This window comes from Promicromonospora sukumoe 327MFSha3.1 (assembly GCF_000385135.1).
Classification (GTDB): domain Bacteria; phylum Actinomycetota; class Actinomycetes; order Actinomycetales; family Cellulomonadaceae; genus Promicromonospora; species Promicromonospora sukumoe_B.
The window spans coordinates 57,158-514,939 of sequence record NZ_ARQM01000010.1 but is presented as its reverse complement, the minus strand read 5'-3'; the positions used below and the strand labels follow the sequence as shown (position 1 = coordinate 514,939).

Here is a 457,782-nt window from a genome sequence, read left to right as displayed (position 1 = left end):
CGGGCGGTGGCGCGGGCCGCCGCCGTCCGGATGACGGGGTCGTCCTGGCCGTGCAGCACCAGCGTCGGCGCGCCGATCTCGCGCAGCCGTCCGCCGTGCCAGCGAGCGCGGAGCAGGCGGCCCAGCGCCGTCAGGTCGCGCGGGCCGGCGTCCAGCCCGCGCTCGATCCGCTCGCGGGCCGCGTCCTCGTCGGTGGGGTTGGCCGGGGACGCCATGAGCTTCGCGACGGCCAGGGAGGCCGCGACGTCGCCGTCGCGTCCCTCGGGGTACCGCTTCGTGGCGAGCCGCGCGGCCAGCCCGAGGTGCAGGTAGCGCGGGATGTCGCGCCACGACATGTCGCTCGGCGGGGCGTCGCACGAGACGAGGCCGAGCACCCGCTCCGGGTGCCGCAGCGCGAAGCGTTGCGCCACGATCCCACCCAGCGAGTGCCCGAACACGACGGCGCGGTCCCAGCCGACGGCGTCGAGCACCGCGGCGGCGTCGTCGACGACGTCCTCCGACGTGTAGGGCACGGTCCCGGTACCGAGCAGCGCGGTGAACGACCCGCTGCGCTCGCCCGGACGGAACCTGGTCGACGCGCCCGTGTCCCGCTGGTCGTACCGGACGACGTCGAAGCCCTCGTCGGCGAACGCCTGGCACAGCCCGTCCGACCACCAGCACCGGGAGACGGCGAGCCCCATCACGAGCAGGAGCGGGACGCCGCCGCCCGGTCCGAACCGGTCGTAGGCGATCTCGACGTCGCGACCACGCGCGTACGCCGTCGGCGACCACAGGTCTTGGGCCATCAGAACAGTCTCGCCCTAGTCCCTGAACGGCGCCCGGGCGACACCAGGCACGGCAACCGTGTTGCGCAGAGTAGACGTTGTCCACTCTGCGCAACATCGCCCGCAGACCATGTGTTTTCCCTGGCCCGTGGCACCATCGATCTCGTGGACACCCAGTCAGAGACCACCCGGCATGCCGATCGATTTGTCCCCCGTGACGGGTTCGCCGCCAGGCCCCAGGCGAGCCAGCACGTGTCGCTGGAGGCATTCCGCGCTGATCAGGACGCGCTCGTGGACGGCGAGGTCGCCGACCCCTTCGAGCGCTGACCCGCCACCTCCTGCCGTGCGGGAGCCCGCCGCGCCCCAGCCGTGAGCGGGGCGACGCCGTGAGCGGCGCGCTCAGCGCTCCCGCAGCGCCCCCGCCAGCTCGCGCCGCGAGGCGATCCCGAGCTTGCCGAACACCTTGCGCAGGTGCCACTCCACGGTGCGCGGGCTGAGGAACAGCTCCGCGCCGATCTCCGGGTTGGTCCGGCCGGCGACGGCCAGCCGCGCGATCTGCGCCTCCTGGGCGGTGAGCGCGTCCGCCGCGACCGCGCCGCGCTTCCGTACCGTCTCGCCCGTGGCCGCCAGCTCCCGGGCGGCCCGGCCGGCGAAGCCCTCCGCGCCCGCCTCCGCGAACACCTCGTGGGCGGCCCGCAGGTGGTCCCGCGCGTCGCTCCGCCGGTTCTCGCGGCGCAGCCACTCGCCGTACAGCAGCCGGGCGCGGGCGGTCAGCACGGTCAGGCGCGTACCGCCGAGCAGCTCGACCGCCGCGCGGTAGCGGTCCTCCGCGGCGGCTGCGGGACCGGCCAGCGCGTCCGCGAGGGCCTGCGCGCCCAGGGCCCAGCCCGTCCCGGCGGCGGCGGTCCGTTCGGCGAGACGCTCGCGCGCCTCGCCCGCCGCCGCCTCGTCCCCGGTGCGGGCCGCGGCCTCGACCAGCTCGCCGAGCGTCCAGCCGGTCAGGGCGAGGTCGTCGTGGGCGACGGCGCGCCGGGCGGCCGCCAGGGCGGCCGGGTACCGGCCGAGCCCGTTGTGCAGCACGGCCTCGGCGTAGCCGGCCAGCCCGATCCAGCGGCCCTCGCCGCGGGCCTCGGCCTCCCGGACGGTCGCGTCGATCAGGCGGGTCGCGGGCTCCTCGGCACCCTGGTGCGCGGCGAGGGTGAGCGCCGCGGACGGGTGCAGGGGTCCGGGGGCGACCGACCCGGCCTCGCCGAGCAGGGCGGACGCCTCGGCGAACCGCCCCTCCGCGACCAGGGCGCCGGCCCGGAACGTGAGGGCCGTGGGCAGCAGCGAGCGCGCGCCGGTGGCCCGGGCCGTGGCGAGCGCCTGCTCGGTGAGCCGGTGCCAGGCGGCGTCGTCCCACAGCTCGTGGGCGACCGGCCCGGACAGCCACAGCAGCGCGGCGTCGCCGTCCGGCACGGCCGCCAGGGCCCGGCGCAGGGACGGGAGGGCGCCGGCGTGCCCGCCGAGGACCCGCTCGGTGAGCCCGGTCAGGAACAGGCCGGCGACGTCCTGGCCGGGCGGCACGCCGCGCGCCGCCTCGGCGGCGCGGCGCAGGTCGCCGTCGCCGAGCCGGCCGGCGTGCATCGCGGCGCCGAGCGCCCAGAGGTAGGTCTCGCGGGCGGCGTCCGGGTCCAGCTCCGCGAGCCGCCGCGCGGCCTCGAGCAGCGGCGTCACCGCGCCCCGGCCGCGGTCGAGCGCGAACGCGACCTGGGCCCGCAGCCGCTCCGCGCCGGCGCGCTGCAGCGGGTCGAGCGGGCCGAGCTCCGCGGCCGACAGCAGCGCGGGCACGGCGTCCAGCGCGCCGGACGCGTACCGGGCGCGCGCGGCGGCGAGCGCACGCGTGGCGCGCGGCTTGGGGTCCTTGGTCAGCTCGGCGGCGCGCTCCAGGAACGCCGCGGCGGCGGACCGCCCGCCGCGGGCCAGCGCCCGGTCGGCGGTGCGCTCCAGCTCGGCGGCGACGTCGTTGTCCGGCCCGAGCGCCGCGTGCGCCCGGTGCCAGGCGTGGCGGTCCGGGTCCTGGCCGGGGTCGGTCACCTCCGCGAGCGCGCGGTGCACGGCGCGCAGCTCGGCGGGGTCGGCCGAGCGCCAGCACGCCGACCGCACGAGCGGGTGGTGGAACCGGACCCGGGTGCCGATCCGCACCAGGCCCGCAGCCTCGGCCGGCGCGGCGGCGTCCGGCCCGACGCCGAGCCGGTCGAGCGCGCGCCACAGCAGCGGCACGTCGCCGACCGGCTCGACGGCGGCGGCGAGCAGCAGCACGCGGGTGTCCGCCGGGAGCGCCGCGAGCCGCCGCTGGAAGCCGGCCTCGACCCGGTCGACGACGGGCGTCGCGCTCGGGGCGCCGAACCCGAAGGCGAGCTCGGCCGGGGTCAGCCCGCGGGGCAGCTCCAGCAGCGCGAGGGGGTTGCCGTGCGTCTCGGCGAGGATGCGCTCGCGGACGTGGCCGTCGACCGGGCCGGGCAGCACGGTGTCGAGCAGCGCCCTAGCGTCGTCGGCGGGCAGGCCCTCGACGCGGAGGTCGGGCAGGCCCGGCAGCACCTCCTCGTCGCCCGGGCTGCGCAGGGCGAAGACGAGGGCGACCGACTCGGCCTCCAGGCGGCGGGCCACGAAGGTCAGGATCACCTGTGACATGCGGTCGACCCACTGCAGGTCGTCCACGAGGCAGACCAGGGGCCGCTCCGCGGCGGCCTCGGCGAGCAGCCCGAGCACGGCGAGCCCCACGAGGAGCGCCTCGGGCGGCTCGCCGGGGCCCAGCCCGAAGGCGGTGGCGAGGGTGTCGCGCTGCGGCTGGGGCAGCCGGTCGAGGTGGTCGAGCAGCGGCGCGCACAGGTGCTGGAGCGCCGAGTAGGCGATCTCGGACTCGGGCTCCACGCCGACCGTGCGGACCACCCGGGCGGTCCCGGCCTCCGCGGCCAGGTGGTCCAGCAGCGCGGACTTGCCGATGCCGGCCTCGCCGCGCAGCACCAGCACGCGGCTGTGCCCCGCCCGGACCTCGCGCAGCAGCTCGTCGAGCGTGCCGGTCTCACGCCGCCTGCCGCGCAGCACGCTTCCCGCCGTCTCGCTCGCCACACGCACCTCCTCGCGGAGGTTACACCGGGCGGGTTCTCAGCCCGGGCGGCCGGTCACAGCCGGTCCGCGTCGACGACGGCGCGGGCGAAGGCCGCGGGTGCCTCCTGCGGCACGTTGTGGCCGATCCCGCGGAACGTGCGGTGGTCGTACGGCCCGGTGAACATGGCGCGGTAGCCCGCGCCCTCGCCGGGCGGCGTGAACGGGTCGAGCTCGCCGTCGATCGTCACGGTCGGCACACCGATCTTCGGCCCGGCCGCGAGGCGCGCCTCGACGTCGTCGAACCGGGGGTCGCCGTCGGCCAGGCCGAGACGCCAGCGGTAGTTGTGCAGCACGATCGCGGCGTAGTCGGGGTTGGTGAACGCGGCCGCCGTCCGGTCGAAGGTGGCGTCGTCGAACCGCCACGTGGGCGAGCTGAACTTCCACACCACGCGGGCCAGCTCCTTGCGGTAGTGCTCGTCCTCCAGGCCCAGGCGCCCGCGCTCGGTGGCGAAGTAGTACTGGTACCACCACGCCCACTCCCGCTCGGGCTCGATGGGCGTCTCGTTGGCCGCTCGGTTGGTGATGAGGTAGCCGGTCACCGACACGAGGGCCCGCACCCGCTCGGGCCACAGGGCGGCGACGATGTCCGCGGTGCGGGAGCCCCAGTCGTACCCGGCCAGCACGGCGCGGCGGATGTGCAGGGCGTCCAGCAGCGCGACGACGTCCCGCGCGACCACGTACTGCTGGGCGTTGCGGAACGTGTCGGGCGACAGGAACGTGGTGCTGCCGTGCCCGCGCAGGTACGGCACGATCACGCGGTAGCCGCGGGCGGCGAGGAGGGGCGCGACCTCGGCGTAGCTGTGGATGTCGTACGGCCAGCCGTGCAGCAGCACCACCGGGGTACCCCCGGCGGGCCCCAGCTCCGCGTACCCGACGTCGAGCTCGCCGGCCCGGACCTGCTTGACCACGGGGAACGACGGCGGCGCGGGCGGGGTGGGGCGGGCGGCCGCGGGCTGCGCGGCGGCCGGGAGGGCGGTACCACCCACCGCGGCGGAGGTCGCGATCAGCCCGGCGGTCCTGACGAATGTCCTTCTGTCCATGCCCCTACCCTGGGGCCGCCTCCCCGGGGGCGCACCAGGGTGTCTCCCTGGGGCGGCCCCGGGTGCTGCCGGGCCAGGCTGTGCACCATGAACAAGCTAGCCATCATCATGACGGCGCTGGTGTCGGTGTCGGCCGCCGGGCTGCTGCCCATGGCGGCACCGGCGAGCGGTCCCGCCGAGGGCGCACACCCCGCGCCGTCGTCGTGCTCCGCCGTGCCCGTCTCCGCGCCGCGCGGCGCCCACGTCGAGTCCGTGACCGCCCAGGCGTACCCCGCCGGGACCGTCACCTTCCCCGAGGCCACGCCGCCGCTGCAGACGCTCGCGCCGATCCCCGACGTGCCCGCCCGCTGCGAGATCACGGTGACCCTCACGCACGGCCGGGCCGGCGACCACGAGACCGTCAAGGTCGCGCTGCCGCAGGACCGGGCCGCCTGGTCGGGCCGCTTCCAGGCCACCGGCGGGAGCGCGTACCTGGCCGGCGACCTGGGCGCCACCCTGGTCGCGGCCGTCAAGAACGGATACGCCGCGGCGGCCACCGACGCGGGTATCGGCCAGTCCCCGGCCGACGTGAGCGGCTGGGCGCTGACGCCGGACGGGCGGGTGAACGGGCCGCTCCTGGAGAACTTCGCGTCCCGCTCGGTGCACGACCTCGCGGTGGTCGGCAAGTCCGTGACCAAGGAGTTCTACGGGCACAAGGCCACCTACTCCTACTGGAACGGGTGCTCCACGGGCGGCCGCCAGGGCTACGTGGCCGCGCAGGAGTACCCCACGGACTTCCAGGGCATCCTGGCCGGCGCGCCCGCGGTGAGCTGGGACCGGTTCGCCGTGGCCACGCTCTGGCCGCAGGTCGTGTTCAACGAGGAGGACGTCGCCCCCGCGCCGTGCGAGCTGGAGGCCTTCAACACCGCGGCCGTCGAGGCCTGCGACACCGCGGACGGCGTGCGGGACGGCGTCATCGACGACCCGCGCGACTGCCGCTGGGACCCCCGCGAGCTGGTCGGCACGCAGGTCGACTGCGACGGCGCGACGCACACCATCACGGCGCAGCTCGCCGACGCGGTCCGCAAGATCTGGCAGGGGCCGGTCTCCAGCAGCGGGCGTCCGCTCTGGTACGGGCCGAACAAGGGCGCGGCGTTCAGCTGGCTCGCCACGCCCGGCAAGCCCTTCGTGGTGGCCGACCAGTGGGTCAAGTACTTCGTCGCGAAGGACCCGGGCCTGGACACCACGAACCTGACCTACCGGCAGTTCGACCGCCTCTTCGCGACGTCGCAGCGTGACTTCCACGCCGTGATCGGCAGCGACGACCCGGACCTGTCCGCGTTCGCCCGCTCCGGCGGCAAGCTGCTGAGCTGGCACGGGCAGGCCGACCAGCTCGTGCCCACCCAGGGCACGGTCGACTACCGCGAGCGCGTCAACCGGGCCATGGGCGGCAACGCCCGGGTGGACTCCTTCTACCGCCTGTTCCTGCCCCCGGGCGTGGACCACTGCGGCATCGGCACCGACCCGCTGGGCTCCCTGGTGGAGTGGGTCGAGCAGGGGCACGCCCCCGCGACGCTGCCGGCCGTGGTCACCGACGGTGACGGCAACACCGTGACGCGCGAGGTGTGCCGCTACCCGCAGGTGACCCGCCGGGTCGGTACCGACGTCCGCTGCGTCAGTGGGTCAGCTTCAACCCGATAACACAGCCGATCAGGCCCGCGATCAGCAGGACGCGGACCACGGAGACGGGTTCGGCGCCCGTGGCCATCGCCCAGGCGACGGTGGTCGCGGCGCCGATCCCCACCCAGACCGCGTAGGCGGTCCCGACGGGCAGGTCGCGCAGCGCGAAGGCGAGGCCGCCCATGCTGGCGACGAGGGCGACACCGAACACGATGCTCGGCACGACGTTGCTGAAGCCCTCCGACCGGCTCAGGGCGGTGGCCCAGACGGCCTCCAGCAGGCCGGACAGGACAAGGACGATCCACGACATGGTGTGCTCCTCAAGATGCCGTCTTGTCGCACACCGGGTACGGCAACCCTCGTCCGGGAGCCCCTGTGGGCTCTGCCTCGATCTTCGCACACACTGGGGTGCATGACGGAGCAGATGACGGGCATGCGGCGGCTGAGCAGCGTGCTGGACGGCCCGCACGCCGTGCGGATCGTCGTCTCGCTCCTGGCCGGCGCCCTGCTCGGCTGGCTGCTGGCGTGGGACTCCACGGCGGCCGCCCTGCTCGGCGGCTGGGCAGGCGCCGGGCTCGTGTTCGTGGCCTGGACGGCGCTGGTCATCGTCCCGATGGACCCCCTGGCCACCAGCGAGCACGCCGTGCGCGAGGAGCCCACCCGCGGCATCGCGCACGTGATCGTGCTGCTCGCCGCGGTCGCGAGCCTGGGCGGGATCGTCGTCGTGCTCGTGGGCGGCGTCCGGGCCGACGGCACCGTCACCACGGCCGCCGTCCTCACCTCGGTGGTGGTCTCCTGGGCCTGCGTGCACACGGTGTTCGCGCTGCACTACGCGCGCGTCTACTACACGGCCCCGGCGGGCGGCATCGACTTCCACCAGACGACGCCGCCCCGGTACACCGACTTCACCTACCTGGCGGTGACCGTCGGGATGAGCTTCGCCGTCTCGGACACCGACCTCGGCTCCTCCGAGATGCGCCGGATCGCGCAGGTGCACGCGCTGCTCGCCTACCTGTTCGGCACGGTGATCGTGGCCCTGCTGATCAACCTCGTCGCCGGGCTCGCGAACTGAGGTGCGGCAGGGCCGCCGTCCGACGCCGGACGGCGGCCCTGCCACCCCGGGTCAGCCGACCGGCTCGAAGCTGCGCCCGTCGAACCCGATGAAGCTGTGGATGTCGCTGGCCGGGAAGGTCAGCGCCCGGCCCGTGCAGTCGGTGCTCTCGTACACCCGGATGCCCGTCGCGGTCTCGTTGAGCTCCGCGTGCACGACGAACGGCAGGGTCGTGCAGCCCGTCCCGGCGTCGGGGTAGGTCACGGTCTGGCCCGTGAACGCACCCGACCAGAACGTGAGGTCGCCGTCGGCCGCCGAGGCCGTCGTCGGGACGGCGACGGCGAGCAGACCGGCCGCCAGGGCGGCGGCCGCGAGACGCTTCTTGGCACGGATCATGGTGTTCTCCTTCGAGAAGGTCGGAGTCATGAACGCGACCGCACTCGGCGGTCGCTGCGTACGACGGGGCAGCGGGGCGAAAGGTTCACCCGAATCGGGTGAATGTTCGCCGGTGCGCCCGCCTTTCGCACGTCCGCCGTGCGAACCCACCGCTCAGCGCGGGCGCAACGCGATCCTCGCGGTTACTTTGAAAAGACGGATCGGGCATTCCACCGGTGCGTTCCGAACCATCGGATGGCCGTCGAGAACGGGGCGAGTCATGGATTTCTGGGATTTCTTCTGGCTGATCGTCTACAGCTTCTTCTTCGTGGCGTACCTGATGGTGCTGTTCCAGATCATCGCCGACCTGTTCCGCGACCACGAGCTCTCCGGCTGGTGGAAGGCACTGTGGATCATCTTCCTGATCTTCCTGCCGGTGCTCACCGCGCTCGTGTACCTGATCGCCCGCGGCCGGGGCATGGCCGAGCGGCACGCCGAGGGGATGGCGCAGGCGAAGCAGGCGACCGACACCTACATCCGCGAGGTCGCGGGTCCCTCACCGGCCGACCAGATCGCGAGCGCGAAGGCGCTCCTCGACGCCGGCACCATCACGCCGGCGGAGTTCGAGCGGCTGAAGTCCAAGGCGCTCGTCTGAGGCAGGAACCGTGAACGACGCCGCCGACCCGCCCGGCCCGCCCGACGAGGCGGACGCGGCCGCCCGTCTGGCCGCCCTGGAGCGCGAGAACGCAGAGCTCCGGCGGCGGCTGGACGTGGCAGCCGGCGCGCCGGCACCGTCGGCACCGTCCGCTCCGGCCCCGGAGCGCCACCGGGGCCGGACCGCGGCGGCCGTCGTCCTGATCCTCCTCGGCGCACTCCTGGCCCCCGTCGGCGTGGTCGCCGCCTGGGCCGAGCGCACCCTCACCGACACCGACCGCTACGTCGCCACGGTGGCGCCCCTGGCCCAGGAGCCGGTGGTGCAGCAGGCGGTGGCCGGCCGGCTGACCACCGCCGTCATGGACAAGATCGACGTCGGCGCGCTGCTCAAGGACGTGCAGGACGGCCTCAACGAACGCGACATCGCGCCCCGGGCCGCCCAGGCGATCACCGCACTGGAGGGCCCGCTGACCAGCGGCGTCGAGTCCTTCGTCCGCAACGCCGCGGACCGCGTGGTGGAGAGCGACCAGTTCGAGTCCGCCTGGACCCAGGCCAACCGGGTGGCGCACGAACAGCTCGTCGACGTCATGCGCGGCACCGGGGGCGACGTCGCCCAGATCAGCCAGAACGGCGAGCTGACCATCCAGCTCGGCGGGCTCGTCGACATCCTCAAACAACGCCTCGTGGACCGGGGCCTCACCATCGCGGGGAACCTGCCGACGATCAACGCCACGTTCACCGTGATGCAGAGCAGCCAGCTCGTCGAGATCCAGAACCGGTACGCCCAGGTCGTGGCGCTGGGCACCTGGCTCCCGTGGATCGTGCTGGTGCTGCTCGGCGCCGGCGTCGTCGCCGCCGTCCACCATCTGCGCGCCCTCGTCGTGGCGGGCCTCGCGCTCGCCGGCGCCATGCTGCTCCTGGCGATCGGCCTCGCCATCGCGCGCGGGCTCTACCTCGACGCGCTCAGCGGCAAGGTCCTGCGCCTGGACGCCGCCGAGATCGTCTTCGACCAGCTCGTCTCGTTCCTGCGCATCACCCTGCGCACCGTCGGGGTGCTCGGCATCGTGGTGGCGCTCGCCGCCTACCTCGGCGGCTCCAGCGCGTCCGCGCGGGGCCTGCGCGCCGGGATCGGCAAGGGCATGAGCCGCACCCGTGACTGGGCCGAGGGCCGGGGCGTGTCCACCGGCGCCACGGGCGTGTGGCTCGCCCGCTACCGGGGCGTCGCGCGGGCGGCCGTGATCGCGCTCGCGGTACTCGTGATCCTGCTCGCCGGCAGCCCGACGCCGGCGCTGATCGTCGGGGTCGCCGCCGGGGCCGTGGTGCTCATCCTGCTGATCGAGCTGGTAGCGCGGCCGGGAGCCGCCGAACCACCGCCGTGACGGCCTCGCGGCCCGCCCGGTTGGCGCCGACCGTCGACTGCGACGGCCCGAACCCGATGAGGTGCACCCGGGGCTCGGCGACCGGCTGGGTGCCGTTCATCGTGATGCCGCCCAGCTCGTTGCGCAGGCCCAGCGGGCCCAGGTGTGCCAGGTCGGCCTTGAACCCGGTGGCCCACAGGATGGCGTCGAGCGGCGTGAGGCTGCCGTCGGCCTCGCGGACGCCGTCGGGCTCGATCACCGTGAACATCGGTCGCCGCTGCAGGGCGCCGCGCTCCTTGGCGGCCAGCGCGTACGGCGTCCAGACCAGCCCGGTGTAGGAGACGACGCTCCCGGTGGGCCGGCCGGCGTCGACGTCGGCCATGACCTTGGCGATGGTCTCGCGGCCGAGCGTCTCGCTGCGGAACTCGTCGTGGAAGACCGGCTCGCGCCGGGTGTACCAGCGGGTGGTCGCCACGCGCGAGATCTCCTCCAGGAGCTGCAGCGCGGAGATCCCGCCGCCGACGACGGCGACGCGCTGCCCCGCGAAGTCCTCGGCCCGCGCGTAGTCGCGGGTGTGGAGCTGCCGGCCGCGGAACGTGTCCTGCCCCGGGTAGCGGGGCAGCACGGGGTTGGTCCAGGTGCCGGTCGCGTTGATGACGGCGCTTGTGGTCCACGACCCGTGGTCGCTGGTCACCACGAGGTCGCCGGCCGGGTCGTCGTCGGCCCGCCGGACGGCGACCACGCGCACCGGGCGCAGGATCGGGAAGCCGAACTCCCGCTCGTACCCGGCGAAGTAGCGCGGGACGGCAAGCCGGCTGGGCTCGGCGGCGTCGACCGGGGGCTGGGTCAGGCCCGGGAGGTCGAAGATCCCGTTGACCGTGGCCATCCGCAGGGACTCCCAGCGGTGCTGCCAGGCCCCGCCGGGCGCGGGGTTGGCGTCGAGCAGCACGTAGGTGCGCTCGGCCCCCGGCTCGTCGAGCGCGCTGACGAAGCCCCGGCGCCGCAGGTGGTAGGCCGCCGACAGGCCGGCCTGCCCAGCCCCGATCACCACGACGGTCGCTCGCATCGTCTCGCTCACACCAGGGACAACAGCCCGCCGCGGCGGTTGTTCCGCCTAGGCGGGCGTTGTGATGCGCCGCACGGCCTCGGTGACCGTCCCGGGCTGCGGCGCCTCGGTGTCGAGGGCCCGGTGGATGGTCAGTCCCTCGATCAGGGCGTCCAGGAGCCGCGCCGTGACCGGGTCGAAGTGCCGCTCCAGGGCGGCCCGGGAGCGCGACATCCACGCGTTGGTCAGCTCGCGGTAGGCGGGCTCGCGGGACGCGAGCGTGTATAGCTCGTGGGTCAGCACCAGGTCGCGCTGGGTGCCGAAGATGTCCTGCGTGATGATCGCGACGACGGCGGCCCGCGCGCTCTCCAGGTCGGTCGCCTCGCTCATCCGCTGCTCGAACCCGTCGCTGCCGGCCCGCGCGAACCGGCCGAACGCCTCCCGCAGCAGCTCGTCCATCCCGGCGAAGTGGTAGGTCATGGACCCGAGCGGCACGTCGGCGGCCGCCGCCACCTTGCGGTGCGAGACGCCGGCCACCCCCACCTCGGCGATCAGGTCGAGGCAGACGTCGATGATCCGGCTCCTGCGGTCGGGGTCGTGCCGTCGCCCGGTCACGGTCAGCCCTCGGTGATGTCGCGGACCACGCGGGCGGGGTTGCCCACCGCGACGACGTTCGCCGGCAGGTCCTTGGTGACGACGGCGCCGGCCCCGACCACCGTGTTGTCGCCGATCGTCACGCCGGGGCAGACGATGACGCCGCCGCCGAGCCACACGTTGTCGCCGATCGTGATGGGCTGCGCGGCCTCGAGCTTGTCGCGGCGCGGGGTCGGCTCCACCGGGTGGGTCGGCGTCAGGAGCTGCACGTTCGGCCCGATCTGGCAGTCGGCGCCGATCGTGATCGTCGCGACGTCCAGCGCCATCAGGTTGTAGTTGGCGAACGTGCGCGGGCCGATGTGGATGTTCCCGCCGTAGTCGACGAACAGCGGCGGCTTGACGTAGGCGTCCTCGCCCAGCGTGCCGAGCAGGTCGTCCAGGATGGCGCGGGCGTCGTCGTCGCCCGCGACCGACGCGCGGTGGTAGGCGTCGGCGAGCGCAAGGCCCCGCTGGGCGAGCCGCACGCTCTCCGGGTCCTGACCGCCGATGTAGAGGTCGCCGGCCAGCATGCGCTCGTGGTGGGTGCGCGGGTCGCCGGCGAAGTAGTCGTGAGTCATGGGGCACAGCGTAGCGGGCGATGTGTACGACCGTACGTAACGCGGGTACGCTCGTGCGCATGTCGCTCTCCCCGGACGCCCGTCCGCCGCTCGCCGTCCGGCGCGCCCGCGCCGCCGTCGGCGCGCTGTTCCTGACCAACGGTGCCCTGTACGCCAACCTGGTGCCGCGCCTGCCCGAGATCAAGACCGCGCTCGACCTCGACAACGCGTCCTACGGCCTGGCCATCGCCGCGTTCCCGACCGGCGCGATCGTCTCCGGGCTGGCGGCGGGCTGGATGGTGCGCCGGTTCGGCTCGGGGCGGGTCGCGGTGGTCGGCACCGTGCTGACGGGACTCGGCACCCTGGCCGCGGGACTCTCCCCGACGTTCGCGCTGCTCGTGGCCGCCCTGTTCCTGGGCGGCGCGTCCGACTCGATCACCGACGTGGGGCAGAACACCCACGGCCTGCGCGTGCAGCGCCGCTACGGGCGGTCCATCATCAACGGCTTCCACGCCGTGTGGTCCATCGGCGCCGTGCTGGGCGGGTCCATGGCCGCGGGCGCCATCGCGCTCGGCCTGTCGCTGCAGGTGCACCTGGCCATCGCGCTGGCGATCTTCGCGACCGTGGCGGTCGTGTCCCTGCGGTTCCTGCTGCCGGGGCGCGACGACGAGACCGATGACGATGCCGCGGAGCCCGCCTCCCGGGCGGCCGGGATGCGCGCCCCGCGCCTCAGCGTCCGCACCCTGGCGATCGTCACGGCGCTGGTGCTGATCGGCATCGGCGGCGCCCTCGTGGAGGACGCCGGCAGCTCCTGGGCCACCCTCTATCTCTCGGCGGGCCTCGGCGCCCCGGCGGCGCTGGCCGCGACCGCCTACGTGTCGCTCGTCGGCGCCCAGACCGTGGGCAGGCTGCTCGGCGACCGCCTGGTGGACCGCTTCGGGCAGCGCACGGTCGCCTGCGCGGGCGGCGTCATCATCGCGCTCGGCATGGGCCTGGCGCTGGCCTGGCCCAGCGTGCCCGGCACGATCGCCGGGTTCGCCGCCGCCGGCTTCGGCAGCGCCACGCTCATCCCGGCCGCCATGCACGAGGCCGACGAGCTGCCCGGCCTGCGCCCCGGCACCGGCCTGACGATCGTGTCCTGGCTGCTGCGGCTCGGGTTCCTGTTCTCCCCGCCGCTGGTGGGCCTGGTCGCCGACTCGGCGGGCCTGCGCACGGGCCTGCTCGTGGTGCCGATCGCGGGGGTGCTGGTGATGCTGCTGTCGCCGGTGCTGAAGGGCCGGGTCGTCTCCCGGCCGTGACCGCCCCCTCCCCTTTGAGGCCTAAGTTTCTTCGCTTTGGGATGGCCCAAAGCGAAGAAACTTAGGCCTCGAAGGAGAGACTTGTCGGCCGGTCAGAGCCGTCGGCCGGTCAGGATCCGTCGAAGAGCGCGTTGACCTGCTCGTTCGCCTCGGTCAGCGAGCTCACGTCGGCCTTGCCGCCCAGCACCTCGTCCATCGCGGGGGTCATGATCGCGTGCACGTCGGAGGCGTGGTCGGTCACCGGGAAGAGGAACGTGGTGCCGTCCTCGACGTGGGTGGTGAACGGCGAGACGTCGATCCCCTTCTCGGCGAACGCCTCGGTGGCGATCTCGGCCGAGCTGGTGATGGCCGGGAAGACGACGCCGGCCGCGCCCACGAGGTCCTGGCAGTCGGTCGAGCCCAGGAACGCGACCCACTTCGCCGCGCCCTCGGGGTTGTCCGTGCCCGCCCAGACCGAGTCCGCCAGGCCGTTGAACATGCTCGCGCGCTGCCCGTTCGGGCCGGTGGGCGTGGGCGCCAGGCCGACGTCGACGCCGTCGTACCCGAAGTACGTGGAGAGCATCCAGTCGCCGCTGATGTTGATGGCGGACTTGCCGGCGCCGAAGTTGTCGTTCACCGAGGCGCCGATCGTGGTCTCCAGCGGCGGCGCGTAGCCCTTCTCGATCAGGGAGTACCACCAGGCGATGGTGTCCTGGAAGCGCGGGTCGTCGTAGTTGTAGTGCGTGCCCCAGGGGTTCTTGTCGGTGTGCGTCCAGCCCGTGGTGGCGGTGTACATGCTCCACTCGGTCTGGCCGTTCTCGTACCCGGCGCCGGGGATGCCCAGGCCGTAGACCGCGACGTCGTCCTTGTCGAAGCCCGGCTCGTCGCCGCGCACGCCGTTCGCGTCGACGGTCAGGCGCGCGATGGTCTCCTCGTAGGTGCCGCCGTCCTCCGGGTTCCAGTCGAGGTCCTGCATGTCCTCCTCGGACAGCCCGGCGTCCTCGACCATCTTCTGGTTGTAGAAGATCGCGACGGTGTCCCAGTCCTTCGGCAGGCCGTAGCGCTTGCCGTCCTGCGCGACCCACAGGTCCGCCAGCCCGGCCGAGTACTGGTCGAGGTCGACGTCGGCGATGTGGTCGTCCAGGGCCAGGAGCTGCCCGTTCGCGACGAACTCGGGGTACTTGGACACGTGGTCGGTGAACACGTCCGGCCCGGTGCCCGACGAGAACGCGGTGGTCAACGCCGACCAGTAGTCGTCCCAGCCGCGCTGCGTGATCTTGACCGTCAGGTCGGGGTTGGCCTCGTGGAAGGCGTCGGCGCACTGCTGGTAGGCGGGCTGCTGGTTCGAGTCCCAGAGCCAGTAGTCGATCTGACCCTCGGCCTCGGCGCCGCCCGAGCCGCCCGCGCAGGCGGTCAGGGACAGGGACGCGAGGGCGACGGCGCCCGCGAGCATCTTTCGCTTCATGGTGTTCCTTTCCGTCCCGGCTACTTGATGCCGGAGAAACCGATGGAGTTGATGACCCGGCGCCCGAAGACGGCATAGAGGATCACGATGGGCAGGGCCGCCACGAGGGACGCGGCCATGAGCCCGGCCCAGTCGGGCGCGCCCTGCGGCGTCTGCGAGCGGAAGACGCCCAGGGCCACGGTGAGCACCTTGGACTCCTCCGTCTGGCCCACCAGGAGCGGCCAGAAGTAGTCGTTCCAGGTGTTGATGAACGTGAGGATGCCGAGCGTGGTGACCGGGGCCGCCGAGATCGGCAGGATGATCCGGAAGAAGATGCGCCAGGGCTTGGCGCCGTCGATCATCGCCGCCTCGTCGATCTCCTTCGGGATGCCGAGGAAGAACTGCCGCATGAAGAAGATCGCGAACGGCGTCATGAACAGGCTCGGCAGCATGATCCCGGGCAGCGTGTTCAGCAGGCCCAGCGACTTGATCGTCAGGAAGTTCGGCAGCGAGGTGAAGATCGGCGGCACCAGGAGCGCCCCGAGGAAGACGGCGAACCAGGCGTCCCGCCCGGGCCAGCTCAGCCGCGCGAAGGCGTAGGCCGCCATCGAGGAGAACAGCACCTGGCCCACCGTCACGGCCGTGGCGACCACGAGCGAGTTGCGCAGGTAGAGCCAGAAGCTCAGCGACGCGCCCGAGCCGCCCTCCGCCATCGCCTCCTCCGGGGTGGCCAGGCCGAACACCCGCTTGAACGGGCCGAGCGTGAAGTCGGCGGGCAGCAGCGAGAACGACTGGGCGGCGAGCGCCTGGTTGTCCGAGAACGCGGTGCGCAGCATCCAGTAGAACGGCAGCACGGTGGCCAGCACGAAGAACCACAGCACGACCCAGGCGAGCACCCGGCCCCAGGTGATCCGTGTACGCATGTGGGCTCCCATCAGGAGAGGTCGGACTCGCCGGCGCGCAGCAGTCGCATCTGCGCGAAGGCGGCCCCGGCGAGGACGAGGAACAGGACCACGGACATGGCGGACGCGTAGCCGAAGTGCCCGCGGGCGAACGCCTGCTCGTAGATGTAGAGCTGGAGCACGCGCGAGGCGTTGCCGGGCCCGCCCGCGGTGGTCACCGCCACCGTGTCGAAGACCTGGAAGGCCCCCGTGACGGTGATGACCAGCACGAGCACGAGCACGGGCCGCAGCAGCGGCAGGGTGATGCGCCAGAAGGTGCGCCACTCCCCCGCGCCGTCGACGGCGGCCGCCTCGTAGACGCTGGCCGGGATCATCTGCAGGCCCGCGAACACCAGGAGGGCGGTGTAGCCGAGGTGCCGCCAGGTGTTGACGCCCGCGATGGTGGCGACGGTCCACGCCTCGTCGCCGAAGAAGGCGACCTTGGGCAGCCCGATCGCGTCGATCACGGCGTTGACGATGCCGATGTTGAAGTCGAGCATCCAGAACCACAGCAGGGCCACGACGACGTTGGCGATGAGGTACGGCAGCAGCAGGCTGCCGCGGATCAGGACCGACTTGGTGAGGCGGTGCATCAGTACCGCCAGCCCGACGGCGAGGACGGTCTGGAACCCGATGTTCAGCACCACGTACAGGAACGTGACGCGGACGGCGTTCCAGAAGACGTCGTCCTTGGCCATGTCGACGTAGTTCTGCAGGCCCACGAAGACGGGGCTGCCCAGCACGTTGTACTCGGTGAGCGAGAGGTAGGCGCCGCGCAGCGTCGGGTAGAGGTAGAAGACCAGGAACCCGAGGGCCGCGGGGGCGATCATCCCGAGGGCGGGCAGGAGCTGGTTGCGGGGCCGTCGGGCGACGGCGGCTGTGGTCATCGGTCGGCCTCGATCTTGTAGACCCGCACGTCCTCGCCCGGCACGACGGCGCGGAGCCTGCCGGCCGCGTGGCTCTCCTGGCCGGTCCAGAGCTCGGTGACGTCGTAGCGGCCGCCGTCCAGGCCCAGGTCGCGCAGCGCGAGGTCGGCCCGGCGCGGCGTCGCGCCGTAGTTGAACGCTGCGACGTAGGTGGTCCCGCCGTCGCGCAGCACGAACGTGTCGGCGGCGGTGAAGGCGTCGGGTCCGGCCTGCACGGGGGCGAAGGACCGGCCGAGCTCGGCGAGGTGGTTGATGCCGGGGTTCTGCAGCAGGTCACGGGCCCGCTGCTTGATGACGGGGTGGCCGGTGCTGGTGAGGTCCTCGCTGACCTGGTAGATGCCCGTGATGGCGGCGGAGGTGACGCGCGCCCGGTTCTGGCCCTCGGGCCAGATGCTCGGGTCGTCCAGCAGGTACGCGTTGGCGTTGCCGTCGTACTCGTAGTTGCCGAACTGGACGTGGTCGCCGTCGTTGAACGCGTAGACCTCGTCGAGCCACCAGCCGTACGTCAGGGAGTTGAGCAGGTACTCGGTGCTCTTCTGGTAGCGGTCGGGCTGCGTGGGGTGCCAGTTGTTCAGGGCGCCGTGCACGTCGCAGGAGATGCGGCGGGCGTGCGCGAACTCGGAGGCGAACAGGGGCGAGATCGCCAGGTCGACGAACATGTCGTCGCCGACGACGTCGACCACCTGCGCCATGCCCTGGCGGAAGGCCTGCTGGCCGGTGTGGACTCCCGTGTCGTACCAGTCGTCGGCCTCGACGTAGCCGTGGGTCAGGAAGTCGAGCTTGACGTAGCGGACGCCGAGCTCGCGGAACTTGCCGAGCGCGATCCGGGCGCGGTTCTGCACGCCGGGGTTGGTCGGGTCGAGCGCCCAGGCGCCGTCGATGTTCACGGGGACGCCGTTCACCTTGAGCGCCATCTCGCGGTAGGTCTGGTTCTCGCAGGTGTCGCAGAGCGCGGTGCCGCCGATCTTCTCGTCCAGGCCCTCGCGCCAGAAGTTGGCGAACGGCTGGAAGTACAGGGCCGGCTCCTGGCCGCGTGCCTTGACGTCGGCGACGTACCGCTCGAGCTCGGCCCAGGAGGTGTCCGGGTCCTCGAAGGCGTACTCGGGGGCGAGCATCTTGTCCCAGTAGGAGTCGACGCCCACGTAGGGGCCCTTGGCCGACGCGGCGTTGCGGAACGCAGGGGTCTCCTCGGCGAGGAACTGGGAGACCTCGTCCATCACGTCGGCGTCGCCGCCGCGGGCGCCGAGCCCGCCCCAGCTGTTGAACCCGAAGGGCGTGCCCTCGTCCCAGGTGCGGGAGTCCGCGGCCTGCGCGGCGGCCTTGCCGAAGGTCTCCATGCCCTCCCGCCAGTCCGGGAACAGGCCCACGAACATGCGCGGGGAGCGCACCGTGGTGCCGCTGACCTCGGCGTGCGGCTTGAGCTCGCGGTTGAACTGGTACTTGTTCATGCCGTCGCCGTAGTCGTAGCTCCAGTCGGTCAGGCCGGCCGCGGCCTGCAGCCGGTCCAGGCCGCCGCGGTTGTTCCCGTCGGCCACCACGCCGGACTTCCACGTGTCGCGGTCCAGGGAGCCGACGACGAGGCCGCGGCGCGAGGCGTCGTCGATGAACGCGGTGACCTCGAAGCTGCGCCGGGCGGGCGTGACGTCCTTGATCGCCGGGGTCTCGTAGCGGACCCAGTGGTCGTTGTCGAAGGGCACGAGCACCATGCGGTTGTCGCCGTTGCGGCCGAGGTCCACCGAGCCGCGCCGGTCGGTCATGACCGGCACCATCATCGAGGTGGCGACCGGGCCGTCGGTGCCCGTCACGTCGAGCCGCACCGAGAACGAGCGGTCGCCGTCGAACGCGAACTCCTGGCGCAGCGTGGGCAGGCCGCGCTTGGCGCACGTGACCGTGGTGCGGGAGGTGAGCCGGCAGGCGCCGTCGTACTGCTTGGTGGTGACGAGCTCGTCGCCCAGGCGCACGCCGCTGTAGAAGCCGGTCACGGTCTCGCGGCCGCCCCAGCGGGCGGTGGCGGTGCCGCTGCCCAGCGAGTAGTCGATGACGACGTCGCCGCCGCGGAGCACCGCGCGCTTGCCGCCCGGCTTGACGCGGGTCGGGTCCACGGGCACCGGGTCGGCCGCGTCGGGGTCGGTGAGCGTCCAGTCCTTGGCGGTCGCGCCGGCGACGTCGACCCGGTCCAGGTCGGGGCCGAGCGCGCCGGCCGGGGCGCTGAGCGTCAGGCTGTTCTCGCCCGCGTGCAGGGGCAGGTCCACGGTGGTGGTGCCGACACGGTCCCAGCCGCCGGTGGAGGCGACCGGCACGGTGACGGCCGCGCCGCCGTCGGGCGTGATGGTCAGGGCGCGGGAGTCGTCGCCGCTCAGGTAGTGCAGGGTCACCTCGTAGGTGCCGTCCTCGGGCGCGATCACACCGGGGACCGTCACCGTGGCGGACGGGTCGATGCTGCCGACCTTGCCCTCGCCCGAGCAGGCGGAGCAGCCGCTGCGGCTCGCGCCGTCGAGGACCACCTGGGTGGCCTCGGCCTCGACGGAGGCCGATCCGGGTGCGGCCGCCGTGGCGGCGTCGGCGGCCGTCGCGACGGGTGCGACCCCGGCCGTGGCCACGACGGCGAGCGCCAGGCCGGTCGCGAGCCACGAACGGGTGGCGCGCCGGGCTGGTTCGGGCTGGACTGACATGGAGGCTCCTCCGGCGTCGTTGCTGGGTGCGGACACTCAAGCGTCTTTTTTTGTTGCTGTCAATTAAGTGGCGCCGATAGAGTCGTGACATGTCCGCGAGAACTGCCGCACCCGCGCTCAGCCCGGCGGGGACGCGTGTCTTCCAGCAGCTGGTCCGGAGCGGGGACGCGTCGCGCACCGCCCTGGCCCGCGACACCGGCCTGACGCCGGGCGCGATCACGCGCGCGGTGCGCCCGCTGCTGGAGGCGGGGCTGCTGCTGGAGACGGGCGACCGGGCGTCTACCGACGGCGCACTGGGGCGGCCCGCGACGATGGTGACCGTGCAGGCGGGGGCGCACCAGGTGATCGGCGTGAAGATCACCGCCGACCAGCTCTTCGGCGTCGTCTGCGACCTGCGGTGCCGGGTGCTGGACGAGGTCACCGTGCCGGTGGCCGACCACGCGCCCGAGGCGATCATCGGGCAGATCGCGGACCTGGTCGAGGGGCTGCGGGCGGGGCGGCCCGAGGTCGGCAGCGTGGGCCTGGCGGTGTCGGGCGACGTCGACGCCGCCTCGGGGCACGTGGCCTACTCACCGTTCCTGGGCTGGCACGACGTGCCGCTCGGGGAGCTCGTGGCGCAGCGCACCGGCTTGGCGACCACCGTGGAGAACGACGTGCGCGCCCTGCTGACCGGCGAGCGCTGGTACGGCGTGGGGCGCGGCATCTCGTCGCTCGCGCTCGTCACGGTCGGCACCGGCATCGGCTGCGCGCTGCTGGTCAACGGGCAGGTGGTGCACGGCAGCTTCGGCGTGGCCGGCGAGGTGGGCCACGTGCTCGTGGACCCCGAGGGGCCGCTGTGCCACTGCGGCAACCGGGGCTGCGTCGAGGCCATCGCGGGGTCGGCCGGCATCCTGGAGCGCATGGCCCAGGCCGGGTTCGAGGGGCTCGGCATCGGCGACGTCGCCGACCTGGCGCGCTCCGGTCAGCCGGACGCCGTGCGGGTGCTCGCCGAGGCCGGCCGCGCCGTCGGCACGGGTATCGCGACGATCGCCAACCTGCTGGGGGCGCAGCACATCGTCATCACGGGCGAGGCGATCGGGAGCAGCCCGGGGGCCGGGGCGGGCTCCGGCGGCGAGCAGGACTACGACGTCATGGACCCGCACGTCCGGAGCGCGTTCGAGCAGCGGGCGTTCGGGTCAGCCGCGCGGTCCGAGATCGAGCTGCGCCCGCTGCGGTTCGTCGACTGGGCCCGCGGTGCGGCGGCGTGCGCCGTCGAGGACTTCGTGACGCACTACGGCAGGTCCTGAGACCTGATCCTGGCCGGCGCGTGGTTGGCCACCCCGTCCAGGTCACCGATCGCGACGATCCCGACGGCGACCTCGCCGTCCACCACCGGGATCCGCTCGACGTCGGCGGCTTTCATCACGCCCGCGGCGACCTCGGCGGGCACGTCGGGCCCTATCGTCACGAGGTCCTCGCTGGCCACCTCGCCGACCATCGCCTCGAGGCCGAGCCCCTCGGCCAGCCCCCGGATGACGAGGTCCCGGTCGGTGACTATCCCGATCACGGTGGAACCCGCGCGGACCACGAGCGCGCTCACGTCCTGGAGGGCCATCGCGCGGGCGGCGGCCTGAAACGTCTCGGACATCCCGATCGTGGTCGGCGCCGGTGTCATGACATCGGCGACTGTCTGGACCATGTCCCTCTTCCTTCCTCCTCAGGGCCGGCATCGCGCCGGCAACTCCTAAGTTGCCCCGCGCTCCTGTCACTCGCATCCGATCCGCGCGCGGTCCGGGTGAACGTTTCCGCGGGCCGCGTCCGTGCAGGTCAGGACGCGGCATGTGAGGCAATCGTCCGGGCGGATCTCTCACTTTCCCGAAGCGGACGCAGGCGTCCGTTAGCGTCCCCGGCGAAGCACCGGAACAACGCACGGAGACGAATGATGCGCGCAGTGACGATCCAGGAGTTCGGCGACCCGAGCGGGATGGTGGTCTCGGACCTCCCCGTGCCGGTCCCGGGACCCGGGCAGGTGGTCATCGAGACCGAGGCGATCGGGGTGGGCGGGGTCGACGCCGTCATCAGGCGCGGCACGCTCGGCGGCTGGGGCTTCACCGCGGGGCTGGTGCCCGGCAGCGAGGTGGCCGGGACCGTGACGGCGGTCGGCGCGGGCGTCGACGGGACGTGGCTGGGCCGCCGCGTCTGGGCGTTCACGGGCACGAGCGGCGGCTACGTCGAGCAGGCGGTCGCCCGGGTGGACGACGTCGTCGAGCTGCCCGCCGGGCTGTCCCCGACCGACGCGGTGACCCTCGGCAGCTCGGGGCCCGTGGCGCACTTCGCGCTCGCGCACGCTCACCTCACGCCCGGCGAGTCCGTGCTGGTGCGCGGCGCGGCGGGCAGCATCGGCATCGCGGCGGTGGAGCTCGCCGCGCGGGGCGGGGCGAGCGCGGTGGCGGTGACGACGTCGTCGGCCGAACGAGGCGACCGCCTCCGCGAGCTGGGCGCGACCCACGTGCTCGACCGGTCCGGGGCCGGCGACCCGGAGGCGCCCGCCGCCTATGACGTGATCGTCGACATCGTGGGCGGGGCCGGCACCCCGGAGTTCATCGACCGGCTCGCTCCGAACGGGCGGATGATCGTGGTCGGGGCGATCGCGGGTATGCCGCCGGCGGACTTCGGCGGGCGGCTCCTGGCCGCGTTCCAGCAGTCGCGCACGTTCGGGACGCTGAGCCTCGACTCGGTGCCCGCGCCCGCCCTGGCCGCCGTCCGGGCGGAGCAGCTCGCGGCCGCGGCGCGGGGTGAGCTGCACGCCGTGGTCCACGACGTGCTGCCGCTCGACCAGGCGGCCGAGGCGCACCGGGAGATGGACGCGGGGACGGTGTTCGGGCGGATCGTGCTGGTGCCGTGAGGTCAGGGCCGTCGGGCCTTAATGCCCACCAGCAGGTGGTCGAGCGCCTGCTCCGTCTGCACGAGCGCCTCGGGGTCCGATGAGCGCGCCAGCCACAGGGCAGCCTCGTTCATGGCCCCGGAGAGCAGGCGGGTCAGGGGTTCGACGGGCTGGTCCACGATGATCCCGGCCTCGACGAGGCCGGTCAGCGCCTCGGCGAGGTGGCGGGCCGAGGAGTCCTCGTCCATGGCGCGCCACTCGTCCCAGCCGAGCACCGCGGGCGCGTCCAGCAGGACGATCCGGCGGACCGTCGGATCGTGGCCGGCGGCGAGGAAGGCGTGGCAGCCGGCGCGGAGCTGGTCCCACGGGTCGGTGTGCGCGTCGGCGGCCGTGGCGACCCGCTCCCCCAGCTCGTGCTGCACCTCGGCGACGACGGCGCGGAAGAGCCCGGCCTTGCTCTCGAAGTGGTGGTAGGCGGCCCCCTTGGTCACGCCGACCGCCTGCGCGACGTCGGCGAGGACGACGTCGTGGTAGCCGTCGGCGGCGAACCGCCTGCGCCCCTCTGACAGGAGCGCCTGCCTGGTCGCTGCCCGCTGTTCCGCCCTGGTCATTCTTCGATCCCTCTCGTTCGCATACCCTGGGTATGTTACGTTCACATACCCAGGGCATGCCAACCCGGAGAGCCGAAGGAGACACGACATGACCACGCTCGGAAGCTTCTACCCGGTGATCGCGACGCGCGACGTCGCCGCCGCGCGCGACTTCTGGACCCGGCACCTCGGGTTCGAGGTCACCTTCGAGGCCGACTGGTACGTGAGCCTGCACCGGCCCGACGCCCCGCAGTACGAGCTCGCTCTGCTCGACCACACCCACCCGACCATCCCGGCGGGGCACCGCACCCCGATCCAGGGCGGGCTCCTGCTCAACTTCGAGGTCGACGACGTCGACGCGGAGCACCGGCGCCTCGTCGGCGAGGCCGGGCTGCCGGAGCTGCTCAGCCTGCGCACGGAGGCTTTCGGGCAGCGGCACTTCATCGTGGGCGGGCCGGACGGGGTGCTGATCGACGTGATCACCGTGGTGCCGGCCGATGCGGAGTACGCGGGGCAGTATGCCGAGGGGCATGTGCCGGGATAGCCGCGCGCCGCCTTGACCGTGCCCCCGGGGCACGGTCTGAACTGGTGCGATGGACACCAGAATCAGGACAGACCAGCCCGGCTGGCTCGAGATCGTGGTGGGCATCGCCGCGATGGCCGTGGTCGGCTTCGCACTCCCGGCCCTGCTCAGCGACCAGATCGACCTGACGGGAGCGGGCGGGGGCGCGTTCCTGGCCTGCCTGTCCGGCATCGCGGGAATGGCCGGGTTCGGCGTCGCGGTCCTGGTGCGACGCCGGCCGGTGGAGTCGTTCGGCGTCCGCGGGACCACCGCCCGCTGGCTGTGGCTTGGCGTGGCGGGCGGCGTGGTCGCGCTGCTCGCCAAGGGCGTGCTGGTGCCGCTGTTCGTGTGGCTGACCGACGCCCCGACGGACACCCAGGCCGGCTACGCCGCCGGCGCGAGCGGCGGGGTCTGGCTGCTGGTGGTGACCGCGGTCGGGCTCGTGGTGCTCACCCCGATCGGCGAGGAGCTCCTCTTCCGCGGTGTGGTGACCACCGGGCTGCTCCGTTACGGGCCGGTGATCGCGACAGTGGGCAGCGCCGTGATCTTCGCGCTGCTGCACGGCATCAACGTGGTGCTCCCGGCCGCATTGGTCGTCGGGATCATCACCGCGGAGCTCCGCCGACGCAGCGACTCGGTGTGGCCGGGCGTGGTGGTGCACGCGTTCAACAACTCGATCACGGTGATCGCTTACGCGGTGGCGCCGGAGATCGCGGGCTAGCTGCGCGCGGTCCAGCGGCGGTAGGCGTCGGGGTCGACGTTGCTGCCGCACACGATGGTGACGACGTCCCGGCCCGCAAAGCGGGCAGGGTCCTCCAGGACGGCCGCGATACCGAGCGCGGCCGACGGTTCGACGACGAGACCGGCATGCTCCAGCAGCAGCCGCATGGCCGCCACGATCGACTCCTCCTGAACCAGGACGGCGTCGTCGGCGACCAGGAGCAGGTCCTCCAGGACGGCCGGGATGGGGAACCGGCCCGCGACGCCGTCCGCGATGGTGGTGGCCGAGTCCGTGGTGACGACGCGGCGCGCATGCCAGGAGCGCGTCATCGCGGGCGCGCCCGCGGGCTGGACGCAGATCATCTCGGTCCCGGGCATGCGCGACCGGATCACGTGCCCCACGCCTGTCGCGAGGGCGCCTCCACCGAGCGCGACCAGGACGACGTCGGCTGACGGCGCGGCGTCCGCCAGCTCCAGGCCGATCGTGGCCGCACCCTCGCAGGTCTCGATGTCGAGGCTGTCCTCGACGAGCCGGATGCCTTCGCGACGGGACAGGGCCGCCGCCCGCTCCCGGGCCGCCTCGTGGTCGCCGTCCACGAGCTCGAGCGTGGCGCCCAGGGCGCGGATGCGGTCGAGCTTGGCCGGGGTCACGGAGGACGACGCCACGACAGTGATGTCGAGGCCACGGCGCCGGCCCGACCAGGCGAGGCCCTGGCCGAGGTTGCCTGCGCTGGCGCACACCGCGGCTCGTGCGCCGCTCTCGGCCAAGAGGCTCGTGACGAGCTCGGTGCCACGCCCCTTGAAGCTGCGGACGGGATTCGCCGTCTCCAGCTTGATGCTCACCGTGCAGCCGAGCTGGTCCAGGGGCTCGCAGCGGTACAGCGGGGTGTCGAGGAAGACGGGGTCGATCCTCCGGCGAGCATCCTTGATCCGGGCATCATCGAGTCGCGTCGGCCGCATGGCTCCGCAGGGTAGTCACATGGGGTGTGCCCACGAAAGGTCGGCGCGACCGGTCCGGCTGGGCGGTCGAGCTGCGGGTCCGGTCGATCGCGCCGCCCGTTGCTTAGGGGATCGTGGTCGAGGCGGTGGTGTGGGACGGTAGGCGATCGCGCCGTGGGCCGGGGTGGTCTGGCAGCCGATCGAGTAGCGACTGCGTGGGTTGTGGCCGGGTGGGGGACCGGTCATGCCGACCGCGGGGGTCCAGGCCGGTGTTGCCGGCGCGTCACTGGGCGTCTCGGAATCTGCGACGGGCGCCAGTTGGTCTGCCGACGTGTTGCCGTCACCACGCCTGGTGGAGCCCGCGATCGATACCCCTTCACGGCCCGAGGCGGTGGCTGGGACGAAGGAGGCATTACGCATGGGTGTCGTGTCCTGAGTCCTGGCTGGTGTCGGCGGGGTGGGCGCGACCGAGACATACGTGTGCCCCGTCGGGGTGATGGTCTCGACGGCGTGGAGGCCGTTGAGCTGGGTGGTCTTCTGTGACCAGCCCGGTGCCTGCTTGGCGTGGTTGCACCTGGCGCACAGGCCTTGGCCGTTGTCGAGACTGGTGGGGCCGCCCTCGGCGTGTGGGGTGACGTGGTCGGTGTGCCGGATCGGGGCGTCGCACCAGGCGGTGGCGCAGATCCCCTGCTCCCGGGCCCGCAGGAGGCTCGACAGGCCCTGCGGGTGGAACCGGGAGGTGGACGTCGTGGCCAGGAGGCGGCCGTGGGGGTTGACGTAGATGCTCCGGAGCCAGGCTGTGTCGGTGTCGATCGCGTGGGCGGCGAGGTTGCGGGCGACCGGTGCCGGGACCACGCCCGCGCCGGAGGGCGCGCCCTCGACCACCACGCCGGGCTGGTTGCCGCCGGCCAGGAGGGTGTCGTCGGAGACCAGCAGGTTGATCGTCACCGGTACGTCGTTCGCGTGGCCGGGTTCACGGGTGGTGGCGCGTTCGATGAGGGTGTCGGCCATGATCTGACCGACCCCACGCTCGTCCCCGGATGCCTTCGCTGTGTCGGCGGTTGCCTTGAGCTGGGCGTAGGCCTGCACGCCCTGCGCCATCGGCACCAGTGCCGTCAGGTAGACCATGAGGTCGGGTGCTGGGCGGATCGAGACCCGCCGCTCCGTGACGGCCTTCGCGTTGCGCTTGACGCAGGCGTGCACGTCGAGCTGGGCGGCGAGTTCCTTGATCCGGGCGATCAGCCGCCGGGTGCTCATCTTCGCCAGCTCTGCCAGGTGGACGGGGCCGCAGATCTCCTCGTCGACCAGCGCCCGGTGCTCCAGCGACAGGTGCGAGGTCTCCCGGACCAGGAGGGTGGCCCGCCACTGGGACAACACTCCGGACTGGAGGGCAGCGAAGGTGTGTGGCATCTGCGTGACCCAGACCCGAGACGTGGACACGAACCCAGCCCCGGCATGCGGGCTCACCCGCAGAGCGGCACCGACCTGGTTGGGCACGCCGCGCCCCTGCCGCTCAGCCCGGATGCTCTGCCATGCCTCGTCAGCCCGGGTCGCCTCGTCCAGCGCGACCGTCAGCCGCGCCTGCGTGGCGGTGATCGCGTTCTTCACCGACTCCAGCTCGCCGAGTAGATCGACCCACTCCGCCCGTATTGCCGCGGGAACGCCGGCAGGAGTGTCAGTGGCACCGGGCAAGATCATCTCCGCCAGGGCCCGCCGCACCGCCCGCACACCCGCGACATCCACCGCCCCGCTCCCGGGCAGTACAGATCGGGCAGGCTGCTTGCCTGCTCGTCGTGGCACCTCACCCGTTCGCGTCATGCCATCAATATATGGCACACCCGTTCGATTGGCTCGCTGGAACAACCCTGTCTGCCAAGAGCAGAACGGAGCCCCCGGCCTCTCCCCTACCGAAGCATCGCGAACGCGAAGACCACACCGAGGAACAGCACTGAGAACCCGCTCAGCACGGCCGCCGCGATCACCCTCTGTCCGCGGTTGCCGGAGACAAGCTCAAGCACTGTGAGGACGATCCCGACCAAAGCGACCCAGGGACCGAGCGGAGGAACCACAACAACCAGCACCAGCCCCGCGATGCTCAGGCCGAGGGCCCATCCGGCGCGGGCACCACCAGGACGAGGCTGCCCCACCGACCCGCTGCCGTACACGCGGTTTTCCGGGATCGACGATGCCTCCGAAGATGACTGCGACACATGTGCTCCTACCCTCGAGACCGTGGCGCGCGCCGCGCCGCCCTCATCCAACTCGATCGGGGAACACAGACCGGCTTCGGTTCCGGGTGAACTTGACTCACACGCACCCGCCCCTACGCGGACCCCAGCTCCACCACCCACCGCGCCCGCTCCACCATCGCCACGTCGAGGAACGTCCCGTCGGCCAGCGCCACCGCCCCGACCCCGGCGTCCGCCGCGCCCGCCACACGCGACAGCACCTCCCGGGCCGCCGCGACCTCCTCGGCCGACGGCAGGAACGCCGCCCGGATCACCTCGAGCTGCCCGGGATGGATCGCTGTCCGCCCCGAGAAGCCCAGCCGGCGCCCCACCCGGCACGACGCCGCCAGTCCCGCCAGGTCCCGCACATTCGTGTAGGCCGACATCACCGGCGCCACCAGTCCCGCCGCCCTTGCCGCGACCACGACGCGGCTTCGGGCCCAGAGCAGCCCGTCCTCGTCGTCGACCCGCAGGTCAGACCTGAGGTCCGCCTCCCCCAGACCGATCGACGCGACCTGCGGCGACGCCGTCGCGAGCTCGAAGGCCCGCTCGACGCCGAGCGCCGACTCGACGAGCAGGTGCAGGGCGCGGCCCGGCAGCGCGTCGGCGAGCTCCTGCACCTCAGCAACCGACTCCACCTTCGGCACCCGGGCGCCCACCGTGGAGGGCAACACCCCAAGAAGAGAGACGTCCTCGGCATGCCACGGCGTGCTCCGATGGTTGATCCGCACCTGCACCCCGCGCGCAGCGACAGAAGCAAGGGACACCCGAGCGTTCTCCCGCGCCTCCCCCTTGCGCGACGGCGCGACGGCGTCCTCCAGGTCGACCAGCACCGCGTCCGCGGCCGAGGCGAGCGCCTTCGCCACCCGGTCGGGCCGGTCGGCCGGCACGTAGAGCAGGGTCAGCGGCGTGCCTCCGCCCGCGGCTGCCCCCGTCATACCGCCCCCGCCTCCCGCAGCTCGGCCACCCGCTCCGCCGAGAAGCCCAGCTCCCCCAGCACCTCGTCGGTGTCCGCGCCGTGCGGCCGGCCCGTGAACCCGATGACGCCGTCGTTCTCCGAGAGCCGGAACAGCGGCCCCTGCATCAGCATCGGCCCGAGCTCCGGGTCCTCGATCTCGTGAACGGTCCCGAGCGCCTGGAACTGCGGGTCGGCCACGATGTCCCGCGCGTCGTACACGGGCGCGACGGCGGCCTGGGCCTCCTCGAACGCCGCCACCACTTCCTCCCGCGTCCGAAGAGAGATCCAGCCCCCGACCGCGGCGTCGAGCTCGTCCGCGTGCCGCGCCCGGTCCACGCCCCGCGCGAACCACGGCTCGTCCACGAGCTCCGGCCGCCCCACCAGGCGCATCACACGCTCCGCGATCGACTGGGCCGACGTCGACACGGCCACCCAGTGCCCGTCGCTGGTGCGGTAGGTGTTGCGCGGCGCGTTGTTGCTCGACCGGTTGCCGGTCCGCGCCTGCACCGTGCCGAGCTGGTCCCAGCGCGTGATCTGCGGCCCGAGCATCGCCAGGATCGGCTCCACGATCGCGGTGTCCACGACCTGCCCGCGCCCCGTCCGCTCCCGCGCCGAGAGCGCCGTCATGATCGCGAACGCCGTGGCGAGGGACGCCACGCCGTCCGCCAGCCCGAAGGGCGGCAGCGTGGGCGGGCCGTCGGGCTCGCCGGTCATCGCCGCGAACCCGCTCATCGCCTCGGCGAGCGTGCCGAACCCCGGCCGCGTGCGGTACGGGCCCGTCTGACCGAACCCGGAAACGCGAGCCAGCACGAGCCCCGGGTTGCGCGCCGAGAGCTCCTCGTAGCCCAGGCCCCAGCGTTCCAGGGTGCCGGGCCGGAAGTTCTCGATGACGACGTCGGACCGCTCGGCCAGCGCCAGGAACACCTCCCGCCCGCCGTCCGAACCCAGGTTCGCGGTGACCGTGCGCTTGTTGCGCCCCAGCGTCTTCCACCAGAGGTTGACGCCGTCCTTGGCCGCCCCGTGCGTGCGCGACGGGTCGGGCTTCGTGGGGTGCTCGACCTTCACGACGGAAGCGCCCAGGTCGCCCAGGTGCATCGCCGCCATAGGCCCGGCGAACAGCGTGGACGCGTCCACGACGCGCAGCCCGGCCAGGGCGCCGACGGCGGGATCGCGCGACACGCTCATGCCGACACCTCCCACGCACAACGGAACCCCACGGTCGCGGCCCGCGCGAGCCCGAGCCCCGGGAGCAGCAGCTTCACCGCGTAGTCCGGCGCGTGCCGCCCGCCCTCGACGTACCAGTCGGAGTCCGGGGCGCGGTAGTCGCTGCCGCCCTTGAGCATGACGAACCGGGTGCGGCCGTCGCTGTGCTCGCTCTCGGTCCAGCTCCAGACGGCGACGCCGGGCCGCTCCACCCCGAACGACGACGGCGCGGCCTCCCCCGCGAGCTGCCACTCGTCCTCCGTGGGCAGCCGGCCGCCGCGCCACGCGCAGTAGGCGCGGGCGTCGTCGAGGTCCACGAACGTGACGGGCTCGTCCTCGGTGCCCGCGGCCGGGCGGCCGTCGGACCAGTGCGCGAGGAACCGGTGCCCCTGCGCCGGCGCGTAGCCGGTCGCGTCCAGGAACGCCGCGAACTGCGCGTTCGTCACCTCCGACGCTGCGACCGCGACCGCCGTCGGGAGGACGCCGTCGCGCTGCAGGGTCCGCGCGTCGTGCAGGCGCGGCGGCAGTGGCTTCCACTCGTCCACGTACGGCGCGCCCTGGTACATCCCGGTCTCGCGGGCGCGGTAGCGCACGGTCAGGACGTAGTCGCCCGCGGGGACGACGACGGCGTCCGGGTCAGGCGCACCCGATCCTCCGGACGGCGCGAGCCCGACCCGGCGCGCGAGCCGGTGCGGGAACCGGGCGTCGGCGTCGTGCGGCAGGTCCCGCAGCGCGTCCCGGAGACCCGGCAGCCAGGCGGGCTCCTCGGCGTCGGGCCCGACGTCGAGCAGCGCCGCGATCCCGCGGGCCGGGACGACGGCTTCCGTCCCGTCGTCCAGCACCGGTCCCGCGTAGTCGGCCTCGCCCCGGTTCACCAGCGTCCAGAGCGTCACCCCGTCGAGCTCCCACCGCGACGCATACACGCCCGCGGCCTCGGCCTCCGGGGCCAGGGGCGCCAGCGGCGTCCACTCGCCGTCGAGCAGCAGGTCGCCCGCGGCCCGCTGAACCGTCACGAGACGCCGCACCGTCGCCGCGTCCCGCCGCGACCAGCCGACCCACACGCCGAACACGACCTCCCACACCATGACGCCGACGCCGTTCAGCCACGCGGACTGCAGCTCCTCGGAGTGGTCGCGGTGCCAGCGCCGCACGTGGTGCTGCATGTGCCGGCGCTCGTACCAGTGCGCGCGCAGCACGCCCGGCACCGGGGAGTCGGCGAAGAACTGGGCCCAGGACGAGGAGTGGTCCTCGATGCGCTCGACCGGCAGCTTGGACTCGCCCTCCAGCACGATCCCGGGCCGCGCCGCCTCCAGCCGCGCGACCAGCTCCGGCTCGGCCTTCTTCAGCGTGTCCAGGAAGACGCCGTCCGCCCCCAGCTCGCGCACCACGGCGGCGAGCTCGGTGAGGTCGTCGTCGCCGCGCCGGGTGCCGACGTCCCACGGGTTGTAGTCGACGAACACGTGCATCCCGGCGTCGTGGAACGTCGCCACGAGCGCGGCCAGCCCGGGCACGTCCCGGTAGTAGTCCCACTGGTTGCGGTCGTCCAGCCCGATCACGGGGTAGGCGTGCCAGAGGACGACGGCGTCGAGCCCGCCGAACCGCTCCCGGGCATCGGCGAGGAACACCTCCGGCGTGAACCGCCCCTCCTCGAACGAGTAGAGCAGCTCGTCCCACAGCCAGACCTGCGCCACGGTGCTGCACCGCGCGGCCCACGCGGCCTCGGGCCGCCCGTAGGCGGCGCCGGTGTAGCCGTGCCGCTCCCGCGCGTCGGCCCGCCAGGCGTGCAGCATCTCGCGCCAGGCCGGGCGGTCGGCGGGGTCGGCCGGCCCGGAGAAGATCTTGGCCTCGTCCAGGGCCGTGCTCCGCTCGGCGGTCAGCGGCCCGACGACGACCTCGGTCGGCCGGTCGATCGGCCGCGGGACCAGCGGGTCGAAGGTGTAGCTCATGGTGCCTTTCCCAGTTCTTCTGCCAGCACGACGACGTCGGCGGCGTCCGGCACGGCGTCCTGCGCGCCGGGCCGGGTGACGGCGAGGGCCCCGGCGGCCCCGGCGAGCCGGGCTGCCTGAGCGAGGCCCGCCGGACCGGACTGCGCCAGGGCCGCGGCGAGGACGCCGCAGTACGTGTCACCTGCGCCGGTGGTGTCGACCGCCGCGACCTCGGCGGCCGGGACCCGGACCGGGTCGGTACCGCGCCGGGCCACGAGACTGCCCGCGGCGCCCAGGGTCACGACCACGGCGGGGACCCGGGCCAGGAGGGCCGCCGCGAGATCCTCGGGCGTCGTCGCGCCGGAACCCGGCCCGACCAGGTCCGCGGCCTCGTGCTCGTTGACCACGAGCACGTCCACCTGCTCCCACAGCGCGTCAGGCAGGTCCCGCGACGGCGCCGCGTTGAGCACGAACGACGCGCCGTCCCGACGTTCCCGGGCCGCCGCGATCACGGTGTCGAGCGGGATCTCGAGCTGCGCCAGCACGACGTCGGCCGCGGCGATCCGCCGCGCCTGCGCCGCTCCGACCCGCACGTGCGAGTTGGCGCCGGGCGCCACGACGATCGCGTTCTCGCCGTCGGGCGAGACCGTGATCAGGGCCGTGCCGGTCGGGGCGTCGACCCGGTCGACGGTGTCGGTGCGCACGCCCGCCCCGCCGAGCGAGGCGAGCAGCAGCTCGGCCGACTCGTCCCGGCCGAGCGCACCGACGAACGTGGTGTCCGCTCCCCCGGCGCGCGCCGCGGCGACCGCCTGGTTGGCGCCCTTCCCGCCCGGTGTGCGGCGCAGGTCGCCGCCCAGGATGGTCTCGCCGCCGGCGGGGTGCCTCGGCACGTCGACCACGAGGTCCACGTTGGCCGACCCGACCACCACCACGGTCCCGCTCATGCGGCACCCCCGGCAGGCGACGCCAGCGCCACCGTGCGCGCCGCCAGGTCCGCGATGCGCTGCTCGCCGCCCGGCAGGGACGTCGCGATGCGCCCGTCCAGGGGCGCGGTCCAGCGCTCGCCCATTCCTTCGGGATCGAGCGCCCCGACGACGCCGCCCACGGTCGCCCCCGCGGAGTCGGTGTCCCAGCCCGCCGTGACGGCGATCGAGACGCTCGGCCCGAACTCGCCCCGGCCCGCGGTCAGCGCGAACGCGATCACGGCGGCGTTGTTCAGGGTGTGCACCCAGTGCAGGTGCCCGTACTCGGCGTGGATGCGGTCCAGGCCGGCCCGCACGCCGGCCTCGCTCCCGTCACACTCGCGGCCGAGCGACCGGCCGAGGGCTACGGCCGCGGCGAGACCGCTGCCAGGCGGTACGACGGCGTCCGCCGCGTCCAGCACGTCGTCGACGTCGGCCGCGACCACCGCCGCGGAGGCCAGACCCGCGGCCCACATCGCGCCGTAGACGCCATCACCGGTGTGGCTGAGCCGGGCGTCGGCCCAGGCCAGCCGGGCCGCGCCCCGCACGTCGCCGGGCGAGACCCAGCCGAGCAGGTCGGTGCGGATGAGCGCGCCGATCCATTCGCGGAACGGGTTGTGGTGCGTGGCCGTCTCCGGCACGGGCACCGCGTCGAGGATGTTGCGGTAGGCCGCACGCTCGGCCGTGAAGGTGCGTCCGGCGGGCAGGTTGTCCAGCCAGAGCTGCGCGACGTCGTCCGTGGTGAACCCGCGCCCGTGCTGCTCCAGGAGGGCGAGGGCCAGGATCGGGTAGTTGAGGTCGTCGTCCTCGGGCATGCCCGAGATGTTCTCCTCCAGCGAGGTCGGCGCCGACCGGCGGTTCCACGGCCAGCGGGCCGCGACGTCGTCGGGCAGGCCGACGGCGGTGAACCAGCGGTCCAGCGGCCAGCGGCCCGTGGAGCGGAGGATCTCCTCGATGCCGGCGCGCGGGATCTTCTCGACCGGCTTGCCGAGCAGGCAGCCGGCGGCGCGGCCGGTCCAGGCGCCCTGGACGCGGGCGGCGTAGGCGGTGTCGCCTCCGGCCGGACGGTTCGGCAGGGACGGGGCGGGTGCAAGCAGGGCCTCGACGTCGGACCATGAGTCCGGAGCGGAAACTCCTGGCCTTGCATCCAGCTCGTCCAGCAGCTCCCGGGCCAGCGCCCGCAGCGCCGGCGGCGCCGGGACGGGACCCGCACCGCTGACCGCCGGGGTCGGGTCGCCGCCCGCGGCGACCCAGCGGTCGCGGACGTCGGCGACGTCCTTGCCCTCGGCCGCAGACTGCACGAGCTCGTGCGCCAGCAGGTCCTCGGGCTGGGCCCAGGTCAGCCTCACGCGGGCTCACCCGCCCCGACGGCGTCCAGCTCCGTGAGCCGGGCCAGCGCCCGCTCGCGGTCCGCCCGCAGGATGTCGCCCGCGGCGTCCGCCATGAGGCGGCCCGTCTCGCGGACGTCCATCTTGCTGGCGGTCTCGATCTCGTCGAGCCAGTCGGTGGGCACCACGCCGCTGCCGCCCAGGCCGGCGGCGACGGCGCCCGCCATGACGGCGATCGAGTCGGCGTCGCGCCCGTAGTTCACCGCGGCCAGCACGGAGCCGCGGAAGTCGCCGCGGTGCCCGAGCAGCAGCCCGAGGGCGACCGGCAGCTCCTCGATCGACTTGGTCCGCGAGGGGCGGCGCGCGTCCATCGACATCTGCCGGTACTCCGGGCCCACCGAGTCGTACGGGGCGACGACCTCCCGCACGAGGCGGGCGAGCTTGCGCTCCTCGTCGTCGCTCGCGGGCGCCTCCGGCCAGCCCTCGAGAGCGTCGACGACGGCGCGGAGCGCGTCCGCCGTCCCGTCGTGCGCCACGTCCAGCGCGGCCGCGACGACGTCGTCCAGCGTGGCGCCCGGGGCGACCGAGGCCGCGACCATCGCCGCGAAGACCCCGGCCGCCTCGCGGCCGTAGCTGGACTGGTGCGCGCCCGTGAGGTCGATCGCCTCGGCGTAGGCGCCGCGGGGGTCGCCCGCGTTCACCAGCCCCACGGGCGCCGCGTACATCGCCGCGCCGCAGTTGACGACGTTGCCGACACCGGCCTCGCGCGGGTCCACGTGCCCGTAGTGCAGGCGTGCCACCAGCCACTTCTCGGCGAGGAACACCCGCTGGAGCAGCAGCGCCGTCGACTCGAGCTCGGGGATCCACCGCGGCTCCCCGATCATCAGCGGCACCAGGTCCTCCGCCATGGCGTACGCGTCGAGGTGCGCGCGCCGCTTGGCGTAGACCTCCACGAGCGCCCGGGTCATGAGGGTGTCGTCCGTGACGTGCCCGTCCCCCTTGTGGTACGGGGCGATGGGGCGGGCGTCGCGCCAGTTGGGGTACCAGGGCCCGACGATGCCGCGCACGCGGCCCCCGTGCCGCTCCTCGATCTGCTCCGGCGTCCACCCCTCGGTCGCCCCACCGAGGGCGTCCCCCACTGCGGCACCGGTGATCACGGCCACCGACCGGTCCTCTAACCAGCTCACGGTATCTCCCTCGTCGTTCCTGCGTCGCGTGCGTCAGTCGTCGCTCGCGTCGGTCTTACTGCGTGATCTCGTCCCAGCCGCTCGTGAGCTGGTCGGCGAGCTCCGCCTCGTCGGTCTCCTGCGCCAGGTAGCGCTGGTAGGCCGGCGTCGCCACCGTGTCCTTCCACTGCGCGTACGAGTCGGCGAACAGGTACGGCGCGGCGGTGAAGTTCTGGCCCGAGGCCAGGATCGTGCTCCAGCCGTTCTCGTCGCCGAGCTTGGCCGTCATGGCCTCCTGGGCCGACGTCGTCGCCGGGATCAGGGCGTCCGCCTCGTTCAGCGCGGCCAGGTGGTCCGTCTGCGTGAAGAACTCGATGAACTCGGCGGACTCCTCGACGTGCTCGGAGTCGATGTTGACCGAGAGCGTCTGCGGGTTGGCGGCCTGCTGCGGGCCCTCGGGGCCGGCCAGCGGGGGCAGCGCCACCCAGTCGAAGTCCTCGGGGGCGTCCTTGGCGATGTTCGCTGCCTGGTACGAGCCCTGCACGGTCATCGCCGTCTGACCGGCGTAGAACGACGCGATGGCCTCGGACCCGGACTGCGTCATGGTCACCGGCAGGATCGTCTTGTCGTCGTAGGCCATGGCGTGCACCAGCTCGGGCAGCGCCATCTCGCCGGCGCCGACGGTCAGGTCGGCGTCCTCGCCGGTGCCCGTGATGTAGGTGCCGCCGAACCCGGGGGCCAGCGACATGAAGGCCGCCGTCGGGCTCGACAGGCCCCAGCCGAGGCCGTAGACGTCGCCCTTCGTGGTGGCCTGCGCGATCTCGCGCAGCTCGTCCCACGTCATGGTGTCGCCCGTCGGGACCTCGACCCCGGCGTCCTCCAGCAGCGTGCGATTGGCGAAGACCACGTAGGACTGGAGCTCGGTCGGGTAGGCGACCACCTGGTCGTCGACCGTGACCGAGTCGAGGATGCCCTGCGGGATGTCGGCGCGGCGCTCGTCCGACATGAGGTCGGTCAGGTCCGCGAGGTAGCCGTCGCGGGCGAACGAGACGATGCTCGCGGCCTCGTAGTGGATGATGTCGGGCGCGGCGCCGCCGTTGAACTGGGTGATCAGCTTGTCGTAGACGCCGTCCCAGCCGGCCGGGACGATCTCGACCTGGACGTCGGGGTTCGCCGTATTCCAGTCCTCGACGATCGACTCGGTCGCCGCGATGGCGGCCGGCTGGTCGGACAGGGCCTGGAACTTCAGGGTGACCGGGCCGTCGTCGCCCGCGTCGCCGCTGCCGCAGGCCGCGAGCAGCAGGGTGGTGGTCGTGAGGCATGCGGCGATGAACACTCCACGAGACTTCATGGGTCGGCCTTTCGGGTTGGTGGTGCGGGTACGGACGGTCATCCCTTGACCGCCCCGGCCATGAGGCCGCCGGTGAGCTTCTTCTGCATGATCGAGAAGAAGACGATGCTGGGGATCGCGGCGAGCACGGAGCCCGCCGCCAGGGGGCCGAGCGCGACCTTGCCCTCGCCGCCGATGAACGTCGACAGCGTGATGGGCAGGGTGTAGTTCTCGGGCGACTGGAGCAGGACGAGCGCGAAGAAGAACTCGTTCCACGAGGACACGAAGCTGAACATCGCCGTGGCGACGACGCCGGGGGCGAGCAGCGGGACGACGATCCGGCGCAGCACGACGAGGCGGCTGGCGCCGTCCATCGACCCCGCCTCCTCCAGCTCGACGGGGATGGCGGCCACGTAACCCTGCAGCATCCACAGCGCGAACGGCAGCGTGTAGGTGGTGTGCACGAGCGTGAGCCCGACCAGGCTGTCGGTCAGACCGATCGTCCGCAGGATGAGGAACAGCGGCAGGATCACGAGGATCACCGGGAACACCTGGCTCACCAGGATCCAGCCGACGCCGGCCGCGCGGATGGCGCCCTTGAGGCGCGCCAGCACGTAGGAGGCCGGCAGCGCGATCAGGATGACGAGCGCGGTGGACGCGAGCGCGACGATCGCGCTGTTGGCCGCCGACTGCACGAGCCCCTGCCGGGCCAGCGCCTCGGAGTAGTTCTCCCAGTGCCACTCCTGCGGCAGCAGGTTCACGACCAGCGAGTTCAGCTCGCCGGACGACTTGACCGAGGCCGAGATCAGCCACAGCAGCGGGAACCCCAGGAACAGGATGTAACCGGCCAGCGCCACGTACTGGGCGGGGCGGACGAGGGTGCGCATCGGCTCAGCCCTTCTTCTCGGTGCGGTCTTCGCGGAACTGCGAGCGCAGGTACAGCGCCAGGAGGAGGACCACCACGACGACGAGCACGACGCCCATCGCCGCGGCGTAGCCGATGTTCCGGTTCTTGAACGCCTCGAGGTAGGTGAACAGCATCGGCAGCATGGTGCGGCCGCCGGGCCCGCCCTCGGTCAGCACGTAGACCAGGGAGAACGAGTTGAAGTTCCAGATGAAGTTGAGCGACGTGATCGACGCGACGATCGGCCGCAGGCTCGGCAGGGTGACGGCCCAGAACCGGCGCCAGGCGCCGGCGCCGTCCATCGCGGCGGCCTCGTGCAGCTCGGCCGGGATCTGCTGCAGCCCGGCGAGCAGCGTCACCGTGGTCTGGGGCATGCCCACCCAGACGCCGACGACGATCACCGCGGGCAGCGCGGTCGAGAAGTCGGCGAGCCAGTTGATGTCGTCCGGCAGACCGACCGAGCCCAGGAACGCGTTGAGCGGACCCGCGTTGGGCGAGTAGATCATCTTCCACATGATCGCCACGACGACGGGCGGCATCGCCCACGGGATCAGGGCCAGCACGCGGGTGAGCCCCTGCAGCCGCAGCCCGGAGTTGAGCAGCAGCGCGAGGCCGAGCGCGGCGACGAGCTGGAGCAGCGTCACCGAGACCGCCCACACCATGCCGATGCGGAACGACTCCCAGAAGAACGAGTTGCCGGCCAGCCGCACGAAGTTGTCGACGCCGACGAACTGGTAGTCGGGGCGGCGCACCAGCTCCGCGTCGGTGAACGCGAGCAGCACGCCCATGAGCAGCGGCGCGACGGACAGCACCAGGATCGGCAGCAGCGACGGCATCACCAGCGCGGCGGCCTCGCGGCGCCGGGCCCGCTCGATGCCCCGCGGGGCTCGGTTGCGCCGGGGCCGCGGCGGCGACGGCCGGGGCGAGGCGAGGACGGTCATCGTGCGCTCATCTCCTTGGCGGTGGACTCGCGCACGAACAGGCGCGGTCCGATGGCGATCTGCTGGGCGGGCTCGGCGACGTCGTCGACCCGGTCCAGGACGAGCCGGGCGGCGGCGGTGCCGCGCTCGGCCGACCCGAGCGAGACGCTCGTCAGGCTGGGCTGGAAGACGCGGCCGATCTCGGTGTCATCCATGCCGGTGACGGCGAGGTCGCCGGGTACCGAGAGCCCCAGCTCCCGGGCGGCGCGGATGACGCCGATGGCGAGCAGGTCGTTGGCGGCGACGACGGCGTCGAACGGACCTGCCGCCGGGGTGCGGGACAGCAGCCGGCGCGCGGCGGCGAGCCCGGCGGCGACGGTGAAGTCGTCGGCCCGCTCGGTCTCGGCGTGGTCGCCCGCGAAGTCCGGGCCGCTCGTGGCGGCGTCGAACCCGCGCTGGCGGGCGGCGCCCGGGGTGGTGTCGAGCGGGCCGTTGACGAAGCCGATGCGGCGGCGGCCGATCTCCACGAGGTGGGCGACCGCGTGGCCGAGGCCGGCGGCCGAGTCGGTGGAGACCGAGTCGATCCCCTGCTGCTCCAGCGAGCGGCCGATGACGACGACGGGCACCGGGGCCTGCCGGATCGCCTCGACGAGCGCGTCGTCGGTACGCAGCGGGCTGACGATGAGGCCGTCCACGAAGCCGCTGCCGAGGCTGCGGACCAGGTCGACCGTGGAGCCGACGGTGTGCCCCGTGGACATGACGACCACCCGGTACCCGTGCGGCGCGAGCACCTCGTGGATGGCGGTGAGCATCTCGACGTAGACCGGGTTGCCGATGTCGGCGACGGCGAAGGCGACCTGGAAGGTGCGCTTCATGCGCAGCGACCGGCCGATCGCGTCCGGGCTGTAGCCCAGCTCGGCGGCGGCCGCGCGGACGCGGTCCACCATCTTGCTGCTCGCGCCCGTGCCGTGCAGCGCGCGCGAGGTCGACGCGAGCGACACCCCGGCGCGCTCGGCCACCTGCATCAGGGTGGCGCGTGATGACGACACTGTCACTCCACTTCTTCGTGAGGCCCTGCCCGCTTTGGAAACGTTTCCAGTTTTCAGGCGGGCGATCACTGGAAACGTTTCCGGTGATGGGCGCCAGTGTTGCACCGGGGCGGCGGGGACGTCAAGCAGCGGGCCGGCCGGGGGCGCCGGGCCAGGCCGGGCCGGGCGCCGGGAGTGCGCTTCTACCCAGCGATTAGGCCCGAAAACTGCCTCGTTTCGGGCCTAATGACTGGGTAGAAGCGCACATCCGGGCGGCGGGTCACGCGTATCCGGTCACGCGTGGGACGACGTCGGGGTGGGGGTCGACGTGCGGTGGCGGGAGCGGTAGGCCGAGACCTTGACGCGGTTGCCGCAGGTGCGCATGGCGCACCACTCGCGGCGGTGACCGCGCGAGCGGTCGAGGTAGACCTGCGTGCACTCGGGGCGGCCGCACTCCCGCAGCAGGGCGGCGTCGGGGCCACCCAGGATCTCGACGGCCTCGCGGGCGACGGCGGCCAGACCCTGTGCGGCGGTGCCCGTGCGGCGGATGCTCGCGGCGGCACTGCTGCCGGCCGCGTCGCCGGCGCCGCGACCCCCGCCGACGCCGTCGCCGACCCCGGCGACCTCCAGCCGCACCGTGACCGGGGGCTCCGCGGCGTACCGGTTGAGGACCTCGACGGCCGCGGTGAGCGCGGCCGGGCCCACAGCAGCGACCTCGGCAGGCCCGGCAGGCCCGGCCTGCCCGGCCAGCTCAGCAGCCGCAGCGGCGCTGGCGGCCGCGAGCGTCGCGCGTCCGCCCAGCCGGTCCTCGACGAGCAGGTACAGGGACTCGCGCAGCTCCACGGCGGCGGCCAGATCGGCGTCGTCGGCGTGGGGGGCGGCGTCGAGCATGCCCGACTCGACGAACCAGTCGTCGAGGAGCTCGGGCGTGGCCAGCTTCTCGGCCGGCACGGGATTGCGGCGGGCGCGCAGGGTGCCGAGGAAGTCGAGGGCGAGCGTCCCGCAGGGGAAGGCGTGGTTCACGTAACCATTCTGAACGGTGACGGGGTGACGCACAAGTCCCCGTAACCAGTTTGACGGGTTACGGATCGTGTGTCAGAGTTCTGGTCATCGCAGTAACCGCTCAAACCGGTTACCCCAACTGAGGAGCCTGACCATGACCGCCGTCCGCTTTCACCTCGACTCGACGCTCTCCCCCGAGGCCGCCATGGCCGTCCTGACCGACTTCGGCCCGGCCCGGGCCGAGGCCTGGCCCACGATCGACGCCGACCACCTGACGGTCCACGAGCAGGGCGAGACCTGGGCCGAGGTGACCGAGGGCACCGCCGCCGCCTGGGAGCGCGCCCGCTACGAGTGGGACGCCGAGCGCGGTCGCGTGGACATCACCACACTGGACTCGAAGGTGTTCGGGCCCGGCGGCGGCTGGGTCTTCCAGGTCACCCCCGACGACGGCGGCAGCCGGATCGACGTCGAGCTGACCCGTCAGCCCCAGACCCTCCAGCGCAAGCTGCTCGCGGCGCTGCTCCCCCTCGTCGGCCCCTCCTCCCTGCGCAAGTCCTTCGCGGGCCCGCTGCAGGCCCGGTAGTCCCCCGACCCCCGACCACATCCCCACCGAAGAACCCCCAGAAAACGGAGAGAATCATGGAACTCAAGCTCGAGGTCGTCGTCCTGCCCGTCGCCGACGTGGACCGTGCCAAGGCCTTCTACGGACAGCTCGGCTGGCGCCAGGACGCCGACTTCTCCACCGAGCGCGGCCTGCGGGTCGTGCAGCTGACCCCGCCCGGGTCCGCCGCCTCGATCATCTTCGGCGAGCACCTGACCGACGCCGCCCCGGGCTCCGTGCGCGGCCTGCACCTGATCGTGTCCGACATCGCCGCGGCCCGGGCCGAGCTCGTGGAGCACGGCGCCGACGTCAGCGAGATCTGGCACGACCAGGACGGCGTCTTCCACTGGGCCGGCACCGAGAACCGCGTGCCCGGACCGCACCCGGAGCACGACAGCTACGCCTCGTTCGCCTCGTTCGCCGACCCGGACGGCAACGAGTGGGTGCTCCAGCAGATCGTCGACCGCCTCCCGGGCCGGTGACGGACATGACGAGCGCACCCGACCCGGCGTCGAACGAGATCCTGCTGGACCTGCTCAAGCGCGCTGCCGCGGCGCACGGGGTCCACGAGGAGCAGGAGCTGGGCGGCGTGTACGACGAGGCCTGGCCCGAGTGGTACGCCGAGCACATGACCCGGGCCCTCGCCGAGCGGGGCTACCGGATCGTGGGGGCCGACGATGAGCCGGTCTGACCGGCTCGCGCTGGGTCGCGCCGAGCAGATGCTCGGCGCGGCCCCGCCAGCTGTCGTCGAGCAGGTGCACACCGAGGCCTTCGAGCGGCTGACGGCGGCCGAGCGGGAGGCCGCGTTCGACCGGCTCACCGCCGCCACGGGCGGCGGCGACCGGCCCGCCGACGCGTCGCCGGCCGCCCTGGGCCGCGCCGCCGCCCGGGTCGAGGCCCGCCAGCGCGGCGGGCTCGCCCGGGCGCTGGGCACCGACGGTCCGGGGGCGGCGCTGAGCAGCGCCGTCAGCGCGGCGATCCTCGGCGTCGTCGCCGCCTACGCGGCGTCGTCCGCGGCCTGGGAGGCGTGGGGCGCCGAGGGCGACGACGAGCCGCCGTCGTACGGGGGCGGCGGGATCGGGGACTTCGGCTTCTGATCGAGCCAGAGGCCGTGCTCCCGCGCCGCCCACGACCGCCGGACGGACCCGGTGCGCATGCCGCGCCGGGCCTCCGGGTCGGCGAGCGCCTTCAGCACGTGGCCGGCGACGACGACGGCGAGCGCGTAGGCGCCGGCGTCGTGGACGAGCACGACGCCGGCGCGCGGGACGAACCCGAGCCCGAACTTGAACCACAGCAGCAGCCCGGTGCCGAGCATGACCAGCACGGCGCCCGCGAGCCAGGAGGCCCAGAGCTTCTGGCCGGCGTTGAACTTCCCCGCGAGCCGGCCGCGGTGCGGGTCGGGTGACCGCAGGCCCGCCAGCCAGCGCCGGTCCTGCGCGGTGAACCGGTCGAGGCGCCGCAGGTCGGCCCGGAACGGGCCGGACCAGAGCCCGAGCAGGGCGGGCACCGGCAGCAGCAGCCCGGACCACTCGTGGACGGTCTCGACCAGGAGCCGCCGACCCACGAGCTGCGCGACGGGCGCCACGTAGAGCGCGACCGCCGTGAGCAGGCAGACCAGGAACAGCAGCCCCGTGGCCCGGTGGACGGCCCGCTCGGCGGGGCTGAACCGGAGCACGCGCTCAGGCACCGACCGGCTCCTCGCCGGGCAGCCAGCCGTCCACGGGGTAGCCGTAGTCCTCCCAGTAACCCTGCTGGACCTGGCTGGTGACCTCGATCCCGGAGAGCCACTTGGCCGACTTGTAGAAGTACATCGGCGCGACGAAGAGCCGCACCGGGCCTCCGCTGTCGTGCGGGACGGGCTCGTCGAACATGCGCAGCGCGACGACGACGTCCGACCGGCGCGCCTGCTCCAGCGTGAGGCTCTCCGAGTAGGCGCCGTCGAAGCAGGTGAACCGGACGGCGGCGCCCTCGTCCCGCACCCCGGCGGCGTCCAGCAGGTCGCGCAGGAGCACGCCGGTGAACGGCACGGCGTCGACCTGCCAGCCGTCGGTGCACACGGCGTCGTGCACGACCGTGGTCTGCGGCAGCGCCGCGAGCTGGTCGAGCGTGTACGTCGCGGGCCGGTCGACGAGCCCGCCGACGGTGAGCCGGTAGGTCGTCGCGTCCTTGCGGGGCACGGAGCCGACGACGCTGAAGTAGCGGAAGCCGCGGTCGTCCGGAACCACCGCGGGCGCCACCCGGGACAGGGACGCGCGCACCTCGCCGAGCCCGCTGCGCACCGCGGGTCCCAGGGCCACGCCCGCGGCGCCCAGGCCGAGCATCGCCAGCACGATCCGGCGCCCCACCGGGCGCCCCGCGGGCCCCGTGGCATCGGGCATCCCGGCGTCGGGCATTCCTTTGTCGATCATGCCGCCACCCTCGCCCGGACGCGGGCCCGACGGCGCCAGGGTGCTCCCCTGGTCGGCACCCTGGCGCTACTGGGCGGCGCGCCGCCCGGCGGTCCGCGCACTCAGGAACGCCACCGCCGCGACGACGACGCACAGGGCGGCCGTGGTCAGCAGGCCCACGGTGAAGCTCGTGCCGGCCGCGATGAAGCCGACCACGAGCGAGCCGAGCCCGGTGCCCGTGTCGAACCCGATGTTCCAGACGGCGCTGGCGACGCTGCGCTCCCGGTCGGGCACGGCGGCGAACGCGGTGACCAGCGTGAGGTTCTGCAGGCTGCCGTAGGAGACGCCCACGAGCGTCATGCCCAGCACGAGCCAGGCCGCGCCGGGGCGGGAGCCGGTGATCGACCAGCCGCACAGCACGAGGGCGGCCGCGCAGAGCAGCAGGAGCGGCGGCACGAACCGGCTGGGCCCGTACCGGTCGGCCAGGCCTCCGACGAGCCAGCGGGACAGCGCGGCGGCGACCGTGAGCCCGAGCAGCCCGGCCATGGCGGCCAGGGCGCCGTACCCGAGCTGCGGCGCGAACGTGAGCAGCGCGCCCCCGGGCGTGGTCACGGCGAGCAGCACCAGGGAGGGCAGGACCAGGGGCAGCAGCAGCCGCGCCCGGCCGGGCGACCGTTCGGCCCCGCCGGGGCCCTGGCCGTCCGCCGGCGTGCCGTGGGCGACGGCGTCCAGCCGGTTGCCCAGGGCCGCCGCGAAGGGCACGGCGAGCGCGGGCAGCGCGCCGACGACGAACACGACCCGGAAGTCGACGGACTCGGCGACCCAGGCCGCGCTCGGGGTGAGGAACACCTGCGGGGCCGCGACCGCGAGGCCGTAGACGCCGATCGCCCGGCCGCGCCGGGCGGCGCCGACGAGCTCGGCGATCGCCGTCGCGCCGCAGACCGTGACGACGGCGAACCCGGCGCCCCGCACGGCGGAGGCGGCCAGGATCCAGCCGAGCTGGTCGGTGAGCACGAGCGCCAGGGACGGCAGGCCGAGCAGGAGCACGCCCGCGACGAGCGTGCTGCGCCAGCCCAGGCGGCGCAGGGCCCAGGGAACGGTGGTCTGGAAGGCGACGGTGGCCGCCATCAGCACGGCGTTCACGAGCCCCGCGCCGGCCTCGTCGGCGCCGCCGTGGATGGCCCACAGGGGCGCCGTCGGCAGCAGGAGGGCGTAGCCGGCGAACCCGCACAGCGACATCCACACCAGGGCCCGGATCCCGGGTACGCGCAGGATGGGCTGGTCGGGGTCGGTCGGGAGGCTCACGTGGCCTCACCCTACCGACGCCGTTCAGGGGCGCCGGGCCACCGCCCAGCGGAACGCGTTCAGCAGGCGGTAGCCGCCGTCCGGACGGCGGAACGGCGCGGCCGCCTCGACGACGACGGGCGCGAGGTCGGCGATCGTCGCGTCCCCCTCGCCGAACAGGATGCCGCGCACCAGGTCGTCGGCGTTCCGGGCGGTCCAGGCGGCCGGGGCGATCCCGCTGTCCAGGACCTCCCAGCCGGCGTCGGCGAGCACGGCGGCGAGCCCGCCGGGCAGGCGCAGCGGGCCGTCCTCGGGCGGGTCCTCGTCGTCGGCCTCCGCGAGCGCCACGTTGATGCCGTCGAGGTCGTTGCGGCTCCGCTCGGCCCAGCCCGCCAGGCCGACGACGCCGCCCGGCACCAGCACCCGGGCGATCTCGGCCAGGGCGTCGTCCAGGTCGTCGGCGAACTGCACCGCGTTCACGGCGAGCACGGCGTCGAAGGCCGCGTCGTCGAACGGGAGGTGCTCGACGTCGCCGCGGCGCACGTCGGCGCCGACGGCGCGGGCCCGCGCGAGCTCGACCATCCGGGCCGCCGGGTCGACGCCGCTGGGCCGGGCGCCCTGGTCCTGGAGGTGCTCGAGCAGCTCGCCGCTCCCGCAGCCGACGTCGAGCACGCGGCTGCCCGGGCCGATCCCGGCCGCGTCGAGGAGCGGCGCCCAGACCGGGCGGGCGAAGGTGCCCCAGTAGCGGCCCCAGTCGTCGGCGACGGCGGACCAGGGGTCGGCGGGGGCGGTGGGCATGCGGCGAGACTAGCCGAGCTCCCCCGCGACCTCCCGGAGCGCCCCCACGACCGCGTCCACGCCCGCGGGGCGCTCCGGGCGCGTGACGGCCACCGCCGCGCGGCTGAGCCAGGCCGGGTCGTCGACCCGGACCGTCACGACGCCGGCCGGGACGGCGGGGACGGCGAGCTCGGGCACTGTGGTGATGCCGAGCCCGGCCGCGACCAGGCCGAGCCGCGCGTTCCACTCCCGGACCGCGTGGACGACCCTCGGCGCCGGCAGCGTGGGCCACGCCCCGAACTGCGGGTCGCCGCGCAGACCTTTGCCGACGACCCAGTCCTCGTCGGCCAGCTCCGCGACCGGGACCTGGTCCCGGCCCGCGAACCGGTGCTGCTCCGCGACCGCGACGAGCGACCGGCCGTCCGCGAGGTGGTCGCGCCGCAGCCCGGCCAGGTCGTACGCGGGCAGGTCGGCGCCCATGCCGATGACGGCCACGTCGATGCGCCCCGCGCGGAGCTGGCGCAGCTGCGTGGGGGTCGACGCCTCGTGCAGGTCGACCGTCAGGCCCGGGTGCCGGTCCCGTACGACGGCGACGGCGCGCGGCGCGAGCACCCACGTCGCCGTCGGGAACGCGCCGAGCACCACGCGGCCGCCCAGCGTGTCGCCCAGGCCCGCGAGGTCCTTGCCGACGGCGTCCAGCTCGGCGAGGACCACCCCCGCGCGGCGGGCCACGAGCGTGCCGGCCGGCGTGGGCACCACCCCGCGCGCCCCGCGGACGAACAGCGGCACGCCCGCCGCCGACTCCGCGGCCGCGACCTGGCGGGACACGGCCGACTGCGTGTACCCGAGCAGGTCCGCCGTCGCGGTGAACGACCCGGTGCCGACGACGGCGTGGACGACCCGCAGCGCGGTGACGGTGAGCTCGGCCATGGGCCCATCATGAGCCATGCGGATGGCGCATGTCTCGTGTGCACAAGAGTCGCTGGTGGAATGGCTCGGCGCGGCGCACGCTGGAGGCATGCACACCACCACATGGTTCATCACCGGAGCCGCCAAGGGTCTCGGCCGCGAGTGGGCCGAGGCCGCCCTCGAACGCGGCGACCACGTCGCCGCGACCGCGCGGGACGTCACCGCGCTGGAGCCGCTCACGAGCAAGTACGGCGACGCCGTGCTGGCCCTCGCGCTGGACGTCACGGACAGGCCGGCCGTCCAGGACGCGGTCGACCGCGCCGTCGGGCGCTTCGGACGGCTCGACGTGGTCGTCAACAACGCCGGCTTCGGCCAGACCGGCATGGTCGAGGAGCTGACCGAGGACGACCTGCGCGCTCAGCTGGAGACCAACTTCTTCGGCACGGTCTGGGTGACCCAGGCAGTCCTGCCGGTCCTGCGTGCGCAGGGTTCGGGCCGGATCCTGCAGGTCACGAGCGAGGGCGGCGTCCGGGCGTACCCGGGCTTCGGCGCCTACCACGCCTCCAAGTGGGCCGTGGAGGGCATCTCCGAGGCCCTGGCGCAGGAGGTCGCGCCGTTCGGCATCCACGTCACGAACGTCGAGCCCGGCCCGTACGCGACGGGGTTCGGCGCCGGCCTGCGGGCGAGCGCCGAGCACCCGGACTACGCCGAGGCCCGCGTCGCCGCGGCACCCGAGTTCGAGCTCGGGGACCCGCGCGCCACCCGCGCCGCCCTGCTGCGGATCGTCGACGCCGAGCGGCCCCCGCTGCACGTGTTCCTCGGCAAGCCGCTCGCCGACGTCGAGCAGATCTACGCCGAGCGGCTGCGGACGTGGCGCGAGTGGGAGCCGGTCGCGCTGGAGGCGTTCGGGGCCTGAGCCCCGGACGCCTCCGGGCGGCGTCGGCGAGACCGGGTCAGAGGACCCGCTGCGCCTTGGTCATGTTCTCCCGGAGCTCCTCGGCGTTCTGCCGGGAGACGTAGGCCGGGCGGTCGCGCTCGAAGCGCCAGGACTCGCTGAGCGGGCCGGCGCTGACGGTGTCGAAGCCCGCCGCGTCGTAGAACGCGGTGACCAGCTCGACGGCCTCGGGGAAGTCGCTCGCCGTGGCCAGGGCGCGGCGGTTCGGCGTGCCGGCCGGGGTTCCGTCCGTGGTGATCGTCGGCGCCGTGATCTGGTTGAACGCCTTGACGACCTTGGACGTCGGCAGGTGCTCCTGGAGCAGCCCGGCGGTGGTGGCCTCGCCACGGTCGAGGGACTCGATGTGGCCGTCGCGCTCCCAGTAGTAGTTGTTCGTGTCGAGAACGATCTTGCCGGCCAGCGGCTCCACCGGGAGGTCGCGGTAGGCCTTCAGCGGCACCGAGACGACGGCGACGTCGGCCGCGGCGGCTGCCTCCTCGGCGGTCGCCGCGCGGGCCTTGGGGCCGAGCTCCGCGACCAGGTCGGCGAGGGTCTCGGGACCGCGCGAGTTGGCGATCACGACCTCGTTGCCCTGCGCGATCGCCACGCGGGCGACCTGGCTGCCGATGTTCCCTGCTCCGATGATGCCGAAGGTAGTCATACGGGCGGCAACCCCGGGAACCGGCACCGCATTCCACCCGCTCCCGCCCGGTGCGTGCCCGGCCGCCGTTCGTACGATGGCCCCCATGGTGAACGGCGACACGGCAGACCGGGCACGGTCGTACCGGAAGGCCCCGGAGCGGCGCGCGCAGATCCTCGCGAGCGCCATCGCCGTCTTCGCGGAGCGGGGCGTGGGCGCGTCCCTGCGGGCGATCGGCGAGGCGATCGGCGTCTCGCACGCGGCGCTGCGCTACTACTTCGCGCACCGCGACGAGCTGCTGGTCGAGGTGTACCGAGCGCACGAGGCGACGGTGCGGGAGGCCACGGCCCACGAGCCGTCGGCGCCCGAGGAGGTGTCGGCCGTGACCATGATGGAGCGCAGCGCCGAGCGCAACGCGTCGATCCCCGGCCTGGTCGAGCTGTACGCGACGCTCACGACCGACGCGCTGCAGGCGGAGCAGCACCCCGAGACCCGCGAGTTCGTGCACGCCCGGTTCCGGCGCGTCCGCGCCGACCTGGCCGAGCGGGTGCGCGCCGGCCAGGCCTCCGGCGCGGTCGCCGCCGACATCGACCCGTCCGACGCCGCCGCGCTGGTCGCGGCGGCGTCGGACGGGCTGCAGCTCCAGTGGCTGCTGGACCCGGAGGCCGTCGACGTCCGGCGGTCGCTGGCCCTGCTGGAGCGGCTCCTGCCCGGCCCTACCCCGTAGCCGCCGCCGGGTCCCAGCCCTCCGGGAGGGGCGCGATCGGGTCGACGGCCGAGTCGATCTTCACCGGCTGACCGGCCTCCGCCGCGTCGCGGATCCCGAGCAGGATGTCCAGGACGTGCGCCGCGACGGCGCCCGACGCCCGCTCGGTACCGCCGTCGCGGATCGAGCGCACCAGGTCGACGACGCCGGCGCCACGGCCGAACCCGGGACCCGTGGCGGGCAGCGCCGTCGGCTCGTCGGAGCCGTACGTCCACAGCGTGGAGGTGCCGTCGAACCCGTTGGGGTCGGGCAGCACGATGGTGCCCTCGGTGCCGTTGACCTCGACGAACCCGCTGCGGGGCAGCGCGTGCTGGAACGAGAACGTCGACTGGGCCGAGCGGCCCTCGCCGAACTCGATCAGGGCGGCGTGGTGGGTCGGCACCTCGACGGGGAACACCTCGCCCGCCCGGGGGCCGCTGCCGATGGTGCGGCTCTGGCGGGAGGTCGAGGCCACCGCCTGGACCCGGGTCGCGGAGCCCAGCACGTGCACGAGCGTGGTCACGTAGTAGGGGCCCATGTCGAACAGTGGGCCGGCGCCGTGCGCGAACAGGAAGTCGGGGCTGGGGTGCCACGACTCCGGCCCGGGCACGTGGAACATCGTGGTCGCCGTGAGCGGCTCCCCGATGTCGCCGCGCGCGATCGCCCGCAGCGCCGTCTGGATGCCCGCGCCCAGCACCGTGTCCGGGGCGCACGCGACGCGCAGGCCGCGCGCCTCGGCGTCGGCCAGGAGCGCCGCCGCGGCGTCCCGGTCCAGGGCGACGGGCTTCTCGCTCCACACGTGCTTGCCCGCGGCCAGGATCCGGTGCCCCACCTCGGTGTGCACCGCGGGGACGGTGAGGTTGACGACGACGTCCACGTCGTCCCTGGCGAGCAGCTCGTCCACGCTGCCCGACGCCGCCACGCCGTACTCCTGCGCCCGCTCGGCGGCGCGCGCGAGGTCGAGGTCGGCCACGAACCGGACCTCGACGTCGGCGAACCGGGTCAGGTTCTCCAGGTACTGGGTCGAGATGTTGCCCGCCCCGACGATGCCGACGCCCGTGGCGCCCGGGCGGCTCATCGGTCGTGCTCCGTCAGCCAGGCCAGCGACCGCGCGATGCCGTCGAAGACGTCGCCGCCGTACGCGTCGAACTCGATGACGCGGGTCGCCGCCGGGGCGGCCGCCAGGATGGCCGGCACGTCCACCTCGCCCGCGCCGGCGGGCTGCTGCGCGGCGACGTCGCCGTCGAGCGTGCCGTCCTTCACGTGGATGAGGCGCACGCGGTCCCCCAGCGCGGCCAGCAGGGCCGGCGCGTCCGCTCCCCCGACGGCCGCCCAGTACGTGTCGACCTCCAGCACCACCTCGGGCGCCAGGTGGTCCACGAACACCTCCAGCGCGTGCCGGCCGTCGATGCGGGTGCTGAGCTCCCAGGCGTGGTTGTGGTACCCGAACTCCAGACCGCGCTCGCCCGCCAGCGCCGCCAGGGCGTTGACCCGCTCGGCGAGGCGAGCCACCTGGTCAGCCGTCTGCCACTCCTCCGCGGGCAGGAACGGGTCGATCACGGTGTCCATCCCCAGCGCGGCCGCCGCGTCGAAGATCGCCGCCGGATCCTCCGCGGCGAGCACGGGCGCATGGCCCGACGGCGCCGTCACGCCCGCCGCCGCGAACGCCCGCCGGAACTCGTCGGTGCGCTCGTGGAAGGCGTACGGCTCCACGTACCTGAGGCCGATCTCGGCGAGGCGCGCGATGGTGCCGGGAAGGTCGTGGGCGACTGCGTCTCGGACCGAGTAGAGCTGCACGGATGTCGGCGTCGTCGTCGGCATGGAACCCCCTAGTTCGTCGGTGAACCCGGCTCTTCGGTGAGCCGTCGACGATGCTATCGACGAAATTCTTACAGTGGAAGATTCTTCGCCGAACGCGCTCCGGTCATCGTGAGCCACCAGGTCAGCCGACCTGCCTGGTCGAGGTGCGCCAGGCGGTCCGGGGTCGCGCGGTCGAGGTTGGTCTCGGCGCCGAGCATGGGCTCGACGCCGATCGAGCGGTACGGGGCGGCCTCCGGCCAGCCGCCGAGGTTGCGCCACACGACGAGCGAGACCGGGGCCGGGAAGGGCGTGCCCCAGCGCAGGCTCAGCCGGTCGGCGCCGTCCACGACGTCGAGCCGGTCGGTCGCGACGACGGCGCAGCGGGCGGTGCCGTCGTCCGGGCCCAGCACGTCCAGCGGCACTCCCCCGCCGTCGGGCCAGGTGGTGGGCCGGGTCGCGCCCGGCTCCGGCCACTCGACGACGAGGGTGTCGGGGCGGCCGGGGACCTCCAGGCGGGCGTCCGGGCCGACGTCGACCAGGAGGTGGACGGCGTGCAGCAACCCTGCGCCCGGCGGGCCGGTGATCGTGTAGTCGGCGCGAACCTCGCCGTCGTGCGCGGTGAGGCGGCGGGTCAGGGCGAGGTTCCCGGCTCGGACCGTGGCAGCCTCGCCGTCGGCTGTCCAGGGTCTTGACCACACCTCGCCGTGGTCGCTCGGGCCGCCGATCGTGGGGAGGCACTCCTCGCCGCCGCCCGCGTCGACGAAGGGGTCGCCGGGCACGACGCCGGCCCGGGCGGACGCCGGGACCCGCGGGTTGCGCCAGAGCCACTCGCGCTCCGGCGTCGCCAGCGAGGTCCAGCGGCCACCCAGGGCCGGGTCGGTGCGGACGGTGAGGGGACGGTTGCTCACACCCGGTCCAGGATGACGACGTCGCAGTCCCGCCAGGTCCACCGGATCGGCAGGCCGTCGGTCGCCAGCTCCTTGCCCGTGCGGCTCTCGTCGGTGCCCCGGACGCGGTAGCGGGCGTCCGGGTCGAGGTCGCCGAGGTGGACCGTGAGCCGGGCCTCCCCGGCGCGGCGCCAGGCCAGCACGACCACGGCGTCCTCCCCCGTGTACTGGACCGCGCACGCGGCGTCGGCCGGGGTTCCGTGCCGACGGGTCAGCCCCGTGTGCACCACCGGCCGGATCTGTCGGTACAGGTCCACGAACGACGCCGCCCGCTCCCGGGTCGTCTCGTCCCAGGCCAGCAGGTCCGAGCCGATGCCGAGCACCCCCGCCATGGCGACCACGAACCGGAATTCCAGGCTCGCCGGCCCGCTCTCCCGGTCGGGGTCGAGGAGGTCCGGCAGGTCCGTGACCCACGAGCTCATGGTCCACGCGGGCAGCACACCCAGGAACCCGTGCTGGATCGCGAGCCGGTCGCGCGGTCCGGTCTCGTCGCTGGGCCAGACGACGTCGGTCCGGGCGAGCACCGCGTGGTCGATCCGGCCTCCGCCGCCGGCGCACGCCTCGACGGTGACGTGCGGGAACTCGGCGCGCAGCGCGTCGAGCACCCGGTAGTAGGCCTGCGTGTGCCGCCAGGACCAGTCGTCGCCGCCCGGGGCCGTGCGACCGCCGTCGGCGATCGAGCGGTTCATGTCCCACTTGAGGTAGCTGATGTCGGTCTCGGTGAGCAGGCGGCGCAGCGTCCCGAGCACCCATTCCTCGACCTCGGGCCGGCCCAGGTCGAGCATGTACTGGTGCCGCAGCGTCTCCAGGGGGCGCCCGTCGACGTGGTGCGCCCACTCGGGATGCGCGCGGTACAGGTCGCTGTCGGGGCTCACGGCCTCGGGCTCGACCCAGAGGCCGAACCGCATGCCGAGCGCCTTGACGCCGTCGGCGAGCGGCCCGAGGCCGCCGGGAATCCGCTCGGTGTCGACCTCCCAGTCGCCGAGTGCGGCGCGGTCGGTCGTGCGGCCGCGGAACCAGCCGTCGTCGACCACGAAGACCTCCGCGCCCACCTCGGCCGCGGCCTCGGCGAGCCGGAGCTGGTGCTCCACGCGGACGTCGAACGTCGTGGCGAACCACGAGTTGTAGACGACGGGCCGGTGCTCGGGCCCGCGCGTGCGGGCCAGCGTCGCCTGGTAGGCGTGCCAGGCGTGGGCCAGGTCGTCGGCGTCGCCCTCGACGCGCACCCCGGCCAGGACCGGGGTGGTGAGCGCGGCGCCGGGCGCGAGCGTGAGGATGCCCGACTCGTCGTCCGGTCCCGCGGAGACCCGGACGTGGTCGGCGAAGGGGACGGCGTCGAGCGCCATCCGCCAGGAGCCGCTGTACGCGAGCGCGACGCCGAAACGGACGGGGGCGTCCGTTCCGGCGGAGTGGACGGCCCCGCCCGTTGCGGCGGAACGGAACACCCCGTCCGTTCCGGCGGGCACGACCGTCACCACCGGCGCGTACGTGTGGCTCGTGATGCCCTGGCGGCTGCCGATGCTCAGCGTCCCCGCCCCGAGCGAGGCGCGGAACGGCGTGAACTCCCGCGACCACGCCCCGCCGAGCAGGTCCACGTGCGCCTCGCCCGACGTCGGCACGTTGAACGTGCCGCCCCAGCCGCGCAGCAGCTCGATCGGCTGCTCCGAGTGGTTGCGCAGGTCGGCCCACTTCTCCACGACGTCGTGGGCGGGGTGGGTGCGGACGTGCAGGGTCGCGGCCAGGCCCAGCACGTCGTCGGCGAGCGGGCAGACCAGGTGGGTGCCGCCGTCGTCGTCCTGGACGAGGGAGACCTCGCCCGCGAGGGCGAGGCGGGCGCCGCGGACGCCGTCGGCGCGGCGCACCACGAGCTCGGCGCCGTGCACGTTGCGGGTGCCGAGCGCGGTGGCCTCCAGCGGGAGCAGGTCGAGGTCGGCCTCGAAGGAGGACGTCGCCGCCACCGGCGGCACGGCCTCCTCAGCAAGAGGCCCCCAGCCGATCGCGACCAGCCCGGCCTCCCGCGGGGCGAGTCCGACGACGTACTGACCCGTGCGGGTCGGGAGAGTCCAGGTCACTTGTTGGCTCCTACGAGAAGGCCGGACACGAACTGCTTCTGGAACAGGAAGAACACGATCGCCGTCGGCACGGCCGCGATCAGCGCGCCCGCCGCGACCACGTTCCACGCGCTGGCGAACCCGCCCTGCAGGTTGAGCAGGGCCGCGGTGATGGGGAACTTGGCCTCGGTGCGCAGCACCGTCATCGCCCAGATCAGGTCGTTGAAGATCCAGGTGGTGGCCAGGGCCGCGAGCGCCGCCAGCGACGGCCGCGACAGGGGCAGCACGATGCGCCAGAAGATGCCGCCGGGGCCGGCGCCGTCGAGCCGTGCGGCCTCGAAGACCTCGTTGGGCAGGCTGCGCATGAACCCGTGCAGCACGAAGGTGTAGAAGCCGATGCCGAACCCGACCTGGACCACGACGAGCGCGGTGAGCGTGTCGCCGATGCCGATGGCCTCGGTGATGGACGAGACCGGGACGAGCAGGATCTGCGGGGGCAGGAGGTTCCCGGCGAGCATGGTGAGCAGGATGGTCCGGCGGAACGGGATGTCGAACCGGCTCAGGGCGTAGGCGGCGAAGGACGACAGGGCGAGCGAGGCGACGACGGCGCACACGGTGACGAGCACGCTGTTGCCGAGCGAGCGCAGCACGCCGCCCTCGGTGAGCGCGGTGGCGAAGCCGTCGAGGCTGAACGACGCCGGGAACGCGCCCAGGCCGCGGCCCGCGATGTCGTCGTAGGAGCGGATCGCGACGAACAGCACGAACACGATGGGGCTGAGCCACAGCAGCGTGACGGGGACCATCGCGACGTGCAGCCACGGCGAGCGGGCGGGCTTGGGCCGGCGCAGCCGGGGGGCGGGCCGGTCGCGGACCGCCGCGGGTGCGCCGGCGGCGGGTGGGGCGAGTGCTGACATGTCAGTCCTCCGTCCGGGCCTGGCGGGCGAGGTAGGTGATGATGAAGCCGATCGCCAGCGCGAAGATGACCACGGCGATGGCGGAGGCGTAGCCGAGGTTCCCCGTGGTGAACGCCTGCTGGAACATGTAGGTGCTCAGGAGCTGGGTCTCGTTGTAGGGCCCGCCGCGGGTCATCGCCCAGACGATGTCGAAGGTGCGCAGGGAGTCGATGACGGTGACGGCGAAGACGACCATGTTCACGCCGCGCAGCTGGGGCATGACGATGCGCCAGAACCGCTGCCACGCGTTGGCGCCGTCGACGGCGGCGGCCTCCTCCAGCGAGCCGTCGGTGCCCTTGAGGCCGGCCAGGTACAGCACCATGATGTAGCCGACCTGACGCCAGACGGCAGCGATCAGCACGGCCCAGAGGGCGACCGTGGGGTCGGCGAGCCACTGGCGTTCCAGGTGCTCGAGGCCGAGCAGGCCGAGGGTGCCGTTGATCGGCCCGTCGGGCGCGTACATGACGCGCCAGAACAGGCCGCTCACGGCGAGCGAGACGACCATCGGCAGGTAGATGGCGCTGCGGTAGATGCTCACCATCGGGCCGGGCTTGTTCAGGGTGACGGCGAGGGCGAGGCCGCCCACCACGGACAGGCCGCCGAACCCGAGCACCCAGATCACGTTGTTCTGCAGGGCGGTCAGGAAGATCGGGTCGGCGGCCAGGTCGCGGAAGTTCTGCAGGCCCACGGGCTCGGCCAGGCCGATCCCGTCCCAGCGGGTCAGGGCGAGCGAGAACGAGTTGGCCGCGGGCCAGAACACCCAGAACAGCTCGACCACGAGCGGGACCAGCAGGAACGCCCAGACGAGCAGCGGGACGCGCGCGAACCGGTTGGGGCGGCGGGTCGCGGTGGACGGCTGCGCGCTCACGACGCGAAGACCCCCTCGGCCGCCGTCTGCCACTCGTCGAGGATGCTCTTCATGGAGTCCGGCTGGGCGAGGAACTTGGTCAGGGCGGTGTCGGCGGTGGCCTGGAGGGCGTCGGAGGAGTCGCGGTTGAAGAACTGCGTGATCTCCTCGGTGTTGTTCAGCAGCTCGATGCCCTTCTGCACGAGAGGGCTGAACGACGTCGTGTCGACGTCGGGCGAGGTCGGCAGGTTGGAGGACTTGGACTGCTCGATGTACTGCTGCTGCGAGTCGGCGGACGCGAGGTAGCTCAGCAGGTCCAGCGCGCCCTGGTGGTTGTCGCTCCGCGCGGCGGCGAAGAACCCGTCGGTCGGGGCCTCCTCCGCCGTCGGCACCGAGTCGTTGATGACCGGCACCGAGAAGAAGTCCAGGTCGTCGCGCTGGTCCTCGGGGAAGTACCCCGAGACGAACGCGCCGACGAGGTACATGGCCGACTTGTCCTGGGCGACGGGCGTCGCGGCGTCCTGCGCGGTGTAGGACGCCGCGTTCTTGTCGAAGTACGGGATGAGCCGCTTGTACTCCTCCATGACGGCCACCACCTCGGGGTCGTTGAAGGCGTGCTCCCCGGCCAGCAGCTCCCGGTGGTACTGCGCACCGTTGATCCGCAGGTCCAGGTAGTCGAACCAGCCGGACGCCATCCACGGCGTGGACGACAGGCCGTTGGTCAGCGGCACGATGCCCTGGCCGCTGAGGTTCTCGCACAGCGCGTGGAACTCGTCCCACGTCGTGGGCGGCTCCACGCCCCACTTCTCGAACGCCGACTTCTTGTAGAAGACGCTCCACCAGTAGTAGCTGGTCGGCACGAAGATCTGCTTGCCCGCGGCGTCGGAGGACAGGCTGCGCAGCGCGTCGGAGTACCCGGCGCACGCGCCGTCGCCCTCCCACAGCGACGACACGTCGAGCAGCAGCCCCTCCTCGGCATAGGACCGGGCCACGGACCCGGCGTACCAGCTCAGCACCTCGGGCGAGTCGCCGGAGCGCAGGTAGTTCGTGAGCTGAGCCCGGAACTGCTCGGTGGCCACCGAGTTCATCGTGACGTCGCCGCCGGGGTAGGCCTTGACCAGCGCCTCCAGGGCGGCCTTGGGGTCGGCGTCCTGGATCGAGTTCTGCAGCGTGATCAGGCCGGAGCTCGTGCCGCCCCCGCCCCCGCCGCTGCCGCCCGACGTCGTCCCCACGCACGCGGCCAGCAGGCTCGCCGCGCCCAGCGTCATACCGCCCGCGAGGAGCTCGCGGCGGGTCAGTGCTCGCTTGTAAGTCGTGGTTCGCTTGGACATCTTCGTTCCTCCTTCGTGCGCCCTCGTTGGCGCACCTGGTACCTCTCAGATCACGGGCGCGGGTAGGTCCGCGCCCGTCAGATTCCCGGGGCCTGGTGCACAGCCTCCCCGACGACGGCGGCAGTCCCGTGCAGCAGCGCCTCGCCCCGGCGGGCGACGGCGTGCCGCAGGTCGGCCGCGTGCCGCGACGCCAACAGCTCCGGCCGGCGCAGCAGCGCGTCGGCCGTCGCGGTGTCGTCGGCCAGCAGCGCGAGCTGGGCGTCGAGGAACAGCACGCGCCGGTCGCGCACGCGCAGCGGGTCCTCCTCGAACAGCAGCAGGTCGGGCAGCGACGTCGCGAAGTAGTCGACCCGCGGCACCTCGACGGCGTACCGGTCGCGGTAGGCGCGCAGCGCCGCCGTCAGCTCGTCCGCGGCGCCGGCGTCGCCGGTGCGGCGCAGCGCGAGGACCGTCCAGAACGTCTGCTCGCCGTGCTCCTGCGTGCTCATCTCGACGAAGTCGCCGCGCTGGGCGGCGGCGGTGCGCCAGGCGTCGGTGGCGTCGCCTGTCCCGGCGGCGGCGGCCGCCAGGGCGTCGCCCAGGAGCAGGTGCAGGTTCGCGGTGCTGGCCAGCGGGTGGCGGGCCTCGCCCAGGTTCGACGGCGGGGTCAGCGCCGCGCGCACGTGGGCGACGGCGTCGTCGGGCCGGCCGTCCGCGAGCGCGTCCAGCGCGCGGTGGGTGTGCGCGCGGTCCCAGGCCAGGAGCGCCTGGCCCTCGCCGCCCTCCCACGGGTGCAGGCGGCGTCCGCCGAGGATCGTCAGGGCCTCCTCCGCGCGGCCCTCGGTGACCATGAGGTGCAGGGCCTCGACGGCGAGGTCGTCGCGATCGAGGGCGCCGGCCGGCAGCTTCGCGAGCCGCGCCGCCGGGGTCTCCCCCGTCAGCGCCGCGAGCTGGTCGCTCTCGTACCGGAGCCGAGCGTCGCCGGGCGCCGCCGCGAGCGCGCGCCCGTAGGCCTCGCCAGCCGCCCCCAGGTCCCGCTCGTGGTTGACGGCGGCCACGCCGATGTTGCGCCAGGCCACGGCGTCGGCCGGGTCCAGGGCGACGGCGGACCGCCACAGCGCCAGGGCGTCGGCCCGGCGGCCGGCGGCGTAGGTCCAGTGGCCCAGGAGCGACCGCGCGCGGGCGTCGTCCGGGTCGGCGTCGGCCGCCGCACTCAGCACGGCGGCGTCGGCGAGCCGGCCGGGGAAGCACCACGTGGCGTCGAGGCCGCGGGCCCGGGCCCGCTCCGCGGCGGCGTCGTCCGCGCGGCCGGCCAGCGCCAGCACGTGGGCGCGGTGGTAGGCGAGCAGCGGGCGCGCGGCGGTCTGCCCGGCGGGCCGGTGGTCCTCGCGGGCCTCGGCCTCGTCGAGGCAGGCCAGGGCGGTCTCGTGCTCCCCCACCCCCGCGAGCTCGATCGCGACGTCGAGCAGGGTCTGGGCGTCGCCGCTGGCGGGCTGCCCGTCCAGGTGGCGCAGCCAGGCGTCGAGCGGGTCGAGCGCGCGGGCCGCCGCCAGCGCCGACGTCGCCGCCGCGTGCTGCCGCAGGCGCCCGTGGCACACCACGGCCAGCGCGAGCGCCTGGAGGTGGTCGGGCTCGGTGCGGCGGACGTCGTCGAGCCGGGCCAGCGCGCGCTCGTGACGGCCGGCGCGCGCGTCGAGGCGCGCCATCCGGTAGCCGGCGGGGGCACGCCAGGCCCGCGACCACGCGGCCTGCGCGTATGCGTCGTAGGCACCCGCGTCGTCGCCGAGCTGCTCGCGCACCAGGCCCAGCAGGTACAGCGCCGTCGTGTCGCGGGGGCTGCGGTGCAGCCGGGTCAGCCGCTCGACGGCGCGCTCCAGGTGGTCGCGGGCCCGCTCGGGGTCGCCCGCCACGTAGGCGCGGCGGCCGAGGCCCACCAGGCTGTCCACGTGCCCCGGGTCGCGGCGCAGCGCCTCGTGCCAGTACGGCTCGGGGGCGCGCGTGGCGTGCCGGTACAGGTCCAGGTGCGCGGCGATCAGCGCCAGCTCCTCGACGGTGCCGACCTCGTCGGGGGCGGGTGGCTCCTCGGCGGGGTCGGGCTCGGGCACGGCTCCCGTGGGGGTCTCGGTCCAGGCCACGAGGGTTCGGTCGCCGTGGGTGACCGTCACCGTGAGCGGGCCCGTCCCAGCCGGGACCTCGTGCTCCAGCAGGGCCGGGCGGGTCGGGTCGACGTCGACGACGTCGGTGGCCAGCACCGCGCCGTCCGCCGACAGCGTGACCGTCAGATCGTCCAGGGGCCGCGGCACGACGACGCCGATCCGCGCCGTCGTCCCCGAGCCGTCGTCAACGCCTCCACCCGAACCCGACCGCTCCAGCCGCACCGCGGCCTCCAGCGTGGCCCGGTCCACCGGGCCGACGTCGCGCACGGGGTACCAGTACTGGGAGAACACCTTGGTCTCGCCGGGGGCGAGGTAGGCGAAGTCGGGCTGGTTGTCGGTGAACACCCCGGCCATGAGCTCGACGTAGTGCGAGCCGTCGTCGGCCAGGTTGGCGTCCCAGGCGTGCCCGAACGGGGCGTTGCCCCAGGTCCACTGCTTCTTGCCCGGCGAGATGGCGCGGTCCGCCACGTGCACGAACCCGAGCCCCGACGCGTGGTCGTACCCGCCGAAGAACTCCTCGTCGCTGCCCAGGCACATGTACGACGTCGGCACCGGGATGTTGCGGTACCAGTCGAGGCGGTCGCCGCCGCTGCTCGCGAGCGCCGGGTAGTCGACGCCGTAGTAGGGGCGGTCGGCGTGCGGGAAGGCGGTGATCGCGCGCCGGGCGTGGTCGGCCACGTAGGTCACGTCGTGCGGGAAGAACGACTGGTAGTCGTCGTCGACCTTGGCGGCCACGTTGGCCCACCAGAGGAACGACTGCGGCAGCTCGCTGCGGTTGTACAGCCGCACGGTCAGCTCCAGGACGGCGCTGTCGGGCCGCAGGCGCACGCCGTGCATGCCCTTCATCCGCGTGAACGGGTCGTGGTCGGAGCACCAGACGACGACGGCGCCGTCGGGCTCCTCCTCGATCTCGACGTCCACCGGGAGGTAGGTGGCGGGGCGGTGGTGCTGCGGCCAGTTGAGCTCCACGCCGCCGGCCACCCACGGCCCCGCCAGCCCCACGAGGGCGGGCTTGATCACCGGGTTGGTCCAGAACAGGTCGCGGCCGCTGCCGCGCTCCCGAGCCACGTGGATGCGCCCGCCGAGCTCCGGCAGCACGACCACGCGCAGCCACTCGTTCTCCAGGTGCACCGCACGCCAGGCCCGCTGGTGGGGCTCGTCGGCGATCTGGTGGTGGAACGGCAGCGGGTACACGCGGCCGGACGACCCCTGGTACACCCGCCGGTCCAGGTACGCCGGGAACCGGTCGGGCGGCAGGGGCGCATAGGTGGTCAGGTTGAGCGGCGCCTCCCAGGCGGCTGCGGCCCGGCCGGCCAGGTCGCCGGGCCGGTCGGGCAGTTCGAGCACGGACTCCACATCGAGCATGTGACCGACGCTACGAACCCCGGGGGCGCCCCGGGAAGCGACGTATCGACTTAACTGCCTGGACGATCCGACGATTCACCGGGTGCGCCGGCGGCTGACGCGGGCGGCCCGCCGGGTCTACCCTCCAGGGGTGCGCATCCGTGACGGCTTCCCCGGACAGCGCCTGCGGGTGCTGCCGACCACCGTGGTCCGCGCGACGTCGCAGGCGGGCCCCACCTCGCGCCTGCTGGTCACCGACGCGGGCTACTTTCCGCACGCGACCAACCACGGCCGGGTCCGTGCGCGGGGCGCCGTGGGCACCATCGTCATCGTGTCGTCGGCGGGGCGCGGCTGGTGCCGCACGCCCGGCGGCCTGCATCGTATCGGCGCTGCTCAGGCGCTCGTGATCCCCGCGGGCGTGCCGCACGAGTACTGGGCGGACGACGACGACCCATGGACGATCTGGTGGATGCACGCCCGGGGTGAGGACGCGGGCGAGTTCGAGCGCGACCTGGCCCGGCACGCCGGCCCGGACGACGTCGCCGTCGTCGAGGTGCACGACCTGGTGCGCGTGGTCGCCGACCTCGAACGCGTGGTCGACGCCCTGGAAACCGACGAGACCTACCCCAGCCTGCTGCGCTGCGCGGGTGCCGCCTGGTCGGTGCTCGCCCAGCTCGGGGCGGACGCCGCCGCGGGCAGCCCGGTGCGGGGCGAGCCCGTGCGCGCCGCGCAGGAGTACCTGCGCACGCACCTCGACGCCGTGGTCGAGGTGGCGGCGCTCGCCCGGCGGTTCGGGCTGAGCACGTCGCACTTCTCGGCCCGGTTCCGGGCGGCGACCGGCGGCGGCGTCGTCGAGTACGTCAAGCGGCTGCGGATGGCGCGGGCGTGCGAGCTGCTCATCACCACGGAGCTGCCCGTGGCCGACATCGCGCGGTCGGTCGGTTACCCCGACCCGTTCTACTTCTCGCGCCAGTTCCGCAGCGTCCACTCGTGCAGCCCGACGGACTTCCGCAACGGCCTCCACGACCGCTGAGCGCGCGGGGGCGCCGGCTGGGGCTGGCGGCGGGCTGGTGGGCGCGGGGCTGGGGCGAGTGGTCGGCAGGATGTCAGGTGGTCGGCAGCTCGGACTACCGACTACCTGACATTCTGCCGACCGCTCGGCGGGCTTCCGGAGGCTCCCCCGCGTCGGATCGTCCAGGCGGGTGCGTCGTCCTCTGCATTCCGCCGAGGTGTGAGCGCGCGGTTTGCTGGGCGGGTTCCCTCCCTCGGCCTCGTGCCGAGCCGACGACGACGTCAGGAGACCCATGTTCACCGTACGAACCTGGGCGGCGCGAGCCAGCGCCGCCCTGCTCACCACCGCCCTGGCCGCGACAGGGCTGGCGGACACCGCCTCGGCCGCACCCGCAGCGCCCGCCGCGCCCGCCGCCCGACCCGCGCCGTCCGACGCCGCCCCCGCGTCCGGTCCCAGCCCCACGCCCTACCAGGGCTGGAACACGTACTACGGCCTGGGCGGCGACTTCACCGCCGACGAGGTCCTGGACGTGGCCGACTTCCTGGTCTCGTCGGGCCTCGCGGACGCCGGCTACGACATCGTGTGGCTCGACGGCGGCTGGCAGGCCGACGTCCCGCGCGGTGACGACGGCCTGCTGCAGGGCGACGCCGAGCGGTTCCCCGACGGCATGGCCGCTCTGGCCGACGAGATCCACGACCGCGGCCTGCGCGCCGGCATCTACACCGACGCCGGGCCGTACATCCCGGGCACGTGCGGCCTGGGCAGCGGCGGCCACTACCAGACCGACGCCGACACCTTCGCGGAGTGGGGCTACGACGCCGTCAAGGTCGACTTCCTGTGCGGCATCACCGCAGACCTGGACCCGCAGGAGGCGTTCACCGCGTTCGCGGAGGCCCTGCGCGACAACAGCTCCGGCCGGCCGATGATCTTCAACCTCTGCAACCCCGTGACCTCGCCGGACTGGGGCGACTACCCGGAGGAGCAGCAGTCCACCTGGTCGTGGACCTACGCCCCCGACATCGCGGAGTCCTGGCGCACCTACACCGACGTCGGCTTCGTGGGGCAGATCCAGTTCAAGGACGTGCTGCGCAACTTCGACGCGAACGCGCGGCACCCGGAGGTCGCGGGCCCGGGGCGGTTCAGCGACCCCGACTACCTGGGGCCGGAGCTCGGCATGACCACCGAGGAATTCCGCACCCAGATGTCGCTGTGGACCGTCGCGGCGGCGCCGCTGGTCATCTCCAGCGACCCGCGCACCCTGAGCCAGGAGTCGATGGACATCCTGCTCGACGAGGACGTGCTCGCCATCGACCAGGATCCGCTCGGCGTCCAGGGCACCCGGGTCGGCGCCGCGGGCACCACGGAGACCTGGGCCAAGCCGCTGGCCGACGGCTCGGTCGCCGTCGCGCTGCTGAACCGCGGCGACCGGGCCGCCGAGGTCGCCACCACCGCCCGCGACCTGGGCCTGCGCGGCCGCTCGTTCGAGGTGCTGGACACGTGGACGGACGCTCGGACGCAGTCGTCGGGCACGGTGCGCGCCGCGGTCCCGGCGCACGGCGCCGCCCTGCTGCGGGTCACGCCGTCCCGGGCGCACGGGGCTCCACGGCTGGTCGCCGCGCCGCCCGCGTTCACGGCCGTCGGGGCCGACGCCGTCGCGCCCACCACGGACCTGGTGGCCGCGGCCGGGGACCGGCTGACCACGCAGGTCACGCTGCACAACGACGGCGGCACGGCCGTGCGCGCGCCGCGCGTCGCGCTCACGCTCCCGGAGGGCTGGTCGGCCCGCGCCGCCGGGCCCGCGCCCAGGGTGGTGCGGCCGGGCGGTTCGGCCACGGTCACGTTCGCGGTGTCCGTCACGCCGGGCGCCGGGACCGGCGGGTACGACGTCGCCGCGTCGGTCTCGTCCGGCTCCGGGCACCTCGCGACGCCGCCGTCGCGCGTGACGATCGCGCCCGGGGCGCCGTCGGGCAGCGACGTCGTGCTGTCCCGGCACCCCTGGGTGAGCGCGACCAGCGGCTGGCTGACGCCGACGGTGGACCAGAGCGTGGGCGGCGGCTCGCCGCTCACGGTGGCGGGCACGGTGCACGAGACCGGGCTCGGCGTCGCCAGCCCGTCCCGGGTGCGCTACTACCTCGGCGCCGCGTGCACCTCGCTGGCCGGGAGCGTCGGCATCGACGACGCCGTCGGCACGGTCGGCCCGGAGGGCGGCACGGCGACGTTCGCCGTCGTCGGCGACGGGGACGTGGTCTGGTCGAGCGGGACCGTCGAGCGCGGCACCGAGGTGCCGTTCGACCTGGACGTCGCAGGAGTCCGCGACCTGACCCTCGAGGTGGGCGACGCGTCCGACGGCGGCTACAACGACCGCGCCGACTGGCTGTCGCTGAACCTCACCTGCGCCTGAGCCGCCGAACGTAGGGTTGGTCGGCTCTCCAGCGCTGAGAAGCCGACCGACCCTACGTTCGCGCTCCCGGCCCCGGCCGGCCGCGTGGGGTCAGCATGTGGGCGCGTCCTGCAGGAGCTCCGCCAGGTGCGGGGCCGGGCTGTCCGCGCGGTCCGGGGTGGTGACCATCGAGACCACCCAGTCCGCGGCGCCGTCCGCCGCGACCGGGACGGCGACCAGGCGGGCGGCCTGCGGCTTGGCCGCCACGTGCCGCGGCACGACGGCGACGCCCAGCCCGCGGTCGACCAGGTCCAGCAGCGTGTGCACGTCGTTGACCGTGAACCGGACCCGGCGGCGCACGCCCCGCGCCGCGAACGCGTCGTCGTTGAGCTGGCGGATCGCCCAGGACGGGTGGAAGTCGATGAAGCTGTCCCCGCCCAGGTCGGCCCGGTCCACGGCCGCGCGGGCGGCCAGCGGGTGCTCGGGCGGGCAGAGGAACACCACCGGCTCCTCGCCCAGGACCACGCGCGGCAGCACGCCCACGTGGTCGGCCGTGGCGACGAACGCGGCGTCGAGGTCGCCGTCGCGCACCCCGGCCAGGAGCTCGTGCGAGCCCGCCTGCGTGAACGCGATCTCCACGCGCGGGTAGCGCCGGTGGAAGCGTTCCAGCAGCGTGGCGACGTCGACGAGGCCGAGGCACTGCTCCGCGCCGACCCGCAGCGTACCCGCGAGCTCGCGCGAGACCTGGACCACCGCATCGCGAGCTTCCGTCGCGGAGGAGAGCATGGACCGGGCGAAAGGCAGCAGCGCCAGGCCCGCCTCGGTGGGCTCGACCCGGCGGGTGGTCCTGGTGAACAGCTTGGTGCCCAGCTCGACCTCGAGGTTACGGATGGCGGCGGACAGCCCGGACTGGGAGACGCCGGTGAGCTCGGCGGCCCTCGTGAACTGGCGTTCGTCCGCCAGCGCCACGAGGTATTCCATCTGACGCAGTTCCATTAAGAAATACCAGTTCTGGGAATGATGATGAGGAGTTGTTGGACTTCTAGGTTATCGCTTCCTAGTCTCTGGTCCGAACCCGTTGCGACACGAGGAGAAAACATGCAGCTCCGTTCCATCGGCGGCCGTTCCGTCTCCGCGATCGGCCTCGGCGGCATGCCGATGTCGATCGAGGGCCGGCCCGACCGCGAGCGCTCGATCGCCACGATCCACGCCGCCCTCGACGCCGGCGTCACCCTGATCGACACCGCGGACGCCTACCACCAGTTCGCCGACGAGGTGGGGCACAACGAGGAGCTCATCGCCGAGGCCCTCCGCACCTACGGCGCCGACACCTCCGGCGTCCTGGTCGCCACCAAGGGCGGCCACCTGCGCCCCGGGGACGGGTCCTGGACCAAGGACGGCCGGCCCGAGTACCTCAAGGAGGCCGTGAAGGCCTCGGCCAAGCGGCTCGGCGTCGACGCCATCGGCCTGTACCAGTTCCACCGCCCGGACCCGAACGTGCCCTACGGCGACTCCGTGGGCGCGATCCGCGACCTGCTCGACGAGGGCGTCATCGAGCTCGCGGGCATCTCGAACGCGAACCCGGACCAGATCCGCGAGGCCAACGACATCCTCGGCGGGCGCCTGGTGTCCGTGCAGAACCAGTTCTCGCCGCGCTTCCGCTCCTCGCTGCCGGAGCTCGAGCTGTGCGCCGAGCTGGGGATCGCGTTCCTGCCCTGGAGCCCGCTGGGCGGCATCTCGCTGGCCCGCTCGGGCGAGCTCGGCGCCGAGTACTCGGCGTTCCAGGAGATCGCCGACGCGCACGGCGTCTCGCCGTTCCGCGTGACGCTGGCGTGGGAGCTCGCGCTCGCGCCCGTCGTGGTGCCGATCCCCGGGGCGTCGCGCCCGGAGAGCATCACCGACTCGGCCCAGGCGAGCGAGCTGACGCTCACCGCCGACGAGGTCGCCCGCCTGTCGGCGGCCTGAGCCCTACCGCACCAACGACTGGAGAGAAAACCCGTGAAGACCTTCACCCTGCCCGGGACGGAGCTCACCGTCCCGAACGTCGTCCTGGGCCTCATGCGCATCCAGGAGAAGACGGACGAGGAGGTGCGCACCCTGGTCAAGACGGCCCGGGACGCCGGCATCTCGTTCTTCGACCACGCCGACGTCTACGGCTCGGCCCTGCACGGCTGCGAGACCCGGTTCGCCGAGGCCATGCAGCTCACGTCGTCGGAGCGCGAGCAGATCGTGCTCCAGACCAAGGCCGGCATCGTGCGCGAGGGGCCGTACTTCGACTACTCGTACGAGCACCTGGTCGAGTCGGTCGAGGGCTCGCTGGCCGCGCTCGGCACCGACTACATCGACATCCTGCTGCTGCACCGCCCGGACGCCCTCGTGGAGCCCGACGAGGTGGCGCGCGCGTTCGACGAGCTGTCGGCGTCGGGCAAGGTGCGGGCGTTCGGCGTCTCGAACCACACGCCGGGCCAGATCGAGCTGCTGCGCAAGTCCGTGACGCAGCCGCTCGTGGCCAACCAGCTCCAGCTCTCGGTGACGCACGCGCCGCTCGTGGCGCAGGGCGTGGCCGCGAACATGCAGGGGCTGGACCAGTCGATCAGCCGCGACTCCGGCACGCTCGACTACTGCCGCCTGCACGACATCACCGTGCAGGCCTGGTCGCCGTTCCAGGCCGGGTTCTTCAACGGCGTGTTCCTCGGCTCGCCCGACTACCCCGAGCTGAACGCCGTGATCGACCGGCTCGCGAAGAAGTACGACGTGCCGGCCATCGCGATCGCCACCGCCTGGATCACGCGCCACCCGGCGCAGATGCAGGTGGTGCTCGGCACCACCAACCCCGAGCGGGTAGCGGGCGCCGCGCTCGGCTCCGAGGTGCCGCTGACGCGCGCCGAGTGGTACGAGATGTTCCGGACGGCGGGCTACACGGTCCCGTGACCCGCTGACGGGAGCCCCTCCGGGCCGACGTCGGATCGGCGGCGGGCCCGCGGGGCGACCGTATGACTGCGGGGTGTGTTGCTCTGCGTGGACAGTGTCCACGCAGAGCAACACACCCCGCAGTCGTGGTCGTTCCCCCCCCGCCGCGACCTCCGGGTGAATTCCCGCCCTGACCGACGGCTTTCCTTCTCGGCGCGTGTCGGCTCTGCCAGGGTGTGCGGCATGACCGCGACCGCACGCGGCCTACGCGCCGATGCTCCCGGCCGCGCAGGCGCCGTCCCCCTGACCGCCGCCCTGCTGCTGGTCCTGTCTGGTGTGTTCGCACTGCCGGCAGGCCTCTACTCCTCCGAGTACCACAGCGACAGCTGGGCGGTGGCCGCCGTCGCCGGCCCCGCGTCCGTGCTGCCCACCCTGGTGCTCGCGGCCGCCGCCGTGGCGTCGGGGTCACGAATCCTCCTGTTCGTGAGCAGCGCACTGACGATGGTGCACCTCGTGGCCCTGGCCACGCTGGCCTCGGCAGCGGCGGACGGGCCGGTGGATCCTCAGCTCTTCCTGTCCGGACCGGTCGAACTGGGCCTGGCACTGGTCGGCCTGACCCTGGGCTGGTGGGACGTCTCACGGACGCGGCGCCGCCCGGGGATCGCGCTCCTGGTGGTGGCGCTGGCACCGGCGCTCGGCCTGCTGGTCGACGCGCGGCAGGCCGGGGACGGCCCCTGGTACCTCATCGGTCTCGGCATCCTCCTGCTCCAACAGGTTCCGGCGCTGCTCACGGTCCTCGCGGCGGGTCTCGTCTGCCTGCCGGGCCGGGGAGCGCGAGCCGGCGGTGCCGCGCTGATCGCGCTCACCGGGGCAGGCCTCCTGTGGGCCGACTCCCTGTTCTCTCCGGCGGCGGAGCTCTCCGGGCTACGGCTCGCGGCCATCGCGGCCGCGCTGCTGTGCGCTCTCGTCGCGACGGCCCAGGCTTCGTCCACCGCGGCGGACGCCGAGGACGACGAGCCTGCAACCCCCGACGAGCCCACCGGCCACGGCCGGTCGGAACCCGAGACCGAACCCAAGACCGAGACCGAACCGCCCACGACACCGGCCGACGACGTGCCCGTCTTGTCCGGCCTGGCCCTCCCCGCCGTCGCCCTCGCGATCCTCGTGCTCGCGACCGGGCTGGACGTCCTGAAGCTGTTCGCGCAGGGTCCCGGCATACGTCCCGACCTCGCCGGCATGGGACCGCTGCTCGGCTTCCTGGTCGACGCCGCCCTGCTGGCCGTGCTCACGCTCACGGCCGGCGCGGTGACCCTCGGGACGCGCGGCGCGCTCGTCGTGGCGAGCGGGTGCTCGGGGCTGCTCCTGCTCGTCCTGCTGGCGAGCCGGATGACAGCGGGTGGACGCCTCACCCCGCACGAGGTGCTGCCGTTCGTCGCCCTGGGCCCGGCGCTCGCGCTGGGCTGGGTTGGTACCCGGCCCGAGCGGGTCGGGACGGTGCTGCGCTGGGCGGTGGTGGTGCCGCTGGTGCTCGTGGCCTCCCCGCTGCTGCTCCTCACCGATCCCGGCGTCGACCTGGGGTACCTGAGCCGGTACCTGATGTCGTACCCGGTGGCCGGTGCCGGGCCCGTGGTCGCCGCGGCCCTGCTCGGCTTCCCGCGCCGTGGCACCCGGCTCGCAGCGGCGGTGCTGCTCACCCTGATCGCGTTGATCCACGTCTACTGGCTCATGTACGACACCTCGGGGCTCCGCGTGGCCGTGGCGCTCGACCTGGCCCAGATCTGCGGGTACGGGCTCGCCGCGGCGCTGGCCGCGGCGGCCGCCCTGCCTCGCCGCGGCGAGACGGGGCAGCCGGCCCCGCCGGCGGGCTAGGCCTGGGGCGCCACGTTGTGGTTGCTCGCGAACAGGTTGCCCGGGTCGTAGGCCCGCTTGACCTCGCGCAGCCGGGCCAGCGTCGCCTCGGGGTAGGCGTTGCGCACGTCCTCCTCGGTGGCCGTGGACATGAAGTTCACGTAGCCGCGCCCGCCGACACCGAGGGCATCAGCCGTCGAGGTGATCCACTCCCGGAGGCCCGGGAGACCGTCGAGCGCCGGGGTCATGCCCTGCACCGTGACCATCCAGGCCGCGTCGCGGTGCGCGAAGGCCGTGTCCGCCGGGTCCGCGTCCGCGATCGCGCCGCCCATGGGCCGCAGGTTCACGGCGGCGACGCCGGGCGGCGCCCCGAGCACGGCCCCGACGGCCGCGGTGGCCCACGCCTCGTCGGGCGCCCAGGCGCCGTCGCCGAGGAACCCGGTCCGGGCGTCGCCCGGCATGCCGCCCTCCGGGCCGCCGACGCCCGCGAACATCTGCGGGTAGGCGATCTCCCCCACGCTGTCGTGCACGGGCCCGAGCGCGCGGAGCGGGGCGTAGACCGTCTCGGCCTGGTCCGCCGGACCGGCGAAACAGACGAGCGCCATGACGATCGGCTTGCCGTGCGCCTCGGCGGGCAGCATCGGCAGGGGCGGGGCCACCAGGACGTTGACCATGCCCGACAGCTCGGCGGGCGCCTCGGCCAGCGCCGTCAGCACGCCCGCGAGCGTGGCCGGCTCGGCGGGCCAGACGAACATGCCGCCCGTGACCACGGGCAGCTCACGCAGCCGCAGCTCGATCTCGGTGACGACGCCGAAGTTGCCGCCGCCGCCCCGCAGCGCCCAGTACAGGTCGGGGTTCTCCTCGGCGTCGGCGCGGACCACCCGGCCGTCCGCGAGGACCACCTCGGCGCCCAGCACGTTGTCGACGGTGAGCCCGTGCGCCCGGCTGAGGTAGCCGATGCCGCCGCCGAGCGCGAGGCCCGTGAGGCCGACGCCGCCGGTGTCGCCGAACCCGGTGGCCAGGCCGTGCTCGCCGGCCGCCGTGATGTAGTCGCCCGCGAGGACGCCGCCCTGCGCCCGCCCGACGCCGGCGTCCCGGTCGATCTCGACGCCGTCCATGAGGCGCAGGTCGAGCACGAGCCCGCCGTCGAGCAGGCTGTGCCGGGCGAGGTTGTGGCCGCCGGCGCGCACGGCGACCGGCAGTCCGGCCTGGTGCGCGACGGCGAGCGCCGTCGCGACCTCGTCGGTGTCGCGCACACGCGCCACCGCGGCCGGGGTGCGCTCGGCGCCGCCCATGAAGACGGCGGCGGCGTCGGCGAACCCGTCGGACGCCGGGGTGAGCAGGCGGTCGCCGAGCGCGGCCGCGAGGGGTGCCAGGGCGCCGTCGAGCGTCCCGGAGGTGGTGGTGGAGCCGGTGGTGCTGGGGGTGTCCTGCGTGGCCATCGTCGAGCCTCCGTGTCGGTACCGGATCTTCCAGGTGACAAACGTTAGGCATCTAAGGATTAGGCGTCAATGCATTTCGGGAACGGCCGAACTATCCTGCGTCCATGCAACCAAGCGCACGGCCCGGCGGCGATCCAGACGGCCCCGCGCAGGGGGTGAACCCGGCGCAGGCCGGGCCCGTGCCGGTAGCGGTGGCGATGTGGCAGTCGGTGCACCGGGTGATGCGGGCGTTCGACGCGCAGCTCTCCGACCAGGGCGCGAGCTGGCAGGTCTGGCACATCCTGCTCGCGCTGCACCAGGGCACGCCGGCCACGCAGCGGGAGCTGGCGCACGCCGTCGGCATCCGGGAGGCCACCCTCACCCACCACCTGCGCGGCATGGAGGACAAGGGGCTCATCGTCCGCACCCGCGAGGAGACCAACCGTCGGGTGCAGCGCATCGAGGTCACCGCGGCGGGCGAGGAGCTCTTCCGCCGGCTGAAGGCGGAGGCGATCGAGTTCGACCGGACGCTGCGGCGTGCGATCGGCCCCGAGGTGGCCGACGCCGAGGCGTTCTTCGCCACGCTCGGCCGCCTGGCCGACACCGTTCCCGACGGCGGGCGCGACATCCTCCCGGAGGGCTGGCCGGGCAACCGCCGGGGCTGAACCGGCGACCGCCGGGAATAAAACACCCGGTGACCGGGAATAGGCGGTGCCCCGGGCAACCTTGTAGGTGTCGTGCAGCACACCCCGGAATCCCAGGCATGACCGCGACGTCCACCACCACCGACACGCGGCTCGGTCTGCGTGGCGACCGTGGTCCCATTCTCGGCGCGCTCATGCTCGCCACGGCGCTGGTGGCGCTCGACGCCACGATCCTCGCCACCGCCTCGACCACGATCGCGCGCGAGCTCGGCGCGTTCGAGCAGGTCCCCTGGCTTTTCTCGGCGTACACGCTGGCGCAGGCCGTGACCGTGCCGCTGTACGGGCGGCTGGCCGACGTGTTCGGCCGCAAGCGCGTGATCCTCGTCGGGATCGCCCTGTTCCTGCTCGGCTCGATCCTGTGCGCCGTGGCCCTGACGATGCCGGCCCTGATCTGGTTCCGGGTGCTGCAGGGCCTGGGCGCCGGCGCGATCCTGCCGATGTCCATGACGATCACGAGCGACATCTACACGCTCGCCGAGCGCGCCAAGACGCAGGGCTACATGGCCAGCGTGTGGGCGATCTCCTCGGTGCTCGGCCCGACGCTGGGCGGCGTGTTCAGCCAGTTCGTGAGCTGGCGCTGGATCTTCTGGGTCAACGTGCCGATCGGGGCGGTGGCCCTGTTCGCGATCTGGCGCAAGTTCCACGAGAAGGAGCGCGACGGCGCCCGCGAGCCCGTCGACTACGTGGGCGCCGTGCTGCTCACGGGCGGCAGCACGCTGCTCGTGCTCGGCCTGCTGGAGGGCGGCCACGCCTGGGGCTGGGCCTCGGTGCGGTCGATCGCGATCTTCGTCGCCGCCGTGGCGCTGCTGGTCGCGTTCGCCCTGACCGCCCGGCGCACGGCTCACCCGATCTTCGACCTGCGGCTGCTGCGCCGCCGCGTGGTGGGCGCCTCGACGGCGGCGTCCCTGATGGTCGGCGTCATCACGCTCGGCCTGTCCACCTACATCCCGATCTACGCGCAGGGCGTGCTCGGCGTCGGGCCGCTGGTGGCCGGGTTCGCGCTGGCCGCGCTCACGCTCGGCTGGCCCATCGCGGCCACGCTGTCGGGGCGCGTCTACCTGGCGATCGGCTTCCGCTGGACCAGCACCATCGGCTCCGTCGTAGTGCTCGCGGGGGCGCTGCTCACGCTCCTGCTCGACGCCGACGCCGCCGTCTGGCAGATCTCGGCCGCCGTGTTCGTGATCGGGCTGGGCATGGGCCTGGTGGCCGTGCCGACCCTGCTCGCCGCCCAGCACAGCGTGGGCTGGGGCGAGCGCGGCGCGGTGACCGCCACCAACATGTTCGCCCGGTCGATCGGGCAGGCCGTCGGGGTCGCCGCGCTCGGCGCGGTGGTCAACGCCCTGACCGTCGTCGGCGCGGACGGCACGCCCGAGGGGGCCGGGCTGGCGAACGCCATGCACCTGGTCTTCTGGTGCGTCGTGGCCTGCGCCGCCGTGATGATCGTGACGGTGCTGCTGCTCCCCCGCGACAACCCGAGGGTGGAGCAGTCCGCGTAACGGTGACGCGGGCCGCGTGACGGTTACGCGGTCGGCGTGACGGCGAAACCCTCCCGGACTCCGTCGAGCACGTCCTGCACGTGCTTGCGGAAGCCGGGGCAGGTCGCGATGTCGTGCGCGCGGCACTGCAGCGCGTGCTCCGTCATCGCGCGGGACGCCGCCATGTCGGCCATCCGGCGGTCCAGGTCGGCGATGTGGGCCTCCAGGACCTGGTGCCGGTCGTACGCCCCGGCGTCGAGCATGACCCGCACCTGCTCCAGGCTCATGCCTGCGGCCTTGCTGCGCACGATGACGCCGACGCGCACCACGTCGTCGCGCCCGTAGCGCCGGCGGCCGGCGCCGTCGCGCGCCGGGCGCAGCAGGTCCTCGTCCTCCCAGTAGCGCAGCACATGGGTCTCCAGCCCGAACCGACGGGCCGTCTCGCCGACCGACCAGGTCTCGCTTGACTTCATGTCAACATGAAGTCACATCCTGGGGTGGTACCGCAAGACGTCCCGGGAAACGGAGCCCTGCCATGTCCGCCACACCCCCTCTGACCTCCTACGACGCCGTCGTGCTCGGCGGCGGCCCCGCCGGGCTGCAGGCCGCGCTCACCCTGGGCCGCATGCACCGGCGCGTGCTGCTGCTCGACTCCGGCGAGTACCGCAACGCGACCGCCGGGCACATGCACAACTTCGTGACGAACGACGGCACGCCCCCGGCCGAGTTCCGCGCCACGGCGCGCGCCGAGCTCGCCGCCTACGCGACCGTCACGGTCCGCGACGCGGCCGCGACCGCCGTCGTGCCCGACGGCGCCGGGTTCCGGGTCGAGGTGGGCGGCGAGCAGCTGACCACCCGCGGCGTCGTGCTCGCGACCGGGCTGCGCGACACCCTGCCCTCCATCCCCGGGCTGGAGCCGCTGTTCGGCACGGTCGCGGCCGTGTGCCCGTACTGCCACGGGCACGAGCTGAGCGGCAAGCCAGTGGCCGTGCTGGGCAACGGCCCGCACGTCGCCCGGGTCGCGTTCCTGCTGGAGCGCATCGCGAGCCGCCTGACGATCCTGGCCGACGGCGGCGAGCTCGACGCCGACACCCGCGCCCTGCTGGCGGACGCCGGCGTGGCCGTGCGACCGGAGCCCGTCAAGGAGCTGGTGGCCACCGCCGACGGCGCGCGGGTCGTGCTCGCCGACGGCCCTGCCGAGGAGGTCGGGGGCATCTTCGTCGCGGCCGAGTTCGGTCAGCGCACCCCGTTCGCCGAGCAGCTCGGGCTGAACCTGCTGCCGTCGGGCGCCGTCGAGGTCGACGCGATGGCCCGCACGAGCCTGCCCGGTGTGTTCGCGGCCGGCGACATGGCGCACACCGCGGCGATGCCGGGGCCGATGGCGTCGGTGCTCCTGGCGGCGGCGTCGGGCCAGCTGGCCGCGGTGTCCCTGGACGCGGACCTCCTGGGCAGGGACCACCCGGCGCCCACGGCGGCCTGAGCCCCTACGCGCTCTCGCGCAGCGCCCTGCGCTCGCTCTCGATCGCCAGCAGCTCGGCGAACGCCGCGTTGTAGGCACTCTCGTCGGACGGGTCCAGCCGCTGCAGGCGGCTGCGCGCGTCGTCGACCCGGCGCTTGAGGCCCAGGTCGACGACGCGCCGCACCAGGCCCTCGACGAACGCCGCGACGGCCGCCTCGCGGTCCTCGGGGAGCGAGGCGACCGAGAGCTGGGTCACCACGATCGCCACCGACTCGGGGGACTGCTCCAGCACCGCCGCGACCCACTGCGCGGCCGACTGCTGGCTTCCGGCGGCCACTCCCCCGGCCGCCCGGATCGCGGCGTGCACCGCGCGCCAGGCCGGCACCGCGAACGCGTCCTCGCCCAGCTCGTCGAACGACGCCGGCACGTGCTGCGGGTACTGCAGCACCGCCACCAGTGCGAGCCGCTCGTCGCGGGCCACCGGGTCGCGCGGGTCGGGCGCCGGAAGCTGCGCCACCTGCGCCGGGCGGCCACCACCGGGCGCACCGGCCACCGGGGTCGCGCCCGACGGCGGGCGGGCGCCGTCCGGCCGGTCCGCCGGGCGGCGCTGCGGCGTCGACGCCGCGCGCGCCACCTCGCGGCGCACCTCCTCGATCTCGGTGCCGATCCAGCCCGCGACCTGGCGCACGTAGCCGTCACGCTGGCTGCGGTCGCGGATGCCGACGATCTCCGGCGCGGCCGCCCGTACCGCGAGCACCCGTCCCTCCACCGTGTTCAGGTCGAACTGCCTGAGCTTGGCCTGGATGACGAACGCGAACAGCGGCTTGCGGCCGTCCACCAGCGCGCGCACCGCCTCCGGGCCCTTGGCCATGCGCAGGTCGCAGGGGTCCATGCCACCGTCGGCCACGGCCACGTACGTCTGCGCGAAGAACCGCTGGTCCTCGCCGTAGGCGCGCTCGGCGGCCTTCTGGCCCGCCGCGTCGCCGTCGAACGTGAAGATGATCTCGCCGCCCACGGTGCCGCCCGAGGCGAGCTGCATGCCGCCGCCCGCCGTCGTGTCGCCGAGCAGGCGCCGCACCACCTTGGCGTGGTCGCCGCCGAAGGCCGTGCCGCAGGTGGCCACCGCCGTCGTCACACCCGACAGGTGCGCCGCCATGACGTCCGTGTACCCCTCGACCACCACCACGCGCTTGCCCTTGGCGATGTCGCGCTTGGCGAGGTCGATCCCGTACAGCACGTGCGACTTCTTGTAGAGGCTGGTCTCCGGGGTGTTCAGGTACTTGGGGCCCTGGTCGTCCTCGAACAGGCGGCGCGCGCCGAACCCGATCACGGCGCCCGTCACGTCCCGGATGGGCCACATGACGCGCCCGCGGAACCGGTCGTAGATACCGCGCTGCCCCTGCGACATCAGGCCGCTGGCCACCAGCTCCGCCTGCGTGAACCCGCGGCCCTGGAGGTGGCGCTGGAGCGAGTCCCAGCCCTTGGGCGCGAAGCCCACGCCGAACAGCTCGGCATCCGACCGGTCGAAGCTGCGCTCCGCCAGGAACGTGCGCGCCGCCGTCGCGTCGGGCCCCATGAGCTGCTCCGCGTAGAAGTCCGCGGCCACCCGGTGCGCCTCCAGCAGCCGCTGGCGCTTGCCCGGCTCCTCGCGCGGGCGGGCGTTGCCGCCCTCCTCGTAGCGCAGCGTCACGCCCGTCTTGCCCGCGAGGTACTCGATCGCCTCGGTGAAGCTCAGCCCGTCCATCTTCATGACGAACTCGATGACGTCGCCGCCCTCGCCGCAGCCGAAGCAGTGGTACCGGCCCACGCTGGGCCGCACGTTGAAGCTGGGGCTGCGCTCGTCGTGGAAGGGGCACAGCCCCACCAGCGCGCCCACGCCCGCGGGCTTGAGGGTCACGTGCGCCGAGACGATCTCGTCGATCCGCGCGCGCTCGCGGACCTGGTCCACATCCTCGCGTCTGATCAGCCCGGCCACGTCGGAATTCTATGCCCGGCAGGAACGGGCGTACTCCCCCGGCGGTACGCCGACGGCGCGGACGAAGTCCCCGGAGAAGTGCGCCTGGTCGTAGTAGCCGACGGCGGCCGCCAGCCCGGCGAGGTCAAGCCCGGGGTCGCGGCCCAGCATCTCGGCGGCGAGGTGCACGCGGTGCCGCCGCAGCACCCACTTGGGGCTCACCCCCACCCAGTCGGCGAACAGCCGCTGCAGCGAGCGCGGCGTGGTGCCGAGCCGGCCGGCGAGCGCCGTGACGGAGGTGCCCGGCACGGCGTCTGCGATGACGGCGAACGCCTCACGCAGGGCGGTCAGCGCCGCCGTGGACCGGGCGGTGCGGGACCGCTCGACGGCGGCCCGCAGCAGCGGGGTGACGGTGCGGACGGCGGCGTCGGGCCGCCCGGCCGACGCCTGGGCGAGAGCCTCCGCGCAGACGGGCGCCGCCGTCGGGCCCAGGAAGGACGCCGGCCCGACGGCGCCACGCTCCCCCGGGTGCGCCAGCCCGAGCAGGGCGCGGTACCCGCCGGGGCGCAGCTTGGTGCCGACCACGGCGCCGGTCCCGGCAAGGGTGCGCTCGAAGAGGCCGGCGGGCATGGCGTAGGCGAGGAACCCCTCGCGCTCGGCGACCACGTGCCCCACGGGGTGCGGCATCACGTTCTGCGTGAACGCGACCCCGGGCGGCAGGTCCCAGGTGATCACCCAGTGCCAGTCCACGAGGTCGGCGAGGTCGGCCGCCGGCTCCACGCGGGCCAGCGCGAACCGGTCGCGCGCCCGCACGGGGTTCACGATGCCGAGCGTGGGCCCGGAGTCGAGCGCGCTGTCGGCCGTCTCGCCGTCGAACACCTGTCGCATAATTCCAAGACTGGCACACCCGGGACGCGCGAGCATCGGTGGCATGAAGAACTCAGCCCTGCACCCCAACATCGCCGTGTCCGACGCCCGGGCCGCCATCGCGTTCTACGAGGCCGCGCTGGGCGCCGAGACGCTCGACGTGATCACCGCGGGCGACGCCGTGATCCACTCCGACCTGATCCTGCGCTCCGCCGCGGGCGAGTCCACGTTCACGGTGGCCGGCGCGTTCCCGCCCGACTCGGCGGCCCCCGAGCCGGGCGCGCCGACGCACGCGAGCTTCACCGTCCCGGTCGAGGACACGGACGCCGCCTACGCGCGGGCGATGGGCGCCGGCGCGACCAGCCTGGCCGAGCCGGCCGACTGGTTCGAGGGGTTCCGGCAGGCCGCGGTGCGCTGCCCGTTCGGGCACCGCTGGTACTTCGTGACGGTCGCGGAGTCGGTCACCCCCGACGACGTCCGGCGCGCCAGCGACGCCTGGGTCGCGGCCCGCGACTGACGCCCCCTTTTCGACGTGTCAGACGTACAGGTCACCCGAGGGAACTGTGCGTCTGGCACGCTCCCTGGTTGGTTTGCCGGGCTAGCGCGGTTCGGTACGCTTTGCCCCGACTCAGGGAGGAACAGAAGCACCATGGGAATCAGGTATCGCAAGCGGCTGTCGTTCGGGCCGCTCAAGTTCAACATCACGCAGCGGGGCCTGTCGTCGATGAGCTTCAAGGTGGGTCCCTGGACCTGGAACTCCAAGACCAAGAAGCACTCGATCAACCTCCCCGGCGGTCTGAGCTGGTACAGCAACAACAAGTGACGCGGCGCGGCGGAGGCAGTGCCCTGCCTCCGCCGGCGACGGCCCCCTGACGGAGGCCACCAAGCCGCGTGATTCCGGGATTCCCGGCCGCGTGGCTAGAGTGGCCAGCGTGGAGCAAGCCCTCGGGAAGAGCATCCCGCCGTCGTACAGCGCGCAGGACGTCGAGCGCTGGGTGACCGAACCGCCCAAGTCGCAGGCCCGGACCCCGTTCGAACGGGACCGCGGGCGCGTGGTGCACTCCTCCGCGCTGCGCCGGCTCGGCGCCAAGACCCAGGTGCTCGGCGCGGGGCACGACGACTTCGTGCGCACCCGCCTGACCCACTCCCTCGAGGTGGCCCAGGTGGGCCGCGGCATGGGCCGCTCGCTCGGCTGCGACCCCGACGTCGTCGACACCGCCTGCCTCACCCACGACCTGGGGCACCCGCCCTTCGGGCACAACGGCGAGACGGCACTCGCCGAGATCGCCGAGCCGATCGGCGGCTTCGAGGGCAACGCGCAGACCCTGCGCCTGCTGACCCGCCTGGAGCCCAAGGTGATCGGCTTCGACGGCGTGCCCGCCGGCCTCAACCTGACCCGCGCCAGCCTCGACGCGAGCGTCAAGTACCCGTGGGCCTACGGCGCGGGCCCGGCCCGGCCGGACGGCACGGCGAGCCGCAAGTTCGGCGTCTACCCCGACGACGCCCCCGTGTTCACCTGGCTGCGCAAGGACGCGCCCGACGGCGTCAAGTGCCTGGAGGCGCAGGTCATGGACCTCGCCGACGACATCAGCTACTCCGTGCACGACGTCGAGGACGGCGTCGTGGCAGGCCGCGTCGACCTGGACCTCATGGCGGACGCCGAGGAGCGGGCGCGCGTGGCCGAGTACGTGCGGTCCTGGTACGGCGAGTGGTACCGGGCCGACGCGATCGACGCCGCCATCGGCCGGCTGCAGGAGTACCTGCGCGGCGAGGGCCACCTGGTGCGGGCCTTCGACGGGTCGCGCGGCTCGCTAGCCTCGCTCAAGGACATGACGAGCCAGCTCATCGGCCGGTTCATCGGCGCTGCGATCGACGCGACCCGCGCCGAGTACGGCGACGGCGCGCTGACGCGGTACGCCGCGCGGCTCGTGGTGCCCGACGAGATCGAGCACGAGATCCTCGCCCTGAAGGGCATCGCCGTGGCCTACGTGATGGCGCCCCGCGGCCAGGAGCCCCGCTACCTGCGGGAGCGGGAGATCCTGACCGACCTGGTGCGCGTGCTCGCCGACCGCGGGCCCGACGAGCTGGAGCCGCCGCTCGCGGCGGACTGGCGCGCGGCGCCCGACGACGCCGCGCGCCTGCGCGTGGTGGTGGACCAGGTCGCCTCGCTGACGGACCTGTCGGCGATCGCGCTGCACCGGCGGCTGGTGGCCCCGGCCTCGGCCTCGTAGGCCATCCGGTCGCATTCCAGGGGATTGTCTCCGCCGCTTCATTGCGAATCAGATTTGACGCAAAGGCAGTCAAAGTCGAGACTGCTCATATCTGATTCATCGCGCCAGCCGGAGAGGTTGAATCACATATGGTTCAGAGATGGTTTCGCGCCCGCGGCCTCCCCGCGCTCGGGGCCGCCGTCAAGGGCGCTCGGGAGTCGGCGGGCTTGAGCCAGTCCTCGCTCGCCGAGCTGATCGGATCCTCACGACCGACACTCTCCCGGCTGGAGCGCGGGATCCCCGTCACCACCGACGCACTGACGAAGGCACTGACCAGCGCCGGATACGAGATCTACGTCGTCCCCCGCACCGCACAGGTCCGGATCGAGTTCGACGATGCCGGCTGACAGCACTCAGTGCGCTTCGAGGCCTAGGTTTCTTCGCTTTCAGTTGACTGAAAGCGAAGAAACCTAGGCCTCGAAGGGGTTGGCCGCATCACCACTCAGCCCTTGACCGAGCCCGCCGTCAGCCCGCCCACGATGTACTTCTGCAGGAACAGGAACAGCGCGAGCACCGGAACCGCCGAGATGACGGCGCCGGCCGTGAACAGGCCCCAGTTGGCGTCCTGCAGCGAGGAGACCCAGCCGTAGAGGCCGACGGCGAGCGTCCAGTTGTCCTCCGACTGCAGCAGCACGCGCGCGATGATGAACTCGCCGAACGTGCTGATGAAGCTGAGCAGCCCCACCACGGCGAGGATCGGCGCGGTCAGGCGCAGCACGATGGTCCAGTAGATCTGGGCGTGCGAGGCGCCGTCGATCTTCGCGGCCTCGTCGATCTCGCGCGGCACGGTGTTGAAGAACCCGTACATGAGGAACGTGTTCACGCCGAGCGCGCCGCCCAGGTACACGCAGATCAGCGAGAGCTTGGAGTCCAGGCCGAGGCCGGGCACCACGTTCCCGAGCGAGATGAGCAGCAGGAAGATCGCCACGAACGCGAGCATCTGCGGGAACATCTGGATCACGAGCAGGGCCGTGAGCCCCACGCGGCGTCCGCTGAACCGGAACCGCGAGAAGGCGTACGCGGCCGCCGCGCCCATGAGCACGGTGCCCGCGCCCGTCGCGACCGCCACCACCAGGGTGTTGGCCATCCAGGTCCAGAACCGCGTGCCGGCGAGCGCCGCGTAGTTGGCCCCGGAGACCGACGCGAACAGCTGGTTCGAGCCGGTCAGGGTGCCGCCGTCGGCCAGGGACGCGGAGACCACGTAGACGAGCGGGAAGCCCGCGTAGACCACGGCGATGATGCCGACCAGGTGCCGCCAGCCGATCTCGGAGAACCAGCGGGCGCGCTGCCCGGGACGCCGGGCGACGTGTGCGGTGCGCGAGTTCATCAGGCGATCTCCTCGAGCGATCGGGTGCGCCGGAACGCGAGGGCGGAGATGGTCGCGACCACCACGAAGATGACGATCGACAGGGCGCTGGCCAGGCCGTAGTCCTTGGCGGCCGTGCCGTCGAGCCCGGAGACCGAGTAGACCATCGAGATGAGGATGTCGGTGTGCCCGAGCGGCACCGAGGCGTCGTCGAACCGCGGGCCGCCGCCCGTGAGCATGTAGATCAGCGTGAAGTTGTTGAAGTTGAACGCGAACGACGAGATGAGCAGCGGCGCCGTCGCGACCAGCAGCAGCGGGAGCGTGATCGAGCGCCACGTGCGCCAGCGGCCGGCGCCGTCGATCTTCGCGGCCTCCAGCACGTCCGTCGGCAGCGACTGCAGGGCGCCCGTGCAGATCAGGAACATGTACGGGAAGCCGAGCCACAGGTTCACGCCGAGCACGGCCAGCTTGGCCAGGACCGGGTCCGTGAGCCACGGGATCGACGCCCCGCCGAGCAGCACCTCGTTGACGAACCCGTAGGACCGGTTGAGCATGCCCGACCACAGCAGGGCCGCGAGGAACCCCGGGATCGCGTACGGCAGGATCACGAGCGTCCGGTAGATCCGACGGCCGCGCAGGCGGGGGTCGTTGAACGCGATCGCCAGGAACAGGCCGAGCAGGAACGTGGACGCGACCGAGAGCACGGCGAACGCGAAGGTCCACACCAGGATCTTGCCGAACGGGCCGGCGTACCGGTCGTCGCCGAACGCGGTGACGAAGTTGTCGAACCCGACCAGCACGCGCCAGCCCACGGGCAGGGTGGTGCCGTCGGCGGCCTCGAACTGGCCGTCGTCGTTGGGCGTGTACGTCACGCCCGTGGTGGTGTCGGTCATCGTGTCGGACGCCGCGTCGTAGGTCAGCGTGGACGTGAAGACGTAGCCCGTGCGGGCGTCCTGCGTGCGGACCGAGCCCTCGTTCGGGTCGTCCGAGACGGGGACGCGCAGCTTCGTGACCTCCTGCTGGCGCTCCAGGACGGCGGCGTACTCCAGCACGTCGTACCCGGGCAGCGCGGTGACCCGGCCGGCGTCGACGGAGGCGCCGTCCACGGGCTCCAGCGGCTGGTCGGCGGTGCCCGCCTGGACCGCGCCGTCGGGCGAGACGATCGCGAAGCCGAGCGTGTCGCCGTCGGCCACCACGGTCAGGGGCGAGGAGGGCGAGCCCTCCACGCGGCGCTCGTTCTGCACCAGAAGGGCCTCGATGGCCTGCTCCTTGGTGCTGTTGTGCCCGTCGCCGTAGTTGGTGAACGCGACGTAGCCCGTGTAGGCCACCACGTAGACCTGGTAGACGAGCAGGAACGCGAGGCCGGGCAGGATGTACTTGAGCGGCAGCGCGCGCTTGGAGAAGTAGGCCCAGTTGGCCACGAGCAGCAGCGCCACCATGGCGGCCAGCACGCCCCAGGAATCGGCGGCCCACGCGGCGAGCACCGCGTAGACGCCCAGGGCGTCGACCAGGGCGATCAGGGCGAGCTTGACGAGAAACCCGGGGCTCCAGCCGGTCCGGCCGGAGCCCCGGGTCACGGGTGAGTACATCAACCGATCTCGCCCTGGATGTCGGCGACCATCTTGTCCCAGGCCTTCGCCGGGTCGGACTTGCCGGAGACGATCGCGGCCTCGGTCACGCCCCAGTACGCCCACACCGCACCCATCTCGGGCAGCGACGGCATCGGGACGGCGTCGGCGCCGACCTCACGGAAGCCAGCGGTGATCGGGTCCTCGGAGGCGGTGTCGGCGGCCTCGATGAGGGCCGGCGGACGGTCGCCCGCCTCGTACAGCGCGAGCTGCGCCTCGGGGGTGGCCATGTAGTTGACCAGGAAGTCGTTGGCGAGCAGCGCGTTCTCGCTCTGCGCGCTCACGTAGAAGCCGGCCACGCCCACGAACGGCTGGGCGGGCTCGCCGCCGGCGCTCGGGATCGGGTCGATCGCGAGGTCGAGGTCGCCGAACGACTCCAGCATCCACGGGCCGCCCACGATGAACGGCGACTCGCCCTTGGCGAAGGCCGCCAGCGCGATGTCGTACGTGACGTCGGTGCTCAGGTTGCCGGCGTCGCCCTGCTCCGCGAGCCACTCGGCGAAGGCGGTGCCGCCCTCGCCGCCGAGCGCGAGCTCGGGCTTGTACGAGCCGTCCGCGTTCTGCTCGAAGACCGGGGCGCCGAACGACGTCTGCAGCGGGTAGAAGGTGTAGGGGTCACCCTCGGTGGAGGTCTGGATCAGCAGCGGGTACTTGGTACCGGCGTCCTTGCCGGCCGCGATCGCGTCGTCCCAGGTGGCGGGCGCCTCCGGGGCGAGCTCCGTGTTGCGGATGAGCGCGATGTTCTCCACCGCGTAGGGCAGGCCGTAGACCTGGCCGTCCTGCGTGAAGGCCGAGACGGAGACCGGCTCGAACTTGTCGGCCGTGTCGCCGAGCTCGATCGGGGCCACGACGCCGTTGGTCGTGAGCTCGCCCAGCCAGTCGTGCGCGCCGACCGTGATGTCCGGGCCCTTGCCCGTGGGCACCTGCGCCAGGAAGTCGGGGCGGATGTCCTCGAAGTTCTTCAGGACCACCTCGACGTCGGCGCCGGTGGTCTCCTCGAAGCCGACAGCGGCCTCCTCCACGGCGGCCTGGCGGGTCTCGTCGACCCACACGGTGAGGGTGGCACCCTCGCCGTTCGGTGCGGCCGACTCCTCGCCGCCCGCTTGCTCCTCCGCGCCGCCCGCGCAGGCGGCCAGCGCCAGCGTCGTGGTCAGGACAGCGGCGGTCAGGATGCTCCGTCGCATCGTCACTCCCGATGGTTCGCGGCCCGACGTCGGGCCTGGGTTTCGATGCCCGAACCGTACGGGCACATCGGCCAATTATGCAAGAAGTTGCGATAAAGTTTCAGCATCGCTTGCAGCCGTTACCAGGACGACGGCGGCGACCGCGGGACGCGACAGGGTCGCGACACCCGTGGATCACCCGGGACGAGGAGGTCACATGTCACTTAGGCTGCCAGGCGTGCGCACCCGACTGACCGACCTCGCCGAGCAGGCTGGGGTCTCCACCGCGACCGTGTCGCGCGTGCTCAACGGCAAGCCCGGCGTGGCCGGCGAGACCCGGCAGGCGGTGCTCGCGGCCCTGGACGTGCTGGGCTACGAGCGCCCGTCCGCCCTGCGCGCCCGCCCCGCCGGCCTCATCGGCCTGGTGGTGCCCGAGCTGTCCAACCCGGTCTTCCCCGCGTTCGCGCAGGCCATCGAGTCGCAGCTCGCCTCGCGCGGGTACACGCCGCTGCTGTGCACGCAGTCGCCGGGCGGCACCACCGAGGACGAGTACGTCGAGACCCTGATCGACCACGCGGTGGACGGCATCGTGTTCGTGTCCGGCAAGCACGCCGACACGCGCGCCTCCACGGAGCGCTACCAGCGGCTGCGCGGCCGCGGACTGCCGATCGTGCTCATCAACGGCTACGCGGAGGGCATCGACGCCCCGTTCGTGTCGCCGGATGACAGCGCCAGCATCGAGCTCTCGGTGCGGCACCTGGTGGCCCTGGGCCACCGCAGCATCGGCATGGCCATCGGGCCGGACCGGTTCGTGCCCGCCAAGCGCAAGATCGAGGCGTTCGTGGCCCAGCTCCTGCGGCACGGCCTGGCGGACACCGAGGAGGAGGCGCGCAAGCACGTCAGCCTCACCCTCTACACGCTGGAGGGCGGCCAGGCCGCGGCCGGCGAGCTGTTCGACGCCGGGCACACCGCCGTGGTCTGCGGGTCCGACCTGATGGCGCTGGGCGCCGTGCGCGCGGCGCACGCCCGCGGCCTCTCGGTGCCCGACGACGTGAGCGTCGTGGGCTACGACGACTCGCCCCTGGTGGCCTTCACCGACCCGCCCCTGACGACGGTGCGGCAGCCCGTGGCCGACATGGCGCACGCGGCCGTGAGCGCCCTGCTCACCGAGATCCAGGGCGAGCGCGCGCCGCGCTCGGAGCTGTTGTTCACCCCCGAGCTGGTGGTGCGCGGTTCGACGGGCGCGGCCCCGCACGCGACCGCCTGACGGCTGTCTGACGCAGCACACTGGCCGATCCGGGGCGATTCCTCCCGTACGCTTGCTGCAAGCGTTACAGCCCCCTTTTCCCGACCCCTGAGGACGCCACACGTGACCAGCACGACCTCGCTCAGCACCGTCGACCTCACCGCCGGCGCGCCCGCCCACACCCCCGCGACCAGCGGCGAGTGGTGGCGCGACGCGGTGATCTACCAGGTCTACCCGCGCTCGTTCGCGGACGGTAACGGCGACGGGACCGGCGACCTGCCGGGCGTCACCGCCAAGCTGGACCACCTGGCGCAGCTCGGTGTGGACGCCGTCTGGCTGAGCCCGTTCTACCGCTCGCCCCAGAAGGACGCGGGCTACGACGTCGCCGACTACCGCGACATCGACCCGCTGTTCGGCACGCTCGCCGACTTCGACGAGATGCTCGCCGGCGCGCACGAGCGCGGCCTGAAGGTCATCGTCGACCTCGTGCCCAACCACTCCTCCGACCAGCACGCCTGGTTCCAGGAGGCCCTGGCCGCCGCCCCCGGCTCGGCCGAGCGCGAGCGGTACATGTTCCGCGACGGCCGGGGCCCGGCCGGCGACGAGGTGCCGAACAACTGGCAGTCGATCTTCGGCGGCCCGGCCTGGACGCGGCTGGCGCCGCGCGAGGACGACGGCCCGCTCGGCCCGCAGTGGTACCTGCACCTGTTCGACTCCACGCAGCCGGACCTCAACTGGGACAACCCCGAGGTCCGCGCCGAGTTCGAGGACGTGCTGCGGTTCTGGCTCGACCGGGGCGTGGACGGGTTCCGCGTCGACGTCGCGCACGGCATGATCAAGGCCGCCGGCCTGCCCGACTGGGACGGCCAGGTCGCCATGGTCGAGGGCACCGTCGAGGAGGCCAGCGAGGCCGGCGAGTCCGACCCGGCCGCCCCCGAGGACGGCTCCACGGGCGCGGGCAACCGCGGCCCGATGTTCGACCAGGACGGCGTGCACGACATCTACCGCGCCTGGCACAAGGTGCTCGCCGAGTACGACGGCGACCGCTGCCTCGTGGCCGAGGCCTGGGTCGAGCCGCTGAGCCGCCTGGCCCGCTACGTGCGGCCGGACGAGATGCACCAGGCCTTCAACTTCTCGTTCCTCACCGCGCCCTGGGACGCCGCGACCGTGCGCACGGTCGTCAACGCGTCGCTGAGCACCATGGAGGCCGTCGGCGCCCCCACCACCTGGGTGCTGTCCAACCACGACGTGGTGCGGCACGCCTCGCGCTTCGGCCTCGAGGAGATCGGCGGCCGCCAGCTCAACGGCATCGGCGCCACCGACCCGCAGCCCGACGCCGCGCTCGGCCTGCGCCGTGCCCGCGCCGCGACGCTGCTCATGCTCGGCCTGCCGGGCTCGGCGTACGTGTACCAGGGCGAGGAGCTGGGCCTGCCCGACCACACCGCCCTGCCCGACGACGTCCGCCAGGACCCGTCGTTCTTCCGCACGAACGGCGCCGAGCCGGGCCGCGACGGCTGCCGCGTGCCGCTGCCGTGGGTCGGCGGCGCACCGGGCAACGGGTTCGGCCCCACGGGCAAGACCTGGCTGCCGCAGCCCGACGTCTACGCCGAGCTCGCCGCCGACCGGCAGTACGGCGTCGAGGGCTCGACCTTCGAGATGTACCGGGCAGCCCTCGGCCTGCGCCGGGCCGAGAACCTCGGCGCGGGCGTGCTCTCGTGGGTCGACTCCCTGGCCGAGCACCCGGACGTCGTCGCCTTCCGCGTGGCCGACGTCGTCGTGGTCGCCAACCTGAGCGCGACGCGGTTCGCGCTGCCCGCCGGGGCGCAGGTGCTGGTCGCCTCGGGCGAGCTGGACGCCGCCTCGGGCGAGCTGCCGTCGGACACGACGGTCTGGCTGCGGGGCTGACCTGGCGCGCTGACCGCCGGCCGCAGTCGTTGGTCGAGCTTGTCGAGACCCGGGTCTCGACAAGCTCGACCGGCGGTGGGTCGGCTCGACCGGCGGTGGGTCGGTTCGAGCAGCGAAGGGTCGGTGGGTCAGCCCGGCGTGATGCCGTAGTGCTCGCGGACCTCGCCGACGGTCGGCGGGCCGTTGAAGCCGAGGTCGTTCGCGCCCACGACGATCGACCCGTCCTCGTTCGAATACTCCTGCGGGGTCGCCCAGGTGTCCTCGAGGTCGCCCGCCGCGGCGATCGACCGCAGCACGCCGTCCATCACCTCGACGGCCTCGTCCTCGGTGGTCGCCGAGACCACGACGTCACCGCGCTGCCAGCCGCCCCCGAAGTTGTCGCTGCACTCCCACTCGGCCGAGATCACGCCGGAGACCGCCGTCGCCGCCTCGGCGAACGCCTCCGCGCACCGGTCGGTGTCGCCCGACGAGCACGCCGAGACGGGCAGCACGAACGCCGCCGTCAGGATGATGGGCAGGTACCGCGCTCGCTCACGTCGCATCATCCTGCAGTTCCCTCCCCGTAGTGTTCCCGCACCTGGCGGATCGTCGGCACACCGGGGAACCCCGCGTGCCGGGCCCCGACGACGACCGAGCCGTCCTCGTTCCGGTACTCCTGCGGCGTGGCCCAGCGCGGCTCCAGCCGCGGCTCGGCCGCGAAGGCCCGCAGCAGCGCCTCCATCACCCGCACCGCCTCGTCCTCCGACGACGCCCGCAGCACGACCTTGCCGCGCTGCCAGCCGCCGCCGAACTGGTCGCTGCACTCGAACTCCGCCGAGACCACGCCGTCGACGGCGAGCGCCGTCGCGGTGAGCAGCTCCTCGCAGTCGGGGTTGCGCGCCTTGCCCAGGCTGAGCAGCGCCGCGAGCCCGCCGCCGACCGGTCCCGACTCCGAGAGCCGGTCCACGAGCCGGCGCCGGCGGCGCGCCCAGCCTGTGCCCATCAGTTCTTCCGGCCGACGTGGACGTCCTGCGCGGTCACGATCGAGTTGGAGTCAGGAGACGTGAGGAACCCGCTGTCCCGCAGCTCCTGCTGGTAGGCCAGGTACCCGGGGTCGGTGCTGTTGGCCATGGAGTTCGGGTACGCCTCGGCGTGGTCGTGGTTGGCCACGGCGTTGAAGGCGGAGCCCGGGTCGTCGAACGTGACGCTGGTGTGGTTGGCGCTCTCGTTCTGCCCGCCGGGCAGGAACGGGAAGCGCGAGTCGCCGAGGTCCAGGCGCGGGACGACGTCGTGCTGGTGCTGCATCTCCAGCACGCTGACCGACGGGTCGATGTGCGCACTGTCGATCGGCGAGCCGTAGGTCATCGCGTGGGTCACGTTGAACTCGTTCACGAAGCCGGGGTCGGACGTCAGGTCGGCCACCGTCATGCCGCCCTGCGAGTGGCCGACCATCATGACCTCGGCGCCCGGCGGGATGTCCGCGTTCCGCATGGCGAGCATGACGGCCTCGCTCATGGTCGAGCGCGAGCCGCCCGCCGTGACCAGGTTGCCGGTCAGGTCCATCGGGTTGTCGCCGGCCGACGGGTTCCACGCCTCGGTGCCGGGCACGTTGACGATGACCCGCGGGCCGTCGGGCCCGTCGATCGTGGTGATCCGCACGTTGCCGTCGCCGGCGTTGTACGAGTCGGTCACGCCGAGCGCGACCTCCGAGATGCTGGAGGGCTCGCGCGGCGCGGCGACGTCGGTCGGGTCCCCCGCGTACGGGTCGCCGTCGTCGAAGACCTTGGGGTCGAACATACCGAGCGAGCCGGCGGTGAGACCCAGGCCGACCGTGGTGCCCGCGAGCCGGATGCCCGACGCGAGCACCTCCGTGGTCCGTGGCCACTCGCCGTCGAGGATCGCCCCGCCGGTCGCGTCCCAGAGCTGCAGGCCGGCGTCGCCCACGTTCATGAACGCGCCGCCGATCGCGCTCCCGCGGTCGCCGAGCCACCCCAGGACGTCGGAGCCCCGGTCGCCCAGCCAGCCGACGGCGGCGGAGCCCTTGTCGCCGAGCCAGTCGACCGCGTTGCCGCCGGCGTCCCAGAGGTCGTTCGCCCGGTCGCCGATCCAGCCCGCGGCGTCGCCGGCCTTGTCCCCCACCCAGTCGACGGCGTCGCCGCCGGTGTCCCAGAGGTCGCCCGCCTTGTCGCCGAGCCAGTCGAGCACGCCGCCGCCGTCGTCGTCCCCGCCCGTGTTGCTCGACCCCTGTGTCGAGACCCCGGCGAAGCCGCCGCCGTCGTACGTGTTGGAGGTCTGGTCCTGGGCGTCGGCGTTGGCCCGGGCCCGCTGCGCGTAGGTGGTCAGCGACTCCGCGACCGTGCCGAGCATGGGCGCGTGCTGCGACTCCCACTCGCCGCGCATCTGCTCGACGTTCGGCCCCGCCCCGTCGAAGCCCCAGACGGCGACGGAGGTGATCGACTTGACCGACTCCAGCTGCGACGCGCCGTCCTCGAGCATCTTGGCGAGGGCTCGTACCTGTTCCGGATCCTGCCCCTGCATCGTGTCGCTCACTGCCCGGCCTCACCCTCGGCACCGGTGCCGGGCTCCGGCGTGGTGGCGTCCACCGCGCCGACCAGGGCCCACTGCAGCTCCGCGGCGACCGAGCCGGCCGGCCGCTCGACGGGCGCCACCGCGCCGTCGTCGGTCCGCACGTCCAGCAGGCGGCCGTCCACCACGGACCAGAGCCGCGGCCAGACCACCTCGGGCGCGTCCGAGTCGCCCCACGCCTCGACGCTGACCTGAAGGTTCGCCTCCTCGTCGTCGAGGAGCCGGACCAGCTCGGCCCGGTCCACGACCGGGCCGCTGGACGGCGTCGAGCCCTGTGCGGGCCCGGGCACGGCCGACGCCGGGGCCCGCAGGGCCTCGAACGGCGGCAGGGCGGCGGTCAGCGCGGGCCACAGCTGGTCGGCCGTGGCGAACCGCAGCTCGGCGCCGGGCGCCAGGAAGGTCTCCCCGTCGCGCTCGGCGATCACCTGGATCACCAGCAGCGCGTGGTCGCCGATCAGGGTCAGCCGGGTCACCGTGCCGCTCGAGCCGGACGTGGCGATCAGGGTCGCGCGCACGGGCGCGCCCAGGTGCTCCGCGAGCGCCGTGCCCACGGCGGTGGTGCCACCGCCGTCCCGCGCCTCGGCCGTCACCGCAGCCCACTGCTTCGCGTCAAGCTCCAGAATCCGGCCGGCCATGCGCAACTCCCTTTTCGACACCCGTCAGCAACCCTCGGCATACCGCAGCCGAACCGTATCCCCGGGCACGGGGCCCGTCCACGATTGAACTACCCATGGCCAAAGGTCAGGTCAGGCCGTATCTTGCCCGGCCGCGGGCGCCGGGGCGAACCGGGGGCCGTGCGCTCAGAAGGCCGGGTCGCGGACGATCGGGCAGGTCATGCAGTGGCCGCCGCCGCGGCCCCGCCCCAGCTCGGCGCCGTTGATCTCGATGACCTCGATGCCGGCCTTGCGGAGCAGGTCGTTGGTGGTGGTGTTGCGGTCGTACGTGAACACGACCCCGGGCTCCACCGCGACCGCGTTGTTCCCACTGTCCCACTGCTGACGCTCGGACTCGTACACGTCGCCGCCGGTCTCGATCACGCGCAGCTCGCCGAGCCCGGTCTCGCGCGCGACGACGTCGAGGAACGGGGTGTCGCCCTCGTCCGTGACGACGACCTCGCCGGCGCGCCGTCCTGAGCCTGTCGAAGGGCCGCCCGGCCGCAGCACGAAGGCGTGGATCGCCTCGACGATGCGGGGGTAGACGGTCACGGTGTCGACGTCGGCGAAGGTCATGACGGTGTCCAGGTGCATGGCCGAGCGCAGCTTGGGCATGCCCGCCACGACCACCTTCTGCGCCGCACCGCCCGCGAACAGGGCCGCGGCGACCTGCGTGATCGCCTGCCGGGAGGTGCGCTCGCTCATGCCCACCAGCACGGTGCCGTTGCCCACGGGCATCACGTCGCCGCCCTCGAGCGTGGCGCGCTGGTGGTCGGTCTCCGGGTCGCCCCACCAGACGGTGGACCCCACGAAGTCCGGGTGGAACTCGTAGACGGCCTTCATCAGCAGCGTCTCGTCGTGCCGGGCCGGCCAGTACAGGGGGTTGAGCGTCACGCCGCCGTAGAGCCAGCAGGTCGTGTCGCGGGTGAACAGGGTGTTGGGCACCGGCGCCATGAGGTACTCGCGGGCGTCCTGCGTGTACTCCGCGAGCGAGCGGTAGGCGGCCGGGAGGTCGGGCACGTCCTGCGTGGCCAGGCCGCCGATCAGGTGCTCGGCGAGCCGCTCCGGGGCCAGCGCCTCCAGGAACTCGCGGGTCGCGTCGATCATCCCGGTGCCGACCACACCCGGCACGATCTTGCGGTCCAGCAGCCAGTCCCGCGCCCCGGGCACCCGCATGGTCGCGGCGAGCACGTCGTGCAGCTCCACGACGTCGACGTCCCGGGCCCGCAGGTCGGCGACGAAGCCGGCATGGTGCTCGATCGCCCGGTCGACCCACAGGACGTCGTCGAACAGCAGCTCGTCCGAGGTGGTGGGCGTGAGCCGCCGGTGGGCCAGGCCCGGACGGCAGACCAGCACCTTGCGCAGGCGCCCCACCTCCGAGTGCACCCCGTAGGCCGCCGAGGGCCGCGTCGTGTCGTCGCTCTGGATCGTCATGGTGTTCCCTTTCAGACGGAGATCGCCTTCAGATGGAGATCGCGCCCGTGGCCAGGGCGACGACGCCGATCACCGCGCCGACCACCGACACGACGAAGATCACCAGCTCCCGCCCGCTGAACACGCGCCTGCCCTGCTCCCTGCGGGTCATCGCGAACAGGATCGTCGCGGGGGCGTAGATCACGAACGACAGCAGCACGAACGTGAGCCCGGCCGCGAACAGCAGGAACGCCGTGTAGAGGACGGCGAGCGCCGCGATCACCAGGTCGCCGGCGGTGCGGCTGCCCTCCGCCGGCCCGCCGCGGCCGAGCGCCAGCTTGAGCGCGAAGCCGGCCGCGAGCAGGAACGGGATGAGCGACAGGGCGCTGGTCAGGTCGAGCGCGAACGTGAACGCGTCCTCCGACAGCAGGGTGACGAACAGGACCACCTGGATCAGGACGGTCGTCATCAGGAGCGCGGCACGGGGCACGTCGTTCGCGTCCGACGTCGCGAGGAACCGCGGCATGTCCCGGTCCTTGGCCGCGACGAACAGCACCTCGGACGACATGAGCGTCCAGGCCAGGTAGGCGCCCAGCACCGAGACGATCAGGCCCACGCTCACGAACACGGCGCCCCAGCCGCCCACGGCGGCCTCCAGCACGCCCGCCATCGACGGCTGCCGCAGCTCCGCGATCTCCTGCATCGGGAGGATGCCGTAGGACACGATCGTCACCGAGGCGAAGATCGCGAGCACCATGAGGAAGCCCAGGACCGTCGCCCGGCCGACGTCCTCCCGGCGCCGTGCGTGCCGGGAGTAGACGCTCGCGCCCTCGACGCCGAGAAAGACGAACACCGTGGCGAGCATGGTGCCGCGGACCTGGTCGAACAGCGGGCCGGTGATGCCGTAGCCCTGGAAGTTCTCCGCGAGCACCTGGGGGTCCAGCAGGAAGGCCGCGATGAGCACGAACATGATGATCGGAACCAGCTTGGCGACGGTGACGATGCGGTTGATCGTCGTCGCCTCCTTCACCCCGCGGCGCACGAGCAGGTAGAACAGCCACACGCAGGCCGACGAGGCGACGAACGCGACGAGGGTGTCGCCCTCCCCGAGCACGGGCAGCACCGCGCCCAGCGTCGACATGATGAGGATCCAGTAGGTGACGTTGCCGACGCAGGCGCTCGCCCAGTACCCGAACGCGGAGAAGAAGCCGAGGTACTCGCCGAACCCGGCCTTCGCGTACGCGTAGACCCCGGAGTCGAGGTCGGGCTTGCGGATCGCGAGCCGCTGGAACACGAAGGCCAGCATGAGCATGCCGGTACCGGCGATCGTCCAGGAGATCAGCGCGCCCAGCACCCCGGTCTCGCCGGCGAACCGGCTCGGCAGCGAGAAGACGCCTGCACCCACCATGGAGCCCACGACCATGGCGGTCAGCGTGGCCACGCTGATCTTCGCCGTACGGCCCTGCGTGCTGCTCTCGGACTGCTGCGCCATCGCGAGACCCCCATGCGGTCGTGCACGGTCCGGTTGCCCGGTTTCACGTCCCCGTCGCACGCGCCCCCGCACGATGCTCCGGCAGTGCCATTAGAAACATGTCCGACAGAGGTCGGCAAAAGATGCTTCGGCGGTGCATGGCGGACCTGTGGCCCGCGTCGCAGCGCCCTCGCGCCCGCGTACGCCAGAATGGACCCGTGACTTCCGCGCTCGCCCCGACCCCGCTGCTCAAGCCCCTCCAGATCGGGCCCGTCACGGTGGGCACGCCGGTGGTGCTCGCACCGATGGCCGGCGTGACCAACCGCGCCTTCCGCACGCTCTGCCGCGAGGCCGGCCAGTCGGGCGGCTTCGACCCGGGCCTGTACGTCGCGGAGATGGTGACCAGCCGCGCGCTCGTGGAGCGCAACGTCGAGGCCCTGCGGATCGTCACCTTCGGCCCGGAGGAGACGCCGCGCTCGGCGCAGGTGTACGGCGTGGACCCGGCGACCGTGGGCGCGGCCGTGAAGATCATCGCGGGCGAGGACCGGGCCGACCACGTCGACCTGAACTTCGGCTGCCCGGTGCCCAAGGTGACGCGCAAGGGCGGCGGCGCCGCCCTGCCGTGGAAGAAGCAGCTCTTCACGGACATCGTCCGGGCCGCGGTCGAGGCCGCCGAGCCGCACGGCGTGCCCGTGACCATCAAGATGCGCAAGGGCATCGACGACGACCACCTGACCTACCTCGAGGCCGGCCGGATCGCGGAGTCGCTCGGCGTCGCCGCCGTCTCCCTGCACGCCCGCACCGCCGCCCAGCACTACTCCGGCCAGGCCGAGTGGGAGGCCATCGCGCGCCTCAAGGAGGCCGTACGCACCGTCCCGGTGCTCGGCAACGGTGACATCTGGTCCGCCGAGGACGCCGTGCGCATGGTCGAGGAGACCGGGGCCGACGGCGTCGTCGTGGGCCGCGGTTGCCAGGGGCGCCCGTGGCTGTTCGCCGACCTGGCCGCCGCGTTCAACGGCTCCGACCTGCGCGTGCGGCCCGGCCTGCGCGAGGTCGCCGACACGATCTACCGGCACGGCCTGCTCATGGTCGAGTACTTCGACGGCGACGAGGGCAAGGGCATGCGCGACCTGCGCAAGCACATGGCCTGGTACCTCAAGGGCTACGCCGTCGGCGGCGAGAAGCGGCACTCCCTCGCCCTGATCGACACCCTGGACGAGCTGCGCGAGCGGCTCGACGCCCTGGACCTGGACGCGCCGTACCCCGGCGAGGACGCCGAGGGCCCCCGCGGCCGCGCCGGCTCGCCCAAGACCCCGCACCTGCCGTACGGCTGGCTGGACTCGCGGGACCTGTCCGAGGAGTTCGAGGCCAAGCTGCGCGAGGCCGAGCTGAGCGTCAGCGGCGGCTGAACGGCGGGCGGCCGGGCCCGGCGTCCGCCACCCCGACCAGGTCCGTTACGCTCCTTCCGTGCTGTCCGACGTCGCGCGCCGTGTCAGCGTGCCCGAGATCAAGCCCACCACCGCCGACGACCCGCCCGAGATCGGCGGCTACGAGATCCGCGGCCGGCTGGGCCAGGGCGGCATGGGCGTGGTGTACCTCGGGGCGACCCGCAGCGGCCGCCTGCTCGCGATCAAGGTGATCCACCCGGAGCGCACCGGCGAGAGCGAGTTCCGGACCCGGTTCCGCCGCGAGGTGTCGGCCGCGACCCGGGTGCGCAGCCGCCGCACGGCGGCCGTCGTCGACTTCGACGTCGACGCGGCCACGCCGTGGCTGGCCACCGAGCACGTGCCAGGGCCCACCCTGGCGCACGCCATCGCCGAGCTGGGCAGCCTGCCCGAGGACGCCGTCCGCGAGCTCGTCCTGGGCCTCACCGAGGCCCTCGACGCGATCCACCGCGAGGGGCTCGTCCACCGGGACGTGAAGCCTACCAACGTGCTGCTCGGCCCCGACGGGCCGGTGCTGATCGACCTGGGCGTCGTCGCGGACGCCGACGCCACCTCGCTGACCACCACCGGAGCCCAGCCGGGGACGCCGCAGTTCATGTCGCCCGAGCAGGCCCGCGGCGAGGCCGTCGGCACCGCCACCGACGTGTGGTCGCTCGGCGCCGTCACCCACCTCGCGGCGTCCGGGACCCCGCCGTTCGGGACGGGCAGCCTGGCGTCGGTCACCTACCGGATCGTGCACGAGCCGCCCGCCCTCGACGTCGTGCCCGCCGGCCTGCGCGGCCTGGTGGCCGCGTGCCTGGCCAAGGACCCGGCCGCGCGCCCGACGACGGCGGCGGTGCTCGCCTCGCTCGCCCACCTGCCCTACGTGGAGCCCGAGGTCACGGGCCTGACGAGCGCCCGCCTGACCGGCGCGGACACGGTGCTGGGCGCGGGGTCGGAGCCGGCCGAGGAGTCGGCGGCTGTGCCGGACCGCCCGGAGGAGAACCCGCCGGGCCGGGTGCGGCGCCGGGTCCTGACCGGCCTGGTCGCGCTCGGCCTCGTGCTGGCCGGCGGCGGGGCCGCGGCGGCGCTCGTGCACTTCCTGGGACCCGACGACACGTCCGGCACGGTCGGGGCGCCCCAGGCCGACGGGTCCGCGCCCGCGGAGCCGTCCACCACGCCGAGCCCCAGCCCCAGCGCGTCGGAGCCGTCGAAGAAGCCGTCGCCCTCCCCCAGCGCGCCGTCCGCCACGCCCGTCGAGGAGCAGGAGACCGAACCCGCCGAGGAGCAGGCCGCCGCCCCCGCCCGGTTCCGCCCGGGCACCGTGTCGATCCCCGCGTCGGTCCAGGTGGGCCAGAAGATCACCGCGCAGGCGACCGGCTGGTCGCCGGAGCCGTCCGGCACCACGTGCGTGTGGAGCATCGGCGGCGAGGAACGGGACAACCTCGGGTCCTGCAGCTACACCGTCGCGCTCGGCGACGTGGGCAAGCCGGTCCAGGTCCGGCTGACCGGCACCCGGTCGGGATACGCCGAGGCCGCGGCGCTCTCCGACGCCACCGGCACGGTGCCGCAGCCCAGCGTGCCGCAGCCGAGCTGCTCGATCCTCCTGAGCCCGGGCAAGGAGAACTCCGGCTGGTTCGCCCACTGCGACGTCGACCAGGACCCGGACGTCACCTACACGTGGTCCTGGGTGGACGTCACCCGCGGCGAGACCATCAAGTGGGGAAACTACGCGCCCAGCCGGCGCATCTGGATCGGCGGCGGCCGGGCCGGCCACCAGGCGCGGGTGACGGTGACCGCGGAGCGGGACGGCTACCGCAGTGCCGAGTTCGGCAGGAACTTCACGCTGCCGGACGAGTGGGTCCCGGCCGGCCAGTAGCCGGCCCAGGGCGTCACAGCCAGCCGTTCTCCCGCGCGAGCCGCACCGCCTCGGCGCGCGTCCGCGCACCGGTCTTGCCCATGGCGGAGGACAGGTAGTTGCGCACCGTGCCCTCCGACAGGTGGGCCTCGCCCGCGACCTGGGCCACGGTCCCGCCGTCGGCCGCCAGGGTCAGCACCCGCGACTCCTGCTCGGTGAGCGGGCTGGCCCCCACGGTCAGCGACGCGACCGCCAGGTCGGGGTCCACCACGCGCAGGCCCGAGTGCACGCGGCGCACGGCGTCGGCGAGCTGGCCCGAAGGCGTGTCCTTGACGACGAACCCGGCGGCCCCCGCGTCGAGCGCGCGCCGCAGGTAGCCCGGGCGCCCGAACGTGGTCACGACGAGCGACCGGCAGCCGGGAACGTCCGCGGCGAGCGCGGCGGCCGCGGCGATCCCGTCCAGGCCGGGCATCTCGACGTCGAGCAGGGCGACGTCGGCCCCCGCCTCGCGCGCCGCCGGCACCACCTCGTCGCCGCGGCCCACCTGGGCCACGACCTCCAGGTCCGGCTCCAGGTCCAGCAGGGCGGCGAGCGCGCCGCGCACCAGGGCCTGGTCGTCGGCGAGCAGCAGGCGGATCATGCGGGGTCCTCTCCGTCGGCGTGCACCGCGAGGCGGAGGCCGCCCAGCGGGCTCGGCCCGGTCTCGACGACCAGGCCGGCGGCCGTGGCCCGTTCGGTCAGCCCCCGCAGCCCGTTCCCGCCCGACGACGCGGGCCGGTCCGGGGGCAGGCCACGCCCGTCGTCGTCCATGACGAGGCTCGCCGGGGTCAGGGCGACGACGACGCGGCGCGCGGCGGCGTGCCGGAGCACGTTCGTGGTGCCCTCGCGCAGCGCCCAGGCGAACACGTCGCGGTACTCCTCGGCGACGTCGTCGACCGTGCCGGGCAGCTCCGCGGCCAGGCCAGCGGCGTCGAAGGCCGAGCGGGCGGCGGCGAGCTCGCCCGCGAGCGTGACCTGCCGCTCGCCGGACACCATGCCGCGCATGTCCGCGAGCGCCGACCGCACGAGCGCCTGGATCTCGGTGAGCTCGGCCTCGGCCCGCTCGACGCCGGGGGCGCGGGCGGGGGCGCCGTCCTCGGCCGGTTCGCTGCGCAGGAGGCGGGCGGCGAGCTCGCCCTTCACGGACACGACGGTCAGGGAGTGGCCGAGGATGTCGTGCATGTCGCGGGAGATGCGGTCGCGTTCCTGGGCGACGGCGAGCGCGGCGACCTCCTCCTGCGCGAGGCGGAGCCGGCGGTTGCGCTCGGCGGCGCGGCGGAAGGCGTACATGGCGAGGGCGGCGAGCAGGGTGGTGAGCACGAGGCCGTCGTCGGGCTGCCAGCCGGCCACCACGCGGGGCAGCGCCACGAGCGCGAGCACGACGGCGGCGACGGCCGCGGCGGCGACGCGCGGGGAGGCGAGCACGACCACCGTGGTGCACACGAAGACGAGGCCGATCAGACCCGCCTGCCCGGCGGCGACCGCGACGAGCGCGACGCACGCGAGCTCGGCGAGGACGACGAGGGCGGCGGTGCGCCGCGTCGTCGTCCGGCCGGACCAGTGCCGCACGAAGGACCAGGCGAACAGGGCGGCGAGCCCGGCGACGCCGGCCAGCCCGGCCACGCGCAGCGGGACGGTCGCCGCGGCGGCGGCGTCGCGCAGCGGCACGGCGAGGAAGACGAGCCAGATCGCGGCGAGCAGCGGGCCGGTCCAGGCCCGCCGCGGCGCCGGGCCGGTGACGGGCCTGTCCGTGGGTTCGTTGTCGGTCGTCACGCGGTCATCCTCACACCCGGGCCGTGTCCGTGCGGAACCGCCAGGCGGCCCCGGCGAGGAAGATCGCGGCCCAGGCCACGATGTTGACCACGGCGACGACCTCGAGGGAGCCGCCGCCGAGCGGGGCGCGGGCGAGCTCGGCGAGGCCGAAGGTGGGCATGACCCGGGAGAGCGCGGCCATCGGGGTGCCGTCGCTGAAGGGCAGGAACAGGCCGCCGGCGAACGCCAGCGCCGTCAGGATGAGGTTGAGGTACTTGAGCACGCCGTCGGTGGGCAGGAGGTACCCCATGAGCAGGCCGAACGCTGCGAACACGAGCGAGCCGGCCCAGGCGGCGAGCGCGCACAGGACCCAGGCGGACACCGGCATCCGGGCACCCGCGAACGCGCCTGCCGCGAACGTGACGAGCACGGAGCCCGCGCCGAGGACCATCGAGGCGAGCACCTTGGCCTGCACGTAGGCCCACGGCGCGAGCGGGGTGAGGCGGAGCTGGCGGGTCCAGCCCTGGGCGCGCTCGACCGCCACTCCCGCGCCGCCCGACGTCGCCGTCAGCAGCGCGCCGTACAGCGCGACGGAGACCAGGAGCGAGGCCGTGAGGTTGGTGCCGGGAGCGATCTCGGTGGCCCTGTTCTCGGCGGAGGTGCCGGCCCACAGGAACACGGCGGGCGGGACGAGGAGCGAGAAGAGGACGGTGCGGCGGTCGCGGAGCATGCGGCGCAGCTCGAGCCGCAGGTAGGCGCGGATCGCGACGGGCTGGGAGACGGCGGTCATCGGGTGCCTCCTTCGGCGGGGGTGGCGGGTTCCTCGGTGAGGTCGAGGAAGACGTCCTCGAGGCTGCCGGACCCGGCCAGGGCCTTGACCTCGGCGACGGTGCCGTCCGCGACCAGGCGGCCCCGGCTGATCAGGACGACCCGGTCGGCGTAGGACTCGGCCTCCTGGAGGTAGTGCGTGGCGAACACGACGGTGCGGCCGGCCTCGGCGTCGTGCCGGATCGCGGTCCAGAAGTCGCGCCGCCCCCGCACGTCCATGCCGGTGGTGGGCTCGTCGAGCAGGAGGAGGTCGGGCTCGGAGACCAGGGCCATCGCGAACCGCAGGCGCTGCTGCTGGCCGCCGGAGCACTTGCCGACCGGGCGGTCGGCGAGGTCGGCGATCCCGGCGCGCTCCAGGAACGGCCCGGCCGGGCTCGTGCGGCCGAACAGGGCGGCGGTGAGCTCGACGCTCTCCCCCACCGTGATGTCGCGCAGGAGGCCGCCGGTCTGCATGACCGCGGCGACCTGGCCGTCGGCGATGGCCCGGGCCGGCTCCTTGCCGAACACGCGGACCGTCCCCGACGTGGGCGCTGCCAGGCCGAGCACCAGGTCGACGGTGGTGGTCTTGCCGGCGCCGTTGGGCCCCAGGAAGGCCACCACCTCACCGGGCCGGACCGCGAGGTCCAGCCCGTCGACGGCGCGGACGGTGCCCCCGGCGCCGCGGAACTCCTTGGCGAGGCCCCTGGCCTCGATGGCGTAGCTGCTGGTCGGTGTCATGCCTCCACCCTGCTGGGGCGCCGCGGGCGGTACCGCTGCCGGGTGTCACCAGGTCGGGATGACATCCGTCATGTCGCCTCCCGGCGGCGGCACCCGGCCCATGATCGACGAGGCCATGACGATCCCCGGCTCGTCCCGGCCCGCCGCCGGCTCACGGTCCCGCAGGAGCGCGGCGCCGTCGTTCGCCCACACGAAGCCGGGGCGGCCGGACGCCGTCCGGTACAGCGCGTCGAGGTGGTCCGGGTGGCGCTCGGCGAGCAGGCCCAGCACCCACGACGGCGCGTCCGGGTCGGCGAGCACCTGCGCGAGCCTCCGGGGCTTCCACGGCAGCAGGGGCGCGGTGTGCACCTCGCGGAGCTGCGCGTACCAGTCGAGCATCCGCAGCCCCCGCACCGGGTGGTGCACCAGGGCGAACGTCGCGTCGTCGGGGTCCGCGGCGTCGTCGGGCAGCCAGCGCGCGTCGCGCAGGGCGCCGAACAGGGCGAACTCCTCCGCGGGGGCGCCGATCCGGTCCTTGAACCGCAGGCAGCAGTCCAGGACGTGCGACGCCGTGCCCTCCACCACGACGTCCCCGAACAGGTCCCGGAAGGCGCGGTGGTGGTCGGCGACGAGCTCGCGGGCGCGGGCGAGCGTGCGCGGGTTGCGGTAGGCCGGGCAGGGCGACGACGTCAGCAGCGCGACGACGGCGCGCACCACGCCCTCGATGACGTCCGGCGAGAAGACCGCCGGGGTGCCCGCGAAGATCCAGGCCGCGCCGACCGGCAGGACCCGCCCGGACAGCGGCAGCCCGGGGACCAGCGCGACCGAGCGGATCTCGGAGCGGCCCGTGAAGACCCGGTACTCCAGGTCGTCCTCCAGGTTGTGCAGCACCGCGTGCTCGTCCACCAGGTCGGTCACGACGAAGTAGCCGAGCACCCCGCCGTCGCGCCACTGCTCCAGCAGCGCGCGCTCGGCGTCGTCGATCACGAGGCCCGCCGGGGCTGTACCGTCGTCCCCGGGAGCGGGGCCCGGCCCGGCGGCCGGGGCCTCCCCGAGCAGTCGCCGGACGAGGGAACCGCCCGTCTCCCGCGGCCCGGCGTGCACCAGCATGTCGGTGGCGCAGGCCCGCGTCACCTCGTCGTACTGCTCGGGGTCCACGTCGCTCACCCGCACGGGCGACTCGGTGCGGACGTAGGCGACCTGGCGCGCCACGGCGTCGGCGTTGGCCGGCCGGAGCACGTGCCGGACCAGCCGGTGGGCGAGCCGGGTCGCGAGATCGAGGCGCTCGCGCAAGGTCAGCAGGCCGAGCGCGGCGGCCGGTTCCGGGGCGGCGGAAAGCGTTGAAGTCATAGCGTCATCATTCGGCAGGAACTATGATCCTGCTTGATCACCCGGGATCATCTGTGGATAACTTTTAGCCCCGATTCGAGCGCCCGGGAAGATCGTTCGATAAAAGATTGAGGTCGATCTTCGGCGTGAAGAGCGCATAGGACGCAAAGTAGACGAAGATCAGCCTTGCACCATCCCAACCGTCACTCACCTGTTCTGACCGAAAGGGACTTACCCAACATGGCATCGGAGAAACGTCCCCGACGCGTTCCGGCGGTCATCGCCGACACGCGGAGGAACCCGGGCTTCGCCCTGGGTGCCTTCGGGCTCTCGGCCTGGGCCTACATCGGCATGTCGCACACCATCGCTGCCTATGAGGGCCCGCGGCTCGGCTACGCGCTCGGCGTCGCCTACGAGGCACTGGTGATCGGTCTCGCCTGGGAGGGCCGCCGCCGCGCGGACCGCGCGCTCGAGACCGGCCGCCCGGTGTCCGGGCACGCCCGCTGGCTCGGCGGCGCGATCGTCGTCGGCATCCTCTCCGGCGCGCTCGCCGCCTGGCACGGCTGGCTGCTCGGAGAGGGCATCTTCGCCATCTCCCGCGCCGTCGCGCCCGTCCTGGCCGCGGTCGCGGTCCACCTCTTCTTCCAGTCGGCCTCCAGCTCGCGCGCCCTCGACCGGGCCGCGGAGATCCACAACGACCGCCAGACGGCCGTCCTGGACATGCTCGACGCGGTGCGGCTCGCGCAGATCGCCCCCGAGGAGGAGCGCGCGGCCCGCATCGCCGACGTGAACGCCGCGGTGGGCCGGGTCCACCGGCACGTGCCCGCGGCCGTGACCGCGGAGGTGACGCGCCCACACCTGGAGTCGGAGCGCACCATCCGCGACGTCGTCCAGGAGGCCGCGACGCTGGCCGGTGAGTGGATGCCGGAGCCCGACGCGCCCCGGCGGACGCCGGAGGAGGCGGCCGCCCGCGCCGCCGCCCTGACCGAGATGGTGCTGCCGAAGCTCGCGCTGCCCATCAACCCGGAGGACGGGAGCCCGGTCGAGGGGGTCCTGGCCGAGGAGGCCCCTGTCCAGGAGGCCCGCGTCGAGGAGACTCCCGCGGAGGCCGCCCAGGCCCCGGCCGAGGTCGCCGAGACGATCAGCGCCGAGCGGCTCCACCTGCAGGACAAGTACGCGCCCGTGAAGGCGGACCGCACCGCCCTGCCGGTCAGCCAGCCCGTGGAGGCGCCCGTCGCCGACTGGGAGGAGCTCTCCACCGAGGTCGCGGCGTCCCCGGCCCCCGCGCCCGTCGCGGCGCCCGCGGAGCAGGCACCGGCGCTCACCACGGCGCAGATCAGCGAGATCCGCGTGCTGCGGTGGGCCCAGAACCTGAGCATCGAGGAGGTCGCGGCGCGTCTCGGCGTGCCCATCGCCTCGGTGAACCGGTACGCCCCGAGCACGGACCCGACCACCGAGACGGGTTCCCTCATGGCCATCCCGGCGGCCGCCTCCTGAGCGGTTCCTGATCCGGCCCCCCGGCGGGGCCGACGACGACGGCCCGGCCCCACGCGCGTGACGCGTGGAGCCGGGCCGTCGCCCGTCCGGCGGGAGCAGGTGCCGGTCAGGGCCGGTCAGCCGAAGTTGACGCCCTGCGCCAGCGGCAGCTCGGTCGAGTAGTTCACCGTGTTCGTCGCCCGGCGCATGTACTGCTTCCACGCGTCCGAGCCGGACTCGCGGCCGCCGCCGGTCGACTTCTCGCCGCCGAACGCGCCGCCGATCTCCGCGCCGGAGGTGCCGATGTTGACGTTCACGATGCCGCAGTCGGAGCCGACCTCGGACAGGAACGTCTCCGCCTCGCGCACGTCCAGCGTGAAGATCGAGGACGACAGGCCCTGCGGGACGTCGTTGTGCACGGCGATCGCCTCGGACAGCTCCGAGTAGGTCAGCACGTACAGGATCGGCGCGAACGTCTCGCGCCTGACGACGTCGGCCTGCTCCGGCATCCGGATGATCGCCGGGTGCACGTACGCGGCGTCCTCCGCGCCCGGGACGGAGACGGCGGTGCCGCCCACGACCAGCTCGCCGCCCGCGGTGACGGCCTCGTCGACGGCGGCCAGCATGCGGTCGCGCGCGCCGGCGTCGACCAGCGGGCCCACCAGGGTGCCCTCGGTGCGCGGGTCGCCCACGGGCAGGCCGGTGTAGACCTTCGCGAGCCGCGCGACGACGTCGTCCACGATCGACTCGTGCACGATCAGGCGGCGCAGCGAGGTGCAGCGCTGCCCGGCCGTGCCCGCCGCGGAGAACACCGCGCCGCGCACGGCGAGGTCGAGGTCCGCCGACGGCGCGACGATCGCCGCGTTGTTGCCGCCCAGCTCCAGCAGGTACTTGCCGCCGCGGGCCGCGACGACGGGCGCGACCTGCTGGCCCATGCGCTCCGAACCGGTCGCGGAGACGAGCGCGACGCGCGGGTCGGCCACCAGGGCCTCGCCGGCCTCGCGGTCGCCGAGCAGGAGCTGCGCGACGCCGGCCGGGAAGCCGGCCTCGGCCAGCGCCCGGTCGAGCAGCGCGGCCGCGCCGACGGCGGACAGCAGCGTCTTCTCGCTCGGCTTCCACACCACGGTGTCGCCGCAGACCAGCGCGACGGCCGTGTTCCACGACCACACCGCGACCGGGAAGTTGAACGCGCTGATCACGCCGACGACGCCCATCGGGTGCCACGTCTCCATCAGGCGGTGGCCCGGCCGCTCGGACGGCATGGTGCGGCCGCCGACCTGCCGGGAGAGCCCGACGGCGAAGTCGCAGATGTCGATCATCTCCTGGACCTCGCCCAGGGCCTCGCTGGTGATCTTGCCCGCCTCGATGGTGACGAGCTCCGCGAGGTCGGCCTTGTGCTCGGTGAGCAGCTCGCCCAGGCGCTTGACGACCTGACCGCGCACCGGCGCGGGCACCGAGCGCCACGTCGTGAACGCCTCGGCGGCCTCGCCGACGGCGGTGGCGGCCTCGGGGGCGCCGTCGCGGCGCAGCTCCAGCAGCGTCTGCCCGGACAGGGGCGACACGACGGGCAGGCCCGTGCCGGCGGGCACGGTGGCGCCCAGCCGCTCCAGGGCGGCCAGCGCGGTGTCGCGCAGCTCGGTCGTCAGCGGGCTGTCGGTGGTGGTGCTGGTCATCGCGTTGCTCCCGTTGTGCGGTGGGTGGTGGTGAGGGTGGCCGGGTCGACGCCGAGGGTCTCGGCGGCGGCGGTCAGGGACCTGGCCACCTGGTCGGCGTACAGGTCGAAGGGGTCGTTCAGGTCGCGGCCGAGCGCGCCTGCCATCCAGTCTGCGTCACGCTCGGTGCCCTCCTGGCTGGCGTCCTTGGCGCCGTCGGAGGTCAGGTTGGACTGGAAGATGCCGGCCGCGGAGCGGGGCAGGAAGTCCTCGTAGACGATCGGCTGGCGGACGACGGCGGGGACGCGCGACTCGCGGGTTGAGCCTGTCGAAACCTGGGTCTCGACAGGCTCGACCACCGGTTCGTAGGTGAACCAGCCGAGCTCCTGGTCGGCGAGCGCCGCCTCGGTCGTGGGAAAGGTCTTCTGCCAGACGGCGCGCGCGAGCTGCTGGCGCTGCGCCTCCGTGAAGCCCGGGTCGTCGGCGCGGGCCGCGGCGGCGGCCTCGTCGATCTCGACCACGGCGGCGTCGTACGCGGCGCGGCCGGCGCGGGTCAGGGCGATGCCGCGGGCCTCGACCTCGCCGAACCGCACGCGCAGGGCGTCGCTGATGATCTCGCCGTCGGCGGTGCGGAAGGTGCGGGGCTCGGCGAGCGCGCGGAACGACGTCTGGCGCAGCAGCACGTCCGGGCCCTCCCAGTCCGGCGGGCCCTGGATCGCGTCGATCATCGTGATGCCGCGGGCCTCCATGCGCGCGTACAGGTCGTCGATGTCGAGCACGCGGGGCGTGAGGTGGTTGATGTGCGTGGAGGCGATGCCGCCGATGTCGGCCGCCACGGCGCTGACCGCCTCCAGCTCGCGGTACCAGGCCTGGTCCACGGGCTCGGCGGACAGCTCGAACGCGGCGGTGGCCAGGCGCAGGAACTCGGCAGCCTGGTCCTCGGGGAGGCCGCCCTCGGCCTCGGCGCGGTCGGCGAGGGCGAGCAGCTCGGGGCCGAACAGGGTGCGGGCGCCGAGGAAGTTCTCCAGCCGCTGCTCCAGGTCGGCGGTGAAGAACCGGCGGTCGGCGGTCACCAGCATCGACGTGAAGACGCGGAACGGGTTGCGGGCCAGCTCGGACCGCTCGATCGGGCGGAACGCCGTGGAGATCACGGGCACCGAGCTGGACGACGCGTCCCGCAGGTCGTAGAAGCCGACCGGGCGCATACCCATGGCGCCGAAGATCCGCGCGACCTGCGCCATCTCGGTGGGGGTACCCACCCGGATGGCGCCGTGCCGCTCCGCGGTGACGCGCGCGATGGAGCCGAGCCGCTCGGCGTCAGCGCCGTGCTGCGTCACGAAGTCCGCGTTGACCTCGTGCGACACGTCGAGCAGCGTCGTGTACGCGGGCACCTCCTTGCCGTACATGTCCGAGAGGCTGCGCGCGAACGCGGCCCGCAGCTGCCAGGGTTCGAGGAACGCCGGTGCCGGCATCGGTCTCTCCTTGTCCTTCAGATGATGTTCGCCTCAGGGCCTCGTCGCCCTGGGCTCGTGGTGCGGGTGCTGGTGGTGGGCGGGGTGGGCTCGTCGTCCGCGGCGAACCGGTCCGCGCCGAACCCGGACACGTCGATCGCCGGGGTGCGGCCGGCGTACAGGTCCCGCACCACCTCGCCGACGGCGGGGGCCTGCAGGAACCCGTGCCCGGAGAAGCCCGTGGCGTACAGCACGCGGCCGGGCACGCCGGTGGCCTCGCCGATCAGGGCGTTGTGGTCCGGCGTCATCTCGTAGAGCCCGGCCCAGCCGCGCGCGACCGGCACGTCGGTCAGCCCGGGCGCGCAGCCCTCGATCGCCTCGCGCAGCAGCGGCAGCCAGCCCGGGTCGTAGGTGCGCTCGAACGCGATCGGCGTCTCGGGGTCCGCGATGCCGAGCAGCAGGCCGCCGGGCTCCGCGTTGTGGAAGTAGAACGTGGTGCCGTAGTCGATCGTGAACGGGATGCGCGGCGGGGCCGGGTCCAGCCGCGGCGTGAACCCGATCTGCCGCCGGTAGGGGTCCACGGGCAGGTCGAGGCCCGCCTTCGTGGCCAGGTCGCGCGTCCACGCCCCGGTGCAGAGCACGACGGCGCCCGTGCGCACCCGGCCCTGGTCGGTCCAGACGGCGACGACGGCGTCACCCCGGGTCTCGACGTCCTGCACGGTCACGTGGGTGCGGACGGTCGCACCGTGCCGCTCGGCGCCGGCCGCGTAGCCCTCGACGACGGCGTGGGGGTACGCGAACCCGTCGCGCGCGGCGTACGCGGCCCCGGTGTAGCGGTCGGCGTCGACGTACGGGTTCAGCCGGCGCACCTCGTCGTGGCCGAGCATGCGGCTGGCGACGCCGTGCTCGTTCTGCATGGCGACCGACTCCTCGAACAGCGCGACGTCGTCGGCGTCCGGCAGGAGGAACAGGTAGCCCGGCTGCTGCAGCCCGATGTCCGCGCCGGGGCGGACGGCGAAGTCCTCGTACAGGTCCAGGCTGCGGTCGCCCAGGTCGACGTTGGCCGGGTCGGAGAACTGCGCGCGCACTCCCCCGATGGGCTTGCCCGAGCTGCCCGAGGCGAGCTCGTCGGCCTCCAGGAGGAGCACGTCCACGCCGTCCTCGGCGAGGTGGAACGCCACCGACGCGCCGAGCGCGCCGCCGCCGACCACCACCACCTCGGCGCGGGCGGGCAGCGGGCCCCGGCGGTCCGTGGGGCGCCGTGGTGAGGTCATGCACGCATCCTGCCACGCGCTCCGGCCGAGATGGGCCGACACCGGAATTGTTCTTGCGACAAGCCCCGAACTCGGTGGAATCAGGTGCTGAAGCGGCCCGCGTGCGCCGTCAGATCATTGTGCGCGCGTCACCGTGCGGCGGCGCGGCAGTCCGCGCACGTGCCCCACAGCTCGATCGTGTGCTCGATGTCGTCGAAGCCCTGCGCGGCGGCCACCTTCGAGGCCCAGGCCTCGACCGTGGGACCGTCGATCTCGACGGTGCGGCCGCACATGCGGCACACCAGGTGATGGTGGTGCTCGCGGCGGGCGCAGCGGCGGTACAGGCTCTCGCCGTCCTCCGCGCGCAGCACGTCCACCTCGCTCGCCTCCGCGAGCGCCTGGAGCGCCCGGTAGACGGTGGCCAGGCCCACGGACTCGCCGCGGGCACGCAGGGCCTCGTGCAGCTGCTGGGCCGAGCGGAAGTCCGCCATCTCGTCGAGGGCCTCGACGACGGCGGTGCGCTGGCGGGTCATGCGTGCGGCCATCAGCGGCACTCCTTCGCGGCGGCGGCCGCACGTTCGGTGGCGGCCGCGGGCAGGTCGACGTCGTCGGGCAGGTCGGGGTGCGGGTCGTGCACGGGGCGCCGCCGGCCCAGCAGCGGCGCCAGCATGGAGACCACCGCGTACACCCCGATGGCGAGCACCACGATAGTCGCGCCGGGCGAGACGTTGTACCAGTACGTGATGCTCAGGCCCGTCACACAGACCACGACGCCGACGACGCTCGCGGTGAGCATGGTGCGCCCGAACGCGTGCGTGACCTGCTGGGCGATCGCGACGGGCACGATCATGAGCGCGCTGACCAGCAGCAGGCCCACGACGCGCATGGCCACGGTCACGGTCAGCGCGGAGACGACGGCGACCACCACGTTCAGCGCCCAGACGGGCAGGCCCGAGGCCGTGGCGAAGTCCTCGTCGTGGCTGACGGCGAACAGCGCGTGCCGCAGCCCGACGCCTACGGTCAGCACAACGAGCGAGAGCACGACGGTGAGCCAGAGGTCGGCGTCGGACACGGTGGAGATCGAGCCGAACAGGTACTGCATCAGGTTGCCCGAGGAGCCGCCCGCGATGCCGATGAGCAGCACGCCGCCGGCTATGCCGCCGTAGAACATGATGGCCAGCGCGAGGTCGCCCGAGGTGCGGCCGCGCCGGCGGACCACCTCGATGAGCACGGAGCCGACCACCGCGGCGACCACGGCGCCGGGGATGGCAAGGGCGTCGTTGGGCGTCAGGCCCATGCCCGCGCCCACGAGCCAGCCCAGCGCGACGCCGGTCAGGGCCACGTGCCCGATGCCGTCGCCGAGCAGGGAGAGCTTGCGCTGCACCAGGTAGGTGCCGACCACGGGGGCCGTGACGCCCACCAGGAGCGCGGCGATGAGCGCCCGCTGCATGAACGGGTCGGTCAGCATGAGCATGATCACGGGCGCACCTCCAGGTCCAGGGCCCGGGACTCGGCGTCCAGGGCGTTGTCGTCGGCGTGCGGGTGCTGGTGGCGGTGCCCCGCACGGTCGTGGTCGTGGCGGGCCGGCGGCGGGGCGCCGTCGTGCACCACCTTGCCGTGCCGCAGCACGACGGCGCGCGTGACCAGCGGCTCGAGCTCGCCGAGCTCGTGCAGCACGACGAGCACCGTGAGGCCGCCGTCGACCAGGCGCTTCATCGTGGCCGCGAACGCCTCCTGGCTCGCCATGTCGACGCCGGCCACGGGCTCGTCCAGGACCAGCAGGTCCGGCTCCCGCACCAGGGCGCGCGCGATGAGGATGCGCTGCTGCTGCCCGCCCGACAGCAGGTGCACGGGGTCGTGCACGCGGTCGGCCAGGCCCACCTGCTCCAGCGCGACGGCGACCTGCTGGCGCCAGCCGCGCGGCAGTCGCAGGCGGCGCCCGTGCAGCAGGCCCGAGGCGACCACCTCCTGCGCGGTCGACGGGATGCCGCCGCCCGCGCCCGACCGCTGCGGCACGTAGCCGATGCGGCTCCAGTCGACCCGGCTGCCGCGGCCGCCCGCCCCGAGGGGCTCGCCGAGCAGGCGCACGCTGCCCTCGGACGGCGTGTTGATGCCGACCAGGGACTTGACCAGCGTGGACTTGCCCGAGCCGTTCGCGCCGAGCAGCGCGACCACCTCACCGTGCTCGACCGTCAGGTCGATGCCGCGCAGGATGTGGCTCGCGCCCGCACGGAAGTGCAGGCCACGCGCCTCGATGACGGGTTCACTCGGCTCGGTCACACGCCTAGTGTCCGTCATTCGCAGACCAGTCCCTCCTCGAGCGCCTTCAGGTTCGCCTGCATCACGGAGACGTAGTCGTCGCCCGCGGCGGTGGCGTCCTCCGACAGCCCCTCCAGCGGGTCCAGCACGGCGGTCTTGACGCCCAGGTCGGAGGCCAGGGTCTCGGTGACCTTGGGGCTCACCAGCGTCTCGGAGTACAGCGTGGTGACGCCGTTCTCCCGCACCACGTCACCGATCTCCCGCAGGCGCGCCGGGGACGGCTCCGCCTCGGGGTCGAGCTGCGAGATGCCCACCTGCTCCAGGGCGTACCGGTCCGCCAGGTAGCCGAAGGCCGCGTGGCTCGTCACGAGCGTCGCACCCTGACAGGCGGCGAGGCCGTCCGCCATCTCCTGGTCCAGGTCGTCGAGGCGCTGGCCGAGCTGGAGGGCGCCCGCCGCGTACTCGTCGGCGTGCTCCGGGTCGACGGCGGCCAGCTCGTCCGCGACGGCCTGCCCGACGGCGGCCAGGCGGCTCGGGTCCAGCCAGAAGTGCGGGTCGGTGGAGCCGTGGTCGTGGTCGTCGCCCTCCTCAGCGTGCTCCGCGTGTTCCTCCTCGGTCTCCGCCGCGTGCTCGACGAGCCCGGCGGCGTCCGCGGCGTCGACCACGTGCTCGGGCGCGCGGGACTCGACGCCCTCGTCGACGGCGGCCTGGAAGCCGGACAGGTACACCACCAGGTCGGCGGTGCCGATCTCGCGGACCTGCGCCGGCGAGAGCTCCAGGTCGTGCGGCTCGGCGGCCGGCGGGGTGAGGTTGTCGACGGTGACCAGGTCGCCGCCGATCTGCTGGGCCACGTACTGCAGGGGGTAGAACGACGCGAGCACGACGACGCCGTCGGACCCGCCGGCCGCACCACCCTGGTCCTGCGCCGAGCAGCCCGCGAGTGCCGCCGTACCGGCGAGGACGAGGCTGGTCAGTGCGGCGCCCGTGGCGCGAGTCGAAGTCATGAGAACGATTCTCACGCTTGTTGAGAACCGTTGTCAAAGATCGGCACCGAGAGGTCGGTCACGCGCTATTTCACGCGGGCTTGGACCGGCCCGGACGGTAGGCTGGGCGGACGTTACTTCCACCTGTTCCCCTGGAGAGATCCCTCGTGTCCGACAAGTCAGTGCGCTCTGCGCAGACCGCCAAGCTCGACGCCGTCGTCTCGCTCGCGAAGCGACGAGGTTTCGTCTTCCCGTCGGGCGAGATCTACGGCGGTACGCGCTCTGCGTGGGACTACGGCCCCCTGGGCGTGGAGCTCAAGGAGAACATCAAGAAGCAGTGGTGGCGGGCCATGGTCACGAGCCGCGACGACATCGTCGGCCTGGACTCCTCGGTCATCCTGCCCCGCCAGGTCTGGGTCGCCTCCGGCCACGTCGGCGTGTTCACCGACCCCCTCACCGAGTGCCTCTCGTGCCACAAGCGGTTCCGCGAGGACCAGATGATCGAGGAGTTCGAGGAGAAGAAGGGCCGCGCCCCCGAGGGCGGCCTCGCCGAGATCGTCTGCTCCAACTGCGGTACCCGCGGCCAGTGGACCGAGCCCCGCGACTTCAACATGATGCTGAAGACGTACCTCGGCCCCGTCGAGGACGAGTCCGGCCTGCACTACCTGCGCCCCGAGACGGCGCAGGGCATCTTCGTGAACTTCGCCAACGTCGCGGCCGCCGCGCGCAAGAAGCCGCCGTTCGGCATCGGCCAGATCGGCAAGTCGTTCCGCAACGAGATCACGCCGGGCAACTTCATCTTCCGCACCCGCGAGTTCGAGCAGATGGAGATGGAGTTCTTCGTCAAGCCGGGTGAGGACGAGGAGTGGCACCAGTACTGGATCGACTACCGCACCAACTGGTACACGGACCTGGGCATCTCGGCCGACAACCTGCGGCACTACGAGCACCCGAAGGACAAGCTGTCGCACTACTCGACCCGCACCGTGGACATCGAGTACCGCTTCGGCTTCCAGGGCAGCGAGTGGGGTGAGCTCGAGGGCATCGCGAACCGCACGGACTTCGACCTGAAGACCCACACGGAGAGCTCCGGCAAGGACCTGGCGTACCGCGACCCGGTGACGAACGAGAAGTACTACCCGTACGTCATCGAGCCGGCCGCCGGCCTGACCCGCTCGCTCATGGCGTTCCTGGTCGAGGCGTACGCCGAGGACGAGGCGCCCAACACCAAGGGCGGCGTCGACAAGCGCACCGTGCTACGCCTGGACCCGCGCCTGGCCCCCGTCAAGGCCGCGGTGCTCCCGCTGTCCAAGACGGCGGACCTGCTGCCGACGTCGGAGAAGCTCTCCGCGGAGCTGCGCAAGTACTGGAACATCGACTACGACGTGACGCAGGCCATCGGCAAGCGCTACCGCCGCCAGGACGAGATCGGTACGCCGTTCTGCATCACCGTCGACTTCGACACCCTCGACGACCAGGCCGTGACCATCCGCCACCGCGACACGATGCAGCAGGAGCGCGTCGCCCTGGACAAGGTCGTCAGCTACCTGGCCGGGCACCTCGTCGGGGCCTGAGCGCATCGCTGGTTGAGCTTGTCGAAACCGGGTCTCGACAGGCTCGACCAGCGGCGGCTCGACCCGCGGTCGGGCTCGACCAGCAGCTAGTCAGTCGCGCGCGTCCTGGGCCTGCTCTCGCAGCAGGCGCAGGACGCGCGCCGCGTTCCGGTCCGTGGTCTCGATCTCGTGCAGCGGCTGCACCCGCAACGGGCCGTGCTCACCGACGACGGTGACCGCCCGCCCGGCCTGCGAGGCCGGGACGAACCGCACCGTGAAGACGCAGAGCCAGATCTCCAGCAGGAATCGACCGCCCTCACCGAGCTCCACCAGGTGGGCCACACCCTTGGCCGACGTCACGCCGTCCAGGTGGTAGCTGCGCCCGGCCGGCGTCACAGCGGCCGCACCGGTGCGGACGAGCGCCGCGAGCCAGTCCACTCCCTCGGCAGTGTCCGGCAGCACGAGCTCGATGGGCTCCGCCAACGGGAGCGGCGCTCCCAGCACCGCCGCGGCGGCAAGCCCTTCGAAGCGGTACGCCAGGTCGCTCAATCCCTCCATGAGCGACACCGTCATGCTCAGGTCGTCGGCTGTGGAGGTGTCACCCGCCTGGGCCGCCACGGCGCTCCGGACGTCCTCGTCGAGCGGTTCGAGGTCGATCCGCATCTGCTTGCCTGCGGCCGCGAGGAGCGCGGTCAGCATCGCCCAGGACGGCTTCCGCGCTCCCGACTCGATCGCCGCGACGGTCCCCCGGGACACGCCCGCTCGGCCAGCAAGCTTCGTCTGCGTCTGCCGGGCCGCCTGCCGCGCTTCCTTCACGAGCCGCGCGGCGTCGAGCCGCGATCCGTCGAGTTCCATCGCCCCATCGTGCCGGGCGCACCTCGACGACGCAGGGGCGATCGCCCGAGCCTGTGGATAACCAGGAGCGGGCAGGGCGGGCATCCGAAACGGACATCTCGCCGCAGGGTAAACGTAGGTCTGCGGGGTGTGTTGCTCTGCGTAGACATTGTCGACTCACAGCAACACACCCCGCAGACGTACTTACTTTCCCGGAGGTCAGGGCCGAGCCCCCGCACGGCCGGGTTCACCCGGGTGAGGTCGAGGAGAACCGTGTCAGAAACAGCGGCTGAGCAGGTCTGGGACTCATAGCGTGCCGCGTTGGGCGGCGCGCCGACTCGAGGAAGAGACTGGTCCCCGCATGATCCGACGAATCATCGTCGCCCTGGTGAGCGTGTTCGCGCTCGCGCTCACGGCGTCCGTCCCCGCACAGGCAGCGACCGGCTACACGACCAACATCACGGCGCAGGCCAAGCCGCACACGGTCGCGAAGGGCAAGGCGGTCGTCCTGACGGGCAAGCTCACCTACAAGAGGGACGGGAAGTGGCGCGCCCTGTCCGGGCGGGAGCTCACGGTCCGCTTCGACCCGGCGGGGCCGGCCGCGTCGAAGAAGATCGCGAAGATCAAGACCACCAAGACCGGGGCCTACTCCTTCAAGACCACCGCGACGAGGTCCGGCACGTGGACCGTGAGCTTCGGCGGCAAGAAGGGCTCGCTCCGGTCCGACTTCGCCCGTGACTCCGCCTGCGTCTACACCGCCGGCAGGTGGCAGTGCCCGGTCAGCCCCAGCAACCCCGACCTCGACTGCCCCGACGTCGGCAAGACCGTCTGGGTCGGGACCAAGGACTACCACCGCCTCGACGCGGACAACGACGGCTGGGGCTGCGACTCGTACTCCTGATCCGGCGGTACGCGCCCCGGGCAGGGGCGCGTACCGACCACCCTCGGCATTGTGGAATGCTTAGGCAATGCTTACCTCACCTGCGGCTGCGCCCGCGGGACGCCGTGAGGGTGCGGAAGCCGTGGCCCGCCGTGCCCGACGCCGGACGCTCGCGTTGCTCGCGGCGGTCGTCGCCCTGGTGCTCGTCGTCCTCGCGAGCCTCGCGCTCGGCGTCCGCGACATCAACCCGGCCGAGGTGTGGCGGGCGCTGACGGCGCCGGTCGCGGGTTTCATGGACCACGACGTGGTGCTGGAGCAGCGGCTGCCGCGCACCGTCGTCGGGCTGGCGGCGGGTGTCGCGCTCGGCATGGCGGGCACGCTGATCCAGGGCGTCACGCGCAACCCGATCGCCGACCCGGGCCTGCTGGGCCTGAACTCGGGCGCGTCGCTGGCGGTCGTCTGCGCCGTCTGGCTGCTGGGGATCACCTCGCCCATCGGCTACGTGTGGTTCGCGTTCCTCGGGGCCGCCGTCGCTGCGGCGATCGTGTTCTCGGTGGGGCGGGGCCAGCCGGTGCGGCTCGCGCTGGTCGGCGCCGCGGTGACCGCACTGATCACGCCGCTCATCACGCTCGTGCTGCTGCGCGACCAGCAGGCGTTCAACCTGTACCGGTTCTGGTCCGTCGGCTCCCTGACGGGCCGCGGCCTGGACACCGTCACGGCGCTGTGGCCGTTCATCGTCGTCGGCCTGGTCCTGGCCGCGGGGCTCGCGCACCGGCTCAACATGCTGGCCCTCGGGGACGACGTCGCCACCGCGCTCGGCCAGCGGGTCGGCACCACGCGCGTGCTCGCGGCGATCGCCATCGTGCTGCTCGCGGGCACGGCGACGTCGCTGGCCGGGCCGATCGCGCTCGTCGGGCTCGTGGTGCCGCACACGGCACGCCGCCTCGTGGGCACGGACTACCGCTGGATCATGGCGATCGGCGCGCTGCTGGGCCCGGTCATGCTGCTGTCCGCCGACGTGCTCGGCCGGCTGGTCCTGCCCCGCTCCGAGCTCGAGGCCGGCGTGGTCGCGGCACTGCTCGGCGCGCCGGTGCTGGTCGCCGTCGCCCGGGGCCGGAACGTGGTGGGGGCCTGATGTCCGCACCCGCCACGGCCACCACCGTCAGCACCGTCGCCGAGCTGCGCGCCGTCCGGCGCCGCCGGCAGACGCTCGTCGTGTCCGGGATGGTCCTCGTGGTGCTCGTCGCCGGGACCGTCGCGCTCCTCATCGGCGCCGCCGGCCTGACCCCGGGCCAGGCGATCGGCGGCGTCCTGGGCCTCGGCGACAAGGGCGACGTCTTCGTCGTCCAGAAGCTGCGGCTGCCCCGCATCGAGGCGGCCGTCGTGATCGGCGCCGCGTTCGGCCTGGCCGGCGCCCTCTTCCAGTCGACCCTGCGCAACCCGCTCGCCTCCCCCGACATCCTCGGCATCTCGACCGGGGCGAGCCTCGGGGCCGTGCTCGGCGTGCTCGTCCTGGGACTGAGCGGCGTGGCGCTGTCCGGGATGGCGTTCACGGGCGCCGCGGTCGTCGCCCTGGCGATCTGGCTGCTGGCGTGGCGCAGGGGCCTGCACTCGATCCGGTTCGTGCTGGTGGGCGTCGGATTCGCGTACCTGGGCTCGTCGCTGATCGCCTGGGCCCTGGCCCGCGCGCAGGAGCACGAGGCGGCGGCCGTCCTGACCTGGACGGTCGGCTCGATCTCCGACGTCCGCGGCGAGCAGCTCACGCTCGTCGCCGTCGGGACGCTCGTGCTGTCCGCCGCGGTGGCGGTCGTCTCGCGGACCCAGGGCCCTCTCGCGCTCGGCGACGACAACGCGCGCGCCCTGGGTGTGCACGTCGACGCCGCCCGCGTGGGCACGCTGCTGCTGGCCGTCGCGCTCGTCGCGCTCGCCACCAGCGCGTCCGGCCCCATCGCGTTCGTCGCCCTGGTCGCGCCCGCCATCGCGCGCCGCCTGGTGAACGACGGCGGCGCCGCGCTCGTCGCGTCCGCCGTGACCGGCGCGGCCCTGACCCTGGTCGCGGACGTCGTCGCGCAGCACGGGCTGCTCGGCGTCGCGGCGCCGGTCGGGGTCGTCACGGGGCTCGTGGGCGCCCCCTACCTGCTGTGGCTGCTCGCCACGAACGAGAAGAGGAGCCGATGACCAACCTGCGCGCCGAGGGCGTCAGCCTGGGCTACGACGGCCTCAAGGTCATCGAGGGCCTCGACCTGACGCTGCCCGACGGCAAGATCACCGCCGTCGTCGGGCCGAACGCCTGCGGCAAGTCCACGCTGCTGCGCGGCCTGGCCCGCCTGCACCCGCTCGACGGCGGCCGCATCACGCTCGGCGGGACCGACATCACGGCGATGCCGCGCAAGGAGCTGGCGCGCAAGGTCGGCATGCTGCCGCAGTCGTCCGTCGCGCCCGACGGCGTGCGGGTCGCCGAGCTGGTCAGCCGCGGCCGGTACCCGCACCAGGGCTGGTTCGGCCGGCACTCCTCCGACGACGACGCCGTGGTCACCACCGCGCTGGAGTCCACAGGAGTAGCGGAGCTCGCGGACCGGCCGGTCGCCGAGCTGTCGGGCGGGCAGCGCCAGCGCGTGTGGATCGCGATGGTGCTGGCGCAGCAGACCGACATCGTGCTGCTCGACGAGCCGACGACGTTCCTCGACGTGCGCCACCAGCTCGACCTGCTGGACCTGCTCACCGAGCTGAACCGCAACCAGGGCACGACCGTCGCGATGGTGCTGCACGAGCTCAACCTCGCCGCCCGGTACGCCGACCACCTGGTCGTCATGTCGGCCGGCCGGATCGTCGCCGAGGGGGAGCCGTCGGACGTGCTGACCCGCGAGGTGGTCGACGAGGCGTTCGGGCTGCGCGCCCAGGTGGTCCCCGACCCCGTCGCGGGCTCCCCCCTGGTGGTCCCGGTGGGCCGTTTCCACTCGAAGTAGGCGTGGTTTACCTCACCCAGACCTCTTCCAATTCCGCAACATCAACGTGACCTAATGCGGTTAGGGTTACCTCATCTCGACCGGCACCCCGCCGGTCGTTCGACTGATACCCCCGGGAGAAACCGTGCGATCTCGCCGATCCCTCGCAGCGGCCGTCGGCCTCGTCGCCGCGTCCGCCCTCGCCCTCGCGGGCTGCGCGTCCGAAGAGCCGGCCGGCAACGACGACGCCGCGCCGTCCGCCGCCGCCTCCGGCGCGACCGACGAGTTCCCGCTGACCATCGAGCACGCGCTCGGCGAGACCACCATCGAGGCGGCGCCCGAGCGCGTCGCCACGTGGGGCTGGGGCTCGACCGAGGCCGCGATCGCTGCGGGCGTCTTCCCGGTCGCCGTCGCCGAGCAGACCTGGACCGTGGGCGAGGGCAACCTGCTTCCCTGGGTCGAGGAGGCCTACGACGAGGCCGGCGTCGAGCACCCGACCGTGCTGACCGACGCCGAGGCCGGCGCGACGGTGCCCTACGAGGAGTTCGCGGCCGCCGAGCCCGACGTCATCATCGCCACGTACTCGGGCATCACGCAGGAGCAGTACGACCTGCTCAGCGAGATCGCCCCGACGGTCGCCTACCCGGAGACCGCCTGGCAGACGCCGTGGGACGAGATCATCACCGCGACGGACGCCGCCCTGGGCCGCAGCGCGGCGGGCGAGGCCAAGGTCGACGAGATCAACACGTACCTGGCCGAGCAGGCCGAGGCGCACCCCGAGTTCGAGGGCAAGACCGTCGCCGCGATCGTCGACTCGCCCGACGAGGGCCTGATCTACGTCTACCGGGCCGGTGACCCGCGCGCCGGGTTCCTGGAGGGCCTCGGCTTCGAGACCGCCCCGGCCGTCGAGGAGCTCGCGCCGGACGACGGCTCGTTCTTCTACACGCTGTCGTACGAGGAGCTCGACAAGCTGGAGTCCGACCTCGTCGTGGCCTACACGTACACCGAGGAGGAGGCCGCGGCGCTCCCCGACAAGAAGGAGCTGCAGGCCCTGCCCGCCGTCAAGAACGGCATGGTGGCGCAGCAGGTCGGCACCGTCGCGGTCTCGGCCGTCTCCCCGCCGACGGCGCTCTCGGTCGAGTACCCCGAGGGCATGCCCAAGCTGATCGACGCCCTGGCGGAGACGCTGAACAAGTAACGCCCTTCGCCGACCGAGCCGCCCGTTCGCTGGTCGAGCTCGTCGAGACCCCGGTAGGTCTCGACAAGCTCGACCAGCGAGCGGGCAAGCTCGACCAGCGAGCGGTTCTCTACTTCGCGGCGTCCGGCTTGTCCAGCGCCCCGCCGTAGCGGCGGTCGCGCTTCGCGTACTCCTCGACCGCGTGCCACAGGTGCCGGCGGTCGACGTCGGGCCACGGCTCGTCGAGGAACACCATCTCGGCGTACGCCGCCTGCCACAGCATGAAGTTCGACGTCCGCTGCTCGCCCGAGGACCGCAGGAACAGGTCGACGTCGGGCAGGTCGGGCAGGTACAGATACTTCTGCACGGTCTTCTCGCTGATCCGCTTCGGGTCCAGCTTGCCGGCGGCGACGTCGCGCGCCATGGCTGCGGCGGCGTCGGCCAGCTCGGCCCGGCTGCCGTAGTTGACGCACATCGTCAGGGTGCAGAGGTCGTTGTCCTTGGTGCGCTCCTCGGCCTCCTGGAGCACGTCGATCACCGACTTCCACAGCTTCGGACGGCGTCCGGCCCAGCGGATACGCACGCCCCACGAGGCCATGACGTCGCACTGGCGGCGCATCACGTCCTGCGTGAAGTTCATCAGGAAGCGCACCTCCTCGGGCGAGCGCTTCCAGTTCTCGGTGCTGAACGCGTAGGCCGAGACGTACTCGACGCCCACGTCGACGGCGCCCGCGACGACGTCGAGCAGGGAGTTCTCGCCCGCCCGGTGCCCCTCGACGCGCGGCAGACCGCGGGCGTTCGCCCAGCGGCCGTTTCCGTCCATGACGACGGCGACGTGCCGCGGCAGGAACTCCTTGGGGATCCGCGGGGCCTGCTCGCCGGACGGGTGCGGGAAGGGCGCGACCAGGTTCGCGTTCCGGGCCATCAGCGCTCCACCATCTTCAACGATCGCAACGTTCTCTCCAGGTAGTACTGGCCGTAGGCGGCGACGAGGCCGCTCGCCTCCTTGCGGTGCCGCGCGTCGGACGCGTCGGCGGTCGCCCAGTCGCCCGCGAGCAGCGAGGACAGCAGGGCGAAGGTCTCCGGCGCGGGCGCGGTGGAACCCGGCGGCCGGCAGCGCGGGCAGACGGCGCCGCCCTGCGCCACGTTGAACGAGTGGTGCGGGCCGGGCTCGCCGCAGCGCGCGCAGTCCTCGAACGACGGCGCCCAGCCCGCCACCGCGAGCGCGCGCAGCAGGTACGAGTCGAGCACCAGGCCGGCGTCGTGGTGCCGCTCGGACAGGGCCCGCAAGCCGCCGGCGAGCAGCCAGTACTGCTGCACCGCCGGCTCGTACTCCTGCGCGACCAGCCGGTCGGCGGCCTCCAGCATCACCGTGCCGGACGTGTACAGGCCGTAGTCCTCGCTGATCGCGCGGGCGTAGGCGCCGATGGTCTCGACCTGCGTCACCGTGTCGAGGCCCATGCCGGGCCGCGGGTTGCGGCCGGTGTGCAGCTGCACGTCGACGGCCATGAACGGCTCCAGCCGCGCCCCGAACTTGGACGACGTGCGCCGCACGCCCTTGCCGACGCCGCGCACCTTGCCGTTCTCGCGCGTCAGGAACGTGACGATGCGGTCCGCCTCGCCCAGCTTCTGGGTGCGCAGCACGATCGCGTCGTCTCGGTACAGGGGCACAGAGCCATTCTGCCCCCAGTCACCGACACTCCGGCACACCCGCGGGTCGCGGTGACGCGGCGCTGCGCTCCGCGTCACCGCTCCACGAACCGGGTCCCGTCCGCCGTCAGCTCCGGCTCCCACACGAACCGGTGGATCACGTGCTTCTCCAGGATCCAGCGCGCCAGCAGCGCGACGCCGCCCCAGACCACGAAGAGCAGGAGGGTCTGCAGGAAGTTGATGCTGATCTTGTCGAACCCGCTCAGCGCCAGCGTCGGGATCAGGAAGATCAGGCCCAGGAACGCCGGCAGGAGCTGGATGCCGACCCACTGCACCACCGAGAGCATGTCGACCCGGCGCTCGGCGACCACGCCGTGGAAGTCCATCACGTTGACCACGTGGTCGGCGCGCCACTTGGCGACGTGCCGGGCCACCGTCCACTGCGCGTCGCGGGCGTCGAGGGCCGAGCTGCCCGAGGGCAGCCAGATCCCGAGGATCTGGTGGATCTCGACGGGCGTCAGGTACCCCTTGTCGAGGATCGCGAGGCTGTGCACGGGCGGCTGCCGGAAGTTGGTCGGCAGCACCAGGGCGGCCAGGAACAGCAGCAGCCCGCCGGTCCCCAGCAGCCCCACGAGAGCGTCCGGGAGCCACGGCAGGAGCAGGGTCGCGGTGGCGAACGCCAGGGCGCCGAGCAGCGCGCAGACGATGCGGTTCTTCATGGTCATGGTAGGTAGGACTTTACCGGCATCTCGTCGTGCGCTGGGGCGATACGTCCGTTTCGAGATCTAAGTTCCGGGGGGTCAGAAGAACAGCGTGTCCCGGCTGTCCAGGGGCCGGGAGACGATCCACCAGGCCGCCACCTGCAGCGCGAGGACCACGGGCAGCACCACCAGCGCCACGACGCCGAGCGCCGCCATGGTGGGCTCGGAGACCGTGCCGTGGACGAGCCGCGGCCACGCCGCGAGCGCCGTGCCGACCACGGGCGCGGCGACCATCACCGACGTGACGACCACCGGCAGCGGCCCGCTGCGGCGCAGGCGCCAGGCGACGACGGCGTCGCCGTGCAGGCGCGTGACCACGACCGCCGCGATGCCGAGGGCCAGCGCGGCGAGCCCGCTCCCCCAGGCGACGCCGAGCAGCGCGCCCCAGCTCCCGGCGAGCGTGATGCTCGCGACCACCAGCACGACGTCCCACACGTCGCGCCACACGTTCCCGGGACGGCGGCTGCGCAGCCAGATCCCGGCGTCGCGCAGGGCCCAGGAGCCGACCAGCGTGATCGCCACCGGGTACCCGGCCCGGAGCAGGTCGGCCTCGGCGTGCGGGAACACACCGATCAGCACGCCGAGCGCGGCGATCAGCCACACCTCCCCGGGCAGCAGCAGCGGGCCGACCGCGCCGAGCACGAGCCGGCGCTCGGCCGGCTCCCGGCGTCGTTCCTTGCCGTCCTGGCCGTGCTCCTGCAGCAGGGTGGCGCCCGCGCCCTGGACGGCGCCGTCGAGCACCACCCACCCCGTGACCAGGACGGTGAGCAGCACCGCCCAGGCCGACGCGTTCATCGGGTCTCCTGCGGCGGCCCGAAGCGGAGCAGCACGGCGTCGTCCGCGCCGTCGTCCCGCAGGACGTCGGCCGGCGCGGCCCCGAGCACGAGCCGGTCGGTCCCGGCGCGGGCGAGCCGCGTCAGGACCCACCAGTCGAGGACGGCGAGCGTCACCATGAGGCCCGCGAGCAGCACCAGCGAGGCCAGGACGGCGCGCGCCGACTGGTCGGAGGTGACCTGGTCGACCCGCAGCACGCCCTGGATCACCCACGGCTGCCGCCCCAGCTCCCGCACCAGCCAGCCCGCGATCCCGACGAGGAACGGCAGCGGGAGCAGGGCCGTGAGCACCGCGTAGAGGGTGCGGCGGCCGCGCATCCGGAACAGGGCACCCCCGATGAGCAGCAGCGGGAGCACCAGGGCGCCCAGGAACACCAGGTCCGCGGACCGCATCATGACCTCGAGCAGCACGCCGACGGCGGCATTCTCGCCGAAGCCTCCCTCGATGTAGCCGAACTGGGCGTACCCGAACGCCTGCACGAACAGCACGCCCACCAGGCCCGTCCAGATCCCCGCCCGCATGGACCGGCGCCAGAGGTCCTCGTCGGGGCTCACCGGCAGGCGCTCGCCACCGCCCACGCGCCGCAGGTGCCACGCGGAGACGCCTACGAGCACGAACCCGCCGGCCATCAGACAGGCGCCCACGACGTGCAGGCCGGACACGAGCGCGGCCGGGTTGGCGACCAGCGCGCCGAAGTCGGTGATGCTGGCGACCTGGGCGTCGGGCGGGCCCTCCAGCACGTACCCCACGGGGTTGCGCAGGAACCCGTTGGCGACCATGACCGCGAAGGCGGAGGCGTAGCCGGTGAGCACCACGGCCCAGAAGATGGCGGCGTGCAGCCCGCGCGGGAACAGGTGCCAGCCGAACACCCACAGGCCCAGCAGCGTGGACTCCAGGAAGAACGCCACGAGCGTCTCCACGGCGAGCGGCGCCCCGAAGACCTCGCCGGCGACGTCGAGCAGGCCCGGGAAGTGCAGCCCGAACTGCAGCTCCAGCACGATCCCGGCCGCGATGCCGAGCGCGTAGTTCACCAGGTAGATCTGGCCCCAGAACCGGGTCGCGTTCCCCAGCACGACGGCGCGCGGGCCCGTGGCGCGGGCCCAGCGCGTGTTGAAGATCGCCACCACGGGGCCGAGCCCGAGCGTGAGCAGCACGAAGAGGAAGTGCACAGCGGCCAGCAGCGCGAACTGCAGGCGGGCGAGTTCCGTGGCCTCCACGTTTCCGAGACTACGTAGCCGAACCGGTCGCGGCGACAGGATTCGGGCAGGACCGGGGGAAACCTCAGGGATCACCCGGATCGGGTGGTGGGGCTGCCCCTACCCCGGGGGTGAATCACCAGCGATCGACGTCGTCCCCGCCGCCGAGGTCGGTGCAGTCGATGCCGACGGCGCCGTGCGTGCGCAGGTACAGCCCGGCGCCCGAGTCCCCGCGGACCGAGCCGGCGAGCGGCTCCCAGTGCTCGCGGCCCAGCAGCACGGGGTGCCCGGGGCGGCCGTCGTAGGTGGCGCGGGCGAGGGCGCCACGGGCGGCGTCCGGCTCGCCGAACGGCTCCAGCACCCGCCGGACGGCGTCGGGCCGCAGGCCGGGCAGGTCCACCAGGGAGACGACGGCGGCGTCCGCGCCGGTCTCCTGCGCCGAGGCCAGGCCGGTGCGCAGCGACGCCGCGAGCCCGGTCTCCCACTGGTCGGCGACCACGGACGTGGCGCCGGCCTGCGCGAGCCCCTCGGCCTCGTCGGACCTCGCGCCGAGCACGACGACGACGTCGGCGCACCCGCCGTCGACCAGCGCCTGGCAGGCGAGCTCGAGCCAGGGCGTGCCGCCGTCGGTGCGGGCGAGCGCCTTGGGCATGCCGAACCGGCTGCCCGCGCCGGCCGCGAGCACGATCCCGACCGTCGTCGTGCGGTTCCTGGCATCCATGGTCTGCTCCGTCCTGCCCGGCGTCGGCCGGGTGCACCGCCGTAAAACGTACCGGACGAGGTCTGCTCCGGGGATCCCCCGGCGCGTGTCAGTACGGGATGCGCGTGGTGTGCTCGCGCCAGGCCTCGAACGGCTCGCCGGCGCGCTCGATCCGGTGCTCGACGACGGGGTTGGGCCACGTCGAGCGGTCGCGGTCGAGCAGCTCGTAGAACTCGCGGTCGTCGAATCCGGCGCGCTCGGCGTCGTGCCGGTCCGCGGCGAAGACGACGCGGTCCACCCGGGCCCACAGGGCCGCCGAGAGGCACAGCGGGCACGGCTCGCACGAGGCGTACAGCGTGGTGCCGGCCAGCGAGAACGTGCCCAGCGCCTGGCAGGCCGCGCGGATCGCGACCACCTCGGCGTGGGCCGTGGGGTCGAGGTCCCGGGTCACGCGGTTGCCGGCGGCCGCGATCTCGGTGCCCCCGCGCACGACGACGGCCCCGAAGGGGCCACCGCCGTCGGCCACGTTCCGGGAGGCGACCTCGACGGCGCGGGCGAGCCAGGCGGCGTCCGCGGGGCCGGCGGAGGCCCGGAACGGTGGGCCGGAGGTGTCGGGTGCGCTGCTCACCCTTCGATGCTCGCACCGCCGCGTTTCAACTGCGTTCCCAGGAGGTGACCTGATCGAAACGCCCGTTTCACCCGGGTTGCATTGGTTCCCTGGTCGGGCCCCAGGTTTCGAGATCGGTCGGTTGCATCGAGACCGGTCGGTTGACGGACCGGTCTCATTGCAACCGACCGGTCTCATTGCAACCCGGCTGGTCGCGGCGTCGTCTGGCTCAGCAACGAGGGCTGGACCGTGCTGCCAGACGTCGCCGCGAGGCTGCCCGCGGGCGCGGATCCCCAGTTCATCCTGGCCCGGGACGGCGAACCCGTGGCGCTCACCGACCCGCACGGCCGGTCGGTGCGGTCGCTGTAGCGCGCAGCAGCGCCCACAGCCGGTCGGGGCGCATCGGCAGGTCGCGCGGGCGGACGCCGGTCGCGTCGGCGATCGCGTTGGCCAGCGCCGGGGCCACCGGGTTGTAGGGCGCCTCGCTCATCGACTTGGCGCCGCGGGGCCCGAGCCGGTCGACGGTGTCGGCGAACAGCACCTCGGTGTCGGGGACGTCGGCGGCCTGCGGCACGCGGTAGTGCCGCAGCCGGTCGGTCACGACCACGCCGTCGCGCACCACGAGCTGCTCGGTCAGGGCCGAGCCGATCGCCTGCGCCACCCCGCCCTCGACCTGCCCGCGGAGCTGTTCGGGGTTGATCACGACGCCGGCGTCGGCGGCCTGCACGGACTGGAGGATCCGCACGGCGCCGGTCTCGCGCTGCACCGCGACGCGGAACCCGTGCACGTTGAACGCGACGGACCGGGGCGAGCCGTCGTGCGTGGCCTCGGCGGTCATCCCCACCAGGTCTCGACAGGCTCGACCAACGGGTCCACCGCTGGTCGAGCCTGGTCCACCGCTGGTCGAGCCTGTCGAGACCACCGCGTCGAGCTCCGCGCGGAGGGCCGCCGCCGCGCGCTGGACCGCCAGGCCCGCCACCACCGAGCCCGCGGAGCCGAAGGCGCCCGTGTCGTGGCCGGACGTCGCCGTGTCCGACGGGCGCACCCGCACCCGCTCGACCGGCACGCCCAGCTCCGTCGCCGCGAGCTGCGCGTGCACCGTCGTGGTGCCGTTGCCGAACTCGGCGGTGCCGACATCGACCACGAAGTCGCCGTCGGGCGCGACCGTGACCCGGGCGTGCGTGTGGTGCCCGCGCGGCGGGATGGTCGCGATCATCGCGAGCGCCACCCCGCGCCCCTCGGCCCAGCCGTCCGGTGCGGTCTCGCCGCGGCCGGAGGCCAGCGCGTCGTCGACGAGGTCGAGGCACTGGTCCAGGCCGTAGGACCCGTACTCCAGGTCCCCGTCCACCGGTTGGCCGACGACGAACGGGTCGCCCGGGCGGATCACGTTGCGGCGGCGCAGCTCGACCGGGTCGGCGTCGAGGCGCGCCGCGAGCTCGTCGAGCGCGCCCTCGATCGCGAACTGCACCTGCCCCAGCCCGTACCCGCGGAACGCGCCGGAGGGCAGGTTGTTGGTGTAGACCGACTCGGCGTCGACGCGCTTGTTCGGGGCGCGGTACACGGCCATGGACTCGTGCACGCCGTGGAACATGACGCCGGGCGCGTGGTTGCCGTAGGCGCCGGTGTCGGCCAGCACGTCGATCGCGAGCGCCGTGAGCTCCCCGTCCGCGGTCGCCCCGGCGCGCACCGTGACCCGGAACGGGTGACGGCACGGCACGGTCGTGAACTGCTCGGTGCGGCTGAGCTCCCACTGCACGGGCCGTCCGGTGCGCAGGGTCGCGAGCGCGACGACGTCCTCCACGAGCAGCTCCTGCTTGCCGCCGAACCCGCCGCCGACCCGGCCCGCGACCACGCGGACCTGGTCCTGCGGCAGGTCCAGGAGCCGGGCGAGCTCGTCGCGCACGAGGAACGGCACCTGCGTGGAGGTGCGCACGTGCAGCACGCGCTGCCCTGGACCGGTCGCCGGTTCGGCGTCCTCGCCGTCCTCGCCGGGCTCCAGCCAGGCGCGGGCGCCGTGCGTCTCCAGCGCGACGTGGTTCACGCGGGCCGTGGTCCAGGTCCCGGTCACGGTGGCCGCCGACGCCGCCAGGGCCGCCTCGACGCCGTCCTGCCCGGGTGCGGCGTACTCCTCGTGGACCTGCGCGACGACGTTGCGGCCCGCCTCCGCGACGCGGTGCTCCGCGGGCGTCTTGCCGGGGTGCAGCACGGGTGCGCCGGGGCTGCGTGCGGCCTCGGGGTCGAGGACGGCGGGCAGCACCTCGTACTCGACCCGCACCCGGGCGAGCGCGTCGCGGGCCTGCCGGGGCGTCTCGGCGACGGCGACCGCGACGCGCTGGCCGACGAACCGCAGCACGGGGTCGAGCATGCGGGTGTCGTCGGGGTCGTCGAGCCGGTTCTGGTGCCGCCCGGTCGAGTAGAGGGTGTCCGGGACGTCGTGGTGCGTGAGCACCAGGTGCACGCCGGGCGCCTGCCGGGCCGCGGTCGCGTCGATGCGGGTGATCCGTGCGTGCGGGTGCGGGCTGCCGAGCACGGCGACGTGCAGCAGGCCGGGCGGTTCCGGCTCGTCCAGGGTGTACGGCTCGCGCCCGCGCACGATCCGGGCCGCGGCCGGCGCGACGACGGCCCGGCCGAACGCGGCGCCCGGCTCCGCGACCTCGGTGTTCACGCGTCCGGCGATGGCGTCCCGGATCGACCGGTACCCGGTGCAGCGGCAGAGGTTGCCCTTGAGGAGCTCGGCGGTCGAGAGGCCGTCGCCGGTCGTCGGGTCGCCGGTCGTCCGGCCGTCGCTGGTCGTCGGGCCGTCGCTGGTCGTCGGGCCGTCGCCGGTCGTCCGGCCGTCGCTGGTCGTCGGGCCGTCGCCGGTCGTCCGGCCGTCGCTGGTCGTCGGGCCGTCGCTGGTCGTCGGGCCGTCGCTGGTCGTCGGGCCGTCGCTGGTCGTCGGGCCGTCGCTGGTCGTCGGGCCGTCGCTGGTCGTCGGGCCGTCGCTGGTCGTCGGGCCGTCGCTGGTCGTCGGGCCGTCGCTGGTCGTCGGGCCGTCGCTGGTCGAGCTTGTCGAGACCCAGGTCTCGACAAGCTCGACCAGCGGAGGGGCGGGCTCGACCAGCGGTGTGGCGGGCTCGACCGGCGGCGTGGCGGGCTCAGCCGGCGGCGTGGCGGGCTCGGCCCGCGAACCGGCGATGGTGCACACCATGCCCGCCGTGCAGAAGCCGCACTGGAAGCCGGCGGCCTCGACGAAGGCGCGCTGCACGGGGTGCAGGGTGTCGGCGTCGGCGTCCGGGTCGCCGCCCGGGCCGAACCGGCCGAGCCCGGCCGCCGTGACCACCTCGGCGTCGACGGCGCGGTGCGCGGGCACCAGGCACGACTGCACCGGGGCGCCGTCGAGCAGCACGGTGCACGCGCCGCAGTCGCCCGCGTCGCACCCCTTCTTCACGGCGGTGGTGCCCTGTTCGCGCAGGAAGGTGCGCAGGCACTGGCCAGGCCGGGGCTCGGCCGTGACGTCGGCGCCGTCGATCCTCATGCGCCGCGCCCTGTCCGCATCGGCCGAGGCCGGGGCCGGGGCCGGGGCCGGGGAACCCTGCGCTGCCGCCGGCTGGCCGGGCCAGCCGAACCCGTCAGGTTGTGGAGCGTCTCGGGGAAAGTCCATTCCTCCGAGGTGTGTTGCTCTGGGTAGACATTGTCGACGCAGAGCAACACACCTGGCGGAGTACACGTTTCCCCGCGGTGATATGTCCCCCTGCACGTGTTCATGCCGCACCGCCCAGCTCGTCGAGCGCCTCGTGCGCGAGGCGCCGCGTCATCGCGCCACGCCAGTCGGCGGTGCCGTGGGTGTCCTCGAACCAGCCGACGGTGCTGCCGATCCAGTCGAGCCAGCGGTCCAGCATGTCGTGGTCGCGGGCGTACAGGCCGTGCGGCGCCGACACCGACGCCGTCACGACGATCCGAGGAGCCCGCTCGCCCGCGCGGCCCGTCACCATGGCCGCAGTCCGGCCGGTCGGGGTGAGCGACGCCCGGCGGAACACGGTGCGCTGCCCGATCGCGGCGGCCGGCACCCGCACCTCGCGGAGCACCTCGCCCGGTTCCAGGGCGACCACGCCCGGGCCCGTGACCAGGTCGGACACGGCGACCTCGCGCGAACCGGCGCCCGTCCAGACGACCGCCCGGGCGCCGAGCGCCGCGAACAGACCGATCATCGACCCGGCGGGCAGCGCCAGTGCGAGGTTGCCGCCCACGGTCGCGGTCCGGGCGACCTTCGCCGACAGGGACAGCGCCGAGACGCACTCCCGCACGATCCCGAGCCCGCGATACGGGCCCGCGGCTGCCGCGCCGGTTGCCCCGGCTGCACCGCCGAGCGCCCCCGGCCCCGACACCAGCTCCGCCAGGGTGCACGTGCCGGCCACCCGCAGCCCCGACCCGTCCACGGACCACGGCTCCCAGCCGAGCCCCGTGAGGTCCACCAGGCCGGTCACCCCGGCGGGCACCGGCTCGGAGTACAGGAACGTGCCCCCGCCCAGGAACGCCTCGCCGGGCCGCAGCACGCAGTCGGCGCGGGTGCGCGCCACGCGCACGGTGTCGATGTCCAGGTCCACGGTCCGCGTCTCACCTCTCGTCGATCTCGCGCAGCAGCTCGTACCGGGCGTCGATCGCCTCGACGCGCGCGGTCGAGCCGTCGAGCACCTCGTGCACGCGGTCCGACAGCATCGCCACGACGCTGACCGGCGCCACCAGCGAGTCGAACGCGCCCTGCGTGCTGATCGGGCACTCGATCCACCAGGTCACGGTGCCGGCGAGGTGGCGCAGGCTGGCGTCGGCGAGCAGCAGCACGCGGACGCCGTCGGCCAGCAGGGCCTCGACCATCTCGCCCACGCGGAACGCGTGCCGGCGGATCGAGACCACCACGACGACGTCGTCGGGGCCGAGCCCCACGAGGTCGTCGGCGAGCGACTGGCCGGGCCCGGGCGCCAGGTGCACGCGCCCGCGCACCTGGACCAGGTTGCGCCGCAGCTGGGTGGCCGGGCCGAGCGAGCCCCGGCGTCCGACGACCACGACGTCGCCCGCGGTCGCCAGGGCCTCGGCGATCTGGTCGAGCGTCGCGTCGTCGAGCGCGGCGTAGACCTTCTCCAGGTTCTTGACCTCCTGCTCCAGCCGCTCGCGCAGGCCGGGCGAGGGGTCGACGGCGATGGGCAGGCCGCGCCCGCGCTGGGTGCGCAGGTCCTCGCGCAGCCCCTCGAAGTCCTCGTAGCCGAGCTTGCGGAACAGCCGGCTCATCGTGGCCTTCGAGACGCCGGCCAGGGCGGCGAGCTCCGTGGCGCGGTAGGTGCCGAGGTCGCCGAGGTGGTCCAGCAGGGCGTCCGCGGCGCGGCGCTCCTGCGGGGACAGCTCCCGGTAGCCGGCGGCGATGCGGTCCTCGAGCGGGCGGTCCGCGAGCGACGTCATCGGGCCTCCTCCGCGAGCGCCAGCACGGCCGCGGTGTACGCGTCGAGGGCGAGGTCCACGTCCTCGGGGTCCACGTGCTCGTCGGGGTGGTGGCTGATCCCGTCGCGGCAGCGCACGAACAGCATGCCGACGTCGGTCACGGCAGCCATCGCCATGCCGTCGTGCCCGGCGGGGCTCCACAGCCCGAGCGGGTCGGACGACGTCGTGGTCGCCTTGGTGATCCCGGCCGCCACCGCCCGGCTCAGCCGCGGGGCGCAGGCGGTCGACGGCGCCCGGTGGGTCTCGGTGTGCTCGATCGTCACGCCCCGCCCGTCGGCGATCTCGCGGCCGGCCGCGGCGATCCGGTCCCACAGCGCGTCGCGGTCGGCGTCGGTGCGGCCGCGCAGGTCGAGGGTCACCTCGGCCCGGCCGGGGATCACGTTGACGGCCCCGGGCTCGACGTGGATGTCGCCGACGGTGGCGAGGCAGCCGGCTGCCCGGGCCAGCTCCTCGATGCGGGTGACGAGGTGCGCGGCGGCGACCAGCGCGTCGCGGCGGCGGTCGAACGGCGTGCCGCCCGCGTGCCGGGCCTCGCCGGTCACGGTGAGCACGAACCGGCGCGCCCCGGCGATGGTGGTCACGTACGCGAGCGGCAGGTCACGGTCCTGGAGCACTGGCCCCTGCTCGATGTGCGCCTCCAGGTAGCCCACCAGGTCGGCGGGGCGGCGGGCGGCGTCGCCCACCCGGTCCGGGGGCAGGCCGAACCGCGCGAACGCCTCGCGCAGGGTCACGCCGTCGGCGTCGGACTGGTCCCACCAGGCCTCGTCCCACTGGCCCGACGCCGCGCAGCTGCCCAGCAGCGCCTTGCCGAACCGGGTGCCCTCCTCGTCGGAGAACCCCACGACCTCCAGCGCGAACGGCAGGGCCTGGCCGCGCAGCCGGTGCGCGACGGCGATCGCGAGCACCACGCCGAGCATGCCGTCGTACCGCCCGGCGTCGGGCACGGTGTCGAGGTGCGAGCCGAGCACGAGCGCGGGCTCGCCCGGGGTGCCGGGCCGCTGGGGCGCGCCGGCCGCGGACCGGCGGCCCCAGATGTTGCCGGCGGCGTCCGTCTCGGTGTCCAGACCGGCGTCGAGCATCCAGGCGCGCACCGCCGTGTTCGCGGCCGCGTGCTCGGGCGAGAGGTACACCCGCTCCAGGGCGTCCGGGCGCGCGGAGTGCCGCGTCAGGTCGTCGCAGCGGTCCATCACCCAGGCGGTGGTGCCGATCGCGGTCACGGGGACGCCTCCTCGTAGACCGCGAGCGCCGCGGTGACGCCGCCGCCGGGCTCCGTGGCGAACCCGGCGCGGCGCAGCTCGTGCTCCAGTGCCGCGAGGGTGGTCAGGACGGCGTCGCGGCGGGCGTTGAAACCCATGGTGCCGATGCGCCAGACCACACCGTGCAGGGGGCCGAACGAGGTGCCGATCTCGATGCCGAAGTCGTCCAGGAGGGCGCCGCGCACGGCGTCGCCGTCCACGCCGTCGGGGATCCGCACGGCCACGACGTTGTGCATCTTGTGCGCGACGTCGCCGAAGACCTCCAGACCGAGCCCGCGCACGCCGGCCAGCATCGCGGCGCCGTGCCGGGCGTGCCGGCCGGTGGCCGCGGCCATGCCCTCGGCGACCAGGAGGCGGGCGCACTCGCGCGCGGCGTAGAGCATGGACGTGGCCTCGGTGTGGTGGTTGAGGCGGCGGGGTCCCCAGTACTCCATGATCTGCGCGAGGTCGAGGTAGTTGGAGCGGATCGGACTGCCGTGCGGCTCCGTGTCGTCCGCGGTGCGGATCCCGGCCTCGACGTGCCGGCGCCGCTCGATCGTGGCGACCGCGGCGGGCGAGAGGGTCACGGGCGCGCTGCCCGACGGGCCGCCGAGGCACTTCTGCAGCCCGGCCGTGGCGGCGTCGACGCCCCACTCGTCGGTGTGGAACGGGTTGCCGCCCAGGGTCGCGGTCGCGTCGACGTACAGGAGCGCGTCGTGCTCGTGCGCGATGCGGCCGAGGTCGGCGAGCGGCTGGGCCATGGTGGTGGACGTGTCCCCGTGCACGACGGCGACCACGCGCGGCCGCACGCGGCGGACGGCGTCCTCGATCTGGCCCGGGTCGAAGACGGTGCCCCACTCGGTCTCGATGGTGTGCACCTCGGCGCCGGCCCGCGCGCCGATCTCGGCGAGCAGGTGCCCGAACCGGCCGAACACCGGCACGAGCACGCGGTCACCGGGCTCCAGCAGCGACACGAGCGCCGCCTCGATGCCGGCGCGGGAGGTGCCGTCGACGAGCAGGGTCTGCTCGTTGGCGGTGTCCCAGACCGTGCGCCACAGCACCATGGCCTCGGTCATGGTGTCGGTCATGAACGGGTCGAACTGGCCCACCAGCGGCGCGGCCATGGCACGCAGCACGCGCGGGTCGGCGTCCACGGGACCGGGGCCCATGAGCAGCCGGGCGGGCGGATGGACCTGCCTCATGCGGGCCTCCGCAGCAGCGTCCCGTCGCTGGTCGAGCCGTCGACCGGCAGAGGCACGACGGCCCCCCGGACGGTCAGGCCGTCGTACGCGCTGATCTTGTTCTTGTGCGCCATCTCGGCGGCCCGGAAGGTCGTGCTCGCGTCCGGGTCGTAGACGAGCAGGTCGGCGGCGGCTCCCTCGGCGATCACGCCCTTGGGCCGCGGCCCCCGGTCCAGGCCCACGAGCGCGGCGGTGCTCGCCGAGGTCCAGCGGGCGACGTCGGCGAGCGGCACGTCCCGCCGTCGGGCGGCGTCCGCCAGCGCGACGAAGCCCGCCTGGAGGCCGGCGATGCCGCCCCAGGCGGTCTGCAGGTCCGCCTCGCCGGGCGCGCCGCCGCCGGACTTCTCCTCGGCGGTGGCCGGCGAGTGGTCGCTGACCACGCAGTCGATGATCCCGGCACGCAGGCCGTCCCAGAGCGCGTCCTGGTTGCCGCGGTCGCGGATGGGCGGGCAGCACTTGAAGGCGGCGTCGCCGTCGGGCACGTGCTCGGCGTCGAGCACCAGGTAGTGGTGGCAGGTCTCGACGGTGACGGGCAGGCCCTCGTCCTTCGCCTCCTGCAGCAGGTCGAGCGCCCGCGCCGACGACAGGTGCAGCACGTGCGTGGGCGTGCCCGTCTCGCGGACGGCGTCCAGCAGCGCGGCGATCGCCGTCGTCTCCGCCTCGTGGGGGCGCGAGACCAGGAAGTCCGCGTACGCGCGGCCGGGCCGGCTCGGGGCCGCGGCGAGCGTGGCCGGGTCCTCGGCGTGGACGGCCAGGAGGCCGCCGAACCGCGCGATCCGGTCCATGGCCTTGAGCAGCTCGTCGGGCCCCAGCGGCGGGAACTCGGGCACGCCCGAGTCGGCGAGGAAGCACTTGAGGCCGAAGACACCCGCGTCCCACAGCGGCTCCAGGTCGTCCGTGTTCCCGGGCACGACGCCGCCCCAGAAGCCGACGTCGCAGTGCAGCTCGCCGCGGGCACGCACCGCCTCGGCCGCCGCCCGCTTGACCTCCAGCGCGGCGACGGTCGTGGTGGGCGGCAGCGAGTTCAGCGGCATGTCGACGATCGTGGTGACGCCGCCCAGCGCGGCGGCGCGCGTCGCCGAGGCGAAGCCCTCCCACGCGGTGCGGCCGGGCTCGTTGACGTGCACGTGCGTGTCGACGACGCCGGGCAGCACCACCAGGTCGCCGAGCCGCACGACCTCCGGGGGCTCCTCGGGGACGGCGCCGAGCACCTGCCCGAACAGGTCGTCGGCGGGCTTGAGCACGGCGTCGGGGTCGGAGGTGCCCCACCAGACCTGGTCGATGCGGCCGCCGTCGACCTTCAGCACCGCGGGGCGCAGCTCCCCCTCGACCAGCACGCGCTCGGACGCCAGCACCAGGCTCATACGAATCCTCCGATCGTGGACCACACGGGATGCTCCGGGTTGTCCGGGCCGCCCTCGGACCGCTGGACCGCCGCCTCGATGAGGCCGTAGGGCCGGTCGGCCGCGAAGAACACCTCGCCCGGGTTGTCCAGGCCGAACGGCTCCAGATCGACCAGGAAGTGGTGGTTGTTCGGGCAGGACAGCCGGATCTCGGCGATGTCGCCGAACGCCTCCAGCACCGCGCGGCCCATCGCGAAGGCGGTCTGCTGCAGCGCCAGGGAGTGCAGCTCGGCGAACGTCGTCAGCAGCAGGGCGCGGACGGCGGCGAAGCGCTCGTCGAAGTCGGCCGGGCCCGCGGCGTCGGCGAACGACGGCGCGTACCGCCACCACGCGGTGACGTCGGTCGCGAGGACCCGGTCGTCGGTCTCGGGCAGGGTCGTGTACCGGTCGCGCGGGAACCCGGAGAACTCCGAGCCCGTCGACTTGAGCACCGTGACGTCGCGCAGCCCGGCGAGCACGGTCAGGCCCGCGTCGTCGGCGTGCACCAGCGCGGTGCGGCGCTCGGCGGCGCCGCGGACGAAGGAGTGGTCGTGGCCGGCGGCGTCCGCGCCGCCCCCGGCGGCCCCGCCGTCCGCACCCGGACCGATGCGCTCCCAGCCGTACTGCTCCGCACGCCAGCGCCCGCCCGTGACCTGCGGCTCCGCCAGGAAGTGCCGCGCGAGGCGCAGCAGGAACGTCTCCGGCGAGCCGACGCCGTCCCGCGCGAAGGCGTACATCGTGTTCTTCTGCGTGTCGGTGGCGATGACGCCCGTGTTGTCCCCGGACTCGTGCGTGGCCCGGAAGTCCCCACGCAGCTGCGACGTGATGCTCAGGTCGGTGATGCGGTGCCGCGGGGTGTCGCGGTCGACGCGCACCAGCCGGACCTCGGCCTTTCCGTACTGGTTGGGGCCCAGGACGATCGACATTCAGCTCCCCCGGTAGGTGGTGTAGGCGAACGGGCTCAGCAGCAGCGCGACGTGCGTGTGGTCGGGACCGAGCACGACGTCGAGCACGACCTGCCCGAAGAACGTCTCGCGGTCCTGCGCCCCGAACCAGTCGCCGGCGGCGAACGTCAGCACGTGCCGGCCGGGCGTGACCTCGCCCCAGGCGATGCGGCCGTCGGCGTCGGTCACCTCCCGGCGGTCACCGAGCGTGACGGTCAGCCCGGCGGCGGGCAGGCCGCGGGCGGCGTCGAGCACGTGGGTCGACGCGGTGCTCACCGGGTCACCGCCGGATCGACGGCGGCCGGGGCCGGGGCGCTCTCGGTGACGATCGTCTCCAGCCGCAGCAGGGCGATCTGGCGCAGCTGCTCCGCGGTCACCAGCGCCTCGGTCGCGGGGTCGTTGGCCAGGCGCTCGGTGAGGTTGTCCAGGATCTGCTCCGCGGTGCGTCCCGCCGCGCGGACCAGGAAGATGCGGCCGAACCTCGCCTCGTAGGCGGCGTTGCCCTCGGCGATCCGGGCGGCGGTCGCCTCGGCCGCCGTCGGCTGCTCGGTGCGGGACATGCGCGCCGCGGTGCCGTCGCCCGCCGCGCGCTCGCCGATGCGCGGATGGTCCGCCAGAGCGGCGTCGACGTCCTCGGCCGTCCAGTCGGCCGCGGCCCGCATGGCGTGCAGCAGCAGCTTGTCGCGGCAGGCGAACGGGCGGCCGGACACCACCGCGTCGACCCACGAGTCGACGTCGGCGCACGGCCGGACGGTCGCCGCGGCGTCGGCCGGGGACAGGGCGTTGAACGTCGCGAGGTCCATGACACAAATCTACGGTTTCAACGCGATTTGCGAACGGCACAAGAGTTTCAGCCCTGTAAACCTTCGGTGCCGCGGCCGAGCGGGCTGTGGGCGGGCCGCCGAACGTAGGGTTCCTCGGGGCATGAGGCCCCATGCCCCGACCAACCCTACGTTCGACGCCGCCGGGCGGGTATGTCAGCTTGCCAGCCGGGCCGCCAGGTCCAGCAGCGCGCCGTCCGAGCCCGCCGGACCCACCAGGCAGGCGCCCGCCGGGAGCCCGCTCGCCGTCGGCACCGGGACCGACACCGCCGGCAGCCCGCCGAGCCCCGCCACGCAGGTCAGCAGCATCGTCGCCTCCCGTGCGGCCTCGGCCTCCTGCGGCAGCGGCGCCACCGTCGCCGCGGACGGCAGCACGAGCACCCGCTCCCCCAGCCGCTCCCGGATCTCGGCCCGCGCCCGCCCGACGTCGGCCCGCGCGGCAGCCGCCTCGTCCGCGCCGACCGACCGAGCCCGCTCGAACCGGGCGCGCACCGCGGGCCCGAGCGTGTCCATGCGCCCCGCCAGCCACGCGCCGTGGGCGGCCCACGCCTCGGCGGCCTGCAGCGTCTGGAACGCGGCGAGCCACGCGGGCTCGGGCGCCCAGTCCACCGCCCCGGCCCCGGCGGTCCGGGCGAGCTGCCCGACGGCGTCGCGCACCTCGGGCGCGGCCAGGTCGAGCAGGGCATCGCTCGCCACGAGCGGGACGTCGTCGGACAGGGCGACCCGGTCCGGCGGGAGCAGCACCTGGCCCACGCGGGCCAGGGTGTCGGCGTCGCGCGCCAGCCAGCCCACCGTGTCGAAGGACGGCGCCAGCGGCAGCAGCCCGCCGGACGCGACCGCGCCGTGCGTCGGCCGGATGCCCCACAGCCCCTGGTAGGCGGCGGGCACGCGCACCGACCCGCCGGTGTCGGTCCCCAGGGCGACGCTCGCCTGACCGGACGCCACCGCCGTCGTCGGGCCCGACGTCGAACCACCGCTGATCCGGCCGGGCGCGGCCGGGTTGGGCGGCGTGCCGTGGTGCGCGTTGGCGCCGGTCAGCGAGTACGCGAACTCCTCGGTCCGCGCGATCCCCTCGACGGCGGCCCCGGCCGCGAGCAGCCGCGCGACGGCGTCGGCGTGTGCTTGCTCGACGGGCGCCGCAGCGAGCCACGCCGGGTTGCCCGCGCCGACGCGCTGTCCGGCCACGGCGAACAGGTCCTTCACCGCCACGCTCTCGCCGTCGAGCACGCCGGGGCCGGTCGGGGCGACGAGCGGACCGGGTTCGGGCCGGACGCGCCACACGCTGAGGTCGAGAGCCATGCGCCCATGCTGCCAGGCCGGACGAACCAGCAGGTCAGACGATACGTCGCGGCGGAGCGGGTGAACTCTGGGGCTACCCCTTCTCGGACCTCCCGCCCTGTGCGATCCTGCGAGACCGGGACGGCCACCCGGCGCCCCTGTCGTCCGTCCGATCGGGGTGTCACACCATGCTGCAAGGACTTGGGCTGTCCGGAACCGCTGAGTCGGTCTACCTCCAGATGCTCCGGGACCGCGACGCGGGGCCCGACCTGCTCGCCGCCGCGCTCGGGATCGACGAGGCGCAGGTCCGCGACGCGCTGGACGAGCTGTCCCGCCTGATGCTCGTCGAGGAGTCGTGGGCGGGCGACGAGGGGTTCCGCCCGGTCAGCCCGGAGGTGGGGCTCGCCGCCCTGCTCGCCCGGGAGCAGGCGCACGTCGCGCGGCGCAACCAGGAGATCGAGGAGGGCCGGGTGGCGCTCGCCCGGCTCGTGTCCGAGCTGCAGAACGTGCGCCGGGGGCCCGACGTCGAGGTGCTGGGCACCGCCGAGGAGGCGCGCGACCGGCTCGCGACGCTCACCGCGGCGTGCACGCACCAGCTCTGCACGTTCGTGCCGACGCGCGCCACGTCGTCGCGTGCGCTGGAGTCGAGCCGCGCGCTGAGCCAGGTGCTGCTGGACCGCGGGGTGCGGATGCGCACCGTCTACCTGGAGAGCATCCGCAACGACCAGCCCACCTGGGACCACGCGACGTGGCTGCGCAACAACGGCGCCGAGGTGCGGCTGGCCGCGACCATCCCGGTACGTCTGCAGATCATCGACCAGGACCACGCGATGGTCCCCCTGGCGGACGCCGAGTCGGGGTCCGGCGCGGTCGTGATGACCTCCCCCGGCGTCGTGGCCGCGCTGATGGCCCTGTTCACGCAGACCTGGCGGTCGGCCACCCCGCTCGGCGCGGACCGGCGGCGGGACCACGACGGACTGTCGGTGCAGGAGCGCGAGCTGCTGCGGCTGTGGGCCAAGGGCGCGACCGACGAGGCGGCGGGCCGGCGGCTCGGCGTGTCCCTGCGGACGGTGCGCCGCCTCAGCAGCGTGCTCATGGAGCGGCTCGACGCCGGCAGCCGGTTCCAGGCCGGGGCGCGGGCCCTGGAGCGCGGCTGGCTGGCCCCCGCGGACCTCAGCTGAGGCCCGGCCGACCTGAGCTGAGGCCCTCCGGGCCCCAGACCCGCACCGTGCCCAGGGTCCAGCCCTCGCCCAGGGCGTCGGCCGCGGTCAGGACCAGGCGGCACCCGGTCGCCGCGGCCTGGTCCAGCGGGACCAGGAGGAAGACCACCACGCCGAAGCCACGGGGCCGCACGCCGGCGTAGACGTGGGCCAGCTCGTCCCGCGGTACGGCCGCGGCCCGGACCTCCTCGACGAGTCTCGCCGACGTGATCCAGGCCGCGTGGTTCGGCGCCTCGACGGTGATGCTGACGATGCGCACGGGACATCAGGGCTGGGCGGTCGGCGGGGCCGCGTCCCACACGGGTGCCGCGACCGGAGCGGTCTCCCACTGCGGGTCCGACTCCCACTGCGGGTCGGACGCGACGGCCGCCCCCTGGCCGGCGGCGGTGAGCAGTGCGGCGAAGAGGGCGACGGCGGCGACGCGCCGGACGGCGTTGATCTGCACGATGATTCTCCATCTCGACAGGGGATTCTTTTTTGTCTCTGCCCTCATCCTTTCCCGCACCCGGGGCACCAACAAGGGAAATGGCCTGACACGCAGGTGCCGCGACAATTCCGGCCGTGAATACGGCAAATGGCACTGTCCTGCCACCGTTTCCGGTGGCAGGACAGTGCCATTCATCTTCTGCTTCGGATCACATGTTCACCCGGATGCCGAAGTCACCTCCGTACACGTTCGTCACGTGCACGCTGGTCGAGTTGCGTGGTGGCGCCGCCTCGACCATCTGACCGTTTCCTAGATATATGGCTACGTGGTACGTGCTGGACCAGCCGCCCCACATGATCAGGTCGCCGCGCTGCAGGTTGCTCATGGAGACCTTGGTGCCCTTGCTGAGGTGGGCGCCGGTGTAGGTGCCGATGTCGACGCCGGCACCCTGCCAGAACGCGTACTGCGTCAGGCCGGAGCAGTCGAAGCCGAACCGGCTCCGGTCGTCGTAGCCGCCCGGGCTGCAGCAGATGCCGTAGGTCGGGCCGTACTTGTTGCCGCCGCCCCAGGAGTACGTGTAGCCCTGGCCGGTCTGCGCGAGCGCGGCCTGGATGACCCGCTCGACCTTCTGGTTGTAGTCACCGCTGGTGTCGCCACCGGGGCTGCCCGGGTCGACGGGGCCCTCGGAGACCGGGCACGTGGTGCCCGTGATGAACTTGTGGGAGGCGTTGTTGTTGTAGAGCGTGCCGTTCAGCGCGCCCTTGAAGCCCGCCGCCACGGCCTGCGAGGACCCGCCGTAGTAGCTGTTGTAGTAGACGCAGACGGTCTTGCTGGACCGGTTCCACACCGACGCGGCGTTGTTCTTGATGCACTCGCCCTGGCCGGCGCCCGCACCCTTGAAGTCGAAGCACGACGGCTGCGACGTGCCGTAGTCACCGACGGAGTCGGTGAAGTCGGAGATCGACCCCGCGTTGCCGCTGTTGTAGTAGTAGCAGAGCTCCCCGGACTCGCAGGTGCCGCTGCGCGAGCCGCTGCCGGACGCGGGTGCGCCGACGAACTGGTGCGAGGCGTTGTTGTTGTAGAGCGAGCTGTTCAGCTGGCCCTTGAACCCGGGAGCGACGTCCTGGTAGGTGCCCGCGTAGTTGCTGTTGTAGTAGACGCGGACCGTCTTGGTGGACCTGTTCCACACGGACGCGGCGTTGTTCTTGATGCACTCGCCCTGGCCGGCGCCGGCGCCCTTGTAGTCGTAGCAGGTGGGCTGGGCGTCGCCATAGCTGCCCGCGGACTCGGTGAAGTCGGAGATCGACCCGGCGTTGCCGCTGTTGTAGTAGTAGCAGAACTCGCCGTCCTCGCAGGTGCCGCTGCGCGCCCCGGTGTCGTTGCCGGTGGTGCCGACGAGCTGGTGCGAGGCGTTGTTGTTGTACAGCTCCGCGCTGAGCTGGCCCTTGTAGCCCGAGCCGATGTTCTGGTACTCGCCGCCGTAGCCGGTGTTGTAGTAGACGCGGACGTTCTCGCCGGTGCGGTTCCACACCGAGGCCGCGTTGTTCTTGATGCACTCGCCCTGGCCGTTGCCCGAGCTCTTGAAGTCGTAGCACGAGGGCTGCGCGGTGCCGTAGTCGCTGACCGAGCCCGTGAAGTCCGAGACGGACCCCGCGTTGTCGCTGTTGTAGTAGTAACAGAACTCGCCGCTGTCGCAGACCCCGTCACGTGCGGCGGCCGAAGCGGGCCCCGCCACGCCGACCACGGCCCCGAGGAGCGAGGCCACCAACGAGATCACCGCGAGAAGCGCAGACGCTCTTCTCATCATCATTCTCCTTCCAGCGGGCCAAGGTATGACCCGGTGATTTATCTGCCGGTCCGGGGTGCCGGATCGGATACGGAGATGTTTGCAATGCGGTAAATGAGCCGGGAAGTGGGAGAAAGGTGCCACGGGCATCCGTGTCACCAGTGGGCCACCAAAATGGTTGGCGGGCCGGCCGGGCCGAGAGGTTGGATCAGCCCATGACGATCATGAGGGGCGATCCCGGGATCGACGACCTGAACCTGGCCGCCGCGGCGCTGCGGGAATGGCAGTCCGACGCCGCGCCCGTGCAGCTGCACCCCGGGGACATCGGCTGGTTCCGGCGCTTCGGCGCCCCGGCGGCAGCCGCCGCCGTCCGCACCTGGAGCCGGGACGGTCGGGTGCTCGCCGTGGGCCTGCTCGACGGCGCCCGGCTGCTGCGCCTGACGACCGCACCCGACGCCCGCCAGGACGAGGAGCTGGCCCGCCGGCTGGTCGCGGACCTGTCGGCGCCGGACCAGGGCGTGCTGCCGGACGGCGCCGTGAGCGTCGAGGCGCCCGACGACGCCCTGGTGCAGGACCTGCTCGGCGAGGCGGGCTGGGGCCTCGACGACCCGTTCGCCCCGCTGGTGCGCGACCTCACGGACCCGGTCGACCCAACCCCGGTCGACGACGCCGGAGTGCGGGTCGAGGTGGTCGGCCCCGAGCAGGTGAGCGAGCGGACCGCCGTGCACCGGGCCGCGTTCGGCGGCCCGACGTTCGTCGACGAGCGCTGGCACGACATGGCGGCCGGGCCCCTGTACGCCGACGCGCGGTGCCTCCTGGCCCGCGACGCCGCGGGCATACCCGTGGGCGCGACGACGGTGTGGTCGGCCGGACCCGGGCGGCCGGGACTGATCGAGCCCCTGGGCGTGCACCCGGACCAGCGCGGACACGGCTACGGCCGGGCGATCACGGTCGCCGCGGCGGCCACGCTGCGGGAGCTCGGGTCGTCCAGCGCCGTGGTCATCACAGAGAGCTCACGCACCCCGGCCGTCGCGACCTACCGCTCGGCGGGCTTCGAGCAGCTGCCGGACTGGTACGACCGCCGCCGGCCGGCGTGAGCCTGGCTGCCCCCGCCGCCCGCGGGGAGCCGCCGCCGTCGGGGACGACCGCCGTCGAACGTAGGGTTCGGCGCCGTGTGAAGGCCTATGCGCCGACGAACCCTACGTTCGACTACTGCCGGACCAGCACGACCGGCACTGGGCGGCGTGAGCCTGCCTGCCCCCGCCGCCCGCGGGAGCTACCGCCGTCGAACGTAGGGTTCGGCGCCGTGTGAGGGCTCATGCGCCGACGGACCCTACGTTCGACTGCTGCCGGACCAGCACGACCGGCGCCGGCCTGCCCTCGCCCGCCGGCCCCCGCCGCCGCGAGGGCCACCGCCGTCGAACGTAGGGTTCGTCGGCGTACGGGCGCTCTTGCGCCGACGAACCCTACGTTCGGCCGCTGCCGGACCGGTACGACCGGCGCTGGGCGGCGTGAGCCTGCCTGCCCCCGCCGCCCGTGAGAGCTACCACCGTCGAACGTAGGGTTCGGCGCCGTGTGAGGGCTCATGCGCCGACGGACCCTACGTTCGACTGCTGCCGGACCGGCACGACCGGCACCGGCCTGCCCTGGCTCGCCGGCTCCCGCCGCCGTGAGGGCCACCGCCGTCGAACGTAGGGTTCGTCGGCGTACGGGCGCCCTTGCACCGACGGGCCCTACGTTCGACTGCTGTCGGGCTGGTACGACCGCCGCCAGTCGACCTGCCCCCGGCGGACCCGGCCTGCGGGGCTACCGCCGTCGAACGTAGGGTTCGTCGGCGTGTAAGGGCTCTTGCGCCGACGAACCCTACGTTCGGCTGCGGTTGCGGCCGCGGTTGCGGCTGCGGCCGGCCGCGGCGCCGGACCCGCTACCTCGGCAGGAAGTCCGCCTTGCGGATCCGCGCGTGCACGCCCTTGACGACGTCCACGACCTGCGAGATGTCGAAGTCCGTCGCGGCGGACAGGTACGCGTAGGCGTGCGCGGGCGACATCCCGTACCGCACGCCCAGCAGCGCGACCGCCGCGCGCACACAGTTCTGCACGGCGACGTCGAGGTCGCGGTCCAGCCCGGTGGGCACCAGGAACTCGGCGGTCTCGGCGAGCGGGCCGGCCAGCTCCCCGAAGGCCGCGACGGCGTCGGACGCCGGGATCACGTCGAACCCGAGCCGCACCCGCAGCGAGGCCTCGAACGCGGTGAGCGCCACCTCGCCGTCGCCCTGCGCGAAGTGCGGGTCGCCCACGTAGGCCAGGGCCCCGGCCACCTGCACGGGCAGGTAGAGCGTGGACCCGGCGCCCAGCAGGTTGATGTCGATGTTGCCGCCGAACGGCCCCGGCGGTACCGAGTGCGGCCGCTCGTGCCCGGCCGCGGCGACGCCCATGATGCCGAGGAACGGGTGCAGGTCGAAGCCGACCCGGGCGGCGGAGTCCTCCGCGAGCGGGATGGAGCCGCGCCCGACGCCGTCGGCCCAGAAGTCCACCTGGGCGAAGACGCTCACGATGCCGGCCCCGCCCGCCGGGAACTCGTCCGGCAGGGAGCCGCGGCCGTGCCGGTTGGAGATGACGCCGTACGGCACCCGCGGCTCGGTCGACAGCACGCGGATCGCGAGCAGGTCGCCGGGCCGCGCGCCACGGACCTCGACCGGCCCCGTGACCACGTGGCCGCCGTGCGCGCCGGGCACGTCGGGCAGCCCCGGCGTCCGCGCCCCCAGGCGGGACCGGCGGGCGGCGGCGAGCTCGACGGCGTCCGCCAGGACGGCGTCCTCGGCGACGCCCCGCTCGGCGAAGTACGCGAGCGGGTCCCCGCCCTGGTCCTCCAGGAGGCCCTCGTGGGACAGGGTGTCGACGACGACCTCCTGCCCCGGGTCCACGCTCAGCACCGCGGTGTCCGCCGCGCAGGGCAGGCGGCCCCAGTACGCGGTGTCGGGCGAGGTGGGCAGGTAGGCGGCCCCGTCGACGACGTCGGCGGTGGGGCCGGTGCCCGTGCCGGGCTGGAGAATGCTCTGCTGGCGCACGGGCCGAGGGTACACAGCCGTGCCGCGCCCGGTCCCGCGATCGGCCTCGTGCCCGGGCCCCCGCCGCTCAGTCCCGCAGCAGGGCCCGGGCCGCCGCGCGCGCGACGCCGAACGCGTCCGGCTGCGCGCGCGTCGTGTGCGCGACCATCGCGCCCTCGTAGAGCAGGTGGACCTGCTCGCCGAGCCGCTCCGCGTCGGGGTGCCCGGCGTCGCGCAGCAGGCCCTGGAAGGCGGCGAGCATGTACTGCTTGTCGGCCAGGATCACGGCGTTGCCCGGGTGTTCGGTGCCGCCGATCTCGCCGTGCGCGTTGACGAACGCGCACCCGCGCACGTTGTCGTCGGCCCACTCCTCGGCGACCTCGAGCGCCGCCAGCACCTGGTCGGTGCCGGTCGCGCCGCGTTCCGCGAGGTGCTCGCGGAACCACGCCGCCCAGCGCTCATGCCGGCGGGTCAGGTAGGCGGCGACCAGCGCGTCCTTGGAGCCGAACCGGTCGTACAGCGTCTTCTTGGTGACGCCGGCCTGGTCGGCGATCAGGTCGACGCCGACGCCGCGGATGCCGCGCTCGTAGAAGAGCTCGCTGGCCGTGACGAGGATCCGCTCGCCGGCCGGGGTGTCGGGGTTGGGGCTGCGTCGTGGCACGGGACCTCTCCTGACCTGCTGGGATACGGAGGATACTGCGAGTATACCGACCTGTATGGTTATCTGCTGGGCATGAGCTTTCTCCGACACCTCGCCCCCGCCCTGCTCGTGGTGACGTGGAGCTCCGGCTTCGTGGGCGCCACGTTCGCGGCCCCGGTCGCGCCCGCCACCACCACGCTGCTGTGGCGCTACGTCGTCGCCGCACTGCTGATGGTGGTGGTCGTGCTAGCGCTCGGCCGCCGGTACGGCCCGCGCTACCTGCGGCGCGAGGCCGTGCTCGGCGCGCTCGGCCAGGCCGGATACCTGTACGGCGTGTTCCGCGCGGTCGAGGAGGGCCTGCCGGCCGGGACCGCCGCACTGCTCGCCTCGCTCCAGCCGGCCCTGGTCGCGGTGGTGCTGTCGGGTGCGGGGCGTCGACACGGGGGCGGACGCCGCCAGGCCGTCGGCCTGGCGATCGGCTTCGCGGGCGTCGCGCTCGCCGTCGGGCCCGACGTCGCCGCCGGGTCCGGCGCCGCGGGCGCGCTCTGGGCGGTGCTCGGCATGCTGTCGCTGTCGGCGGCCACGGTGCTGGGCGACCTCTGGCCCGCGCCCGACGACGGCCGCGGGCACGACGTCCTGGACTCCCTGGCCGTGCAGGGCGTCGTCGCGCTCGGGGTCTTCGCGGTGCTCGCGCTGGGGAGCGGGCAGGCCGCACCACCCGCCGACCCGACCTTCTGGCTCGCGATCGCCTGGCTCGTCGGGCTGGCGTTCCTGGGCGGGTACGGCATGTACCTGTACGTGCAGCGCACGCGGGGCCCGGTCGCGGTGAGCACGTGGCTCTACCTCACCCCGGCGGTCTCGGCCGCGTGGGCCTGGGCCATGTTCGGCGAGAAGCTGCCGCTGCTGACGGTGGCGGGGTTCGTGGTGAGCCTGGCGGGGGTGCTGCTGACACGGCCGCGCCGGCCGTCTCGGCCTGCCCCGCGGGCCCAGCCAGCGGCAGATGCGACCGGGCCGGCACCTGCACCGGCAGAGCGCTACGCCCCGCCCCAGCGCGCCAGGTGATGCCACACCTTCTTGAGGTCCTGCGGGTCGTGCTCCCCCGCCAGCACCGCCTCGCCGACGACGCGGGCGTCCAGCCACCCGCCCGCCGCCCGCCCGGCGGCGACCTTCCGCGCCACGTCCACGATCGCCGGGCCGCGGAACTCCGGGCGCGCGGCCACCTCGTCCACGTGCAGCCGGAACCCGGGGTGCCACTCGACGGCGACGCCCAGCCGCCCGGCGGCGTCGGCCACGGCGGTCTCCCGGTAGCAGGGGTCCAGCACCAGCGCCTCGACGTCGTCCGGCAGGGCGACGACGCCGTGCACCTGGGCCTCGACGTAGTCGTCCAGCAGGTCGTGGACGCCGGCCGCGGTGTCGGCGTCCGCCAGCGCGACCAGCGCGCTCGGGTCGGCGATGGCGAAGTGCTCCGGTTCGAGGAACGAGTCCGGGTAGCAGAACGTGGTGCGCCCCAGCACGTGCGGGCGCAGCCGCAGGTGCGACGAGCCGAAGCGGACGGCACCGCCCGCCGCCCGGCCCCGGTGGTTCAGCGCGCCGTAGCGCGGGCGCAGGTGCGGCTCGGCGGCGTCGTACCGGCCGTCGAACATGCGCTGCTCCCAGCGCCAGCGGTCCCCGCCCGCATACGCGGTGAGGCCGCCGTTGCTGGTGCCGGTCTCGAACTGGGAGCGCCACACCCGGTCGTGGGCGAGGCGCTCGATCAGCGTCTCGCTGCCGTCGGCGACCAGCCGGTCGGGGTGGAAGTTGATGGTGACCGGCCAGCTCATGCGTGCAGGTTAGCCGGGGCCGCCGGATGCTCGGCAGTTGGCATCGAGATCGGCTCAGGCCTGAGCCGATCTCGATGCCAACTGCCGAGTCTGCGGGGCAAACTGCCGCGCTTCAGCGCCTCAGTCCTGCGTCTCCAGCATCCGCCGCCGCGCCCGGACCATCGCGGCGCCCGCGGCCGTGAGGCCGAGCGCCACCGCCGCGGCCCCGGCCACCTGGAAGCCCGTCTGCGCCAGCGCGCCCGGAGCCTGCGCCTCGCCGATCGACTGGATGGGCAGGCCCGTGTCGACGCCGGTGCCTAGCCCCGGCAGGTTGGACACCGGGATCGTGCCCGAACCGTCGCCCGAGCCCGGCCCGTCACCAGGCCCACCCGGACCACCAGGCCCACCGTCACCCGGGTCGCCCCCGCCCGGACCGCCGTGCACGGGGCTCTCGAGCAGGTCGTCCACGACACCGTTCTCGCCGGTCACCGCGCCGATGGTGCCGGGCACGTCGCCGCGGCCCAGGTTCTCGCCGATCGAGCCGACGTCGTCGATGATCTCGTTCGGCAGGTTGTCGGTCAGGCCGCGCTCGGGCTCGTCTGCACCGAGCACGTCGTCGACGGCGCCGTCCTCGCCGGCCACCGAGGTGACCACGCCGGACACGCCGCGCACGACGTCGTCCACGGGGCCGCCCTTCGCGGTCGGCGCCTTGGCCTCACCGCCGGTCACGCCGCGCACCACGTCGTCGACGGCGCCGTCCCTGCCGGCCACCGCGTCGACAGCGCCCGTGACACCCTTCACGGTGTCGTCGACGGCGCCCTCCTTCTTGGTGACCTGCTCGACGGTGTCGGTCACCTGGCCGAGCGTGCTGTCCACCGCACCGCCCTTGCCGACGACGGCGTCGACCGTGCCCGACAGCACGTCGCCCAGGCCGCCGGCCGACTGCTCGACGCTCGACGGCGCGCCGTCGGCCGCGGTCGCGGACATGCCGCCCGTGACGAGCAGACCGCCCGCGACGAGCACGGACGGCAGCGCGCGGCTCACCAGCTTTCGCTTCATGGTTCTCCCCCTGCATCTGTAATTCGTTCGGGAACGCGAATCACGATGACCGAAATATCGGGTGAATTCAAGGAAATCCGGTATGTTTCGCTCCATGATCGCGCCAGGCTCAGGGGCAGCCCCGCAGATCCAGCCGCTCGAGCCCGGCGACCCGCAGGAGCTGGGCGGTTACCAGCTACTCGGCCGGATCGGGGCGGGCGGCATGGGGGCTGTCTTTCTCGCGGAGACCCGCACCGGACGCAGGCTCGCCCTCAAGGCGATCCTGCGCGAACACGTCCAGGATCCGGAGTTCCGCACCCGGTTCCGCCGTGAGGCGGCGGCCGCGATGAAGGTGCGCGGCCGGTTCCTGGCCACCCTCATCGACGCCGACCCGGAAGGCGAGCAGCCGTGGCTGGCCGTCGAGTACGTCGAGGGCCCGGCGCTGTCCGCCGTCGTCCGCACCCGGGGCCCGCTGCCGGAGGCCGACGTGCGCAGCATGCTGGCCGGCGTGGCCGAGGCGCTGCGCGCCGTGCACCAGGCCGGCATCGTGCACCGCGACCTCAAACCGTCCAACATCCTGCTCGGCGCGGACGGTCCGTTCGTCATCGACTTCGGCATCGCCCAGGGGTCCGACTCGACGTCGCTGACCCGCACCGGCCTCAAGGTCGGCACTCCCGCGTTCATGGCGCCGGAGCAGGTGCGCGGCAGCCTCGCGACGCCGGCCGCGGACGTCTGGGCGCTGGGCGCCGTCGCGCTCTACGCCGCGACCGGGCAGCGCGCGTTCGGCGAGGGCGACACCACCGTCGTCTACTACCGCGTGGTGCACGAGGAGCCCGACCTGACCGGGTGCCCCGAGTGGCTGCTCCCGCTCGTCCAGGCCTGCCTGTCCAAGGACCCCGCGGCCCGGCCGGACCTGGCGGAGGTGCTCGACTTCCTGAACGACGTGCCCGCCGGCCACCGGACGGGCCCCGCGAAGATCCTCCCGGCCGTGGCGGGCGGCGCGGGCGCCGTCGACCCGGACGACGACGCGACCGCGCTGCGCGACGACGAGACCGTGGTCAAGGCCCTCCCGGCCGGGCCCGCGCCCGCCCCCGAGCCCGAACCGGAGGCGCCCCGGCGCGGCCTGCTGACCCGGCCGATCACCTGGCTGGTCGCGGCCGCGGTCGTGGTGATCGTCGGCGGCGGCACCACGGCCGCCGTCCTGGGCCTGCGGTCCGGCGGGGCGGAGGCCGACCCCACGCCGTCGGGCCCGCCGTCGGTCTCGGCGCCGGCCAGCGCCTCGGGCGAGCCGTCCGCATCGGCGTCAGCCGAACCGCCGTCGGTCATCGACGAGTGCCTGCTGGGCCGCTGGAAGCAGACGGACCTGGCCACGGAGATCTCGGCCCAGGGCGAGACCTACCCGACCGCGGGCTGGAACGGGCGCGTGGTGGAGTTCCGGCCCGACGGCACCCAGGTGGTCGAGTTCGACGACGCCGAGCCGCTGCACGCCGACCTGCCCGCCGGGGAGTACGTCGAGACGTGGAGCGGCACGGCCACGTACACGGTCTCGACCAAGGGCGGCCGGCTCACCTTCGAGACGGTCGACTTCGACGACGCCGAGGTCACGCGCGAGCTCGCCGGCAACGGCGACACGTACCAGCCCGAGGGTCTGTCCCAGCCGCTGAAGTACACGTGCGACGAGACCACGCACACGCAGTGGACCACGGGCTTCGAGGCGACGTTCGAGCGTCTCGACTAGGTCGTCGGGCGCCGGGTGCCCGTCGGGAGACCGACGGGCACCCGGCGCCCAGGAGCCGCGTCAGACCGCCGCGCGCTCCGCGCGGTTGACGGCCGACACGATCGCCTTCAGCGACGACAGCGTGATCGACGGGTCGATGCCGACGCCCCACAGGACGTCGTCGCCCACCGCGCACTCGACGTACGCCGCCGCGCTGGCGTCGCCGCCCTCGGACAGGGCGTGCTCGGTGTAGTCCAGCACGCGTACGTCCACGCCTACCTGCGCGATCGCGTTGACGAAGGCGTCGATCGGCCCGTTGCCGGTGCCGGTCAGCGTCAGCTCCTTGCCGCGGTCGGTGACGTCCACCTCGAGCGTGTCCTGCTCGCCCTCGGCGGAGACGGCACGGGTGCCGCGCAGCGTCAGCCGGCCCCAGTGCTCCAGGCCGGACGGCGCGTTCTCCTCGACGGGCAGGTACTCGTCGGTGAAGATGCGCCAGATGTCTGCGCCGGTGACCTCGGTGCCCTGCTCGTCGGTCACCTGCTGCACGGCGTGCGAGAACTCGATCTGCAGCCGGCGCGGCAGGTCCAGGTTGTGCTCGCTCTTGAGCAGGTAGGACACGCCGCCCTTGCCGGACTGCGAGTTCACGCGGATGACGGCCTCGTAGGACCGGCCGACGTCGCGCGGGTCGATCGGCAGGTACGGCACGCCCCAGTCCAGGTCGTCGACACCCACGCCGGCGGCCTCGGCCCGTCCGGCCATGTGCTCGAAGCCCTTCTTGATGGCGTCCTGGTGCGAGCCCGAGAACGCCGTGAACACCAGGTCGCCCACGTAGGGGTGGCGCTCGTGGACCGGCATCTGGTTGCAGTGCTCGACCGTGCGGCGGATGCCGTCGATGTCGCTGAAGTCGATCTGCGGGTCGATCCCCTGCGAGAACAGGTTCATGCCCAGGGTCACCAGGTCGACGTTGCCGGTGCGCTCACCGTTGCCGAACAGGCAGCCCTCGATGCGGTCGGCGCCGGCCAGGTAGCCCAGCTCGGCGGCGGCCACGGCCGTGCCCCGGTCGTTGTGCGGGTGCAGCGACAGGATCACGTTCTCGCGGTGGTTGAGGTGCCGGCTCATCCACTCGATGGAGTCCGCGTACACGTTGGGCGTCGCCATCTCGACGGTCGCGGGCAGGTTGATGATGACCTTGCGCTCCGGCGTCGGCTCGAAGACCTCGATGACCTCGTTGCAGATCCGCACGGCGAACTCCAGCTCGGTGCCCGTGTAGGACTCCGGGGAGTACTCGTAGTAGACCCGCGTGCCCGGGACCGTCTCCTCCAGCTTGCGGCACAGCTTGGCGCCGTCGAGCGCGATGTCGACGATGCCGTCCTGGTCGGAACGGAAGACGACCTCGCGCTGCAGCACGGACGTCGAGTTGTACAGGTGCACGATCGCCTGCTTGGCGCCCGTGATCGCCTCGTACGTGCGCTCGATCAGGTGCGCGCGAGCCTGCGTGAGGACCTGGATCACCACGTCGTCGGGGATGCGGTTCTCGTCGATCAGCTTGCGCACGAAGTCGTAGTCGGTCTGGCTGGCCGACGGGAACCCGACCTCGATCTCCTTGTAGCCCATCTGGACCAGGAGCTCGAACATGCGCAGCTTGCGCTCCGCGTCCATCGGCTCGATCAGGGCCTGGTTGCCGTCGCGCAGGTCCACCGCGCACCAGCGCGGGGCCTTCTCGATGCGCTTGGCGGGCCACGTCCGGTCGGGCAGCTCGAGGTGGATCTGCTCGTGGAAGGGCCGGTACTTCTGGATCGGCATGCCCGACGTCTGCTGCGGGTTGTCCTCGATGATCCCGCCTGCTGCGCCGTGCACGGCTGTCTCGTGAACTCCGCCGGGGGTGGTGGCGGTGATGCTGTTCTCCATCATGTGTCCTTCGCTCGGTGAGGTTGGCCGGCACACCAAGCCTCCGCGACGAGGGACCGGCCTGTCTAGGCCTCGTCGCGGCAGCGAAGGAGAAGGATCACCGTGAGACGCACGCCGTCACTGTACCCCTGGTCCGGACCCGGAGCGCCAACCACGCCCACGATCCGGACCTGACCCTGCTTGCAGGAGCGGCGTCCCGCGCACACGAGTCAGGCGTACAGGTCACGGGAGTGACCTGTACGCCTGACTCGTCGGGGGTCAGCGGCGGCTGCGGAGGGCCGCGTCGACCTGGGGGTCGCCCAGGGCGCCGAGCCAGTCCAGCAGCGCCGGGTAGGTCGACGGGTTGGCCGCGACCTGGGGCCGCAGGTGCGGCGACTCCTGCACGATCTTGGCGAGGTCCGCGAGCGGCGTGGCCGGGTCGAGCGCCTGGGCGGGGCTCCACCGGCCGCCGGCCACCACGGGCGGCAGCACCGCGGTGTGCCCGGACTCGGCGTCGCGACCCGCGGTCGCGGCACCCTGGCCCTGCGGCTGGCCGCTGACCACCCGGCGCGTCGTGTGCTCCACGTCCTCGTCGAGCCCGCCCGCTGCCTCCGACGGCGCCTGCTGGCCCACCGGGTGGATGCGCGCGGTGGCGTGCGACGTCGGGTGCGACGGCTGCGCCGCCACCGGCGTGGCGCCCGAGCGGACCGGGGGCATGCTCGCGGTCGCGTCGACCGGGGCGGCCGCCGCCGGCATGTCCTCGACCGTGCGCATCGCTCCGAGCGAGACCTCGCCCGACGTCGGGGTCTCGCCCGACGTCGGCTCCACGGCCCGGACCGGCACGACGCCGCGCTGGGCGGCGGTCGCACCGGCGACGGTCCGCACGGCGCCCGTCGAGGTGACCCGGCGGGGCTCGGCGGGACGCCGCAGCTCGGGGGCGCTCCGCACGGGCTCCTCGGGCAGCGTGGCCGGCGTGGCCTTGTCGCCCTTGGGCCGCGGCGGGGCCCATACGTAGGCCTGGGTGCGGTCGGCCTCGACCTCGCCGCCGATGCCGGCGGTCTGGAAGTGCTCGCGGACCGCCTTGGGCACCATCAGCGCGCTCGCCGCGACGATCGGCAGCGCGAGCGCCATGAGCAGGTCGCCCAGGTTCACGCCCAGGCTGGCGCCCGACGTCGCGATGACCACCACGAGGCCCAGCACGCCCGCGACGCACGCGGCGCCGACGGCGGGCACGTGGCCGGTGTTGGGGTCGCGCTTCAGGGAGCGCCGCGCGAACCAGGCGATACCGGCGACGACGGCGCCGAGCACGAGCCGCAGCACCAGCGTGACGCCGGCACCCGAGCCGACGAAGCCGGGGTCGATGAGCTGCACGAGCGCGGCCAGCGCGCTGCACACGGCGAGCAGCACGATGACGTCGAACGCGCGGATGGCCACGCGGACCCACACACCGGCGGCGTGCTCGGTGCTCTCCTCGGCGTCGGCCGCCGCGGGGTCGCGGCGGACGGCGGGCGAGCCGGCCACGGCCGCGGCGAGCGGGAGCAGCACGAGGCCGAACCGGCTCGGGTCGGTGACGCCGGGCTGCATGGACTCCATGCCGGTCAGCGCGCCGCCGGACGTGAAGACGAACAGGAGCGCCAGCACGATGCCGACGGCGACGAGCACGAGGCGGGAGGGGCGGTCGTGCCGCACGGTGCCGCCGACCAGGAGCCAGACGAGGCCGAGCGAGAGCACGAGCCACACGGGCGCCAGCAGCCGGTCGCCGAGCGTGGCGCCGTCGGCGAACTCGGCCAGCAGCGTGGAGACCACGGCGCCCAGGGCGATGAGCGCCCCGACGCCGGCGAGGCCGAACCGCCAGGCGCGCACCACGGCGCCGTCCTGGTCGACGGGCCCGAGCTCGCTGTCGCGCGGGGTCGCCGCGAGCGCCGCGCCGGCGAGCGCGAGGCCCAGGCCGGTGCCGACGCCCGCGCCGCTGCGCAGGTCGAGCACGAGGTGGACCAGGCCGATCACGGCGAGCGGGAGCCCGGCGATCAGGCGGGCGCGACGCGTGGTGTGCACGGTCCACGTCGCGGGCAGCACGCCGAAGCGCGCGAGGTAGGGCAGGGTCAGCGACGCGAGCGACAGCGCGACGGCCAGCACGACCTCGACCCGGTCCGCGGAGCGGTCCAGCAGGTTCCAGGGCAGCGCGAGCGACACGAGGAGGGCGAGCGCGGCGATGGCGTCGCGCACGTAGTCGGCGGCCGCGATGTTCGCGAACGGCCGGACGTCCCCGGCGCCGTCGGCGGCGGTGCCGGGCGTGGCGCCGGTCCCGGTCTCGGGGGTGAGCGTGGCGACGTGCTCGTGGCCGAGGCTCTCGGTCGGTGCGCCGTTCGCGTCGTCCGCGACGTCGCCCGAAGTTCTCTCGTCACGCTCCGAAGCGTGCTGGTCCATCATCCGTTCACTCCTCGATAACGCCACTGGTCGAGACTGGGGAAGTGGGGCTGGCGGCGCTGGGGTCCACCCCGTTTCTACCCGCTGCGAACCGGCTCTGTCCGGCTGTGCCACGGCGAGTCCGGTCACACCTGCATTTCTGCGCACGTCCATCACATCTGGGATGCGTGGAACTTCCGCCCTCGGCGACAGCCGCGGGCACATCGAGGTCTCAGGAGAACGCAGTGGGCTCAGCCGCCGCACCAGCACCCCGCACCTGCGACGTCTGGCTCGTGCCGGTCAGACGCCGAGAAGCCTGGACGCGCCTGCTGACCGTACCGGATCGGGAGCATCTCGTGGGCCTGGACGCTCTGGCGACGGACGTCCACCTGACCTCGCGCGCGGCGCAGCGCCTGATCCTGTCGCGTTACCTGGGTCTCGCGCCGGAGGAGATCGTGGTGGAGCGCACATGCGAGCGCTGCGGGGACCCGCAGCACGGGCGCCCGCACGTCGAGGACGCCGGTCTGGACTACTCGGTGTCGCACACGCGGGCGTGGGTGCTGGTCGCCGTCGTCGGGGAGGGCCGGGTGGGGGCGAACCTGGACGCCCGGCCCGCGGACGGCGACCTGGACGATCTCGCGGCGGCCGCGCTCACCCGGGCCGAGCACCACGCGTGGCGCCGGCTGCCCACGCGGGACCGCGCCGACTCCCTCCTCGCCTCGTGGACCCGCAAGGAGGCGACGACGAAGCTCACGGGGCACGGCCTGGCGATCCCGCTGCGGGACCTGGACGTGACGGGGCCGCGGCCGAGCCTGGTGACGGCCGACCCGTCGGTGCGGCTCCCCCACCCCCGCCCGTACCTGACGGACGTGCCCGCGCCGGCGGGGCACAGCGCGGCGCTGGCGACGACCACGCACGTGGACCAGGTGCGGCACCTGCGCCTCCCGGACGCGCTGCCGGACGCCGTGGCGCCCGTGGCGCCGCGACCGCTGGCGGCGGCGGCTCAGATGCCCAGCTGGTAGGCGCCCCAGTACGCCAGGGTCACCAGCAGCGCCGCCGAGCCCAGCACGATCGCCCAGAATCCCGTCGAGACGACGGCGACGGCGGCGCGGCGGGGCTCGGGTCCTCCGGTCTCGACCAGCGACATCCGCCGGTCGCGGAGCCGGCCCACCAGCAGCGCCGCCGCGACGACGGCGACGATGCCCAGCAGCCGCACCGCGATCCAGCCGCCCTGCACCACCCACGCGTTCTTCTCGTAGTCCAGGGCCAGCCGGGCGACGGCCCCGAGGTAGGCGCCGAGCCCGAGCAACGTCGCCACGGACCCGACGCCCAGCAAGGTCAGCGGCCCGCGCAGGCCCCGGCCGAGGCGCACGCCCGGGCGACCGGAGCGACGTCCGGCGAGGCGGCCGGTCAGCACCGCGCCGCCCACGAGCAGCGGGCCCACGACCAGCAGCCCGGAGGCCGTGACGACCACCCCGACCAGCCAGTCGCCGTCGCCGTACCAGTGCGGCTGCGGCACGGGGGCCGCGAGGTAGAGCTGCTCCGGCTGGGCGCCGGCGACCTGCGGCGGGGCGGACGCCGTCGCCGGCAGCCCCAGCACCCAGTCGGCGACGTCGCGCGCGAAGTCGGGGTGCAGCACCAGGCCGGCGGGCGTCTCCACGTTGATGCCGTGGTTGGCCCGCTCGTAGAACCGCACGGTCACGTCGTCGGCGTCCGCCAGCAGCTCGCGCGTGCCCTGTTCCAGGGGCATCGAGGCGTCGTTGGTGCCGAACACGGCGAGGATCGGGTCCTGCTGCTCGCGCAGCCAGGGCCGGACGTCGAAGTCGGCGTACTCGAACCCGCCGCCCGGCACCTTCATGCCCACGGCGCGCGGGATGGCGCGGAACACCCCGGCCGGCACGTCGGTGTTGCGCAGGTAGTTGTCGACGGCGTACGCGGCCTGCTGGCGCGGCGGCACCACCGGGGCCGACACCAGGACCTGGAACGCGAGCCGCGGGTCGTCCACCATCATCACCGGCGACACCCACGCGCCCTCCGACTCGGCGTACAGGCCGACGGAGTCCGGGTCGACGCCGGGCACGTCCCGCAGGAAGCTCACCGAGAAGGCGTAGTCGCGCGCCATCGCCTCGTAGTCCCGGTGCCGGGTGGAGTAGTTGTCGAGGCGCTTGTCGGGCACCAGCGTGGTGATCCCCGCGCTCGCGAGCGCCGTCGCGGCCAGCGTGAAGGCGTCGGCGGCCTTTCCGGTGCCCGCGCCGTGCACGAACACGATGCCGGGGCGGCCGGGGGCGTCGTCCGCGGCGTCCTGCCCGGTCAGGACCGGCTCGCGGAGCAGCCCGCCCACCTCCAGGCCGTCGGCCAGCGGGATGGTCACGGGCGTCTCGCGCACCTCGTGGTCGCCAGGCTGCCCGGCGTCGGGCGAGGCGCCCCCGATCGCGGTCGAGGTGGTGCTCACGCCGAGGTGGTTCGTGACCGGTTCCGGCTCCCAGGCCGGTCCCGCGACGGCGCCCGTGACGGCCAGGGCGACCAGGATCGCGGCGGAGGTGGCGACGGTCCTGAAGAACACCTTCGGATGCTACTCCCGGGACCTTGGCTTCACTCGGGCGGGCGCGAGTCGAGCATCTCCTGCGTGTCCCACGTCAGGGCGCCCGATGCCAGGTCGGCGACGACGCCGCGCACCCAGCCGAGCTCGGCGCGCGTGGCGACGAGCAGGTGCTCGTGCTCCAGCAGCAGCACGCGCGGCAGGCCCCACTCCTCGGCGTCGGCGGCCTCCCGCTCGGCCGCGGCCAGCGTGGCCTCGAGCGCGGTGACGCGCTCGGCGAGCCGGTCGCGCACGAGGTCGGGCCCGGTGATCGCGAGCACGGCCAGCACCGCCCGGAACTCGGGGAACTCGCGCGCGGGGGTCGCCAGCGCGGCGTCCATCCAGCGGCGCAGGGCGGCGGAGCCGTCGTCGGTCAGGGCGTAGACGATCCGGGCCGGGCCGGCGTCGGCCGCCTGCTTCTCGTGCACCTCGATGAGGCCGTCGCGCAGCAGCCGCTCGATCGCCTGGTAGACGCTGTTGGAGCGCGCGACGTTGACGACGTCGTCCTTGCGCCGGGTCTTGATCAGCCGCTGCATGCGGTAGGCGTGCATCGGCTCCTCGGCGAGCAGCGCGAGCAGCACCATGGCGAGCGGCGAGCGCGGCCGGGAGTCCTGGGTCACGGCGCCCAGCCTAGGCGGCGGTACGGGATCGGCTGCTCGGCGGAACACCTTGCCATCTTATGGTTACCCATTTTATGGTGAGGACATGAGAGCGATCATCATCGGAGCGGGCATCACCGGGCCCGTGACCGCCATGGCCCTGCAGAAGGCGGGCATCGACGCCGTGGTCCACGAGGCCTACGACCGCACCGCGGACGGCGTCGGCGCCTACCTCAACCTCGCCCCGAACGGGCTCGCCGCCCTGCGCGTGCTGGACATCGACCCGCACGACCTCGGCGGTTTCGACACCCCGGCGCTGGAGCTGCGCGGCTCGGGCGGCCGGCTCCTGGCCCACCTCGCGATGGGTCGCGACGACGGCCCGGGCACGGTCAGCCAGACCGTCCGGCGCTCGGACCTCTACACGCGGCTGCGCGACGAGGCCGTCCGGCGCGGCATCACGGTCGAGTACGGCAAGCGCCTGGTCGACGCCGCGGCGGTGCCCGGGGGCGGCGTCGGCGCCTCCTTCGCCGACGGGAGCACCGCCGAGGGCGACCTGCTGATCGGCGCCGACGGCCTGCACTCGCGCACCCGCGCGATCCTCGACCCGGGGTGCCCGCCACCGCGCTACACCGGGCTGCTGAACACCGGCGGCTACGCGTCGGGCGTCTCCGTGGACGAGCCCGAGGGCGTGTTCACCATGATCTTCGGCCGGCGCGCCTTCTTCGCCTACGTGCAGCGCGCCCCGGGCGACGTCTGGTGGTTCGCGAACGTGCCGCGCGCCCGCGCGGCGTCCGACGACGAGCTCGCCGCCTGGACCCCGGACCGCTGGCGGGCCGAGCTGGAGCGCCTGTTCGCCGACGACGCCGGCCCCGCGCTGGAGCTGATCGCCGCGACGCCGCAGGTCATCAGCCCGTGGAACACGCTGGACCTGCCGAAGGTGCCGGTCTGGCACCGGGGACCGATCGGTCTGGTCGGCGACGCCGCGCACGGCATCTCGCCGACGTCGGGCCAGGGTGCCTCGCTCTCGATCGAGGACGGCGTGCTGCTCGCCCGCCTCCTGCGGGACCACGGCGAGCCCGCCGCGGCGTTCGAGGCGTTCGAGGCGCTGCGCCGGGGGCGGGTCGAGAAGCTGATCGCACAGGCAAAGCGCACCTCGAACCAGAAGATCCCGAACCCGCTGACCCGGGTGCTGCGCGACCGTGTGATCCTGCCGCTGGTGAGCCGGGCGGCGGCGCGCAGCACGAACGACTGGGTGACGGACTACCGCATCGACTGGGACGCCCCGGCGGGTCGGGATGCTTGGGCGGGCCGGGACGCTCCGGCGGGCCGGGACGCGACGCCGGGCCGGGACGCTCCGGCGGGCCGGGCGGCGTCCTGAGCCGTGGGCCGTGCCGACGTCTGCCCGTTCCCCTTCGAAGCCTAAGTTTCTCCTCTTTCAAGCGACGCAAAGAGGAGAAACTTAGGCCTCGAAAAAGCGTGGGGTCAGGCCAGGGTGCCGTGTCGCCCGGCCCCCGCCGCGAAGCGGGCCGCGCCCTCGTAGGCCGCGGCCGCCAGCGAGCGTTCGCCGTGCGTCCACTCCTGGGCCAAGGCGTCCGCCTCGGGAAGCCCCCACTGGTCCAGCACCGAGGCCCGGTCCCCGCGCAGGCAGACCTGCGGGAGCGCCGCGAGCGACGCCGCCAGCTCCACCGCCGCCGACACCGCCTCCCCCGCCGGCACCACGCGGTTGGCCAGCCCGATGCGCAGCGCCTCGTCGGCGCCCACGGACCGGCCGGTCAGGATCATGTCCATCGCGTGCGACTGCCCGATCAGCCGCGGCAGCCGCACCGTGCCGCCGTCGATCAGGGGCACGCCCCAGCGGCGGCAGTAGACGCCGAACACGGCGGTCTCGTCGGCGACCCGCAGGTCGGCCCAGGCCGCGAGCTCCAGCCCGCCCGCGACGGCGTGCCCGGAGATCGCGGCGACCACCGGCTTGGTCAGCCGCAGCCGGGTGGGACCCATGGGCCCGTCGCCGTCGGCCGCGGCGCGGTTGCCGTCCGGCGTGCCGAGCGCCTTGAGGTCGGCGCCGGAGCAGAACGTGCCGCCCGTCCCGTACAGCACGGCGGCCGTGGCGGCGTCGTCGGCGTCGAAGGCCCGGAACGCATCGGCGAGCGCCGCGGCCGTGGGGCCGTCGACGGCGTTGCGCCGCTCCGGGCGGTCGATGCCGATCAGGGTGACGCTGCCCTCGCGGGTGACCAGGACGCTCACTTGCGACCCTCCCACAGGGGCTCGCGCAGGGCGCGGCGCAGCACCTTGCCCACGGGAGAGAGCGGCACGGAGTCGACGGCGCGCACGGCCTTGGGCACCTTGTACCCGGCCAGCCGGTCGCGGACCGCGGCCTGCAGCGCGGCCTCGTCGACGACGGCGCCGGGCGCGGGCACCACGAACGCGGTGACGGCCTCGACCCAGGTGTCGTCGGGCGCGCCGACGACGACGGCCTGCGCCACCGACGGCTGGGCCAGCAGCACGTCCTCGACCTCGCGGGGGTAGACGTTGTAGCCGCCGGTGATGATCATGTCGCTGCGCCGGTCCACGAGGTAGAGGTAGCCGCGCTCGTCGGTGCGGGCCATGTCGCGGGTGCGCAGCCAGCCGTCGCCGGCGAACATCTCGGCGTTCAGCTCGGGGGCGGCGTGGTAGCCGGCCATCGTGAAGGGCGCGCGCACGCGGATCTCGCCGATCTCGCCGGGGGCGACCGGCACGCCGTCGTCGTCGGTCACGACGACCTGGGCGTCGAGGGCGGGCTGGCCGCACGAGCCGAGCAGGGTGGCGTCACCGTGGTCGGTGGCGTCGAGCACGGTCAGGCACAGCGGCGCCTCGGTCTGGCCGTAGTACTGCGCGAAGCGTGGCCCCCACACGTCCATGGCCTGCTCGATCACGGGGCGCGGCATGGGGCTGGCGCCGTAGATCGCGGTGCGCAGGGAGGCGACGTCGGCCTTCTGGGCGACGCCCGACGAGAGCAGCATGCCGATCATCGTGGGCACCAGGTTGATCTCGGTGGCGCGGTACCGGGCGATCGCGTCCACGTAGCCCTGCGGCTCGAACCCGGACAGCACCACGGACTCGCCACCGCGCAGCCAGTAGGGCAGCACGAACGTGCCGCTGGCGTGGATCAGGCTGGCCGCGTGCAGCATCACCGAGTCGCGCGCGGGGCCGACCAGGTTGGTCAGGATGTTCGTGACGATCGCGGCGTAGCTGGCCTGGGTGTGCTCGACCGCCTTGAGCGTGCCCGTGGTGCCCGACGTGTACAGCAGCAGGATCGGGTCCTGCGGGTTCGCGGGCAGGTTCGGGTCGGTGGTCGGGACGTCCTCCATCGCGGCCAGCAGGTCCGGGCCGCCGGCTGCGCCGGGCGCGCCGAGGCCCAGCGTGGTGACGCCGTGCGCGGCGGCGAGCTCGGCCGCCCGCTCGGCCAGGGCGGCGTCGTGCACCAGCAGGCGCACGCCCGTCTCGTCGAGCATGCGGCCCTGCTCGACGGCGGACAGCCGCGCGTTCAGCGGCACCCGGGTGACCCCCGCCTTGAGGCAGGCGAAGTCCATGGCGATGGACCACAGGCCGTTGCCCATGAGCAGCGCGACCCGCGAACCGGGCTCCGCGCCGTGGGCGTGCAGCACCCGCGCCATGGCGTTGGCGGCCGCGTCCACCTGCGCATACGTCAGCGACTCGGCGCCGAACCGGACGGCGGTCCGGGGGCCGAACCGGGCGGCCCCGCGGCGGACCAGGTCAACGGTGAGCATGCTCTTCCTCCACGAAAGGTGTCCGGTAAATACCTTTCGTGACGGTACTACCGGCTCAGCTCGGCGCGGAAGGGCACCTCGACCACGTCACACTCAGCGCACCTCGTAGATCTCCGTGCCCGACGAGCGCGCCCGCCGGTAGCGGACCGGCAGGGCCTGCGGGTGCCGCACCCAGGGCGACGGCACCCACGCCAGGTCGTGGTCCTCGACCGCCAGCTCCAGGTCCAGCTCGGTCAGCAGCCGGTTGATCGCCACGCGCGCGATGATCCGCGCCTGCCGCGACGCCGGGCACCGGTGCGGGCCCACGCCCCAGGCCAGGTGCGCGCGGTTGCCGACCTCGTCCCACATGTTGCCGGTGTGCACCAGCGGGTCCTGGTTGGCCGCGGCCACGGCCATCACCAGGGCGTCGCCCTTGCGGATGAGCTTGCCGTCGATCTCCAGGTCGTTCATCGCGTACCGGGGCAGCGGCGGGTTCGCGGCGGGCGCCTCGCGCCACAGCACCTCGTCCAGCACCTCGTCCAGGGCGATCCGGCCGCCGGTCCAGCGCGCCGCGAACCGCTGGTCGGTGAGCAGCAGCCGCAGGGTCAGGGCGATCCATGCGGTGAGGAACTCGCTGGCCGCGATCAGCGGCACGGACATCGAGTCGGCGACCTCGCGGTCGTCGTGGAAGCTCGGGTGCCGCACGAACGACGACGTCAGGTCCGTGCCCGCCACCTCCTTGCGGGCCTGGACGTGCGCCATCAGGTTGCGGCCCATCCGGTCGCGCGCCTCGGCGGCCTCGCCGGTGTGGTCCATGATGTGCGCCGAGTCGACCATCATCTGGTCGGCGGTCGCGGGGTCGAACCCGAACAGGGACGTCACCGCGAGGAAGCCGACCTTCTTGGCCCAGTCCGACACGAGGTCGGCCTCGCCGCCGTCCCCGAGGCCCTCGATCAGCCGGTTGCAGACCTCCTCGACCTGGGCCACGACCAGCTTCTCGGGCAGGGCCTCCAGCCCGTCGTCCAGGGGCTGGCGCAGCCGGCGACGCCGCTCGCCGTCGTGGTGGTAGGAGGAGTTGCGCGGCTCGCGCGGCGAGATGCCGAGCAGGGCCGAGCGCTCCGACAGCAGGCCGTCGTAGTGCCAGCGCCAGTTGCGCGGGTCCCGGGAGAACTGCGACTCGTTCCGCGTGATCTCGCAGATCTCCGCGTGGCCCATCACCAGCCACGCCGGCACGCCCGGCTCCATGTCGACGGGCGCCACGACGCCCCATCTGCTGCGCAGGACGTCGTAGATCTCCTGCGAGTCCATGCCGCCCGTGGTTGCCGACAGGGGGGTGAGCCCGCTCAGGCTCGTGAGCTCGACGGGGGACGTCCGAGCGACCACTCTCTCCATGCGGCAATCACAGCACAGTGTCCGTATTGCCCGTAATCCTGGCTGCGATATTCGGACTGGTCAGAGCTCGTCGGGGCCCAGGCCGACCCCGGGCGGCGCGTGAGCAAGTCCGGATCGGCACTTTTCTGAGTGCTCGGCACTTGGCATCGAGATCGGTCCAGGCCTGAGCCGATCTCGATGCCAACTGCCGAGTCTGCGGTGCAAACTGCCGAGTTCGTGGGGGACGCCGTCAGAAGCCCAGACGGCGCAGCTGCTTCGGGTCACGCTGCCAGTCCTTGGCGACCTTGACGTGCAGGTCCAGGTACACGCGCTGGCCCAGCAGCTTCTCGATGCCGCGCCGCGCCTCGGTGCCGACGGTGCGCAGCCGGGACCCGCCGCGGCCGATGACGATCGCCCTCTGGGAGTCGCGCTCGACGAACAGGTTCACGCGCACGTCCAGCAGCGCGGGCCGGCCCTTCTCCGGGTCGCCCGAGCCCTCGCGCTCCACGATCTCCTCGACGACCACCGCGAGGGAGTGCGGCAGCTCGTCGCGCACGCCCTCCAGCGCGGCCTCGCGGACCAGCTCGGCCACCATGACGGCCTCGGGCTCGTCGGTCAGCTCGCCGTCCGGGTACAGCTCGGGCCCCTCGGGCAGGTGCGAGACGAGCACCGTCTCCAGGGTGTCGACCTGGTAGCCGTCCTTCGCGGAGACGGGCACGATGTCGGCCCACTCGCGGTCCACGGACTTGGCGAGCTGCTCGACGGCGATGAGGTGCTCCATCAGGTCGTTGCGCGGCACCAGGTCGGCCTTGGTCACGACGGCGACGACGGGCACGGCGCGGCGCCCGGTCATCAGCTCGGCGAGCTGCGCCGCGATGTACCGGTCGCCGGGGCCCACCTTCTGGTCCGCCGGCAGGCAGAACGCGATGACGTCCACCTCCGAGAGCGTGTCCCGCACCAGGTCGTTGAGCCGCTCGCCGAGCAGGGTGCGCGGGCGGTGCAGGCCGGGCGTGTCCACCAGCACGAGCTGGGCGTCCTCGCGGTGCACGATGCCGCGGATGGTGTGCCGCGTGGTCTGCGGCCGTGCCGACATGATCGCGACCTTCTGCCCCACCAGCGCGTTCGTCAGGGTCGACTTGCCCGCGTTGGGACGGCCCACCAGGCAGGCGAACCCGCTCCGGTGTTCCTTGATCTGATCGCTCATGAGGTCACTTCCTTCTGGTCACGCTTCTGATCACGGTGGTCGTGCTGGTCGAGACCACCGTTGCTGTCCTCCGGCTCGCCTGCCGGTTCCGTGCGGTGCACGAGGATCGTGGAGAGCTGCTTGCGCCGCCCCTCGATCCGTTCCGCCTCCAGGTGCACCCCGCCGACCTCGACGGAGGCCCCCGCGAGCGGCACCTTGCCCAGCGCCTTGGCGAGCAGGCCACCGGCGGTGTCCACGTCGTCGTCGTCCAGGCGCAGGTCGAAGAGGTCGCCGAGCTCGTCGACCGGGAGGCGGGCCGGCACGCGGAACGTGCCACCGCCGAGCTCCTCGACCTCCTGGACGGGCACCGTGTCGTGCTCGTCGGTGAGCTCGCCGACGACCTCCTCCAGGAGGTCCTCGATGGTCACCAGGCCGGCGACGCCGCCGTACTCGTCGACGACGAGCGCGATGTGGCTGGCCGAGGCCTGCATCTCGCGCAGCAGGTCGTCGATCGGCTTGGACTCGGGCACGAAGACGGCGTCGCGCGCGACGTCGGAGGCCGGGCGCCGCGAGGGCTCCCGCAGCCCGCCGTCGTCGACGGGCCAGTGCACCGCGGCCACGACGTCCTTGAGGTAGGCGACGCCGACGACGTCGTCCACGGACTCGCCGACCACGGGTACCCGCGAGAACCCGGAGCGGAGGAACAGGCGCAGCACCTTGTCGAGCGACGTGTTCGCGGTGACGGTCACCATGTCGGTGCGGGGCACCATGACCTCGCGCGTGATGGTCCCGCCGAGCTCGATGACCGACCGGAGCAGCTCGCGGTCGGACTCCTCGAAGGCGCTGGACTCCCCCACCCGGTCCGCGATGTCGCGCAGCTCGGCCTCGGTGGGCGGCGACGGGTCGTGCCGCGGCACCGAGATGCGGGTGAGCCACGCGACGGCGCGCGAGACGGCGGTCAGCGGCCCCACCAGGGCGATCAGCACCCCGACGGGACGGCGGAAGCCGAGCGCGCGCGGCGAGACCCGCACGAAGATGACGCCGACCACGACGCCCACGACCAGCGCGATGAGCATGACCGGCAGCTCGTTGGGCACGCCCTCGCCCGGGATGGCCTGCTGCACCAGCAGGGTCCCGGCCGCGATCGCGACCACCTCGGCCATGACCCGCACCAGCGCGAAGGACGCGACGATCGCCGTCGGGTCCACGACGAGCGCCTGGGCGCGCCGGATCCGCGCGGCACGCTCCGGGTCGGGCGACTGCCCCAGCTCGGCCTCCGCGAGCGCCTCCGTAAGGGAGGCGCGCGTGACGCGCAGGAGCGCGGCCTCGCCGGCCGACAGCATGCCCGCCAGCGAGAGACCGACCAGCACGACGAGGGTCAGGAGCAGGACGATCACGCCGGTCACCGGGTCGCGAGGAACGTCAGGAGGAGCTTGCGCTGCAGCGCGAACATCTCCTTCTCCTCCTCGGGCTCCGCGTGGTCGTAGCCGAGCAGGTGCAGGATGCCGTGCGTCGTCAGGAGCAGCAGCTCCTCGGTGGTGGAGTGGCCGGCGGCCTTGGCCTGGGTGACCGCGACCTCCGGGCACAGCACGATGTCGCCGAGGGTGCCGGCGGGCGTGACGTCGCCGTCGCGCCCGGGGCGCAGCTCGTCCATGGGGAACGAGAGGACGTCGGTGGGTCCGGGCTCGTCCATCCACTGCACGTGCAGGTCCGTCATGACGGTGGTGTCGACGAAGATGATCGACAGCTCCGACTGGGGGTGCACCCGCATGGCGTCGATGACGAAGCGGCCGAGCGCGGCGAACTCCGCCTCGTCGACCTCGTACCCGGACTCGTTGTTGACCTCGATGCTCACCGGCGCTGCCTCTTGTTGCTTCCCGAACGGTGGTCCTGCGGCTGACGGCCGGGGCGCTGACCGCCCGCGACGACGTCCCACCGCGCGTACGCGTCGATGATGTCGCTGACCAGGCGGTGCCGCACGACGTCGGACGACGTCAGGCGGCAGAACTCGACGTCGTCGACGCCCAGCAGGATGTCCTCCACGACGCGCAGCCCGGAGGTGGTGCCGCCCGGGAGGTCGACCTGCGTGGCGTCGCCGGTGATCACCATCTTGGAGCCGAAGCCCAGGCGGGTCAGGAACATCTTCATCTGCTCGGTCGAGGTGTTCTGCGCCTCGTCGAGCACGATGAACGAGTCGTTGAGCGACCGGCCGCGCATGTAGGCCAGGGGCGCCACCTCGATGGTGCCCGCCTCGATGAGCTTGGGCACCTGCTCGGGGTCGACCATGTCGTGCAGCGCGTCGTACAGCGGGCGCAGGTACGGGTCGATCTTCTCGGACAGCGTGCCCGGGAGGAACCCGAGGCGCTCGCCTGCCTCGACGGCCGGGCGGGTCAGGATGATCCGGTTGACCTGCTTGGCCTGGAGCGCCTGGACGGCCTTGGCCATGGCGAGGTAGGTCTTGCCGGTACCGGCCGGCCCGATGCCGAACGTGATGGTGTTGGTGTCGATGGCGTCCACGTACGCCTTCTGCCCCACCGTCTTGGGCCGGATGGTGCGGCCCCGGTTGGACAGGATGTTGAACGTGAGCACCTCGGCGGGGCGGGAGGCCGAGGCGTCGCTCAGCATCGCCACCGACCGCTTGACGACCTCAGGGGTGAGCTGGGTGCCCGCCTCGACGACCTCGATCAGCTCGTCGAGCAGCTGGGTGACCAGGGCGACGTCGCCCGCCGGTCCGCTCACCGCGATCTCGTTGCCACGGGCAAGGACGTCGACTCCGGGGAAGCCCTCCTCGACGGCCCGCAGCACCGAGTCCCGGCTCCCGAGGAGCGCGACCGTCGGGATGTGGGCCGGTACGACGATCTTGTGCTCGATCCGGGTCTGTGACTGTGTGCTGGACGAAGTTGTCATGAGCCGGCCCGCCGGGCCGATCCGCTCCTTCACGCGGTAGGGATGACGACATGGTCATCCTATCGACCTGCCAGGGCCACGCCACGGTCTTTCCTGCTCCGGGTCGAGAAGAAGTTCAGGCGAACCCGGGGAGCTCGCCTCCGGCGAGCAGGTGCGCGTGCACGTGGAAGACCGTCTGGCCGGCCTTGGGCCCCGTGTTGAAGATCAGGCGGTACTGGCCGTCGCCGAGCTCGGTCGCCACGCCGTCCGCGAGCGCGACGACGCCCGCGAGGCCCTCGGGGTCCGACGCCGCGAGGGCGGGCACGTCGGGGTAGTGCTCCCTCGGCACCACGAGCACGTGCACCGGCGCCTTGGGCGCGATGTCCCGGAAAGCGATGGCGGTGTCCGACGACGCGACGACGTCCGCCGGGATGTCCCCCGCGACGATCTTGCAGAAGAGGCAGTCAGGGCTGTCGGTACTCGTCATGTCGGCAGGCTACCGGCGGGCGTCGGCGGGTGAGACTTCGCCATGTTTTTCCATACCGTTACATAGTTCGAAATGCCCGGGTGAAAGGGGTGTGGGAGAGTTTGCGGCGTTCGATGGAGATTAGCGTACTGAGACACCATTTCGTCGCGGTCAACCTCGCAGGTCCCGTCGGTCGCCCTCACTCACCACACACAGCAGTCACCTGGAGGTTCGCGTGGGTTGGTTCATCGCCCAATCGCTCGCATTCATCATCATCGCGGCCCTGATCGGCCTCGCGATCGGCATCTGGATCGGCTGGCTCGTCTGGGGTCGCCGCAAGGGCAAGCACACGGCCGAGAAGAGCGAGGCGGTCGGGCGCGCGAACACCGCCGAGGGCGGCACCACGGCGGACGACGCCGAGGCGGCCGGGACCGACGCCGAGCCCGTGCGCGTGCTCGCGGTCGCCGGGGCCGCCGGTGCGGCCACCGCCGTCGCCGCCGCGGACGAGCCGGGCGAGCAGGCGGGCGCGGGCGACGCCGTCGACACCAAGGAAGGCGGGGCCGCGGGCGACGCCGGGGCCGGCGAGGCCGCTGCGGAGCAGGCCGGCGCCGAGGCTGCCGACGAGGCCGGCACCGCCGGCCCCAAGGCCGACGACGAGAGCACCGCCCAGGCCGGCGAGGACGAGCACGCCGGGGCCGACGGGTCCGCCGTCGTCGCCGAGGCCGAGGCCGTCGCGCGCGAGGCCGCGGAGCAGGCCGCCGCCGCCAAGGCGGCCGCGCTCGCCGAGGCCGGGGACGACGCCGCCGACGAGACCGCCGTCGAGGCGGTCGTCGAGCCGGCCGCTGCCGCCGAGCCTGCGGACGACCTGCAGCGCATCGAGGGCGTCGGCCCGAAGATCGCCGCCGCGCTGGCCGCCGCCGGCTACACCACGTACGCGAAGATCGCGGCCGCGACCGAGGACGAGCTGCGCGCGGCCGTCGCGGGCCAGGGCATCAAGTTCGCGCCCGCCGCGAGCAGCTGGGCCGACCAGGCGCAGTACCTCGTGGACGGCGACACGGCCGGGTTCGAGGAGTACCAGGACTACCTCGTGGGCGGCCAGGAGCGGCGCGCGAAGTTCAACGAGAACGTCGACTACACCGACGTCGACGAGATCGAGGGCGCCGAGGCCAAGGCCGAGGCCATCGCCGAGGACGAGGCCGCGACCGCCGCCGCCGAGCAGGCCGAGCAGGCCGAGGCCGCCGGCACCGTCGAGGCCGAGCCGGCCGAGGTCACGCCGGAACCCGAGCCCGAGCCCGAACCGCAGGACCTGCAGCGCATCGAGGGCATCGGCCCCAAGATCGAGACGGCCCTGACGGCCGCCGGCTACACCACGTACGCCAAGGTCGCGGGCGCGAGCGAGGACGAGCTGCGCGCGGCGCTGACCGCGAGCGGCATCAACTTCGCCCCGGCCGCGACGAGCTGGGCCGACCAGGCGCAGTACCTGGTGGACGGCGACGAGGACGGCCTGCGCGAGTACCAGGACTACCTGATCGGCGGCCAGGAGCGGCGCGCGAAGTTCAACGAGAACGTCGACTACACCGACGTCGACGAGATCGAGGGCACCGAGGCCAAGGCCGAGGCGCTGGCCGAGGACGAGGCGGAGGCCGCGGCGGCCCCGGAGCCGGTCGCCGAGCCGGAGCCCACCCCGGAGCCCGAGCCCGAGCCGCAGGACCTGCAGCGCATCGAGGGGATCGGCCCCAAGATCGAGGCGACGCTGAAGGCCGCCGGCTACGCCACGTACGCGAAGATCGCGGCCGCGACGGAGACGGAGCTCCGGGCGGCGCTCGCCACGGGCGGCATCAAGTTCGCCCCCGCCGCCACGAGCTGGGCCGACCAGGCGCAGTACCTGGCCGACGGCGACGAGGACGGCCTGCAGGAGTACCAGGACTACCTGATCGGCGGCCAGGACCGGCACGCGAAGTTCCGCAAGGACGTCGACTACACCGACGTCGACGAGATCGAGGGCACCGAGGCCAAGGCCGAGGCGATCGCCGAGGACGAGGCCAAGGTCGAGGCCGCCGAGGACGACGCTGAGGCGACGGGGTCCGAGGTGAAGGCATGAACATGAAGGTCGTCCTGCCCCCGGTGATCATCGTGGTCCTGGGGCTGGGTGCCATCTCGGGCGTGCAGAACACGGGGTTCCGCGAGCACATCGAGTCCACGCTGACGGAGAGCGCGCAGGGGGCCCTCTCCGCCGCGGGGATCGACGCGGTCGTGGCCTTCTCGGGCCGCGACGCCGACGTGACCGCGCCGAGCGACGCGGTGGCCCTCGAGGCCGCCGACGTCGTGGGCGGCGTCACCGGCGTCCGGACCGCGGCGGCCTACGGGCCGGACGGCCTGGTCTCGGCCGACGCCGACACCGAGCCCGCGGAGGCCGAGGCCGCAGAGCCCGCCGCGCCCGCCGAGGAGGAGACCGAGGCCGCTCCCGAGCCGACGGACGAGGCGACCGCCACGCCCGAGGCGACCGAGGCGACGTCGGACGGCGAGACCGAGGCGACCGAGGACGACGGTGCCGAGGAGGAGGACGAGCCGAAGCGCGAGCCGACCCGCGAGGAGCGGGAGGAGGCGCAGGAGGACCTCGTCGAGATCCCGAACATCACGTTCGTCACGGACAGCGCCGAGCTGACCGAGCACGGGCGCAAGGTGGTGCGCAAGGCCGCCGAGGTGCTCGCGGAGCACCCGGAGGTCGAGGTGCGGATCGAGGGCCACACCGACTCGGTGGGCACCGACGAGCACAACCAGGACCTCAGCGAGCGCCGCGCGGAGAAGGTCGTCGACGAGCTGGTCAAGCAGGGCGTCGAGCGCGACCGCCTGACCTGGAAGGGCTTCGGCGAGTCGGACCCGCTGGTGGTCCCGCGCACGTTCGACGACCTGGAGAAGAACCGCCGCGTGGAGTTCGACGTCACGAACTGAGCGGCATCCGCCGGTCGAGCCGCTGTCGCCGGTCGAGCCGCTGTCGCTGGTCGAGCTTGTCGAGACCCGGGTCCCGACAAGCTCGACCAGCGGCGTTACCAGCGGCCCAGGCGCTCGCTCAGGAGGGCGATCGCCACCGGGCCCGCCGTGGACGTGCGCAGCACGTGCGGCCCCAGGCGCGCGGTGACGGCCCCGGCCTCGGTCAGCAGGGCGACCTCCGCCTCGGAGATGCCGCCCTCGGGCCCCACCACGACGAGCAGCGGACCGGCCTCGGGCAGGGGCACGGTCGCGAGGCCCACGGTGGCCTCCTCGTGCAGCACCGCCACCGCGCCGCCCGCGGCGACCACCTCGCGGGTCCGTGCGGCGAGCTGCTTGGTGCTCAGCGGCAGGTCGACGTCGGGCATGCGCGCCCGGCGGGCCTGCTTGGTCGCGGCCCGCACGGTGCTGACCCAGCGGGCCCGCGACTTGGCGGCCCGGTCCCCGCGCCAGACGACGACGGACCGCTCCGCCTGCCACGGGATGATCGCGTCCGCACCGACCTCCGTGGCGGCCTCGATCGCCATCTCGTCGCGGTCACCCTTGGCGAGGGCCTGGACGAGCGTCACGACGACGCCGGGCACGGGCTCGACGTCGGCGTGCTCGACCCGCAGGTGCACCTCGGCGCCGTGCACCGCCTCGACGACGGTCCGCAGGCGCACGCCCGCGCCGTCGACGACGTCGATCCGCTCCCCCGGACCCCGGCGCTGCACCACGCCGGCGTGCCGCCCCTCGGCGCCGTCGAGCACGTACACCGAGCCGGCGGCGTACTCCGACAGCGGATGGGCGGCCGACGCCTCCGCGAGAAAGACTGGCGCGCTCATCGGCGGCGGGTCAGCGGCCGCTGAGCTTGTCGCGCAGGCGCGAGAAGACGCCGCCCTGGACGGTGGCGAGCCGCGGCTCGGGCCGCTCCTCGCCGCGCAGGGTCGCGAGCTGCTGCATCAGGGCCGTCTGCTCCTCGTCCAGGTGCGTGGGCACCTGGACCTCGATGTGCACGTTGAGGTCGCCGCGCCCGTTGGAGTGCAGGTGCCCCACGCCGAGGCCCTTGAGGGTCATGACCTGGCCCGGCTGCGTGCCGGGGCGCAGGTCGATCTCCTGCAGGCCGTCCAGGGTGTCGAGCTCGAGCACGGTGCCGAGCGCGGCCGCCGTCATCGGCACCTGGAGGGTGCAGTGCAGCTCGTCGCCGCGTCGCACGAAGGTGTCGTGGGCGCGCTCGCGGATCTCGACGTACAGGTCGCCGGCGGGGCCGCCACCGGGGCCCACCTCGCCCTGCGCGGAGAGCTTGATGCGCGTGCCGGTGTCGACGCCCGCGGGCACGTTCACCGAGACGGTGCGGCGCGACCGCACGCGGCCCTCGCCGGAGCAGTCGGTGCACGGCTCGGGGATCACGGTGCCGAACCCGCCGCACGCGGAGCACGGCTGGTTGGTCATGACCTGGCCGAGGAACGACCGGGCGACCCGCTGCACGGAGCCGCGGCCCTGGCAGACGTCACAGGTGCGGGCGTGGGTGCCCGGACGCGCGCCGTCGCCGCCACAGGTGTTGCAGACCACCGCGGTGTCGACCTGGATCTCGCGCTTGGCGCCGAACACGGCCTCGGCGAGGTCGAGGTCGAGGCGCACGAGCGCGTCGTTGCCGCGCCGGGCGCGCGGGACCGGCCCGGTCGGCTGCCCGCCGCCGAAGAAGGTCTCGAAGATGTCCTGGAACCCGAACCCTGCGCCGAACCCGCCGCCCGCGCCACCACCGGGCGAGGTCGGGTCGACACCCATGTCGTACTGCTGGCGCTTGTCGGGGTTGGAGAGCACCTCGTACGCGCGCGCGACGTCCTTGAACCGGTCCTCACCGGCGTCACCGGCCACGTCCGGGTGCAGCTCACGGGCCAGCTTGCGGTATGCCTTCTTGATCTGCTCGGGCGAGGCGTCGCGCGGAACACCGAGAATCTCGTAGTAGTCGGTCACAGGTCTCTCTTCGTGATGAGTTGAGTATTCAGCTGGGCAGCACTCGCGACAGGTAGCGCGCGACGGCGCGCACCGCGGCGATGGTGCCCGGATAGTCCATACGGGTGGGGCCGATAGAGCTCAGGATCGCGACGGTGTCGCCGTCGGACGAGCCGTAGCCGGACGTGACGACGGAGGTCTCCGCCAGTCCCGCCAGCCGGTTCTCGTGGCCGATGCTCACCGCCACCCCGGCGTCGTCGGTCATGTCGGTGAGGAGGCCGAGCAGGACGACCTGCTCCTCCAGCGCCTCCAGGACGGGCCGCAGCCCCTGCTCGAACCGCATGCTCGACCGCGCCAGGTTGGCCTGACCGGTGAGCACGATCCGCTCCTCGCTCTCCTCGCTCAGCGCGGCGGTGACCACCTCGGCCACGGCGGTCGCCAGCGGGCGGTGCTCGGGCGGCATGGCCTCGGCGACGCCGGCGAACGCGTCACCGATGTCGGCGAGCCGGCGGCCGGCCGTCGCGGCGTTGAGGCGGGCCCGCAGCTCGCCCAGCGTCCCGTCGTCGAGGTCGACCGGCACGTCGAGGAAGCGCTGCTCCACCCGGCCCGTGTCCGTGATGACGACCACCAGGAGCCGGCCCTCGGCCGTGGGCACGAGCTCGAGGTGCCGCAGCCCGGAGCGGCGCAGCGAGGGGTACTGCACCACGGCGACCTGGCCCGTGAGCTGGGCGATGAGCCGCCCGGCGCGTGCCACGACGTCGTCCAGGTCGACCGCCTCGGACAGGAAGGTCTCGATGGCGCGCTTCTGCGGGAGGGTCAGCGGCCGCACCTCGGCGAGCTGGTCCACGAACAGGCGGTAGCCCTTGTCGGTGGGGATGCGTCCCGCCGAGGTGTGCGGCTGGGCGATGAGCCCGGCCTCCTCGAGGGCCGCCATGTCGTTGCGCACCGTGGCCGGGGAGACCCCGAGCTGGTGCCGCTCCGTGAGGATGCGCGAACCGACGGGCTCACGCGTGCGGACGTAGTCCTCCACGATCGCCCGCAGGACATCGAGTCTGCGTTCCTCGCTCACCGCGCTCACCTCCGTCCCCAGGTAGAACGTCCGGGAGTTGCACCCGGGTTCCGGCCCGCTCTCCGACACTGCCGTCCAGCACTCTCACCAACCGAGTGCCAATCCTACGCGGCGCACACGAGCGGCCGGGTCCCCGACCCGCCGCAGGCCGGCCACGACCCCGCGAGCCGCCCTGGACCGCTGCGGCAAACCTGCCCCTGACCTGCGGGTCTTACCCGTTCGCCGAGGGCTGACCGGTCGAGCATAGGGCGATGCCTTAGACGTGCCCAGCCCTTGGCGCAGACCGGCCACGAAAGATGCGGCGACCGCCCGATCCGGGCGACGTACCTCACAGACCAACCTGGAATCACCGCCGGCGAGGGGCCGGCGGTGACACCGGGAGGAACCACCATGTTCGGTTTTACGGACTACGCCGACTACCGCCGCAGCGAGCGCGAGATGGACGACCGCAACGAGCGCGCCCGCAAGGCCCGGGAGCAGCAGGACCTCGCCCGCCGTCAGGCCGCCGCCCGGCGCACGGCCGAGCGCGCGGACCGCGGCAGGGCGGCCGACGCCGTCCGGCCGCGCGTCGCCTGACCCCGGGCACGACCGTGCCGGGCAAGGGGCCGCACGACGGGCGGAACAGCAGAAAAGACCGGAACGACCAGGGACCGGCATGGGACGATGAGCCCATGCCGGTCCCCCGTGCCCGCCTGGTGGGCCGAGCCCCGGAGCTCGGCGCGCTCGAGGCCGCTCTCGCCGACGTCCGCTCGGGCGGCAGCCGCACCGTGGTCGTCGGGGGCGAGGCCGGGATCGGCAAGACGCGCCTGCTGGACGAGCTCGTGTCGCGCGCCGGCGACGTCACCGTCGTCGCCGGACAGTGTGCCGACGAGGGCTCCGGCCCGCTCCCGTACGCGGCTCTGGTCGGGCTCCTGAACGGCGTCGTCCGGGCGACGGGCCACGAGGCGGTCGTCGCCGCGGCCGGTCCCTCCGCCGGAGCCCTGTCCGCCCTCGCTCCCCAGCTCGTCGCGCCGGCGCCCGGCGCCGGGGCCGACCGCGTCCCCGAGGTCCTCACCGACCTGCTCACGGGCCTCGCGGGCGAGCGACCCGTCGTGGTGGTGATCGAGGACCTGCACTGGTCCGACGACGTCACGCGCGCCGTCGCCCTCCGTCTCGCCCGCACCGCGCCGCCCGGCCTGCTCCTGCTGCTCACCTACCGCAGCGACGACGTCGGCCGCGCGCACCCCCTGCGGGTCGTGCTCGCCGAGCTCGACCGCGCCCGGCTCACGACCCGCGTCGAGCTGACGCGCCTGGGCGAGACCGAGGTCCACGAGATGGCGCGGGACCTGCTCGACGTCGGCCTCGACGCCGAGCAGCTCGCCGACCTGGCGGACCGCAGCGAGGGCGTGCCCTTCTACGTCGAGGAGCTGGTCGGCTTTCTCGGCACCGAACTGCCCGACTCCCTGCGCGACATCCTCCTGCTGCGCTACTGGAACCTGAGCCGGGAGGCCCGGTCGCTGTGCCGCGTGGTCGCCGCCGCCGGGCCGCGCGTCTGGTACGACGTGCTCGACGACGTCCTGGCCGACCCGTCGACGGGTCCGGGACAGCGCACCCCGGGCGCCGACGCGGAGGAGGCCGTCCGGGAGGCGGTCGAGGCCCAGGTGGTGGTGGTCACCGAGGTCGGGTACGCCTTCCGGCACGCGCTGGTCCAGGAGGCCGTCTATGCCGAGCTGCTGCCCGGCGAGCGGCACCGCCTGCACGCCGCCTACGCGCGGGCCCTGGAGCGGGCCCTCGTCCGGCGCGCCCACTCGGTGGCGAAGCTGTCCCGCATCGCCGACCACTGGTGGCGGGCGGGGATGCCGGACAAGGCGCTGGCGGCGGCCGTCGCCGGGCACCGCAAGGCCGCGGAGGGCGCGGCGTCGTCCACCGCGGTCACCCTGGGCGAGCGGGCGCTGGAGCTCTGGGACCAGGTGCCCGACGCCGAGGCCGTGGCCGGCCTGCCGCACCACGAGCTGCTCCGCACGGTCGCCGAGTCGCTGCGCGGAGCCACCCGGACCGCCCGGGCTCTGGCCGTGGCGCACGAGGCCGTCGACGAGTGGCCCGCCGACGACCCGGCGGGGCTCGCCGGCATGCTCTCCGACGCGGCGCTCATCGCGGGCCACGCCGGCTCGGACGAGGGGCCCGCGCTCATCGAACGGGCCCTGGCGCTCGCCGAGCCCGGCCGGGACGACGACGTGCGCGGCCTGCTCCTGATGCTGCGGGCGCGCCGCGCGATGCTCGGCGGCCGGCCCCGGGAGGCGATCGAGGCCGCGACGGCTGCCCACGACGCCGCCAGTGCGACCGGCGACACCGAGGTCATGTCCGTCACGCTGAACCTGCGGGGTCTGAGCCGGGTCCAGCTCGGCGACACCGGCGGCTTCGCGGAGATCGACGCCGGCCGCGAGGTGGCCGGTGACAACTGGCACGGGCTGAGCCGGTACTACGTCAACGGGTCGGACGCCCGGCTCGTCGTGGGCGACTGGGCCCGGGCGGCGGAGATCGCCGAGGAGGGAACAGGCGCCGCGCGCCGGCACGGCTCGTCCGACTCGACCCGGCTCATGATCGAGGGGAACCTCGCCGAGGCGCAGATCGGGCGCGGCGACTGGGCCGAGGCCGCCGCCTGGTACGAGCGGACGATCCCGCTGATCCACGACAGCGTCTACTCCGCCTACCTCAGCGAGCGCCGGGCCTGGCTCATGATGTGGCAGGGGCGCGTGGAACAGGCGCAGGCCGAGGCGCGCCGGAGGGCCACGAGCTGGGAGCAGTTCGGGCGCCTGGAGGAGCAGATCAGGTCGCGCACCAGCGTGACCCAGGCGGAGCTCGCGCTGCTGCGCGACGAGCCGGCCGAGGCCCTGGAGCGCATGTCGGTGGTGGTCGCCCCGGACCACCCGCGCATGCCTGCCTACGACCTGCAGCAGCTCGCCGCGGCGGCGCAGGCGATCGCCCGGCTGCGCGCCGCCGGGCAGGACGTCGACGACGCCCCCTACCGGGCGGCCCTCGCCGAGTGCGCGCACTGGCCGACGTACCCCCTGTGGGCGGCGCTGTTCGAGGCGGAGCTCGGGACGGGGCCCTGGACGGCGGTCGCCGACCTGCCCGGTCCCGGACCCGTGCACCTGCGCCCGTACGCGCTGTACCGCGAGGGCGCGCGGCTGCTCGACGCCGCGGACCGGGCCGGAGCCCGGGCGGCGCTCGGCGCGGCGGTCGTGGACGCGGAGAAGATCGGTGCGGGACTCGTCGTCGGGCAGGCGCAGGGTCTGATCGACCGCGCGGGGCTGGTCGACGGGGCGGCCGGCGCTCCGCCGTCGGGCGCCGGGACCGACGCGCTCACCGCGCGCGAGCGGCAGGTGCTGGCCCTGGTGGCCGAGGGCCTGACCAACGGGCAGATCGCCGAGCGGCTGTTCATCTCGGCCAAGACGGTCTCGGTCCACGTGTCTGCGATCCTGCGCAAGCTGGGCGTGGCCACCCGCACGGAGGCGGCGCTCCGCGGCGTCCGGTGACGGCGGGAGACACTCCGGCGGGGCGGAGATCCAGCACTCGGCGAGGAAGCCGACCTAGGCTCTCGACGTGGTCGACGAACGGTACGGGTCCGATGTGCTCTCCCCCGAGTTTCCCGGCGCGCAGCGCGGGCGGCGGCCCACGTCGCAGCCCACGCCCGCCGAGCTGGGGCTCGTGGTCGAGGAGGTGCAGACCGGCTGGGTCGGGGCGATCGTCCGCGTCGAGAAGTCGGGCGGCATGCACGTGGTGGTCCTGGAGGACCGGCGCGGCCGGACCCGCACGTTCCCGCTCGGGCCGGGCTTCTGGGTCGAGGGCAAGCCGGTCGAGCTGACCGCGCCCGTCACCAGCCGCGCCCCGGCGCAGCCCACCCGCACGGCCTCCGGGTCGGTCGCGGTGCACGGCGGCCGGGCCCGCGTGGCCCGCGGCAGCCGCATCTGGGTCGAGGGCAAGCACGACGCCGAGCTCGTCGAGAAGGTCTGGGGCGACGACCTGCGCATCGAGGGCGTGGTGGTCGAGATGCTCGACGGCGTGGACAACCTCGCCGAGCGGCTCGCCGAGTTCGGGCCCGACGCCGAGCGCCGGGTCGGCGTGCTGGTGGACCACCTGGTGCCCGGTTCCAAGGAGCAGCGGCTCACCGACGAGGCGCTCCGGACCGTTCCCACGGGCACCGTGCTGGTGCTGGGCCACCCCTACGTGGACGTGTGGCAGGCCGTGCGCGCCCAGCGGCTCGGCCTGGAGCGCTGGCCCGTGATCGACCGGGGCACCGAGTGGAAGCTCGGCATCCTGCGCTCCCTGGGCTGGCCTGCACAGACGCAGGCGGACGTCGCCCGGGGCTGGCAGCGGATCCTGGGCTCCGTGCGCGACTTCCGTGACCTGGACCCGGCCCTGCTGGGACGGGTCGAAGAACTTATCGATTTCGTGACCTCGGCGTAAGGCACAACCTCTACGGTTGGTCATATGTCCGAAAACCCGCAGGAGCCGCAGGCTCCGCAGCAGCCCGGCCCCGCACCCCAGCAGCCGCAGGACGGCCCCGCCTACGGGACGCCGCAGCCCGCCCAGTCGCCCTACCAGGGCCCGCCGCAGGCCGGCCAGCCCTACGGGCAGCAGTACCAGCCGCCGCCGCTCACGCCGTCGGACGAGCGCCTGTGGACGGTCCTGGCCCAGGTCGGCCCGTTCATCCTGTCGTTCATCCCGCCGCTGGTGATCTGGCTCGTGCTCAAGGACCGCAGCCAGTTCGTGGAGCAGGAGGCCAAGGAGTCCCTGAACTTCCAGATCACCCTGGTCATCGCGCAGATCGCCGCGTGGATCATCACCGGGATCACCTTCGGGATCGGCGGGATCGTCTTCCTCGCGTTCATCGCCGCGGTCGTGTTCATGATCATGGCGGCCGTGGCCAACGGCAAGGGCGCGCCGTACCGCTACCCGGTGAACATCCGCTTCATCAAGTAACGCCCGCAGGACGGCAACGACCATGCACCTGCTGCCGGCCGGATTCCCGGGCCGGCAGCAGGTGCATGGTCGTTCGTGTGTCGGACGGCGGCGTCAGGCCACGGCGGGTCCGGCCGGACCAGCCGGGGCGGGACCGGCCTCGATGGCCGCGACCGGGCCGCCGGTGAGCCGGCGGAACGCGAAGGCCAGCGTCAGGAGCGACAGCGGGATCGTGACGAACAGGCCGAGCCCGCAGACCAGCAGGCCCACGATGTTGATGCCCAGGAGCGCGAGCTCCAGCAGGAACACCGCGCCGAAGTTCTGCCCCACCAGGCGGAACGAGCCGGTCAGCGCGTCCCAGGCGTTCAGGTTCCGGTCGACCACGTTGTGGTAGGTGAACGGCGCGAAGATCGCCAGGGCGATGAGGCCCAGGCCGCACAGCAGCGCGCCCACGAAGCCGGCGACCAGCAGCAGGAGCGCCGTCAGGATGATCATCGGGTAGCTGTTGACCTTGAAGAGCGTGCCCCAGGTCGCCTTGTAGCCCGAGGCCTCGCGCAGCGCGGCGTTGATCCCGAGGGCCCCGAGGATCGAGTTGATGATCCCGCCGAGCAGCCCGAGCAGCGAGCTGCCGAACGACACCCCCACCGCGGTGCCGGTACTGATGTCACCGCGCCTCGCCGCGTCACTGATCTCCTGGTAGTCACCGAAGTTGCCGGCGTTGAAGATCGTGCCGACGGCGAAGGACAGCAGGACGAACAGCACCCAGAAGAGCCAGTTGCCGGTGAACCGCTTCCACCCGTAGCTCAGTGCCTCGCCGACGGCGAACGTCGCGGCCGGCTGCGTGCCGTACTGCCCGCCCGGACCGCCGTAGGCCGGCGGCTGGCCCCCGTAGGCGGGCGGCTGTGTGCCGCCGCCGTAGGGCGACTGCGCGGGCTCGCCGTAGGGCGACTGCGCGGGCTCGCCGTAGGGCGACTGCGCGGGGCCACCGTAGGCGGGTGGCGTGGGCTCGGCGGGCGGCTGCGTGGGACCGCCGGCCGGGTTCTGCGGCGGCGTCGGCCCCCCGGCGCTCGGCTCGTATGGGTTCTGCGGAGTGTTCTCGCTCATGTGATCCCCTTTTCACTGTTCAGTGATCCGAAGCCACCTTCACCTTTTCTCCGCATGTCCGCATGTGCAACTGCCGAGTCGTTACCTCCAGGTCAGGACTGGACCGGCTCGCCGGTCCACCGCTGGACCAGATACGCCCCCACCAGCAGCATCGCCGGCGCGACCACGACGAGCCCCAGACCGCAGGTGAAGATCGACGCGAAGGCCAGGCCCGCGAAGATCGCGAACACGGCGAGCGCCGTGCCGACGTGGGAGAGCACCAGGCCGACACCGCCCGCGAGCGCGCGCCCGAAGCCCTCGCCCTTGAGCAGCAGGAAGGGCACGGCGAGCAGGAGCAGCGTGCACACCACCTGGATCAGGCCGCCCACCAGGGGCACGGCCGTGCTGACGAAGCCGATCACCCCGGCGATCAGGGCGTAGCCCACGAGGCCACCAAGGCCGCGCAGCAGGAAGAAGTCGCGGAACCGGACCCGGCGGGTGCGGGTGGCCGCGAGCGCGCCAGCGTACAGGAGGGCCTGCAGCAGGAAGCTGACGGCGGTCCCGGCCGCGCCCAGCGCCTTGGCCTCCAGGGTCTGCCCGGCGGCCTGGGCGGCGGCGAGGGCCGCCGGGTCGGTGGCGTTCATCAGCCCGTCCAGCGTGGACGGGCTGGCCAGGAGGACGACGGCGACCTGCGCGACGCCGAGCACGAGGCTCATCAGCACCCAGGTGCCCCAGCTCGTGCCGAACGCGCCCCACGCCCAGCGCCAGGCGCGACCGATCGTCGGCGGGTCCTGGTCCGGCTGCGGCGCCGGCTCCTGGACCGGCGGGTACGCCGGGACCTGCTGGACGGGCTGCTGCTGCTGGAAGCCGCCGTACGGGTACTGCGCGGGCTGGTAGTCCGGCCGGCCGTACGGGTTGGCGGGCCGGCCGTACGGATCACGCGGCCCGTAGGGATCCACCGGCTGCGGGGACTGTCCGTCCTGCGGGTTCCAGCCTCCGTGGGTGTTGCTCATGCGCGTGCCCCTTGCCAGGCGGTCCGAGCCGCCTCCCCCGAACGTTACGAACAGCACAAGATATCGACGGTCTCACCTACCGCGCAAACAAACGAAAAGGCACCTCGACCCCTTGAGAGGGGCGGGTATCAGGCGGTCAGGTCACGCACGACGGCGTCGGCCAGCAGGCGGCCCTTGCGCGTCAGCACGGCGCGGGCGGGCACCCCGCCGACGGCGGTCGGGCCGGTCGAGCCGGGGGTGCCGTCGCCCGCCGTGCCGACGCCGAGCGCGGCCCGGCCGTCGAGCAGCCCGCGGGCCACGAGGCCCGCCACCGCGGTGCGGCCCTGCGCCGTCAGCACGCCGAGGTCGAGACCCTGGCGCAGCCGCACGCCGAGCATGACGCGCTCCAGGTGCGCCTCGTCCCGCGTGAGGAGCTCGCGCCCGGCGCCCGGGCTGTGCCCGGCCTCCAGCCGCGTCGCGTAGGCGCGAGGGTGCTTCACGTTCCACCAGCGGACGCCGGCGGGGGTCTCGTCGGCGTCCGGGGCCGGGGCGGGGGCCGGCGGAGCCGACACGTAGCTGTGGGCGCCCGGACCCACTCCCCACCAGTCGTCGCCGCGCCAGTACCCGATGTTGTGCCGGCACTCGTGCCCGGCGCGGGACCAGTTCGACACCTCGTACCAGCTCAGCCCGGCCTGCGTGAGCAGGTCGTCGGCCAGCTCGTACTTGGCGGCCTGGTCGTCCTCGTCGGGCAGCGTCACCTCGCCGCGGCGCACCTGGGCCGCCATCTTGGTGCCCGGCTCGACCACCAGTGCGTACGCGGACACGTGGTCGACGCCGGTGGCGAGCGCCGTCTCGACGCTGGTGCGCCAGTCGTCGAGGGACTCGCCGGGCGTGCCGTAGATGAGGTCCAGGGACACGTCCAGCCCGGCGTCCTTGGCCCACCGCACGACGTCGGGGATGCGCAGGGGGTCGTGGGTGCGCTCCAGCGTCGCCAGCACGTGCGGCACCGCCGACTGCATGCCGAACGAGACCCGCGTGAAGCCGGCCTCGGCCAGCACGCGCAGCGACTCGGGGGTCACGGAGTCCGGGTTGGCCTCGGTGGTCACCTCGACGTCGTCGGCCAGGCCCCAGGCGTCCCGGATGCCGGTCAGCACGCGCGCCAGGTCCTCGGCGGGCAGCATCGTCGGGGTGCCGCCGCCGAAGAAGACGGTCGAGACCGCGGCGGGCGACCGTCCGGCGTCCGCCAGGACCCGCCGCGCGAGGGAGACCTCACGCAGTGCGGTGGTCGCGTACGCCGCCTGGTTGGCGCCGCCGCCCAGCTCGGACGCCGTGTAGGTGTTGAAGTCGCAGTACCCGCAGCGCACCGTGCAGAACGGGACGTGCACGTACACGCCGAACGGCGCGGCGGTGGCGACCAGGCCCGAAGGGCGCGCCCAGGTCGGCAGCCCGCCGTCGTCGGGCACGGGGATGCCGGAGGGAAGTGCGGGCACCTACTTCTTCTTGTCCTTGGGGCTGTCCGAGTCCGAGGAGAGCGCTGCGATGAACGCGTCCTTCGGCACCTCGACGGAGCCGATGTTCTTCATGCGCTTCTTGCCCTCCTTCTGCTTCTCGAGCAGCTTGCGCTTCCGGCTGATGTCACCGCCGTAGCACTTGGCGAGCACGTCCTTGCGCATGGCGCGGATGGTCTCGCGGGCGATCACGCGCGCGCCGATCGCCGCCTGGATGGGCACCTCGTACTGCTGGCGCGGGATGAGCTCCTTGAGCTTGGCCGTCATCATGACGCCGTAGGAGTACGCCTTGTCCCGGTGCACGATGGCGCTGAACGCGTCGACCTGCTCACCCTGCAGCAGGATGTCGACCTTGACGAGGTCGGCCACCTGGTCGCCGGACGTGTCGTAGTCGAGCGACGCGTAGCCGCGGGTCTTGGACTTGAGCTGGTCGAAGAAGTCGAAGACGATCTCGGCGAGCGGCAGGTGGTAGCGCATCTCGACGCGGTCCTCGGACAGGTAGTCCATGCCCTGCAGGTCGCCGCGCTTGGACTGCGAGAGCTCCATGACGGCGCCCACGAACTCGGCCGGGGTGAGGATCGTGGCCTTGACGACGGGCTCGCGGACCTCCTTGATCTTGCCCCCGGGGAACTCCGACGGGTTGGTCACCTCGACCTGGGTGTTGTCTTCCAGCGTCACGTCGTAGATGACGTTCGGGGCGGTGGAGATGAGGTCGAGGTTGAACTCGCGCTCCAGGCGCTCGCGCACGATCTCGAGGTGCAGCAGGCCGAGGAAGCCCACGCGGAAGCCGAAGCCGAGGGCCACCGACGTCTCGGGCTCGTAGTTGAGCGCGGCGTCGTTGAGCTTGAGCTTGTCCAGGGCGTCGCGCAGCACCGGGTAGTCCGAGCCGTCGATCGGGTACAGGCCCGAGAACACCATGGGCTTGGGGTCGCTGTAGCCGCCGAGCGCCTCGGTGGCGGGCTTGGCCGCGTTGGTCACGGTGTCGCCGACCTTGGACTGGCGCACGTCCTTCACGCCGGTGATCAGGTAGCCCACCTCGCCGACGCCGAGCCCCTTGGTCGGGTGCGGCTCGGGCGCGCTGACGCCGATCTCCAGGAGCTCGTGCGTGGCACGCGTGGACATCATCGCGATCTTCTCGCGCGGGTTCAGGTCGCCGTCGACCACGCGCACGTAGGTGACGACGCCGCGGTAGGTGTCGTAGACCGAGTCGAAGATCATGGCGCGCGCCGGGGCGTCCGGGTCGCCGACCGGGGCGGGGACGCTCTGCACGATGCGGTCGAGCAGGGCCTCGACGCCCACGCCCGTCTTGCCGGAGACCTTGAGCACGTCCTCCGGGTCGGAGCCCACGAGGTTCGCCAGCTCCTCGGCGTACTTCTCGGGCTGGGCCGCGGGCAGGTCGATCTTGTTCAGGACCGGGATGATCTCGAGCTCGTTCTCCATGGCCAGGTACAGGTTGGCCAGGGTCTGCGCCTCGATGCCCTGTGCGGCGTCGACCAGCAGCACGGCGCCCTCGCACGCGGCGAGCGAGCGGGAGACCTCGTAGGTGAAGTCGACGTGGCCGGGCGTGTCGATCATGTTCAGCGCGTGCGGCGTGCCGTCGAGCTCCCACGGCATCCGGACCGCCTGCGACTTGATGGTGATGCCGCGCTCGCGCTCGATGTCCATCCGGTCCAGGTACTGGGCGCGCATGGCGCGCGCGTCGACGACGCCCGTGAGCTGGAGCATGCGGTCGGCCAGGGTCGACTTGCCGTGGTCGATGTGCGCGATGATGCAGAAGTTGCGGATCAGCTCGGGCGCGGTGGCATTCGGCTGGATGCGCGCCGTGAGCGCAGGACCGGGGATGGGCAAAGCGTTCTCGCTCCGTCGTCAGGTGATGGTCAGGATGGGCGGGGCCAACCGTCATTCTCCCACGTCCCGTGCGAGCGGGGCGCGGTCGTGCCTACGGTCACCGGGTAGCGACCCCGATGGACGGAGGAGAACCATGGCGCATCTGACCAGCCGCCAGGTACTGGCGATCGTGACCAACTACGGCGTCGAGCAGGACGAGCTCCTGGTACCCGTACGCCACCTGCGCGACCACGGTGCGGTGGTGACCGTGGCGGCCGCGCAGCCGGGAGACGTCCGCACCCTGGTGGGCGACGAGAAGCCGGGCGACACGGTGCAGCCGGACACCACGATCGACGCCGTGGACACCGCGGGGTTCGACCTGTTGCTCGTGCCCGGGGGCACCATCAACGCCGACGCCCTGCGGCTGCGGCCGGAGGCGGTGGCCGCCGTGGCGGAGTTCGCGTCCTCGGGCCGGCCCGTCGCGGCGATCTGCCACGGCCCGTGGGCGGTCGTGGAGGCCGGGCACGTCTCGGGCGCGACGCTCACCAGCTACCCGTCCCTGGCCACCGACGTGCGCAACGCCGGCGGGACCTGGGTGGACGAGCCGGTCGTGCGCGACGACGGCGCGGGCTTCCCGCTGATCACGTCCCGCACGCCCGGCGACCTGCCGGCGTTCCTCCGCGAGATCGACGCGGTGCTGGAGGACTGAGCCCCCGGGCACCGCGCCGGTCCCGACCGCGCCCGCCACGCGGCGGGCGCGGTCCCGTCAGGCGGGCGTGCCCGCCGTCGTGCGCGGCAGGAGGCGCCGCAGCACGTCGGCGAGGGTCACCACGCCGAAGTCCGCCGCGGGGCCGTCCGGCCCGTCGGCGTCCGAGCGCGGCACGACGGCGAGGTGGTTGCCCGTCTCGCGCATGCTGGTCAGCGCGGTGTGCAGGGGCACGTCCGCGGCCAGCTCGAACACGGGCCGGGTCACGTCGGTGACCGGCGCGTCGTCGGCCAGCAGGAGCGTGTCGCGCACGTGCACCACACCCTCCGGCCGCCCGCCCTCACCCTGCACCAGGATCCGCAGGTGTCCGGAGGCGCGGGACGCCTCCTGCACCTGCGCGGCCGTGGCACCGTGCCCGACGGCGGACGGCGCCGCGTGGTCGGCCAGCAGGTCCTCGACCGTCAGGCGGCGCAGGTCGAGCGCGCCCGAGAGCTGGTCCGAGTAGGCGACGTCGAGCGCGCCCACGCTGGCCGAGTGCTCCACGAGGTGCCGCAGGTCGTCCGGGCCCTGCCCGGAGGCGACCTGGTCGGCGGGCTCGACGCCCACGCGGCGCAGGCACCAGTTCGCGGCGCCGTTCAGCGCCAGGAGCACCGGCCGGGTCACGACCATGAACGCCCGCATCGGCAGCGCGAGCATCGTCGCGCTGGCCTCGGGGTGGGCGATGGCCCACGACTTGGGCGCCATCTCCCCCACCACCAGGTGCAGGAACGTGACGATGACCAGCGCCAGCACGAAGCCCGCGACGTCGGCCGCCCAGTACGGGGCGCCCCACGTCTCGAACAGCGGCGTCAGCCAGTGGTGGACGGCCGGCTTGGTGATGGCACCGAGCGCCAGCGTGCAGACGGTGATGCCGAGCTGCGAGCCCGCCAGCAGCACGGTCAGCTCACCGGAGCTGCGCAGCGCCGCCCGCGCCGAGCGGCTGGTGGGTGCGGCGTCCTCCAGGCGGTGCCGCTTGGCGGCCAGGAGCGCGAACTCCACGGCCACGAAGAACGCGCTCAGCGCGATGATGACGACGGTGGCGACGAGGACCACCCAGGGGTTGCTCATCGGGCCTCCTCCGACTCGGTACCGGCGTGGTGGTCGGCGGGGGTCTCCGCCTGCTCCTCAGGGGGTGCCTCGACGACCGTGACGCGGACGTGGGACGGCACGTGCCGCTCCACGTCGAGCACCTCGATGCGGAGCACCTCGGCCGGCGGCGGCTCGGGCGCCACCAGCGTGGCCGGGTCGATGGGCAGCGGCACGTCGACGACGTCGCCGGCCGCGGGCAGCGAGCCGTGCACGGCGATCGCGAGGCCCGCGATCGTCTCGTGGTCGCCCTCGGGCAGGTCGCGCTCGACGGCGCGCTCGACCTCGTCGAGGTGCACGTCGCCGGCCATGACCCAGACGCCGTCCGACGCGGCGGTCACGGGGTCGATCTCGTCGTCGTGCTCGTCAGTGATCTCGCCGACGAGCTCCTCGGCGAGGTCCTCGACGGTCAGCACGCCGGCGAAGCCGCCGTACTCGTCCACGACGCACGCCATCTGGTTGCGCGTGGCCGACAGCTCGCGCAGGGCGTCCGGCAGGGCCATGGACGTGGGCAGCACCAGCGCGGGCCGCAGCAGGTCGGCGACGGTCGTCGCCTCCGGCCCGGCGGCGAGCAGGTCGGTCAGGTGCACGACGCCGGTGACCTCGCCGTCGTCGTCCACCACCGGGTAGCGGGAGTGGCCGGCCGCCATCAGCTCGCGCACCTGCGCGAGCGTGTCGTCGGCGTGCACCACGCCCACGCGGGCGCGCGGGATCATGGCGTGCTCGACGTCGTGCACGGGCTCGATGCGCAGCAGCCGCAGGAGCGCGTTGGAGGCGGCGTCGAACACCTTGATGAGCCAGCCGAAGACCGCGAGGTAGATCGTGGTCGAACGGGCCAGCCACAGCGCGACCGGCTCCGGGCGCGCGATGGCGAGGTTCTTCGGCACGAGCTCGCCGAACAGCATCTGGACGAGGGTCGAGAAGACGAGGGCGAGGACGGTGCCGATGGCGACGCCGGTGCCGACCGGCACGCCGACGCCGCCCAGGGCCTCGCCGAGCGCCTCACCGACGAGCGGTTCGGCGACGTAGCCGACGAGCAGGCCGGTGACGGTGATGCCGAGCTGTGCGCCGGAAAGCATGAAGCTGGTGCGCCGGGTCACACCGAGCGCGCGCCGCGCGCCGGCGTCGCCGGACTCGGAGCGGGAGGCGAGGCGGGCGCGGTCGACCGCCATGTACGCGAACTCCTGCGCGACGAAGTAACCCGTCACGGCGGTGATCGCCAGGATCACCACGACCCCCAGCAGGAGGGAGATCACCCAGGTCAACGCATCCACCTCCTCTCGGTGGTGCGGAGACGTGCGTTCGGGCCGGGACTATGACTGTCGGGGTCCATGATCCTTCACTGGTGGTGGTGCGGTCTGCCTCGGACCGAAGGTCTCCGGCCGGATGCGCCGTGCGCATCGCGTGGAGAACGACGGAGGTGGTCCTACGGTTCCACGGCGTGCGGCAGCCGTCATCCGGAGCGTGGCACCGGGGTGTCGGTGGGGCGCGGTACCTTTCCGCACATGACGCTCGACCACCTGTCGCTGCTGGCCACGTTCCAGGACGACTTCCTCGCCGCGGTGCCCGCCGCCGACCCCGACGCGCGGGTCCCCGCCTGCGGTGACTGGACCGTGCGCGGGCTCGTGGAGCACCTCGCCGAGGTGCACCACTGGGCCGCGGGCAACGCCCGCGGGGTCAAGGGGCCGGCGCTCGGCGAGGGCCCGTTCGATCTCGCGCCGCACTACGCCGCCCAGGCGGCCCTGCTGCGCGAGACGCTGGCCGAGCTCGACCCGGGGTCCGGCTGCCGGGTCCTGGCCCACCCCGACCCGCTGGGCCCCGGCCCGGTGCGGTTCTGGCACCGCCGGCAGACCCACGAGACGCTCGTGCACCTGCACGACCTGCTGGCCGCCTCGGCGGGCGAGGCCGCGGCGGGCCTCGTGGGCGCGGCGCCGGAGGTGTGGGCCGACACGGTCGACGAGGTGGTCGGCGTGCTCCAGCCCCGGCAGGTGGGCCTGGGCCGCATGGAACCGCTGCGCCACCCGGTCGCGCTCGTGGCGACAGACGTCGGTGGTGCTCCGCTGTGGGTGCTCGGCGCACCGGGCGAGCGCGCGGACGAGGTGGCGCCCGACGTCATCGTGGCCGGGACGGCCGAGGGGCTCGCGCTCACGCTGTGGCGCCGGCTCACGCCCGCCGAGGCCGGGCTCACCGTCACGGGCGACCGGGCCGACTTCGAGGCCGCGCTGGCACGGGCGATCGTGCCGTAGCGCCCACGGTGTCCGGACGGTTCAGGAGTACAGGGTCTGGACGTCCAGCTCGATGGGGAACGGCCGCTCGACCTTGAGCGTCTCGCGGAAGATGCCGACGGGCGCGTAGGTACGCGTCATGCCGTCGAGCTCGTAGACGTGGACGACCGTCGACGCGTTGCCGTCCTCGTCCTCGATCCGCCAGAAGTGCTTGATGCCGGCTGCGGCGTACTTGTGCGGCTTGACCGTCAGGTCGCGGTGCTCGGACTCCGGTGAGACCACCTCGACCGCCAGCACCACGTCCGCGGCCTCGTAGCAGGTCGCGTCGGGACCGAGCGACACCGTCGACACGACGGCGTCGGGCTCCGGCCGGTTGCGGTCGTCGAGACGAACCGTCATCTCGCTGTTCGCCTCGAAGCCGGCGGGCGCCTGCTCGCGGAGGATCCGGTCGAGCTGGCTGATGACACGCCGGTGCCAGTTCCGCTGGGGGGACATCATGAAGACAAGTGCTCCGTCGATAAGTTCCGTGTGGCGCGGAGCCTCCGGCAAGGAGTCCAGGTCCTCGGCGAACCAGCCCTCGGGACGTGGAGGATTCATCCAGTCGGGCAGCGTGGTCATGTGGTCACGGTAGCAACGCGCGCGCTCTATGTCAGCGGATCATGCCAGTGCCAGCAGAAGGCCGCACCGTGGGAGAGGCGGTTCTCGCGAACTGCGTCACTTCTGTGCCGGAACCGCGAAACCGCGCGGGTCTCAGTCCGCCAGGACCGTCGCGATCCGGGCCTGGCCCGCGCGGGCGAAAGCGGGCCAGCGGTCCCAGTAGTACGGGAGCGCGATGACCGCCTGCACCAGCATCCAGCCGCGCCCGCGCTGCCACGCGTCGTCCGGGTCGGCCAGTCCCGCGGTGGCCGTCGCGCGGAAGTCGGCGCGCTCGCCGTCCGCCAGGGGCAGACCCCAGGCGGGGATGAGGTCGGCGGCCGGGTCGCCCACGCCCATGGCGCCCCAGTCGATGACGCCGGTCAGCCGCCCGGCGCGGGTCAGCAGGTTGCCGGGCAGCAGGTCGCCGTGCAGCCAGCTCGGTGCCGCCGCGGGGCGGGCGGCCAGGGCGGCGTCCCACACCCTGGTGACGGCGGGGCCGTCGATGCGGGTGCCGGAGGCGCGGATCGCCGCGCGGACGTCGTCGTCCAGGTTCGCGAGCGGGACGCCGCGCGAGGTGCCCTCCTTGACGGGGCCGCCGGCGGTGGGGACCATCCGCAGGGCGGCGACGAGCTCGCCCAGGTCGCGCGCGCCGAGCGCGTCGAGGCCCTCGGGGGACGCCGGCTCGCCCTCCAGCCACGGCACCACCGACCAGCGGAACGGGAAGCCCTCCCCCGGCTCGCCGACCGCCACCGGCGCGGGGACCTCGACCGGGAGGTGGGCGGCCAGGTGCGGGAGCCAGCGCGCGTCGGCGAGCGCCTGCTCCTGCGCCCAGGCGATCTTGGGCATGCGGACCAGCAGGTCGTCGCCGAGGCGGAACAGGTGGTGGTCGGTGCCGCCTGCCGGTCCGGGCCGCACCGGCAGGCCGGACCACCGGGGCAGCTGGGCCGCGACGAGCCGGTGCACGAGGTCCGGGGTGGAGACGAGCTCGTCGTCGTGGAGGCGCATGGCCACACCGTGGCACCGCCCCGGGGGCGGAGCCAGCGCTTTTCGTCCGGCCGATGAGTTCCGCGTGCCGCCGTCGTCGGACGGTCATGACTCAGTACACGACAACCAGCCAGGGCGACCGGGTCGCCTACGACCTGCACGGCTCCGGCCCGGCCCTCGTCTTCGTGACGGGCGCGGGACCGGACCGGGCCGACGACCCGGTTACCGCCGAGACCGCCCGCCGCGCCGCCGACGCCGGCCTGACCGCCGTCACGTTCGACCGCCTGGGGCGCGGGGAGAGCCCGGCCGAGGGCCGGCTCGACCTGGACCGCGAGCTGGCGGCCGTGGCCGCGATGATCGACGTCGCGGGCGGCCCCGCCGTGCTGGTCGGGCACTCGTCCGGCTGCGCGATCAGCCTCCGGGCCGCGGAGGCCGGGCTGCCCGTGGCGGGCCTGGCGCTGTGGGAGGCGCCCCTGGGCGACCCGGCAGCCACGACGCAGGCGTGGGCCGACGAGATCGAGCGCCTGCTCGACGCTGGCGACACCGAGAACGCCATGCGGCACTACATGAAGGACATGCCGCCGGAGTGGCTCGCGGGGATGGAGGCCTCCCCCGCCTGGCCGGACCTGGCCCGCACCGTGGCGGCCTACCGCGCCGACGCGCAGGCGCTGGCGTGGGCGCAGCACGGGCTGGAGGACGGCACGCTCGACGTCACGGTCCCGGTGCTGGCCATGTACGGCACCGAGACGTTCCCGGAGATGCCCGTGGCCGCCGCGAGCATCGTCGCGCAGGTGCCGAAGGGCACCGAGAAGGAGATGCCGGGCGCCATGCACAGCTGGGAGCCGGAGCCGATGGCGGCCGAGCTGGCCGAGTTCACGCGAGCCTGCGCGGGGTGAGGCTGCCCGCCTCGGGTGGTAAGTCTCGGATGCACGGTTCACCCGTTCCGGTACGGTTCCAGGCGTGACCTTCGCATCAGACAACAGCTACCCCGGCGACTACGAGGGTGAGGTCCACCCCGTCTACCACCCGCAGCTCGACGGCGAGCCGGACCCGGGCGAGGTGGTCTGGACCTGGGTCCCGTTCGAGGAGGACCACAGCCAGGGCAAGGACCGCCCGGTGCTGCTCGTGGGCCACGACGGTCCCTGGCTGCTGGGCCTCCAGCTCACCAGCCAGGACCACGACCGCGAGGACCTGCTGGACGAGGCGCGCGCGGGGCGCATCTGGATGGACGTCGGCACGGGCCGGTGGGACCGGTCGGGCCGCGAGTCCGAGGTCCGGATCAACCGCGTCATCCGCATCGACCCCGACGACGTGCGCCGCGAGGGCGACGTGCTGGACGAGGCCAGGTTCAACGAGGTCGTGAAGTACATGGACCGAGCGCTCGACCTGACCTGAGCCGGCCGGGGTAGGCGGCGCGGGGCGCCGGGGTACGCGGCGCGGGGCGTCCCGCCCGACGTCGTCCCGCCTGCTCGCGGGGCGGCGTCGGGCTACCCTGCCCAGCGTGAACCAGCAGAACCCGTGGCTCAAGCTGCTCGGCGAGGTCGTCGAGGCAGTCGCCCGCACCGTACTCGACCAGAACGACCGTCGTACCGGGGACAGCCGGTCCGGGAGTGACCGGCCCTCGTCCGGGCCCCGGCCGACGGCGCCCCGCCCCTCCGGCCGCGACGTCCCCGAGACCGACGGATACCCTGGCGACTTCGAGGGCAAGGTCAAGCCCGTCTACCGCCCCGAGCTCGACGGCGAGCCCGACCCGGGCGAGGTCGTCTGGTCGTGGGTTCCCTATGAGGAAGATCACAGCCAGGGCAAGGACCGGCCGGTGCTGATCGTGGGCAACGACGGCCCGTGGCTGCTCGCGCTGCAGCTCACCAGCCAGGACCACGACCGCGACGCCGAGCAGGAGGCCCGCGCCGGACGCCGCTGGATGGACATCGGCACGGGCGACTGGGACAGCTCGGGCCGCCCCTCCGAGGTGCGCCTCAACCGCGTGATCCGCATCCACCCGGACGCCGTCCGCCGCGAGGGCGCGATCCTGGACCGCGCGATCTTCGACAGGGTCACCGCGGCGCTCTGACGCGACACCGACCGACGCCGCACCGAACGTGTCAGACCCTCAGGTCACCCGGGTGACCTGAGGGTCTGACACGTCTCCGACAGGACTACGGCTGGACCGAGACCACCAGGAACGCCGCCATCAGCACCAGGTGGACCACACCCTGGAGGGTCTTGGCCCGGCCCGGGGCGATGCTCAGCATCGCCACCACGACCGAGACAGCGAGCAGCACCATCTGCGTCGGGTCGAGGCCGAGCGTCAGCGGCCCCTCCATCCAGATCATCGCGACGGCGATGGTCGGGATGGTCAGGCCGATCGACGCCATCGCGGAGCCGTAGGCGAGGTTCAGGCTGATCTGCACGCGGTTGCGCAGAGCGTTGCGGACGGCGGCGATGGACTCGGGCGCGAGCACGAGCAGCGCGATCACCACACCGACCACGGTGTAGGGCAGCCCGGCGGCCTCGACCCCGTGCTCGATCGTCGGCGAGAGCATCTTGGCCAGGAAGACCACGGAGACCAGCGCGACCAGCAGCAGGGCGACGCTGAACCACGCCTCCTTGACGGGCGGCGGGTCGGCGTGGTCGTCGCCGTCCTCGTCGAGCAGGCCGGTGACCCGGCCGTACTTGTCGCTGGTGACGGGCAGGAAGAAGTCGCGGTGCCGCACGGTCTGCGTGAACACGAACGCCCCGTAGAGCGTCAGGGAGGCGACGGCCGCGAAACCGAGCTGGAAGGGCGTGTAGGCGCCGCCCTCGGCCGACGTCGTGAAGCTGGGCAGGACCAGGGAGACCGTGGCCAGCGCGACGACCGTGGCGAGCGCGGACCCCGTACCCGAGGCGTTGAAGCTGACCAGGTGGTGCTTGCTCGCGCCGACGAGCAGCGACAGGCCGACGATGCCGTTGAACGTGATCATGACGGCGGCGAAGACGGTGTCGCGGGCGTACGTGCTCGCGGAGTCGCTGCCGCCGCTCATCAGCATGAGGATGAGCCCCACCTCGATCACGGTCACCGCGACCGCGAGGATGAGGGAGCCGAACGGCTCACCGACCCGGTGGGCCACCACCTCCGCGTGGTGCACCGCTGCGAGGATGGAACCCACCAGCGCGGCGCCGATGGCCGCGAGGATCGCAGGGTGCTCGTGGTTGCTCCACGTGAAGACGAGGAGCACCAGGGCAAGGATGGGGACCACCACGGTCCATTGGAAACGGCCCCGAAGTGTCCTGGTACTCATAGCCCGATTCTATGGTGGCTCGTCAGAAGCCCTTTACGGGCCGACGGCCGTGGTTGCCGGTCTCACATCCGGCCGCCCCACGAGACCCCGGACCCTCTGGTAACCTTGGAGGTCGCGTGTCCGCCCAGGTCGGCGGGCACAGTCGCAGCTCCTCTCCACGGGTCCCCACCCCAGTCCCGGAACTGCGACCGCCCTCTACGACCTATCCGCTCGCCGTCAGGCGAACACACCAGGAAGTCCACTCGTGGCAAACATCAAGTCCCAGATGAAGCGCATCAAGACGAACGAGAAGGCTCGTCTGCGCAACAAGTCCGTCAAGTCGGAGCTGAAGACCCACGTGCGCAAGGTGCGCGAGGCCGTCGCAGCCGGCGACAAGGAGACCGCGACGGTCGCCCTTGCCACCGCGTCGCGCAAGCTCGACAAGGCTGTCGCCAAGGGCGTCATCCACGCGAACCAGGCCGCGAACCGCAAGTCGGCCATCGCGAAGTCGGTCGCTGCTCTCTGAGCTGACTTCGACTGACGCCGTCCGCCCTCCGGGGCGGGCGGCGTCTTTCGTGTGCGCCGACACGACTGGGTCGCCGCGGCATCCCACGCGGGCCGGGGCCCGGGGGCCCCGCACCGAGGTGCGCTTCTACCCAGTCATTGGGCCCGAAATCAGCGCGTTTTCGGGCCTAATGGCTGGGTAGAAGCGCACCTCGGTGCGGCGGCCGCACGGCATGACCAGGCGCGGGGCGAGCACCGGACCGGGTACGTCCACGCACACAGGCAATGGGCGCACTGTGCGTGCAATTTCATATTGACCACCAAGATGTGCCGTCGGCGTGCAGCCGTTATGTTGACAGAAACCACCTGCACCGGATTCTTTTAGATCCCGGCACACCGTCGCAATTCTTTGCCCCGGACACATTAATCGTCCGTCAGGGAGTCCTCACATGTCTGAGCCTCCTGTGCCGCCCAGCACTCCAGCACCCCAGCCACCGCCGCAGGGCTACTCCCCTCCAGCTCAACCCCGAGGGAATGCGTCGGCGATCACGGGATTTATTCTCGCACTCGTGGCCGTCTTTCTCTGCCTTGTCCCGATCATCAACAACTTTGCCGCCGGTCTCGCAGTACTGGCATTGATATTCGGGATTGTCGGTCTGATCCGGACCCGTGGAGGACGAAGTCACTACCGTGGACTCGCCATCGCCGCGATCATCGTGTCGGTCGTCGCGACCGGCGGTGTCATCGCTTCGCAGGCGTTCTACGTCAGCGCCATCGATACCGTCTCCGAGAGCGTCGACGAAGCCGGAGCCGAGGTCGACAGCGACATGGACAGGATGGATGGGGGCGCGACGGAGGAGATCCTCAAGAACGACCTCACGGTGAAGATCGGTTCCTTCGAGACCAAGACCGATGACCTGGGTATGGCCGAGTCCGTTCTGCCGGTCAAGATCACGAACAAGGCAGACGAGCCCTACAGCTACGAGGTCTACGTCGAGGCCGTCGACAAGTCCGGGGACCGCATCGAGGAGGACTGGGCCAGCTCCAGCACGCTCAAGCCCGGTCAGTCGCAATCCTTCGACCTCTTCCTGGCCCCTACCGAGGAGAACGTGGACGAGCTGGAGTCGGCGACGTTCCAGGTCTTCGAGGTCTCTCAGTACTGAATCAGGTACGGCTGGGCAGTGCCGTCGACACCGAACCGGGGGCGCCCGTCAGGCTCGGCGGGAGCGGGCTATCGTCATGACCGCGCGCTCCACGGCGAACACCGTGTCGCGGGCCTCGCCCTTGACGTCGGCGTCGGCCTGCGCGACGGCGGAGATCGCCGTCGCGAGCCCCTCCGGGGTCCAGGCGCGCAGGTCCTTGCGGGCGCGGTCCACCTGCCAGGGGGCCATGCCGAGGTCGCGGGCCGACAGGCCGCCGCCCCGCATGGAGGCGACCTTGGCCAGGTTCCGCAGGCGCAGCGCGAGGGCTGCGACGATCGGCACGGGGTCCAGACCGGTGTCGAGCGCGTGCCGCAGCAGGGCGACGGCGCCGCCCGCGTCCCCCGCCACCGCGGCGTCGGCCACGCGGAAGCCCGTGGCCTCGACCCGGCCGCCGTAGTAGCGGTCCACGGTGGCGGCCGTGATGGTGCCGGTGGTGTCGGCGATGAGCTGCGAGCACGCCGCGGCGAGCTCGCGCAGGTCGCTGCCGAGCGCGTCGACGAGGGCCCGCACGCCCTCGGCGTCCGCCCGGCGTCGGGCCGCCTTGAACTCGCCCACCACGAACGACGCCTTCTCGGCGTCCTTGGTCACGGGCTCGCAGACCATGACGGGCGCGCCCGAGCCGGTGATCGTGTCGAGCATCTTCTTGCCGCGCTGCCCGCCGCCGTGCACCACGACCACGGTGGTCTCCGCGTCGGGTGCGCCGACGTAGGCGATCAGGTCGGCCATCAGGTCCTCCGTGCCCGACTCCGTCGAGCGGACCACGACCACCTTGGCCTCGCCGAACAGGGACGGGCTCGCCGCGACCATGAGCTGGCCGGTGCCGTAGGTGGCCCCCTCCAGCTCCACCTTCTCGACCTCGGGGTCGCGCTCGCGCACGAGCCGCACGACGCCGTCCACCGCACGCTCGGTCAGGAGCGGCTCGGCGCCGCGCACCAGCACGACGGGAGCCACCGTGGGCTCGTCCCAGCTGCGGCCGGCGGGGGCGGTGGCGGTACGGCGTCGGGTAGCGGGAGGCACGGACACAGCCTGCCACGCGCCACCGACAACGGGCGGTCACGCCGCGATGTGCGGTGCGCTACTCCCAGAGCAGGTCCGCCAGTGCGATCCGTCCGCCGTCGGTCCAGGCGTTCGCGACCACGCACGCACCCTGCTCGGCACAGTCCGCGACTCCCCCGCCGACCAGCTTGATCTCCCGCTCGACGCGGAGCCGGGTGACCAGGGTGCCCGCGCGGTCCGCGATGACGCGCCTGCCGTCGTCGTACAGGCAGTTGTCGCCGTCCACCCCGCCGTCCGGGGTGGTCGCGCACTGCACGATCCGGACGGTGGAGCCCGCGGCGAAGCCGGCGCCCGTCACGGTGACCCGGCCGGCGTCGGCCTTCAGGCTCGGCTCGGACAGCTCGAGCACCGGCGCGTCCGGCGGCTCGGAGCCGCCGGGCAGGGGCGCCGGGGCGGACACGAGCACCCGGTCCGACAGGTCGGCGACGGCGAGCGTGCACGGGTCGCCCGTGCAGTCCACCTCGGACACGGCGCCCACGTTGACGAACGCCCGCGCCTGGCGCGTCTCGGAGATCCGCCCGTCGTCGTCGGCGACCACCTGCTCGCTGGTCGACATGTCGCACTCGTCGAGCGCGCTCGCGCCCGGCGTCGTGCCGGCGGTGCACTGGACCAGGTACTGGTTGCGGCCCGCGAAACCCGTCCCTCGCACGATCCAGGCGCCGCCCGCGGACCGGACCGTGAGGGTGGGCTCCTCCGCGCCGTCGGCGCCGCCCGCGCCACCCGCGCCGCCGTGGGCCCGGCTGGTGCCGTCCGCACCCCGGCTCTCCTGGCCGGGCGACGGGCTCGCACCGCTCCCCCGTGCCGAGCCGGACGACTCCTGGCCCGTCGGTCCGGCGGTGCACCCGGCAAGCAGGAGCAGGGCCGTCGCGACGGCGACGGGGCCGATCAGCCGCGCGCGCATCACGGGTAACCCAGGTACACGTCGATGGCCCCGGCCAGGCGCCAGCTCCAGGTGTCACGGTCCTTCATCCAGTTCACGCCCCGCTGCCAGACGTGGAAGTCCTGCTCCAGGTAGCAGGCGACGGCGTTGGTCTGGTTCAGCTCGCCCAGGTCCGTGCGGTACTGCCGGGAGTCGTTCGTGCCCGGGCTGCTGACGCCCACGTGCTGCACCATCGCCGCGGCGCACGCCTTGCCAGCCTTCGACACGTACATCACGTGCGTGCCGTACCGCGACGCGGGCTTCTTGCTCTCGCACGCCGCGCTGATCGCGTTGGAGTGCAGGGGGACGTGCAGGTCCGCGCCCACCTTGTTCGAGTTGGCGATGTTCTTGCGGGTCAGGCCGTTGCCCCGCACCACCTTGTAGCCCCGCTCCAGGAGGTTGAGCTTGTCGGTGCTCCCGCCCTGGATGGTCGACATGGCGAGCCGGTAGGAGTTGCCGTTCTCGCTGAAACCGTCACAGCCGGTGTTGTCGTGGCAGACGGTGTCCCCACGGTCGTGGCACGCCTGGGACAGGTAGATCACCTTGCCGTTCCAGTCGTCCGGCACGTAGGTCACGTCGGCGGCCGCCGACGGGGCCACGGCCACCAGGCCGGCGGCGCCCACGAGGAGGGCGGTGAACACGACCACCAGCCGTCGGAGAGCGGTACGCATCGTGGCCCCCTCAGCCCAGGTCGATCGGCAGGTCGGTCGCCGCGCACATGTCGCCGCCCGTGGCGTAGGCGAAGGCGAGGCAGTCCCCGTCGAGCGTGAACTTCACCGAGTCGACGGCACCGTTGCTGTACGCCGTGAACAGGAGCGCCTGCCAGACGTCGCCCGGGTAGACCCCGGCGTCGGAGAGCGCCTGCTCGAACCCGGCGGCGACGTCGACCGTCGCCTCGCCCTTGGTCAGGTACACCTTGGTGGCTGCGAGGCCCGCGTCCGGCAGGTAGGAGGCCAGCACGTCGTCGACGGCGGTCGCCAGCGTCCGGGACGGCCCGCCCTGCGTCACGCGCTTCGCGCCCGCGGTGAGCTGGACGTCCTCCCCGGTGCCGCAGCCCAGGACCGGCGTGGTCGAGCCGTCCTCGGAGCGCTTCCCCTCGGGGACGTCCGGGCACGCGACGTCCGGCGCGACGTCGTCCGCGGACGCCTGCGCGTCGAGCTCGGCACGCTCCTCACCGGTGCGGGAACCCGTCCCGCCGACGACGACGGTCCAGCCGTCGAGCACGTCGGCCGACTCGTCGAGCCACTGCTCGGCGGCCGCGGGGTCCTTGGCGGTGTCGACCCGGACCACCTGGTCCTCCTCGGAGACGTCGGTGACGACCTCCTGGTCCAGAAGCTCCTGCCGGAGCTGAAGCTGCGCGGAGACCTGGTCCCGGCCGGCGGCGCTGAACGCCGCCGCGGGGACGAGGAGCGCCACCGCTGCTGTCACCGCGATGATCCGGCGGTGCCGCCGGGCGGTACGTCCTAGTTCGACCACGTTGCCCCCTGATACGTGCTGAAAAAGCTCCTTCGTCTTTCAACCACGTTAGGGCCGTCGCCAGGATCCGCAACGTTTCGCGAAAGTGTGGCGCTGGCTTGCGTCGTCGTGCGTCGGCAAGCGCTTGCCTGGCACTAGCAGCCTGCGAGGGCCACCTCCCCTCCGCGCACGACGAGCGCGACCGTGCCGCACTCGTCGGTGCGCACCACCGCGGCGCCGACGCCCGCGTAGAGGTCGAGCGCCTCGTCGGTGGGGTGCCCGTACTCGTTGTCCCGCCCGGCGGACACGAGCGCGACCGCGGGACGCACCCGCTCCGCGAGCGCGCGGGACTGCACCGCGGACCCGTGGTGCGCGATCTTCACGACGTCGGCGCGCCCCGTCAGCGGCACCAGCGCCGACTGGCCGGCGTCCTCCAGGTCGCCCAGCAGAAGCACGTCCAGCCCCGCGACCCGTGCGGACACCACCACGCTGGAGTCGTTCGCGCCCGTTCCCGCGCCCGCCTGCAGCACCTGCCAGACGAGGGTCCCGGCCGTGCCCCGGTCGCCGGTCCCGGCGGCCCGCACGGGGACACCGGCCGCGGCCAGGGCCGCCTCGGTCGCGCCCGCGTTCGCCGCCGGCTCCGGCACCGGGGACACCAGCGCCGCGGCGACCTCGCGGCCGGCGAGCACCGGCCCGAGGCCACCCACGTGGTCGGCGTGGAAGTGGGTGAGCACGAGCAGGTCGACCCGCTCGACCCCCAGCTCGTCGAGGCACCGGCCCGCCGCCGGACCGTCGGGTCCGACGTCCACCACCACGGCCGAGGCCGGGCCGGTGCGGAGCGCGAGCGCGTCCCCCTGCCCGACGTCGCACGCCGCGACCTGCCAGTCCGCCGGCGGCCCGGTGCGGGCCACGAGCCGGGGCACCGCGACGGCGACGACCAGTGCCGCCGCCGACGCGGCCGCCAGGAGCACGACGAACCGGGCCCGGGTCAGCCGTCGGCGCCGCGCGGTCAGGGCCTCGCGCAGCCCGGAACGAGCCGCGGCACGCCAGGACTCGGGCCAGCCCGGACGCGGTGCGCGCCGCAGCACGGCCCACAGCACCAGGCCGGTGAGCGCCGCGAGCAGGAGCGCGCCCGCCGGCCCGCCCGGCCAGGGAGCGGTCGCACCGGGCAGCGTGGCGCACCGGTGCGCGACCGCGGCGATCCACCAGGTGGCGCCGCTCGCCGCCCAGGCCACCGGCCCGGCGACGGCCGGCAGCCAGGGCGCGAGCACCGTGGCGAGCAGGCCGAGCACGGTGGCCGGGAACAGCGCCGGCCCCGCCAGCAGGTTGGCGAGCACCGAGACCGTGGAGACCGACGGGTCGAGGAGCACGAGGATCGGTCCGCACGCGACCTGAGCGGCGAGCGGGACGGCCACCGCGTACGCCAGGGCCTGACCCGTCCAGGGCGCCAGCCGCGTGCTCAGCGGCGCCGTGAGCAGCACAAGCCCTGCCGTCGCCGCGGCCGACAGGGCGAACCCGAACGAGCGGGACAGCCACGGGTCGACCACCAGCAGCCCCACCATCGACCCCGCGAGCGCGGGCAGCGCCTGGGAGGGCCGGCCGAGCGCCGTACCGGTGAGGGCGAACGCCGCCATGACGGCGGCCCGGAGCACGGCCGGTTCGGGCCGGACCAGGAGGACGAAGGCCAGGGAGGCGAGCGCGATGACGAGCACCCGGACAGGCCGGGGCAGCCGGGCGGTCGAGCAGAGCAGGGTCAGAACCGCGACCACGACCGCGAAATGGCCCCCGGAGACCGCCGTGATGTGGCTCAGGCCGGTGACGCGCATCTCCTCCGAGATGTCGTCGGGGAGCCGGGTGGTGTCGCCGATGGCGGCGCCCGGGACCAGCCCGCGTGCCTGCGGGGAGAGCGGGTCGGTGACCTCCAGGAGAGCCGCGCGGTGGATGTCGAGCACGCGGAGCGCGGACGGCGGCGCCCGGATCTCGGCGGCGCTCCGGGCGCTCATCCGGGCGGTCTCGGCGGCGCCGGGGTCGGCGGGGCGCAGCGGGCCCGTGACGGTCACGGTCGCGCCGTACCGGGGCGCGGTGTCGGACAGCACCTGGACGTGCGCCCGGGCCGACGACTCGACGCCGCGGGCGTCGACCGTCCGGGCGGCAAGGACCCAGCGCTGCCGGCCCGCGCCCGGGGCGAACGAGAACGGCTCGGGCTGGGACACCACGACGCCGGTGAGCGTCGCGGTGACGCCTTGCTCGGCCGGCTCGACGAGCGGGGCCCTGCCGGCGAGCTGGACGTGCGCGGAGAGCGTGACCGCGAGGACGCCTGCGGCGGCCAGGGCGAGGTGTGCGGGGACGGAGTGCAGGGCGAGGTTCCGGTCGGCTCGGCGCCGGGCCACCACGGCGACGCCGGTCGGCCAGAGGCACGCTACGGCGGCCACAACCCCGGTCAACAGGGAAAACACCACTGTCGCCGGCCCGGTCCAGGCCGCCGCCGGTGCGGTCAGCAACCAGGCGGCGACCCAGGTCGCGAGGGCGGCGGGCACCAGCCGCAGGTCGGTCATGGGCCCACCTGCGCGCTGTCGCGGAGCTCGTCCAGGGTGGCCGGGCCGATACCCGGCACGTCGTCCAGCTCGTCCACGCTCGCGAACGCCCCGTTCGTGTCCCGCCACTCGACGATCGCCTGCGCGATCGACGGCCCGACACCGGGGAGGGCCTCCAGGGCCGCCGCGTCGGCGGTGTTGATGTCGACGGCGCCCGTTCCTGCCCCGCCGCCTGCCCCACCGCCGCCCGCCCCACCGCCGGCCACACCACCCGCGCCGGCGGCGCCGGCCGGCGCTCCGGGAACGGGCTCCCCCGGCTTCGGCACGTAGAGCTGCTCACCGTCCACCACGGCGCGGGCCAGGTTGACCGCGGTGAGGTCGGCCTTGCCGGTCACGCCGCCGGCTGCCTCCACGGCGTCGGCCACCCGGGCGCCGTCCGGCAGGGTGACCAGGCCCGGCTCGGCGACCTCGCCGACCACGTGCACCAGCAGGCCGCTCGAGACCCCGGCCGGCGCAGTTGCACCGTCGCCATCCGTGCCGTCGCCATCCGTCCGGCCGCTACCCGTGCCGGCACCGTCCGCCCCCGAGGCCGCCGCACCCGACTTCCTCGTCGCCGGTGCCCAGCGACGCGTCAGCCGCCCCGCCCCCGGCACCGACCTGGGCCAGCGGCTCGACGCCGTCGCCGCGCAGGGCGAAGGCAGCCACACCCACCCCGAGCAGGAGCACCGCCACGACCGCGACCACCGCCGTCGTGCCGGTCAGGGCCCAGCGGCGGGCGCCGTGCTCGGCCCGTGGGTCGGCGGGATGACCGTGCGCGGCCGCGTAGGCCGCGGCCACGCCCGAGGCAGAGCGCCGGGCGCGCAGGCGCTCCACCAGGTCGTCGGCGCCCGTCCCGGGGTCGGACGCCTCCCCCGAGGCAGGGTCGCCGTCGGCCGCCGGTTCGGCGACTGACGGCCCAGCGACAAACGGCAAGGCGACGGACGGCACGGCACCGGACAACGGTTGGTCTCCCAGGCCGTCGGACCCGCGCACCGGGCCGAACGGCCAGGGATCGGGGCGGCGCTGCTGCGCGGTCTCTGGCTGCATGACTCAGGACGCTAGGCGGGTCGGGCACACCGCGGACGGGCCCCGCGGTCCACCTGTGCACAGACCCCGAATACGAGCCCCTGTGGTCGGGCTCGTACCCGCACGGCGCCGTCACGAGGGTCTGTCCGCGCCGCCCACGAGGGGCCAACAAGTTTCGGCCACAACTTCGGCCACGGCCACCGATGAGTTCCGCCGGAGGCCGTCGTCGGACCTGACGAACGCGCGCGAACCCGAGCAGCACAAGCGGTCCCGGGCCGCGCGGAAGAGATCAGGAGCGAGCACCATGACCGAGAAGAAGACCCACGTCCTCGACGTACCGGGCGCCGTCCTCACCTACGACGTGCGCGAGGCGGCCGCGCCGTCCGACGAGCCGACGCTGCTCATGATCGGCCTTCCGATGGGCGCCGAGGGGTTCACGACTCTGGCGAGCCACTTCACCGACCGCACCGTGGTCACCTACGATCCGCGCGGAGTGGAACGCAGCACCCGCACCGGGGCGCCCGGGATCGCGGACCACGCCGACGACGTGCACCGCGTCATCGAGGCGGTCGGTGGCGGCCCGGTGGACCTCTTCGCCTCCAGCGGCGGCGCCCTCGTGGCGCTCGATCTCGCGGCCCGGCACCCGGGAGACCTGCGGACCGTCGTCGCGCACGAGCCGCCGCTACCCAGCGTGCTGCCAGACCGTGCGGCCATGGTCGCGGCCCTGACCGACATCCATGACACCTATCAGACGAAGGGTTTCGGGGCGGGGATGGCGAAGTTCATCGCGCTGGTCATGGCCCGTGGCGAGCTCACCGCGGACTACCTCGACCAGCCCGACCCGGACCCCGCCGTGTTCGGTCTGCCGACCGAGGACGACGGCAATCGCGACGACCTGCTGCTGGGCGTCAACATGCGACTCCTGGCGCAGTACGAGCCGGACTGGACCGCGGTACGGGCCAGCGCGTCCACGCCGCTGATCGCCGTCGGCGAGGACACGAACGACGAGATGACCGGCCGTTCCTCGCGGGCGGCCGCCGCGCTGCTCGACGCCGAGGCGGTCGTCTTCCCCGGGGGCCACGGCGGTTTCAGCGGCGGGGAGTACGGGCAGCCGGCCGACAAGCCGGTTGAGTTCGCGACACGGCTGCGGGAGGTCCTCGCACGCTGAGCCGGGCTCCGCGTCAGTGGCTGTGGTCGCCCAGGTCCGCGACGACGACGGCTAGCGTGCCCGGTCCCACGTGCACCCCGAGGACGGCGCTCAGCGGCGTGACCTCGACGTCCGCGCGGGTGCGGGTGTGCAGGCGGCCGGCCAGGGCCTGGGCCCGGTCGTGCGCGCCGAAGTGGTGCACCGCGACGACCGGCCGCGTGGCGCGCGCGACGAAGTCGGCGGCCTGCTCCAGCAGCCGCTCCGCGCCGGCCGCGCGGGTGCGCACCCGCTGGGAGAGCACGACCGCGCCGTCGGACAGCCGCAGGATCGGCTTGACGCCCAGGACCGTGCCGAGCGCGGCTGCGGGACCGGAGAGCCGGCCCCCGCGGCGCAGGTGCTCCAGGGTGTCGACGACGAACACGGCGTCGGCGGTCCCGGCGACCTCGATGGCCCGCGCGGCGACGTGGGCGGCGTCGGCCCCGGCCGCCGCGCACTCCGCGGCGGCCCGGGCGGCGAAGCCGAGCCCTGCGGCCGCGGTCCGGGAGTCGACGGCGCGCACCTGCAGGGGCGACCGTGCGGCGGCGGTGCCGGCCGAACCGACGGTGCCCGACAGCGCTCCTGACAGGTGCACCGAGACGACCGACCGGACGCCCTGGTCGCCGAGGGCGCGGTAGACCGCCGCGAACGCCTCGGGCGAGGGCTGCGAAGTGGTGACCTGCTCGCCCTCGGCGACCAGCTCGGCCAGGCGGTCGGGGGTGATGTCCTCGCCCTCCGCGTACGCCTCGTCGCCGACCAGGACGCGGAGCGGCACCACGACCGGGCCGCCCGGCAGACCGGTGGGCAGGCAGGCGGTGGAGTCGGTGACGACCCGCACCTCCTGGGGTGCCGGGCGGGAAGGACGACGACGGTTGCGCATGACCGCGACACTCTATCCGTGCCGGGATCCCGACGGCGAAACGCGGCGAAGCCTCCCCGCGCGCGGCTCCGGGGCCCGACTTAGCATCCGAGACATGTCCGATGCATCGACGCCAGATCTCGCAGCTCTGCGCGAGGCCGCCGCCGCGGCCCAGAAGGCCCTGGAGGACGCGGAGCGGGCTGCCGCGCCCGCGGCCCCCGAGACCGGCGACGACGCGGCGCCGGTCAAGGCCGCCCCGGCCGAGAACGAGCCGGCCCCGGCCGAGACGGCGCCGCAGGGCTACGCCGCCGAGGTCGCCGCCGGCTACGCCGCGGAGGCCACGCTGCCGCTGGGCGCCCTCCTGGAGGGCGAACCGGGCGGCGAGACCACGCCGAACCCGCAGGTCCAGGTGGGTTTCGCCCTGTCGATGCTGAACCGGCACGGCCTGGTCGCGGGCGCCACGGGAACCGGCAAGACCAAGACGCTGCAGGGCATGGCCGAGGGCCTGTCCCTGGCCGGGGTGCCGGTCTTCCTGGCCGACGTCAAGGGCGACCTGTCCGGCCTGGCGCTGCCGGGCCCGGACAACCCGAAGGTCGCGGCGCGCGCGGCGAGCATCGGGCAGGACTGGACGCCCACGCAGTACCCGGTCGAGTTCTACTCGCTGGGCGGCCTGGGCAAGGGGGTGCCGATCCGGACGACGGTCACCGACTTCGGGCCGATCCTCATGTCCAAGGTGCTGGGCCTGAACGAGACGCAGGAGTCGAGCCTGACCCTGATCTTCCACTGGGCCGACAAGAAGGGCCTGGCGCTGCTGGACCTCAAGGACCTGCAGTCGGTGATCGCGCACCTGACCTCCGACGAGGGCAAGGCCGAGCTGAAGGGCATCGGCGGGGTCTCTGCGGCGACGGCGGGCGTCATCCTGCGCGAGATCGTGGGCCTGGAGGGGCAGGGTGCCGACGTGTTCTTCGGCGAGCCCGCGTTCGAGACGTCGGACCTGATCGCGACGCGGGGCGACCTCGGCGTGCTGAGCGTGCTGGAGCTGCCCGCGGTCCAGGACCGGCCGCAGCTGTTCTCGACGTTCCTCATGTGGCTGCTGGCCGACCTCTTCCAGGACCTGCCCGAGGTGGGCGACGTCGAGAAGCCGAAGCTGGTCTTCTTCTTCGACGAGGCGCACCTGCTGTTCACCGGCGCCTCCAAGGACTTCCTGCAGCAGGTGGTGCAGACGGTCCGGCTGATCCGGTCCAAGGGCGTGGGCGTGTTCTTCGTGACGCAGTCGCCCAAGGACGTGCCGTCCGACGTGCTGGCCCAGCTCGGCAACCGGGTGCAGCACGCGCTGCGCGCCTTCACGCCCGACGACGCGACTGCGCTGCGGGCCGCCGCCCGCACGTTCCCGAAGTCGCCGTACGACCTGGAGCGCCTGCTGCAGGAGCTCGGCACCGGTGAGGCCGTGGTCACGGTGCTCACGGAGAAGGGCGCGCCGTCACCGGTCGCGTGGACGCGGGTGCGGGCACCGCAGGCGTCGATGGACCCGGCGAGCGACGCCGAGATCGACCGGGTGGTCGCAGCCTCCCCCGGCCAGGCGAGGTACGGGACGGCGATCGACGCGGAGTCGGCGTTCGAGCTGCTCCAGGCGCGGGCGCAGGAGCAGGCCGCCGGGCAGGCGGCCGCGGCGGGCGAGGCGTCCGCCGCCCAGGACCAGCGGGAGATCGCCAAGGAGCGCGCCCGCCTGGAGAAGGAGGCGGCGACCCGCGAGAAGGCGGAGGCGCGGCACAAGGAGCAGGCGGCCCGTGACCGCAACCGCGTGGTCAGCTCGCTGGCAAAGACGGCTGGCACGGTCCTGGTCCGCGAACTGACGCGCTCGCTGTTCGGCACCCGCAAGCGCTGACGGGCGAGACGCCAAAGGACCCCGGACGCGCGACAGCCCCCGACTGTGCGGGGGCTGAAGGCAGGGCGCTGGGGATCTCTCCTCGGCGCACTTTCACGATAGGCCCGGGACCGGTCACGGGCCACTGGGGCCGTGACCGGTCCACGGACCGGACGCTCGGCTAGGCCGGGACGATGTTGACCAGCTTCGGGGCGCGGACGATCACCTTGCGCACGCCGCGGCCGTCCAGGAACTTGACCACGTTCGGCTCGGCCAGGGCCGTCGCCTCCAGGTCCTCGGCGGAGATGTCCGGGGCGACCTCGAACTTGGCGCGCACCTTGCCCTGCACCTGGACCACGCAGGTCACGGTGTCCTGCACGAGGTACTGGTCGTCCGCGGCCGGGAACGGCGCGTGCGCCAGCGACTCCTCGTGGCCGAGGCGGGACCACAGCTCCTCCGCGATGTGCGGCGCGATGGGCGCCGTCATCAGGACGAGCGGCTCCACGGCCGAGCGCGGCACGGCCGGCAGGCCCGTGAGGTGGTTGTTCAGCGTGATGAGCTTGGCGATCGCGGTGTTGGGCCGCATGTTCTCCATCTCGAGGCGCACGTCGGCGATGGCGCGGTGCACCGCGCGCAGCGTCGCGGTGTCGGCCTCGTCGTCGGTGACGGTGAGCTCACCGGTCTCCTCCGAGACGACGTTGCGCCACAGCCGCTGCAGGAACCGCTGCGACCCGACGACGGCGCGCGTCTCCCACGGGCGCGACAGGTCCAGCGGGCCCATCGACATCTCGTAGACGCGGAACGTGTCGGCGCCGTACTGCTCGTACATCTCGTCGGGCGTCACGACGTTCTTGAGCGACTTGCCCATCTTCCCGTACTCACGGTTGACGGGCTGGCCCTGCCACGTGAAGCCGGTCTGCTCGTCGCCCTCGACCTCCTCGGCGGGCACGTACTGGCCGCGCGAGTCGGTGTAGGCGTACGCCTGGATGTAGCCCTGGTTGAAGAGCTTGCCGAACGGCTCGACGCCGCTGACGTGGCCCAGGTCGAACAGGACCTTGTGCCAGAACCGCGCGTAGAGCAGGTGCAGCACGGCGTGCTCCACGCCGCCCACGTAGAGGTCGACGCCGCCGGCCGGGCCGGACGTCGGGTTGTGCTGCGGCCCCAGCCAGTAGTTCTCGAGCTCGGGCAGCGCGGCCGCCGTGGTCTCGGCGGGGTCGAGGTAGCGCAGGTAGTACCAGCACGACCCGGCCCAGTTGGGCATCGTGTTGGTGTCTCGGCGGTACTTCTTGGGCCCGTCGCCGAGGTCGAGGGTGACGTGCACCCAGTCGTCGTTGCGGCCCAGCGGCGCCTCGGGCTCGGAGTTGGCGTCCTCCGGGTCGAAGGTGCGCGGCGCGTAGTCCGGCACGTCCGGCAGGTCCACCGGCAGCATCGCGTCGGGGATGGCGACCGGGCGGTCGTCCTCGTCCCACACCACGGGGAACGGCTCGCCCCAGTAGCGCTGGCGGCTGAACAGCCAGTCGTTGAGGCGGTAGGTGGTGGTGCCCTCGCCGATGTTCCTGCTCTCCAGCCAGGCGATGATCTTCGCCTTGGCCTCGACGACGCCCAGGCCGTCGAGCGAGATCTCGTCGTTCGCGGACCGCACGGCCACGCCGTCGCCCGAGTACGCCCCGGTGTGGCCCTCGGGCAGGCCGCCTTCCGGCTCGACGGTGTGGATCACCGGCAGGTCGTAGGCCTCGGCGAACGCGAAGTCGCGCTCGTCGCCGCCCGGCACGGCCATGATGGCGCCGGTGCCGTAGCCCATGAGCACGTAGTCCGCGGTGAAGACCGGGACCTGCAGCCCGCTGACCGGGTTCACGGCCAGGTGGCCCGTGAACACGCCGGTCTTCTTGCCGGCGTCGGCCTGCCGCTCGACGGCGGTCTTGGCGGACGACTCGCGGCGGTAGGCGGCGACGGCCTCGACCGGGGTCTCGTACCCGCCGGTCCACGCGGAGCGCGTGCCGTCGGGCCAGGCCGTGGGAACCTCGTCCAGCAGCGGGTGCTCGGGGGCCACCACCATGAACGTGGCGCCGAACAGCGTGTCGGGGCGGGTGGTGAAGACCTCCAGCGAGCCGGCCGCGCCGGCCGGGTCGCCCTCGGCGGTGCCGACGACGTCGAACCGGACGTTGGCGCCCGTGGACCGGCCGATCCAGTTGCGCTGCATGGACTTGACCTTGTCCGGCCAGTCGATGAGCTCCAGGTCGTCGGTGAGGCGGTCCGCGTAGGCGGTGATGCGCATCTTCCACTGGCGCAGGTTGCGCTGGAACACCGGGAAGTTGCCGCGCTCGGAGCGGCCGTCCGCGGTGACCTCTTCGTTCGCGAGCACGGTGCCCAGGCCCGGGCACCAATTGACCGGCGAGGAGTCGATGTAGGCGAGCCGCTGGCCGTCGACGACGTCGCGCCGCTCGAGCTCGCTCAGCCCGGCCCAGACGGCACCGCCGGTGTTGTCGCCGTCGTGCCCGGGGACGGGCCGCGTGCCCGCGGCGAGCTCGGCGCGCAGCTCCGCGATCGGGCGCGCGCGGCCCTTGCCGTCACCGGAGCCGGTGACGGGTCCGGGACGCTCGGCGTCGGCGTCGTACCAGGACTCGAAGATCTGCAGGAAGATCCACTGCGTCCAGCGGACGTACTCGGGGTCGATCGTCGCGAAGGTGCGGCGCGGGTCGTGGCCCAGGCCGAGGCGGCGCAGCTGGCGCCGCATGTTGCCGATGTTGGCCTCGGTCGTGGTCCGCGGGTGCTGCCCCGTCTGGACGGCGTACTGCTCGGCGGGCAGGCCGAAGGCGTCGTAGCCCAGCGCGTGCAGCACGTTGTCGCCGCGCATGCGGCGGAAGCGCCCCGTGACGTCGGTGGCGATGTAGCCCAGCGGGTGACCCACGTGCAGGCCCGCACCCGAGGGGTACGGGAACATGTCCATGATGAAGTACGGGTCACCCTGCGCCGGGCTCCCGCCCGGCCCCGTAAGTCGCCCCTGCGGGTTCGCCGCGTGGAACGTGCCCCGCTCCTCCCAGATGTCCTGCCAGCGCAGCTCGATCTGCTGCGCGAGGGCGGGGGTGTAGCGGAAACGGGGCTCGTCGGGAGACGTGGTGCGCTCGGGTGCGTCGGGCATGGTCACCCGGCCGAGTCTACCGAGTGCGCCGGGCCCGGGCCCTCGGTCGTCCACAGGCTCCAGGGTTCATCCGACATTCGCCCCCGCCTCCCCCGAAGTTCTCACCCCGGGTGCTCGAATTGCCCGCATGATGCCCTTGTCGCGAAAGATCCTCGCCGTCAGCATCGCCGCCGCCACCGTGTGGACGGCCTCGACCGCCGCCGCCGCTCCGCTGCCCGGCACCCCACCCACCACCGTGACCGCCTCGGAGAGCGCCAGGACCGCCACCGTGCCCGCCGCCCCGTCCACCCGCCGCGCCGACCACGTCGTCCTCCTGGCCCTGGACGGGTTCGACGTCGAGTACCTCGACCTGGTGCGCGACGGCGACGGCTCCCCCGGCGCGGCCGAGATGCCGAACCTGCGCGCACTGCTGCGCGAGGGCAGCGTCACCACCTCGTCCGGCGTGATGACGTCGATCACCAACCCGTCGTGGTCCTCGGTCGCCACCGGCGCCTGGCCCGAGACGCACCGCAACACCGCCTACTGGTTCGACGCCGCGAGCAACACCGCGCGCGGCCAGCAGCGCGACCTCGCCGTGCCCACGATCGCGCAGTCGGTCCGGGAGCAGGGCGGCACCGTGTTCTCCGCGCAGTGGTTCATCCTGCAGAACTACGGCGTCACGTTCGGCGACCCGGACGGCCTCTACACGCAGCCCGGCGGCGACTGCGCGCGCCGCACCGACGACGTCGTCTCGGTGCTGCGCGGCGAGCCCGTCAGCTCGAACGGCGAGCTGGTCCGCACCACCGGGATCCCCGACCTGATCACGGTCTACTGCGACACCCTCGACGCGATCGGGCACGCCGGCGGCGACGCCGACCCGCGCATCCCGGGCGCCCTGGAGGACATCGACCGGCAGATCGGCCGCATCGTCGCCGCCACGAAGGAGGCGGGCGTCCACGAAGACACCGCGTTCGTCGTCACCGGCGACCACGGCATGACCACGTTCGACAAGGGCTTCGCCGCCGAGGGGCTCGCCGCGATCGAGGCCGCTGGCTTCACGCCGCAGGTCCTGACCAGCGGGCAGACGCCGGCGGCCGGCACCGACGTCGCGGTCGTCGGCGGGGTCGCGGACGTGCGGATCATCGGCGAGCGGGCGGGCGACCGCGCCGCCGTCCGCCGCCTGGAGCGGGCGCTGACTGCGCTGCCGCAGGTGCGGAACGTGTTCGACAAGGCCGACCAGCGTCGCCTGCGGATGAGCCCGAACTACGGTGACCTGGTCGTCGAGCCCGAGCCGGGCTGGTCGTTCGGGCCCACGCCCGCCACGCCGGCCGGGCGGCACGGGGCGACGACCGAGTTGCGCGTGCCGCTGGTCCTCGCCGGTGCCGGGGTGCGGCCGGGTGCGCACCCGCGCGGCCCGCGGCACGTCGACGTCGCGCCGACGATCTCGGCGCTACTGGGCTACGCGCCGCCGTCGGGCAGCGAGGGCCGGGTGCTGCGCGAGGCGCTGAGCCGCTGACCACGGGAGGACGAGAAAGAGGTGTGTTGCGCTGCGTAGACAGTGTCTACGCAGCGCAACACACCTCCAGGACGTGGTCTCTCCGCCAGGCACGCCGCGCCGTCAGCGGCCACGAGGGCAGACCGTCAGAACGACGCGACCAGGTCCCCGCCCACCGCGAGCATCAGCCACGCCACCGCGGCGACGTACCCGATGACCAGGATGATGTGCCGGTTGCCGACCATGATGTTCCGCAGGCCGGCGCTCGCGGGCAGGTCGCCCGACTGCACGCCGCGCACGAGCTGGTACCAGAGCAGCGGCCACATGATGGTCCACACGACCATGCAGTAGGGGCACAGCGCGACGATCGCGTAGAAGCTGGTCCACATCAGGAAGAACACGAGCGCCTGGCCCAGCACCGTCCCGATCAGCAGCGACGTCCAGTACCAGCGCGGCAGGCGCGTGCCGAGCAGCAGCATCACGCCCGTGGTGATCACCACGGGGAAGGCCGCGACGCCCAGGTACGGGTTCGGGAAGCCGAGCAGGGCGCCCTGCCACGAGGACATCGCGGCGCCGCAGTCGACGAACAGGTTGATGCTGCAGGACGCCGTCCGGTCCGGGTCGAGCAGCTTGAGGTACTTCTCCCAGGCCAGGGCGAACGAGGCGGCGAAGCCGACACCTCCGAGCACCACCAGCAGCAGTCCCATGGTCCGCGCGCCCAGCGGAGCGCCCCCGGGCGCCGCGGCGTCGTGCGTGCTGTCCAACGAGCTCTCCGACGACGTCGTGGTCGCCCCGGTATCGGTCACCCGCCCTACGCTACCGGCGCAGGCTGGGACATTGCTGAATCCTGGGTCACAGTGGGGTCTCCGTGTGCTGGTGCACGACTCGCTGCCGCCCGAAGGCCAGGATCATGCCGAGGCCCAGCACGGTGACGACGGCGCCGGCCCAGGCGGGTGCCAGGTAGCCCCAGCCGGCGTCGATGACGACGCCGCCCAGGAACGCGCCGGCGCCGTTGGCGACGTTGAGGCCGGCGTGGCACAGCGCCGCGCCGAGCGACGGCGCGCCGGGCGACAGGTCCATGAGCCGGGTCTGGAACGCGAGGCCGAGCATCTGCGAGGTGACGCCCAGCAGGAACAGGGAGACCAGCGCGGGCACCACGGACGCGCCGGTCAGCGCGAACAGGACGAGCGACGCCGCCGTGGCCACGAAGCCGATCAGGACGGCGCGCAGCACGCCGCGGTCGGCGAGCCGCCCGCCGATCTGCGTGCCCACGGTCATGCCGACGCCGAACAAGGCCAGCACCCACGGCACGGCCCCGCCCGGCAGGCCGGTGACGCCCGTCATGGTGGGGGCCACGTAGGTGTAGACGGCGAACATGCCGCCGAACCCGATGGCCCCGGCCACGAACGCGAACCACAGCGGGGCGTTGCGCAGGGTGGCCAGCTCGGTGCGCACCGAGCGGCCCTCGCCGCCCGCGCCGGCCGGGATCAGGCGCCACAGCCCCAGGAGCGTCGCGATCCCGAGCGCGCCGATCAGCACGTAGGAGGTGCGCCAGCCGAAGGCCTGCCCCACCCACGTCGACAGCGGCACGCCGACGACGTTCGCGATGGTCAGGCCGGTCATCATCGTCGCGACCGCCCGGCCGCGCTGGGCCGGTCCGGCCACGGCGGCACCGACCGCGGCGCCGACGCCGAAGAACGCGCCGTGCGGCAGGCCCGCGAGGAACCGGCCGGCCACGAGCCAGCCGATGTCGGGCGCGGCCGCGGACAGCACGTTCGCGACCGTGTAGAAGCCCATCAGCGCGAGCAGCAGGCGCTTGCGCGACATGCGCGCCGCGGCCACGGTCAGCAGCGGCGCCCCGACGACGACGCCGAGCGCGTACGCCGTGATGGTGTGCCCCACCTGGGGGTCGGTCGCGCCGAGGTCGGCACCGACGTCGGGCAGCAGGCCCATGGCGGCGAACTCGGTGGTGCCGATGGTGAACCCGCCCACGGCGAGCGCGACGAGCGCGGGCGCGGCCCGGCGCATCGAGCCGGGGCTCGTCGCCTGGTCCGGCGCCTGGTCCGGGGCGTTCTGAGGGGCGCTGGTCGCCATGGTCTCTCCGGGAGTCGTATCGATTCGGGGGATGCGTCGGCGACACCGGCGACGAGCAGTGAGGAACGGGAAGAAGACTACTCCTGGGCCACCCACACGCGGGAGGCCGCCAGCAGCCCGAGATCGGCCACGCGCTCGTCGCCGTCCGCTCCGTCGTCCGCCGCGCCGTCAGCTCCCGGGACGGGCGGACAGGTCCAGGCGACGGCGACCGTTCCGGCGAACTCGCGCCGCGTGGTGACCTCCACCCGGATGTCCAGGTCCAGGCCCAGCTCGGCGAGGTAGCGCAGGGCCTCCGGGTCGGCGTCGGAGATGCGCACCACGGTGCCCGCGTCGCCCGCGTGCATGGACGACAGCGGCACGGCGTCAGGCCGCACCACGGTGCCGTCCGCCGCCGGGATCGGGTCGCCGTGCGGGTCGCGCGACGGGTTGCCCAGCCGCTCCGCCATGCGCTCCACGAACACGTCCGAGACCGCGTGCTCCAGCACCTCGGCCTCGTCGTGCACCTCGTCCCAGCCGTACCCGAGCTGTTCCACGAGGAACGTCTCCAGCAGCCGGTGCCGGCGCACCATCACCAGCGCGAGCCGGCGGCCGTCGTCGGTCAGCCGGATCGCGCCGTACCGCTCGTGCTCCAGGAGGCCCTGCCCGCTCAGCCGGCGCACCGTCTCGGACACCGTGGACGCGCCCACCCCGAGGCGGTCGGCCAGGTGCTTGGTGGTCACCTTCTCGTCCGACCACTCCTGCGCCGACCACACGGCCTTCAGGTAGTCCTGGGCGACGGGCGTCAGCTCGGCCGGGTCGGTAGTGATCTCCACGCCCCGAGCCTAGTTGCCCGACGGCGAGGACGACGGCGTGCTTCCGGCACCCGGGACGTCACCGGGTGCCTCGTCCGGCACCTCGGCGGGCAGCGGGACGGTCGGCGGGATCGCCTGCCGCTCGCTCACGGCAGCCTCCCCTTCGGGAGTGACCTCCACGAGCTGCCAGTCCACGAACCTGCGCCGCTCCGGGTCGAACCGCAGCACCGTCATCTGCGAGGTGTCGCGCAGCGGCCCCACCGACGTGTTGCCCTTCGAGGCCCCGCCCGTGCTCGCGTTGACGTACCGCACCCCGTAGCCGACGACCTCCGGCCCGATCCGCTTGTGCATGTGCCCCGAGAGCTGGAACGGCACGCAGCCCGACTCCAGGGCCGCGTCACCCACCGCGGGCTGGTGGATCATCAGCAGGTCCACCCGGTCCTCGCCCGTGTACCCGCCGAGCCCCGGCTCGCCGGCCGCCTCGCACGCAGTGTCCCGCAGCCGCTCCCCGGCCTGCGCGGGCGTCTCCTCGCGCGCGATCACCGTGCCGCCGCCGATCCGCGTCTCCAGCGGGTCCCGGTCACCCAGGATCCGCACGCCCTCCACCTCGACCACCTCGCCGTCGAGCACGACCTGCCGGTTGGCCAGCTCCGTGGCCGTCGTCAGGCGCGAGTCGTGGTTGCCGTCGGCGACGACGAACGGGACGCCGTCGGGCACCGCGGAAGCGAACGAGTCCACGCACACCGACTCCACGCTGGTGCCGTTGATCGTGGTGTCCCCCGCGTTCAGCATGACGTCGGGCGCCAGGCTCTCCGCGAGGTCCCGGATCAGCGGCGTCATCCCCGTGTTGCAGTGCAGGTCCGAGACCACGAGGAACGTCACGTAGTCGGGCGCGTCCGGGTCCGCCGACGCCGTGGCGCCGTCCTCGGCCCGCGCCGCGTCCTGCTCCGCGACCCGCGCGTCCCACGCCGCCATCAGCTTCTCCCGGGCGCCCGCGTAGAACACCTCGTTCGCCTGGTACGTGTCCACGAGCTGACCGCTGTACGTGTCGATCACGCCCGCCAGACGGCCCGTGATCCGCGCGCCCTCCAGCGCCGTCCCCGCGAACACCGGCGACGCGGGCAGCGCCGCACGCTCCTCGGGTCCGGCGCTCGCCGTCGCGGTCGCGGCCACCAGCACGACGACGACGGCGGAGGCGGTGATCTCCCAGGTACGGGCCGCCATGGCCCGGCCGAGCTCACGCCGTCGGGCGGCACCGAGCAGGAGCCGGATGCCGTAGGCGCCGCCGACCAGCACGACCGCCGCGAGGGCCGCGCCGCGCAGGGCGTCCCAGACCAGTGCCGTCGCGACGGTGCGCACCGTCTGCTGCGGGGTGTCGAAGAACTGGAGGTACCCATCGAGGTCGCCCGCGAGCGCGTCGAAGCTGGCGGCGTCGACGGCGGCGAGGTCCGCGGGGATCTCGTGCACCGTGATGCGCACGCCGAGCGTCAGGGGCAGCGGCGAGTCCGTCACGACCGTGCCGAGCGGGCCGAGGTCGGCGACGAGCTCGTCGTCCGCGGTGATCGCGTAGGTCGCCTCGTGCGGGCCGAGGCTGAGGTCTGCCTTGGCGGTGGTGATCCCGAACATGAGGCACAGCAGGGCGGCTGCCGCTCCCGCGAGGGTCCAGCGCAGCCAGCGGGGCGGTTTCGAACGACTCATCGTCTCTACCTTTTCATGCACGCGCACCGGTCACCCGTCGCTGGCACGATGAGCGCCATGTTCGTGCTCAAGTCGCTCTGGCAGCCGGCCGAGGCCCCGGCGCGGGTCTGGTCGGTGCTCGCCGACCCGCGGTTCACCTGGCCCGACTGGTGGCCGGGCCTCACCGCCGACGAGACGGGGAGCGCCGTCGGCTCCGACGGGCTGGCGGCGCCCGGGACGTGGGCCCGGCTGCGGGTCCGCAGCCCGCTGGGGTACGCGCTGGCGTTCCGGCTGGACCTCGTGGAGACGACGGCGCCGTCCGACGGCGTGCCCGGGCGTGCGCGGCTGGACGTCTCCGGGGACCTGACGGGGCTCGCCGACGTGGCGGTCTCGGACGCCTCGGCGCCCGGCCGGCCGCGCACGGACGTGCGCCTGGTCTGGCAGGTGGCGCCGGTGCCGGCCTGGTTCCGCGGGGCGGCGCGCGTGGCCCCCGGCCCGCTGGCCTGGGCGCACTCGCGGGTGATGCGCGCGGGGGAACGCGGCCTGGCGGACCACCTGTCCGCGTGAGCCGGGGCGGTCCGGCCGGGCGGCTCAGCCGGTCTTGCGGGACTTCTTCGCGTCCGCGACGGAACGCTTGAGGGCCTCCATGAGGTCCACGACCTCGGCGCCCCCGCCCTCCTCCTCGGCCTGCTCACCGAAGGTGGCGGCCGTGTCGACGCTCTCGCCGGCCTCCAGCTTCGCGTCCACGAGCTTGCGCAGCTGCACCTGGTACTCGTCCTCGTAGTCCTCGGGCGTGAAGTCCGCCTCGAAGCTGCTCACGAGCTGCGCCGACATCGTCATCTCCTTGGCGCTGACCTTCGCGGGCTCGTCCAGGGACGGGAACGTGGCCTCGCGGATCTCGTCGGCCCACAGGAGGGTCTGCAGCACCAGCACCTCGTCCCGCACACGCAGCGCCGCGAGCCGGGTGCGCTGCCGGAGCGCGAACTTCACGACCGCGGTGCGGTCGGTCTCCTCCAGCGTGCGGCGCAGCAGCACGTACGCCTTCGTGGACTTGGAGTCGGGCTCCAGGTAGTAGGTCCGGTCGAACATGATCGGGTCGATCTGGTCGCTCGGCACGAACTCGACCACCGAGATCTCCCGGTCCCGCTCGGCGGGCAGGTCGGCGAGGTCCTGCTTGGTGAGCACCACGGTGCGCTCGCCGTCGTCGTACGCCTTGTCGATGTGCTCGTACGGCACCACCTCGCCGTCGATCTCGCACACGCGCTTGTACCGGATGCGTCCGCCGTCGGCGTCATGCACCTGGTGCAACGGCACGTCGTGGTCCTCGGTCGCGCTGTAGACCTTGACCGGGACGTTGACGAGACCGAAGGTCACGGCACCCTTCCAGATGGCCCTCATCCTTCTATGGTGCGCCCCAAGCGCACTACATGCCCAGGTTTAAGCCCTGACCGACGTCAGAGGCCCGCGCGGTCCAGCTTCTCGCAGAGCTCCGCGTTGGTGGGCTCCACCAGGTGCTCGCCGTCCGGGAAGACCAGCACGGGGATCTGCTTGCGCCCGGTCAACGCCTCGGCCTCGTCGGCCCGCGCCGGCTCCGCGACGAGGTCCACGTAGACGTAGTCCACGCGGCGCACGTCCAGCACGGCCTTGCTGCGGCGGCAGTCCCGGCACCACTCGGCGCCGTAGACGGTGAGGCGCTCGGGCCGGGTCGACGGCGCGTCGCCGGCCGCCGTCAGGGGCGAGGCGAACGCGTCGGTCGAGATGTCAGAAATCACGCGCCGGAGCCTAGCGGAGTTCTTCACCCCGTCACGACCCCGTCCGAGTGATCTCGGCGACTCCGAGCGCGCGCGCCCGGGCGGCGGCACGATGGTGGGATGGCGACGACGCAGACGGTCACGGTCGACGGGCACCGCCTGCGCCTGAGCAACCTCGACAAGGTGCTCTACCCGGCGTCCGGCACCACCAAGGGCGAGGTGCTGCACTACCTGGCCGAGGTGGCGCCGGTGCTGCTGCCGCACGCCGCCAACCGCCCCGCCACCCGCAAACGGTGGCCGGACGGCACCGGCGGGCAGATGTTCTTCCAGAAGAACCTCGACGCCTCCACCCCCGACTGGGTCAAGCGGAGGTCGATCCAGCACAAGAAGTCCGCCAACGACTACGTGCTGGTCAACGACCTCGCGACCCTGACCTGGCTGGGCCAGACCGCCACCCTGGAGCTGCACACGCCGCAGTGGCAGTTCGGCCGCACCGGGGCCCGGCTCGACCCTGACCGCCTCGTGCTCGACCTCGACCCCGGGCCGGGCGCCGGCCTCGCCGAGTGCGCACAGGTCGCCCGCTGGGCCCGCGACATCCTGCGCGGCATGGACCTGGAGCCCTACCCCGTCACCTCCGGGTCCAAGGGCATCCACCTGTACGCCGCCCTGGGCAAGGCCGCCGACACCCGTCTCGACTCCGACGCCGTCTCCGCCGTCGCGCACGAGCTCGCCCGCTACCTGGAGGCCGAGCACCCCGACCTGGTGGTCAGCGACATGAGCAAGGCCCTGCGGTCCGGCAAGGTGCTCGTCGACTGGTCGCAGAACAACGGCAGCAAGACCACCATCGCGCCCTACTCCCTGCGCGGCCTCGACCGGCCCTGGGTCGCCGCGCCCCGCACCTGGGCGGAGCTGGAGGACCCGGAGCTCGCCCAGCTCACGCCCGACGACGTGCTGGCCCGCATCGCCGCCGACGGCGACCTCCTCGCGCCCCTGCTGGAGGGACACCTCGCCGCCCTCGAGCCCACGACGGAGCGGCTGGCCACCTTCCAGAAGCTGGAGACCTACCGCGCGAAGCGGGACCCGGCGAAGACACCGGAGCCGTTCGGGCCGGACGGCGACGCGCGGGTCTCGCAGGTCTCGCAGGTCGAGCCTGTCGAGACTGCCGCCCCGCAGGTCGAGCCCGACCCCACCTTCGTCATCCAGGAGCACCACGCCCGCCGCCTGCACTGGGACTTCCGCCTGGAGCACGAGGGCGTGCTCGTCAGCTGGGCACTCCCCCGCGGCGAACCCACCGACCCCACCAAGAACCACCTGGCCGTGCAGACCGAGGACCACCCGCTGGAGTACGGGTCGTTCGAGGGCAGCATCCCCGGCGGCGAGTACGGGGCCGGCGACGTCACCATCTGGGACTCCGGCACCTACGACCTCGAGAAATGGCGCGACGACGAGGTCATCGTCACCCTGCACTCCGCCGAGCGCGGCGCCCGCCGCCTCGCCCTCATCCGCACCGGCGGACGCGACGGCGACGCCGAGAACAACTGGCTCATCCACCTCACCAAGGCCCAGCCCGGCACCCCAGCGCCGTCCGCCGCCGAACCCGCGGCGCCGTCCGCGGCCCGCGAGACCGGCACCCGACGCGAGACTCCGCCGGGCGGCCGATGGCGCGCGATGCTCGCCACCGCCGCCACCCCCGGCGACCTCACCCGGCCCGACGACTGGGCCTTCGAGATGAAGTGGGACGGGTTCCGCACCCTCGCCCACGTCCAGGACCCCGGCACCCTCCGCCTGATCAGCCGCTCCGGCCAGGACCTCACCGTCACCTTCCCCGAGCTCGCGGCGCTCGCGGGCCAGGTCGACGCCGCCCGCCTGCCCGTGGTGCTCGACGGCGAGATCGTCGCCCTCGACCGCGCCGGCCGGCCCGACTTCCGCCGCCTGCAGCACCGCGCCAACCTGCGCAAGGAGCACGACGTCGCGCGTGCCCGCGCGCAGGTCCAGGTGGACCTCATGCTGTTCGACGTCCTGGTGGCCGACGGCGAGGACGTGACCGGCCGCACCTACACCGAGCGGCGCGAGCTGCTGGAGTCCCTGGTCACGCCGAGCCCGCCCGTGCACCTGCCGCCCGCCTTCGACGGGGACCTCGACGCCGCCGTCCGCACCTCGCGCACCCTGCGCCTGGAGGGCGTGGTCGCCAAGCGGCGAAGCTCCACCTATGCCGGACGCCGCTCGCGGGAGTGGCTCAAGATCAAGCACCAGGCCATGCAGGAGGTGGTCGTGGTGGGCTGGCGCCCGGGCCGCGCCGACGCGTCGGTGATGGGCTCGCTGCTCATGGCGGTGCCCGACGGCGAGGACGGCGGCCTGCGCTACGTCGGCCGGGTCGGCACAGGCTTCAGCGAGCGCGAGCGCCGCGAGATCACCGCGCGGCTGCGGGGCATGGAGCGCAAGACGCCGGGGGTCTCCGGGGTGCCGCCGGAGGACGCGTCCGACGCTCGCTGGGTCACGCCGAGCCTGGTGGGCGAGGTGACGTACGCCGACTGGGTCGAGGGCTCGGACGGCGCCTCGGGCGAGCGGCGCATGCGGCACTCGGTGTGGCGGGGCTGGCGCCCGGAGAAGGCGGCGTCGGACGTGGTCGCGGAGGTGCCGCCGCCGGGATGAGCAATGCCCCGACGCCGCGGATGTGCGCTTCTACCCAGTCATTAGGCCCGAAATCACGCCGGTTCCGGGCCGAATGGCTGGGTAGAAGCGCACCTTGGGTTGCGCGCGGCGCTTGGCACACTATTACTGGGACGGCAGGACGCGGTGTGCCGCGGGCCACCCGGCGGGCGCGGAATACCCGCGTCCGCAACGCTGGTTGTCGCCTGCATGCGAGCGATCACGTATGCAGAGTTCGGCAGCGCGGACGTCCTGGAGCTCACCGAGCAGCCGGACCCCCACATCGGCCCCGACACCGTCGTCGTCCGGGTGAAGGCGGCGTCGGTCAACCCGGTCGACTGGAAGATCCGCCAGGGGTACCTGCAGGGTCTCATCGACACGGAGCTCCCGGCGATCCCGGGCTGGGACGTCGCGGGCGTCGTCGAGCAGGTCGGCCTCGACACCCCCGAGTACCAGGTGGGCGACGAGGTATACGGCTACGTGCGCAAGGACACCGTGCGCGGCGGCACGTTCGCCGAGCTGGTGGCCGCGCCCGTGCGCACGCTGGCCCGCATGCCGGCGTCGCTGAGCTTCGAGGAGGCCGCGGCGGTGCCGCTCGCGGGCCTCACCGCGTACCAGGCGATCCAGCGGGCCGGCGTCAAGGAAGGCCAGACCGTGCTGGTGCACGCCGCGGCCGGCGGCGTCGGCGCGTTCGCCGTGCAGATCGCCAGGGCGCTGGGCGCCCGCGTCGTCGGCACCGCGAGCGAGCGGAACCACGAGTTCCTGCGCGGGCTGGGCGCCGAGCCCGTCACCTACGGCGACGGCCTGGCCGACCGCGTGCGCGCCCTCGCGCCCGACGGCGTGGACGTCGTCCTGGACTTCGTGGGCGACGGGGCCGTCGCGGCCAGCGTCGAGAACCTGGCCGACGGCGGCACGGTCGCCTCGATCGCCGACCCGACCGCCCGCAGCGAGCACGGCGGGCACTACGTGTGGGTGCGCCCCTCGACCGCCGACCTGGACGCGCTCACCGCCCTGTTCGACGCCGGCAAGCTGTCCGTCGAGGTCGCGCAGGTCTTCGACCTGGCCGACGCCGCCGACGCGCACCGCGCCAACGAGTCGGGCCACACGCGCGGCAAGGTCGTCGTCCGCGTCTGAGCCCGAAGGCCGGGCGGGCTGCGGGCTACGGCGCGCCGATCCGGGTGGTCGGCAGAATGTCAGGTGGTCGGCAACCCGGGTTGCCGACCACCTGACATTCTGCCGACCACCCAGATCAGGCCAGACCCAGCCGCCTACCGCCGCAATACTCAGCCGTAGACCGGCGGGTAGCTGATCTTGCCGCGCAGAGTGGGGTCGGCCGGGTCATAGGTCGGCAGCAGGTAGACCTGGGCCGCCTCGGGCGGGGCCCAGTCCGGCAGCTCCATCTCGATGCCGTAGTCGCCGGCCGTGCGGAAACCGAGTGCGCCGTAGTACTTGGGGCTGCCCTCCAGCACGACGTACGGCTCGCCTGCTTCCTCGGCGCCGGCCAGCGCAGCCCGTACGAGGGCCGCTCCGATCCCGCGCCGCTGGTGCTCCGGCAGCACGCCGAGCGGGGTGAGCATCGCAACCGGGCGTTCTCCGGCCTCGCCCGTGACGGTGCATCCGGTGATCATCACGTGGCCGACCACCTCGCCGTCGGACACCGCCACCAGCGACGTCGCGGGGCGGTAGATCCAGGACTCGCGGATGCGGTCGACGCCGTCGGCGACCTCGTCATCGCCGAACGCCGCGACCAGTACCTGCCGGATCGCGGCGAAGTCCGCCGACCGCTCAGGCCGGATCACGAGCTCGGTCATGCGTCGGCCTGGTCCGCGGCGCCCGCGACGCTGACGGCACCTGCGTCGTCGGCCGAGCCTGCTGCGACTGCGCCGTCGACCGGACCGGCGGCGTTCGAACCGTCGGCCGAGCCCGAGCCGTCTGCCGCAACGTCCTCGGCTCCCGCGGGCTCGGTCGCGAGCTCCGCCCGCGAGCGCAGCACGCAGAACTCGTTGCCCTCCGGGTCGGCGAACGTCACCCAGCCCGAACCCGGCCCGTAGATGCCGCGGTGGTCGTTCACGACGGTGGCGCCGAGCCCCTTGACCCGCTCGATCTCGACGTCGCGCAGGTCCGCGCGCGGACGCAGGTCGAGGTGCACCCGGTTCTTGACCGTCTTGACCTCCGGCACCTCGATGAACAGGACGTCGACGCCCTTGCCGTCCGGGTCGACGATCATGCACTCCTCGTGGCCGGGCAGGTTGGGGTCGCCGGGCACGTCCTGGTAGCCGAGCACCGGTTTCCACCACTCGGACAGCGTGTACGCGTCGGAGCAGTCCACGGTCACGTGCGAGACGAAAGAAGTCATGCCCGGGACCCTGACACAGCGGCCCGCGCCCGCCAACGCATTAAGGCACCGGGCGGTCGGCAGAATGTCAGGTGGTCGGCACCTCGGAATGCCGACCACCTGACATTCTGCCGATCACTTTGCGCGTGCCTCGCGGGCGGGGCGAGCAGCGCGGGCGGGTGCCGCCGGCGGGACGACCGGGTGGTGAGGCGGCGGCGGGAGGAGGTGCAGGGGCGTCAACGCTTTGCGGGTGGCAGGCGGGAGGCGGCGGAGGACGCGCTCTTCCGCCTCAGCGGGTGTGTCCGACGACGTCACGCGGACGACGCCCCAGTCCTCCTCGCGGAGGTGGTCCTCGCGGCGCTTCTCGTCGAACAGAGCGCGGTCGGCGTCGTGACCGGGGCCGAGAGCGCCCCGGGTGTACTTGACGCGCCCGTCGAACTCGGCCAGCAGCCGGAACTCGGCCCAGCCCAGATCGGCACGGTAGTCGCCGTGCGGCGTGCGCACCTGGAGCTGTGCGGTCGGCCGGGGCAGGCCGGCCCGCAGCACGATGTACCGCAACCAGGTCTCCCACGCGGACTCCGCGCCCGGGTCCGCCAGCTCGAGCACCAGCCGTGCCCGACGCCGCCCGCGTGGGTCACGCCGGGCGTCCAGCACGGCGAGGGCAGCGACCCGGTCCATCCCGCCTGCGAGCGCGTCGTCCGCGACGACGAGCGCGAGCAGCGGGTGCAGCGCGACGCAGCAGTCGACGACCGTACGCTCCAGGCTGGTCGTCGCCACGCCGTCGATCACGACCTTCTCGTCCTCGGTGAGGCCCAGCCGGTGGCGCGCGATGTCGCCCGCCGAGGCCGACGACGCCCGGTACTTCTGCACGACATGGACGCGGTCGGGCGGCTGCCACAGCCGCAGCCCGTGCAGCAGCGCGGCCGACTCGTGGCTCACCCACGCATCGCGAACCTGGGCGGCGACCGCCAGCGTGCGTGCCAGGGCCCGGTCGTCGGCATCACGGAACCGGTCGCCGGTCGACGGCTGCGGGGAGCGATAGGCACCTCGGCGGATCTTCTCCGCCCGTTTCGCCCTGAGCGCGCGCCGCAACGCCTCTCGGTCATGGTGGCGAGCAAGGACGATCCCCGTCTGGTTCATGCCTCGACGGTGCCGTACATCCGCATGCCGCGGCGGGCGCTTTCCCCTGCCTGTGCACGAACCCCGAAAACCGGCACCTGTGGTCGCGCTCCTTGCGGCTCGGTCCCTCAGCGAGGGTCTCACTGCGCCACGAAACGATCTGCTCTGCGCCCTGCGCTGGCCTCAGCGATCAGCAAGTGGTCGCCGGGACTCCGGACGGCGGCGGAGGGCGTCAGGGAGGCGGTCGGCAGAACGTCAGATGGTCGGCAGAACGTCAGATGGTCGGCAGCTCGGAATACCGACCATCTGACATTCTGCCGACCACGCTGAAGCGCCCCGCCAGCACCCGGCCCCAGCACCCGGCCCGCCCAACGGAGCTGTCAGCTCGGGGCGGCCTTGCCGTGGCGCCAGTAGCCCACGAAGTCGACGTGCGCCTTGGGCACCCCGCGCTCGCCCACCAGGTGCCGGCGCGCGCCCGTGGCCAGCGCCGACTCACCGATCGTGAAGGCGTAGACGTCGCCGCCGTGGCCCGAGAGGTCCAGGGCGCACAGGTCCGCGAGCGCCGCCCGGCCGGGAACAGCATGCGCGGCGGCATCGTGCGTGCCGCCCTGCCCGGCGTCGTCCCCGGCAACCTCGGACCGCACCACCCAGCGCACCTCGACGCCCGCCGGGGCGCGGAACTCCTGCTTGTCCGCGGCCGTGGGCACCTCGACGACGGCGACGCCGCGGGCGTCGTCGGGCAGGGACTCGCAGATGCCCGCGACGGCGGGCAGGCCGGACTCGTCGGCGACCAGGAGCGTCCAGTCGTGGTCGTGCCGCGGGTTGTAGGCGACGCCCTGGTCGAGCAGGCCGACGCGCAGGCCCTGCTCGGCGGCCTGGGCAAACCCGGCCCCCGGCCCGGCGGCATGCCCGGCACCATGCCCGGCGTCGTGCCCACCCGCTTCCTCGCCGTCGTCCTCCCCCGCGTGCAGCACGAAGTCGACGTCGAGCTCGTTCAGGTCGGGCCGCGCGGCTCGCACCGTGTAGTTGCGCACCCAGGGCCGGCGGGCCCTGGGCGTGGTGAGGTACTCGGCGTACCAGAGCCCGGAGGTGCGCGTCGGCAGGCGGAGCATGTCCTGCCCGGCGCGCGGCAGGAAGAGGCGGAACCACTGGTCGTAGCCGGCGGGCGTGAACCGGTCGAGCTCGTCGCCGCCCAGGGTCACGCGCATCATGTTCGGCGAGACCTGCTTGGTGCCGATGACCTCGGCCATCACGACGTGCGGATCGACGGCCCTGCGGCCCTTGTATGCCATGTACTGAGGTTAGGCATACCTAACTGGTTTTGACCAGGTTTGCGTCGGGATCTACTCCACGCACGTTGCGGATGCCCACCAGGGACAGCAGCCCGCCGAGCACGAGCAGGCCCGCGGTGACCAGGAACGCCCGGTGCAGCGAGGCGACGTCGAGCACGCCGCCGGTGATGATGCCCGCGAACGCCACGGTCACCAGGCCCGCCACCCGCGCGACGGCGTTGTTCACGGCGGAGCCGATGCCGGCGTCGTGCGTGGGGACGGCGCCGAGGATGGCTGCCGTGAGCGGCGCGACCGTGATCGAGAGGCCCAGCCCGAACACGAGCTGACCCGGCAGCACCTGCGTGAGGTAGGCGGCGGTCTCGTCGATCGAGAGCATCAGGAGGAAGCCGGTGCCGGCGATGATCGGCCCCACCGTCATGAACAGCCGCGGCCCGTACCGGCCGGCGAGCGTGCCGAACCACGCGGACAGCGCGATCATCGCGATGGTCGTGGGCAGCTGCGCCACCCCGGACCACGTGGCGGAGTACCCGGCGACCTGCTGCAGGAACAGCGTGAGCACGAAGCCGCCCAGGGACAGCGCGCCGTAGATCGCCGTCGTCGCCAGGTTGCCCCAGGCGAAGTTGCGCGCGCCGAACAGGCGCAGCGGCAGCATCGGGTCGGCCGCGCGCCGCTGGTAGAGCACGAACGCCACCAGCAGCACGGCTCCCCCGATGATCGAGGTGAGGATCAGCGGCGACGTCCACCCCAGCCGCGCACCCTCGATCAGCCCGAACACGACGCCCGCGAGGCCGAGCGCGGCCATGACCGCGCCGGGGACGTCGATGCGCCGGCCGGGCTCGCCCTCCGCGGCGGGCACCCCGCGCAGCAGCCAGAGGGTCACGACGATGACGGGCACGTTGATCCAGAACACCCAGCGCCAGGACACGAAGTCGACCAGCATGCCGCCCACGAACGGGCCGACGATCATCGCGCCGGTGGTCAGCGACGTCCACCGGCCGATCGCACGCGACTGCGCCTCGCCGCTGAAGGTCGCGATGATCAGCGCCAGGGAGCTCGGCACCAGCAGGGCGCCGCCCACCCCCTGCAGGGCGCGCGCGAGGACGAGGAACGGCCCGGTCGGCGCGAGCGCGCACAGCACGGAGGCGGCCCCGAACCCGACGAGCCCGATCGCCAGCACACGCTTCCGGCCGTAGACGTCGGAGACCGAGCCGGCCACCAGCATCAGCGCGCCGAGGGTGATGAGGTACGCGTCCACGACCCACTGCTGCAGGGGCAGCGCCTCCATGCCGGGACTCGCGAGCTCCTCCGCGATCGAGGGCAGGGCGACGCTCACCACCGTGCCGTCGAGGAACGACACGAAGGAACCGAGGACGGCGACGACGAGGACTCGTCTCTGGAGCGTGGTCACGGGCATCACGCTATGCCTGGCCACCCACATCCGCCCCGGGCGTCGCGAGGATTTCGCCCGCCCTCTCGTACGCCGCTCCCTACGCCGCCCCGCGCATCGGGCACGATCTGCACATGGACCTGACCATCCGCCCGGCGACCGCCGACGACGCGGCCGCCTGCGCCGCGATCTACGCCTACTACGTGCGCGACACGCACATCAGCTTCGAGGCCGAGCCGCCGGACGCCGCCGAGATGGCGCGCCGCATCGCGAGCTGCTCGGAGCGCCACGCGTGGCTCGTCGCGGCCGAGGCCGGCACGGGCGACGTCGTCGGCTACGCCTACGCCGCGCCCTACTCGCCGCGCGAGGCCTACCGGTGGGCGGCCGAGACGAGCGTCTACCTGGAGCACGGCCGACGCCGGACCGGCGCGGGCCGCGCCCTGTACGAGGCGCTCTTCGAGCGGCTCGCCGAGCGGGGCTACCGGCGCCTGGTGGCCGGCCTCGCCCTGCCGAACGAGCCGAGTCTCGGCCTGCACACCGCGCTCGGGTTCGAGGTGGTCGGCACGTTCCACCAGATCGGCTGGAAGCACGGCCGCTGGCACGACGTCGCGCGCCTGCAGAAGGACCTCGCGCCCGCGCTGGGCGCGACCCCGCCGTCGGGCGAGCCGGGCTGATCTACCTGGTCAGACGGTCGCCGTCAATTCCGCGCTGCGATCATCACGCCCGTCCGGAACACGAAAGGATTCGGGCATGGACAGCATCGTCCGCGTCGCGACTCCCGACGACGCCGCAGCCTGCGCCGCCATCTACGCCCCCTTCGTGGCCGACTCGGCGGCGACGTTCGAGACCCGTCCGCCGGACGCCCGCGAGATGACGCGGCGCATCGAGCGGTTCTTCGGCCGCGAGACGTGGCTCGTGCTCGAGTCGCACGGCGAGGTGGTCGGGTTCGCCTACGCCAAGCCGTTCGCGGACCGCCCGACGTTCCGCTGGACGCTCGAGACCAACGTGTACGTCGCGAGCGACCACCAGCGCGTGGGCGGCGGGCGCGCGCTGTACGAGGCGCTCCTGACGCGGCTCGCGCGCCGCGGCTACCACCGCGTCGTGGCCAGCATCGTGCTGCCGAACGACCCCGCGATCGCGCTCCACGAGGCTGTCGGGTTCCACCGCGCGGGCTCGTTCGAGAAGATCGGCTGGAAGCTGGGCGCGTGGCGCGACGCCGTGCTGTTCCAGCGGGACCTGGTGGCCGACGACGGCCTCGCCCCGGGCAACCGCACCGCCGACGCCGAGCTGCAGGGCCTGCTCACGCCGGAGCCCCTGGAGGTCACGCGCACCCCGCTGCTGCGGCCGCACCCGGCGGAGGACCAGGTCGCGTACTTCGGCGACTGAGCCGGGGACGCAGCGCAGGGTGGGGGCCGAGGCACGAGGCACCCGCCCGGAGCGGAGCCGCAGGCTCAGTCGCCCAACAAGCAGAGTCTGAGCTTCGCATCCCGTTTTTGCGCTCGCCCCGTCCCGCGCCGGTTGCCTAGGGTCGCCTGCATGACCCTCACCGTGCGCCGGATCGAGTACACCGACCAGCCCGACTACACCCGGCTGGGCGGCGAGGCGTTCGGCGTACCCGCGGCGGGCCCCACGGTGCCGACGAGCGAGGAGTGGGCCGCGTCGGGCTTCCGCGAGTGGGGCGCGTTCGACGACGACGGGCTGGCGGCCCGCCTGCGGGTCTACGGGTTCACGTCGTGGTTCCACGGCGCGCGCGTGCCGACGGCGGGCTTCGCGGGCGTGGCGGTGGAGCCCGAGCGGCGCGGCTCCGGCCACCTCGCGCGTCTGTTCGGCGCGGCGCTCGACGAGGCCCGGGAGCAGGGCGACGTCCTCTCGGCGCTGTTCCCGTCGGCCCCGGGCATCTACCGGCGCCTGGGTTACGAGGTGATCGGCTCGTTCGACGACGTCGACGTGCCGCTGCAGAACCTGAACCGCGTGGCCGCGCCCGCCGGGGTGACGACGCGCCGGGCGACGACGGCCGACTTCGACGCCGTCGTCGCCGTCCACCACCGGTGGGCGAGCGCCCAGAACGGGCCGGTGTCGCGGGCGGAGAAGCCGTTCTGGACGCCGCCGGAGAAGTTCTTCGCCGACTACACGGGCGTGACGCTGGCCGTCGACGCGGCGGGCGAGGCGGTCGGCTTCGCGAGCTGGAACCGCGGCGAGGGGTACACGCCGACCACGACGGTCATGGAGATCGACGACCTGATCGCCCTGACCCCGGACGCGGCGCGGGCCCTGTGGCGCACGCTCGGCACCTTCTCGACGGTGGTCGGGACGGCGCGCGTGGCGACGTCGGGCCTGGACCCCGCCTGGCTGGTGCTGCCCGACCTGACCACCAGCGTGCACGCCGCGCACCCGTACATGCTGCGGGTCCTGGACGTCGCGGGTGCGCTCGGCGGCCTGCCGTCGGTGCTGGAGGGCGCGCGCGTGCCGTTCGCGGTCCGCGGTGCGGCGGACCTGGCTGGCGCGTGGACGCTCACGGTGTCCGACGGCGTCACGCGCCTGGAGCGCGATGCGGTCGCCGTCGAGGACGCGCACCACGAGCGGCCGGTGCTCGACCCCAACGGGCTGGCGCTGCTGTACGCGGGCGCGCAGTCGGCGGCGAACCTGCGGTTCGGGGGCCACCTGACCGGCCCGGCCGACCACGACGCCGTCCTGACGGCCCTCTTCGCGGGCCGCCAGCTCCACGTCCGCGACTACTTCTGACGGAACCCGCCCGGACCGGGCGGATAATCGGCACGTGGAGATCCCTGTCGCCTGGTCCGTCGTGCTCATCGTCACCGCCCTGTGGAACCTGCTCATCTGGCCGCGGTTCTGGCAGCGCATCGTCGCCGACCCCCGGTCGCGGGACGCCGACGGCCGCCCCACGAAGTTCCTCACCGTGCACTCCGTGCTCATCGGCGTCTCGCTCGTCCTCGGGCTGGCGGTCGGCGTCCTGGGCGTGCTCACCCTGGTCTGACGCACCTCGTCCCGGCACGTCGCCGGCAGTTTTCGGTTGTCACCATACCTGGAGGTAGGTATGGTGCGGGGCATGAGCACCACCACCTCAGCGCGCGACCGCCTCGTGGACGCCGCCCAGGACCTCTTCGCCGCCCAGGGCGTCGGGCCGACGAGCCCGCGCGCCGTGCTGGCGGCGTCGGGCGTGGGGCAGGGCAGCCTCTACCACCACTTCCCCACCAAGCACGACCTGGCCGTGGCCGCCGTCGGCGCCACCGTGGACGAAGCGCTCACCCGCGCGCTGCGCACGCTCGGCGGCGACTCCCCCGCCGTCGAACGACTGGTCGCCTACCTCGAACGGCCGCGCGACGCGCTGGCCGGCTGCAAGATCGGCCGCCTCACCTCCGACCAGGCGGTGATGGACGACGACGGCCTGCACGACGTGGTGACCGCCTACTTCGTGCGGCTGCTCGGCACGCTCACCCAGGTTCTGCGCGAGACCGGGCTGCCCGACGACGCCGCCCGCGACCGCGCGCACGCCGCCCTCGCGATCGTCCAGGGCGGCTACGTCCTGGCGCGCGCCACGCGGGACCCGGACGCGCTCGCCGCCGCGGTGCGCGGGTTCGTCGGCCTGCTGACCCAGACCGTGCCGGCCCCGACCGTGCCGGCCCCGACGGTGCCGACCCCGAACCTGCCGACCCAGGAGGAGAACCAGTGACCTTCCGCGAGCGCCTGCGCGCGCTGCCCGCCTTCGGCCGCCCCGGCCTGCCGGTCTTCGACACCGCGGCCGCTCCCGCCGTCCCGCACGACCTGTTCGTGGCGTGGCTGGAGCAGGCGATCGACGCCGGGATCCTGGCCCCGCAGGCCGCGACGCTGTCGACGGCCGACGCCGCGGGGCGGGTGCACGCCCGCACGCTGGTGCTCAAGGACGTGACGGCGGACGGGTGGTGGTTCGCCTCGCAGTCCTCGGGGCCCAAGGGCCGCGACCTGGCGGCCAACCCGCACGCGGCGCTGACGTTCTTCTGGCCCGAGCTGGGCCGGCAGGTGAAGGTGACGGGCACGGCGGCGTCGGCAGGGCCGGAGGCGAGCCGGGCCGACTTCCTGGCGCGGTCGGACCTGTCGCGTGCGTCGGGCCTGGTGAACCGGCAGAGCGAGCCGCTCGGCTCCCCGGAGGAGTACGCGGACGCGTTCGCCGAGGCGCTGCGCACCGTCACCGCCGACCCGGAGCTCGCCGCCCCGGACTGGACTGCCTACGTGCTGGCCCCGACGTCGGTCGAGTTCTGGCAGGCGCCGGACGACGGCCCGCACACCCGCCTGCTCTACACGGCGGAGGCCGACGGCTGGTCCAAGGGCCTGCTCTGGCCCTGACCCCCCTCTCGTGTCAGACGTACAGATCCCTCCGGTGACCTGTACGTCTGACACGTGCCCGCCCCGACGAAGGGAAAACCCTGTGACCACCCCCAGCACGAGCACGCCCAGCACCACCGCACCCGCCACCGACCTGATCGCCCACGCCCGCACCGACTCTGCGGCGGGGCTCGACGCCCTGCTCCTCGCCGTCGGGCGGCTGACCGCCGACGACCTCGCCGGCCCCTCGACCCTGGAGGGCTGGACGCGCGGGCACGTCCTGTCGCACGTCGCGGGCCTGGGTGGGGCGATGGTCCGGCAGGCGCAGGCCGCCGAGCGCGGCGAGGTGGTGCCGGTCTACGCGAGTCCGGAGGCCCGCACCGCCCTGATCGAGGCGGGCGCCGGGCGCACCGTCGCCGAGCACGTCGCGGCGCTGACCGCCGTGCGCGACGACCTGGCCGGTGCCTGGCCGCAGGCGGGCTCACCCCTGTGGGACGCCCCGAGCGGGTACCGCGGCGGCCCGCTGTCGGGCTGCGTGCTCGCCTGGTGGCGCGAGGTGCGGATCCACTCGGTGGACGCCCTGCACGGCACGGCCCGGGAGGTCGGCTACGACACGTGGGACGACGCCCTGTGCGCGCACCTGCGCGACTTCCTGGCGGTCCGCCTGCCCGACGGCGTGACGGTGGACGACGTCGCCGGCGACCCCCGCGACGTCACCGTCTGGCTGGCCGGCCGGGTGCCGGCGACGCCGCTGCCGGGCGACCTGCCCGAGCTGGGCCCGTGGCCGTCGGCGGTGCCGTCCCGCTGACGTGTCAGACGCTCTGATCACCCGAGGGATCTGTGCGTCTGACACGTCGGAGAACGCTCACGGGCGCTCCCCCACGGCGGCGGCGAAGCTGACGCCGGTCAGGCGCTCGGAGAGCTCCCACACTCGCGCGGCGTCCTGCGGGCTGCGCAGCGGCGCGTACATCCGCTGCTCGGCGGGCGCGCCGCCGAGGTTGCCGGGGCCGCTCGGGCCGTAGAGCGCACCGGGCCGGGCGGTGGGGTCGGTCGCGGCCATCAGCGCCGGCAGCCCCGCCGTCCGCACGGTGCCGAGCAGGATGCCGTGCTCGGAGAGCCAGCGGATCCCCCGGATCTGGGGTGTGTCCTCGCTGCGTCCGAGCTCCGGGCGTGCGGCGAGCAGGCTGGTCGGCGCCACGCCGGGATGGGAGAGGTTGCTCGTGATGCCCCAGCCCGCCGCCGCGCTGCGCCGCTGCAGCTCCAGGCCGAACAGCCCGAAGGCGATCTTGGACTGGCTGTAGGCGCGCATGCCGTCGTACTCGCGCTCCCAGCTCACGTCGTCCCAGTTGATCGAGCCGCGTCGGGCCGCGACGCTGACCTGCGAGGTCACGCGGGCGCGGCCGGCGCGCAGGAGCGGCAGCACCGCGCCGACCAGGGCGAAGTGGCCCAGGTGGTTGGTGCCCGTCTGCAGCTCGAACCCGTCGGCGGTGGTCTGCCGGCTCGGCGGCCGCATCACGCCCGCGTTGTTGATCATGAGGTGGATCGGCTGCCCTGCGGCGCGCAGGGTGTCCCCCAGCGCGGCGACCGAGGCCAGCGAGGACAGGTCGAGGCTGCCGAGCACCAGGCGCGCGTCCGGGACCGTGCGCCGGATCGTGGCCATCGCCGCCTCGCCCTTGCGCTGGTTGCGCACGGGCATGAGCACCTCGGCGCCCGCGGCGGCCAGGCGGGTGGCCATGACCAGGCCCATGCCGTCGCTCGCGCCGGTGATCAGTGCGCGCCTCCCGGCGAGGCTCGGCACGGTGATGTCGATCGGTGTGCGTGACATGGTCCCGCTCCTTCGTGTCGGTGACTTCGTCTCGGTGACTTCGTGGTGGCGACGTCAAACCCGATCCTCGGCGGCCCGCCGGGACCTATCCAGGGCCTGCCGATCACAGGCTCGCCGGGTCACGGGTCGGCTCCGTAGAGGGGGATCGGCGGGCCGTGGCTCCGCCGTCGGACACGGGGTAGAAAGACACGGGGCAGAAAGAGCGGGACTCAACACGAGGGGGCATCGTGATCGATCGCACGGGGCTGGCGGAGTTCCTCCGCCGACGCCGCGAGCTGCTGCAGCCCGAGGACGTCGGGATGCCGCGCGGACAACGCCGCCGGACGAGCGGGCTGCGCCGCGAGGAGGTCGCGGTGCTGTGCAACATGTCGACCGACTACTACTCGCGCCTCGAGCGGGAGCGCGGGCCGCACCCGTCGGAGCAGATGATCGCCTCGATCGCACAGGGGCTGCACCTGTCGCTCGACGAGCGCGACCACCTGTTCCGCCTGGCCGGGCACCAGCCGCCGGTGCGCGGCACCACCAGCGAGCACATCAGCCCCGGGCTGCTGCGCATCCTGGACCGCCTCGACGACACGCCCGCGGAGATCGTCACCGAGCTGGGCGAGACCCTGCGCCAGACGCCGATGGGCGTCGCGCTGACCGGGGAGACCACCTGCTTCACCGGGCCGGAGCGCAGCATCGGCTTCCGCTGGTTCACCGACCCCGCCACGCGCGAGCTCTACGCGCTGGAGGAGCACGAGTTCCTGACCCGCATGTTCGCGTCGGGCCTGCGGCAGGTCGCGACCGTCCGCGGGCCGGGCTCGCGCGCGGCGCACTACGCGGAGCTGCTCCTGGCCCGCAGCGAGGAGTTCCGCCGGGTGTGGGAGGACCACGAGATCGGCGTCCGCCCCAACGAGGTCAAGCACTTCGTGCACCCCGAGGTCGGCGCGCTGGAGCTGACGTGCCAGTCCCTGCTCGACCCGGACCAGTCGCACCGGCTGCTCGTCTACACGGCCCTGCCCGGCAGCGAGAGCCACGAGAAGCTGCGGCTGCTGTCCGTGCTCGCCCCGCAGGCGGTCCGCTGAGCCGGCCCGCGCGCCGACGCCGCCACCCGCGCCCATACCGTGAGCGAGGTCACGGGACACATCACGTGATTCATGCCACAGCGCTCGTTCCTCTTTTCACAAGCGCGCTATCTTTCTGAGCGTGACTTCTTACCTCCAGACAGCCCCTCGTCCCTCCGAAGAGGTCGACGTCGCGCTGATCGGCGGAGGGATCATGAGCGCCACCCTCGGCGCGCTGCTCACGATCCTCGAGCCGACCTGGCGTGTCGGGATCTACGAGCGCCTCGACGAGGTGGCCCTCGAGTCGTCGAACCCGTGGAACAACGCGGGCACCGGCCACGCCGCCCTCTGCGAGCTGAACTACACCCCGGAGCGCAAGGACGGCTCCGTCGACATCTCCAAGGCGGTGAAGATCAACGAGCAGTTCCACACCTCCCGCGAGTTCTGGAACCACCTGCTCACCGCCGGTCTGATGGAGGGCACCGACTTCATCAACCCCACGCCGCACATGACGTTCGTGCGCGGGGCCGACAACGTGGACTTCCTGCGCCGCCGCTTCGACGCGCTGAGCGCCCACCCGCTGTTCCGCGACATGGAGTTCAGCTCCGACCCCGCCGTCATCGGCACGTGGGCCCCGCTGATGACGCTGGACCGTGACGCCGACGAGCCCATCGCCGCCACGCGCGCCGCGGCGGGCACCGACGTCGACTTCGGCGCGCTCACCAAGAAGCTGATCGGCTTCGCCACCTCGGGCAACACCGAGCTGCACGTGAACCACGAGGTGCGCGGCCTCAAGAAGCTGCGGGACGGCCGCTGGCGCCTCACCCTGAACGACCGCTCCTGGAACGCCGGCACCCGGCGCCGCACCGTGACCGCGAAGTTCGTCTTCGTCGGCGCGGGCGGTGGCGCGCTGCCGCTGCTGCAGGCCTCGGGCATCAAGGAGGCCCGCGGGTACGGCGGCTTCCCGATCTCGGGCGAGTTCCTGCGCACCGCGAACCCGGAGATCGTGGCCCAGCACAACGCCAAGGTCTACGGCAAGGCCGACGTCGGCGCACCGCCGATGTCCGTGCCGCACCTGGACACGCGCATCGTGGACGGCAAGAGCTACCTGATGTTCGGCCCGTACGCCGGGTTCAGCCCCAAGTACCTCAAGAAGGGCAAGTACCTGGGCCTGATCACGTCGCTGCGCCTGCACAACGTGTTCTCGATGCTCGGCGCCGGCGTGAAGAACCTCGACCTCACCGGCTACCTCGTCGGCCAGGTCGCGGCCGCCCCGGAGACCAAGTTCCACGAGCTGCAGCGCTTCATGCCGACGGCGCAGCCGGCCGACTGGGAGAAGATCACCGCGGGCCAGCGCGTCCAGGTCATCAAGTGGGTCAAGGGCAAGGGCGGCGTGCTGGAGTTCGGCACCGAGGTCGTGGCCTCCGCCGACGGCACCATCGCCGGCCTGCTGGGCGCCTCCCCGGGCGCGTCGACCGCCGTCGCCGCGATGACCGGCCTGCTGGAGCGCTGCTTCCCCGCCGACTACGCGAAGTGGAAGCCGCAGCTCAACTCGATGATGCCGAGCCTCGGCGGCGTCGACTACGACGCGGCCCAGCTCGCCCCGGCGGAGAAGGTCGCCGCCGGCGCCTGACCGCCGGCTCCCGTCGCGCGGAAGCAGTCGAACGTAGGGGTGGTCGCACTCTCAGCCCTGAGAGTGCGACCACCCCTACGTTCGTCTGCCTGACCGGCGCAGCCGGTCAGCCGCCCAGCGGGCCCTCGGGCAGCTCGCGGAGGCGCGCCAGCGGCGAGACCAGCACGCTCCACGTGGCGAGGCAGTGCACCGCCGCCATGAGCAGGATCGTCTCGCGCACCCCGAGCACCCCGCCCAACCAGCCCGCGACGACGCCGGCCACCGGCATGGTGCCGAAGTTGACCACCTGCATCACCGTCATCACACGCCCGCGCAGCCCGGCGGGCACGTAGCGCAGGCGCCACGCGTTGCGGACCACGTTGCCCGAGACCACGCACAGGCCGACCAGGAACCCGCCGGCCCCGCTGATCGCCGCGCCCCAGCCCGGCAGGCCCGCGCCCACGAGCAGCGCCGTCGGCCCGGAGACCACGAGCAGCACGGTCGAGGCCCGCCCGCTGCCGAGCCGCGCGCTCAGGAACGGGGCCGCGACCGCGCCGACGACGCCGCCCGCGCCCGCCAGCGCGAGCACCGCGCCGACGCCGGCCTCCGTGAGCCCGAGGTCGCGCACCAGGAACAGCACCAGGAGCGCCCCGTAGCCGGTGAGCCCGAAGTTCGACGCGCCGCCCATGCCCACGAACCACGGGAGGTAGCGGTCCCGGCGGACCAGGTCGACGCCCTCCCGGATGCGTGCGGCGAGCGGTTCGGCCGGGCCCGCGGGCCGGGCTGCCGGGTTCGGGACCCGGATGCGCCACAGGCACACCGCCGACCACAGGAATGTGGCGGCGTCGAGCGCGAGCCCGAGCGCCGCCGTCAGCCACTGCGCCAGCAGGCCGCCCAGGCCGGGGCCGGCGACGTTCGCCGCGGACTCGGTGCCGAACAGGCGCGCGTTCGCCGCCTCGAGCTGGCCCGACGGCACCACCTCGGGCAGGAACACCTGGTAGGCCGTACGGAAGAAGACGGTGCTCACCCCGCCCACCAGGGCGACCACCGTGAGCTGCACCAGGGTGAGGGCCCCGAGCACGAACGCCACGGGCACGCTCGCGAGCGAGACGCCGGCGGCCAGGTTGGCGACGATCATCACCGGCCGGGCCGGGAGCCGGTCGACCCACGCGCCCACGGGCAGCCCGATGAGCAGCCAGGGCAGCCACGCGGCCGCGGTGATCAGGCCCATCCAGGCCGGACCCGCGTCGAGCTGCGTCACCGCGAGCAGCGGCAGCAGGGCCGACGTCGTCGCGTTGCCGACCACGCTCACGCCCTCCCCCAGCCAGAGGAGGCCGAAGGCCCGGTTGCGCGTCAGGGGAACGGCGGGCTCGGCGGGCGTGGTCGACGTCGTCATGCGAGCAGGCTATATGTACAACCACTCTTGTACAACAGTCATTGTGGAACCGTGGCGGGGCGGGGCTACGGGCGCGACGGGAAAGCACGCGCGAACAAGAAGACGTGCTCGGCGCCCTCCTCGGCCGCCTTCTCGTCCGACGCCGCAGCGCGCCCCCGCTCCTTCCAGCGCAGCACCACCTCGTTGATCTCGGCGCTCAGCTGCTCCAGCTCGCCGGGGGTCAGGCGCAGCCAGCTGTCGGTCGAGAGCTCGGCCCGGCTCCACTCGTCGTCCTGCTCGGAGCGCTCCAGCCACGCGCGGGCGCGCTCGACCTGGCGCGCCAGCATGAACTCCTCGGCGGCCACGGCCTGCCGCTGGCTCTCCGCGTCCGGCGGCAGGGTCGACCGGCCCCAGGTGATGGACCGCGAAGCCCGCCGCCACCAGCGTTCGCGCCGGTCCCGGGCCAGCTCCGGCGCCTCCTCGACGAGCTCGGCGGACGCCAGCACCCGCATGTGGTGGCTGATGCTCCCGACGGCCAGCCCCGTGCGCTCCGCCAGGGTCGACGCCGTGGCCGGCCCGTCGGCGGTCAGCGAGTCGAACAGGCGGGAACGGGCCGGGTTGGTCAGGGCCGCGACCGCCCGGGCCTCGGTGAGCGTGCGGACGTCGTCGGTAGCCATGCAGGCAGGGTAGGACGGCGCCGCTTGCCGCGTCGCCCCCGATGCCCCCTGCCCCGGGACGCCCCGGAGGCGGGCTCAGCCCGCGAGCGTGGTCAGCAGCTCCGACCAGCGGGCCAGGACGGCGTCGACCGTGGCGACCGCCGTCGGGGTGCGGGGCATGCGGGCGCGCACCGCGATGCCCTCGTCGGTGCGGGACACCCAGACCTGGAGGTCGTCGGCCCGGGTCGCGGCCGAGACGTGGTGTGCGGCCCGCCCGGCGGACGCCGCGTGCCCGGGCAGCCGCCGGTAGTCCAGGTAGGACACCTGGAAGATGTCGACGCGCGGGAACCGCAGCGGGCCGGGCAGCGTCTCGACGACCTGCTCGAGCGGCACGGCGGCCAGCTCGCGCGCGGCCCGCAGGGCCTTGCCGGTGGCGGCCAGCGCGCCGTCGGCGTCGTCGCCGGTCTCGATCCGCAGCGGCACCGTGGTGGTGTGCCAGCCGACGGCGCGGCGGGCGGCGTCGTCGCCGCGGGTGTGCACTGGCAGCAGGGTCTCCAGCGTGGCGGGCCCGCCCAGGTCCGCGACGGCGCGGGCGAGGGTGACCAGCACGGCCGCCGACGTCGACGCGCCGGCCGAGCGGGCGCGCCCGGCGACGGCGTCCGCGGTCGCGGCGTCGGCCAGCGGGCGCACGACGGTGCGCTGCGGCGCCCGCTTGCCGTCGGGCACGCCGAGGGGCAGCGGGAACGTGGGCAGCGCCCAGCCGCGGTCGCGCAGGAACCCGTGCCAGGTCGCCAGGCGCGGGTCGTCGGCGCCGACGAAGGGCGGGCCGGCGGCGGTGGGCAGTTCTGCGGGGCCGCCGCGCCCGACAGGGCCGCCCTCCCCCGCGTGCTCCGCGTACCGGGCCGCCAGCTCGTCGACGACGACGGTGGTCGACCAGGCGTCGGTGTGCAGATGGTCCATGCCGAGCACGACCGTCGACCGGTCCGGGCGGCTGACCGCGGCGGGCAGGAACGCCGGGTAGCCGAACGGTGCGCACCGGCGGGAGAGCTCGGCTGCGAGGTGCTCGCGGGTGTCGTCGGCCGTCCTGGTGACGGGGCCGTCGTGGCGGTGCCAGGCCAGCCCGGCGGCATCGTGCCGCACCAGACCCACGGCCTGCGGGGCCGGCCGGCGGACCGCCTCGACCCGGAGGCCCGGGTGGGCGGCCACGAGGTCGCGGAACGCGGCCTCCAGCGCGTCGCGGTCCACGGGCCCGTCGACGTCGAACGCGGCGGTGATCCACACGCTCGGCTCGCCGGCGTGAGCGCCCAGCAGGTGGTTGCGCTGGTTGTAGGTGGGTGTGGCCGACGTCGGCACGAATCCCGGGCGCGGCGTGACGTCCCAGGTGATCACCTGGCCCGGCGCCGGCGCCCAGAGGTCAGCCGACAGGACCCGCACCGGTCGCCTCCAGGCGCTCGTCCCGGACGGCGTCGCCCGCGCCGGGCGCTCCCGGCGCGGCGACCGCCGCCGCGAACGTGGCCCGCAGCTCGGCGAGGTAGCGGTCCACGGCGGCCTGCGCCGCGGGGGTGTCCGGCGTCTGCGTGACGACGTACAGCCGCTCGTGGTCACGGTTGACCCACAGCGACGCGTTCGCGGTGCGGCCCTCCCCCGTGAAGTGCAGGCCGTTGTCGTACGCGGGCCGGCCCACGCCGGGGAACCGCCGCAGGTCGAGGTAGCTGATGAGCTGCGGGCTGCCGAGCGACGCCGGGTCGAGCACGCCGCCGGCGAGCATGACGCCGAGCGCTGCGTGCACCGGCACCTCGGCGGCCTTCCGGGCCTGGCGGAACGCGGCGTCCGCGACCGGCAGGACGGCGTCGAACGGCGCTGGGCCGGCGCCGTCGGGCACGGGGAAGGTGACTGGCGCGAAGTTGCACAGCCAGCCCTGGGCGGTCTCGAAGCCGGGCCCGCGCGTGCCGACGACGGTCACGCCGAACCACGTGTCCGCGCCGGTCAGCCGGGTGTCCGTGAGCGCGATCCCCGCGAACACCGCACCGGTGAACCGGGCGCCGTGCGCGGCGGCGAGCTCGTCCATGCGGGCGAGGCCGGCGGCGTCCAGCAGGGTCGCCGACCGGATCTTCACGGGCGCGGTCTCGCCGGGCGGCAGGCCCAGGTCCAGCGCGAACTGCGGCAGCTTGCCGGCGTGCGCGGTCACGGCCGCGGACCAGGCCTGGATCTGGGGCGCGTCGGGCGGGGTCGCCGCGGCGAGCTCGTGCTCCGCGCTGGCGTGCGCCAGGAACGAGCCGACGGTGGGCGGCGGTTCGGGTCTCGACAGGCTCGACCCGCGGGCGGCGTCCGCGTCCGAGCCGGCGAGCTCCGCCGCGTACAGCTCCTCGATCTCGCTGAGCACCATGAGCTGCGACCCGCCGTCGGTGAACGCGTGGTCGCAGCCCCAGAACAGGCCGAACCCGTCGTCGGTCACCACGGCGCCGAGCGCGAACGGCGCCCAGGAGTCGGGGCGGCACGCGGCGTCGAAGGTCGCGGTGAGGTGCCCGGTGACCCACTCGTCCCAGGACAGGCCGGGGGCCGGCGAGAGGGCGGGCACGGGCTCGGCCGTGAAGCCGACGACGTCCGCTGGCACCAGGTGCCGCACCGGGGCGCCGCCGTCGGTGCAGGGGTCGACGTCGAACCAGGTGCGCAGGCCCTCGTGCCGCCGCACGAATTGGGTCAGGGCGCGGGCGAGCGCGGCGCCGTCGAACGGCCCGTCGAGGTGGGTCGCGGTGCCGGTCCAGGCGCGGTGCGTGCCGCCGGACGCGCGGCGCGCCGCGTAGGCGCGCAGGTGGTCGCCCTGCAGGAACGACGGCGGGCCGGGGTCCACCGGGGCGGCCTGCGCGGCGGCGAGCGCCTCCGGCGTCGGCCGCAGGTGGACCACCCGCCCGGGGAGGGCGGTCCAGGTACCCATGGCGCCCAGGATCATGCGACCGCCCCGATCGTGCCGGCGGTGCCGAAGGCCCGGAAGCCGGCGCGCAGCTCCTCGATCAGAGCGTCCATGGCGGAGTGCGCCTCCGGGGTGTCGGGGTAGCGGGTGGAGACGTTCAGCCCGTCGTGCGTGCGCAGGAACCAGAGGTAGAGCTCGTCGGTGCCGTACGCGGGGCTGCGGAGGGTGCGGGCGTCCCAGGCGCTCCAGCGCTCGGCGCCGGGCACGAAGCGGGTGTCCACGTACGAGACGGCGAGGTGGGGGCCGTCGGTGATGCCGCCCAGCTCGGCGATGCGCGCGAACGAGTAGCGCACCAGGGGCTTGCCGGCCGCGACCGCGGCGTGCACGCGCTCGACGGCGGTGGTCAGGGCGTCGCCGTCGACCATGCGGGCCGGGCCGCCGCGACCGTCGACCTCCCGCAGCAGGGGGTCGGTGCCGGTCAGGTCGAGGTCCACGGGGCACAGGCCCACGTACCAGCCGACGGCGGCGGCGTGCTGCGGCGCGTAGCGGGTGTGCATCGGCAGCACGAACCGGAGCCGGTCCAGGCCGTGCACCTTGCGCGCGGCGTGCGCGAACGCGGCCAGCACGCCCGACTGGGCGGAGGCGCCGCGGGCGCGGCTGCGGGCGCTGAGGTCGTCGGTCTGGTCCACGGTGGCGAGCCACGCCGAGCGGGACGCCTGCGGGCGGCCCGCCTCGGCGGCGTCGGCGGCGGGGCGGGTGACCGTGCCGTAGCGCGGGAAGGTCGCGTCGGCGCCGAGGAAGTCGAGCCAGCGGTGCACGGGCTCGCCGTCGGCGGCGAGCGTCATGGCGAGCTTGCGGTCGTCGGCGGAGAAGTCGACGTGGGAGCCCACCTCGAGGGTGCGGAGCTCGGCGTCGGGCACGCCGCGGCGGGCGGCGTCGTACAGCGAGACGATCTCCTCGAACCACAGGAGCTGGGAGTAGGCGTCCATGACCGAGTGGTCGGCGCCGAAGGCGAGCACGAAGCCGTCGTCGCCGGCCGGGCCGCTGCCGTCACCGGGGGCGGCGGGGACCACGGTGGCCAGCACGCAGTGCGGCCAGGCGGTCGGCGAGACGTCGGCGAGCAGGCTGGGCAGCAGCGCCGTGACCTGGTCGGCGCTCAGGTCGCCCACCACGAGGTCGCGGATGGCGACGGCCTCGGCGGGGGCGGTCACGCGCCGCCAGCCGGCGCCGGCGTCGCGGGTGACGGTGGTGCGCAGCACCTCGTGCCGGCTCACCCAGGCGTGGATCGCGCGGCGCAGCGGCTCGGGCTCGTACGGTCCGGGCACGCGCAGCACCGACCCGATCCAGGACCCGGGGGCGGAGTCGCGCAGGTGCGCCTCGTGCCCCGGGGACAGCGCGCGGGGGTCCTGCTGCCACCGCCCGGCGTCGGCGCGTGGCGTCCAGGACGTCACGGTTCCGGCGGGCAGGTCGTAGGCCGACAGCTCGGTGTATTCCATGCGTGCGCGTCCCTCGATCGGTCTGTGGGCACGGCCAGCACGACGTCGGACGAGTTCCGCGGTCCCCTTGCGGCGACCTTTATACCGGATTCGCCGGGTGAAAGTTAGTCCCCCCGTAATGCCCGGTATGGTCACATGCTGAAGCCCACGGTCCCCTCGGGACCGGTATCCGACCCGGGAGACGAGCGTGACGGACCCGCCACCCGCACTGCGCCTGCAGTTCGCCGACGACATGTTCCTGCGCCGCCACGAGGGCGCCACGAGCCCGGCCGTGAACCAGGTGCTGTGGCGCCTGGACGGCCCGTTCGACGCCGACCGGCTGCGTGACCTGGGCGCACGCCTCGCCGCGGGGTCGCTGCACCGGCGCGTGGTGCGCTCCCGCGTGCCGGGCGCGCGGCACCGCTGGGCGCCGGCCGGCACCCTCCCGGTGGTGGACCTGCAGACCACGGCCGTGGCCGAGGACCGCCTCGGCGACTGGGCGCAGACCCAGGCCGACGTGCCACTCGACCCGGCCCGCGGGCTCTCCTGGCGCATCTCCGCCGCGGACGTCGTGGCGCGGGCCGGCACCGGCGCCGCCGGGACCGTCGTCGGGGGCGTCGTCTCGCTCACCTGCGCGCACGCCGTCGCCGACGGTGCCGCGCTGATCGACGCCGTGGTGCGCGCCGCCACGAACGCCGAGCCCATCGTGGTGCCCGCGCCCGAGCGCGGCACCCGCGCCCTGCTCGCCGACGCCGCCGACGCCGCGGCGCAGGCCGCCGCCGTCGGCCGCTGGGCGGGGGCCAAGGCGCGGGCGAGGGCGCAGTCCGCCGCGCGCGAGATCGGGGGCACGCGGGCACCCGCGGGCACGGTGCACGAGCCGGTGCCGCCGCCCCCGCCGGAGGCCGGGGAGGCCGCCGGGGTCGCCGGCCACGCCGGGGCGGGGCCGGCCACCCGGGTCATGCCCGCGGTGGTGGGTGCGCCGAACGGGCCGGGGATCGTTCCGGGTACCGCGGCGGAGCCGGTCGGCCCGGGCGCACCGGTTCCCGCCGCCGTCGCCCAGGCCGCACCCCAGCCCGCCGACGACGCCGCCTGGCGCGCGCCCGTACTGCACGTCGAGCTGCCCTCGGACCAGGTGACCCAGGCCGCGGCCGCGCACGGCGGAACGCCCAACACCTGGTTCGTGGCGTTCCTCGCCCGCCTGGTGCACGCGACCGGCCGGTTCCCGGGCGAGCCCGTGCCCGTGGCGCTGCCCGTCTCGACCCGCGACGCCGACGACCCGCGCGCCAACTCGACCAAGATCGCTCGGGTCACCATCCCGGCCGACGTCCTGGCCCACCGCGACCTCGGCTGGGTGCGGGCCGCCGCCAAGGAGGCCTACACCGCCGTCGGGCAGGCGGAGGCCGGGCTGGCCCCGGTGCCGCTCGAGCTGGTGCAGATGCTGCCCGACACCCTGGTGAGCCGGCTGCCGCAGCCGCCGGTCGCGGCGGCCCTCGCGTCCAACCTGGGCCGCCCGCCCGAGGGGTACACCCACGCGGCGGGCACCGCGGTGCGCTCCGTCGCGACCCTGTCGCACTACCAGGGCGCGACGGCCGCCGAGCTGCGCGCGGCGGGCGGTGGGCTGGTCGCGTTCTGCACCACGGTGGGCCGCACGACGACGCTCAGCGTCGCCGCCCTCGACCCCGACCGCGTGGCCGACGCCGCGACCCTGCGCCGCCTGGTGCTGGCCGAGGCCGAGGCCTGGAAGCTCCCGGCGGCGCCGTGGTGAGAGGGCGGGGTTCAGGCCCCGTCCTCCACCGCGTCGGCCGCCGCCGCGACCGCCCGGTCCGGGGGCACCAGGCGCGCCCCGAGCGTGGCGGCGCGGGCCGCGGTGGCCTCGTCGAGCACCTCGGCAAGCGCCCCGGCGAGCACTCCGGGCTGCGTGAGCGTGCTCGCCCGGCGGGCCACGCCCACGCCCGTGCCGCGCAGCAGGTCGCCCCACATCGGCTGGTCGGCGGAGTACCAGCCGACGACGGCGGGCAGGCCCGCGCGCAGTGCGGCCGCCGTCGTGCCGGCTCCGCCGTGGTGCACCGCGGCGCGGCAGCGGGGCAGCACGGCCGCGTGGTCGACGGCGCCGACCACGCGCACCCGCTCGGGGTCCGGCCCGGCGGCGCGCGCCGCGCCGTCGGGCCCGGCACCGGGGCGATCCGCCCCGCCGTCCGACCCGGAGAAGTCGTTCCAGCCCGCGCTGACCAGGGCCCGCACGCCGAGCTCGGCGCAGGCCGCCTCGACGGCCGCGAGCAGGGCGCGCGGGTCGGCCACGGGCATGGAGCCGAAGCCCACGTAGACGGGCGGCTCGCCGTCGTCGAGCCAGGTGTCGAGGCTCGCCGAGGCGCCCGCCCCGCCGCCGTCGGCCCCGGAAGCCGAGCCGGCCTCTCCGAGCCGCGCCCGGGCGGCGTCGTCCAGCGCGAGGAACCCCGTGAGCGGACGCCGCGGCCCCCACTCGTCGACCAGCCCCGGCGCGAGCGCGGGGTCGTAGGCCTGGACCTCGACCGCCCCGGCGTCGCGCAGCCGCGTGGGCAGGTGCACGCGCGTGCCGCCGAGCCCGAGCGCGGCGCGCTGCTCGTTCTCGGCGCGGCGGGTCAGGCCCCAGCGCACCCGCTCCCCCAGCGTCCAGACCGCCCGGGTGGTGCGCGGGCCGCGCACGCCGCTGACGGGCGAGACCACGCCGTTGGCCCGCACCGGGCAGTAGTGCAGGGCGGCCATCCGCAGGCCGCGCCGCTCGGCGACGGCCGCGGCCACCTCCTGGCCCAGCAGGCCCGTGACCACCGTGTCTGCGCCGCCCACGTCGTCGAGCAGCGCCGTCAGCCCGGTGCGCAGCTCGTCCCAGCCGGCCGACGCCACGGCGCGCAGCGCCCGCACCCGCCGCACCGGGTGGGCCGACCGCATGTCGCGCCGCACGAGGTCCGAGCCCAGCAGGGCCGCGGAGTCGATGCCCAGCGGCACCGGGTCCAGGCCGAGCCGGCCGGCCAGCGGCACCAGGTTGGGGGCCACGCCGGTCACCACCTCGTGCCCGCGCCGCCGCAGCTCGAGTGCGACCGCGAGGGCCGGCTGGACATCTCCTCGACTGCCCACCAGGGCAAAGACATGACGCACGCGCGCACCCTACCCACCAGCCCGGCACCGGAGATCCCTTGACCAGCCCAGTGACCAGCCCGCCGAACAGTCCGCCGACGACCCGCTCCCCCGTGACGAGCAACCGCCTGACCTACGACGACGACCTGTTCCTGCGCACCCGCCGGGTGCTCGGGGTGGCCGTGGTCAACCAGACCGTCTGGCGCATCCCGGCGCCCCTCGACGTCGACGCGCTGCGCGCCCTGCACCGCGCCCTGGCCGAGGGCCCGCTGCAGCGCGTGGTGCGGCCGGGCCGCCTGCCGGGCGCCCGCGCCCGCTGGTCGGCGTCGACCAGGCTGCCCGACCTGCTCATCGGCTCCGCGCCCGTGCCCGAGCCCGCGGTGCTGGCCTGGGCCGAGCAGCAGGCGCAGGTGAACCTGGACCCGGAGACCGGCCCCACCTGGGCGCTGTCGGCGGCGCGGACCACCAGCGGCGGGACCGTGCTCAGCTTCGTCACCTCGCACGTCGTGGCCGACGGCGGGATGCACGTGGGCGCCTTCGAGGCCGCCGTCGCCGGCGCCGCCGCGCGCGGGGCGTTCGCGGGCGGGTACGCCGAGGGCGCGCCGTCGTCGTCGGGCCGTCGCCTGCCGAAGGAGGGCGAGCGGATCCGGACCGGGCTCGTGGCCGACCTGCGCGACGCGACGAGCCAGGCGCGGGCCGCCGTCGGCGGGCTGCGCAAGATGGCGCGGCAGGGTTCGGTGCCGCCGATCATGGCACAGCAGTCGGCGGACCGGCCGCGGCCCGCCCCGCGCCCCGACGACGCCGAGCTCGCCCACCCGCCGATCGTCGTCGTCGACACCGACGCCTCGACCTGGCACCGCGCGGCCCACGCCGCGGGCGGGACGGCGAACAGCCTGCTCATCGCGGTGTGCACGGAGATCCTGCTCGCCGCCGGCGCGGCGACGGCCGGGATGCCGGTGCGCGTCTCGCTGCCCGTGAGCCTGCGGGAGCCCGGCGACCTGCGGTCGAACGCGACCTCGGGCGTGTCCATCGCCGTGGACACCACGGTGACGCCCGCGCCCGAGCGGGCCGGCGTGATCGCCGACATGACCCAGATCCGGTCCCGCGCGAAGGCTGAGTTCGCGGCCCTGACCTCGGGCACCCGGGTGGACACCCTGGGCCCGCTCAAGCCGCTCATGCAGATGGTGCCGGACGCCGTCGCCAAGATGGCGGCGCGCGACGGCACCGCGCCGCTCTGCCTGGCCTCCAACCTCGGGCGGCTGCCCGCGGCGTTCGCCGCCCCGATGGGGACGCCGGCCTCCAGCGTGCTCATGCGCGGCGTGACGCAGGGGCTCACGCGCGGGCGGCTGCGGCAGATGCGCGGCGGGCTGGACTCCTGGTGGTCCGAGCACAACGGCATCGCGACGCTGGCAGTGCTCGGGCTGGACGACGCCCGGCTCGGCACCCCGGCCCAGGTGAGGGCGGCGGTCGAGAGCGTGTACGCGCGACACCGGCTCCCGGTCCGCTTCTGGTGAGGTCGGGCCGCTGACCCCGGCCGCCCATCCGCTGGTCGACCTCCCCTTTGAGGCCTAAGTTTCTTCGCTTTGAGCCAGCTCAAAGCGAAGAAACTTAGGCCTCGAAAAAGTGGGGTCCCGCGGAAACAGGGCCGGCCGACGTCGGCCCGGCAGCCCGTCGGACCGGCAGTCCGTCGACCCGGCAGTCCGTCGACCCGGCAGCCCGGCAGCCCCTCAGGCGACCGACGCCGCCAGCCGGTCCACCGCCGCCGTGAGCACCGGCAGGTCGATGCCGTGCCGACCGCCCGCGCGCAGGATCGCGCCGCCGATCGCGTCCAGCTCGCCGGGCCGCCCGGCCGACAGGTCGGCCTCCAGGGAACCGACCGTCAGGGGCGGCATCCCGCCGAGCAGCGTGCGCAGCTCCGCGCCGGTCGACGGCACGCCCTCGGCCGTGGCGACGGCGGCGATCTCGTCGAGCAGGGCGGCGGTGAGCGCCGGGTCGCGGTCCAGTGCGTCGGCGATCCCGGTCTTCCACGTCGAGGTCAGCAGCGACAGGGCCGCCAGGAACCGCAGCTTCTTCCAGAGCACCTCGGCCTCGGTGCCGCCGGTCCGCAGCACCGCGCCGGTGTCCCGCAGGGCGGCGGTCAGGCCGAGGTCCGCGGCGTCGTCGGGCACCACGATGGTCAGCAGGTCGAACGAGTGCGTGACCGTCGCCGGGTCCGGCCCGCCCACGGGGGTGCGGCGCGTCTGGCCGGCGATCGTCGCGCCGAAGACGCGCGCCCCGGGCGCCGCAGCGCGCAGCGCCGCCATGTGCTCGACGCCGTTGAGCAGGGCGATCACCTCGGCCGGGTCGGCGTCGCGCAGCAGGTCGGCGGCCGCGGCCACGCCGTCCGCCTTGACCGCGACCAACACCTGGGCGCCGCGCGGCACCGTGGTGGACGCCGCCAGGGGTGCGTGCCACGAACCGAACATGTCGGAGACGACGTCGAGACCGTGCTCGGCGATGTGCGCGGCGGTGGCCTCCCGGGCGACGACGGTGACGTCGTGCCCAGCGCGCTGCAGGAGCGCGGCCATCAGCCCGCCGATCGCGCCGGGGCCGATCACCGCGACCGGCACGTCGCTCACGCGGCCATCCGCACCGGAGGGTGCCCCTTGGACTCGGGCAGCGCGGTGGTCCCGGCCGACCTGCGGCGGCGGATCGTCACCAGCACACCGGCCGACGCCGACGCGAACGCCAGCACGCCGAACCCGGTGGACCACGCGTCGAGCTCGACCGAGAGCGTGAAGGCCACGATCGCGCCGACCGGCGCCAGCATGCCCACCAGCACGGACACCCGTGTCAGGCGCAGGGCCCGCGCGATCCGCGCGACCCCCCAGCCGACGACCGCCCAGGTGAGGACGGTCAGCGCGGCGCCGCCGATCGAGGCGAAGATCTCACCGGCATTGTGCGCGCCGGAGGGCGGCCCGAACCAGAAGAGCTCCGTGGTCGCCACAAGCACCAGGAACCCCACGATCGCGGCCGTTCCGGTCACGAGAGAGCGTGTCAACACTCGGCCTCCGCACTGAGGGACTACGCCGGACTTTCCTGGCGCGCCCCTTTATACCAACTCGTTACCGCGCGGTGTCAGCGCGTCACCGTCAATTCACCCACAGACAGCCACCGGAATGCAAAAGGTGCTGGTCGCGGCGGATCACAGCGCCTGGACGATCAGTTCCACCTGTTCCTTCGCGTCGCCGAAGAGCATGGCGGTGTTCTCGCGGAAGAACAGCGGGTTCTGCACACCCGCGTACCCGGTGGCCATGGACCGCTTGAAGACGACGACCTCGCGAGCCTGCCACACCTCCAGCACGGGCATGCCCGCGATGGGCGACGCCGGGTCGTCCTGGGCGGCCGGGTTCACGGTGTCGTTGGCCCCGATCACCAGCACGACGTCGGTCTCGGGGAAGTCGTCGTTGATCTCGTCCATGCCGAGCACCTGGTCGTAGGGCACCTTCGCCTCGGCGAGCAGCACGTTCATGTGCCCGGGCAGCCGCCCGGCCACGGGGTGGATGCCGAACCGCACGGTGGTGCCGCGCGCGGTGAGCCGGGACACGAGGTCGGCCACCGGGTACTGGGCCTTCGCCACGGCCATGCCGTAGCCCGGCACCACGATCACCGACCGGGCGGCGGTCAGCCGGTCGGCGACCTCGAGCGCCGTCGTCTCCCGGTAGGTGCCCGGCTCGGCCGGGCCGCCCGCGGCGGCCGCCGGGGTCTCGGCGCCGAACCCGCCCAGGATCACGCTGACGAACGAGCGGTTCATCGCCCTGCACATGAGGTAGCTGAGGATCGCACCCGAGGAGCCGACCAGGGCGCCCGTGATGATGAGCAGGTCGTTGCCCAGCATGAACCCGGCGGCCGCGGCCGCCCACCCCGAGTAGGAGTTCAGCATGGAGACGACGACGGGCATGTCGCCGCCGCCGATCGCCGCCACCAGGTGCCAGCCCAGGGCCAGCGCGACCACGGTCATCAGCAGCAGCGGCACCAGGCCGGCCGGGCCGGCCACCAGGAACCACCAGAGCAGGCCCGCGCAGGCGACGAGCGCGGCGAGGTTGAGCCAGTTGCGGCCCAGCAGCAGCAGCGGCGACGAGCGCAGCCGGGCCGACAGCTTGCCGAACGCGACCACCGAGCCGGTGAACGTCACGGCGCCGATGAGCACGCCGAGGAACACCTCGACCAGGTGGACGGTCTGGCCGGCGCCGGCGTCCGCCCCGCTCGTGGCGGGCTCGGAGAGGTAGGAGCCGAAGCCCACGAGCACGGCGGCCGCGCCGACGAACGAGTGGAGCAGCGCGATGAGCTCGGGCATCTGCGTCATCTCGACGGTGCGCGCCCGCCACGTGCCGACGGCCGCGCCCACCAGCAGCACGAGCAGGATCAGCCCGGCCGTGACGCCCACGGGCCGCTCGGAGCGGTCCAGCGCCAGCGCGATCGTCGCGACCAGCGCGAGCCCCATGCCGGTCATGCCCAGCAGGACGCCGCGGCGCGCGCTCTCCTGCCGCGACAGCCCGGCCAGCGACAGCACGAACAGCACCGCCGCGACCAGGTACACCGCCTGGACGATCGACTCGACGCTCATCGGTCACCCCCGTCGGCGGGGCTGTGGTGGAACATGCCGAGCATGCGGTGGGTCACCAGGAACCCGCCGAAGATGTTGATGCTCGCCACCGCCGAGGCCAGCACGGCGAGCGTGGTCACCACCGGGTCCGCCGAGCCGATCTGCAGCATCCCGCCCACCAGGATGATCCCGGAGATCGCATTGGTCTGGGACATGAGCGGGGTGTGCAGGGCGTGGCTGACGTGCGAGATCACGTAGAACCCGACGACGACGGCGAGGGCCAGCACCGTGAAGTGCGCGGCCTGGTCGGGCGGTGAGGCGGCCACGGCGAGCACGGCCAGGACGGCGGCGAGGCCGAGGAGCACGGTCCGGGCGAACGGCGCCCGGGCCCCGCTTTTCGGCGGTCGAACCCCGCTCTTCGCTGGTCGAGCTTGTCGAGACCCCGACTCCGCCGGTCGAGCTTGTCGAGACCCAGACCCCGCCGGTCGAGCTTGTCGAGACCCTGGTGAGGTCTCGACAGGCTCGACCAGCGAGGGCTCGACCAGCGACTGCGGCGCCGACACCGACACCGGGGGCGGAGGCCACAGCACCTCGCCGCCGGCCGCCACGGTCATGCCGCGCACGACGACGTCGTCCGGGTCGAGCGCCAGGACGCCGTCGCGCCCGGGCGTGCCGAGCTGGACCAGGTTGGCCACGGCGGTGCCGAGCAGCTCCGAGGTGTGCCGGGGCATGCGGTCGGGCAGGTCGGTGTACCCGAGCACGACGACACCGTTGTCGCTGACCACACGCTCGCCAGGCACCGTCAGCTCGCAGTTGCCGCCGCTCGGGGCCGCGAGGTCGACGATCACGCTGCCGGGCCGCATGCCGGCGACCATCTCGGCGGTGATCGTGGTGGGCGCCGTCCCGCGCACGAGCGCAGTGGTGACGACGATGTCCGCGCCGGCGGTCTCGACGGCGTACGCGCGCAGGGCCGCGGCCTCCTGGTCGGCGGTCAGCGCTGACGCGTACCCGTCGGCGCTGACCTGCTGCGCGGCGTCGTCGGCCCGGACCACCGTGGCGCCCATGGACTCGATCTGCTCCGCCACCTCGGGGCGCACGTCGAAGGCGCGCACCTGCGCGCCGAGGCTGCCCGCCGCGCCGATGGCCGCGAGCCCGGCCACGCCCGCCCCGATCACGAACACGTTCGCGGGCGGGGTGGTGCCCGCGGCGGTGACCTGCCCGGCGAACATGCCGCCGAACTCGGCGGCGGCCTCGACGACGGCCCGGTAGCCGGCGACGTTCGACAGCGCGCTGAGCACGTCGAGCGACTGCGCCCGGGAGATGCGCGGCACGGCGTCCAGGGCCAGGGCGGTGACACCGCGGTCCGCGAGCGCGCGCACCAGGTCGGGCCGGGCGGCGGGCGCGACCTGCGCGACGAGCACGGCCCCGGGGCGCAGGGCCGCCGGTCCGGGTGCGGTCAGGTCGTCGGGCGCCCGCGTGGCGACCACGACGTCGGCGGCCCACGCCTCGGCGTCGGGCACGACGGCGGCTCCCGCGGCCGCGTAGGCCGTGTCGGGGAAGCCCGCCCTCGCCCCGGCGCCGGCCGTGACGGCGACCTCGTAGCCGAGGCCGACCAGCCGGCCGGTGGTCGCGGGGGTGGCGGGCACGAGCGGCCCGCCGTCGTCCGGTACGCCGATGCGCATGTGACCCTCCTTGCTCACCCCCGCAACCTACCGCCGGGACCTCGCCGCCGGGCACTACCACCTGCCCAGGGGCCCGGTGTTATGTCTCGGGCCCGGCCTTCTCGACGGGCACGGGGAAGGTGACGGGGATGCTCACGGGCTGGCGGATCCACAGGGTGGGGTCCCAGCGGACGTCGGCGGCGGGGATGCGCAGCACGACGTCGAGCCGGCGCAGGATGGTCTCGACGGCGATCCGGGCGATCACGCGCGCGGTGCGCGGGGCCGGGCAGGCGTGCGGGCCGGTGCCGAACGACACGTGCGCCCGGCTGCCCACGTGGTCCCACGGGTCGCCGGTGTCCATGCGCGGGTCGGTGTTGGCCGCGTGGATCGCGAGGATCAGGGGGTCGCCGGCGACGACGAGCTTGTCGTCGAGCACGACGTCCTGGCGGGCGAACCGGGGCAGGCTGTGGATGGTGGGCGTGGAGCGCGACAGCACCTCGTCCATGGCGCTGTCCAGGTCGATGCGGCCGCCGTGCAGACGCCCGGAGAACCGGGCGTCGGTGAGGGTGAGCAGCAGGGTCTGGGCCACCCAGGCGGTCAGCGTCAGGTTGCCCGAGTAGGCGACGGTGAGCAGGGTGTGGGTGACCTCGACGTCGTCCCGCATGCCCGGGTGGGCGAGCAGCGAGCTCGCGAGGTCCCGGCGCGGGTGCTCCCGGCGGAGCGCGACGAGGTCGCCGAGCATGCGGTCCACCTCGTGCACGGAGGGCGCGGCGTCGGCGCCGCCCCCGGCGACGCGCCGGGTCAGGTCGAACAGGTGCTGCCCGTCCTCCGGGTCGAACCCGATCATGTCGGCGATGACGAGGAACGGGATCACCGACGCGTACTCGAGCATCAGGTCGGCGCGGCCCCGGTCCTCGAAGCGGTCGATGAGCAGGTTGCAGAAGGAGCGCACCTTGGCCGCGGTGATCGGCTCGGAGAGCTGCTCGAACGCGTCGTCGAGGGGCTCGCGCAGGCGCTGCCGCAGCGCGCCGTCGGCGTGGTTGGCCGAGAACCGCTGCTGCGAGGTGAAGGCGGGGCGCAGGCCCGAGGTCCGAGGCAGGCCGCCGCGCGCGTGCCCGTTCCACAGCTGCGGGTTGGTGGCGAACACGTGCTCGTTGCGCATGATGTCGAAGACGCGCCGCTGCCCCATGACGAGCCAGGCGGGCACGCCGGGTTCCAGCTCGACCGGGGCGATCTCGCCCCACTGCTTCTCGAGCTCGTCGTAGAGCGCACGCGGGTCGGGCAGGGCCGAGGCCTCTACCAGCGGTGTCAGGCGCGAGACCGCGCCGAGCCGCAGGGGACGGGTGCCGCGCCAGGCCCGGTCCTGCGTGTTGTGGATGTCATCGAGCACTACGGCGGGCCCTCTCGGCGGACGGTGCGGGTCGCCACGACCGGGTCTCCGACACGGCCCCGCGCACGTGGGGCACTTGTCGGATATCACCCGGTTCAGGTATTTTCATTGATCCACCGTCTCTGTGCGGTCGCCCTCGATCGCGCAGGGTGAACCCAACCGTGTTCCGTGACCTCGGCCACACCCGTGGCTAACATGTCTGCAAGGGCAGACAACTGTCGCACCCTCGCACCACCTTGTCGATACCCATCCGGTTACGATATTCGTCGCAAAAAGGGACCGTCGGCCTCCACCGACGAGCAAGGGGGGCACGTGACTCTGGACTCCGAGCGGGAACGCCCGGACGACCTGGTACAGAGCGTTGCCCGCGCCTTCCGCGTCCTCGAGGTCGTCACCCGGTTCCCCGGGCTGCCGGTCAAGGCGATCGCGCGGCGCAGCGGGCTGAACCTCTCCACTACGTATCACCTCGTGCGCACGCTGGCCTACGAGGGGTACGTCACCCGGCTCAAGGACGGCACCTACGACGTCGGCGAGCAGGTCAGCCACCGGTTCTACGAGCAGCTCGGCTCGCTCGGCCGGGGGCCCAACACCCGCGAGGTGCTCCGTCACCTCGCGCAGAGCAGCGGCTACAGCGCCTACCTGGGACGTATCAGCGCGGGCCGCGTGGTCGTCGTCGACTACGCCGAGGCCCCGGGCTCCCCGTACATCGAGGACCTGGAGCGCGGGCTCGACGTCTCCGCGCACGCCACCGCGCTCGGCAAGGCACTCCTGCTCGGCATGTCCCGCCGCGAGCGCCACGAGCTGGTGGTCGACGCCGGGATGCGCAAGTTCACGCCGCGCACCGCCGCCGACATGACCTCGCTGGACGCCCAGCTCGCCCGCCTGCGCCCCGACGCCGTCGTCGAGGAGCACGGCGAGTTCCGCAACGACATCGCCTGCGCCGCCCACCTCGTGCCCCGCCGCCCCGGCGACGACACGGCGTGGGCCGTGGGGCTCAGCATCCCCGGTGAGGTCGTGCCGCCGCACGCGCGCCGCGAGCTGAGCCTGGTCGCGGGAGACCTCACGGGGATCTGATCCTCGGCTGCCGGGCTCGGCCCGGCAGCCGGATCAGTCCCGCAGCCGACGCAGCCCGGCCAGGCGCTCCGGGTTGCGGAACACCATGACGCGCGCCAGCAGGCCGCCCTGGTCCCCCGTGCCGTACTCGGCGACGGTCGCCATGGCGGGCTCGCCGTCGAGCAGCGCGAGCATGCCGAGCGCCCCGTTGATCTCCACGGGCACCCACTCCATGCGGCCCACGGTCGCATCGCCGGCGAAGGCGACCAGGGCGCGCGAGACCTTGTCGGCGCCCCGGATCACCCGCCGGGCCGCGCGGACGACGCCGCCGCCGTCGGTCACGAGCTCGACCTCGGGGGCGAGCGCCGCGAGCACGCCCGCGACGTCGCCGGTGAAGCACGCGGCCAGGAACCGCTCCGTGGCCTCCGCGTGCTGCGGGCCGGCGGGCGTGTACCGCGGACGCCGCGCCCGCACGTGCTCCCGCGCGCGGTGCGCGGTCTGTCGCACGGTGGCCGGCTCGCGGTCGAGCACGTCGGCGATCTCCTGGTACGACAGGTCGAACACCTCGCGCAGCACGAACACGGCGCGCTCCACGGGCGACAGCGTCTCCAGCACCACGAGCAGGGCCAGCGAGACCTCCTCGGCGCGCTCGACGGGCAGGGCGGCGTCGGGCGTCGTGAGGATCGGGTCCGGCAGCCACGGACCGACGTAGGTCTCGCGGGCCCTCCGGAGCGTGCGGAGCCGGTTCAGCGCGAGCCGGGTCGTGATGCGCACCAGGTAGGCCCGCGGGTCGTCGACGTCGGAGCGGTCCTTGGCCGACCAGCGCAGCCACGCCTCCTGGACCACGTCCTCGGCGTCGGCCGCTGCGCCGAGCATCTCGTACGCGACGGTGAACAGCAGGCGGCGGTTCTCGGTGAACGGGAGCGCGAGGTCGGCGTCGGGCACTACGCCTCGCCCACCTGGGCGAGCGGGCCGGACATCGGCACCTCGCACCGGTCGCTGAACCCCTGCGCGGTCAGGCCCATCGCGGCGTTGATCCGACTGCGGAGGTTCTCCACGGCCACGATCGCGACGAGCTCGGTGAACGCCTCGGCGCCCAGGGCCTCGGTCAGGCGGGCGGCGAGGGCGTCGTCGACGGTCGGCGGGGTCGCCGTCGCGGCCTCCGCGAGGGCGAGCACGTCGCGCTCCAGGCCGGTGAAGCGCTCGCTCGACCGCCACGCGGGCACGTCGTGCAGCTTGGCGGGGTCCACGTGGTCATGCTGCGCCTCGAAGTAGCCGAAGTCCACGCACCACGTGCAGCCGATCTGGACGGACACGGCCATGACGGCCAGCGACTTGAGGCCGGGGTCGAGCGCCTTCCAGCCGCCGACGCCGAGCTCGGTGAGCGCGTAGGTGCGGGTCACCTTCCCGTGGTGCCCCACGGCGACGAGCGGGTCGAGGACGGCGCCGTACCGCCACCGGGAGAACGCGGCCATGGCGCGGTTGGTCAGGGTGCGCGGCAGCTCGGCGCTGACCCGGGTGCTGACGGGGCGCGGCGGGGTGCTGGAGTTCGGGGTGCTGGACATGATCGGGCTCCGTTCCACGACACGGGTGATCCCATCCAGACACCGCGGGCCCGTCGGACGTGACACGAACGGCCGGTGACCCCGGTCACACCGCCGTCGATCGAGCACCCCGCCGACCCGGCCGCCGTCGGCCATCCCCGCCGTCGGCCCAATCGCCGTCGACAATCCCCTTCGATGCCATCCCCCTTCGAGGTCTAAGTTTCTTCGCTTTGGGGCACCGCAAAGCGAAGAAACTTAGGCCTCGAAAGAGGAACCTCGCCCGCAGCCCGGGTCGGACTGGTCCGGCGTCGTCGGCCACGCTCGCTGTCGACCAGCCCCGCCGTCGGCCGACCCGCCGTCGACCACCCCCGCCGCCGACCATCCCCTTCGAGGCCATCTCCCTCGAGGCCTAAGTTTCTTCGCTTTGAGTCGTGGCAAAGCGAAGAAACTTAGGCCTCAAAGGAGACGCCCGGCCGCGACCTGGGACAGACCGGGCAGACCGGCCGGGCCAGACCGGACCAAGCCGAGCCAGACCGGACCAGGCCGGGCCAGACCCCAGACCCGGCCGGTCGGTCGGACCAGCTCACACCGGGACGCAGAGGGTCAGCGACCTGTGGTGGGCCTCGATCGTGACCGGGACCGGGCCAGTCGGCTCGCCGTCCGCGTACGTGACCAGGCCCACGGGCGCCGTCAGGCGGACGGCGGGGGTGCGCAGCGTCGTGACCTCCGGCCGCTCGACGTGCCGGCCGGACTTGATCAGGGAGTCGAACGCGAGCAGCCGGAACCGGCCCATCGCCTGCACCAGCGTGACGTCGAGCAGCCCGTCGGCCGGGTCGGCGCCGGGGCAGATCGGCACGCCGCCGCCGTAGGTGCGCGTCAGGCCGACCGCGAGCATGTATCCGTCCTGCTCCAGCGCGGGCGCGGCCGCCGGCTCCAGCCGGTAGGCGAACCGCCGCAGCCGCAGCCACTCCAGGTAGATCGCGGCCAGGTACCGGGCAGGCCCCTTGGGCCAGGTCATGCGGTTGGTGCGCTCGTTGGTCAGCGAGTCCAGGCCCGCGCACAGGACGGTGACGAAGTGCCGCACCGTGCCGTCGTCGGCGGTGACGGTGCCCGTGTCGACGCGGCGGCGGGCGCCGTCGAGCGCGAGGTCGGCGGCGGCCGCGGCGTCGTCCAGGGGGATGCCGTGCTCGCGGGCCAGGTCGTTGCCCGTGCCGCCGGGGACCACGGCCAGCGGGATGCCTGACTCCAGCAGCGGCCCCAGCACGGAGGAGACCGTGCCGTCCCCGCCGACCACGACGACGACGTCGGGCCGCTCGGCGACGGCCAGCCGGCCCAGCGCGACGGTCTCGCGCTCGTCGGCGCCCTGGTGGACCCGGACGTCGGCGCCGCGGGCGCGCAGCCGCTCGACCGCGACGCGCGCGCTGTCGACGCCCACGCCGTGCCCCGAGGCGGGGTTCACGAGCACCGCGATGTGCCCGGTCTGATCGGTCATGCGCGCAACCTACCGGAGGTGTCAGACGTAGGGGTCACCCGGGTGACCTGTACGTCTGACACGTCGGGAGGCGGGGTGGGGTGCGCGGTCATGCGAGCAGCGCGCCCGGGTTCATGATCCCGGCCGGGTCCAGCTCGGCCCGCACCGCGCGGAGCATCCGCAGGCCGGTCGCCCCGATCTCCTGCTCCAGCCAGGGCGCGTGGTCCGCGCCGACGCCGTGGTGGTGGCTGATGGTGCCGCCCGTCGCCATGATCGCGTCGTTCACCGCGGCCTTGACCCGTTCCCAGGGCTCCAGCGGGTCGGTGCCGAGGCCCGCGATCACCGTGAAGTAGAGCGACGCCCCCGTCGGGTAGACGTGCGAGATGTGGCACAGGATGCGGTTCTTCGCGTGCTCCCGCTCGAACCCCTCTGCGAGCGCCGCGGTGACCGCGGCCTTGAGCGCGGCCAGGTTCGACCAGGTCGTGGCGGTCTCCAGCGTCTCGCAGAAGACGCCCGCGCCGAGCAGGGCGTCGCGCAGGTAGGGCGCCTTGAACCGGCCGTGGTCCCAGGACTCGGCGAGCTTGCCGGCGGCGGGCCGCCCGCCCGCCTCGCGCAGCACACTCGTGGTGGCCTCGCGGCGCGCGGCGGCCAGGTCGGCGGGCCCCTCGTGCAGCACGACGGCGGAGCAGCCCCGGGTCAGCGCCTTGCCGATGTTGCCGACCTGGGCCAGCGAGACGGCGGTCTCCTCCTCGTCGGACAGCCGGATCACCGTCGGCGCGGTGCCGAGCTGCGCCACGCGGCGCAGGGCGTCGGCGCCCGCGGCGAAGTCGCGGAACGTCCACGCGTCCATGAGCCGGGCCTCGGGCGTGGGGTGCACGCGCAGCCGCACCTGCGTGATGACGCCGAACCTGCCCTCCGAGCCCAGGAACCAGCGCAGCAGGTCGGGGCCGGCGGCCGAGCCGGGCGCCCGGCCCAGGTCGAGCGTGCCCGTGGGGGTGACCACCCGCAGGCCCGTGACCATGGCGTCGAACCGCCCGTAGCCCGCGGAGTTCTGGCCGGAGGACCGCATGGCCGCGAACCCCCCGAGGGTCGCGAACTCGAAGCTCTGCGGGAAGTGCCCGAGCTCGAACCCGTGCGCGGCGAGCGCGGCCTCGGCGGCGGGCGCCGTCGTCCCCGCGTGGAACGTGGCCTCGTGCGAGACCTCGTCGAGCGCGACCAGCCCGGTCAGCCGGCGCAGGTCGAGGCTGACGACGCCGCGGTGCGCCCCGGGGTCCGGGGCCAGCCCGCCGGTCACGGCGGTTCCGCCGCCGAACGGCACGACCGCCAGCCCGCGCTCGGCCGCGAGCGCCAGCACCGCGGCGACGTCCTCCTCGGAACCCGGCCGGACGACGGCGCCCGGCGCCGCCTGCTCGGGCTGCCTGCGCCGCAGCAGGTCGGGCGTCGACTTGCCGCCCGCGTGCAGCAGCCGCGCCTCGTGCCCGGCGTCCACGTGCTCCGGCCCGACGGCGGCGGCGAGCGCCGCGAGGTCGTCGGCCGGCAGGGGCGGGGTGCTGATCGTGACGTCGGCGAGGTCCGGCCCGGGCGGCGGCGCGGGCGTGCGGCCGAGCACGGCGGTGAGCAGGAGCTTCACGCCGCCGGGCAGCCCGTGCGCGCGGGCCGGGTCGCCCCAGCCGTCCCACCGCATGTCGATGCGCTCGTTCTCGGGCTGGGTGCTCACGCGTCCTCCGGGTCGGGTCGTCGGGTCGGGTCGGATCGGGCCGGGGCCGGCGTTGGCCTCGACGCGGCGTCGCGTTACAGTGTTACACAAGATGACAATTCGTAATGCAGGCCCGGATGCAGTCTCGCCCGCCCCCGACCCGCTCGGCGCCACCCCCGACGGCGCCCCCGACCGCACCGAGGCGCGCCTCCTGGAGGCCGCGTCCCGGCTGGTGGCGACCCGCGGCACGCGCGGCCTGTCCGTCACGGAGCTGGCCCGGGCCGCCGGCGTCTCGCGGCCCACGGTCTACCGCCGCTGGGAGTCCGCCGACGACGTGCTGCGCGCCCTGCTGATGCACCGTGCCCAGGTCGCGATCACCGCCGTCGGGCCGCAGGCCGCCGACCGGGCCACGATCGTCGACAAGGTGGTCCGGTTCGGCGAGCTGCTGCGGGCCGACCCGGTCTTCGGGCACCTGCTGACCGAGGAGCCCGAGGTGTTCACCCGGTACGCCTTCGAGCGGATCGGCCGCTCGCAGCGCGTGATCCTGGAGTGGCTCGCCGCCGGGATCGCAGCGGCGCAGCCGGGCGGCACGGTCCGGTCCGGGTCCCCCACGGACATGGCGGTCATGGTGCTGCTGGTGTCCCAGTCGGTGGTGCTGTCCCACCGCACCGTGACCACCGTGATCGACGACGCCGCCCTGCGGGCCGAGCTCGCCCGCACCCTCGACGGCTACCTCCGCCCCTGACCCGGCGGCCGGCCGGCCGCTGTCCGCCGTCCGACCCGCACCGACCCGAACCGACCCAGACCCGGAAGCAGGACCGATGCACCGCACCGCCCTCACCGCCCGGCGCCGCGCGCGCGAGCTCGACGAGCTCGCGTCCGAGCCGGTGGACCTGCTCGTGGTCGGGGGCGGGGTGACCGGCGCGGGCGTCGCGCTGGACGCCGCGGCGCGCGGCCTGTCCGTGGCCCTCGTGGAGGCCCACGACCTGGCGTGGGGCACCTCCCGGTGGAGCTCCAAGCTGGCGCACGGCGGCCTGCGCTACCTGGCCACGGGCGACGTCGGCGTGGCCCGGGAGAGCGCGCGCGAACGGCACGTGCTCATGACCCGCACCGCGCCGCACCTGGTCCGCGCCCTGCCCCAGGTGCTGCCGCTCACCAGCGGCGTCGCGCCCCGGCAGGGCATCACGGCGGGCATCGGGTTCGGGCTGGGCGACCTGCTGCGGCGCGACGCCGGGACGTCGTCCGACGTGCTGCCCGCGCCGCGCCTGGCCCGCCCCGGCGAGGCCGCGCGGCTCGTGCCCGCGGTCGCCCGCGAGCACCTGCACGGGGCGTGGGTGGCGCACGACGGCCAGCTCGTCGACGACGCGCGGCTCGTCGTCGCCCTGGCCCGCACCGCCGCGGGGCGCGGGGCGAGGATCCTGACCCGCGTCCGGGCCACGGACCTGCGCGCCGACGGCACCACGCTCCAGGACACCCTGACCGGCGCGGGCCTGACCGTCCGCGCCCGCGTCGTCGTGAACGCGACCGGCGTGTGGGCCGGCACGGTGGACCCGTCGGTGCGGCTGCGCCCGAGCCGGGGCACCCACGTCGTCGTCCCCGCCGCCCGGCTGGGCGACCCGGCGGGCGCCCTCATGGTGCCGGTGCCCGGGTCCGCCTCACGGTTCGTGTTCGCGCTGCCCGCCCAGCTCGGCCGGGTGATCATCGGCCTCACCGACGAGGAGGCGCCCGGCCCCGTGCCCGACGTGCCCGAGCCCACGCGCGCCGAGATCGACTTCCTGCTCGCCACGGTCTCCCGCGTGCTGGACCGCCCCCTGCTGCCCGACGACGTCGTGGGCGCCTTCGCGGGGCTGCGTCCCCTGATCGACCTGGCCGGCCCCGGCGACGGCGGGGGCACCTCGTCCGACGTCTCACGCCGGCACCTCGTGGAGGTATCGCCCGCCACGGGCGCGGTGAACGTGCTGGGCGGCAAGCTGACGACCTACCGGGCCATGGCCGAGGACGCCGTCGACCTGGCCGTCAAGCACGCCGGCCTCACCGCTGGACCGTGCTGGACGGCGGACCTCCCGCTGGTCGGAGCGCACCCGCAGGTCGAGCCCCATCCGCAGGTCGAGCTCGTCGAGACCCCGCCCCCCTCCCTCGTCGCCCGCTACGGCGCCGAGGCCACCCGGGTGCTGGCCACGGCGACCCTGCCGGGCGCCACCGCCGCCGTCGGGCACGGGATCGCGGGCACGGAGCACCTGGACGTCACACGCGCGGAGGTCGAGTGGGCCGTGACGCACGAGGGCGCGCTCGACGCGGACGACGTGCTGGACCGCCGCACCCGCATCGGCTTGGTACCGGCGGACCGGGCCGCCGTCCACGACGTCGTGGCGGAGCTGGTCGGCGCGGCCCTCGCGCGCGGCTGAGCCGCGCACCTACTCCGAGGGCGGGGAAGCGGGAGCCTGCGAGGGCGCGGGTTCTCGTTCGCGGATCGGCGCGCGCAGCACCGAGAGCGCCACCATGCAGGCGATGAACCCGAGCAGCCAGCCGCCGGGGATGTCGCTGAGCCAGTGGTAGTCCAGCCAGGACATGAGGGCGCCCGCGATCATCACGATCACCGCGACCACGGGGATCATCTTGCGCAGCCTGGACACGCTCGGCCACAGCCCGTTCTGGGTGAACAGCAGGCACAGGATGAAGAAGCCGGTGAAGAACGTGTTGGCGGCATGACCGGACGGGAAGGCCTGGCCGCCGGCGTGCAGCACGTCCATGTTGTGGTGCGGGCCGGTGCGGCCCAGGCCGAACTTGGTGCTGTAGCCGATCAGCGCGATGGTCGCGAGGCCCGCCAGCACGGCGAGCACCGGACGGCGCGTGAGCAGGTTCCAGAGGGAGCCGGGGCCACCCTGCTTGCGGGCCACGTACAGGGCGGTGCCGCCCACCATCGGGATGGTGAACATGCGCTCGCCCGTGACGCTCGCGACGATGTCGAGGAAGGCCTTCTCCCAGCCCACGGGGTGGTGGGAGTCCACGTAGTAGTGGAACTGCCAGTCCCAGGCGATGAAGGGGCCGCGGACCACGACCTGCCAGATGCAGACGCCGAAGACCAGCAGGGCGATGACGGCCGCGACCACGGAGCTGCGCCAGGTCGGACGGGTCGCCGGGTCGAGCAGAGCCTCTGTCGTTTGTGACTCCACTCGGGTAACACCCCTGCCCTCTGATTGCGCCATCGAGCCGATCCTACGGGTCTCGGGGTGAATGTTCGGTACCGCAATTGTGTCCAGCAGGCGCGGCCGGTGACGATCCCGGGAGGGTCGCGCCGGCCCAGGAGCGACCGTACCGCGTCAACCTGGACCGGTCGCCCAGGCCAGGCGCCTGCGGCCCCTCGGCGCGGCCCGCGCGAGCCGGTCCCGGCGGTCACCACCCGGACGTGCGCAGGGTCACGTCCACGTTCACCCGCCGCGCCGGAGAGTTCACCCGGCCCACCGGCGAGTTCACCCGCGCGGCGGGGCCGTGCTCTGGCGCACCTTGAGCTCCACCGGCACCACCTCGTGCAGGGCCTCGTCGTCGACGTCCGGGCCGATGCGGGTGGCGGCGCTGCTGCCGGTGTCGGCCCCGGAGCCACCCGCCCGCACCTCGGCGAGCAGGCGGGCCACCAGGCGGCGGCCGATCTCGCCGAAGTCCTGCACCACGGTGGTCAGCGGCGGCCAGAGGTACTCGGCCAGCAGGATGTCGTCGAACCCGACCACGGACACGTCGCCGGGCACCGCGCGGCCGGCCTCGTGCAGGGCGCGGAGCACGCCGGCGGCCATCTCGTCGTTGGCGCAGAACACGGCCGTGACCTCGGGGTCCTGCGCCATCCGGCGTCCGGCGTCGTATCCGGAGGCCGCCGTCCAGTCGCCCGGCACGACGTCGGGCACGGGACGGCCGGCCGCCTGGAGCGTGGCGCGCCACGACTCCTCGCGGAGCTGCGCGGGCGCCGACCCGGCCGGGCCCCGCACGTGGTGCACCGTGCGGTGCCCCAGGTCCAGGAGGTGCTGGGTGGCGCGGCGGGCGCCGTCGACCTGGTCGGCGCCGACCGCGGGGTGGTGCCCCACGAACCGCGAGTCGGAGACCACCACGGGCAGCCGGGAGGGCAGCGCGAGCGTGTCGGGCGTGACGGTCTCGGCCCGGACGATCACCAGCCCGTCGATGGCCTGGTGGGACAGCCGGGTCGCCGCGGCCGAGACGACGTCGGACGACGGGTTCTCGACGTCGATCAGCGTGACGGTGTAACCCTCGTCACGCGCGGCCTCGGTGACGGCCTCGATGGTGCGCGACTCACCGGTGCGCGCCAGCCCGTGGGCGATCATGCCGATGGTCCGGAAGCTCCCGTAGCGCAGCGCACGCGCCGCCGTGTTCGGCGCGTAGCCGAGCTGCGCCATCGCAGCCAGGACCCGGTCCCGCGTCGCCGGCCGCACGTTGTCCAGGCCCATCGACACGCGGGACACGGTCTGCGTGGAGACCCCCGCCAGCACGGCGACGTCGACCAGGGACGGACCTCTGCCCTCCACGACACCCACCTCCTCGTGATGCGTCTCGTCCCGGGGTCCGCTTGACACCTCGGTGACTCACGAGCACCCTAGTCCGCGTCACCATGTTGACGTCAACACGACGACCATGCTGACCCCACTCGTGAAGGAGCGACCCCACTTGACCACGCTCGCATCGCCTCCGGCCGTGCCCAAGACCGCGGGACGGATGCGGCTCCGCACCCGCTGGACCGGATGGGGCTTCGTCGGCCCGTTCATGGCTGTCTTCGCCCTCGTGTTCCTCGCGCCGATCGCCTACTCCCTCTGGCTGAGCCTCTTCCAGACGCAGCTCGTGGGCGGTACGACGTTCGTCGGCCTCGACAACTACGCCCGCGTGCTCGCGGACCCGCAGTTCTGGGACGGCACCGGCCGCGTGGCCCTGTTCCTGCTGGTGCAGGTGCCGGTGATGCTCGGCATCTCGCTGCTGGTCGCCCTCGCGATCGACAGCGGCCGCCTGTACGGGCGCGACTTCTTCCGCCTCGCGATCTTCCTGCCCTACGCGGTGCCCGGCGTCGTGGCCGCGCTGATGTGGGGCTTCATGTACGGCGAACGGTTCGGCCTGGTCGGCAACTTCAACGACCTGTTCGGCACCAGCATCCCGGACCCGCTGTCGTCGGCCCTGGTGCTCCCCGCGATCGGCAACATCGTGACCTGGGAGTTCGTCGGCTACAACATGCTGATCTTCTACTCCGCGCTGCGCGTGGTGCCCACCTCGCTGTACGAGGCGGCGGAGATCGACGGCGCCGGCCCGTGGCGGGTGATCACGGCGATCAAGCTGCCCGCGATCCGTGGCGCGCTCGTCGTGGCGACCATCTTCTCGATCATCGGCTCGTTCCAGCTCTTCAACGAGCCCAGCATCCTGCAGCCGCTGTCCCCCAACTACATCTCGACCCACTACACGCCGAACCTGTACGCCTACTCGCTGTCCTTCTCGGGCCAGCAGTACAACTACTCGGCCACGGTGGCGATCGTCATGGGCGTGCTCACGATGATCGTGGCCTACGTGGTGCAGCTGCGCGGCATGCGCAAGGAGGCCTGAGCCATGAGCAACGTCCTGATGACCGCGCCCACCGTGCGCCCCAAGAAGGCCCCGCCCCGGCTGCGGAACCGCCGCAGCTCGCACGCCCGGCCCACGCGCAGCATCCTGCTCACGGTCCTGACGGCCCTGATCGGCATCTACGCGCTGATCCCGCTCGTCTGGCTGCTGATCAACGCGACCAAGACGCAGCCCGACCTGTTCAGCTCGTTCGGCCTGTGGTTCAGCGGCGACTTCGCGCTGTGGGACAACATCGTCGGCGTCCTGACCTACGACGGCGGCGTCTTCGGCCGCTGGTTCCTCAACACGCTGATGTACGTCGTGCTCGGCGCGGGCGGGGCCACCCTGCTGGCGCTGCTCGGCGGCTACGGCCTGGCCAAGTTCGACTTCCCGGGCAAGCGCGCCGTGTTCGCCGTCGTCATCGGCGCCGTGGCCGTGCCGGGTACCGCGCTGGCCGTGCCCACGTTCCTCATGTTCGCGAACATGGGCCTGACGAACACGCCCTGGTCGGTCATCATCCCGTCGCTCATCTCGCCGTTCGGGCTCTACCTCATGTGGACGTTCGCGGCCGACGCGGTGCCGGACGAGATCATGGAGGCCGCCCGCCTCGACGGCGCGAGCGAGGCCCGCACGTTCTTCCAGGTGTGCCTGCCGATGATGGCGCCCGGCATCGTGACGGTGCTGCTGTTCACCGTGGTCGCCACGTGGAACAACTACTTCCTGCCGCTGATCATGCTGCGCGACCCCTCCTGGTACCCGCTGACGCTGGGCCTGAACGCGTGGAACGCCCAGGCCACCACCGCGGGCGGCGAGGCCATCTTCAACCTCGTGATCGCCGGCTCGCTCCTGACGATCCTGCCGCTGATCGTGGCCTTCCTGCTGCTCCAGCGCTACTGGCAGTCGGGTCTGGCCGCCGGCAGCGTCAAGGAGTGACGCGGCCGGGCCTGCCGCCCGAAGACTTCCCCCCAGACAGATCCGCTTGACGATGAAGTGAGAGGAACCACCATGACCATCCGCCACCACCGCGCTGTCGGCGCGTTCGCCGCGGCCGGCGCCCTGGCGCTCGCCCTGACCGCGTGCGGGTCCGGGTCCGACGGCGGCGACGCCGCGGAGACGGTGTCCCCCGAGGACATCTCGGCCGCGCTCGAGGAGGGCGGCGACCTGCTGGTCTGGGCCTGGGAGCCCACGCTGGACAAGGTCGTCGAGGACTTCGAGGCCGAGTACCCGAACGTGAACGTCGAGCTGGCGAACGTCGGTACCGGCAACGACCACTACGTGGCGCTGCAGAACGCCATCAGCGCCGGCTCGGGCGTGCCCGACGTCGCGCAGATGGAGTACTACGCCCTGCCGCAGTTCTCCATCGGCGGGTCGCTCGCCGACCTCGCGCCGCTGGGCGCGAGCGAGCTCGACGGCACCTACTCCCCCGGCCCGTGGGGCGCCGTGACCGACGGCGACGCCGTGTACGGCCTGCCCATGGACTCCGGCCCGATGGCGCTGTTCTACAACGCCAAGACGTTCGAGGACGCCGGCGTCGAGGTGCCCGCCACCTGGGACGAGTTCGTCACCGCCGCCGAGAAGATCCACGCGTTCGACAAGAACACGTACATCACCGCGGACAACGGCGACGCCGGGTTCGCGACGTCGATGATCTGGCAGGCCGGCGGCCACCCGTTCGAGGTGAGCGGCACCGACGTGACCGTGAACCTCGCCGACGAGGGCTCGGCCAAGTTCGCCGACATGTGGCAGCAGCTCCTGGACGACGACCTCGTCGCCGACGTCCCCGCCTGGTCGGACGAGTGGTTCCAGGGCCTGGGCAGCGGTGAGATCGCCGCCCTGGTGACCGGCGCCTGGATGCCCGCGAACCTCGAGTCGGGCGCCGCCCCGGCGTCGGGCGACTGGCGCGTGGCCCCCATGCCGCAGTGGACCGAGGGCTCGAACGAGACCGCCGAGAACGGCGGCTCCGCCCTGTCGGTGACCGAGGCCAGCACCAAGAAGGCCCTGGCCTACGGCTTCCTGGAGTACGCGAACGCCGGCGACGGCGTCGCCACGCGTCTCGAGGGCGGCAACTTCCCGGCGACGCTCGCCGACCTCGAGGACGAGAAGTTCCTCGCCGAGGAGTCGGAGTACTTCGGCGGCCAGAAGATCAACGAGGTGCTCTCGGCGTCGGCCACCGGTGTGGTCCCCGGCTGGCAGTACCTGCCGTACCAGGTCTACGCCAACAGCGTGTTCCCCGACACCGTCGGCCAGGCCTACACGGGCTCGACCTCGCTGTCGGACGGCCTCGCCGCCTGGCAGGACTCGATCGTGAAGTACGGCAACGAGCAGGGCTTCACCGTCGGCGAGTGAGCCGCGGCTGATCGACCAGGGACGACGGCGGGGGGCCTTCCCCCGCCGTCGTCCTCTTGCCCCACCCCCAGTACCCGCAGACCGCACCCCCTGAGGACGCACACATGCCCACGTTCGACATCGGCCCCGAGGACTTCGAGCTCGACGGCCGCCCGATGCAGGTCGTCAGCGGCGCGCTGCACTACTTCCGCGTGCACCCCGACCAGTGGGCCGACCGGATCCGCAAGGCCCGGCTCATGGGCCTGAACACCATCGAGACGTACGTGCCGTGGAACTTCCACGCGCCGGACCCGGACGTGTTCGACCTGACCGGGCGGCGCGACCTCGCGCGGTTCCTCGACCTGGTGGCCGCCGAGGGCCTGTACGCGATCGTGCGACCGGGGCCGTACATCTGCGCCGAGTGGGACGGTGGCGGGCTGCCCGGCTGGCTGTTCGCCGACCCCGAGGTGGGCGTGCGCCGGCACGAGCCGCGGTTCCTCGCGGCGATCGGCACGTACTTCGCGAACCTGCTGCCGCTCGTGGCCGAGCGCCAGGTGACGCGCGGGGGGCCGGTGCTCATGGTCCAGGTGGAGAACGAGTACGGCGCCTACGGCGACGACCCGCTGCCGGAGCGGCAGCAGTACCTGCGGGCGCTCGTCGACCTGACCCGCGAGCAGGGCATCGACGTGCCCCTGTTCACCTGCGACCAGGCCGACGACGAGATGCTGGCCCGCGGCGGCCTGCCCGAGCTGCACAAGACGGCGACGTTCGGCTCGCGCAGCACGGAGCGGCTGGAGATCCTGCGGCGGCACCAGGCCACGGGACCGCTCATGTGCATGGAGTTCTGGAACGGCTGGTTCGACTCGTGGGGCCTGGAGCACCACATCGCGCCCGCCGAGGCGAACGCCGCCGACCTGGACGACCTGCTCGCGGCCGGCGGGTCCGTGAACCTGTACATGTTCCACGGCGGCACCAACTTCGGGCTGACCAGCGGCGCCAACGACAAGGGCATCTACCGGCCCATCGCGACGTCGTACGACTACGACGCGCCGCTGGCCGAGGACGGCACGCCGACCGCCAAGTACCACGCGATGCGTGAGGTGATCGCGCGGCACCTGCCGGTGGCGGAGCTCGACGTGGGGTCCTCTGGTTCTGAGACTGGTTCTGGGGCTGGTTCTGGGGCGCCGGTGCTGGAGGTCGGCCTGACCGCGCAGGTGCCGCTGGCCCACGCGCTGCCGAGCCTGCTGCGCGAGGATCTGCAGGTCTTCACGTCGACGCCGACCACCGACGACCTGCGGCTGTGGTCCGGCTTCGCCGTCTACCGCACGCGGATCCGCCCCGACGACCTGGTGCTGACCCTGAGCGAGGTGCGCGACCGCGCCGTCGTGCTGGTCGACGACGAGCAGGTCGGCGTGCTCGACCGCGGCTCGCACACCTTCGCCGTCGCGCTGCCGGCCCGCGCGGGTGACCTCACGCTCCTGGTGGAGGACCAGGGCCGGGTCAACTACGGCAAGCGGATCGGCGAGCCCAAGGGCCTGATCGGGCCGGCGCGCACCGCGGTGCGCACGATCGACGACTGGGAGGCTGCGGCACTGCGCGTCGAGGACGCGCCGGAGCTGCTGCGCGCGGCGCTCGACGCGCCGGGCCGCGCGCTGCCCCCGGTGCCGGACGGCGCGGTGCCGGGGCCGGTCGGCGCCGGGCTGTTCCGCGGCACGTTCGACTCCGCGGGCGGGGCCGACCACTTCCTGCGGCTCGACGGCTGGACCAAGGGCCTGGCCTGGGTCAACGGCGAGCTGCTGGGGCGCTACTGGAGCCTCGGGCCCACGCACACGCTGTACGTGCCGGGCCCGCTGGTGCGCGAGACGGGCAACGAGCTGGTGCTCCTGGAGCTCCACGGGGCGTCCGCGGGGCGGGCAAGCTTCGTGGCAGGACCGGACCTGGGCATCACGGAACAGTAGGCATCAGGGCTGGCTTCGGCGCTGAACCGGCCACCGTCGAACGTAGGGTTGCTCGGCTCAAGAGCCGTCTTGAGCCGAGCAACCCTACGTTCGACTGCGTGGGTCGTTCGTGGCCGACGACAAGTGGACTCCGCGGGAGGCATCTCCTTCGAGGCCTAGGTTTCTTCGCTTTGGGTCACCCGAAACCGAAGAAACCTGGGCCTCAAAGGAGACCACTCTCGCGCGGTCAGAGCGCTCGGCGCCGAACGTAGGGTTGGTCGGTCCAAGAGGGCTCTTGGGCCGAGCAAGCCTACGTTCGCCGGCCGGCGCTCTCGCGAGGTCGTGTCAGACGGCGCGGGTGCCGTTTCGCCAGACCTCGTGGACCAGCGGGACGCCCGGGCGGTAGGCCAGGTAGGTGTGGCTCGGGGCGTCGAGCACGGTCAGGTCGGCGCGGGCGCCGACGCCCAGGTGTCCGACGTCGTCCCGGCGGAGCGCCAGTGCGCCGCCCGCCGTCGCCGACCAGAGGGCCTGGGCCGGGCTCATCCGCATCTCGCGCACCGCGAGCGCGACCACGAACGGCATCGACGACGAGTAGCCGGAGCCCGGGTTGCAGTCCGTGGCGAGCGCGACGGGCACGCCCGCGGCCAGCAGGCGGCGCGCGTCGGGGTACGGCGACCGCGTGGAGAACTCGACCGCGGGCAGCAGGGTCGCGACGGTGCCGAGCCGCGCACCAGAGCCGACGTCGGCGGACCGGACGTCCCCGGGCATGACGTCGCCGGACCCGGCCCCGCTCCACGAGGCGGCCAGCGCGTCGACGTCGGCGTCGGTCAGGTGGGTGCAGTGGTCCACGCTCGCCGCCCCGACCTCGACGGCGAGCCGCACCCCCGGGCCCGCCGAGAGCTGGTTGCCGTGCACGCGCGCGCCCAGCCCGGCGCGGAGTCCGGCGCGCAGGACGGCGCGGGCCTCGTCCTCGTCGAAGGCCGTGGGCGCGGCGGGCTCGCAGAACACGTCGATCCAGCGGGCGTGCGGGGCGCAGGCGGCGAGCATCGGCCCGGTCACGAGGCCGACGTACCCGGCGCGGTCGTCGGCGTACTCGGCCGGGACGGTGTGCGCGCCGAGGTACGTCGTCTCCGGGGTGAGCTCCCGTGCGATCCGCAGCGTGCGGGCCTCGGTCGCGACGTCCTGGCCGTAGCCGCTCTTGATCTCGACGGTCGTGGTGCCCTGCGCGAGCATCTCGCGCACCAGCGCGGTGCCGCGCGCCCGGAGGGCGTCCTCGCTCGCGGCACGGGTCGCGGCGACCGTCGTCGCGATGCCGCCGCCGGTGTACGGCTCGCCGGTCATGCGCGCCGCGAACTCGGCCGAACGGTCGCCCGCGAACACCGTGTGCGAGTGCGAGTCCACGAAGCCCGGGAGCACGCAGCGCCCCGCGAGGTCGACGACGTCGTCCGCCGCGGGGGCCGACGTCGCCGGCCCCGTCCAGGCGATGCGCCCGTTCTCTACGACGACGGCGGCGTCCGGCACGAGGCCGAGGCCGTCGGGCGCGATCCCGCTGCCGCCGGACGATATCCCGGCCGAGGCGCCGCCCGAGGCGCCGCCCGGCCCCGTCCCGCCGTGGTCCGGGTCGTTGGTGACCAGCTCGCCGATGTTCGTCAGCAGCACGCTCATGCGTCGCTCCCCCTGGTGATGTCGTGCGTCAGGTCCCGCTCGGTGTCCCGCTCGGCGGCGGCCCAGATCTCGTCGATCGCCTCGGCGAGCATCCGCGCGACGTCGCCGGCCCGGTGCACGCCGTCGCGCACCACGAGCTCGCCGCCCGCGACGACGTCGGACGCGTCCGCCGCGCCCGCGACCAGCACGAGCTGTGCGGGGTCGCTCCCGGCGGTGCGCACCGTGTCGGTCCGCACGGCGACGAGGTCCGCGGGCGCGCCCGCGGCGATGCGCCCGGCGCCAGGCCGGCCGAGCGCGGCGTGCCCGGCCGACGTCGCGACGTCGACCAGGGCCGCCGGGTCGAACGCACCGCGCCCGCCGGTGGCGAGCCGCTCGTGCTCCTCGACCCCGCGGGCCTCGGCGAGCACGTCGGCGGTCACGTGCTGGTCCGTGCCGACCGACAGCGGGCTCCCCGCGCGCGCCAGCCGGAGCCCGGGGGCGATGCCGTCGGCGAGGTCGCGCTCCGTCGTCGGGCAGAGGCAGACGCCCGTACCCGAGGTGCCGAGCAGCGCGACGTCGTCGTCGGTCAGGTGTACCGCGTGCACGGCGGTCGTGCCGGGGCCGAGCGCCCCGGCGTCGTGCAGCAGGCGCGTCGGGGTGACGCCGAAGGCCGCGAGCGCCCCCTGGTTCTCCCCGGGCTGCTCGGACAGGTGGACGTGCAGGGGCGCCCTCGCGTCCTGGGCCCAGCGGGCGACGGCGGCGAGCTCGTCCGGCGCGACGGCGCGCACCGAGTGGGCGGCGGCGCCGACGAGCACGCGGTCGTCGTCGGCCCAGGCGGTGCGGAGCGCGTCGACGCGCCGGGCCCACGCCTCGGCCGTGCCGTCGCCGAACCGGGCCTGCTCGTGAGCGAGCGGCTGGTGCCCGTCGGGGCCGAGGCCGCCGTGCAGGTAGCAGGTGTCGAGCAGCGTGAGGTGCACTCCGGCGTCGCGGGCGGCGGAGCGGAGGGCCTCGGCCATGGCGTTCGGGCCGCCCTGCGCCGCGGGGTACGGGGTGCCGTCAGGCCGGTGGTGCACGTAGTGGAACTCGCCGACGGCGGTGGTCCCGCCGAGCGCGAGCTCCGCGTAGACGGCGCGGGCCAGCCGCTCGTAGAGGTCGGGCGTCAGGGCCGCTGCCAGGGCGTACATGCCCTGGCGCCAGGTCCAGAACGATCCACCGTCGGCGTGGGTGCGGCCGCGCAGCGCGCGGTGGAAGGCGTGCGAGTGCGCGTCGGCTAGGCCGGGGAGGACGACACCGCGGAGGCGCACGTCGCCGTCGGCGGCCGGGACGCCGTGCTCGACGGCGACGATCCGGCCGGCCTCGGTCTCGACCCGGACGGACTCGGCGATGTGGCCGCGGGGTTCGCCGGGTGAGCCTGGTTCGCCGGGTCCGGGCAGCCAGGCTCGCTCGCACCAGTAGTCGCTCATGCTTCTCCTCTCGTGCTCGGTGTCCCGTCGCTGATCACCTTTGAGGCCTAAGTTTCTTCGCTTTGGCGTGGCCCAAAGCGAAGAAACTTAGGCCTCAAAGGTGATCGTGGCGGGTCGAGTCCCGGGACGGACCGGCCGGGGCCGACGCCGGGGCTGTCGGGAGCGGAGTCGGGGTCGGGGGGAGCGGGGTCGGGGCTGCCGAGGTCGGCGTCGCTGCCGTTGGGACAGGCTCCGGGCCCGCCGGGGACCGCTCCAGGTCCGGGGCCGTCAGCAGGTCGGCGAGGACGGCGGTCAGGGCGTGGACTCCGGCGTCGCAGTCGGCCGGTTCGGCGTGCTCGGCCGGCGAGTGGGAGACGCCGGTCGGGTTGCGCACGAACAGCATCGCCGTGGGGATTCCGGCCGCGGCGAGGATGCCGGCGTCGTGCCCGGCGCCCGTGCCGATCACGGGCGCGGGCAGGCCGGAGCCGGGCCGCCCGACGACGTCGGCGAGCCGGGCCGCGAGGGCCGGGTCGAAGACGGTCGCGGGGGTCCACGACTCCTCGACGGGCTGCCACCGGGCGAGCCCGACGCCTGGCACGCCGGCCAGACTGCCGCTCAGGCCGCCGGCCAGCTCCGCCGTCGAACGTAGGCCTGCTCGGTCCATGAGCCCTGATGCGCCGACTACCTCTACGTTCGCCGAACCATCGCTCGGCCCGCCGGCAACGTGCGCCGTCGAACGTAGGCCTGCTCGGTCTCTGAGCCCTGATGCAGCGACAACCCCTACGTTCGACGCCGCGCCACCCGACCGACCCTCGCTCGCCGGCGCGCCGATCACGGAACGGACGGCGTGTTCCGTTTCGGCGCGGGCGTCGATCCACGCCCGGACGCGCGACGGGATCGCGTTGACGCCGTTGGGCTCGACCTGCACCTTCGCCAGGGTCGCGAGCGCCCCGGCGTGCTCGGCGGCGGCGCGGACGTCGGTGATGAGGCGCGCGAGGTCGAGCATCGGATCGTGCCGGTGGGCCAGCGGCGTGGTGCCGGCGTGGTTGGCCTCGCCCGCGAGATCGACCCGCCAGCGGCCGTGCGGCCAGATCACCGCGCCGACCGCGACGGGGGCGGCCTCATGTTCGGGCAGGTCGGCGAGGTACCGGCCCTGTTCCACGTGGAGCTCGACGAAGACGCCGATCCGCGCCAGCGTCTCGGGGTCCCGGCCATAGTGCTCGAGCGGCACGCCCCGGACCGCAGCCCCCAGCACCTCCGCCAACCTGTCCCCGGCCCCGTCCCGCAGCGCGAGCAGCCGGTCGGCCGGAACCGTCCCGGTCACGGCCCGCGACCCGAGGCACGCCAGCCCGAACCGCGCCCCCTCCTCGTCGGAGAAGTTCACGATCCCGAGCGGCCGCACGGGCACGACGCCGGACGCCCGCAGCGCGTCCAGCGCCGCGAACGCGCCCGCCACACCCAGCGGGCCGTCGAAGGCGCCGCCGCCCGGCACCGAGTCGAGGTGACTGCCCGTGACGACGCCGGGCCCGTCGGCGTCCGGGTCGCCCCACCACGCCCACTGGTTCCCCGCGCGGTCCAGCACGACGTCGAGCCCGCGCGCGGCCGCCTCGGCGGCGAACCACTCGCGCAGGGTCAGGTCGTGCGCGGTCCAGGCGAACCGCTCGTACCCGCCGGACGCCGCCCGTCCGACGTCGGCGATCGCGTCGAGCAGGGCGCCGACGCCGGACGAGCCCGTCACGCCCCCTCCCGCATCGGCACGCGCAGCCCGCCGCGCTCCGCCGCAGCGGCGGCGTCGTCGTACCCGGCGTCGACGTGCCGCAGCACGCCCGTCGCGGGGTCGTTGGCGAGCACCCGGGCGAGCTTCTCGGCCGCGAGCGGCGTCCCGTCCGCGACGGACACCTGCCCGGCGTGGATCGACCGCCCCATGCCGACGCCGCCGCCGTGGTGCAGCGACACCCACGTCGCGCCCGACGCGGTGTTCATCAGGGCGTTGAGCAGCGGCCAGTCCGCGATCGCGTCGGAGCCGTCGGCCATCGACTCGGTCTCCCGGTACGGGGACGCCACGGAGCCCGAGTCGAGGTGGTCGCGGCCGATCGCGAGCGGCGCGGAGATCTCCCCCGACGCGACGAGCTCGTTGAACCGCAGCCCGGCGACGTCGCGCTCCCCGTGCCCGAGCCAGCAGATGCGGGCCGGCAGCCCCTGGAACGCGACCCGGTCCTGGGCGGCGCGGATCCAGCGGCCCAGGTGGTCGTTGTCGGGGAACAGGTCGAGCACGGCCCGGTCGGTCACCGCGATGTCCTTCGGGTCCCCGGAGAGCGCCGCCCACCGGAACGGCCCCTTGCCCTCGGCGAACAGCGGCCGGATGTACGCGGGCACGAACCCCGGGAAGTCGAACGCCCGCCCGTACCCGCCCTGGCGGGCCTCGTCGCGGATCGAGTTGCCGTAGTCGAACACCTCGGCGCCCGCGTCCTGGAAGCCGACCATGCCCTCGACGTGCCGGGCCATCGACTCGCGCGCCCGCTCGGTGAACCCCTCGGGGTCCTTCTCCGCCTCCGAGGCCCAGTCCTCCAGCGCCACCCCGGACGGCAGGTAGGAGAGCGGGTCATGCGCCGAGGTCTGGTCCGTGACGACGTCCACCTCGACGCCGCGGCGCAGCAGCTCCGGCACGACGTCGGCCGAGTTGCCGACCACGCCCACCGACAGCGCGCGCCGGTCCTTCTTCGCGGCGAGCGCCAGCTCGACCCCCTCATCGAGCGAGGACGCGACGACGTCGAGGTAGCGCGTCTCGACGCGCCGGTGCAGGCGCGCCGGGTCGACGTCCACCACGAGGCACACGCCCCCGTTCAGCGTGACGGCCAGGGGCTGGGCGCCGCCCATGCCGCCGCAGCCGCCGGTCAGGGTGAGCGTGCCGGCCAGCGTGCCGGAGAACTTCTTCGCGGCCACGGCCGCGAACGTCTCGTACGTGCCCTGCAGGATCCCCTGGGTACCGATGTAGATCCAGGAACCGGCCGTCATCTGCCCGTACATCGTCAGCCCGAGCTGCTCCAGGCGCCGGAACTCGGGCCAGCTCGCCCAGTCGCCCACGAGGTTGGAGTTGGCGATCAGCACGCGCGGCGCCCACTCGTGCGTCCGCAGCACGCCCACCGGGCGGCCCGACTGCACCATCAGCGTCTCGTCCTCGCGCAGGTCGGTGAGCGAGCGGACGATCGCGTGGTAGCTCGGCCAATCGCGCGCCGCCCGGCCGGTGCCGCCGTAGACCACCAGGTCGTCGGGCCGCTCGGCCACCTCGGGGTCGAGGTTGTTCATGAGCATGCGCAGCGGCGCCTCGGTCTGCCAGCTCCGGGCGGTCAGGGTGGTGCCGCGCGGGGCGCGGACGGCGACGGGGGTCCCCCGGTCGTACGGCTGGTTCACTTCGGTCTCCTTCGACTCAGGTCGGCAGGTTCGGGCGGGTGCGGGCGGGTTCAGTGGAGCTGTCCGACGGCGTCCGCGGCGGCCGCCGCGACCTGCCCGCCGGTCACGAGCCCTACGACGTGCTCGATCTCCGGCGCCAGGTACCGGTCGGGTCCGGGACCGGGCACGACGGCGCGGACGGCGTCGTGCACCGCGCCCGTTCCCGCGGCCGGGGCCTCTTCCCGCAGGTCGAGCGCGCGCGTCGCCGTCAGCACCTCGATCGCGAGCACGCGGCCGAGCCCGTCCACCGAGCGGCGCAGCTTGCGGGCGCCGGACCAGCCCATCGACACGTGGTCCTCCTGCATGGCGGAGCTCGGGATCGAGTCCACGCTCGCGGGAGCGGCCAGGCGCTTGAGCTCCGAGACGATCCCGGCGGCCGTGTACTGGGCGATCATGTGCCCGGAGTCGACGCCGGGGTCGGCCGCCAGGAAGGCGGGCAGCCCCTCGGAGCGCGCCACGTCGAGGAACCGGTCGGTGCGCCGCTCGCTCATGCTGGCCAGGTCGGCGGCCGCGATGGCGAGGAAGTCGAGCACGTAGGCGACGGGCGCCCCGTGGAAGTTGCCGTTCGACTCGACGCGCCCGTCCGTCGTGACGACGGGGTTGTCGATCGCCGAGGCCAACTCCCGGCCCGCGACCGTGGCGGCGTGGTCCAGCGTGTCGCGGACGGCGCCGTGCACCTGCGGCGCGCAGCGCAGCGAGTAGGCGTCCTGCACGCGGGTGCACGCGGGGTTTCCGGCGTCGTCCAGCTCGCGGTGGCTCGCCATCAGGGGCGAGCCCGCCAGCAGGCGGCGCAGGTTCGCCGCCGACGCCGCCTGGCCCGGGTGCGGTCGCATGCCCACCAGGTCCTCGGCGAACGGTGCGTCCGAGCCGAGGAGGGCCTCGACGGACAGGGCGGCGGCGACGTCGGCCGTGGTGAGCAGGCGGCGCAGGTCGTGGATCGCGAGGCAGAGCATGCCGAGCATGCCGTCGGTGCCGTTGATGAGGGCCAGGCCCTCCTTCTCGGCGAGGACGAGGGGCTCGATCCCGGCGTCGGCGAGCGCCTGGGCGGCGTCGACGACGCTCTCGCTGGTCGAGCTTCCCTCGCTGGTCGAGCCTGTCGAGACCCCCGAGCCGACCCCGCTGGTCGAGCCTGTCGAGACCCCCGAGCCCGTCGAGGCCCCGACCCGCACCTGCCCCTCCCCCATGGCGGCGAGCGCAACGTGGGCGAGCGGCGCGAGGTCGCCGGAGCAGCCGAGCGACCCGTACTCGTGCACGACGGGCGTGATGCCCGCGTTGAGCATCGCGGCGTAGGTCTGCGCCGTGACCGGACGGGCGCCCGTGTGTCCGGTCACCAGGGTCGCGAGGCGCAGGAGCTGCAGCGCTCGCACCACCTCGGTCTCGACGTGCGCGCCCGAGCCCGCGGCGTGCGAGCGCACGAGGCTGAGCTGGAGCTGGGCCCGCATCTCGGTGGGGATGTGCCGGCGGGCGAGCGCGCCGAAGCCGGTGGAGACGCCGTAGTGGGGCACGGTGTCGTGCGCGAGGTCCTCGATGACGGCGCGGGTCCGCTCCATGCGGGCCAGCGCTGTCTCGTGGATCTCGACGGACACGCCGTGGCGGGCGACGGCGACGACCTGCTCCACCGTGAGCGGTGTGCCATCGAGGACGACGTGCCCGGGCAGGTCGCTGTTCTGCGCGTCCTGGTGCGGGTCCTGGCGCTGCTGGTCCTGGGGCAGCTCGGTGCCGGCCGCGCCGGTGGCGGGCGTCGTCGCCGCGTCGTGCAGGGTGCTCATGCGCTCATAGAACCCCGCCAGGGCCTCCGTGGCGCGGCCGGAACCGGCGATAGAGTCTGGGATACGAGACATCTGCCCCGAGCGAGATCGGGGGTGCGGGTCGTGGAGTGCGTGTGGTCGGTAGTTCGGGGTGGTCGGCAGAACGTCAGGTAGTCGGTAACCCGGGTTGCCGACTACCTGACGTTCTGCCGACCACCCGGAACTGCCGACCAGCCAACTCAGCATCAGCCCCAGCAGGAGGTCACCCCGTGGGCACCAGCAGCGCCGTTCCCGCCGCGCGCCACACCGCGCGGCTGCTCTCGTTCCTCGCGGCGCAGCCCGGGCCGGTGCCCGCGGGCGCGATCGCGCACGGCATCGGGGTGCCCCGCTCCAGCGTCTACCACCTGCTTTCGGTGCTGGGCGACGAGGGCTTCGTGCGGCACTTCCCCGACGAGCGCCGCTACGGCCTGGGCGTCGCGGCCCTCGGCCTGGGCAGCGCGTACACGCGGCAGGCGCCGCTCACGAGGCTGGCCGCGCCCGTCGTCGCGCGCCTGGTGGAGGCCGCCGGCGAGAACGGGCACCTCGCGGTGCTCAACGGCCGCGAGGTGTTGTATCTGGTGGAGCAGCGGGCGGCGGGGCGCCCGCCCCTGGTGACCGACGTCGACGTCCACCTCCCGAGCCACCTCACCGCGAGCGGGCGGGCCGTGCTCGCGCTGCTGCCGCCGGCGCAGGTGCGGGCCCTGTACCCGACGCCGGGTTCGTTCACGGACCTGACCGGCTCGGGACCGAGCACCCTGCGCGAGCTCCGCGACGTGCTCCGGCTGTCGCGCGAGCGTGGCTTCGCGGTGGAGGACGGCGAGGTGACGGCGGGCTTCGCGTCGGTGGCCGCCGCCGTCGTCGACCACACGGGACGACCGGTCGCGGGCCTGGCGATCACGTTCCGCTCCGAGTCGTACGACGACGCCGCCCGCGCCGGGCTCGCGGAGCAGGCGACCAAGGCAGCCCAGGAGGTCAGCCGAAGGCTGGGGGCAAGGTGAGGTCCAGACGACGCCGACGATCGCGCAGAGGGGCGGGCGTGCTCGTGGGTCGGTCGGCACTCTGCATCGAGGTCGGCACAGGCCTGGACCGACCTCGATGCAGAGTGCCGACTTCGCGCTGCAAACTGCCGACCTCAGGGGGGCGAACAGCGGCCGGACACCGCCGCGAAAAGGGCTCCTGAACTGCAAGAATGCGCCGTTCTACAGCCCATTCGAACAGCAGGCAAAAGCATCTTCTCCGATGCCCCGGACAACGCGCCTGGCGTCGTCCGGAATTGACGTCGCCGCACCCTCCGCACGGGCGCCGCGGCTCACTTCATCGAGAGGTCGACCAGCGGGACGGTGAACTCTCGGGACCGCAGCGGGCCGGGAGCCACCACCACGGCCTCCTTACCAGCCCAGCCCTGCCGGACGGTCTTCACGATGCCCTCGGAGCCGCGCTCCATGCTCGACATCCCGGTCACCCTCACGTAGACGCCCGTGGCGATCACGCCGGCCATAACCTTCTACTCTCTGTCGCAATTCCGAGCCAGGGCCGACCGATTTTCAACGTTCGTCTCGTGACCATTTGGCACCCAGATCGATGGGTGGCCGAGATCCTGCCAGCAATTACGGAGAGCCGTCAAGACAAATGCAGAAGTAGAAATAGAACACATTTCCAGCATTCATGTCGGCACATTTCTTTACTCGAACGCCCGTTTCCGTAGGTCTGCGCCAGGCCCTCCCCGGCCGCATCCTGCGGACCCCACCCCGACACGCTGACCTGGGACTATCCGTACCTCACTGGCGAAGCGGACGACCGCCGCAGACCCCCTAGAGTGGGCATCACACCCCTTCCGCCGCCGTCCTGGGAGATGTCTCGTGAGTTCACAGCCGTCCGAGTTCCGCCTGCTCGTCACCGGTGGCGGCACCGGCGGCCACACCTACCCGGCGCTCACCACGCTGCGCGCGCTCCAGGCGCGGCTGGCCGAGGAGGGCACCGCGGTGAGCGTCCTCTGGGCGGGCACGGCCGACGGGCTGGAGGCCCGCGTCACGGCGTCCGAGGGCATCCGGTTCGTGCCGGTGGCCACGGGCAAGCTGCGCCGGTCGAGCAACCCGCTGGGCATGCTGTCGGCCAGCAACATGAAGGACATGGCGCGGGTGCCGCTCGGCGTCGCGCAGGCGCGGTCGATCGTCTCGGAGTTCAAGCCCGACGTGATCCTCTCGACCGGCGGCTACGTCGCCGTGCCGGTCGGCATCGCGGCGGGGCTGCTCCGGCGTCCGCTCGTGGTGCACGAGCAGACCGTCCGGCTCGGCCTGGCCAACCGCCTGCTGGCCAAGCGGGCGACGCGCGTCGCGGTGTCCTCGCCGTCGACCATCGAGCTGCTGCCGGAGGCGGTGCACGAGCGGGCCGTCGTGACCGGCAACCCGGTGCGCGCCGAGGTGCTGACCGGCGAGCCGATCAAGGCCGTCGACGCGCTCGGCCTCGACTCGTTCGACCCCGACCTGCCCGTCCTGTACGTCACGGGCGGTGCCCAGGGGTCGGTGCAGATCAACGACCTGGTCGCCGAGACGCTGCCCTGGCTGCTCCAGCGCGCCAACGTGATCCACCAGTGCGGCCCGAACAACCTCAAGGAGATGTTCGAGCGCACCGCGAAGCTCGGCCCCGAGCTGGCTCCGCGCTACCGGGTGCTCGGGTTCGTCGGGGCGGAGCTGCCGGACGTGCTGGCGCTGGCCGACGTCGTCGTCTCCCGGAGCGGGGCCGGGACCCTCGCCGAGCTGACGGCGCTGGGCAAGCCCGCCGTGCTGATCCCGCTGGCGTCGGCGGCCGGGAACGAGCAGGTGCTGGGCGCCCGCCGCCTCCAGGACCTGGGCGCGGCGGTCTCGCTGGAGGGCGACCTCAGCTTCTCCGACCTCCGTGGGGCGTTGGCCGGCCTGCTCGACGACGCCGGACGGCGCGACCGCATGGCCAGGGCCGCACGGAGCAACGGCGTGCCGGACGCCGCCGAGCGGCTCGTCGACCTGCTGCTGGAGGTCGCGAAGCCCGGGGCGTGAGCCTCGGCTTCGGTCAGGCGAACCGCTCGCGGACGACGACGTCGGCCAGCCGCCGCACGGGCTCCGCGACCTCCGGGTGCGCGCCGATGTCGACCAGCCGCAGGTACTTCTCCGCCGCGGCGAGCTGGGCGACCGCGCCCGAGTAGGTGCCGAGCACGTCGGCGAACTCGGCGCGGACGCGGGCGGCGATGTCGGGCTGGAGGACGGCGGAGCAGGCCAGGACGGCGGCGTCGTACCCGGCGGGCGCCCAGCCCCAGTACTCCCAGTCGAGGATCGTCAGGCGCGGGCCCGTGAGGTTGCCGAAGTGCAGGTCGCCGTGGGCCACCTCCCACTCGACGCGGCCGGCGTCGATCTCGATGCCGAACCGGGCGCGGATCGCCTCCGTGAGCTCCTCGGGCCGGAGCACCCGGCGTTCGGTGCCGGTGGCGGCGCGCAGGGCGTCGAGGCCCGCCCGGAGCGCGGCCCACCAGGTGTCGGGCAGGTCGACCGGGTGGTCCAGCACCAGGCTGGAGCCGACGGCGGGCTCGTCCACGAGGGTGAGCAGGTCCGCCCGGACGACCTGGCCGCCGTCGGCCCACTCGGCGGAGTGCAGGTGCCGGGGCATCGGGACGGCGTCGAACGGCGCGCCCGTCGCCGTCGCGATGCCGTCCCAGTACTCGCCGCGAGCCCACTGCGGCTCCTGCGCGGTGACCCGCAGCCACGCGGGCCCCGACGTCCGGACGGCGAGTGTGCGGTCGTAGGACCCGCGCACCGGCTCGCCGTCGATCGTCACACCAAGGCGGACGGCGGCCGCGGCGAGCTGCTTGGCGAGCCAGTCCCGGCGTTCGTCTGACATGTGTCTCCCCTGGTGTCGCGACCCGCCCGCGATCCTGGCGGGGGCGGGGGCGTCCGGCAAGTGCACGTCGTCGGGACCTCACCAGGCGAGGGCAGCTCGAAGCCGGGCACGTATCACGGTGCGCTGCAGATGGTGATCGACCCCAGCGGACGCACCATGCACGGGATGTGGCTCGGATTCGGGCGCCGGTTCAGCGTGAACGCCGGCGAGTGGACCCTCACCTGGCAAGAGGGATCCACCAGAAAGTCCGCCCAGCGGGGTTACTACGAGCAGATCTGATCGTCGAAGTCCGGCCCAGTGATCACCGCGACGATCTGGGTCCCTGCCGGAAACCGGCCCTGAGCCACAAGGTCATAGATCCCGAACATCATCTTGGCCACGTAGACCCAGTCGAGCCTCAAGCCGTGGCGGCTCTCGAAGTCATCGACGAACGCTGTCAGCTCGGGCTTGGTCTTGGCGTATCCACCGAAGTGATAGCCGGTTTCGACCTGCCAGTTGCTGGTCGCATCACCCAGCGCATCACGCTGGAGAGTCGCGACATCGTCGACCAGGAAATCTCCGCTCTTGAGTGACGAGAAACCGATCGCACGTTGCCCGGCACTCAGCCCCGCCGCGATACCAGCCAGGGTGCCACCAGTGCCGACACCACAGCAGATGACGTCGAAGTGCTCGGCGATCTCGCCGACCATCTCGGCGCACCCGCGCACGGCCAGAGCGTTGCTGCCACCCTCCGGAATCAGATAGAAACCCCCGAGATCACGATGAAGTTGGTCGATCACCACCGGATCGGCCTTCATTCGATACGTCTGTCGATTCAGATAGGTCAGTTGCATTCCATGGTCGACGGCGAACTGCAGCGACGTGTTCAGCGGGTCGTACGCCTCGCCCCGGATGACGCCGATCGTCTCGAAACCGAACAGAGCACCTGCAGCCGCCACCGCCCGAATGTGATTGGAGTACGCACCACCAAACGTCAGCAGCCTCGGGGCACCAGCCGCACGAGCTGCCTTGAGGTTGTACTTGAGCTTGCGCCACTTGTTGCCCGGCAGATCCGGATGGATCAGGTCATCACGCTTGAGCAGGAGACGGACGCCAGCGGCATCGAGGCGTTCGTCATCCAACACCTCGATCGGTGAGGGGAGCAATAACGCCGGCGCGGCCATGACGACAGTCTGGCATCGGGCACGTTCGATGCCGCCTAGCCTGTGCAGGCAGACCACATCTCGGAGGCGACCTGACCATGCATCTCACCGACGACGATCTCGTCACCATCGGGGACCCCCGCCTCAAGGCGCCCACCGCGGAGATCGAGGCCACTGAGGCGCGCGACGTCCTCGACGCCCTGACCACCCTGCTCCGCAGCCTCCACGGCGCCGGGCTCGCCGCGCCGCAGATCGGCATCTCGGTCCGCGCCGCGATCATCGAGGTCCGCAGGACCGAGATGTTCCCCGACCGGCCCGAGACCGGCCTGATCCAGATCCTGAACCCCACGATCCTCGAGCGCTCCGCCGAGACGGTGCTCGACTGGGAGGGCTGCTTCAGCGTGCCCGGCTACATGGGCCTGGTGCCGCGGTCCGAGCGCATCACGGTGCGGTACACCGACGAGACCGGGCAGACGGTCACCGACGAGGTCACCGGGTACGCCGCCCGTGTGTTCCAGCACGAGATCGACCACCTGGACGGGCTGGTCTACCTCGACCGGATGCCTGACATGACGACCCTGACCACCACGCAGAACTACCTCGACCACCGCCGGCCGGGAGCCGCCTGAGTCGGATCACGCCGAGCCCGACCTATAGGTGATACTGGGATATTTCACCCAGTAGCCGGAGGCTCTCGATGATCCTGGTTGGCCCGCTCGCGGCAGGGAAGTCCACGCTCGGCGCGCTCGTCGCCGAGCGGCTCGGTCACGCGTTCGTCGACATCGACGACATCGCCTGGTCCTACTGCGCCGAGGTCGGCTGGAGCCTCGACCGGCTGCTGGAGCGCGACGACGCCGTCGGCTGGGCAGCCGCGGAGCGCGAGTGGGAGCCGGCCCGCGCCCACGCCGTCGCGCGGGCCGTCTCGGAGCACCCGGACGCCGTGATCGCGCTCGGCGCCGGGTACACCAGCTTCACCGACCCCGCGTGCGCCGAGCAGGTGCGCCGCGCGCTGGCGCCGGTCCCTGACGTGATCCACCTGCTGCCCAGCCCCGACCCGGAGCGGTCGGTGACCGTGCTGCGCGAGCGCGCGGTCGCCGCCCGGGGCAAGGACTGGATCATCGAGGGGCGCGACTGGATCGCCGCCTGGGTGGCCGACCCCCTGGCCGCCGAGGTCGCCGCCGCCACGGTCTTCACCGACGGCGTCGGCCCCGGCGAGTCAGCCGACCAGCTCGTCGCGCTGCGGGAGTGCCTCCTCGCCGAGCTGGCGGCTTAGGCCGAGCGACGGCGACCCGGGATCAGCGACAGCGCCCCGGGATCACGCCGTCGCCAGCAGCCGCTCCAGCGACGCCCGTGCCGGCGGGCCCCACGACTTCTTGCCGCCCGGCCGGCCGTGCTCGCCGGCCTCGCCGATGAGCAGCCCCACCAGCGACTTCGCCACGGCCCAGCCGCGGGCGCGCCGGAGCGTCGCGTCGTCCACGGCGGGCCCGTAGGCGGCGTGGAAGGCGTCGACCCCGCCGTCCGGCAGGAGCAGCCAGGCCGCGGCGAGGTCGACGGCCGGGTCACCGGCGAACAGGTCACCGAAATCGATGACGCCGCACAGGGTGCCGTCCGCCGTCAGCACGTTGGCCGGGTGCAGGTCACCGTGCAGCCACAGCGACGGGCCCGCCCACTCGGGCGCCGCGGCGGCGTCGTCCCAGACGGCGCGCACCGCCTCCGGGTCGGCGACCAGGCCCCGCTCCACGGTCTCGGCGAGCTGCAGCGCGAAGCCCGGGGTGTGCTCGGCGAGCGCCCCGCCCCGGCCACGGCCCGACGGCGCCCCCTCGGGAGCGGGCCGGTGCAGCGCCGTCAGGAACTCGGCCAGCGTCCGCGCGGCCTCCTCGCCCCGCGTGACCGGGGAGCGGTCGGCCGGCGCGCCCGGCACCCAGGTGGTCACGAGCCAGGGCCGCGGGAACCGCTCGGCCGGCTCGCCGAGCCGCTGCGGCACCGGGACCGGCAGGGGCAGGCCCGGCGCCAGCGCGGGCAGCCAGGCGTGCTCCTTGCGCAGCAGCTCGTCCGCGGACTCCGTGGCCCACGGCAGCCGGACGGCGAGCTCGTCACCCAGGCGCCAGAGCTGGTTGTCCCAGCCGCGGGCGCCGAGCTCCAGCGGGAGCTCTGCCAGGTCAGGGTGCTGTTCGCGGAGCAGGTCCCGGATCAGGTGGGCGTCGATCACGGTGTCGGCATGCGTCATGCGCAGCCACGGTAGCGGGGTCCGGGATCACGACCGGTCGTACTGCACGTAGAACCGCACGGCGTCGGTCGCATCGGGCTCGTCCAGGGTCCCGGTCGCGACCACCCCGGTGCACACCCGGCGCAGGTCGATCAGGCTCCGGACGGGACACTCCTCGCCCTCGGGCGCCACCTCGGCCGCGAGCGCCGCGCCCGTCGTGCCGGCCGGGGCCAGCACGGTCAGCTCCTGCCAGCAGCCTCCCGAACCGCAGCCGATGTCCACCGAGGTGACGCGGGCGCCGTCGGGCAGGTCCGGGAAGGTCGACACGGGCGGCACCGCGGACTCGTCGAGGGCCAGCCACAGCGGGGGCGCCGCCAGGACCGCGCCGACGAGCGCGAGGCCCGCGATCACGAGCGTCACCACGGTGCGGGTTCGCAGCATGCGCAGACTCTACGGGTGCCGTTCGTCCGGCGAACCCGCCTTAGGGTGCTCGCATGAGCGACGTCCCCTACGTCCTGGTCCCGACCGCCCCCAGCCTCGACGAGTACCTGCACCTGCGCTCGGCCGCAGGCCTGTCCCCCAAGTCCGCCGAGCAGGCCGCGCCCGTGCTGACGGCGAGCTGGGCCTTCTGCCACGTCCGCGAGGCCGCGACGGACCGCGCCGTCGCCATGGGCCGCACGCTCGGCGACGGCGGCTGGTACTTCCACATCGCGGACATCGCGACGCTGCCCGAGCACCAGAGCCGCGGCCTGGGCCGCCGGGTCATGAACTGGCTCCTGGACCAGATCGCGGACCGCGCCCCCGCGGGTGCCTACATCACGCTCAACGCGGACGAGCCGGGCCGGCCCCTCTACCGCAGCCTGGGCTTCGTCGAGACGGCGCCGGCGAGCATCGCGATGCGCCTGGCACGGCGCGAGCCATGACGTCGAAGCCCCGCGGCCGCACGCCCTGGATCGTGGCGGCCGTCCTCACCGCGGCCGTCGTCCTGCTGGTCGCGCTCGGCATGGCCGCGTTCGACACCGCCCAGGACCGGTGGGCCTGGCGCCTCGCCGACCTGGACCGCAACGAGCTGCACCTCTCGCCGCACCCGGACGCGATCGAGGACGGGACCGTGGTCCAGGAGTCCGCGAGCGATGTGGTGGTCGAGTACTCCCGCGAGATCCAGGACTGGACGGGGCAGCCCACCGGGGACGCCGACACCGTCTGCTACCACTTCCCCCTCACCGACCCCGACCGTTTCAGAGAGGTCCCCTGCCCATGACCACCGCCGTCCTCCTGATCGACCTCCAGGCCGACGTCGTCCGCGGCTGCTTCGACGCCGACGGCGTCGTCGCCCGCTCGGCCGCCCTCGCGGAGCGGGCCCGCGCCGCCGGGACGCCCGTCGTCTGGGTGCAGCACCACGAGCCCGGCCTGGAGCGGGACACACCGGGCTGGGCCTTCGCGGACGGGCTCGCCCGCCACCCCGACGAGCCGCTGGTACACAAGGCCTACCGCGACTCGTTCGCCGACACCGACCTCGGTGAGGTGCTGACCGGGCTCGGCACGACGCGCCTGGTCGTGGCCGGCGCGCAGTCCGACTTCTGCGTGCGCACGACGACGCAGCGAGCCGCCGCGCTTGGCTACGACGTGACGCTCGTGAGCGACGCGCACACCACCACCGACACCGAGTGGGACGGCGTGCCGATCACCGGCGAGCAGATCGTGGCCCACACCAACATGTACTTCTCCGGGCTGCGGTATCCGGGCGCCACGTTCGGCGTGGCCCGGCACGACGAGGTTCCGCTGGGCAGCTAGTCCTGCTAGCGTCCCTGGCAGTCGTCCGGGTCCGCATCGGCCCGGGCACATCGTTTGCATACCGCCCGGTGTCGGGGGCGGCGGCAGGGGCGCGTGTCCCGTCCCACCGCAGCCCAGGATGCCCCCAGGCGGGCCACGGGTCGCACCCCAGCAGCACTTCGCAGCACCAGGCGCCGGCGACCCCGGGTGGCCCGTCCCGCCGGACGGCGACGAAGGACACCCATGTCTGCTGCCACCGGCGGCTACCGCTCACTGCTGCGCGCGCCCGGCGCCGCCGCCTTCTTCATCAGCGCCACCTCCGGCCGGGTCGGCATCGCCATGACGGGCCTCGGCCTGGTCTGGCTGCTGCACGACCGGACCGGCTCCTACGCGACGGCCGGACTGGCCACCGCAGCCTTCGCCCTCGCGGAGGCGCTCGTGGGCCCGCACCTGGCCCGGCTGGTCGACCGGTTCGGCCAGACCCGCATGCTCCCCCTCTACCTGGTCGCGCACGGCTGCGCCGTCGCCGGCGTCCTGCTGTCGACGACGCCGGCCGGTGCGGTCGTCGCCGCGGCCTGCGCGGGCGCGGCGGTGCCCCAGCTCGGCGCCCTGTCCGCCGCCCGCTGGGCGCACCTGCTGCACGGCACGCGGGACGACGACCTGCCCACCGCGTTCTCCCTGGAGTCGCTCGCGAACGCCACGAGCTTCCTGCTCGGGCCGGTGCTGGTCACCGCGCTGGGCGCGGCGGGGTACCCGACAGCGGGCAGCTTTCTGGCGGCCGGGCTGATCCTCGGCGGCGGCACCGCCCTGGCCCTCCAGCGCCGCACCGCGCCGCCGCCGCACCCGCTCGGCGAGCACGCCAGCGCCGGGCGGGCCGCGCGGTCCTCGCTGCTCGCTCCGGCGTTCCTGCTGCTGGCCCTGCTCAACCTCGCGATCGGCCTCTACTTCGGCACCATGGGCGTGGCGGTCACGGCGTTCGCCGTCGGCCAGGGCACGCCCGGGGCCGCGACGCCGATCATCGCCGCCGGGAGCCTCGCCGGCCTCGCCTCGGGCTGGCTGTACGGCCGACGACGGCGCGGCACCCCGGCCCGCGTGCAGCTCGTGGCCGTCACCACCTATCTGACGGCGACGGCGGCGCTGCTGCCGTTCGCGCCGTCGGCGGGCTGGCTCGGCGCGGCCCTGGTGCTCACCGAGGCCGCCGTGCCGCCCACCCTGGTGCTGCTCACCGTGCTGACCGAGCGGTCGGTGCGGGCGTCCGTGCTCACCCAGGCGTTCACCTGGAACAACTCCGCGAGCGCCGCCGGCTCGGCGCTGGCGGCGTCGCTCGCGGGCCGGGCCGCCGACGTCTGGGGCGCGCCGGCCGCCCTGGCGCAGGCACCGGTGGCGGGGCTGCTGCTCGTGGGCCTCGCCGTCGTCCTGCTGCGGGTACGGCGGTGACGGGGCCGCGCGCCGACGAAAGTCAGGCGCCCGCTACGTATACCGCCATCTTGTCGAGGCACGCCTCCAGCCCCTGCTGCGACATGTCGCGGGCCGCCGCACTGGTGTACCCGTGCTCGACCATGTGGATGCGGCTGCGCCCGTCGCCGAGGCCGGTGATCTCGACCTCGTGGTGCCCCTCGGCGGGCACGTCCGGCATCGGCGGAGCCTCGGGGAGGCCGGCGGCGTCGGTGAACCGGAACGTGTACTCGATGCGCCGCACCGGCTCGACGACCGTGAAGTCCCAGGTGGACCACGTGTCTCCGCCGCCGTACTCGGCGGGGGCGCGCATCGCGAGCAGGGCGCGGCCGCCCACCCGCAGGTCGACCTCGGCGGCGGGGCAGGTGAACGGGCCCGGCCCCCACCAGGCGCGCAGGCCCTCGGGCGTGCTCCACGCGGCCCACGCCGCCTCCACGGGTCCGTCGAGGTCGCGGGTCACGTCGACGTCGAAGGTGTCGGTCATGCTGCCTCCAGGTGCGCTCGGGGGGCGCGACACGCGTCCCTGCTGCTGTAGACGGCACGGCACAGCGGAACTCATCCCCTCCCCTCCCCTCCGGGGAAATGAGATCGGTCGCCTGCCTTGAGACCGGTCAGTTGACGGACCGCTCTCGATACAGGGGACCGAAGTCGATGAGTTCGGTCCCCTGATTGAACCGATCTGCCATTTCGCCCGTAGTACCGGGCAGAGGCTGATATCCGGTCGGCCTGCGAACGAGAGGGGCGGCACGTGCGCACTGGGGCAAAGGTAGGCATCGGCGTCGGAGCGGCAGTGGTCGTCATCGGCGGGGCGGCGGCGATCTTCGGGCCGGGCCTCTACGCGGACTGGGCCAACGAGGCAGCGGAGGCGGCCCCGAGCCTCGCGGCGGAGGCGGCACCCCTGCCCGACGCCGAGGCCGCGGCCGGCACGTGGACCGTGACCGACGGGTCCTTCGCGGGCTACCGCGTGGACGAGGTGCTCCAGGGCGAGGACGTGACGGTGACCGGGCGCACCGAGGACGTCACGGGTTCGGTCACGGTGGCGGACGGCGCCATCACCGCCGCCGACATCGAGGTGGACATCGCGAGCGTGGCCACGGACGAGGCCAACCGCGACGGGTACTTCCGCGACACCGCGATGGAGGTGGACCAGTTCCCGACCGCGACGTTCGTGCTCACGGAGCCCGCACCGATCGAGGAGGGCGCCACGTCCGTCGCGCTGACCGGCGACCTCACCGTGCACGGCGTCACGCAGCCGGCCACGGTCGACGCCGAGGTGGCGGGCGACGCGACCAGCGGCGACCCCGTGCAGGTGGTGGGCAGCGTGCCGGTCACGTTCGAGGACTTCGGCGTCGAGGCGCCGGACCTGGGCTTCGTGACGGTGGAGGATGAGGGCAGCATCGAGTTCTCGCTGCAGCTGGCCCCGGGCCAGTGACCGCGCGGTAGCCGGGCCGGGAACGAGAGAGCAGCGACGACAGGGAAGGAGCCGCTCGTGGGTGCCGAGGACGAGCTCCTCGAGGCGGTGCACGACACGCACGCCGACGCGCTGTACCGGTACGTCGTGCGCCGCACGGGCGACGAGGAGGAGGCGCGCGACGTCGTGCAGGAGACCCTGCTGCGCGCCTGGCGGCACCCGGAGGTGCTGGAACGCTCCGAGGACTCCGTGCGCGCATGGCTGTTCACGGTGGCGCGCAACCTCACGGTGGACCACCTCCGCAGCGCCCGGCGCACCCGCGAGCACCCGACCGGGCACGTGCCCGACCGGGAGGGTCGCGACACGACCCAGGCCGTGCTGGACTCGTGGCTGGTCGCCGACGCGCTGCTGTCGCTCTCGCCGCCGCACCGCGCGGTGGTGGTGGGCGCGTACTACGGGGGCCGCTCGGTGGCCGAGCTCTCGGCCGAGCTGGGCGTCCCGGCGGGGACGGTCAAGTCCCGCCTGCACTACGGCCTGCGGGCGCTGCGGCTGGCGCTGCAGGAGAAAGGAGTCACGGCATGATCCCCGCGGGGACAGGAGACGGCGACGAGTTCGCCGAGTGGGACGCGGCCTACGTGCTCGGCGCCCTCGGCCCGAGCGACCGGCGCGCCTACGAGCGGCACCTGGCCGGGTGCGCCGCGTGCCGCTCCGCCGTGGCCGAGCTCGCGGGCCTGCCGGGTCTGCTCGGCACCATCAGCCCCGCGCACGCGCGGGCGCTGACCGAGGACGACGCCGTGCCTGGTGCGCCAGCGGACGGCGGGGCGGTGGGCGTCGGGGGCGGCGGCGTCGGGGGCGGCGGCGTCGGGCTCGGGGGCCGCACGGTCGACAGCGCCGGGCACCGCACGGCCGACGACGGCGGCCCGTCCCCCGCCGTCCGCGCACCGGTGGTCCCGCTCGCGCCGCTGGCCCGCGCCGCGCGCCGCTCCCGGTTCCGGCGCCGCGCCCTGGGCGCTGTGGCCGCGAGCGCCCTGGTGGTCGCCGGGGCGGTGGGCGGTTCGGTGCTCTCCGGGGGCGGCCTGTTCGGCACGTCGGACGGCGGCACCCCGCTCGGGGCGGGCGCCACGGCGTCGTCGGCCCCGCCGTCGTCGGCCACCCCGCCGTCGAGCACGCCCCCCGGAACCACGGCGGCCGAGGCCCGGACCATCGAGCTGCGACCCGTCGACGGCGCGGACATGCGCGCCGAGGTGGTGGCGACGCCCACCACCTGGGGCACCAAGTTCAAGTGGTCGTGCCACTACCCGCCCGATCCCGGGGACCAGCCGCCGGAGGGCGCCTACATCCCGTCGGAGCCGATCAGGTACGAGCTGGTGCTCGTGGGCCGGGACGGCGCGCGCACGGTCGCGGCGACGTGGTCGTGGTCGGGCGGCGAGACGACGGGGCTGGACGCGTCGACGGCGGTGTCGCTCACGGACATGGACCGCATCGAGATCACGCTCGGCGGGCACGAGGAGGCGCTGGCGACGGCCACGCTGTGACCTGCGCCGTCGTCGCTCTTCAGGAGTGCCCGGGCTCCTCCCACCGCTCCAGGACCACGACCGCCGTCTCGGTGGTACGCAGCGCGGCGTACGCGTCGAGCCGGTGGTCGTAGGTGCGCCACGCGGCCCAGAGCCGGTCGCGTTCGGCGCCCTGCGCGGCGTGGGCGCGCACGGTGCGGGACTCGCCGACGAGGTCCACGGTGGCCTCGGGGTGGACCTTGAGGTTGAGCCACCAGTTGGGCTCGCCGTCGGCCCAGCCGTTCATCGCGAGGGCGACCAGGTCGGCGCCGTCGTCCAGGTAGGCGAGGATCACGCTGTGCTCGCACCCGGTGCGACGCCCCGTGGTGGTCACGCGCAGCATGCCCCAGCGGTGTCCGCGGGGGCGGCGCAGGCCGAGCCGGCCGCCGCTGACGCGGTACATGCCGCGGTGCACCTGCCAGGCGAGCCGGACGAACCAGCGCGGCGGGATCCGCGGGGCTGAGCTCACCTCGTTCGACACGGTGACCACCTCCGGTGCTCCCTCCAGGGTACGGAGACCAGCCGTGTCAGACCTACAGGTCACCCGGGTGACCTGTAGGTCTGACACGTGCAGGGTCAGCCCCAGATGGCGTCGGCCCACTCCGGGTGGTCGACGAACGGGTTCCGGTTGTGCTGGAACTGCTCGTAGATGACGTCGTTCCGGTTGGCCTCGAACGTGGACACCGGGTCGGCGTCGTTCCACTCCAGCAGCGTGGAGAGCTTGCCGTGGTACGGCGCGGATCCGTTGTTCACGGTGTCGTTGGGCTCCAGGTCGGCGAAGCTGTCCTCGCCCTCCCAGCGCACGGCCATGTACAGGATCATCCGCGCGACGTCGCCCTTCACCTCGTCGCGCGGCTCGAACGAGTCGGAGTCGGTGTAGTTGCCGGGCGCGCCGGACACCGTGCTGCCGCCCTCGTCGAAGTCCTTGTTGCCGCGGATGCTGTTGACCTGCACGTCCGTGGGGCGCAGGTGGTGCAGGTCGGTGCCGGGCCCGGTGGCCGTGCCGAAGTCGCCGTGCGACTTGGCCCAGACGTGCTCGCGGTTCCAGTCGCCGACGTCGCCGCCGTTCAGGCTCTTGGCGCGCGACTCGCCCGTGTACAGGAGGATCACGTTGTCCGGGTTCGCGGGGTCCTCGTCGCTGGCCATCAGGCCGTCCCACACCTCGCTGTAGGAGACCGAGTCGCTCACGCTGATGATGTCGTTCAGCTCGGCCTTCAGCGCCTCGCCCGTCAGGCCCTCGGCGCTGTCGTAGTAGCCGGCGGGGACGTCAGACGGCGCGGCGTCGGCTGCCGCGACGGTCGCCGCGCCGTCCTGCGCGACCGCGCCCGGCGCCGCGACCAGCACCCCGGCGGCGACCGCCAGGGCCGACAGCCCGCTCCCCCAGGCCTTTCCGAGACCCTGTGCCCGCCCGAGACCCCGTGCCCGTCCGAGACGTGTGCGCATCGTCGACCTCCGTGTGAGTCCGCCCGCGACCCCCTGCGGGCCCCGGTGCCGCCACCACACTTCCACGCCGGGAGCGTGACCTGTCGTGCCATCAGTAAACTTTGGGTGAAATCTACCGACAAGCCTCGCTTTCATCCGATCACGGACCATGCACTTGCTGCCAGATGCAGCGCGATACCGGCAGAAAGTGCATGGTCGGTACGTCGGAGTCGGACCGTCGGGCTCGGGCCGTCGGAGTCAGGCCGCCGGCCGTCAGGCGGCCACGACCGCCACGCCGGTGCGCCCGCCGTCGACGTCGAGCACCGAGCCGTGCACGAACCGCGCGTCGTCGGAGGCGAGGTACGCCACCGCGGCGGCGATCGCGTCCGGGTGCCCGGGCGCGCCGGCCGGGGTGCCGAGCGTCATGTTCTCCGAGAACGAGACGGCCGGGTCGAGCTCCGGCGGGCGGACGACGCCCGGCGAGACCGCGTTGACCCGCACGCCCTGGGCGCCGAGCTCGGCGGCCCAGGACCGCGTCAGGGACTCCAGCGCGGCCTTGGTCGAGGCGTAGGCGCCGCCCGACGGCGCGGCCAGCCGCGCGACCCACGAGCCCAGGTTGACGATCGCGCCGCCGCCGTCGGCCACCATCCGGGGCGCAACGGCCTGGGTGAGGAAGTACGGCGCCTTGACGTTCACGGCGTAGAGCTGGTCGAGCGCGTCGGCGTCGGTGTCGGCCAGGGTCGGGGCCGTGCGGTAGATGCCGGCGTTGTTCACCAGCACGTCGATCCGCCCGCCCAGCACGTCCGCCGCCTCGGCCGCGAGCGCGTGGCTCGCCTCCCGGCTGCCGTCGAGGTCGGCCCGGACGAAGTCGGCCTTTCCGCCGTCGGCCCGGATGCCCGCGACGACGGCCTCGCCGCGCTCCGCGTCCCGGCCGGAGACGACGACGTGCGCGCCCTCCGCCGCGAGCCGCTGGGCGATGGCGCGGCCGATGTTGCTGGTGGAGCCCGTGACGAGGGCGGTGCGGTCCTGCAGTCGCTGTGTCATGCCCTTGACGCTAGGAACCAAATTTTGGACCAGCAAGTACAAAAAACGACTACAGTCGACGACGTGAAGTTCACCCCGAAGGGCCAGGCGACCCGGCAGCGCATCGTCGAGGGCGCCGCCGAGTACCTGCGGAGCAACAGCCCGGGCTCCGTCACGCTGGACGACGTCGGCGCGGTGACGCGCACGAGCAAGGGCCAGATCTTCCACTACTTCCCCGACGGCAAGGAGGGGCTGCTGCTCGCCGTGGCGCGGCACGAGGCGGACGGCGTGCTGACCGACCAGGAGCCGCACCTCAGCGCGCTCGACACGTGGGAGTCGTGGACCGCGTGGCGCGACGCCGTGGTCGCTCGGTACCGGGCCCAGGGCCGGCACTGCCCGCTCGGCGCGCTGATGGACCAGATGTCGGGCTCGCCCGGCACCGCCGAGGTGATCACGGAGCTGCTGGCGCAGTGGCAGCGGGCGATCCGCGCCGGGGTGGTCTCGATGCAGGCGAGCGGCCAGGTGCGTGCCGACCTGGACCCCGACCGGACGGCGGCGGCGTTCGTCGCCGGCATCCAGGGCGGGGTCCAGGTACTGCGCGCCACGGGCCGGTCCGACCAGCTCGAGGCCGCGTTCGACCTGATGATCGACTACCTGCGCAGGGCGTGACCGCGACCGGCCACGCCCCGCCCGACCTGGCTGCGCCGGCCTACCGCGCCGCGTACGTCGTCTCGTCCAGGCCCGACTGGGTCGGGTCGTGGTCCACCTCGCCGACGTCGTACATCGTGGTCATCCAGTGGTAGAAGTTGTCGCCACGATCCCGGAGCAGCCGGTACAGCCGCCCCATCATGCGGCGCCGCACGTCGGCCAGGCCCGGGTCGGCGTAGGCGTAGGCGTTGGTCAGCTCGTCCGGGTCGGTGTGCAGGTCATAGAGCTCGTTGACCGAGTCCGGGTTGACCACCAGCTTGTACCGGTCCTCCCGCAGCATGCGCTGCGGGTAGGGGAAGTGGTGGCCGTGGAACTCGCACACGATGTCCTGCTGCCACTCCACGTCCTCACCGGCCGCCAGCGGCAGCAGGCTGCGCGAGTCCACCGCGGGTGCCGGGTCGATCCCGGCCAGCTCCAGGATCGTGGCCGTGCAGTCCAGCAGGCTGACGAACTCGGTGCGCACCTGGCCCGCAGGGCCGCCCGGTACCCGCAGCAGGCCGGGCGTGCGGTAGATGTCCTCGTACATCGCCGGACCCTTGTCGTGCAGCCGGTGCGCGCCCGTGAACTCGCCGTGGTCGCACGTGAAGAACACCGCGGTGTCGTCCACGAGCCCCAGCCGCTCCAGCGCGTCCATGACGCGCCCGATCTGCTGGTCGATGAGCGTCACGTAGCCCCAGTAGACCGCGATGAGCTTGCGCGTCACCTCGATCGGCATGGTGTCGAACGTCCAGTGCGCGCTGTAGTTGGCCTGCACGGGCGGCTTGCCCTCGAACGTCTCCGCGATGGAGGCGGGCAGCTCGACGTCGGCCGGGTCGAACATGTCGAAGTACTCGTCCGGCACGATGTACGGCAGGTGCGGGCCGAAGAAGCTCAGCTCCAGGAAGAAGGGCCGCTCCCCCGACCGGAAGTCGTCCGCGTACCGTTCCAGCAGCTCGATGGTGCGCGTGGCCAGGTAGTGCTCGAACGTGGCCTCGACCGGCTGGTGCAGTCGCGCCGCGAGCAGGTTGCCGGGGCCGCCGTTGGGCAGCGTGCCGCGCACGCGGTCGCTGATCTCGTACGGCGGCAGGTCGTGCTCCGCCAGGTAGGCCAGGTAGTCCGGGTTGTCGACCGGGTTGTGCCAGCCGGGCAGGTCCGGCCCGTCGAACCCGAACGACGCCGCGTTCTTCTCCGTGCCCGCGTGCCACTTGCCGACCAGGCCGGTGTTGTACCCGCGCTCCCGCAGCGCCTCCACGAAGGTGAAGGTCCCCTCGGCCAGGTCCTCCTGGTAGCCCACGTTGCGCTCGTGGTTGGCCAGCACCTGGTGCCGGAACGGCGCCTGCCCGGTGAGCAGGCTCGCGCGCGACGGCGTGCAGATCGCCGTCGGCGTGTACCAGCGGTCGAACCGCGTGCCCGACGCCGCGAGCCCGTCCAGCACCGGCGTGGACGCCAGCGGGTTGCCGTAGGCGCCCAGCGTGTCGGCCCGGTGCTGGTCGGTCATCAGGAACAGGACGTTCTTGGCTGCCACCGCGTCACTCACCCGCCTTGACGAACTGGTCGCCCAGGTAGAACTCGCCCGGGTCCACGGCCTCCGGGAGCTGCCCGGCCCCGACGAAGTAGTCCTGCATGCCGGTCAGCCACGTGTCGGTGGTGCCGTCCTGGGTCAGCCCGTCGATCTCTTCGGCGTCGAGCACCTGCACGTTCGCGGCGTCCGCCTCGACGTCGGCCTCCGGGAGGTCGTTGAACTCGGCGGTGAGCGCGATCGCCTCGTCCATGTTCTCGGTGCGGTAGGCCATGGCCTCGCGCAGCACCTTGAGCACGGCGTCGACCTTCTCGGGGTCGTCGGCCACGACGTCGTTGCCGGCCACGAACGCCGTCGGGAACGCGACGGTCTCCTCGAAGTCGGTGTTCTGGGCGAGCTCCACGAGGTCGGGCACCTGCTTCTTGACCGTCGCGAGCGCCGGGTACCAGAAGCCGGCGGCGTCGACCTGCCCGGAGGAGAGCGCGGCCACGATGGCCGGCGGCTCCATGGGCACCAGCTCGACGTCGTCCTTGGTCATGCCCGCCTCCGCCAGGGCGAGGGTGAGGATCATGTCGCCCGAGGTGCCCTCCGGCACGGCGACGGTCTTGCCCTTGAGGTCCTCGACGGAGTCGATGCCGGGCTGCGCCACCACGCGGTCGGCGCGGCCGAGCGTGTTCAGGGCGACCACCTTGGCCTGCCCGGAGGCGGGCAGCCAGAAGGCGCCGGGCCCGATGTACCCGAAGTCGAGGTCGCCCGTGCCGAGCGCCTGGATCTGCAGCGGGCCGTTCGTGAACGACGACGTCGTGGCGTCGATGCCGTGCTCGTCCCACAGCCCCTGGTCCTCGGCGATGGCCAGCAGGCTGGTGCCGTTGAAGTCGGGGATGTAGCCGAAGCTGACCTCGATCGTGCCGTCCTCGCCGCCGGCGCCGGCCTCGGCGGAGCAGGCACCGAGGGACAGCACGAGGGCGAGGCCGGCCGCGGCCGCGCCGAGAGTTCTCCTGGAGATTCGCATGGGGGTCCTCAGTTCTTGGTCCGGGTCTGGGGCTGGGTCTGGGGCTGGGTCTGGTGGTACACGGCGCGCCACACGCGGTTGCGCAGCTCGGCGAACTCGGGGCTGAGCCGCACCTCCTCGGTGCGCGGGTACGGCAGGTTCACGTCGACCACCTCGTGGATGCGGCCCGGCCGGGCGGCCATGACCACCACGCGGCCGGCGAGGAACACGGCCTCGTCCACGTCGTGGGTGATGAACAGGACGGTGCGCTTCTCGGTGCTCCACGTGTCCAGGAGCTGCTCCTGGAGCCGCACGCGGGTCAGGGCGTCGAGCGCCCCGAAGGGCTCGTCCATCAGCAGGATCGACGGGTTGACGGCGTAGGCGCGGGCGATGGCGCACCGCTGCTTCATGCCGCCCGACAGCGTCTTGGGCAGTGCGTCCGCGAACTGCTCCAGGCCCACCAGGCGCACGTAGTGCTCGGCGCGCTCGCGCCGCTCGGCGGCGGGCAGGCCCGCGACCTTGAGACCGAACTCGACGTTCTTGCGCACCGTGAGCCACGGGAACAGCGCGTACTGCTGGAAGATGACGCCGCGCTCGGGGCCGGGGCCGGTCACGCCGGCGCCGTCCACCAGCACCTCGCCCGACGTCGGCGTCTCCAGGCCCGCGACGATGTTCATCAGGGTGGACTTGCCGCAGCCCGAGGGGCCCACGACGGTGACGAACTCGTTGTCGGCCACGTCGAGGTCGACGCCGTCGAGCGCGACGAACTCCTCGTCCTTGAGGGCGAACGTCTTGCGGGTCTGACGCACCGAGATCTTGGCGGTGCCCGTCAGGGTGGGGGTGTCGGTGCTCATCGTCGTTCCTGCCATCCGGTCAGCCGGGTCTCCGCGAGCAGCAGCAGCCGGTCCATCACGAGGCCGAGCACGCCGATGGCGACGATGGAGACGAAGATCGTCGCGAGGTCGTAGTAGGTCTGGGCCTGCTGCATGCGGAACCCGAGGCCCGCCTGCGCGGCCAGCAGCTCGGCGGCCACGAGGGTGGCCCACGCCGAGCCGAGGCCCACGCGCATGCCCACGAGGATGAACGGCGAGGACGCCGGCACCACCACGCGCAGGAAGATCGTGCCGTCCTTGGCGCCGAGCACGCGGGCCGCGTTGATGAGCGTCCGGTCCACGCTGACGACGCCCTGGTACGTCGAGATGACGCAGGCCAGGAACGCCGCGAGGAAGATGACGAACACCTTGGGCAGCTCGCCGATGCCCATCAGCACCAGCACGAGCGGCAGCAGCGCCAGCGGCGGGATGGTGCGGAAGAACTGGATCCACGGCTCGAACAGGCCCCGGGCGGGTGTGTACCAGCCCATGAGGAACCCGACCGGGATCGCGGCGGCCGAGCCGAGCAGGAACCCGGCCAGGACGCGGCCGAGGCTGGCCAGCAGGTCCTCGGCGAGGGTCCCGCTCGCGGCGAGCTCGATGCCCTTGGCCAGCACCTCGGGCGGCGTCGGGAGCTGGAGGCCGGTCAGGGCCAGCACCCACCAGACCCCGATGCCACCCACGATCGAGACGGCGTTCAGGGTCAGCAGCGTGGCGTGCTTGCCCGCCCGGCGGCGGGGTGGTGACCCGTTCCTCGCCGGGGTGGGGGTCGACACGGTCGACGTGGTCACAGGGTTCTCCTCAGGCGTGCGTGCAGGGGTGCGGGCATCGGGGTGCGCAGGGTTCCGCGCAGGTCCTCGCGTCCGTCGGCGGCCTCGGGCTGGGGGTAGCCGACCAGGAGCGGGGAGAGATGGAAGGCGGCGGCCAGGGCGCCCAGCGCCCCGTCGGTGTCGCGCAGCCGCCCGGCCCGGACGACGACGGGCTCGTCGGTGGGCAGCGGGTGCAGCTCGTAGCGCAGCGTGGCGGCGGCCTGCTCGACGATCACGGGCGCGACGTGCACGATCTCGCCGCCGATCACGATCTCGTCGGGGTCCAGGGTCAGGGCCGCCATGCTCAGCACGCGCCCGACGGCGGCGCCGACCTCGCGCAGCACGCCCTCGACCACGGGGTCGCTGGTGGCGACGACGGCGGCGAGGTCGTCGAGCGTGCTCACCTCGACGCCCTTGGCCCGGCACGCCGCGAGCACGGCCGGGGCGGAGGCCACGGTCTCCAGGCAGCCGCGCTTGCCGCAGCGGCACCGGCTGCCGGCGGGGTCCACCGACACGTGCCCCAGCTCGCCGGCGAACCCGTGCGCCCCGGTGCCGATCCGGCCGCAGACGACGAGTCCGCCGCCCACGCCGTCGGACAGCCGCACGTACAGGAGGTCGGTCGCGTTCTCGGGCTGCGACACCGCCTCCGCGAGCGCCGCCAGGCGCGTGTTGTTGTCGACGACGACGGGCGCGCCGAACCGCTCGGCGAACGCGCCGTGCACGTCGTGCGGGGCGGAGCGGCGGGCCCAGGAGACCTGCTTGCCGTCGACGCGCCACCCGCCGTACGGGCCGACGACGCCGATGCCGACCGCCTGGAGCTCGCCGAAGTGCAGGCCGTGCTCCTTCGCGAGCCGGTCGACGAGCCGGAAGGCGCGGTCGAGGCGCTCGGTCCACGGGGTGTCGTCGTCGTAGTGCTCGACGCCGGACGCGACGGTCTCGCGGGCGGCGTCGGCCACGGCGGCGCGCACCCGGCGGTGCCCGAAGTCGACGCCGAGGTACTGGCCCGAGCCCGGGTCGAGCGCGAGCCGCTCGGCGGGCCGGCCGCTGCCACGCCGGGTGGCGGCGTCGGTGTCGACCACGACGACGGCGCCGCGGCGCAGCAGCTCGGCCGTGGTCTCGGACAGGGTGGTGCGGGACAGGCCCACGCGGCGGGCGAGCTCGGCACGGCTCAGGGGGCCGTCCCGCAGCGCGGCCACCACGCGGCTCTCGTGGGCCCGCCGTGCGGCGCTGCCCGGTGTTGTCGTCGTCGACATGCTGGCGACCATAAGGACCCCCGAATTTTTCCGTCAACGACCCGGCAGAAAAACCAACCAATTCTGTCGGAATCAATCAGAACCCGCCTCAACCGCTGGTCGAGCCCGTCCGCTGGTCGAGCTTGTCGAGACCCGACACCGCTGGTCGAGCCTTCGTCGCCGGTCGAGCTTGTCGAGACCCGGGTCTCGACAAGCTCGACCGGCGACGGGACCAGCGACGGAACCAGCGCCGTGTCAGGGCAGCGCGTACGTGCGGACGTAGTCGAACGTCGCCGTCGCACCCGCCGTGTTCATCGAGACCAGGCCGATCCGCGGGGCCCGGTCGTCGGGCAGGGTCCAGACGCCGCCCCACCGCCAGGTCTCGCCGTCGGTGCTGGACGCCATGCGCACCTCGTACTCGTCGTTCGCCGCGTCCCGGTGCACGGCGAGCCGCAGCCACGTGGTCTCCCCCGGGGCCGCGCCGAACATCGGGGCGCTGTACGCGGCGGCGGGCGGCGTGCTCGTGGGCCGGGCGGCCTCCTTGGTGAACTCCACCGTCTGCGCCGCGCTCCCGGGCTTGCGCAGCAGCCCGAGCTGGGAGTGCACCAGCTTCACGAACTGGTCGTCGCCCGCGTGGAGCACGAGCCCGGCCTGCCGGTTGACGCCCACGCCGTCGAGGTCGAGCTTCGTCTCCACCAGGTAGTCCCCGGCGGGAGCATCGCGGGTCAGCACCGAGGCCGTGTTGGTGCCCAGGTACAGCTCGGCGTTCTGGGTGGGCCAGGCCAGGGCGCCGTCGTCCAGGTGCGCACCGGCGGCCGGGCCGCGCACCCAGGACCAGCCGGAATCCTCTGCCGCGGCCGCGCCCGGCTCGACGGCGCCCGGCTCGACGGCGCCCGGCAGACCGCCGCCGTCGAACTCGTCCGAGTGCTCCGGCAGCAGTGCGCCGGGCTCCGGGTCGGGGACCCGCTCGGTCACGTGACGCGCCGCCGCGACCAGGCTCACGTTGTCGGCGTCGGCGCCGCCGCGCGCGGTCACACTCACCGGGACCCGGCCGGCGCCCCCGCGCACCCGGAGGGTGGCCGTGCCGAGCGGCTCCCCGAGGTCGTCGGCGGAGACCGTGGCCGTGTACGCGCCCGAGCGCGCCTCCCGGTCGAGGGTCACGACGTTCCAGTCGGCGTACGGGAAGTCGTCCGGCAGCGCCGCCACCGCCCGCTGGGCCCGGGGCCCGCGCCCCGTCTCCAGCCGCAGCTCGCCCGCGGCCCGGTCGATCCAGGCGGTCACGGCCCCGGAAGCGGCCCCGGAGCCGGCCCCGGAACCCAGCGCGAGCCCCGCGGCCCCGTCACCGCTGGTCACCCGCAGGTCCGCCTGGGCGCGCAGGTCACCGCCCGCCCGCTCCCGGCTGGTGAGCGACCCGCCGTCGAGGGCCACGTACGGCCCGGCGTCCGGCTCCTCGCCGACGACGACGGCGCCGTCGGCCCGCCATCCGGCCAGCGATCCGTCCGCGAACGTGGTGGCGACGGCGCCGTCGGTCACCGGGGCACGCTGCGGCCCGGACGACGGCCCGGCGCCCGCGTTGACCACGGGCCAGCCGTCGATCCAGTCGAGCCGGTCGATCATGAGCGGCCGCTTGGACAGGTTCAGCACGCCGTTGCGGGTGTCCACGGGCGGGAAGTCGGGGTCGGCCTCCGGGATCGCGTGGTACGCCATCCAGTCCTGGCCCGCCAGGTCGGTGATCAGCGAGTGGTGCCCGGGGCCCGCGAACCCGTTCCCGTTCGAGGTCAGCACGTAGCCGCCCTTGCTCGACTCGGCCATGAGGTCGACTCCGTCGTCGTCCAGGAAGGGGCCCCGCGGGCTCTCGCCGCGCCCCACCTTGACGGTGTACCCGCTGTACGCACCCTCGCAGCAGCCGGCGTCGGAGTACATCAGGTAGTAGAGGTCGTCGTGGCGCACCACGTACGCGCCCTCCATGCGGCGGCCCTGCGCGACCTGGGTCACGGGCCCGGTCAGCTCCCCCGCGCCGGGCGTCAGCTCCGAGACGCAGACGACGTCGTAGCTGCCCCAGTACAGGTAGAGCGTGCCGTCGTCGTCGGTGAACAGGGCCTGGTCGATGTTGCCGGTGGGGCAGCCCTCGACCGGCGCCGAACCGACCAGCAGCTCGTCGCGGTGGGTCCACGGGCCGGTCGGGGTCGGCGCGGTGGCCACGGCGAGCCCGCCCGTGGAGAGCCCGTAGGTGAGCAGGTACTCGCCGTCGACGTAGCGGATGTCGGGCGCCCAGGCGCGGGAGTTGTCGCGCCAGGTGGCCGGCACCTCGTCGGGCTGGATCACCTCGCCCGCGTACTCCCAGGTCACCAGGTCCGTCGAGCGCAGGATCGGCAGGATGCGCTCCCCCGGCTCGCCCTGGCTGTTGAACACCGGGTTCTGGGTGCCGTACGCGTACCAGGCGCCGTCCTTGCCGCGGATGACGGCGGGGTCGGGAAAGGTGTCGGTGACCCCGGCGGTGACGGGGTTGGTGTAGGTCGCGGACGGGGTGCTCGGTGGGGCAGCGGGCTTCGGCGGGGCGGCGGACGTCGCGACGTCGGCGGCACCGGGCGCGACGTCGGCGGCACCGGGCGCGACGTCGGCGACAGGCGCGGCGACGGCGTCAGCGGCGGTGCCGACGTCGGCGTCGGCGTCGGCCACGGCCGGCACGACAGGGCCGAGGCCCCCGGCGAGCACAGCAGCGGCGCACGCCGCGACCCAGGCGGTGCGGACAGGTCTCCGTTGATCTGATCCAAGGCGCATGCGGCCCATCGAACGGGGCCCGATTTTCTCCGGCAAGTACCCGACAGAAAAAGTAGGGAATTCTGCCACAACCCGACACTTCCGGTTCCACCACTACTGACCCCGGTTCACCAGGCTCCAGAGGGCCGCAACCGACCAGTAAACGGTCGCTTCCGGCCTGCTGAACGGGGCTCAGTCCAGCCGGCCAGCCACAGCCGCTGCCGCAGACGGTTGGTCTACCCAGTGATTGGGCCCGAAACCGAGTCGGTTCCGGGCCCAATCACTGGGTAGAGAGCAACAAACGAACGACCAACACCTACTTGATCGCACCCATCGACAGCCCTCGCACCAGCTGCTTCTGCGCGATCCAGCCCGCCAGGATCACCGGCAGCGACGCCAGCAGCGCCGCCGCGCAGAGCCGGGCCAGGAACAGGCCCTCGCTCGTCATGGTCGACACGATGAGCACCGGCACCGTCGCCGCCCGGGAGGCGGTGAGGTTGAGCGCGAAGAAGAACTCGTTCCACGAGAAGATCACGCAGATCAGCGCCGTGGCCGCGATGCCGGGGGCCACCATCGGGATGAGCACGGACCGCAGGGTCCGCATCAGCCCGGCGCCGTCGACGGACGCCGCCTCCAGCACCTCCCCGGGCACCTCCAGGAAGAACGACCGCATCATCCACACCGCGATCGGCAGGTTCATCGCGGTGTACAGGACCACCAGGGTCCAGATGTTGTCGAGCACCTTGAGCTGCCCGGCCACCACGTAGATCGGCACGATGACCGCCACGACCGGCAGCATCTTGGTGGAGATGAAGAAGAACAGCACGTCGCTGACCTTCTCCACCGGCCGGATCGACAGCGCGTACGCCGCCGGGATGCCCAGCAGCAGCACCAGCACCGTCGAGACGCCGGTCGCGATGGCGGAGTTGGCCACGTAGACCGCGGACCCGCCCTCGATCACGGCCCGGAACTGGTCGAGCGTGGGCGTGAAGAACCACGTCGGCGGGTCGGACGCCGCCTGGTTCTCCTGCTTGAACGCCGTGGCGGCCATCCAGGCCACCGGGAAGAAGAAGGCGAGCGCCAGGAGCCAGGTCAGCGTGGTCAGCACGCCACCGGTGGCTCGACGGCGGTACGCGCGCGTCACGTCGGACATGCTCACTCCTTGACCTCGAAGCTGCGGAAGATGAGGCGCAGCGCGGCCGAGGCCACGATGATCGTGGCGATCACGACGACGACGCCCATGGCGGCGGCCTGCCCGATGTCGAAGCCGAGGAACGCGCGCTGGTAGATGTAGAACGGCAGGTTGGCGCTGGCCGTACCGGGCCCGCCCGCCGTCATGAGGTAGATCTGGTCGAACGTGTTGACCACGTAGATGACGCCGAGCAGCACGCCCAGCTCGATGTACCGGCGCAGGTGCGGCAGCGTGATCGAGCGGAAGGTGCGCCACGGGCCGGCGCCGTCGACCGAAGCGGCCTCCAGCACGTCCTTGGCCTGGGCCTGGAGGCCGGCGAGCACGAGCAGCATCATGAACGGCGTCCACTGCCAGACCAGCGCCATCAGGATCGCGATGATCGGGTAGGTCGACGTCCAGTCGACCGCCTCGATGCCGAACACGCCGAGCACCCAGTTGAACAGGCCGTACGTGGGGTTGAGCAGCGCGACGGACCACAGGACCGACGTCGCCACCGGCATCACCAGGAACGGCGTGATGAGCATGGTGCGGGCCACGCCCCGGCCGAAGAACGGCCGGTCGAGCAGCAGCGCCAGCACGATGCCGAGCACCATCGCCACCAGCACGCAGCCGAGCGTGATGACCACGGAGTTCAGCGCCGTCTGCCGGAACGTCGAGTCCTGGGCGATGTCGATGTAGTTCGACAGCCCCACGAAGATGTCCTCGCCCGGCCGCAGCAGGTTCTGCCCGCGCAGCGAGTACCAGATGGTCACCAGGAACGGCAGCTGCGTGACGATCACGGTGAAGATCAGCGCGGGCAGGAGCGGGCCGCGGCGGCGCCACCCCTCGGCCTTGCTGATCGTGCGCTCCGCCGCGGCGGCGCGGGCGGCCCGGCGCGAGCCTTCGAGCCGGTCGATGGTCGAGGTGCTCATTGCCCCTCCTGGGCCCGGTAGGTCTCCGCCACGGTTTCGGCGTAGCGCTGGGACTGTGCGATGGCCTCGTCCACGGTCACCTGGCCGGCGATGGCCGCGGACATCTGCTGGCCCACGCGGGTGCCGAGGTCCTGGAACTCGGGGATGCCCACGAACTGGATGCCCGGGTAGGGCACGGGGTGGGTCATCGCGGACTCCTGGGTGGCCCCGTTCATCGACTCCAGGGTCGCGTCGGCGTACGCCTCGGAGACCTCGGCGTACTCGGGGATCTCGTAGGTGGACAGCCGGCTGCCCGGGGGCACCCGCTCCCAGCCGATCTCCTCGCCGACGGTCTTGATGTACTCCTTGTCCGTCATCCAGGAGACGAAGTCCCAGGCGGCATCCTTGTGCTCGCTGGTGGACGGGATGGCGAGCGACCAGCTGTACAGCCAGCCCGCGGTGCCGGTCTCGGCCACGGGCGCGGGCGCGTAGCCCACCTTGCCCGCCACCGTGGACGACGCCGGGTCCTCGATGGAGGACACCATCGACGTCGCGTCGTACCACATGGCCGACTGGCCCTGGGCGAACCGGGTGAGGCAGTCGCCGAACCCGGACGTCGCGGCGCCGGGCTGGCCGGAGGTCTGCACGGTGTCGATGTAGGTCTCGATCGCCTCGCGGCTCTCGGGCGAGTCGAGGGTGGCGTTCCAGTCCTCGTCGAACCAGCCGCCGCCGAACGTGTTGATCGCGGTGCTCATGGGGGCCATGACCTCGCCCCAGCCGGCCAGGCCGCGCAGGCAGATGCCCGAGAAGTCCTCCGCGGGCTCGTTCAGCTCGGCGGCCAGCTCCTGGACCTCGTCCCACGTCGGGTTGGCGGGCATCTCCAGCCCCGCCTCCTCGAACAGGTCGGCGCGGTAGGCCAGGAACGACGACTCGCCGTAGAACGGCACGGAGTACATGTCGCCGTCGCGCGACAGCGCCTCGCGGACGCTCGGGACGAAGTCCTCGGCGTCGTACCCCTCGGTCTCGTCGATGTACGGCTGGAGGTTCTCGATCCAGCCGTTCTCGGCCCACATCGGCGTCTCGTAGTTGGAGATCATGACGACGTCGAACTCGCCGCCGCCGGTCGCCACGGACGCCGTGATCTTGGCGCGGGCCTCGTTCTCCGGCAGCGACACGAACCGTACGTCCACGCCCGGATGGGCGGCGCGGAACTCGTCCTGCAACGAGATCGCGTCCTGCATCTGCGGGTTGGACACGATCGCCACGACGATCTGCTCGCCCTCGCCGCCGGCCACGGCGCCCGCCCCGGCACAGCCGGACAGGGCCAGTGCGACGGTCGCCGTCGCCGCCACGGCAGTCGCTCTCACCGAAGCACCCGGCGCCGACTTACCCCTCGGAGGTCGGAACATCCTCGTCCTCTCCTCGCGGCTTCTCCGCCACGCTCATTTGAGAAATTGAAACTGCTCATCTGCATCCGCAGAGTAGTTGGGTATGCTCAGGTGAGCAAGGCCCCCCGCTCAGAAGTCGCTCGATCAGCCCCCGCGCCGCCTGCGGGAGTGAGGAACGCAGGTGACCCAGAACGACTCGAACCTCATGGTCGAGGTGAGCACCGACTACTACCTCGACGGCAAGTCCAAGGTGGAGATCGCGCGCGACCGCGGCATCTCCCGCTTCCAGGTCGCCCGCCTGCTCGCGCAGGCCCGCGAGCAGGGCGTGGTGCGCATCGAGATCACCGCGCCCCAGGTCGACGGCGAGCGCGGCGCCCGGCTGGCCGCCCGCCTCGGCGCGCGCGAGATCCTGATCGCACCCAGCGGCCAGGACCCCACCGCGACGCGCGAGCACGTCGCCGTCGAGCTGGCGCGCGCCGCCCGGGAGCACATCACGGAGGGCTCCACCGTCGGCGTCTCGTGGTCGCGCACCGTCGAGGCCGCGGTGCGGCACATCGGGCAGCTCCCCCACTGCGACGTCGTCCAGCTCGTGGGCGCGCTGCCCGTCGAGGGCAGCGGCAACTCGCTGGCCCTGATCACCGCGTTCGCCCAGATGCCGGGCGTGCGCACCTGGCCGGTGTGGTCGCCGCTCCTGGTGGCCGACGCCGCCACCGCCGCAGGCCTGCGCCGGCAGCCGGAGATCGCCGACGCGCTCGCGCGGGCCGACCGCCTGGACGTCGCCGTCGTCGCGATCGGCCACTGGTCGGAACGCAGCTCGACCGTGTTCCCGCAGATCAGCGCCGAGGAGCAGCAGGCCGCCACGGCGGCGGGCGCCATCGCCGAGTGCTCGGGCCGCCTGTTCGACGCCGCGGGCCGGCCCGTGCGGACCAGCCTCGACGAGCGGGTCGTCGGGGTGACGCTGGAGCAGCTCGTCGCCACGCCGCGCGTCATCGCCATCGGCTACGGCTCCGCCGTCGCGCCCGGCCTGCTGGCCGCGGTGAACGGCGGCGTCGCCGACACCCTGGTGGTCGACGACGCCGCCGCGACGGCCCTGGAGACGATCGTCCCGGGCTAGCCCCGGGCGACCAGGGACTCGACCGTGGCGCGGGCGCCCCGCTCGTGCAGGGACGCCAGCGCCGCCGAGTACTCGGCGGTGAACCGCTGGTCGTCGACCAGGTCGCCGAAGACCTCGCGGTCGCGCAGGAACGCGAGCGGGTCCTCCTGCTGCGCCAGGGCCGCGGCGTGCAGCCGGTCGGCCAGGCGGTCCACGATCTCGATGGGCTCGCCGGCCTCGTCGGTGCCCTCGTCGTACCGGGCCCAGGACGCGACCACGAGCGCGGCGTGCTCGATCGGCCCGCCGTGCGCCAGATGGTGCCGGACCACGGGCAGCAGCCACTTCGGGATGCGGTCGGAGGACTCGGCGCACAGCCGCGCGAGGGTGTCGGCCACGTGCGGGTTGGCGAACCGCTCGATCAGGGTGCGCTTGTACAGGTCGAGGTCGATGCCCGGCACCGGCTCAAGCGTGGGCGTGCCCTCGTGGTCCATGTAGCCGAGCAGGAACCGTGCGAACACGTCCTGCCCGGCCACCTCGTGCGCGTACCGGTGACCGGACAGGTAGCCGACGTAGCAGAGTGCCTGGTGGCTGGCGTTGAGCAGGCGCAGCTTCATCAGCTCGTACGGCTCGACGTCGGAGACCACCTGCACGCCGGCGTCCTCGAACGGGGGCCGCCCGGCGGGGAAGCTGTCCTCCAGCGCCCACTGCTCGAACGGCTCGGCCACCACGGGCCAGGCGTCGTCGACGCCGAACCGCTCGGCGACCATGGCGCGGTCGGCGTCCGTGGTGACGGGCGTGATGCGGTCGACCATGGAGCTCGGGAACGCGACGTTCTCCTCGATCCAGGCCGCCAGGTCGGCGTCCTTGGCCCGGGCGAACGTGGTGAACGCCCGCTTGGCGACCTCGCCGTTGCCCTGGATGTTGTCGCAGCTCATCACGGTGAACGGCGGCACGCCCCGGTCCCGCCGTCGGCGCAGGGCCTCGGTGACCAGCCCGAACGTCGTGGCGGGGACGGCGCCGTCGGCCAGGTCGGCGGCGACCGCCGGGTCGGCCAGGTCGAACTCGCCGGTCACGTGGTGGATGTTGTAGCCGCCCTCGGTGACGGTCAGCGAGACGATCCGGACTTCGGGCGAGGCCATCTTCTCCAGCACCGCCTCCGGGTCGTCGGGGGCGAGCAGGTACTCCTTGATCGACCCGATCACGCGCGCCTCCAGGCGCCCGTCCGGGTGCTTGAGCACCAGGGTGTACAGGCCGTCCTGGGCGGCGAGCGCGTCGCGCATGCGGGCGTCGCCCGGCAGCACCCCGACGCCGCAGATCGCCCAGTCGAGCGCCTTGCCCTCGGCCATCAGCCGGTCGAGGTACATCGCCTGGTGCGCGCGGTGGAAGCCGCCCACGCCGAGATGGACGATCCCGGTGGTCAGCCGGGACCGGTCATAGGTGGGAACCGTGAGGTCCGCGCCGCTGGGCGCGGACGCCACCAGGCCGCCCACGGTCTCCTCGTCGAGTGCCGTCATCGTGCTCCTCCGCCGCCCTTCCGACTCTGTTGATCGCCGTCAGGCTAACAGATGAGCACGATGACCCTCACAGATGAGCACACGCCCCGACTACGGCAGGGCGACCGGGAACGGCTCGCCGAAGTCGGCCGAGCGGCTGACCGCGCTCCACCGCTGGTCCGACTCGAGCAGGCGGCGGTCCTGGGCCACGGACATCTCGGTGGCGTTCACCCCGAGCGGCAGGTGCTCGGGCACGTCGTCGCGCTTGGCCACGGCCACGAGGATCTGGGCGGCGCGGTCCGGGTCGCCGGCCGCGCCGGCCCCGGACTGGCGCATCCGCGAGTTCATGGCGCCGACGGTCGACTCGTACCCGGCGGGGGCGTCGTGCACGGTCATGGAGGCGCCGGCCCAGTCGGTGCGGAACCCGCTGGGCTCCACGACGAGCACCTTGACGCCGAACGGCGCGGTCTCGGCGCGCAGCACCCGGCTGAAGCCGTCGATCGCGAACTTGGCGGCCTGGTAGGACGCGATGCCCGGCGAGCCGCCGACCCGCCCGCCCACCGACGAGAACTGGATCACGAGGCCGCCGCCCTGCTCGCGGAGCAGCGGGATCGCGGCCCGGGACACGTGGTAGACGCCCCAGAAGTTGGTCTCGAACTGGGTGCGGAAGTCGGCCTCGTCCCCGGTCTCGATCGGGGCCACGTTGGCGTAGCCCGCGTTGTTGACGATGACGTCGAGGCGCCCGAACCGAGCCTTGGCCTCGGCGAGCGCCGCGCGGACGCCGTCCGCGTCGGTGACGTCGAGCCGGAGCGGGAGGACCCGCTCGCCGTACTGCGCGACGAGGTCGTCGAGCTGCTCGGGACGCCGGGCGGTGGCCGCCACCCGGTCGCCCGCGGCGAGCGCGGCGAGTGCGAGTGCGCGGCCGAAGCCACGCGAGGAACCGGTGATGAACCATGTCTGCTGCATGTCGTTAATACAACACCGTTGCTCTAACTTGCGCAACCCTGTTGCGCTAAGATGTGAGCATGACGACACGGGACTTCCAGCGGGCCCGCTCCCCCGAGGCCAAGGCCGTCCGGGAGGCGGCCATCCTCGACGCCGCGCGCAGGCTCGGGGCCGAGCGGGGCATCCGCGAGGTGACGCTGACCGACATCGCAGCCGCCGTGGACATGCACAAGTCCGCGATGCTGCGGTACTTCGAGACGCGCGAGGAGATCTTCCTGCGGCTCACCGCCGAGGGCTGGCGGGACTGGGCGCCGGCCCTCGCCGAACGGGTGGGCGCCGTCGAGCGGCCGGACGCCGACGGCGTCGCCGCGGTGGTCGCCGCGACGCTCGCGGAGCGCGGCATGTTCTGCGACCTGCTCGCGCAGACACCGCTGAACCTGGAGCGCAACGTGTCGGTGGAGAAGGTGCGGGAGTTCAAGCTCACCACCGGCGAGGGCCTGGGCCGGATCGTCCCCGCGGTCCGCGCGGCCCTGCCGGGCCTCACCGAGGAGGACGGCGTCGACCTGGTCGCGGCGGCGACGTCCCTGGCGGGCACGTTCCACCAGATCGCGACGCCGGGGCCGGAGGTCGCCACGCTCTACCGGTCGGACCCCCGGCTGTCGCACGCCCTGGTCGACGTCGAGCCGCGCCTGGCCCGGATCCTCGCGGCGATGCTCCGCGGGATGCTGGCGTAGGCCCTAGTCGTCGAGGACGAGCCAGACCACCCCGTCGTCGGCCGACCGGGACCCGCGCCCGACACCACCGGTCAGGTACTCCTCGGCGATCGCCTGCACGACGGCGTACATGACCCATTCCGCCAACCCCGCTGCCGGGTCCCACATCGTCCAGAGCGGGTCGGAGGCGTCATGAGGCACCGGGATACGCGCGCCGTAAGGACCCGCGGCATCGTCCGGCGCACCGGAGAACGTCACGCGGAGCGTGGAGTCCGCGATCTCGGCGTCGAGCAGGCCCAGCTCGCGGCCAGTGGGCGTGGTGGCGAAGGCTCGACGCACCTCGTCAAGCAGCGTCGAAGAATCCGCAATCACGAGATCAGCCCGGTTCCGATCAGGCATTGACGGCATTCTTGACCCAATTCGGGCACCAGGTCACTCCTTCACAGTAGGCCGTGATCACGCCCTTGGCTTCACCATCGGTCAAGCGGATCGGGTTCGCAATCACTCGCACGGTCTTTGTCTCGACGACCCGGCAGGCGATTCCGCCTGGAGAACACTCAACGCGGTGAACCGGGGTCCTGTACCGGATCGCGCTCGGACTCTCGACGACGCGAGACTCCGGGTGCTTCGTTGTCGTGCGCGCTGCCGCGGTCGTGAGGTTGTGCTTGTTGGAAACCTTGAGCCAACCCCAACTGGCGCTTCCCCATCTCATCGCGAGCGCCCTGCCCGTGTTGTCATTCCACGTTGCGACAACCTGATACGGGCTGTTTGGGTCATCCTGTTGCTTCGCGGCGGTCAACGACCGTGTAGGAACCACGCCACGAGCGATCTGAGCTACCGCATCATCAGTCACGCCGACCTGCCGCAGCTCTTCTGCACCGAACTGCCCCTGCGGCAGTTCCCCGATCACAGACAATCCAACAACCTCGCTCGATCTCGGCTGGCCTTCAGCCGACGCGGAAACCGCACCCACACCAGGGATGACCAACACGAGCGCCACCCCAAGGCCGGCTTTCCAGCCCTTGAATCTTCTCAGCCTCGCCCGATCAAACTGGTTACCAGCTCGGACATTGCTCCTCATCCCGACCCCCGTGTGCTCCCACCAACAGGTTCCCAGCGAATCGGTTCCCATCTCTATCCGAGAACTGCACTGTGCACAACCTGCGCCGATTTGCACTCAGCGCGAATGACCGCCACGACCTGACTGATTTCGGCGAGACGATTCAGTGCACCGCCCGGTCGTACCGCCGGGACAGCACCCCCAGGTGGTCCAGCAGACCCGGCGGACCCGTCACCGTGAAGTCCAGGCCCAGCATCCCGATCCACACGGCGACCGTCTCGATGCTGTCCCCGCCGGTGACGAGCAGGCAGGACGTCTCGTCCCGCGGCTCCACCGTGCCCACGGCCGGGTTGATGCGGTCGAGCACCTCGTGCGCCGGCGCGTGCACCACGATCCGCGTGTGCACCGCCCAGCCCGTCCGCGCCACCTCGCGCACCACGAACTCGGTCAGGTCGAACGGCGGCTCGACGGGCGTGAAGCGGCGTCCGCCGGGCCGGCGCAGCTCGAGCCAGTCCACCCGGAACGGCTCCCAGCGGCCCGAGCCGACGTCCCGCCCCACGAGGTACCACCGGCGCTGCCACGCCACGAGCCGGACCGGCTCCACCTCCCGGGGCTCCTCGCGGAACCAGAAGCGCAGCCCCTGGTGGTCGCGGATCGCCGCGGCCAGCTCGGTGAGCAGCGCGGGGTCGACAGCGGGGTCCTCGACGTTGCTGTCGGTGTTCACCGGCCCGGCCTCCGTCGCGTCGCGCAGCGCCACGACCTGACGGCGCAGCCGGTCGGGCAGCACCTGCTCCAGCTTGCCGAGCGCGCGGGCGCTGGACTCCTCGATGCCCACCACGGCGGTCGCCGCCCGCAGCCCGACGGCGATGGCGACCGCCTCCTCGTCGTCGAGCACCAGCGGGGGCAGCTTGCCGCCCACGCCGAGGCGGTACCGCCCACCCGGCCCGCGCACGGCGTCGACGGGATAGCCCAGCTCACGCAGGCGTGCGACGTCGTTGCGCACCGTGCGGTCGGTGACGTCCAGGCGCATCGCGAGCTCCGGCCCGGTCCACTCGGCACGCGACTGGAGCAGGCCCAGGAGGGCGAGCAGCCGCCCCGCCGTCGTCGTCATCGCGGCTCCTCTTCGACATCTGAAAAATGATCTGGGACCTCTTCAGAATAGAGGAAAGAAACGTTCCTGAACCGCTCGTAGTGTCGGAGACATGAACACCAACGACACCAGCATCCGCCCCTTCCGCGTCGACATCCCCCAGGCCGACCTCGACGACCTGAACGACCGCCTCGCCCGCACCCGGTTCGCGCCGGCCGCACCCGGCGACTCCTGGGACTACGGCACGCCCGAGTCCTACCTCCGCTCGGCCGTCGAGCAGTGGCGCGACGACTTCGACTGGCGCACGGTGGAGGAGCGCGTCAACGCGTTCCCCCAGTTCCTGACCGAGATCGACGGTCAGACCGTGCACTTCCTGCACGTGCGCTCCGCCGAGCCGGGGGCCCGCGCCCTCGTCCTGACCCACACCTACCCGGGCTCGGTGCTCGACTTCCTCGACATGATCGGCCCGCTCACCGACCCCGTCGCGCACGGCGGCCGAGCCGAGGACGCGTTCCACCTGGTGATCCCGTCCATCCCCGGCTTCGGCTTCAGCACCCCGCTGGTCGAGCCGGCCGACGGCGGCACCTGGACCATGGCCCGCGTCGCCCGCACCTGGGACACCCTGATGCGCCGGCTCGGCTACGAGTCCTACGGCACCCACGGCAGCGACGCCGGGACGATGATCGGCCGCGAGCTGGCGGTCCTGGACCCCGAGGGGTTCCTGGGCGCGCACCTGCTGCAGCTCTTCTCGTTCCCCTCGGGCGCCGACGGCGAGATGGACGGGTTCGGGCCCAAGGAGTTCGCCGCCCTGGCGCACATGCAGTGGTTCCAGAGCGTGGGCGCGTACAACACGATGAACGCCTCCCGCCCGCAGACGGTCGCGGCGGGCCTCAGCGACTCGCCCGTGGCACAGCTGGCCTACAGCGAGCTGTTCGAGAACTTCGGCAACGGCACGAGCCTGGTCTCGCTCGACCAGGTGCTCGCGCAGGTCAGCCTCTACTGGTTCACCAACACCTCCGCCACCTCGGTGCGCTACCACTACACCGAGCAGCGGTCGGGTGCGGAGCCGGTAGTGAGCACGGGCCGGATCGGGGTGGCCGTCTTCGCCGACGACTTCCAGACCATCCGGTCGCTGGCCGAGCGGGACAACGCCAACATCCAGCACTGGGCCGAGTACCCGACGGGCGGCCACTACGCGGCGATGGAGGTCCCGGACCAGCTCGTCACGGACATCCGCACCTTCTTCGCCACCCCCGCCCCGCCGAAGTAGAACCGGTGGCGAAGTAGAACGCCGGCGGAACCTTGATCAGGTTCGGCCAGCGTTCTACTTCGCCAGAGTTCTACTTCGCCACGGTTCTATCTCGGCAGGGTGAGGTCAGTGGTCCTCGTGCGAGTGGGCCTCGCCGCCCGTGACGCCGTTCAGCTCGTTCGGGGTGACGCCCAGCTCGGCGGACTTCCAGACCTCGCCCGTCTCGACGTCGACCGCGTGGATCGAGTCGTTCGCCGGGTCGGTCACGTACACCGAGCCGTCCAGCGTGAGGATCGCGGGCCGCGGCTCCTGCCACTCGACCGGCTCCTCCCACTCGTCGATCACCGGGATCGACTTGGTCAGCTCGCCCGACTCCGGGTCGATCACGTGCACCTGGCCGTCCGTTCCGAGCACGAGCGCCTCGCCGTCGTCGCCCCGGGCGAGCGAACGGAAGGTGTAGGACGACGGCAGGTCGACCAGCTGGAGGTCGCCGCTACGGGTGTCGATCAGCGAGACCTGCGTGGGCCGCTCGAGCTCGGCGTCCTTGTCCTTCTTGTAGTCGCCCAGCACGACCGGCGACGCCTCGGTGCCGGCCTGGTTGCCGATGCGGCCGTAGTCGTCGGGCGAGCTCACCTTGGTGATCTTGCCGTCCGCGTAGACGACGGCACCGTCCTCGCAACCGATGACGACGGCCTCGTCGGCGGCCACGGCCTCGCCGTGCACCCCGGGGCACTCGTCGGACGCCGCGATCTCCTTGTCGTCCCCGTCGAGCGCCCGGATGCCGGTGCGCGCGTCCTCGGTGCCCTCGGAGACCACCAGGGTGTCGTCGGTCAGCTCGACGGCCACACCGTGGTGGGCCGACGGCGTCGTGTACTCGCGGGCCGCGGCGTCGGCGTCGGCCACGTGGGCCGAGTCGAGCACGCGCACCAGGCCGGTGCCGTCGTCGAACAGGGCGGTACGACCCTCGTGCACCACGACGTGGCCGGGCTCGGAGGCCTCGTAGGCCACGTCCGTGAGGATCGGGTCGGCGGTCCAGTAGTGGGAGTGGTCCCCGTGGGCCTCGGCCCAGGAGCCCAGGTCGAGGGCCTGGAAGCCGCCGGTCGTGGAGACCATCAGGTGCCGCTCGTCGCCCGCCGCGTTGAGGCGGGTGAAGCCCTCCAGCTCGATCTCGCCCACGGTCTCCAGGCTCATGGCGTCCAGCACCAGGACGCCGCCGTCATAGGTGACCGCGAGGCGCGGCGTGCGCGCCTGGGCCTCGGTGGCGTCCGGCGACTCGTGCTCCTCGTGGGCGTCGGCCGACGCCGACTCGGAGCCGGCCGGGTCACCCTCGGCCGCACAGGCCGCGAGCAGGACGAGGGACAGTGCCGCGCCGAGGCCGGCGGCCGCGCGGGTGGGTTGATTTCTCATCGTCGGTGGGGCGGTCCAAGCCGCCCGCTCCTTCCATCTAGAATGACAATCATTCTCGCTACCGAGGAGGAGTCAACCAGAAGTGAGAACGATTCTCAAACAGCGTTCCGCGCCACGAACCCCGCGATCCGGGCACTGACCCGGTCCGGGACCTGACCGCGCACGCCGTGCCCACCCCCGGGGAAGATCTCGACCTCGGCGCCGGGCAGGTGCTCGGCGAGCCGGAGCCGGGCCGCGTCCGGCTCGGAGAGCACCGACTCCGCGCCGTACAGCGCCAGCAGGGGCGGGGCGATCGACGCCAGCTCGGCGTCCTTGAGCGGGCGCGCCCAGCCGGCCGCCGTCCGGTAGCCCAGCGCGGCCCGCATGCACGCGAGCTCCGCGTCGGTCGGGTACACCCCCGGCGTCAGCCACTCACGCATCCGGCGCCAGCCCGCCTCGGTGGGGTTGGCGCCGAAGCCGAGCATCCGGACCAGGGCCCGGAACGGGGTCCTGGTGACCACGCCGTTGGGCTCGATCAGGGACACGCTCGCCACCCGGTCCGGGGCGTGCAGCGCCACCAGGGCCGCGTGCCACGACCCGAGCGACTCCCCCGCCACGTGCACCCGGTCCAGCCCGAGCCCGTCCAGCACCTGCGCGAACCAGGCGCCGTAGTCGGCGTCGCGGGCCAGGGGCGCGGTCTGCACGCTGCGCCCGGCCGCGCCGACGGTGTCCAGGGCCAGGACCTCACGGTCGGCGGCAAGGGGGCCGACGACGTCGTGCCAGTACAGGCCGTTGCCGCCGAAGCCGTGGAGCAGCACGAGGGGCAGCCCCTCGCCCGATCCGGAGCGGCGCACGTGCGTGGGCCCGTAGGCGGTCGGCACGTCGGCCGTCGTCGCCGGTAGAGGCCAGAGGCCCTCCATCGCGGCGTACGCGCGCAGGTACTCGGCGCGCGCCGCGTCGTTCCTGAACCGTCCGACCCTCGCCATGGAAGCCCCCTTCTCGCCTCGCCGGCACACCGTGCCGATCATCTTGTTGGTATGAACGTATCACTTATGATGGTGCACGCATACCATCAAGAACGAAGAGAAGGCGGGACCACATGCCTCGGCTGGCCGACCACGATCAGCGGCGCGAGCAGATCACCGACGCCGCGCGCCGAGTCATCGCCCGCGGCGGCCTGGGCGCCGCGACCTTCCAGTCCGTGGCCGCCGAGGCCGGCATCTCGGTGCGGCTGGTCCAGTACTACTTCGGCACCAAGCGCGCGTTCCTGCTCGCCACGCACCGGGCCGTGGTCGCCGACGCCGGGGCGCGGTTCACGCGGCGGCTGGCGACCCTCGGCACGGACCCGGGGCCCCGCGCGGTGATCCGCGCGATCCTGACCGAGCTGCTCCCGGCGGACGCCGCACGGCGGGAGGACGCCGTGGTCCTCAACGCGTTCCACGCGGGGGCCCTGAGCGCGGGCGGGGCCGACGGCGGTGCCGGGTCCAGCCGCGGGGCCGGGTCCGACGGCGGGGCTGGGTCCGACGGCGGGGCTGGGTCCGACGTCGGCGCCGAGGACACCCTGGGCGCACCCCGGTACCTGATCGCCGCGATCGCCGACCAGCTCCGTCGCGCCCGCGCGACGTCGTCGGCCGACAGCGGCGAGGGCGGCGACGCCGACCTCGACGCCGAGCTGATCATGGCCGCGGCCGCCGGCCTGACCCAGACGCTGCTGGCCGACGCGAGCGCCGCCGGGCGCGCGGACGCCCTGCTGGACCGCCTGCTCGACCGCCTGGTGGGGGCGTGACCCGGCTTGAGGTTCTGTTCAGACCACGAGCTCGTGCCCGCATAAGCGAGCTTGAAACGCTGCAACATCGTGGCTCGAACAGAACCTCGGACCTCGGCCAGCAGGAACGGCAGCGACACCAACGACGCGCCCACAACAGATATCCGGCTGCGACAAATCGTTAGTAGAGGTTGGAGTAGGTGACGTAGAAGGTCGCGGCGACCAGCGCCGTCCCGCCGGCCGCGAGCGCCACGGGCAGTGCTCCGCGCACGCGGCGTACCAGCATGCCGGCCAGCAGCGCGAGGCCCGCGACGCCGATCAGCGTCCAGTAGACCGGGCTGGTCGACTCGCGGATGATCGTCAGCCCGTAGACGGACTCGCCGACGCCGATGCCCGCGAGCAGGGCGGTGCCGAGCGCGGCGCGGACCCCGGTCGCCCGGAGCCAGGACGCGGCGACGCCGACGAACGGGCCTGCCACGACGCCGACCAGGGAGAAGAGCATCGGGTCGTACACGTAGCCGCGCAGGTGTGCGGCCGCCGTGTACCCGAGCACGAGCAGCACGAAGCTCGCCGCGCCGAGCACCGCGGACGGCGCCGTGCGCAGCCGGGCGCCGTACACCAGCAGCGCCGTGAGCACGGTCCAGCCGCTGGCGGAGTTCGCGAAGGAGCTCAGCGCGCTCGGCAGGAAGCCCTGCGCGTACGACGTCAGGCCGCCGAGCAGAAAGCTGCACACCAGCACGAGCCCGCACCGCAACAGGGGGTGCGCGACGGCAGTGGTGGCGAACGAGGTACGGGCGACCGTGGGCATGCTCGGAAACTACCCGCCCGGACAGGCGGCGGCATCGGACCCCGGGTGGATCCCGGACGGCGCCGCGTCCACCCACGGTCTGGGAGCCCGGCAACGCCAGTGCCTCCCCCGACGGCGCGTCACAGCGCCCGGGCGACGTCCCGGACCAGGGCGGGCGTCCGCCGTCGGCCGACCAGCACGAACCAGTCGGCGAGCGGGTACGACAGCCGCACCACGAAGTAGTTGACGTACTCCAGTGCGCCGAACGCCCAGACGAGCAGGCACACGACCAGGGCGCCGCCGTCCGCGCCGGTCAGCAGCAGGCCCGCGAGGCAGACCGCGAGCAGCACCGGGTCGAGCAGCCGGAACGCCCGGTAGACCAGGGCGATGCCGCGCGGCATCCCGGGCCGCCCGGAGCCGGGCAGCCAGCCGCGCGCGGCGAGCCAGTAGGCGCTGCCCTGGAGCAGGACCACGAGCAAGGGCGCCATGGCCCACCACAGCGCCCGCCCGCCGGCGTCGCCCAGCCGGGCGGCGACCACGGGCTGGGCGACGACGAAGACCACCACCGCGGCCAGCTCGCCCAGGCCGAGGCTCAGGTAGGTGCGGCGCAGCCCTGCGCTGCCGTGGCGGGAACCGGCTCCGTCGATCACCGGGCCAGCGTAGGGGCTGGTGGGCGGGCCCTCACCGATCGGACCCGGCGGCGTCCGCGACCGGCTGCCGGAGGATCGTCCGCTGCTTCTCGGGCGCGACCCTGCGGAAGTCGCTGAGGTAGATCTCGTGGTGCCGGCCGGTCCGGCGCAGCCCCTGGGCGGGGATGAACTCGTCGTGCATCCGGGCGAGGGTCTCCGCCTCGGCGTCGAAGGAGCCCACGTGCAGTGTCTGCACGCAGCGCCCCTCCTCCAGGGTCTTCAGTCGGACGTCGCCGAGGCGCGCGGGGCCGCCCTTCGCCCGGACCTGCGCCACCGCGGCGTCGAACGTCGCCTGGTCGGTCCAGTCCGGGACCATGATCAGCAGGGTCCAGTCCCAGCGGGACTTGTCGCGGGCCGCCGTGAAGGCGTCCATGTCGTCGGCCCACCAGAGCCCCTCGAGCGGCATGACGACGTAGTCCCGGCCGAGCTCACGCTTGCTCGCGAACTTGAGCGTGTAGGCCACCGGGTAGAGCGCCTCGACCGCCTCCGCGAAGGCCGGCGAGGTGTTGGGGTCGCCGTGGCCGTCGACCGCGAGGTACCGCAGCTCGGGCACGTCGACGATCCGGAACTGGTCCCGCTTGGCCTGGTAGGCGTCGAGGCTCTTCTTGTGGTCGACCTTGTCCATCTGCTCCCTCTCCCGCGACGCGGCTCCCGGTCGCTCAGATCGTATGGGGGTGGCTGAACATCCGGTCGGGGTCGAGCCGGCTCTTCACCCGCCGCAGCCGCGGGACGGCGTCCCCGTAGTAGGCCCGCGCCCAGTCCCTCAGCCTCGGGTCGGGCACGTTCTGGTAGGCCTCGCCGGAGGCGTGCGGGCGCAGCGCGGCATGGACGCGCTCGAGCCAGTCCCCCGCGGCGCGTTCGGGCGGGACACCCGACGACGGCGCGCTCGCCGACGCCGGAGCCGACGACGCGGCTCCCGGCGTCCAGTACGCCTCGTGCTGCACCAGGAACCGGCTGTCCCGGTGGACGAACGCCGTCCGGTCCCGCCCCACCCGGTTCGTCGCGCCACCCAGCGCGACGAGGGCGACGACGGCCTCGATGCCCGGGCCGGCAGCCCCGACGGCCCCGACCACGGCGTCGACGCCGGCCGGGGACAGCAGGTCCGGGAGGAACTGGCTCCGCACGTCGTAGTGGTGCGGTGCCGCCGGGCCGGACTCGCCGTCCTGGTCACCGCCCAGCCGGCGCATCGCGTCCGCGTGCGGCTCCTCGCGCACGTCCGCGCCCCGCGTGCCGCCGGGCAGCCTGTCGACCAGCCGCTCCAGCTCGTCCCGGTCGTCCAGGCTGAACACCGTCGCGGCGACCGTGGGACCGTCGCTCGCGCTGACGAGGCGCAGCGCGCTCCAGACGTGGTCGGGCAGGGACAGCGTCCACTCCTGCCAGCGCGCCAGCACGCGGCGGGCGTCCCGCCATGGCCAGGTCAGGTCCGCCGACACCGTCCGCCCGGCCGGGTGCGTACGGAACCGCAGGTCGGTCACGACGCCGAACAGGTTGCCCCCGCCGCCGCGCAGCGCCCAGAACAGCTCGGGGTCCCGCTCGGCGTCGCAGACGACCTCGCGACCGTCGGCCGCAACCAAGGTCGCCCCGACCAGGTTGTCGCAGGTGAGGCCGTAGGCACGCGACATGACGCCGTGCCCGCCGCCGAGCGTGAGCCCGGCGATGCCGACGGTGGGGCACGTACCCGCGGGCACGGTCACGCCCTGCCGGGCGAGCAGGTCGTACACCGTGCCGAGCCGGGCGCCCGCCCCGACCACGGCGGTGTCGCCGTCGACCCGCACCCCCGCCATCCGGCCGACGTCGACCACGAGACGGCCCGTGCCGCTGGACCAGCCCGCGTAGGAGTGGCCGCCGCTGCGGAGCGCGACCGGGAGGCCGTGCCGCCGGGCGAGGTCGAGGCACGCGGCGACGTCCGCCGCGTGCTCCGGGTAGGCCACGGCAGCGGGCCGCAGGTGCGCGAACCGGCCGTTGAACAGCGGGCGGGCGGACTCGTAGCCCTCGTCCCCGGCCACCAGGACCGTCCCGTCCAGCGCGTCGCGGAGGGCCCGCCAGGCCCCCGGCGGTGTCGAGCTCGACCGCATCGGTCACCTCCTCGGGAGACACCTTCCCCCGAATCGGCTCGCCGCGACAGGAAAACGAAAGAACGCGGGACACCTGTGCTCAGGTGTCCCGCGTCTCGTTCGGTGGAGCTGGGGGGACTCGAACCCCCGACCCCCTGCATGCCATGCAGGTGCGCTACCAGCTGCGCCACAGCCCCAAAGGCGTTCGCCCTGGTGGGGGCGAGCGCCGTCAGTCTAGACCGATTCGGCCCGCCAGACCAAAGCGGCCTCCGGACCGCCCGTCACGGCCGGTCAGGACCGCGTTCCGGCGCGCACGCGACGGCGGTCAGGCAGCGAACATCAGGCCGCGACGATCAGGCCGCTGGTGGTCGCCCGTGCCCGGTCGAGCCGCGCGCCGACGTCGGACCAGTTCGCGAGGTTCCAGAACGCCTTGACGTACTCCGCCTTGACGTTGAGGTAGTCCAGGTAGAACGCGTGCTCCCACATGTCGAGCATGAGCAGCGGGGTGACACCGAGCGGCACGTTCGACTGCTGGTCGAAGAGCTGGAACACGAGCAGCCGCCCGCCGATGCTGTCCCAGCCGAGCACCGCCCAGCCCGAGCCCTGGATGCCGGTGGCCGCGGCGGCGAAGTGCGCCTGGAAGGCCGCGAAGCTGCCGAACTGGTCCACTATCGCCGCGCCGAGCTCGCCGTCCGGCTCGCCGCCGCCGTCGGGCGAGAGGTTGTTCCAGAAGACGGTGTGGTTGGTGTGGCCGCCCAGGTTGAACGCGAGGTTCTTCTCGTGCAGGTTCACGGCGGCCAGGTCGCCGGTCTCGCGGGCCTGGGCCAGCGCGTCGAGCGCGGCGTTGGCGCCGGCCACGTACGCGGCGTGGTGCTTGTCGTGGTGCAGCTCCATGATGCGCCCGCTGATGTGCGGCTCGAGCGCCGCGTAGTCGTAGGGCAGGTCAGGCAGGGTGTAGACGGGCATTTCCGCGTCCTCTCGTCGGATGCCCCCGACGCTAGAACCTCAACCATGGTTCAGGTCAACGGGCCCCGGGGCGTGAGAGGCGTCACACCGCCCCGCTTGACCGTGCCCCGAGGGCACGGGCTGGAGTGGAGCACGCACGTTCCGACGAAGGACCACGGACGAGGGGTGCGAGACATGGATCCACGACGAACGATCAGACGAGGGCTGACCCTGACGACGATCGCGGGGCTGGCGGGGGCTCTCCTCGCCGGCCCGGCGGCGGGGGACGACGGCGGGCAGAGCGCGCCGCCCCCGGGACCGGACTGGGCGCAGTGCCCGGCCGACGTCGTCACGACGGTGCCGCTGGAGTGCGCCACGGTGCCCGTGCCGCTGGACCACGACGACCCGGACGGCGAGCAGATCGAGATCATGATCTCGCGGCTCGCCAGCGCCGATCCCGAGAAGCGCCAGGGGGTGCTGCTGCTCAACCCGGGCGGGCCCGGCGGTTCGGGGCTGAGCCAGCCGGCCGACCTGCAGGGCCTGGGCATCCCGTCCTCCGTGCTGGACGCCTACGACCTGATCGGCATGGACCCGCGCGGCGTGGGCCACTCCTCCCCCGTGAGCTGTGGTTTCACCGCCGAGCAGAACTACCCCGGGAACATCCCGCCGTACGCGCCGGACGACGCCGCCGTCGCCGAGCAGGCGGCGTTCGTCGAGGAGATCGCCGCCCAGTGCGCCGCGCACGACACCGACGGCCGGATGCGGCACATGAGCACGGACAACACCGCTCGTGACATGGACCTGATCCGGGAGGCGCTGGGCGAGAAGAAGCTCAGCTTCTACGGCGCGTCCTACGGCAGCGCGCTCGGCGGGGCCTACGCGTCGCTGTTCCCCGAGCGGGGCGGCCGGATCGTCATCGACAGCAACCTCGGCGCGACGTCGCTCGACCGCGACTCGCACCGCCGGTTCGGGCCCGGCATGGAGAAGCGGTTCCCCGACTTCGCCCGGTGGGCCGCCGAGCGCCACGAGAGCTACGAGCTGGGCCGCACGCCGGCCGCGGTCCGCGAGAACTACCTCGCGACGGCCGACCGGCTCGACCGGGAGCCCTCGGCCGGGGTCGACGGCTCGCAGTTCCGGTTCCTCCTGTTCGTCATGCTCTACAAGGAGGCCAGGTTCGGCGCCGCCGGACAGTTCTGGCAGTCGGTCGCCGACGGCGACACGGAGGCCGTGCGCAGCCAGACCGAGGAGCTGCGGGAGCTGGTTCCCGGCCTCTCGCCGGCCGCGGCCGGCGTCGCCATGCAGCCCGGCACCGCCCAGGAGCCGGGCGCCGACGAGCCGCGGGGTCAGGAGACGAAGGCTGAGGCGACGCCCTCGCCGTTCGACAACGCCTGGTCCGCCTACCTCGCGGTGACCTGCAACGACACCGACTGGCCCAAGGACGTCGAGACCTACCGGCGCGACGTCGCCGCCGACCGGGAGCAGTACCCGCTGTTCGGCGGGGCGGGCGCGAACATCACGCCGTGCGCCTTCTGGCACCACGACCGGGACGAGCCGCCGCTGGAACTGAACCCCGAGGGCCCGGACAACGTGCTCGTGCTGCAGAACCTGCGCGACCCCGCCACCCCGCACCTCGGCGGCAGGATCGCCCGCGCGGAGCTCGGCGACCGGGCCCGTCTGGTCAGCGTCGACGCAGGCAACCACGGCGTCTACGTCTACGACGACAACCCGTGCGCCCTGAACACCACGACGAAGTTCCTGCTCGACGGGAAGCTGCCGAAGTCGGACGTGTTCTGCGCCGCGTCGACGTCGTCGGGCCTCGCGCTGGACCGCTCCGGCCTGCGCGAGCGGGCGAACACCCTGGCGCGGCTCGGTCTCTGACCTGACCTGACCTGACCTGACCTGACCTGCGCAACCCGCGCCGGAGACAAAAAGATCCGGGGCCCGTCATCGACGGGCCCCGGATCTCTTCTGGGTGGAGCTGGGGGGACTCGAACCCCCGACCCCCTGCATGCCATGCAGGTGCGCTACCAGCTGCGCCACAGCCCCAGATTGGTCTCCCCCGAGCCGTACGGCCGGGCGAGCGTCGCTAGTCTATGCAGACCGACGCCGGGGACCAAATCGAATCCGGGTGCGCTCGGTCACTGCCGAGACTCGGGCCCAGCCTGCCACGTGTCGAGCGGGTATCCGGCCCCGACGTTGTGCGCGACGAGCCGCCACGCGGGCGACGCGCCGGGCCCGGAGGCCCGCAGGTGCGACCAGTGCACGTTGTGCAGGCCGTGCAGCCCGCGCCACGTGGCGGGGTCCAGACCCAGCAGCCGGGTGATGGCCTGCGTGATCGCCGAACCGTGCGAGACGACCACGAGCGTCTCCCCCGAGCCGAGGCCGGCCGCGTGCCGCAGCACCGCCTCCTCCATGCGCCGGGCGGTGACCTCCTTGGACTCGACGCCGTTCGCCGCCGGCTCGCCGCCGCTGCGCCAGACCGCGTGCTCGTGCGGCCAGCGCTCGGCGATCTCGGCGTCGGTCAGGCCCTCCCAGTCGCCGAACGACCGCTCGCGCAGGCCGGCGTCGGGCACCACCTCGAGGTCGAGGTGCCGCGCGTACGCGGCCGCCGTGTCCTGGGCCCGCTGCAGGTCGCTGGCCACCACGAGGGAGGCCTTGTGCGACGCCGCCAGCGCCGTGGCGCCCTGCTCCGCCTGCCACCGCCCGACCTCGTCGAGCGGGATGTCGATCTGGCCCTGGAGCCGCAGGCTGGCGTTGTACGCCGTGCGCGCGTGGCGCAGCAGGACGATCGTTCCAGCGGTCACAGGCGGGGGTCCCCGGCGAGGTGGATCGCCCCGTCGTCGGGGTCGCTGTACTCGCCGGTGTCGCCACCGCCGCGGGCGTCCTCCGGCAGCGGGATCGGCGGGCAGTCCTTCCACAGGCGCTCGAGCGCGTAGTAGGTCCGGTCCTCGGCGTGCTGCACGTGCACCACGACGTCACCGAAGTCGATCAGCACCCACCGTGCCTCGGACTTGCCCTCGCGCCGGATCGGCTTGACGCCCTCCTTGAAGAGCGCCTCCTCGACGGAGTCCACGATCGCGGAGACCTGACGCTCGCTGGCGCCCGAGGCGATCAGGAACACGTCGGTCAGCACGAGCTGCTCGCTGACGTCGAGCGCGATGATCTCCTGCGCCTTGATGTCGCTGGCCGCCCGCGCAGCGATGATCGCGAGCTCGGTAGCCCGCTCGGTTGCCGTCATGCCGCATTACCTCCGGTGAAGCCGGGCAGCCCGCCCGGCAGGGTGCCCAGCAGGGCCGCCGCCTGCTCCTCGGGGAAGCCGCTGTCCCCCTCGAGCACGAGCTTCCAGATCAGGAGGCCGAGCACGAACGCGACGACCACCAGGATGATGTAGTGCAGCCAGGTGTACTGGGGACCCTCGTCCTCCTCCTCGCCCCACTCCTCCTCCACCTCGCGGCGGGAGGAACGGGACGGGGCGACGGGGCCGGCGCCGAACTGCGCGCCGGGACCACCCGGGCGCTGCTGACCCGGTCCGCCCATCGGGCCGGAGCCGGGACCGCCCGGGCCACCGGGGCCGGGCTGGGCGCCGGGGCGCCCGGGGAACGGGGAACCGGGAGCCGTGGGCCCGGGGCCGGACGGCACCGCCTGCGGGGCCGCAGCCGCGCCGGCCTCCCAGGGCAGGGCGGCCGCGCCGCCCGCCGCCGCACCGCTGGGCGGGGCGCCGGCCGGGCGACCCGGGGCGCCGGGGCGCTGCTGACCGGGACCGCCGGGCGCGCTCGGCGCACCCGGACGGGCGCCGAACGGCGACGGCGGCTGCTGGGTCGGGGCCGACGGCGCGGCCCCCCACTGCGTGGTCTGACCGGCGTCGGCGGGGGCCGACGGGGCGCCGGGCGCCGGAGGCGGCGCGAACCGGCCCGACCGGCCCTGCTGCGGGGCGGGCGGCACGGGCGCGCTCGACGGGCGCGAGCCGAACGGGCTGGGCGGCGCGCCCTGGCCGGGGCCGCCGGGGCCACCCTGGCCGCCGGTGGGCGCACCCTGGCCCGGGGCGGGCGGGCCGCCCGGGCGGGTCTGGCCGGCACCGGGGCCGAACGGGGGCGGCGGGTTGTTGCCGCCGGGCTGCTGCACCGGGGTGAGCCGGCCGGTCGCGTCCACGCCGCGCGAGCCGCCCGTCGCCTGCGGCGGGCGGGCGACCGGCGGGTTGCCGGGTGCCCAGCCGCCCTCCGGGGCGGGCGCGGGTGCGGGCGCGCCGCGGTGCGGAGGCTGCTGCTGCCCGCCCTGGGGCGGGTAGCCGCCACCGTTGCCACCGTTGCCGGCAGCGGCGGCCGCAGCAGCCTCACGCTCGCGGATCTCGCGGCGCGTCATGGGACGACCCTTGTTGTCACTCATCGTGAAGACCTCGATACAGTCCGTGCTTGGCGATGTACTGGACCACGCCGTCAGGCACCAGATACCAGACCGGCAAGCCCTCCTCGGCCCGACGACGACAGTCGGTCGAGGAGATTGCTAGTGCAGGGACCTCGAGCGTCGTCACGCCGTCCCGAGGAAGCCCGTCCACGGTGAGCTTGTGCCCGGGCCGTGTGACAGCGACGAAGTGTGCCATGTCCCACAGCTTCTCGGCATCCTTCCACGAGAGAATCTGCTGGATGGCGTCCGCTCCCGAGATGAAATAGAGGTCCGCGTCCGGGCGCTGCGTACGCAGGTCCCGGAGCGTGTCCACCGTGTAGGTGAGGCCTTCCCGGTCGATGTCCACGCGGCTCACCGTGAACCGCGGGTTGGACGCCGTGGCGATCACCGTCATGAGATAGCGGTGCTCCGCGGGGGTGACCCGCTGCTTCTGCTTGAAGCCCGGCCGGCCGGTGGGAACGAAGACGACCTCGTCCAGCTCCAGCTGCGCGACCGCTTCGCTGGCGGCGACGAGGTGACCGTGGTGGATGGGGTCGAAGGTGCCGCCCATCACCCCGATGCGCGGCCTGGTCCCAGCGGGGGCACTCATACGGTGCGTGGGCTCATCTGGTCGTCAGGCTCCCGTTTCGACGGCTCAGTGCCGGTTGCCGACGTTGCGGAACGCGTACGTGACGAGCAGCGCGGCCACGAGCGCACCGAAGGCGATCAGGCCGAGGGCGATCGGGGCGATCGGCTCGTTGGCGTGCTCCGTGGCGGCCTCGGCGGCCAGGACAGCGGTGTGCAGCACGGGTGGTTCCTCCCAGTCGAACGTGCTCAGGTGGGCTTTAGTCTCTCACGGACGAATTGCGGCGGGCACACCGCGGCACTGGGTCGCAAGGAGATCCTGCGGAGGTCTCCCGGACGCCAGCGAGCCGTCACGGCTTGACGTGACCGTCGCCCGTGACGACCCACTTGGTGGTGGTGAGCTCCGTCAGTCCCATGGGGCCGCGCGCATGCAGCTTTTGCGTGGAGATGCCGATCTCGGCACCGAGGCCGAGCTCGCCGCCGTCGGTGAACCGGGTGGACGCGTTCACCATCACCGCGGCGGAGTCGACCTCCGCCACGAAGCGGTCGGCCGCGGCGATGTCCCGCGTCACGATCGCCTCGGTGTGCCCCGAGGACCAGGTGCGGATGTGCTCGATCGCCTCGTCCAGCGACGGCACCACCCGGACCCCGAGCTCCAGGGCCAGGTACTCCGTTGCCCAGTCCTCGTCCGTGGCAGGGACGGCGGTGGCCCCGGCAGGGGCAAAGGACAGGGCCGCCGCATCACCGTGCAGCACCACGCCGGCGTCGGACAGCGCCGTGAGCGCCGCCGGGAGGAAGGCCGCGGCGGCGTCCTCGTGGACGAGCAGCGTCTCGGCCGCGTTGCAGACTCCGACGCGCTGGGTCTTGGCGTTCATCACGATCGCCACCGCCATGTCGACGTCGGCCGTGGCGTCCACGTAGACGTGCACGTTGCCCACGCCCGTCTCGATGACGGGCACCAGGGACTCGCGCACGACCGTCTGGATGAGGTCGGCGCCGCCGCGCGGGATGAGCACGTCCACGAGGCCGCGGGCGCGCATGAGCGCCACGCCGCCGGCGCGGCCGTAGGCGTCGATGGACTGGACAAGGTCGGCGGGCAGGCCGCGCGCCTCCAGCGCGCCGCGCATCACCTCGACGATCACCGAGTTGGACGACGCCGCGGCGCTGCCGCCGCGCAGGATCACCGCGTTGCCGGACTTGAGCGCGAGGCCCGCGGCGTCGACGGTCACGTTGGGGCGGGCCTCGTAGATCATGCCGACGACGCCCATCGGGACGCGGACCTGGCGCAGGCGCAGGCCGTTCGGCAGCGTCTGCCCGCGCACCACCTCGCCGACCGGGTCGGGCAGGCCGGCGACGTCGCGCAGCGCGGCGGCGATCTGCGCGATCCGCTCGGGGGTCAGGGCGAGCCGGTCCAGCAGGCCGTCCGTCATGCCGTTCGCGCGGCCGCGCTCCAGGTCCTCGGCGTTGGCCGCGACGATCCGGTCGGCGTCGGCCACGAGGGCGTCGGCGACGGCGCCCAGGGCGGCGTCCTTGGTCATGCGGTTCGCCGTGGCCAGGGTGCGCGAGGCGACCTTGGCGCGCCGGGCGACGTCGTGCACGGCGGTGGTGACGTCCTGGGTACCCGGGGCGGCGGCACCGGCCTCGCCCGCGGGCGTGCCCGTGGCGCCGGCCGCGCCCGCGCCCGACGGCGGCGGGGTGCCGGCTCCCGCGGAATCGCCTCCGGCAGGGGTCGCCTCGTCCTGGCTCACGATCGTCATGCGTCGAGAGTACGTCGGGTGCGGGCGGATGCCGAGGTCGATTCCGTGGTGCGGGACGGGCGCCAGCGGGTGCAACCGACCGAACTCGGCGAGATCGGTCGGCTGCACCGAGACCGGTCGGTCAACTGACCGCTCTCGACGCAACCGACCGAAGTCGAATCCCGTCCCTGGAAGGGACCCTGTCAGCCCTTCGGCTGGTCCAGCACCAGGTCGTCCCGGTGCACGACGACGCGGTCGTACCCCTCCCCCAGCTCCTCGCGCAACGCGTACGTGGACCGGCCGAGCAGCGCCGGGAGGTCGCTCGCGTCGAAGGCGACGAGCCCCCGGGCGACGACGACGCCGTCGGGCGCGACCAGCTCGACCGGGTCGCCCGCGTCGAACTGGCCCTCGGCCCGGGTGATCCCGGCGGGCAGCAGCGAGGCACGGCCGCCGAGCACGGCGCGCGCGGCGCCGTCGTCCAGGTGCAGCCGGCCCTGGGTGCGGGCGGCGTGCGCGATCCAGAGCCGGCGCGCCGAGGTGCGGCGTCCGGTCGCGGCGAAGAACGTGCCGACGTCCTCGCCGGCGAGCGCGGCGGCCGCGTTGGCCGTCAGCGTGAGGACGGCGGGCACGCCCGCCCCGGTCGCGATCCGCACCGACTCCAACTTGGTGACCATGCCGCCCGTGCCGACCGAGCTGCCGCGCGCGGTCACCTCGACGCCCGCGATCTCCGTGAGGTCGTCGACCAGCGGGATGCGGCGCGCCCCGGGGCGCGACGGCGGGGCGTCGTGCAGGCCGTCGACGTCGGTCAGGAGCAGCAGGGCGTCCGCCCGCACCAGGTGCGACACGAGCGCCGCGAGGCGGTCGTTGTCACCGAACTTGAGCTCGTCGGTGGTGACGGCGTCGTTCTCGTTGATGACGGGCACCACGCCCAGCGCGAGCAGGCGCTCCAGCGCGCGCTGCGCGTTGCGGTAGCGGTGGCGGCGCACCGTGTCCTCGGCGGTCAGCAGGATCTGGCCGATCTGGATGCCGAACGCCCCGAACTCCTCCTGGTAGCGACCCGCGAGCTGCCCCTGGCCCACCGAGGCCGCGGCCTGCATCGTGGCGAGGTCGCGGGGCCGGGTGCCCAGCCCGAGCGGCCCGATGCCCGCCGAGACAGCACCCGAGGTGACCAGCACGACCTGGGCGCCGGCGGCCTGCCGGGCGGCCAGCACCTCGACGACACCGCGCAGCGCCCCGACGTCGAGGTGCCCGTCCGGGCCGGTCAGCGACGAGGAGCCGATCTTCACCACGACGCGCTTGGCGGCGGCGACCGCGGCCCGCGGACCCGGGACCGGCGGGGCGTCCTTGAGGTCCGGAGCGTCCTGACGGTTGACCGAGGGATCGAGGGAGTTCACACCTCATCCTCTCCGGAGCGGTGCCCGCGACGCTCGCTCATTCCACGAGCCGGGCACAGAACCGCACGTGTCAGACGTACAGGTCACCAGAGTGATCTGTGGGTCTGACACGTGCGGTGTGGTCTGACAGGTCCTAGTCGTCCTCGGGGTCCGTCCAGTGGCCCGCCTCGCGCTCCGTCCACAGCTCGCGCCGCGCCTCGGCCTTGGCGTCCATGCGCTCGGTGAACTCGCGCCGCTTGTCGCCGCGCGTGGGCCGCTCGTTCTGGTCGAGCCGCAGGTCGGTGCCGCGGCCGCCCAGCAGCTCCGCGCCGGTCTGCAGCGTGGGCTCCCAGTCGAAGACGACGGCGTTGTCCGGGTCGCCGATGCGCACCTCGTCGCCCGCGACGGCACCCGCCTTGAACAGGCCGTCCTCGACGCCGAGCTTCGCGAGCCGGTCCGCGAGGAAGCCGACGGCCTCGTCGTTGTTGAAGTCGGTCTGCTTCACCCAGCGCTCGGGCCTGGTACCGCGCACCTCGAACCAGTAGGCGGTCTCGCCACCCAGCCGCCGTACAGTGAACTTCGACTCGTTCACGGCGCGCGGGCGCAGCACGATCGGCGCGGGGTCCGGCGCGGGGGCGTCCGCGCGGGCCTTCTCGACCACCTCGGCCAGGGCGAACTTGAGCTCGCGCAGGCCCTCGTGCGACGCGGTCGAGATCTCGAAGACGCGCAGCCCGCGCGCCTCCAGGTCGGCCTTGACGAAGTCCGCGAGCTCACGCGCCTCGGGCACATCGATCTTGTTGAGCACCACGAGACGCGGACGCTCGGCGAGCGGCACGCGGCCGCCCGCGATGCCGATGTCGCCCGAGTAGGCGGCGAGCTCGGCCTCGATCACGTCGAGGTCGCTGATCGGGTCGCGGCCCGGCTCCAGCGTGGCGCAGTCCAGCACGTGCACGATCATCGCCGTGCGCTCGATGTGCCGCAGGAACTCCAGGCCCAGGCCCTTGCCCTCGCTCGCGCCCGGGATCAGGCCCGGCACGTCGGCGACGGTGAACCGCGACTGGTCCGCCTGCACCACGCCGAGGTTCGGCACCAGCGTGGTGAACGGGTAGTCGGCGATCTTGGGACGCGCGGCCGAGATCGCGGCGATCAGCGACGACTTGCCCGCGCTCGGGAAGCCCACCAGCGCGACGTCGGCGATGGTCTTGACCTCGAGCTCGACCTCCGCGGTCTCGCCCTCCTCGCCGAGCAGCGCGAAGCCGGGGGCCTTGCGCCTCGGCGACGACAGCGCGCGGTTGCCGAGCCCACCCTTGCCGCCCGCGGCGACGACGTACTCGGCGCCAGCGCCCACGAGGTCGGCCAGGACGTTGCCGTCCAGGTCCTTGACGACGGTGCCGTCCGGCACGGTCAGGACGAGGTCGCCGCCGTTGGCGCCGTCCCGGTCGTCGCCCATCCCCTGGGTGCCCGACGTCGCCCGCCGGTGCGGCGAGTGGTGGTACTCGAGCAGGGTGGTGGTGTTGGCGTCGACGACGAGCTTGACCGTGCCGCCGTCACCACCGTTACCGCCGTCGGGCCCCGCCAGGGGCTTGAACTTCTCCCGGCGGATCGAGGCGCAGCCGTTCCCGCCGTTACCACCGGCGGCGTGCAGAACCACGCGGTCCACGAAGCTGGCCATGTCTCGATCCTCTCAGGTACTGCTCAAGGTGGAGCGGCCCGGAGCCGCTCGTGAAAAGACGTGAGGGGGCGCACCGTCACCGGTGCGCCCCCTCACGCGAAAGCCGAATCAGGCCGCGTCTCTTTGACGCCTGAGCCTGCGGTTACGCTGCGGGCGAGTGCCTCGTTCCTCGGCTCTCACCCTGCGCTGCACCTCCGGCTCAGGCGTCGGCGGCGACGATGTCGATGACCTTGCGGCCACGACGGGTGCCGAACTGGACGGCGCCGGCGTCGAGGGCGAACAGGGTGTCGTCCTTGCCGCGGCCGACGTTCACGCCGGGGTGGAAGTGGGTGCCGCGCTGGCGGACGATGATCTCGCCGGCCTTGACGACCTGGCCACCGAACCGCTTCACGCCGAGGCGCTGGGCGTTGGAGTCACGACCGTTGCGCGAGGAGCTCGCGCCCTTCTTGTGTGCCATCTGGCTGACCTGTCTTTCGGGACGAAGGAGAAGAAGAAGTATCTGGCTCGCGCGGGCTCACTCGTCAGAGGAGGCCCGCAGCGGAAGTCACTTGATGCCGGTGACCTTGACGCGGGTCAGCGACTGGCGGTGGCCCTGACGCTTGCGGTAACCGGTCTTGTTCTTGTACTTGAGGATCGTGATCTTGGGACCCTTCTCGTCCCGCACGACCTCAGCGGTGACCTTGACCTTCGCGAGCTTCTTCGCGTCGGTGGTCACCTTCTCCCCGTCCACGAGCAGCAGGGCCGGGAGCTCAACGGTCTCACCGGCTGCCGCCTGGACACGGTCCATGACGACGATGGTCCCGACGGACACCTTCTCCTGGCGGCCACCGGCCTTGACGATCGCGTACACCACGTTCAACTCATCTCTCTAGTCTTGGCGTGCGCGCACGACGGATCTCACCGGCTTTGCTGTGACTCGCTCCGCCGCGGCGGTCGAGTGCGGTGCGCCATGGGCACGCAGGACGGGTGCGCAGACAGCACACCGAAGATCAAGGTTACGCGATGCCCTCAGCGGGTTCAAACCGGTAGCCACGTGGCCTTGCCCACGATCCACCGGCCCACGACCGCTCGCTCGTGATCAGTCGTCCGATCCGCCCCAGCGGGCCACCCGGTCCCCGTTGTCGGCCAGCCACTTCTCGGCGACCTCCTCCGGCTCCAGCCCGTCGTGGTCGACAGCCGAGATGAAGGCGCTGAGGTCGTCGTCGGTGAGGTCGACGTCCTGCAGGATCCGAGCCGCGACGGGCGACGTCTCCGCCAGGGTGGCGGCCCAGGCGACGTGCACGTCGACGCGCTCGTCACCCTGGTCGTCAGCCCACGGGATCGACGCGAGCCGGCGCAGCGTGAACTGCTCGTGGATGCCGTCCGGCTCGTACCCGTAGAAGAGCAGCGGCCGCCCGGACGCGGCCTCCTGCTCCAGCCGCGCCTTGAAGATCGTCGCCGAGTAGGACTCACCCTCGATCCCCTCGTGTCCTGGCCTGTCCAGCCAGGCAGCCAAGTTCTCGGTCGACGCCCAGCCGCGCGGGCCGATCCACATCTCCCCGATGCCGTCCCCGTCGCTGTCGAACAGGGCGGCGACCTCGGGATCAAAGAGGTCCTCGGCCTCGGTCAGCACCCGCTCGGAGCCGGCGGCGTCCAGCACGTAGACGCCCTGCGTGCCGGTGTAGGAGTGCTCGCTCAGGCGGATGGTCCCGTCGGCGACCCACTCGCGGACGGCCACCCCCTGGTTCTGCAGCCACAGGTCGGGATGGACCTGGACCGCAGGATCGTCGGCGCCCATCCCGGCGACGGCGTCGACGTGGTCCATCTCCTCGATCCGGACCGTGACGTCGGCGTCGCCGAGCACGTCCTGCAGGATCTCGGCCGTGACGCTCGCCCCGGGCCAGCCCGGGTCGGCGATGGTGACGGTCGCCTGCTCGGTCTCGGGAGCGGCCTGCACCTCACCGGGCCGCGGGGCGGACGCGGTGGCCGTGCCGATCTTGCCGCTGAACGCGGTAGGCATGAGCACGACGGCGAGAATGACGAGGGTCGCGGTGCCCAGGTAGAACACGTTGAAGCCGCGGCCGGCGGGAAGGGACTCGACCACCCGGATGGGGCCGTCACCGTCCCGCGTCCGGATCCCGTCGCGCACCTGCGCGGCGGTGAACTCACCTGACTCGAGGATGTCCGCGGGAAGGTAGTACTTCTTGCCGATCTCGCGGAAGCCCTGCTCCAGCCGCCAGATCTGGCTGGTGAACCCGTGGATGTTGTTGCGGTCGTAGTCGCGGATCGCGAACATCGCCAGGAACGCGCCGCCCGCGAAGACGATCGCGCCGGCGTTGCCGAGCGGGGAGTCGCCCCGCAGCAGCAGCACGAAGACGATGGAGCCCAGGCCGGTGAGCCACAGCGCGGCTCGCTCGCCCAGGGAGAGCCGGTCGAGGTGGATGGAGAGCCAGCCGTTGAACGCGTCCAGGGCACTCTCCTGCTCCGGGGTGCGCACTCCGGACTCCCCGGCCATGGCGTGCTTGATGCGGAGCGCGCGACTCTCCTTGCCCTCGGCGGTCGAGTCGTACTCCAGCTCGATGAGGTCCTGCAGGAGCGCGTCCGCGGCGTCCTTGTCGGCCGAGTCGTCGGTGGCGATCATTCGGCTCACGACGGTCGCCCGCGCGTCGAGCTCCTGCGTACGCCGGCTGGCCACCTGCGCGAGCGTGAAACCGGCGAGGATCGCGAACAGCCCGGTGATCGCCGCCGCCATCTCCGGCACGGAGCTGAGCACGTCCCGCGGCAGCACCTGGGAGGCGAGCGCCACGTACACGGTGGCCACCAGGGACAGGGACAGCGCGTTCATGGACCGGTGGCGCGCGTGCAGCGTCAGGTTGGAGAAGAGGATCAGGACCAGGCCGACGATGGCGATGGGGCGGACCGGCTCGTCGAAGAGCAGGTAGAGCAGCACGACCGAGACGGCGGGCGAGAAGTACGGGAGCGAGGACAGTGTCAGGGACTTGTACTCCTGGAACGCCCACGTCCAGGTGATCTCGGCGACCAGGTACGTACCGATGCCGATCAGGGCGCAGACCAGCAGCACCTGGGCGTCGAAGGCGTAGAAGCGCAGGGTGTGGTCGGTGGCCCACAGGGCCAGGAGCACCGCGACCAGGGCCGTGGCGTTGGCCACCGAGATCGCGTAGAAGGTTGCGATAGGCCGGGAGTCCACCACGCGGTCGAACGACCGGGTCGAGTTGATCGCGAAGGGCAGGTAGAGCCCGCTGCCGACCGCCGCGACGAAGGCCCAGACGATCTCGCCGCTGTCGCCGGCGCCGGACTGCGCCGCCCCGACGTTCGAGACGCCGATCGCGGCCGCCCCCACGAAGGAGGCCAGCACCATCAGCCACTCGTTCCAGCGGAGCTTGGCTGCCGTCGCCGGGGAGAAGATGCGCATGGCGATCACCGCGATGAGCGGCCAGGTGAAGGCGATGATCGTCGCGTCCACCTTGGGCGCGCCGTACAGGGCGCGGTAGAAGCCGTAGTACCAGAGCGCGAGGAAGAGCCCCGAGATCGCCGCCGACCCGGCGCCGGAGAGGCTGGACCGCCCGCCCCGCAGCACCGCCAGGCTCTTGCGGCGCAGCACCAGGGCGCCGACCAGGCTCGTGAGCACCGAGATGGCCCCGGCCACGACGTACACCTCGGCGAAGTCGCCGCGGTCGCCGATGATCGAGATGAAGACCGGTTTGAGCGACCAGAAGGCGACAGCGGTGAGCGCCGCGATCGTGACGGCCGCTACGGACAGCTTCGGTGGGACGGACGTCTCGGTGGCCAAGGCCTCTCCTGGTACGCACGGTCACGGGCCGGCGCAGTCTACGGGGACACCGGCGCGGACCGGGGCACCTGGCGACCTCGATCGGGCTGTGCCTACCCTGGGCTCAGGTGATACGTGATGGTTTCCGAGCCCGCCGCCGAGCACGACGACATCGCCCGGGCGATGCGCGCCGTACCCCGCCGCGATTTCCTGCCCCGCTCGCAGCGGACGTTCGCGGGCCAGGACCAGCCGCTGCCGATCGGGCGCGGCCAGACGTCATCGCAGCCCAGCACCGTGGCCGCGATGCTGCGCCTGCTCCGTGTGCCGCTCGGCGCGCGCGTGCTCGACGTCGGCGCAGGCTCCGGCTGGACGACGGCGCTGCTCGCCTACCTGACCGGGCCGCAGGGCTGGGTGCTCGGCGTCGAGCGCGACAGCCGGCTCGCCGACTGGGGCGCCGCCAACGTGGCGCGCACCGGAATGGGCTGGGCGACGCTCCAGCACACCGAGCCCGGGGTGCTCGGCCAGCCCCAGGAGAACGGCTGGGACCGGATCCTGGTCTCGGCGGCGGCCGCCGCCCTCCCCCGCACCCTGGTGGAACAGGTCGGGATCGGTGGGCGCATGGTCATCCCCGTGCGAACGACGCTGCTGCTCATCGAGCGGCTGCCCGACGGGCGCACCCGCGCGACCGACCACGGCGGCTACCGGTTCGTCCCGCTCATCGAGGACTGAGCCGGAGCGCAGTGCAGGGTGCGGGGCGAGGAACGAGGCACGCGCCCGGAACGGAGCGCAGGCTGAGTCCGACCAAAGGAATCGAGGACTGAGCCGGAGCGCAGTGCAGGGTGCGGGGCGAGGAACGAGGCACGCGCCCGGAACGGAGCGCAGGCTGAGTCCGACCAAAGGAATCGAGGACTGAGCCGGAGCGGAGCGCACGCGCAGTCCGAAATGTCTGGCGAAGGTAAAAACATCGTCTTCAACTCTTCGCGATGTGTCCACATCTGCCCCTCGGGCCACAACCTACGCACCCGTAGGCTCGACGCCATCCGCATGACGGGCGACACCGTCCGACTCCACGGCTGGGAAGTCGAACCCGAGCATTGAGGACCGCATGGCCCAAGCTGCCCCCGTCGTCCGCGACGGCTTCCGCCCGACCAAACCACGTGATCCTCTTGCCGAACCCGTGACCAGCACGTATTCGTCCCTGGCCCGCACCGTGCGCGACGCCGGGCTGCTGCGCCGGGCACACCACTACTACGCCTGGACCCTCGCCGCGCTCACCGTCGCGCTCGGCGGGATCGTCACCGGGTTCGTGCTCCTGGGCGACTCGTGGTTCCAGCTCCTGATGGCCGGCGCGCTCGGCCTCGTCCTGACCCAGTTCGCCTTCGTCGCGCACGAGGCCTCGCACCGGCAGGTCTTCGAGTCGGGCCCCCGCAACGACCGCTGGGGCCGGCTGATCGCCAACGTCGTCGTAGGCATCAGCTACTCGTGGTGGATGACCAAGCACACCCGGCACCACGCCAACCCCAACAAGATGGGCAAGGACCCGGACATCGAGAACGACACGATCGCGTTCACGGAGGAGGGCGTCCGGCAGCACCGCGGGCTGAAGCGGTGGATCAACCGCTACCAGGGCTGGCTGTTCTTCCCGCTGCTCACGCTCGAGGGCGTGAACCTGCACGTCACGTCGGTCCGCTCGCTGTTCTCGGGCGGCCCCGAGACGCTGCGCTCCCGGATCCGCGAGCTCGTCACCATCACGGTCCGCCTCGGCGTCTACGTCGCGATCCTGTTCCTGGTGCTGCCGGCCGGTCTGGCGTTCGCGTTCCTCGGCGTGCAGCTTGCCGTGTTCGGCGTCTACATGGGCGCGTCGTTCGCCCCGAACCACAAGGGCATGGCGATCATCCCCGCCGACTCCCGCATCGACTTCCTGTCCAAGCAGGTGCTCACCTCGCGGAACATCCGCGGCGGGCGGTTCATGAACATCCTGATGGGCGGGCTCAACTTCCAGATCGAGCACCACCTGTTCCCGAGCATGCCGCGCCCGCACCTGATCCGGACCGCCGAGATCGTCAAGGAGCACTGCGCGAACCTCGGCATCCCCTACACCGAGACCAGCTTGGCGCAGTCGTACGTGATCGTCGTCAACTACCTCAACAAGGTGGGGCTCGCCGCGCGCGACCCGTTCGACTGCCCGCAGTACAAGCTGATGCGCAAGGTCTGACGTCGGCAGGTCGGCCCGCCCGGTCAGCCTGCACGCTCAGCCGGCACGCTCAGCCGGCACGCTCAGCCGGCGACGACGGCGTGCCGGCGGCACCGGGCCTCGTACGACTCCGACCCGCCCACGTGGGCGGCGACCGGCACGAGCGCGCCGCCGTCGGACTCCCCCTGTGCCTGGGGCAGCCGGACATGGAAGGCGGCGTCGGCCCCGCAGACGGAGCACACCGCCGTGAGCTTCTCCACGGACTCGGCCAGCGCCATGAGCTCGGGCAGGGGCGCGAAGGGCTGCCCGTCGAAGGTGACGGACAGCCCGGCGACGACCACCACGAGCCCGCGGCCGGCCAGGTCGGTGACGACCGGCACGAGGCCGGCGCCGAAGAACTGCGCCTCGTCGACGGCGACGAGCTCGGTACCGGGGTCGGTACCGGTGCCGGGGTCCAGCAGGCCGGGGATCTCCCCGGCGTCCGACACCGTGTGCGCCGGGACGCCCTGCCCGGCGTGCGACGACACCTGGCCGACGCCGCGCCGGTCGTCGAGGGCGTGGCTCACCACGAGCACGCCCCGGCGCGCGATCCGGGCCCGCCGCACCCGGCGCAGCAGCTCCTCGGACTTGCCGGCGAACATCGGGCCGGCGATCACCTCGAGGCGCCCGGCGCCCAGGCCGTCCTTCACCTGACCGTCTCTCATAGGCGCCAGTCAAGCATCCTGACGCCCACCCGGCCGGGAGATGAGCGAGACGCATGGGGAGGGGTAACGGAGAGTGAACGCTGCTACGTCTCCGTTACCCCTCCCCGTGCGAACACACTTCCGCGGCCGACTACACCTACAGCACCCGCGCCACCCCCGGGATGCGGCGCAGCAGGTAGGCGGCGCCCCAGCAGAGCGGCACCGACAGCACGAGCAGGATCAGGAACTTCACGCCCGCCGGGGCCACGAGCGGCGCGAACAGGATCGCCACGCCCACCAGCACCAGCGGGTGGACGACGTAGACCGCGAAGGAGTGCTGCGTGGCGAACCGCGCCCAGGCGGGCTGCCCCGAGAACCGCTCCCGGAACAGCACCAGCAGGCCCACGACCGCGCCGATGGCCACGACGTTCTCGACGAGGCTCTGCGCGAGCAGCAGGACGATCCCGGCGTCGGGCGCGGAGGCGAGGGCGGACGCGCCGAGGGCCGGACCCACGCCGACGAGCGCCACGACCAGGGCGACCCGGCCCTGCCGCACGGTGAGCGACGTCAGCCAGCCGCGGCGCGTGGCGAGCACACCGGCCGCGAAGAGCAGCACGTACTGCGGCAGGTAGGCCGGGGTCGGGAGGCCGACGCCCGTCCAGTACGTGCCGAGCGGCACGGCGAGCCGCCAGAGGTAGGTCACGACGGTCAGGACCGCGACGAAGGCGGCGATCGTGCGGAAGGCCAGGGGGCGGGCGACCAGGCCCGAGGGGGTGTCGGCGGCGCCGTCGGTCCCGGTCACAGCACCGGGACGGGATGCGGAGCGGGCTCGCAGGGCCCGGAACGCCGCGTAGGCGAGCGACAGGACGAGCAGCACCTCGACGAACCACATCGGGCCGGGGTCGCCCGCGGTGAACCAGAACCGCAGGAACGACTCCCCCTGGTCGCGGCGCTCGGGCCACCCCGGCAGCGCCAGCACCGGCCGCGCGACCAGCCAGAACACGATCAGCGGGACGCCGAGCCGGACGAGCCGGTCGCGAGCGAACGCACCTGGCCCCTTGCGGTCCACCGAGCCGGGCACGAACAGGCCGGAGAGCAGGAAGAAGAAGCCCATGAACCAGAACTGGTTCGCGACGACGAACGCCACGAGCGCGAGGCCGGACAGGCTCTCGCTGGGCTCGGTCCAGTACCACATCGGCAGCGCGCCGTAGGTCAGCGCGCTGTGGTGGGCCAGGACCAGCACGGTCAGCAGGATCCGGAGGTTGTCGACGTACCCCAGGCGGGTGCTCGTCGGCCTCGCGGCGGTGGTTGTCATCTCGGTCTCCGTCGTCTCGATCGCGCCTCGTTGGTTCATTACTCGACTAATGAACCATAGAACGTACGGAGCCCGCAAGAGAATTGCCCGCGGAAGTCCGGAGAGGCATCCGAGCCGACACCTCCCGGGCACAAAAAACGAGGGCCGCCACCTCGCGGTGGCGACCCTCGTCGGGTTCAGGTCAAAGGCCCAGAAGCCTCGCCCAGAAGCCCTTCTTCTGCTCAGGCGACCTCGTCGCCAGCTCCTTTGGGCGGTTCCGGCTGCCCAGTGCCGGAGCCCCCCTCCGGCGTGTCGTCGGTCGACGGCGTGGCGTCCGCCGGCGAGCCGGCGTCGGCGGGCGAGCCCGTGGAGTCGGGCGCGTCACTGGCGGCCGGGGTGGCCGGGGCCGACGAGCCGGAGCCCGCCGAGGGCAGCTGGATCTCGTCCAGCGTGGCCGGACCGTCCTCGGCGGCGTCCTTGGTCTCGTGCGCGTGCTGCGCCGCGGCGGCGATCGTGGCGAGCGTGGCCTTCACGGCCTCGCGTGCCTCCGACCGCTCCTCGGGCAGGCTGGCGACCGGTGCGGCCGGCTCCTGGGCGGGAGCGGCCTTCTCCTTGGCCTCCTTGCCGCGCTTGCGGCGCGAACGCGCCGCCCGCGGGCTCTCCTCGACCGCGGCGGGTGCACCCGAGCCGGAGCCGGAGCCCTGCTTCTCGATGGGCTCCTCGTGCACGATGAAGCCGCGGCCCTTGCAGTGCTCGCACGTCTCGGAGAACGCCTCGACCAGGCCCTGGCCCACGCGCTTGCGCGTCATCTGGACCAGGCCCAGCGACGTCACCTCGGCGACCTGGTGCTTGGTGCGGTCCCGGCCCAGGCACTCGACCAGGCGACGCAGCACCAGGTCGCGGTTGGACTCGAGCACCATGTCGATGAAGTCGATGACGATGATGCCGCCGATGTCGCGCAGGCGGAGCTGCCGCACGATCTCCTCGGCCGCCTCGAGGTTGTTCCGCGTGACGGTCTCCTCGAGCGTGCCGCCGGCACCGGTGAACTTGCCGGTGTTGACGTCCACGACCGTCATGGCCTCGGTGCGGTCGATGACCAGCGAGCCGCCCGAGGGCAGCCAGACCTTGCGGTCCATGCCCTTGGCGAGCTGCTCGTCCACCCGGTGCACCGTGAACACGTCGGTGTTCTCGACCCACTTGGACACGCGCTCGCGCAGGTCGGGAGCGAGCTCCTCGACGTAGTGCGCGATCTCGTCCCACGCACCCTCGCCCTGCACCACCAGCGACGAGAAGTCGTCGTTGAAGATGTCGCGGACCACGCGGATCGCCATGTCCGGCTCGCCCTGCAGCAGGGCAGGGGCGTTCGCCTTCTTGGACTTGGCCTGGATGGCGTCCCACTGGCCCTGCAGGCGCTGGACGTCGGCGCGCAGCTCCTCCTCGCTCGCCCCCTCGGCGGCGGTGCGCACGATGACGCCGGCGCCGTCGGGGACCACCTCGCGGAGGATCTTCTTGAGGCGCGACCGCTCCGTGTCGGGCAGCTTGCGGCTGATGCCGGTCATGCCGCCGCCGGGCACGAACACGAGGTAGCGGCCGGCCAGGGTGACCTGGCTCGTCAGGCGCGCACCCTTGTGGCCGATCGGATCCTTGGTGACCTGCACCAGCACCGAGTCGCCCGACTTCAGCGCCTGCTCGATCCGGCGCGGCTGGCCCTCCAGGCCCGCCGCGTCCCAGTTGACCTCGCCCGCGTACAGCACGGCGTTGCGGCCCTTGCCGACGTCGACGAACGCGGCCTCCATGGAGGGCAGCACGTTCTGGACCCGGCCCAGGTACACGTTGCCGGCCATCGACGCCTGCGACTGCTGCGAGACGTAGTGCTCCACGAGCACGCCGTCCTCCAGCACCGCGATCTGCGTGCGGCCGTCCTTCTCGCGCACGATCATCGACCGCTGCACCGACTCGCGGCGGGCCAGGAACTCGGCCTCGGTGATGATCTGACGACGGCGGCCGTGGTCGCGGCCCTCACGGCGACGCTGACGCTTCGCCTCCAGGCGCGTGGAGCCCTTGAGCGCGGTGACCTCGTCGCTGCGGCTCGTGCGGGCGGCCGCGGCCTCGGCCCGCTCGCCGCGGGTGCCCCGGCGACGACGCCGACGACGGCGGCTGCCGCCCTCGCCCTCGCCGTCACCCTCGGCGGAGTCCTGCCCCGAGTCCTCGGCGTCGCCGTCCTCGTCGTCGGACGCCTGGGCGTCCTCCTCGGACTCGTCGTCCTGGTCCTCGTCGGCCGAGTCGTCCATGTCGTCCGAGCGGTTGGTGCGCCCGCCACGGCGGCCGCGGCCACCCCGGCGACGACGACGGCGCGACGGGCGCACGTCCTCGTCGTCGTACTCCTCGAAGTCGCCCGGGGCGAGCTCCTCGAGCTCGACGCCCTCGGCGACCAGCTCCTCCTCGATGGCGCCGACCTCGTCGACCGCCGCGGCGTCGTCGTCGCTCAGGTCGGCGGCGACGAACTGCGGGGCGGCGGGGGCGGCGGCCTCGGGCGCCTCGGGTGCTTCCGGCGCGGCCTCGGCCGGCGCGCTCTCCTGCGCGGCGGGCTCGGCCGGGGTCTCCGCGGGCTGCTCGGCGCTCGGGCCCGTGCGGCGCACGGCCCGGCGGGAGCCGGACCTGCGGGTACGGGGCTCAGGGGCCGTCTCGGTGGCGGACGCCGCGGGCGCCTCCACCGGTGCCTCGGCAACCTGCTCGGCGGGCGCGGGAGCCTCGGCCGGGGTCACCGGCTTCTCGGCGGCCGGCTCGACCGGGCGCGCGACGGGACGGGCGAACTGCGGCGTCAGGTCCTGCGGGCGCGGCGGACCGGCCGGGGCCTGGGCGCGGCGCGAGCGGCGCGCGGAGTCGTCCGGGGCCTGGAACAGCAGCGCCGTCGTGGCCAGGCGCGGCACCCGGGTGCCCGAGGTGGTCGCGGCGGGCGACTGCGCGGGCTGCGCCGGCGCCTCCGGCTGCTCGAACGCCGGGCGGCGGCCGCCACGGCGCGTGCGGGCCCGCGCGGCGGGCTCCTCGGCGGGGGTCTCCGCGGCAGGGGTCTTCGGGGCCTCGGCAGCGGCCGTGGCCTCCTCGGCCGGGGTCGCCTCGGCGGCGGGCTTGCGGCGCGACCGGCTGCGCTTGGGGGCCGGCTCGGCGGCCTGCTCGGCCTGCTGGGCGGCCTGCTCCTGCGCGGCCTGCTCCTGCGTGCCCTCGGCGGCGGGCTCGACCGTGGTGTCGACGTCGGCGACCGGCTCGGCCTTCTTGCGGCTGCGGCGCTTCGGCGCGGACTTCTCGGCGGGGGCGGCCTCGGCCGACGGGGCGCCGGGCAGGACGATGTCGTCCAGGCTGACGACCCCGCGGGCGGGCGCCTCGGCGGCCGCGACCGGCTCGGGGAGGTCGATGTCGAGCGGCGCGGACTCCTCCGCGGCGGGCTCGGGCTCGGCGACAGCGGCGGGCTCGGGCTCGGTGACCGCGGGCTCGGCGGCGACGACGGGCTTGGGCTCGGGCTCGGCCTCGGCCTCGGCGACGGGCGCGGCCTCGGGGGCGACGTCCGCAGTGACATCTGTCTCAGTCTGCGTCGCCTCGGCCTGCGTCGTCTCGGCCTGCGCGGCGGCCTCGACGACCGGCTCGGCGGCGACCGGCTGGTCCTGCACCGGCTCGGCGGCGGGCGCGGCCGGAGCCGGCGCCTCGGTCGCCGTGGGCGTGGACACGCCGCGCGTGGCGCGGCGGCGCGGCCGCTTGGCGGCGGGCTCACCGGCCGCGGGCGTCGTCGGCGTGGCGACCGCGGCGGTGCCGCCCGTGGTCACGGGCTGACCCTCGGCCGGGGTCGCGGGGATGTCGGACGAGCCGACGACGATGGGCTCGACGTGCTTGGCCGTCGAGACGACGGACCGGGTGGCGCGACGGCGCGGGCGCTTGGTGGACGTCGCGTCCGCCGAGGCCTCCCCACCAGTGGTGACCTGGGCGTTCACCTCAGGTGCGTCGTGATCATCCTGTGACCCGATGGTCGAACCGGTGGTGCTGGAAGGCGTCACGTTGGGTGCTCCTGTAGCCCGGCGCCCGCCCCACACCACGCGGACCGCCAGGCGGTCGGTCGTCCGGTGGATGCATCGCGGCGAAGCGACACATCTGGACGGAAGTCTCGGCTGCGGCCCCGTTCCTGCGATCTTCGCGGACGCCTGCGGCCACGTTCTGCGTGACTGCGGCACCGCGTGCGGATCGCGGGCAGTGTTGGACTCTGCAGGCCGCGCAGGGATGTGGGCCTACGCGGGTTCGACCAGTATCGCACAGGAGACCCCTTCCGCATCGCCCCTGCTGAAGGCGCGGACAACAAGACGCCGAACGGCACCCCGAGTGCGTGTACAGTGCCTTGTGAAGACATTCACAAGCGACGGATTCACCCCGCGGCAACGCGCGGACCTGGCAGATCAGGCCTAGCGTCCAAAGGGACAGAGCCGTTCGGAGAAACCACAGGAGCCCGGAGTGGAAGCTCTCGACCTGGCACGCTGGCAGTTCGGCATCACCACCGTCTATCACTTCATCTTCGTCCCCCTCACGATCGGTCTGGCGCCCCTCGTGGCGATCATGCAGACCGCCTGGGTCCGGACCGGGAACGAGCGGTGGCTGAGGCTGACCAAGTTCTTCGGCAAGCTCTTCCTGATCAACTTCGCGCTCGGCGTCGTGACCGGGATCGTGCAGGAGTTCCAGTTCGGCATGAACTGGAGCGAGTACTCGCGGTTCGTCGGCGACGTGTTCGGCGCCCCGCTGGCCATGGAGGCCCTCGCCGCGTTCTTCGTGGAGTCGGTCTTCCTCGGCGTCTGGATCTTCGGCTGGGACCGGGTGAACAAGAAGGTGCACCTGGCCTGCATCTGGGCCGTGGCCGTCGCGGTGAACCTGTCGGCCTTCTTCATCCTGGCCGCCAACTCCTGGATGCAGCACCCCGTCGGTGCCCGGTACAACCCGGAGACGGGTCGCGCCGAGATGGAGAACATCTGGGCGATCCTCGGCAACAACACGCTGTGGGCGGCCTTCCCCCACGCCGTCGCCGCGGCCTTCCTGACCGCCGGGACGTTCGTGGCAGGCATCGCCGCCTGGTGGATGGTGCGCCTGGCCCGGACCAAGCAGCCCGAGTCCGTCGAGCTCGCCCGCAACGTGTACCGCCCCGCCGTGATCCTCGGCACTGTCGTCATGCTGGTCGCCGGCGTCGGCGTCGCGCTGTCGGGCGACGTCCAGGGCAAGCTCATGTTCGAGCAGCAGCCGGGCAAGATGGCGTCCGCGGAGGCGCTCTGCGACGGCGAGGAGGCCGCGAACTTCTCGATCCTGACCATCGGCGACCTCTCCAACTCCTGCGAGGGCGTGCGGCACGTCCTGGAGGTGCCGGGCCTGGCCAGCTACCTCGGGACGGGGCACTTCTCCGGCCCGGACAGCTTCCTGCCCGGTGTCAACGACGTGCAGGAGCAGTACTCCGAGAAGTTCGGCGCCACCGACGAGGCCGGCAACGAGATCTCGTACACGCCGAACCTCGCCGTCACGTACTGGAGCTTCCGGCTCATGATCGGGTTCGCGGCCGGGTCCGCGCTGCTCGCCCTGGCCGCTCTCTGGTTCACGCGCGGCGGCCGGGTCAGCGACAACAAGTGGCTCGCCCGCATCGGCATCGCCGCTATCCCCACGCCGTTCCTCGCGTCGTCGTTCGGCTGGATCTTCACCGAGATGGGCCGCCAGCCCTGGGTCGTCGCCCCGAACCCCACGGGGATCGACCAGATCCGGCTGCTCACGATGAACGGCGTCTCGGAGGTGGTGAGCCCCGGCATGGTGCTCACCTCGATGATCGTCTTCACCCTGCTCTACGGCGTGCTGGCCTTCGTCTGGTACCGGCTCATGCACCGGTACGCGATCGAGGGTGTGCCCAGGACCGTCCGCGACGAGTCGCCCGAGGCGGCCGGGGACGACTCCGACCGGCCACTCTCGTTCGCCTACTGATGCGCAGGCCCAGCCCCGTGCACACCAGCCTCATGACGACCAGCCCCATGACGACCAGCCTTTCGAAGACAAGGAAGTGACCGTGGACCTCGCACTCGTGTGGTTCTTCATCATCGCGATCCTGTGGACCGGGTACCTCGTGCTCGAGGGGTTCGACTTCGGCGTCGGGATGCTGATGTCCCTGCTCCCCCGCGGCGACGCCGCGCACCGGGAGAAGGAGCGACGCGTGCTGGTGAACAGCATCGGACCGCTCTGGGACGGCAACGAGGTGTGGCTGATCACCGCGGGCGGCGCCACCTTCGCCGCCTTCCCCGAGTGGTACGCCACCCTGTTCTCCGGCTTCTACCTCCCGCTGCTGCTCATCCTCGTGGCCCTGATCGTGCGCGGTGTCGCCTTCGAGTACCGCGGCAAGATCGCCGACGCCGTGTGGGCGCGCCGCTGCGACATCGCGATCCAGGTGGGCTCCTGGGTGCCCGCCGTGCTCTGGGGCGTGGCGTTCGCCAACCTGGTCCGCGGCGTCCAGCTCGACGAGGCGCACCAGTACGTGGGCGGCTTCTGGGCCCTGCTCAACCCGTTCGCGCTGCTCGGCGGCGCCACCACGCTCGTGCTGTTCCTGCTGCACGGGGCGGTGTTCGTGGCGCTCAAGACCGACGGCGAGATCCGGGGACGCGCCCGGCGGTTCGCCGGCGTGCTGTCCCTGGTGGCCGTGCTCGTGGCCGGGGGCTGGGCGCTCTGGGCGCAGCTCGCGTTCTCGGTGACCTGGACCTGGGCGGTCGTCGTGGTCGCCGCGCTGGGCCTGGTCGGCGTCGCGCTGACCAACCGCGCCGGGCGCGAGGGCTGGGCCTTCGGGCTCTCGGCCGTGACCATCGTCGCGGCGGTCGTGCTGATCTTCGGCTCCATGTACCCCGACGTCATGCCCGGCCTGGACGGCGGCAACTCGCTGACCATCGCCGAGGCCTCCTCGACCCCCTACACCCTGACGATCATGACCTGGGTCGCCGTGTTCCTCACGCCCCTCGTGATCCTGTACCAGGGCTGGACCTACTGGGTGTTCCGGCGTCGGCTCACGGTGGACCACATCCCCGCCCCGGCCGGCCTGACCTGGAAGAAGATCAAGGAGTCGGCGTTCTGACGCCGTCCGGGTACGGGACCATCGCGACATGAGACCGCTCGACCCCCGCCTGCTGCGCCACGTGCACGCGGCCCGCTGGTACGTGGCGCTCACGGTCGGCCTCGGTGTGGCCGCCGCCGCGCTGATCGTCGCGCAGGCGCTGCTCATCGCCGCGCTGCTGACCCCGGTCGTGCGCGGGGACGGCATCGTCGCGCCCGACCTGATGTGGCCCTTCGCGGGACTCGCCGCGGTGGTGGCCGGGCGCGCCGTCGTCGCCTGGGCGCAGGAGCGGTACGCGCTGCGCGCGGCCGCCCGCACCATCGCCGAGCTGCGCCGGGCTGTCGTGGAGGCCTGGGCGCTGCGCGGGCCCAGGGCCTCGTGGCCGACGGCGGAGGGTGGTGTCGCGACGACGTCGCCCGGCCCCGCGGCGCCGTCGGGCGGCGGGAGCGGGGCGAGCCCCGAGGCCGAGGTCGCGACCCTCGCGACGCGCGGCCTCGACGCGCTCGAGCCGTACCTGGTGCGGTACGTGCCGCAGCTCGTGCTGACGGCGCTGGTCACGCCCGCTCTCGTGTGCGTGGTGCTCGGCCTGGACTGGGTATCGGCCCTGATCGCGATCGTGACGCTGCCGCTCGTACCGATGTTCATGGTGCTCGTCGGGCGCCTGACGGCGGGGATGTCGCAGCGGCGGCTCGCCACCGTGGAACGGCTGGGCGCCCAGGTGCTCGACCTGGTCGCGGGGCTCCCGACGCTGCGCGCGTTCGGCCGGTCGTTCGGGCCGGGCGCACGGGTGCGCGCGCTGGGCGACGCCTCCCGGCGGGCCACGATGGGCACCCTGCGCATCGCGTTCCTGTCGTCGATGGTGCTCGAGCTGCTCACGACGCTGTCCGTGGCGATCATCGCCGTGGGCGTCGGGCTCCGGCTCGTCGAGGGCGCCATGGAGCTGCAGCCCGCGCTGGCGGTGCTCGTGCTGGCCCCCGAGATCTACCTGCCGATGCGGCGGGTCGGGGCGGAGTTCCACGCCTCGGTCGACGGCGTGGCCGCGGTGGACCGGGCGTTCGCGCTGGTCTCGGGCGGTGCGGCGGGGGTCGGTAGCTCCACGGGGTCGGGCGTCTCGATGGGTGCGACGGACACCGTCCGGGCCGCGGGCGAGGGCGTCCCGGTGGCGCGCACGCTCGTGCTCGACGGCGTCTCCGTGCGCGCCGGCGGCCGCGGGGTGATCGCCCCGGCCGGGCTGTCCGCGCGGATCCCGCTGGGGTCCGGCGTGCCCGGCGAGGGCCGGGTCGTGGCGCTGCGCGGGCCGAGCGGGTCGGGCAAGTCGACCGCCGTGCTCACCGCCCTCGGCCTGCTCGAACCGGATGCCGGACGGGTCGGGCTGCTGCCGGACGGCGGTGCGGACGGCGCCGCGGTCGGCGCTCCCGACGACGTCCCGCTCCGCGGCCTCGACGACGCGGGGTCCGGCGGGCTGGACGCGTGGTGGTCGGGCCTCACCTGGGTGCCGCAGCGGCCGGCGCTCCCGCCGGGGCGGCTGCGCGACGTCGTGCTCGACGGCGCCGCGGCGACCGACCAGGACCGAGCCCTCGCGGAGGCCGCCCGTCTGACGGGACTGGACGCCGTCGTCGGCAGCCTGCCCGACGGCTGGGACACCCGCATCGGGCTCGGCGGCGTGGGGCTGTCCGTGGGGCAGCGCCAGCGGGTCGCGCTCACCTCCGCCCTGCTCGACGACGCCGCGGCCCGGCCGCTCGTGATCCTCGACGAGCCCACCGCGCACCTGGACGCACGGGGCGAGCAGGCCGTGCTCGACACCGTCCGGGCCTGGCGGGACGCGGGCCGCACCGTGCTCGTCGTCGCGCACCGGGCCTCGCTGCTGGCCCTCGCGGACCAGGTGATCGACGTCCGCTCGGCGGCGGACGCAGCGGACGCGGCGGACGCAGCAGACCGGGCCGACGCGGCGGACCGGGCCGCGGGACCGGAGACCGACCCGCACGGGGCCGGGACCGCCGGGCGGGAACCCGAGCCCGAACCGGAACCGGGCCCGGCGAAGACGTCCGGTCTCGCGAACGGTCAGGAGGCACGATGAACGACCAGGTGACCCGGGAGCCGGAACGGGCGGCGGCGTCCGCGCCCGTGCCGCACCGTGACGCCCGCCGTGCGCGCCGCTACTCCGGACCCGACCCGCTGCGGCGCATCCTGCCCCTGCTGGAGGTGCGGCCGGGCAAGGTCGCGGCCGCGATCGCGCTCGGCACGCTGGCGCTGACCTGCGCGATCGGGCTCGCGGCGGTCGCCGCCTGGCTCGTCGCCCGGGCGTCGCAGATGCCGCCGGTGCTCACGCTGTCGGTGGCCGTGGTGTCGGTGCGGGCGTTCGGCATCGGGCGCGGCGTGCTGCGCTACTGCGAGCGCCTCGCCTCGCACGACGTCGCGCTCCGCGGGATGGCGGCCCTGCGCGCCAACCTGTACGAGCGGCTCGCCGCCGACGACCGGCCGGTCACGGTGCGGCGCGGCGAGCTCCTGGCGCGGATCGGCCAGGACGTGGACGACGTCGGCGACGTGGTGGTGCGCGCGATGGTGCCCGCCGGGGTCGCGGTGGTGACGTCGCTGGGGTCGGTGATCCTGCTGGGCGTGCTGCTGCCGTCCGCGGGCCTCGCGCTGGCGGTCTGCCTGGTGCTCGCGGGCGTCGTGACGCCGTGGCTCGCGGCGCGGGCGGCGGCCCGCACGGAGGCGCGGGGCGCGGCGGCCCGTGGCGAGGTGACGGCGTTGTCGCTGGAGATCCTGGAGGAGTCGGCGCCGCTGCGGGTCGCGGGACGGTTCGGCGCGCGGCTGGGTGACCTGGACGCCGCGGACGCGCGCCTGTCCGCGATCGCCGACGACGGCGCCCGCACCTCCGGGCTGGCCGCCGCCCTGGGCGCGCTGGCCCAGGGTCTGGCGGTGCTCGCGGCGCTGGCGTTCGGGATCCCGGCGGCGCTGTCGGGCACGCTGTCGCCCGAGGCGCTGACAGTGATCGTGCTGACGCCGCTCGCCGTGTTCGAGGCGACCGCGGGGCTGCCCGCCGCGGCGGTGCAGCTGCACCGGTCGCGTGAGGCCGCGCGGCGGCTGCTGGCGCTGCTCCCCGCGGACCCGCCGGACGTGTCAGACACACAGGTCACCCGGGTGATCCGTACGTCCGACACGGCGAGTGTGCTCGGCACGGACGACGCGGGCGCCGACGGTTCTGGTGACGGCTCTGGTGACGACGCCGCGCTGCTCACCCTCGACGACGTCGCGGCGGGCTGGCCCGGTGCGGACGGGCCGGTCGTGGCCGTCGAAGGGGTGTCCCTCACGCTGCGGCCGGGATCCGTCGTCGCGCTGGCGGGAGCGTCCGGGGTGGGCAAGACCACGCTGCTGATGACGGCGGCCGGGCTGATCGGTTCGCTGGCCGGCGCCGTCGGCGGACGGTCGGCAGTCCGACAGGTGATCGGCGGCCCGGACCACCGATCACCTGACGGACTGCCGACCGAGCGGGTCGGGGACGCCCTGTTCGTCGCCGAGGACGGGCATCTGTTCGACACGACCGTGCTCGAGAACCTCCGGGTCGCGCGCGGCGACGTCACGCCCGACGAGGCTCGTGCGGCGCTGGACGCCGTCGGGCTGGGCGACTGGCTCGACGCGCTCCCCGCGGGCCTGGACACCGTGGTCGGCACGGACGCCGCGGCGGTGTCGGGCGGCGAGCGCCGTCGGCTGCTGGTGGCACGCGCGCTGCTGGCGCCCGCCCGGGTGCTGCTCGTGGACGAGCCCGCCGAGCACCTCGACGGGCAGACCGCCGACGCGCTGGTGCACGCCGTCGCCGCCCACGCCCGCGCGACGGGACGCGCGGTGCTCGTAGCCACGCACCGGCTCACGCCGCTGGCCGTCGCGGACGAGGTGCTGCTCCTGGCCGACGGCGCCCGGGGCGACGTCGGCGACCCCGGAAGGTCCGGAACGCCCGGGGTGTCCGGGATCCCGGGGCCCTCCGGCTCCCCCGCGACCGTCGTGGCCCGCGGCCGGCACGAGGACCTCCTCGCCACGGACCCGGCCTACGCCTGGGCAGCGGCGCAGGAGGCCTGACCGCCCGGAGCCATGAGCGATCGACCATGCACCTGCTGCCAGACGGAACACCCGCCTGGCAGCAGGTGCATGGTCGGTCCGGCGGCCGGCGCGCGCCCCGCCCCGCCCCGCCCCGCCGTCAGACGTGCCCGGCAGGCAGCCGGACCGTGGCGCGCAGGCCCCCACCGGGGCGGGGCGCGAGCGCGAGGGTGCCGTCGTGGGCCTCCGCGATGCTCCGCACGATCGCCAGACCCAGGCCCACCCCCACGTGGTCGGCGCCCGTCCGGGCGGCGCGAGCGCGTTCGGTGCCGCGCTGGAACGGCTCGGCGAGCGTCGAGACCAGGCCCTCCGTGAGCCGCTCCCCGGTGTTCTCCACGACGAGGGTCGCGCCGTCGGGCCGGGTGTCGGTGCGGACGTGCACGGTGCCGGGCTCGACGGCGCCGTCCGGCAGGTTGTGGACGATCGCGTTGTGCACCAGGTTCGTCGTCAGCTGGAGCAGGAGCGCCGGCGAGCCGGTGGTCGGGGTGACGTCGCCCGAGGTCTCGATCGTGACGCCGCGTCGTCCGGCGAGCGGCAAGAGGGTCTCGGTGGCCTCCTCCGCCAGGAGGGAGAGGTCGACGTGCTCCGGGGTGAAGGAGCGCTGGTCGGCGCGGCTCAGCACGAGCAGCGCCTCGGTGAGGTCGATCGCCCGGGAGTTGACGGCGTGCAGCCGCTCGACGAGCGCGCCGGTGTCGCCGTCCGGGTCCTTGCGGGCCACCTCGAGGAACGTCTGGGCGATCGCGAGCGGGGTGCGCAGCTCGTGGGAGGCGTTGGCGGCGAACCTACGCTGCTCGGCGACGTGCGCCTCGAGCCGCGCGAGCATGGCGTCGAAGGAGTCGGCGAGCTCGCGGAACTCGTCCCGGCGGCCGGGCAGGCGGATCCGGTGCGCGAGCGACCCGCCCGAGGCCAGCCGGGTCGCGTCGGTGATCTGCGCCAGCGGCGCGAGCATGCGGCCCGCGAGGAACCACCCGCCCACCAGGCCGAACACGAGCAGGAACGCCAGCACCACGAGGGCGGCCGGCAGGAACACCCGCGGCCCCCACCCGCCGATGAACACCCCGGGGTTGAGGAGCTCGCGCAGGGAGTCGATCCCGTCCCGGGGCGAGTACCGCAGCAGGAACAGCCACACGACGCCGAGTACGAGCGTGGCGGCCAGCATGAGGAACCCCGTGTAGCTCAGCGTGAGCTTGAGGCGGACGCTCAGGCCGGGCGCCCTATCCACGGCCGGGTCCACGGGCGGGTCCACGGCCGGCTTCCGCGGGCGCCTGCACGTCGATCCGGTAGCCGACGCCGGGCACCGTGGCGATCACCCAGGGTTCGCCGAGCCGCTTGCGCAGCGCCGAGACCGTGATGCGCACCGCGTTGGTGAAGGGGTCGGCGTTCTCGTCCCAGGCCCGCTCCAGCAGGTCCTCGGCGCTGACGACGCCGCCGTCGGCGGCCACGAGCACCTCCAGGACGGCGAACTGCTTGCGGGTCACCGGCACGTAGCGGCCGTCGCGGTAGACCTCGCGCCGGAACGGGTCCACACGCAGGCCGGCGATCTCCCGCACCGGCGGGCGGTGGTGGGCCCGGCGGCGGTCGAGCGCCCGGAGCCGCAGCACGAGCTCACGCAGCTCGAACGGCTTGGTGAGGTAGTCGTCGGCGCCCAGCTCGAACCCCGAGGCCTTGTCGTCGAGCCGGTCGGCGGCCGTGAGCATGAGGATCGGCATGCCGCTCCCGGACGCGACCACGCTCCGGGCGATCTCGTCGCCCGACGGTCCGGGGATGTCGCGGTCGAGGACGGCGATGTCGTACGCGTTGACGCTCAGCAGCTCCAGCGCCGTGTGGCCGTCGCCCGCGACGTCGGCGGCGATCGCCTCCAGGCGCAGGCCCGCGCGGATGCCGTCCGCCAGCTCGGGTTCGTCCTCGACGATCAGCACGCGCATGCCCTCGATGCTACGGAGCCGGGGTATATCGCGGGCGTATCAAAATCCGCATACACCCCGGCAACCGCCCGCTGCCTTGGCTGGGCGCATGTCCACCAGCAGACGCGCACCCGCGACCGCCACCCGGCGGGACGCCGCCCAGGCCGACCCCGGCCGACTCACGCCCCTCCCCGCCGGCGAGCCCGGCGACGATCCCGCAGGCAAGCCCGCCGGCGAGCCCGGCGGCCGGCCCCCGGCCGCGAGCGCCCGGGGCCTGACCAAGACGTACGGCCGGGGCGCGGCCCAGGTGCACGCCCTGCGCGGCGTCGACCTCGACGTCCCGAGCGGCCGGTTCACGGCGATCATGGGGCCGAGCGGGTCGGGCAAGTCCACGCTGATGCACTGCCTGGCGGGGCTCGACCAGCCGAGCGGCGGGACGGTCGTCGTCGACGGCACGGACCTCGGTTCCCTCGGCGACGACGCCCTGACGGTCTTCCGCCGGGAGCACATCGGGTTCGTGTTCCAGTCGTTCAACCTGTTGCCGATGCTCACGGCGCGGCAGAACATCCTCCTCCCGCTGGAGCTGGGCAGCCCCCGGCTCGACGACGCCGCCCGCGAGCGCGCGCACGAGCTCGCCGAGAGCCTGGGCGTCGCGGACCGGCTGGACCACCTGCCCGCGGAGCTGTCCGGCGGGCAGCAGCAGCGGGTCGCGATCGCGCGCGCCCTGATCACCTCGCCGAGCCTGCTGTTCGCCGACGAGCCCACGGGCAACCTGGACAGCACGACGTCGGCGGAGGTGCTGGACCACCTCCGGCGGTCGGTGCGCGAGCTCGGTCAGACGGTCGTCATGGTCACGCACGAGCCGGACGCCGCGGCGTACGCCGACGACGTCGTCACCGTGCAGGACGGGCTGATCGCCTGATGCGTACCGTCCTTCTCGCCTCGTTGCGGCGGCACCTGCGGCGGTACGTCGCGGCGGGGACCGCCGTCGTCGTCGCGGTCGCGTTCGTGGTGGCCGTGGGTGTACTCACGACGGGGACCCAGACCCGGATCACGGCGGGCGCGGGCGCCCCGTTCGCCGGCGCCGACTACGTCGTCACGAACCTGGGCACGCAGAACGCCATCACCTACGCCGCCCAGCACGGGGACGAGGTGGCGGTGCTGGGCAGCGCGACCCTGCCGCTGCGGGCGGGCGACGAGCAGGCCGCAGGTAAGTTCGTCGGGTCGGTCGCCGACCTGCCGCGGCTGCGCTGGCAGACCCTGGACACGGGCCGTTTTCCCGAGCGGGAGGGCGAGGCCGTCGTGGACGCCTGGACCGCGCAGGAGATGACGATCGCCGTCGGCGACACGGTCACGCTCGGCGCGGGCGGCGACGCGGTCGACCTGCGGGTGGTCGGGATCGGCGCGGCGTCGGCCAGCCTGGGCCAGGCCTCGGTGTACATCACGTTCGACCAGCTGCTGCACTGGCGCGACGACGACACCCTGCTGCTGGACCGGGCGGTGGTCGTGGGCGACCCCGGCCGGCTGCCCGACGGCGCGGTGGCGCTCACGCCGCAGGAGCACGTCGCCGCGGAGATGGCCCAGCACACGGGCAACGTGAACACCATGGCGCTGCTCCTGCTGGTGTTCGCCGGGATCGCCGTGCTCGTCTCGGTCCTGGTCATCACCAACACGTTCGCGATCCTGTTCGCCCAGCGGGTGCGCGACTTCGCGCTGCTGCGCTGCGTCGGTGCCACCCGGCGGCAGGTGGTGGGGTCGGTGCGCCGGGAGGCCGTCGTCGTCGGCGTGCTCGCCTCGCTCGGCGGGGCCGGCGCGGGGATCGCCCTCGGCTACGGCCTGATCGCGCTGGCCGGGGCGCTCACCCGGAACAGCCCGCTGGGCTTTCCCGACGGGCTGCCGGTCCGGTGGCTGCTGGGCGGGTTCGCCGTGGGCGTGGTGGTGACGCTGCTCGCCTCGTGGCTGCCGACCCGGCGCGTGGTCCGGGTGAGCCCGCTGGCGGCGCTGCGGCCCGACGGCGTCGTGGACGCGCGGACCGGCGCCGGCCGGGTCCGCGTGGTCCTCGGGGCGGTGCTCCTGGCCGGCGGGGCAGCGCTGCTGACGGTGGCGGCGGTCCGGAACAGCGCGGTGAGCATGGTGGCCGGGGGCGCCGCGCTGTTCGCGGGCGTGCTCCTGTTCGGGCCGCTGCTCGTGCCGCGCGTGGTCCGCGGGATCGGGGCGCTGCTCGGACCCGGCGGCCGGCTCGCGACCGAGAACGCCGTGCGCAACCCGCGCCGCACCGCCACCACGACGGCGTCCCTGCTGGTGGGTGTCACCCTGACGACGGCGGTGCTCACCGGGCTGGCGACGACGCGCGCGTCCGTGGACGCGAACCACGGCAGCGCGCACCCGCTCGACGTGGCGCTCACGTCGTGGGACGGGCCGCTCGACGCCGACGTGCTGGAGCAGGTGCGCGCGACGCCCGGGGTGGGCCAGGCGATCACGGTCGAGGGGGTGCTGGTCGAGGTCGATCGGGGGTCCGGTGGCGGGGGCGGGTCGGCCGGGGCCGAGGACGGGTCGGGCGGCGGGGCCGGATCGGACGGGTCCGGAGCGGACGGCGGCGGGACGTCCGACGTCGACGCCGACCAGCCGCCGCTGCTGCTGCTCAGCGCGCCGGACGCCGGCCTGGTCGCCCGTGACGGCGGGACCTTCGCGGCGGTCGGGGCTGGCACGGTCGCGCTGGACGCCGACGTGTACGGCGACGACCCCGGGGACTCGCTCGGCGACCCGGTGACGGTGCGGGTGGCGGACGGCGGAGCGGATGGCAGCACCGCTGCCGGCGGCGGCGCGGCCGGTGCGGACGACGCCGCGGGCGACGGCGAGCACGACGTCGCCGTCGCCGTACCCGAGGTGGAGCTGCAGGTCACCGCGGGTAGGGGATGGGGCGGCGCCGGTCTGGTCGCGTCCGGGACGCTGGCTACCCTGGGCACGCCCCGGCCGCACGCCGTCTGGGTGCGCGCCGCGGCCGACGCCGACCCGGTCGCCCTGGTCGGCGCCCTGGAGACGCTGGCGGGCACGGTCGGCGCCGACGTCGACAACGGACTGCGGGCCGAGGTCGCCGACGACCAGATGCTGGGGATCATCACGGGCGCGACGCTCGGGCTGCTCGGAGTCTCCGTGGTGATCGCCCTGGTCGGCATCGCGAACACGCTGGGGCTCTCCGTGCTGGAGCGGGCCCGGGAGCACGCCGTGCTGCGGGCGCTCGGGCTCACCCGCAGGCAGCTGCGGCGGATGCTCGCGACCGAGGCGGTGCTGCTGTCCGTGACGGCCGCGCTGCTCGGCACGGTGCTCGGCGTCGGGTTCGCCTGGGTGGGCTACGAGACGTTCGTGAAGGCCGCTCTCGACGCCGCGACCTGGCGGATCCCGTGGCTCGAGCTGGCCGCCGTCCTCCCGGTGGGTGTCGTCGCGGGCCTGCTGGCCGCGGTGCTCCCGGCCCGCCGCGCCGCAGGAGTCACTCCGGCGGCGGCCCTGACCCTCGACTGACGGGAGGTCCCGGCCGCAGCGCTGTCTGGCTGCACCCAGCTGACTCAGCTTCAGCAGGCCCCGGACGACCGTCAACCTCCAAGTTACGGCCGCCGGCGGCCTGCTGAACCTGAGTCAGCCAGGTGCAGCCACGAGGCATCAAACATCACCGCAGTTGACGGACGGCGTCAGGGCGCCGAGGTCTCCAGGATCGCCATCGCTGCGGCCCGGCCCGGGATGCCGCTGACGCCCCCGCCGCGGCGGGCGCCGGCTCCGGCCAGCAGCACCCGCGGGTGTGCCGTCGCGACGCCCCAGCGCTCGGCCGGGCTGCCGGCCGCTCCGCCGGCATCCCCGTCCCCGCTCCCGGCCTCCGCGAACGGCCAGCTCAGGTCCCGGTGGAAGATGTGCCCGCCCGGTAGCCCGACGTCGCCCTCCAGGTCCACCGGCGTCCGCACCTCCAGGCAGGGCGCGCCGTCGGCGTCGACCGCGAGCACGTCCTCGATCGGCTCGGCCAGCACCGTGTTCAGCGAGGCGAGCGTCGCCGCGAGCGCCCGGTCGCGGGCACCGTCGGGGTTCGCGCGGAAGAGCCGGGCCGGCATGTGCAGCCCGAACAGCGTGATGGTCTGGGCCTCGGTCCCGGCCAGCGACGGGCCGAGGATCGTCCGGTCGGACAGCGTGTGGCAGTAGATCTCGCTGGGCGGCAGGTCGGGGATGCGCCCGGCGGCGGCCTGCGCGTAGGCGTCCTGGAGCTGCGTCAGCGACTCGTTGACGTGCAGCGTCCCGCTGAACGCCGCGACGGGGTCGACGTCGTCCCGCAGTCTCGGCAGCCGCGTGAGCAGCATGTTCACCTTGAGCTGGGCACCCTCGGGCCCCGGCCCGGCGACACCACCGGGCCCGGACCCACCGGCCACAGCCCCGGAAGCAGCTCCCCGCCCGGCCCCGGTCAGCAGCCGGTCCAGCTCGGCCGGCGCACAGCCCGCGAGCACGTGCCCGGCGGTCACACCCCGGGTGCGCCCGCCGTCGTCGGTCCACGCCACCTCGGCGCCCACGGCCCCCGGGTCCACCGCGGTCACCGTGGCCGAGGTGACGATCGTCGCGCCGGCGGCCACGGCGGCGTCGCGCAGGGCGCCCGAGACGGCGCCCATGCCGCCCACGGGGACGTCCCAGTCGCCGGTCCCGTTGCCGATCACGTGGTAGAGGAAGCAGCGGTTCTGCCGCAGGGACGGCTCGTCGACGTCGGCGAACGTGCCGATCAGCCCGTCGGTGGCGGCGACGCCGCGGACGACGTCGTCCGCGAAGGTGCGGCGCAGCACCTCACCGAGGGGCTCCTCGAACAGGGCGCGCCACGCCTCCTCACCCACGCCGTCGGTCACGAGGTCGCGGACGGCGGCGCGCGGGAGCAGGGGCTCGGTGAGCGTGGGCGCGAGGCGGCGGGCCACCTCGGCGGTCATCGCGTAGAACCGGCCCCAGGCCTCGAAGTCGGCGTCGGACCCGGTGAGCCGGCGGAACGAGGCGCGGGTGGCGGCGTCGTCCTGGGTGTCGACGAGCAGGCCGCCGTCGGCCACCGGGGTGTAGGAGGACCACCGCCGGCGCACGAGGCGGACCGGCAGGCCGAGCTCGTCGACGACGCGGCGCGGCAGGAGCGAGACGAGGTACGAGTAGCGGGACAGGCGGGCGTCGACGCCCGCGAAGGGGCGGGCCGAGACGGCGGCGCCGCCGACGTGGTCCGCACGCTCCAGGACGAGGACCGAGCGCCCGCCGCGGGCCGCGTAGGCCGCTGCGGTGAGGCCGTTGTGACCGGCGCCCACGACGACGACGTCGTACCGGGCGCGCAGGGGGTCGAGCAGGGAATCGGACATGCACGCCATGGTGGCACGGGGGCACTCATTGCCAGGAACGTTCCATCACAAGACGGTATGTGACCTAATCGTGACATTTGATCGGGAGACGAGTACGGTCGATCTCGCCGCTCCAGCAACGGGTCGGTCCAGGCCCGGACGCCGAACCCTGTCACCGGTCCTGAGCAGCCAGAACCGTGACAGGGGCGGGGGAACCAGGTAAGCCGGGCACGCGAGTGTCCTCGGGGTGAAGCCTCCTTGTGAGGCCGGGTGATTGCTCTCCCCATCCGAACCCGACAGCTCACTTCGTAGGCGTCCGAGGAGATCACTGGTGACCGTACTCACCGACCGCACCCAGGACTGGGCGGACGACCAGGTAAACCGACCCAGCAACCGGGCGCGGCACCGCGCCGAGGGCCCCGCTCTCACCCCCTTCACCGCTCTGACCCAGACAGCAGCCGAGAACGCCGCCCGTACCGGCGCGATCGCGGTAGTCACCTCCGGCATGCTCGCGTCGGTCTTCACCCAGACCGCGCACACCGCGCCTGCCGAGTCCCACACCCAGACCACCCTCGCCAACAAGACGTACGACAGCACGGCCCGGGCCGGTCTCGCCGAGAACCTCGTGACCAAGGTCGAGGTCGCGCAGGACGCCGACTTCTGGGCCGAGCAGGGCCGCGTCAGCGTGACCCCGTACGCCGAGACCAAGGCCGGTATCGCCGAGGCCAAGGCGAAGGCGGAGGCCGAGGCACGCGCCAAGGCCGAGGCGGAGGCCAAGGCGAAGGCCGAGGCGAAGGCCGAGGCCGAGGCGAAGGCCGCCGCCGAGGCAGCGGCAGCCGAGGCGGAGGCCGTCGCGGCCAAGGCCGCCGCGTCCTCCTCGGGCCTGGGCCAGCAGGCCGTCAACCTCGCCCTCGAGTACGTGGGCGTGCCCTACGTGTGGGGCGGAGCCTCCCCCAGCGGCTTCGACTGCTCCGGGCTCATCCAGTACGTCTACGGCAAGCTCGGCGTCAGCCTCCCCCACAGCTCGGCCTCGATGTCGACCGTCGGCTACCAGGTCTCCGCCGCGGAGGCCCAGCCGGGCGACATCGTCTGGACGTCCGGCCACGTCTCGCTCTACGCGGGCAACGGCATGGTCGTCGAGGCCCAGCAGGCGGGCGTCCCCGTGCACTACACGGAGATGTGGCAGAAGAACCCGGTGTTCATCCGGGTGACGGGCTGACCTGACGCCTACGCACTGCTCGCAGGACCGCACGACTCGCAGGACGGGGCGCCCGTCCGGCCGCACCCGGGAACCTCCCGGACCGGCCGGACGGGCGCTCTGCCTCGTCGCCCCGTCCGGTAACGTCCCCGGCGTGAAGATCCTCGTACCGGACGTGCCCTTCGACCTCGACTTCCCGTCCCTGCTGCCCGACGGCGGAGCCTCCTTCGCACCCGGCGGCACCGACACCGTCGCCACCTACGCGATGACCGAGCCGATCCCCGCCGAGCACACCGACGCGGAGCTGCTCGTCACCTGGTCCAGCCCGCCCAAGATCGTGGCCGACGCCGCCGAGCGGCTCACGAAGCTGCGCTGGGTGCAGACCCTGTCGGCGGGCCCCGACGTCGCGCTGCGCTCCGGGTTCGCGCCCGACGTCGTGATCTCGTCGGGCCAGTCCCTGCACGACGACACCGTGACCGAGCACGCCCTGGCCCTGATCCTGGCGTCGGTGCGCCGCATCGACCAGTCGCTGGAGGCGCAGCGGGAGCACCGCTGGGCCAAGGAGATCGCCTTCGCCCAGGCCGACGGCGTGACCGGCCGCGAGTACACGCTCGACGGCGCGCGCGTGACCATCTGGGGCTTCGGCTCCATCGCCCTGCGCCTGGCGCCGCTGCTGACGGCGCTGGGCGCGCAGGTCACGGGCGTCGCCTCGCGCGCGGGCGAGCGCTCCGGCTACCCGGTGGTCGACGCCGGCGGCCTCGACGCGCTGCTGGCCGAGACCGACCTGCTGGTCTCGCTGCTGCCGGCCGTGCCCGCCACGCGGCACATCCTCGACGCCCGCCTGCTGGGCCTGCTGCCGTCGTCGGCGCGGTTCGTCAACGTCGGCCGCGGCGCAACCGTGGACGAGGCGGCGCTGGAGGACGCCCTGCGCTCCGGCCGGCTCGCGGGCGCGGCACTGGACGTCATGGAGACCGAGCCGCTGCCCGCGGACTCGCCGCTGTGGGACGTGCCGAACCTGATCCTCACCCCGCACGTCGCGGGCGGGCGGCCCCGCGGCGCGGCGCGGTTCCTGGCCGAGCAGCTCACGGCCTGGCGCGCGGGCGGCGAGCTGCGCAACGTGGCCGCCCGATAAGACCCGGCAAGAACTCTTTCGAAGTAGAACCAGGGCGAGATAGAACCGTGGCGAAGTAGAACCAGGGCGAAGTAGAAGCTGAGCCTGCTGGAGTTCTGTCTCGCCCTGGTTCTGTCTCGCCCTGGCTCTACTTCGGCGGAGCGGGGGTGCGCGGGGGGCGCTGGCAGACCGGGCAGCTGAACGACGACCGGTTCATGAACGCGTCCCGGCGCACCAGCGCGCCGCAGCGGCGGCACTCCTCGTTCTCCCGCCCGTACACGGCGAGCGACCGGTCGAAGTAGCCCGACTGCCCGTTCACGTTGACGTACAGCTCGTCGAAGCTCGTGCCGCCCTGGACCAGCGCCTCGCGCATCACCTCGGCCGAGGAGTCGAGCACGCGGCGCACGTCCGCCGCCTTGAGCTTGTCCGTGGGCCGGGCCCAGTGCACCTGCGCCCGCCACAGCGCCTCGTCCGCGTAGATGTTGCCCACGCCGGACACCACGGTCTGGTCGAGCAGGGCGCGCTTGACCTGTGTCCGCCGACGCCGGACCCGGCTCACCAGGGCGTCCAGGTCCAGGTTCGGGTCGAGCAGGTCGCGGGCGATGTGCGCCACGGGCTCGGGCAGCACGGGCAGGTCGGAGCCGTACCCGGCGGGGACGGTCGCGCTCGTGCCGTCCGGCACGAGGTCCTGGACGCTCAGGTGCCCGAACGTGCGTTGGTCCACGAAGTCGAGGTACCGCGCGCCCGACGGCGCGCCCTCCAGGTGCAGGCGAACCCGCAGGTGCGGGTGCTGCCAGTTGTCCTCGGGGCTGGCGGCGCCGTACGGGGCCGGGGTCTGCGCGGACTGCGCCGGGTCCTCGCCCGCCGTGGCACCGCGCACCAGGAGCTGGCCAGACATACCCAGGTGCGCCAGCAGCGCGGCGGCCGGGCGGGTCTCGACAGGCTCGACCAACGGGGTGGGCTCAGCCGGCGCGGTGGGCTCGGGCCGCGGGCCGGACTCCGCCAGCGGCAGCCAGAGGAACTTGCCGCGGCGCACCGCGGACGCCAGCCGCCGCCCGGCGAGCTGGTCGCGGAAGGAGTCCGGTCCGCCGTCGTGCCTGCGGACGCTGTACTCGCGGAAGACCTCGACGTCGCGCACCGTCGCGCCGACGACCAGGCGGTCGAGACCGTCGCGGACGGTCTCGACCTCGGGCAGCTCAGGCACCGGCGGCCGGAGCCTTGCTCGCAGCGGACTTGCCGTCGGCAGCCTTGTTCTCAGCAGTCTTGCCGTCAGCAGCCTTGCCGTCGGTGTCCGCGCCGGGCAGCGGGAGCTTCTCCAGCAGGGCCCGGTAGGTCTCCTCGGCGGCGCCCTGCTCGGCGTGCTTCTTCGCCGTGCCCGAGCCGGACCCGTAGGTGACGCCGTCGATCACGACGGTCGAGTGGAACACGCGCGCGTGCTCCGGGCCCTCGAACGTGGCGATGTAGTCGGGCGAGCCGAGGCCGCGCTCGGCGGAGGCCTCCTGCAGGGAGGTCTTCCAGTCCAGGCCCGCGCCCAGCCCGGCGGCGACGTCGAGCGTCGAGTCCACCAGCCGGTGCACCAGGGCGCGCGAGGTCTCCAGGCCGTGCGACAGGTAGGTCGCGCCGATCAGCGCCTCGACTGTGTCGGACAGGATCGAGTCCTTCTCGAAGCCGCGCGTGCGGATCTCACCCTTGCCGAGCAGCACGTACTTGCCCAGGCCGAGGTTCCGCGCCACCGCGGCCAGCGCCCGCTGCGACACGGTCGCGGCGCGCATGCGCGCCAGGTCGCCCTCCGACTGGTCGGGGTGACGCCGGTACAGCGCCTCCGTGACCACGAGCCCCAGCACGGTGTCGCCCAGGAACTCCAGGCGCTCGTTGGTGGGGATGCCCCCGGCCTCGTGTGCGAACGACCGGTGGGTCAGTGCCAGCACAAGAAGCTCGGGGTCCAGATGGACCCCGAGCTTCTCGAGCAGCGCGGTAGGTTCCGGCCTTGCCGGCGACGTCCCGCCCTTGGCCACGTCAGCCCGCGTGAACGGTCTTCAGGGCGTCGCGGTACGTGCGGCCCTTGTAGGTGCCGCACGTCGGGCACGCCGTGTGCGGCAGCTTGTTGGCCTGGCACTGCGGGCACGTCGTGAGGGTCGCTGCGGTGGTCTTCCACTGCGAGCGACGCGCACGGGTGTTGCTGCGCGACATCTTGCGCTTCGGAACAGCCACGGCTAGCTCTCTTTCGTCTCGTCCGACACGCTCGTAGATTCGAGCATGCTCTGTAGCGCCGACCAGCGAGGGTCGACAACGTCATGGTGATGACCGGGGTCGTCAGCCAGGCGCGCTCCGCACTCGGAGCACAGGCCAGGGCAGTCCTCCCGGCACAACGGTTGAAATGGTAGTGCAGTCACGACCGAATCCCGAAGCGAGGGCTCCAGGTCGGCCATGTCGTCCTCGAGGACGGACTCCTCGTCCTCCACGTCCGTGTCCCCCGCCTCGGCCGACGCAGCGGCACGCTCGGGGTAGGCGAACAGCTCGGTGACGTCGACCGTGAGGTCACGGGAGATGTCGTCGAGGCAGCGGCTGCACTCGCCCTTGGCAGTGCCGCGGACCGTGCCGGAGACCAGCACACCCTCCATCACGGACTCGAGCCGCAGGTCCAGCTCCAGGTCAGAACCCTCCGGGATACCGATCACGGCGGTGCCGAGGTCCGACGGCGCCTGCACGGTCGCGCTGTGCGTACGCATCGATCCGGCACGCCGAGAGAGCTCGTGCGTGTCGAGCACGAGCGGCGAGTTCGGTTCGCGGGAAATGACGGGCTCCGATGAGGGCAGGAGAAGAACAGCGTCCGATCGGACGATGAAGGGGGTTGGACCGGCGCACGACGTCACGCCAGGGACCAAAAAGCAATCCTACGACATGGAACGGGCGTTACGCGCGCCCGTGCCCAGTGACAGGCCTCACGAGCCCGCGGCGGGCTGTCCCAGCGCGGACCGCAGGGCCTCCGGCACGCCCGCCGGGACCAGGTCGTCGACCGGGCCGCCGTGCCGCACGATGTCCTTGACCAGCGACGACGCGACGTGCGCGTACCGCTGGTCCCCCGGCAGGAAGATCGTCTCGACGCCCGACAGGTGCCGGTTCATGAGCGCCATCGGCTGCTCGGCGTCGAAGTCACCACCGCCGCGCAGGCCCTTGACGACGCCGACCGCGCCGATCTCCCGGCAGAAGTCCACCAGCAGCCCCGGCACCACGGCGACCCGCACCCGGGCCAGGCCCGGCTCGCCCGACGACTCCAGGGCCGCGCGCACGAGGCCGGCGCGCGTCTCCAGGTCCAGCAGGCCCGACTTGCCGGGGTTCTTCGCGACGCCGACGACGACGTCGTCGAACATCGTGGCGGCGCGGCGGACCACGTCGAGGTGGCCGAGCGTGATGGGGTCGAAGGACCCGGGGCAGACGACTGTGGTCACGCGCCCACGCTATCCGACGGCGGTGCGGCGGTCGGCTCGGGGTCGGCGGGCTCGGCGTAGTAGACCGCCGTCTCGCCGTAGTCCTTGCGCGCGAAGGCGGCCAGGCCGGCGGGCCAGACGGGCTCGGGCGTGCGCGTGGAGCGCTCGACGACGACGACGGCGCCGTCGGCCAGCACGCCCGGCGTGGCCAGGTGCGTCAGGACGAGGGCGAGCGCGTCCTCGGCGAGGTCGTACGGCGGGTCGAGGAAGACGAGGTCCAGCCCCGGCGCGCGGACGCCGGACCCCGCACCGGTGCTGGTCCCGGGCCCGGGACCGCCACCGGACGCCTGGGTCGCCAGCGAGGCCGCGAACCGCTCCGCCGTCTCGGTGGTGACCCGCACCCCGGTCAGGCCGAGGGCCGCGACGTTGCGGCGGGCGACGTCGGCGGCGGGGCGCGCGCTGTCCACGAGCGTCACCGCCGTCGCGCCGCGGCTGGCCGCCTCCAGCCCGAGCGCACCGGAGCCGGCGTAGAGGTCGAGCACGCGGGCGCCGTCGAGCACGTCGAGGTGCTCCAGCCGGGAGAAGATCGCCTCGCGGACACGGTCGCTGGTGGGGCGGGTCCCCTTCGCGGGCACCGCGATGGACCGCCCGCCCACCGATCCCGCAACGATCCTGGTCACGCCGAAAACCCTAACCCGCCCCCGGAACCGCCCGGGGACCCGCCGGGCGCCGGAGGTTCAGGACCGGTCAGGGCTCAGGACAGGTCAGGTCAGGTCAGGACCAGGGGGTGTCGACGTACGCGACCACCGGCAGGTGGTCGCTGCCCGTGCGGCGCAGGGCGCGGGTCTCCGTCACGGTGGCGCCCCGCGCCAGGACGTGGTCGATCTGCGCCACCGGGAACACCGTGGGATAGGTGAACTCGAAGCCCGTGGCGGGCGCGGTGACCAGGTTCGTCAGCGGCGCGATCGCGTCGTCGGCCAGCACGGCGTTCAGGTCGCCCGCGACGATGACCGTGTCGCCCTGCTCGGCGTCGACCGCCTCCGCGAGCTGGAGCGCGCCCGCGTTGCGCAGCTCCGTCTCGAACCCGCCCGTGCCGAACCGGACCGACGGGAGGTGCGTGGCGAACAGCGTGACCGCGGCGCCCTCGCGCTGGATCACGACGCGCAGGCAGCGGTCCCAGGTGGCGTCCACGCCCTCGGGCCGGATGTCGACGGCCTGTACGTCCTCCAGCGGGAACCTGGACCAGATGCCGACCGTGCCCTGGGTCTCGTGGTGCGGCAGCGCCTCGCCGAACGCCTCCGTGTACTGCGCCGCGACGTCCTCGGACACCTCGGTGAGCGTCACGACGTCCGGCTCGGCCGCGAGCAGGACCTCCGCGGTGCCGTCAACGTCGGTGTTGGTGTCGCTGACGTTGTGCTGCACCACCGTCAGGTCGCCCTGGGCGTCCTCGACGGGGAGCAGCTGCGGCAGGAAGACCCAGATCCAGGCCGCCAGCGGCAGCAGGACGGCGAGGACCGCGAGCGCCGAGCGCCGCAGCAGTGCGGCGAGGATGCCGAGCGGTACCGCGAGCCCGAGCCAGGGCAGGAACGACTGGACGAGGCTGCCGAGGTTTCCCCACCGGTTCGGCACGAACTCGTGGCCGACGAGCAGGGCGGCGGCCAGGACGGAACCGAGCGCGAGCAACCTCCCGCGCTGCCACGCGGTCTTCGCGGGCCCGCTCGTGTGGATCGCATGCCTGGCGTCGACCGTCACGGGCCGGGACTCTATCGGTTGCGTGTTCCGAGCGTAAGAAGCCGGTTATTTGATTTACGGGATTTTTCCATGCCGCACACGGTCACGTGCGCTCCAGGAACTCCTCCTGGTCCTCGTCGAGCTGGGCCCGGATGGCGGCGGCGAGCTCGGGGAACTCGGTGAGGTCCGGGGAGGCGGCGACGACGTCGGCGGCCGCGGTGCGGGCCTCCTCGATGAGCCCGGCGTCCTTGACCACGCGCAGCAGGCGCAGCGAGCTGGCCCGCCCGGACTGGGCGGCGCCGAGCACGTCGCCCTCGCTGCGCAGCTCGAGGTCGAGGTTGGCGAGCTTGAAGCCGTCGGTGGTCTGCGTCATGGCCTCGAGGCGCGCGTGGGCCGGGGTGCCGGGCTCGGCGTCGGACACGAGCAGGCACAGGCCCGGGTCGCTGCCGCGCCCGACGCGGCCGCGCAGCTGGTGCAGCTGGGAGATGCCGAACCGGTCGGCGTCGAAGATGACCATGGCGGTCGCCTCGGGGACGTCGACGCCCACCTCGACGACCGTGGTGGAGACGAGCACGGGGGCCGCTCCGGACGCGAAGGCCGCCATGGCGGCGTCCTTCTGGTCGGCCGGCATCTGCCCGTGCAGGACGCCGATCTCGACGCCCGCGAGCTCGGAGCGGCCGCGGAGCTCCTCCGCGACCTCCAGGACGGCGCGCAGGGGCGGCCGGTCGGACGCGCCGGCGGTGCCCGCGTCGCCGGGGTCGCCCGGGTCCAGGAACTCCGGGACGTCGTCGAAGTCTCTGGCCGTGGCACGGCTCGCCCTGCCGGCTCCCGAGCCGGATCCGGCTCCCGAGCCGGGAGCGGGCTCCTCGTCGGGGTGGATCCGCGCGCAGACGACGTAGGCGCGGCGGCCGGCGTCGACCTCCTCGCGGACGCGGGCCCACGTGCGGTCGGTCCAGCGCACGTTCCCGGCGGGCACGGCGACGGTGGTGATGCCCGCGCGCCCGGCGGGGACCTGGGTGAGCGACGACGTCTCCAGGTCGCCGAACACGGTCATCGCGACGGTGCGCGGGATGGGGGTGGCGGTCATGACCAGCAGGTGCGGCGAGACGCGGCCCTTGGCGCGCAGCGCGTCCCGCTGCTCGACGCCGAACCGGTGCTGCTCGTCGACCACGACCAGGCCGAGGTCGGCGAACTGCACCTGCTCCGAGAGCAGCGCGTGGGTGCCGACGACGATCCCGGCCTCGCCGCTCGCGGCGCGCAGCAGGGCCTCCTTGCGGGCCTTGGCCCCGAGGGAGCCGGTCAGCAGCGCGACCTGGGTGCTCGTGCCCGTGCGCCCGGCGCCGAACAGCGTGCCGGCGTCGGCCAGGGGGCCCAGCAGGGTGCGCAGGGTGCGCGCGTGCTGGGCGGCGAGCACCTCGGTGGGGGCGAGCAGGGCGGCCTGGCCACCTGCGTCGACCACCTGGAGCATGGCGCGCAGCGCGACCACGGTCTTGCCGCTGCCGACCTCGCCCTGCAGCAGCCGGTGCATCGGGCGCGGGCGGGCCAGCTCGTCGGCGATCTCCGCGCCGACCTCGCGCTGCCCGTCGGTGAGCGTGAACGGGAGGGCCGCGTCGAAGTCCGCGAGGATGCCGTTCTGCCCGGCGGGCAGCGGCGGGCGGGCGGTCGCGTCCTCGGCGGCGGTGCGGGCCCGGCGCTGCGCGAGCGCGGCCTGCAGCACGAACGCCTCCTCGAAGCGCATCCGGTGGCGGGCCCGGTAGGCCTCCTCCAGCGTCGCGGGACGGTGCAGGCTGCGCAGCGCGGCGGCCCGGCCGGGCAGGCCCTGGCGCTCCCGCACCTCGTCGGGCACCGGGTCAGGCACGTCGGCGTCGGCCAGCGTGTCCAGCACGACGCGCAGCGCGCCCTGGACCTTCCAGCTCGGGATGCCGGCGGCCGCGGGGTAGATCGGGATCGGCTTCGTGGCGTGCTCCAGCAGCGCCTCGTCGCTGTCGAGGTCGGACTCCTCACCCATCAGCGTGAAGTCCGGGTGCGTGAGCTGGCGCGTGCCGCGGTAGAGGCCGACGGTGCCCGTGAACAGGCCCTTGGCGCCCGGGACCAGGCGCTTCTCGTGGTTGTACAGCGAGCCGCGGTGCTTGCCGAAGAAGGTGAGCGACAGCCGGCTGCTCCCGTCGGTGACCACCACCTCCATGAGCGCGCCCTTGCGGTTGCGCATGGCCCGCACCGTCGCCTGCTCGACCCGCGCCAGGATCGTGACGTGCTCGCCCACCTCGAGCGCCGCGATGTCCGTCAGGGCGCCCGGGTCGGCGTACCGGCGCGGGTAGTGGCCCAGCAGGTCGCCCACGGTCTTCAGGCCGAGCTTGCCCAGGGCCGTCGCCGTGCGCTTGTCGAACGCCCGCTCCAGCCGTTCGTCCGTCCGTTCGGTCATGCGTCCACCTCCGGGACGTCGGTCTCCGTGCCGAGATGCACGCCGTCGCCGGGACGACCGGTCGCCAGGAGGACGAGCTCGGCGTCCGGCGCCTGCTCCCCGAGGACGGCGGCGAGCCGGTCGGCCAGGTCCGCGGGCACATCGGCGTCGAGCAGCGCCGTGACCACGGTGGTCCCGGGCCCGCCCGACTCCCGCAGCGCCCCGACGGCGTCCGCGCCCGGCACGGCGCGCACCGTCAGGCCCGCGAGCGCCTCGCCCACGAGCGCCCGGGCGTCGACGGGGTCGGGGACGCCGACGTCGTCCGGCAGGCCGAGGGGCAGCAGGGTGCCGAGGGCGGCGAGCGCCACGACGGCGTGCACGTCGGTGGCGGCGGGCACCGTGATCAGCTCGTCGACGTCGAGCGGCTGCTCGATGCCGGCCGTCACGTCGGGGGCCCCGAGGATCAGCACCCGCCGGGCGCCGGTCGAGGCGGCTGCGCGGCCCACGTCGTCAGGGGTCAGGGGCTCGACGGTGCTGCCGAGGCCGCCCGACAGGAGCACGACGGCGCCCGTGTGCGCGAGCTCCGCGGCCAGGCCGGGCGCCGACGTCACGGCGACCACACCCCACTCGTCCTGACCGGCCGCGGCGAGGTGCCGCACGTGCACCTGCGCGAGCGTCCTGGCGCGGGACACCTCGGCGGCGATCGCGAGCGCCTGGTCGAGATGGTCGGTGTGCACGTGGGCCTGCCAGACCGCGGCGTCCGCGCCCGAGTCGCCGCCGACCACGACCACCGAGTCGCCCACCTCGGCGAGCGAGGCGCGCAGCCCGGCGGCGACCGTCTCCGACGCCTCGCCGGCCGGACCGGTGAGCACGAACATGAGCTCGAGCCCGCCCGAGCCGGCGTCGTGCGACGCGAGGCCCGCCGGCTCGGCGGTCCCGGAGGCCGGGTCCGGCGCCGGGCTCGCCGACGACGTCGCGGGGTGCGCGGGGTCGGCGGCGTCCGGTGCGCTCGGCAGCGCACCGGCGTCGAGGAGCTGGTCCAGGTTCACGGCCTCCATGCTGCCCCGCACCACTGACACTCCGCCCGGCCCGGTGCCCGGATCAGCATCCGCGCCGGCGTCCGAGCCGGTCTCCGAACCGGGGTCGGCCGCCTGCTCGGCGGCGACGACGAGCGCGTCGAGCACGAGGACCAGCCCCAGCGCCCCGGCGTCGAGCACCCCCGCGGTGCGCAGCACGTCGAGCTCGTCCCGGCTCGCGCGGGCGGACGCCCGGGCCGCGGCAGCGGCGGCGGTCACGACCGGCAGCACCCCGGCGTCGACCCCGGCGTCGGCCCCGGACCGCGCCGTCCGCGCGGCCGCCCCGGCGGCGTCCGCGGCCGTGAGGATGGTGCCCTCGGCGGGCACCGCGACCGCGGAGCGGGCGGACGCCGCGGCCCGCGTGAGCAGGTCGGCCGCGGTGCCGCCGCGGCGGGCCGCAACGGCCAGGCCGCGCAGCCACTCGCTGAGGATCACGCCGGAGTTGCCCCGCGCGCCCAGCAGCGCGGCGCGGGCGAGCGTCGCCAGGAGCTGCGGACCCGTGGCGTCCGCGGGAGCCGCCGCGACCGCCCGGTCGCCCTCGCGGAGGGTCAGGTACAGGTTCGTGCCGGTGTCGGCATCGGCCACGGGGAAGACGTTGACCCGGTCGATCGCGCCGCGCTCGCGCCGCAGCGCCGCCGTCGCGCCCTGGGTCCAGGCCCGGACGAGACCCGGGTCGTCGAGCCTGACCGCCTCCGGGTACGACTGGGGACCCGAGTCAGCCGTCCGGCTGCCGCTGTGGACGTCGGTCACGTTCTGTCCTCCTGCACCTGGTGTCACGGGCCCCGCTGTCGCGGGCGCCCGTTCCACGAACGACCGGCCTGCCCGGGCTCCCGCTCGGACGGATCCCACCGTACCCAGCGCGTGGGACGATCGCGTGCGGCCGTCCACAGGCCCGGTGTGACGCACCACCCCGCGGCTACGGTTTGAGGGGGTGGGCTGCGATCAGGTACTCTGTCGAAGTTGCCTGGAACGCCAAGAAGCGTTGATTGCTCCGAAAGCGTCCAGGCGTTCCCCTTTAGACCACCATCACGTCGTGCTGTCGTTATGCACAGGCGTGCACGACATTCAGGAGACACCGTGGCTGCCAACTGCGACGTCTGCGGCAAGGGCCCGGGCTTCGGGCACAGCGTTTCGCACTCCCACATCCGCACCAAGCGCCGCTGGAACCCGAACATCCAGCGCGTTCGCGCGATCGTGGCTGGGACTCCCAAGCGCGTCAACGTGTGCACCTCCTGCCTCAAGGCCGGCAAGGTCACGCGCAAGGTCTCGGCCTGACGCTGCCGCAGCTGGGTCGCTGACGCGACCCGCACCAAGCTTGACGAAGACGCTCGCCGGTCCGCCGGCGGGCGTCTTCGGCTTTCCGGAACCTTCATCCGGAACCAAAGAAGTGGTTGCGCCCAGCACCGCACGGTGAAAAGGTAAGGTCATGATGGCACCGGAAGACGTGACCATCCGCCCAGCAACGACGACCGACGCCCAAGCTATCGCTCGTGTCGACATCGCCTCTTGGCGTGGTGCTTACTCAGAGATCCTGTCCGACTCCTACCTGGCCTCGCTCGACGTCAGCGACCGCGCCGGGCAGTGGACGGCGGCCGTGACCGCGCGAGACACGACGGTGCTCGTCGCCGAGGACGAGAGCGGAACCGTCGGGTTCACCAGCGTGGGACCGTCGCGCGACGAGGACGCCGAACCCGGCGACCTGGAGATCTACGCCATCTACCTCCACCCGCGCGCCTGGGGCAGCGGTGTGGCCCGCGACCTGATGCGCACCGTGCTCGACGGGCTGCACACCGGGTCGGTCACCCTCTGGATCCTGGAGGGCAACGACCGCGCGCAGCACTTCTACCGGCGGCACGGGTTCCAGCCCGACGGCACCGAGCGCATCGACGAGATCGGCGGCCGCCCGCTCACCCAGGTCCGCTTCCGCAAGCGCTGAGCCCCCGGCGTCGCCTGATGTCCGGGGGACGGCGGTTCGCACCAGGTCGTCGGCGGGTCGTCGGCGGTTCGCGCCAAGTCGCGCCATGTCATCGGCAGCGTGGACCGAGAACGCGGCAGTTTGCACCGCGAACTCGGCAGTCGGCTCCACGTATGCGGCAGTTTGCACCGCGGACTCGGCACTCGGCTTCACGCACGCGGCAGTTTGCACCGCGGACTCGGCAGTTGGCATTGAGATCGGCACAGGCCTGGACCGATCTCAATGCCAAGTGCCGAACGTTCAGGGATGTGCCGACCTCAGGACCGGAAGTGGTCCCACCCCTGGCCGACGGCGGGGGCCTCGCCGCCGATCGTGACCGACGGCGCCTCGGCGTCGGCACTTCCAGCACTTCCAGCACTCCCAGCACTTCCGGCACCATCGGCACCACCAGCACTCCCGGCATCACCGGCACGCCCGGCACTCCCGGCACCACCAGCACTCCCGGCACGCCCGGCACCACCGGCACCACCGGCACCACCGGCCCGCCCAGCACCACCGGCGTCAGCACCGGGGGCCGCCTCCAGCGCCCGGCCCACCGCGGTCCAGCCCTTCGGCAGCTCCACGTCGGAAGGGAACGTGGCCAGCAGGCTGTGGTCCTCCCCGCCGCCCCAGATCCAGCCGTCGAGCATCCCGTCGACGTCGGCCCGCCCGGGACCCCAGCCGGGGTCGCCCAGGCCCTGCGCGGCGGCGACGGCGCGGGCCGCCGAGCGCAGCACGTCCCGGTCGGCGGCGAACGCGCCCGGGTCGAGGTCGAGCCGCACACCGCTCGCAGCGGCGAGGCGCCCGGCGTCGCGCAGCAGGCCGTCGGACAGGTCGAGCATCGCGGTCGCGCCCGCCTCCGCGGCAGCCACTCCGGCGGCCAGCGGCGGTTCGGGGCGCAGGTGCGCGGAGACGAGCTGCTCCCACGCGTCCTCCAGGTGCACCCCCTCGGACACCTCGACCGGCACCGGCGAGAGCGGCGCGCGCACGAGCCCGGCCTCCAGCAGTGCCAGCCCGGCGGCCGACCAGCCGCGCACCCCGGCATGCGCGAGGACGTCGCCCGGCCGCGCGCCGGACCGCAGCACGGCGTCGCGCCCCTCCAGGTCACCGTGCACGGTCACGCTCACCACAAGACAAGGCCCGCTCGAAAGGTCGCCGCCGACGGCGCCCGCGCCGACCGGCGCGCAGCCGTCCGCCAGGCCCTTCGCCAGCCCCGTCACCCACTCGACGTCGGTCTCGCCTGGTACCACCAGCGACGTGACGAGCGCGGTGGGCCGGGCGCCCATCGCCGCGATGTCGGCGAGGTTCTGCGCGGCGGCCCGCCGTCCGACGTCGTAGCCCGTGGACCAGCGCGCACGGAAGTGACGGTCCTCGACGAGCACGTCGGTGCTGACCACGAACCGCCCGTCGGGGGCGGCAAGCACGGCGGCGTCGTCGCCGGGGCCGAGCAGCGTGGCGCTCCCCCGGGGCAGCAGGGGGACGATGCGCTCGAGGATCTGCTCCTCGGAGAGGTCACGTACGCGGGTCACTGGAAGACCCTAAAGGCCCGCCCGCCTCCCGCGCGGCACCGACCCGGCGCAGGCCCGGCACCGACCGCCGCGAACGGGCCCGGCGCGGGCCCGCCACTACCCAGGCGCAGTCCCGGCACTGGCCCGGCACAGACCCCGGCCAGCACCCGGCAGCCCGCAGACCCCGGGACGGGCACCCGTCCCAGCCGGGTAACGTATCTCCGTGCTCCCCGCTCGAACCTTCACCCGCCGGACCGCCGTTGTGCTGGCCGCCACCGCCCTCACCGCCGTGTCGCTGGCCGGCTGCTCGCGGACGATCGGGGTGGAGGTCGCGCCGAACGCCGCCGACCCGCTGTGCGCCGAGGTGGTGCTCGCGGTCCCGGACGAGCTGGGCGGCGACCTGGCCAAGGTGCCGACCGACGCCCAGGCCACGGCGGCCTGGGGCGAGCCCGGCGCCGCGGTCACGCTGCGCTGCGGCGTGGAGCAGCTGGGCCCGGTCGGCGACTGCCAGCACGTGGACTCGGGCGACGGGACCTCGGTCGACTGGATCGTCGCCACCGACGACGAGGACACCTGGTCGTTCGTCACCTACGGCCGCGAGCCCGCGGTCGAGGTGATCGTGCCGCCCGCGGTCACCGAGGACCACTCGACGGCGTTCATCTCCGACCTCGCACCCGCCGTCACCCAGGTACCTGCCACGAAGGAGTGTCAGTGAGCCCAGCCGTGCGAGAACGGCCCGCCACGGGGCGACCCGCCACGCATCCGGCCGGGCAGACGGACGCCCCCGTCCAGTCCCGGCGTGAGCGGCTGCGCGACGAGCTGCACCGCGAGGTGCTCGACGCCGCCCGCCACCAGCTCGCCGGGCAGCACGGCCTGAGCAAGCTCACCATGGCCGCGGTCGCCAAGGAGGTCGGCGTCACGCCGCCCGCGCTGTACCGGCACTTCGAGAACCGCCAGGACGTGATCGCGCAGCTCTGCGTGCTGATCGTCGAGGAGGTGCTCGACACGCTCGCCGCCGCCGTCGCGCGGCAGGAGCCCGGCGACGTCGCCGCGGCGCTGGTCGCCTCGACCCGCACGTCGCTCGACTGGGCGGTGCGCAACCCCGCGGAGTTCGACCTGATCATCGGCTCCGGCATCCGCTCGGAGCTGCCGGAGAACCACGACCTGCAGCGCCGGATGGCCGAGATGGTGGGCGGCCACTACGTGCCGCTGTTCCGCCAGCTCGCCGCGTCCGGCATCCCCTTCGTGGCCGACGACGAGCTCGACCCGGAGCTGGCCGAGCAGGTGCGGCGGTACCGCGACGCCGTCGGCGGGCACGACCTGCCGCTGGGCGTCGCCCACCTCATGGTGACGAGCTGGCGACAGGTCTACGGCCTGCAGTGCATGGCCGTCTACGGGCACCAGGAGTTCGCGTTCGGCGACCACGTGGCGCTGCACGAGGACCTCGTGTCCTCGCTGCTGGTCCGGTTCGGCCTGGACCCGCACCCGACCGTCCGCTGAGGAACCTCAGCGCACCATCGAGTCCCGCCCCGCCTCCAGGGTGTGCAGTGAGTCCGCGTTCGAGATGAGCTGGATGCTGCCGTGGTAGCGGATCGACGGGTCCTTCATCGCGGCGCCCACCAGCTCCGCCAGCGCGGCGAGGTGCCGGTCGTCGTGCGCGCAGATGCGGTGCACGTGCTGCGAGGCCGTGACCATCTGCAGCGCGAACACGGGGTACCGCCAGATCGGCTTCCAGAACCCGGTGCGCTGCCAGACCCGGGTGGCCGGCCAGGCCAGGCCCGCGCAGGCCGTGGCCAGGGCGGCCTCCCACGGGATGTCGTCGGCCCCGGCCATGCGGAGCAGCAGCAGGACCACCGCGGCGATGCAGAACGGGAATGCCACCTGGTTGGCCCACGCCCCGATCGGCTGCGGCTTGGCCACGCCGATCACCTCGACCCGCATCACGTTTCCGAGGGCGAAGGAGGTCAGCCCGATGCTGAGCACCCCGTTCGCCACCCGCACGTCGCGCACCGCGTAGCGGTAGCGGGGCTCGCCCAGCATCCTGCCTCCTCCAGCGCCCTCGTCTCGAGCGCCACCGTCTCAAGCACCACGCGCCGGACGGTCCCGGCCCTGGTCAGAGGCAGGGTACAGGCGATCAGCGCAGGCCGGTGGGCCGTTCGAGGGCGAGCTGGATCAGCTCGTCGATCAGCTCCGGGTAGGGCACGCCGGACGCGGCCCACATGCGCGGGTACATCGAGAACGGCGTGAAGCCCGGCATGGTGTTGATCTCGTTGACGACCACCTGGTCGTCGGGCGTGACGAACACGTCGACGCGCGACAGGCCCTCGGCCCCGACCGCCTCGAACGTGCGCACGGCGATCTCCTGGATCTCCTTGATCACGTGGTCCGGGAGGTCGGCCGGGCAGGTCAGCTCCACGGCGGACTCGTCGAAGTACTTGGCCTCGTAGTCGTAGAAGCCGTTCTTGGTCTCGTCCGTGACCACGATCTCGCCCGGCAGCGACGCGCGCGGGCGCTCCCCGCCCCGGCCGCCGAGCACCGCGCACTCGATCTCGCGGCCCACGATGCCGGCCTCGACGATCACCTTGGGGTCGTGGCGGCGCGCCTCGGCGACGGCGGCGTCCAGCTCGTCCAGCGAGTCCACGCGGGAGACGCCGAGCGACGAGCCCGCGCGGGCCGGCTTGACGAACAGCGGCAGCCCCAGGGGCTCGATCGTCTGGAGCACCACGTCGCGGCGGTTGTCCCAGTCGCCCGGCTTGATCACGGCGTACGGGCCGATCGGCAGGCCGTGCCCGGCGAGCACCATCTTCATGAAGTGCTTGTCCATGCCGACGGCGGACGCCAGCACGCCGGAGCCGACGTACCGCGCGTCGGCGAGCTCGAGCAGGCCCTGGACGGTGCCGTCCTCACCGTACGGCCCGTGCAGCAGGGGGAACACCACGTCGACGTCCGCCAGGGCGGACGGCACCTGACCCGGCTCCATGACACGCAGCGCGGAGTCGCCCACGGTCAGCGGGAGCACCACCTCGGCGTCGGACGCCGGGACCTCGGCCGCCTTGCCGTCGGTGATCGCCCAGCGCTCGGGCTCGTCGGCCGCGATGACCCACTGGCCCTTCGGGGTGATGCCCACGGGCACCACCTCGTACTTCGAGCGGTCGATCGCGCTCATGACGCCGCCGGCGGTGGCGACGGAGATCCCGTGCTCGCCGGAGCGGCCGCCGAAGAGGATCACGACGCGGGTCTTGCGGGCAGCGCCCGGCGTCGGCACGAGGTTCGTCGAATCCCCGGCGGAGGCTGGTTCAGGAGTGTGGTGCGACATCGCGCCCGACCCTACCGGACCCGGCTACCCCGCCGTGGCCCGCAGGTCCTTGCGCAGGATCTTGCCGGACGCCGACTTGGGCACCGCCTCGATGAACTCCACCGAGCGCACCTTCTTGTAGGGCGCCACCTGCTCGGCCACGAACGCGATGACCTCGGCCTCCGTCAGCGACGCCCCGGCCACCGGCACGACGAACGCCTTGGGGATCTCGCCGGCCTCCTCGTCGGGCAGCCCGATCACCGCGACGTCCGCAACCTGCGGGTGGGACAGCAGCAGCGCCTCCAGCTCGGCGGGCGGCACCTGGTAGCCCTTGTACTTGATGAGCTCCTTGAGCCGGTCGACCACCTGGAAGACGCCGCCGGCGTCCACCGTGACGATGTCACCGGTGTGCATGAACCCGTCGGGCTCGAGCGTGGCCGACGTCGCCTCCTCGTTGCCCAGGTAGCCGATCATGACGTTCGGCCCGCGGCACAGCAGCTCGCCCGGGTCGGAGACGCCCTCGGCGGGCTGGTCGATCTCCGCGCCCGTGGCCGGGTCGACGATCTTCGCCTCCATGCCCGCGACCAGGAGCCCCACCGACCCGGACGGGATGTCGGGGCGGTCGAACGGGATGCAGTGCGAGACCGGCGACATCTCGGTCATGCCGTACCCCTGCAGTACCCGCACGTGCTCACCGAGCCGCTCGCGGACGGCGCCCGCGAGGCTCTCCCCGAACGGCGCGGCGCCCGAGAGCACGGCCCGCACGCTGGACACGTCGTAGGAGTCGACCAGCGGGTGCTTGGCCAGCGCGAGCGCGATCGGCGGCGCCACGAACAGGAAGGTCGCGCGGTGCTCCTGGATCACGCCGAGGTACTGCGCCAGGTCGAACCGCGGCAGCGTCACGAGCCGGGCGCGGGTGCGCAGGGCCAGGTTGAGCAGCACCGTCATGCCGTAGATGTGGAAGAACGGCAGCACGCAGGGCACCACGTCGTCGGACCCCACGCCGATGGCCATCGACTGCGCCACGTTCGCCACGAGGTTGGTGTGCGTCAGCATGACGCCCTTGGGCCGGCCCGTGGTGCCGGACGAGTACGGCAGCACCGCCAGGTGCGTGGCCGGGTCGAACGACACGTCGGGGGCGGGGTGCGGGTCGGCCAGCAGGTCGGCCAGGGAGGTGTGGCCCGAGCCGCCGTCCGGACCGTCACCGGCCCCGCCGCCGTCGAGCACGACGATCTGGTCGTCCCCGAGGCCGGCGCCCTTGGCGCCCGCCTCCCCCGCCGCGAGCAGCGGGGAGACGGTGACCATGAGCCGGGCGCCGGAGTCGGCGAGCTGCTTGGTGATCTCCTGCGCGCTGGCCAGGGCGTTGACCGTGGTCACGGTCACCCCGGCGCGCAGCAGCCCGTGGAACACCGTCACGTAGGCGGGCACGTTCGGCGCGTGCAGTGCGACGACGTCGCCCACCCCGAGGCCCCTTGCCGCCACGGCGCCCGCCACGGCGTCGATCTGGGCGATCAGCGAGCGGAAGGTGGTGGCCGCCCCGCTGACGCCGTCCACCACCGCCACCCGCTCCAGCTCCGCGTCCGTGATGGTGCCGAACAGGTACTCGTACACGCTGACGGGCGGGATCTCCACGTCGGGCAGCGGGCTGCGGATCACCATCGTCGGACTCCCTCTGTCAGGTCGCCGGCCCACCCTTGGACCGCCGCGAAAACCATCGTGTCGTAGGACTCCGCCGTCACGCCACGCCGCCGTCAGGCGCGGAACACCGCCGTCAGGCGCGGAACGCCGCGAGCAGGACCGGCACCAGCCGCCCCCACGACGGCGCCGCCGCGTAGCGGGTCAGCGCCCGGCCCGTGTCCGTCACGCTCCGGGACCCACTGAACCACGGCGGCTTGGGGAAGAGCGAGGGCTCGCCGTGCAGCACGCTCCGCGGGAACGGCCGGAACGCGCCCGTGACCACGCTCCGCTCGGGCTCGGCGAGCAGGTGCCCGTTGTGCACCACGTCGATCCCCGAGCCGACGTCGGCCACCGTGTGGCCCGGGAACGCGCCCCACGTGGCGCCTGCGAGCAGGAAGCTCAGGCCCGTCCACGCGTTGATCGCGATGTTGCCGTAGCGCAGGTCGGCGATCGCGTGGTCGAACGCGGCGCCCATCGCCCGGCGGTCCCGCGGCCGCACCAGCACGTTGGCGCCGAGCGTGCCGTACAGGGAGTCGTTGGCGAAGCCGACGGCGGCGCGCAGGAACTCCGCGCCCGTACCGGGCAGCTGCGTCCAGGCCAGCACCGGGGCGAAGTACTCGTCGGTGCACGCCGGGTCGCCCGGGGCCACCTCGGTCAGCACCCGGCCGGCGAGGTGCTCGGCGTCGGGGTGCGCGGCGTTCGCCCGCGAGACCTTGTCGGCGGTGCCGGGGTACCACGGCTCGCGCGCGGGCATCCGCGCCAGCGCGGCGCGCAGCTCGGCCAGGAAGTCGTCCTTCTGCGGCCAGTCCGCCGACAGCACGACCATCTGGCCGGCGATGCAGTTGTGGCCGGCGTTGTGCAGGCGCATCGAGACCAGGTGCTCGGCCTGGTAGCGCAGGTCGGCGGCGGACCACCGGCCGGGCACCACGATCATGGGCGCGACGCCGCCCAGCTCGCTCGTGATCGGCACCTTGAGCCTGGGATCGTCGTCGGCCCGACGGCGCTCGGCCTCCTCGCCCGTGCCCCACACGATGGCGTCGTGCGTCACGGCGGAACCGGTGATGTGCACCTTGTCGATGCCGGGGTGCCCGGTCAGGTAGGCCCCGACGGCGCCGTCGCCGGTGACCACCCGGACCACGCCGACGTCGATCAGGGGCGCCAGCGCCCGGCGGTAGACGTCCAGCAGACCGGCGAACGTGGGGTTGAGCTTCACGATGGAGGCACGGTTGTGGGCGACGAGCTCGTAGAACGCGTCCAGCGGCGCGATCGACGAGATGTTGCCGGCGCCCAGCACGAGCCCGACGCCGCCGTACTCGCCGACCCGGTCCGCGCCCAGCCCGGCCTCGGAGCGCACCTGCCGCTCGCTCACGCCCGGCGGCATCCAGACCTCGGCCCGGATGCCGTTGAACAGCACCCACTCCTGGGCGGTGCGCGGGAGCACCCGGACCGACACGCGGCCGCCCGGGGCCCGGCCCACCCGGAGCCCGTCGAGCGTCGAGCGGCCGCGCGCGAGCGCCGCATAGGACCGGGCGTACGCGGCGGCGCTCTCCAGCGCGCCGTACGGGCCGGTCATCCACTCCTCGCCCGCGTACGGCGCGGCCGGGTCGACGTGCTTGGCCCGCGCGGCGGTCGTGGCCCACTCGTCCGCGACCTCGGCGATCGACGCCTGGACCTGGCGGAACAACGCTCCCCTGTCGGCGACGGGCAGCTGGGCCCATCGCTCCGCACCGACCTTGAGCTCCTCGACCGCCTGGTCGAGCTCGCGCCCGGTGGTGGCTTGCGTGTCCGTCAAGCTCATCAGCTGTCTCCTTCGACCGCGCTCGTTCAACCGTGTCTCGTCCGGTCGCGCTTCTTCTCGACCGCCGGTTCCCGGCGGCCGGTTCTCAACCACCGGTCCGGTCGTCGTTGACCGGCGCTCCAATAGCCTAGGGGGCGAAAGCGGTCCAGAGCGAGACCCCGTCGCGCCCGGCCGACAGACCGGTGCGCAGACCGGCGTGCTTTACAGATCGGTCTTCGATGCACAACGACCGCGCCGCGATTAGGCTGCCTGGCATGTCGGACATCGCCGCGACTGGGCGTCATGACCTCCGCGATGCGCTGGACCTGCTGAGCGAGCAGGTCGCCGACGGCATCCTGCACGCGGAGCCCGTCTACCAGGAGACCCGGCTGCCCGCCGCCGTCGTGCAGCCGCTGGTCCGGGCGAACGTCGCGGAGATCCTCACCGCGCTGGCCGGTGAGACCTCGTCGCTCGCGCCCGCCCGCGAGACCGGCCGGGTCACGGCCGCCGAGGGCATCCAGCTCGACCTGCTCCAGGACGCCTACCGGCTGGCGGGGCTGCGCATCTGGGAGGAGCTCGCCCGGCGGCTGCGCCACCACAGCGACACCGCCGCGCTGCTGCGCGCGTCGTCGCGGGTGTGGTCGGCGATCGACCGGTCCTCCAACGTGGCGGTACGCAGCCACCTGGAGGCCGCGGCCGGGTTCGGCGAGAACGTGGCCCGCACCGAGCTGCTGCGCGGCGTCCTGACCGGCGCGGTGCACGACCTGGAGACCGCGCGGCGGGCGCTCGGCCTGCCGGCCGACGTCATGCTCGTGGTCGCGGTCACGGCACCGGGGGCGGCGTCGGCGCCGTCGTCCGGTCCGGTGTCCGCGGCCCCGCACGCTCCGTCGTCCGCCCCCGGGCCGGACCACCCGGAGGGCGCGGTGACCACCCGCTGGCTCACCCACGACGGCGACCGGCTCGCCCTGGTCGCCGCGCCCACCTCGGACGACGCCCACGAGGTGCTGGCCGGGCTCGCGGCCGGCGCGCGGACGGGCGCGAGCCGCCCGTTCACCAGCCTCGCCGGCGCCCCCGCGGCCCTCGCGCAGGCCCGCACCGCGGTGCGGTCGCTGACGCCGGGGCAGGCCGGGCTGTCGTGCTTCGGCGACCGCCCGCTGGACGCCCTGCTGGCCGCCGACGACGAGCGCGCCGCCGAGCTCGCGCACGCCGTCCTGGGCGGCCTGCGGGAGCGCGACCCCCGGGACGAGGAGCTGCTGCTCGCCACGGTCGAGGCGTGGTTCGAGCACGGCGGGTCGGGCACCCGGGCCGCGGCGGCGCTCCACTGCCACCGGAACACGGTGCTGAACCGGCTCGCGCGCGTCGCCGACCTGACCGGCCGCGACATCAACGACCCGCGCGCCGCGGCGGAGCTCTACGCGGCGGTCCGCGCCCGGCGGCTGCGGCCCGCTGCGCCAACTGCGACACTTCCGACACCCGACCACCCCCATCCGGGGCCGTCCCAGGGTTAGCCTCGTGACGTGACCGATCTACTGTCCGACGAGCTGCTTTCCGACATCCGCCGTCGTGCCGCCGACTACGACCGGGACAACGCCTTCTTCTCCGAGGACCTGGCCGACCTCCAGGCCTCGGGCTACCTCGGCGCGATGGTCCCCACGGCCCTCGGCGGCGCCGGGCTCACGCTGCGGCAGACCGCCCGCCTGCAGGCCCGGCTGGCCGCGCACGCGCCGGCCACCGCGCTGGCCGTGAACATGCACCACGTGTGGGTGAGCGTGGGCCGCTACCTGCACGAACGCGGCGACTCGTCGCTGGACTGGCTGCTGCGCGAGGCCGCGACGGGCGAGGTGTTCGGCTTCGGGTACTCGGAGCCGGGCAACGACCTGGTGCTGCTCGGCTCGCGCACGGAGGCGCGGTCCGACGGGTCCGGCGGGTTCACCTTTCACGGTCGCAAGATCTTTACGTCGAACTCCCCCGCCTGGACCCGGCTCGGCGTGCTCGGCCTGGAGAAGACGGGGATGCTGCGCGGCCGCAGCGGCTCGGCGCGCCTGGTGCACGCGTTCATCACCCGCGAGGGCGGCGGGTTCGAGATCCTCGACGACTGGGACACCATCGGCATGCGCGCCTCCCAGTCGCGCTCCACGGTGCTCGACGGCGCCCACGCGCCCGCCGACCGCGTGCTGCGCCTGCTCCCGCCCGGACCCTCGCTGGACCCGTACGTGCTGGGCATCTTCACGTCGTTCGAGGTGCTGCTGTCGTCGGTGTACGCGGGCATCGCGGACCGCGCGCTGGAGCTCGCCGTCGAGGCCGCGGGCAAGCGGAAGTCGATGAAGACGGGCAAGTCCTACGCCCAGGACCCCGACGTCCGCCGCCGCATCGCCGACATGGCGCTGGCGCTGGACAGCGTGTGGCTCCAGCTCGACGGGATCACCGGCGACCTCGACGCCTCGGCCGCGGACCCGGCGCTGGACCGCGGCGCGGGCTGGTTCCGCGCCACGGCCGGGCTCAAGGTGCGGGTCACCGACGCGGCGCGCGAGATCGTGGACCAGGCCGTCCGGGTCTCCGGCGGCTCGACCTACTTCAACGGCTCCGAGCTGGGCCGCCTGTACCGGGACGTGCTCGCGGGCATCTTCCACCCCAGCAGCGACGACGCCGCCCACGCCACGGTGGCCCAGTCCCTCCTGGGGCCGCTGGAGTAACCGGGGCGCTGGCGCTGGCGGGGCGAAACCGGGTGGTCGGCAGAATGTCAGGTGGTCGGCAGCTCGAGTTGCCGACCACCTGACATCCTGCCGACCGCTCGACGTCTTACCGTCCTCCCGCGCCCGGTCAGGCGCGGAGCGCCGCGTCCAGGTCGCGCCAGAGGTCCTCGACGTCCTCGATGCCGACCGACAGGCGCAGCAGGTCCTCGGGGACGGTGTGCGCCTCGGTGCCCCAGCGGCGGCGGCGCTCCAGCATCGACTCCACGCCACCCAGCGAGGTCGCGGGCAGCCACAGCCCGACGGCGTCGACCACGGCGTCCGCCCGCTCGACCGGCCCGACGCCGGCGCGGGGCGCCGGCCGCACCCCGAGGATCGCGCCGAACCCGTTCATCTGCGCCTTCGCGCGCTCGTGTCCCGGGTCGCCGGGCAGCGACGGGTGCCGCACCTCGGCGACGTCGGGGTGCTCCGCGAGCCGGCGGGCGAGCTCGGCGGCCGTGGCCTGGGCCCGCTCGAACCGCAGCGCGAGGGTGCGCAGGCCGCGCAGGGCGAGCCACACCTCGAACGGCCCGGCGATCGCGCCGTGCAGCGTGCGGTGCTCGCGCAGGGTCGCGGCCAGGTCGGCGTCGCGCGTCACGAGCGCGCCCAGCACGACGTCCGAGTGCCCCGCCAGGTACTTGGTGACGGAGTGCAGCACGATGTCGGCGCCGTGCTCCAGCGGCCGCTGCCCGAGCGGCGTCGCGAACGTGTTGTCCACCACCGAGCGCACCCCGGCGGCCCGCGCCGCGGCGAGCACGGCGGGCAGGTCGGCGACCTCCAGCATCGGGTTGGTGGGCGACTCGGCCAGGAACAGGTCGGCGCCCTCCAGCGCGGCGACCACGGCGTCGGTGTCCGCGATGTCCACGTACCGCAGCGTCACGCCGTGCCGCTCCGAGATCTGGCGCGCCAGCACCATGCCCGCCTGGTAGGCGTGCCGCGGCAGCACGAGCGTGCCGCCGTCGGGCACCAGGGAGAAGACGGCGGCGATCGCGGCCATCCCGGAGGAGAAGACGAGCGCCTCGCCCGGCTCCCCCGCACCCGCCTCCAGCGCGGCCAGCGCCGACTCGAACGGGTGCCAGGCGTCGTTGTCGCCCCGCGCGTACGAGAGCTCGCCGGAGGTGACCACGCCGCGCGACACGTACGTCGAGTTCAGCGGCACGGACGGGTTGATGTGCCCGCCCTGCTCGCGCGCCGGGCGCCCAGCGGCGACGACGAGGGTGGCGGGGGCCAGCCCGGCGTGCTGCGTGACGTCGTGCTGCGTGACGGGGTGCTCAGGGGTGGTGCTCATGGTCGGGAGAATACGACCGCCCCGCGACGGGCGCCCCGCCCGTCCGCAGGGCGACCTGTCAGACCACCCCGCACGTGTCGGACCCACAGGTCACCCGGGTGATCTGTGGGTCTGACACGTGGCGCGGGTGGCTCACGCGTCTGACACGTGCGGGGCGGGCTGCCGGACCCGGCGGATCACCAGCGACATGAGCGCAGCGCCCGCGCACAGCGCCCCCGCGCCGTACCAGACGGCGTCGTACGAGCCGGTCATGTCGCGCACCAGGCCGCCCGCGAAGGCCACCACGCCCGCACCGACCTGGTGCGACGCGAGCACCCAGCCGAACACGATGGGCGCGTCCTCGCCGTAGAACTCGCGGCACAGGGCGAGCGTCGGGGGCACGGTCGCCACCCAGTCCAGCCCGTAGAACACGATGAAGAACACCATCGGCATCTCCACGTTCGGGGCCATGAGCGAGGGCAGGAACAGCAGGGCCACGCCGCGCAGCGTGTAGTAGACGCCGAGCAGCACGCGCGGGGAGTACCGGTCGGTCAGCCAGCCCGACCCGATGGTGCCGATCACGTCGACGACGCCGATCACGGCCAGCAGGCTCGCGGCCACCGTGATGGGCATGCCGTGGTCGTGCGCCCCGGGCACGAAGTGCGTGCGGACCAGCCCGTTCGTCGTCGCGCCGCAGATCGCGAAAGCCCCGGCCAGCAGCCAGAACGGACCCGTGCGGGCGGCGTCGAACAGGGCGGTGACGGCGCGGCGGGCCGCGCCGCGCGTCGGCGCGGGCTTGGGCGCGTACGTGCCGCCGTAGGGCGCCAGCCCCATGTCGGCCGGGTGGTCGCGCAGCAGGAAGAGCACGAGCGGGATCGCCACGAGCGACGCGATGGCCACCGTGACCGACGCCGGCCGCCAGCCCTGGCTCTCCACGATCCACGCGAGCAGCGGCAGGAACACGAGCTGGCCCGACGCCGTGGCCGCCGTCAGGACGCCGCTGACCAGGCCGCGCCGCGCCACGAACCAGCGCCCGGTCACCGTGGCGGTGAACGCGAGCGCCATGCTGCCGCTGCCCACCCCGACCAGGAGGCCCCAGCCGAGCACGAACTGCCAGGGCTCCGACATCCAGACGGTCGACAGGGCGCCGCCCGTGATGACGACGAGCGCGACGCTGACCACGGGGCGCATGCCGAACCGGTCCATCAGGGAGGCGGCGAACGGCGCCGTCAGCCCGTAGAGCACGGACTGGAGGCCGACGGCGAAGCCGATGGTGGCGCGCGACCAGCCGAGCTCCGCGTTCAGCGGGTCGACGAACAGGCCGGGCGCCGCGGTGAACGCCGCGGCGCACATGACGGTCACGAAGCTGACCAGGGCCACCCACCAGGCGGGGTGGATGCGGGGCGCGGTGCGCCGCGGTGGCTGCGAGGCGTTCTGGCCCGCCGGCACGGGGACGTCTGTCTGGGTCACGGGATCAGCATGCTGGGCAGCGACGGCCGGAAACAGTGGCCGGGAGGACACACAACGCTAGGTTCGGGCCATATGATCGGGACATGGCCCAGCACACCCCGCCCCGGCACCGCGTGGCCGTCCTGATCCGGCCCGGCTTCATCCCGTTCGAGCTCGGCATCCCGCACCGGATCTTCGGCATCGCGCGCGACGCCGAGCACCAACCCCTGTACGAGGTCGTGACCTGCACGCCCGGCGGCCCGGGCCTGGTGCGGTCGGACTCCGACGTCCTGGTCCAGGTGGAGCACGGGCCCGAGGCGCTGGAGACGGCGGACACCGTGGTCGTACCGGCGTCGCACACCTCCGGGCCGGACGGCACGGACCCGGCCGCCGGCGAACCGCGGCTCGAACCCGAGCTCGCCGCCGCGCTCGCCCGGATCCGGCCGGGGGCCCGGCTGATGTCGATCTGCACGGGCGCGTTCGTGCTCGCGGCGGCGGGGCTGCTCGACGGCCGCCCCGCCACGACCCACTGGCTGGAGAGCGAGCGCTTCCGGCAGCTCTACCCACGCGTGGAGCTCGACCCGGACGTCCTGTACACCGACGACGGCGACGTGCTCACCTCGGCGGGCGTCGCCTCCGGCGTCGACCTGTGCCTGCACGTGGTGCGGCGGGACCACGGCACCGCCGTCGCGCAGGACGTCGCGCGCCGCACCGTGGTGCCGCCCCATCGCGACGGCGGCCAGGCGCAGTACATCCGGCGGCCCGTGGGGATCGAGCGGGCCGTCGAGCGGGCCGCTGCGTCGGTCACGGGCGCCGCGGGGAGCCGTGGCGCGAGCACGGCCGCCGCCCGCGCCTGGGCGCTGGACCGGCTCGACGAGCCGCTGACGCTGTCCGACCTGGCACGGCACGCCGCGATGTCGGTGCGCACCTTCACGCGGCGGTTCCGGGACGAGACCGGGGAGAGCCCGGCGCAGTGGCTGACCCGCCAGCGGGTCGAGCACGCGCGGACCCTGCTGGAGACCACGGTGCTGCCGGTCGAGCAGGTGGCGCGGCGGTGCGGGTTCGGCACGGCGCAGTCGCTGCGGGCCCACGTGACGGCGGCGCTGGGCGTGACGCCGTCGGCCTACCGGAGGACGTTCCGCCGGGCGGCGTGACGCACGCTGGTCGAGCGACGTCGCTGGTCGAGCTTGTCGAGACCTGGTGAGGTCTCGACAAGCTCGACCAGCGGGCGGGCTCGACCAGCGGAGCCGGCTCGACCAGCGGTTACGGGACCGGGTACGGGAAGGCGTCGGTGACGCCGATCTTGTCGTACTCCATCAGCGACGCGTCGAAGCCGTCCTCCCAGTTGCCGTTGCTCACCTCGTTGCACTGGTACGACTGGTACGACTGGTCGGTCGTCTCGCCCACCTCGATGTTGCTGAACGAGAACGCACAGCCCCCGGCGTCCATGTGCACGCCGCGGGTGCCGCTGTCCGGCATGGCCCCGGCGGGGTCCGGGATGACGTCGCCGATCACCATCTGGTCCACCGTGTTCTGGACGGGGTGGGGCTCCTGGTTGTCGACGCCGTAGGTGTAGAACGCGCCCATGTCACCGGAGTCCAGCCCCGCCTTCTCGATCCTGATGTACCGGAAGGTGTTGTTGTCGGTGTACTGGTCGCCGTCGACCACCTCCGGGCGCGACTCCAGGCTGATCCCGTAGCGCGCGGAGTGCTCGACCTGGACGTGCTCGACCAGGTTGTCGCCGGTGCTCATGAGCTCGATCCCGGCGGCGTCACCGGGCACCAGCTCCCCCACGTGGTGGATGTAGAGGTTGCGGAAGGTGTGGTGGTGCGACAGGTCGCCCTCCCCCGGCCAGCCGCCCTCGACCTTGACGCCGTCCGCGCCCAGGTTCTCGAACAGGCTGTTCTCGACCGTGAGGTGGTCGTTCGCGAACAGCGCGTAGACGCCCGTGAACCCGGTGTCCCGGACGTGCATCCCGGTGAGCGTGACGTCGCTCGTGTTCTCCAGCGTCACGGCCCCGAACCGGTTGCGCGGCATCTCGATCTGCCGGTCGTACTCGGGGTACTCGTGCTCCACGCCCGAGTCGCCCGCGCTGATCCACCCGGCGCGGTACCACCCGAGGTAGTCGGAGTACTGGACGCCGATGCCGTCGAACGTGATGTCGTGCGCCCGGTCCTCGGGCGAGGCGCCCTTGACGTCGAGCACCTTGGTGACCGTCGGCCGCATGACCCGGACGCCGTCCATGCCGCCGGTGCCGTCCGTACCGCCTGTGCCGCTTGTGCCGCCCTGCGGCTTGTAGTAGACCTCCCCCGCCTCGTGGTCGAGGTAGTACTCGCCCGCCTGGTCGAGGAAGTCCAGCGAGTTCTGCAGGAAGTACCGGGAGCCGCTGCGGGTGTTCATCATCGCGTACCGCGTCCAGTGGTCCAGGATGATCTTGTTGTCGCTGTCCGCGGTGTCGGCGTTCTTGATCGGCACGGTGTCGGTGAACCAGCTCCACGAGCCGCCCGACCAGATGGTCACCTGCGCCGGCCAGCTCGTGTAGGACCCCAGGTCCGCCGACTCGTCCCAGTCGCCCGGGTGGTAGCCGATCTGGTCGCGGACCCCCTCCTTCTCCGGCTCGATGAGCCGCGAGACCAGGTACGGCGCGTGGGTGTCCGCCGACGTGCGGTTCGGGTGCCGCGCGGTCGTGGCCCGCTCGCCGTCGACGAAGAGCGTGTAGAACGGCGTGTCGGTGTCGACCTCGGCCTTGTAGATGCCGTCCCGGTACGGCTCCCACCCGGTGACCTCCTCGGCGCCGACCAGGTTGGCCGCGCCAGGGCCGTCGCTGCTGCGGTAGACCACCTGGTTACCGCCGGTACCCGAGTCCTGCTCGGTCAGCTCGATGGTCTCCGTGACGGGGTAGTCGCCCGCCGCGAGATTGATCGTGATGTCGCACCTCATGCGCCCCGGACGGTTCAGGCCCGCCTCCCGGACGTGGTCACGGGCCCGTTCGATCGTGCGCCACGGGTCCTTGGCGGTACCCCGGCCGTCGTCGTCCCCGGACGGGGCGACGTAGAGCTGCGGGCACCGGTCCGCGCCCAGCGCGGCGAGGCCGTCGAGCCCGGCGCCTCCGGTCAGGCCGGCCACCAGGCTCAGCGCGGCGACGGCCACGGCGCCGTCCCGGATCCATTGTCTGGACATCGTCGTCCTCTCGGTCGATGAACACGTGGTCTGTCGAGGTGTCGCACGCCGTCCGAGCCGCACCTGCTGGTCGGCACCCCGCTGGTCGGCACCCCGCTGGTCGAGCTTGTCGAGACCGGGTGAGGTCTCGACAAGCTCGGCCAGCGAAGGCTCGACCAGCGGGGCAGGCTCGACCAGCGAAGCTCGACCAGCGCTTACGGCTCGGTCAGCGGGTCGGTCAGGACTCCGGGACCGGGTACGGGAACGCGTCCGTCACGCCGATGAGGTCGTACTCCATCTTGCTGGCGTCGAAGTCGGCCTCCCAGTTGCCGTTGGTCACCTCGTTGCACTGGTACGACTGGTACGACTGGTCGGTCGTCTCGCCCACCTCGATGTTGCTGAACGAGAACGCACAGCCGCCCGCGTCCATGTGGATGCCCCGGGTGCCGCTGTCGGGCATCTCGCCCACCGGGTCGGGGATGACGTCGCCGATGACCATCTGGTCCACCGTGTTCTGCACCGGGTACGGGTCCTGGTTGTCGACGCCGTAGGTGTAGAAGGCGCCCATGTCGCCGGAGTCGAGGCCGGCCTCGTCGATCTGGATGTATCGGAAGGTGTTGTGGTCGGTGTACTGGTCGCCGTCCACCACCTCGGGCCGGGACTCCAGGCTGATGCCGTACCGGGCGGAGTGCCGCACGTTCACGTGCTCGACGAGGTTGTCGCCGGTGCCCATGAGCTCGATGCCCGCCGCGTCGCCGGGGACGAGCTCGCCGACGTGGTGGATGTAGAGGTTGCGGAAGGTGTGGTGGTGCGAGATGTCGCCCTCGCCCGGCCAGCCGCCCTCGACCTTGATGCCGTCGGCGCCGAGGTTCTCCAGGAGGGAGTCCTCGACGGTCAGGTTGTCGTTGGCGAACAGCGCGTAGACGCCCATGAAGCCGGTGTCCCGGATGTGCATGCCGGTGAGCGTGATGTCGCTCGTGTTCTCCAGCGTGACGGCGCCGAACCGGTTGCGCGGCATCTCGATCTGCCGGTCGTACTCCGGGTACTTGTGCTCCTCGCCGGAGTCGCCCGCGCTGATCCAGCCCGAGCGGTACCAGCTGACGAAGTCGGAGTACTGGATGCCGATGCCGTCGAACGTGATGTCGTGGGCCTTGTCGTCGGGCGTGGCCCCCTTGACGTCGATCACCTTCGTGACCGTGGGCTTCATGATCGTGACGGCGTCGATGTCGCCCCGCGGCTTGTAGTACAGCTCGCCGGCCTCACGGTCGATGTAGTACTCGCCCGCCTGGTCCAGGAACGGCAGCGCGTTCTGGATGAAGTAGCGCGACCCGCTGCGGCTGTTCACCAGGGCGTAGCGCGCCCAGTGGTCGAGCGTGGCGAACCCCTTGCGGTAGTCCGCGCCGCCGATCGGCACGATGTCGGTGAACCAGCTCCACGAGCCGCCCGACCACAGCGTGACCTGCGCGTCCTTGAGCGGGTTGCTCTCGGGGGTGTCGTCCCAGGCCGGGTCCCAGTCGCCGTCCTGCCAGTACAGCCACTGGTGCACGGCCTCCTTCTCGGGCTCACCGAGCCGCGAGAACAGGTACGGGCCCTGGGTGTCGTCCGAGCCGCGGTTGGGGTAGCGCGCCAGCTCGGAGCGCTCGCCGTCCTCGAAGAGCGTGTAGAACTGCTCGTCGGGGTCGACCTGGGTCTTGTAGATGCCGTCCTGGTACTCCTCCCAGCCGGTCACCTCCTCGGCGCCCACGAGGTTGGCCTTGCCCGGGCCGTCGCTGCTGCGGTAGACGACCTGGTGCCCGCCGGCGCCCGAGTCCTTCTCCGTGAACGCGATGGTCTCCGTGACGGGGTAGTCGCCCGCCGCGAGGTTCACCGTGATGTCGCAGCGCTGACGGCGCTCCTTGTTCAGGCCCGCCTCCTGGATGTGCGCGCGGGCCCGGTCGACCGTCCTGAACGGGTCCTTGGCCGTGCCCCTGCCCTCGTCGTCGCCCGTCGGGGACACATAGAGCTGCTGGCACTTCGCGGACGTCGCCGCGACCGCGGCGTCGGCGAGCCGGTCGAGCGCGACCCCGCCGCCTCCCGCGGCGGCGACCAGGCTCAGCGCGGCGACCGCCACGGTGCTGGTCTGAATCCAATTCCTGGACATCTGTGTCCTTTCGTGGGTGCGGTTCTTGCGGGTGGTTCGGTGAGGTGGGTCGTGGGTGCCGGTGGGCCGGCGGGCCTGCTCAGGCCGTCGGTTCGACGACGTACGTGGCCCCGCGGCGCGTCCGGAAGACGGCGAGGCCCTCCTCGGGCCGCTCGACGTCGACCGGGCCGCCGGGGCCGGAGACCCGGACCGGGCCCTGCGTGCGCAGCCGGATCGTGTTGCCCGCCAGCGACTGCACGCGGGCGGACCGCAGGGCGCCGTCCCGCCAGGTCAGGGCGAGCTCGAACGCGCCGCGCGTGCGCAGGCCGCGCACCTTCCCCTCCGGGAAGGCCGCCGGCAGGCACGGCAGCAGCCAGACCTCGCCGGAGTGGCTCTGCACGAGGGTCTCGTTGATCGCCGAGGTGCCCCCGAAGTTGCCGTCGATCTGGAACGGCGGGTGCAGGTCGAACAGGTTCGGCGCGGTGCGGCCGGGCGAGAGGAGCTGCTTCAGGTGGGTGTAGACGCCGTCCCGCTGGAGCAGCCGGGCGCGGATGTTCATCTTCCAGGCGAGCGACCAGCCCGCCGTGACCGCGGGACCGCGCAGCTCGAGCGACCGGTTCGCCGCCGCGGCCAGCTCGGGCGTGCGGCGCGGCGTGATCTGGTCGCTGGGGAACACGCCCCAGAGGTGCGAGACGTGCCGGCTGGTCTCCTGCGCGGCCTCCTCCCAGTCGATCAGCCACTCCTGGACCTGCCCCAGGAAGCCGATCTGGTTGGGCGGCAGCTGCTCGCGCGCGGCCAGCGCCTGCGCGGCCATCTCGCGGTCCTGGCCGAGCACCTCGGACGCCCGGTCGAACGCCGTGAACAGGTCCCGCAGGATCTGCATGTCCATGGTCGGGCCCGCGCACATGCTCACGCCCACGTCGTCGATGTCGTGGTGCTTGAGCTCGGGCGAGTGCGACGGGCTGGTCACCAGGTAGCCGGTCGCGGCGTCCTGCACGAGGGTGTCGAGGAAGAACTCGACCGACCCGCGCAGCACCGGGAAGTACTCCCGCAGCACGTCGAGGTCGCCGGTGTACTCGTAGTGTTCCCAGAACAGCAGCGAGAGCCAGGCGCCGCCGGTGGGCCAGACGCCGTAGTACGCGAAGTCCACGGGAGCCGACCCGCGCCACAGGTCGGTGTTGTGGTGCGCCACCCAGCCCTTCGCGCCCCACATCTTCTGCGCCGTCCGGGCGCCGGACTCGGCCAGCTCCTCGATCATCGCGAAGAGCGGCTGCCAGCACTCGGCGAGGTTCGCCGGGCCGGCGGGCCAGTAGTTCATCTGGCAGTTGATGTTCAGGGTGTACTTCGACTGCCACGGCGGCAGCATCTGGTCGTTCCACAGGCCCTGCAGGTTGGCGGGCTGGCCCGGCGTCCGCGAGCTGGAGATCAGCAGGTACCGCCCGAACTGGTAGTAAAGCGCCGCGAGCTGCGGGTCCTGGCCGTCGCGGAAGGCGGCGACCCGCTGGTCGGTCGGCAGGTCGACGGACGCCGAGGTGCCCAGGTCGATGTCCACCCGGCCGAACATCTCCTGGTGGTCGCGCACGTGGGCGCGCCGCAGGATGCCGTACCCGTGGTCCGGCGTCTTCTCCAACGGGGCGAGGGCCGCCGCGAGGTGGTCGCCGCCGACGTCGAGATAGTTGCGGTGGCTGGTGCCGATGGAGACGACCAGCGTGACGGCGTCGGCGCCCCGCACGTGCAGGCCGACGTCGTCGCAGGTCACGGTGCCGCCCTCGGGCAGGGCACGGGCCAGGCTGACGAAGCGCACCTTGCCCTCCAGGCCCTCGGCCTCGCCGCTGACGCCCTCCAGGGCGAGCGTGCGGGCGTCGTGCGCGTACGTCGACGTCTCCTGGAGCGACTGGTAGCCGGCGTCGAACGAGATCCCGCCCCGCTCGCTCGCGGTCAGCCGCACGACGATCACCTGGTGGGCGTGGCTGCCGAACACCTCGCGGGTGTGGCGCACGCCGTCGGCCACGAACGTGGTGGTCGTGATCGCGGTGCTCAGGTCGAGCGACCGCCGGTAGTCCGTGACGTCGTCGGTCAGGCCGGGAAAGGTCAGGAGCAGGTCGCCGACCGGCTGGTACTGCATCTGCTCCGTGGGGCGGCCCATGAACCGCTCGTCGGCGAGGTTCTGGGCCTCCAGCCACTTCTCCTCGCTGATCAGCCGGCGGATCTCCGGCAGGGCCTCGTGCCCGAGCGGGTCGGCGTAGTCGTGCGGGCCGCCGGCCCAGACCGTGTCCTCGTTGAGCATGAGCTTCTCGGCCGCGACGCCGCCGAACACCATGGCGCCGAGCCGGCCGTTGCCGACGGCCAGCGCCTGCAGCCACTCCTCGGCCGGGGCGGTGTACCAGAGCCGCATCGGGTTCGTGTCGGGGGCCTCGGGCTCCTCGGCGGGGTCGGCGGCCGCCACCGCCGGGGCGTGCCCGGCGAGCGCGAACGCGCCCGCCGTCAGGCCGGTGGTGCGCAGGAGATCTCTTCGCGTGATCGGATTCATCGAGCGACTCCTTTGTCCTCTTGGTCAGCACGGGCGGCACGGCCAGCACTTCGCCATCACCGTTGAACGACGCGGGGCTAAATGTAGTACGTCACATGTATCACAAGTCAAGAGTGCAGAGTCAGGAAGTGTGGTCAGGAGTACTGGGTGGTCAAGAAGTGGCCGATCCGTGACCCCACCGTCGGCGGACCTGCACCTACGCTGGGAACATGGGACGAGCCGGACACCGAACCGCCCTGACCACCAGCGCTCTGGCCACCACTGCGATCGCCGCGTGCGCGGCGCTGCTCCTGGCCGGATGCACGAGCGCGCAGGGACCCGGAGGCGACGAGTCCGCACCGGCGCCGATCGCCTCGGGGCCCGGCGCGTCCCAGGAACCGTCGGAATCAGCGGGCGCGGGCGACGGCGCGAGCGAGCCCGCCGAGCCGGAGCCCGAACCCGCGGCCTCGGCCACGGAGACCGCCTCGGGCCCGGCCTTCGCCGCGAACACGGAGCCCGACACCGCGGAGCCCTCCGGCGCGGGGAACACGTTCCTGAGCGTCACGGACGTGCGGGTCGCCACGCACGACGGCTACGACCGGGTCGTCTTCGACCTGGACGGCACGGGCAGCGGCAAGCCGGGCTGGCGCGTCGAGTACGTGGACCAGGCCGTCGACGACGGCTCCGGGGACACCGTGCGCGTGGCCGGCGACGCGATCCTGCGGGTGTCGATCTCGGGCACCGCCACCCCGATGGACAGCGGCGTCGACGAGTTCTCGGGCGACCGCATCGAGCCCGCGGACACGGAGGCGATCGACGAGATCGTGTACCGCTACTGGTTCGAGGGGTACACGACGGCGTTCCTCGGCGTGGACGGGGCCGAGCGCCCGTTCCGGGCGTTCCTGCTGGAGGACCCGATGCGCGTGGTGGTCGACGTCCAGCACTGACCTCCCCACGTGTCGCTGCCCAGGGCGGGGGCCGAGCAGAACCTAGCCCGCGACCTCCGACTTCTGGGGCCGCGCCAGCAGCGCCGCCGCGAGCTCGGAGAGCGGCAGCCGGCCCGCCAGCACCTCGACGACGCCCGCGGTGATCGGCATCTCGACGTCGTGCGCGCGGGCGAGCTCCAGCACCGACTCGGACGACTTGACGCCCTCGGCCGTGCCGCCGGTGGCCTTGATCGCCTCGGCGAGGGTGAGGCCCTCACCCACGTGCTTGCCGAGCCGGTGGTTGCGCGACAGCGGCGACGCGCACGTCGCCATCAGGTCGCCCATGCCGGCCAGGCCGGAGAACGTGGCGGCGTCGGCGCCCAGCGCGAGGCCGAGGCGCGTGATCTCCACCAGGCCGCGCGTGATGAGCGTGGCCAGCGTGTTCCAGCCGAGGCCCTGCCCCTGCGCCATGCCGGCGGCCAGGGCGATGATGTTCTTCACCGCGCCGCAGAGCTCCACGCCCACCACGTCGGTGTTCGTGTACGGGCGGAAATAACCGGTCGAGCAGGCGGAGGCCACGAGCTGGGCCGTCGCCTCGCTGCGGGAGGCGACCACGGTCGCCGTCGGCTGCCGCTCGGCGATCTCGGGCGCCAGGTTCGGCCCGGAGACGACGGCGACGCGCTCGTCGGGCAGCTCCAGCACCTCGGCCATGACCTGGGTCATGCGCTTGTCCGTGCCGAGCTCGACGCCCTTCATCAGGGAGACGACGACGGCGCCCGGCGCCGCCACCTCGTGCACCAGGTGCTTCATCGACTCCAGCGTGGCGCGGGCCACCTGGGACGGCACGGAGACGACCACGATCGACGCGTCGCGCAGGGCGACCGCCGGGTCCGTGGTGCCGTGCATCGCGGGCAGCTGCACGCCCGGCAGGTACTTCTCGTTGCGGTGCGTGCGGTCGACGGCGTCGAGCACGGCGACGTCGCGGCCCCACAGGGTGACGTCGCAGCCGGCGTCGGCCAGCACCATCGCGAACGTGGTGCCCATGGATCCGGCGCCGAGCACGGCGACGCGGGGCCGCCCCGGGGTGGCCTGGGTCTGGGTCGCTTCGCTCACGGGCGCTCCACCGGGGGGTAGTTCGTCATCTTGGCCTCGTAGTCAGGGTGCTTGCGCAGGTCGAACCGGGGCTTCGGAGCCTTCTCGCCGCGGATCTGCTCCAGCTCGGCGCTGATCGCGTCCATGATGCGGGAGGTGGCCTCGCGGAGCGTCGCGGTGTCCTGCGGCCGGTCGTAGAGGTCGCTCAGGTCGACGGGCGGGCCGGTCTGGATGGTCACCTTCTTGCGCGGGAACGGCTTGGGCAGCCGGCCGTACCGCGGCAGGATGTCGGTGACGCCCCACTGCGCGACCGGGAGCACGGGCAGACGCGTCGTCAGCGCGATGCGGGCCACGCCGGTCTTGCCCTCCATGGGCCAGTAGTCGGGGTCGCGCGTCAGGGTGCCCTCGGGCAGGATCGCGACGCAGGCGCCGTCGCCGAGCTGGCTCGCGGCGTCCTTCAGCGACTCGGCGGACTTCGCGGAGTCCCGGTCCACCGGGATCATCTTGGTGCCGCGCAGGGCCCATCCCGTCAGCGGCGAGTCGAACAGTCCGCGCTTGGCCAGGATGCGGGGCTCGCGGCCCATGTCGAAGAGGTAGTGCGCCAGCGTCAGCGCGTCGAGCTCGGTGACGTGGTTGGCCGCGGCGATGAACCCGCCCTTGGCCGGGAAGTTCTCGCCGCCCTTCCACTCGTACTTGCACAGCGCGAACATGAGGTTCCGCACGAGGAACGCTACGAAGCGATACATGCGCGACTCGGGGCGTGGGATGGACACGGCCGAAAGGATACTCGGCCCAGCCCGCCTCCCTGGCCGGGTGGGGCCGAACGTAGGCCTGGTCGCCTCATGAGTCCTCATGAGGCGACCAGGCCTACGTTCGCCGGCAAGGTCCGCCTGGTCAGCCGCGGACGACCTCGGCGCCCAGGGCCTCCAGCTTGTCCTGGAAGTTCTCGTAGCCGCGGTCGATCAGGCCGATGCCGCGCACCGTCGACTGCCCCTTGGCGGCCAGGGCCGCGATGAGGTGGGAGAACCCGCCGCGCAGGTCCGGCACCTCGATGTCGGCCGCGGACAGCGGCGTCGGGCCGGAGACGACGGCGGAGTGGTGGAAGTTGCGCTGGCCGAACCGGCAGTCGCGACCGCCCAGGCACTCCTTGTAGACCTGGATCGTGGCGCCCATCTTGCGCAGGGCGTCGGTGAAGCCGAACCGGTTCTCGTAGACGGTCTCGTGCACGATCGACAGGCCGGTGGCCTGCGTGAGCGCGACGACGAGCGGCTGCTGCCAGTCCGTCATGAAGCCGGGGTGGACGTCGGTCTCCAGCACGATCGACTTGAGGTCGCCGCCGGCGTGCCAGAAGCGGATGCCGTCGTCCTGCACCTCGAAGCGGCCGCCGACCTTCCGGAAGGTGTTGAGGAAGGTCATCATCTCGGGCTGCGTGGCGCCCTTGACGGTGATGTCGCCGCCCGTGGCCAGGGCCGCGGAGGCCCAGGAGGCGGTCTCGATGCGGTCGTTCAGGGCCGTGTGCGTGTAGCCCTCGAGGCGGTCGACGCCCTCGATGCGGATCACGCGGTCGGTGTCGACCGAGATGATCGCGCCCATCTTCTGCAGCACCGCGATGAGGTCCATGATCTCGGGCTCGATCGCCGCGCCCGAGAGCTCGGTGATGCCGTCCGCGCGGACCGCCGTCAGCAGGGTCTGCTCGGTGGCGCCCACCGACGGGTAGGGCAGCGAGATCTTGGTGCCCTGCAGGCGCCGCGGGGCGCGCAGGTGGATGCCGTTGGGCCGCTTGTCCACGACGGCGCCGAACTGGCGCAGGATGTCGAGGTGGTAGTTGATCGGCCGGTCGCCGATGCGGCAGCCGCCCAGGTCCGGGATGAACGCCTCGCCGAGGCGGTGCAGCAGCGGCCCGCAGAACAGGATCGGGATACGGCTGGAGCCGGCGTGCGCGTCGATGTCGGCCACGTGGGCGGACTCGACGTTGGACGGGTCGAGGTCCAGGATGCCGGCGTCGGTGTCGTACTTGACGTTCACGCCGTGCAGGTCCAGGAGCCCCGAGACGACCTTGACGTCACGGATCTGCGGGACGTTCCGCAGCACGCTCGGGGTCTCCCCCAGCAGAGAAGCCACCATGGACTTCGACACGAAGTTCTTTGCGCCTCGAACGGTGATGGTCCCGTTGAGCGGGTTGCCGCCGTTCACATACAGCAGATCGTTCATATCCTCGTCGTCGTCTCGTTCGTTCCGATGATGGATTTCCGATGGCGGAGCCTCCGGGGGCGCCCGGTCGATCCTGCCCCTCACCGCCGGTCGTGCCAACACGGCAACCAGTGGGAGTATTCACCGTTCACCACACCTTCACTCGCGACGCACCAGGCCGCAGTTCGACACGCCGTGTGTGCACATCGCTCGCGCATGACGGGTCCGCGACGGGCGCTTGCCGACGGCCGCAGCCTACGTCAAGACCCCATCCGTATCGCGAGACGCCCTTCCCGGATGGCGGACGACGCGCCTAATCTCGCGAGCATGAGCACCTCCGCAGCACCGACCGCCGGGACCCCCGGCGGCGGGGAGAGCACAGCGCCGGCCGGGAATCCCCGCGGCCGCGTCGTCGTCGCCTCCCTCATCGGTACCTCCATCGAGTTCTATGACTTCTACATCTACGCGACCGCGGCCTCGCTGGTCTTCCCCGCGCTGTTCTTCCCGAACGCCGAGGACCCGACCACGCAGCTCCTGTCGTCCTTCGCCGTCTTCGGCGTCGCCTTCGTGGCGCGGCCGGTCGGCTCGGTCCTGTTCGGGCACTTCGGTGACCGGATCGGCCGCAAGGCGACGCTGGTCGCGTCGCTGCTCACGATGGGTATCGCGACGGTCCTGATCGGTCTCATCCCCGCGGCGTCGACCCCCGGCTGGGCCCTCGCGGCCCCCGCGGTGCTCGTGCTGTGCCGGTTCTGCCAGGGCCTCGGCCTCGGCGGCGAGTGGAGCGGCGCCGCCCTGCTGGCCACGGAGAACGCACCCGAGGGCAAGCGCGCCATCTACGGCACGTTCCCGCAGCTCGGCGCGCCCATCGGCTTCATCCTCGCCAACACGGTGTTCATCGCCCTGTCGACGTCGCTCACGCCCGAGCAGTTCGCGGCCTGGGGCTGGCGCATCCCGTTCATCGCCTCGGCGGTGCTCGTGATCGTGGGCCTGTGGGTGCGGCTCTCGCTGCTGGAGACCCCGGCGTTCCGCAAGGTGCTCGCGGCCGAGGCCGTCAGCAAGGTGCCGGTGGCCCGCGTGTTCCGCACGTCGTGGAGGCAGATCATCTCGGGCACGTTCATCATGCTCGCCACGTACGTGCTGTTCTACCTGATGACGACGTTCACGCTGAACTACGGCGTGGCGGTCGCCGAGCCGACCGACGGCTCCCCCGCCGGCCTCGGCTACGAGAAGATCGACTTCCTCTGGATGCTGATCATCGGCGTCGTGTTCTTCGGTATCTTCACGCTCGCGTCCGGGCCGATGGCGGAGAGGTTCGGCCGCCGCAAGCACCTCATCTGGGTCACGGTGGCGATCATCGTGTTCGGTGCCCTGTTCGTGCCGCTGTTCGCCGCGGGCGACATCGGCGTGCAGACCCTGCTGATCCTCGGCTTCACGCTCATGGGCCTCACGTTCGGCCCGATGGCGGCCGTGCTGCCCGAGCTGTTCCCGGCCAACGTCCGGTACACGGGCTCCGGCATCGCGTACAACCTGTCGTCGGTGCTCGGCGCCGCCGTGGCCCCGTTCATCGCCGTGTGGCTGTGGGCCAAGGGCGACGGCTCGCCGGTGCTCGTGGGCGTCTACCTCTCCGCGATGGCCGTGATCACGCTGGTCGCGCTGCTCCTGACGCGCGAGACGCGCGACATCGACTACGCGGACAACGTCGGGGACTGATCCCCGCTGCCCGACGCCGTCGCGCGCCTTCTGTACGGGAGGCGCGCGGCGGCGTCTCGCTTTTCTCGGCCGTCCTGCTCAGCCGTCGCGGGTGGTGATGCGGGCGTAGGCCAGGGACATGCCGATCACGAGGTAGCACAGCGACCGGAACGCGCCCTCGGCCAGGCCGTCGAACGCGAGCGGGTCCCGGATCAGGTCGGCGAGGCTCGCCAGCGACGTCGGCAGCAGGTACGGGTGCAGCCAGTCCAGCGCCGAGATCTGCAGCAGCACGCCGGACACGATGAGCCCGCCCAGCACGCTCACCACCACGAGCATCGGGTGCTCGGTCGACGCCGAGATCGCGAGCGCCACCGCGCCGACCGCCATCAGGTACACCGTGGCCCAGGCGACGGCGATGGCGAGGCGCCACAGCACGTCCCCGACGGAGAGCTGGGTGCCCGACATCGACACCAGGCCATCGGTCCCGGACAGGACGAGCCCGGTGACCAGGCCGGACGTCGCGACCAGCGTGGCCGCGACCAGCGCGACGACGAGCACGCCCACGGCCTTGACCAACAGCAGCCGGCCCCGGGCGACGGGCGCCAGCAGCCAGCCGCGCAGCGCGCCGGTGGACTGCTCGCCGGCCAGCGCGTCGCCGCTCGCCATGGCGACGGTGAGCGGCAGCAGGAGCATCAGGAGCGTCATCAGCGAGCCCAGCGGCAGCACGAACGCGCTGCTGGCCATGGTCACGAAGATGGGCGGCCCCTCACCCGGGCCGCCACCGCCCGGGCCGGGTCCGGCGGTCGGGTCGGGTGCCGCCGCGCCGTCGAACGTCAGGTCGACGGCGATGCCGGTGATCACCGGCAGCACGGTGAGCAGCGCGAGCACGACCAGGGTGCGCGGCCGCCGGAAGATCCAGCGCAGCTCCGAGCGCAGCAGGCGGCCGAGCGGCGCGCGGCGGCGGGCGGGCAGGACGCCGTCGGGGTCGAGGCTCGGGCTCGTGGCGAGGTCCGGGGCGGTCATCGGTCGGCCCCCGCTCCGGCACGTTCGCCGGCTCGTTCGCTCGCAGGTTCCCTGGCTCCGGTGCCGGCGCCGACGTCGTGGGTGAGCCGCGCGAAGACCTCCTCCAGCCCGGTGCGCTCCCGCCGGGCCTCGTCCACGCCGACTCCTGCACCCACCAGCACCTCGATCACCGTGGCCGGCGGCGTCGTCGACAGGTCCACGCGGACGCCGTCCGGGGCGAGCCGGGCGGGGACGCGGCGGTCACGCAGCACGTCCACGGCCCGGGCGCCGTCGGGCGTGGAGACGAGCAGCGCCGGGCTGCCGGACTCCAGCAGGTCGTCCAGCGCGCCCTGCGCGACGACGACGCCCTCGTTGAGCACGACCACGTGGGTGCACGTGGCCTCGACCTCGGCCAGGAGGTGCGAGGACACGAGCACCGTCACGCCGCCGGCGTGCAGCTCCGCGATGATCCGGCGGATCTCCTGCGTACCGGCCGGGTCGAGGCCGTTCGTCGGTTCGTCGAGCACCACGAGCCGACGCGGCACCAGCAGCGCCGAGGCGAGCCCCAGGCGCTGCTTCATGCCGAGCGAGTAGGCACGGTACTTGCGCCGGGCGGCGTCCGCGAGGCCGACCCGCTCCAGCGCGGCCGACACCGCGCCGTCCAGCGCCCGCCCGGACAGGAAGGGCTCCGCGGCAGCGAAGCGCAGCAGGTTCTCGCGGCCCGACAGGAACGGGTGGAACCCCGGGCTCTCCACCAGGGCGCCGACGTGCGGGAGCACGCGGTCGGCCGCCCCCGGCACGGGCGCCCCGAGCAGCTCGATCTCACCCTCGGTCGGCTGCACGAGCCCGAGCAGCATCCGGATCGTCGTCGTCTTGCCGGAGCCGTTCGGGCCCAGCATCCCGACCACGGCGCCCTCGGGCACCTCCAGGTCGACGCCGTCGACGGCGACCGTGCCGCGGTAGACCTTGCGCAGCCCGCGGGTGCGGGCTGCGAGGGCGGTGCGGGCGGCGGTGCCGGTCTCCGGGCCGGTGTCCGGTGCCCCGCCGCCTGCGGTCACTGCTGGTCCAGGGCGTCGACGAGCACCTGCTGGGGCACCGCGCCGACCGCGACCCGGCCGTCGTCGGTCACGATCGCGCCGCCGACCGTGATCTGCACGTGGGTCCCGGTGCCGAAGTCGCCGGACACCGGCTGCCCGATCTGGGCCAGTGTCCCGGCCAGGTCCTGCCCGCCGCCGAACGCTCCCTCGGGCATCCCGGCGGGCATGTCGGACGGCATGTCGGACGGCATGTCGGACGGCATGTCAGTGGGCATCTCCGTGGGCATCTCGGCGATCACCACGGTGTCCCAGCCGTCGCCGACCGTCGTCGTGCCGTGCTCGGCCATGCGCTCGGCTGCCTTGTCCTTGCCGGCACCGTTCTTGCCGGCACCGTCCGTCCCGGCGCGGTGCCCCGCGGCGTCGCCCACGTCGGGGGTCTCGACCTTCGTGCCCTGCGGCGGCGTGAAGTCGAACAGCGCCGGGTCCTGCGCGCCGAGGTCGAGCGCGACGAACCCGAGCGAGAGCACGGGCTCGGACCGGCCGTTGGCGTACACGTCGAACGCGAGCGGCATGCGGGTCTGCTCGTCGATCGCCACGGTGACCTCGCGCAGCAGCGTCTTCTCCGTCGGCTTGGGCGTCAGCACGAGCTCGTACGCGGCGCGGCCGGCGACGCGTGCCGTCCCGTCCACGGTGATCTCGCTGGTGGGCCGGAGCTGCTCGATGATCTCGGCGGCAGCCTGCGCGGGGTCCGCGAGCTGGGCCTCGGCGTGCTTCCGGGCGGCCGCGGCGTCGGCGTCGTCCCAGGTGACGTGCTTCGCCGTGCGCTCCTGCGAGTCGTAGGCCCAGGCCTCGTCGGGGTTCTTCACGAACGTCACCTCGGACGTCGGCTTCTCGACCTGGACCCGGGCGCTCTCCTGGCCGTCGTGGAACACCCGCGCCGACTCGAAGTCGAGGTCCTCCGTGCCGGGCAGGGCGGGCAGCCCGAGCTCGTTGCTCACCTCGGCCTCGCCGGAGAACGCCTGCGGCTCGGCCGCCAGGGCCGAGGCGACCAGGGCCTCCGGTTCGATCGCGGGGAGCACCGGATCGTCGTCCGCGCCCGCGGGCAGGGTGGTCAGCGCCAGGCCCGCGAGCCCCACGGTGATACCCGACCCCGCGGCGACCAGCGCCTTCGTGCTCGGCCTCATGTCAGCTCCTTCGCTCCCGTGGACCGTGCCCGGCCCCGTCGTGCGTGACGTCGTGCGTGAAGTCGTGCCTGACTTCTTCCACCATGCGCCCTCCCGGCTGAGAGCGCGCTGAGAGTCATCGCGCAGGTGGCCCGGCGCGGCCCGTCGGCGCACCCGCGCGGCCGGCCGTGCGGCATGCTGGCAGGCATGAGGCCGCAGATCCTCGTGGTGGACGACGAGCCCGGCGTGCGCAAGGCGCTGGACCGCGGCCTGCGCGCGGAGGGCATGGACGTCGCCCTCGCGGCCGACGGGCCGACGGCGCTGCGGCTGGCCCGCACGGGTTCGTTCGACGCGATCCTGCTGGACATCATGATCCCCGGGTTGTCCGGCTACCGCGTGCTGCAGGAGCTGCGTGCCGCCGGGGTCACCACGCCGGTGCTGCTCGTCTCGGCCAAGGACGGCGAGGTCGACCAGGCCGATGGCCTGGACCTCGGCGCCGACGGCTACCTGGTCAAGCCCTTCTCGTTCGTGGTGCTGCTCGCGCAGGTGCGCGCCCTGCTGCGCCGGACAGCGGCGGGCGCCGCCCGGACCCGCATCCTGATCGGGCCGCTGACGGTGGACCGCGCCTCGCGCACCGTGCGGTACGACGATGTCGGCGTCCCGCTGAGCCCGCGCGAGTACAAGCTCCTGGAGGCGCTGGCCTCGCGGCCGGGCACCGTGTGGACCAAGCAGGAGCTGCTGACCGAGGTCTGGGGCGACGAGCAGGCCGCGACCCGGAACGTCGTCGAGGTGTACGTGGGCTACCTGCGCCGCAAGCTGGCCGCCGTCGGCGCCGGGGACCTGGTGCGGACCGTCCGGGGGCACGGGTACCAGCTCGGGGACGCGCTCCGGTGAGCGGGCTGTCGGGCGCGCAGTCGGGCGGGCCGCCGAGCGCGCCGCCGGGCGCGCCGTCGGGCGGGCGCTGGTCCGGGGTGTCGCTGCGGCTGCGGATCACGCTGCTCGCCACGGCGGTCACGCTGGCCTGCCTGCTGGGCCTGGCGACGGCGGCCGGCCGGGGCCTGGGCCCCGTCCTGACGGACGCCGTGGACGACGAGCTGCACGTGGCGCTGACCACGGCGGCCGGCGACGTCGCGGCGGGCCGGACGCCGGACTCCCCCGACGGGCTGGAGGTGCGCGTGCTGGACACCGCGGGGGACGCCGTCAGGCCGGACCCGGCGGCCGGGGAGGGCCCGGCGACGTCCGCGGCACCGGCCCTGACGCGGGAACAGGTGCGCGCCCTGAAGGCCGGTACCCCCGTCACCGCGGGCGACGCGCAGCCGGTGCGCTGGCACGGTGTGGTCACCACGGCGCCCGACGGCAGCCAGCGCCTCGTCGTCGCGGGTACGGGGCTGGTGGGGCAGGCCGCCGCCAAGGCGTCGGGCGGTCGGTGGCTGCTGGTGACCGCGCTGGTCGGGTCGCTGGTGGCCGGGGTCGCGATCTGGTTCGCCGTCGGCTCCGCGCTGGCGCCGGTCGCGCGCATGCGGGACTCGGTGCGCCGGCTCGCGCCCGGCGCCCGCGTGGCGGTGCCCGGCGGCGCGGCGCGCGAGCTGCACGCCCTGGCCGACGACTTCAACGTGCTGCTGGACCGCCAGGACGCCACCGCCGAGCGGCTGCGCCGGTTCACGGGCGACGCCGCGCACGAGCTGCGCTCCCCCGTCGCGTCGATCCGCGTGCAGTCCGAGGTCGCCGTCGCCAGCCCCGACCCGCGGCTCTCGCAGGAGGTGCACGCCGACGTCCTGGCCGACGCCGAGCGGCTGTCCGCGCTGCTCGACGGCCTGCTGGCGCTGGCCCGGTCGGACGCCGGCGAGCTGCCGCCCGCGGAGTCGATCGACCTGGTCGACGCGGTGCGGTCGGCGGTGGCGCGGGCCGAGGCCCAGCCGGAGGCGGGGCGGGCGGGCAGTGGGCCCGTGCCGGTCGTCGTCAACGCCCTGACCGACCGGGCCTGGGCGGCCGCGGCGCACACCGAGACCGAGCTGGTGCTCGACAACCTGCTGCGCAACGCCGCCCGGTATACCCGCACGCGGGTGGTGGTGACGGTCCTCGCGCAGCGGTCCACGGTGCGCGTGCTGGTCGACGACGACGGACCCGGCGTGCCCCCGGAGCACCGGGCCAAGGTGTTCGACCGGTTCTACCGGGTTTCGGACGACCGCGCACGGACCTCGGGCGGCGCGGGGCTGGGGCTGGCGCTGGTCGCCGAGCTGGTCCGGCGCCGGGGCGGCGAGGTCGCCGTCGGCGAGTCGCCCGACGGCGGCGCGCGGTTCACGGTGGTGTGGCCCCGGGCAGTGTGACCGAAGCCGGCGAGCCTGCCGGAGGGTGATATTCCTCGCACCGGCACCGCCCCTGATCAGGGTTAGCGTGACGGGGTGGAGACGACGGCCCTGATCGCAGCGTGCGTGGCCGTCGTCCTCGGGGCCGGGCTGCAGCGCATCGCCGGGATGGGTGTCGGCATGGTGGCCGCGCCGGTGCTGACCGTGTTCCTGGGCGCCTCGGTGGGCGTGCTGGTGAGCAACGTCGCCGCGATCGTCACGGCCCTGCTCATCCTGCGCGCGCTGCGCGACGGCGTGGAATGGCGGCGCGTCGTGACGATCCTGCCGCTGATGCTGGTGGGCTCGGTGCTCGGCGCGCTCACGGTCCGCGAGGCCGACCCGGCCTGGCTCGACGTGATCGTGGGCGGGTCGGTGCTGCTCGCGCTGGGCGCCTCGGCGATCCTGCGGCGCCGCGTGCGGATCCAGGGCCGCTCGGTGGCCGTCGCCACGGGGCTGGCGGCGGGGTTCATGAACACCACATCGGGCGTCGCCGCACCCGCCTGGACCGCGTACGCGCTGGCCACCCGCTGGGACCACCGGTCGTTCGCGGCGACGATGCAGCCGCTGCTCGTGGTCATGAACGCCATGTCGGTGGCGACCAAGCTGGGCTTCGGCGCCATCCCGTCCGGCTTCGCCCCGGCGTGGTGGGTGTGGCCGGTGCTGCTGGCGGCGGTGCTGGCCGGTGTGGCGGCCGGCAACTTCCTGGCCCTGCGGATCTCGACCCGGGCGGCGTCCCGGACGGCCCTCACGGTCGCGACGGCGGGCGCCGTGACGGCCCTGGCCCGGGGCCTCCTCACGCTCTGACGGCGCTCTCGCCGACCGCTGTCCGAGGGACCCGCCCCGCCCGTGTCAGACGTACGGATCACCCGGGTGACCTGTGTGTCTGACACGGGCGGGAGTGTCAGTGGTGTCCGGGATACTGACCGCGTGATCCGAATCGTCCGCTCCCTCGCCGTGGGTTTCGCCCTCGCGTGCCTCCTCCTGATCGGCCTCCGCCTCGACCACGGCGCCCCGGGCTGGTGGCTGCCCGTGGCCCTCGTCGTGAGCACCCTCGCTGTCGCGCTGACGTCGATGGCGACCGCGCTCCTGGGGATCGGCGGGACCAGCGCGCTGCGGACCACGCCGCCGGTCGACGTCGTGGTCACCGCCGAGCGCGAGGGGCGGCTGCACCTGGCCAAGGTGCTGGACATCTCGTCGACGGGCACCGAGATCAACGACGACCCCGTGGCCGAGCTGCGGCTCGCCGTCGACTCCCGGACCCGCACGAGGTACACGACCACCACGCGTGCGCTGATCGACCGGACGCGGCTGCCGCAGTTCCAGCCGGGCGCCGTTGTCGTAGTGCTGCAGGAGAAGGCGGACGCCCCCGGCGTGACCCTGCTCCAGTCGCCGCCGCAGTCCTGGCGGGAGAAGGCCGCACGGGCAGCCGCGGACGACCGGGTCGCCCGGATGGACGAGCCGCCCGAGTGGGCCGCGCCCGTGCCCGCCGGCCGAGACGCGCGCGGCCTCGTGAAGATCCCGGTCGCCGTGCTCGCCCTGCTGGTGCTCGTGGGGTTCGCCGCCCGGCTCTACCCCGTGCGCGAGGACATCACGGCGGTGCTCACCGGCACCCCGCTCCTGGAGGTCTCCGCCGCCCAGGAGCGGCGCGTCGAGCAGGCGGCCAGCACCCTGGACCCGGCGCGCGCCCAGGAGGTGGTCGACGCGTTCGTCGCCGAGGCCGGGCACAGCGGGTTCCTGAGCGTGGGGCTCGGCAGCACGACCGCCACCGCGACGATGCCGGCGGAGCCGGGCTCCGACCACACGGACGAGCTCTGGTGGTCGCGCGGCGACATCACGCGGCACGAGCCGTCATCGATCCAGCCGCGCGACGACGAGCTGCCGCTCGAACCCTTCGACGCCGCCGACGTCGACTGGGGCGCGCTCCAGGAGCTCGCGGAGCGGCTGCCGCAGCAGGCGGGCTTCGAGCCGGAGGACCTGGTCACCGTCCAGGTCCGGGTGCCGACGTCCGCGTTCGACGACGCCGGCCTGCCCTACGAGATCATCGTCTGGGGCTCCGGCCCGTACGACGACGCCTCGGTGACCTACGACCCCGACGGCGAGGTCGTCGACATGTACGGCGGGGCGAAGGGGTCCGAGATCGCGACGTGGGAGGCCGAGCACTGACGACGGCGGGGCTGGTCGGCGTCGGGGCTGGTCGACGGCGGGGCTGGTCAGCGGCGCAGGCGCCGGTCGACGAGCAGCAGTCCGATGACCGTCAGCGCGATGATCACCACGAGACCGACCCGGTCCACGGTGGTGTGCGCCATGATCACCAGGCCGCCCACCGAGTGGGCCACGAGCGCCCCGCCGATCAGGGCGAGCGTGTGCCGCGGCGTCCAGGCCGGGGAGGACGCCGTCCGCGTCAGGTAGCGGTAGCAGGCCACGACGCCGACCGCGGTGACCGCCATCGGGATCAGTACCGTCAGGCCCTCGGTGAACGCCGGCTGCTCGGCCCCGAACACCGGGAACGAGAGCCCGAAGAAGACCAGGGTCGCCAGGCCGGACGCCGCGGCGAGGAAGCCGAGGGACGGGACCGCCGCCGTACCGGCTGGGTCCGCCGCGCGCCCGCGCGTGGCCGGCACGACGAACAGGGCGACGACCCCGAGCGCGAGCACGACCACCACCACGCCGAGCACGAACGCGGGCGGCGCCTGGTAGCCGGGGTCCTCCGAGAGCGTCACCGTGCGGAGCAGCCCCACACCGAGCACCGCGATGACGGCGGCGACGACCGTCCCCGGCACGCCGAGGTAGGGCCGGCCCCGGTGCGCGGGGAAGAGCAGGTTGGTCAGCGCGATCGGGATGCAGACCGTGAACACGGCGTGGTAGATCGCGTTCGCCTCGAGGTACGGCAGGTTGACGCCGAGCACGCGGGCGCCCCACGACGCGGCGTCGTACAGGTGCGGGCTGGTCAGCGCCTGCAGGCCGATCCCGTCCTCGACGAGCTCGTAGGCCAGGGCGAGCAGCAGGATGCTCGGCCAGCCGCGCCCGCGCCGCGCGACGAGCTCGCGGATCAGCAGCACGCCCGCGCCGTAGACCGGCATCCAGAGCAGCACCAGCCACGCCATCCGGACCGGCGTCGACCCCAGGGCGAGCTCGGCGATCAGCGGGGTGAGCACCACGAGCGTCCAGGCGGCGCCGCGGTTCCGCACGCGCGGCGCGCGGGCGGGACTCGTCGGGACCTCACCCGCCTGTACCGAACCCTCCCGTACCGAACCCGCTTCCGCCGAACCCGTCTGCGCTGAACCTGCCGGTGCTGAACCTGCCGGTGCTGAACCCGCGTGCGCGGCGTCCTGCCCCGCCGGTCCCGCCTCGGTCCCGGACGGTGCGTGCTCGTTCGTCATCACTGCTCCCCCTGACGGCGTCCCCGCCATGTGTCGCTTCCCGGTCCTGTCGCCCCGGTCCCTGTTGCTGCCCGCTTCTTGTTGCTTCCCGGTCGGCTGCTTCCCGATCGGCTGCTTATCACTGATAAGTATCACTGATAAGGAGCGTCCTGGCTAGAGTCGGCCCATGCCGCGTACCCGCCCCGGACTCGACCGCCCGACGATCGTCGCCGCGGCCATCGAGACGCTGGACGAGCGCGGCCTCGACGGGCTGTCCAGCCACAACGTGGCGCGCCGGCTCGGCGTGCAGCAGCCCGCGCTGTACCACCACTTCCGCAACAAGGCCGAGCTGCTGAACGCCGTCGCGGCCGAGGTGCTCGACCGCCGGCACACCGACCGGCTGCCCGGCCCCGACGAGAGCTGGGACGCGTTCCTGCTGCGCAACGCCCGCAGCCTGCGCCGCGCCATGCTCTCCGTGCGCGACGGCGCCCGACTGATCGCCTCGACCGGGCCGCGGGCCCCGAACCTCGCCAACTCGGTCGCCCAGGTCGCCCACCTGGAGGCGCAGGGGTTCACCGGGCCGGACGCCGTCCTGGCGTTCATCGCCGTCTCCCGGTACACGATCGGGGCGACCCTCGAGGAGCAGACGACGCCCGGCGGGCAGCCGGTCCTGGCCGACGACGCCGGCGCCGTCGAGGGTGCCGACCGGCTCGCGCAGGCCGTCCGGGCCGTCGTCGAGCTGGGCCCGGAGCACGAGTTCGAGGCCGGTCTCACCGCCCTCGTGCGCGGCCTGGCGCCGCGGGACGGCTGAGGCCGGGGCTATCGGACGGCGGGGACGCGATCCGGACGGCCGGATGGCGGTCAGACCGCGAGCTCGTCCGGCCCTCGCGCCGGCTCGGGCTCCGCGGGCGGCTCGACGAGCGCCCGGGCGGGCCTGTCGGCGTCGTACCGGAGGCCCACCTGGTCGCCGACGGCGTGCGCGGCGCCCCACGTGATCTCGGTGAGCGTCTGCTCGCCCGCGAACGGGTGCCGCCAGCGGACCGTCGTCGCCGTGCGGGGCCGGCCGTTGTAGACCATCTTGCCGGCCGGCCGGACCTCGGTGACCGTACCCGTGGCGCGCTCGCCGGTCCGGGCCAGCCGCTCGCGGGCGGCCTTCCGCAGCCAGACGCGCAGCACCGGGATGCCCGCTCCCGCGAGCGCCAGGGCGACCAGCCCGAAGATGGTCTCGAGCCAGTACCCGTAGCTCGCTTCGAGGCGCGCCTCGCCCGGGTCGGCGGGGTCGTACAGGACCGTGACGTCCTCGCCGACGTCGTACCGGGGCGGGTTGGTGCCGGTGCGGTCGGTGAGCTCGTACTCCCGGCCGCCCACGTCGTACGCCACGACCGCGTGGTACGTGTAGCGCGCGGAGCCGTTGTCGCTGCTGCTGTACTGCTCGTCGAGCCCGATGACGACGCCGTCGGCCGGCCGGGCGTCGGCCAGGAAGGCCGCGGTGCGCACCGCGAGGAAGCCCGCGACCGTGCCGAAGACCGCCGCCATGACCAGCAGTCCGACGGCGACGAGGAGCAGGGCGCGAGACCTCATCCGGGCATCGAACCACAGGCCGTCCGGGCACGCGAAGCCGTGCGCACAGCCCTGCGCCCGGCCCGCGTGCGGGCCGCAGGACTAGACGTCGAGCCGGCTGCGGACCATCGCCACGACCTTGCCCACGTTGACCGCCCAGCCGACGCCGAAGACGCGCGGCCCGATCACGTGCTCGGCCTCGGGGTCCCAGAGCCGCTCCTTGGCACGCTCGAGCGTGGGGAACCGGAAGTCGTACGGCACCACGGCCGCCACCTTGCCGTTCCACGTGCGCTCTTCCTCCGGGAGGCGCAGCTCCTTGACGACCGCAGCGACCGCGAGGCCGATGGTCACGAGGGTGACGAGCCGCTTCAGGCCGCCTCCGCGGTGCTTGTCCTGGCCGCTGCCCGACTTGCTGGAGCCCACGACGTCCTCCGGTCCTCACGGCACCGCCCCTGATCGCGGTGCCTGTCGCCACCATCCTGGGCCACCCTGCGGGAGGTCGCGAACGCAGCAGGGGGCGATCCCGGACGGGTTTGGCGGGGTGTCGGAGGCGGGTGGCATGCTCGGTGCCCATGGGCTTGATCACCGACTACTTCATCGCCGGCTCCGACACCGAGGCGGCGCGGTTCCTCGACGACGGCGTCTACGGCGCCGGGCTCGACCAGGACGACCGGCACGAGGCCAAGGGCATCGACCCCTTCGTCATGCTCGGCACCCTCGAGGCGGAGCTGACCGAGCTGCCGTACGCCGAGATCTCCGGGGACCCGACGCCGCCGGTGGGCCTGCGCGAGAGCGGCGCGTCCGGCATCGTGCGGGTGCGCGGCACGCTCACCACCGCCCTCGCCGACCTGGCCCCGGGCCGCGTGCCCGAGGTCGCCGCGGCCTGGGGCCGCACCGAGGAGTTCGGGCCGGACGCGGACGAGGAGGCGGTCGCGGAGTTCCTGCGCGGCGTGTCGGGGCTGGCGCGGCGCGCGATGGTGCAGGGGCGGGAGATGTACTGCTGGTTCTCCGTGTGACCAGCGCGGCAGACGGCGCAGACGGCGCAGCCGGGCTCAGCGCAGCGCGTCGAGCAGGCGGGCACACCGCGGCGGGTCCTGCGTGAGGCCGTGCTCCAGCCCCCACAGCAGGTAGTCGGTGATGCGCCAGACCGCCCACGCCCGGGCCAGGCCGGCGTCGAGCCCGGCGGCGTCCACGAGCACGTCGAGCCAGCGCGGGATGTCCCGGTCGGACATCTCGTCGGCCCGGTGCCAGAGCACGTTCACCGCCGTCCGCTCGGCGTCGCCGCGCCGCAGCACCGGGTCGACGACGCACCACCGGCCGTCGCCGTCCCGCAGCACCTGGTCGAAGTGCAGGTCGGCGTTCACGGCGACCGGGTCCCGGTCGCCGGCGAGGATCACGGCCGCGGCGTCCGCCGCACGGTCGAGGACTCCCCCGTCGAACGGCCGGTCCAGGCGCTCCCAGACGGGTCGCTGCAGCGGGGTCAGCGTCGCGACGTCGTCCGCCGTGTGCCCGACGCCGGCCGCGACGTCGTCGCCCGCCGGGACCGCGAGGCGGCGCGCGATCCGGCCGATCTCGGGGATCGCGACGGCCAGGGGCTCACCGGTGAGGGCGCGGTCCGGGTCGAGCCGGTCCAGCAGGAGCGCGCCGGCCGCGGGGTCGGCCTCGAGCTCCGCCACGACGCCGTGGCCGCGCCAGAACTCCAGCGCCGTCGAGAGCGCCGCGACGTCGTCGTCCGGGGGCGTCAGGCGCAGCGCGGCTGGCTGCGTGGCGGACTGAGCGGACGGCTGCGCGGCGGGCTGCGGGGTGGACTGACGAGCGCGGCGGACGGGGACGACCAGGGCGTTCGACCCGTGCCGGGGTGGCCCGTCGACCGTGAGGTGCCAGCGGGCGCACCAGTCGTCCACGAGGCGCGGGAGGTCGGCCAGCCACCGCTGCTCCGCCGTCGTGGCGGTCCACCAGCGCGGCATCGCGAGGAAGGACGCGGGAACCTCGATCGCGCTCAGGAGTCCTCCGCCACGGCGCTCTCCGCAACCAGATCCTCCGCCACGGTGTCCTCCGCCACGGTGTCCTCGGCCTCTGCGAGCAGCGCGTGCCGGTTGGTCCGGACGAACGCCTTGAGCGCGGCGGGCACCAGGTCGAGGCCGGCCAGTGCGGCGTCGTCGCGCAGGTCCACGCGCTCCACCTCGTAGGTGCCCCGGGTCGGTTCCTGGAACTCCGGGCCGGACCGCAGCGCCAGGTCCAGCGACGTCAGGCGCGCCAGGAAGTAGTGGTGCACCGCGACGCCCGCGTCCTTGGGCTGGGAGGTCAGGAACACCTGCCGGACGACGTCCGCCGTGGCGCCCAGCTCCTCCAGCAGCTCGCGGCGCAGGCCGGCCTCCACCGAGGCGTCCTCCGGCTCGACGCGGCCGCCGGGCGTCACCCAGTACGGCGCGCGGCCCCGGACGGTGCGCTTGATGAGCACCAGCCGGCCCGCGTCGTCGAGCAGGACCGCGCGCGCCGACCGGCTCACGACCGTCGGCGGGATGGTCCGGGTCGCATGGATCTCGTCCACCACGGGCGCCTGGCGCAGGTATCCCTCGAACAGCGGGCCGCCGGCGGCGTCGAGGGTGGCCCGCGCGACGTCCACCATGGCCTGGTCGTCGTGCCGCGCCGCCACCCAGCGGGCGGCGTAGCCGAGGTCCCACGTGCGCAGCTCGCGCAGCAGCCACTTGCCGCCGCCGTCCCACCGCCCGGCCGCCGCCAGGGCGAGGTGCCCCACCCGCTCCCACAGCACGGAGCGCACCACGTCGGCCTCGCCGCCGTCGCGCGCGTAGGCGAGGTCGTCCAGCAGGTCGGTCACGACGTACCGGGCGTCCTCCAGCGCGGCGTCGGACGCCGGACCGGGGCCGGCGTCAAGCAGCGCGCGGCACTCGGCCTGCAGGTCGTCGACGGCGCCCGCGGGCCCGGCCACGAGCACGCCCGTGGCGATCATCCGCGCCAGCGTCGGCTTGCGCCGCGCCGTCTCCGTGGTGATGAACCAGCGGTGCCCGGCCTCGGTGTTCACGAACAGCTCGACCGGCCAGCCGCGCCAGCGCAGCGCGTCCCGGTGCCCGACGGCGTCGTCCGGCAGGCACACGACGATGTCGAGGTCCGAACCCGCGGTCCGGGAGCCCGGGTCGAGGACGCTGCCGGCGAGCAGCGCCCACCGGGCCTCCGGGTAACGGTCGGCCACCAGGGCAGCAGCGTCAGCTCGCGGGTCCACGCCCGTCATCCTTGCGCACGGCGCGCGGCCGGAACACCCGTTTTCGTGAAGTAAGGCGGCGGTACGCCAGGAGCGATCAGGCGCCCGCGGCGTGGCCGGTCTCGATCGCGGGGTAGAACTCGACCAGCCAGTCCCAGAGCGCGTCCGCCACCTGCTCGGCGTCCCGCCCGGTGGTCTCGATGACCAGGTCGGGGTCCGGCGACTGGGGCGGCTGGCGGTTGTGGAACAGCGAGAGCCCCGCCGGGTGCTCGTGGCGACGCTGCCGGTCCTCGAGGTCGCCGTCGGCCGTCCTGAGCTCGACGATCGCGACCGCCGCCGCGCCCTCCCTGGCCAGCTCGGCGAGCCGCGCCTCGAGATCCTGGTTGGCCTCCGGCTCGAACGCCTGCCCGTCCACGATCACGCCCTGGCCGGCGCGCAGCATCGCCACGACGGCGACGTTCATCGCGCCGAGCATCCGCATGCCGTCCGCGCCCGTGCGGATGCGGCGGACGCCGGGCTCGACGGCCTCGTAGCGAAAGCCCAGGTCGGAGTGCCGGGCGCCCGGCAGCCCGCCGCCCCAGTGGTCGGGGATCATCCGGAACAGCTCGTCGAGGCCGAACCGCAGCAGGGGCCGCTCCGCGCGGTCCTGGACCGCCGTCGTCAGGGTCGACTTCCCGGCGGCCGAGGGGCCGTTGATGACCAGGCACAGGGGCGGCGCTGCCTGGTGCGCAGCTGTCTGGTGCGCGCCCATGTCAGCCCACCACCGTTCGGCGCCGGACCCGGGTCACGATGCTCCTGGTCGCGAGCTTGTGGAAGCCCGAGTCGATCACGAGCAGCCGGTACACCGCCCCGAGCACCCCGGGGAAGGTCGCGTCGGTGTGCGCCTCGAGCCGCGTGCCTCCGTCGTCGGGCAGCAGGGCGAACGTGAGCGTGTAGACCGAGAACCGGTGGACGCCGTCGAGCACGAGTCGCGCCGGCGGGTCCGCGTCCGTGACGTGGAAGCCGGGCACCACCGAGCCCGCCGTCAGCGGGCGCGGGCCCAGGTGCCGCTGGTCGCGGCAGCCGATCAGGCGGACGTAGAAGGCCGGGAGCCCGAGCACCTCGACCTGGTCCAGGACGGCCTGCCAGACCGTGTCGGGCGAGGCGTCGATCAACGTCGAGCGCACGTCACGGTACCGCCGGGGTCCGACCATGCCCGGACCCTACCCGTAGCCGTGCCCGGACTCGTGCCCGGACCCGGAGAAAAGCCCCGCCACCTCACCCGGCATCCGGGACCAAAGTCCCTGACGCGCCACCCCCGGCGGACGGAAACTGCCTGGTAGGCGACTGGACCGTCCACGGAGGTACGCCATGTCCGCCACGCAGCACGACAGCAGCACAGCGCGTCTCATCGGCACCGGCCAGCACATCGGCCAGCGCATCGGCCGGGCGCGGCGCATCGGCCGGGGACTGGCCGCCGCCGGCGGCGCGCTCGCGGTACTGGTCGCGGGCCTCGCCCTCCCGGCCGCGGCCGAGCCGGCGACGCCGGTGGACTACACCTCGGGCTCGACGGCGACGCGGGCCAACGACCTCGGTTTCGACACCTGCGACGCGCCCTCGCTCGCGGCGCTGAACGCCTGGCAGGGCACGTCGCCCTACGACGTGGTGAACATCTACTTCGGCGGTATCAACCGCGGCTGTGCCGCCCAGCCGAATCTGACCCCGACGTGGGTGCGCGGGGCCGTCCAGGCGGGCTGGAAGCTGCTGCCCACCTACTTCGGGTACCAGCCGACCTGCATGTTCGGCACCAAGCCGAACCGCTATGACGCGAACAGCGCGACAGCCCGCGGGAGCTCGGACGGCGCCGACGCCGTCGCGAGGGCCCAGGCGCTGGGTCTGCTGTCCGGGAGCGGCCTGTACGCGGACGTCGAGCACTACGACCGCACCGACGCGTCGTGCCGGACGGCGGTGCGGCGGTACGTCTCGGCATGGACCAAGACCCTGCACGACTCGGGGTACCTCGCGGGCGTCTACGTGCACCAGGACTCGGGCCTGCGCGACCTCTCCGACACCTACGACTCGACCTCGTACGCCCGCCCCGACGCCGTGTGGATGGCCCGCTGGGACGGCAACAGCTCGCTCACGGGCTGGCCGACCGCGCCGGACTCGCAGTGGTCGTACTACCAGCGCGCGAAGCAGTACCAGGGCGACCACGACGAGACCTGGGGCGGGGTGACGATCAACATCGACTCCGACAACGTCCGGGCGCCGGTCGCCACGACCGCGCGGAACTACTCGGTCACCAGCACGTCGGCACTGAACGGACGGAGCGGGCCGTCCTCCTCCTACCCCGTGGTGCGGACCTACGCGCCGGGCGCGACGCTGGCCGTGGTGTGCCAGACCAGCGGCCAGCGGGTCGGCACGACGTCCGTGTGGGACCGGCTGACCGACGGCGCCTGGGTGAGCGACCGCTACGTCTCGACCCCGTCGAGCACCGGCTTCTCCTCGGCGCTGCCGCGGTGCGCCTACCCCGGCCAGGTGACGGTCGACCTCACCGCCCGTACCGGACCCGGCACGTCCTACCCGGCCTCGGGCAGCCCGTTGCGCAAGGGCGCCCTGGCCTACGTCGCGTGCCAGAAGGTCGGGACCCAGATCAGGACGACCCGCGTCTGGGACCAGCTGCGCGACGGCAGGTGGGTCAGCGACTACTACGTCTCGAACCGGTCGAACACGACCTGGAGCGCCCCGGTGCCCCGCTGCCCGTGACCTGCGTCGTCGCCTACTGCGCGTTGCCGCCGAACCCGATCTCGTTGCCCTCGGGATCGCGGTAGATCATCTTGCGCACGCCGCCCTCGAAGGTCTCGTGGTCGTCCGGCTCCAGGCCGCGAGCGGCGATCTGACCGACCCTGAGGTCGAGGTCGTCCACGAACAGCGTGTGCGTCGCGAGGCCCGCGCGCTCAGGGCGCTGTTCCACGACGATCCAGCGGTGCGGGGCGACCTCCCACACCGCCTCGGTCGGCGTCGCCTTGAAGGAGGGCGGGCTGCCCAGCAGCGTCTCCCACCACGGGTAGGCGGTGGCGTAGTCGCGGACGCACGCGACCGCGAAGAGCTCGGGTCCGTCGGAGAGAAATTCGCTCATGGCAGGACGGACGCCGCGGCCGGACCGAACTCATCGATGGCAGCCCGGCTCGGGGACCCGTCACGCCGGGCGGAGGTTCGCGAACAGGTCGTTGAACGCCTCGGTCATGGACGGGTGCGTGTAGATCTCGTCGCGCAGCTCGCTCGCGGTGACACCGTGCCGCATGGCGAGCGCGACCGTGTTGATCGTCTCGTGGGCGTCGTGGCTGAGCATCGTGACCCCGAGGATCTCGTCGGTCCCGGCGTCGACCACGGCCTTCATGAGGCCGCGCGGGTCGTGCACGATCCGCGCCCGGGGCACGGTCGCCATGTCCGCGACCTTGCGTGTCGCGACCAGGAGCGGCCGCCCGGTCGCGCGGGCCTCCGCCTCGGTGAGGCCGACCCGCGCCAGGGGCGGGGTCATGAAGAGCGCCGAGGCGACGGCCCGGCGGTCCGTCGTGGTGCGGCGGCCCTCGCCCGTCAGGTGGTCGAGCACGACGCGGTAGTCGTCGAGCGAGACGTACGTGTACTGCGGCCCGCCGTTGACGTCGCCGATCGCGTAGACGTGCGGCTGGGTGGTGCGCAGGTGCTCGTCGACGACGACGGCGCCGTGCTCGTCCGTCTTGATCCCGGCCGCTTCGAGGCCGAGGCCGGCGGTGTGCGGGCGGCGGCCCAGCGCGGCGAGCACGGTGTCACCCCGGACCGTCTGCCGGACGCCGTCCTGGTCGGTGTACGTGACGACCGCGACGTCGCCGTCGTCCTCGACGCCGGTCACCGTGGCCCCCGTCCGGATCGTGACCCCCGCCTCGGTGAGGATCTCGGTGGCGGCCGCGACGACGTCGTCGTCCTCGCTGCGCAGGAGGCGCGGGCCCCGCGCGAGGAGGGTGACCCGCGCGCCGAAGGCGGCGTGCATCGAGGCGAACTCGACGGCGACGTACCCGCCGCCGAGCACGACCAGCTCACCGGGCCGTTCGGTGCGGGCGAGCAGGTCGGTGCTGGTGACGACGTGCTCGCTCTCGCGCAGCCCCGGGACCGGCGGAAGCTCGGGGTCGGCACCGGTGTTGACGACGATCGTCCGCGCGGTGACCCGCAGGGTGTCGTCGCCGGCGCGCACCGTCAGGGTGTGCGGGTCGGTAAAGGTCGCGGTGCCGGTGACGACCGTGACGGTGTCGAGGGTGTCGAGCATCGCGAAGTTCTTGCCGCGCAGCAGCGTGGTCAGGGCGTCCGTGCGCTCCGCGGCGCGGCGGTACCGGTCGGGTCCCGGGATGTCGGGCGAGCCGGTCTCGGCGTCGTGCACGAGGGCCTTGGTGGGTACGCAGCCGATGTTGATGCAGGTGCCGCCGTACATCCGGGCGGACTGCTCGATCATCGCGACGCGAGCGCCGCGGCGGGCCATGGTGGCCGCGAGGGTCTTTCCGCCCTTGCCGAAGCCGACGACCGCGAGGTCGACGTCAAGCTCGGGGCCGGCGTCTCCGGTCCGGACCGTCATGGACTCGTCAGCGAGGTCGGTCATGCGTCGATCTTGCCGGGTGGACCGGGGCTCCACCAGCGCGCGGTGGGTGAACTGGCCGGATGCGACGATCCGGATGCGACGATTGAGCCCGTGGAGCAGATGATCGACCCCCTGGTCGCGACCTTCGTGATCCTGGCGCTGGCCGTGCTCGGTTTCGCGACCAACCGGGTGCCGCTCGTGATCGTGGCCCTGTTCGTCCCGGTGGCGCTGTGGGCGACGGGAGTCCTCCCGCTGGGCGAGGCGCTGGCCGGCTTCAGCGATCCGATCGTCCTGTTCATCGCCACGCTGTTCGTGCTCAGCGCGGCCCTGGAGACCACGGGGATCACGGCGTGGATCGGGGCGCAGCTGGAGCGGTGCTCGTCGTTCGGGCGCACCGGGCTGCTCGTGACGATGGTCGGCGGCACGGCGCTCCTCGCGGCCGTCATCAGCATCAACGGGGCGGTCGCGGCGCTGCTGCCCGTCGCGGTCGTCGCCGCCGCGCGGGCCGGCATCGTGCCCTCGCGGATGCTGATCCCCGTGGCGTTCGCCGCGAGCGCGGGGTCGTTGCTGACGCTCACCGGCACCCCGGTGAACGTGATCATCTCCGAGGTCGCCGCCGAGTCGGGCGGACGGGAGTTCGGGTACTTCGAGTTCGCGCTGGTGGGCCTGCCGCTCGTCCTGGTCACGATGGTCCTCGTGGTGACGGTCGGCCAGCGTCTCCTGCCGGAGCGCGTCCCCGAGCGCCTGGCGGACGTCGCCGCCGACCCGCGCGAACGCGTGCGTTCGTGGCAGGAGAGCTACGCCGAGGACCTCGACGCGACGAACCTCTTCACCGGCACCACCGGCGTCGTCGAGGTGCTGATCGCGCCGCGCTCGACCCTGATCGGACGTCGCGTCAGCCCCGGGATGACGACGCGGGACGAGGATCTGGTCGTGGTCGCGCTGCGGCGGGGCAGCGACTCCGCGGACGGCCCCTCGGCCTCGTCCGGGCCGCTGCCGTTGCAGGCGGGCGACTCCGTGCTGGTCCGCGGGCCGTGGGAGGCGCTGCACCGCTACACCCGGTCACCGGACGTCATCGCCGTCGAGGCGTCCCAGAGCCTGCAGCGGAGCGTGCCGCTCGGCGTCGGCTGGAAGCGGTGCCTCGGGGTGCTGGTCGCGACGATCGGGCTCCTGGCGACCGGCGCCGTTCCTCCGGTGATCGTCGGGCTGCTCGCCGCGGCGGCCCTCGTGCTGCTGCGCGTGATCACGGTTCCCCAGGGCCTGCGCGCGGTCTCCTGGGACACGGTGATCCTCATCGGGGCGCTCATCCCGTTGTCCGCGGCGTTCGTGTCGTCGGGCGCGGCCGAGATGATGGCTGAGCTGGTGATGCGGGTGACCGGGAGCGGGTCGCCGTATGTCGCGCTCCTGGCGGTGTGCGCCCTCACGCTCGTGCTGGGGCAGTTCATCTCGAACGTGGCGACCGTGCTGGTGATGGCGCCCGTCGCGGTGTCGTTCGCCCAGACGCTGGGCGTGAGCGTGCAGCCGTTCATGATGGCGCTGGCCGTGGTGGGGGCGGCGGCGTTCCTCACGCCGATCGCGACGCCGGTGAACCTGATGGTGCTGCAGCCCGGGGGCTACCGGTTCGGGGACTTCTGGCGGCTGGGGCTGCCGCTTGCGCTGGTGTTCCTCGCGGCGGCGGTGCTGTACGTGCCGGTGATCTGGCCGTTCTGAGCTGTTCTGGTCCGGCGCCGTTCTGGCCGGGCTTCTCACCCAGGCCGGCGCGCTACTGGAGCCGGCCCTCGCCCTCCGGCGAGTACCGCCAGGCCCACTTCTGGTCGTCGGACTCAGCGAGCGGCAGGTGCAGCGTGCGCAGCGCCGGCGAGTGGACGTTGCCCATCATGCCGCCCAGGCAGTGCCGGCCGCCGTCGATCGGGTCGCCGGCCGCCGTCCAGTAGTGCCAGCCCGATGCCGCCTGCTCCAACGTCACCGGTTCGCGGCAGAACACGCAGAACTTCTTCGTTCCCACCGCGGGCATCGGGGCGTAGAGACCCGACAGCGGGTTTCCGGCGTTCATGAACAGTAATCATCCCCGAACATCCGCGGCAGGCGCACATCACCAGGGCACTGCGCTACGTCCGTTACCGAACCGGGACCCAGCGGGGGCCGACGCCGTCGGACCACACGAGAAGCGGCGACCGACGCCGCACCACGCCATAGGGCGAAAGTGCAGGTCGGCCGCCGCTTCCAGGGATCGCCGCCGGACGAACCGGTCAGACGATCAGAAGTTGATCATGTGCCCGGCGATGCCGTGGATCGACTCCTGCAGGGCCTCCGACAGCGTCGGGTGGGTGTGCACGTTGCGCGCCATCTCGTCGGCCGTGAGGTCCCACTTCTGCGCGAGCGTCAGCTCGGGCAGCAGCTCCGAGACGTCCGGGCCGATCATGTGGGCGCCGAGGATCTCGTTGTACTTGGCGTCGGCGACCAGCTTGACGAAGCCGGTCGGGTCGCCCAGGCCGTGCGCCTTGCCGTTGGCCATGAACGGGAACGAGGCGACCTTCACGTCGTAGCCCTCGTCCTTGGCCTGCTGCTCGGTGAGGCCGAACGACGCGATCTGCGGCGAGCAGAACGTCGCGCGCGGCATCATGCGGTAGTCACCCAGGGTCTGGGTCTCGGCGCCGGCGATGGTCTCGGCGGCGACGACGCCCTGCGCCTCGGCCACGTGCGCCAGCATGAGCTTGGCGGTGACGTCACCGATCGCGTAGATGTGCGGCACGTTGGTGCGCATGTAGTCGTCGATGCCGATGGCGCCGCGGTCGGTGAGCTGCACGCCGGCGCTCTCCAGGCCGATGCCCTTGACGTTCGGCGCGAAGCCGACGGCCATGAGGACCTTGTCGACCACGAGCTCGCCCGGCTTGTCGTCCTTGACGCCCTTGTACGAGACGGTGACGGACGAGCCGTTGTCCTTGACGGTCTGGACGGCCGTCGAGGTCAGCACCTTGATGCCGATCTTCTTGTACTGCTTGGCGATCTCCTTGGAGACGTCCGCGTCCTCGTTCGGCAGCGCACGGTCGAGGAACTCGACGATCGTGACGTCCACGCCGTAGTTCTTCAGGACGTAGGCGAACTCCATGCCGATGGCGCCGGCGCCGACGATGGCGATCGACTTCGGGAGGTCGCGCGTGAGGATCTGCTTCTCGTAGGTGACCACGTTCTCGGACAGCTCGACGCCGGGCAGCAGGCGCACCTCGGAGCCGGTCGCGATGATCGCGTTGTCGAAGGTCACGGTCTCGGTGCCGCCCTTGTTGAGGGCCACCTCGATGGTGTTCGCGTCGCGGAACGTGCCGCGGCCGTCGACCTCGGTGATCTTGTTCTTCTTCATCAGGAAGTGCACGCCCTTGACGCGGCCGTCCGCGACCGTGCGCGAACGGTCCCAGGCCTTCCCGAAGTCGAACGTGACGTCCCCGGACATGCCGAAGAAGTCCTTCTGGTGGGTGAAGATGTGGGCCAGCTCGGCGTTGCGGAGCAGAGCCTTGGAGGGGATGCAGCCCACGTTGAGGCAGACACCACCCCAGTACTTCTCCTCGATGATCGCAACGGACTTGCCGAGCTGGGCAGCGCGGATAGCGGCGACGTAGCCGCCGGGGCCCGCACCGAGGAGTACGACGTCGTAGTGGGAAGCCATGGGTCAAGGGTATTGGTGCGCGCGAATCGTGGTGACGTGACTTCTGTCTCGTTGGGCGGACGTGCCGCCGGACGTGCCCGCAACTTGCTCCGGGCTTGCCCAGGGCTTGCGTCAGCGCACGCTGTCGACGCCCTTGTTCGCCAGCGCGTCGGCCCGCTCGTTGCCCGGGTCGCCGGCGTGGCCCTTGACCCAGACCCAGCTCACCTCGTGCTTGGCGACCTCGGCGTCGAGCTCCTGCCACAGGTCCACGTTCTTGACGGGCTGCTTGCTCGCGGTCTTCCAGCCGTTCCGCTTCCAGCCCACGATCCAGCTCTTCATCCCGTTCATCACGTACGACGAGTCGACGTGGATCGTGACGGTCGTGGGCCCCTTGAGCGCGCGCAGGGCCTCGACGACGGCCTTCAGCTCCATGCGGTTGTTCGTGGTCACCTTCTCGCCGCCGAACAGCTCCTTCTCGTGCGTGCCGGAACGCAGCAGCGCGCCCCATCCGCCCAGGCCCGGGTTGCCCTTGCAGGCTCCGTCGGTCCACATCTCCACGGTCGGGGTGGTGCTCGTGCTGGTCACGGGGCTCACCCTAACCGCCGGGCCGGACGGCGCGCGCCGTCACGGGGCCGGGGACGGCATCAGCTGCGGGCCGAGTGTCAGTGGTGCCGCATAACGTGTGTGAGACCCACCAGACCTGACGCACCAGGAGGAACGATGAAGTTCGGGTTCATCAGCAGCTTCGGCACGATCGACCAGCACGTCGCGCTCGCGCGGGAGTGCGAGGAGCACGGCTGGGACGGCTGGTTCACCTGGGACGCCATCAGCCTGGGCGGCGGTGAGTGGGCCATGCCCGTGTACGACCCGTTCAGCCTCCTGGCGGCCGCGGCGACGGTGACCGAGCGCATCACGCTCGGGGCGATGGTCTTCGCCGTGCCCCGGCACCGGCCGTGGGAGCTCGCGCAACGGGCGCTCACGGTGGACCGGCTCTCGGGCGGACGCCTGGTGCTGCCCGTCGGCGTCGGCGTGACCGACGACCGCGGCTTCACGTCGGTCCCGGGCCAGCCCATCGAGCTGAAGGACCGGGCGGCCCTGCTGGACGAGACCCTGGAGTGGCTGGAACGGTCCTGGACCGGCGAGGAGTTCGAGGCCTCGGGCGACCAGATCACCACGGGTCCGTTCCGGTTCCCCGAGGCCCCGGTGAACGGGCGCATCCCCGTGTGGCCGGTGGGCGTCTGGGACGCCGAGCGGCCGCCCACCAAGAACCTGCGGCGCGCGCTGCGCTGGGACGGGATCGTCCCGCAGCTCCGGGGCACCGCGGACGACCTGACGACGAACGACATCGCCGGGCTGGTCGAATGGCTGACGGCACACCGCCCGGAGGACGCCGCGGGCCGCCCGTTCGACGTCGTCCTGCAGGGCAAGCTCTCCAGCGACCCGGACCAGGCGGCCGAGCAGGCGCGCGCCATGGCCGACGCCGGCGTCACGTGGTGGATCGAGTCCTGGTGGGACCCGGCCCAGGACTCGCCGGAGTCGCTCCTGCAGAAGGTGCGCCAGGGGCCGCCCGAGATCTGACCGGTAGCATTTCCGGATCTAGGACATACAACACATCGCGGACGCCGACGGGGGAGCTGACGCCGACGGAGATCCGACGTGCCCGACGAGCGCCGATCCACCCCGACCCTGCCCTCGCGTGCCGACATCCAGGCGCTGCGGGCCGTGGCCGTGGTGGCGGTCCTGCTCTTCCACCTGTGGCCCGACCGGGTCCCGGGCGGTTACGTGGGCGTCGACGTGTTCTTCGTGGTCTCGGGTGTCCTGATCACGTCACACATCGCGCGCGACGTGGACGCCGGCCGGTTCTCGGTCGCCGAGTTCTGGTCGCGACGGATCCTGCGGCTCCTGCCCGCGTCGGTGCTCGTGCTCGGGGCGACGGCGGTGGGCGTCCGCGTGCTGGTCCCGGTGCAGCACCGGGAGCAGTGGTTCCGCGAGATCGCGGCCTCCGGGCTGTCCGTCCAGAACTGGGTGCTGGCCGACGCCGCCGTGGACTACCTCGCGGCGGGCGACCTGGCGTCGCCCGTGCGGCACTACTGGTCGCTCTCGGCCGAGGCACAGCTCTACCTGGTCTGGCCGTTGCTGATCGGCGGGTGCCTCGTCGTCAACCGGTGGCTCCGCTCCGGCCCCCGGTACACCGGCCACGCCCGCCACGGGGCCGGGTGGCGGGCGGTCGTGGCCGGGATGCTGGCCCTGGTCGTGGTCACGTCCCTGGTCATCTCGGTGCTCTGGACGGACGCCGACCAGGCGTACGCGTACTTCGTCACGCCGACGCGGGCCTGGGAGTTCGGCGCCGGTGCCCTGCTGGCGTTCGCGCCGTCGCTGTCGTCCCGGCAGCGCCAGCCGCGCCAGCCGGGCCAGCCGCGCCAGCCGGGCCAGCCGGGCCAACCGGGCCAGCCGTCCAGACCGACCGACCGCTCCCCCGTCCTGCCCGGGATCGCCGCCTGGGCGGGCCTGGCCCTGATCGGCGTCGCGGCCGTCGTCCTCACGGACGCGACGCCGTTCCCCGGGGCCTGGGCCGCGCTGCCCGTGCTCGGCGCCGTCCTGGTGATCTGGGCGGGGGCGACCGAGCGGTCCCCCGAAAGTCTCACCAGCCGCCTCGCCAGCCGCCTCGCCAGGTCGTCCCCGGTGCGGTTCCTGGGCGACGTGTCCTACGCGGTCTACCTGTGGCACTGGCCCCTGGTCGTGCTGGTCCCCTACGCCACGGGGCACGACCTGCGCACCGGCGACAAGCTCGCGATCCTGCTCGCCACGCTGCTCCTGGCCTGGGCCACCCGGCGCTGGGTCGAGCTGCCGGTGCTCCGGCACCGCGGCTCGTTCCGGCCCTGGGGCACGTTCGCGGCCGCCGCGGCGGTCGGCACCGTCGTCGTCGCGGTGGCCTTCACCGGGGTGCACTCGGCGCAGGAGCACATCCGGAGCGAGCTCGCCGTCGCCGAGGACGCCGCCGAGGACAGGGCCGGCGCCGAGTGCTTCGGCGCCGCGGCCCGGCCTCCGGGCGGCGAGCCCTGTGCGGACCGGGAGCAGGACCAGGGCGGGGACCCGGCCGCGGCCGCCGCGGCCCCGGCAGCGTCCCCCGCAGCAGGCCCTGCGGCGATACCGGCGCCGACCTTGGTGCCGCCTGTGGTGCCGAACTCCGTGCCGAACCCCGTGCCGAACTCCGTGCCGAACTCCGTGGCGAACTCCGTGGCGAGCTCCGTGCCGAACCCCGTGCCGGCCCCGGAGGCGGCCGCCGAGGACCTGCCCGCACCGTTCACGCTGGGCGCGGACATGTGCTCGACCACCGGCCGCGAGGAGGCCGAGCCGATCGCGTGCGAGCGCGGCGACCGCCGCAGCGGCGTCCGGATCGCCCTGGTGGGCGACTCCCACGCGGCGCACTACGCGAGCGCCCTGGTGGGCGCGGCCAAGGCGAACGGCTGGGCCCTGGACATCTTCGTCAAGGCGGGCTGCCCGTTCTCAGACGCGGGGCGGGTGCAGGACGACGTCCTGACCGCGACGTGCGCCGAGTGGGTCGACCGTACGGAGCGGCTGCTGGCCGACGGCGACTACGACCTCGTCGTCACCTCGCAGATGAGCGGCGTCGACTGGGCACTGCCGCCCGGTTCGGACAACGACCAGGAGACATGGGCCGAGGAGGGACTGGCGGGCTTGTGGGCGCGGCTCGCCGACGACGGGACACCGGTGGCCGCCGTCGCCGACGTGCCCCGGGCCGACCCGGAGGTGATCGAGTGTCTGACCACGTCCGACGCAGCCGCCGACAACGACACGGCCGCCGGCAACCACACAGCCGCCGGCAACGACACGGCCGCCGGCACCGGCCTCGACGTCGCCACCGCCTGCCGCGTCCCGCGCTCCGTCGCGACCAGCGCCTTCGACCCGCAGCGGGGCGCCGTCGAGCGGCTGCACCGGCCCGACGTCGTCCTGGTCGACTTCACGGACGTCTACTGCGACGCCCGGGAGTGCCGGCCGGTGATCGGCGGCGTCACCGTCTACCGGGACGCCGACCACCTGACGGACACCTTCGCGGGAACGCTGGCCCCGTACGTCGCGGACGCGGTCGCGCCCCTCCTGCGGCCAGGATCCTGACCACAAGAGGGGCGCGAGCGGTGCGTCAGACCGGGCGGGCCGCCTCGATCTCGACGGCCGGCAGGTGCCGGGCCGGCAGGGTCTTCGGGCGCCACGACGCCCGGGTCTCCTCGAACGCGGTGATCTTGTCGGCCTCCTGGAGGGTGAGCCCGATGTCGTCGAGCCCCTCCATGAGCCGCCAGCGCGTGTAGTCGTCGATCTGGAACGGCACCGTGACGTCGTCGGCCGTGGCGGTCCTGGCCTCCAGGTCGACGGTCACCTCGGTGCCCGGCTTGGTCTCCAGGATCTTCCACAGGATCTCGATGTCCTCGGGCGAGACGACGCCCGCCACGAGGCCCTGCTTGCCCGAGTTGCCGCGGAAGATGTCGGCGAACCGCGAGGACAGCACGACGCGGAAGCCGTAGTCCTTGAGCGCCCAGACGGCGTGCTCGCGCGACGAGCCCGTACCGAAGTCCGGCCCGGCCACGAGCACGGACCCCGCGGAGTACGCCTCCTGGTTCAGGACGAACGACGAGTCGCCCCGCCACGCCGCGAACAGCGCGTCCTCGAACCCGGTGCGCGTGACCCGCTTGAGGTACACGGCGGGGATGATCTGGTCGGTGTCGACGTTGCTGCGCCGCAGCGGGACGCCGACTCCGGTGTGGGTGGTGAACTTCTCCATGGTCAGTGCTCCTCTCAGCGCAGCGCGGGCTGGCCGGCGACGGGGATGGGCAGGTCGACGACGACGGACTCACCCAGCGGCGAGGCACCGACGCCGTCGAGCGGCGTGCCGTCGAACGTGGTGATGTCGATGTCGAACGGCAGGTCCAGGTCGCTGACGCTGGAGAGCGTGCCCCGGATCGCCGTGGCGGCCGCGACGAGCGGCGACACCAGGTGGGTACGACCGCCCTTGCCCTGCCGACCCTCGAAGTTGCGGTTCGACGTCGAGGCCGACCGCTCCCCCGGCGCGAGCTGGTCCGGGTTCATGCCCAGGCACATGGAGCAGCCGGCGTTGCGCCACTCGGCGCCGAACTCCTTGAAGATCACGTCCAGGCCCTCGGCCTCGGCCTGCAGGCGCACGCGGGCCGACGACGGGACGACGAGCACCCGGACGTCCGAGGCCTTCTCCTTGCCCTTGACGACCTTGGCCACGGACCGCAGGTCCTCGATGCGCCCGTTGGTGCAGGACCCGATGAACACGGTGTCGACCTTGATGTCGCGCAGCGGCGTACCGGCGGTCAGGCCCATGTACTCCAGCGCCTTGGCCGCGGTCTCGCGCTCCCCCTCGTCGGCGATGTCCGCCGGGACGGGAACCGACGCCGACAGGGGCAGGCCCTGGCCCGGGTTGGTACCCCAGGTGACGAACGGCTCCAGGTCGGCCGCCTCGAGGACGACCTCGGCGTCGTACTGCGCGTCGTCGTCGGACCGCAGGGTCTTCCAGTACTCGACGGCCTCGTCCCAGTCCGCGCCCTCGGGAGCGTGCGGGCGGCCCTTGAGGTACTCGAACGTGGTCTCGTCCGGCGCGATCATGCCGGCGCGGGCGCCGGCCTCGATCGACATGTTGCAGATGGTCATGCGCGCTTCCATGGACAGCGCCCGGATGGCCTCGCCGCGGTACTCGAGCACGTAGCCCTGGCCGCCGCCGGTGCCGATCTTGGCGATGATCGCCAGGATGATGTCCTTGGACGTCGCGCCCGCGGGCAGCGCGCCGTTGACCGTGATCGCCATGGTCTTGAACGGCGCGAGCGGCAGCGTCTGGGTGGCGAGCACGTGCTCCACCTCGGACGTGCCGATGCCGAACGCGAGCGCGCCGAACGCGCCGTGCGTGGACGTGTGCGAGTCGCCGCACACGACGGTGAGGCCCGGCATCGTCAGCCCGAGCTGGGGTCCCACCTGGTGGACGATGCCCTGGTCCGCGTCACCGAGGCTGTGCAGCCGGACGCCGAACTCCTTGGCGTTGGCGCGCAGCGTGTCGATCTGGGTGCGGCTCGTCAGATCGGCGATCGGCCGGTCGATGTCGAGCGTGGGGGTGTTGTGGTCCTCGGTCGCGATCGTCAGGTCGGGTCGCCGCACCTGCCGTCCGGCAAGGCGCAGTCCTTCGAACGCCTGCGGGCTCGTGACCTCGTGGACCAGGTGCAGGTCGATGTAGAGAAGATCAGGCGAGCCGTCCTCGCCTCGACGCACCAGGTGCGCTTCCCAGACCTTCTCCGCCAGCGTGCCGGCCATTGCGGTTCGCCTCCCTGTCAAAACTACCTCTGTCAGAAACAACTGTGTGGAACAACTTGGGGGAACAACTTGGGGAACAACTCGGAACAACTTTGGGCCTCGACTTGCAATCTCACGTTCCGAGACGGCAATATCGCGGTATGGACGATACTAGCGGAGTCGGCGTCTTGGACAAGGCAGCGTCCGTCCTCGGGGCACTCGAGGCCGGCCCGGCCACCCTGGCGCAGCTCGTCTCCTCCACCGGCCTGGCTCGCCCGACGGCGCACCGCCTGGCGGTGGCTCTGGAGCATCACCGCCTGGTGGCACGGGACATGCAGGGACGGTTCGTGCTGGGCCCGCGCCTCAACGAGCTGGCCACGGCCGCCGGTGAGGACCGCCTCCTGGCGGCAGCGAACCCGGTGCTCATCGCGCTGCGCGACCACACGGGCGAGAGCGCGCAGCTCTACCGCCGGCAGGGCGACCACCGTGTGTGCGTAGCCGCCGCCGAACGCCCGGTAGGCCTGCGCGACTCGATCCCCGTGGGCGCCACGCTCAGCATGAGCGCGGGCTCCGCGGCCCATGTCCTGCTCGCCTGGGAGGAGCCGGACCGCCTCCACCGCGGCCTCCGGGACGCGACCTTCACAGCCACGATCCTCTCCGGCGTCCGACGCCGCGGGTGGGCCCAGTCCGTCTCGGAACGTGAGCTCGGTGTGGCATCCGTCTCGGCGCCGGTGCGCGGGCCGTCGGGGCGCGTCGTCGCCGCCGTCAGCGTCTCCGGTCCGGTGGAGCGGCTGTCGCGCCAGCCCGGCCGGCTGCACTCGGCCGCCGTCGTCGCCGCGGCGAACAAGCTCACCGAGGTGCTGCACCGGTCCGGCGAGTAACGGTCCGGCAATAGCAGCCTGGCACGAACAGCTGGGCAAGTAACGATTCGGCGGGGCGCGGGCCCGGCGAGATCCAGGAGATCTCGCCGGGCTCCCCCGCGTGCTGCTGCGGCTGGCCGTGCTCACCCGGTGTGCGCCCGGTGAGCGGTCCGTGAGTGTTGGCCCGCCACGCCGGGCCAGGTCATTCCCCAGGTCGGGGTGGTGTCAGTAGTCTCGTCCGCGACGTGCGCACACCCGGTGCGTGCGCACCAACGTCGGAGGAATCTGATGCCGCCAAAGGTGAGACTCATCATCATCTGGGTCGTGGTGATCTTCCTGCTCTACTCGGTCATCAACGACCCCGAGCGATCCGCCGACGTCGTGCTCGCCCTCTGGGACGTCATCTGGGGTGCCATCGCGAACATCGGCACGTTCTTCGAGGAGCTCTTCACCGGGTCCATCGGCCGCTGACGACGTAGGGTCGGCGGGCGGGACTCGGCGACGTCGAGCACACCCGTCACCAGGAACATCCCTGTCAGGAGCAGTCCCGGCAGGCCTGTGACACACAGGGCCGTTCCGGACAGGACCATTCCGAACGCACCGGGGAGACCCGCATGAGCGCAACAGCGGACTTCGTGATCCGCAATCGCGCCCTGCAGCGGTACATCCTCGCGGACGAGAAGATCGTGATCGCCACACGCCGGCACTGGGCCAGGCTGTGGGAGCCGATCCTCACGACGACCGGCGCGTTCGCCCTGGGCCTGGCGATCCTCGTCGCCGTGGACCCGAACGTCCGCGACCAGCTCGCGTGGGTGTGGCTGCCGTTCCTGGTGCTCGGCGCGCGCCTGCTCTGGAAGTGGCTGGACTGGCGGGCCGAGTGGTTCGTCATGACCGACCGCAGGCTGATCCTGCTCACGGGGTTCCTGGTGCACCGGGTGGCGATGATGCCGTCCGAGAAGGTCACCGACCTCGGGTACGAGCGCACCCCGATGGGCCAGGTGCTCGGGTACGGCACCTTCATCTTCGAGACCGCAGGGCAGGACCAGGCGCTCGACCGCATCACGTGGGTCCCCCGCCCGGACTCCCGGTACCGCCTCATCATCGCGACGCTCTTCCACCCCGACGCCGCCGACGCCGAGGCCGCCGCCCAGTCCGGCCCCGCCGGCCGGCCGCAGGTCGTCGCGCCGGCGGAGACCCCGCCGCCCGCCGCCCCGCCAGCCCTGATGCCGCGGATCGGACGGCGCAGCAATCCCCCGACGCAGCGCATCGAGGTAACGCACCTGCGCGACCAGACGGGCTCGGGCGGGGTCGGTTCGGGCGGGGCCGTCGTGGGCGGCGCGTCCGGCGGTTCGGCAGGCACCGGGTCGGACAGTGCCGGCTCGGGTGGAGTCGGCTCGGACGGCGTCGGCTCAGGCGGGAGCTACGAACGAGCCGGGTACGGCGCGAGCTACGAACGAGCCGGGTACGGCCGGGCCGGCTACGACCGGCCTGGCTACGACCAGGCCGGGTACGACGAGGCGGCGCCCGGTGCGGTGGTCTCCGGCGGCGCGACCAACGGCCCCGATCAGCCCGGGGCAGGTCAGAGCGCTGGCCGGGCCGGTGCGGGCGCGGACGGCGATCAGCCCGCCCGAGTCGGCTGGTCCCCGACGGGCAGTGCCGCGGCGTCGTCGACGGGCGGCGGGAACCTGCCCGGCCGGACCAGCGGCGGCAAGGGCGGCGATCACGTCCCCGGCGGGCCGACGTCGGCGACCGACGGCTCCGACTCCCTGCCGAGCCCGTTCATCGAGGGCGGCAAGGACCCGAAGATCCGCTGACCGGCCTGCCCGGCGCCGCCCCGCACCGGGCAGACAGCACGCCGAGTCGCAGGCCGCCAGCACACGCACGATCGGCCAGCACTCGGCGCGAGTAACGTCGCACGCCGGCGCGAGATGAACCCGGCCGCCGGCGGAACACCGCCGTCGACCAGCACCGATGCGACTCGAGCGGCAGACCGACCTCGGCGCCTGACCAACCTCGGCGCCTGAAGTGAACGTAGGGTCAGTCGCCCCAAGAGAGCCGAGAGGGCGACGAAATCTACGTTCGACCGTCGGCGCTCGACACGGGCGGCAGGTGCCCGGAGCCGAGCCAGGCCGCAGGCACCCCGGGACGGCGAAAGGCCCGGTCCGTGTGGACCGGGCCTTTCTCGCTGTACCCCCAGCGGGATTTGAACCCGCGTTACCGCCGTGAGAGGGCGGCGTCCTAGGCCGCTAGACGATGGGGGCCTTGAACATCCGACAGCCGAAGCTGGTGGACTGCGTACCCCCAGCGGGATTTGAACCCGCGTTACCGCCGTGAGAGGGCGGCGTCCTAGGCCGCTAGACGATGGGGGCCTGAACTACCGGTTACGGACCGGCACCGTGAGAACGATAGCGCACCCTGCACCTGACCTGCGTCAGCGAGGATGCGCAGTGCTCTGCGCTGGGGTACCAGGACTCGAACCTAGACTAAGTGGACCAGAACCACTCGTGCTGCCAATTACACCATACCCCATGGGGGTATGACCTCCTGGACACACCTGTCTCCGACTGGTGTTCCGTGGGGGTCCTACCGCTGGAGAACATTACCTGACCTCGGACGGTGGGCAAAACGGAATGGGCGTGCCGTCCGTCACGCGGGTCGAATCGGGTCAGTTTCGGCGCCCCGTGTCGTACCCGAGAGCGGCCGGGAGCTGGGCCAGCGTCTCGATCACCATGACTCCCGCCGCCCGCAACGCCTCGGGATCCTGCGGGTCGCCGGCCAGGGCCGCACGCTGCGCGGCGTTCGGCTCAGCGGCGTTGCGCTCAGCAGCATTCGGCTCAGCGGCGTTCGGCTCAGCAGCCTTCGGCCCGCCGGCATTCGACTCGCCGGCCTTGGGTTCCGCAGCACCCGGCAGCGCAACGCCGTGCTGGGCGTGCGCGCCGTAGCCCGGGCCCCGGCGGTGGCCCGCGCGGTCCAGCCAGACACCCGTCAGGCTCGCCTGGTGCGCCGCCAGCGCGTCGACGGTGGGCTCGTCGCCCACGTACGCCGTCCGGGACGGCTCGGTGCCCAGCCTGCGCGCCCCCTCGAGGAACACGCGGGGGTCCGGCTTGCCGAAGCCCAGGGTGTCCACCCCGACCAGCACCGGCAGGTCGCCGAGCCCGGCCATCTTCAGCTTGCGCTCCTGCAGCTCCGTGGCGGCGTTCGTCACGACGCCGACGCTCAGCCCCGCGGCGACGACGGCGTCGATGGCGGCGCGGGCGTCGTCGTGCGCGGTCCACGAGCGCTCGAACGTGCCCCAGAACAGCGCGTCCCACGCCTCGAAGGACTTCTCCGTCACGGGCGCGGCGCCGAACGTCTCGTGCAGCAGCGCCGCCCGGTGCCGACGCTGCGTCACGTGGTCCATCTCGCCGCGCGTGTAGCGGCTGTAGAAGCCGCCCGGGTCCGTGCGCCAGTGGGACAGGATCTCCGGGTCACGCTCCGCCGGGACGTGCGGCAGGTGCTCCGCCCGCACCGCCTCCAGCGCCCGGGCGAAGGCGCCCTTGGTGTCGACGAGGGTGTCGTCGACGTCGAACAGGATGCCGTCCATCGTCATGCCGTCTCTCCCTTGGCAGGTTCGCGCTCCACCACAGTCTTCTCCATCGGGGCCGGGTCCGATGCCGGACCCGACGCCGTCCCAGCCATCGGGGCCGTCGCCGCCGGGACGCTCGCCGACGTCGACGCCGGAGCCGCCGGGGCCGCCTGGTAAGTCGGGCTCATCGGGGCCGTCTCCACCATCTCAACCGGTTCCGGTACGACCAGCGCCGGCCTGCGCCGGTGCGCCCACCACAGCAGCACCGCCGTGGTGACCAGGGTGGTGCTGATGCTGGCCGCGCCCTCGGCAGGCGCCACCTCGGTGATCAGCAGCGAGTCCGCGAGCCCGTCGTAGGCGATCGCGAGGCCGAACGCCAGCAGGTTGTTGGCCGCGTGCAGGGCGACGGCTACCTCCAGTCCCCCGGTTCGCCACACCAGCAGGCTCGCGACCAGGCCGAACACCAGCCGGTCGGCGAACAGCCACGGGCTCTGGGCGCCGTGCGCCATCGCGAACAGCACCGCGGACACCACGGCGGGCACGACCACCGCGAGCCAGCGCCACCGCAGCAGGCTGCCGATCCACTGCGACATCCAGCCGCGGAAGAAGTACTCCTCGCCGGCCGCCTGCAGCGGCGTGGTCAGCAGGATCACGAGCGCCAGCGCCACCCAGCCGGCGGCCGGCGTGAGCGGCCACAGGCTGGCGTCGTCGGCACCCGGCGCGGCGTCACCGGCCAGTCCGAGGCTGGAGACCAGGATGCTGCTGCCCAGCGTGAGCGGCACCAGGAGCAGCAGCGACACCCCGAGCCCGCCGAGCAGCAGGCGCCAGCGCACGCGGCCCAGCACCGACGACACGAGGCCACCGCGCCGCGCCTGCGCCCACGTCGCGACCATCGCGACCGGGATACCGAGCGCCAGGCCGAGGTTCGTCACCAGCAGACCCGACGGCGACACGAACCACGCGTCGGTGAGCGACGACGGGTCCGGGAGGTCCACGCCGGCCAGCTGCCCCACGACCAGCAGGAGCAGGTACAGCAGCATCGCCCCGAAGAACACGACCAGGCATCCCGCGATCGCGACCAGGCCGAGCAGCGGCCGCCACCACCGGAACCACGGGCCGCGCAGGGCCTGCGGGTACTCCCGCGGTGCGGACGACGACGCCGCGAGGACCGGCGCGCCCGGCGCTCCTGGCACCTCCGGCACCCCCGGTCCTCCCGACCGCACCTCCCCCGGGAACGACGACGCCGCAGCCCCCGGTGTCGGGGACTGCGGCATCGGCTGCTGCGCTGTCTCGGGCGGAACGGCTCCGGTCGGGTCGGTCGTGGGCGGCACGGCGTCAGGTGTCATGGCGTCGGTCACGCCGCTCACGTTAGACCACTTCGCTGACCGCTTCCCGGACCACCTGCCGGACCGCCTGCCGGATCATTCGCGGATCACCTCTCCGGCAACCTGCGAGACCAGCGCGCGAGACCGGTCCGGCAGACGGCGCCGCGAGCTCCCGCCGCCAGCTCCCGCCACGAGCTCACTCCGCCGAGGCGGGCACCCCGGCTGTGTCGGCACCCGCGCCAGCACCCGCACCCAGGCGGGCCAGCGCGGCGTCGACACGCTCGAGGGTGCGCTCCTTGCCGAGCACCTCGAGCGACTCGAACAGCGGCAGGCCGATCCGGCGTCCGGTCACGGCCACCCGGACGGGGGCCTGCGCCTTGCCGAGCTTCATGCCGTGCTTCTCGCCCACCGTGGTGACGATGTCCTTGAGCGGTTCGGCCGTCCAGGACTCCTCGGCGGCCAGGGCCTCGCGGACGTCGGCGAGCAGCTCGGCGGCGCCGGCCTTCATCGCCTTGTTCCAGGAGTCCTCGTCCACCAGCGGGGCGTCCAGGAAGAGGAAGTCGACGTTGGCCGTGATCTCGGACAGCAGCGCCACCCGGGAGTGGGCCAGCGGCGCGACGGCGTCGAACACCTTCTGGTCGAACTGCTCCGGCGTCCACGGCGCGGCCGGGGCCTGAAGCCACGGCGTGCAGGCCGCCGCGAAGTCCTCGACGCTCAGCGCGCGGATGTACTCGCCGTTGAACGCCGTGAGCTTCTTGATGTCGAAGAACGCGGACGACGAGTTGATGTCCTCGACGCGGAACCGGCGCACCAGCTCGTCGAACGGGAGGATCTCCTCGTCGTTGCCGGGCGCCCAGCCGAGCAGCATCAGGTAGTTGACCATCGCGTCGGGCAGGATGCCCTCGGCGAGGTAGTCCTCCAGCGCCACCTTGTCGCGGCGCTTGGAGAGCTTCTGCCGCTTCTCGTTGACGATCACCGGCATGTGGGCCCACTGCGGCGGCGTCTTGCCCAGGGCCTCCCAGAGCAGCTGCTGCTTGGGGGTGTTCGGCAGGTGCTCCTCGGCGCGCATGACGAGGGTGATGTTCTCGTCGATGTCGTCCACGACGTTGGCCAGCAGGAACACCGGCGAGCCGTTGCCGCGCGCGATGACGAAGTCCTCGAGGTTCGCGTTCGGGAACGTCGGGTTGCCGCGGATCAGGTCGACCACCTGCGTCTCGCCCTCGTCCGGCGTGCGGAAGCGCAGCGCGCGGCCCTCGGCGTACTCCAGGCCGCGGTCGCGGCAGAAGCCGTCGTAGCCGGTCTGCTGGTTCCCGGTGCGCGCGATCAGGGCGTCGCGGGTGCAGTCGCAGTAGTACGCCTTGCCCTCGGCGAAGAGCCGCTGGGCGGCGTCCTTCTGGATCCCGGCGTTCTCGGACTGGAAGTACGGGCCCTCGAAGGCCGGGTCCTCCTTGCGGATGCCGAGGGCCTCCATGGCCGACAGGATGCCGTCCACCCACTCGGGCTGGTTGCGCGAGGCATCGGTGTCCTCGATGCGCAGCACGAACGTGCCGCCCTGCTGCTTCGCCACGGCCCAGTTGAACAGGGCGGAGCGGGCACCGCCCACGTGGAACATGCCGGTCGGGGACGGCGCGAAGCGGACGCGCACGGCGGCGCCCTCGGGCGCGCCGTCGGTGGGGGTATCGGTCACGGAAGTCACGCCCACAGCCTAGGCGTTGCGCGCCCCGGCGGCGGAGCCGGGCCGACGGCGGGACGTCCGCTCCCGCCAGCGACGGATCAGGAGCGCGATCGCGTAGCCGGGCCACACCGGGATCGACAGGATGGCAGGCGCCACGACGTAGAGGAGCTCCCACCCCACGTCGTCGGGCGACAGGGACGCGGCGACGAAGAAATAGCAGACCGCAAGCACGACGGTGGCCAGGATCGCGGCCGTGCCCAGGATGACCCAGTCGTTGCGCACCGCCAGGAGCCGGAGCAGCGCGGCCGCGACACGGATCACCACCAGGGCGGCGGCCGTCACCGCGAGCGCGCCCAGGAGGACCTCGCCGGCCCCACGCCACGAGATGCCGTTGCTCCCGTAGACGAACAAGAGCACGACCGCGGTGACGCCGAACGCCACGGGAGTCAGCGCGAGAGAGCGTCGCAGAGTGTCCACCGGCCCATGATGCTTGCCGGACGCCGGGCCGGCCACGTATGTCCGCCGCTCAGCGGCCCGCGCGGCCGACACGGCCCGGGAAGGACGAACCGGTGGCCAGGCGTCTCAGGTACCGCCGCGTCGAGACCGGCACCGGTCCCACGGGGGTCTCCGCCTGATAGTCGAGCGGGCCGCCGTCGGACCAGCCCGCCCGCTCGTAGAACCGCCGGGCACGCGTGTTGCCCGCCACGACGGCGAGCCACGCCTCGGGGTGTCCGGCCGCCGCGATCCGGGCCTCACCCGCCGAGAGCAGCTCGGCCGCGATCCCGGAGCCCCGGTGGGTCGCGGCCACGAACAGCTGCTCCAGCTCCTCGCCCCGGACGGTCACGAAACCGACGATGCGCGACGCCGCGGGCTCGGCGGGGTCGGCGGGGCCGGCGGGGTCGGCGGGGCCGGCTGGGTCGTCCATCGCGGTGCCGTCGAGAACCGGGTCGTCCACGACGGCGACCGTCGTGCCCGGCACCCGGGACGCGGCGCGCGGTCCGAACGAGTCCCGCGTCCGGGCCGCCTCCAGGGCGGCCGGGACCAGCCCGCGGTGCCCGTCGCCCCAGGCGGCGTGCCAGACGTCGGCGATCGCCGGGGCGTCCTCCGGGACCGCGCGCCGGAGCTCCACGTGCCGCACCACCAGCGGTGCGACGAGGAACCGGTCCTCGTCCTCCAGCACCACGGGCTCGGTGCGCCAGCGAGGACCGGCGTACGCCGCGAGCGCCGCGGCGTCCCGCCAGCGGCTCACGTAGGTGAGCGTGTCCTGGCCCGAGCTGGTCTGCCTGACGACGATCTCGTCGCTCACGAAGCCGTCGAGCGCGGCGAACTCCACGGTGCCCGCCTCGATGAACGCCTGGAACTCGTCGAGCAGACCGGGCCGGACGTGCGCCGTGGAGCGCCTGATGATCATCGTCCGATCATGCTCCACCGGCCCGGCCCGGGCCAGCATCATCCGGGCCCGAACGATCCGGGCCGGCCTCGTCCGTGCCGGCCTGGTCCGTGCTGGCCTGGTCACGGCCGGGCTGATCCGGGCTGACCTGGTCCGCGCTGGTCCGGGCGCGGGCCAGGCGCACCAGCTCGGTCAGCTCGGGGTCGGGCAGTGCGTCGGCGGGCCACCAGCGCAGGGCCAGCGACTCGTCCGACAGCGCGGTCTCGGCGTCGGGCCCCGCGACCGCGACGAACCGCACGTCGAGGTGGTGCACCGGGCGGTCCGGGTCGCCCGTCCCGGGTCGGCAGAACGGCACGACGTGCTCGTCGAGGTGCACGGGGACGGGGTCGACCACGAGGTCCGCGATGCCCGACTCCTCGCGCGCCTCACGGGCGGCGGCGTTGGCCAGGGTGCGGTCCCCGGGCTCGAGGTGCCCGCCGAGCTGGAACCAGCGCCGGGCCTTGGCGTGCAGGGTGAGCAGCACGCGCGCGCCGTCGTGCGAGAGCACGAGGGTCGAGGCCGTCAGGTGGTCCGGGACGGAGGTGCGGAGCACCCCGTGACCGGGCGTACCGGCGGCATCCTCCCCGGTAGCTCCGGTGGCTCCGGCAGCACCGGTGGCCTCAAGGTGCGCGACGTAACGCGCCCGCAGGCGCTCCTGCTCCGACGTCGCACCGGTCCAGGCACGCAGGGTCGCGAGGGCGTCGCGGTGCAGGACGACGCCGGGCACAGGGACATCGCCGGCGTCGGCACCCGGTCCGATACCGGAGCCGGACACCGGGTTGTTCGCCGTCCCGACCGCTGTCCCGACCGCTGTCTCGACCGCTGTGTCGCCCACTGGGTCGACCGCTGTCTCACCCACTGGGTCGTTCGTCGTCTCGACCGTCACGTCAGCGGCGCCGCAGCACCGGGTTGGCCAGGACGCCGACGCCCTCGACCTCCACCTCGACGCGGTCGCCCTGGTCGATGCGGCCGACGCCGGCGGGGGTGCCGGTGAGGATCACGTCGCCGGGCAGCAGCGTCATCGCCTCGGAGATGTACGAGACCAGGAACGGCACGTCGAACACCATGTCGCGGGTGCGACCGTCCTGGCGCAGCTCGCCGTTGACGCGCGAGCGCACGGCGACGTCCTCCGGGTTCAGGTCGGTGTCGATCCACGGGCCGAGCGGGCACGAGGTGTCGAAGCCCTTGGCACGGGCCCACTGCCCGTCGGTGCGCTGGGCGTCCCGTGCGGTGACGTCGTTGGCCACGGTGTAGCCGAGGATGTACGACGGCGCGTTCTCCGGCGTGACGTCCTTGCAGACCTTGGAGATCACGACGGCCAGCTCGGCCTCGTAGGAGACCTCCTGCGTGAAGTCGGGCAGCACGATCGGGTCGTCCGGGCCCACCACCGCGGTGTTCGGCTTGAAGAACAGCAGCGGCGTCGTCGGGACGTCGCCGCCCATCTCCTTGGCGTGGTCGGCGTAGTTCTTGCCCACGCACACGATCTTGGAGCGCGGGATCACCGGGGCGAGCAGCCGGACGCCGTCGCCCAGCTCGATGCGCTCGCCGGTCGGCATGGCCGGCATGTAGAGGGGGTCGCCGCCCAGCACGGCGAGGAAGGTCTTGTCGCCCTCCTGCTGCACGAGGGCGAAGCGGGGGTCGTCTCCGGTGGTGAATCTCGCGATACGCACGAGCTCAGCGTATGCCGGACGTCGCCGTGCCCGGGATCGGTGGGCACCATCGTGTCTGTTCTCCTGCCCACCCTCCCGCCCGCTCTACCGCCCGCCCTCCCGAGGAGCCGCAGCCCTCGCGGGTGCGGCGCGAGCGCTCTCCGGGTCGGCTCAGGGGCCGGTCAGGGGCGCGGCCCAGGTGATCCCCGATGCCCTGGCCACGCCTCTTTTCCTAGCGTTTCCACCCCTGGCGTTCGCAGACAGGACGACCCGGCCGCGCTCGGCGCCGGGCCGGTTACGACACGGTGACGAGGAGCTCGGATGAGGAACGACCGGACCGGGGCGCGGCGGGTGCGCCTCCGCGCGGCACAGGGCATCGCGCTCGTGACGGCGGCGGTGATCGTGTTCGCCCCGACGGCGTCGGCAGCGTCGGCAGCGTCGGCGGCGTCCGCAAACGGAACAGGCGCTCCGTTCCGGGAGAACGTGAGCACGGCCCGGGCCGACGGCGGCGGCTCCGACGGCATTGGCTCCGACGGCGGCGGCTCTGTCGGCATCGGCTCAGACGACGGCGCGACGGACAGCGGCACGACGGACGGTGCCGACGACGCCGTCGACCCGGTCGACGACACCACGGGCGACAGCACCGACGACGATGTCGTCGCCGAGCACCTCGCCGAGTACCTCCGGGTGCACCGCACCCCCGGCCTGGCCCTCGTGACGCTCGCCGACGGCGACGTACGCGTCCGGGTGCACGGGACGACGGGCGACGGCGAGCCGGTCGGCGAGGGCACGCCGATGCGCATCGGCTCGATGAGCAAGGCGTTCACCGCGCTGGCCGTGCTGCAGCAGGTCGACGCCGGGCGGTTCGACCTGGACGACCCGGTCGCGGAGCTGCTCCCGGAGCTGCACCTGGCCGACGCCCGGTACCGGTCGATCACCGTGGAGCACCTGCTGACCCACCGTTCGGGCCTGGCCGCGACGGCGCTGGAGTACGCGTCCGACCCGGCGGCGGCGCCCGCGGAGACCGTGGGGCGGCTGGCCGACGAGGAGCTGGCCGCCACTCCCGGGACCACCACCCTGTACAGCAACGCCGGGTACGCGGTGCTGGCCCGGCTGGTCGAGCACACGGCCGACGCCGGCTTCGGCGACTACCTGGAGCGGGAGATCTTCACGCCGCTGGGCATGGCGTCCACAACCGCGACCGCCCGCTGCGACGCCGAGCCGGCGGGCCTCGCCCGGGGGTTCTCGCTGTTCGGGCCGGTGCGGGTTGCCGTGCCGGAGCTGCCGCTGGCCTGCGCCGGCAGCGGCGGGATCATCTCCACCGCGCGGGACATGGCTGCGTGGCTGCGGTTCCAGGTCGGCGACGGCACGTCTCCCGAGACCGGCGATGTGCTGCTGCGCCCGGAGACCTTCGCCGCGTTCCACGAGGTTCCGGACGACGAGGCGCCGGACGACGGCGCGGCGTACGGGTACGGCTGGCACGACACGACCGGCTCGGACGACAACGAGGCCAAGGCCGAGGCCGACACGAGCACCAGCACCAGCACCAGCAGCGACAGCGACAGCGACAGCGACAGCGACAGCGACACCGACAGCGACACCGACAGCGACACCGACAGCGAGGTCGACGCCGGTACCGACGGCCAGGACACCAGCGAGCGCGCCGCGCTGATCGGCCACGGCGGCACGCTGGCGACCTTCGCCTCCGGGATCGAGTTCTCCCCGCGCACCGGCACCGGCGCCGTCGTGCTCGCCAACGGCGCCGGCGACCCCATGGTGCTGACGCACAACGCGATCGTGGCGGTCGACGGTGGCACGACGCTGCCGACCAGCAACCCGTTCGACACGTTCAACGCCGCGCTCGCCGGCATCTCGGCACTCGTGCTGCTCGGCGGCGTCCTCGTCGTCGTCCGGTCCCGGCGCTGGGCCCAACGCAGGGCCGAACGCGGGGCTGAATCCAGCGCCGAACGCAGCGCCGAGCGCAGGGCCCACGACAGCGCCGAAGACAGGGCTGATGACAGAGCTGATGACAGGGCCGAAGACAGGGCCGATGACAGGGCCGCCGCCGGGACCCGGCGTGCCACGGTGCTGCGGCTCGTGCCGCTCGCCCTGTTCGTACTGCTGGGGGCGGCGCTCCCCTGGCTCGGCGCGACGCTCATGGGCGTGGCCGAACCCGTGGCCGCCTACCGGATCGTGCTGTGGCTCTACCCGGCCGTGCTGCTGCTCGGCGTGGCGATCGTGCTCGCCGCGGGCAGCGGCCTGACGGCGCGCCTGGTGCAGCTGAAGCGGCTCGCACGGCCGGTGCCGGTCACGCCCGGGCGAGGACCTCGCCGTTGAGCACCGCGAACCAGCCGTCGGGCGCGGCGGCCCACTCGCGCCAGCCCTGGGCGAGCTGCTCGAGGGCGACGTCGTCCGCGAGACCCGAGTCCTTGGCCTGCACGGCGAAGTTGGACTCGGTGCAGCGCTCGGCCCACAGGCCGCCCCACCAGGTGCGGTCGTCGGGGGTGGCGTAGCACCAGACGCTCGCGCCGGGTTCGATCGTGGCGGGGTCGAACCCGGCGTCGCGCACCCACGAGGCGAGGCGGCGTCCGGCGTCGGGCTCGAAGCCGTAGGCGTGCGTTACCTCGTGGTAGAGCATGTTCCACTCGGTGAGCTCGGCGGACTCCGGGTACCAGGTCATGGCCTCGTAGTCGGCGTCGCGCACGGCGACGAACCCGCCCGGCTTGGCGACGCGCTTCATCTCGCGCAGGGCCGCGACCGGGTCGGAGAGGTGCTGGAGCAGCTGGTGGGCGAAGACGACGTCGAACGAGTCGTCCTCGAACGGCAGCTCGTAGGCGTTCGCGTGCTCGAAGGTGATGTTCTTGGTGCCGTGCGCGTCCGCGAGGCCGCGGGCGGACTCCAGCACGTCGTCGGAGGCGTCGACGCCCACGACGCTGCCCTGCGTGAGCCGCTCGGCGAAGTCCACGGTGACGGTGCCGGGGCCGCAGCCGACGTCGAGCAGCGTCATGTCGGAGAGCAGGTGGGGCAGCAGGAACGCGGCGGAGTTGGCCGCCGTCCGGCGCCGGTGCGAGCGCAGCACGGACTCGTGGTGCCCGTGCGTGTACGACTCGGACTCCTTGGTGAGGTCCGTCCCGGCGCCCGGGCTGTCGGGGCTCTCCTGCTCGGCGCCACTGGTGTCGCCGGCGCCGCGGGTCAGGCTCGACAGGCTGCTGGGGGCGTCGACGGCGTCGATCGGGTCGGTGCCCGCGGGCTTGGTGCGGTCCCGGGCGGGCCCGCCGCTCCCCTCGTTCGCGGGGAACCTGCCGCCGAACGTGTCGCCGAGCTTGTGGCTGGGCGCGTCGGTTCGGGCCGTGTCGATGCGAGCGATGTCGTGCTCGTTGGCGCTGCCGGTCATGGCCGCACTGTATGTGCGCCGCGCCACGCTGCACATCCGCGTTCTCATCCTTCGGGACGGCTGTCCAACAAGCCGGCCCCGGCGGGTCCCACGAGCGTCGGACCTCGGGACGCGCAAGGATGCGCGCATGTCCACGCTTGCTCAGCCGTCCGGGGCCTCATCGGGAGCCCCGTCCGGGGCCTCATCCGGAGCCCCGTCCGGGCCCTCGTCCGAGGCGTCGTCGGGAGCGTCCCCCGGGGCCCCGTCGGGTGCGCCGGCCGGGGAGTCCGTCGCTCCGGACGAGGCGTCGTCCGACCGGCTCGCCGGTGCCGCCGGCGGCGGGCGCCGGAGCCTGCGTGACAACCTCCGCGACAACCTGCTCGGCGGACCGGGCCGCGTGCTGGGGGCGGACATCGCCCGGGGCATCGCGGTGCTCGGCATGTTCACGGCGCACGTCGGGGTCACCTCGGACGACCTCGCCACGTTCGAGGGCTGGCTGAGCCTGGCGCACGGTCGGTCGTCGATCCTGTTCGCGACGGTCGCGGGGCTCTCGCTGGCGCTGGTCACGGGCGGGTCCCGGCCGCTGGCGGGCGAGGCGATGCGCACGGCGCGCGCCCGGATCCTCGTGCGGGTCGTGCTGCTGCTGGCCCTGGTCGCGGTGCTCGACCTGTTCGGTACGCGCGTGCTGCTCATCCTGGGTTTCTACGCCGCGTACTTCGTGCTCGCGCTGCCGTTCCTGCGGATGCCGCCGGCCCGGCTGGCGGCGATCTCGGTGGGCATCGCGGTGGTCGGGCCCGTCCTCGTGTACTACGGGCCCGAGGTGCTGGCCCGGGCCGGGCTGCGCGCGCCGCACGACGGGTCGGGCGCCGCCACCGACTTCCTGCTCACGGGCCACTACCCCGCGCTGGTCTGGATGGCGTACGTGCTCGCCGGGCTCGCGCTGGGCCGCTGCGACCTGCGGTCGCCCACGCTGCACCTCGGCCTGGTCGCGGGCGGGTTCGGCCTGGCCGCCCTGACCTCGGTCGCCTCCGCGGTGATGGTGGCCGACGCCGGCGGGCTGACCACCGTCGAGGGGCAGGTCGCCGTGACGTCGTCGCAGTACGTGCAGCCCCCGCCCACCTGGTCCGACCCGTGGCCGCCCCTGGCCGGGCTGTACCTCGAGGGCCCGCACGACGACACGACGTTCGAGGCGCTCGGCTCCGGCGGATTCGCGCTGGGCGTGCTCGGGCTGTGCCTGCTGCTCGGGTCGGTGGCCCGGGGCGGCGCGCGCGAGGGCACGCAGGAGGGCAAGCAGGAGGGCGGGCTCCGGCGTGTCGCGCGCGGGGTGGTGCTGACCGTCACCACGCCGCTGGCCGCCGTCGGCGCGCTGGCGCTGACCGTCTACTCCCTGCAGATCGTCACCATCTGGTGGTGGACGCGCACCTACTGGGACCTGCTCGACCCCGCGACCAACACGCCGCTGGGCTGGATGGTCGTGGTCACGCTGGTGCTGGCGACGGCGTGGCGGGCGCTGCTGGGCCGCGGCCCGCTGGAGCGCCTGTTCGGGTGGGTCGCCAAGCGGGCCTTCCCGGACCGCTCGGCGTCCCGGAGCGCCAGTTCCTCAAGCAGTGCCACTTCCTGAAGCGCCGGTTCCTGAAGCGCCACTTCCTAGAGCGTCACCTCGCCGACGATCGTGGTGACGGTGTCGCCGCCGACCCACACCTCGCCGTCGGGCAGCTTCTCGACGTGGACGCGGCCCGCCCGGCCCATCACCGTCCCCTGCGACGCGATGTACGACGACGGCAGCACGTCGCCGGCGAGCCACTGGCCGAGTCCGGCGTTGAGGCTGCCCGTCACCGGGTCCTCCCCGACGCCGATGGACGGGACGAAGGCGCGCACCTCGACTGCGGGGGCACTGGCGCTCTGTTCTGCGGGGCGCTCGCCCGGCGCGTACTCGCCGACGACGCCGAGCTTGAGGTCGCCCATCGCCACCAGGTCGGGCTCCAGGCCGAGCACGACGTATGCGTCGCGGAGCTGGACCGCCACCCAGCCGGGCCCGTTGTCCACCCAGGCCGAGCGGACGACGTCGGACACGTCGAGGCGCAGCGAGCGCGCGATCCGGGCGAGGTCGGCGTCGTCGACGGCGCCGGAGCGAATCAGGGGCGGGCCGGCGAACGCGAGGCGCTGCCCCGAGCCGGTGTCCTGGCGGCGGACCCGCACCAGGCCGACGCCGCACTCCTGGATGACGTCCTGCCCGCGCGGGACGCCGCCGGCCTCCAGCCAGGCGTGCGCGGTGCCGAGCGTGGGGTGCCCGGCGAACGGCAGCTCGCCGCCCGGGGTCCAGATGCGGACGCGGTAGTCGGCGCCCGCCGCACGCCCGGCCTCGGTCGGGTCGAGCAGGAACGTGGTCTCCGAGAGGTTGGTCCACCGGGCGAAGTCGGCCAGCTGCTCGTCGGTGAGGCCGTCGGCCCCGTGCACGACGGCGACGGGGTTGCCCGCCGTCGGCTGCGCGGAGAAGACGTTGACCTGGCGGAACGCGCGCGGCGAAAGACTCATGCCCGCCACGCTACCGAGCCCGTCCCCACGTGTCAGACCATCCCGCACGTGTCGGCCCGTCCCCACGTGTAGCCCGTCCCCACGTGTCAGACGTACAGGTCACTCGGGTGACCTGTACGTCTGACACGTGCGGGGAAGGCTGACAGCTCAGGCCGGGAAGATCTCGTCCAGCTCCGCGAGGTCCTCCGCCGTCGGCGTCCAGGTCCAGGCCTGGGCGTTCCCCCGCACCTGCTCGGGCCGGGTCGCCCCGGCGATCACCGACGACACCTCGGGCCGGGTCAGCAGCCAGGAGAACGCGACGTCTGTCTCGGTCACTCCACGCTCGCGGCAGAAGGTGCCGAACCGGTCCAGGGCCGCCCAGGGCGCCGTGTCCAGAAGCTGCTGCTTGGTCGTGACCAGACGGGAGCCGTCGGGCCGGGCGCCGCCGGTGTACTTGCCGGTGAGCAGGCCGTTCTCCAGCGGGTGGTACGGCAGCACGCCGATGCCGTACTCCCGGGCCGCGGGCAGCACCTCTCGCTCCAGGCCGCGGGCGAGCAGCGAGTACTTGTTCTGCGCGGAGACGAACCGGGTGCCGCCCGTGCCGCTGTTCCCGACGGCGCCGCCGGTCCCGCGGGCCACGTGCTCGGCGTCCGCCACCTGCCAGCCGCGGAAGTTGGAGTGGCCCACGTAGCGGACCTTGCCCGCGCGGACCAGGTCGTCGAGCGCGGCGAGCGTCTCGTCGATCGGGGTCGCCGGGTCGGGGGCGTGCAGCTGGTAGAGGTCGATCCAGTCGGTGCCGAGCCGGCGCAGCGACGCCTCGGCCGCCCGCACGATGTACCGACGCGACCCGCGAGCGCCGAAGTCCTGGCCGTTCGCGCCGTGCAGGTCGAGCCCGAACTTCGTCGCGATCAGCACGTCGTCGCGACGGCCACGCAGCGCGGCACCGAGCAGCTCCTCGGACAGTCCGGGACGGGCGCCGTAGGCGTCGGCGGTGTCGAAGAAGGTCACCCCGGCGTCGATGGCGGCGTCGATCAGGGCGGTGGCGCCCTCCGCGGTCTCGGTGACGGTGCCGGTGCGGCCGAGGTTGTTGCACCCCAGGCCGACGACGGGAACGGACAGGCCGGAGCGCCCGAGGCGGCGCAGGGGAAGGTCGGACATGGTCGCACCTTACGGCGTCCGCCCTGCGGGGCGACGGCGGGGCCGACGGCGGGGCGGGGCCGTGGCGTCGGGCTTGGGACGGGGCCGTGGGCAGGGCCGCGAGTCCAGGCGTGTCCGGGTGCCGCCGTACCCTGGACCGGTGAGCACAGTCCTCGACGGGCCGACCGCGCCCGGTGGGCGCGGCGCTGCCGCGTACGCCGCAGCAGTCGCCGCGACGCTGGAGCCTCAGGACTGGCTACCCCTCGCGGCCGCGCACGCCGAGCGTGCCGACGCTCTCACGGCTGTCTGGCGCGCCGCGCGCGCGGAAGGTCGCAAGCACGCCATCGAGGACTTCCTCTTCACGTACTACCCGACGCGGATCGCGCACCTGCGCCGCTGGCACCCCGGTGCGGGAGTCGCGCTCGTGCTGCCGAACGACAGCGCTCCCGACCCCGACCCCGACCCCGACCCCGACCCCGACCCCGAGGACCGCACGGCATGGCGCTGGCACCGGACGAGCCCGCCGGCCGGTGAGCCCCACGCCGTCGTCCGCCTGGACGCCGAGGCCTTCCTGGCCGACCGCGGCGACACCGTGCGGTACGTCCGCGACCTGCTCGCGGCGACGTCGTCGCGCCCGGGGACGTTCGGCTGCTTCGGGCTGCACGAATGGGCGATGGTCTACCGCGACCGGGAGGCGGGCCGGGACCAGCGGCATCCGCTGCCGCTCCGCCTCGGGCACGCGGGCACCGACGCCGTGGTCGAGGCCAACCCCGTGCGCTGCTCGCACTTCGACGCGTTCCGGTTCTTCACGCCGGAGGCGACGTCGCGCAACCAGCTCCAGCCGACCCGTGCCGCACAGGTCGGCATGGAGCAGCCGGGCTGCCTGCACGCCAACATGGACCTCTACAAGTGGTGCCTCAAGCTGGGCCCGGCCGTGCCCGGGGACCTGCTGCTCGACGCGTTCGAGCTGGCCCGCGACATCCGGTGGACCGACATGGCGGCGTCCCCCTACGACGTCTCCGGGTACGACGTCCCGGGCGTGGAGATCGAGACGCCGCAGGGCAAGGCCGAGTACGTGCGGCGGCAGCGCGAGTTCGCGCAGCGGTCCGGCGAGCTCCGGCAGCGGCTGCTCCGGGCGTGCGACGCGGTGCTGGACCCGATCCCCGACGCGGTGCGCGACGCGGGACCCGCAGAGTCGTAGCCGGCGTGGCGCCGGGGCGCCATTCCGCCGAAAACGTGCCCCGAACTGCTTACACGTACCCGCACCCGAGTACGTAGTTGCCCTACTTGTCGCCGGGTACCGCCCTTTTCTAGCGTCAGATCGTCGCACCCAAGCACTCAGGAGCAGTCCAGGTACTTCCCAACTTCAGATCACGAGGTGAGCGCCATGAGAGCAATCGCACCGCACACACCCGTCACCCGAGTCGTGCTCGGCATCTTCGCCGTGCTGGCCCTGACCCTGACGGCGCTGGTCGCCACACCCAGCGCCATGACCCCCAAGGCCGAGGCCCACGGTTGGGTCGTCTCGCCGCCGAGCCGCCAGGACCACTGCGCCAAGCGGACGGTGAGCTGGTCCTGCAACGGCGTCGAATGGGAGCCGCAGAGCGTCGAGGCGCCGAAGGGGTCCATGCTCTGCTCGGGGGGCAGCCGCTTCACCACGCTCGACAACGCCTCGCTGGCCTGGCCCCGCACGAACATCGGCAGCACGCACACCTTCCAGTGGACGCTGACCGCCTTCCACCGCACGGCCAGCTGGGAGTACTTCGTGGACGGCCGGCTGTTCAAGACCGTGAACGACAACGGGGCGACGCCGCCCGCGACCGTCACCCACACGCTCTCGGGCCTGCCGAGCGGCAACCACACGATCCTCGCCCGCTGGAACGTGTACGACACCGCCATGGCTTTCTACGCCTGCATGGACGTGAACATCGGCGGAGGGTCCAGCGCCGCCAAGACCGCGGTCGACGCCGACCGGCAGCTGGGCGGAGGGCGCCTGCTGGCCGCGCAGCTGTGACGGTTCGCTGAGGTCCGAACAGCAGCCCGAACCAGAGCACGAACCACAGCGCGAACCAGAGCGCGAACCACAGCAGAGTCCGCACTGAGCGGCCGGTGTCCCGACTCGGGACGCCGGCCGCTCTCGCGTTCGGCTGCCGGCCGGACGTCGATCCAAGGCCGGACAGACGCCGATCCGGGGCCGATTCGAGGCAGGCCACGTGCCGATCCGACGCCGATTCGAGGCCGATCCGAGGCAGGCCACGTGCCGGTCCGAGGCCGCCCAGGTGCCGAAATACGGGGAACCGCGTACGAATTCACCCTCATTGTCACCAACGCGAACATTTCCTAGGTTCGATGCCAGCACCGAATTTCACCCGCCGGTCCAGCGCAGCCCCGGCCGACCGCCGAACCGCGTCCGGACCAGCAGTCCACTCGAACAAACGGCCCGCTCGAACAAGACGGACCGCTCGAACAAGACGGACCGCTCGAACGAAACGGCCCGCTCGAACAACGGAAGGCATCACCGTGAATCGTGCACGCACCGCCAGCCCGCCGACCCGACTCCTGCTCTCCGCGCTCGCCGCCCTGGCACTCGCGGGAGCATTCCTCGTCTCCGCCCCGAGCGCCCTGCTGCCGCAGGCGCAGGCCCACGGCTGGATCACCAGCCCGCCGAGCCGCGCGGACCACTGCGCCACGGGCGCCGTGAGCTTCGACTGCGGCGGTCTCCAGTACGAGCCGCAGAGCGTCGAGGCACCGAAGGGCTCCACGCAGTGCTCGGGCGGCAGCGGCTTCACCGTGCTCGACAACGACTCGCTGGCCTGGCCGCGCACGACCATCAGCGGCGACACCACGTTCCGCTGGCAGATCACCGCCCGGCACTCCACGTCCACCTGGGAGTACTTCGTCGACGGCCAGCTCTTCAAGACGTTCGACGACGGCGGCGCACAGCCCGGCGCGACCGTCGAGCACACGCTGAGCGGCCTGCCCGCGGGCGACCACACCATCTTCGCCCGTTGGAACATCGCCGACACCGTGAACGCGTTCTACCAGTGCGTCGACGTCACGGTGTCCGGCTCGGCCGCGGCCGACGCCCCGGCGGAGTCGGACTCGCAGGCCCCTGCCACCCTCGGCACGAAGAAGCTGGGCGCAGGCGCCCTGAGCGCGGTCTGACCGGACTCGACCTCTCACACCGGACCGCATCGCCGGACCACATCACGCTGCATCGCCGGACCTCATCACGCTGCCCGAGAACGCACTGCCCGAGAATGCACGGCACCGTTCCACCTCGGGCCACACGGCACCATCCGAGGGCCGCACCGCACTGTCCCGGGCCGGGTGCCCGACGCAAAAACACGCGTCGGACATCCGGCCCCGGACGCGTTCCGAGCGCTCGCAAGGCGAAAGGACCGCGAAGGAGCCACTCTCGAAAAGGGACAGAGGCCGCAAGGGAGCGACCTCGCAAGGGCAGGGCTCGCAAGGGCAGGGCTCGCAAGGGCAGGGCTCGCAAGGGCAGGGCTCGCAAGGGCAGGGCTCGCAAGGGCAGACGTCGCCAAGGCAGACCTCGTAAAGGCAGACCTCGCAGGACGCTCACGCAAGGGCGATTCCCACGCGTCGGTGCCGCTCACGCGTTGACGGCACCCCCGAGCAGCCGTCACCCCGTGTTGCCCAGTGCCCGCCCACACCGCGAACCCGGAGGCATTTTTCACCCGCTCTATGGGACGATGGTGCGGTGTCGAGCGCGCTGGTCGGCATCAGTCCGACACCCGTCGAAGTACCGCCCGTCGTGCACATCCTGGCCGGACGACTGCGGCCGGGCACGACGGTCGTTCCCGTGTGGCGCAACGAGTACGGCGGTTTCACCGCCCGGCTCGAGGACCCGCGGACGGCGTCGGGCGCGGCGACTTCCCGGACAGCACCGGATCCGTTCCCCGGGAGCCGGTACTCCAGCGGTCAGCGCCTCCAGAATCAGCACTCCGGGGGCCGGCGTCTCCGGAGCCCGCGCCCCGGGCACCGGTATGCCAAGTGCTCGTACCTCAAGTGGGTGCCCCGCTCGTCGTCCTGCCCTGACCCGGTCGCCGAGGCCGACCGGCTCATCTGGGCCGGCACTTTCACCGCGGTTCCCCGGGTGCTCGACGTCGGGCGCGACGCGCACGGCGCCTGGCTCCTCACCGAGGCCGTCGAGGCAGGGGACGCGATCGCGACGTCCGCCATCGAGCCCCGGTGGCGCATCCTCGCCCAGCGGTCGGCGATCGCGATCGGGATGGGGCTGCGCCGGTTCCACGATGCGCTCCCGACGGACACCTGCCCGTTCATCCGCACTGCGGAGCTGCGGGTAGCGGCCCTGCGTGGTGTCGGCCTCGGGCCGGCCGTTGCCCCGGCGGCGTCGACGGTCCCGGCGGCCTCCGCAGCCCCAGCGGCTTCGGCATCGGGGATCACCTCGCCCGCGGTGATCTCAGGAGTTTCAACAGTCCCGGCGCACCGGGGAAACCCGCCGCCCGAGCCCGCAGCTTCCGCAAGCCCCGCCACGTTCTCGACGTCCTCCGCATCCGCCGCGCCCCGCGTTTCCAGCGCGTCCTCCGCGCCCAGCGCATCCTCCGCATCCGGCGCGCCCTCCGCGCCCGGCGTGCCTTCCGCGCCCACCGGACAAGACCGCGGCCGGTTCCCCGCCGCCCTGGCCGACCCGCCGCCCGTCGACCGCCTCGTCGTGTGCCACGGTGACGCCACGGTCCCGAACACCCTGCTGGACGGCGCCGGCCGGTTCGCAGCCCACGTCGACGTCGGCGACCTGGGTGTGGCCGACCGCTGGTCGGACATCGCCGTCACCACGCGCAGCGTCACCCGCCGCTACGGTCCCGGCCTGGAGCCGCTGGTGCTGGCCGCCTACGGCGTGGCGCCCGACCCCGACCGGACGGCCTACTACCGGGCGCTGTGGGACGCTGAGGAGGCGGTCCGGGTACGCCGCGCGGAACGTCCTCGCCGGCGCACCGGCCCACAGCATCACCTGCGCCGCGCGTCGTAGACCCGGTGCATCACGAGCTCGATCGGGCCGCGCGGCCACCGACGCAGCCACAGGGGCGCCGCCACCAGGAGGATCAGCGAGATGACCGCCCAGATCAGCACGACCTGCCACGCGTCACCGCCCGCGAGGCCGAGACCCCAGTCGTAGCAGATCACCGAGGCGAGCACGTTCTGGAGCACGTAGCAGGACAGCGCCGTCCGCCCGATCCCCTCGACGCCGCGCCGCAGCAGACCCGGCCTGCTCCCCGGCCCGCCCTCAAGCCCGCGCCCCCGCCCGCGCCCGGACTGCCCACGGGCGACGAGCGTGGTGCCGAGCGCGAGGATGCCCAGGGCCACCAGCGGCGGGACCAGGTACCGGTCGACAAGCACCCAGGTCGGCCCGGCCCAGGTCGTCAGCGCGTTCAGCGGGATGCCGACCCCGAGCCCGACCCACGCGAGCCGACGACGCAGCCGCGCGCCGTCCGGCGTCATGGAGAACATGCCGGCGCGCACGAGGCGCGAGCCCACCAGGAACAGGACGGTGGCCGAAGGGACGATCAGGAGCAGCTCGATCCGGAACACGTCCATGTAGGTGAGCCGCACGAGGACCTGGTCCAGCCAGCTCGCCGTCGACAGGGAGGCCCCGCCCCCGGTCCCGGACGCACCGGCCGTGGACGCACCGGCCGTGGACGCGTCCGAGGTCACGGCCAGGAGCGCGGTGAGGCCCGCGATCGCCACGACGTACACGCCGGCCACCACGCCGCCCCAGATTCGCACCACCCGGTCGCTGCGCCCGATCAGGTAGGCGGCGAGCACGGACGCGATCGCGTACCCCATCAGCACGTCGAACTCGAAGACGAGGACGTAGTGCAGGAACCCCTCGACCAGGAGGATCCCGGCGCGCAGCAGGTACCGGCCGGGCCACGGCATACCGCGCCGCACCATCGACCGGTACTGCAGCTCGAGCCCCACGCCGAACAGCAGCGTGAGCAGCGCGAGGAACTTCCCGTTGGACAGGGCCTGCAGCACCGTCCGCGCCGGGTCGTCCGTCGCGAACCCGTCGGAGATCCACGCGGCCGGGCCGCCCGGGGTGCTGAACAGCCAGACGTTGCTGGCGAGCGTGCCCAGGATCGCGATCCCCCGCAGGACGTCGAGCGCGAGGATCCGCCCGGTCGCGACCGTTGGACCTGACGACGTCGTCGCCGGCAATGCTGACGCCGACACCGCAGACTCGGGCAGCGCAGACTCCGGCGGCGCTGACTCCGGTGGCACTGACTCCGGCGGAGCCGACTCCGGCGATGCCGACGCCTGCGGTGATGACGCCTGCGGTGATGACGTGCTCGATGACGGGTTGGTGGCCATGGCCCGAGCCTGTCCCGGCCGGACCGCCGCGGCGTCGGCCGTTCGGGCGATCTCTGCGGGCGCGCGTACATCCTTCGGAGGAGGCGAGACCGGCACGCCGCACGCGGGCGCGGAAATCACCTCGTGGTCCGGCGACCCGGTCTGCCACGCTGACCCCATGACCATCCCCACCGAAGCGGCCTCGGTGCCCGACGTCGTGCGCGACCTGGCCGGCGACGGACTCATCACCCCGGCCTGGCGCAACGAGCTGGGCGGCCTCACGTTCCGGGTCGACCCCGGCGTGCAGCGGCGCCCCTACTTCGTCAAGTGGATGCCCTATAACGACCGGGCCACGACCGAGCGCGTCGACCTGACCAACGAGGCCGCTCGGATGCGCTGGGCAACGCCGTACACGCCGGTGCCGGAGGTGCTCGAGGTGGGGTCCGACGACGAGGCGCAGTGGCTGGTCACGGTCGCGATGCCCGGTCGCTCCGCCGTCGACCCGCGGTGGCTGGCGGAACCCGAGACTGCAGCCCGCGCCATTGGGGCCGGGCTCCGGGCGCTCCACGACGTCCTGCCGGTCGAGGAGTGCCCTTGGACCTGGAGCGTCGAGGACCGGATCGCCATCGCCGAGGACCGTGCCGCACGAGGTCACGCCGCCGTCGGCTGGTCGGTCGAGGCGCGGGCCCGTGCCGCCGGCGCTCCCGACCACGACCGCCTCGTGGTCTGCCACGGTGACGCCTGCGCGCCCAACACCCTGCTCGCCGACGACGGCGCGTGGGCCGGGCACGTGGACCTCGGCGGCCTCGGCGTCGGCGACCGCTGGGCCGACCTCGCCGTCGCGACCTACAGCCTCGCCTGGAACTACGGCGAGGGTTACGACCACCTGGTCTACGAGGGCTACGGCATAGACGAGGACCCGGACCGCGTGGCCTACTACCGCTTCCTGTGGGACCTCGGATGAGCGGGGCAACGGCCGCCGACGTCACCCCGGGGCTGCTCGTCGTGACCGGCCCGCCCGGCTCGGGCAAGTCCACGGTGTCGGAGGCCCTGGCCGACCTGTGGGAGCCGAGCGTCCTGGTGGAGGGCGACGCGTTCTTCCGGTTCCTGCGGCGCGGGATGATCCCGCCGTGGCTCCCGGAGTCGCACGCCCAGAACGACACGACCGTCCGCGCCGCGGCGGCCGCCGCGGGCGGCTTCGCGGCGGGTGGCATGGCCGTGGTCTACGACGGCGTCATCGGCCCGTGGTTCCTGCCGACGTTCGCCCGGCTGAGCGGCGTCGAGGCACTCGACTACGTGGTGCTGCTCCCGCCCGTGGAGACCTGCCTGAAGCGGGTCGAGACGCGCACGGGCCACGGTTTCACGGATCTCGACGCGGCCCGGCACATGTACGAGGACTTCGCCCGGGCGACGAAGCCCGGTGCGGTCGACCCCGCGGGTCCGAGCGGGTCGGACGGCCCTGGCGGCTTCCTCGGCTCAGAAAGTCCAGGAGGCCCCGCCGGCTCGGCAGGCCCTGCGGGCTCGACGGGCTCGGCCATCCCGCCCGGGGCTGTGCTGCGCGATCTGCCGGACGATGTCGCCGGAGTGGCAGAGGCGATCGTCGCCGCCATGGCCTCGGGCCGGACCCGCTACACCGTCAGCTGATACGCCCGGTCCGCCGGGTTAACTAGGCCCGGTCGATTCGCGCCGCCCGCTCGATCCCGTCCGCCAGCTCGATCTGCTCAGTCCGCCCGTTCCACGCCGCCAACTCGATCCGCCCGATCCGCTCAGTGCACTCGGTTCGCCCAATGCGCTCGGTCCGCTCAGTTCGCTCAGTGCGCCTGGGCCGCCGCGGCCTGGTCGGCGCGCCGCGCGCGGTGGGCGGCCTGGGCATTGCGGTTGCTGCAGGTGGTGGAGCAGTACCGGCGCGACCGGTTGCGGGACAGGTCAAGAACGATCCCCTCGCAGTCGCTGTCGGCGCACACCGCGAGGCGGGAGAGCTCGTCGTCGCGGATCACGTCGACCATCGCCATCGCCGTCTCGACCAGGATGCGAGTAGCCAGGGGCGCATCGCTCGGCACGGCGTGGATGTGCCAGTCGGCCGGCGGGTGCCGCACGAGCTGTGGTACCGCGCCGGCGGCGTCGAGCATCTCGTTCACCAGGCCGGCCGCAGAGTCCCGGTCCGCGGTGAGCAGCTCGCGCAGCTTGGGCTGCAGGTCGAGCACCTGTTCCAGCTCCGCCTGGGTGCTGTCGTGGCGGCCCGTGTATCCCTGCCCGGCGAAGAACTCGTCGAGGTCCGCCACCGTAGTGATCGAGACCGGTGGCTCGGCCGCGTTCACGAGCACGACGGCGGCCTGGAGCGATTCCTCGGTGTCATGAGTGAAAACCACGTTGACACATTACTCGCTCCGCCCGTAGCGTCAGGACTCATGGGCGCTGTGACACCTGACACCAACGGACCGGGCATCTCGGAGTCCGGGCTTTCCGGGCAGGGCTTCTCCGGGCAGGGCATCTCCGGGCGGAGCATTCCTGAGCCGAGCATTCCCGGGCCTGGCGTTTCGAGCTCAGGCTCCCCTGGTCCGGACATCGCGCCCCGCAGCGGACGCTTGTCGAACAGGTGGCGACCCGCCCGCTCCGGACCGTCGCGGCAACTCACCCTGGGTCTGTTGTTCGCCGGCGCGTCCGCCGTGGCGTTCAGCCTCTCCGGCGTGTTCGCCAGCGGCCTCCTCGACACCGGGTGGAGCCCCGGTGCGATGGTGCTCGTGCGCGTCGCGATCGCGACCCTGGTGGTGCTGCCGCTGGGAATCGTGTCGCTGCGCGGTGACTGGAGCCCCGTGCGGAAGAACCTCGGGCTGATCGCGGTCTACGGCGCGGTGTCGGTCGCGGGCTGCCAGTTCGCCTACTTCTCGGCGGTCCAGCACATGCCGGTCGGCCCGGCTCTGCTCATCGAGTACACGGCCCCGGCGGCCGTGGTCCTCTGGTTCTGGCTGCGGCACGGACAACGCCCGACCCGCGCCACGATCGGCGGCACGCTGCTCGCTGCCGTCGGGCTGGTGCTCGTGCTGAACCTGATCTCGGGCGCGCCGGGAGCCACCGCCGTCGACCCGGTCGGAATCGCGTGGGCCCTGGTCGCGATGCTCGGTGTCTCCACCTACTTCGTCATCAACGCGAACGTCGACACGGGCCTGCCGCCGCTCGCCCTCGCCGCCGGCGGCCTCACGACCGCCACCGTGGCCCTGGGTGTGCTCGGCCTGACCGGGCTGATGCCGCTGGAGTACAGCACGGCACCGCCGGTGTACGCGGGGACGGCAGTGCCCTGGTGGTTGCCGGTGCTCGGCCTCGGCATCATCACCGCCGGCTTCGCGTACGTCGCCGGGATCGCGGCGGGCCGCCTGCTAGGCCCCCGGTTGTCGTCCTTCGTCGGGCTGTTCGAGGTCGTGTCCGCCATCGGCTTCGCCTGGCTGCTGCTGGGTGAGCTGCCGCAGCCGATCCAGCTCGTGGGCGGTGCGCTGATCCTCGCGGGAGTCATCGCGGTGCAGGCCGGCGAGAAGCGCGTGGACGCGAGCCCGGTCAGCACCGGCCCCGCCATCCCTGTCCCCTCGGACACGGTCCCCACGCACACGGCCCCCACGAACACAGTCCCCACGGACACGGCTGCCACGGACACGGCTGCCGCGGACACGGTTGCCGCGGGCGCTGCGCCCGCGGACGCAGCGCCCGCAGACGCTGACCCGGCGAGCACTGGCCCGGTCGGCGCCGTGCTCACGAACGCGACATCCACTGGCATGGAACCAGAAACGGCACGGCCGGCGGACGACCTGCCGGCTGGGGTCACGCCGACGACCACTCGGTAAGGCACCAGACACCGCCACAAGCACTGCCAGGCGCGGCGGGCGTCACAAGCGCGCCTGCCGGCGCCGTTGCCGTCGCCGTTGCCGTCGCCGTCGCCGTTGGCGTCGCCGTCGCCGTTGCCGTTGCCGTTGCCGTTGCCATTACCGAGCGCCACGAGCACTGCCACGCGCCACCGAGCGCCACCCAGCACCGTCACGATGCCCAGTCCGGCGGATCGCCCGCACCGAGCGGGATCGCGGTCTCGCCCGGTGCGCCGGGATCCGCGATCGTCCGGCCGTGCCTGTCCGTGAATGCCCACCCTCCGCCGCCCTCGCGCCAGCGCATGGTGACGTCGGTCGTGTCGACCAGGTCGTGATGGTGGTAGCAGAGCAGGGCGCCGTTGGCCACGGAGGTCTCGCCGCCGTCAGCCCAGTGCCTCACGGCGTGGTGGACCTCGGAGCGTGACGGCGGCTGATCGCACGACGGATAGACGCAGTGCCGGTCCCGAGCGATCACCGCTCTGCGCATCTGGCCGGTAACCGTCCGACGCGCCCGCCCGACGTCGAGCACCGCGCCGTCCGGGCCGAACACGACCCGCGTGATGGCACTGTCGCAGGCCAGCCGACGGAACAGGCTCCTCGGGATGACGCTGTCGCGCCCGTCCCCGGTCAGTGTCGGCGGAATCGACTCGAACGCCGCGCCAGGCCGCACGGAAGCGGCTCCCCCGGCACCACCAGCACCAGGAGCACCAGGAGCACCAGGAACACCAGGAACACCAGGAACACGGGTGGCGCCGCTGCCAGCACCCGTGGCCTCGCGGCTGCCAGCCCGCGCGACCAGGCGCTCCATCTCGTCGAGCGACACCAGCACACTGATCTGCGGCCGCACCGCGGCCCCCGAACCGGTACGGCCGTTGTCGAGCGCCGAACGGGCCAGGTCCGCGAGCGCCTGTGCGCGCCGCTGGGTCGCCGTCCGCTCGTCGCCCGGCGTCGGCTTGCCCATCACGGAGCCGAGGGCCGCGCTCAGGGCGTGGCCGTGCTCGTCGGTGAGGAATCCCCTGACGTGGAAGCCGTCGAGCGTCTTGGAGAGCTCGAGGTGCTCGCGCTCCTTAGCGATCCGGTAGCCCCGTTCGTCGGCGTCGGGGTCCGCCTGGTCGGCGAACCGGTCGACGATGCGCCGGAAACCGTCCGGGGTGTTCAGGTCGATGTGGGTCAGCAGCAGCTCTTCGCCCGTCATCGTCACGCCGGTCGGTCCGCCGTCACCATCAGCGGCGCCGCTGTCAGCACTCTCGTCACCAGCATCCCCGTCGGCCTCGCCGGAGTCGCCGTCAGCCTCGCCGGGGTCAGCGTCGTCAGGCCGGGCACCCCCGATCACCTCGTCCTCGGTCCCGCCGGCTTCCACCAGGATCTCCTCGGCGAGCGCCTCCGCGCGCAGGTCAGAGGTCGGCGCCTTGTCGATCATCGCGCGCAGCTGCTCGGGTCCCACCCGGCCGGCCAGCGCGCCCGCGAGGGTGGCCGGCAGGTGCGCGGCGAGCCGACGTCCGGCCTTCACGTCGCGGCTCGCCGTGCCGAACCGCACGCCTTCCCGCCGGGACAGCCACGCCGGGAACGTCCGCGACCCGTCGGTCGTCCACAGGCCGTGCGCCTCGATCCTGGGCAGCCAGGACACCCGCAGCACGTCGAGCCGGTGCACCGCCCGGCGCAGCACCGGCGACAGGACCGTGAGCCGGTCCGCCACCTCACCGACACCAGCACCAGCACCAGCACCAGCACCAGCACCAGCACCAGCCGACTCCAGGACGTCCAACGCCTCCGGACCTGCCACCTCCACGAGCTCGTCGACGATCCGTCCCAGGTCGGCGACGACGTCCGCCACCCCACGCGGGGCACCCGCCCCGCCTCCCGCCGGAGGCATCACCTCGAGAACCACGGCCGTCACCTCCTTCCCACGCCACTACGACCCCGAACAGGACCGGGCCAGAACCAGAACGAGCACCAGGACGAGGCCCAAGAAAAAGCAGTCACCGGCTCGATCCACCACCACCGTAGGGAACAAATGTCCGCCGCAACGCCCAGAACTCAAATCTGTGCACAACTCGTCGATGAGGCCCCCTGTGGTCGCACTCCCACGGTGCAACCACGGCACGACGGTCTCCCCGCCCCACCGACGCCCAGCCGACACCTCGCACGTAACGGCGAGCCCGCCCCGCATCGTCGTCCCGCTTCACCCCCTGCAAGAATGGGCGGCATCATGACCGCGCCCTCTTCGACGACGTCGACAACCTCGACCGCCCCCACCTCCGCCGACCGACCCGCCACGTCGGGCGCCCCGAAGCCGGCGGGGACCCTGATCCCCTACCTGCCCGCGCCCACGGGCAAGGACCCCGACCCGGACGTCCTGTTCGAGAAGTTCGGCGAGTGGGCCGCGGCGGGCGGGCGCGCGCTCTACCCGCACCAGGAGGAGGCCCTCCTGGAGGTCATGACGGGCTCCCACGTGGTGCTCGCGACCCCCACGGGTTCCGGCAAGTCGATGGTCGCGATGGGTGCGCAGTTCGCCGCCCTGGCCGCGCACCGGTCCGGGCGCGGCGGACGCACCTACTACACGGCCCCGCTCAAGGCGCTGGTCAGCGAGAAGTTCTTCGACCTGGTCGCCGCGTTCGGCTCCAAGAACGTCGGCATGATGACAGGCGACTCCGCCGTCAACCCGGACGCCCCGATCATCTGCTGCACCGCCGAGATCCTCGCGAACCTCGCCCTGCGGCGCGGCGACGCCGCGGACGAGACGGACACGGCCGCCGACGACGACGCCATCGCCCAGGTCGTGATGGACGAGTTCCACTACTACGGCGACCCCCAGCGCGGCTGGGCGTGGCAGGTGCCGCTGCTGGAGCTCACGAACACGCAGTTCATCCTGATGAGCGCCACCCTCGGTGACACCACGCGCCTCCGCGAGGACCTCGAGGAGCGCACCGGCCGTCCCGTCGCAGAGGTCGCGGGCGCCGAGCGCCCCGTGCCGCTCACCTTCTCGTACGTGGTCGAGCCGCTGACCGAGGTGATCCAGGAGCTGGTGACCACGCACCGCGCCCCGGTGTACGTCGTGCACTTCACGCAGAAGGACGCCGTCGACCGGGCGCAGTCCCTGCTGTCGATGAACGTCTCCAGCAAGTCGGAGAAGGAGGCGATCATCGCGGAGATGGGCGCCTTCCGGTTCGGCACCGGGTTCGGCAAGATCCTGAGCAAGTTCCTGCGGCACGGCGTGGGCGTGCACCACGCGGGCATGCTGCCCAAGTACCGCCGCCTCGTGGAGCGCCTGACGCAGAAGGGCCTGCTCAAGGTCGTCTGCGGCACCGACACGCTCGGCGTCGGCATCAACGTGCCCATCCGTACGGTGCTCCTGACGAGTCTCGTGAAGTTCGACGGCGAGCGCATGCGGCACCTCAGCGCGCGCGAGTTCCACCAGATCGCCGGACGCGCGGGCCGCGCCGGGTACGACACCGTGGGCGAGGTGCTGGTCATGGCGCCCGAGCACGTCATCGAGAACCGCAAGATCCTGGCCAAGGCCGGCGACGACCCGAAGAAGCTCAAGAAGATCGTCCGCAAGAAGGCGCCGTCCGGCAGCGTGAACTGGACCGACGCCACCTTCGAGCGCCTGCGCGACGCCGACCCCGAGCCCCTGGTCTCCCAGTTCCGCGTGAACCACGCGATGGTGCTCAACGTGCTCGCCCGTGCCTCCAGCCACAACACCGGGCACGGCGCCGGGCACAGTACCGGCCACACCGCCCCGACCGATCCCGTGGACGCCATGCGCCACCTCCTGACCGCCAACCACGACTCGGAGACGCAGCAGGCCGAGCACGTGCGGCAGGCCTTCCGCATCTACCGCTCGCTGCGGCTCGCCGGTGTCGTGGAGAAGGTCCGGGTGCCGGACGCCGACGGCCGGCTTCGCCCGTCGGCCCGCCTCATGGTGGACCTCCCGCGCGACTTCGCGCTGAACCAGCCCCTGTCGCCGTTCGCCCTGGCCGCCATGGACCTGCTCGACGTCGAGAGCCCGACGCACGCGCTCGACGTCGTCTCCGTCATCGAGGCCACGCTCGACGACCCCCGCCAGGTGCTCATGGGCCAGCAGAACCGGGCGCGCGGCGAGGCCGTCGCCGCCATGAAGGCCGAGGGGCTGGAGTACGAGGAGCGCATGGAGCTGCTGGAGGAGGTCACGTGGCCCAAGCCGCTGGCCGACCTCCTGGAGCCCGCTTTCCAGACCTACCGCCGCACCAACCCGTGGGTGGCCGACGCCGAGCTGTCGCCCAAGTCCGTGGTGCGCGACATGGTCGAGAAGGCCATGACGTTCGCCGAGATCGTGAGCGTGTACGGCCTGGAGCGCACCGAGGGCGTGGTGCTGCGCTACCTCGCCGACGCCTTCCGGGCCGTGCGCCAGGTGGTCCCCGACGAGCACCGCTCCGAGGAGGTGCAGGAGATCATCGAGTGGCTCGGCGAGCTCGTGCGCGGCGTGGACTCCTCGTTGCTCGACGAGTGGGAGCGCTTGGCCAACCCCGTGGACGACGATGCCGACCTCGTGACCGACGGCGAGCTGGCCGACGCCGGCGCCGAGGCACCCGCGCGACCCGTCACCGGAAACCCGCGCGCCTTCCGACGCCTGGTCCGCAACGCGATGTTCCGGCGCGTCGAGCTGATCGCGCGGGAGGCCTACCCGGCGCTGGCCGCGCTGGACCAGGGCTGGGACGCCGACGCGTGGGGCGACGCCCTGGACCCCCTGTTCGACGAGCAGGGCGACGACGCCGTCGGCATCGGCCCGGAGGCACGCTCGGCCGCGCTGCTGACGATCCTCGAGCCGGGCGCCGAGCTACCCGGCAGCGCCGGCGAGCAGGACGGCGTGACCGGCCGCGTCGAGCCCGGCACCTGGTGGGTACGGCAGGTGCTCGACGACGCCGACCGGAACCGCGACTGGGCGATCACCGCGCTCATCGATCTGGCGGCGAGCGACGAGGCCGGCGAGGTCGTGCTGACCGTGCTGTCCGTGGGCCAGATCTAGGCCGGCCGCCGGGCCGGGCCCGGCCCGGCAGCCGGCGTCGTCGCCCGTCGCCCGTCGCCCGTCGCCCGTCGCCCGGAAGAACATTTCCCGGGTGATTTACCGTCTATTTACCCAAGTTCGGCCGTGGCATAAACTCCGGTATTGAAGATATGGTCAGCAGCGCCGCTCGGGCGCTGCCTGGACACAGGAGTGCCAATGACGACGCACCTGCCCTCTCCCGACCGCTCCGGCCCCCGACGAACCAGACGAACCCGCCGCCCCTGGAACGCCCGCCGCCCCCTCAGCAGCTACCTGACCGGCTGCCTCGCCGTCTCCTTCGCCGTCTCCCTCGCCACGGTCACGGCCCTCGCGGCCGCGGTGCCGGGAGCCGCCCCTGCGACCGCGGCTCCCCTGCCCGCCGACGGCCCCGGCGTCGGCACGCCGTGGGTCGTGACCCTCGGCGACTCCTACATCTCCGGGGAGGCCGGACGCTGGGCGGGCGCCTCCAACAGCGACTCGGACCGGGCCGACGCCCTCGGCCCGACCGCCTACTTCGACAACGCCTCCGGCACGGGCGAGACCATCCCGCGCTGCCATCGCGCGTCCTCCGCCGAGGCCTACATCGGCGGCGGTGTCGAGGGTCTCAACCTCGCGTGCAGCGGGGCCACGACCGCCACCTCGACCGGCACGAACTTCAAGCCGGGCATCGACTTCTACGAGGGCTCGGCCGGCAAGGGCCAGGCCCGCATGCTCCAGGAGGCCGCCGCCACCAGGAACGTGCGCATGGTCGTCGTCTCGATCGGCGGGAACGACTTCGAGTTCGCGAGCGTCGTGCAGTCCTGCGTCGTCAACTTCCTCACCTCGCCCACCTGGTGGAAGAACTACTGCCACGACGACAGCTCGGTCGCGGCCAACTTCACCGCCTCGAGCGTCGCCGACGTCCGGGCGCGGGTGGTGGGCGCGCTCGACAACGTAGCGACCGCGATGAGCAACGCCGGGTACAGCACCAGCCAGTGGACCCTCGTGGTCCAGACCTACCCGTCGCCCGTGCCGAACGGTTCCGGCATCCGCTACTCCGAGTCCGGGTACACCCGCCAGTCCACGGGCGGCTGCGGCCTCTGGAACCGGGACGCCGACTGGGCCAACTCCACGGCCCTGCCCACCATCAACGGCGCGCTGCTGGGTGCCGCCGCCGACGTCGGACTGCCGAACGTCCGCACCCTCGACATGACGCACGCGTTCGACGGCAAGCGGCTGTGCGAGAACGGCGTCGGGCTGTACGAGGAGGTGGGTCTGCCCAGCTGGCAGTCGGCCGGCGCGGTCGACCGGACCGAGTGGGTCAACCAGATCCGGACGGTCTCCACCATCGGCGACTCGCCGTACTACGTCCAGGAGTCGCTGCACCCGAGCTACTGGGGGCAGCTCGCGATGCGCAACTGCCTGCGCCAGGTCTGGAACGCGGGGAGCCCGCGCAGCGGGAGCTGCACCGTCGGCAACCTCGGGGCGGCAAAGCTCACGCCGTCGGGCGAGCCGTCGATGGTCCTGGGACCGCTCGAGTAGCCCCAACAAGGAGTCGTGTCAGACGTACAGGTCACCCCGGTGATCTGTACGCCTGACATGTCCGGGAGGGATCAGGGGGCGGGTCAGGCGAACAGCCCCAGCAGTCCTCGGCCGAGGGTCGCGAACCCACCGATGTAGGCGAGCGTCACGAGCACCTTGCGCGTCGCGCTCGCCGAGATCCGCCCGACGAGCAGCTCGCCCAGCCCGATCGACGCCACGAGCGCGACGCCGACGGCCACCCACTCCCAGACGGCAAACCCGGGGAACGTGACGTCGGCGACCAGGAGCTTGGCCGTCATCGCGGCGAGCGCGTTGGTGAGGAAGATCGGCTGGGCCGTCGCCGCGAAGTCGCGCGGGTCCCACCGGTCGAGCACGGAGTAGACCGCGATGGGCGGCCCGCCGATCCCGGCGGCGACGCTGCCGAACCCGGCCGCGGCACCCGTGACCAGCAGCGGCAGGCGTGCCTCCGGCGCGAAGGGCCGCTCCGCGCCTCGCAGCCGCGAGGTCACCAGCGCGAGCGTCATGGCCACCACGACGACGGCGCCCACCCCGATCTCCAGGGCCGACGCGCTCGCCTCCCGGATGACCAGCGCCGCCGGCACGCTGACCGCCACGGACGCGCTCACCAGCCAGCCGTAGCGGCGCCAGTTCACGTGGCGGATGGTGCGTCCGAGCACGAGCAGCGCCATCAGCGCGCCCACGAGGTTGACGAACATGACGCCCTCGATCGGGCCGATGAGGAGCACGATGAACGGCCCGGCGACGAGCCCGAAGCCCATTCCCGCCACGCGTTGCAGGGAGCCCCCGACGAGGATGGCGAGAAGGAGGAGGGCGAGCACTCCCCCTACGCTAGCCACGCAGTTTCCGACCGGACTCCAGGGGATTCGCGCCCGACACCCCGGCCGGCACCCGGGCCCGTGCCCAGATCCAGCACCCAGATCCGACGGCGTCGTCCGTACCGCAAAATCGCTGCGCCGCCGCGCGGCCCGCACGGCACAATCACGTCGTGGCCAAGAACTCGAAGTCCGCCCGCGCCAGCCACGGGACGCCTGCCGTCGTGACCCTGGAGAAGTCGGGCGTGCCGCACACGCTGCACCCCTACGAGCACGACCCGTCGAGCGAGCTCAGCTACGGCATGGAGGCGGCGGAGGCGATCGGCGTCGACGCGCCGCAGGTGTTCAAGACCCTGCTGGCCGACGTCGACGGGAAGCTCGTGGTGGGCATCGTGCCCGTGGACCGCAAGCTGGACCTCAAGGCCCTGGCCCGCGCGGCGGGCGGCAAGAAGGCCGCGATGGCCGACCCGGCGGCGGCCGAGCGTGCCACCGGCTACGTGGTGGGCGGCATCTCGCCGCTGGGGCAGAAGACCCGGCACGCGACGGTGCTGGACGAGTCCGCCGAGGCGTTCGACGTCGTCTACGTGTCGGGCGGCCGGCGCGGGCTCGACGTGGGCCTCGCACCGGCCGACCTGCTGAAGCTCACGAACGGGACCACGGCCCCGATCGCCCGCGACTAGGAAGCGCAGCGCCGGTCAGGCCGCGGCGACCTGCTTGCGGTAGGTCGGCAGCAGGGCGTCGCTCGGGACGATCTGCTTGCCGAGCGGCATGAGCGAGACCGGGATGAGCTTGAGGTTCGCCCAGGCCATCGGGATGCCGATGATGGAGATCACCAGCGGGATCGCGGTGATGACGTGGCCCAGCGCGAGCCACCAGCCGGCGACGATCACCCAGATGACGTTTCCGATCAGCGAGAAGATGCCGGAGCGGGGGCTCTCGATGACCTCGCGCCCGAACGGCCAGAGGGCGTACCCCGCGATGCGGAAGGACGCGACGCCGAACGGGATGGTGACGATGAGCAGGCAGCAGATGATCCCCGCGAGCATGTACCCGAGCCACAGCCCGAACCCCGCGAAGATGACCCAGATGATGTTCAGCAGCGTTCTCATGGGACCCATCCTTCCGTAGAGCAGCAGGTCAGGGAACCAGGCACCCCCCTGATCCGACCCTGAGCCGTCGTCCCACCGTGACCTCCCGTCCAGTCTGCCGACGTCCGTCGGCCCCGGCACGCCGAAATAGACTCACCCCGTGTCCGACCAGCCCCAGCTCACCCCCGCCCAGCAGTCGCCCGGCACGGTCGCCGGGCGGCTCGCCGTCGTCCGCGAGCGCATCGCCACGGCCGCCGACGCCGCCGGGCGCCGCCCGGACGAGGTGCGGCTCCTGGTCGCGACCAAGACGCAGACGGCGGACGCCGTGCTGGAGGCGCTGGCCGCGGGTGTCGACCTGATCGGCGAGAACCGCGTGCAGGAGCTCGTCGCGAAGGCGCCGGCCGTGGCCGACCGGGTCGCCGACGGCGCGCTGCAGGTGCACATGATCGGTCACCTGCAGCGCAACAAGATCAACCAGGTGCTGGCGACGGCCACGGGCCTGGAGACGCTGGACTCGCTGGAGCTGGCCCGCGCGATCTCGGACCGCTGCGTGCGCGACGACCGCACCGGCGACCAGGCCCTGGACGTGATGGTGCAGGTCAACGTCACCGGCGAGGAGAGCAAGTCCGGCGTCGAGCCGCAGGACGCCGCCGCGCTCGCCACCGCCGTCGCCGCACTGCCCGGCCTGCGCCTGACCGGGTTCATGACGATCGGCGCGCGCCTCGCGGGTGCCGAGGGCCAAGGAGGCCAGGAAGGCGAGGCCGAGCAGACCGTCCGGGCCGGGTTCGCGCGGCTGCGCGCGATCCGGGACGACGTGCTCGCGTCGGGTGCCCCGGGCACGGGCTCCGCGACGGAGCTCTCGATGGGCATGACCGGCGACCTGGAGCTCGCGGTCGCGGAGGGGGCGACGATCGTGCGCGTGGGGACGGCGGTCTTCGGCCCGCGCGTGACCGCCACCACTCTTTGACGCAGGTCACAGACGTGCGAGGGGCCCGGCGGCTAGTGTCTTCGGGTTCCCCTGCCGACTCCTTGGAGTGATCGAGCCATGTCCACGGCCACCGTCCTGCGCCCCGCGACCGACGCCGACATCTCGCACCTGGTGACGCTGAACAACGCCTCCGTGCCCGCCGTACCCGACACCCCGGCCGACGACATGTCCGAGCTGCTCGACGCCTCGTCGCTCGCCCTGGTCGCGGTCGACCCGGAGGCGCCCACGGACCCCCTCGGCTTCGTCGTCGCGCTCGAGGGCGGCGAGGACTGGGCCGGCGAGAACTACGCCTGGTTCGAGGAGCGCGGCCTGGACCACCTGTACGTGGACCGCATCGTGGTGGGCGAGGGCGCCCGTGGCCGCGGCATCGGCCAGCTCTTCTACGACGCCGTGTTCGACGCCGCCCGCACCGCGGGCCACGACGTCGTCACCTGCGAGGTCAACCTGAACCCGCCGAACCCCGGGTCGATGCGCTTCCACGGCCGCCTCGGCTTCTCGGAGCGCGGGCAGCAGCTCACCAAGGGTGGCGACATCCTGGTCGCCAAGCTCGCGGCGGACGTCCGCGACGCGGGCACGCGCCCGACCCCCGCCGCGGCCTGACCCAGCCCCACCAGCAAGACCAGCAGGGTCGGTAGTTCGCCTCGAGATCGGCACAGGCCCGTGCCGATCTCGAGGCGAACTACCGACGTCGCTGCCTAATACCGAACGCGGCTTGCCGCCGGACGCCCGAGTCAGGCCGGCTCGATGCCCAGCCGCGCCAGCGCCTCGCGGACCGACGGCCCGCCGAACCCGCCGGGCTCGACGGCGAGCGCCGCCACCGCCGCGGACCGGTCGACGCCCGCGACGAGCATCACGAGCGCGGCCCGCAGGTCGCCGTCGGTCGCCGCGAGCGCGTTCTCGCACACGTCGGCCTCCAGGTCCGTGGCCTGCGTGAGCAGGCGCACCAGCCGCTTGCGCAGCTTCTCGTTGGTGGCGAGCACCTCGACCATGAGGTTGGAGTAGGTCTTCCCGAGCCGCACCATGACGGCCGTCGAGAAGGTGTTCAGCACCATCTTCTGGGCGGTGCCGGCCTTCATGCGGGTGGACCCCGTGATGGCCTCCGGCCCCGTGTTCACCAGGATCGGCACGTCGGCCTTCGGCGCCAGGGCGGCGAAGGGGTTGGACGCGAGCAGCACGGTGCCCGCCCCGCGCGAGCGGCCCATGTCGAGCGCTCCCCCGACGTACGGGGTGTTCCCGCTGGCCGCGATGCCGAACACGACGTCGGCGGGCCCGACGTCGGACACGAGCGCGGCGCCCGCCTCGACGTCGTCCTCCGCGCCCTCGGCCGCCTTCTTGAAGGCGCCCAGGCCACCGGCCAGGTGCGGCACGAACATCTCCTCGCCCACGCCGTAGGTGGGCAGGAGCTCGGCCGCGTCGAGCAGGCCCATGCGGCCGGACGTGCCCGAACCGACGTAGTGCACCCGACCCCCGGCGCGGATCCCCTCCACCGCCAGGTCGATCGCCTCGACGATGCGCGGGTGTGCCGCGCGCACCGCGGCGATGACGGCGGCGTCCTCGTCGGTGATCATGCGCACCATGTCCGCCGTGGAGACCACGTCGATGTCACGGGTGCGCGGGTTGCGCTCCTCGGTGGGTGAGACCGGGCGCGGCGCCGACTGTGCGTGCCGTTCGAATCCCGCCTCCGCGATCATCGGTGAGCCCCCTTCGTTCTTCTTGCTCTGTGCTCTTGGACTTCGTGCTCTTCGTACATGACTGCTCTACCGGACTGCTCTACCGGGACTGCTCTACTGCGATTTCTCGACTGCTCCTGCTCGACCGCGACCGCGACCGCTCAAGCGCGCCACCGCAGCCGCCGCGTTGGCCCGCCCGGTCCCGCACGCCACCACGACCGCGGGGCCTCCACCGCTCAGCGTCCCGAACCAGTCCCCGACCGGCCCCGGGAGTCCCGTGTGCACCACCACCAGGTCCGGTCGGACGGCCCACAGCCGCTCCAGCCGGGCGCGTTCCGCCGACCCCGGGACGGGGTCCCGGGTGATCACGACGAGCGGTTCGGCACGACGCGGAGCACCTGCAGGGTCCTCCGCGGGAGGCCCTCCATGAAATTCTGCACCACGTTCGGTACCGATCCTGTCGAGATCCGCCGATACACCGTACCGGGTGAATCGGGCAATAAGCA

General features: G+C 73.4%; 408 protein-coding genes, 5 tRNA genes and 2 riboswitches (2 of these 415 only partly in view). Of the genes, 145 read left to right on the top strand and 268 right to left on the bottom strand.

The window, feature by feature from the left end; translation table 11 throughout:
* On the bottom strand, positions 1-785 hold the 5' portion of the coding sequence (locus H291_RS0105990; RefSeq protein ID WP_020014073.1) for an alpha/beta fold hydrolase. 109 nt of this gene lie to the left of the window's left edge; 785 of the gene's 894 nt are visible here — the first part of the coding sequence; the start codon lies at positions 783-785; the stop codon falls past the left edge of the window.
* A gap of 144 nt (positions 786-929) precedes the next feature.
* Between H291_RS0105990 and H291_RS28895 the strand changes: the two genes are divergently transcribed.
* Positions 930-1,091 (top strand): hypothetical protein, encoded by a 162-nt coding sequence (locus H291_RS28895; RefSeq protein WP_157236729.1) that lies wholly within the window; start codon positions 930-932, stop codon positions 1,089-1,091.
* Between the two features lie 72 nt (positions 1,092-1,163).
* Here the strand turns inward: H291_RS28895 and H291_RS0105980 are convergent, their stop codons facing one another.
* Together H291_RS0105980 and H291_RS0105975 are read right to left on the bottom strand one after the other, a co-directional pair.
* Complete coding sequence (locus H291_RS0105980; RefSeq protein ID WP_020014071.1) at positions 1,164-3,875, bottom strand: ATP-binding protein; 2,712 nt, start codon at positions 3,873-3,875, stop codon at positions 1,164-1,166.
* Between the two features lie 53 nt (positions 3,876-3,928).
* Positions 3,929-4,954, bottom strand: a complete 1,026-nt coding sequence (locus H291_RS0105975) for an alpha/beta fold hydrolase (protein WP_026365446.1) — start codon at positions 4,952-4,954, stop codon at positions 3,929-3,931.
* A gap of 87 nt (positions 4,955-5,041) precedes the next feature.
* Here H291_RS0105975 and H291_RS0105970 point away from each other — a divergent pair, with 87 nt between their 5' ends.
* Positions 5,042-6,634: a tannase/feruloyl esterase family alpha/beta hydrolase gene (locus H291_RS0105970; protein WP_157236728.1), complete on the top strand. Its 1,593-nt coding sequence runs from the start codon at positions 5,042-5,044 to the stop codon at positions 6,632-6,634.
* Here the strand turns inward: H291_RS0105970 and H291_RS0105965 are convergent.
* The gene (locus H291_RS0105965; RefSeq protein ID WP_020014068.1) at positions 6,609-6,923 is read right to left on the bottom strand and encodes a DMT family transporter; all 315 of its coding nucleotides are present in this window, start codon (positions 6,921-6,923) and stop codon (positions 6,609-6,611) included. The two genes, H291_RS0105970 and H291_RS0105965, sit on opposite strands and share 26 nt — an antisense overlap.
* 12 nt (positions 6,924-6,935) lie before the next feature.
* A riboswitch (guanidine-III (ykkC-III) riboswitch) is annotated at positions 6,936-6,999 on the bottom strand.
* A gap of 26 nt (positions 7,000-7,025) precedes the next feature.
* Between H291_RS0105965 and H291_RS0105960 the strand changes: the two genes are divergently transcribed.
* Positions 7,026-7,685 carry a DUF1345 domain-containing protein gene (locus H291_RS0105960; RefSeq protein ID WP_020014067.1) on the top strand — a complete coding sequence of 220 codons (660 nt, stop codon included), beginning with the start codon at positions 7,026-7,028 and terminating at the stop codon, positions 7,683-7,685.
* A 51-nt stretch (positions 7,686-7,736) separates the two neighbouring features.
* Here H291_RS0105960 and H291_RS0105955 read toward each other — a convergent pair whose 3' ends face one another.
* On the bottom strand, positions 7,737-8,060 hold the full coding sequence (locus H291_RS0105955; RefSeq protein WP_020014066.1) for a hypothetical protein: 324 nt from the start codon (positions 8,058-8,060) through the stop codon (positions 7,737-7,739).
* Between the two features lie 259 nt (positions 8,061-8,319).
* Between H291_RS0105955 and H291_RS0105950 the strand changes: the two genes are divergently transcribed.
* Together H291_RS0105950 and H291_RS0105945 are read left to right on the top strand one after the other, a co-directional pair.
* Positions 8,320-8,694 carry an SHOCT domain-containing protein gene (locus H291_RS0105950; RefSeq protein ID WP_020014065.1) on the top strand — a complete coding sequence of 125 codons (375 nt, stop codon included), beginning with the start codon at positions 8,320-8,322 and terminating at the stop codon, positions 8,692-8,694.
* Positions 8,695-8,704: 10 nt separating this feature from the next.
* A complete protein-coding gene (locus H291_RS0105945; protein ID WP_020014064.1) occupies positions 8,705-10,072 on the top strand; it encodes a hypothetical protein in 1,368 nt (455 codons plus the stop codon).
* Here H291_RS0105945 and H291_RS0105940 read toward each other — a convergent pair.
* Genes H291_RS0105940 through H291_RS0105930 form a run of 3 tightly spaced genes read right to left on the bottom strand, consistent with a single transcriptional unit; the run spans position 10,017 to position 12,307 of the window.
* On the bottom strand, positions 10,017-11,129 hold the full coding sequence (locus H291_RS0105940) for an NAD(P)-binding domain-containing protein (RefSeq protein ID WP_020014063.1): 1,113 nt from the start codon (positions 11,127-11,129) through the stop codon (positions 10,017-10,019). The genes H291_RS0105945 and H291_RS0105940 overlap by 56 nt on opposite strands.
* Before the next feature lie 36 nt (positions 11,130-11,165).
* Positions 11,166-11,711, bottom strand: coding sequence for a TetR/AcrR family transcriptional regulator (locus H291_RS0105935; RefSeq protein WP_020014062.1), 546 nt, complete (start codon positions 11,709-11,711; stop codon positions 11,166-11,168).
* Between the two features lie 2 nt (positions 11,712-11,713).
* Positions 11,714-12,307: a sugar O-acetyltransferase gene (locus tag H291_RS0105930; RefSeq protein WP_020014061.1), complete on the bottom strand. Its 594-nt coding sequence runs from the start codon at positions 12,305-12,307 to the stop codon at positions 11,714-11,716.
* A gap of 59 nt (positions 12,308-12,366) precedes the next feature.
* Here H291_RS0105930 and H291_RS0105925 point away from each other — a divergent pair, with 59 nt between their 5' ends.
* Positions 12,367-13,584 (top strand): MFS transporter, encoded by a 1,218-nt coding sequence (locus H291_RS0105925; protein ID WP_020014060.1) that lies wholly within the window; start codon positions 12,367-12,369, stop codon positions 13,582-13,584.
* A 109-nt stretch (positions 13,585-13,693) separates the two neighbouring features.
* Here the strand turns inward: H291_RS0105925 and H291_RS0105920 are convergent, their stop codons facing one another.
* From H291_RS0105920 to H291_RS0105905, 4 genes are read right to left on the bottom strand one after another with little or no spacing between them, the layout of a single operon-like run.
* Entirely contained in the window at positions 13,694-15,028 is a 1,335-nt protein-coding gene (locus tag H291_RS0105920; protein ID WP_026365444.1) for an ABC transporter substrate-binding protein, read from the bottom strand.
* A gap of 20 nt (positions 15,029-15,048) precedes the next feature.
* A complete protein-coding gene (locus H291_RS0105915) occupies positions 15,049-15,930 on the bottom strand; it encodes a carbohydrate ABC transporter permease (protein ID WP_084467765.1) in 882 nt (293 codons plus the stop codon).
* An 11-nt stretch (positions 15,931-15,941) separates the two neighbouring features.
* Positions 15,942-16,835 (bottom strand): carbohydrate ABC transporter permease, encoded by an 894-nt coding sequence (locus H291_RS0105910; protein ID WP_020014057.1) that lies wholly within the window; start codon positions 16,833-16,835, stop codon positions 15,942-15,944.
* On the bottom strand, positions 16,832-19,546 hold the full coding sequence (locus H291_RS0105905) for a carbohydrate-binding protein (protein WP_020014056.1): 2,715 nt from the start codon (positions 19,544-19,546) through the stop codon (positions 16,832-16,834). Before H291_RS0105905 ends, H291_RS0105910 begins: the two co-directional genes overlap by 4 nt.
* 89 nt (positions 19,547-19,635) lie before the next feature.
* Here H291_RS0105905 and H291_RS0105900 point away from each other — a divergent pair, with 89 nt between their 5' ends.
* Positions 19,636-20,832, top strand: coding sequence for an ROK family transcriptional regulator (locus tag H291_RS0105900; RefSeq protein ID WP_020014055.1), 1,197 nt, complete (start codon positions 19,636-19,638; stop codon positions 20,830-20,832).
* On the opposite strand, the gene H291_RS0105895 is transcribed toward H291_RS0105900, so the two are convergent.
* Positions 20,817-21,224, bottom strand: a complete 408-nt coding sequence (locus H291_RS0105895) for a CBS domain-containing protein (protein WP_020014054.1) — start codon at positions 21,222-21,224, stop codon at positions 20,817-20,819. The genes H291_RS0105900 and H291_RS0105895 overlap by 16 nt on opposite strands.
* Before the next feature lie 243 nt (positions 21,225-21,467).
* Here H291_RS0105895 and H291_RS0105890 point away from each other — a divergent pair, with 243 nt between their 5' ends.
* Positions 21,468-22,430 (top strand): zinc-dependent alcohol dehydrogenase family protein, encoded by a 963-nt coding sequence (locus tag H291_RS0105890; protein WP_026365443.1) that lies wholly within the window; start codon positions 21,468-21,470, stop codon positions 22,428-22,430.
* Between the two features lie 2 nt (positions 22,431-22,432).
* Here H291_RS0105890 and H291_RS0105885 read toward each other — a convergent pair whose 3' ends face one another.
* On the bottom strand, positions 22,433-23,020 hold the full coding sequence (locus H291_RS0105885) for a TetR/AcrR family transcriptional regulator (protein WP_020014052.1): 588 nt from the start codon (positions 23,018-23,020) through the stop codon (positions 22,433-22,435).
* 88 nt (positions 23,021-23,108) lie between these two features.
* Here H291_RS0105885 and H291_RS0105880 point away from each other — a divergent pair, with 88 nt between their 5' ends.
* Positions 23,109-23,543 carry a VOC family protein gene (locus tag H291_RS0105880; RefSeq protein WP_020014051.1) on the top strand — a complete coding sequence of 145 codons (435 nt, stop codon included), beginning with the start codon at positions 23,109-23,111 and terminating at the stop codon, positions 23,541-23,543.
* A 49-nt stretch (positions 23,544-23,592) separates the two neighbouring features.
* Complete coding sequence (locus H291_RS28890; RefSeq protein ID WP_020014050.1) at positions 23,593-24,282, top strand: CPBP family glutamic-type intramembrane protease; 690 nt, start codon at positions 23,593-23,595, stop codon at positions 24,280-24,282.
* On the opposite strand, the gene H291_RS0105870 is transcribed toward H291_RS28890, so the two are convergent.
* The 14 genes from H291_RS0105870 to H291_RS0105805 all read right to left on the bottom strand — a co-directional run bounded on the left by H291_RS0105870 (position 24,279) and on the right by H291_RS0105805 (position 40,195).
* A complete protein-coding gene (locus H291_RS0105870; RefSeq protein ID WP_020014049.1) occupies positions 24,279-25,241 on the bottom strand; it encodes a threonine ammonia-lyase in 963 nt (320 codons plus the stop codon). The genes H291_RS28890 and H291_RS0105870 overlap by 4 nt on opposite strands.
* Positions 25,242-25,256: 15 nt before the next feature.
* Entirely contained in the window at positions 25,257-26,918 is a 1,662-nt protein-coding gene (locus H291_RS28885; RefSeq protein WP_084468059.1) for an HNH endonuclease, read from the bottom strand.
* Positions 26,919-27,124: 206 nt separating this feature from the next.
* Positions 27,125-27,430 carry a hypothetical protein gene (locus tag H291_RS0105860; protein ID WP_157236727.1) on the bottom strand — a complete coding sequence of 102 codons (306 nt, stop codon included), beginning with the start codon at positions 27,428-27,430 and terminating at the stop codon, positions 27,125-27,127.
* A gap of 113 nt (positions 27,431-27,543) precedes the next feature.
* Positions 27,544-28,386, bottom strand: a complete 843-nt coding sequence (locus tag H291_RS0105855; RefSeq protein ID WP_020014046.1) for an HpcH/HpaI aldolase/citrate lyase family protein — start codon at positions 28,384-28,386, stop codon at positions 27,544-27,546.
* Entirely contained in the window at positions 28,383-29,591 is a 1,209-nt protein-coding gene (locus tag H291_RS0105850) for a CaiB/BaiF CoA transferase family protein (RefSeq protein WP_020014045.1), read from the bottom strand. The genes H291_RS0105855 and H291_RS0105850 overlap by 4 nt, the downstream gene beginning before the upstream one ends.
* Positions 29,588-31,555 (bottom strand): SUMF1/EgtB/PvdO family nonheme iron enzyme, encoded by a 1,968-nt coding sequence (locus tag H291_RS0105845; protein WP_020014044.1) that lies wholly within the window; start codon positions 31,553-31,555, stop codon positions 29,588-29,590. The genes H291_RS0105850 and H291_RS0105845 overlap by 4 nt, the downstream gene beginning before the upstream one ends.
* Positions 31,552-32,478: a ribokinase gene (locus tag H291_RS0105840; RefSeq protein ID WP_020014043.1), complete on the bottom strand. Its 927-nt coding sequence runs from the start codon at positions 32,476-32,478 to the stop codon at positions 31,552-31,554. The genes H291_RS0105845 and H291_RS0105840 overlap by 4 nt, the downstream gene beginning before the upstream one ends.
* Positions 32,475-33,845 (bottom strand): ADP-ribosylglycohydrolase family protein, encoded by a 1,371-nt coding sequence (locus H291_RS0105835; protein WP_020014042.1) that lies wholly within the window; start codon positions 33,843-33,845, stop codon positions 32,475-32,477. The genes H291_RS0105840 and H291_RS0105835 overlap by 4 nt, the downstream gene beginning before the upstream one ends.
* A complete protein-coding gene (locus H291_RS0105830; RefSeq protein ID WP_026365442.1) occupies positions 33,842-35,011 on the bottom strand; it encodes an ADP-ribosylglycohydrolase family protein in 1,170 nt (389 codons plus the stop codon). The genes H291_RS0105835 and H291_RS0105830 overlap by 4 nt, the downstream gene beginning before the upstream one ends.
* 55 nt (positions 35,012-35,066) lie before the next feature.
* The gene (locus tag H291_RS0105825) at positions 35,067-36,341 is read right to left on the bottom strand and encodes an ABC transporter substrate-binding protein (RefSeq protein ID WP_051109387.1); all 1,275 of its coding nucleotides are present in this window, start codon (positions 36,339-36,341) and stop codon (positions 35,067-35,069) included.
* Positions 36,342-36,379: 38 nt separating this feature from the next.
* Positions 36,380-37,207, bottom strand: coding sequence for a carbohydrate ABC transporter permease (locus tag H291_RS0105820; RefSeq protein WP_020014039.1), 828 nt, complete (start codon positions 37,205-37,207; stop codon positions 36,380-36,382).
* Positions 37,208-37,211: 4 nt separating this feature from the next.
* The gene (locus H291_RS0105815) at positions 37,212-38,165 is read right to left on the bottom strand and encodes a carbohydrate ABC transporter permease (protein WP_020014038.1); all 954 of its coding nucleotides are present in this window, start codon (positions 38,163-38,165) and stop codon (positions 37,212-37,214) included.
* On the bottom strand, positions 38,162-39,193 hold the full coding sequence (locus H291_RS0105810) for a LacI family DNA-binding transcriptional regulator (protein WP_026365441.1): 1,032 nt from the start codon (positions 39,191-39,193) through the stop codon (positions 38,162-38,164). Before H291_RS0105810 ends, H291_RS0105815 begins: the two co-directional genes overlap by 4 nt.
* A 273-nt stretch (positions 39,194-39,466) precedes the next feature.
* Positions 39,467-40,195, bottom strand: coding sequence for a CGNR zinc finger domain-containing protein (locus H291_RS0105805; RefSeq protein WP_020014036.1), 729 nt, complete (start codon positions 40,193-40,195; stop codon positions 39,467-39,469).
* Positions 40,196-40,328: 133 nt separating this feature from the next.
* Here H291_RS0105805 and H291_RS0105800 point away from each other — a divergent pair, with 133 nt between their 5' ends.
* From H291_RS0105800 to H291_RS32300, 4 genes are read left to right on the top strand one after another with little or no spacing between them, the layout of a single operon-like run.
* Positions 40,329-40,757, top strand: coding sequence for a hypothetical protein (locus H291_RS0105800; RefSeq protein WP_020014035.1), 429 nt, complete (start codon positions 40,329-40,331; stop codon positions 40,755-40,757).
* Between the two features lie 56 nt (positions 40,758-40,813).
* On the top strand, positions 40,814-41,257 hold the full coding sequence (locus tag H291_RS0105795) for a VOC family protein (RefSeq protein ID WP_020014034.1): 444 nt from the start codon (positions 40,814-40,816) through the stop codon (positions 41,255-41,257).
* A gap of 5 nt (positions 41,258-41,262) precedes the next feature.
* Positions 41,263-41,466: a hypothetical protein gene (locus H291_RS0105790; protein ID WP_147456417.1), complete on the top strand. Its 204-nt coding sequence runs from the start codon at positions 41,263-41,265 to the stop codon at positions 41,464-41,466.
* A complete protein-coding gene (locus H291_RS32300) occupies positions 41,453-41,872 on the top strand; it encodes a hypothetical protein (RefSeq protein WP_020014032.1) in 420 nt (139 codons plus the stop codon). Before H291_RS0105790 ends, H291_RS32300 begins: the two co-directional genes overlap by 14 nt.
* Here the strand turns inward: H291_RS32300 and H291_RS28875 are convergent.
* The 5 genes from H291_RS28875 to H291_RS0105760 all read right to left on the bottom strand — a co-directional run bounded on the left by H291_RS28875 (position 41,773) and on the right by H291_RS0105760 (position 46,153).
* Complete coding sequence (locus H291_RS28875) at positions 41,773-42,462, bottom strand: cytochrome b/b6 domain-containing protein (RefSeq protein ID WP_020014031.1); 690 nt, start codon at positions 42,460-42,462, stop codon at positions 41,773-41,775. The genes H291_RS32300 and H291_RS28875 overlap by 100 nt on opposite strands.
* A complete protein-coding gene (locus tag H291_RS0105775; RefSeq protein ID WP_198012411.1) occupies positions 42,455-43,183 on the bottom strand; it encodes a molybdopterin-dependent oxidoreductase in 729 nt (242 codons plus the stop codon). Before H291_RS0105775 ends, H291_RS28875 begins: the two co-directional genes overlap by 8 nt.
* 66 nt (positions 43,184-43,249) lie before the next feature.
* A complete protein-coding gene (locus tag H291_RS28870) occupies positions 43,250-44,467 on the bottom strand; it encodes an MFS transporter (RefSeq protein WP_020014029.1) in 1,218 nt (405 codons plus the stop codon).
* A gap of 24 nt (positions 44,468-44,491) precedes the next feature.
* Positions 44,492-45,244 carry a class I SAM-dependent methyltransferase gene (locus H291_RS0105765; protein ID WP_020014028.1) on the bottom strand — a complete coding sequence of 251 codons (753 nt, stop codon included), beginning with the start codon at positions 45,242-45,244 and terminating at the stop codon, positions 44,492-44,494.
* Between the two features lie 9 nt (positions 45,245-45,253).
* A complete protein-coding gene (locus tag H291_RS0105760; RefSeq protein ID WP_020014027.1) occupies positions 45,254-46,153 on the bottom strand; it encodes a LysR family transcriptional regulator in 900 nt (299 codons plus the stop codon).
* 88 nt (positions 46,154-46,241) lie between these two features.
* Between H291_RS0105760 and H291_RS0105755 the strand changes: the two genes are divergently transcribed.
* Positions 46,242-47,048: an SDR family NAD(P)-dependent oxidoreductase gene (locus tag H291_RS0105755; RefSeq protein WP_020014026.1), complete on the top strand. Its 807-nt coding sequence runs from the start codon at positions 46,242-46,244 to the stop codon at positions 47,046-47,048.
* 37 nt (positions 47,049-47,085) lie between these two features.
* Here H291_RS0105755 and H291_RS0105750 read toward each other — a convergent pair whose 3' ends face one another.
* Positions 47,086-47,814 carry an NADPH-dependent F420 reductase gene (locus H291_RS0105750; protein WP_084467763.1) on the bottom strand — a complete coding sequence of 243 codons (729 nt, stop codon included), beginning with the start codon at positions 47,812-47,814 and terminating at the stop codon, positions 47,086-47,088.
* Here H291_RS0105750 and H291_RS0105745 point away from each other — a divergent pair.
* Positions 47,813-48,433, top strand: a complete 621-nt coding sequence (locus tag H291_RS0105745) for a TetR/AcrR family transcriptional regulator (protein ID WP_020014024.1) — start codon at positions 47,813-47,815, stop codon at positions 48,431-48,433. The genes H291_RS0105750 and H291_RS0105745 overlap by 2 nt on opposite strands.
* Here H291_RS0105745 and H291_RS0105740 read toward each other — a convergent pair.
* From H291_RS0105740 to H291_RS28860, 8 genes are all read right to left on the bottom strand, one after another.
* Positions 48,423-49,529 carry a Gfo/Idh/MocA family protein gene (locus tag H291_RS0105740; protein WP_020014023.1) on the bottom strand — a complete coding sequence of 369 codons (1,107 nt, stop codon included), beginning with the start codon at positions 49,527-49,529 and terminating at the stop codon, positions 48,423-48,425. The two genes, H291_RS0105745 and H291_RS0105740, sit on opposite strands and share 11 nt — an antisense overlap.
* Complete coding sequence (locus tag H291_RS0105735) at positions 49,526-50,272, bottom strand: sugar phosphate isomerase/epimerase family protein (protein ID WP_020014022.1); 747 nt, start codon at positions 50,270-50,272, stop codon at positions 49,526-49,528. The genes H291_RS0105740 and H291_RS0105735 overlap by 4 nt, the downstream gene beginning before the upstream one ends.
* 68 nt (positions 50,273-50,340) lie before the next feature.
* A complete protein-coding gene (locus H291_RS0105730) occupies positions 50,341-51,159 on the bottom strand; it encodes a hypothetical protein (protein WP_020014021.1) in 819 nt (272 codons plus the stop codon).
* Entirely contained in the window at positions 51,156-53,270 is a 2,115-nt protein-coding gene (locus H291_RS28865) for an alpha-galactosidase (protein WP_020014020.1), read from the bottom strand. Before H291_RS28865 ends, H291_RS0105730 begins: the two co-directional genes overlap by 4 nt.
* Positions 53,267-54,163, bottom strand: coding sequence for a carbohydrate ABC transporter permease (locus H291_RS0105720; protein WP_020014019.1), 897 nt, complete (start codon positions 54,161-54,163; stop codon positions 53,267-53,269). The genes H291_RS28865 and H291_RS0105720 overlap by 4 nt, the downstream gene beginning before the upstream one ends.
* 1 nt (position 54,164) lies before the next feature.
* A complete protein-coding gene (locus H291_RS0105715) occupies positions 54,165-55,070 on the bottom strand; it encodes a carbohydrate ABC transporter permease (RefSeq protein ID WP_020014018.1) in 906 nt (301 codons plus the stop codon).
* Positions 55,067-56,380, bottom strand: a complete 1,314-nt coding sequence (locus H291_RS0105710; protein ID WP_157236726.1) for an ABC transporter substrate-binding protein — start codon at positions 56,378-56,380, stop codon at positions 55,067-55,069. Before H291_RS0105710 ends, H291_RS0105715 begins: the two co-directional genes overlap by 4 nt.
* Positions 56,381-56,457: 77 nt before the next feature.
* Positions 56,458-59,880 (bottom strand): DUF5107 domain-containing protein, encoded by a 3,423-nt coding sequence (locus H291_RS28860; protein ID WP_033325742.1) that lies wholly within the window; start codon positions 59,878-59,880, stop codon positions 56,458-56,460.
* 130 nt (positions 59,881-60,010) lie between these two features.
* Between H291_RS28860 and H291_RS0105700 the strand changes: the two genes are divergently transcribed.
* Together H291_RS0105700 and H291_RS0105695 are read left to right on the top strand one after the other, a co-directional pair.
* Positions 60,011-60,892 (top strand): helix-turn-helix domain-containing protein, encoded by an 882-nt coding sequence (locus H291_RS0105700; RefSeq protein WP_033325740.1) that lies wholly within the window; start codon positions 60,011-60,013, stop codon positions 60,890-60,892.
* 271 nt (positions 60,893-61,163) lie between these two features.
* Positions 61,164-63,272, top strand: a complete 2,109-nt coding sequence (locus H291_RS0105695) for an NPCBM/NEW2 domain-containing protein (protein ID WP_020014014.1) — start codon at positions 61,164-61,166, stop codon at positions 63,270-63,272.
* A 90-nt stretch (positions 63,273-63,362) separates the two neighbouring features.
* Here H291_RS0105695 and H291_RS28855 read toward each other — a convergent pair whose 3' ends face one another.
* The gene (locus H291_RS28855; RefSeq protein WP_020014013.1) at positions 63,363-64,232 is read right to left on the bottom strand and encodes a LysR family transcriptional regulator; all 870 of its coding nucleotides are present in this window, start codon (positions 64,230-64,232) and stop codon (positions 63,363-63,365) included.
* A 117-nt stretch (positions 64,233-64,349) separates the two neighbouring features.
* Here H291_RS28855 and H291_RS0105685 point away from each other — a divergent pair, with 117 nt between their 5' ends.
* From H291_RS0105685 to H291_RS0105675, 3 genes are all read left to right on the top strand, one after another.
* Complete coding sequence (locus H291_RS0105685; RefSeq protein WP_020014012.1) at positions 64,350-65,216, top strand: aldo/keto reductase; 867 nt, start codon at positions 64,350-64,352, stop codon at positions 65,214-65,216.
* A gap of 33 nt (positions 65,217-65,249) precedes the next feature.
* Positions 65,250-66,182, top strand: coding sequence for an aldo/keto reductase (locus H291_RS0105680; protein ID WP_020014011.1), 933 nt, complete (start codon positions 65,250-65,252; stop codon positions 66,180-66,182).
* Between the two features lie 222 nt (positions 66,183-66,404).
* A complete protein-coding gene (locus tag H291_RS0105675) occupies positions 66,405-68,030 on the top strand; it encodes a hypothetical protein (RefSeq protein ID WP_020014010.1) in 1,626 nt (541 codons plus the stop codon).
* On the opposite strand, the gene H291_RS0105670 is transcribed toward H291_RS0105675, so the two are convergent.
* Positions 68,027-69,451, bottom strand: coding sequence for an FAD-binding oxidoreductase (locus tag H291_RS0105670; RefSeq protein ID WP_020014009.1), 1,425 nt, complete (start codon positions 69,449-69,451; stop codon positions 68,027-68,029). The genes H291_RS0105675 and H291_RS0105670 overlap by 4 nt on opposite strands.
* 104 nt (positions 69,452-69,555) lie before the next feature.
* Between H291_RS0105670 and H291_RS28850 the strand changes: the two genes are divergently transcribed.
* On the top strand, positions 69,556-70,095 hold the full coding sequence (locus H291_RS28850) for a MarR family winged helix-turn-helix transcriptional regulator (RefSeq protein ID WP_084467759.1): 540 nt from the start codon (positions 69,556-69,558) through the stop codon (positions 70,093-70,095).
* 98 nt (positions 70,096-70,193) lie between these two features.
* Entirely contained in the window at positions 70,194-71,630 is a 1,437-nt protein-coding gene (locus tag H291_RS0105660; RefSeq protein ID WP_020014007.1) for an MDR family MFS transporter, read from the top strand.
* A gap of 23 nt (positions 71,631-71,653) precedes the next feature.
* Here H291_RS0105660 and H291_RS0105655 read toward each other — a convergent pair whose 3' ends face one another.
* On the bottom strand, positions 71,654-72,082 hold the full coding sequence (locus H291_RS0105655; protein ID WP_020014006.1) for a helix-turn-helix domain-containing protein: 429 nt from the start codon (positions 72,080-72,082) through the stop codon (positions 71,654-71,656).
* Positions 72,083-72,144: 62 nt separating this feature from the next.
* Between H291_RS0105655 and H291_RS0105650 the strand changes: the two genes are divergently transcribed.
* Positions 72,145-73,089 carry an NAD(P)/FAD-dependent oxidoreductase gene (locus H291_RS0105650; protein ID WP_020014005.1) on the top strand — a complete coding sequence of 315 codons (945 nt, stop codon included), beginning with the start codon at positions 72,145-72,147 and terminating at the stop codon, positions 73,087-73,089.
* A gap of 4 nt (positions 73,090-73,093) precedes the next feature.
* Here H291_RS0105650 and dnaG read toward each other — a convergent pair whose 3' ends face one another.
* Both dnaG and H291_RS0105640 read right to left on the bottom strand, forming a co-directional pair.
* Positions 73,094-75,043 (bottom strand): DNA primase, encoded by a 1,950-nt coding sequence (dnaG, locus tag H291_RS0105645; RefSeq protein WP_026365438.1) that lies wholly within the window; start codon positions 75,041-75,043, stop codon positions 73,094-73,096.
* 9 nt (positions 75,044-75,052) lie between these two features.
* On the bottom strand, positions 75,053-75,910 hold the full coding sequence (locus H291_RS0105640) for an AraC family transcriptional regulator (RefSeq protein WP_020014003.1): 858 nt from the start codon (positions 75,908-75,910) through the stop codon (positions 75,053-75,055).
* Positions 75,911-75,953: 43 nt separating this feature from the next.
* On the opposite strand from H291_RS0105640, the gene H291_RS0105635 reads away from it, so the two are divergent.
* From H291_RS0105635 to H291_RS32295, 4 genes are all read left to right on the top strand, one after another.
* Positions 75,954-76,406, top strand: coding sequence for a VOC family protein (locus tag H291_RS0105635; RefSeq protein WP_020014002.1), 453 nt, complete (start codon positions 75,954-75,956; stop codon positions 76,404-76,406).
* A gap of 132 nt (positions 76,407-76,538) precedes the next feature.
* On the top strand, positions 76,539-76,712 hold the full coding sequence (locus H291_RS33205) for a DUF4236 domain-containing protein (protein ID WP_020014001.1): 174 nt from the start codon (positions 76,539-76,541) through the stop codon (positions 76,710-76,712).
* A gap of 100 nt (positions 76,713-76,812) precedes the next feature.
* Positions 76,813-78,120: a deoxyguanosinetriphosphate triphosphohydrolase gene (locus tag H291_RS0105625; RefSeq protein ID WP_020014000.1), complete on the top strand. Its 1,308-nt coding sequence runs from the start codon at positions 76,813-76,815 to the stop codon at positions 78,118-78,120.
* Positions 78,121-78,248: 128 nt separating this feature from the next.
* The gene (locus H291_RS32295) at positions 78,249-78,506 is read left to right on the top strand and encodes a helix-turn-helix domain-containing protein (RefSeq protein ID WP_020013999.1); all 258 of its coding nucleotides are present in this window, start codon (positions 78,249-78,251) and stop codon (positions 78,504-78,506) included.
* A gap of 95 nt (positions 78,507-78,601) precedes the next feature.
* On the opposite strand, the gene H291_RS0105615 is transcribed toward H291_RS32295, so the two are convergent.
* Genes H291_RS0105615 through H291_RS0105605 form a run of 3 tightly spaced genes read right to left on the bottom strand, consistent with a single transcriptional unit; the run spans position 78,602 to position 82,277 of the window.
* Positions 78,602-79,486, bottom strand: coding sequence for a sugar ABC transporter permease (locus tag H291_RS0105615; protein ID WP_020013998.1), 885 nt, complete (start codon positions 79,484-79,486; stop codon positions 78,602-78,604).
* Entirely contained in the window at positions 79,486-81,054 is a 1,569-nt protein-coding gene (locus H291_RS0105610; RefSeq protein WP_020013997.1) for an ABC transporter permease subunit, read from the bottom strand. The genes H291_RS0105615 and H291_RS0105610 overlap by 1 nt, the downstream gene beginning before the upstream one ends.
* Positions 81,054-82,277 carry a sugar ABC transporter substrate-binding protein gene (locus H291_RS0105605; RefSeq protein WP_026365433.1) on the bottom strand — a complete coding sequence of 408 codons (1,224 nt, stop codon included), beginning with the start codon at positions 82,275-82,277 and terminating at the stop codon, positions 81,054-81,056. Before H291_RS0105605 ends, H291_RS0105610 begins: the two co-directional genes overlap by 1 nt.
* 196 nt (positions 82,278-82,473) lie before the next feature.
* Here H291_RS0105605 and H291_RS0105600 point away from each other — a divergent pair, with 196 nt between their 5' ends.
* Together H291_RS0105600 and H291_RS0105595 are read left to right on the top strand one after the other, a co-directional pair.
* Positions 82,474-83,523 carry a LacI family DNA-binding transcriptional regulator gene (locus H291_RS0105600; protein WP_026365432.1) on the top strand — a complete coding sequence of 350 codons (1,050 nt, stop codon included), beginning with the start codon at positions 82,474-82,476 and terminating at the stop codon, positions 83,521-83,523.
* 102 nt (positions 83,524-83,625) lie between these two features.
* On the top strand, positions 83,626-85,407 hold the full coding sequence (locus tag H291_RS0105595; protein WP_020013994.1) for a glycoside hydrolase family 13 protein: 1,782 nt from the start codon (positions 83,626-83,628) through the stop codon (positions 85,405-85,407).
* A gap of 128 nt (positions 85,408-85,535) precedes the next feature.
* Here H291_RS0105595 and H291_RS28840 read toward each other — a convergent pair whose 3' ends face one another.
* From H291_RS28840 to H291_RS0105565, 6 genes are all read right to left on the bottom strand, one after another.
* Positions 85,536-85,952 (bottom strand): hypothetical protein, encoded by a 417-nt coding sequence (locus H291_RS28840; protein WP_198012408.1) that lies wholly within the window; start codon positions 85,950-85,952, stop codon positions 85,536-85,538.
* Positions 85,949-86,389, bottom strand: a complete 441-nt coding sequence (locus H291_RS0105585) for a hypothetical protein (RefSeq protein ID WP_020013992.1) — start codon at positions 86,387-86,389, stop codon at positions 85,949-85,951. Before H291_RS0105585 ends, H291_RS28840 begins: the two co-directional genes overlap by 4 nt.
* Complete coding sequence (locus H291_RS0105580) at positions 86,389-87,936, bottom strand: hypothetical protein (protein ID WP_157236723.1); 1,548 nt, start codon at positions 87,934-87,936, stop codon at positions 86,389-86,391. The genes H291_RS0105585 and H291_RS0105580 overlap by 1 nt, the downstream gene beginning before the upstream one ends.
* The gene (locus H291_RS0105575) at positions 87,933-88,607 is read right to left on the bottom strand and encodes a hypothetical protein (protein ID WP_020013991.1); all 675 of its coding nucleotides are present in this window, start codon (positions 88,605-88,607) and stop codon (positions 87,933-87,935) included. The genes H291_RS0105580 and H291_RS0105575 overlap by 4 nt, the downstream gene beginning before the upstream one ends.
* Before the next feature lie 165 nt (positions 88,608-88,772).
* On the bottom strand, positions 88,773-90,059 hold the full coding sequence (locus H291_RS0105570) for an arginine deiminase (protein ID WP_020013990.1): 1,287 nt from the start codon (positions 90,057-90,059) through the stop codon (positions 88,773-88,775).
* 28 nt (positions 90,060-90,087) lie between these two features.
* Complete coding sequence (locus H291_RS0105565; RefSeq protein WP_020013989.1) at positions 90,088-91,530, bottom strand: basic amino acid/polyamine antiporter; 1,443 nt, start codon at positions 91,528-91,530, stop codon at positions 90,088-90,090.
* A gap of 197 nt (positions 91,531-91,727) precedes the next feature.
* On the opposite strand from H291_RS0105565, the gene dusB reads away from it, so the two are divergent.
* Together dusB and H291_RS32290 are read left to right on the top strand one after the other, a co-directional pair.
* Positions 91,728-92,918, top strand: coding sequence for a tRNA dihydrouridine synthase DusB (gene dusB / locus H291_RS0105560; RefSeq protein WP_020013988.1), 1,191 nt, complete (start codon positions 91,728-91,730; stop codon positions 92,916-92,918).
* A 58-nt stretch (positions 92,919-92,976) separates the two neighbouring features.
* Positions 92,977-94,812, top strand: a complete 1,836-nt coding sequence (locus H291_RS32290; protein ID WP_051109386.1) for a serine/threonine-protein kinase — start codon at positions 92,977-92,979, stop codon at positions 94,810-94,812.
* 13 nt (positions 94,813-94,825) lie between these two features.
* Here the strand turns inward: H291_RS32290 and H291_RS0105550 are convergent, their stop codons facing one another.
* Genes H291_RS0105550 through H291_RS0105530 form a run of 5 tightly spaced genes read right to left on the bottom strand, consistent with a single transcriptional unit; the run spans position 94,826 to position 99,456 of the window.
* Positions 94,826-95,431, bottom strand: a complete 606-nt coding sequence (locus H291_RS0105550) for a response regulator transcription factor (protein ID WP_020013987.1) — start codon at positions 95,429-95,431, stop codon at positions 94,826-94,828.
* Positions 95,428-96,603, bottom strand: a complete 1,176-nt coding sequence (locus tag H291_RS28830; RefSeq protein ID WP_020013986.1) for a sensor histidine kinase — start codon at positions 96,601-96,603, stop codon at positions 95,428-95,430. The genes H291_RS0105550 and H291_RS28830 overlap by 4 nt, the downstream gene beginning before the upstream one ends.
* Before the next feature lie 10 nt (positions 96,604-96,613).
* Entirely contained in the window at positions 96,614-97,372 is a 759-nt protein-coding gene (locus H291_RS0105540; RefSeq protein WP_020013985.1) for an ABC transporter permease, read from the bottom strand.
* Entirely contained in the window at positions 97,369-98,127 is a 759-nt protein-coding gene (locus tag H291_RS0105535; protein WP_020013984.1) for an ABC transporter ATP-binding protein, read from the bottom strand. The genes H291_RS0105540 and H291_RS0105535 overlap by 4 nt, the downstream gene beginning before the upstream one ends.
* Positions 98,128-98,172: 45 nt before the next feature.
* A complete protein-coding gene (locus H291_RS0105530) occupies positions 98,173-99,456 on the bottom strand; it encodes a hypothetical protein (protein ID WP_020013983.1) in 1,284 nt (427 codons plus the stop codon).
* 219 nt (positions 99,457-99,675) lie between these two features.
* Here H291_RS0105530 and H291_RS32285 point away from each other — a divergent pair, with 219 nt between their 5' ends.
* Positions 99,676-100,932 carry a hypothetical protein gene (locus H291_RS32285; protein WP_026365429.1) on the top strand — a complete coding sequence of 419 codons (1,257 nt, stop codon included), beginning with the start codon at positions 99,676-99,678 and terminating at the stop codon, positions 100,930-100,932.
* Positions 100,933-101,048: 116 nt separating this feature from the next.
* Here the strand turns inward: H291_RS32285 and amaB are convergent, their stop codons facing one another.
* The 7 genes from amaB to H291_RS0105490 all read right to left on the bottom strand — a co-directional run bounded on the left by amaB (position 101,049) and on the right by H291_RS0105490 (position 108,530).
* Positions 101,049-102,584, bottom strand: coding sequence for an L-piperidine-6-carboxylate dehydrogenase (amaB, locus tag H291_RS0105520; protein ID WP_020013982.1), 1,536 nt, complete (start codon positions 102,582-102,584; stop codon positions 101,049-101,051).
* A complete protein-coding gene (hglS, locus tag H291_RS0105515; protein ID WP_020013981.1) occupies positions 102,581-104,035 on the bottom strand; it encodes a 2-oxoadipate dioxygenase/decarboxylase in 1,455 nt (484 codons plus the stop codon). Before hglS ends, amaB begins: the two co-directional genes overlap by 4 nt.
* 17 nt (positions 104,036-104,052) lie before the next feature.
* Positions 104,053-105,288, bottom strand: coding sequence for an NAD(P)/FAD-dependent oxidoreductase (locus tag H291_RS0105510; RefSeq protein WP_020013980.1), 1,236 nt, complete (start codon positions 105,286-105,288; stop codon positions 104,053-104,055).
* 128 nt (positions 105,289-105,416) lie between these two features.
* Positions 105,417-105,812, bottom strand: coding sequence for a Fur family transcriptional regulator (locus H291_RS0105505; RefSeq protein ID WP_020013979.1), 396 nt, complete (start codon positions 105,810-105,812; stop codon positions 105,417-105,419).
* Complete coding sequence (locus H291_RS0105500) at positions 105,812-106,741, bottom strand: metal ABC transporter permease (RefSeq protein WP_033326165.1); 930 nt, start codon at positions 106,739-106,741, stop codon at positions 105,812-105,814. The genes H291_RS0105505 and H291_RS0105500 overlap by 1 nt, the downstream gene beginning before the upstream one ends.
* Positions 106,742-106,743: 2 nt before the next feature.
* Complete coding sequence (locus tag H291_RS0105495; RefSeq protein WP_020013977.1) at positions 106,744-107,547, bottom strand: metal ABC transporter ATP-binding protein; 804 nt, start codon at positions 107,545-107,547, stop codon at positions 106,744-106,746.
* A 14-nt stretch (positions 107,548-107,561) separates the two neighbouring features.
* Positions 107,562-108,530, bottom strand: coding sequence for a metal ABC transporter substrate-binding protein (locus tag H291_RS0105490; RefSeq protein WP_020013976.1), 969 nt, complete (start codon positions 108,528-108,530; stop codon positions 107,562-107,564).
* A 146-nt stretch (positions 108,531-108,676) separates the two neighbouring features.
* On the opposite strand from H291_RS0105490, the gene H291_RS0105485 reads away from it, so the two are divergent.
* A complete protein-coding gene (locus H291_RS0105485) occupies positions 108,677-110,083 on the top strand; it encodes a glycine--tRNA ligase (protein ID WP_020013975.1) in 1,407 nt (468 codons plus the stop codon).
* A 90-nt stretch (positions 110,084-110,173) separates the two neighbouring features.
* Here the strand turns inward: H291_RS0105485 and H291_RS32280 are convergent, their stop codons facing one another.
* A complete protein-coding gene (locus tag H291_RS32280) occupies positions 110,174-110,917 on the bottom strand; it encodes a helix-turn-helix transcriptional regulator (protein ID WP_020013974.1) in 744 nt (247 codons plus the stop codon).
* A 340-nt stretch (positions 110,918-111,257) separates the two neighbouring features.
* Between H291_RS32280 and H291_RS0105475 the strand changes: the two genes are divergently transcribed.
* From H291_RS0105475 to H291_RS0105455, 5 genes are all read left to right on the top strand, one after another.
* Positions 111,258-111,797, top strand: a complete 540-nt coding sequence (locus H291_RS0105475; protein WP_026365427.1) for a hypothetical protein — start codon at positions 111,258-111,260, stop codon at positions 111,795-111,797.
* 67 nt (positions 111,798-111,864) lie between these two features.
* Entirely contained in the window at positions 111,865-112,911 is a 1,047-nt protein-coding gene (locus H291_RS0105470) for a FecCD family ABC transporter permease (RefSeq protein ID WP_026365426.1), read from the top strand.
* Positions 112,911-113,954: a FecCD family ABC transporter permease gene (locus tag H291_RS0105465; RefSeq protein WP_020013972.1), complete on the top strand. Its 1,044-nt coding sequence runs from the start codon at positions 112,911-112,913 to the stop codon at positions 113,952-113,954. Before H291_RS0105470 ends, H291_RS0105465 begins: the two co-directional genes overlap by 1 nt.
* The gene (locus H291_RS0105460) at positions 113,951-114,742 is read left to right on the top strand and encodes an ABC transporter ATP-binding protein (protein WP_020013971.1); all 792 of its coding nucleotides are present in this window, start codon (positions 113,951-113,953) and stop codon (positions 114,740-114,742) included. The genes H291_RS0105465 and H291_RS0105460 overlap by 4 nt, the downstream gene beginning before the upstream one ends.
* 124 nt (positions 114,743-114,866) lie before the next feature.
* Positions 114,867-115,919 carry an iron-siderophore ABC transporter substrate-binding protein gene (locus H291_RS0105455; RefSeq protein WP_020013970.1) on the top strand — a complete coding sequence of 351 codons (1,053 nt, stop codon included), beginning with the start codon at positions 114,867-114,869 and terminating at the stop codon, positions 115,917-115,919.
* A gap of 109 nt (positions 115,920-116,028) precedes the next feature.
* On the opposite strand, the gene H291_RS0105450 is transcribed toward H291_RS0105455, so the two are convergent.
* From H291_RS0105450 to H291_RS0105365, 17 genes are all read right to left on the bottom strand, one after another.
* Complete coding sequence (locus H291_RS0105450; RefSeq protein WP_020013969.1) at positions 116,029-116,823, bottom strand: isoprenyl transferase; 795 nt, start codon at positions 116,821-116,823, stop codon at positions 116,029-116,031.
* Complete coding sequence (recO, locus tag H291_RS0105445; RefSeq protein ID WP_020013968.1) at positions 116,823-117,569, bottom strand: DNA repair protein RecO; 747 nt, start codon at positions 117,567-117,569, stop codon at positions 116,823-116,825. Before recO ends, H291_RS0105450 begins: the two co-directional genes overlap by 1 nt.
* A 74-nt stretch (positions 117,570-117,643) precedes the next feature.
* Complete coding sequence (locus H291_RS0105440; RefSeq protein WP_020013967.1) at positions 117,644-118,273, bottom strand: hypothetical protein; 630 nt, start codon at positions 118,271-118,273, stop codon at positions 117,644-117,646.
* A gap of 75 nt (positions 118,274-118,348) precedes the next feature.
* Positions 118,349-119,104: a cytochrome d ubiquinol oxidase subunit II gene (locus H291_RS32275; RefSeq protein WP_020013966.1), complete on the bottom strand. Its 756-nt coding sequence runs from the start codon at positions 119,102-119,104 to the stop codon at positions 118,349-118,351.
* Positions 119,101-120,360: a cytochrome ubiquinol oxidase subunit I gene (locus H291_RS0105430; protein ID WP_020013965.1), complete on the bottom strand. Its 1,260-nt coding sequence runs from the start codon at positions 120,358-120,360 to the stop codon at positions 119,101-119,103. The genes H291_RS32275 and H291_RS0105430 overlap by 4 nt, the downstream gene beginning before the upstream one ends.
* 115 nt (positions 120,361-120,475) lie before the next feature.
* The gene (locus H291_RS0105425) at positions 120,476-121,060 is read right to left on the bottom strand and encodes a nucleotidyltransferase family protein (protein ID WP_020013964.1); all 585 of its coding nucleotides are present in this window, start codon (positions 121,058-121,060) and stop codon (positions 120,476-120,478) included.
* An 88-nt stretch (positions 121,061-121,148) separates the two neighbouring features.
* The gene (locus H291_RS28810; protein WP_020013963.1) at positions 121,149-121,667 is read right to left on the bottom strand and encodes a nucleoside deaminase; all 519 of its coding nucleotides are present in this window, start codon (positions 121,665-121,667) and stop codon (positions 121,149-121,151) included.
* A 310-nt stretch (positions 121,668-121,977) separates the two neighbouring features.
* Positions 121,978-125,163 (bottom strand): molybdopterin cofactor-binding domain-containing protein, encoded by a 3,186-nt coding sequence (locus tag H291_RS28805; protein ID WP_020013961.1) that lies wholly within the window; start codon positions 125,161-125,163, stop codon positions 121,978-121,980.
* Between the two features lie 226 nt (positions 125,164-125,389).
* Complete coding sequence (locus H291_RS0105405) at positions 125,390-126,232, bottom strand: FAD binding domain-containing protein (RefSeq protein WP_020013960.1); 843 nt, start codon at positions 126,230-126,232, stop codon at positions 125,390-125,392.
* 10 nt (positions 126,233-126,242) lie between these two features.
* Positions 126,243-127,079 carry a MurR/RpiR family transcriptional regulator gene (locus H291_RS28800; protein WP_020013959.1) on the bottom strand — a complete coding sequence of 279 codons (837 nt, stop codon included), beginning with the start codon at positions 127,077-127,079 and terminating at the stop codon, positions 126,243-126,245.
* On the bottom strand, positions 127,076-128,335 hold the full coding sequence (locus H291_RS0105395) for an allantoate amidohydrolase (protein WP_020013958.1): 1,260 nt from the start codon (positions 128,333-128,335) through the stop codon (positions 127,076-127,078). Before H291_RS0105395 ends, H291_RS28800 begins: the two co-directional genes overlap by 4 nt.
* Positions 128,332-129,555 carry a pyridoxal-phosphate-dependent aminotransferase family protein gene (locus tag H291_RS0105390; protein WP_026365425.1) on the bottom strand — a complete coding sequence of 408 codons (1,224 nt, stop codon included), beginning with the start codon at positions 129,553-129,555 and terminating at the stop codon, positions 128,332-128,334. Before H291_RS0105390 ends, H291_RS0105395 begins: the two co-directional genes overlap by 4 nt.
* On the bottom strand, positions 129,552-130,958 hold the full coding sequence (allB, locus tag H291_RS28795) for an allantoinase AllB (protein ID WP_020013956.1): 1,407 nt from the start codon (positions 130,956-130,958) through the stop codon (positions 129,552-129,554). The genes H291_RS0105390 and allB overlap by 4 nt, the downstream gene beginning before the upstream one ends.
* The gene (gene pucL / locus H291_RS0105380; protein ID WP_020013955.1) at positions 130,955-131,902 is read right to left on the bottom strand and encodes a factor-independent urate hydroxylase; all 948 of its coding nucleotides are present in this window, start codon (positions 131,900-131,902) and stop codon (positions 130,955-130,957) included. The genes allB and pucL overlap by 4 nt, the downstream gene beginning before the upstream one ends.
* Positions 131,903-132,196 carry a hydroxyisourate hydrolase gene (locus H291_RS0105375; protein WP_020013954.1) on the bottom strand — a complete coding sequence of 98 codons (294 nt, stop codon included), beginning with the start codon at positions 132,194-132,196 and terminating at the stop codon, positions 131,903-131,905. It lies immediately after the preceding gene.
* Complete coding sequence (gene uraD / locus H291_RS0105370; protein ID WP_020013953.1) at positions 132,193-132,723, bottom strand: 2-oxo-4-hydroxy-4-carboxy-5-ureidoimidazoline decarboxylase; 531 nt, start codon at positions 132,721-132,723, stop codon at positions 132,193-132,195. The genes H291_RS0105375 and uraD overlap by 4 nt, the downstream gene beginning before the upstream one ends.
* A gap of 174 nt (positions 132,724-132,897) precedes the next feature.
* Positions 132,898-134,040: an amidase family protein gene (locus H291_RS0105365; protein ID WP_020013952.1), complete on the bottom strand. Its 1,143-nt coding sequence runs from the start codon at positions 134,038-134,040 to the stop codon at positions 132,898-132,900.
* 167 nt (positions 134,041-134,207) lie between these two features.
* Here H291_RS0105365 and H291_RS0105360 point away from each other — a divergent pair, with 167 nt between their 5' ends.
* A complete protein-coding gene (locus H291_RS0105360; protein ID WP_026365424.1) occupies positions 134,208-135,200 on the top strand; it encodes a helix-turn-helix transcriptional regulator in 993 nt (330 codons plus the stop codon).
* On the opposite strand, the gene H291_RS0105355 is transcribed toward H291_RS0105360, so the two are convergent.
* The 3 genes from H291_RS0105355 to H291_RS34095 form a co-directional block, all read right to left on the bottom strand.
* A complete protein-coding gene (locus H291_RS0105355) occupies positions 135,193-135,498 on the bottom strand; it encodes a hypothetical protein (protein WP_020013950.1) in 306 nt (101 codons plus the stop codon). The genes H291_RS0105360 and H291_RS0105355 overlap by 8 nt on opposite strands.
* A gap of 6 nt (positions 135,499-135,504) precedes the next feature.
* A complete protein-coding gene (locus H291_RS0105350; RefSeq protein WP_020013949.1) occupies positions 135,505-135,684 on the bottom strand; it encodes a hypothetical protein in 180 nt (59 codons plus the stop codon).
* Positions 135,685-135,874: 190 nt separating this feature from the next.
* The gene (locus H291_RS34095; RefSeq protein WP_198012407.1) at positions 135,875-137,470 is read right to left on the bottom strand and encodes a peptidase inhibitor family I36 protein; all 1,596 of its coding nucleotides are present in this window, start codon (positions 137,468-137,470) and stop codon (positions 135,875-135,877) included.
* 197 nt (positions 137,471-137,667) lie between these two features.
* Here H291_RS34095 and H291_RS0105340 point away from each other — a divergent pair, with 197 nt between their 5' ends.
* Positions 137,668-138,549, top strand: a complete 882-nt coding sequence (locus H291_RS0105340; RefSeq protein WP_020013947.1) for a GNAT family N-acetyltransferase — start codon at positions 137,668-137,670, stop codon at positions 138,547-138,549.
* An 827-nt stretch (positions 138,550-139,376) separates the two neighbouring features.
* On the opposite strand, the gene H291_RS0105335 is transcribed toward H291_RS0105340, so the two are convergent.
* Positions 139,377-140,519 (bottom strand): acetamidase/formamidase family protein, encoded by a 1,143-nt coding sequence (locus H291_RS0105335; protein ID WP_033326147.1) that lies wholly within the window; start codon positions 140,517-140,519, stop codon positions 139,377-139,379.
* Positions 140,520-140,586: 67 nt separating this feature from the next.
* Complete coding sequence (locus tag H291_RS0105330; RefSeq protein WP_020013945.1) at positions 140,587-141,159, bottom strand: TetR/AcrR family transcriptional regulator; 573 nt, start codon at positions 141,157-141,159, stop codon at positions 140,587-140,589.
* 72 nt (positions 141,160-141,231) lie between these two features.
* On the opposite strand from H291_RS0105330, the gene H291_RS28780 reads away from it, so the two are divergent.
* Entirely contained in the window at positions 141,232-142,200 is a 969-nt protein-coding gene (locus tag H291_RS28780; RefSeq protein ID WP_020013944.1) for a DMT family transporter, read from the top strand.
* On the opposite strand, the gene H291_RS0105320 is transcribed toward H291_RS28780, so the two are convergent.
* Both H291_RS0105320 and H291_RS0105315 read right to left on the bottom strand, forming a co-directional pair.
* Positions 142,173-142,958 (bottom strand): DUF3626 domain-containing protein, encoded by a 786-nt coding sequence (locus H291_RS0105320; RefSeq protein ID WP_020013943.1) that lies wholly within the window; start codon positions 142,956-142,958, stop codon positions 142,173-142,175. The genes H291_RS28780 and H291_RS0105320 overlap by 28 nt on opposite strands.
* Before the next feature lie 120 nt (positions 142,959-143,078).
* On the bottom strand, positions 143,079-143,996 hold the full coding sequence (locus H291_RS0105315) for a hypothetical protein (RefSeq protein WP_026365423.1): 918 nt from the start codon (positions 143,994-143,996) through the stop codon (positions 143,079-143,081).
* Positions 143,997-144,090: 94 nt separating this feature from the next.
* Here H291_RS0105315 and H291_RS32270 point away from each other — a divergent pair, with 94 nt between their 5' ends.
* A complete protein-coding gene (locus H291_RS32270) occupies positions 144,091-145,713 on the top strand; it encodes a serine/threonine-protein kinase (RefSeq protein ID WP_051109383.1) in 1,623 nt (540 codons plus the stop codon).
* 60 nt (positions 145,714-145,773) lie between these two features.
* Here H291_RS32270 and leuA read toward each other — a convergent pair whose 3' ends face one another.
* Both leuA and H291_RS0105300 read right to left on the bottom strand, forming a co-directional pair.
* Positions 145,774-147,603 carry a 2-isopropylmalate synthase gene (gene leuA, locus H291_RS0105305; RefSeq protein WP_020013942.1) on the bottom strand — a complete coding sequence of 610 codons (1,830 nt, stop codon included), beginning with the start codon at positions 147,601-147,603 and terminating at the stop codon, positions 145,774-145,776.
* 255 nt (positions 147,604-147,858) lie between these two features.
* A complete protein-coding gene (locus tag H291_RS0105300; protein WP_020013941.1) occupies positions 147,859-150,009 on the bottom strand; it encodes a DUF7937 domain-containing protein in 2,151 nt (716 codons plus the stop codon).
* 332 nt (positions 150,010-150,341) lie between these two features.
* Here H291_RS0105300 and H291_RS32265 point away from each other — a divergent pair, with 332 nt between their 5' ends.
* A complete protein-coding gene (locus H291_RS32265; RefSeq protein WP_020013940.1) occupies positions 150,342-151,007 on the top strand; it encodes a 4'-phosphopantetheinyl transferase family protein in 666 nt (221 codons plus the stop codon).
* Here the strand turns inward: H291_RS32265 and H291_RS0105290 are convergent.
* The gene (locus H291_RS0105290) at positions 150,989-152,548 is read right to left on the bottom strand and encodes an alpha/beta hydrolase family protein (protein ID WP_020013939.1); all 1,560 of its coding nucleotides are present in this window, start codon (positions 152,546-152,548) and stop codon (positions 150,989-150,991) included. The two genes, H291_RS32265 and H291_RS0105290, sit on opposite strands and share 19 nt — an antisense overlap.
* Positions 152,549-152,577: 29 nt before the next feature.
* Positions 152,578-153,183: a PadR family transcriptional regulator gene (locus H291_RS0105285; RefSeq protein WP_020013938.1), complete on the bottom strand. Its 606-nt coding sequence runs from the start codon at positions 153,181-153,183 to the stop codon at positions 152,578-152,580.
* An 85-nt stretch (positions 153,184-153,268) separates the two neighbouring features.
* Here H291_RS0105285 and H291_RS0105280 point away from each other — a divergent pair, with 85 nt between their 5' ends.
* Positions 153,269-154,540 (top strand): FAD-dependent oxidoreductase, encoded by a 1,272-nt coding sequence (locus tag H291_RS0105280; protein WP_020013937.1) that lies wholly within the window; start codon positions 153,269-153,271, stop codon positions 154,538-154,540.
* Positions 154,541-154,644: 104 nt separating this feature from the next.
* On the opposite strand, the gene H291_RS0105275 is transcribed toward H291_RS0105280, so the two are convergent.
* The 8 genes from H291_RS0105275 to H291_RS0105240 form a co-directional block, all read right to left on the bottom strand.
* Positions 154,645-155,406: a crotonase/enoyl-CoA hydratase family protein gene (locus H291_RS0105275; RefSeq protein WP_020013936.1), complete on the bottom strand. Its 762-nt coding sequence runs from the start codon at positions 155,404-155,406 to the stop codon at positions 154,645-154,647.
* Positions 155,403-156,929, bottom strand: coding sequence for a class I adenylate-forming enzyme family protein (locus H291_RS0105270; RefSeq protein WP_020013935.1), 1,527 nt, complete (start codon positions 156,927-156,929; stop codon positions 155,403-155,405). Before H291_RS0105270 ends, H291_RS0105275 begins: the two co-directional genes overlap by 4 nt.
* 93 nt (positions 156,930-157,022) lie before the next feature.
* Positions 157,023-158,300, bottom strand: a complete 1,278-nt coding sequence (locus H291_RS0105265) for a hypothetical protein (protein WP_033325726.1) — start codon at positions 158,298-158,300, stop codon at positions 157,023-157,025.
* A gap of 229 nt (positions 158,301-158,529) precedes the next feature.
* Positions 158,530-159,483 (bottom strand): GTPase Era, encoded by a 954-nt coding sequence (gene era, locus H291_RS0105260; RefSeq protein WP_020013933.1) that lies wholly within the window; start codon positions 159,481-159,483, stop codon positions 158,530-158,532.
* Positions 159,480-160,859: a hemolysin family protein gene (locus tag H291_RS0105255; protein ID WP_232215994.1), complete on the bottom strand. Its 1,380-nt coding sequence runs from the start codon at positions 160,857-160,859 to the stop codon at positions 159,480-159,482. The genes era and H291_RS0105255 overlap by 4 nt, the downstream gene beginning before the upstream one ends.
* Before the next feature lie 5 nt (positions 160,860-160,864).
* The gene (gene ybeY, locus H291_RS0105250; RefSeq protein WP_020013931.1) at positions 160,865-161,317 is read right to left on the bottom strand and encodes an rRNA maturation RNase YbeY; all 453 of its coding nucleotides are present in this window, start codon (positions 161,315-161,317) and stop codon (positions 160,865-160,867) included.
* Positions 161,314-162,369, bottom strand: coding sequence for a PhoH family protein (locus H291_RS0105245; protein ID WP_033326134.1), 1,056 nt, complete (start codon positions 162,367-162,369; stop codon positions 161,314-161,316). Before H291_RS0105245 ends, ybeY begins: the two co-directional genes overlap by 4 nt.
* A 115-nt stretch (positions 162,370-162,484) precedes the next feature.
* Positions 162,485-162,835: a histidine triad nucleotide-binding protein gene (locus H291_RS0105240; RefSeq protein WP_020013929.1), complete on the bottom strand. Its 351-nt coding sequence runs from the start codon at positions 162,833-162,835 to the stop codon at positions 162,485-162,487.
* A 214-nt stretch (positions 162,836-163,049) separates the two neighbouring features.
* Between H291_RS0105240 and H291_RS34090 the strand changes: the two genes are divergently transcribed.
* Positions 163,050-164,915 (top strand): helix-hairpin-helix domain-containing protein, encoded by a 1,866-nt coding sequence (locus H291_RS34090; protein WP_026365420.1) that lies wholly within the window; start codon positions 163,050-163,052, stop codon positions 164,913-164,915.
* A complete protein-coding gene (locus H291_RS32255) occupies positions 164,912-165,766 on the top strand; it encodes an OmpA family protein (RefSeq protein WP_020013928.1) in 855 nt (284 codons plus the stop codon). The genes H291_RS34090 and H291_RS32255 overlap by 4 nt, the downstream gene beginning before the upstream one ends.
* Positions 165,767-165,861: 95 nt before the next feature.
* Here the strand turns inward: H291_RS32255 and H291_RS0105225 are convergent, their stop codons facing one another.
* From H291_RS0105225 to hrcA, 3 genes are read right to left on the bottom strand one after another with little or no spacing between them, the layout of a single operon-like run.
* Positions 165,862-166,626, bottom strand: coding sequence for a 16S rRNA (uracil(1498)-N(3))-methyltransferase (locus tag H291_RS0105225; protein ID WP_020013927.1), 765 nt, complete (start codon positions 166,624-166,626; stop codon positions 165,862-165,864).
* A gap of 10 nt (positions 166,627-166,636) precedes the next feature.
* Positions 166,637-167,758 (bottom strand): molecular chaperone DnaJ, encoded by a 1,122-nt coding sequence (gene dnaJ / locus H291_RS0105220; RefSeq protein ID WP_020013926.1) that lies wholly within the window; start codon positions 167,756-167,758, stop codon positions 166,637-166,639.
* Between the two features lie 28 nt (positions 167,759-167,786).
* Positions 167,787-168,806 (bottom strand): heat-inducible transcriptional repressor HrcA, encoded by a 1,020-nt coding sequence (gene hrcA, locus H291_RS0105215; RefSeq protein ID WP_026365419.1) that lies wholly within the window; start codon positions 168,804-168,806, stop codon positions 167,787-167,789.
* A 390-nt stretch (positions 168,807-169,196) separates the two neighbouring features.
* Here hrcA and H291_RS33655 point away from each other — a divergent pair, with 390 nt between their 5' ends.
* The 4 genes from H291_RS33655 (at position 169,197) to H291_RS28755 (ending at position 173,768) form a co-directional block, all read left to right on the top strand.
* Positions 169,197-169,382: a hypothetical protein gene (locus H291_RS33655; RefSeq protein WP_020013924.1), complete on the top strand. Its 186-nt coding sequence runs from the start codon at positions 169,197-169,199 to the stop codon at positions 169,380-169,382.
* 95 nt (positions 169,383-169,477) lie between these two features.
* A complete protein-coding gene (locus H291_RS34780; protein ID WP_020013923.1) occupies positions 169,478-172,321 on the top strand; it encodes a helix-turn-helix transcriptional regulator in 2,844 nt (947 codons plus the stop codon).
* Between the two features lie 67 nt (positions 172,322-172,388).
* Complete coding sequence (locus H291_RS0105200) at positions 172,389-173,252, top strand: DUF3097 domain-containing protein (protein WP_020013922.1); 864 nt, start codon at positions 172,389-172,391, stop codon at positions 173,250-173,252.
* 24 nt (positions 173,253-173,276) lie between these two features.
* Complete coding sequence (locus H291_RS28755) at positions 173,277-173,768, top strand: DUF4870 domain-containing protein (RefSeq protein WP_020013921.1); 492 nt, start codon at positions 173,277-173,279, stop codon at positions 173,766-173,768.
* 93 nt (positions 173,769-173,861) lie between these two features.
* Here H291_RS28755 and H291_RS0105190 read toward each other — a convergent pair whose 3' ends face one another.
* The 4 genes from H291_RS0105190 to lepA form a co-directional block, all read right to left on the bottom strand.
* Entirely contained in the window at positions 173,862-174,851 is a 990-nt protein-coding gene (locus H291_RS0105190) for a hypothetical protein (protein ID WP_020013920.1), read from the bottom strand.
* A 92-nt stretch (positions 174,852-174,943) separates the two neighbouring features.
* A complete protein-coding gene (locus tag H291_RS0105185) occupies positions 174,944-175,843 on the bottom strand; it encodes a hypothetical protein (RefSeq protein WP_033325722.1) in 900 nt (299 codons plus the stop codon).
* Between the two features lie 128 nt (positions 175,844-175,971).
* The gene (gene hemW, locus H291_RS0105180) at positions 175,972-177,312 is read right to left on the bottom strand and encodes a radical SAM family heme chaperone HemW (RefSeq protein ID WP_020013918.1); all 1,341 of its coding nucleotides are present in this window, start codon (positions 177,310-177,312) and stop codon (positions 175,972-175,974) included.
* Complete coding sequence (gene lepA / locus H291_RS0105175) at positions 177,313-179,178, bottom strand: translation elongation factor 4 (RefSeq protein ID WP_020013917.1); 1,866 nt, start codon at positions 179,176-179,178, stop codon at positions 177,313-177,315.
* Between the two features lie 133 nt (positions 179,179-179,311).
* Here lepA and H291_RS0105170 point away from each other — a divergent pair, with 133 nt between their 5' ends.
* Complete coding sequence (locus H291_RS0105170) at positions 179,312-179,866, top strand: DJ-1/PfpI/YhbO family deglycase/protease (protein ID WP_020013916.1); 555 nt, start codon at positions 179,312-179,314, stop codon at positions 179,864-179,866.
* Positions 179,867-179,923: 57 nt separating this feature from the next.
* On the opposite strand, the gene H291_RS0105165 is transcribed toward H291_RS0105170, so the two are convergent.
* Both H291_RS0105165 and H291_RS0105160 read right to left on the bottom strand, forming a co-directional pair.
* On the bottom strand, positions 179,924-180,970 hold the full coding sequence (locus tag H291_RS0105165) for a hemolysin family protein (RefSeq protein ID WP_020013915.1): 1,047 nt from the start codon (positions 180,968-180,970) through the stop codon (positions 179,924-179,926).
* Positions 180,967-182,253: a hemolysin family protein gene (locus tag H291_RS0105160; protein ID WP_020013914.1), complete on the bottom strand. Its 1,287-nt coding sequence runs from the start codon at positions 182,251-182,253 to the stop codon at positions 180,967-180,969. The genes H291_RS0105165 and H291_RS0105160 overlap by 4 nt, the downstream gene beginning before the upstream one ends.
* A gap of 240 nt (positions 182,254-182,493) precedes the next feature.
* Between H291_RS0105160 and H291_RS0105155 the strand changes: the two genes are divergently transcribed.
* The gene (locus tag H291_RS0105155) at positions 182,494-183,234 is read left to right on the top strand and encodes a maleylpyruvate isomerase N-terminal domain-containing protein (RefSeq protein ID WP_020013913.1); all 741 of its coding nucleotides are present in this window, start codon (positions 182,494-182,496) and stop codon (positions 183,232-183,234) included.
* A gap of 21 nt (positions 183,235-183,255) precedes the next feature.
* Here H291_RS0105155 and H291_RS0105150 read toward each other — a convergent pair whose 3' ends face one another.
* Both H291_RS0105150 and H291_RS0105145 read right to left on the bottom strand, forming a co-directional pair.
* Positions 183,256-183,831, bottom strand: a complete 576-nt coding sequence (locus tag H291_RS0105150) for a Uma2 family endonuclease (protein WP_026365417.1) — start codon at positions 183,829-183,831, stop codon at positions 183,256-183,258.
* 132 nt (positions 183,832-183,963) lie between these two features.
* Positions 183,964-184,854 carry an aminoglycoside phosphotransferase family protein gene (locus tag H291_RS0105145; RefSeq protein ID WP_020013911.1) on the bottom strand — a complete coding sequence of 297 codons (891 nt, stop codon included), beginning with the start codon at positions 184,852-184,854 and terminating at the stop codon, positions 183,964-183,966.
* 86 nt (positions 184,855-184,940) lie between these two features.
* Between H291_RS0105145 and H291_RS0105140 the strand changes: the two genes are divergently transcribed.
* The 3 genes from H291_RS0105140 (at position 184,941) to H291_RS0105130 (ending at position 186,904) form a co-directional block, all read left to right on the top strand.
* Positions 184,941-185,729, top strand: coding sequence for an alpha/beta fold hydrolase (locus H291_RS0105140; RefSeq protein ID WP_020013910.1), 789 nt, complete (start codon positions 184,941-184,943; stop codon positions 185,727-185,729).
* Positions 185,730-185,793: 64 nt separating this feature from the next.
* A complete protein-coding gene (locus tag H291_RS0105135; RefSeq protein ID WP_020013909.1) occupies positions 185,794-186,228 on the top strand; it encodes a type II toxin-antitoxin system PemK/MazF family toxin in 435 nt (144 codons plus the stop codon).
* 106 nt (positions 186,229-186,334) lie between these two features.
* Complete coding sequence (locus tag H291_RS0105130) at positions 186,335-186,904, top strand: type II toxin-antitoxin system PemK/MazF family toxin (protein ID WP_020013908.1); 570 nt, start codon at positions 186,335-186,337, stop codon at positions 186,902-186,904.
* Between the two features lie 85 nt (positions 186,905-186,989).
* Here H291_RS0105130 and H291_RS0105125 read toward each other — a convergent pair whose 3' ends face one another.
* Positions 186,990-188,111 (bottom strand): calcium:proton antiporter, encoded by a 1,122-nt coding sequence (locus tag H291_RS0105125; RefSeq protein ID WP_026365416.1) that lies wholly within the window; start codon positions 188,109-188,111, stop codon positions 186,990-186,992.
* A 244-nt stretch (positions 188,112-188,355) separates the two neighbouring features.
* On the opposite strand from H291_RS0105125, the gene rpsT reads away from it, so the two are divergent.
* Positions 188,356-188,616: a 30S ribosomal protein S20 gene (gene rpsT / locus H291_RS0105120; protein ID WP_026365415.1), complete on the top strand. Its 261-nt coding sequence runs from the start codon at positions 188,356-188,358 to the stop codon at positions 188,614-188,616.
* A gap of 547 nt (positions 188,617-189,163) precedes the next feature.
* Positions 189,164-189,757 carry an FxLYD domain-containing protein gene (locus H291_RS0105115; protein ID WP_157236720.1) on the top strand — a complete coding sequence of 198 codons (594 nt, stop codon included), beginning with the start codon at positions 189,164-189,166 and terminating at the stop codon, positions 189,755-189,757.
* A gap of 48 nt (positions 189,758-189,805) precedes the next feature.
* Here H291_RS0105115 and holA read toward each other — a convergent pair whose 3' ends face one another.
* The 7 genes from holA to H291_RS34455 form a co-directional block, all read right to left on the bottom strand.
* Positions 189,806-190,813, bottom strand: coding sequence for a DNA polymerase III subunit delta (gene holA, locus H291_RS0105110; RefSeq protein ID WP_051109435.1), 1,008 nt, complete (start codon positions 190,811-190,813; stop codon positions 189,806-189,808).
* Between the two features lie 58 nt (positions 190,814-190,871).
* On the bottom strand, positions 190,872-191,753 hold the full coding sequence (locus tag H291_RS0105105; RefSeq protein WP_026365414.1) for a neocarzinostatin apoprotein domain-containing protein: 882 nt from the start codon (positions 191,751-191,753) through the stop codon (positions 190,872-190,874).
* The gene (locus H291_RS0105100; RefSeq protein ID WP_157236719.1) at positions 191,753-192,442 is read right to left on the bottom strand and encodes an N-acetylmuramoyl-L-alanine amidase; all 690 of its coding nucleotides are present in this window, start codon (positions 192,440-192,442) and stop codon (positions 191,753-191,755) included. The genes H291_RS0105105 and H291_RS0105100 overlap by 1 nt, the downstream gene beginning before the upstream one ends.
* A gap of 10 nt (positions 192,443-192,452) precedes the next feature.
* Positions 192,453-193,199, bottom strand: a complete 747-nt coding sequence (locus H291_RS0105095) for a hypothetical protein (RefSeq protein ID WP_157236718.1) — start codon at positions 193,197-193,199, stop codon at positions 192,453-192,455.
* A 182-nt stretch (positions 193,200-193,381) separates the two neighbouring features.
* Positions 193,382-195,781: a ComEC/Rec2 family competence protein gene (locus H291_RS0105090; RefSeq protein ID WP_020013901.1), complete on the bottom strand. Its 2,400-nt coding sequence runs from the start codon at positions 195,779-195,781 to the stop codon at positions 193,382-193,384.
* Positions 195,778-196,245: a helix-hairpin-helix domain-containing protein gene (locus tag H291_RS28750; protein WP_020013900.1), complete on the bottom strand. Its 468-nt coding sequence runs from the start codon at positions 196,243-196,245 to the stop codon at positions 195,778-195,780. Before H291_RS28750 ends, H291_RS0105090 begins: the two co-directional genes overlap by 4 nt.
* A 73-nt stretch (positions 196,246-196,318) precedes the next feature.
* A complete protein-coding gene (locus H291_RS34455) occupies positions 196,319-196,846 on the bottom strand; it encodes a hypothetical protein (protein WP_020013899.1) in 528 nt (175 codons plus the stop codon).
* A gap of 283 nt (positions 196,847-197,129) precedes the next feature.
* Here H291_RS34455 and H291_RS0105080 point away from each other — a divergent pair, with 283 nt between their 5' ends.
* Positions 197,130-197,993, top strand: coding sequence for an alpha/beta fold hydrolase (locus tag H291_RS0105080; RefSeq protein WP_020013898.1), 864 nt, complete (start codon positions 197,130-197,132; stop codon positions 197,991-197,993).
* Between the two features lie 13 nt (positions 197,994-198,006).
* Here H291_RS0105080 and H291_RS0105075 read toward each other — a convergent pair whose 3' ends face one another.
* The gene (locus H291_RS0105075) at positions 198,007-198,888 is read right to left on the bottom strand and encodes a DegV family protein (protein ID WP_084467746.1); all 882 of its coding nucleotides are present in this window, start codon (positions 198,886-198,888) and stop codon (positions 198,007-198,009) included.
* Between the two features lie 94 nt (positions 198,889-198,982).
* Here H291_RS0105075 and H291_RS0105070 point away from each other — a divergent pair, with 94 nt between their 5' ends.
* Positions 198,983-200,752 carry a helicase HerA-like domain-containing protein gene (locus H291_RS0105070; RefSeq protein ID WP_020013896.1) on the top strand — a complete coding sequence of 590 codons (1,770 nt, stop codon included), beginning with the start codon at positions 198,983-198,985 and terminating at the stop codon, positions 200,750-200,752.
* Between the two features lie 160 nt (positions 200,753-200,912).
* Here the strand turns inward: H291_RS0105070 and leuS are convergent, their stop codons facing one another.
* On the bottom strand, positions 200,913-203,870 hold the full coding sequence (leuS, locus tag H291_RS0105065; protein ID WP_033326123.1) for a leucine--tRNA ligase: 2,958 nt from the start codon (positions 203,868-203,870) through the stop codon (positions 200,913-200,915).
* 127 nt (positions 203,871-203,997) lie between these two features.
* Here leuS and H291_RS0105060 point away from each other — a divergent pair, with 127 nt between their 5' ends.
* Positions 203,998-205,365 carry an alkaline phosphatase family protein gene (locus H291_RS0105060; protein WP_020013894.1) on the top strand — a complete coding sequence of 456 codons (1,368 nt, stop codon included), beginning with the start codon at positions 203,998-204,000 and terminating at the stop codon, positions 205,363-205,365.
* Between the two features lie 125 nt (positions 205,366-205,490).
* Here the strand turns inward: H291_RS0105060 and H291_RS0105055 are convergent, their stop codons facing one another.
* The 4 genes from H291_RS0105055 to H291_RS0105040 all read right to left on the bottom strand — a co-directional run bounded on the left by H291_RS0105055 (position 205,491) and on the right by H291_RS0105040 (position 209,927).
* Entirely contained in the window at positions 205,491-206,150 is a 660-nt protein-coding gene (locus tag H291_RS0105055) for a vitamin K epoxide reductase family protein (RefSeq protein WP_020013893.1), read from the bottom strand.
* Positions 206,151-206,196: 46 nt separating this feature from the next.
* Positions 206,197-207,438, bottom strand: coding sequence for an MFS transporter (locus H291_RS0105050; protein ID WP_020013892.1), 1,242 nt, complete (start codon positions 207,436-207,438; stop codon positions 206,197-206,199).
* Positions 207,439-207,515: 77 nt separating this feature from the next.
* A complete protein-coding gene (locus H291_RS34775; RefSeq protein WP_020013891.1) occupies positions 207,516-208,250 on the bottom strand; it encodes a metal-dependent transcriptional regulator in 735 nt (244 codons plus the stop codon).
* 9 nt (positions 208,251-208,259) lie between these two features.
* On the bottom strand, positions 208,260-209,927 hold the full coding sequence (locus H291_RS0105040) for a metallophosphoesterase family protein (RefSeq protein WP_026365412.1): 1,668 nt from the start codon (positions 209,925-209,927) through the stop codon (positions 208,260-208,262).
* Positions 209,928-209,975: 48 nt separating this feature from the next.
* Between H291_RS0105040 and H291_RS0105035 the strand changes: the two genes are divergently transcribed.
* Positions 209,976-210,473, top strand: a complete 498-nt coding sequence (locus H291_RS0105035) for a hypothetical protein (RefSeq protein WP_026365411.1) — start codon at positions 209,976-209,978, stop codon at positions 210,471-210,473.
* Between the two features lie 24 nt (positions 210,474-210,497).
* On the opposite strand, the gene ku is transcribed toward H291_RS0105035, so the two are convergent.
* Complete coding sequence (ku, locus tag H291_RS0105030; RefSeq protein WP_026365410.1) at positions 210,498-211,304, bottom strand: non-homologous end joining protein Ku; 807 nt, start codon at positions 211,302-211,304, stop codon at positions 210,498-210,500.
* A gap of 56 nt (positions 211,305-211,360) precedes the next feature.
* Positions 211,361-211,678 (bottom strand): glutaredoxin family protein, encoded by a 318-nt coding sequence (locus H291_RS0105025; protein ID WP_020013887.1) that lies wholly within the window; start codon positions 211,676-211,678, stop codon positions 211,361-211,363.
* A gap of 99 nt (positions 211,679-211,777) precedes the next feature.
* Here H291_RS0105025 and H291_RS0105020 point away from each other — a divergent pair, with 99 nt between their 5' ends.
* Complete coding sequence (locus tag H291_RS0105020; RefSeq protein WP_020013886.1) at positions 211,778-214,309, top strand: ATP-dependent DNA ligase; 2,532 nt, start codon at positions 211,778-211,780, stop codon at positions 214,307-214,309.
* A 207-nt stretch (positions 214,310-214,516) separates the two neighbouring features.
* On the top strand, positions 214,517-215,440 hold the full coding sequence (locus H291_RS0105015; protein ID WP_020013885.1) for an NADP-dependent oxidoreductase: 924 nt from the start codon (positions 214,517-214,519) through the stop codon (positions 215,438-215,440).
* A gap of 149 nt (positions 215,441-215,589) precedes the next feature.
* Here the strand turns inward: H291_RS0105015 and H291_RS0105010 are convergent, their stop codons facing one another.
* From H291_RS0105010 to H291_RS0104990, 5 genes are all read right to left on the bottom strand, one after another.
* Positions 215,590-216,117 carry a GNAT family N-acetyltransferase gene (locus tag H291_RS0105010; RefSeq protein ID WP_020013884.1) on the bottom strand — a complete coding sequence of 176 codons (528 nt, stop codon included), beginning with the start codon at positions 216,115-216,117 and terminating at the stop codon, positions 215,590-215,592.
* Positions 216,114-216,662: a VOC family protein gene (locus tag H291_RS28740; protein ID WP_198012405.1), complete on the bottom strand. Its 549-nt coding sequence runs from the start codon at positions 216,660-216,662 to the stop codon at positions 216,114-216,116. Before H291_RS28740 ends, H291_RS0105010 begins: the two co-directional genes overlap by 4 nt.
* Before the next feature lie 114 nt (positions 216,663-216,776).
* Positions 216,777-217,781: a hypothetical protein gene (locus H291_RS28735; protein ID WP_157236716.1), complete on the bottom strand. Its 1,005-nt coding sequence runs from the start codon at positions 217,779-217,781 to the stop codon at positions 216,777-216,779.
* Between the two features lie 359 nt (positions 217,782-218,140).
* Positions 218,141-219,052: a siderophore-interacting protein gene (locus tag H291_RS0104995; RefSeq protein WP_026365408.1), complete on the bottom strand. Its 912-nt coding sequence runs from the start codon at positions 219,050-219,052 to the stop codon at positions 218,141-218,143.
* A gap of 19 nt (positions 219,053-219,071) precedes the next feature.
* Positions 219,072-220,466 (bottom strand): DHA2 family efflux MFS transporter permease subunit, encoded by a 1,395-nt coding sequence (locus H291_RS0104990; RefSeq protein WP_020013880.1) that lies wholly within the window; start codon positions 220,464-220,466, stop codon positions 219,072-219,074.
* Positions 220,467-220,573: 107 nt separating this feature from the next.
* Between H291_RS0104990 and H291_RS0104985 the strand changes: the two genes are divergently transcribed.
* The 7 genes from H291_RS0104985 to H291_RS0104955 all read left to right on the top strand — a co-directional run bounded on the left by H291_RS0104985 (position 220,574) and on the right by H291_RS0104955 (position 225,567).
* Positions 220,574-221,113 carry a GNAT family N-acetyltransferase gene (locus H291_RS0104985; RefSeq protein WP_020013879.1) on the top strand — a complete coding sequence of 180 codons (540 nt, stop codon included), beginning with the start codon at positions 220,574-220,576 and terminating at the stop codon, positions 221,111-221,113.
* Positions 221,114-221,189: 76 nt separating this feature from the next.
* Positions 221,190-221,825 (top strand): GNAT family N-acetyltransferase, encoded by a 636-nt coding sequence (locus tag H291_RS28730; protein ID WP_020013878.1) that lies wholly within the window; start codon positions 221,190-221,192, stop codon positions 221,823-221,825.
* Between the two features lie 150 nt (positions 221,826-221,975).
* A complete protein-coding gene (locus H291_RS0104975) occupies positions 221,976-223,181 on the top strand; it encodes a GNAT family N-acetyltransferase (protein WP_020013877.1) in 1,206 nt (401 codons plus the stop codon).
* A gap of 34 nt (positions 223,182-223,215) precedes the next feature.
* Positions 223,216-223,434, top strand: coding sequence for an SCO4848 family membrane protein (locus H291_RS0104970; protein ID WP_020013876.1), 219 nt, complete (start codon positions 223,216-223,218; stop codon positions 223,432-223,434).
* 72 nt (positions 223,435-223,506) lie between these two features.
* A complete protein-coding gene (locus H291_RS28725; RefSeq protein ID WP_084468051.1) occupies positions 223,507-224,130 on the top strand; it encodes a TetR/AcrR family transcriptional regulator in 624 nt (207 codons plus the stop codon).
* Positions 224,127-224,780, top strand: coding sequence for a pyridoxine/pyridoxamine 5'-phosphate oxidase (locus tag H291_RS0104960; protein WP_020013874.1), 654 nt, complete (start codon positions 224,127-224,129; stop codon positions 224,778-224,780). Before H291_RS28725 ends, H291_RS0104960 begins: the two co-directional genes overlap by 4 nt.
* A gap of 82 nt (positions 224,781-224,862) precedes the next feature.
* Positions 224,863-225,567, top strand: coding sequence for a maleylpyruvate isomerase family mycothiol-dependent enzyme (locus H291_RS0104955; protein WP_020013873.1), 705 nt, complete (start codon positions 224,863-224,865; stop codon positions 225,565-225,567).
* A 57-nt stretch (positions 225,568-225,624) separates the two neighbouring features.
* Here the strand turns inward: H291_RS0104955 and H291_RS0104950 are convergent, their stop codons facing one another.
* Complete coding sequence (locus tag H291_RS0104950; RefSeq protein WP_020013872.1) at positions 225,625-226,584, bottom strand: SDR family oxidoreductase; 960 nt, start codon at positions 226,582-226,584, stop codon at positions 225,625-225,627.
* A gap of 227 nt (positions 226,585-226,811) precedes the next feature.
* On the opposite strand from H291_RS0104950, the gene H291_RS0104945 reads away from it, so the two are divergent.
* The gene (locus H291_RS0104945; RefSeq protein WP_020013871.1) at positions 226,812-227,651 is read left to right on the top strand and encodes a helix-turn-helix transcriptional regulator; all 840 of its coding nucleotides are present in this window, start codon (positions 226,812-226,814) and stop codon (positions 227,649-227,651) included.
* 121 nt (positions 227,652-227,772) lie between these two features.
* On the top strand, positions 227,773-229,263 hold the full coding sequence (mqo, locus tag H291_RS0104940) for a malate dehydrogenase (quinone) (RefSeq protein WP_051109381.1): 1,491 nt from the start codon (positions 227,773-227,775) through the stop codon (positions 229,261-229,263).
* Positions 229,264-229,369: 106 nt separating this feature from the next.
* Here mqo and H291_RS0104935 read toward each other — a convergent pair whose 3' ends face one another.
* The 5 genes from H291_RS0104935 to H291_RS28710 all read right to left on the bottom strand — a co-directional run bounded on the left by H291_RS0104935 (position 229,370) and on the right by H291_RS28710 (position 235,680).
* Entirely contained in the window at positions 229,370-230,638 is a 1,269-nt protein-coding gene (locus tag H291_RS0104935) for an MFS transporter (RefSeq protein ID WP_020013869.1), read from the bottom strand.
* A gap of 65 nt (positions 230,639-230,703) precedes the next feature.
* The gene (locus tag H291_RS0104930; protein WP_020013868.1) at positions 230,704-231,294 is read right to left on the bottom strand and encodes a winged helix-turn-helix domain-containing protein; all 591 of its coding nucleotides are present in this window, start codon (positions 231,292-231,294) and stop codon (positions 230,704-230,706) included.
* Between the two features lie 75 nt (positions 231,295-231,369).
* Entirely contained in the window at positions 231,370-232,707 is a 1,338-nt protein-coding gene (locus H291_RS28720; RefSeq protein ID WP_020013867.1) for a hypothetical protein, read from the bottom strand.
* A complete protein-coding gene (locus H291_RS28715; RefSeq protein ID WP_198012403.1) occupies positions 232,688-234,208 on the bottom strand; it encodes a hypothetical protein in 1,521 nt (506 codons plus the stop codon). The genes H291_RS28720 and H291_RS28715 overlap by 20 nt, the downstream gene beginning before the upstream one ends.
* A gap of 11 nt (positions 234,209-234,219) precedes the next feature.
* Positions 234,220-235,680, bottom strand: coding sequence for a condensation domain-containing protein (locus tag H291_RS28710; RefSeq protein WP_020013865.1), 1,461 nt, complete (start codon positions 235,678-235,680; stop codon positions 234,220-234,222).
* A 187-nt stretch (positions 235,681-235,867) separates the two neighbouring features.
* Between H291_RS28710 and H291_RS0104910 the strand changes: the two genes are divergently transcribed.
* The gene (locus H291_RS0104910; RefSeq protein ID WP_020013864.1) at positions 235,868-237,424 is read left to right on the top strand and encodes a hypothetical protein; all 1,557 of its coding nucleotides are present in this window, start codon (positions 235,868-235,870) and stop codon (positions 237,422-237,424) included.
* 11 nt (positions 237,425-237,435) lie between these two features.
* Here the strand turns inward: H291_RS0104910 and H291_RS0104905 are convergent, their stop codons facing one another.
* Complete coding sequence (locus H291_RS0104905; RefSeq protein ID WP_026365406.1) at positions 237,436-238,791, bottom strand: glycosyltransferase; 1,356 nt, start codon at positions 238,789-238,791, stop codon at positions 237,436-237,438.
* A gap of 92 nt (positions 238,792-238,883) precedes the next feature.
* On the opposite strand from H291_RS0104905, the gene H291_RS0104900 reads away from it, so the two are divergent.
* Positions 238,884-240,284, top strand: coding sequence for a hypothetical protein (locus H291_RS0104900; protein ID WP_020013862.1), 1,401 nt, complete (start codon positions 238,884-238,886; stop codon positions 240,282-240,284).
* A 213-nt stretch (positions 240,285-240,497) separates the two neighbouring features.
* Here H291_RS0104900 and H291_RS0104895 read toward each other — a convergent pair whose 3' ends face one another.
* The 5 genes from H291_RS0104895 to H291_RS28705 form a co-directional block, all read right to left on the bottom strand.
* Positions 240,498-241,388, bottom strand: a complete 891-nt coding sequence (locus H291_RS0104895; RefSeq protein ID WP_020013861.1) for a ketopantoate reductase family protein — start codon at positions 241,386-241,388, stop codon at positions 240,498-240,500.
* Complete coding sequence (locus H291_RS0104890; protein ID WP_020013860.1) at positions 241,385-241,795, bottom strand: hypothetical protein; 411 nt, start codon at positions 241,793-241,795, stop codon at positions 241,385-241,387. Before H291_RS0104890 ends, H291_RS0104895 begins: the two co-directional genes overlap by 4 nt.
* A 159-nt stretch (positions 241,796-241,954) precedes the next feature.
* Positions 241,955-243,376, bottom strand: a complete 1,422-nt coding sequence (gene pntB / locus H291_RS0104885; RefSeq protein WP_020013859.1) for a Re/Si-specific NAD(P)(+) transhydrogenase subunit beta — start codon at positions 243,374-243,376, stop codon at positions 241,955-241,957.
* Entirely contained in the window at positions 243,373-245,037 is a 1,665-nt protein-coding gene (locus H291_RS0104880; RefSeq protein WP_020013858.1) for a Re/Si-specific NAD(P)(+) transhydrogenase subunit alpha, read from the bottom strand. The genes pntB and H291_RS0104880 overlap by 4 nt, the downstream gene beginning before the upstream one ends.
* Positions 245,038-245,116: 79 nt before the next feature.
* Positions 245,117-246,406, bottom strand: a complete 1,290-nt coding sequence (locus H291_RS28705) for a cytochrome P450 (RefSeq protein ID WP_020013857.1) — start codon at positions 246,404-246,406, stop codon at positions 245,117-245,119.
* Between the two features lie 312 nt (positions 246,407-246,718).
* Between H291_RS28705 and H291_RS28700 the strand changes: the two genes are divergently transcribed.
* Complete coding sequence (locus tag H291_RS28700) at positions 246,719-247,480, top strand: IclR family transcriptional regulator (protein WP_020013856.1); 762 nt, start codon at positions 246,719-246,721, stop codon at positions 247,478-247,480.
* Positions 247,481-247,513: 33 nt separating this feature from the next.
* Here H291_RS28700 and sigJ read toward each other — a convergent pair whose 3' ends face one another.
* The 4 genes from sigJ to H291_RS0104850 all read right to left on the bottom strand — a co-directional run bounded on the left by sigJ (position 247,514) and on the right by H291_RS0104850 (position 252,191).
* The gene (gene sigJ, locus H291_RS0104865; RefSeq protein ID WP_020013855.1) at positions 247,514-248,404 is read right to left on the bottom strand and encodes an RNA polymerase sigma factor SigJ; all 891 of its coding nucleotides are present in this window, start codon (positions 248,402-248,404) and stop codon (positions 247,514-247,516) included.
* Positions 248,404-249,024 carry a carboxymuconolactone decarboxylase family protein gene (locus H291_RS0104860; protein WP_084468049.1) on the bottom strand — a complete coding sequence of 207 codons (621 nt, stop codon included), beginning with the start codon at positions 249,022-249,024 and terminating at the stop codon, positions 248,404-248,406. Before H291_RS0104860 ends, sigJ begins: the two co-directional genes overlap by 1 nt.
* Before the next feature lie 562 nt (positions 249,025-249,586).
* Positions 249,587-250,495: a diacylglycerol kinase family protein gene (locus H291_RS0104855; RefSeq protein ID WP_020013853.1), complete on the bottom strand. Its 909-nt coding sequence runs from the start codon at positions 250,493-250,495 to the stop codon at positions 249,587-249,589.
* Positions 250,496-250,583: 88 nt separating this feature from the next.
* The gene (locus H291_RS0104850; RefSeq protein ID WP_020013852.1) at positions 250,584-252,191 is read right to left on the bottom strand and encodes an FAD-binding oxidoreductase; all 1,608 of its coding nucleotides are present in this window, start codon (positions 252,189-252,191) and stop codon (positions 250,584-250,586) included.
* Positions 252,192-252,282: 91 nt separating this feature from the next.
* Between H291_RS0104850 and H291_RS0104845 the strand changes: the two genes are divergently transcribed.
* Positions 252,283-252,915, top strand: a complete 633-nt coding sequence (locus tag H291_RS0104845) for a TetR/AcrR family transcriptional regulator (protein WP_084467740.1) — start codon at positions 252,283-252,285, stop codon at positions 252,913-252,915.
* Between the two features lie 76 nt (positions 252,916-252,991).
* Positions 252,992-254,575: a glycerol-3-phosphate dehydrogenase/oxidase gene (locus tag H291_RS0104840; RefSeq protein ID WP_020013850.1), complete on the top strand. Its 1,584-nt coding sequence runs from the start codon at positions 252,992-252,994 to the stop codon at positions 254,573-254,575.
* Positions 254,576-254,584: 9 nt separating this feature from the next.
* Here H291_RS0104840 and H291_RS0104835 read toward each other — a convergent pair whose 3' ends face one another.
* Together H291_RS0104835 and H291_RS0104825 are read right to left on the bottom strand one after the other, a co-directional pair.
* Entirely contained in the window at positions 254,585-255,343 is a 759-nt protein-coding gene (locus H291_RS0104835; RefSeq protein ID WP_198012402.1) for a phosphatase PAP2 family protein, read from the bottom strand.
* Positions 255,344-255,640: 297 nt separating this feature from the next.
* The gene (locus tag H291_RS0104825) at positions 255,641-256,708 is read right to left on the bottom strand and encodes a LacI family DNA-binding transcriptional regulator (protein ID WP_020013848.1); all 1,068 of its coding nucleotides are present in this window, start codon (positions 256,706-256,708) and stop codon (positions 255,641-255,643) included.
* 178 nt (positions 256,709-256,886) lie between these two features.
* Between H291_RS0104825 and H291_RS0104820 the strand changes: the two genes are divergently transcribed.
* The 4 genes from H291_RS0104820 (at position 256,887) to H291_RS0104805 (ending at position 262,036) form a co-directional block, all read left to right on the top strand.
* A complete protein-coding gene (locus H291_RS0104820; protein WP_121384582.1) occupies positions 256,887-257,756 on the top strand; it encodes a carbohydrate ABC transporter permease in 870 nt (289 codons plus the stop codon).
* 3 nt (positions 257,757-257,759) lie between these two features.
* Complete coding sequence (locus tag H291_RS0104815) at positions 257,760-258,686, top strand: carbohydrate ABC transporter permease (protein ID WP_020013846.1); 927 nt, start codon at positions 257,760-257,762, stop codon at positions 258,684-258,686.
* A 72-nt stretch (positions 258,687-258,758) separates the two neighbouring features.
* Positions 258,759-260,099 (top strand): ABC transporter substrate-binding protein, encoded by a 1,341-nt coding sequence (locus H291_RS0104810; RefSeq protein ID WP_020013845.1) that lies wholly within the window; start codon positions 258,759-258,761, stop codon positions 260,097-260,099.
* Between the two features lie 104 nt (positions 260,100-260,203).
* On the top strand, positions 260,204-262,036 hold the full coding sequence (locus H291_RS0104805) for a glycoside hydrolase family 35 protein (protein WP_020013844.1): 1,833 nt from the start codon (positions 260,204-260,206) through the stop codon (positions 262,034-262,036).
* 324 nt (positions 262,037-262,360) lie between these two features.
* Here H291_RS0104805 and H291_RS0104800 read toward each other — a convergent pair whose 3' ends face one another.
* From H291_RS0104800 to hutH, 5 genes are all read right to left on the bottom strand, one after another.
* The gene (locus H291_RS0104800) at positions 262,361-263,680 is read right to left on the bottom strand and encodes an amidohydrolase family protein (RefSeq protein ID WP_020013843.1); all 1,320 of its coding nucleotides are present in this window, start codon (positions 263,678-263,680) and stop codon (positions 262,361-262,363) included.
* The gene (locus H291_RS0104795; protein WP_020013842.1) at positions 263,677-265,122 is read right to left on the bottom strand and encodes a formimidoylglutamate deiminase; all 1,446 of its coding nucleotides are present in this window, start codon (positions 265,120-265,122) and stop codon (positions 263,677-263,679) included. Before H291_RS0104795 ends, H291_RS0104800 begins: the two co-directional genes overlap by 4 nt.
* Before the next feature lie 94 nt (positions 265,123-265,216).
* Positions 265,217-266,839 carry an allantoate amidohydrolase gene (locus tag H291_RS28695; protein WP_020013841.1) on the bottom strand — a complete coding sequence of 541 codons (1,623 nt, stop codon included), beginning with the start codon at positions 266,837-266,839 and terminating at the stop codon, positions 265,217-265,219.
* Positions 266,836-268,512: a urocanate hydratase gene (locus tag H291_RS0104785; RefSeq protein WP_020013840.1), complete on the bottom strand. Its 1,677-nt coding sequence runs from the start codon at positions 268,510-268,512 to the stop codon at positions 266,836-266,838. The genes H291_RS28695 and H291_RS0104785 overlap by 4 nt, the downstream gene beginning before the upstream one ends.
* Before the next feature lie 50 nt (positions 268,513-268,562).
* Positions 268,563-270,320 carry a histidine ammonia-lyase gene (hutH, locus tag H291_RS0104780; RefSeq protein WP_020013839.1) on the bottom strand — a complete coding sequence of 586 codons (1,758 nt, stop codon included), beginning with the start codon at positions 270,318-270,320 and terminating at the stop codon, positions 268,563-268,565.
* Positions 270,321-270,568: 248 nt separating this feature from the next.
* Between hutH and H291_RS0104775 the strand changes: the two genes are divergently transcribed.
* On the top strand, positions 270,569-271,336 hold the full coding sequence (locus H291_RS0104775; protein ID WP_020013838.1) for an IclR family transcriptional regulator: 768 nt from the start codon (positions 270,569-270,571) through the stop codon (positions 271,334-271,336).
* Between the two features lie 311 nt (positions 271,337-271,647).
* On the opposite strand, the gene H291_RS0104770 is transcribed toward H291_RS0104775, so the two are convergent.
* Positions 271,648-271,836 carry a hypothetical protein gene (locus H291_RS0104770; RefSeq protein ID WP_020013837.1) on the bottom strand — a complete coding sequence of 63 codons (189 nt, stop codon included), beginning with the start codon at positions 271,834-271,836 and terminating at the stop codon, positions 271,648-271,650.
* Positions 271,837-272,197: 361 nt separating this feature from the next.
* On the opposite strand from H291_RS0104770, the gene H291_RS0104765 reads away from it, so the two are divergent.
* Entirely contained in the window at positions 272,198-273,370 is a 1,173-nt protein-coding gene (locus tag H291_RS0104765) for a UDP-N-acetylglucosamine--N-acetylmuramyl-(pentapeptide) pyrophosphoryl-undecaprenol N-acetylglucosamine transferase (RefSeq protein WP_020013836.1), read from the top strand.
* Between the two features lie 13 nt (positions 273,371-273,383).
* Here the strand turns inward: H291_RS0104765 and H291_RS0104760 are convergent, their stop codons facing one another.
* Complete coding sequence (locus H291_RS0104760) at positions 273,384-274,205, bottom strand: phosphotransferase (RefSeq protein ID WP_020013835.1); 822 nt, start codon at positions 274,203-274,205, stop codon at positions 273,384-273,386.
* A 263-nt stretch (positions 274,206-274,468) separates the two neighbouring features.
* Positions 274,469-275,368 (bottom strand): 1-aminocyclopropane-1-carboxylate deaminase/D-cysteine desulfhydrase, encoded by a 900-nt coding sequence (locus H291_RS0104750; protein ID WP_026365402.1) that lies wholly within the window; start codon positions 275,366-275,368, stop codon positions 274,469-274,471.
* Positions 275,369-275,445: 77 nt separating this feature from the next.
* Here H291_RS0104750 and def point away from each other — a divergent pair, with 77 nt between their 5' ends.
* Positions 275,446-275,976, top strand: coding sequence for a peptide deformylase (def, locus tag H291_RS0104745; protein WP_020013832.1), 531 nt, complete (start codon positions 275,446-275,448; stop codon positions 275,974-275,976).
* A gap of 68 nt (positions 275,977-276,044) precedes the next feature.
* The gene (locus H291_RS28690; protein WP_020013831.1) at positions 276,045-276,620 is read left to right on the top strand and encodes a shikimate kinase; all 576 of its coding nucleotides are present in this window, start codon (positions 276,045-276,047) and stop codon (positions 276,618-276,620) included.
* A 42-nt stretch (positions 276,621-276,662) separates the two neighbouring features.
* On the opposite strand, the gene H291_RS0104735 is transcribed toward H291_RS28690, so the two are convergent.
* Both H291_RS0104735 and H291_RS0104730 read right to left on the bottom strand, forming a co-directional pair.
* A complete protein-coding gene (locus tag H291_RS0104735) occupies positions 276,663-277,574 on the bottom strand; it encodes an aminoglycoside phosphotransferase family protein (protein WP_020013830.1) in 912 nt (303 codons plus the stop codon).
* A gap of 27 nt (positions 277,575-277,601) precedes the next feature.
* Positions 277,602-277,994 carry a hypothetical protein gene (locus H291_RS0104730; RefSeq protein ID WP_020013829.1) on the bottom strand — a complete coding sequence of 131 codons (393 nt, stop codon included), beginning with the start codon at positions 277,992-277,994 and terminating at the stop codon, positions 277,602-277,604.
* 53 nt (positions 277,995-278,047) lie between these two features.
* On the opposite strand from H291_RS0104730, the gene H291_RS0104725 reads away from it, so the two are divergent.
* From H291_RS0104725 to H291_RS0104710, 4 genes are all read left to right on the top strand, one after another.
* A complete protein-coding gene (locus tag H291_RS0104725) occupies positions 278,048-278,476 on the top strand; it encodes a GNAT family N-acetyltransferase (protein ID WP_020013828.1) in 429 nt (142 codons plus the stop codon).
* Entirely contained in the window at positions 278,473-278,814 is a 342-nt protein-coding gene (locus H291_RS0104720; protein ID WP_020013827.1) for a hypothetical protein, read from the top strand. Before H291_RS0104725 ends, H291_RS0104720 begins: the two co-directional genes overlap by 4 nt.
* Positions 278,811-279,347, top strand: a complete 537-nt coding sequence (locus H291_RS0104715) for an isochorismatase family protein (protein ID WP_020013826.1) — start codon at positions 278,811-278,813, stop codon at positions 279,345-279,347. Before H291_RS0104720 ends, H291_RS0104715 begins: the two co-directional genes overlap by 4 nt.
* A gap of 222 nt (positions 279,348-279,569) precedes the next feature.
* Entirely contained in the window at positions 279,570-280,763 is a 1,194-nt protein-coding gene (locus H291_RS0104710) for an MFS transporter (protein ID WP_020013825.1), read from the top strand.
* 22 nt (positions 280,764-280,785) lie between these two features.
* Here the strand turns inward: H291_RS0104710 and H291_RS0104705 are convergent, their stop codons facing one another.
* Positions 280,786-281,265, bottom strand: coding sequence for an SRPBCC family protein (locus tag H291_RS0104705; protein WP_020013824.1), 480 nt, complete (start codon positions 281,263-281,265; stop codon positions 280,786-280,788).
* A 264-nt stretch (positions 281,266-281,529) separates the two neighbouring features.
* Here H291_RS0104705 and H291_RS0104700 point away from each other — a divergent pair, with 264 nt between their 5' ends.
* The 3 genes from H291_RS0104700 to H291_RS34770 are packed head-to-tail and all read left to right on the top strand — an operon-like array spanning position 281,530 to position 283,727.
* Positions 281,530-282,213 (top strand): YceI family protein, encoded by a 684-nt coding sequence (locus H291_RS0104700; RefSeq protein ID WP_026365400.1) that lies wholly within the window; start codon positions 281,530-281,532, stop codon positions 282,211-282,213.
* A gap of 57 nt (positions 282,214-282,270) precedes the next feature.
* Complete coding sequence (locus H291_RS0104695; RefSeq protein ID WP_020013822.1) at positions 282,271-282,774, top strand: sigma-70 family RNA polymerase sigma factor; 504 nt, start codon at positions 282,271-282,273, stop codon at positions 282,772-282,774.
* A complete protein-coding gene (locus H291_RS34770) occupies positions 282,771-283,727 on the top strand; it encodes an anti-sigma factor family protein (protein WP_020013821.1) in 957 nt (318 codons plus the stop codon). The genes H291_RS0104695 and H291_RS34770 overlap by 4 nt, the downstream gene beginning before the upstream one ends.
* Before the next feature lie 19 nt (positions 283,728-283,746).
* On the opposite strand, the gene H291_RS28685 is transcribed toward H291_RS34770, so the two are convergent.
* The 3 genes from H291_RS28685 to H291_RS0104675 all read right to left on the bottom strand — a co-directional run bounded on the left by H291_RS28685 (position 283,747) and on the right by H291_RS0104675 (position 286,211).
* Entirely contained in the window at positions 283,747-284,226 is a 480-nt protein-coding gene (locus tag H291_RS28685; RefSeq protein WP_232215991.1) for a nitroreductase/quinone reductase family protein, read from the bottom strand.
* Positions 284,227-284,321: 95 nt separating this feature from the next.
* Positions 284,322-285,188: an endonuclease I family protein gene (locus H291_RS0104680; RefSeq protein ID WP_084467734.1), complete on the bottom strand. Its 867-nt coding sequence runs from the start codon at positions 285,186-285,188 to the stop codon at positions 284,322-284,324.
* Between the two features lie 252 nt (positions 285,189-285,440).
* Positions 285,441-286,211 (bottom strand): SDR family NAD(P)-dependent oxidoreductase, encoded by a 771-nt coding sequence (locus H291_RS0104675; protein WP_020013818.1) that lies wholly within the window; start codon positions 286,209-286,211, stop codon positions 285,441-285,443.
* Between the two features lie 63 nt (positions 286,212-286,274).
* On the opposite strand from H291_RS0104675, the gene H291_RS0104670 reads away from it, so the two are divergent.
* Positions 286,275-286,859 (top strand): TetR/AcrR family transcriptional regulator, encoded by a 585-nt coding sequence (locus tag H291_RS0104670; RefSeq protein ID WP_020013817.1) that lies wholly within the window; start codon positions 286,275-286,277, stop codon positions 286,857-286,859.
* A gap of 40 nt (positions 286,860-286,899) precedes the next feature.
* Here the strand turns inward: H291_RS0104670 and H291_RS0104665 are convergent, their stop codons facing one another.
* The 9 genes from H291_RS0104665 to H291_RS0104625 all read right to left on the bottom strand — a co-directional run bounded on the left by H291_RS0104665 (position 286,900) and on the right by H291_RS0104625 (position 298,509).
* A complete protein-coding gene (locus H291_RS0104665; RefSeq protein ID WP_020013816.1) occupies positions 286,900-288,402 on the bottom strand; it encodes a sulfatase-like hydrolase/transferase in 1,503 nt (500 codons plus the stop codon).
* 4 nt (positions 288,403-288,406) lie between these two features.
* The gene (locus tag H291_RS0104660; RefSeq protein ID WP_026365398.1) at positions 288,407-289,408 is read right to left on the bottom strand and encodes an aliphatic sulfonate ABC transporter substrate-binding protein; all 1,002 of its coding nucleotides are present in this window, start codon (positions 289,406-289,408) and stop codon (positions 288,407-288,409) included.
* An 8-nt stretch (positions 289,409-289,416) separates the two neighbouring features.
* A complete protein-coding gene (locus tag H291_RS0104655) occupies positions 289,417-290,241 on the bottom strand; it encodes an ABC transporter ATP-binding protein (protein ID WP_020013814.1) in 825 nt (274 codons plus the stop codon).
* On the bottom strand, positions 290,238-291,050 hold the full coding sequence (locus tag H291_RS0104650) for an ABC transporter permease (RefSeq protein WP_020013813.1): 813 nt from the start codon (positions 291,048-291,050) through the stop codon (positions 290,238-290,240). The genes H291_RS0104655 and H291_RS0104650 overlap by 4 nt, the downstream gene beginning before the upstream one ends.
* A complete protein-coding gene (locus tag H291_RS28680; RefSeq protein ID WP_084468047.1) occupies positions 291,047-292,321 on the bottom strand; it encodes an ROK family transcriptional regulator in 1,275 nt (424 codons plus the stop codon). The genes H291_RS0104650 and H291_RS28680 overlap by 4 nt, the downstream gene beginning before the upstream one ends.
* A 234-nt stretch (positions 292,322-292,555) precedes the next feature.
* Positions 292,556-295,081 carry a family 43 glycosylhydrolase gene (locus tag H291_RS28675; RefSeq protein WP_084468045.1) on the bottom strand — a complete coding sequence of 842 codons (2,526 nt, stop codon included), beginning with the start codon at positions 295,079-295,081 and terminating at the stop codon, positions 292,556-292,558.
* 295 nt (positions 295,082-295,376) lie between these two features.
* The gene (locus tag H291_RS0104635; protein WP_020013810.1) at positions 295,377-296,213 is read right to left on the bottom strand and encodes a carbohydrate ABC transporter permease; all 837 of its coding nucleotides are present in this window, start codon (positions 296,211-296,213) and stop codon (positions 295,377-295,379) included.
* Between the two features lie 2 nt (positions 296,214-296,215).
* Positions 296,216-297,163 carry a carbohydrate ABC transporter permease gene (locus H291_RS0104630; RefSeq protein WP_020013809.1) on the bottom strand — a complete coding sequence of 316 codons (948 nt, stop codon included), beginning with the start codon at positions 297,161-297,163 and terminating at the stop codon, positions 296,216-296,218.
* Positions 297,160-298,509, bottom strand: a complete 1,350-nt coding sequence (locus H291_RS0104625) for an ABC transporter substrate-binding protein (RefSeq protein ID WP_232215990.1) — start codon at positions 298,507-298,509, stop codon at positions 297,160-297,162. The genes H291_RS0104630 and H291_RS0104625 overlap by 4 nt, the downstream gene beginning before the upstream one ends.
* Positions 298,510-298,711: 202 nt before the next feature.
* Here H291_RS0104625 and H291_RS0104620 point away from each other — a divergent pair, with 202 nt between their 5' ends.
* Positions 298,712-299,644, top strand: coding sequence for a sugar-binding transcriptional regulator (locus H291_RS0104620; protein ID WP_020013807.1), 933 nt, complete (start codon positions 298,712-298,714; stop codon positions 299,642-299,644).
* Here H291_RS0104620 and H291_RS0104615 read toward each other — a convergent pair.
* Positions 299,641-301,137, bottom strand: coding sequence for a mannitol dehydrogenase family protein (locus H291_RS0104615; RefSeq protein ID WP_020013806.1), 1,497 nt, complete (start codon positions 301,135-301,137; stop codon positions 299,641-299,643). The genes H291_RS0104620 and H291_RS0104615 overlap by 4 nt on opposite strands.
* 90 nt (positions 301,138-301,227) lie before the next feature.
* Positions 301,228-302,082, bottom strand: a complete 855-nt coding sequence (locus H291_RS0104610) for an SDR family NAD(P)-dependent oxidoreductase (RefSeq protein ID WP_020013805.1) — start codon at positions 302,080-302,082, stop codon at positions 301,228-301,230.
* Between the two features lie 59 nt (positions 302,083-302,141).
* On the opposite strand from H291_RS0104610, the gene H291_RS0104605 reads away from it, so the two are divergent.
* Positions 302,142-302,795: a TetR family transcriptional regulator gene (locus H291_RS0104605; RefSeq protein ID WP_020013804.1), complete on the top strand. Its 654-nt coding sequence runs from the start codon at positions 302,142-302,144 to the stop codon at positions 302,793-302,795.
* 3 nt (positions 302,796-302,798) lie between these two features.
* Here H291_RS0104605 and H291_RS0104600 read toward each other — a convergent pair whose 3' ends face one another.
* The 3 genes from H291_RS0104600 to H291_RS0104595 form a co-directional block, all read right to left on the bottom strand.
* Entirely contained in the window at positions 302,799-303,113 is a 315-nt protein-coding gene (locus H291_RS0104600) for a hypothetical protein (protein WP_157236713.1), read from the bottom strand.
* A gap of 52 nt (positions 303,114-303,165) precedes the next feature.
* Positions 303,166-303,684, bottom strand: coding sequence for a hypothetical protein (locus H291_RS33650; RefSeq protein ID WP_157236712.1), 519 nt, complete (start codon positions 303,682-303,684; stop codon positions 303,166-303,168).
* 313 nt (positions 303,685-303,997) lie between these two features.
* Positions 303,998-304,945: a helix-turn-helix transcriptional regulator gene (locus tag H291_RS0104595; protein WP_020013802.1), complete on the bottom strand. Its 948-nt coding sequence runs from the start codon at positions 304,943-304,945 to the stop codon at positions 303,998-304,000.
* A gap of 91 nt (positions 304,946-305,036) precedes the next feature.
* Between H291_RS0104595 and H291_RS0104590 the strand changes: the two genes are divergently transcribed.
* Positions 305,037-306,194 carry an epoxide hydrolase family protein gene (locus H291_RS0104590; protein ID WP_020013801.1) on the top strand — a complete coding sequence of 386 codons (1,158 nt, stop codon included), beginning with the start codon at positions 305,037-305,039 and terminating at the stop codon, positions 306,192-306,194.
* Between the two features lie 105 nt (positions 306,195-306,299).
* Here H291_RS0104590 and aztD read toward each other — a convergent pair whose 3' ends face one another.
* Complete coding sequence (gene aztD, locus H291_RS0104585) at positions 306,300-307,580, bottom strand: zinc metallochaperone AztD (protein ID WP_020013800.1); 1,281 nt, start codon at positions 307,578-307,580, stop codon at positions 306,300-306,302.
* 95 nt (positions 307,581-307,675) lie between these two features.
* A complete protein-coding gene (locus H291_RS0104580; RefSeq protein ID WP_020013799.1) occupies positions 307,676-308,545 on the bottom strand; it encodes an alpha/beta fold hydrolase in 870 nt (289 codons plus the stop codon).
* A gap of 113 nt (positions 308,546-308,658) precedes the next feature.
* Here H291_RS0104580 and H291_RS0104575 point away from each other — a divergent pair, with 113 nt between their 5' ends.
* Complete coding sequence (locus H291_RS0104575) at positions 308,659-309,345, top strand: TetR/AcrR family transcriptional regulator (protein WP_020013798.1); 687 nt, start codon at positions 308,659-308,661, stop codon at positions 309,343-309,345.
* Between the two features lie 160 nt (positions 309,346-309,505).
* Here H291_RS0104575 and H291_RS0104570 read toward each other — a convergent pair whose 3' ends face one another.
* The 6 genes from H291_RS0104570 to H291_RS0104545 all read right to left on the bottom strand — a co-directional run bounded on the left by H291_RS0104570 (position 309,506) and on the right by H291_RS0104545 (position 313,820).
* Positions 309,506-310,132, bottom strand: a complete 627-nt coding sequence (locus H291_RS0104570) for a DUF6518 family protein (RefSeq protein ID WP_020013797.1) — start codon at positions 310,130-310,132, stop codon at positions 309,506-309,508.
* A gap of 119 nt (positions 310,133-310,251) precedes the next feature.
* Positions 310,252-310,761, bottom strand: a complete 510-nt coding sequence (locus H291_RS0104565) for a hypothetical protein (protein WP_020013796.1) — start codon at positions 310,759-310,761, stop codon at positions 310,252-310,254.
* Between the two features lie 31 nt (positions 310,762-310,792).
* Complete coding sequence (locus H291_RS0104560) at positions 310,793-311,425, bottom strand: GyrI-like domain-containing protein (protein WP_020013795.1); 633 nt, start codon at positions 311,423-311,425, stop codon at positions 310,793-310,795.
* Between the two features lie 34 nt (positions 311,426-311,459).
* On the bottom strand, positions 311,460-312,875 hold the full coding sequence (locus tag H291_RS28670) for an FAD-binding oxidoreductase (protein WP_020013794.1): 1,416 nt from the start codon (positions 312,873-312,875) through the stop codon (positions 311,460-311,462).
* A 103-nt stretch (positions 312,876-312,978) separates the two neighbouring features.
* Positions 312,979-313,051, bottom strand: a tRNA-Ala gene (locus tag H291_RS0104550).
* A gap of 142 nt (positions 313,052-313,193) precedes the next feature.
* Positions 313,194-313,820: a superoxide dismutase gene (locus H291_RS0104545; RefSeq protein WP_020013793.1), complete on the bottom strand. Its 627-nt coding sequence runs from the start codon at positions 313,818-313,820 to the stop codon at positions 313,194-313,196.
* A gap of 174 nt (positions 313,821-313,994) precedes the next feature.
* Here H291_RS0104545 and H291_RS0104540 point away from each other — a divergent pair, with 174 nt between their 5' ends.
* Entirely contained in the window at positions 313,995-315,677 is a 1,683-nt protein-coding gene (locus H291_RS0104540; protein ID WP_020013792.1) for an alpha/beta hydrolase, read from the top strand.
* Positions 315,678-315,772: 95 nt separating this feature from the next.
* Here the strand turns inward: H291_RS0104540 and H291_RS0104535 are convergent.
* The 12 genes from H291_RS0104535 to H291_RS0104480 form a co-directional block, all read right to left on the bottom strand.
* Positions 315,773-315,845: transfer RNA gene (locus tag H291_RS0104535), tRNA-Ala, on the bottom strand.
* Between the two features lie 92 nt (positions 315,846-315,937).
* Positions 315,938-316,603, bottom strand: a complete 666-nt coding sequence (locus H291_RS0104530; protein ID WP_020013791.1) for a histidine phosphatase family protein — start codon at positions 316,601-316,603, stop codon at positions 315,938-315,940.
* Complete coding sequence (rsfS, locus tag H291_RS0104525) at positions 316,600-317,037, bottom strand: ribosome silencing factor (RefSeq protein WP_020013790.1); 438 nt, start codon at positions 317,035-317,037, stop codon at positions 316,600-316,602. The genes H291_RS0104530 and rsfS overlap by 4 nt, the downstream gene beginning before the upstream one ends.
* Positions 317,034-318,158, bottom strand: coding sequence for a hypothetical protein (locus H291_RS0104520; RefSeq protein WP_026365393.1), 1,125 nt, complete (start codon positions 318,156-318,158; stop codon positions 317,034-317,036). The genes rsfS and H291_RS0104520 overlap by 4 nt, the downstream gene beginning before the upstream one ends.
* 16 nt (positions 318,159-318,174) lie before the next feature.
* The gene (gene nadD, locus H291_RS0104515) at positions 318,175-318,789 is read right to left on the bottom strand and encodes a nicotinate-nucleotide adenylyltransferase (protein ID WP_020013789.1); all 615 of its coding nucleotides are present in this window, start codon (positions 318,787-318,789) and stop codon (positions 318,175-318,177) included.
* Between the two features lie 45 nt (positions 318,790-318,834).
* Complete coding sequence (locus tag H291_RS34080) at positions 318,835-318,987, bottom strand: hypothetical protein (protein ID WP_020013788.1); 153 nt, start codon at positions 318,985-318,987, stop codon at positions 318,835-318,837.
* A gap of 127 nt (positions 318,988-319,114) precedes the next feature.
* A complete protein-coding gene (locus tag H291_RS0104505) occupies positions 319,115-320,521 on the bottom strand; it encodes a glutamate-5-semialdehyde dehydrogenase (RefSeq protein ID WP_157236710.1) in 1,407 nt (468 codons plus the stop codon).
* Between the two features lie 182 nt (positions 320,522-320,703).
* Entirely contained in the window at positions 320,704-321,894 is a 1,191-nt protein-coding gene (gene proB / locus H291_RS0104500; RefSeq protein ID WP_020013786.1) for a glutamate 5-kinase, read from the bottom strand.
* A 133-nt stretch (positions 321,895-322,027) separates the two neighbouring features.
* Positions 322,028-323,545 carry a GTPase ObgE gene (gene obgE, locus H291_RS0104495; protein WP_020013785.1) on the bottom strand — a complete coding sequence of 506 codons (1,518 nt, stop codon included), beginning with the start codon at positions 323,543-323,545 and terminating at the stop codon, positions 322,028-322,030.
* A 199-nt stretch (positions 323,546-323,744) separates the two neighbouring features.
* Complete coding sequence (gene rpmA / locus H291_RS0104490) at positions 323,745-324,002, bottom strand: 50S ribosomal protein L27 (RefSeq protein ID WP_020013784.1); 258 nt, start codon at positions 324,000-324,002, stop codon at positions 323,745-323,747.
* Between the two features lie 87 nt (positions 324,003-324,089).
* Positions 324,090-324,398 carry a 50S ribosomal protein L21 gene (rplU, locus tag H291_RS0104485; RefSeq protein WP_020013783.1) on the bottom strand — a complete coding sequence of 103 codons (309 nt, stop codon included), beginning with the start codon at positions 324,396-324,398 and terminating at the stop codon, positions 324,090-324,092.
* Positions 324,399-324,623: 225 nt separating this feature from the next.
* Positions 324,624-327,335 carry a glycine betaine ABC transporter substrate-binding protein gene (locus tag H291_RS0104480; protein ID WP_020013782.1) on the bottom strand — a complete coding sequence of 904 codons (2,712 nt, stop codon included), beginning with the start codon at positions 327,333-327,335 and terminating at the stop codon, positions 324,624-324,626.
* A 117-nt stretch (positions 327,336-327,452) separates the two neighbouring features.
* Between H291_RS0104480 and H291_RS0104475 the strand changes: the two genes are divergently transcribed.
* Together H291_RS0104475 and H291_RS32000 are read left to right on the top strand one after the other, a co-directional pair.
* Entirely contained in the window at positions 327,453-328,043 is a 591-nt protein-coding gene (locus tag H291_RS0104475; RefSeq protein ID WP_020013781.1) for a protein-L-isoaspartate O-methyltransferase family protein, read from the top strand.
* A 376-nt stretch (positions 328,044-328,419) separates the two neighbouring features.
* Positions 328,420-329,529 (top strand): fatty acid desaturase family protein, encoded by a 1,110-nt coding sequence (locus H291_RS32000; RefSeq protein WP_051109380.1) that lies wholly within the window; start codon positions 328,420-328,422, stop codon positions 329,527-329,529.
* Positions 329,530-329,591: 62 nt separating this feature from the next.
* On the opposite strand, the gene H291_RS0104465 is transcribed toward H291_RS32000, so the two are convergent.
* The 3 genes from H291_RS0104465 to H291_RS0104455 all read right to left on the bottom strand — a co-directional run bounded on the left by H291_RS0104465 (position 329,592) and on the right by H291_RS0104455 (position 335,468).
* Positions 329,592-330,212, bottom strand: coding sequence for a thymidine kinase (locus H291_RS0104465; protein WP_026365391.1), 621 nt, complete (start codon positions 330,210-330,212; stop codon positions 329,592-329,594).
* A gap of 136 nt (positions 330,213-330,348) precedes the next feature.
* Positions 330,349-331,506: an acyltransferase family protein gene (locus H291_RS0104460; RefSeq protein ID WP_026365390.1), complete on the bottom strand. Its 1,158-nt coding sequence runs from the start codon at positions 331,504-331,506 to the stop codon at positions 330,349-330,351.
* 221 nt (positions 331,507-331,727) lie between these two features.
* Positions 331,728-335,468: an Rne/Rng family ribonuclease gene (locus H291_RS0104455; protein WP_020013777.1), complete on the bottom strand. Its 3,741-nt coding sequence runs from the start codon at positions 335,466-335,468 to the stop codon at positions 331,728-331,730.
* Between the two features lie 511 nt (positions 335,469-335,979).
* Between H291_RS0104455 and H291_RS0104450 the strand changes: the two genes are divergently transcribed.
* From H291_RS0104450 to cydC, 4 genes are all read left to right on the top strand, one after another.
* Positions 335,980-337,476, top strand: a complete 1,497-nt coding sequence (locus H291_RS0104450) for a cytochrome ubiquinol oxidase subunit I (protein WP_020013776.1) — start codon at positions 335,980-335,982, stop codon at positions 337,474-337,476.
* An 82-nt stretch (positions 337,477-337,558) separates the two neighbouring features.
* Positions 337,559-338,608, top strand: coding sequence for a cytochrome d ubiquinol oxidase subunit II (gene cydB / locus H291_RS0104445; RefSeq protein ID WP_026365389.1), 1,050 nt, complete (start codon positions 337,559-337,561; stop codon positions 338,606-338,608).
* Between the two features lie 28 nt (positions 338,609-338,636).
* Positions 338,637-340,664: a thiol reductant ABC exporter subunit CydD gene (gene cydD, locus H291_RS0104440; protein WP_020013774.1), complete on the top strand. Its 2,028-nt coding sequence runs from the start codon at positions 338,637-338,639 to the stop codon at positions 340,662-340,664.
* Positions 340,661-342,664 (top strand): thiol reductant ABC exporter subunit CydC, encoded by a 2,004-nt coding sequence (cydC, locus tag H291_RS0104435; protein ID WP_020013773.1) that lies wholly within the window; start codon positions 340,661-340,663, stop codon positions 342,662-342,664. The genes cydD and cydC overlap by 4 nt, the downstream gene beginning before the upstream one ends.
* A gap of 118 nt (positions 342,665-342,782) precedes the next feature.
* On the opposite strand, the gene H291_RS0104430 is transcribed toward cydC, so the two are convergent.
* Positions 342,783-343,886 carry a sensor histidine kinase gene (locus H291_RS0104430; protein WP_269637100.1) on the bottom strand — a complete coding sequence of 368 codons (1,104 nt, stop codon included), beginning with the start codon at positions 343,884-343,886 and terminating at the stop codon, positions 342,783-342,785.
* A 10-nt stretch (positions 343,887-343,896) separates the two neighbouring features.
* Positions 343,897-344,607 carry a response regulator transcription factor gene (locus tag H291_RS0104425; protein ID WP_020013771.1) on the bottom strand — a complete coding sequence of 237 codons (711 nt, stop codon included), beginning with the start codon at positions 344,605-344,607 and terminating at the stop codon, positions 343,897-343,899.
* Between the two features lie 88 nt (positions 344,608-344,695).
* Between H291_RS0104425 and H291_RS28665 the strand changes: the two genes are divergently transcribed.
* Together H291_RS28665 and H291_RS0104415 are read left to right on the top strand one after the other, a co-directional pair.
* Positions 344,696-345,508, top strand: coding sequence for an ABC transporter ATP-binding protein (locus H291_RS28665; RefSeq protein ID WP_020013770.1), 813 nt, complete (start codon positions 344,696-344,698; stop codon positions 345,506-345,508).
* On the top strand, positions 345,508-348,105 hold the full coding sequence (locus H291_RS0104415) for an FtsX-like permease family protein (protein WP_020013769.1): 2,598 nt from the start codon (positions 345,508-345,510) through the stop codon (positions 348,103-348,105). Before H291_RS28665 ends, H291_RS0104415 begins: the two co-directional genes overlap by 1 nt.
* Positions 348,106-348,272: 167 nt before the next feature.
* Here the strand turns inward: H291_RS0104415 and H291_RS0104410 are convergent, their stop codons facing one another.
* Complete coding sequence (locus H291_RS0104410) at positions 348,273-349,943, bottom strand: phytoene desaturase family protein (RefSeq protein WP_020013768.1); 1,671 nt, start codon at positions 349,941-349,943, stop codon at positions 348,273-348,275.
* Between the two features lie 156 nt (positions 349,944-350,099).
* A riboswitch (cyclic di-AMP (ydaO/yuaA leader) is annotated at positions 350,100-350,252 on the top strand.
* 1 nt (position 350,253) lies between these two features.
* On the opposite strand from H291_RS0104410, the gene H291_RS32250 reads away from it, so the two are divergent.
* Positions 350,254-351,141 carry a C40 family peptidase gene (locus tag H291_RS32250; protein WP_020013767.1) on the top strand — a complete coding sequence of 296 codons (888 nt, stop codon included), beginning with the start codon at positions 350,254-350,256 and terminating at the stop codon, positions 351,139-351,141.
* Between the two features lie 133 nt (positions 351,142-351,274).
* Positions 351,275-352,252 (top strand): NAD(P)-dependent oxidoreductase, encoded by a 978-nt coding sequence (locus tag H291_RS0104400; RefSeq protein ID WP_020013766.1) that lies wholly within the window; start codon positions 351,275-351,277, stop codon positions 352,250-352,252.
* Positions 352,253-352,379: 127 nt separating this feature from the next.
* Here the strand turns inward: H291_RS0104400 and mutM are convergent, their stop codons facing one another.
* The 9 genes from mutM to H291_RS28645 form a co-directional block, all read right to left on the bottom strand.
* Positions 352,380-353,435, bottom strand: coding sequence for a bifunctional DNA-formamidopyrimidine glycosylase/DNA-(apurinic or apyrimidinic site) lyase (gene mutM / locus H291_RS0104395; RefSeq protein WP_020013765.1), 1,056 nt, complete (start codon positions 353,433-353,435; stop codon positions 352,380-352,382).
* A complete protein-coding gene (gene rnc / locus H291_RS28655) occupies positions 353,428-354,246 on the bottom strand; it encodes a ribonuclease III (protein WP_051109379.1) in 819 nt (272 codons plus the stop codon). The genes mutM and rnc overlap by 8 nt, the downstream gene beginning before the upstream one ends.
* Before the next feature lies 1 nt (position 354,247).
* Positions 354,248-354,442 (bottom strand): 50S ribosomal protein L32, encoded by a 195-nt coding sequence (rpmF, locus tag H291_RS0104385; RefSeq protein WP_026365388.1) that lies wholly within the window; start codon positions 354,440-354,442, stop codon positions 354,248-354,250.
* Positions 354,443-354,444: 2 nt separating this feature from the next.
* Complete coding sequence (locus H291_RS0104380) at positions 354,445-354,960, bottom strand: YceD family protein (protein WP_084467731.1); 516 nt, start codon at positions 354,958-354,960, stop codon at positions 354,445-354,447.
* A 213-nt stretch (positions 354,961-355,173) separates the two neighbouring features.
* Positions 355,174-355,680, bottom strand: a complete 507-nt coding sequence (gene coaD, locus H291_RS0104375; RefSeq protein WP_020013761.1) for a pantetheine-phosphate adenylyltransferase — start codon at positions 355,678-355,680, stop codon at positions 355,174-355,176.
* Positions 355,677-356,339: an RsmD family RNA methyltransferase gene (locus H291_RS0104370; RefSeq protein ID WP_026365386.1), complete on the bottom strand. Its 663-nt coding sequence runs from the start codon at positions 356,337-356,339 to the stop codon at positions 355,677-355,679. Before H291_RS0104370 ends, coaD begins: the two co-directional genes overlap by 4 nt.
* Positions 356,340-356,433: 94 nt before the next feature.
* Positions 356,434-357,411 (bottom strand): endonuclease/exonuclease/phosphatase family protein, encoded by a 978-nt coding sequence (locus H291_RS28650; protein WP_084467729.1) that lies wholly within the window; start codon positions 357,409-357,411, stop codon positions 356,434-356,436.
* An 82-nt stretch (positions 357,412-357,493) separates the two neighbouring features.
* A complete protein-coding gene (locus tag H291_RS0104360) occupies positions 357,494-359,812 on the bottom strand; it encodes an ATP-dependent DNA helicase RecG (RefSeq protein ID WP_020013758.1) in 2,319 nt (772 codons plus the stop codon).
* On the bottom strand, positions 359,809-361,617 hold the full coding sequence (locus tag H291_RS28645) for a DAK2 domain-containing protein (RefSeq protein WP_020013757.1): 1,809 nt from the start codon (positions 361,615-361,617) through the stop codon (positions 359,809-359,811). Before H291_RS28645 ends, H291_RS0104360 begins: the two co-directional genes overlap by 4 nt.
* A 327-nt stretch (positions 361,618-361,944) precedes the next feature.
* On the opposite strand from H291_RS28645, the gene rpmB reads away from it, so the two are divergent.
* On the top strand, positions 361,945-362,142 hold the full coding sequence (gene rpmB / locus H291_RS0104350) for a 50S ribosomal protein L28 (RefSeq protein WP_020013756.1): 198 nt from the start codon (positions 361,945-361,947) through the stop codon (positions 362,140-362,142).
* A gap of 151 nt (positions 362,143-362,293) precedes the next feature.
* On the top strand, positions 362,294-362,803 hold the full coding sequence (locus tag H291_RS0104345; RefSeq protein ID WP_332256598.1) for a GNAT family N-acetyltransferase: 510 nt from the start codon (positions 362,294-362,296) through the stop codon (positions 362,801-362,803).
* Between the two features lie 296 nt (positions 362,804-363,099).
* On the opposite strand, the gene H291_RS28640 is transcribed toward H291_RS0104345, so the two are convergent.
* Positions 363,100-364,350 (bottom strand): thiamine-phosphate kinase, encoded by a 1,251-nt coding sequence (locus H291_RS28640; RefSeq protein ID WP_020013754.1) that lies wholly within the window; start codon positions 364,348-364,350, stop codon positions 363,100-363,102.
* 202 nt (positions 364,351-364,552) lie between these two features.
* On the opposite strand from H291_RS28640, the gene H291_RS0104335 reads away from it, so the two are divergent.
* The gene (locus tag H291_RS0104335) at positions 364,553-365,044 is read left to right on the top strand and encodes a DUF3515 family protein (protein ID WP_232215989.1); all 492 of its coding nucleotides are present in this window, start codon (positions 364,553-364,555) and stop codon (positions 365,042-365,044) included.
* Positions 365,041-365,829, top strand: a complete 789-nt coding sequence (locus H291_RS28635; RefSeq protein WP_198012399.1) for a TetR/AcrR family transcriptional regulator — start codon at positions 365,041-365,043, stop codon at positions 365,827-365,829. The genes H291_RS0104335 and H291_RS28635 overlap by 4 nt, the downstream gene beginning before the upstream one ends.
* 6 nt (positions 365,830-365,835) lie before the next feature.
* Here the strand turns inward: H291_RS28635 and H291_RS0104325 are convergent, their stop codons facing one another.
* The 4 genes from H291_RS0104325 to H291_RS0104310 form a co-directional block, all read right to left on the bottom strand.
* Complete coding sequence (locus tag H291_RS0104325) at positions 365,836-366,369, bottom strand: hypothetical protein (protein WP_020013750.1); 534 nt, start codon at positions 366,367-366,369, stop codon at positions 365,836-365,838.
* Positions 366,370-366,463: 94 nt separating this feature from the next.
* Complete coding sequence (locus H291_RS0104320; RefSeq protein WP_051109378.1) at positions 366,464-367,645, bottom strand: D-alanine--D-alanine ligase family protein; 1,182 nt, start codon at positions 367,643-367,645, stop codon at positions 366,464-366,466.
* Positions 367,646-367,669: 24 nt separating this feature from the next.
* Positions 367,670-369,283, bottom strand: coding sequence for an AMP-binding protein (locus H291_RS0104315; RefSeq protein ID WP_020013748.1), 1,614 nt, complete (start codon positions 369,281-369,283; stop codon positions 367,670-367,672).
* Between the two features lie 112 nt (positions 369,284-369,395).
* Complete coding sequence (locus tag H291_RS0104310) at positions 369,396-371,099, bottom strand: aldehyde dehydrogenase family protein (protein ID WP_020013747.1); 1,704 nt, start codon at positions 371,097-371,099, stop codon at positions 369,396-369,398.
* A 254-nt stretch (positions 371,100-371,353) separates the two neighbouring features.
* Between H291_RS0104310 and H291_RS0104305 the strand changes: the two genes are divergently transcribed.
* Together H291_RS0104305 and H291_RS0104300 are read left to right on the top strand one after the other, a co-directional pair.
* Entirely contained in the window at positions 371,354-372,586 is a 1,233-nt protein-coding gene (locus H291_RS0104305) for a PucR family transcriptional regulator (protein WP_020013746.1), read from the top strand.
* A 9-nt stretch (positions 372,587-372,595) separates the two neighbouring features.
* Positions 372,596-373,771: an acyl-CoA dehydrogenase family protein gene (locus tag H291_RS0104300; protein ID WP_020013745.1), complete on the top strand. Its 1,176-nt coding sequence runs from the start codon at positions 372,596-372,598 to the stop codon at positions 373,769-373,771.
* Between the two features lie 127 nt (positions 373,772-373,898).
* Here H291_RS0104300 and H291_RS0104295 read toward each other — a convergent pair whose 3' ends face one another.
* Positions 373,899-375,095, bottom strand: a complete 1,197-nt coding sequence (locus tag H291_RS0104295; RefSeq protein ID WP_020013744.1) for a trans-sulfuration enzyme family protein — start codon at positions 375,093-375,095, stop codon at positions 373,899-373,901.
* A 132-nt stretch (positions 375,096-375,227) separates the two neighbouring features.
* Complete coding sequence (locus H291_RS0104290) at positions 375,228-376,544, bottom strand: MFS transporter (protein ID WP_026365384.1); 1,317 nt, start codon at positions 376,542-376,544, stop codon at positions 375,228-375,230.
* Positions 376,545-376,627: 83 nt separating this feature from the next.
* On the opposite strand from H291_RS0104290, the gene H291_RS0104285 reads away from it, so the two are divergent.
* Positions 376,628-377,677 (top strand): GlxA family transcriptional regulator, encoded by a 1,050-nt coding sequence (locus H291_RS0104285; RefSeq protein WP_020013742.1) that lies wholly within the window; start codon positions 376,628-376,630, stop codon positions 377,675-377,677.
* A gap of 109 nt (positions 377,678-377,786) precedes the next feature.
* Here the strand turns inward: H291_RS0104285 and H291_RS0104280 are convergent, their stop codons facing one another.
* From H291_RS0104280 to H291_RS0104270, 3 genes are all read right to left on the bottom strand, one after another.
* A complete protein-coding gene (locus H291_RS0104280; protein WP_084467725.1) occupies positions 377,787-379,703 on the bottom strand; it encodes a right-handed parallel beta-helix repeat-containing protein in 1,917 nt (638 codons plus the stop codon).
* A gap of 217 nt (positions 379,704-379,920) precedes the next feature.
* Positions 379,921-381,822 carry a right-handed parallel beta-helix repeat-containing protein gene (locus H291_RS0104275; RefSeq protein ID WP_051109377.1) on the bottom strand — a complete coding sequence of 634 codons (1,902 nt, stop codon included), beginning with the start codon at positions 381,820-381,822 and terminating at the stop codon, positions 379,921-379,923.
* Between the two features lie 79 nt (positions 381,823-381,901).
* The gene (locus H291_RS0104270) at positions 381,902-384,331 is read right to left on the bottom strand and encodes a glycoside hydrolase family 95 protein (protein WP_020013739.1); all 2,430 of its coding nucleotides are present in this window, start codon (positions 384,329-384,331) and stop codon (positions 381,902-381,904) included.
* A gap of 209 nt (positions 384,332-384,540) precedes the next feature.
* Between H291_RS0104270 and H291_RS0104265 the strand changes: the two genes are divergently transcribed.
* Positions 384,541-385,257, top strand: coding sequence for an AMIN-like domain-containing (lipo)protein (locus tag H291_RS0104265; protein WP_020013738.1), 717 nt, complete (start codon positions 384,541-384,543; stop codon positions 385,255-385,257).
* 42 nt (positions 385,258-385,299) lie between these two features.
* Here the strand turns inward: H291_RS0104265 and H291_RS0104260 are convergent, their stop codons facing one another.
* The 3 genes from H291_RS0104260 to murA form a co-directional block, all read right to left on the bottom strand.
* Positions 385,300-386,349, bottom strand: a complete 1,050-nt coding sequence (locus H291_RS0104260) for an NAD(P)H-dependent glycerol-3-phosphate dehydrogenase (RefSeq protein ID WP_020013737.1) — start codon at positions 386,347-386,349, stop codon at positions 385,300-385,302.
* Positions 386,346-387,101, bottom strand: coding sequence for a lysophospholipid acyltransferase family protein (locus H291_RS0104255; protein WP_026365382.1), 756 nt, complete (start codon positions 387,099-387,101; stop codon positions 386,346-386,348). Before H291_RS0104255 ends, H291_RS0104260 begins: the two co-directional genes overlap by 4 nt.
* Positions 387,102-387,222: 121 nt before the next feature.
* The gene (gene murA, locus H291_RS0104250; protein WP_020013735.1) at positions 387,223-388,539 is read right to left on the bottom strand and encodes a UDP-N-acetylglucosamine 1-carboxyvinyltransferase; all 1,317 of its coding nucleotides are present in this window, start codon (positions 388,537-388,539) and stop codon (positions 387,223-387,225) included.
* A gap of 306 nt (positions 388,540-388,845) precedes the next feature.
* Between murA and H291_RS0104245 the strand changes: the two genes are divergently transcribed.
* Positions 388,846-390,228, top strand: a complete 1,383-nt coding sequence (locus H291_RS0104245; protein WP_020013734.1) for an MFS transporter — start codon at positions 388,846-388,848, stop codon at positions 390,226-390,228.
* Between the two features lie 78 nt (positions 390,229-390,306).
* Here H291_RS0104245 and H291_RS0104240 read toward each other — a convergent pair whose 3' ends face one another.
* Genes H291_RS0104240 through H291_RS0104230 form a run of 3 tightly spaced genes read right to left on the bottom strand, consistent with a single transcriptional unit; the run spans position 390,307 to position 393,430 of the window.
* The gene (locus H291_RS0104240; protein ID WP_020013733.1) at positions 390,307-391,230 is read right to left on the bottom strand and encodes an ABC transporter permease subunit; all 924 of its coding nucleotides are present in this window, start codon (positions 391,228-391,230) and stop codon (positions 390,307-390,309) included.
* Positions 391,227-392,267 (bottom strand): ABC transporter ATP-binding protein, encoded by a 1,041-nt coding sequence (locus H291_RS0104235; protein ID WP_020013732.1) that lies wholly within the window; start codon positions 392,265-392,267, stop codon positions 391,227-391,229. The genes H291_RS0104240 and H291_RS0104235 overlap by 4 nt, the downstream gene beginning before the upstream one ends.
* Complete coding sequence (locus H291_RS0104230) at positions 392,264-393,430, bottom strand: LolA family protein (RefSeq protein ID WP_020013731.1); 1,167 nt, start codon at positions 393,428-393,430, stop codon at positions 392,264-392,266. Before H291_RS0104230 ends, H291_RS0104235 begins: the two co-directional genes overlap by 4 nt.
* Positions 393,431-393,616: 186 nt before the next feature.
* Here H291_RS0104230 and H291_RS0104225 point away from each other — a divergent pair, with 186 nt between their 5' ends.
* The 4 genes from H291_RS0104225 (at position 393,617) to H291_RS0104210 (ending at position 397,917) form a co-directional block, all read left to right on the top strand.
* Positions 393,617-394,303: a response regulator transcription factor gene (locus tag H291_RS0104225; RefSeq protein WP_033326055.1), complete on the top strand. Its 687-nt coding sequence runs from the start codon at positions 393,617-393,619 to the stop codon at positions 394,301-394,303.
* Positions 394,300-395,736, top strand: a complete 1,437-nt coding sequence (locus H291_RS0104220; protein ID WP_020013729.1) for a sensor histidine kinase — start codon at positions 394,300-394,302, stop codon at positions 395,734-395,736. The genes H291_RS0104225 and H291_RS0104220 overlap by 4 nt, the downstream gene beginning before the upstream one ends.
* Positions 395,737-395,811: 75 nt before the next feature.
* The gene (locus H291_RS0104215; protein ID WP_020013728.1) at positions 395,812-396,558 is read left to right on the top strand and encodes a sulfite exporter TauE/SafE family protein; all 747 of its coding nucleotides are present in this window, start codon (positions 395,812-395,814) and stop codon (positions 396,556-396,558) included.
* A gap of 123 nt (positions 396,559-396,681) precedes the next feature.
* Positions 396,682-397,917 carry a hypothetical protein gene (locus tag H291_RS0104210; RefSeq protein WP_020013727.1) on the top strand — a complete coding sequence of 412 codons (1,236 nt, stop codon included), beginning with the start codon at positions 396,682-396,684 and terminating at the stop codon, positions 397,915-397,917.
* 47 nt (positions 397,918-397,964) lie between these two features.
* Here H291_RS0104210 and H291_RS28630 read toward each other — a convergent pair whose 3' ends face one another.
* Positions 397,965-398,942 (bottom strand): hypothetical protein, encoded by a 978-nt coding sequence (locus H291_RS28630; protein WP_020013726.1) that lies wholly within the window; start codon positions 398,940-398,942, stop codon positions 397,965-397,967.
* 358 nt (positions 398,943-399,300) lie between these two features.
* Between H291_RS28630 and H291_RS28625 the strand changes: the two genes are divergently transcribed.
* Positions 399,301-399,924: a TetR/AcrR family transcriptional regulator C-terminal domain-containing protein gene (locus H291_RS28625; RefSeq protein ID WP_020013725.1), complete on the top strand. Its 624-nt coding sequence runs from the start codon at positions 399,301-399,303 to the stop codon at positions 399,922-399,924.
* A 50-nt stretch (positions 399,925-399,974) separates the two neighbouring features.
* On the opposite strand, the gene H291_RS32245 is transcribed toward H291_RS28625, so the two are convergent.
* Together H291_RS32245 and H291_RS0104190 are read right to left on the bottom strand one after the other, a co-directional pair.
* On the bottom strand, positions 399,975-400,694 hold the full coding sequence (locus H291_RS32245) for a DUF3592 domain-containing protein (protein WP_020013724.1): 720 nt from the start codon (positions 400,692-400,694) through the stop codon (positions 399,975-399,977).
* An 81-nt stretch (positions 400,695-400,775) separates the two neighbouring features.
* Entirely contained in the window at positions 400,776-401,096 is a 321-nt protein-coding gene (locus H291_RS0104190; protein WP_020013723.1) for a DUF5808 domain-containing protein, read from the bottom strand.
* Between the two features lie 149 nt (positions 401,097-401,245).
* Between H291_RS0104190 and H291_RS0104185 the strand changes: the two genes are divergently transcribed.
* Positions 401,246-401,689 (top strand): hypothetical protein, encoded by a 444-nt coding sequence (locus H291_RS0104185; RefSeq protein ID WP_020013722.1) that lies wholly within the window; start codon positions 401,246-401,248, stop codon positions 401,687-401,689.
* A gap of 36 nt (positions 401,690-401,725) precedes the next feature.
* Here H291_RS0104185 and H291_RS0104180 read toward each other — a convergent pair whose 3' ends face one another.
* From H291_RS0104180 to H291_RS0104160, 4 genes are all read right to left on the bottom strand, one after another.
* Entirely contained in the window at positions 401,726-402,640 is a 915-nt protein-coding gene (locus H291_RS0104180; protein ID WP_020013721.1) for an aminoglycoside phosphotransferase family protein, read from the bottom strand.
* Positions 402,641-402,672: 32 nt separating this feature from the next.
* Entirely contained in the window at positions 402,673-403,914 is a 1,242-nt protein-coding gene (locus H291_RS34435) for an NUDIX hydrolase (RefSeq protein WP_232215988.1), read from the bottom strand.
* Between the two features lie 76 nt (positions 403,915-403,990).
* Positions 403,991-404,644: a phosphotransferase-like protein gene (locus H291_RS0104165; RefSeq protein WP_020013719.1), complete on the bottom strand. Its 654-nt coding sequence runs from the start codon at positions 404,642-404,644 to the stop codon at positions 403,991-403,993.
* Position 404,645: 1 nt separating this feature from the next.
* Positions 404,646-405,086, bottom strand: coding sequence for an SRPBCC family protein (locus H291_RS0104160; RefSeq protein WP_020013718.1), 441 nt, complete (start codon positions 405,084-405,086; stop codon positions 404,646-404,648).
* Between the two features lie 157 nt (positions 405,087-405,243).
* Here H291_RS0104160 and H291_RS0104155 point away from each other — a divergent pair, with 157 nt between their 5' ends.
* Entirely contained in the window at positions 405,244-406,638 is a 1,395-nt protein-coding gene (locus H291_RS0104155) for a glycoside hydrolase domain-containing protein (RefSeq protein ID WP_020013717.1), read from the top strand.
* A 13-nt stretch (positions 406,639-406,651) separates the two neighbouring features.
* Here the strand turns inward: H291_RS0104155 and H291_RS0104150 are convergent, their stop codons facing one another.
* Both H291_RS0104150 and H291_RS0104145 read right to left on the bottom strand, forming a co-directional pair.
* On the bottom strand, positions 406,652-407,011 hold the full coding sequence (locus H291_RS0104150; RefSeq protein WP_020013716.1) for a VOC family protein: 360 nt from the start codon (positions 407,009-407,011) through the stop codon (positions 406,652-406,654).
* Positions 407,012-407,071: 60 nt separating this feature from the next.
* Complete coding sequence (locus H291_RS0104145; RefSeq protein WP_020013715.1) at positions 407,072-408,502, bottom strand: FAD-dependent oxidoreductase; 1,431 nt, start codon at positions 408,500-408,502, stop codon at positions 407,072-407,074.
* Positions 408,503-408,601: 99 nt separating this feature from the next.
* On the opposite strand from H291_RS0104145, the gene H291_RS0104140 reads away from it, so the two are divergent.
* On the top strand, positions 408,602-410,191 hold the full coding sequence (locus tag H291_RS0104140) for an SLC13 family permease (protein ID WP_232216048.1): 1,590 nt from the start codon (positions 408,602-408,604) through the stop codon (positions 410,189-410,191).
* 52 nt (positions 410,192-410,243) lie between these two features.
* On the opposite strand, the gene H291_RS0104135 is transcribed toward H291_RS0104140, so the two are convergent.
* From H291_RS0104135 to rnhA, 3 genes are all read right to left on the bottom strand, one after another.
* On the bottom strand, positions 410,244-410,534 hold the full coding sequence (locus H291_RS0104135) for a hypothetical protein (RefSeq protein WP_020013713.1): 291 nt from the start codon (positions 410,532-410,534) through the stop codon (positions 410,244-410,246).
* 204 nt (positions 410,535-410,738) lie between these two features.
* Positions 410,739-412,142 carry a dihydrolipoyl dehydrogenase gene (gene lpdA, locus H291_RS0104130; RefSeq protein WP_020013712.1) on the bottom strand — a complete coding sequence of 468 codons (1,404 nt, stop codon included), beginning with the start codon at positions 412,140-412,142 and terminating at the stop codon, positions 410,739-410,741.
* 111 nt (positions 412,143-412,253) lie between these two features.
* On the bottom strand, positions 412,254-412,706 hold the full coding sequence (rnhA, locus tag H291_RS0104125) for a ribonuclease HI (protein WP_020013711.1): 453 nt from the start codon (positions 412,704-412,706) through the stop codon (positions 412,254-412,256).
* Between the two features lie 135 nt (positions 412,707-412,841).
* Here rnhA and H291_RS0104120 point away from each other — a divergent pair, with 135 nt between their 5' ends.
* Both H291_RS0104120 and H291_RS0104115 read left to right on the top strand, forming a co-directional pair.
* Positions 412,842-413,699 (top strand): LLM class flavin-dependent oxidoreductase, encoded by an 858-nt coding sequence (locus tag H291_RS0104120; RefSeq protein ID WP_020013710.1) that lies wholly within the window; start codon positions 412,842-412,844, stop codon positions 413,697-413,699.
* 78 nt (positions 413,700-413,777) lie between these two features.
* Positions 413,778-416,258, top strand: coding sequence for an acyltransferase family protein (locus H291_RS0104115; protein ID WP_020013709.1), 2,481 nt, complete (start codon positions 413,778-413,780; stop codon positions 416,256-416,258).
* A gap of 25 nt (positions 416,259-416,283) precedes the next feature.
* Here H291_RS0104115 and leuD read toward each other — a convergent pair whose 3' ends face one another.
* Entirely contained in the window at positions 416,284-416,919 is a 636-nt protein-coding gene (gene leuD / locus H291_RS0104110; RefSeq protein WP_020013708.1) for a 3-isopropylmalate dehydratase small subunit, read from the bottom strand.
* Positions 416,920-416,933: 14 nt separating this feature from the next.
* Positions 416,934-418,463 carry a 3-isopropylmalate dehydratase large subunit gene (leuC, locus tag H291_RS28605; protein WP_020013707.1) on the bottom strand — a complete coding sequence of 510 codons (1,530 nt, stop codon included), beginning with the start codon at positions 418,461-418,463 and terminating at the stop codon, positions 416,934-416,936.
* A 140-nt stretch (positions 418,464-418,603) separates the two neighbouring features.
* Here leuC and H291_RS0104100 point away from each other — a divergent pair, with 140 nt between their 5' ends.
* From H291_RS0104100 to H291_RS32240, 3 genes are all read left to right on the top strand, one after another.
* Positions 418,604-419,323, top strand: coding sequence for an IclR family transcriptional regulator (locus tag H291_RS0104100; RefSeq protein WP_026365378.1), 720 nt, complete (start codon positions 418,604-418,606; stop codon positions 419,321-419,323).
* A 279-nt stretch (positions 419,324-419,602) separates the two neighbouring features.
* The gene (locus tag H291_RS33640) at positions 419,603-419,773 is read left to right on the top strand and encodes a hypothetical protein (protein WP_020013705.1); all 171 of its coding nucleotides are present in this window, start codon (positions 419,603-419,605) and stop codon (positions 419,771-419,773) included.
* A gap of 143 nt (positions 419,774-419,916) precedes the next feature.
* Complete coding sequence (locus H291_RS32240; RefSeq protein ID WP_020013704.1) at positions 419,917-421,116, top strand: PH domain-containing protein; 1,200 nt, start codon at positions 419,917-419,919, stop codon at positions 421,114-421,116.
* 374 nt (positions 421,117-421,490) lie between these two features.
* Here the strand turns inward: H291_RS32240 and H291_RS0104085 are convergent.
* From H291_RS0104085 to H291_RS0104040, 10 genes are all read right to left on the bottom strand, one after another.
* Positions 421,491-421,563: transfer RNA gene (locus H291_RS0104085), tRNA-Glu, on the bottom strand.
* 35 nt (positions 421,564-421,598) lie between these two features.
* Positions 421,599-421,671 (bottom strand) — tRNA-Glu (locus H291_RS0104080).
* A gap of 88 nt (positions 421,672-421,759) precedes the next feature.
* A tRNA-Gln gene (locus H291_RS0104075) sits at positions 421,760-421,831 on the bottom strand.
* A 136-nt stretch (positions 421,832-421,967) separates the two neighbouring features.
* Positions 421,968-422,891: an HAD family hydrolase gene (locus H291_RS28595; RefSeq protein WP_020013703.1), complete on the bottom strand. Its 924-nt coding sequence runs from the start codon at positions 422,889-422,891 to the stop codon at positions 421,968-421,970.
* Positions 422,888-424,225: a CPBP family intramembrane glutamic endopeptidase gene (locus tag H291_RS28590; RefSeq protein ID WP_157236709.1), complete on the bottom strand. Its 1,338-nt coding sequence runs from the start codon at positions 424,223-424,225 to the stop codon at positions 422,888-422,890. Before H291_RS28590 ends, H291_RS28595 begins: the two co-directional genes overlap by 4 nt.
* 163 nt (positions 424,226-424,388) lie before the next feature.
* Positions 424,389-425,888, bottom strand: a complete 1,500-nt coding sequence (gene gltX / locus H291_RS28585; RefSeq protein WP_232215987.1) for a glutamate--tRNA ligase — start codon at positions 425,886-425,888, stop codon at positions 424,389-424,391.
* Between the two features lie 9 nt (positions 425,889-425,897).
* Positions 425,898-426,344 carry a hypothetical protein gene (locus H291_RS0104055; RefSeq protein WP_157236708.1) on the bottom strand — a complete coding sequence of 149 codons (447 nt, stop codon included), beginning with the start codon at positions 426,342-426,344 and terminating at the stop codon, positions 425,898-425,900.
* Positions 426,345-426,393: 49 nt separating this feature from the next.
* Entirely contained in the window at positions 426,394-427,278 is an 885-nt protein-coding gene (locus H291_RS34765; protein WP_084468041.1) for a GNAT family N-acetyltransferase, read from the bottom strand.
* 7 nt (positions 427,279-427,285) lie between these two features.
* The gene (locus H291_RS28575) at positions 427,286-428,155 is read right to left on the bottom strand and encodes an NUDIX hydrolase (RefSeq protein ID WP_232215986.1); all 870 of its coding nucleotides are present in this window, start codon (positions 428,153-428,155) and stop codon (positions 427,286-427,288) included.
* Positions 428,156-428,183: 28 nt separating this feature from the next.
* The gene (locus H291_RS0104040) at positions 428,184-428,966 is read right to left on the bottom strand and encodes a fumarylacetoacetate hydrolase family protein (protein ID WP_020013697.1); all 783 of its coding nucleotides are present in this window, start codon (positions 428,964-428,966) and stop codon (positions 428,184-428,186) included.
* 300 nt (positions 428,967-429,266) lie between these two features.
* On the opposite strand from H291_RS0104040, the gene H291_RS32235 reads away from it, so the two are divergent.
* Positions 429,267-431,282 carry a serine hydrolase domain-containing protein gene (locus H291_RS32235; protein ID WP_020013696.1) on the top strand — a complete coding sequence of 672 codons (2,016 nt, stop codon included), beginning with the start codon at positions 429,267-429,269 and terminating at the stop codon, positions 431,280-431,282.
* Here the strand turns inward: H291_RS32235 and H291_RS0104030 are convergent.
* Positions 431,254-432,024, bottom strand: a complete 771-nt coding sequence (locus H291_RS0104030) for a class I SAM-dependent methyltransferase (RefSeq protein WP_232216046.1) — start codon at positions 432,022-432,024, stop codon at positions 431,254-431,256. The two genes, H291_RS32235 and H291_RS0104030, sit on opposite strands and share 29 nt — an antisense overlap.
* A 442-nt stretch (positions 432,025-432,466) precedes the next feature.
* On the opposite strand from H291_RS0104030, the gene H291_RS28565 reads away from it, so the two are divergent.
* Entirely contained in the window at positions 432,467-433,939 is a 1,473-nt protein-coding gene (locus H291_RS28565) for a heparan-alpha-glucosaminide N-acetyltransferase domain-containing protein (RefSeq protein ID WP_020013694.1), read from the top strand.
* 26 nt (positions 433,940-433,965) lie between these two features.
* On the opposite strand, the gene H291_RS0104020 is transcribed toward H291_RS28565, so the two are convergent.
* Together H291_RS0104020 and H291_RS0104015 are read right to left on the bottom strand one after the other, a co-directional pair.
* Positions 433,966-434,853 (bottom strand): PhzF family phenazine biosynthesis protein, encoded by an 888-nt coding sequence (locus H291_RS0104020; protein WP_020013693.1) that lies wholly within the window; start codon positions 434,851-434,853, stop codon positions 433,966-433,968.
* A gap of 147 nt (positions 434,854-435,000) precedes the next feature.
* The gene (locus tag H291_RS0104015; protein WP_020013692.1) at positions 435,001-435,990 is read right to left on the bottom strand and encodes an aldo/keto reductase; all 990 of its coding nucleotides are present in this window, start codon (positions 435,988-435,990) and stop codon (positions 435,001-435,003) included.
* 139 nt (positions 435,991-436,129) lie between these two features.
* Between H291_RS0104015 and H291_RS0104010 the strand changes: the two genes are divergently transcribed.
* The 4 genes from H291_RS0104010 (at position 436,130) to H291_RS34425 (ending at position 440,983) form a co-directional block, all read left to right on the top strand.
* Entirely contained in the window at positions 436,130-437,170 is a 1,041-nt protein-coding gene (locus tag H291_RS0104010) for a hypothetical protein (RefSeq protein WP_020013691.1), read from the top strand.
* A gap of 186 nt (positions 437,171-437,356) precedes the next feature.
* Positions 437,357-437,983 carry a lytic polysaccharide monooxygenase auxiliary activity family 9 protein gene (locus tag H291_RS28560; protein WP_084467720.1) on the top strand — a complete coding sequence of 209 codons (627 nt, stop codon included), beginning with the start codon at positions 437,357-437,359 and terminating at the stop codon, positions 437,981-437,983.
* Positions 437,984-438,489: 506 nt separating this feature from the next.
* Entirely contained in the window at positions 438,490-439,134 is a 645-nt protein-coding gene (locus tag H291_RS28555; protein ID WP_020013689.1) for a lytic polysaccharide monooxygenase auxiliary activity family 9 protein, read from the top strand.
* A gap of 559 nt (positions 439,135-439,693) precedes the next feature.
* Positions 439,694-440,983 carry a phosphotransferase gene (locus H291_RS34425; protein ID WP_157236707.1) on the top strand — a complete coding sequence of 430 codons (1,290 nt, stop codon included), beginning with the start codon at positions 439,694-439,696 and terminating at the stop codon, positions 440,981-440,983.
* Here H291_RS34425 and H291_RS0103980 read toward each other — a convergent pair.
* The gene (locus H291_RS0103980; RefSeq protein ID WP_198012396.1) at positions 440,962-442,185 is read right to left on the bottom strand and encodes a DUF418 domain-containing protein; all 1,224 of its coding nucleotides are present in this window, start codon (positions 442,183-442,185) and stop codon (positions 440,962-440,964) included. The genes H291_RS34425 and H291_RS0103980 overlap by 22 nt on opposite strands.
* Positions 442,186-442,480: 295 nt before the next feature.
* Here H291_RS0103980 and H291_RS0103975 point away from each other — a divergent pair, with 295 nt between their 5' ends.
* Together H291_RS0103975 and H291_RS32225 are read left to right on the top strand one after the other, a co-directional pair.
* Positions 442,481-443,266 carry an aminoglycoside 3'-phosphotransferase gene (locus tag H291_RS0103975; protein ID WP_020013685.1) on the top strand — a complete coding sequence of 262 codons (786 nt, stop codon included), beginning with the start codon at positions 442,481-442,483 and terminating at the stop codon, positions 443,264-443,266.
* The gene (locus H291_RS32225; RefSeq protein ID WP_020013684.1) at positions 443,263-443,946 is read left to right on the top strand and encodes an AAA family ATPase; all 684 of its coding nucleotides are present in this window, start codon (positions 443,263-443,265) and stop codon (positions 443,944-443,946) included. Before H291_RS0103975 ends, H291_RS32225 begins: the two co-directional genes overlap by 4 nt.
* 167 nt (positions 443,947-444,113) lie before the next feature.
* Here H291_RS32225 and H291_RS0103965 read toward each other — a convergent pair whose 3' ends face one another.
* Positions 444,114-444,671, bottom strand: coding sequence for a CGNR zinc finger domain-containing protein (locus H291_RS0103965; protein WP_026365376.1), 558 nt, complete (start codon positions 444,669-444,671; stop codon positions 444,114-444,116).
* A gap of 276 nt (positions 444,672-444,947) precedes the next feature.
* Between H291_RS0103965 and H291_RS0103960 the strand changes: the two genes are divergently transcribed.
* Positions 444,948-446,135: an EamA family transporter gene (locus tag H291_RS0103960; RefSeq protein WP_020013682.1), complete on the top strand. Its 1,188-nt coding sequence runs from the start codon at positions 444,948-444,950 to the stop codon at positions 446,133-446,135.
* A gap of 190 nt (positions 446,136-446,325) precedes the next feature.
* Here the strand turns inward: H291_RS0103960 and H291_RS0103955 are convergent, their stop codons facing one another.
* Positions 446,326-448,041 (bottom strand): HNH endonuclease signature motif containing protein, encoded by a 1,716-nt coding sequence (locus tag H291_RS0103955; RefSeq protein ID WP_157236705.1) that lies wholly within the window; start codon positions 448,039-448,041, stop codon positions 446,326-446,328.
* Positions 448,042-448,362: 321 nt separating this feature from the next.
* Between H291_RS0103955 and H291_RS0103950 the strand changes: the two genes are divergently transcribed.
* Both H291_RS0103950 and H291_RS0103945 read left to right on the top strand, forming a co-directional pair.
* Positions 448,363-451,158, top strand: a complete 2,796-nt coding sequence (locus H291_RS0103950) for a DEAD/DEAH box helicase (protein ID WP_157236704.1) — start codon at positions 448,363-448,365, stop codon at positions 451,156-451,158.
* Positions 451,159-451,353: 195 nt separating this feature from the next.
* Entirely contained in the window at positions 451,354-452,697 is a 1,344-nt protein-coding gene (locus H291_RS0103945; RefSeq protein WP_020013679.1) for a hypothetical protein, read from the top strand.
* Between the two features lie 83 nt (positions 452,698-452,780).
* Here the strand turns inward: H291_RS0103945 and H291_RS0103940 are convergent, their stop codons facing one another.
* Positions 452,781-453,536, bottom strand: a complete 756-nt coding sequence (locus H291_RS0103940) for a sulfite exporter TauE/SafE family protein (protein WP_020013678.1) — start codon at positions 453,534-453,536, stop codon at positions 452,781-452,783.
* Between the two features lie 167 nt (positions 453,537-453,703).
* Here H291_RS0103940 and ybaK point away from each other — a divergent pair, with 167 nt between their 5' ends.
* On the top strand, positions 453,704-454,210 hold the full coding sequence (gene ybaK, locus H291_RS0103935; RefSeq protein ID WP_020013677.1) for a Cys-tRNA(Pro) deacylase: 507 nt from the start codon (positions 453,704-453,706) through the stop codon (positions 454,208-454,210).
* A 15-nt stretch (positions 454,211-454,225) separates the two neighbouring features.
* Here ybaK and H291_RS0103930 read toward each other — a convergent pair whose 3' ends face one another.
* Complete coding sequence (locus tag H291_RS0103930) at positions 454,226-454,639, bottom strand: YccF domain-containing protein (RefSeq protein WP_020013676.1); 414 nt, start codon at positions 454,637-454,639, stop codon at positions 454,226-454,228.
* A 139-nt stretch (positions 454,640-454,778) separates the two neighbouring features.
* Here H291_RS0103930 and H291_RS0103925 point away from each other — a divergent pair, with 139 nt between their 5' ends.
* Both H291_RS0103925 and H291_RS0103920 read left to right on the top strand, forming a co-directional pair.
* The gene (locus tag H291_RS0103925; protein ID WP_020013675.1) at positions 454,779-455,585 is read left to right on the top strand and encodes a YggS family pyridoxal phosphate-dependent enzyme; all 807 of its coding nucleotides are present in this window, start codon (positions 454,779-454,781) and stop codon (positions 455,583-455,585) included.
* Positions 455,586-455,663: 78 nt separating this feature from the next.
* Positions 455,664-456,206, top strand: a complete 543-nt coding sequence (locus H291_RS0103920; RefSeq protein WP_020013674.1) for a GNAT family N-acetyltransferase — start codon at positions 455,664-455,666, stop codon at positions 456,204-456,206.
* A gap of 131 nt (positions 456,207-456,337) precedes the next feature.
* Here the strand turns inward: H291_RS0103920 and murQ are convergent, their stop codons facing one another.
* The gene (gene murQ / locus H291_RS0103915; protein WP_020013673.1) at positions 456,338-457,297 is read right to left on the bottom strand and encodes an N-acetylmuramic acid 6-phosphate etherase; all 960 of its coding nucleotides are present in this window, start codon (positions 457,295-457,297) and stop codon (positions 456,338-456,340) included.
* 93 nt (positions 457,298-457,390) lie between these two features.
* A protein-coding gene (locus H291_RS34760) for a glycoside hydrolase family 3 N-terminal domain-containing protein (protein WP_020013672.1) crosses the window boundary here: on the bottom strand, positions 457,391-457,782 show its final stretch. The gene runs 1,456 nt beyond the window's last position; only the last 392 of its 1,848 coding nucleotides appear in the window; its start codon lies off the right edge, out of view; the stop codon is at positions 457,391-457,393.

What these genes read in the sequence shown, in the direction of transcription:
- H291_RS0104975 (WP_020013877.1), top strand. Translation starts at nt 221,976, where the DNA reads ATGACCCTCACCGTGCGCCGGATCGAGTACACCGACCAGCCCGACTAC.
- H291_RS0104615 (WP_020013806.1), bottom strand. Translation starts at nt 301,137, where the DNA reads ATGACGGCACTCGACGAGGAGACCGTGGGCGGCCTGGTGGCGTCCGCG.
- H291_RS0105695 (WP_020014014.1), top strand. Translation starts at nt 61,164, where the DNA reads ATGTTCACCGTACGAACCTGGGCGGCGCGAGCCAGCGCCGCCCTGCTC.
- H291_RS0104770 (WP_020013837.1), bottom strand. Translation starts at nt 271,836, where the DNA reads ATGGCCGGCGTGATCGCCACGGGCGTCTACGTGAGGGTGACCGGGATG.
- murQ (WP_020013673.1), bottom strand. Translation starts at nt 457,297, where the DNA reads ATGATCGCGGAGGCGGGATTCGAACGGCACGCACAGTCGGCGCCGCGC.
- H291_RS0104325 (WP_020013750.1), bottom strand. Translation starts at nt 366,369, where the DNA reads ATGCTGGGCGAGCCCCGCTACCGCTACGCGGTGCGCGACGTGCGGGTG.
- H291_RS0104410 (WP_020013768.1), bottom strand. Translation starts at nt 349,943, where the DNA reads ATGTCCGATTCCCTGCTCGACCCCCTGCGCGCCCGGTACGACGTCGTC.
- cydC (WP_020013773.1), top strand. Translation starts at nt 340,661, where the DNA reads ATGAACGACCAGGTGACCCGGGAGCCGGAACGGGCGGCGGCGTCCGCG.
- H291_RS0105125 (WP_026365416.1), bottom strand. Translation starts at nt 188,111, where the DNA reads ATGAGTACCAGGACACTTCGGGGCCGTTTCCAATGGACCGTGGTGGTC.
- H291_RS0105035 (WP_026365411.1), top strand. Translation starts at nt 209,976, where the DNA reads ATGAGCGCCATGTTCGTGCTCAAGTCGCTCTGGCAGCCGGCCGAGGCC.
- H291_RS0104320 (WP_051109378.1), bottom strand. Translation starts at nt 367,645, where the DNA reads ATGTCGCACCACACTCCTGAACCAGCCTCCGCCGGGGATTCGACGAAC.
- H291_RS32270 (WP_051109383.1), top strand. Translation starts at nt 144,091, where the DNA reads ATGATCGCGCCAGGCTCAGGGGCAGCCCCGCAGATCCAGCCGCTCGAG.
- H291_RS0105490 (WP_020013976.1), bottom strand. Translation starts at nt 108,530, where the DNA reads ATGACTTCGACTCGCGCCACGGGCGCCGCACTGACCAGCCTCGTCCTC.
- H291_RS0105155 (WP_020013913.1), top strand. Translation starts at nt 182,494, where the DNA reads ATGACGCTCGACCACCTGTCGCTGCTGGCCACGTTCCAGGACGACTTC.
- H291_RS0104680 (WP_084467734.1), bottom strand. Translation starts at nt 285,188, where the DNA reads ATGCGCACACGTCTCGGACGGGCACGGGGTCTCGGGCGGGCACAGGGT.
- H291_RS0104595 (WP_020013802.1), bottom strand. Translation starts at nt 304,945, where the DNA reads ATGACGACGACGGCGGGGCGGCTGCTCGCCCTCCTGGGCCTGCTCCAG.
- H291_RS0105930 (WP_020014061.1), bottom strand. Translation starts at nt 12,307, where the DNA reads ATGACTCACGACTACTTCGCCGGCGACCCGCGCACCCACCACGAGCGC.
- H291_RS0105500 (WP_033326165.1), bottom strand. Translation starts at nt 106,741, where the DNA reads ATGCTCATGCTGACCGACCCGTTCATGCAGCGGGCGCTCATCGCCGCG.
- H291_RS0104840 (WP_020013850.1), top strand. Translation starts at nt 252,992, where the DNA reads ATGCACCGCACCGCCCTCACCGCCCGGCGCCGCGCGCGCGAGCTCGAC.
- H291_RS0104360 (WP_020013758.1), bottom strand. Translation starts at nt 359,812, where the DNA reads ATGACCGAACGGACGGACGAACGGCTGGAGCGGGCGTTCGACAAGCGC.
- H291_RS34780 (WP_020013923.1), top strand. Translation starts at nt 169,478, where the DNA reads ATGCCGGTCCCCCGTGCCCGCCTGGTGGGCCGAGCCCCGGAGCTCGGC.
- H291_RS0105505 (WP_020013979.1), bottom strand. Translation starts at nt 105,812, where the DNA reads ATGGCCGCACGCATGACCCGCCAGCGCACCGCCGTCGTCGAGGCCCTC.
- H291_RS0105635 (WP_020014002.1), top strand. Translation starts at nt 75,954, where the DNA reads ATGAAGAACTCAGCCCTGCACCCCAACATCGCCGTGTCCGACGCCCGG.
- H291_RS0105170 (WP_020013916.1), top strand. Translation starts at nt 179,312, where the DNA reads ATGGCGCATCTGACCAGCCGCCAGGTACTGGCGATCGTGACCAACTAC.
- H291_RS28730 (WP_020013878.1), top strand. Translation starts at nt 221,190, where the DNA reads ATGGACAGCATCGTCCGCGTCGCGACTCCCGACGACGCCGCAGCCTGC.
- H291_RS0105390 (WP_026365425.1), bottom strand. Translation starts at nt 129,555, where the DNA reads ATGAGGCAGGTCCATCCGCCCGCCCGGCTGCTCATGGGCCCCGGTCCC.
- H291_RS0104425 (WP_020013771.1), bottom strand. Translation starts at nt 344,607, where the DNA reads ATGCGCGTGCTGATCGTCGAGGACGAACCCGAGCTGGCGGACGGCATC.
- lpdA (WP_020013712.1), bottom strand. Translation starts at nt 412,142, where the DNA reads ATGGCTTCCCACTACGACGTCGTACTCCTCGGTGCGGGCCCCGGCGGC.
- H291_RS0104935 (WP_020013869.1), bottom strand. Translation starts at nt 230,638, where the DNA reads ATGACGACGTCGACCACGCCCGCCGAGCCCGCCGTTCCCCTGACGCGC.
- H291_RS0105890 (WP_026365443.1), top strand. Translation starts at nt 21,468, where the DNA reads ATGCGCGCAGTGACGATCCAGGAGTTCGGCGACCCGAGCGGGATGGTG.
- H291_RS0105640 (WP_020014003.1), bottom strand. Translation starts at nt 75,910, where the DNA reads ATGCGACAGGTGTTCGACGGCGAGACGGCCGACAGCGCGCTCGACTCC.
- H291_RS0103950 (WP_157236704.1), top strand. Translation starts at nt 448,363, where the DNA reads ATGACCGCGCCCTCTTCGACGACGTCGACAACCTCGACCGCCCCCACC.
- H291_RS0104880 (WP_020013858.1), bottom strand. Translation starts at nt 245,037, where the DNA reads ATGCGCATCGGCGTACCGGACGACGGCGGGCCGCTCGTGCCCGCCACC.
- H291_RS0105585 (WP_020013992.1), bottom strand. Translation starts at nt 86,389, where the DNA reads ATGGGCACAGGCTGGGCGCGCCGCCGGCGCCGGCTCGTGGACCGGCTC.
- H291_RS32280 (WP_020013974.1), bottom strand. Translation starts at nt 110,917, where the DNA reads ATGGAACTCGACGGATCGCGGCTCGACGCCGCGCGGCTCGTGAAGGAA.
- H291_RS0105550 (WP_020013987.1), bottom strand. Translation starts at nt 95,431, where the DNA reads ATGATCCGCCTGCTGCTCGCCGACGACCAGGCCCTGGTGCGCGGCGCG.
- H291_RS0105885 (WP_020014052.1), bottom strand. Translation starts at nt 23,020, where the DNA reads ATGACCAGGGCGGAACAGCGGGCAGCGACCAGGCAGGCGCTCCTGTCA.
- H291_RS0105425 (WP_020013964.1), bottom strand. Translation starts at nt 121,060, where the DNA reads ATGGATGCCAGGAACCGCACGACGACGGTCGGGATCGTGCTCGCGGCC.
- H291_RS28715 (WP_198012403.1), bottom strand. Translation starts at nt 234,208, where the DNA reads ATGGGTACCTGGACCGCCCTCCCCGGGCGGGTGGTCCACCTGCGGCCG.
- H291_RS0104475 (WP_020013781.1), top strand. Translation starts at nt 327,453, where the DNA reads ATGGTTTCCGAGCCCGCCGCCGAGCACGACGACATCGCCCGGGCGATG.
- H291_RS0104305 (WP_020013746.1), top strand. Translation starts at nt 371,354, where the DNA reads ATGTCGGACATCGCCGCGACTGGGCGTCATGACCTCCGCGATGCGCTG.
- H291_RS0104295 (WP_020013744.1), bottom strand. Translation starts at nt 375,095, where the DNA reads ATGAGCACCACCCCTGAGCACCCCGTCACGCAGCACGACGTCACGCAG.
- H291_RS0105710 (WP_157236726.1), bottom strand. Translation starts at nt 56,380, where the DNA reads ATGTCCAAGCGAACCACGACTTACAAGCGAGCACTGACCCGCCGCGAG.
- H291_RS0105745 (WP_020014024.1), top strand. Translation starts at nt 47,813, where the DNA reads ATGGTGAACGGCGACACGGCAGACCGGGCACGGTCGTACCGGAAGGCC.
- H291_RS0105840 (WP_020014043.1), bottom strand. Translation starts at nt 32,478, where the DNA reads ATGAGCGGGACCGTGGTGGTGGTCGGGTCGGCCAACGTGGACCTCGTG.
- H291_RS0104015 (WP_020013692.1), bottom strand. Translation starts at nt 435,990, where the DNA reads ATGTCCGACCTTCCCCTGCGCCGCCTCGGGCGCTCCGGCCTGTCCGTT.
- H291_RS0104180 (WP_020013721.1), bottom strand. Translation starts at nt 402,640, where the DNA reads ATGCCGCGCTGGTGGACCGCCACGACGGCGGAGCAGCGGTGGCTGGCC.
- H291_RS0105850 (WP_020014045.1), bottom strand. Translation starts at nt 29,591, where the DNA reads ATGAGCGTGTCGCGCGATCCCGCCGTCGGCGCCCTGGCCGGGCTGCGC.
- H291_RS0104185 (WP_020013722.1), top strand. Translation starts at nt 401,246, where the DNA reads ATGGGCTTGATCACCGACTACTTCATCGCCGGCTCCGACACCGAGGCG.
- H291_RS0104560 (WP_020013795.1), bottom strand. Translation starts at nt 311,425, where the DNA reads ATGGACAAGGTCGACCACAAGAAGAGCCTCGACGCCTACCAGGCCAAG.
- H291_RS0105015 (WP_020013885.1), top strand. Translation starts at nt 214,517, where the DNA reads ATGCGAGCGATCACGTATGCAGAGTTCGGCAGCGCGGACGTCCTGGAG.
- H291_RS28855 (WP_020014013.1), bottom strand. Translation starts at nt 64,232, where the DNA reads ATGGAATACCTCGTGGCGCTGGCGGACGAACGCCAGTTCACGAGGGCC.
- H291_RS0103930 (WP_020013676.1), bottom strand. Translation starts at nt 454,639, where the DNA reads ATGAGAACGCTGCTGAACATCATCTGGGTCATCTTCGCGGGGTTCGGG.
- H291_RS0105795 (WP_020014034.1), top strand. Translation starts at nt 40,814, where the DNA reads ATGGAACTCAAGCTCGAGGTCGTCGTCCTGCCCGTCGCCGACGTGGAC.
- H291_RS32000 (WP_051109380.1), top strand. Translation starts at nt 328,420, where the DNA reads ATGGCCCAAGCTGCCCCCGTCGTCCGCGACGGCTTCCGCCCGACCAAA.
- H291_RS0104660 (WP_026365398.1), bottom strand. Translation starts at nt 289,408, where the DNA reads ATGCGAATCTCCAGGAGAACTCTCGGCGCGGCCGCGGCCGGCCTCGCC.
- H291_RS0104120 (WP_020013710.1), top strand. Translation starts at nt 412,842, where the DNA reads ATGAAGTTCGGGTTCATCAGCAGCTTCGGCACGATCGACCAGCACGTC.
- H291_RS0104705 (WP_020013824.1), bottom strand. Translation starts at nt 281,265, where the DNA reads ATGACCGACACCTTCGACGTCGACGTGACCCGCGACCTCGACGGACCC.
- H291_RS0104380 (WP_084467731.1), bottom strand. Translation starts at nt 354,960, where the DNA reads ATGCGTACGCACAGCGCGACCGTGCAGGCGCCGTCGGACCTCGGCACC.
- H291_RS0105790 (WP_147456417.1), top strand. Translation starts at nt 41,263, where the DNA reads ATGACGAGCGCACCCGACCCGGCGTCGAACGAGATCCTGCTGGACCTG.
- H291_RS0104570 (WP_020013797.1), bottom strand. Translation starts at nt 310,132, where the DNA reads ATGCCCACGGTCGCCCGTACCTCGTTCGCCACCACTGCCGTCGCGCAC.
- H291_RS0104860 (WP_084468049.1), bottom strand. Translation starts at nt 249,024, where the DNA reads ATGTCCAGCACCCCGAACTCCAGCACCCCGCCGCGCCCCGTCAGCACC.
- H291_RS0104315 (WP_020013748.1), bottom strand. Translation starts at nt 369,283, where the DNA reads ATGGTGATCCGCAGCCCGCTGCCCGACGTGGAGATCCCGCCCGTCAGC.
- H291_RS0105605 (WP_026365433.1), bottom strand. Translation starts at nt 82,277, where the DNA reads ATGCGACGGAGCATCCTGACCGCCGCTGTCCTGACCACGACGCTGGCG.
- H291_RS28595 (WP_020013703.1), bottom strand. Translation starts at nt 422,891, where the DNA reads ATGACGATGGACGGCATCCTGTTCGACGTCGACGACACCCTCGTCGAC.
- H291_RS0105740 (WP_020014023.1), bottom strand. Translation starts at nt 49,529, where the DNA reads ATGAGCCGCCCGGGCGCCACGGGCGTCGGCATCGTCGGGGCGGGCAAC.
- pntB (WP_020013859.1), bottom strand. Translation starts at nt 243,376, where the DNA reads ATGAGCGTCGAGTCGATCGTCCAGGCGGTGTACCTGGTCGCGGCGGTG.
- H291_RS0105465 (WP_020013972.1), top strand. Translation starts at nt 112,911, where the DNA reads ATGTCCGCACCCGCCACGGCCACCACCGTCAGCACCGTCGCCGAGCTG.
- H291_RS0105240 (WP_020013929.1), bottom strand. Translation starts at nt 162,835, where the DNA reads ATGACGAGTACCGACAGCCCTGACTGCCTCTTCTGCAAGATCGTCGCG.
- H291_RS0105880 (WP_020014051.1), top strand. Translation starts at nt 23,109, where the DNA reads ATGACCACGCTCGGAAGCTTCTACCCGGTGATCGCGACGCGCGACGTC.
- H291_RS32275 (WP_020013966.1), bottom strand. Translation starts at nt 119,104, where the DNA reads ATGAACGCGTCGGCCTGGGCGGTGCTGCTCACCGTCCTGGTCACGGGG.
- H291_RS0105775 (WP_198012411.1), bottom strand. Translation starts at nt 43,183, where the DNA reads ATGATCGACAAAGGAATGCCCGACGCCGGGATGCCCGATGCCACGGGG.
- H291_RS0104145 (WP_020013715.1), bottom strand. Translation starts at nt 408,502, where the DNA reads ATGACCGACCTCGCTGACGAGTCCATGACGGTCCGGACCGGAGACGCC.
- H291_RS0105570 (WP_020013990.1), bottom strand. Translation starts at nt 90,059, where the DNA reads ATGACGATCCAGAGCGACGACACGACGCGGCCCTCGGCGGCCTACGGG.
- H291_RS0104610 (WP_020013805.1), bottom strand. Translation starts at nt 302,082, where the DNA reads ATGCAGCAGACATGGTTCATCACCGGTTCCTCGCGTGGCTTCGGCCGC.
- H291_RS0104245 (WP_020013734.1), top strand. Translation starts at nt 388,846, where the DNA reads ATGAGCACCTCCGCAGCACCGACCGCCGGGACCCCCGGCGGCGGGGAG.
- H291_RS0105800 (WP_020014035.1), top strand. Translation starts at nt 40,329, where the DNA reads ATGACCGCCGTCCGCTTTCACCTCGACTCGACGCTCTCCCCCGAGGCC.
- H291_RS0105535 (WP_020013984.1), bottom strand. Translation starts at nt 98,127, where the DNA reads ATGACACCGACCAGCAGCTACGCCATCGAGGCCAGGGGCCTCGCCAAG.
- H291_RS0104240 (WP_020013733.1), bottom strand. Translation starts at nt 391,230, where the DNA reads ATGACCGCCCCGGACCTCGCCACGAGCCCGAGCCTCGACCCCGACGGC.
- H291_RS0105450 (WP_020013969.1), bottom strand. Translation starts at nt 116,823, where the DNA reads ATGGCCCGGAACGCGAACCTGGTCGCGCCCTTCCCGCACCCGTCCGGC.
- H291_RS0104345 (WP_332256598.1), top strand. Translation starts at nt 362,294, where the DNA reads ATGATGGCACCGGAAGACGTGACCATCCGCCCAGCAACGACGACCGAC.
- H291_RS0105150 (WP_026365417.1), bottom strand. Translation starts at nt 183,831, where the DNA reads ATGACCACGCTGCCCGACTGGATGAATCCTCCACGTCCCGAGGGCTGG.
- H291_RS0104950 (WP_020013872.1), bottom strand. Translation starts at nt 226,584, where the DNA reads ATGTCACGCACACCGATCGACATCACCGTGCCGAGCCTCGCCGGGAGG.
- hglS (WP_020013981.1), bottom strand. Translation starts at nt 104,035, where the DNA reads ATGCCGGCACCGGCGTTCCTCGAACCCTGGCAGCTGCGGGCCGCGTTC.
- def (WP_020013832.1), top strand. Translation starts at nt 275,446, where the DNA reads ATGCATCTCACCGACGACGATCTCGTCACCATCGGGGACCCCCGCCTC.
- H291_RS0103975 (WP_020013685.1), top strand. Translation starts at nt 442,481, where the DNA reads ATGACCATCCCCACCGAAGCGGCCTCGGTGCCCGACGTCGTGCGCGAC.
- H291_RS0104990 (WP_020013880.1), bottom strand. Translation starts at nt 220,466, where the DNA reads ATGCCCGTGACCACGCTCCAGAGACGAGTCCTCGTCGTCGCCGTCCTC.
- H291_RS0105460 (WP_020013971.1), top strand. Translation starts at nt 113,951, where the DNA reads ATGACCAACCTGCGCGCCGAGGGCGTCAGCCTGGGCTACGACGGCCTC.
- leuC (WP_020013707.1), bottom strand. Translation starts at nt 418,463, where the DNA reads ATGGCCGGCACGCTGGCGGAGAAGGTCTGGGAAGCGCACCTGGTGCGT.
- H291_RS0104465 (WP_026365391.1), bottom strand. Translation starts at nt 330,212, where the DNA reads ATGAGAGACGGTCAGGTGAAGGACGGCCTGGGCGCCGGGCGCCTCGAG.
- H291_RS0104165 (WP_020013719.1), bottom strand. Translation starts at nt 404,644, where the DNA reads ATGGGCGCGCACCAGACAGCTGCGCACCAGGCAGCGCCGCCCCTGTGC.
- H291_RS0104855 (WP_020013853.1), bottom strand. Translation starts at nt 250,495, where the DNA reads ATGACCGATCAGACCGGGCACATCGCGGTGCTCGTGAACCCCGCCTCG.
- H291_RS28690 (WP_020013831.1), top strand. Translation starts at nt 276,045, where the DNA reads ATGATCCTGGTTGGCCCGCTCGCGGCAGGGAAGTCCACGCTCGGCGCG.
- H291_RS0105870 (WP_020014049.1), bottom strand. Translation starts at nt 25,241, where the DNA reads ATGCGGCCGACGCGACTCGATGATGCCCGGATCAAGGATGCTCGCCGG.
- H291_RS0104590 (WP_020013801.1), top strand. Translation starts at nt 305,037, where the DNA reads ATGAACACCAACGACACCAGCATCCGCCCCTTCCGCGTCGACATCCCC.
- H291_RS0104225 (WP_033326055.1), top strand. Translation starts at nt 393,617, where the DNA reads ATGAGGCCGCAGATCCTCGTGGTGGACGACGAGCCCGGCGTGCGCAAG.
- H291_RS0104520 (WP_026365393.1), bottom strand. Translation starts at nt 318,158, where the DNA reads ATGACGCGCCGCGAGATCCGCGAGCGTGAGGCTGCTGCGGCCGCCGCT.
- H291_RS28710 (WP_020013865.1), bottom strand. Translation starts at nt 235,680, where the DNA reads ATGGAATACACCGAGCTGTCGGCCTACGACCTGCCCGCCGGAACCGTG.
- H291_RS0105530 (WP_020013983.1), bottom strand. Translation starts at nt 99,456, where the DNA reads ATGACTTCAACGCTTTCCGCCGCCCCGGAACCGGCCGCCGCGCTCGGC.
- H291_RS28755 (WP_020013921.1), top strand. Translation starts at nt 173,277, where the DNA reads ATGTCCGAAAACCCGCAGGAGCCGCAGGCTCCGCAGCAGCCCGGCCCC.
- H291_RS0104995 (WP_026365408.1), bottom strand. Translation starts at nt 219,052, where the DNA reads ATGGCATACAAGGGCCGCAGGGCCGTCGATCCGCACGTCGTGATGGCC.
- H291_RS0105955 (WP_020014066.1), bottom strand. Translation starts at nt 8,060, where the DNA reads ATGATCCGTGCCAAGAAGCGTCTCGCGGCCGCCGCCCTGGCGGCCGGT.
- H291_RS0105970 (WP_157236728.1), top strand. Translation starts at nt 5,042, where the DNA reads ATGAACAAGCTAGCCATCATCATGACGGCGCTGGTGTCGGTGTCGGCC.
- H291_RS0105855 (WP_020014046.1), bottom strand. Translation starts at nt 28,386, where the DNA reads ATGACGGGGGCAGCCGCGGGCGGAGGCACGCCGCTGACCCTGCTCTAC.
- H291_RS32300 (WP_020014032.1), top strand. Translation starts at nt 41,453, where the DNA reads ATGAGCCGGTCTGACCGGCTCGCGCTGGGTCGCGCCGAGCAGATGCTC.
- H291_RS0105920 (WP_026365444.1), bottom strand. Translation starts at nt 15,028, where the DNA reads ATGAAGCGAAAGATGCTCGCGGGCGCCGTCGCCCTCGCGTCCCTGTCC.
- H291_RS0104415 (WP_020013769.1), top strand. Translation starts at nt 345,508, where the DNA reads ATGCGTACCGTCCTTCTCGCCTCGTTGCGGCGGCACCTGCGGCGGTAC.
- H291_RS0103920 (WP_020013674.1), top strand. Translation starts at nt 455,664, where the DNA reads ATGTCCACGGCCACCGTCCTGCGCCCCGCGACCGACGCCGACATCTCG.
- leuA (WP_020013942.1), bottom strand. Translation starts at nt 147,603, where the DNA reads ATGATGGAGAACAGCATCACCGCCACCACCCCCGGCGGAGTTCACGAG.
- H291_RS32240 (WP_020013704.1), top strand. Translation starts at nt 419,917, where the DNA reads ATGAGCGCAACAGCGGACTTCGTGATCCGCAATCGCGCCCTGCAGCGG.
- H291_RS0105145 (WP_020013911.1), bottom strand. Translation starts at nt 184,854, where the DNA reads ATGCGCCTCCACGACGACGAGCTCGTCTCCACCCCGGACCTCGTGCAC.
- H291_RS32245 (WP_020013724.1), bottom strand. Translation starts at nt 400,694, where the DNA reads ATGAGGTCTCGCGCCCTGCTCCTCGTCGCCGTCGGACTGCTGGTCATG.
- H291_RS0105010 (WP_020013884.1), bottom strand. Translation starts at nt 216,117, where the DNA reads ATGACCGAGCTCGTGATCCGGCCTGAGCGGTCGGCGGACTTCGCCGCG.
- H291_RS0105895 (WP_020014054.1), bottom strand. Translation starts at nt 21,224, where the DNA reads ATGGTCCAGACAGTCGCCGATGTCATGACACCGGCGCCGACCACGATC.
- H291_RS0104630 (WP_020013809.1), bottom strand. Translation starts at nt 297,163, where the DNA reads ATGAGCACCTCGACCATCGACCGGCTCGAAGGCTCGCGCCGGGCCGCC.
- H291_RS0104575 (WP_020013798.1), top strand. Translation starts at nt 308,659, where the DNA reads ATGCCTCGGCTGGCCGACCACGATCAGCGGCGCGAGCAGATCACCGAC.
- leuS (WP_033326123.1), bottom strand. Translation starts at nt 203,870, where the DNA reads ATGCCCGACGCACCCGAGCGCACCACGTCTCCCGACGAGCCCCGTTTC.
- H291_RS0105600 (WP_026365432.1), top strand. Translation starts at nt 82,474, where the DNA reads ATGTCACTTAGGCTGCCAGGCGTGCGCACCCGACTGACCGACCTCGCC.
- H291_RS0105655 (WP_020014006.1), bottom strand. Translation starts at nt 72,082, where the DNA reads ATGAAGTCAAGCGAGACCTGGTCGGTCGGCGAGACGGCCCGTCGGTTC.
- H291_RS28885 (WP_084468059.1), bottom strand. Translation starts at nt 26,918, where the DNA reads ATGATCTTGCCCGGTGCCACTGACACTCCTGCCGGCGTTCCCGCGGCA.
- H291_RS0105735 (WP_020014022.1), bottom strand. Translation starts at nt 50,272, where the DNA reads ATGCCGACGACGACGCCGACATCCGTGCAGCTCTACTCGGTCCGAGAC.
- H291_RS0104800 (WP_020013843.1), bottom strand. Translation starts at nt 263,680, where the DNA reads ATGAGCGTGCTGCTGACGAACATCGGCGAGCTGGTCACCAACGACCCG.
- H291_RS34095 (WP_198012407.1), bottom strand. Translation starts at nt 137,470, where the DNA reads ATGAGAAGAGCGTCTGCGCTTCTCGCGGTGATCTCGTTGGTGGCCTCG.
- H291_RS0105845 (WP_020014044.1), bottom strand. Translation starts at nt 31,555, where the DNA reads ATGAGCTACACCTTCGACCCGCTGGTCCCGCGGCCGATCGACCGGCCG.
- H291_RS0103945 (WP_020013679.1), top strand. Translation starts at nt 451,354, where the DNA reads ATGACGACGCACCTGCCCTCTCCCGACCGCTCCGGCCCCCGACGAACC.
- H291_RS0105650 (WP_020014005.1), top strand. Translation starts at nt 72,145, where the DNA reads ATGTCCGCCACACCCCCTCTGACCTCCTACGACGCCGTCGTGCTCGGC.
- H291_RS32225 (WP_020013684.1), top strand. Translation starts at nt 443,263, where the DNA reads ATGAGCGGGGCAACGGCCGCCGACGTCACCCCGGGGCTGCTCGTCGTG.
- H291_RS32235 (WP_020013696.1), top strand. Translation starts at nt 429,267, where the DNA reads ATGAGGAACGACCGGACCGGGGCGCGGCGGGTGCGCCTCCGCGCGGCA.
- H291_RS28805 (WP_020013961.1), bottom strand. Translation starts at nt 125,163, where the DNA reads ATGAGGATCGACGGCGCCGACGTCACGGCCGAGCCCCGGCCTGGCCAG.
- H291_RS34770 (WP_020013821.1), top strand. Translation starts at nt 282,771, where the DNA reads ATGATCCCCGCGGGGACAGGAGACGGCGACGAGTTCGCCGAGTGGGAC.
- H291_RS0105075 (WP_084467746.1), bottom strand. Translation starts at nt 198,888, where the DNA reads ATGCGCAACCGTCGTCGTCCTTCCCGCCCGGCACCCCAGGAGGTGCGG.
- H291_RS0105760 (WP_020014027.1), bottom strand. Translation starts at nt 46,153, where the DNA reads ATGGCCGAGCTCACCGTCACCGCGCTGCGGGTCGTCCACGCCGTCGTC.
- H291_RS0105245 (WP_033326134.1), bottom strand. Translation starts at nt 162,369, where the DNA reads ATGACAACTTCGTCCAGCACACAGTCACAGACCCGGATCGAGCACAAG.
- amaB (WP_020013982.1), bottom strand. Translation starts at nt 102,584, where the DNA reads ATGACCAGCACCACCACCGACAGCCCGCTGACGACCGAGCTGCGCGAC.
- H291_RS32255 (WP_020013928.1), top strand. Translation starts at nt 164,912, where the DNA reads ATGAACATGAAGGTCGTCCTGCCCCCGGTGATCATCGTGGTCCTGGGG.
- hutH (WP_020013839.1), bottom strand. Translation starts at nt 270,320, where the DNA reads ATGAGCACCCTGCACGACGCGGCGACGACGCCCGCCACCGGCGCGGCC.
- H291_RS0105910 (WP_020014057.1), bottom strand. Translation starts at nt 16,835, where the DNA reads ATGACCACAGCCGCCGTCGCCCGACGGCCCCGCAACCAGCTCCTGCCC.
- H291_RS0104505 (WP_157236710.1), bottom strand. Translation starts at nt 320,521, where the DNA reads ATGACGATCGTGAGCCAGGACGAGGCGACCCCTGCCGGAGGCGATTCC.
- H291_RS0105270 (WP_020013935.1), bottom strand. Translation starts at nt 156,929, where the DNA reads ATGCTCACCGTTGACCTGGTCCGCCGCGGGGCCGCCCGGTTCGGCCCC.
- H291_RS28675 (WP_084468045.1), bottom strand. Translation starts at nt 295,081, where the DNA reads ATGCGCCTTGGATCAGATCAACGGAGACCTGTCCGCACCGCCTGGGTC.
- H291_RS28735 (WP_157236716.1), bottom strand. Translation starts at nt 217,781, where the DNA reads ATGAACCAGACGGGGATCGTCCTTGCTCGCCACCATGACCGAGAGGCG.
- H291_RS0105825 (WP_051109387.1), bottom strand. Translation starts at nt 36,341, where the DNA reads ATGAAGTCTCGTGGAGTGTTCATCGCCGCATGCCTCACGACCACCACC.
- H291_RS0105475 (WP_026365427.1), top strand. Translation starts at nt 111,258, where the DNA reads ATGATCCGACGAATCATCGTCGCCCTGGTGAGCGTGTTCGCGCTCGCG.
- H291_RS0105185 (WP_033325722.1), bottom strand. Translation starts at nt 175,843, where the DNA reads ATGAGCAACACCCACGGAGGCTGGAACCCGCAGGACGGACAGTCCCCG.
- aztD (WP_020013800.1), bottom strand. Translation starts at nt 307,580, where the DNA reads ATGAGAAATCAACCCACCCGCGCGGCCGCCGGCCTCGGCGCGGCACTG.
- H291_RS0104155 (WP_020013717.1), top strand. Translation starts at nt 405,244, where the DNA reads ATGTCCGCCACGCAGCACGACAGCAGCACAGCGCGTCTCATCGGCACC.
- allB (WP_020013956.1), bottom strand. Translation starts at nt 130,958, where the DNA reads ATGAGCCTGGTGCTGGCGTCCGAGCGCGTGCTGGTCGAGGGGGAGCTG.
- H291_RS0104735 (WP_020013830.1), bottom strand. Translation starts at nt 277,574, where the DNA reads ATGACGCATGCCGACACCGTGATCGACGCCCACCTGATCCGGGACCTG.
- H291_RS28725 (WP_084468051.1), top strand. Translation starts at nt 223,507, where the DNA reads ATGAGCACCACCACCTCAGCGCGCGACCGCCTCGTGGACGCCGCCCAG.
- H291_RS0105670 (WP_020014009.1), bottom strand. Translation starts at nt 69,451, where the DNA reads ATGGCCACGCAGGACACCCCCAGCACCACCGGCTCCACCACCACCTCC.
- H291_RS0105360 (WP_026365424.1), top strand. Translation starts at nt 134,208, where the DNA reads ATGCTGCAAGGACTTGGGCTGTCCGGAACCGCTGAGTCGGTCTACCTC.
- H291_RS0104545 (WP_020013793.1), bottom strand. Translation starts at nt 313,820, where the DNA reads ATGCCCGTCTACACCCTGCCTGACCTGCCCTACGACTACGCGGCGCTC.
- H291_RS0104140 (WP_232216048.1), top strand. Translation starts at nt 408,602, where the DNA reads ATGATCGACCCCCTGGTCGCGACCTTCGTGATCCTGGCGCTGGCCGTG.
- H291_RS33205 (WP_020014001.1), top strand. Translation starts at nt 76,539, where the DNA reads ATGGGAATCAGGTATCGCAAGCGGCTGTCGTTCGGGCCGCTCAAGTTC.
- H291_RS28560 (WP_084467720.1), top strand. Translation starts at nt 437,357, where the DNA reads ATGAGAGCAATCGCACCGCACACACCCGTCACCCGAGTCGTGCTCGGC.
- H291_RS0105190 (WP_020013920.1), bottom strand. Translation starts at nt 174,851, where the DNA reads ATGAGCGAGAACACTCCGCAGAACCCATACGAGCCGAGCGCCGGGGGG.
- H291_RS0104310 (WP_020013747.1), bottom strand. Translation starts at nt 371,099, where the DNA reads ATGAGCTTGACGGACACGCAAGCCACCACCGGGCGCGAGCTCGACCAG.
- H291_RS0105510 (WP_020013980.1), bottom strand. Translation starts at nt 105,288, where the DNA reads ATGACCTCACCACGGCGCCCCACGGACCGCCGGGGCCCGCTGCCCGCC.
- H291_RS0105755 (WP_020014026.1), top strand. Translation starts at nt 46,242, where the DNA reads ATGCACACCACCACATGGTTCATCACCGGAGCCGCCAAGGGTCTCGGC.
- H291_RS0104725 (WP_020013828.1), top strand. Translation starts at nt 278,048, where the DNA reads ATGAGCGACGTCCCCTACGTCCTGGTCCCGACCGCCCCCAGCCTCGAC.
- ku (WP_026365410.1), bottom strand. Translation starts at nt 211,304, where the DNA reads ATGAGGGCCATCTGGAAGGGTGCCGTGACCTTCGGTCTCGTCAACGTC.
- H291_RS0105905 (WP_020014056.1), bottom strand. Translation starts at nt 19,546, where the DNA reads ATGTCAGTCCAGCCCGAACCAGCCCGGCGCGCCACCCGTTCGTGGCTC.
- H291_RS0104020 (WP_020013693.1), bottom strand. Translation starts at nt 434,853, where the DNA reads ATGAGTCTTTCGCCGCGCGCGTTCCGCCAGGTCAACGTCTTCTCCGCG.
- H291_RS0104845 (WP_084467740.1), top strand. Translation starts at nt 252,283, where the DNA reads ATGACAATTCGTAATGCAGGCCCGGATGCAGTCTCGCCCGCCCCCGAC.
- nadD (WP_020013789.1), bottom strand. Translation starts at nt 318,789, where the DNA reads ATGAGTGCCCCCGCTGGGACCAGGCCGCGCATCGGGGTGATGGGCGGC.
- H291_RS28800 (WP_020013959.1), bottom strand. Translation starts at nt 127,079, where the DNA reads ATGACGTCGCTCGCGGACCGCCCGCTCGAGGACCGCATCGCCGCCGGC.
- H291_RS0104160 (WP_020013718.1), bottom strand. Translation starts at nt 405,086, where the DNA reads ATGGTCGGACCCCGGCGGTACCGTGACGTGCGCTCGACGTTGATCGAC.
- H291_RS28780 (WP_020013944.1), top strand. Translation starts at nt 141,232, where the DNA reads ATGAGCTTTCTCCGACACCTCGCCCCCGCCCTGCTCGTGGTGACGTGG.
- H291_RS0105615 (WP_020013998.1), bottom strand. Translation starts at nt 79,486, where the DNA reads ATGAACTCGCGCACCGCACACGTCGCCCGGCGTCCCGGGCAGCGCGCC.
- H291_RS0104460 (WP_026365390.1), bottom strand. Translation starts at nt 331,506, where the DNA reads ATGACAACCACCGCCGCGAGGCCGACGAGCACCCGCCTGGGGTACGTC.
- H291_RS28840 (WP_198012408.1), bottom strand. Translation starts at nt 85,952, where the DNA reads ATGATGCGACGTGAGCGAGCGCGGTACCTGCCCATCATCCTGACGGCG.
- H291_RS0105320 (WP_020013943.1), bottom strand. Translation starts at nt 142,958, where the DNA reads ATGAGCTGGCCGGTCACCATCAACTTCCACCCCGACCGGCTGGTCGCC.
- H291_RS28665 (WP_020013770.1), top strand. Translation starts at nt 344,696, where the DNA reads ATGTCCACCAGCAGACGCGCACCCGCGACCGCCACCCGGCGGGACGCC.
- H291_RS0105340 (WP_020013947.1), top strand. Translation starts at nt 137,668, where the DNA reads ATGACGATCATGAGGGGCGATCCCGGGATCGACGACCTGAACCTGGCC.
- H291_RS0104715 (WP_020013826.1), top strand. Translation starts at nt 278,811, where the DNA reads ATGACCACCGCCGTCCTCCTGATCGACCTCCAGGCCGACGTCGTCCGC.
- H291_RS0105140 (WP_020013910.1), top strand. Translation starts at nt 184,941, where the DNA reads ATGACTCAGTACACGACAACCAGCCAGGGCGACCGGGTCGCCTACGAC.
- H291_RS0105915 (WP_084467765.1), bottom strand. Translation starts at nt 15,930, where the DNA reads ATGCGTACACGGATCACCTGGGGCCGGGTGCTCGCCTGGGTCGTGCTG.
- H291_RS0104100 (WP_026365378.1), top strand. Translation starts at nt 418,604, where the DNA reads ATGGACGATACTAGCGGAGTCGGCGTCTTGGACAAGGCAGCGTCCGTC.
- H291_RS28625 (WP_020013725.1), top strand. Translation starts at nt 399,301, where the DNA reads ATGCCGCGTACCCGCCCCGGACTCGACCGCCCGACGATCGTCGCCGCG.
- H291_RS0105685 (WP_020014012.1), top strand. Translation starts at nt 64,350, where the DNA reads ATGCAGCTCCGTTCCATCGGCGGCCGTTCCGTCTCCGCGATCGGCCTC.
- obgE (WP_020013785.1), bottom strand. Translation starts at nt 323,545, where the DNA reads ATGGCCAGCTTCGTGGACCGCGTGGTTCTGCACGCCGCCGGTGGTAAC.
- H291_RS0105965 (WP_020014068.1), bottom strand. Translation starts at nt 6,923, where the DNA reads ATGTCGTGGATCGTCCTTGTCCTGTCCGGCCTGCTGGAGGCCGTCTGG.
- H291_RS0104230 (WP_020013731.1), bottom strand. Translation starts at nt 393,430, where the DNA reads ATGAGGCCGAGCACGAAGGCGCTGGTCGCCGCGGGGTCGGGTATCACC.
- H291_RS33655 (WP_020013924.1), top strand. Translation starts at nt 169,197, where the DNA reads ATGTTCGGTTTTACGGACTACGCCGACTACCGCCGCAGCGAGCGCGAG.
- H291_RS28670 (WP_020013794.1), bottom strand. Translation starts at nt 312,875, where the DNA reads ATGCGGTCGAGCTCGACACCGCCGGGGGCCTGGCGGGCCCTCCGCGAC.
- H291_RS0105950 (WP_020014065.1), top strand. Translation starts at nt 8,320, where the DNA reads ATGGATTTCTGGGATTTCTTCTGGCTGATCGTCTACAGCTTCTTCTTC.
- leuD (WP_020013708.1), bottom strand. Translation starts at nt 416,919, where the DNA reads ATGGAGAAGTTCACCACCCACACCGGAGTCGGCGTCCCGCTGCGGCGC.
- H291_RS0105900 (WP_020014055.1), top strand. Translation starts at nt 19,636, where the DNA reads ATGTCCGCGAGAACTGCCGCACCCGCGCTCAGCCCGGCGGGGACGCGT.
- H291_RS0105815 (WP_020014038.1), bottom strand. Translation starts at nt 38,165, where the DNA reads ATGACCGTCCTCGCCTCGCCCCGGCCGTCGCCGCCGCGGCCCCGGCGC.
- H291_RS0104720 (WP_020013827.1), top strand. Translation starts at nt 278,473, where the DNA reads ATGACGTCGAAGCCCCGCGGCCGCACGCCCTGGATCGTGGCGGCCGTC.
- H291_RS0105090 (WP_020013901.1), bottom strand. Translation starts at nt 195,781, where the DNA reads ATGACCGACCTGCGGCTGGTGCCCGCCGCCCTCGCGACCTGGGTCGCC.
- H291_RS0105070 (WP_020013896.1), top strand. Translation starts at nt 198,983, where the DNA reads ATGTCCGATGCATCGACGCCAGATCTCGCAGCTCTGCGCGAGGCCGCC.
- H291_RS0104750 (WP_026365402.1), bottom strand. Translation starts at nt 275,368, where the DNA reads ATGGCCGCGCCGGCGTTATTGCTCCCCTCACCGATCGAGGTGTTGGAT.
- H291_RS0105975 (WP_026365446.1), bottom strand. Translation starts at nt 4,954, where the DNA reads ATGGACAGAAGGACATTCGTCAGGACCGCCGGGCTGATCGCGACCTCC.
- murA (WP_020013735.1), bottom strand. Translation starts at nt 388,539, where the DNA reads ATGAACGATCTGCTGTATGTGAACGGCGGCAACCCGCTCAACGGGACC.
- H291_RS0105675 (WP_020014010.1), top strand. Translation starts at nt 66,405, where the DNA reads ATGACCGCGACCGCACGCGGCCTACGCGCCGATGCTCCCGGCCGCGCA.
- H291_RS0104810 (WP_020013845.1), top strand. Translation starts at nt 258,759, where the DNA reads ATGACCATCCGCCACCACCGCGCTGTCGGCGCGTTCGCCGCGGCCGGC.
- H291_RS0105060 (WP_020013894.1), top strand. Translation starts at nt 203,998, where the DNA reads ATGATGCCCTTGTCGCGAAAGATCCTCGCCGTCAGCATCGCCGCCGCC.
- H291_RS32285 (WP_026365429.1), top strand. Translation starts at nt 99,676, where the DNA reads ATGGCATCGGAGAAACGTCCCCGACGCGTTCCGGCGGTCATCGCCGAC.
- H291_RS0105470 (WP_026365426.1), top strand. Translation starts at nt 111,865, where the DNA reads ATGCTTACCTCACCTGCGGCTGCGCCCGCGGGACGCCGTGAGGGTGCG.
- H291_RS0104730 (WP_020013829.1), bottom strand. Translation starts at nt 277,994, where the DNA reads ATGCTGCGAACCCGCACCGTGGTGACGCTCGTGATCGCGGGCCTCGCG.
- H291_RS0105365 (WP_020013952.1), bottom strand. Translation starts at nt 134,040, where the DNA reads ATGGCTCTCGACCTCAGCGTGTGGCGCGTCCGGCCCGAACCCGGTCCG.
- H291_RS0105040 (WP_026365412.1), bottom strand. Translation starts at nt 209,927, where the DNA reads ATGAGTCGTTCGAAACCGCCCCGCTGGCTGCGCTGGACCCTCGCGGGA.
- H291_RS0104795 (WP_020013842.1), bottom strand. Translation starts at nt 265,122, where the DNA reads ATGAGCGACTACTGGTGCGAGCGAGCCTGGCTGCCCGGACCCGGCGAA.
- H291_RS0105540 (WP_020013985.1), bottom strand. Translation starts at nt 97,372, where the DNA reads ATGACCGCCGTCTCCCAGCCCGTCGCGATCCGCGCCTACCTGCGGCTC.
- H291_RS0104760 (WP_020013835.1), bottom strand. Translation starts at nt 274,205, where the DNA reads ATGTCAGACGAACGCCGGGACTGGCTCGCCAAGCAGCTCGCCGCGGCC.
- H291_RS0105660 (WP_020014007.1), top strand. Translation starts at nt 70,194, where the DNA reads ATGACCGCGACGTCCACCACCACCGACACGCGGCTCGGTCTGCGTGGC.
- era (WP_020013933.1), bottom strand. Translation starts at nt 159,483, where the DNA reads ATGAGCGATCAGATCAAGGAACACCGGAGCGGGTTCGCCTGCCTGGTG.
- H291_RS0104580 (WP_020013799.1), bottom strand. Translation starts at nt 308,545, where the DNA reads ATGGCGAGGGTCGGACGGTTCAGGAACGACGCGGCGCGCGCCGAGTAC.
- H291_RS28890 (WP_020014050.1), top strand. Translation starts at nt 23,593, where the DNA reads ATGGACACCAGAATCAGGACAGACCAGCCCGGCTGGCTCGAGATCGTG.
- H291_RS28680 (WP_084468047.1), bottom strand. Translation starts at nt 292,321, where the DNA reads ATGTCGACGACGACAACACCGGGCAGCGCCGCACGGCGGGCCCACGAG.
- H291_RS0105300 (WP_020013941.1), bottom strand. Translation starts at nt 150,009, where the DNA reads ATGATGGACCAGCACGCTTCGGAGCGTGACGAGAGAACTTCGGGCGAC.
- H291_RS0104150 (WP_020013716.1), bottom strand. Translation starts at nt 407,011, where the DNA reads ATGAGCGAATTTCTCTCCGACGGACCCGAGCTCTTCGCGGTCGCGTGC.
- H291_RS0104135 (WP_020013713.1), bottom strand. Translation starts at nt 410,534, where the DNA reads ATGAACGCCGGAAACCCGCTGTCGGGTCTCTACGCCCCGATGCCCGCG.
- H291_RS0104675 (WP_020013818.1), bottom strand. Translation starts at nt 286,211, where the DNA reads ATGACACAGCGACTGCAGGACCGCACCGCCCTCGTCACGGGCTCCACC.
- H291_RS34765 (WP_084468041.1), bottom strand. Translation starts at nt 427,278, where the DNA reads ATGATCATCAGGCGCTCCACGGCGCACGTCCGGCCCGGTCTGCTCGAC.
- uraD (WP_020013953.1), bottom strand. Translation starts at nt 132,723, where the DNA reads ATGGACCTCGCGACGTTCAACGCCCTGTCCCCGGCCGACGCCGCGGCG.
- H291_RS0104655 (WP_020013814.1), bottom strand. Translation starts at nt 290,241, where the DNA reads ATGAGCACCGACACCCCCACCCTGACGGGCACCGCCAAGATCTCGGTG.
- cydD (WP_020013774.1), top strand. Translation starts at nt 338,637, where the DNA reads ATGAGACCGCTCGACCCCCGCCTGCTGCGCCACGTGCACGCGGCCCGC.
- H291_RS0104930 (WP_020013868.1), bottom strand. Translation starts at nt 231,294, where the DNA reads ATGGCTACCGACGACGTCCGCACGCTCACCGAGGCCCGGGCGGTCGCG.
- H291_RS0104285 (WP_020013742.1), top strand. Translation starts at nt 376,628, where the DNA reads ATGGCCCAGCACACCCCGCCCCGGCACCGCGTGGCCGTCCTGATCCGG.
- H291_RS0105610 (WP_020013997.1), bottom strand. Translation starts at nt 81,054, where the DNA reads ATGTACTCACCCGTGACCCGGGGCTCCGGCCGGACCGGCTGGAGCCCC.
- H291_RS0105050 (WP_020013892.1), bottom strand. Translation starts at nt 207,438, where the DNA reads ATGGCGACCAGCGCCCCTCAGAACGCCCCGGACCAGGCGCCGGACCAG.
- H291_RS0104815 (WP_020013846.1), top strand. Translation starts at nt 257,760, where the DNA reads ATGAGCAACGTCCTGATGACCGCGCCCACCGTGCGCCCCAAGAAGGCC.
- H291_RS32295 (WP_020013999.1), top strand. Translation starts at nt 78,249, where the DNA reads ATGGTTCAGAGATGGTTTCGCGCCCGCGGCCTCCCCGCGCTCGGGGCC.
- H291_RS0105315 (WP_026365423.1), bottom strand. Translation starts at nt 143,996, where the DNA reads ATGAAGCGAAAGCTGGTGAGCCGCGCGCTGCCGTCCGTGCTCGTCGCG.
- H291_RS0105265 (WP_033325726.1), bottom strand. Translation starts at nt 158,300, where the DNA reads ATGGAGAGAGTGGTCGCTCGGACGTCCCCCGTCGAGCTCACGAGCCTG.
- H291_RS0105565 (WP_020013989.1), bottom strand. Translation starts at nt 91,530, where the DNA reads ATGGCGCAGCAGTCCGAGAGCAGCACGCAGGGCCGTACGGCGAAGATC.
- H291_RS0105575 (WP_020013991.1), bottom strand. Translation starts at nt 88,607, where the DNA reads ATGGCCGGCCGGATTCTGGAGCTTGACGCGAAGCAGTGGGCTGCGGTG.
- H291_RS34455 (WP_020013899.1), bottom strand. Translation starts at nt 196,846, where the DNA reads ATGCAGCCAGAGACCGCGCAGCAGCGCCGCCCCGATCCCTGGCCGTTC.
- H291_RS28860 (WP_033325742.1), bottom strand. Translation starts at nt 59,880, where the DNA reads ATGCTCGATGTGGAGTCCGTGCTCGAACTGCCCGACCGGCCCGGCGAC.
- H291_RS0104270 (WP_020013739.1), bottom strand. Translation starts at nt 384,331, where the DNA reads ATGAATCCGATCACGCGAAGAGATCTCCTGCGCACCACCGGCCTGACG.
- H291_RS0105165 (WP_020013915.1), bottom strand. Translation starts at nt 180,970, where the DNA reads ATGAGCAACCCCTGGGTGGTCCTCGTCGCCACCGTCGTCATCATCGCG.
- H291_RS0105820 (WP_020014039.1), bottom strand. Translation starts at nt 37,207, where the DNA reads ATGCGCACCCTCGTCCGCCCCGCCCAGTACGTGGCGCTGGCCGGTTAC.
- H291_RS0104710 (WP_020013825.1), top strand. Translation starts at nt 279,570, where the DNA reads ATGTCTGCTGCCACCGGCGGCTACCGCTCACTGCTGCGCGCGCCCGGC.
- H291_RS28565 (WP_020013694.1), top strand. Translation starts at nt 432,467, where the DNA reads ATGTCCACGCTTGCTCAGCCGTCCGGGGCCTCATCGGGAGCCCCGTCC.
- H291_RS0105020 (WP_020013886.1), top strand. Translation starts at nt 211,778, where the DNA reads ATGGCGACGACGCAGACGGTCACGGTCGACGGGCACCGCCTGCGCCTG.
- H291_RS0105225 (WP_020013927.1), bottom strand. Translation starts at nt 166,626, where the DNA reads ATGAGCGCGCCAGTCTTTCTCGCGGAGGCGTCGGCCGCCCATCCGCTG.
- H291_RS0104635 (WP_020013810.1), bottom strand. Translation starts at nt 296,213, where the DNA reads ATGTCCGACGTGACGCGCGCGTACCGCCGTCGAGCCACCGGTGGCGTG.
- H291_RS0105440 (WP_020013967.1), bottom strand. Translation starts at nt 118,273, where the DNA reads ATGACCATGAAGAACCGCATCGTCTGCGCGCTGCTCGGCGCCCTGGCG.
- H291_RS28740 (WP_198012405.1), bottom strand. Translation starts at nt 216,662, where the DNA reads ATGACTTCTTTCGTCTCGCACGTGACCGTGGACTGCTCCGACGCGTAC.
- H291_RS0105280 (WP_020013937.1), top strand. Translation starts at nt 153,269, where the DNA reads ATGAGAGCGATCATCATCGGAGCGGGCATCACCGGGCCCGTGACCGCC.
- H291_RS0105765 (WP_020014028.1), bottom strand. Translation starts at nt 45,244, where the DNA reads ATGCCCACCGCCCCCGCCGACCCCTGGTCCGCCGTCGCCGACGACTGG.
- H291_RS28850 (WP_084467759.1), top strand. Translation starts at nt 69,556, where the DNA reads ATGCAACCAAGCGCACGGCCCGGCGGCGATCCAGACGGCCCCGCGCAG.
- rpmA (WP_020013784.1), bottom strand. Translation starts at nt 324,002, where the DNA reads ATGGCACACAAGAAGGGCGCGAGCTCCTCGCGCAACGGTCGTGACTCC.
- H291_RS0105100 (WP_157236719.1), bottom strand. Translation starts at nt 192,442, where the DNA reads ATGCGTACCGCTCTCCGACGGCTGGTGGTCGTGTTCACCGCCCTCCTC.
- pucL (WP_020013955.1), bottom strand. Translation starts at nt 131,902, where the DNA reads ATGTCGATCGTCCTGGGCCCCAACCAGTACGGAAAGGCCGAGGTCCGG.
- H291_RS0104275 (WP_051109377.1), bottom strand. Translation starts at nt 381,822, where the DNA reads ATGTCCAGGAATTGGATTCAGACCAGCACCGTGGCGGTCGCCGCGCTG.
- H291_RS0104265 (WP_020013738.1), top strand. Translation starts at nt 384,541, where the DNA reads ATGGGACGAGCCGGACACCGAACCGCCCTGACCACCAGCGCTCTGGCC.
- H291_RS0105960 (WP_020014067.1), top strand. Translation starts at nt 7,026, where the DNA reads ATGACGGAGCAGATGACGGGCATGCGGCGGCTGAGCAGCGTGCTGGAC.
- H291_RS0105925 (WP_020014060.1), top strand. Translation starts at nt 12,367, where the DNA reads ATGTCGCTCTCCCCGGACGCCCGTCCGCCGCTCGCCGTCCGGCGCGCC.
- rsfS (WP_020013790.1), bottom strand. Translation starts at nt 317,037, where the DNA reads ATGACGGCAACCGAGCGGGCTACCGAGCTCGCGATCATCGCTGCGCGG.
- H291_RS0105080 (WP_020013898.1), top strand. Translation starts at nt 197,130, where the DNA reads ATGACCGAGAAGAAGACCCACGTCCTCGACGTACCGGGCGCCGTCCTC.
- H291_RS0105105 (WP_026365414.1), bottom strand. Translation starts at nt 191,753, where the DNA reads ATGCGCGCGCGGCTGATCGGCCCCGTCGCCGTCGCGACGGCCCTGCTC.
- H291_RS0104540 (WP_020013792.1), top strand. Translation starts at nt 313,995, where the DNA reads ATGGATCCACGACGAACGATCAGACGAGGGCTGACCCTGACGACGATC.
- H291_RS0104820 (WP_121384582.1), top strand. Translation starts at nt 256,887, where the DNA reads ATGCGGCTCCGCACCCGCTGGACCGGATGGGGCTTCGTCGGCCCGTTC.
- H291_RS0104805 (WP_020013844.1), top strand. Translation starts at nt 260,204, where the DNA reads ATGCCCACGTTCGACATCGGCCCCGAGGACTTCGAGCTCGACGGCCGC.
- H291_RS0105720 (WP_020014019.1), bottom strand. Translation starts at nt 54,163, where the DNA reads ATGTCAGCACTCGCCCCACCCGCCGCCGGCGCACCCGCGGCGGTCCGC.
- H291_RS0104605 (WP_020013804.1), top strand. Translation starts at nt 302,142, where the DNA reads ATGACGACACGGGACTTCCAGCGGGCCCGCTCCCCCGAGGCCAAGGCC.
- H291_RS0105750 (WP_084467763.1), bottom strand. Translation starts at nt 47,814, where the DNA reads ATGGGGGCCATCGTACGAACGGCGGCCGGGCACGCACCGGGCGGGAGC.
- H291_RS0104985 (WP_020013879.1), top strand. Translation starts at nt 220,574, where the DNA reads ATGGACCTGACCATCCGCCCGGCGACCGCCGACGACGCGGCCGCCTGC.
- H291_RS0104280 (WP_084467725.1), bottom strand. Translation starts at nt 379,703, where the DNA reads ATGTCCAGACAATGGATCCGGGACGGCGCCGTGGCCGTCGCCGCGCTG.